Source organism: Colwellia sp. PAMC 21821 (genome assembly GCF_002077175.1).
Lineage (GTDB): Bacteria > Pseudomonadota > Gammaproteobacteria > Enterobacterales > Alteromonadaceae > Cognaticolwellia.
Window position 1 is genome coordinate 3114258 of record NZ_CP014943.1, and the last position, 461373, is coordinate 3575630.

348 protein-coding genes, 9 tRNA genes, 6 rRNA genes, 8 pseudogenes and 4 riboswitches (1 of these 375 cut by a window edge) are annotated in these 461373 nt (G+C 38.6%); of the genes and pseudogenes, 230 read left to right on the top strand and 141 right to left on the bottom strand.

Features of this window, described 5'->3' with window-relative positions:
- The first annotated feature begins 102 nt into the window (after positions 1-102).
- From A3Q33_RS13275 to A3Q33_RS13350, 17 genes and pseudogenes are all read left to right on the top strand, one after another.
- Positions 103-2373 (top strand): polysaccharide lyase 6 family protein, encoded by a 2271-nt coding sequence (locus tag A3Q33_RS13275; RefSeq protein WP_081180366.1) that lies wholly within the window; start codon positions 103-105, stop codon positions 2371-2373.
- Between the two features lie 85 nt (positions 2374-2458).
- Positions 2459-4651 (top strand): heparinase II/III domain-containing protein, encoded by a 2193-nt coding sequence (locus tag A3Q33_RS13280; RefSeq protein WP_231295859.1) that lies wholly within the window; start codon positions 2459-2461, stop codon positions 4649-4651.
- A 12-nt stretch (positions 4652-4663) separates the two neighbouring features.
- Positions 4664-5044, top strand: a complete 381-nt coding sequence (locus A3Q33_RS13285; RefSeq protein WP_081180368.1) for a cupin domain-containing protein — start codon at positions 4664-4666, stop codon at positions 5042-5044.
- Entirely contained in the window at positions 5041-6339 is a 1299-nt protein-coding gene (locus A3Q33_RS13290) for an MFS transporter (RefSeq protein ID WP_081180369.1), read from the top strand. The genes A3Q33_RS13285 and A3Q33_RS13290 overlap by 4 nt, the downstream gene beginning before the upstream one ends.
- A 52-nt stretch (positions 6340-6391) precedes the next feature.
- Complete coding sequence (locus A3Q33_RS13295; protein WP_081180370.1) at positions 6392-7327, top strand: sugar kinase; 936 nt, start codon at positions 6392-6394, stop codon at positions 7325-7327.
- A 54-nt stretch (positions 7328-7381) separates the two neighbouring features.
- Complete coding sequence (gene eda, locus A3Q33_RS13300) at positions 7382-8005, top strand: bifunctional 4-hydroxy-2-oxoglutarate aldolase/2-dehydro-3-deoxy-phosphogluconate aldolase (RefSeq protein WP_081180371.1); 624 nt, start codon at positions 7382-7384, stop codon at positions 8003-8005.
- A 376-nt stretch (positions 8006-8381) separates the two neighbouring features.
- Positions 8382-9701: a surface lipoprotein assembly modifier gene (locus A3Q33_RS13305; RefSeq protein WP_155866771.1), complete on the top strand. Its 1320-nt coding sequence runs from the start codon at positions 8382-8384 to the stop codon at positions 9699-9701.
- A gap of 9 nt (positions 9702-9710) precedes the next feature.
- On the top strand, positions 9711-10934 hold the full coding sequence (locus tag A3Q33_RS13310) for a FecR family protein (protein WP_231295672.1): 1224 nt from the start codon (positions 9711-9713) through the stop codon (positions 10932-10934).
- Positions 10935-10951: 17 nt separating this feature from the next.
- A complete protein-coding gene (locus A3Q33_RS13315; RefSeq protein WP_081180373.1) occupies positions 10952-12226 on the top strand; it encodes a cadherin-like domain-containing protein in 1275 nt (424 codons plus the stop codon).
- Positions 12227-12228: 2 nt separating this feature from the next.
- Positions 12229-12330: pseudogene (locus A3Q33_RS21145) on the top strand (Ig-like domain-containing protein); the annotation flags it as partial.
- A gap of 66 nt (positions 12331-12396) precedes the next feature.
- Positions 12397-17043: a tandem-95 repeat protein gene (locus A3Q33_RS13320; RefSeq protein WP_081180374.1), complete on the top strand. Its 4647-nt coding sequence runs from the start codon at positions 12397-12399 to the stop codon at positions 17041-17043.
- 28 nt (positions 17044-17071) lie between these two features.
- Positions 17072-17941 carry an MBL fold metallo-hydrolase gene (locus A3Q33_RS13325; protein ID WP_081180375.1) on the top strand — a complete coding sequence of 290 codons (870 nt, stop codon included), beginning with the start codon at positions 17072-17074 and terminating at the stop codon, positions 17939-17941.
- On the top strand, positions 17942-20158 hold the full coding sequence (locus A3Q33_RS13330) for a CHASE2 domain-containing protein (protein WP_231295673.1): 2217 nt from the start codon (positions 17942-17944) through the stop codon (positions 20156-20158).
- 6 nt (positions 20159-20164) lie between these two features.
- The gene (locus A3Q33_RS13335) at positions 20165-21772 is read left to right on the top strand and encodes an HD family phosphohydrolase (protein WP_081180376.1); all 1608 of its coding nucleotides are present in this window, start codon (positions 20165-20167) and stop codon (positions 21770-21772) included.
- Positions 21773-21917: 145 nt separating this feature from the next.
- Complete coding sequence (locus A3Q33_RS13340; RefSeq protein ID WP_081180377.1) at positions 21918-23027, top strand: XdhC family protein; 1110 nt, start codon at positions 21918-21920, stop codon at positions 23025-23027.
- Between the two features lie 98 nt (positions 23028-23125).
- Positions 23126-23584: a GNAT family N-acetyltransferase gene (locus A3Q33_RS13345; RefSeq protein ID WP_081180378.1), complete on the top strand. Its 459-nt coding sequence runs from the start codon at positions 23126-23128 to the stop codon at positions 23582-23584.
- 201 nt (positions 23585-23785) lie between these two features.
- Positions 23786-24475, top strand: a complete 690-nt coding sequence (locus A3Q33_RS13350) for a pseudouridine synthase (RefSeq protein ID WP_081182592.1) — start codon at positions 23786-23788, stop codon at positions 24473-24475.
- Positions 24476-25172: 697 nt separating this feature from the next.
- Here the strand turns inward: A3Q33_RS13350 and A3Q33_RS13355 are convergent.
- Positions 25173-26411: an IS4 family transposase gene (locus A3Q33_RS13355; protein WP_231295619.1), complete on the bottom strand. Its 1239-nt coding sequence runs from the start codon at positions 26409-26411 to the stop codon at positions 25173-25175.
- A 116-nt stretch (positions 26412-26527) separates the two neighbouring features.
- Between A3Q33_RS13355 and A3Q33_RS13360 the strand changes: the two genes are divergently transcribed.
- Complete coding sequence (locus A3Q33_RS13360) at positions 26528-26809, top strand: hypothetical protein (RefSeq protein ID WP_081180379.1); 282 nt, start codon at positions 26528-26530, stop codon at positions 26807-26809.
- Positions 26810-26835: 26 nt separating this feature from the next.
- On the opposite strand, the gene A3Q33_RS13365 is transcribed toward A3Q33_RS13360, so the two are convergent.
- The 4 genes from A3Q33_RS13365 to mfd all read right to left on the bottom strand — a co-directional run bounded on the left by A3Q33_RS13365 (position 26836) and on the right by mfd (position 33292).
- Entirely contained in the window at positions 26836-27606 is a 771-nt protein-coding gene (locus A3Q33_RS13365) for a substrate-binding periplasmic protein (RefSeq protein WP_196797957.1), read from the bottom strand.
- Positions 27607-27693: 87 nt separating this feature from the next.
- Positions 27694-27984, bottom strand: coding sequence for a DUF1244 domain-containing protein (locus tag A3Q33_RS13370; protein ID WP_081180381.1), 291 nt, complete (start codon positions 27982-27984; stop codon positions 27694-27696).
- Positions 27985-28028: 44 nt separating this feature from the next.
- Positions 28029-29651: a CsiV family protein gene (locus tag A3Q33_RS13375; protein ID WP_081180382.1), complete on the bottom strand. Its 1623-nt coding sequence runs from the start codon at positions 29649-29651 to the stop codon at positions 28029-28031.
- Between the two features lie 131 nt (positions 29652-29782).
- A complete protein-coding gene (gene mfd, locus A3Q33_RS13380) occupies positions 29783-33292 on the bottom strand; it encodes a transcription-repair coupling factor (RefSeq protein WP_081180383.1) in 3510 nt (1169 codons plus the stop codon).
- Positions 33293-33635: 343 nt separating this feature from the next.
- Here mfd and A3Q33_RS13385 point away from each other — a divergent pair, with 343 nt between their 5' ends.
- The 3 genes from A3Q33_RS13385 (at position 33636) to A3Q33_RS13395 (ending at position 35926) form a co-directional block, all read left to right on the top strand.
- Entirely contained in the window at positions 33636-34298 is a 663-nt protein-coding gene (locus A3Q33_RS13385; RefSeq protein WP_081180384.1) for a YehS family protein, read from the top strand.
- Positions 34299-34399: 101 nt separating this feature from the next.
- Positions 34400-34855, top strand: coding sequence for a hypothetical protein (locus tag A3Q33_RS13390; RefSeq protein WP_081180385.1), 456 nt, complete (start codon positions 34400-34402; stop codon positions 34853-34855).
- Between the two features lie 84 nt (positions 34856-34939).
- Positions 34940-35926: a YeiH family protein gene (locus tag A3Q33_RS13395; RefSeq protein WP_081180386.1), complete on the top strand. Its 987-nt coding sequence runs from the start codon at positions 34940-34942 to the stop codon at positions 35924-35926.
- A gap of 124 nt (positions 35927-36050) precedes the next feature.
- Here A3Q33_RS13395 and A3Q33_RS13400 read toward each other — a convergent pair whose 3' ends face one another.
- Positions 36051-36917 carry a PA4780 family RIO1-like protein kinase gene (locus A3Q33_RS13400; RefSeq protein WP_081180387.1) on the bottom strand — a complete coding sequence of 289 codons (867 nt, stop codon included), beginning with the start codon at positions 36915-36917 and terminating at the stop codon, positions 36051-36053.
- A gap of 142 nt (positions 36918-37059) precedes the next feature.
- Here A3Q33_RS13400 and A3Q33_RS13405 point away from each other — a divergent pair, with 142 nt between their 5' ends.
- Positions 37060-37995, top strand: coding sequence for a 2-hydroxyacid dehydrogenase (locus A3Q33_RS13405; protein WP_081180388.1), 936 nt, complete (start codon positions 37060-37062; stop codon positions 37993-37995).
- A 204-nt stretch (positions 37996-38199) separates the two neighbouring features.
- On the opposite strand, the gene A3Q33_RS13410 is transcribed toward A3Q33_RS13405, so the two are convergent.
- Positions 38200-38877: a class GN sortase gene (locus A3Q33_RS13410; protein ID WP_081180389.1), complete on the bottom strand. Its 678-nt coding sequence runs from the start codon at positions 38875-38877 to the stop codon at positions 38200-38202.
- 1 nt (position 38878) lies between these two features.
- On the bottom strand, positions 38879-41014 hold the full coding sequence (locus tag A3Q33_RS13415) for a marine proteobacterial sortase target protein (protein ID WP_081180390.1): 2136 nt from the start codon (positions 41012-41014) through the stop codon (positions 38879-38881).
- A gap of 227 nt (positions 41015-41241) precedes the next feature.
- Here A3Q33_RS13415 and A3Q33_RS20620 point away from each other — a divergent pair, with 227 nt between their 5' ends.
- Together A3Q33_RS20620 and A3Q33_RS13420 are read left to right on the top strand one after the other, a co-directional pair.
- Complete coding sequence (locus A3Q33_RS20620) at positions 41242-41397, top strand: hypothetical protein (RefSeq protein ID WP_155866772.1); 156 nt, start codon at positions 41242-41244, stop codon at positions 41395-41397.
- A 6-nt stretch (positions 41398-41403) separates the two neighbouring features.
- On the top strand, positions 41404-41628 hold the full coding sequence (locus tag A3Q33_RS13420) for a hypothetical protein (protein WP_081180391.1): 225 nt from the start codon (positions 41404-41406) through the stop codon (positions 41626-41628).
- Positions 41629-41983: 355 nt separating this feature from the next.
- Here the strand turns inward: A3Q33_RS13420 and A3Q33_RS13425 are convergent, their stop codons facing one another.
- Both A3Q33_RS13425 and A3Q33_RS13430 read right to left on the bottom strand, forming a co-directional pair.
- A complete protein-coding gene (locus tag A3Q33_RS13425; RefSeq protein ID WP_081180392.1) occupies positions 41984-43165 on the bottom strand; it encodes a serine hydrolase domain-containing protein in 1182 nt (393 codons plus the stop codon).
- Between the two features lie 119 nt (positions 43166-43284).
- Positions 43285-44100, bottom strand: coding sequence for a mechanosensitive ion channel family protein (locus tag A3Q33_RS13430; RefSeq protein WP_081180393.1), 816 nt, complete (start codon positions 44098-44100; stop codon positions 43285-43287).
- 264 nt (positions 44101-44364) lie between these two features.
- Here A3Q33_RS13430 and A3Q33_RS13435 point away from each other — a divergent pair, with 264 nt between their 5' ends.
- The gene (locus A3Q33_RS13435) at positions 44365-45081 is read left to right on the top strand and encodes an SIMPL domain-containing protein (protein WP_081180394.1); all 717 of its coding nucleotides are present in this window, start codon (positions 44365-44367) and stop codon (positions 45079-45081) included.
- A 126-nt stretch (positions 45082-45207) separates the two neighbouring features.
- Positions 45208-45990 carry a 3-hydroxybutyrate dehydrogenase gene (locus tag A3Q33_RS13440; protein ID WP_081180395.1) on the top strand — a complete coding sequence of 261 codons (783 nt, stop codon included), beginning with the start codon at positions 45208-45210 and terminating at the stop codon, positions 45988-45990.
- A gap of 151 nt (positions 45991-46141) precedes the next feature.
- On the opposite strand, the gene A3Q33_RS13445 is transcribed toward A3Q33_RS13440, so the two are convergent.
- Positions 46142-47107, bottom strand: coding sequence for an alpha/beta hydrolase (locus tag A3Q33_RS13445; RefSeq protein ID WP_081180396.1), 966 nt, complete (start codon positions 47105-47107; stop codon positions 46142-46144).
- 1 nt (position 47108) lies between these two features.
- A complete protein-coding gene (locus A3Q33_RS13450) occupies positions 47109-48293 on the bottom strand; it encodes an MFS transporter (RefSeq protein WP_081180397.1) in 1185 nt (394 codons plus the stop codon).
- A gap of 160 nt (positions 48294-48453) precedes the next feature.
- Between A3Q33_RS13450 and A3Q33_RS13455 the strand changes: the two genes are divergently transcribed.
- On the top strand, positions 48454-51939 hold the full coding sequence (locus A3Q33_RS13455; protein WP_081180398.1) for a hybrid sensor histidine kinase/response regulator: 3486 nt from the start codon (positions 48454-48456) through the stop codon (positions 51937-51939).
- Positions 51940-52128: 189 nt separating this feature from the next.
- Complete coding sequence (locus A3Q33_RS13460; RefSeq protein ID WP_155866773.1) at positions 52129-53379, top strand: GGDEF domain-containing protein; 1251 nt, start codon at positions 52129-52131, stop codon at positions 53377-53379.
- 120 nt (positions 53380-53499) lie between these two features.
- Here the strand turns inward: A3Q33_RS13460 and A3Q33_RS13465 are convergent, their stop codons facing one another.
- The 3 genes from A3Q33_RS13465 to A3Q33_RS13475 all read right to left on the bottom strand — a co-directional run bounded on the left by A3Q33_RS13465 (position 53500) and on the right by A3Q33_RS13475 (position 57720).
- Complete coding sequence (locus A3Q33_RS13465; protein ID WP_081152228.1) at positions 53500-54168, bottom strand: response regulator transcription factor; 669 nt, start codon at positions 54166-54168, stop codon at positions 53500-53502.
- Positions 54169-54312: 144 nt separating this feature from the next.
- Complete coding sequence (locus A3Q33_RS13470) at positions 54313-56586, bottom strand: TonB-dependent receptor (protein ID WP_081180400.1); 2274 nt, start codon at positions 56584-56586, stop codon at positions 54313-54315.
- A gap of 216 nt (positions 56587-56802) precedes the next feature.
- Positions 56803-57720 carry an extracellular catalytic domain type 1 short-chain-length polyhydroxyalkanoate depolymerase gene (locus tag A3Q33_RS13475; protein ID WP_081180401.1) on the bottom strand — a complete coding sequence of 306 codons (918 nt, stop codon included), beginning with the start codon at positions 57718-57720 and terminating at the stop codon, positions 56803-56805.
- A gap of 275 nt (positions 57721-57995) precedes the next feature.
- Here A3Q33_RS13475 and A3Q33_RS13480 point away from each other — a divergent pair, with 275 nt between their 5' ends.
- The 7 genes from A3Q33_RS13480 to A3Q33_RS13510 all read left to right on the top strand — a co-directional run bounded on the left by A3Q33_RS13480 (position 57996) and on the right by A3Q33_RS13510 (position 64917).
- Entirely contained in the window at positions 57996-58340 is a 345-nt protein-coding gene (locus A3Q33_RS13480; RefSeq protein ID WP_081180402.1) for a hypothetical protein, read from the top strand.
- A 319-nt stretch (positions 58341-58659) separates the two neighbouring features.
- Complete coding sequence (locus A3Q33_RS13485) at positions 58660-59190, top strand: sigma-70 family RNA polymerase sigma factor (RefSeq protein WP_081180403.1); 531 nt, start codon at positions 58660-58662, stop codon at positions 59188-59190.
- Positions 59187-59885: an anti-sigma factor gene (locus A3Q33_RS13490; RefSeq protein WP_081180404.1), complete on the top strand. Its 699-nt coding sequence runs from the start codon at positions 59187-59189 to the stop codon at positions 59883-59885. The genes A3Q33_RS13485 and A3Q33_RS13490 overlap by 4 nt, the downstream gene beginning before the upstream one ends.
- A gap of 519 nt (positions 59886-60404) precedes the next feature.
- On the top strand, positions 60405-61997 hold the full coding sequence (locus tag A3Q33_RS13495; protein ID WP_081180405.1) for a DUF4331 domain-containing protein: 1593 nt from the start codon (positions 60405-60407) through the stop codon (positions 61995-61997).
- Between the two features lie 11 nt (positions 61998-62008).
- On the top strand, positions 62009-62548 hold the full coding sequence (locus tag A3Q33_RS13500; protein ID WP_081180406.1) for a cadherin-like domain-containing protein: 540 nt from the start codon (positions 62009-62011) through the stop codon (positions 62546-62548).
- A 105-nt stretch (positions 62549-62653) separates the two neighbouring features.
- Entirely contained in the window at positions 62654-63760 is a 1107-nt protein-coding gene (locus A3Q33_RS13505) for a tetratricopeptide repeat protein (protein ID WP_231295674.1), read from the top strand.
- 47 nt (positions 63761-63807) lie between these two features.
- On the top strand, positions 63808-64917 hold the full coding sequence (locus A3Q33_RS13510) for a HupE/UreJ family protein (RefSeq protein ID WP_081180407.1): 1110 nt from the start codon (positions 63808-63810) through the stop codon (positions 64915-64917).
- A gap of 206 nt (positions 64918-65123) precedes the next feature.
- Here the strand turns inward: A3Q33_RS13510 and fur are convergent, their stop codons facing one another.
- The gene (gene fur, locus A3Q33_RS13515) at positions 65124-65567 is read right to left on the bottom strand and encodes a ferric iron uptake transcriptional regulator (protein WP_081180408.1); all 444 of its coding nucleotides are present in this window, start codon (positions 65565-65567) and stop codon (positions 65124-65126) included.
- A gap of 212 nt (positions 65568-65779) precedes the next feature.
- On the opposite strand from fur, the gene A3Q33_RS13520 reads away from it, so the two are divergent.
- Positions 65780-66235: a DUF4442 domain-containing protein gene (locus A3Q33_RS13520; RefSeq protein ID WP_081180409.1), complete on the top strand. Its 456-nt coding sequence runs from the start codon at positions 65780-65782 to the stop codon at positions 66233-66235.
- A gap of 290 nt (positions 66236-66525) precedes the next feature.
- Here the strand turns inward: A3Q33_RS13520 and hflX are convergent, their stop codons facing one another.
- Positions 66526-67917, bottom strand: a complete 1392-nt coding sequence (gene hflX / locus A3Q33_RS13525; RefSeq protein ID WP_081180410.1) for a GTPase HflX — start codon at positions 67915-67917, stop codon at positions 66526-66528.
- Positions 67918-68121: 204 nt separating this feature from the next.
- On the opposite strand from hflX, the gene A3Q33_RS13530 reads away from it, so the two are divergent.
- Complete coding sequence (locus A3Q33_RS13530) at positions 68122-68904, top strand: sulfite exporter TauE/SafE family protein (protein ID WP_081182598.1); 783 nt, start codon at positions 68122-68124, stop codon at positions 68902-68904.
- Between the two features lie 175 nt (positions 68905-69079).
- Here A3Q33_RS13530 and A3Q33_RS13535 read toward each other — a convergent pair whose 3' ends face one another.
- The 7 genes from A3Q33_RS13535 to A3Q33_RS21070 form a co-directional block, all read right to left on the bottom strand.
- Entirely contained in the window at positions 69080-69880 is an 801-nt protein-coding gene (locus tag A3Q33_RS13535) for a bestrophin-like domain (protein WP_155866774.1), read from the bottom strand.
- Positions 69881-70079: 199 nt separating this feature from the next.
- A complete protein-coding gene (locus A3Q33_RS13540) occupies positions 70080-70844 on the bottom strand; it encodes a substrate-binding periplasmic protein (RefSeq protein ID WP_196797958.1) in 765 nt (254 codons plus the stop codon).
- Positions 70845-71077: 233 nt separating this feature from the next.
- The gene (gene fldA / locus A3Q33_RS13545; RefSeq protein WP_081180413.1) at positions 71078-71605 is read right to left on the bottom strand and encodes a flavodoxin FldA; all 528 of its coding nucleotides are present in this window, start codon (positions 71603-71605) and stop codon (positions 71078-71080) included.
- 22 nt (positions 71606-71627) lie between these two features.
- Positions 71628-71915 carry a LexA regulated protein gene (gene ybfE, locus A3Q33_RS13550; protein WP_081180414.1) on the bottom strand — a complete coding sequence of 96 codons (288 nt, stop codon included), beginning with the start codon at positions 71913-71915 and terminating at the stop codon, positions 71628-71630.
- 13 nt (positions 71916-71928) lie between these two features.
- Positions 71929-72150 (bottom strand): DUF2788 domain-containing protein, encoded by a 222-nt coding sequence (locus A3Q33_RS13555; protein WP_081180415.1) that lies wholly within the window; start codon positions 72148-72150, stop codon positions 71929-71931.
- Between the two features lie 195 nt (positions 72151-72345).
- Positions 72346-72657 (bottom strand): alpha/beta fold hydrolase, encoded by a 312-nt coding sequence (locus A3Q33_RS21065; protein WP_353615503.1) that lies wholly within the window; start codon positions 72655-72657, stop codon positions 72346-72348.
- Positions 72658-72746: 89 nt separating this feature from the next.
- A complete protein-coding gene (locus tag A3Q33_RS21070) occupies positions 72747-73115 on the bottom strand; it encodes an alpha/beta fold hydrolase (protein WP_353615504.1) in 369 nt (122 codons plus the stop codon).
- Positions 73116-73381: 266 nt separating this feature from the next.
- Between A3Q33_RS21070 and seqA the strand changes: the two genes are divergently transcribed.
- The 3 genes from seqA (at position 73382) to A3Q33_RS13575 (ending at position 76383) form a co-directional block, all read left to right on the top strand.
- On the top strand, positions 73382-73933 hold the full coding sequence (gene seqA, locus A3Q33_RS13565; RefSeq protein WP_081180416.1) for a replication initiation negative regulator SeqA: 552 nt from the start codon (positions 73382-73384) through the stop codon (positions 73931-73933).
- Between the two features lie 92 nt (positions 73934-74025).
- Positions 74026-75672 carry a phosphoglucomutase (alpha-D-glucose-1,6-bisphosphate-dependent) gene (pgm, locus tag A3Q33_RS13570; RefSeq protein ID WP_081180417.1) on the top strand — a complete coding sequence of 549 codons (1647 nt, stop codon included), beginning with the start codon at positions 74026-74028 and terminating at the stop codon, positions 75670-75672.
- Positions 75673-75879: 207 nt separating this feature from the next.
- On the top strand, positions 75880-76383 hold the full coding sequence (locus A3Q33_RS13575; RefSeq protein ID WP_081180418.1) for a regulatory protein RecX: 504 nt from the start codon (positions 75880-75882) through the stop codon (positions 76381-76383).
- Between the two features lie 148 nt (positions 76384-76531).
- Here A3Q33_RS13575 and A3Q33_RS13580 read toward each other — a convergent pair whose 3' ends face one another.
- Both A3Q33_RS13580 and A3Q33_RS13585 read right to left on the bottom strand, forming a co-directional pair.
- Positions 76532-77122, bottom strand: coding sequence for a hypothetical protein (locus A3Q33_RS13580; protein ID WP_196797959.1), 591 nt, complete (start codon positions 77120-77122; stop codon positions 76532-76534).
- Positions 77123-77126: 4 nt separating this feature from the next.
- Positions 77127-79973 (bottom strand): hypothetical protein, encoded by a 2847-nt coding sequence (locus tag A3Q33_RS13585; protein WP_081180420.1) that lies wholly within the window; start codon positions 79971-79973, stop codon positions 77127-77129.
- A gap of 460 nt (positions 79974-80433) precedes the next feature.
- Here A3Q33_RS13585 and astE point away from each other — a divergent pair, with 460 nt between their 5' ends.
- The 6 genes from astE (at position 80434) to A3Q33_RS13615 (ending at position 88143) form a co-directional block, all read left to right on the top strand.
- On the top strand, positions 80434-81474 hold the full coding sequence (astE, locus tag A3Q33_RS13590; RefSeq protein WP_081182602.1) for a succinylglutamate desuccinylase: 1041 nt from the start codon (positions 80434-80436) through the stop codon (positions 81472-81474).
- A 416-nt stretch (positions 81475-81890) separates the two neighbouring features.
- Positions 81891-83075 carry a thiamine pyrophosphate-dependent dehydrogenase E1 component subunit alpha gene (locus tag A3Q33_RS13595; protein ID WP_081180421.1) on the top strand — a complete coding sequence of 395 codons (1185 nt, stop codon included), beginning with the start codon at positions 81891-81893 and terminating at the stop codon, positions 83073-83075.
- Positions 83075-84052, top strand: coding sequence for an alpha-ketoacid dehydrogenase subunit beta (locus A3Q33_RS13600; RefSeq protein ID WP_081180422.1), 978 nt, complete (start codon positions 83075-83077; stop codon positions 84050-84052). Before A3Q33_RS13595 ends, A3Q33_RS13600 begins: the two co-directional genes overlap by 1 nt.
- An 11-nt stretch (positions 84053-84063) precedes the next feature.
- Positions 84064-85644: a dihydrolipoyllysine-residue acetyltransferase gene (locus tag A3Q33_RS13605; RefSeq protein WP_081180423.1), complete on the top strand. Its 1581-nt coding sequence runs from the start codon at positions 84064-84066 to the stop codon at positions 85642-85644.
- Between the two features lie 280 nt (positions 85645-85924).
- The gene (locus A3Q33_RS13610) at positions 85925-87757 is read left to right on the top strand and encodes a protein kinase domain-containing protein (RefSeq protein WP_081180424.1); all 1833 of its coding nucleotides are present in this window, start codon (positions 85925-85927) and stop codon (positions 87755-87757) included.
- A 2-nt stretch (positions 87758-87759) separates the two neighbouring features.
- On the top strand, positions 87760-88143 hold the full coding sequence (locus tag A3Q33_RS13615) for a VOC family protein (protein WP_081180425.1): 384 nt from the start codon (positions 87760-87762) through the stop codon (positions 88141-88143).
- A 558-nt stretch (positions 88144-88701) separates the two neighbouring features.
- Here the strand turns inward: A3Q33_RS13615 and A3Q33_RS13620 are convergent.
- The 4 genes from A3Q33_RS13620 to cmoA all read right to left on the bottom strand — a co-directional run bounded on the left by A3Q33_RS13620 (position 88702) and on the right by cmoA (position 94964).
- A complete protein-coding gene (locus tag A3Q33_RS13620; protein WP_081182604.1) occupies positions 88702-89757 on the bottom strand; it encodes a hypothetical protein in 1056 nt (351 codons plus the stop codon).
- Between the two features lie 91 nt (positions 89758-89848).
- Positions 89849-91195: an anti-phage deoxyguanosine triphosphatase gene (locus A3Q33_RS13625; RefSeq protein WP_081180426.1), complete on the bottom strand. Its 1347-nt coding sequence runs from the start codon at positions 91193-91195 to the stop codon at positions 89849-89851.
- Positions 91196-93259: 2064 nt separating this feature from the next.
- Positions 93260-94225 (bottom strand): tRNA 5-methoxyuridine(34)/uridine 5-oxyacetic acid(34) synthase CmoB, encoded by a 966-nt coding sequence (cmoB, locus tag A3Q33_RS13630; RefSeq protein WP_081180427.1) that lies wholly within the window; start codon positions 94223-94225, stop codon positions 93260-93262.
- Positions 94226-94229: 4 nt separating this feature from the next.
- Positions 94230-94964, bottom strand: coding sequence for a carboxy-S-adenosyl-L-methionine synthase CmoA (gene cmoA, locus A3Q33_RS13635; protein WP_081180428.1), 735 nt, complete (start codon positions 94962-94964; stop codon positions 94230-94232).
- Between the two features lie 217 nt (positions 94965-95181).
- On the opposite strand from cmoA, the gene A3Q33_RS13640 reads away from it, so the two are divergent.
- The 15 genes from A3Q33_RS13640 to A3Q33_RS13710 all read left to right on the top strand — a co-directional run bounded on the left by A3Q33_RS13640 (position 95182) and on the right by A3Q33_RS13710 (position 108754).
- Positions 95182-97977 (top strand): transporter substrate-binding domain-containing protein, encoded by a 2796-nt coding sequence (locus A3Q33_RS13640; protein ID WP_081180429.1) that lies wholly within the window; start codon positions 95182-95184, stop codon positions 97975-97977.
- A 160-nt stretch (positions 97978-98137) separates the two neighbouring features.
- Complete coding sequence (aspS, locus tag A3Q33_RS13645) at positions 98138-99922, top strand: aspartate--tRNA ligase (protein WP_081182607.1); 1785 nt, start codon at positions 98138-98140, stop codon at positions 99920-99922.
- Positions 99923-100059: 137 nt separating this feature from the next.
- On the top strand, positions 100060-100587 hold the full coding sequence (ruvC, locus tag A3Q33_RS13650) for a crossover junction endodeoxyribonuclease RuvC (protein WP_081180430.1): 528 nt from the start codon (positions 100060-100062) through the stop codon (positions 100585-100587).
- A 127-nt stretch (positions 100588-100714) separates the two neighbouring features.
- Entirely contained in the window at positions 100715-101332 is a 618-nt protein-coding gene (gene ruvA, locus A3Q33_RS13655) for a Holliday junction branch migration protein RuvA (protein WP_081152299.1), read from the top strand.
- Between the two features lie 108 nt (positions 101333-101440).
- Complete coding sequence (gene ruvB, locus A3Q33_RS13660) at positions 101441-102445, top strand: Holliday junction branch migration DNA helicase RuvB (RefSeq protein WP_081152300.1); 1005 nt, start codon at positions 101441-101443, stop codon at positions 102443-102445.
- Between the two features lie 604 nt (positions 102446-103049).
- Positions 103050-103460: a tol-pal system-associated acyl-CoA thioesterase gene (gene ybgC, locus A3Q33_RS13665; RefSeq protein WP_081180431.1), complete on the top strand. Its 411-nt coding sequence runs from the start codon at positions 103050-103052 to the stop codon at positions 103458-103460.
- The gene (gene tolQ / locus A3Q33_RS13670; RefSeq protein ID WP_081180432.1) at positions 103450-104133 is read left to right on the top strand and encodes a protein TolQ; all 684 of its coding nucleotides are present in this window, start codon (positions 103450-103452) and stop codon (positions 104131-104133) included. Before ybgC ends, tolQ begins: the two co-directional genes overlap by 11 nt.
- A 14-nt stretch (positions 104134-104147) precedes the next feature.
- Positions 104148-104576 carry a protein TolR gene (tolR, locus tag A3Q33_RS13675; protein WP_081152305.1) on the top strand — a complete coding sequence of 143 codons (429 nt, stop codon included), beginning with the start codon at positions 104148-104150 and terminating at the stop codon, positions 104574-104576.
- A complete protein-coding gene (gene tolA, locus A3Q33_RS13680; protein WP_081180433.1) occupies positions 104576-105472 on the top strand; it encodes a cell envelope integrity protein TolA in 897 nt (298 codons plus the stop codon). The genes tolR and tolA overlap by 1 nt, the downstream gene beginning before the upstream one ends.
- Positions 105473-105504: 32 nt before the next feature.
- A complete protein-coding gene (tolB, locus tag A3Q33_RS13685; RefSeq protein ID WP_081180434.1) occupies positions 105505-106851 on the top strand; it encodes a Tol-Pal system beta propeller repeat protein TolB in 1347 nt (448 codons plus the stop codon).
- Positions 106852-106894: 43 nt separating this feature from the next.
- A complete protein-coding gene (gene pal, locus A3Q33_RS13690; protein ID WP_081180435.1) occupies positions 106895-107449 on the top strand; it encodes a peptidoglycan-associated lipoprotein Pal in 555 nt (184 codons plus the stop codon).
- 12 nt (positions 107450-107461) lie between these two features.
- The gene (gene ybgF / locus A3Q33_RS13695) at positions 107462-108250 is read left to right on the top strand and encodes a tol-pal system protein YbgF (RefSeq protein WP_081180436.1); all 789 of its coding nucleotides are present in this window, start codon (positions 107462-107464) and stop codon (positions 108248-108250) included.
- A 147-nt stretch (positions 108251-108397) separates the two neighbouring features.
- Positions 108398-108473: transfer RNA gene (locus A3Q33_RS13700), tRNA-Lys, on the top strand.
- A 44-nt stretch (positions 108474-108517) separates the two neighbouring features.
- A tRNA-Lys gene (locus A3Q33_RS13705) sits at positions 108518-108593 on the top strand.
- Between the two features lie 85 nt (positions 108594-108678).
- A tRNA-Lys gene (locus A3Q33_RS13710) sits at positions 108679-108754 on the top strand.
- 513 nt (positions 108755-109267) lie between these two features.
- Here the strand turns inward: A3Q33_RS13710 and A3Q33_RS13720 are convergent.
- On the bottom strand, positions 109268-110284 hold the full coding sequence (locus tag A3Q33_RS13720) for an IS110 family RNA-guided transposase (RefSeq protein ID WP_081178562.1): 1017 nt from the start codon (positions 110282-110284) through the stop codon (positions 109268-109270).
- A gap of 275 nt (positions 110285-110559) precedes the next feature.
- Here A3Q33_RS13720 and nadA point away from each other — a divergent pair, with 275 nt between their 5' ends.
- From nadA to rrf (A3Q33_RS13755), 7 genes are all read left to right on the top strand, one after another.
- A complete protein-coding gene (nadA, locus tag A3Q33_RS13725; RefSeq protein ID WP_081180437.1) occupies positions 110560-111606 on the top strand; it encodes a quinolinate synthase NadA in 1047 nt (348 codons plus the stop codon).
- Positions 111607-111869: 263 nt separating this feature from the next.
- Positions 111870-111957 (top strand) — tRNA-Ser (locus A3Q33_RS13730).
- 1018 nt (positions 111958-112975) lie between these two features.
- Positions 112976-114520: ribosomal RNA gene (locus A3Q33_RS13735) — 16S ribosomal RNA — on the top strand.
- 132 nt (positions 114521-114652) lie between these two features.
- A tRNA-Ile gene (locus A3Q33_RS13740) sits at positions 114653-114729 on the top strand.
- A gap of 117 nt (positions 114730-114846) precedes the next feature.
- Positions 114847-114922 (top strand) — tRNA-Ala (locus tag A3Q33_RS13745).
- Between the two features lie 408 nt (positions 114923-115330).
- Positions 115331-118224, top strand: a 23S ribosomal RNA gene (locus A3Q33_RS13750).
- A gap of 156 nt (positions 118225-118380) precedes the next feature.
- Positions 118381-118495 (top strand): 5S ribosomal RNA (gene rrf / locus A3Q33_RS13755).
- Together the 16S, 23S and 5S rRNA genes with 2 tRNA genes alongside form the textbook arrangement of a ribosomal RNA operon.
- Before the next feature lie 225 nt (positions 118496-118720).
- On the opposite strand, the gene A3Q33_RS13760 is transcribed toward rrf (A3Q33_RS13755), so the two are convergent.
- Positions 118721-119687 (bottom strand): IS630 family transposase gene (locus A3Q33_RS13760; protein WP_196798102.1). Its coding sequence is split into 2 segments (ribosomal slippage): positions 118721-119288 and positions 119287-119687, totalling 969 coding nucleotides; the frame shifts between segments, so codons are not numbered across the junction.
- A 146-nt stretch (positions 119688-119833) separates the two neighbouring features.
- Positions 119834-120800 (bottom strand): IS630 family transposase gene (locus tag A3Q33_RS13765; protein ID WP_502687237.1). Its coding sequence is split into 2 segments (ribosomal slippage): positions 119834-120401 and positions 120400-120800, totalling 969 coding nucleotides; the frame shifts between segments, so codons are not numbered across the junction.
- Positions 120801-121848: 1048 nt separating this feature from the next.
- On the opposite strand from A3Q33_RS13765, the gene A3Q33_RS13770 reads away from it, so the two are divergent.
- Entirely contained in the window at positions 121849-123327 is a 1479-nt protein-coding gene (locus tag A3Q33_RS13770) for an FAD-dependent oxidoreductase (RefSeq protein ID WP_081180438.1), read from the top strand.
- Here the strand turns inward: A3Q33_RS13770 and A3Q33_RS13775 are convergent.
- From A3Q33_RS13775 to A3Q33_RS13790, 4 genes are all read right to left on the bottom strand, one after another.
- Positions 123320-124012, bottom strand: coding sequence for a phosphoglycolate phosphatase (locus tag A3Q33_RS13775; RefSeq protein WP_353615505.1), 693 nt, complete (start codon positions 124010-124012; stop codon positions 123320-123322). The genes A3Q33_RS13770 and A3Q33_RS13775 overlap by 8 nt on opposite strands.
- Positions 124013-124348: 336 nt before the next feature.
- Positions 124349-125701 (bottom strand): NADP-specific glutamate dehydrogenase, encoded by a 1353-nt coding sequence (gdhA, locus tag A3Q33_RS13780; protein ID WP_081180439.1) that lies wholly within the window; start codon positions 125699-125701, stop codon positions 124349-124351.
- 509 nt (positions 125702-126210) lie between these two features.
- Positions 126211-126600: a ribosome recycling factor family protein gene (locus tag A3Q33_RS13785; RefSeq protein WP_081180440.1), complete on the bottom strand. Its 390-nt coding sequence runs from the start codon at positions 126598-126600 to the stop codon at positions 126211-126213.
- 55 nt (positions 126601-126655) lie between these two features.
- Positions 126656-127420, bottom strand: coding sequence for a hypothetical protein (locus tag A3Q33_RS13790; RefSeq protein WP_081180441.1), 765 nt, complete (start codon positions 127418-127420; stop codon positions 126656-126658).
- 492 nt (positions 127421-127912) lie between these two features.
- Between A3Q33_RS13790 and cysB the strand changes: the two genes are divergently transcribed.
- Positions 127913-128887, top strand: a complete 975-nt coding sequence (gene cysB / locus A3Q33_RS13795; protein ID WP_081182613.1) for an HTH-type transcriptional regulator CysB — start codon at positions 127913-127915, stop codon at positions 128885-128887.
- Positions 128888-129015: 128 nt separating this feature from the next.
- Here the strand turns inward: cysB and A3Q33_RS13800 are convergent, their stop codons facing one another.
- From A3Q33_RS13800 to pabB, 3 genes are all read right to left on the bottom strand, one after another.
- Complete coding sequence (locus A3Q33_RS13800; RefSeq protein ID WP_081180442.1) at positions 129016-130392, bottom strand: L-serine ammonia-lyase; 1377 nt, start codon at positions 130390-130392, stop codon at positions 129016-129018.
- A 193-nt stretch (positions 130393-130585) separates the two neighbouring features.
- On the bottom strand, positions 130586-131155 hold the full coding sequence (locus A3Q33_RS13805; protein WP_081180443.1) for a CoA pyrophosphatase: 570 nt from the start codon (positions 131153-131155) through the stop codon (positions 130586-130588).
- A 111-nt stretch (positions 131156-131266) separates the two neighbouring features.
- On the bottom strand, positions 131267-132637 hold the full coding sequence (gene pabB, locus A3Q33_RS13810; RefSeq protein WP_155866856.1) for an aminodeoxychorismate synthase component I: 1371 nt from the start codon (positions 132635-132637) through the stop codon (positions 131267-131269).
- 308 nt (positions 132638-132945) lie between these two features.
- Here pabB and A3Q33_RS13815 point away from each other — a divergent pair, with 308 nt between their 5' ends.
- The 4 genes from A3Q33_RS13815 to A3Q33_RS13825 all read left to right on the top strand — a co-directional run bounded on the left by A3Q33_RS13815 (position 132946) and on the right by A3Q33_RS13825 (position 137450).
- Positions 132946-134472 (top strand): fumarate hydratase, encoded by a 1527-nt coding sequence (locus A3Q33_RS13815; protein ID WP_081180445.1) that lies wholly within the window; start codon positions 132946-132948, stop codon positions 134470-134472.
- Between the two features lie 186 nt (positions 134473-134658).
- The gene (locus tag A3Q33_RS13820) at positions 134659-136128 is read left to right on the top strand and encodes a DNA recombination protein RmuC (RefSeq protein WP_081180446.1); all 1470 of its coding nucleotides are present in this window, start codon (positions 134659-134661) and stop codon (positions 136126-136128) included.
- Positions 136129-136263: a hypothetical protein gene (locus A3Q33_RS20990; protein ID WP_286160891.1), complete on the top strand. Its 135-nt coding sequence runs from the start codon at positions 136129-136131 to the stop codon at positions 136261-136263.
- A complete protein-coding gene (locus tag A3Q33_RS13825; RefSeq protein WP_231295677.1) occupies positions 136260-137450 on the top strand; it encodes a GGDEF domain-containing protein in 1191 nt (396 codons plus the stop codon). The genes A3Q33_RS20990 and A3Q33_RS13825 overlap by 4 nt, the downstream gene beginning before the upstream one ends.
- Before the next feature lie 371 nt (positions 137451-137821).
- On the opposite strand, the gene A3Q33_RS13830 is transcribed toward A3Q33_RS13825, so the two are convergent.
- The 3 genes from A3Q33_RS13830 to proC all read right to left on the bottom strand — a co-directional run bounded on the left by A3Q33_RS13830 (position 137822) and on the right by proC (position 141792).
- Positions 137822-139159 (bottom strand): sodium-dependent transporter, encoded by a 1338-nt coding sequence (locus tag A3Q33_RS13830; RefSeq protein WP_081180447.1) that lies wholly within the window; start codon positions 139157-139159, stop codon positions 137822-137824.
- Between the two features lie 337 nt (positions 139160-139496).
- Positions 139497-140768 (bottom strand): glutamate-5-semialdehyde dehydrogenase, encoded by a 1272-nt coding sequence (locus tag A3Q33_RS13835; protein ID WP_081180448.1) that lies wholly within the window; start codon positions 140766-140768, stop codon positions 139497-139499.
- 244 nt (positions 140769-141012) lie between these two features.
- Positions 141013-141792, bottom strand: coding sequence for a pyrroline-5-carboxylate reductase (gene proC / locus A3Q33_RS13840; protein ID WP_081180449.1), 780 nt, complete (start codon positions 141790-141792; stop codon positions 141013-141015).
- A 392-nt stretch (positions 141793-142184) separates the two neighbouring features.
- Here proC and proB point away from each other — a divergent pair, with 392 nt between their 5' ends.
- Positions 142185-143363 carry a glutamate 5-kinase gene (gene proB / locus A3Q33_RS13845; protein WP_081152333.1) on the top strand — a complete coding sequence of 393 codons (1179 nt, stop codon included), beginning with the start codon at positions 142185-142187 and terminating at the stop codon, positions 143361-143363.
- A gap of 354 nt (positions 143364-143717) precedes the next feature.
- Here the strand turns inward: proB and A3Q33_RS13850 are convergent, their stop codons facing one another.
- Positions 143718-144647, bottom strand: coding sequence for a LysR family transcriptional regulator (locus A3Q33_RS13850; protein WP_081180450.1), 930 nt, complete (start codon positions 144645-144647; stop codon positions 143718-143720).
- 109 nt (positions 144648-144756) lie between these two features.
- Here A3Q33_RS13850 and A3Q33_RS13855 point away from each other — a divergent pair, with 109 nt between their 5' ends.
- From A3Q33_RS13855 to A3Q33_RS13885, 7 genes are all read left to right on the top strand, one after another.
- Positions 144757-146229, top strand: a complete 1473-nt coding sequence (locus A3Q33_RS13855; RefSeq protein WP_081180451.1) for an NAD-dependent succinate-semialdehyde dehydrogenase — start codon at positions 144757-144759, stop codon at positions 146227-146229.
- Positions 146230-146288: 59 nt separating this feature from the next.
- Positions 146289-147572, top strand: a complete 1284-nt coding sequence (gene gabT, locus A3Q33_RS13860) for a 4-aminobutyrate--2-oxoglutarate transaminase (protein ID WP_081180452.1) — start codon at positions 146289-146291, stop codon at positions 147570-147572.
- A 537-nt stretch (positions 147573-148109) separates the two neighbouring features.
- Entirely contained in the window at positions 148110-148868 is a 759-nt protein-coding gene (locus A3Q33_RS13865) for a gamma-glutamyl-gamma-aminobutyrate hydrolase family protein (protein WP_081180453.1), read from the top strand.
- 33 nt (positions 148869-148901) lie between these two features.
- Positions 148902-150260 (top strand): glutamine synthetase family protein, encoded by a 1359-nt coding sequence (locus A3Q33_RS13870; protein WP_081180454.1) that lies wholly within the window; start codon positions 148902-148904, stop codon positions 150258-150260.
- 11 nt (positions 150261-150271) lie between these two features.
- Complete coding sequence (locus A3Q33_RS13875; protein WP_081180455.1) at positions 150272-151627, top strand: aspartate aminotransferase family protein; 1356 nt, start codon at positions 150272-150274, stop codon at positions 151625-151627.
- Positions 151628-151709: 82 nt separating this feature from the next.
- The gene (locus tag A3Q33_RS13880) at positions 151710-152576 is read left to right on the top strand and encodes a hypothetical protein (protein ID WP_081180456.1); all 867 of its coding nucleotides are present in this window, start codon (positions 151710-151712) and stop codon (positions 152574-152576) included.
- A gap of 354 nt (positions 152577-152930) precedes the next feature.
- A complete protein-coding gene (locus tag A3Q33_RS13885; protein ID WP_081152345.1) occupies positions 152931-153350 on the top strand; it encodes an acyl-CoA thioesterase in 420 nt (139 codons plus the stop codon).
- A 19-nt stretch (positions 153351-153369) separates the two neighbouring features.
- On the opposite strand, the gene A3Q33_RS13890 is transcribed toward A3Q33_RS13885, so the two are convergent.
- The gene (locus A3Q33_RS13890) at positions 153370-154287 is read right to left on the bottom strand and encodes a LysR family transcriptional regulator (RefSeq protein WP_081180457.1); all 918 of its coding nucleotides are present in this window, start codon (positions 154285-154287) and stop codon (positions 153370-153372) included.
- 159 nt (positions 154288-154446) lie between these two features.
- On the opposite strand from A3Q33_RS13890, the gene aptA reads away from it, so the two are divergent.
- From aptA to A3Q33_RS13915, 5 genes are all read left to right on the top strand, one after another.
- The gene (gene aptA, locus A3Q33_RS13895) at positions 154447-155793 is read left to right on the top strand and encodes an omega-aminotransferase AptA (protein WP_081180458.1); all 1347 of its coding nucleotides are present in this window, start codon (positions 154447-154449) and stop codon (positions 155791-155793) included.
- A 115-nt stretch (positions 155794-155908) separates the two neighbouring features.
- Positions 155909-157399 carry a CoA-acylating methylmalonate-semialdehyde dehydrogenase gene (locus tag A3Q33_RS13900; protein ID WP_081180459.1) on the top strand — a complete coding sequence of 497 codons (1491 nt, stop codon included), beginning with the start codon at positions 155909-155911 and terminating at the stop codon, positions 157397-157399.
- A 34-nt stretch (positions 157400-157433) separates the two neighbouring features.
- The gene (locus tag A3Q33_RS13905; protein ID WP_081180460.1) at positions 157434-158129 is read left to right on the top strand and encodes a cupin domain-containing protein; all 696 of its coding nucleotides are present in this window, start codon (positions 157434-157436) and stop codon (positions 158127-158129) included.
- Positions 158130-158131: 2 nt separating this feature from the next.
- The gene (locus A3Q33_RS13910; RefSeq protein WP_231295679.1) at positions 158132-159688 is read left to right on the top strand and encodes an aldehyde dehydrogenase family protein; all 1557 of its coding nucleotides are present in this window, start codon (positions 158132-158134) and stop codon (positions 159686-159688) included.
- Positions 159689-159750: 62 nt separating this feature from the next.
- Positions 159751-161157 (top strand): NAD(P)/FAD-dependent oxidoreductase, encoded by a 1407-nt coding sequence (locus A3Q33_RS13915; RefSeq protein WP_081180461.1) that lies wholly within the window; start codon positions 159751-159753, stop codon positions 161155-161157.
- Between the two features lie 112 nt (positions 161158-161269).
- Here A3Q33_RS13915 and A3Q33_RS13920 read toward each other — a convergent pair whose 3' ends face one another.
- The 7 genes from A3Q33_RS13920 to A3Q33_RS13950 form a co-directional block, all read right to left on the bottom strand.
- Positions 161270-162562 (bottom strand): NAD(P)/FAD-dependent oxidoreductase, encoded by a 1293-nt coding sequence (locus tag A3Q33_RS13920; RefSeq protein ID WP_081180462.1) that lies wholly within the window; start codon positions 162560-162562, stop codon positions 161270-161272.
- Between the two features lie 714 nt (positions 162563-163276).
- Positions 163277-163696 (bottom strand): hypothetical protein, encoded by a 420-nt coding sequence (locus A3Q33_RS13925; protein WP_081180463.1) that lies wholly within the window; start codon positions 163694-163696, stop codon positions 163277-163279.
- 273 nt (positions 163697-163969) lie between these two features.
- Entirely contained in the window at positions 163970-164530 is a 561-nt protein-coding gene (locus tag A3Q33_RS13930) for a hypothetical protein (RefSeq protein WP_081180464.1), read from the bottom strand.
- Between the two features lie 128 nt (positions 164531-164658).
- Positions 164659-165042, bottom strand: coding sequence for a tetratricopeptide repeat protein (locus tag A3Q33_RS13935; RefSeq protein WP_081180465.1), 384 nt, complete (start codon positions 165040-165042; stop codon positions 164659-164661).
- 138 nt (positions 165043-165180) lie between these two features.
- On the bottom strand, positions 165181-165948 hold the full coding sequence (locus A3Q33_RS13940; RefSeq protein WP_081180466.1) for a hypothetical protein: 768 nt from the start codon (positions 165946-165948) through the stop codon (positions 165181-165183).
- A gap of 104 nt (positions 165949-166052) precedes the next feature.
- Positions 166053-166892, bottom strand: coding sequence for a toll/interleukin-1 receptor domain-containing protein (locus A3Q33_RS13945; protein ID WP_081180467.1), 840 nt, complete (start codon positions 166890-166892; stop codon positions 166053-166055).
- A 114-nt stretch (positions 166893-167006) separates the two neighbouring features.
- The gene (locus A3Q33_RS13950) at positions 167007-167537 is read right to left on the bottom strand and encodes a hypothetical protein (RefSeq protein ID WP_081180468.1); all 531 of its coding nucleotides are present in this window, start codon (positions 167535-167537) and stop codon (positions 167007-167009) included.
- Between the two features lie 356 nt (positions 167538-167893).
- Between A3Q33_RS13950 and A3Q33_RS13955 the strand changes: the two are divergent.
- A pseudogene (locus A3Q33_RS13955) lies at positions 167894-169156 on the top strand (IS110 family RNA-guided transposase).
- Positions 169157-169175: 19 nt separating this feature from the next.
- Here A3Q33_RS13955 and A3Q33_RS13960 read toward each other — a convergent pair.
- The 3 genes and pseudogenes from A3Q33_RS13960 to A3Q33_RS13970 all read right to left on the bottom strand — a co-directional run bounded on the left by A3Q33_RS13960 (position 169176) and on the right by A3Q33_RS13970 (position 172470).
- Positions 169176-169670: a DUF2306 domain-containing protein gene (locus A3Q33_RS13960; protein ID WP_081180469.1), complete on the bottom strand. Its 495-nt coding sequence runs from the start codon at positions 169668-169670 to the stop codon at positions 169176-169178.
- A 473-nt stretch (positions 169671-170143) separates the two neighbouring features.
- Positions 170144-171593 (bottom strand): annotated as a pseudogene (locus A3Q33_RS13965) (IS1182 family transposase).
- A gap of 328 nt (positions 171594-171921) precedes the next feature.
- Entirely contained in the window at positions 171922-172470 is a 549-nt protein-coding gene (locus tag A3Q33_RS13970; protein ID WP_081180470.1) for a cupin domain-containing protein, read from the bottom strand.
- Between the two features lie 171 nt (positions 172471-172641).
- Here A3Q33_RS13970 and A3Q33_RS13975 point away from each other — a divergent pair, with 171 nt between their 5' ends.
- The 3 genes from A3Q33_RS13975 to A3Q33_RS13985 all read left to right on the top strand — a co-directional run bounded on the left by A3Q33_RS13975 (position 172642) and on the right by A3Q33_RS13985 (position 181551).
- On the top strand, positions 172642-173934 hold the full coding sequence (locus A3Q33_RS13975) for an NAD(P)/FAD-dependent oxidoreductase (protein ID WP_081180471.1): 1293 nt from the start codon (positions 172642-172644) through the stop codon (positions 173932-173934).
- A 193-nt stretch (positions 173935-174127) separates the two neighbouring features.
- A complete protein-coding gene (locus A3Q33_RS13980) occupies positions 174128-176197 on the top strand; it encodes an amidohydrolase family protein (RefSeq protein WP_196797960.1) in 2070 nt (689 codons plus the stop codon).
- A gap of 1307 nt (positions 176198-177504) precedes the next feature.
- Entirely contained in the window at positions 177505-181551 is a 4047-nt protein-coding gene (locus A3Q33_RS13985) for an ExeM/NucH family extracellular endonuclease (protein ID WP_081180472.1), read from the top strand.
- Positions 181552-181739: 188 nt separating this feature from the next.
- Here the strand turns inward: A3Q33_RS13985 and A3Q33_RS13990 are convergent, their stop codons facing one another.
- The 4 genes and pseudogenes from A3Q33_RS13990 to A3Q33_RS14000 form a co-directional block, all read right to left on the bottom strand.
- Positions 181740-182093, bottom strand: a complete 354-nt coding sequence (locus A3Q33_RS13990) for a 2TM domain-containing protein (RefSeq protein ID WP_502687192.1) — start codon at positions 182091-182093, stop codon at positions 181740-181742.
- Between the two features lie 6 nt (positions 182094-182099).
- A pseudogene (locus tag A3Q33_RS21150) lies at positions 182100-182240 on the bottom strand (helix-turn-helix domain-containing protein); the annotation flags it as partial.
- Positions 182241-182335: 95 nt separating this feature from the next.
- Positions 182336-187966, bottom strand: coding sequence for an ABC transporter substrate-binding protein (locus A3Q33_RS13995; protein WP_196797961.1), 5631 nt, complete (start codon positions 187964-187966; stop codon positions 182336-182338).
- Between the two features lies 1 nt (position 187967).
- Positions 187968-188780, bottom strand: coding sequence for a cobalamin-binding protein (locus A3Q33_RS14000; protein ID WP_081180475.1), 813 nt, complete (start codon positions 188778-188780; stop codon positions 187968-187970).
- Between the two features lie 257 nt (positions 188781-189037).
- Between A3Q33_RS14000 and A3Q33_RS14005 the strand changes: the two genes are divergently transcribed.
- The 6 genes from A3Q33_RS14005 (at position 189038) to A3Q33_RS14030 (ending at position 196366) form a co-directional block, all read left to right on the top strand.
- Entirely contained in the window at positions 189038-189712 is a 675-nt protein-coding gene (locus A3Q33_RS14005; RefSeq protein WP_196797962.1) for a histidine phosphatase family protein, read from the top strand.
- A 103-nt stretch (positions 189713-189815) separates the two neighbouring features.
- Positions 189816-190012: riboswitch (cobalamin riboswitch) on the top strand.
- Positions 190013-190179: 167 nt separating this feature from the next.
- A complete protein-coding gene (gene cobT, locus A3Q33_RS14010) occupies positions 190180-191244 on the top strand; it encodes a nicotinate-nucleotide--dimethylbenzimidazole phosphoribosyltransferase (RefSeq protein ID WP_081180477.1) in 1065 nt (354 codons plus the stop codon).
- Positions 191234-192088: an adenosylcobinamide-GDP ribazoletransferase gene (locus tag A3Q33_RS14015; RefSeq protein WP_081180478.1), complete on the top strand. Its 855-nt coding sequence runs from the start codon at positions 191234-191236 to the stop codon at positions 192086-192088. Before cobT ends, A3Q33_RS14015 begins: the two co-directional genes overlap by 11 nt.
- On the top strand, positions 192085-192762 hold the full coding sequence (cobU, locus tag A3Q33_RS14020) for a bifunctional adenosylcobinamide kinase/adenosylcobinamide-phosphate guanylyltransferase (RefSeq protein WP_081180479.1): 678 nt from the start codon (positions 192085-192087) through the stop codon (positions 192760-192762). The genes A3Q33_RS14015 and cobU overlap by 4 nt, the downstream gene beginning before the upstream one ends.
- Entirely contained in the window at positions 192759-194273 is a 1515-nt protein-coding gene (locus tag A3Q33_RS14025) for a cobyric acid synthase (protein WP_081180480.1), read from the top strand. Before cobU ends, A3Q33_RS14025 begins: the two co-directional genes overlap by 4 nt.
- Positions 194274-194303: 30 nt before the next feature.
- A riboswitch (cobalamin riboswitch) is annotated at positions 194304-194466 on the top strand.
- 46 nt (positions 194467-194512) lie between these two features.
- The gene (locus A3Q33_RS14030; protein WP_081180481.1) at positions 194513-196366 is read left to right on the top strand and encodes a TonB-dependent receptor domain-containing protein; all 1854 of its coding nucleotides are present in this window, start codon (positions 194513-194515) and stop codon (positions 196364-196366) included.
- Between the two features lie 107 nt (positions 196367-196473).
- Here A3Q33_RS14030 and cobD read toward each other — a convergent pair whose 3' ends face one another.
- The 3 genes from cobD to A3Q33_RS14045 form a co-directional block, all read right to left on the bottom strand.
- A complete protein-coding gene (gene cobD, locus A3Q33_RS14035) occupies positions 196474-197517 on the bottom strand; it encodes a threonine-phosphate decarboxylase CobD (protein ID WP_081180482.1) in 1044 nt (347 codons plus the stop codon).
- A gap of 125 nt (positions 197518-197642) precedes the next feature.
- Positions 197643-198644, bottom strand: coding sequence for an adenosylcobinamide-phosphate synthase CbiB (cbiB, locus tag A3Q33_RS14040; RefSeq protein ID WP_231295692.1), 1002 nt, complete (start codon positions 198642-198644; stop codon positions 197643-197645).
- A 42-nt stretch (positions 198645-198686) separates the two neighbouring features.
- The gene (locus A3Q33_RS14045) at positions 198687-199268 is read right to left on the bottom strand and encodes a histidine phosphatase family protein (RefSeq protein ID WP_081180483.1); all 582 of its coding nucleotides are present in this window, start codon (positions 199266-199268) and stop codon (positions 198687-198689) included.
- Positions 199269-199450: 182 nt separating this feature from the next.
- Positions 199451-199733: riboswitch (cobalamin riboswitch) on the top strand.
- A 220-nt stretch (positions 199734-199953) separates the two neighbouring features.
- On the opposite strand from A3Q33_RS14045, the gene A3Q33_RS14050 reads away from it, so the two are divergent.
- The 3 genes from A3Q33_RS14050 to cobO (A3Q33_RS14060) all read left to right on the top strand — a co-directional run bounded on the left by A3Q33_RS14050 (position 199954) and on the right by cobO (A3Q33_RS14060) (position 202788).
- Positions 199954-200565 (top strand): hypothetical protein, encoded by a 612-nt coding sequence (locus A3Q33_RS14050; protein WP_081180484.1) that lies wholly within the window; start codon positions 199954-199956, stop codon positions 200563-200565.
- 63 nt (positions 200566-200628) lie between these two features.
- Positions 200629-202107: a cobyrinic acid a,c-diamide synthase CobB gene (locus tag A3Q33_RS14055; protein WP_231295694.1), complete on the top strand. Its 1479-nt coding sequence runs from the start codon at positions 200629-200631 to the stop codon at positions 202105-202107.
- Positions 202108-202140: 33 nt separating this feature from the next.
- Positions 202141-202788 carry a cob(I)yrinic acid a,c-diamide adenosyltransferase gene (gene cobO / locus A3Q33_RS14060; protein WP_081180485.1) on the top strand — a complete coding sequence of 216 codons (648 nt, stop codon included), beginning with the start codon at positions 202141-202143 and terminating at the stop codon, positions 202786-202788.
- Between the two features lie 195 nt (positions 202789-202983).
- On the opposite strand, the gene A3Q33_RS20995 is transcribed toward cobO (A3Q33_RS14060), so the two are convergent.
- Positions 202984-203508 carry a type II secretion system protein gene (locus A3Q33_RS20995; RefSeq protein ID WP_081180486.1) on the bottom strand — a complete coding sequence of 175 codons (525 nt, stop codon included), beginning with the start codon at positions 203506-203508 and terminating at the stop codon, positions 202984-202986.
- A 450-nt stretch (positions 203509-203958) separates the two neighbouring features.
- Positions 203959-204750 carry an ion transporter gene (locus tag A3Q33_RS14070; RefSeq protein WP_081180487.1) on the bottom strand — a complete coding sequence of 264 codons (792 nt, stop codon included), beginning with the start codon at positions 204748-204750 and terminating at the stop codon, positions 203959-203961.
- A gap of 452 nt (positions 204751-205202) precedes the next feature.
- On the opposite strand from A3Q33_RS14070, the gene A3Q33_RS14075 reads away from it, so the two are divergent.
- Positions 205203-207914 (top strand): response regulator, encoded by a 2712-nt coding sequence (locus A3Q33_RS14075; protein ID WP_196797963.1) that lies wholly within the window; start codon positions 205203-205205, stop codon positions 207912-207914.
- 324 nt (positions 207915-208238) lie between these two features.
- Positions 208239-211094: a response regulator gene (locus A3Q33_RS14080; RefSeq protein WP_081180489.1), complete on the top strand. Its 2856-nt coding sequence runs from the start codon at positions 208239-208241 to the stop codon at positions 211092-211094.
- A 74-nt stretch (positions 211095-211168) separates the two neighbouring features.
- Here the strand turns inward: A3Q33_RS14080 and A3Q33_RS14085 are convergent, their stop codons facing one another.
- The 5 genes from A3Q33_RS14085 to A3Q33_RS14105 all read right to left on the bottom strand — a co-directional run bounded on the left by A3Q33_RS14085 (position 211169) and on the right by A3Q33_RS14105 (position 213689).
- Positions 211169-211375 carry a helix-turn-helix transcriptional regulator gene (locus A3Q33_RS14085; RefSeq protein WP_081180490.1) on the bottom strand — a complete coding sequence of 69 codons (207 nt, stop codon included), beginning with the start codon at positions 211373-211375 and terminating at the stop codon, positions 211169-211171.
- A 180-nt stretch (positions 211376-211555) separates the two neighbouring features.
- Entirely contained in the window at positions 211556-211834 is a 279-nt protein-coding gene (locus A3Q33_RS14090; RefSeq protein ID WP_081180491.1) for a hypothetical protein, read from the bottom strand.
- Positions 211835-212148: 314 nt separating this feature from the next.
- Complete coding sequence (locus A3Q33_RS14095; protein ID WP_081180492.1) at positions 212149-212709, bottom strand: DUF1697 domain-containing protein; 561 nt, start codon at positions 212707-212709, stop codon at positions 212149-212151.
- Between the two features lie 17 nt (positions 212710-212726).
- Positions 212727-213044 carry an Mpo1-like protein gene (locus A3Q33_RS14100; protein WP_081180493.1) on the bottom strand — a complete coding sequence of 106 codons (318 nt, stop codon included), beginning with the start codon at positions 213042-213044 and terminating at the stop codon, positions 212727-212729.
- A 9-nt stretch (positions 213045-213053) separates the two neighbouring features.
- A complete protein-coding gene (locus A3Q33_RS14105) occupies positions 213054-213689 on the bottom strand; it encodes a LysE family translocator (protein WP_081180494.1) in 636 nt (211 codons plus the stop codon).
- Positions 213690-214047: 358 nt separating this feature from the next.
- Here A3Q33_RS14105 and rhlP point away from each other — a divergent pair, with 358 nt between their 5' ends.
- From rhlP to A3Q33_RS14120, 3 genes are read left to right on the top strand one after another with little or no spacing between them, the layout of a single operon-like run.
- The gene (rhlP, locus tag A3Q33_RS14110) at positions 214048-214923 is read left to right on the top strand and encodes a rhombotarget lipoprotein (RefSeq protein WP_081180495.1); all 876 of its coding nucleotides are present in this window, start codon (positions 214048-214050) and stop codon (positions 214921-214923) included.
- Positions 214920-215114, top strand: coding sequence for a hypothetical protein (locus A3Q33_RS14115; RefSeq protein ID WP_081180496.1), 195 nt, complete (start codon positions 214920-214922; stop codon positions 215112-215114). Before rhlP ends, A3Q33_RS14115 begins: the two co-directional genes overlap by 4 nt.
- Before the next feature lie 31 nt (positions 215115-215145).
- Positions 215146-215808 (top strand): YoaK family protein, encoded by a 663-nt coding sequence (locus A3Q33_RS14120; protein ID WP_081180497.1) that lies wholly within the window; start codon positions 215146-215148, stop codon positions 215806-215808.
- 146 nt (positions 215809-215954) lie between these two features.
- Here A3Q33_RS14120 and secF (A3Q33_RS14125) read toward each other — a convergent pair whose 3' ends face one another.
- From secF (A3Q33_RS14125) to A3Q33_RS14135, 3 genes and pseudogenes are all read right to left on the bottom strand, one after another.
- Complete coding sequence (gene secF, locus A3Q33_RS14125; RefSeq protein ID WP_081180498.1) at positions 215955-216875, bottom strand: protein translocase subunit SecF; 921 nt, start codon at positions 216873-216875, stop codon at positions 215955-215957.
- A gap of 143 nt (positions 216876-217018) precedes the next feature.
- A pseudogene (secD, locus tag A3Q33_RS14130) lies at positions 217019-218797 on the bottom strand (protein translocase subunit SecD); the annotation flags it as partial.
- 165 nt (positions 218798-218962) lie between these two features.
- Positions 218963-219382: a hypothetical protein gene (locus A3Q33_RS14135; protein ID WP_081180500.1), complete on the bottom strand. Its 420-nt coding sequence runs from the start codon at positions 219380-219382 to the stop codon at positions 218963-218965.
- Between the two features lie 239 nt (positions 219383-219621).
- Here A3Q33_RS14135 and A3Q33_RS14140 point away from each other — a divergent pair, with 239 nt between their 5' ends.
- From A3Q33_RS14140 to metH, 3 genes are all read left to right on the top strand, one after another.
- Positions 219622-220215 (top strand): HD domain-containing protein, encoded by a 594-nt coding sequence (locus A3Q33_RS14140; protein WP_081180501.1) that lies wholly within the window; start codon positions 219622-219624, stop codon positions 220213-220215.
- 726 nt (positions 220216-220941) lie between these two features.
- Entirely contained in the window at positions 220942-221892 is a 951-nt protein-coding gene (locus A3Q33_RS14145) for a homoserine O-succinyltransferase (RefSeq protein WP_081182627.1), read from the top strand.
- A gap of 52 nt (positions 221893-221944) precedes the next feature.
- Positions 221945-225637 (top strand): methionine synthase, encoded by a 3693-nt coding sequence (gene metH, locus A3Q33_RS14150; protein ID WP_231295861.1) that lies wholly within the window; start codon positions 221945-221947, stop codon positions 225635-225637.
- Positions 225638-225864: 227 nt separating this feature from the next.
- Here the strand turns inward: metH and A3Q33_RS14155 are convergent, their stop codons facing one another.
- Together A3Q33_RS14155 and A3Q33_RS14160 are read right to left on the bottom strand one after the other, a co-directional pair.
- Positions 225865-227214, bottom strand: a complete 1350-nt coding sequence (locus tag A3Q33_RS14155) for an NAD(P)/FAD-dependent oxidoreductase (protein ID WP_081180503.1) — start codon at positions 227212-227214, stop codon at positions 225865-225867.
- Positions 227215-227393: 179 nt separating this feature from the next.
- Entirely contained in the window at positions 227394-228407 is a 1014-nt protein-coding gene (locus A3Q33_RS14160) for an arginine N-succinyltransferase (protein ID WP_081180504.1), read from the bottom strand.
- A gap of 370 nt (positions 228408-228777) precedes the next feature.
- Here A3Q33_RS14160 and A3Q33_RS14170 point away from each other — a divergent pair, with 370 nt between their 5' ends.
- From A3Q33_RS14170 to A3Q33_RS21075, 4 genes are all read left to right on the top strand, one after another.
- Positions 228778-229206 carry an Lrp/AsnC family transcriptional regulator gene (locus tag A3Q33_RS14170; protein WP_081180506.1) on the top strand — a complete coding sequence of 143 codons (429 nt, stop codon included), beginning with the start codon at positions 228778-228780 and terminating at the stop codon, positions 229204-229206.
- Between the two features lie 744 nt (positions 229207-229950).
- Entirely contained in the window at positions 229951-230133 is a 183-nt protein-coding gene (locus A3Q33_RS14175) for a DUF4177 domain-containing protein (RefSeq protein WP_155866777.1), read from the top strand.
- Between the two features lie 332 nt (positions 230134-230465).
- Positions 230466-230699, top strand: coding sequence for an RH3 domain-containing protein (locus A3Q33_RS14180; RefSeq protein ID WP_081182629.1), 234 nt, complete (start codon positions 230466-230468; stop codon positions 230697-230699).
- A 168-nt stretch (positions 230700-230867) separates the two neighbouring features.
- Positions 230868-230948, top strand: a complete 81-nt coding sequence (locus A3Q33_RS21075) for a type II toxin-antitoxin system RelE family toxin (protein WP_353615530.1) — start codon at positions 230868-230870, stop codon at positions 230946-230948.
- Between the two features lie 141 nt (positions 230949-231089).
- Here the strand turns inward: A3Q33_RS21075 and radA are convergent, their stop codons facing one another.
- Positions 231090-232478, bottom strand: coding sequence for a DNA repair protein RadA (gene radA / locus A3Q33_RS14190; RefSeq protein ID WP_081180508.1), 1389 nt, complete (start codon positions 232476-232478; stop codon positions 231090-231092).
- 365 nt (positions 232479-232843) lie between these two features.
- Between radA and A3Q33_RS14195 the strand changes: the two genes are divergently transcribed.
- The 3 genes from A3Q33_RS14195 to A3Q33_RS14205 all read left to right on the top strand — a co-directional run bounded on the left by A3Q33_RS14195 (position 232844) and on the right by A3Q33_RS14205 (position 238135).
- Positions 232844-235297, top strand: a complete 2454-nt coding sequence (locus A3Q33_RS14195) for a PilZ domain-containing protein (RefSeq protein ID WP_081180509.1) — start codon at positions 232844-232846, stop codon at positions 235295-235297.
- 360 nt (positions 235298-235657) lie between these two features.
- The gene (locus A3Q33_RS14200) at positions 235658-236032 is read left to right on the top strand and encodes a hypothetical protein (RefSeq protein WP_081180510.1); all 375 of its coding nucleotides are present in this window, start codon (positions 235658-235660) and stop codon (positions 236030-236032) included.
- Between the two features lie 93 nt (positions 236033-236125).
- Positions 236126-238135, top strand: coding sequence for a TonB-dependent receptor plug domain-containing protein (locus A3Q33_RS14205; RefSeq protein ID WP_081180511.1), 2010 nt, complete (start codon positions 236126-236128; stop codon positions 238133-238135).
- Between the two features lie 111 nt (positions 238136-238246).
- Here A3Q33_RS14205 and serB read toward each other — a convergent pair whose 3' ends face one another.
- Entirely contained in the window at positions 238247-239281 is a 1035-nt protein-coding gene (serB, locus tag A3Q33_RS14210; protein WP_231295696.1) for a phosphoserine phosphatase SerB, read from the bottom strand.
- Between the two features lie 107 nt (positions 239282-239388).
- Between serB and A3Q33_RS14215 the strand changes: the two genes are divergently transcribed.
- Complete coding sequence (locus tag A3Q33_RS14215; protein WP_081180512.1) at positions 239389-239991, top strand: AhpA/YtjB family protein; 603 nt, start codon at positions 239389-239391, stop codon at positions 239989-239991.
- Positions 239992-240002: 11 nt separating this feature from the next.
- On the opposite strand, the gene A3Q33_RS14220 is transcribed toward A3Q33_RS14215, so the two are convergent.
- The 3 genes from A3Q33_RS14220 to prfC form a co-directional block, all read right to left on the bottom strand.
- Positions 240003-240803, bottom strand: a complete 801-nt coding sequence (locus tag A3Q33_RS14220; RefSeq protein WP_081180513.1) for a TatD family hydrolase — start codon at positions 240801-240803, stop codon at positions 240003-240005.
- A gap of 90 nt (positions 240804-240893) precedes the next feature.
- Complete coding sequence (gene argS / locus A3Q33_RS14225) at positions 240894-242633, bottom strand: arginine--tRNA ligase (protein ID WP_081180514.1); 1740 nt, start codon at positions 242631-242633, stop codon at positions 240894-240896.
- A gap of 146 nt (positions 242634-242779) precedes the next feature.
- A complete protein-coding gene (gene prfC, locus A3Q33_RS14230) occupies positions 242780-244360 on the bottom strand; it encodes a peptide chain release factor 3 (RefSeq protein ID WP_081180515.1) in 1581 nt (526 codons plus the stop codon).
- A gap of 537 nt (positions 244361-244897) precedes the next feature.
- Here prfC and A3Q33_RS14235 point away from each other — a divergent pair.
- The 8 genes from A3Q33_RS14235 to A3Q33_RS14270 all read left to right on the top strand — a co-directional run bounded on the left by A3Q33_RS14235 (position 244898) and on the right by A3Q33_RS14270 (position 251027).
- Positions 244898-245215 (top strand): hypothetical protein, encoded by a 318-nt coding sequence (locus tag A3Q33_RS14235; protein WP_081180516.1) that lies wholly within the window; start codon positions 244898-244900, stop codon positions 245213-245215.
- Between the two features lie 6 nt (positions 245216-245221).
- Complete coding sequence (locus A3Q33_RS14240) at positions 245222-245671, top strand: GGDEF domain-containing protein (RefSeq protein WP_081180517.1); 450 nt, start codon at positions 245222-245224, stop codon at positions 245669-245671.
- 737 nt (positions 245672-246408) lie between these two features.
- Positions 246409-246906 (top strand): ferredoxin-type protein NapF, encoded by a 498-nt coding sequence (gene napF / locus A3Q33_RS14245; RefSeq protein ID WP_081180518.1) that lies wholly within the window; start codon positions 246409-246411, stop codon positions 246904-246906.
- Positions 246907-246915: 9 nt separating this feature from the next.
- Positions 246916-247113 carry a TIGR02808 family protein gene (locus tag A3Q33_RS21080; protein ID WP_081180519.1) on the top strand — a complete coding sequence of 66 codons (198 nt, stop codon included), beginning with the start codon at positions 246916-246918 and terminating at the stop codon, positions 247111-247113.
- Between the two features lie 12 nt (positions 247114-247125).
- The gene (locus A3Q33_RS14255) at positions 247126-247428 is read left to right on the top strand and encodes a chaperone NapD (protein WP_081180520.1); all 303 of its coding nucleotides are present in this window, start codon (positions 247126-247128) and stop codon (positions 247426-247428) included.
- Positions 247425-249914, top strand: a complete 2490-nt coding sequence (napA, locus tag A3Q33_RS14260; RefSeq protein ID WP_081180521.1) for a nitrate reductase catalytic subunit NapA — start codon at positions 247425-247427, stop codon at positions 249912-249914. The genes A3Q33_RS14255 and napA overlap by 4 nt, the downstream gene beginning before the upstream one ends.
- 53 nt (positions 249915-249967) lie before the next feature.
- Complete coding sequence (locus A3Q33_RS14265) at positions 249968-250426, top strand: nitrate reductase cytochrome c-type subunit (RefSeq protein WP_081180522.1); 459 nt, start codon at positions 249968-249970, stop codon at positions 250424-250426.
- Positions 250427-250469: 43 nt separating this feature from the next.
- Entirely contained in the window at positions 250470-251027 is a 558-nt protein-coding gene (locus tag A3Q33_RS14270) for a NapC/NirT family cytochrome c (protein WP_502687249.1), read from the top strand.
- A gap of 165 nt (positions 251028-251192) precedes the next feature.
- Here A3Q33_RS14270 and A3Q33_RS14275 read toward each other — a convergent pair whose 3' ends face one another.
- The 5 genes from A3Q33_RS14275 to aceK form a co-directional block, all read right to left on the bottom strand.
- Positions 251193-252050, bottom strand: a complete 858-nt coding sequence (locus A3Q33_RS14275) for a delta-class carbonic anhydrase (protein ID WP_081180524.1) — start codon at positions 252048-252050, stop codon at positions 251193-251195.
- Between the two features lie 232 nt (positions 252051-252282).
- Positions 252283-252744 carry a ribosomal protein S18-alanine N-acetyltransferase gene (gene rimI, locus A3Q33_RS14280; RefSeq protein ID WP_081180525.1) on the bottom strand — a complete coding sequence of 154 codons (462 nt, stop codon included), beginning with the start codon at positions 252742-252744 and terminating at the stop codon, positions 252283-252285.
- Positions 252741-253187 (bottom strand): DNA polymerase III subunit psi, encoded by a 447-nt coding sequence (locus A3Q33_RS14285; protein WP_081180526.1) that lies wholly within the window; start codon positions 253185-253187, stop codon positions 252741-252743. The genes rimI and A3Q33_RS14285 overlap by 4 nt, the downstream gene beginning before the upstream one ends.
- 141 nt (positions 253188-253328) lie before the next feature.
- A tRNA-Trp gene (locus A3Q33_RS14290) sits at positions 253329-253405 on the bottom strand.
- Between the two features lie 110 nt (positions 253406-253515).
- Positions 253516-255273, bottom strand: a complete 1758-nt coding sequence (gene aceK, locus A3Q33_RS14295) for a bifunctional isocitrate dehydrogenase kinase/phosphatase (RefSeq protein ID WP_081180527.1) — start codon at positions 255271-255273, stop codon at positions 253516-253518.
- 374 nt (positions 255274-255647) lie between these two features.
- Here aceK and queA point away from each other — a divergent pair, with 374 nt between their 5' ends.
- From queA to secF (A3Q33_RS14320), 5 genes are all read left to right on the top strand, one after another.
- The gene (gene queA / locus A3Q33_RS14300; protein WP_081180528.1) at positions 255648-256706 is read left to right on the top strand and encodes a tRNA preQ1(34) S-adenosylmethionine ribosyltransferase-isomerase QueA; all 1059 of its coding nucleotides are present in this window, start codon (positions 255648-255650) and stop codon (positions 256704-256706) included.
- 131 nt (positions 256707-256837) lie between these two features.
- The gene (gene tgt, locus A3Q33_RS14305) at positions 256838-257968 is read left to right on the top strand and encodes a tRNA guanosine(34) transglycosylase Tgt (protein ID WP_081182635.1); all 1131 of its coding nucleotides are present in this window, start codon (positions 256838-256840) and stop codon (positions 257966-257968) included.
- A gap of 64 nt (positions 257969-258032) precedes the next feature.
- Entirely contained in the window at positions 258033-258368 is a 336-nt protein-coding gene (gene yajC / locus A3Q33_RS14310) for a preprotein translocase subunit YajC (RefSeq protein ID WP_081152460.1), read from the top strand.
- 172 nt (positions 258369-258540) lie between these two features.
- Positions 258541-260388, top strand: a complete 1848-nt coding sequence (gene secD / locus A3Q33_RS14315) for a protein translocase subunit SecD (protein ID WP_081180529.1) — start codon at positions 258541-258543, stop codon at positions 260386-260388.
- Between the two features lie 12 nt (positions 260389-260400).
- Positions 260401-261348, top strand: a complete 948-nt coding sequence (gene secF / locus A3Q33_RS14320; protein ID WP_081180530.1) for a protein translocase subunit SecF — start codon at positions 260401-260403, stop codon at positions 261346-261348.
- A gap of 356 nt (positions 261349-261704) precedes the next feature.
- On the opposite strand, the gene rarD is transcribed toward secF (A3Q33_RS14320), so the two are convergent.
- A complete protein-coding gene (gene rarD / locus A3Q33_RS14325) occupies positions 261705-262565 on the bottom strand; it encodes an EamA family transporter RarD (protein WP_196797965.1) in 861 nt (286 codons plus the stop codon).
- Between the two features lie 1191 nt (positions 262566-263756).
- On the opposite strand from rarD, the gene A3Q33_RS14330 reads away from it, so the two are divergent.
- On the top strand, positions 263757-264980 hold the full coding sequence (locus A3Q33_RS14330; protein WP_081180532.1) for an MFS transporter: 1224 nt from the start codon (positions 263757-263759) through the stop codon (positions 264978-264980).
- 195 nt (positions 264981-265175) lie between these two features.
- Here the strand turns inward: A3Q33_RS14330 and bfr (A3Q33_RS14335) are convergent, their stop codons facing one another.
- The 3 genes from bfr (A3Q33_RS14335) to A3Q33_RS14345 all read right to left on the bottom strand — a co-directional run bounded on the left by bfr (A3Q33_RS14335) (position 265176) and on the right by A3Q33_RS14345 (position 266496).
- On the bottom strand, positions 265176-265643 hold the full coding sequence (gene bfr / locus A3Q33_RS14335) for a bacterioferritin (protein WP_081152491.1): 468 nt from the start codon (positions 265641-265643) through the stop codon (positions 265176-265178).
- A gap of 36 nt (positions 265644-265679) precedes the next feature.
- Positions 265680-266144 carry a bacterioferritin gene (gene bfr, locus A3Q33_RS14340; protein WP_081180533.1) on the bottom strand — a complete coding sequence of 155 codons (465 nt, stop codon included), beginning with the start codon at positions 266142-266144 and terminating at the stop codon, positions 265680-265682.
- Between the two features lie 157 nt (positions 266145-266301).
- A complete protein-coding gene (locus A3Q33_RS14345) occupies positions 266302-266496 on the bottom strand; it encodes a bacterioferritin-associated ferredoxin (protein ID WP_081182637.1) in 195 nt (64 codons plus the stop codon).
- A 298-nt stretch (positions 266497-266794) separates the two neighbouring features.
- Between A3Q33_RS14345 and A3Q33_RS14350 the strand changes: the two genes are divergently transcribed.
- From A3Q33_RS14350 to arsJ, 3 genes are all read left to right on the top strand, one after another.
- On the top strand, positions 266795-267145 hold the full coding sequence (locus A3Q33_RS14350) for a metalloregulator ArsR/SmtB family transcription factor (protein WP_081180534.1): 351 nt from the start codon (positions 266795-266797) through the stop codon (positions 267143-267145).
- Positions 267146-267198: 53 nt separating this feature from the next.
- Positions 267199-268206, top strand: coding sequence for an ArsJ-associated glyceraldehyde-3-phosphate dehydrogenase (locus A3Q33_RS14355; RefSeq protein ID WP_081180535.1), 1008 nt, complete (start codon positions 267199-267201; stop codon positions 268204-268206).
- Between the two features lie 66 nt (positions 268207-268272).
- Entirely contained in the window at positions 268273-269517 is a 1245-nt protein-coding gene (gene arsJ, locus A3Q33_RS14360) for an organoarsenical effux MFS transporter ArsJ (protein WP_081180536.1), read from the top strand.
- Between the two features lie 19 nt (positions 269518-269536).
- Here the strand turns inward: arsJ and A3Q33_RS14365 are convergent, their stop codons facing one another.
- The 3 genes from A3Q33_RS14365 to A3Q33_RS14375 form a co-directional block, all read right to left on the bottom strand.
- The gene (locus A3Q33_RS14365) at positions 269537-270169 is read right to left on the bottom strand and encodes a sulfotransferase family protein (RefSeq protein WP_081180537.1); all 633 of its coding nucleotides are present in this window, start codon (positions 270167-270169) and stop codon (positions 269537-269539) included.
- Positions 270170-270243: 74 nt separating this feature from the next.
- The gene (can, locus tag A3Q33_RS14370) at positions 270244-270852 is read right to left on the bottom strand and encodes a carbonate dehydratase (RefSeq protein WP_081180538.1); all 609 of its coding nucleotides are present in this window, start codon (positions 270850-270852) and stop codon (positions 270244-270246) included.
- Positions 270853-271332: 480 nt separating this feature from the next.
- Positions 271333-271500, bottom strand: coding sequence for a DUF2897 family protein (locus tag A3Q33_RS14375; protein ID WP_081180539.1), 168 nt, complete (start codon positions 271498-271500; stop codon positions 271333-271335).
- A 224-nt stretch (positions 271501-271724) separates the two neighbouring features.
- Here A3Q33_RS14375 and A3Q33_RS21000 point away from each other — a divergent pair, with 224 nt between their 5' ends.
- Both A3Q33_RS21000 and A3Q33_RS14385 read left to right on the top strand, forming a co-directional pair.
- Positions 271725-272891, top strand: coding sequence for a methyl-accepting chemotaxis protein (locus A3Q33_RS21000; RefSeq protein WP_196797966.1), 1167 nt, complete (start codon positions 271725-271727; stop codon positions 272889-272891).
- Between the two features lie 1124 nt (positions 272892-274015).
- Positions 274016-274888 carry a DMT family transporter gene (locus A3Q33_RS14385; RefSeq protein ID WP_081180541.1) on the top strand — a complete coding sequence of 291 codons (873 nt, stop codon included), beginning with the start codon at positions 274016-274018 and terminating at the stop codon, positions 274886-274888.
- 153 nt (positions 274889-275041) lie between these two features.
- Here A3Q33_RS14385 and A3Q33_RS14390 read toward each other — a convergent pair whose 3' ends face one another.
- From A3Q33_RS14390 to A3Q33_RS14415, 6 genes are all read right to left on the bottom strand, one after another.
- The gene (locus A3Q33_RS14390) at positions 275042-275929 is read right to left on the bottom strand and encodes a LysR family transcriptional regulator (protein ID WP_081180542.1); all 888 of its coding nucleotides are present in this window, start codon (positions 275927-275929) and stop codon (positions 275042-275044) included.
- Between the two features lie 257 nt (positions 275930-276186).
- A complete protein-coding gene (locus A3Q33_RS14395) occupies positions 276187-277080 on the bottom strand; it encodes a cobalamin-binding protein (protein ID WP_081180543.1) in 894 nt (297 codons plus the stop codon).
- Between the two features lie 44 nt (positions 277081-277124).
- Positions 277125-277730, bottom strand: coding sequence for a cob(I)yrinic acid a,c-diamide adenosyltransferase (cobO, locus tag A3Q33_RS14400; RefSeq protein ID WP_081180544.1), 606 nt, complete (start codon positions 277728-277730; stop codon positions 277125-277127).
- 5 nt (positions 277731-277735) lie between these two features.
- Positions 277736-278743 carry a FecCD family ABC transporter permease gene (locus tag A3Q33_RS14405; protein WP_081180545.1) on the bottom strand — a complete coding sequence of 336 codons (1008 nt, stop codon included), beginning with the start codon at positions 278741-278743 and terminating at the stop codon, positions 277736-277738.
- Positions 278740-279582: an ABC transporter ATP-binding protein gene (locus A3Q33_RS14410; protein WP_081180546.1), complete on the bottom strand. Its 843-nt coding sequence runs from the start codon at positions 279580-279582 to the stop codon at positions 278740-278742. Before A3Q33_RS14410 ends, A3Q33_RS14405 begins: the two co-directional genes overlap by 4 nt.
- A gap of 225 nt (positions 279583-279807) precedes the next feature.
- Positions 279808-279957, bottom strand: a riboswitch (cobalamin riboswitch).
- 135 nt (positions 279958-280092) lie between these two features.
- Positions 280093-282159: a M13 family metallopeptidase gene (locus A3Q33_RS14415; protein ID WP_081180547.1), complete on the bottom strand. Its 2067-nt coding sequence runs from the start codon at positions 282157-282159 to the stop codon at positions 280093-280095.
- 423 nt (positions 282160-282582) lie between these two features.
- Between A3Q33_RS14415 and A3Q33_RS14420 the strand changes: the two genes are divergently transcribed.
- Genes A3Q33_RS14420 through lolE form a run of 3 tightly spaced genes read left to right on the top strand, consistent with a single transcriptional unit; the run spans position 282583 to position 285880 of the window.
- A complete protein-coding gene (locus tag A3Q33_RS14420; protein WP_081180548.1) occupies positions 282583-283803 on the top strand; it encodes a lipoprotein-releasing ABC transporter permease subunit in 1221 nt (406 codons plus the stop codon).
- Positions 283796-284614: a lipoprotein-releasing ABC transporter ATP-binding protein LolD gene (gene lolD, locus A3Q33_RS14425; protein WP_231295698.1), complete on the top strand. Its 819-nt coding sequence runs from the start codon at positions 283796-283798 to the stop codon at positions 284612-284614. The genes A3Q33_RS14420 and lolD overlap by 8 nt, the downstream gene beginning before the upstream one ends.
- Positions 284615-285880 carry a lipoprotein-releasing ABC transporter permease subunit LolE gene (gene lolE / locus A3Q33_RS14430; RefSeq protein WP_081180549.1) on the top strand — a complete coding sequence of 422 codons (1266 nt, stop codon included), beginning with the start codon at positions 284615-284617 and terminating at the stop codon, positions 285878-285880.
- A 79-nt stretch (positions 285881-285959) separates the two neighbouring features.
- Here the strand turns inward: lolE and A3Q33_RS14435 are convergent, their stop codons facing one another.
- A complete protein-coding gene (locus tag A3Q33_RS14435) occupies positions 285960-286475 on the bottom strand; it encodes a DUF2062 domain-containing protein (RefSeq protein ID WP_081180550.1) in 516 nt (171 codons plus the stop codon).
- Between the two features lie 41 nt (positions 286476-286516).
- Here A3Q33_RS14435 and A3Q33_RS14440 point away from each other — a divergent pair, with 41 nt between their 5' ends.
- From A3Q33_RS14440 to kdsB, 5 genes are all read left to right on the top strand, one after another.
- The gene (locus tag A3Q33_RS14440; RefSeq protein ID WP_196797967.1) at positions 286517-289042 is read left to right on the top strand and encodes a DNA internalization-related competence protein ComEC/Rec2; all 2526 of its coding nucleotides are present in this window, start codon (positions 286517-286519) and stop codon (positions 289040-289042) included.
- Between the two features lie 167 nt (positions 289043-289209).
- Positions 289210-290973, top strand: coding sequence for a lipid A export permease/ATP-binding protein MsbA (gene msbA / locus A3Q33_RS14445; protein WP_081180552.1), 1764 nt, complete (start codon positions 289210-289212; stop codon positions 290971-290973).
- Between the two features lie 38 nt (positions 290974-291011).
- Positions 291012-292073 carry a tetraacyldisaccharide 4'-kinase gene (gene lpxK / locus A3Q33_RS14450; protein ID WP_081180553.1) on the top strand — a complete coding sequence of 354 codons (1062 nt, stop codon included), beginning with the start codon at positions 291012-291014 and terminating at the stop codon, positions 292071-292073.
- A 121-nt stretch (positions 292074-292194) separates the two neighbouring features.
- Complete coding sequence (locus tag A3Q33_RS14455) at positions 292195-292377, top strand: Trm112 family protein (RefSeq protein ID WP_081152527.1); 183 nt, start codon at positions 292195-292197, stop codon at positions 292375-292377.
- A gap of 54 nt (positions 292378-292431) precedes the next feature.
- Positions 292432-293196, top strand: coding sequence for a 3-deoxy-manno-octulosonate cytidylyltransferase (gene kdsB, locus A3Q33_RS14460; RefSeq protein ID WP_081180554.1), 765 nt, complete (start codon positions 292432-292434; stop codon positions 293194-293196).
- Positions 293197-293280: 84 nt separating this feature from the next.
- Here kdsB and pepN read toward each other — a convergent pair whose 3' ends face one another.
- Positions 293281-295989 (bottom strand): aminopeptidase N, encoded by a 2709-nt coding sequence (gene pepN, locus A3Q33_RS14465; protein WP_081180555.1) that lies wholly within the window; start codon positions 295987-295989, stop codon positions 293281-293283.
- Positions 295990-296279: 290 nt separating this feature from the next.
- Between pepN and A3Q33_RS14470 the strand changes: the two genes are divergently transcribed.
- The 3 genes from A3Q33_RS14470 to A3Q33_RS14480 all read left to right on the top strand — a co-directional run bounded on the left by A3Q33_RS14470 (position 296280) and on the right by A3Q33_RS14480 (position 298983).
- Positions 296280-297050: an AzlC family ABC transporter permease gene (locus tag A3Q33_RS14470; protein WP_081180556.1), complete on the top strand. Its 771-nt coding sequence runs from the start codon at positions 296280-296282 to the stop codon at positions 297048-297050.
- Entirely contained in the window at positions 297047-297364 is a 318-nt protein-coding gene (locus A3Q33_RS14475; protein ID WP_081180557.1) for an AzlD domain-containing protein, read from the top strand. Before A3Q33_RS14470 ends, A3Q33_RS14475 begins: the two co-directional genes overlap by 4 nt.
- Positions 297365-297546: 182 nt before the next feature.
- The gene (locus A3Q33_RS14480) at positions 297547-298983 is read left to right on the top strand and encodes a zinc-binding metallopeptidase family protein (RefSeq protein ID WP_081180558.1); all 1437 of its coding nucleotides are present in this window, start codon (positions 297547-297549) and stop codon (positions 298981-298983) included.
- 513 nt (positions 298984-299496) lie between these two features.
- Here A3Q33_RS14480 and A3Q33_RS14485 read toward each other — a convergent pair.
- On the bottom strand, positions 299497-300600 hold the full coding sequence (locus tag A3Q33_RS14485) for a 1-acyl-sn-glycerol-3-phosphate acyltransferase (protein ID WP_081180559.1): 1104 nt from the start codon (positions 300598-300600) through the stop codon (positions 299497-299499).
- A gap of 359 nt (positions 300601-300959) precedes the next feature.
- On the opposite strand from A3Q33_RS14485, the gene A3Q33_RS14490 reads away from it, so the two are divergent.
- From A3Q33_RS14490 to nudC, 4 genes are all read left to right on the top strand, one after another.
- Entirely contained in the window at positions 300960-301469 is a 510-nt protein-coding gene (locus A3Q33_RS14490; protein ID WP_081180560.1) for a GNAT family N-acetyltransferase, read from the top strand.
- A gap of 143 nt (positions 301470-301612) precedes the next feature.
- Positions 301613-301969, top strand: a complete 357-nt coding sequence (hpf, locus tag A3Q33_RS14495) for a ribosome hibernation-promoting factor, HPF/YfiA family (RefSeq protein WP_081180561.1) — start codon at positions 301613-301615, stop codon at positions 301967-301969.
- Between the two features lie 159 nt (positions 301970-302128).
- Entirely contained in the window at positions 302129-302542 is a 414-nt protein-coding gene (gene arfB / locus A3Q33_RS14500; RefSeq protein WP_081180562.1) for an alternative ribosome rescue aminoacyl-tRNA hydrolase ArfB, read from the top strand.
- A 77-nt stretch (positions 302543-302619) separates the two neighbouring features.
- Complete coding sequence (gene nudC / locus A3Q33_RS14505) at positions 302620-303648, top strand: NAD(+) diphosphatase (RefSeq protein WP_081180563.1); 1029 nt, start codon at positions 302620-302622, stop codon at positions 303646-303648.
- Positions 303649-303721: 73 nt separating this feature from the next.
- Here nudC and A3Q33_RS14510 read toward each other — a convergent pair whose 3' ends face one another.
- Positions 303722-304627: a LysR substrate-binding domain-containing protein gene (locus A3Q33_RS14510; protein ID WP_081180564.1), complete on the bottom strand. Its 906-nt coding sequence runs from the start codon at positions 304625-304627 to the stop codon at positions 303722-303724.
- A 120-nt stretch (positions 304628-304747) separates the two neighbouring features.
- On the opposite strand from A3Q33_RS14510, the gene A3Q33_RS14515 reads away from it, so the two are divergent.
- A complete protein-coding gene (locus tag A3Q33_RS14515) occupies positions 304748-305998 on the top strand; it encodes a D-amino acid dehydrogenase (protein ID WP_081180565.1) in 1251 nt (416 codons plus the stop codon).
- Between the two features lie 153 nt (positions 305999-306151).
- On the opposite strand, the gene A3Q33_RS14520 is transcribed toward A3Q33_RS14515, so the two are convergent.
- From A3Q33_RS14520 to A3Q33_RS14530, 3 genes are all read right to left on the bottom strand, one after another.
- Positions 306152-306937, bottom strand: a complete 786-nt coding sequence (locus tag A3Q33_RS14520) for a peptidylprolyl isomerase (RefSeq protein WP_081180566.1) — start codon at positions 306935-306937, stop codon at positions 306152-306154.
- A gap of 248 nt (positions 306938-307185) precedes the next feature.
- Positions 307186-307863 carry a signal peptidase I gene (gene lepB, locus A3Q33_RS14525; protein ID WP_231295699.1) on the bottom strand — a complete coding sequence of 226 codons (678 nt, stop codon included), beginning with the start codon at positions 307861-307863 and terminating at the stop codon, positions 307186-307188.
- 187 nt (positions 307864-308050) lie between these two features.
- Positions 308051-308668 carry a hypothetical protein gene (locus tag A3Q33_RS14530; protein WP_081180567.1) on the bottom strand — a complete coding sequence of 206 codons (618 nt, stop codon included), beginning with the start codon at positions 308666-308668 and terminating at the stop codon, positions 308051-308053.
- Between the two features lie 189 nt (positions 308669-308857).
- Between A3Q33_RS14530 and A3Q33_RS14535 the strand changes: the two genes are divergently transcribed.
- The 6 genes from A3Q33_RS14535 (at position 308858) to A3Q33_RS14560 (ending at position 313593) form a co-directional block, all read left to right on the top strand.
- A complete protein-coding gene (locus tag A3Q33_RS14535) occupies positions 308858-309376 on the top strand; it encodes an RNA methyltransferase (RefSeq protein ID WP_081180568.1) in 519 nt (172 codons plus the stop codon).
- A 278-nt stretch (positions 309377-309654) separates the two neighbouring features.
- Positions 309655-309864 carry a cold-shock protein gene (locus tag A3Q33_RS14540; protein WP_077287100.1) on the top strand — a complete coding sequence of 70 codons (210 nt, stop codon included), beginning with the start codon at positions 309655-309657 and terminating at the stop codon, positions 309862-309864.
- Between the two features lie 97 nt (positions 309865-309961).
- Positions 309962-311116 carry a cell division protein ZapE gene (gene zapE / locus A3Q33_RS14545; protein WP_081180569.1) on the top strand — a complete coding sequence of 385 codons (1155 nt, stop codon included), beginning with the start codon at positions 309962-309964 and terminating at the stop codon, positions 311114-311116.
- A 226-nt stretch (positions 311117-311342) separates the two neighbouring features.
- The gene (locus A3Q33_RS14550; RefSeq protein ID WP_081180570.1) at positions 311343-312146 is read left to right on the top strand and encodes a DUF2884 family protein; all 804 of its coding nucleotides are present in this window, start codon (positions 311343-311345) and stop codon (positions 312144-312146) included.
- 138 nt (positions 312147-312284) lie between these two features.
- Positions 312285-313055 carry a tRNA-uridine aminocarboxypropyltransferase gene (locus tag A3Q33_RS14555; RefSeq protein ID WP_081180571.1) on the top strand — a complete coding sequence of 257 codons (771 nt, stop codon included), beginning with the start codon at positions 312285-312287 and terminating at the stop codon, positions 313053-313055.
- Positions 313056-313155: 100 nt separating this feature from the next.
- Positions 313156-313593, top strand: coding sequence for a DUF3010 family protein (locus tag A3Q33_RS14560; protein WP_081152557.1), 438 nt, complete (start codon positions 313156-313158; stop codon positions 313591-313593).
- A 66-nt stretch (positions 313594-313659) separates the two neighbouring features.
- Here the strand turns inward: A3Q33_RS14560 and A3Q33_RS14565 are convergent, their stop codons facing one another.
- On the bottom strand, positions 313660-315807 hold the full coding sequence (locus A3Q33_RS14565) for a M3 family metallopeptidase (RefSeq protein ID WP_081180572.1): 2148 nt from the start codon (positions 315805-315807) through the stop codon (positions 313660-313662).
- A gap of 359 nt (positions 315808-316166) precedes the next feature.
- Here A3Q33_RS14565 and A3Q33_RS14570 point away from each other — a divergent pair, with 359 nt between their 5' ends.
- Entirely contained in the window at positions 316167-317321 is a 1155-nt protein-coding gene (locus A3Q33_RS14570; RefSeq protein WP_081180573.1) for a tetratricopeptide repeat protein, read from the top strand.
- Positions 317322-317462: 141 nt separating this feature from the next.
- Here the strand turns inward: A3Q33_RS14570 and A3Q33_RS14575 are convergent, their stop codons facing one another.
- The gene (locus A3Q33_RS14575) at positions 317463-317978 is read right to left on the bottom strand and encodes a TlpA family protein disulfide reductase (RefSeq protein ID WP_231295700.1); all 516 of its coding nucleotides are present in this window, start codon (positions 317976-317978) and stop codon (positions 317463-317465) included.
- Positions 317979-318074: 96 nt separating this feature from the next.
- A complete protein-coding gene (locus tag A3Q33_RS14580; RefSeq protein WP_081180574.1) occupies positions 318075-319706 on the bottom strand; it encodes a GMC family oxidoreductase in 1632 nt (543 codons plus the stop codon).
- Positions 319707-320062: 356 nt separating this feature from the next.
- Here A3Q33_RS14580 and A3Q33_RS14585 point away from each other — a divergent pair, with 356 nt between their 5' ends.
- On the top strand, positions 320063-321079 hold the full coding sequence (locus tag A3Q33_RS14585; protein WP_081180575.1) for an IS110 family RNA-guided transposase: 1017 nt from the start codon (positions 320063-320065) through the stop codon (positions 321077-321079).
- A 493-nt stretch (positions 321080-321572) separates the two neighbouring features.
- Here the strand turns inward: A3Q33_RS14585 and A3Q33_RS14595 are convergent, their stop codons facing one another.
- Positions 321573-323231: a DUF8614 domain-containing protein gene (locus tag A3Q33_RS14595; RefSeq protein ID WP_081180577.1), complete on the bottom strand. Its 1659-nt coding sequence runs from the start codon at positions 323229-323231 to the stop codon at positions 321573-321575.
- A gap of 145 nt (positions 323232-323376) precedes the next feature.
- The gene (rpsT, locus tag A3Q33_RS14600) at positions 323377-323637 is read right to left on the bottom strand and encodes a 30S ribosomal protein S20 (RefSeq protein ID WP_077287120.1); all 261 of its coding nucleotides are present in this window, start codon (positions 323635-323637) and stop codon (positions 323377-323379) included.
- A gap of 580 nt (positions 323638-324217) precedes the next feature.
- Here rpsT and murJ point away from each other — a divergent pair.
- From murJ to A3Q33_RS14660, 12 genes and pseudogenes are all read left to right on the top strand, one after another.
- A pseudogene (murJ, locus tag A3Q33_RS14605) lies at positions 324218-325698 on the top strand (murein biosynthesis integral membrane protein MurJ).
- A 132-nt stretch (positions 325699-325830) separates the two neighbouring features.
- Positions 325831-326778 carry a bifunctional riboflavin kinase/FAD synthetase gene (ribF, locus tag A3Q33_RS14610; RefSeq protein ID WP_081180578.1) on the top strand — a complete coding sequence of 316 codons (948 nt, stop codon included), beginning with the start codon at positions 325831-325833 and terminating at the stop codon, positions 326776-326778.
- 109 nt (positions 326779-326887) lie between these two features.
- The gene (gene ileS, locus A3Q33_RS14615) at positions 326888-329725 is read left to right on the top strand and encodes an isoleucine--tRNA ligase (protein WP_081180579.1); all 2838 of its coding nucleotides are present in this window, start codon (positions 326888-326890) and stop codon (positions 329723-329725) included.
- A 129-nt stretch (positions 329726-329854) separates the two neighbouring features.
- Positions 329855-330367: a signal peptidase II gene (lspA, locus tag A3Q33_RS14620; RefSeq protein WP_081180580.1), complete on the top strand. Its 513-nt coding sequence runs from the start codon at positions 329855-329857 to the stop codon at positions 330365-330367.
- An 11-nt stretch (positions 330368-330378) separates the two neighbouring features.
- A complete protein-coding gene (fkpB, locus tag A3Q33_RS14625; RefSeq protein WP_081152571.1) occupies positions 330379-330810 on the top strand; it encodes an FKBP-type peptidyl-prolyl cis-trans isomerase in 432 nt (143 codons plus the stop codon).
- A 48-nt stretch (positions 330811-330858) separates the two neighbouring features.
- On the top strand, positions 330859-331788 hold the full coding sequence (gene ispH / locus A3Q33_RS14630) for a 4-hydroxy-3-methylbut-2-enyl diphosphate reductase (protein ID WP_081180581.1): 930 nt from the start codon (positions 330859-330861) through the stop codon (positions 331786-331788).
- A gap of 375 nt (positions 331789-332163) precedes the next feature.
- Positions 332164-332673 carry a type IV pilus modification protein PilV gene (gene pilV, locus A3Q33_RS14635; protein ID WP_081180582.1) on the top strand — a complete coding sequence of 170 codons (510 nt, stop codon included), beginning with the start codon at positions 332164-332166 and terminating at the stop codon, positions 332671-332673.
- Position 332674: 1 nt separating this feature from the next.
- Complete coding sequence (locus A3Q33_RS14640) at positions 332675-333631, top strand: PilW family protein (protein ID WP_081180583.1); 957 nt, start codon at positions 332675-332677, stop codon at positions 333629-333631.
- The gene (locus tag A3Q33_RS14645; RefSeq protein ID WP_081180584.1) at positions 333625-334161 is read left to right on the top strand and encodes a pilus assembly PilX family protein; all 537 of its coding nucleotides are present in this window, start codon (positions 333625-333627) and stop codon (positions 334159-334161) included. The genes A3Q33_RS14640 and A3Q33_RS14645 overlap by 7 nt, the downstream gene beginning before the upstream one ends.
- A 34-nt stretch (positions 334162-334195) precedes the next feature.
- Entirely contained in the window at positions 334196-337747 is a 3552-nt protein-coding gene (locus tag A3Q33_RS14650) for a pilus assembly protein (protein WP_081180585.1), read from the top strand.
- Entirely contained in the window at positions 337747-338154 is a 408-nt protein-coding gene (locus A3Q33_RS14655; protein WP_081180586.1) for a type IV pilin protein, read from the top strand. The genes A3Q33_RS14650 and A3Q33_RS14655 overlap by 1 nt, the downstream gene beginning before the upstream one ends.
- Position 338155: 1 nt before the next feature.
- Positions 338156-338479: a TapY2 family type IVa secretion system protein gene (locus A3Q33_RS14660; RefSeq protein WP_081180587.1), complete on the top strand. Its 324-nt coding sequence runs from the start codon at positions 338156-338158 to the stop codon at positions 338477-338479.
- Positions 338480-338550: 71 nt separating this feature from the next.
- Here the strand turns inward: A3Q33_RS14660 and A3Q33_RS14665 are convergent, their stop codons facing one another.
- From A3Q33_RS14665 to nadE, 3 genes are all read right to left on the bottom strand, one after another.
- On the bottom strand, positions 338551-339144 hold the full coding sequence (locus A3Q33_RS14665; protein ID WP_081180588.1) for a GspH/FimT family pseudopilin: 594 nt from the start codon (positions 339142-339144) through the stop codon (positions 338551-338553).
- A 308-nt stretch (positions 339145-339452) separates the two neighbouring features.
- Positions 339453-340016: a GspH/FimT family pseudopilin gene (locus A3Q33_RS14670; protein WP_081180589.1), complete on the bottom strand. Its 564-nt coding sequence runs from the start codon at positions 340014-340016 to the stop codon at positions 339453-339455.
- A gap of 70 nt (positions 340017-340086) precedes the next feature.
- Positions 340087-340929 carry an NAD(+) synthase gene (gene nadE / locus A3Q33_RS14675; protein ID WP_081180590.1) on the bottom strand — a complete coding sequence of 281 codons (843 nt, stop codon included), beginning with the start codon at positions 340927-340929 and terminating at the stop codon, positions 340087-340089.
- A gap of 189 nt (positions 340930-341118) precedes the next feature.
- On the opposite strand from nadE, the gene glnB reads away from it, so the two are divergent.
- Positions 341119-341457 carry a nitrogen regulatory protein P-II gene (gene glnB, locus A3Q33_RS14680; RefSeq protein ID WP_077287161.1) on the top strand — a complete coding sequence of 113 codons (339 nt, stop codon included), beginning with the start codon at positions 341119-341121 and terminating at the stop codon, positions 341455-341457.
- 105 nt (positions 341458-341562) lie between these two features.
- Here glnB and A3Q33_RS14685 read toward each other — a convergent pair whose 3' ends face one another.
- Positions 341563-342327, bottom strand: coding sequence for an outer membrane protein assembly factor BamD (locus A3Q33_RS14685; RefSeq protein ID WP_081180591.1), 765 nt, complete (start codon positions 342325-342327; stop codon positions 341563-341565).
- Between the two features lie 152 nt (positions 342328-342479).
- On the opposite strand from A3Q33_RS14685, the gene rluD reads away from it, so the two are divergent.
- The 3 genes from rluD (at position 342480) to clpB (ending at position 347007) form a co-directional block, all read left to right on the top strand.
- Positions 342480-343457: a 23S rRNA pseudouridine(1911/1915/1917) synthase RluD gene (gene rluD / locus A3Q33_RS14690; protein WP_081180592.1), complete on the top strand. Its 978-nt coding sequence runs from the start codon at positions 342480-342482 to the stop codon at positions 343455-343457.
- Positions 343447-344274, top strand: coding sequence for a peptidoglycan editing factor PgeF (gene pgeF / locus A3Q33_RS14695; protein ID WP_196797968.1), 828 nt, complete (start codon positions 343447-343449; stop codon positions 344272-344274). The genes rluD and pgeF overlap by 11 nt, the downstream gene beginning before the upstream one ends.
- Before the next feature lie 144 nt (positions 344275-344418).
- Positions 344419-347007, top strand: coding sequence for an ATP-dependent chaperone ClpB (clpB, locus tag A3Q33_RS14700; protein ID WP_081180594.1), 2589 nt, complete (start codon positions 344419-344421; stop codon positions 347005-347007).
- Between the two features lie 57 nt (positions 347008-347064).
- Here the strand turns inward: clpB and A3Q33_RS14705 are convergent, their stop codons facing one another.
- Entirely contained in the window at positions 347065-347502 is a 438-nt protein-coding gene (locus A3Q33_RS14705) for a DUF4124 domain-containing protein (RefSeq protein ID WP_081180595.1), read from the bottom strand.
- 453 nt (positions 347503-347955) lie between these two features.
- Here A3Q33_RS14705 and pssA point away from each other — a divergent pair, with 453 nt between their 5' ends.
- From pssA to A3Q33_RS14755, 12 genes and pseudogenes are all read left to right on the top strand, one after another.
- Entirely contained in the window at positions 347956-348795 is an 840-nt protein-coding gene (gene pssA, locus A3Q33_RS14710) for a CDP-diacylglycerol--serine O-phosphatidyltransferase (RefSeq protein ID WP_081180596.1), read from the top strand.
- A 17-nt stretch (positions 348796-348812) separates the two neighbouring features.
- Complete coding sequence (locus A3Q33_RS20625) at positions 348813-348950, top strand: hypothetical protein (protein WP_155866778.1); 138 nt, start codon at positions 348813-348815, stop codon at positions 348948-348950.
- Positions 348951-349548: 598 nt separating this feature from the next.
- A 16S ribosomal RNA gene (locus A3Q33_RS14715) occupies positions 349549-351093 on the top strand.
- Positions 351094-351215: 122 nt separating this feature from the next.
- Positions 351216-351292 (top strand) — tRNA-Ile (locus A3Q33_RS14720).
- A gap of 116 nt (positions 351293-351408) precedes the next feature.
- A tRNA-Ala gene (locus A3Q33_RS14725) sits at positions 351409-351484 on the top strand.
- Between the two features lie 523 nt (positions 351485-352007).
- Positions 352008-354908: ribosomal RNA gene (locus A3Q33_RS14730) — 23S ribosomal RNA — on the top strand.
- Between the two features lie 264 nt (positions 354909-355172).
- A 5S ribosomal RNA gene (rrf, locus tag A3Q33_RS14735) occupies positions 355173-355287 on the top strand.
- 213 nt (positions 355288-355500) lie between these two features.
- Positions 355501-356739: an IS4 family transposase gene (locus A3Q33_RS14740; RefSeq protein ID WP_231295619.1), complete on the top strand. Its 1239-nt coding sequence runs from the start codon at positions 355501-355503 to the stop codon at positions 356737-356739.
- Between the two features lie 157 nt (positions 356740-356896).
- Positions 356897-357385, top strand: a complete 489-nt coding sequence (locus A3Q33_RS14745) for a helix-turn-helix domain-containing protein (RefSeq protein ID WP_155866779.1) — start codon at positions 356897-356899, stop codon at positions 357383-357385.
- Positions 357369-357530 carry a hypothetical protein gene (locus A3Q33_RS20630; RefSeq protein ID WP_155866780.1) on the top strand — a complete coding sequence of 54 codons (162 nt, stop codon included), beginning with the start codon at positions 357369-357371 and terminating at the stop codon, positions 357528-357530. The genes A3Q33_RS14745 and A3Q33_RS20630 overlap by 17 nt, the downstream gene beginning before the upstream one ends.
- A 102-nt stretch (positions 357531-357632) precedes the next feature.
- Positions 357633-358599 (top strand): IS630 family transposase gene (locus A3Q33_RS14750; protein WP_196798102.1). Its coding sequence is split into 2 segments (ribosomal slippage): positions 357633-358033 and positions 358032-358599, totalling 969 coding nucleotides; the frame shifts between segments, so codons are not numbered across the junction.
- Positions 358600-358616: 17 nt separating this feature from the next.
- A pseudogene (locus tag A3Q33_RS14755) lies at positions 358617-359042 on the top strand (IS630 family transposase); the annotation flags it as partial.
- A gap of 478 nt (positions 359043-359520) precedes the next feature.
- Here A3Q33_RS14755 and A3Q33_RS14760 read toward each other — a convergent pair.
- Positions 359521-361923 (bottom strand): S8 family serine peptidase, encoded by a 2403-nt coding sequence (locus A3Q33_RS14760; RefSeq protein ID WP_081180598.1) that lies wholly within the window; start codon positions 361921-361923, stop codon positions 359521-359523.
- A 358-nt stretch (positions 361924-362281) separates the two neighbouring features.
- Here A3Q33_RS14760 and A3Q33_RS14765 point away from each other — a divergent pair, with 358 nt between their 5' ends.
- From A3Q33_RS14765 to A3Q33_RS14775, 3 genes are all read left to right on the top strand, one after another.
- Entirely contained in the window at positions 362282-364114 is a 1833-nt protein-coding gene (locus A3Q33_RS14765) for a S8 family serine peptidase (protein ID WP_081180599.1), read from the top strand.
- Positions 364115-364380: 266 nt separating this feature from the next.
- On the top strand, positions 364381-366072 hold the full coding sequence (locus tag A3Q33_RS14770; protein ID WP_081180600.1) for a S8 family peptidase: 1692 nt from the start codon (positions 364381-364383) through the stop codon (positions 366070-366072).
- A gap of 362 nt (positions 366073-366434) precedes the next feature.
- Positions 366435-369605: a ligand-binding sensor domain-containing protein gene (locus tag A3Q33_RS14775; protein ID WP_081180601.1), complete on the top strand. Its 3171-nt coding sequence runs from the start codon at positions 366435-366437 to the stop codon at positions 369603-369605.
- Here the strand turns inward: A3Q33_RS14775 and A3Q33_RS14780 are convergent.
- Complete coding sequence (locus tag A3Q33_RS14780; RefSeq protein WP_081180602.1) at positions 369597-372608, bottom strand: ATP-binding protein; 3012 nt, start codon at positions 372606-372608, stop codon at positions 369597-369599. The two genes, A3Q33_RS14775 and A3Q33_RS14780, sit on opposite strands and share 9 nt — an antisense overlap.
- A gap of 196 nt (positions 372609-372804) precedes the next feature.
- A complete protein-coding gene (locus A3Q33_RS14785; protein ID WP_081180603.1) occupies positions 372805-373311 on the bottom strand; it encodes a YgjP-like metallopeptidase domain-containing protein in 507 nt (168 codons plus the stop codon).
- 231 nt (positions 373312-373542) lie between these two features.
- On the opposite strand from A3Q33_RS14785, the gene A3Q33_RS14790 reads away from it, so the two are divergent.
- A complete protein-coding gene (locus A3Q33_RS14790; protein WP_081180604.1) occupies positions 373543-375465 on the top strand; it encodes an alpha/beta hydrolase family protein in 1923 nt (640 codons plus the stop codon).
- An 80-nt stretch (positions 375466-375545) separates the two neighbouring features.
- Here A3Q33_RS14790 and pgi read toward each other — a convergent pair whose 3' ends face one another.
- Positions 375546-377189 (bottom strand): glucose-6-phosphate isomerase, encoded by a 1644-nt coding sequence (pgi, locus tag A3Q33_RS14795; RefSeq protein WP_081180605.1) that lies wholly within the window; start codon positions 377187-377189, stop codon positions 375546-375548.
- Between the two features lie 378 nt (positions 377190-377567).
- Complete coding sequence (locus A3Q33_RS14800) at positions 377568-378179, bottom strand: TetR/AcrR family transcriptional regulator (RefSeq protein WP_081180606.1); 612 nt, start codon at positions 378177-378179, stop codon at positions 377568-377570.
- A 113-nt stretch (positions 378180-378292) separates the two neighbouring features.
- Here A3Q33_RS14800 and A3Q33_RS14805 point away from each other — a divergent pair, with 113 nt between their 5' ends.
- On the top strand, positions 378293-379339 hold the full coding sequence (locus tag A3Q33_RS14805) for an efflux RND transporter periplasmic adaptor subunit (RefSeq protein ID WP_081180607.1): 1047 nt from the start codon (positions 378293-378295) through the stop codon (positions 379337-379339).
- 1 nt (position 379340) lies between these two features.
- Positions 379341-382382 (top strand): efflux RND transporter permease subunit, encoded by a 3042-nt coding sequence (locus tag A3Q33_RS14810; RefSeq protein WP_081180608.1) that lies wholly within the window; start codon positions 379341-379343, stop codon positions 382380-382382.
- Positions 382383-383321: 939 nt separating this feature from the next.
- Here the strand turns inward: A3Q33_RS14810 and A3Q33_RS14815 are convergent.
- A complete protein-coding gene (locus A3Q33_RS14815; protein ID WP_081180609.1) occupies positions 383322-383747 on the bottom strand; it encodes a hypothetical protein in 426 nt (141 codons plus the stop codon).
- A gap of 681 nt (positions 383748-384428) precedes the next feature.
- Between A3Q33_RS14815 and A3Q33_RS14820 the strand changes: the two genes are divergently transcribed.
- The gene (locus tag A3Q33_RS14820; protein WP_081180610.1) at positions 384429-385403 is read left to right on the top strand and encodes a transposase; all 975 of its coding nucleotides are present in this window, start codon (positions 384429-384431) and stop codon (positions 385401-385403) included.
- Positions 385404-386036: 633 nt separating this feature from the next.
- Here A3Q33_RS14820 and A3Q33_RS20750 read toward each other — a convergent pair.
- Positions 386037-386609, bottom strand: a complete 573-nt coding sequence (locus tag A3Q33_RS20750; protein WP_196797969.1) for a DVUA0089 family protein — start codon at positions 386607-386609, stop codon at positions 386037-386039.
- 344 nt (positions 386610-386953) lie between these two features.
- On the opposite strand from A3Q33_RS20750, the gene A3Q33_RS20635 reads away from it, so the two are divergent.
- The 4 genes from A3Q33_RS20635 (at position 386954) to A3Q33_RS14840 (ending at position 389104) form a co-directional block, all read left to right on the top strand.
- Entirely contained in the window at positions 386954-387130 is a 177-nt protein-coding gene (locus A3Q33_RS20635) for a hypothetical protein (RefSeq protein ID WP_155866782.1), read from the top strand.
- A gap of 322 nt (positions 387131-387452) precedes the next feature.
- A complete protein-coding gene (locus A3Q33_RS14830; protein WP_081180611.1) occupies positions 387453-388289 on the top strand; it encodes a TIR domain-containing protein in 837 nt (278 codons plus the stop codon).
- A 121-nt stretch (positions 388290-388410) separates the two neighbouring features.
- A complete protein-coding gene (locus A3Q33_RS14835) occupies positions 388411-388701 on the top strand; it encodes a hypothetical protein (RefSeq protein ID WP_081180612.1) in 291 nt (96 codons plus the stop codon).
- Between the two features lie 148 nt (positions 388702-388849).
- Complete coding sequence (locus A3Q33_RS14840; protein WP_081180613.1) at positions 388850-389104, top strand: hypothetical protein; 255 nt, start codon at positions 388850-388852, stop codon at positions 389102-389104.
- Positions 389105-389641: 537 nt separating this feature from the next.
- Here A3Q33_RS14840 and A3Q33_RS14845 read toward each other — a convergent pair.
- The 3 genes from A3Q33_RS14845 to A3Q33_RS14855 form a co-directional block, all read right to left on the bottom strand.
- A complete protein-coding gene (locus A3Q33_RS14845; protein ID WP_081180614.1) occupies positions 389642-390169 on the bottom strand; it encodes a hypothetical protein in 528 nt (175 codons plus the stop codon).
- A gap of 283 nt (positions 390170-390452) precedes the next feature.
- Positions 390453-392450, bottom strand: a complete 1998-nt coding sequence (locus A3Q33_RS14850) for a tetratricopeptide repeat-containing sulfotransferase family protein (RefSeq protein WP_081180615.1) — start codon at positions 392448-392450, stop codon at positions 390453-390455.
- A gap of 137 nt (positions 392451-392587) precedes the next feature.
- Positions 392588-395242 (bottom strand): TonB-dependent receptor, encoded by a 2655-nt coding sequence (locus tag A3Q33_RS14855; RefSeq protein ID WP_081180616.1) that lies wholly within the window; start codon positions 395240-395242, stop codon positions 392588-392590.
- Between the two features lie 253 nt (positions 395243-395495).
- Here A3Q33_RS14855 and A3Q33_RS14860 point away from each other — a divergent pair.
- A pseudogene (locus tag A3Q33_RS14860) lies at positions 395496-397459 on the top strand (BCCT family transporter).
- Here A3Q33_RS14860 and A3Q33_RS14865 read toward each other — a convergent pair.
- Entirely contained in the window at positions 397456-397959 is a 504-nt protein-coding gene (locus tag A3Q33_RS14865; RefSeq protein WP_081180617.1) for a MarR family winged helix-turn-helix transcriptional regulator, read from the bottom strand. The pseudogene A3Q33_RS14860 and the gene A3Q33_RS14865 sit on opposite strands and share 4 nt — an antisense overlap.
- A gap of 207 nt (positions 397960-398166) precedes the next feature.
- Here A3Q33_RS14865 and A3Q33_RS14870 point away from each other — a divergent pair, with 207 nt between their 5' ends.
- Positions 398167-399387, top strand: a complete 1221-nt coding sequence (locus tag A3Q33_RS14870) for an Nramp family divalent metal transporter (protein WP_081180618.1) — start codon at positions 398167-398169, stop codon at positions 399385-399387.
- Positions 399388-399534: 147 nt separating this feature from the next.
- On the opposite strand, the gene A3Q33_RS14875 is transcribed toward A3Q33_RS14870, so the two are convergent.
- A complete protein-coding gene (locus A3Q33_RS14875) occupies positions 399535-400185 on the bottom strand; it encodes a LiaF domain-containing protein (RefSeq protein WP_081180619.1) in 651 nt (216 codons plus the stop codon).
- Between the two features lie 292 nt (positions 400186-400477).
- On the opposite strand from A3Q33_RS14875, the gene A3Q33_RS14880 reads away from it, so the two are divergent.
- Genes A3Q33_RS14880 through A3Q33_RS14890 form a run of 3 tightly spaced genes read left to right on the top strand, consistent with a single transcriptional unit; the run spans position 400478 to position 403084 of the window.
- Positions 400478-400963 carry a MarR family transcriptional regulator gene (locus tag A3Q33_RS14880; protein WP_081180620.1) on the top strand — a complete coding sequence of 162 codons (486 nt, stop codon included), beginning with the start codon at positions 400478-400480 and terminating at the stop codon, positions 400961-400963.
- Positions 400960-402024: an HlyD family secretion protein gene (locus A3Q33_RS14885; RefSeq protein WP_081180621.1), complete on the top strand. Its 1065-nt coding sequence runs from the start codon at positions 400960-400962 to the stop codon at positions 402022-402024. Before A3Q33_RS14880 ends, A3Q33_RS14885 begins: the two co-directional genes overlap by 4 nt.
- Before the next feature lie 10 nt (positions 402025-402034).
- Complete coding sequence (locus A3Q33_RS14890) at positions 402035-403084, top strand: DUF2955 domain-containing protein (protein ID WP_081182650.1); 1050 nt, start codon at positions 402035-402037, stop codon at positions 403082-403084.
- 163 nt (positions 403085-403247) lie between these two features.
- Here the strand turns inward: A3Q33_RS14890 and A3Q33_RS14895 are convergent, their stop codons facing one another.
- Positions 403248-405092 (bottom strand): M2 family metallopeptidase, encoded by a 1845-nt coding sequence (locus tag A3Q33_RS14895; RefSeq protein ID WP_081180622.1) that lies wholly within the window; start codon positions 405090-405092, stop codon positions 403248-403250.
- Between the two features lie 623 nt (positions 405093-405715).
- Between A3Q33_RS14895 and psrA the strand changes: the two genes are divergently transcribed.
- From psrA to A3Q33_RS14915, 4 genes are all read left to right on the top strand, one after another.
- Positions 405716-406351, top strand: a complete 636-nt coding sequence (psrA, locus tag A3Q33_RS14900) for a TetR family transcriptional repressor PsrA (RefSeq protein ID WP_081180623.1) — start codon at positions 405716-405718, stop codon at positions 406349-406351.
- Between the two features lie 184 nt (positions 406352-406535).
- Complete coding sequence (gene nagZ, locus A3Q33_RS14905; RefSeq protein WP_155866783.1) at positions 406536-407549, top strand: beta-N-acetylhexosaminidase; 1014 nt, start codon at positions 406536-406538, stop codon at positions 407547-407549.
- A gap of 132 nt (positions 407550-407681) precedes the next feature.
- On the top strand, positions 407682-409058 hold the full coding sequence (locus A3Q33_RS14910) for an SLC13 family permease (protein WP_081180624.1): 1377 nt from the start codon (positions 407682-407684) through the stop codon (positions 409056-409058).
- Positions 409059-409319: 261 nt separating this feature from the next.
- Entirely contained in the window at positions 409320-410336 is a 1017-nt protein-coding gene (locus tag A3Q33_RS14915; RefSeq protein WP_081178157.1) for an IS110 family RNA-guided transposase, read from the top strand.
- Between the two features lie 615 nt (positions 410337-410951).
- On the opposite strand, the gene dsbB is transcribed toward A3Q33_RS14915, so the two are convergent.
- On the bottom strand, positions 410952-411470 hold the full coding sequence (dsbB, locus tag A3Q33_RS14925) for a disulfide bond formation protein DsbB (RefSeq protein ID WP_081180625.1): 519 nt from the start codon (positions 411468-411470) through the stop codon (positions 410952-410954).
- A 138-nt stretch (positions 411471-411608) separates the two neighbouring features.
- The gene (nhaB, locus tag A3Q33_RS14930) at positions 411609-413198 is read right to left on the bottom strand and encodes a sodium/proton antiporter NhaB (RefSeq protein ID WP_081180626.1); all 1590 of its coding nucleotides are present in this window, start codon (positions 413196-413198) and stop codon (positions 411609-411611) included.
- A 657-nt stretch (positions 413199-413855) separates the two neighbouring features.
- On the opposite strand from nhaB, the gene A3Q33_RS14935 reads away from it, so the two are divergent.
- The 3 genes from A3Q33_RS14935 to fadR all read left to right on the top strand — a co-directional run bounded on the left by A3Q33_RS14935 (position 413856) and on the right by fadR (position 416780).
- Complete coding sequence (locus A3Q33_RS14935) at positions 413856-414758, top strand: HDOD domain-containing protein (protein ID WP_081180627.1); 903 nt, start codon at positions 413856-413858, stop codon at positions 414756-414758.
- 544 nt (positions 414759-415302) lie between these two features.
- Positions 415303-415620, top strand: a complete 318-nt coding sequence (locus A3Q33_RS14940; RefSeq protein ID WP_081180628.1) for a hypothetical protein — start codon at positions 415303-415305, stop codon at positions 415618-415620.
- A 449-nt stretch (positions 415621-416069) separates the two neighbouring features.
- Positions 416070-416780, top strand: a complete 711-nt coding sequence (fadR, locus tag A3Q33_RS14945; RefSeq protein ID WP_081180629.1) for a fatty acid metabolism transcriptional regulator FadR — start codon at positions 416070-416072, stop codon at positions 416778-416780.
- Positions 416781-416848: 68 nt separating this feature from the next.
- Here the strand turns inward: fadR and A3Q33_RS14950 are convergent, their stop codons facing one another.
- The 4 genes from A3Q33_RS14950 to sodB all read right to left on the bottom strand — a co-directional run bounded on the left by A3Q33_RS14950 (position 416849) and on the right by sodB (position 423068).
- Entirely contained in the window at positions 416849-418351 is a 1503-nt protein-coding gene (locus tag A3Q33_RS14950) for a SpoVR family protein (RefSeq protein ID WP_081180630.1), read from the bottom strand.
- Between the two features lie 304 nt (positions 418352-418655).
- Positions 418656-419939 (bottom strand): YeaH/YhbH family protein, encoded by a 1284-nt coding sequence (locus A3Q33_RS14955; protein ID WP_081180631.1) that lies wholly within the window; start codon positions 419937-419939, stop codon positions 418656-418658.
- A 40-nt stretch (positions 419940-419979) separates the two neighbouring features.
- Positions 419980-421914: a PrkA family serine protein kinase gene (locus A3Q33_RS14960; RefSeq protein WP_081180632.1), complete on the bottom strand. Its 1935-nt coding sequence runs from the start codon at positions 421912-421914 to the stop codon at positions 419980-419982.
- Positions 421915-422486: 572 nt separating this feature from the next.
- Positions 422487-423068: a superoxide dismutase [Fe] gene (gene sodB, locus A3Q33_RS14965; protein ID WP_081152700.1), complete on the bottom strand. Its 582-nt coding sequence runs from the start codon at positions 423066-423068 to the stop codon at positions 422487-422489.
- A 324-nt stretch (positions 423069-423392) separates the two neighbouring features.
- On the opposite strand from sodB, the gene A3Q33_RS14970 reads away from it, so the two are divergent.
- From A3Q33_RS14970 to A3Q33_RS14980, 3 genes are all read left to right on the top strand, one after another.
- Positions 423393-423734 (top strand): Grx4 family monothiol glutaredoxin, encoded by a 342-nt coding sequence (locus A3Q33_RS14970; RefSeq protein WP_081180633.1) that lies wholly within the window; start codon positions 423393-423395, stop codon positions 423732-423734.
- Positions 423735-423819: 85 nt separating this feature from the next.
- A complete protein-coding gene (locus A3Q33_RS14975; RefSeq protein WP_081180634.1) occupies positions 423820-424425 on the top strand; it encodes a peroxiredoxin in 606 nt (201 codons plus the stop codon).
- Positions 424426-424599: 174 nt separating this feature from the next.
- Complete coding sequence (locus A3Q33_RS14980) at positions 424600-424986, top strand: hypothetical protein (RefSeq protein WP_081180635.1); 387 nt, start codon at positions 424600-424602, stop codon at positions 424984-424986.
- Between the two features lie 27 nt (positions 424987-425013).
- On the opposite strand, the gene rnt is transcribed toward A3Q33_RS14980, so the two are convergent.
- On the bottom strand, positions 425014-425715 hold the full coding sequence (gene rnt / locus A3Q33_RS14985) for a ribonuclease T (protein WP_081180636.1): 702 nt from the start codon (positions 425713-425715) through the stop codon (positions 425014-425016).
- 197 nt (positions 425716-425912) lie between these two features.
- Here rnt and A3Q33_RS14990 point away from each other — a divergent pair, with 197 nt between their 5' ends.
- Positions 425913-426779, top strand: a complete 867-nt coding sequence (locus A3Q33_RS14990; RefSeq protein WP_155866784.1) for a flagellar protein MotY — start codon at positions 425913-425915, stop codon at positions 426777-426779.
- A gap of 127 nt (positions 426780-426906) precedes the next feature.
- Positions 426907-428736, top strand: a complete 1830-nt coding sequence (locus A3Q33_RS14995; protein ID WP_231295863.1) for a M1 family metallopeptidase — start codon at positions 426907-426909, stop codon at positions 428734-428736.
- A 357-nt stretch (positions 428737-429093) separates the two neighbouring features.
- On the opposite strand, the gene A3Q33_RS15000 is transcribed toward A3Q33_RS14995, so the two are convergent.
- A complete protein-coding gene (locus A3Q33_RS15000; protein ID WP_081180639.1) occupies positions 429094-429486 on the bottom strand; it encodes a hypothetical protein in 393 nt (130 codons plus the stop codon).
- A gap of 219 nt (positions 429487-429705) precedes the next feature.
- Positions 429706-430461, bottom strand: coding sequence for a sulfate transporter CysZ (gene cysZ, locus A3Q33_RS15005; RefSeq protein ID WP_081180640.1), 756 nt, complete (start codon positions 430459-430461; stop codon positions 429706-429708).
- Between the two features lie 194 nt (positions 430462-430655).
- On the opposite strand from cysZ, the gene smc reads away from it, so the two are divergent.
- The 3 genes from smc to ligA all read left to right on the top strand — a co-directional run bounded on the left by smc (position 430656) and on the right by ligA (position 437505).
- On the top strand, positions 430656-434192 hold the full coding sequence (smc, locus tag A3Q33_RS15010; RefSeq protein WP_081180641.1) for a chromosome segregation protein SMC: 3537 nt from the start codon (positions 430656-430658) through the stop codon (positions 434190-434192).
- A gap of 14 nt (positions 434193-434206) precedes the next feature.
- Positions 434207-435334: a cell division protein ZipA gene (gene zipA, locus A3Q33_RS15015; RefSeq protein WP_081180642.1), complete on the top strand. Its 1128-nt coding sequence runs from the start codon at positions 434207-434209 to the stop codon at positions 435332-435334.
- Positions 435335-435426: 92 nt separating this feature from the next.
- Positions 435427-437505, top strand: a complete 2079-nt coding sequence (gene ligA, locus A3Q33_RS15020) for an NAD-dependent DNA ligase LigA (RefSeq protein WP_081180643.1) — start codon at positions 435427-435429, stop codon at positions 437503-437505.
- Positions 437506-437554: 49 nt separating this feature from the next.
- On the opposite strand, the gene A3Q33_RS15025 is transcribed toward ligA, so the two are convergent.
- On the bottom strand, positions 437555-437923 hold the full coding sequence (locus tag A3Q33_RS15025; RefSeq protein ID WP_081180644.1) for a hypothetical protein: 369 nt from the start codon (positions 437921-437923) through the stop codon (positions 437555-437557).
- Positions 437924-438320: 397 nt separating this feature from the next.
- Between A3Q33_RS15025 and A3Q33_RS15030 the strand changes: the two genes are divergently transcribed.
- The 6 genes from A3Q33_RS15030 to A3Q33_RS15055 all read left to right on the top strand — a co-directional run bounded on the left by A3Q33_RS15030 (position 438321) and on the right by A3Q33_RS15055 (position 444738).
- Positions 438321-439061 carry a hypothetical protein gene (locus A3Q33_RS15030; RefSeq protein WP_231295701.1) on the top strand — a complete coding sequence of 247 codons (741 nt, stop codon included), beginning with the start codon at positions 438321-438323 and terminating at the stop codon, positions 439059-439061.
- A gap of 115 nt (positions 439062-439176) precedes the next feature.
- The gene (locus A3Q33_RS15035) at positions 439177-440007 is read left to right on the top strand and encodes a spondin domain-containing protein (RefSeq protein WP_081180645.1); all 831 of its coding nucleotides are present in this window, start codon (positions 439177-439179) and stop codon (positions 440005-440007) included.
- A gap of 15 nt (positions 440008-440022) precedes the next feature.
- On the top strand, positions 440023-440856 hold the full coding sequence (locus tag A3Q33_RS15040) for a spondin domain-containing protein (protein ID WP_081180646.1): 834 nt from the start codon (positions 440023-440025) through the stop codon (positions 440854-440856).
- Positions 440857-441134: 278 nt separating this feature from the next.
- Positions 441135-441860: a response regulator gene (locus A3Q33_RS15045; RefSeq protein WP_081180647.1), complete on the top strand. Its 726-nt coding sequence runs from the start codon at positions 441135-441137 to the stop codon at positions 441858-441860.
- Positions 441857-443353 (top strand): sensor histidine kinase, encoded by a 1497-nt coding sequence (locus A3Q33_RS15050; protein ID WP_081180648.1) that lies wholly within the window; start codon positions 441857-441859, stop codon positions 443351-443353. Before A3Q33_RS15045 ends, A3Q33_RS15050 begins: the two co-directional genes overlap by 4 nt.
- A gap of 590 nt (positions 443354-443943) precedes the next feature.
- Positions 443944-444738, top strand: coding sequence for a M48 family metallopeptidase (locus A3Q33_RS15055; protein WP_081180649.1), 795 nt, complete (start codon positions 443944-443946; stop codon positions 444736-444738).
- Positions 444739-444819: 81 nt separating this feature from the next.
- Here the strand turns inward: A3Q33_RS15055 and A3Q33_RS15060 are convergent, their stop codons facing one another.
- Entirely contained in the window at positions 444820-446166 is a 1347-nt protein-coding gene (locus tag A3Q33_RS15060; protein WP_081180650.1) for a Na+/H+ antiporter NhaC family protein, read from the bottom strand.
- Positions 446167-447293: 1127 nt separating this feature from the next.
- Between A3Q33_RS15060 and fbaA the strand changes: the two genes are divergently transcribed.
- The 3 genes from fbaA to A3Q33_RS15075 all read left to right on the top strand — a co-directional run bounded on the left by fbaA (position 447294) and on the right by A3Q33_RS15075 (position 452710).
- Positions 447294-448373, top strand: a complete 1080-nt coding sequence (gene fbaA / locus A3Q33_RS15065) for a class II fructose-bisphosphate aldolase (RefSeq protein WP_196797971.1) — start codon at positions 447294-447296, stop codon at positions 448371-448373.
- Between the two features lie 67 nt (positions 448374-448440).
- Positions 448441-450399, top strand: a complete 1959-nt coding sequence (locus A3Q33_RS15070) for a fructose-1,6-bisphosphatase (RefSeq protein ID WP_196797972.1) — start codon at positions 448441-448443, stop codon at positions 450397-450399.
- 589 nt (positions 450400-450988) lie between these two features.
- On the top strand, positions 450989-452710 hold the full coding sequence (locus A3Q33_RS15075; protein WP_286160905.1) for a sensor domain-containing diguanylate cyclase: 1722 nt from the start codon (positions 450989-450991) through the stop codon (positions 452708-452710).
- A 75-nt stretch (positions 452711-452785) separates the two neighbouring features.
- Here the strand turns inward: A3Q33_RS15075 and A3Q33_RS15080 are convergent, their stop codons facing one another.
- From A3Q33_RS15080 to A3Q33_RS15095, 3 genes are all read right to left on the bottom strand, one after another.
- On the bottom strand, positions 452786-454798 hold the full coding sequence (locus A3Q33_RS15080) for an extracellular solute-binding protein (protein ID WP_196797973.1): 2013 nt from the start codon (positions 454796-454798) through the stop codon (positions 452786-452788).
- A 1224-nt stretch (positions 454799-456022) separates the two neighbouring features.
- Positions 456023-456472 carry a YgjV family protein gene (locus A3Q33_RS15090; RefSeq protein ID WP_231295702.1) on the bottom strand — a complete coding sequence of 150 codons (450 nt, stop codon included), beginning with the start codon at positions 456470-456472 and terminating at the stop codon, positions 456023-456025.
- A gap of 274 nt (positions 456473-456746) precedes the next feature.
- Positions 456747-457928, bottom strand: a complete 1182-nt coding sequence (locus A3Q33_RS15095; protein ID WP_081180656.1) for a multidrug effflux MFS transporter — start codon at positions 457926-457928, stop codon at positions 456747-456749.
- Between the two features lie 286 nt (positions 457929-458214).
- Here A3Q33_RS15095 and A3Q33_RS15100 point away from each other — a divergent pair, with 286 nt between their 5' ends.
- The 3 genes from A3Q33_RS15100 to A3Q33_RS15110 form a co-directional block, all read left to right on the top strand.
- Positions 458215-458787 carry a tRNA-(ms[2]io[6]A)-hydroxylase gene (locus A3Q33_RS15100; RefSeq protein ID WP_081180657.1) on the top strand — a complete coding sequence of 191 codons (573 nt, stop codon included), beginning with the start codon at positions 458215-458217 and terminating at the stop codon, positions 458785-458787.
- Positions 458788-458886: 99 nt separating this feature from the next.
- Entirely contained in the window at positions 458887-460152 is a 1266-nt protein-coding gene (locus A3Q33_RS15105; RefSeq protein WP_081180658.1) for a hypothetical protein, read from the top strand.
- Between the two features lie 412 nt (positions 460153-460564).
- Positions 460565-461373, top strand: the 5' portion of a protein-coding gene (locus A3Q33_RS15110; RefSeq protein WP_155866786.1) for an AAA family ATPase. 121 nt of this gene lie beyond the right edge of the window; the window shows 809 of its 930 coding nt (coding positions 1-809); the start codon lies at positions 460565-460567; its stop codon lies off the right edge, out of view.

Sequence of the window (461373 nt, forward strand, 5' to 3'; positions counted from 1 at the left end):
TTATTTAGGTAGGCACGGTTTAATTAATACCAATATGCTGGCGTAATTTAAAATTTATAAATAAAACGTCAAATTTTAAACTTTAATTTCATAGGTTATTTTATGCAGCAAACAAAATTATCACCCTACTTACTATGTTGTCTCACCATAACATTATGCTTAGCGTTAATTACCAAGCCACTTTTTGCTAAAGAATGGTTGGTTGATGACCAAGCCTCATATAAAAAGGCACTTAAAAAAATTAAAGCAGGTGATAAAGTTATATTGGCTAACGGCACTTATAATAATTTTGAAATTTTGTTTGAAGGCAATGGTACAAAAGATAAGCCGATTTCACTAGAAGCTCAAACTAAAGGTAAGGTTTTCCTTACTGGACAATCTAATCTTCGTCTAGCAGGTAAGCACTTACTTGTATCTGGCCTTGTTTTTAAAGATGGTTTTACGCCTAGTAGCGCTGTTATTGCGTTTAGAAGTACTAATGATAATCTTGCCTTTCATTCACGAGTTACTGAGGTTGTTATTGATAATTTTAGTAATCCAGATAAACGTGAATCTGATTATTGGGTTGCTATATATGGTCAATATAATCGCCTAGATCATAACTATTTAAGCGGCAAACGAAATAAAGGTGTCACGGTTGCTGTTCGTCTAAATACGAAAGAAAGCCAAGAAAATCATCATAAAATAGACCATAACTATTTTGGTCCTCGTCCTATTCTTGGCTCTAATGGCGGTGAAACACTTCGCATAGGGACCAGTCATTACTCATTATCGAATTCATTTACGGTGGTTGAAAATAACTATTTCGATCGTTGTGATGGTGAGGTAGAAATAATCTCAGTTAAATCAGGTAAAAATGAAATTCGTAATAATGTATTCTTCGAATCAAGAGGCACACTGACCTTACGCCATGGTAATGGCAATCTAATTGAAGAGAATGTTTTCCTTGGCAATGGTGTTGACCACACTGGCGGTATTCGCGTTATAAATAAAAATCAAATCATTCGTAATAACTACCTTGAAGGGCTAACAGGCTATCGTTTTGGTAGTGGCTTTACCGTAATGAATGGCGTACCTAATTCATCGATTAATCGTTATCATCAAGTTGAAAACGCATTAATCGAAAATAATACTTTTGTGAATGTAAAACATATTCAACTTGCCGCTGGCAGTGATGCCGAGAGAAGTGCGGTACCTATTAGTTCAACGATACAAAATAACTTAATTTTCAATGTTGATGGTCAACAGCCATTTACACTATTTGATGATGTGAGTGGTATTCAATTTAAAGGTAATGTAGCAAATACTGTTGCATTAAAATCATTGGCGTCAGGTATTAATCAACAAAGCATTGAACTCAAACGAGCTGAAAATGGTTTACTTTACCCGGTATCTTCGACACTTGCAGGTAAAAGCGCTAAAAAGAATTTAACACCTACTTTAAAGTCAGCTACAGGTCCGAGTTGGTACGCAAAAACTGATAATTTAGTCGCTTTTGAATCAGGTAAAACTATTCATGTTAAAGCCGAAGATGACGCCTTATTTAATGCCGTGGTTGCTGCTAACAATGGTGATGTACTTATATTGTCCGATGGCGAATATGAAGCTAGAAAAATGATTGATATTAATAAAACGTTAACGATTAAGGCGCAACATCAGGGGAAGGCTATCGTTACTTTTCAACGTTCTACTTTATTCCAAATTTCTGATGGTGGCAGTTTAACTATCGATGGTTTAAATATTACGGGTAACAGCAGTCCTGATGCTTCAGGAAATACCTTAGTACGTACTAAAAAATGGGGCATGGTAGATAATTACCGTTTTGTTATGCGTAATAGCACTGTAGATGCACTAGATATCAATCATTCATTCCACTTTTTTGATGCCGGCAATGGCTCATTTGCTGACTATATTGAATTAACGGATAACCATTTTAGCAATATTACTGGAGATTTCCTGCGTCTAAATAAAGAGATTGAGGACTTAGGTATTTATAACGCTGAATATGTAATTTTGAAAAATAATACCTTTGATAATGTGCAAGGTGCTTTAGTTAATTTATATCGCGGTGGTACGGATGAAAGTACTTTTGGTCCACATTTAGCCATGTTTGAGAATACCATTAAAAATAGTGGTAAAGGCAAACGCAATAAGTCAGCTTCAAGTCTTTACTTACATGGTGTTCAGGTTACTAACGTAGAAGATAATACTTTTAATAATACCGCAGATATTGTGATTGAGCATACGGTGGGTGAGCCTATCACAGCGGTTAAAAACAACGTCTTTAAGAAAACTGCATCGCCTAGCGTGAAAGAGTTGCATGCATTAGGTCCACACACTGCTGTGTTATCAAACAACAAGCAATCTAAATAAGAGCTACGTTATGAAAAACTATAATCAAACAGTATTTGCTTTCTCATCATTAAATGTAACTAGCAGAGCTTTATTTTTTATCGCTATGGTTATGGCTATGTTTACGTCGTTGGCGAGTACTAAGGTAATGGCTAGGACAAGCCCTAATCTAGTAATCAGCACAGCTGATGTGAAAGAGATGCGAGGCGCTATTCAACAAGATGGACAGTTTACGAACGCTTTTGTGGCGAGTAAATTATCTGTCGATAAACAAATAGCACAAGTGATCACCGTACCTTTACCAGCAGATGGCGGCGGTGGCTACACGCATGAACGTCACAAGAAAAACTATAAGTTAATGTACGACGCCGGTATTGTTTATCAATTAACTCAAGATGAAAAATATGCCCGTTATGTGCGTGACATGTTACTCGAATATGCCAAGCTTTATCCGACTTTACCTTTGCACCCAAAAAGAAAAATGGGTAAACAGAATCCAGGTAAATTATTTTGGCAAAGTTTAAACGAAGCTGTTTGGTTAGTGTATACCAGCCAAGCGTACGACCTGATTTTAAGCTCATTAACCGCGAACGAAAAAAAGGAAATAGAAAATGGCTTATTTCGCCCAGTGGTTAAGTTTTTATCAGTAGAGTCGCCTGAAACATTCAACAAAGTACATAATCACGGTACCTGGACTACCGCAGCTGTTGGTATGACAGGTTATGTGCTTGGTGAACAAGAATGGGTTGAACAAGCACTTTATGGTTTAGATAAGTCAGGTACTGGTGGCTTTTTAAGACAACTTGATGAGTTGTTTTCACCACAAGGTTATTACAACGAAGGTCCTTATTATCAGCGCTATGCGTTAATGCCATTTGTTACCTTCGCGAAAGCAATTCAAACCAATCAACCAGAACGCAATATTTTTAAATATCGCGATGGCATTGTCTTAAAGGCTATCGATACTACTATTCAGCTAAGTTACAACAAGCTTTTCTTCCCGATAAACGATGCTATAAAAAGTAAAGGCATTGATACTATTGAATTAGTTAATGGTGTCACAATTGCTTATGGACTCACTCAAGATTCATCGTTACTTGATATTGCTCGACAACAAGACCAAGTTATTTTAACCGGTGATGGCCTAAAGGTAGCAAACGCGCTAGATAAAAACTTAGATACACCTTATAAGTTTAAGTCGGTAGCTTTTGGTGATGGCAACGACGGTAAGCAAGGTGCGCTTGTTGTTATGCGTCAAAACGTTGGTGGTGAACAGGCGGTATTGTTCAAGCCTGCTGCGCAAGGTTTAGGTCATGGACATTTCGATAAGCTTACTTGGCAGTTTTACGATAAAGGTGCAGAAATAGTTTCAGACTATGGCGCAGCAAGATTCTTAAATGTAGAAGCAAAGTTTGGTGGCCGATACTTACCAGAAAATGATACTTGGGCTAAACAAACGGTCGCGCATAACACGGTAGTTGTTGATGAAACGACGCACTTTAATGCCAGTGTAAAAATGGGTAATGCGAACCACCCAGAATTATTGTTTTTTGCCAAAAATGATAATGTCACTATCAGTTCAGCTAAAATTGACAGCACTTATAAAGGGGTATCTTTAAAGCGTACGATGGCATTAATTAACTTACCTATGCTGAACAATAAAGACCCAGAACAGTCATTGGTCGTTGACGTTTTTGATGTTAACTCTAACGAAGCGCACCAGTATGATTTACCTGTTCACTATAAAGGTCATTTAATTAGCACAAACTTTGATTTAGCCACCAATTTAACCAGTTTACCTGTGCTAGGTACAGAAAATGGTTACCAACATTTATGGTTGAAAGCACAAGCTCAACCAAAGGCCGGTTTATCACAAATAACATGGTTAAATGACAATGGTAGATTTTATACAAGTTCGTCAATTATGGATGGCGATGCTTCAATCATCTTTACTCAAATAGGTGCAAATGATCCGCTGTTTAATTTACGCAATGAAAATGCCTTTATTAATCGTAAAACCCAAACTAAGAATCATACCTTTGTTAGCGTTTTAGAACCGCATGGTGAATATAACCCGTCAAAAGAATTCACCGTGGCAGCGGTAAGTAAAGTACAACAGTTAACACATCAAAAAATTAATAATATAGATTTAGTAGAAATTATTCTTAGTGGCAATAAGCATTATTTATTAGCGTTTAATAGCACTGATGAAATTAAAAGCAATCAATCAAACACATTTTCATTTAATGGCTCAAAATATCAATTTGATGGCCGTTTTAAATTGTTCAACATTAAATAGTAGAGGTCAGTCATGAGTCAAAGTGAAAATTTTACATTAGGTAATGAAGCAGAAATTGAAGATATCGGCGGTGGATTGAAGCGTCAAATGCTAGGTTACAACCATGAGGTTATGGCGGTTAAAATTTGGTTTGAAAAAGGTGCTATTGGTTACAACCACGCACACAGACATTCGCAAGTTACTTATGTGGTTGAAGGGGAATTTCACTTTAACATTGATGGCGTAACCAAAATATTAAAACCAGGCGATAGCTGTTTTATGGCGCCACATGCAGACCACGGTGCTACATGTCCAACCGGCGGTATTTTAATCGATACTTTTAGCCCTGCTCGCGAAGACTTTGTCGAAGAAGGTGCTTTTGATCATATTCATAATAAGGAAAGTAGCGCATGAAAATTAGAAATCTTCGTTGGTGGGTTATTGCTTTAATAGCGCTAGCTACCGTTATTAATTATATTGATCGTTCTGCGCTTGCCGTCCTCTGGCCTGACATTGTAGAAGACTTATTCCCAGATGAATCGGCTTTTGAACGTAAGCAAATATATGCCAATATCTCCATGGTGTTCATATTATCTTATGCCTTTGGTCAGGCTATATTTGGCAAAATATTTGACTGGGTAGGGACTCGTGTAGGTTTTGTGCTATCTATTGGTGTTTGGTCACTGGCAACAGCTGCTCACGCATTTGCTCAAGGAGTGCTTAGTTTTAGTATCTTCCGCGCAATTTTAGGTGTGGCAGAGGCAGGGAACTGGCCTGGAGCCGCTAAAAGTAATGCTGATTGGTTTCCAACCAAAGAGCGTGCTTTAGCCCAAGGTATCTTTAACTCAGGCGCTGCTATCGGCGGTATTATTGCCATTCCGTTAGTGGCTTACATGACGGTGTATTTTAGCTGGCAAATGGTCTTTGTCGTTATAGGTTTAGTTGGATTATTGTGGCTTATACCTTGGATAATATTGGTGAAAGCTCCACCAAAGTCTCATCCTTGGATTACTGACGAAGAGCGTGCTTATATTTTAACAGGCCAACGAGATACAGACACTACAGCGCTTAAAGAGGAAGTAGAAGAGTTTAATCCTACAACGCGTGAGTTACTTTCTCGTAAAGAAAGCTGGGGCGTTATTATTGCTTCTGCGGCGATTGACCCTATTTGGTGGTTATTTGTATTCTGGATCCCGATCTATCTGAACGAAGTCTACGGCATGGACGTTAAATCTATTGGTATCTATGGTTGGGTACCTTATGTTGGGGCCATGTTAGGTGCTTGGTTTGGTGGTCTACTCGCACAAAATCGTATAAAAGCAGGCTGGAATGTAGATAAAACACGTAAATTAACCATTACCTTAGGTTGTTTGATTATGCTACCCGCGTTATTAGCGATGGCAAGTCCAGGTGGACCGACTACAGCGGTAATGATTATGGCGGTTATTTTATTTGGTTTCCAAACGGTTATTAGTAACCTGCAAACATTACCTAGTGATCTCTATGGTAAAAAATCTGTTGGTACGCTTTCAGGTTTCTCGGGTATGGCTGCAAAACTTGGTGCCTTAGGTTTAACAGCACTGGTACCATTTTTAACTGCTGACGGTAATTATACTCCAGCGTTCGTTATTGGTGCATCATTAGCGGTTATCGCCATGGCAGCAGTTTGGATTCTTATTCCAAAAATTGAGCCATTAAAAGCTAAGTAATTCGATAATTAATGATCGATAAATTTCAATTAAAGTTAAAAAGGCTATGTAAATGAAGAACATTTTTTTATTCGGTGAATGTATGATTGAATTGATGACTACTTCTCAAGAGAAGTCATCGAAGACAATGAAACAATCGTTTGCTGGAGATGTTTTTAACACTGCAGTGTATCTAAAGCGCACTTTCGCTGACCTGAACGTGCATTTAGTTACCGCCGTGGGTGAAGACCAATTTAGCCTTGATATGATCGAATATTTTACCAGTGAAAATATTGGCGTTAATTTTGTTTATAAATCAGCAACAAAAATTCCTGGCCTATATTCGATACAACTTGACGATCAAGGTGAGCGTAGCTTCTCATATTGGCGTGAAAACTCAGCTGCTCGCCAAGTTATGCAACATATTAATGATGATGCGATTAGCGAATTATCTAAAGGAGATATGTTTTTCTTCTCAGGTATTTCTTTGGCGGTTATAGAGCCAGAAGCAAGAGCTGATTTCTGGGCTTTAATTGATAAATTAAAAGCTGGGGGAGTACAAATAGTATTTGACCCTAACTATCGACCTCGCTTATGGAGTAACGCTAAAGAAGCTCAAGTGCAGTTTGAGCTAGCCTTACAAAAGTCTGATTTATCACTGCCGGGCGTTGACGATTTTGAACAATTATTTGGCATGATAAGCGCCGAAGAAGTGAACGAGTATTGTCAGCAGTTTGGTGTCAATGAATTAGTTATTAAAAATGGTGAGCAAGGCATTTTAGTGGTGGCTAATGGCGAGACCCTTAAATTTGCTATAACGCCGGTTAAAAACGTAGTTGATACAACATCAGCAGGCGATTCATTTAATGGTGTTTATCTTGGCGCACGTATTAAAGGGTTCTCAGTAAGTGACTCAATAGCCTTAGCATCAAAAGCCGCTGGGTTTGTTATACAGCACAAAGGCGCCATTGTAGATAAACAAGCATATCAAAAATTTATAGTAAGTTAATTACCATCACTTTGTTGGGTTAATTAATTTTAAACATCTTCAAAAGGAAAACTCATGACATTATTTTCGACCCTAATGGGAAAGCAAAAGTTGCTGCCTATAATTCAAGCAGACTCAGTTTCTCAAGGGCTAGAAATAGCGAAAGCAATGGCTACAGCCGGTATCGGTTTGGTTGAAGTGGTACTGAGAACGCAAGCATCAATTGATATTATTAAAGCCATTAAACTTGAACTGCCAGATTTAAAAGTAGGTGCAGGTACGGTTCTCGACGCTGACATTTTACAGCAAGCGCTTGCAGCCGGTAGTGACTTTATTATTACCCCAACCATCTCAAGTAGCTTATTAACACATTTAGCACACTGTAAGGTTCCAGTGTTGCCGGGCGTGTCGAATAGTTCGGATATACTTTTAGCAAGAGAGTTTGGCTATACCGAGCTAAAATTATTCCCCGCTTCATTATCTGGTGGCGCACCATTTTTAAAAGCGATGGGATCAGTTTTTAAAGATATTTCTTTTTGTCCTACCGGCGGAATTAACGAAAAAAATCAAGATGAATTTTTATCGTTAACTAATGTTTTTGCTGTTGGTGGAACTTGGATTGCTAACCCTGAATGGGTTGCAAATGAAGAGTGGTCGAAAATTACGGCTGCATGTAAAGCTGCACAAGATATCGCTTAAAACTAATCACGAGAATAAGCTAAGAAAACCTAACTTTGGCTTATTCTCGTATATTATCCTGTCAAAAGCTCAAAAGCTCAAAAGCTCAAAAGCTCAAAAGCTCAAAAGCTCATAAACTCATAAACTCAAAAATTGATCTGTAGTTTTTGTGGTTTTAATACTTGTTGAAGGTTATTTTTTGTAACAATTAACCTGTTTGGTTACATATAGTGTTTACGCTTGAATATGGCTGTAAAAGCCATTGAATATAGCTATACAGCAATGTATTACATCTGTTTTTTGCTGTTTTAATTAAGTTGAAGTTACAAAGATATTGCATTTACAGCTATATTAAGTTTGAATACAGTAATCATTTTATTCAGACTAGGAAGGTAGAGTGAAGAGAATTCTATTAGTTATTTTCTTGTTGTTGCTCACCAGTGAAGCAATTGATGCTAAAACGTTTCGAGACAACGGTGCTTTTACGCAATTAAAACAAAAAATCCAAAACAATGAAAGTGCAAGTGCTTGGCAATTAGCAACAAAACTTGAGAACGTGCATTTAGGCGATGCTGATTTTGACTTCCTCTACGGCCTTGCTGCCCTGAAAGTACAAGAGAATGAACGTGCAGTTTATGCTTTTGAACGTGTAGTCGCTAATCAGCCTAATTGGTTAGACGCCCAGTATTATCTTGCTAGCGCTTATTACACAATGAAAAACTATCATGGGGCTATCGAAATAACCCAGTCATTAAGCCAAGCAGAAACTATTTCTCCTAAATTAAAAGCATCTGCTGCAAACCTTAAAAACATTTCTGATGCGGCTTTAGAACAGCAATCTTTAGTTATTGTACAGTCGGTGGATGTGAACGTAGGGTACGATTCAAATATAAATGCTGGTACCCGCGAAGATAATATATTTCTGCCTTTTTTAGATCAAGACATTCCATTATCTGAAAACAGTAAAGAAAACAGCGACAGTTTTTTAGCACTGGGTTATCAGTTAATGGGAAGCAAAGCATTAACTCAAACCTCTAAACTAACCTTTTCAGGTACCAGTAAGTTACATTACTTCAGCAATGACTCTGAATATAATCGATTTTCAGTCCGTACTAATTTGCAATATAAAAAGGATTTTGACGCTTTCAGTGCTAGCGCTGGCGTTAGAGCTGTTCCGCTTTGGTTAGATGGTAGCTATTACCGGACACAATATGGCGCGACCTTTGGTCTAAGTAAAACTATTGATAAGCAGTGGCTTCTTTCTACTCAGGCTTTTGTTGGGCAGTCGAAAAATGACATTAATCGGTTACTAAACACGGATGACGCCTCAATACAATTATCGGCTCAGTATATTATGCAAAGATGGCGACATGCACTTTCAGTGGTTTATTCACAAGAAGAAAGCCAATTCGTTGAAAGCCAACATAATAGTAAAAATACTAGTGCTATTAGTTATATGGCGAATTTTGCTATCAATCAACATTGGTTAGCAAGTGCAAATATCAGTTATCAGCATCAAGCTTATCAGCATCCACATCCGTTTTTTTTAGAAAAACAAGTTGATGATATGTGGCTGTTTAGTACTTCAATTTTATATAAAGACTCCACAAGATGGTCTTATCAATTAAGCGCTAACATGCAAGATAAAGATAGTAACTTGGCACTTTTTTCCTATCAACGGGCTGAAATTAATTTATCTGCTCGTATGAGCTTTTAGGAGCAAACTATGAATAATGTAAAGTTTTTATATAACAAAAAAATGTTTAAAACTATTAAACTTATGAGTGTTTTTACATTGGTGATGAGTATTAGCCACACGTTACATGCAAGTGATGTAGCGGGTAAAACGATTCTAGCCAAAGGTATGGTTGAAGCGTTTGATCAAGCCAGCAAAGAAAAGCGAAAACTGAAACGGCGCTCTGAAATATTCAGTGTCGATAACATTACCACAGGTAATAAAAGTAAAGCTCAGTTTAGTATGTCTGATGGTGGTTTAATTACCTTAAAAGAAAATACAGAAATTTTGATCAGCCAGTATAAATATAACCCTGAAGCGGGTGAAGCATCGGCAACCTTAGAAGTGGTTAACGGTGGTTTACGTTCTATCAGTGGTCTTATTAAAAAGTCTGGCGGTGATTACCAAGTAAAAACACCTGTAGGCAGTATTGGTATTCGTGGTACACACTTTGCTGTGGAAGTAGTTGGTAAAGATACTTTTTTCGCTGTTTATAGCGGTAATATTGATGTTGAATTAAATGATAACAGTATTTTATCACTAGGCAGTTCGGAAGACTTCGCGTTTGCCTCTGTAAATGCTCAAGGTCAAGTTACACGAATGACTCAGGCACCGGCTATTATCTCTTTAGGCTATTCCGATACATTATCTGAAGATACAGATGAAAATACAGATGAAAATACAGATGAAAATGGCGACAGTGAGCAATCATCACAAGCCTTAATTGTTGATTCAGGCGAAAGCCCGCTCAATTCGGATACACTTGAAAATGATGACAGCCTTGGCGATAACGATGTATATACCGAGTCAGAATGGCAAGGAATTAACGGTTTACCAATTGAAGAGTTGATAGCTGAACGCACAGGAACGCTTGCTTATAACAACATAATTCAAAGCACGGTAAATTCCAGTGTTGGACAAGTTAGCGATTTTACTATGACTATGGCAATTGACTTTGATAATGCTTCAGTCCCAGGTGGTACGTTGAGTTTTTCTGATAGCCAAGGAGAGTGGTTTGCCGCGTATTCAGGGCTGATTAATATTGATCAACTTGACCTAGGCATTAATTTCGCTTCACACGGTAATAATAAAGCCGATGGTATTATTTCTGCAGGTTTCATCAATGGTTTAGATGAAATTCGTGGTGGTTTTAGCTTACAAGAAATTAATAACCCAGCAGTTAATGCTGACGGCTCATTTACTATTCGTCCATAAACTTTAGGATTATAAAAATGTATATTAAAAGATGTATATATATTACAGCTTTATTGAGCCTAACAGCTTGTGGTGGCGGAGAGTCTGAATCGTCAAGTGAACCTATCAATGTAACACCTGTAATAACAGTTCCTCAGCCATCCGATACAATCACGGTAGACTTAGCTGGGCAGTCTGGCGTAACCCTTTCTGTGGCAAAAAAAGTGGCTGGCACACAGAGTGTAACTAATAGCACGGTTAGCACGAGCTTTTCTAATGCCATTGGCACACTAAGACATGCAAATTCAAATGGCAAAGTCGAAGGTAATTTAACTATAGGCGTAACAGCTTCAGACACTGATGTGATGAATAAAGTATCTCTTTATTTGCCAAACGCAGAGCGAAGCTTTGTTTTATGTGCTGAAAATTGTACACCTGATTTTCAAGCAACTATTACGGGGTTTAATCCGCAATTTGCGAATGAAATCGCGGGTGCTTTACGTATTGAACTTGTTGTTGAAGACAGTTTAGGCAACAGCGCTGTTGTTGATGCACTCAGTGTAAATTGGCAGCCTATTCAAATTTCAGCCATCAGTGCCAGCCGAGAGAACGGTGTGGTTTCTGTTTCATGGTCAGGTAACTCTGCACTCGAGCGTTATAATTTATACGCCGCTACAGCGCTTGGAATAACGTCGTCAAATGCCATCGAGCTTGATAACGGTATACAACAACTTGCCATTAATGGCACAACCGCGCAGTTTACTGACGTGGATGAAAGCAAAAACTATCATTTACTCGTTACCGGTATAGATAACGGCGGTGAGAGTGGAAAATCTAAACCTTACACGCTTGCTAAACTTGGCGGTGTCGCTAACTTAGCGCCCATCGCGAATAATGATAATTATGAGCTTAACGAAGATGAAACGTTAACGGTTAATGTCTTAGATAATGATGTGGACCCTGACGGACAAGTCGTCATATTTGACAGTATTATACTTCAACCATTTAACGGTACATTAGATTTTGACGAAGCCGGCAATTTTACTTATAAGCCACGTTTAAACTTTAACGGTACAGATACGGTCAGTTATAGAATTCTTGACGGCGAAGGTGCAACAGCTGAAGCCACGGCTATATTTACAGTATTACCGATAAATGATAACCCGGTTGCTGTAGATGATACTTACGCAGTTGATGCGAGTGGTAATATTCTTGCCGCTGATACTAATTTATTAAGTAATGATTCTGATATTGACGGCGATGATCTGCAAGTTACAATTCGAGCTATCACCCCCCTCAGCGTGGTACCTTAATTATTAATGCCAATGGCAGTTTTTCTTACCAATCTGCTGGCGTATTAGCTGAAAATGACCAATTTGTTTATCAAGTAACTGATGGCAAGGGAGGCACGGCAACAGCGACTGTCACTATATTACCGAACGGAAGTAGCCTACCGCCTATTGCACTTAATGATACTTATCAAGTGGATGAAGACAATACACTCGTTATTGCTTCGGTTGATTTAGGTATTTTAGCTAATGATAGTGATCCAAACGGTTTACCATTCACATTACTGGAAAGCCTGCTTATTCAGCCTCAACACGGTCAATTAAGTTTAGACTTAGATGGCACGTTTACCTATATCCCCAATAGTAACTTTGTCGGCGTTGATCAGTTTCAATATCAGATAAGCAACTCAGCAAACCAAATAGCACAGGCCTTTGTCACAATTACTATCAACCCTTCGGCTGACATTCCGATTGCGCTTGATGATAATTACTTAACCGAAGAAGATGTAGAGTTAGTTGTTGGCGTTTCAACCGGACTCTTGGTTAATGACGTAGATTTCGATAACGCAATACTGAAAGTTAATACAACGCCGGTAAACTCACCACAAAAAGGGACTTTAGTGTTAGCCGAAGACGGCAGCTTTAGATACCTGCCCAATGCTGATTTTAATGGTACAGATAGTTTTACTTATCAAGTGATCAGTGCATCAGGCCTAACTAATACCGCGAATGTAAATATCGTTGTTGTGCCGTTAAATGACAGCCCTATCGCTGTCAACGATATTGCCACGACAAATGAAGATACCCGCATTGTGGTTGATGTGCTGGCGAACGACATCGACAAAGAAGGAGATACGCTTTCCTTAGTCTCGGTTAGTCTTGAAAATGGCACGGCAGCGATTGTAAATGGCAAGCTTGATATTACCCCCGCGCTGAACTTTTTTGGGCAAATAAATATTATTTATACCATGACGGATAACATTAATGCTGCCAGCTCAGGTGCATTAGTACTGACCGTATTACCGATAAATGATGCACCGATAGCCTTAAACGACAGTTACAATTTTCTTGAAGATACCGGGCTGAATATTTTAGTCACCGATAATAACAATTTGTTATCCAATGATAGCGATGTTGATGGTGATACGTTAACAGTAAATACCACACCGTTAGCTAATGTAGCTAAGACTACAGCGAACATTACGTTAAATACCCAGCCATTGAAGGATGTAAGTAACGGTACGTTATCGCTAAAAAGTAATGGCTCGTTCACTTACGCTCCAAACCTTAACTTTAGTGGCATTGACAGTTTTACCTACCAAATAATGGATGGAAATGGTGGTACAGCACAAGCGAACGTAACCTTAAGTATTTCTGCGGTTAATGATTTGCCCGTTCTTCTAGGGAATAAAAGCTTTAGCTTTATAGAAGACAGCACCTTATCGGTAGCAGCTAACGCGAGCAATAACTTATTAAGTAATGCCAGTGATGCTGATGGTGATACCTTATCAGTGATATTAGCCTCAGCCAGTGATGCTAATTTAACGCTCAATACAGATGGCTCATTCGTTTATAGACCCACACGCGATTTTTTTGGTGATATTAAATTTAGTTATAAAGTAAGTGACGGGGTGAGTGAAAGTTTACAAACCAGTGAAGTCACATTAACTATTAGTCCGGTTAATGATATTCCTGTGGTAGTGAGTAATACTAAGAGCTTCACCTTTGATGAAGATTTGATATTAAGCAAATTATCAAATGATGCCGATAACTTGTTAAGTGGTGCTAGTGATGTTGATGGTGATAGTTTAACGGTTGTGCTTACCTCTAATGTAAGCACCAACGGTAGTTTAATATTTAATGCTGACGGCTCATTCAGTTATAGACCTATTGCTAATTATTTTGGAGCAGACCAATTTAGCTATACGGTTTCTGATGGTACTGCCTCTAGCGAAGTCGTGACTGTAGACCTTAATATTCAAGCGGTAAACGATGCACCTATTTTAGTGCCAGATCCCAATGTAGATGCAAGCGCTTATATTTTTAGCATTAATGAAGCGGCAACCGAGGGTGACATAGTTGGCACCATTAGCGCCAGCGATATAGAGAATGACACACTGGTATATTCACTTACCTCAGGTGACACTAGCCTGTTTCAAATCGACCCATCAAGCGGCGTTATCACAGTAAAAGGCATTTTTCCTTTAGACTTTGAAACTAATACCCAACATGCATTAACAGCAACTATTACTGACAATGGTACCCCTATTGCTGAGTCTTCCAATGTTGCCGTAAGCATTACTATCCTCGACATACTGGGCGAGGCCGCAATCATCGAAGATGCAAACTTTGGTCGCACAGCTTTTGGTTTATTAGAACTATCAGGCTCTATCGGTCAAGCACAGCTTAATAATTCTATAAATGTTGGCACAAAAATGTACTTTATTGGCACTATCGATAACGTAGATAAAGATGTTTATGTTGTGGCTTACAACACAGATGGCAGTTTAGACACCACTTTCGATAGTAATGGTTCAAAAGTATTTGATTTTGGTGCACAAGAGTACGGCAAAGCAATTGCCGAAATTTCTGGCAATCTATACCTTGTTTTCGACACTGATGACGGTACCTATACCGAAGTTTGTTTTTTAAAGATCGATAGTTTTGGTGCGATAGACACAACCTTTGCTAATAGTGGCCTTCGTTGTACTGTTGAACAAAAAACCTTTTCGATTAATAACGCTGTCAACATGCCGCTTCCTACCTTGCAAGGGGTAACAACATTAGCGTCTGATCTTGAACCTATGATTGTTGCTGTCGGTAAAGTGCAAGGTACTGATGCTGATACTTTAGTTATTCGTATAAATGAAAATGGTGATTTTCAAGATACTATTATAGATACTACTACTTATTCGCCACACATTATTTTAGATGTCAGTGGTGCAGGGCTTGATGATGAAGCCGTTGCATTATATAACCCGCACAATCAAGAGATTATGATCGCAGGTAATGTATTGACGGCTAATGGTGATAACGACGTTTACGCTTGGATTATTGATCCTAGACATGCTGATGGTATTAACGTGAACTTTAATAACAGTGTACCAATGCCTTATGACATCAGTGGGCTAGGTAAAGATGATGACGTTCGCGCTATAGGTGGAATCAATCAATCAACTCACACCGCTTTTCTGGTGGGTTCAACTGTGTTAGCAAATGACAACAAAGAAGGCTTTATTCTCGAAATAGATAAATTTACCGTTAAAGTGCCTGGTTTTGGTGTTAACGGTATTGCTACTTATGATGTTGACGGTGACGCAGGAGCAGGCACCGGATATGCTGAGTTCTCCGGTGTTGCAGAGACGGGTAATGAAGTGTACTTAAGTGGTACGCTATTTGACGGAACAAGTAAGCCTTTTACTTCACGTGTTGCAGGCGATACTGGTGTTTTAGATACTAATTATGGTGTTAATGGCTATCAAATAATTAACTATAATAATAATGCTTTTGCAGGCTCAATGAGTATAGAGAATACACGAACTATGTGGATTCCAGGCTACGTTGAATCGGGTAGTGGTACCAATATGGTTATTAGTACGGTGACAGGTGAAGGTAATCTATTCACAGGTAATGACATAATAAGCGGCAAAAATACTATAATCGGTTCCAGTACACCGTCAGACGATACCGTAGCACAAGTTATTCAAATTCAAGCAGGCGTGCAAGTTGGTAAATACTTAACCGCTTCAATTGCGGATGATGCAACCAATAAACGTATCATTTTAACTAGGCTAACCAGTACAGGCCAATTAGATACTACGTTTGATAGCGACGGACATAAGCAATTAATAATAGGTACCAGTGCCACGGTTAAAGGTTTGTTTGAATTAGCTAGCGGCAACTTTATTGTTTATGGCAATGTCACTGAAGGTATCAGTACTAATGGCTTTGTTGCCCGTATTGATCAAAACGGCGTATTAGATACTAGTTTTGCGACTAATGGCATTTATACCACCTCGGCCATAATTGCGACCAACACTCAATTTAATCAAGTTAAAGCCGATACCCAAGAAAGGCTTATTGCCGTAGGTAACTTTGAAAGCGGCAGTACCAGTGCCTTTGTTTTACGCTTAACCGCTGCAGGTTTACTTGATACGCTATTTAATACTTTAGGCACGCAAGGCTATGTTATTGGCGCTAATACTGATGATTATTTGACAGTTGTTATTGATGTTACTAATGGTATCGACAATATTTATGCCGGTGGTAATCGCCTAAGTGGCGACAAAGACCTGTTAATGGCTAAATATCTAGTAACAGGAGCACTTGAAAATGCTGTAACGGTTGATACAAATTCGGGGATCGATGAAAGCGTAGAGCAATTACTTTTTGATAGTAAAAATGACTTGTACTGGATTGGCAATGACTTAGGTGATTCAGCGGAACTTATAGTTGTAAAATCAAATACTTCAGGCGTACTCGATAACAGTTTCTCTGGTGACGGCAAAGCGCTTTTCGATATGAGCGCATTGCTAGAGTTGGACGCTGAGGCAGGAGTATCCAATGCTGCTATTGATAGTAATGATAATATTGTAGTGGTTGGCTACAGTGACCTTAATTTAATTAGAAAAAAGAAAATGATCGGACGCATCAAACCCGATGGTAGTTTAGATAATGCATTTGATTATAATGGCTATTTTAGATCATCTACTTGTTCAAATGCCGCAAATTTAGAGTCTATTGTCTTAATCAATAATAGCTCATTTGTTGTAGCAGGTCAGTGTTATACAGGCGCAACAGAAAAGAACAATATTGATATCAGCCATTACACATTAAATTAACCTTTTTTCTAAAGCGGTAACTGATTGTATGAAAGTAGAATTCTACGGTGTTAGGGGGTCGACCCCAACACCGGGTAAGAATACCCTGATATTCGGTGGTAACACATCTTGTGTTTATATCTGTTTAGAAACTGGCGAAGATGTGGTTTTAGATTCTGGCACTGGCATTATCGCGCTAGGCGATCGATTAGAAAAAACCTCGGGTCCCATCAACATATTACTAACCCATAATCATTGGGATCACATTCAAGGCTTCCCATATTTCAAGCCTATATTTCAGGCTGAAAGAGATATAGTTATTGTACCAGGTGAAGTTGATTGTGATGATAAGGATGCGATATTAACCCAGATGTCAGGGTCGACCCATCCGGTTAAATTTCAGCAATTACCGGCTAATATTAAAGTTGATGCTGAAAAATCACAGTTAAGCCATTTTGAAATTCCCGGCTTTAAAGTGAGCACCCAACGCTTAAATCATCCTGACGGTGGCACGGCCTATTGCTTAATGGCAGAAGGTAAAAAGGTTGCCTATGTTACTGACAATGAATTAAATGCCCCTAACGTAAAACATACTTCTTGGCAGCAATGGCTTGAATTTATTGCTGACGCCGACATGTTAATTCATGACGCGCAATATATTGAAGCCGACCTGCCTTTAAAGCTTGGCTGGGGACACAGTACGTTTAGCGAAGTAGCAAGGCTGGCGTGCGAAGCAAAAGTAAAAAATTTATATATCATTAGTCACGATCCTGCCCGAACCGACGAAGAACTTTTATTTGAAGAGCAAAAGTTACAAGTTGAGTACAACAATAAGCTCAACATATTTTGTGCGCGTGAAGGCACAGTTGTCGACTTAGCAAAAAAAAACACTGCACAGCAAGTAAAAGTAACGCCATAAATGATCACTAGCTTCCGCTCGAAAAGCTTTCTAGTAGGTTTAGCCATCACCTTATTAGTGATGGGGTTAAATTATATTAGTGTCGATAATGTTCAAAAATTTTTGCAGCGCGTTGAAGGTATTTTATATGATGCCCGTTTATTGGCCACGCTATCACAAGAGCCTCGACAATTTGATGAGCAAGTTATCATTATCGATATTGACGAAAAAAGTATGCGAGAACAAGGGCGCTATCCTTGGAGTCGAAGCAAAGTAAGCGACCTAGTCACCAAATTAATGGATGCTGGTGTTGTAGTAGTCGCATTCGATATTTTTTTTGCAGAGCCAGAAAGAAATGCTGTTGAAGTCATTTTAAGTAAAAATGAACACCTGGGAGCGCAATCCCGAGAGCAAATAAAACAACTGACTGATTCGGTTAATTTTGATCAAGAGTTTGCAGAAACGCTGAGCAAATCGGAAGTTGTATTAGGGTTTTTATTTGATGATCGCGCGCAAACAGCAGGGCAATTACCTGAGCCTGTTATTGACTGGTCTTATGCGCAAGGGCAATTATCTGAAATAGCCTCCTTTGAGCATGTGCTGGGTAATATACCAACGTTACAGTCAGCTGCAACGGGTGCAGGGTTTATTAACTCGGTACCTGAAAGCGATGGCTTTATTCGCAAGGCATCCCTAGTACTGAATTACAAAGGCCAGTTATACCCCTCTTTAGCCTTAGAGGCGGCACGTGTTTATACCTTAGCAGATAATATTGAAGCCAAAAGTAAAGTTTCTGGTAATGCAACCTGGCTACAGGGGCTAAGTTTCGGTAATCACTTCATTCCAACCAATGAAAAAGGGCAAATATTTATCCCTTATAAGGGGCGTGAACGCAGTTTTCAATATATTTCTGCCACCGATGTTTTAAATGATCGCGTAGCGCAAGATGTATTAGACGGTTCAATCGCCTTTATTGGTACATCGGCAGTGGGTTTAGCTGATTTGAGAACAACCTCAGTTGGCGTGCAATATCCAGGGGTTGAAGTGCATGCTAATGTATTTGAAGGGCTTATTCACCCAGAAATACTACCTGTTGAGCTTGATATTACCTTAGCTATTATTTTTACCTTATTGCTATTAACGGGCTTTACCTTGTCGATTTTAATGGCCAGCCAAGGCCCCATGAGAATTTTAATCATTAGTCTACTTAGCTTTGCCTTACACATTGGTTTTAATTGGTATTGCTGGTCGGCGCTGAAAGTTAGCTTGCCATTATTTCAAATAATATTACTGATAACGTTATTAACGATTTATTACGGTGCTGTGGGTTTTGTCTCTGAAAATGCCAATCGTAAAAAAATTAAAAGTATGTTTGATCAATATGTACCGCCAGCGTATATCGAGAAAATGATCCGTTCAGCTAAAGGTGTAGAGTTAAAAACTGAGCGTAAAGAAATGTCTGTACTGTTCGCCGATATACGAGATTTCACCACCTTGTCAGAACAATTTACCCCTGAAGAATTGAGCGACTTTCTCAAAGAATACTTATCTGAAGCAACCGCTATTATCTTCAACAACAAAGGGACAATAGATAAATACGTGGGTGATATGATCATGGCGCTATGGAATGCACCGCTAGAAGATGAAAACCATGCGGTTAATGCGGTTATTAGTGCGATGCAATTAATTACCCTGACCGAAGTGCTGAGTGAGCGATTTAAGGAAAAAAACTGGCCTGCAATTCGCGTAGGTATTGGAATAAGCACCGGTGAAATGGTGGTTGGGGATATGGGCTCCTCTTACCGAAAAGCTTATACTGTACTCGGCGATGCAGTAAATTTAGGTGCGAGGATCGAGTCGTTAACAAAATATTATGGTGTCGATATTTTAGTATCAAGCAGTACTTTTGAAGATATTACTAAGCAGGGTGTTATCTGTAGAAAAATGGATAGAATTAAAGTTAAAGGCAAGCACACCGCGGTTGAAATATATCAACCTATAGGCTTTGACACAGAGGTAAATGATGCTACTAAAGCTGATGTTTTATTACATGAAACCGCTATGGAACATTATCTGACTGGTAATTTCATTGAAGCGAAAGAAATGTTTATGCAATTAAAACAAAGTGCTAATTTGCCAATAACAATTTATAGTATATTAATAGAACGAATTGTTAATCTTATCGATAATGTCGATGCAACGGACTGGGATGGGGTATATACCCATGAAAGTAAGTAATTCATTATGACAAATAAATCATCACAACAAGCTGCTTTCGAGCATTTACTAAATATTAGTATTCAATTAAGTAAAGAAGAAAACACTGACCTGCTAATGGAAAAGATACTTTTAGCTGCGGTTGAAGTGTCGAATTCCGATGCGGGTTCTATTTATTTGGTCAATGGTTTAAAAGAATTAGAGTTTCGAACTATATACAATAAAAGTTTGAAACTTCATCTTGGTGGAAGTTCTGACTCGCCGATTAATTTCCCTGGCATTCCGCTATTTATCGACAACCAACCCAACCGTTCTGCGATAGTCGCACATGCTGCGAATACCGGTGAAGTGATCAATATCAAAGATGTATACGATGCGCTGCCATTCGATTTTAGTGCCGCAAGAAAAATGGACACAGCGACGGGTTATCGTACAAAATCAATGCTGACCTTTCCGCTGAAGGATCATACGGGCGATATTATTGGCGTTATCCAATTGATCAATGCCATGGACGATTCAGAAATTATCAGCTTTTCAACTGAAGTTGAGCAACAAATATTATCTTTTGCCTCTTTAGGCGCTATTGCCTTAACCAACAAAGCGCTTATCGCTAATATGCAGCAGTTGTTTGAGTCTTTCGCTAAAACCATCGCACTAGCGATTGATGCTAAATCGTCTCATACAGGCGGGCATTGTAAGCGCGTGCCAGAACTCACCTTGATGATTGCCGACGCGGTAAGCGATTATAATGAAGGGCCTTTAGCCTCTTTCAAACTCTCAGCACAAGAAAGACATCAACTCAGTATCGCGGGTTGGTTGCATGACTGCGGAAAAATTGCCACGCCAGATCATGTAATGGAAAAATCGAAAAAATTAGAAACTATATTTGACCGTATTCACTATGTTACCGCTAAGCTAGAAATTGCGAGTCGTGATATAGACCTTAAATATCAAGAGAAAATGATCACGGCATTAAAAGCGGGTAAAGCCATTGAAGTTGAACAACTAGAGCGTGGAAGAGATTTAGCTAAAAAACAACTAAACTTAGATACTGCATTTTTACAAAAAGTTAACGTCGGTGGCGAGTTTTTAACCGATGAACAAGAGCAAAATATACACACCATTTCTGCTCGATACGAAATAATTATTGATAAAGTAAAGCAACCGCTGTTATCAACCGATGAAATAACGAATTTAAGTATTAAACGTGGCACATTAAACAATGAAGAAAGAAAAATAATCCAACGACATATGGACGTCACGCTAGATATACTTGAAGCCTTACCTTTTCCAAAACATCTTGCCAACGTGGCAGAGTACGCTTTAGGTCATCATGAAACGATGGATGGTAAAGGTTATCCTCGCGGTTTAACGAAAGAGCAAATGTCGGTGCCAGCAAGGTTAATGGCATTGGCTGATATTTTCGAAGCATTGTCTGCCGCTGATAGACCTTACAAAAGTGCAAAACCGGTTAGTGAATGTTTAAAAATAATGAGCAGCATGGCAAAAAACAATCATCTTGATGCTGATTTATTTGCTATTTTTGTTCGCTCTAAAGTGTACGAGCAATACATTATTACCTTTGCTGACCCTAAACAACTTGATGAATTTGATATTGAAGCGCTGCTAAGCTAAATATTGATTTAATGTTTGTCTAGTCGATATAATGCTATAGATATAATACTATAAATATTGGCTAGACATCTTGAACTACAAGTCTTAACCTCTATAACTTTCCTTGTACCGATAAACGATTAACCCAAATTTTTAAGGACTTTCCTTGCTCAACAACCATTCCCATTACTCCTTACTTGAATATTACTTAAGTCACAGCGATAAACTTAACTGGGTACTCGCCACTATAGTGAACAAAGAGGGGTCCAGTTATCGTTCACCCGGCGCTATTATGCTGGTAAATAACTTAGGTCAATCACATGGTTTAGTCAGTGGTGGCTGTTTAGAAGCCAATATTGTTTTACATGCTAAAAAAGTCTTCGATAACGAACAAGCCCATTATGTGGAATACGATATGCTTGAAGAGGACGGTTATGCTGCAGAGCTAGGCGTAGGTTGTAAAGGTAAAATAGGCGTATTACTGCAATATGTCACCGCAGCACATCAAGGTTTGCTAGCAATGCTTTTTAAACGTATGCAAACGGGCGAAACTAGCTATCTACAGCAGACATTTTTAACAGCAGAGCCAACGCAAAAGTCATTAAATGCGATAGATTTATTTGATCATGCAGGGCAATTATTAATATCTACAGATCCGGCACAAGAAAGCATTCAAAATGACGCACTGGGTGAAATGGTCAAGCTAAATAAAGCCCACAGTAATATAGTCGTGGGGCAATCAGAACTGTCGTTTACTAAAATATCTGCGCCGACTAACTTATGGATTTTTGGAGGTGGCTCCGATGCTATTCCACTAGTAACCATGGCGGCACAAATGGGCTGGCGTGTAACGGTTGTTGATCATCGTTCAAGCTACGCGCGCAGCAGCAGCTTTAAACATGCCGCTGATATTTTTAGAGTTCATCCCGATGACTTTTCTCAAACCGCACAATTTAAACAACTTGATGCCGCAGTGTTGATGACGCATAACTTAAATTTAGACGCTGCTTGGTTACGTTTATTACATGAAAATAAGGTCGAAAAATATATTGGTTTATTAGGCCCCATGGAAAGAAGACATAATGTTGAAAGCCTTGCTGAAATTACTGACATAACGTGGCTGACACGCCATGTTAATGGCCCTGTAGGCCTAGATATTGGTGGTGAACTACCTGAGTCAATCGCCTTGTCTATTTTAGCGCAATGTCACAGCGTATTACATAATCGTAGTGCTTTGGCGTTATCAGGTCACTTTATTAATAGCCAAGTTAGCTAGCTTAGCTTATTCACAGCTAGAAAATTTTGGGCAATGTTCATTGCGATGAACATTGCTGGCATGTCAGTTACTTATCCGAAATAGTGCTAAAGGTGACTATGTACTTATCTCAACCAACCGATCTACATATAGTTGAACTGATGTCGTGGTTTACCACAGCAGATGAATTGAGTTCTTGGTCAGGGCCCAACTTTAGATTTCCCTTTGACTTAGATTCTTTTAAGTGTGATTTAAAGTTAGATACATTAGCGTCATTTTCGCTACTTTCTGCAAAGTCTGAACTGCTAGGGTTTGGACAATATTATCATAGGCTTGGTAAGTGCCATTTAGGAAGGCTAGTTATTAATCCTTGTTTTCGTGGCCAAGGCATTGCCGCGTATTTAATTCAACAATTGTCTAGTAAAGGTAAAGCTGCACTTGGTACTCATGCATGTTCATTATTTGTTTTGGAACATAATGACAGTGCGATTAAAAGCTATCAAAAACTTGGATTTACTTTTCAATCATATCCTGAAGCAATAAGCTTGGAAAACTGTTTGTACATGGTGAAGGCTTAACGGGATTTGACTGATATATAACGATTTTTGTCTTTATAACTTTTGTAACTACAGATTTTTTCTTTATAACTTTTGTGTTTATAATTTTTATCTCTATAAACAATGCAACGGCAGTTTTATGCACCGAGCCTTGCTAAAAATATGTAAATAGCGATAATAGCGTCGCCTTTATTCCACAATCTTTTAATGACATTACCGACTATGCGCCTCGATAAATTTATTTGCAAAAGCACCGAACTTACTCGCACTGAAGCTAAAAAATTGCTCAAAATGGGTAAAGTAACCGTGAATGACATTGCGATTAAAGATCCCGCAACACAAGTGCATGAAAATAATGACATCTGTATTGAAGGCCAAGCGCTAACTGCGCGTAGTTCTCGTTATATTATTCTTCATAAACCGCTTGATACCATTTGCTCTAATGTTGATGAAATTTACCCGTCGTTATTACATTTAATTGATGTTGATAGAGCATTTGATATGCACATTGCGGGTCGCTTAGATGCTGACACCACAGGTTTAGTATTAATAACTGATGATGGTCGTTGGTCACATAATATAATTTCACCTAAAAAGCAGTGCGAGAAGGTCTATCGGGTGTGGCTGCGTAGCCCTTTAAAAGCCGATACGGCAGAAAAGTTTACTCAGGGCGTGCAACTGCAAGGTGAAGACGGTTTAACTCGTCCTGCGAAGTTAGAGCAAGTTGCAGAAAAAGAAGTATTACTTACGATTACCGAAGGTAAATATCATCAAGTTAAACGTATGTTTGCTGCGGTGGGAAATAAGGTGGTTGGTTTGCATCGCGAGCAAATAGGACCTGTAAAACTCGCTGATTTACCTTTAGGTGAATGGCGATATTTAACCCCTGAAGAAGTGGGAGCTTTTCTGTAAAGAACAATTTTTGTAATAATAAATTGTTGGTTTAGGGAGAAATTTAGATTCCATTGATTAACTTACCCTTATAAGTTGGTCTTATACCAATCATGTGTAGCGACTCTTTGACGGCATAAATGCCGACCTACAATGAGCAATTACGAACATTTGTGTTTATTTTTTGTAGGTTGGGATTTATCCCATCGTTCTGAATTAATTCTCTGATTAATTTGTATAACACACGTTTGACGGCATAAATGCCGACCTACAATGAACAATCATGAATATTTGTGTTCATTCATTTGTAGGTTAGGATTTATCCCGTCGGTTTGAGTTAATTGTCTGATTAATTTGTATAACATACGTTTGACGGCATAAATGCCGACCTACAATGAGCAATTACGAACATTTGTGTTTATTTTTTGTAGGTTGGGATTTATCCCATCGTTTTGAGTTAATTGTCTGATTAATTTGTATAACATACATTTGATGGCATGAATGACGACCTACACTCATTTTTTACAGGTGAACGATTAATTAAATCTAATCAAAATTTATTAGTTGTTTGATAGAGATCTGTTATTTTATGATTAAACGGGCTTAGAACTTTCCGATTATCTTGAAAAGTATTAAACTTTTTGCATTAACTGCCGATTAAGTAATCAACTTGGTATAACCATAAACGGTACTGTGGCTGAGCGATCCCCACAAAATATCAGAGTCTCTCAATGATATAAGCTCCACCAAATAAGTGGAGCTGCCTGACCGCTTTTAAAAACGTCTTTATCGTTAACTTTGCATACCTGTCCGCAACAACGCGCAGTCCAATAAAATGCAGCGATAGTATTGTGTCACTCTTCAAGCTGTTAGCTTGGTATTGCCTATGTTTATTCTCATTTTTTGTCGCTAATCCTATCGCCATTAATAACCAGTGCGCAATGCTTGATAATAGAATGAGTATGGATAATCTACTCGTTTTAGTTGTTTTATTGTACTCAAATCCTTGCCCGAATTGATGACTTTTCATATCTCGAAATCCTTCTTCAATTTGCATACGTAAACGATAAATTTTCATGACTCGTTTTGCTAATTGTTTCCCCTGTGGCAACGATGTAGCCAATAGCCATGGGTCGTTTCCTGACTTTCTATAAGTCTTTGAGGTTTTTGATTTCCTCGGTGCACCTAGTTGATTCATATCTTTTCTTCCTTTCTTTTTCTGCTTATAAAGTACTAATCGACATTTCAAAGGATTGCTTCTGGCAATGGTCCCAGAATAAGACGTCGGACAGGTGGTTGCCCGTTTGTAAAAATGGGTAATGCTCTGCCAATTTGAATCATCTAAACTATAGAAGTTCGGCAAACGTGCTCTTCCTACATAATCCCAGCCCCTAGCTGATACCGATCGAAACCAAGGTGTTTTAAATCCTGCATCACTGACAATAATAGGGCAGCAGTCTTTATCGATAACCTTTGCTAAATGGCTCAAAAATTTAATGTGCGTTTGGGGTTTTTCTTTAGTGCTAATGTCGTGCACTTCTTCATAAACACATATACCTCTTCCATGTGACGCTAAAGTAGCGCGCAGTAAGAAATGGCCTTTATACTCATCTAAATCGGACCAATCGACTAAGATAATCGGCCGCTTGGCTTTGCCAACCGTGTATTTGGCGAGTTCTTGGTAAATAGAAAAGGACTCATTTTGTAAATTGGTGTTAGATAACAATCTATCAGCGCGTTTTATCCGGTGCTTTTCTTTTGCTTTAGAATTTATTCCTCTACCAAGGTTAGTCACCGTGGCTGAGGCACCATTTAATAAGCTATCAACTGAACTTATTAATGAAGTTCTGCGACGGGCGTGCATTTTAGGGGTGACAAGCGTAATTGTTTTCTTCAAAATAGAGCGGACATTCATGGCGTTTCCTGGTTGTATTTGTTTGGCGATAGATCTGATCACTAAACGTCATGAATGTTCCCTGCTTTTTAAATTATTTTATTGATTCTTATCGTTTATTTGTGGGGATAGGTCAGGTACTGTGGTACTTAATGTTGAAAGGGTAGTAGAGAATAATAATGGAAGTTTTAATTGATTTACTGCCAGCTAGCTATACGGCAAAAGCTGAACCTTCTGCAAAAGACAGTCGTCAAAAGCAACCGCGGGCGCATGATAAAAAGCAGCCTAAGTTAACGCCTAAGCATGACGAAGCAGAAATAAGTGAACAAAAATCAGTTGAAAATGAACGACGCACTGGCGACGAACGCAGGGAGCAAGCACTTAATAGAGGTCGGTGGTTAGAGTCACGTGATCGCAAAGATCGTAGAGCAAATGCATCTGCTATTTGTGTGAAAATTTAACGAAACAAGGCATTATATAACAGCGACTAGTCGCTTAAAGCTTGTATCACTTCTAACTTTGATTCCGGTATTTTTCTGTATTTATCTAATATTTTATCAATTTCACCAGTCACCTTTAAAGTACTAATCACCGCATTAATATTATTTACGATAACCTTGTCCAAGCTCGGTGAAAGAGCACAATGGATCTCGTTGTCATTCATAGGTATCACTGAATCTTCAATATTTTTGTAAAAATAAGATGCTTCAATAGATGCACTGATAAAACCAGATATTTTGTTTTGACGATATTTATCATAACTGTCAGCGGGTGTCATACTCGTGACAGGGAGTATGTTTTCGTTATCAATATAGCTTGATAATTCAGGGTAGATATAACCTAATGTAGTGCCAATTTTAAGTTGCTTATACTCTGATAATTTAGTTAAGGCTGTTATTCCTTTACGGTTAATCAAAATATCAGGATTGTTATAAATCATGTCACTCCATTGTAAGTATACTGATTTATACCACATAGGATTTGCAACACAATGCATGTCGATAACATTTGTTTCCAGTGATTGTTCTACTCTTTTGCGAGGAATAGGCAACATCTCAAGCTGCATGTCTAGTCGATTAGCAATTGTATGTGTAAGATCAAAAAGAATACCGCTTATAGGGCGTCCCTGAGCGTCGAAGAATAGTTGTGGTGCAACATTCTGACTGTAGTAGGACGTGCGAAGTAAATGCTGGCTAGCAAGCGGAAAACTTATCGCTAGCATTAAAGTTAGCATACACATGGAAAAATAAAACTTCATAAACCTGAATACCTCACTAACTTTAATAACAGCGATAATAGCTTTAATCATAGCCATTTAAATAATGAATTGCTAAAAATAATAATATTATTTTTTTGGATTTAACTGATTAAATTTTTCTAATTGTTCGTCTGTTGCTGGTAATTGATGTTTTTCTTTCCACTCACTATACGGCATGCCATAAACTTGTTCACGGGCAGTGTCGATATCAACGTTAACGCCCAATTTTTCAGCTTCAGCAACCGTCCACTTAGAAAAACAGTTACGACAAAAACCAGCAAGGTTCATTAATTCAATATTTTGCACGTCTTTACGGTTATCTAAATGCGCGAGTAAACGACGAAATACCGCTGCTTGAATTTCAATTTCTTTATCCATAATATCCTCTAAATCATTAATCTGAAAAATATACCTTAAAGACTTTATTCGTCCTCAGGCTCTGGTTTTGTGTAAGGTCTAATTTGCACTATCATGCCCATATACGGGTGGTCGAAATAATGCACTTCGCCACTGATAACGCGTCGATCTTGTTTAAATCTAATAGCCTTCGCTTGTACTGGCTTTGTAATTATTACATCAGTATTGCCCATAGCTGGAGCGTTTTCAGCTAATTGTGCGGTGGCAAGTTCAGCTAAATTTTTATCTAAAATATTAAAATCAGCCGTTATAAATAAATAGTGCTTTAAATGAATATTGAAAAAACCATCGATGAACCAAGGTTGCACGGGGGCTAATGGCGGCTCAGATATTAATGGATTTTCGTTGCCAAGTTTTAACGATAAATCTTGAGTTTTAAATGATGTTAATAGTGCTTCAGTATCTTCATTTACTTGCGATAGTTGTGCAATAACCTCTTGAATTCGCGATTTTTTTGCCGCTTGTACTTGTTCCTGCTGGCTGTTTTTTGCTTGGTTTTTAAGCGTTAAAATGCCCATTGGGCTTTGCTCGCTAGTGGTTTCAAGTGCTTGAACTATATGCTGATTTTTTTGCTTATTGTAATGAGCTAACTTCTTTTTATGATCTGCAGCGAAGCTTTCACCGGCATATACTTTCACCGGAACAGATTCTTTTTCAGGTCGAGCAACTTGACGCCAACCCATATGCAATAGAGGACGAAAGTTTTTGCTATATCTTAAGTCTTGAATAATATCATCAAGTTGCAGAGAGTCTTTACTAAGTAAATGGGTGTTGTTATTACCGACTTCCTCTTGTCCATTAATCAATAAAGGCATTTTATCAACAGCAAAACCATGGTAGTCAAATCCAGGGTTATTTACTTGATAATCAGTAAAATTAGCCTGATCAATACGACATAATAATGTAGCTTCAGTTGTTGGTGTATATTGAAATTTAAGCGTTTGAAACTCTGCTTCTGCGGCCAAAACTAAGTTTTGTATTTTTGCACGCTCTTCAGGCGTTAATTCTGGCTCAGGCGACAAAGTAGTGCTATCGAGTGCATCACCTTGTACTTCATTTTGTACTCCGTTTTTTACTTCACTTTGTACATCACTATAAAGTGTATTGTTATTAATCGTTTTGTTTACGTCTACATCATTGGCATTTTCAGGCAATGTTGGGATGCTGCTACTTTCGTTTGCTGCTGAAGGTAATGTTGTACTATGAGTTGCGTCATTCAACGGGTTGTTATTTTGCTCTACTGTTTGGCTTTCAAGGTTAAACAATGATTCTTCAGCTGCTGTTAACGCTAGCTCAGTTAAAGATTGCTCTTTAAAAAGCGTGGGTAACTTAGCCGTTTTATTGACTAAGTTTTCCCCATATTGTGGAGAATCACAGCTGGGCAGAAGCTGCTTTAAACTACGAATGTCAGGATTTAAGTATCTGCGAAGTAAATCTTCTACACGTTTATGTTTAGGTAATTCACTGGTCTCTGGAAAATTTTCTTTTAACTGACTTTTATCGCCCAATTGGCTAAAAAGAATAATTTCGACATCAAACCATCGGTCGTCACTTTTTTGCGTCGCTGCATTTAACGTTAGCGGTAGTGCTAATGTGGCAGAACATAAAAATAGTTGGGTTAATTTCATTCAGTATCCAGTTAATGGTTATTTTACCTAGTGATAATAGCAAAAGTTGGTCAATACTTAAATTATCAATCAGTTATCTGTTAGGGATAACTGATCATTACGGTCGTTTTAAGTATTAACCATTTTAGTGTTTACGGGCGCAAATGTTTCGCCAATTCGTTTAGCATGGTGGTGATCAAAATAAATCGAGACTTAGCATCTTCGGTTGCTTGTTTAAATTTGAGCTTATTCGCTCCGTCCATTTTGTATATTTTTGGTTGCTGCTGAATTAACCCAAAGATAAACATATGGTCTACTTTAGTATCGACACTGAACTCAAATGAACCACCAGCAGGTCCAGCATCAATGCGAGTAATGCCTATTTTCTCTGCTTTAAGCTTTAGCTTAGCAATATGAATTAAATTCTTTGCCGCTTGGGGTAACAAGCCAAAACGATCAATCAGCTCAACTTGCACATCGTCAAGTGCTTGCTTATTTTTACAACTGGCAATACGTTTATAAAGGCTTAAACGTAAACTGACATCAAAAATATAGTCATCTGGCAGCAGTGCTGCTACGCGCAAGTCTACTTCCGTTTGCGTTTTGGTGACTTGGTCAAGCGACAACTCTTTACCGTCTTTAAGCGCAGCAACCGCGGCATCAAGCATTTCCATATAAAGCGTAAAGCCGACCTGGCTCATTGAACCACTTTGATCTTCGCCTAATAATTCACCTGCGCCACGAATCTCTAAATCGTGAGTGGCTAAGGTAAAGCCGGCGCCTAAATCTTCAAGGGATGCGATGGCTTCAAGACGCTTTTTCGCATCTTTGGTCATGCGTTTTTCGTGCGGTGTTAATAAATAAGCATAAGCTTGGTGATGCGAACGACCCACACGGCCACGTAATTGATGCAATTGCGCTAAACCTAAATGGTCTGCTCGGTCCATAATAATGGTGTTAGCGGTAGGTACATCAATGCCGGTTTCAATAATGGTAGTACAAACTAACACGTTATAACGTTGGTGATAAAAGTCGCCCATTACACGCTCAAGTTCACGCTCTCGCATTTGACCATGGGCAGTAATAATTTTCGCTTCCGGCAATAATAGTTGTATATCTGCGGCAGTTTTGTCTATGGTGTCGACATTATTGTGTAAGAAATAAACTTGGCCACCACGTAACACTTCACGCAAAATTGATTCACGGATTAAAGCGTCATCACGCTCTCTAACAAAAGTTTTTACCGCTAAGCGTTTTGCTGGTGGCGTCGCTATTATTGATAAGTCACGCATGCCACCCATCGCCATATTTAAGGTGCGAGGGATCGGGGTTGCGGTTAGGGTTAAAATATCGACATTGGCACGTAACTGTTTTATTTTTTCTTTTTGTTTAACACCAAATCTATGTTCTTCATCAACGACTAAAAGTCCTAAATCTTTATATTTAATGCTGTTTTGTAAAAGTTTATGAGTGCCAATTAAAATGTCTATTTGGCCAGACTCCACTTCTTTAATAACGGCATTTTGCTCTTTGGTGGTTTTAAAGCGTGATAGCACTTCAATGGTAACGGGCCAGTTGGCGAAACGATCACGGAAACTTTCGTAATGTTGTTGAGCGAGTAAGGTCGTTGGTACTAATATCGCTACTTGCTTACCGTCATTTACCGCGACAAAGGCTGCTCGCATTGCGACTTCGGTTTTACCAAAGCCAACGTCACCACAAACTAATCGGTCCATCGCTTTTGGTGAAAGCATATCGCTGATCACCGCATTAATAGCTTGCTCTTGATCAAAGGTTTCTTCAAAACCAAAACTATCAGCAAAGGCACGATATTCATCTTTATCACGTTTAAAGCTATAACCATGGTTACTAGCACGTTTGGCATAAATATCTAACAGTTCAGCAGCGACGTCGCGTACTTTTTCTGCCGCTTTTTGTTTGGCTTTACTCCAGGTGTCGTTACCCAACTTATGTAAAGGAGCGTGTTCAGCGTCTGCGCCTGAGTAGCGACTAATTAAATGCAGAGAGGCAACGGGCACATATAGTTTGGCTTCTTTAGCGTAACTGAGTACTAAAAATTCAGTAGTAATACCGCTGTTTTCTATCGTCTGTAAACCCATATAACGACCAATGCCATGGTCAATATGAACAACCGGTTGGCCGATACTTAGCTCTGCTAAGTTTTTAAAGATTGCGTCGTTTTGAATTTCTTGTTGTTTATTGCGACGACGAGTTTGGCGTACCCGATCGCCGAGTAATTCTGCTTCTGTAATTAACGCTATGGCATTCTTTTTAGCACTGCCTTTGGCTTGAAAAATAAAACCGGCACTTAAAGCGTTAACCGTGATACCGAGCGGCGCGTCACTGTTAACAAAATCTTCAATAGTATTAAAGACATTAGGCTTTATTTTATTGCGCTCTAATAACTCTAATACACTTTCACGTCGACCTTGGCTTTCTGCCACAAATAACAGCTTATTTGGCGTTTCTTTGCTAGTAACAAAGTTATTAAGTAATTCAAAAGGCTGCTTTAATTTATGATCTATGGTCAGATCAGGCAGTGCATGCACGTCAAACTGCACTTGTGATGCTTTTACTTCATCTTCATTAACGTCAGGTTTTAAATTGATACGGTCAAAAGGTTTTAATGCGCTGTAAAGTTCTTCACTATTTAGAAATAGGTGGCTAGGCGGTAATAATGGTCGAGTAGGGTCGTAGCGTCTATCTTCATAGCGGTAGTCAATATCGGTCCAGTAATGTGTTAAAGCTTTATCAATATCGCCACTGATAATCACCAAAGTGTTATCAGCTAGATAGTCACATAAGGTATTGGTTTGCTCAAAAAATAACGGTAAATAATACTCGATGCCTGCCGGCATAATGCCGTTACTGACTTGGTGATAAATAGATTCTTTATCTATCGTGCTGGTAAATTGTTCGCGGTATTGGCTACGAAATAAATTGGTACCGTCAGTATCGGTTGGAAATTCATGCGCGGGTAATAAATTAATGCCATCAACTTTATCACTCGAACGTTGGTTCTCTGGGTCAAACAAACGAATTTCGTCAATTTCGTCATCAAAAAAGTCTAATCTGAACGGGGTGTTGCTGCCCATAGGAAATATATCAAGTATGGCACCGCGGGCAGAAAACTCACCGTGCTCCATCACTTGATCAACACAACGATAACCGCTAGCTTCTAAGTTTTGTCTTAGCTGATGTAAATCTTTTTTATCGCCTTTTTGGATGATTAAGCTATTAGCTTCAATATATTGCTTGGGTGCTAAACGTTGTATTAAGGTGGAAATAGGCACTATAACAATGCCTTTATCCATGCGCGATAATTGATATAAAGTGGCTAATCGCTGAGAAATAATATCTTGGTGTGGCGAAAATGTATCGTACGGTAAGGTTTCCCAATCAGGAAATAAGCAAATCGGTAATTTTGCTTGTCGATTTAAACTGGCAAGTTCTTGCTCTAAACGCAACGCTGATGGCGTGTCATGAGTCAGCAGTAGTATGGGCTGTTGTGTGGATAACGCGCCATGGAAAATAGCGACCGTTGCGCTACTGCCAGGTAGATTTTGCCAAACTTTTTTATCGGCACTTTTACCGCGACTTTTAGCTAATACTGGACTGAAAAGACTAACATTTTTACTCATGACTGCTCGTAATTAAATTGCGTTGAAAATGATTAACTCAGAAACATATAATTAAATGATGATTTTAGTATTGAGCGCTTTTATTGGTATAGCTTAACGGGTTTTTGAAAGCGCTTAACTCCAAAATTTTAGGTATCTTAACATGAGTTTTAGGTGATCTTTAACCGCTAAATTTAAAGCCGTGCAGCTTTTACATTAAATAGCGCTTGCAGGTAAAGATCTGGCTATTTAAAGCGTGTATAATAGCGCGCAATTGAATCACTATATGTTGCCAAGCCCTAATAAATATAATTAGTGTAAAGTAGCAATAACCAGCGATATTCGTTGGATTTTGGAGAAGTTTTTGACTAATAACGATGTTTTACGCCGCCTGAGATATACCTTTAATTTTAACGATCAAAAGGTTATTGCTATTTTTGCTGCTGGCGATTTAACCGTAACGCGCGAGCAAATTAGTAACTGGTTAAAGCAAGAAGATGATCCTACTTATGTAAATTGCCCTGATACTACATTTGCTGCTTTTTTAAATGGCTTTATCAATGAACGCCGTGGAAAAAAAGAAGGCGAACCTGCGAAGGCTGAAAAGCGTTTAAACAATAATATTATTCTGACTAAATTGAAAATAGCCTTTAATTTAAAAGCAGAAGATATTATTGAAATGCTGGCGCTAGCTAACTTTCGTTTAAATAAGCCAGAGTTAAGTGCATTCTCTCGTAAACCTGAACATAAAAACTATCGTGAATGTAAAGACCAGGTTTTACGCAATTTGTTACAAGGTATAGACAAGAAGTTTCATGTTCAACGTCGTGCTAAAGAACAAGTGAAAAAACCTGTGATTGAAGAGACGAAAGACAAGTTAGAAGTGGTTTTAGAAGATAAAAATTACAACTCGGCTAAAGCGAATGCTAGTAAAATTTATGTTAACCCAAATAAAACCAAAGTTGAGCGCAAGCCTGGCGAGCGAAAAGTATTAAAACTTAAACCGAAAGATATTTGGGGTGAGTAACACCAATTAAAGCCTGATTTTTGTGCTATAAATAAGTTATATTTCAAATGAATAGATTCTAAATAACTATAAAAATAAAGCACTAATATAAGGGATTTAATATGTCAGACAATACACAATCATCAGAACTTGTTGTTATACCAAGCTGGTTTAAAGTCGCGGCTATTTTAGCTCTTGTGTGGAATTTACTCGGTGTTATGGCCTTTGTCGGGCATATGATGATGACACCAGAAATGATCGCCGAATTGCCACAAGCAGAGCAAGCGCTTTATGGTTCAGTGCCGTTATGGGCAACCATTGCTTTTACTGTTGCTGTTTTTGCTGGTACTTTCGCCAGTATTGCTTTGTTAATGAAAAAGCGCATCTGTTATCCGTTGTTTATTGCTTCATTAGTCGCGGTGCTAGTGCAAATGTTTCATTCATTTTTTATTAGTAATTCGTATAAAGTTTATGGGCCAGGGGGCACTATAATGCCTGTTATGGTAATTATTATTGCCATGATACTCGTACGTTTTTCGGGTAAAGGCATAAAAAATAGCTGGTTTAGTGAGTATTAACTCTCTTTAAAAGCGACAGAATATCAATATTTAAGCCTGCATTTTCAGGCTTTTTACTCATGTAACTTTACGGTTAAAAGTATAATGCTGTTAAATTTTCGAGCTAAATTAGTAGGTGTGGCCTTATGTTCATTGGTCGCCGTTATCGCCACAATTGTCGCTACACGTTATCAAGCGCCAATTATACTCTTTGCACTATTACTGGGTTTGAGCCTGCATTCATTTTACAGTTATTCTACGGTTCAAGCCGGCGTAGACTTCTGCTCACGCGAACTATTACGTTTGTGTGTTGGTTTGCTGGGAGTGCGTATAGCTTTCGCCGATATAGTATCCCTTGGTATTACACCACCATTAATTGTGATGGTGAGTATGGCTTTAACGATATTTTTTGGTGTGTTTTTTGCCCGCGCGTTAGGTTTATCGAAAGTTTTTGGGGTATTGTCTGGAGGCGCAGTGGCCGTGTGCGGCGTATCAGCGGCAGCGGCAATTTCAACGGTGTTACCCAACGATAAATCTCAAGAGAAATATTTTGCTTTTACGGTGATAGGTATTACCACGTTTAGCACCTTATCAATGATTTTCTATCCAATTGTGGCCAGTTATTTAGGTTTTTCAGATGAGTTGGCCGGGGTTTTTATTGGTGGAGCAATTCATGACGTTGCACAAGTGGTGGGGGCCGGTTACACCATTTCTGCTGAAGCGGGAGATGTAGCAACTTATATTAAACTACTGAGAGTGGCGTTGTTAATGCCGATAGTGATGTTGGTGTTTTTTGCGTTTAAAGAAAAAAACAGCAAAATGTCAGGCGGTGTTAGTGCTTTTATTCCGGGCTTTTTAATTATGTTTTTCGTGCTGGCGTTTTTAAAAAATGTTGGTGTGTTGCCCATTTGGTTAATTGATATTATTCGTAGCTTGTCGAGCAATTTACTAGTTATTGCCATTGCCGCTATTGGCGTTAAAACGTCGTTAAAACAAGTGTTATCTGTTGGTTGGCGACCCGTGTTATTAATGGGCGGTGAAACGTTATTTTTGGCAGGCTTGATTATTACGGGGATTATGATTTTTTATTAATTGGGTTTTCTGTAATGGCTAGTGAAGCTAGTTAAGACGGTTAAGCTAGTCAAGAGCGTTACGTTAAATTTGCGTATGAAGGTTAAGTTCATACGCAAATTTATCATTAAATCAGCCTACTTAATTAATATTCACTGTCGATGGCATTTGCATCACTAATGCGTTCTATTCTGGCTTCTTCTTCTTCGAATGCGGCTTTAATTTCTTCTAATACGGTATCAACATCTGCTGCATCGGTATCTTCTTCAAATAAGCCTGTGAGAGGTGTTTCAGGTGTCAACTCACCGCCTTCGAATAATGCCCACATTTCCTGACCGTACTTGCTTTGCTTTAATGCAGGGCAAAATTGACCATAATAGTTAGTCATATTATTTACATCGCGCATAAGCATAGATTTGGCATTATTATTGGCTGAAGCATCTACAGCTTGTGGTAGATCGATAATCACTGGGCCGTAATCGTCAACTAAAACATTAAATTCAGATAAATCACCGTGAATAATACCAGCACAAAGCATTAGCTTGACGTAATGCATGACTAGCGTGTGATCTTCTTCTGCTTGTTCTTCTGACATAACAACGTCGTTTAAGCGTGGCGCTACATCACCGTCGTCAGTGGTCACAAGTTCCATTAATAATACACCGTCGAAACAGCCATAAGGGTGTGGTACACGAACGCCAGCCTCTGCCAACTGGTAAAGTGCGTCAACTTCAGCATTTTGCCAAGCCGACTCTTGTTGGTCTCGGCCGTACTTTGAACCTTTCTCCATCGCTCGCGCGCGACGGCTATTGCGACTTTTTCTACCTTCTTGATATTGCGCTGCTTTTTTAAAGCTGCGTTTTATTGCTTCTTTGTAAACTTTCGCACAGCGAACGTCATCGCCGCAACGAACCATATAAACAGTGGCTTCTTTTCCACTCATTAATTGGCTTATTACTTCGTCTATTAGGCCATCATTAACAAGTGGCTGTATGCGTTTAGGTACTTTCATAGCGCCGTTATACCTTAGTTGGGCGTTGGAAGATAGAACAAAATTATAACTTTTGACTTATCAATAGATTAAAACATTGTCTGGTTTACGTATTAACTTGCGGTAGTATAATAAAATCTATTTTACATTAACGCAAAGCCATATGATCCCATTTATTAATCAATTACCTAAACATGAAGAAATTATTTGGTTAGCGGCTCTAAATCAACGATTACCTGATGAAAATATTGTGTCGTATTCTGAGGTTAAATTAGCAGAGAAAAAGGCTGTTAAGTTGGCGATTGTGGCTAACCCAGATACAGACTTGTTGGCTGAATATGAAAACTTAATTTGGATACACAGCCTTTGGGCTGGTGTTGAGCATTTAATGATCGCTTTAGCTGACTCTCCAATTGAAGTCGTACGATTAATCGATCCTACACTTAGCCGTGCAATGTCTGAAGCGGTTTTAGCCTGGAGCTTATATTTACATCGAGATATGCCACGTTATGCTAAGCAGCAACAAAATAAACACTGGCTGCAACATCAACTTGTACCCGCAAGTGAGCGACGAATCGGCATTCTAGGTTTAGGAGAACTAGGCCAGGTCAGTGCAGCGCAATTGCAACAAAACGGCTTTAATGTCATGGGGTGGAGTCGCACAGCTAAAAAGATAGCCAATATTAGCTGCTTTAGTGGAGAGCATGGTTTAGCTGAAATGTTAGCGCAAAGTGATATTTTAGTGTGTTTACTGCCATTAACCCCGGCGACAAGAGGAATGGTTAATAAAAATTTATTAACGCAGCTTCCGCAAGGCAGTGGCATTATTAACTTTGCCCGTGGTGGCATTACTAATACTGACGACTTATTAGCCGCCTTGAACTCAGATCACATTAGCCATGCGGTACTCGATGTATTTGAACATGAGCCGCTAACCGTAAATAGCGAACTTTGGCAACATCCTGACATTACAATTTTGCCGCATATATCTGCGCCAACCAATATTAATAGTGCCTGTGATATTGTCGCTACAAATATTCACAGTTTTCGTGCTACAGGGCAGATACCGAAAGCGGTAAGTAAGATTAATGGTTATTGATGTTTTAAGTTATTAGTTTTAAGTTATTAGTTTTAAGCTGTCAGCTGTCAGTTATTAGTTATTAGTTATTAGTTATTAGTTATTAGTAAAAATAGATTTAAAATTTTTAAATTTATTGCCGTTTTTATATAGTGTTTAGCATATTGACGTGCTTTAAAATTATATTTCATGTATTCATACCCTGTGAACTTATTTCAATTGGACTTATAAGCGGTTTGCGGTAATTACATAACGTTCATCGCTGTCGTTACCTATCCCTGCAAAGGGATAACAGGTGATCAAAATCAAACTTTGCTCATTATCGATTAATGACAATTGCCCGGCAGAAGCATCGACAATATCGATGCTTGCAACTTTAAATAATTGCGCTTGGCCTTGAGCATCGGTTAACGAAATTATATCTCTTATGGTTACATCTTCCAAAAAAGCAAAGTGGCTATCGCGGTGCCCAGCAACCACAAAAGGTTTAGTTACATTGGGTTGATTAAATGGGGCAACGGCACCAGCTGAAAATGCTAAGGTGGTAGGATCGCCGCCATTTAATACCACAATACTTTTATCTAAGCGCTGAAATACAAGTTCCGCAATTGGGTATGTATCAGCCCATGGCCAAGGTTTAATCGCTATTTGCTTTGTTAAGTTATATGAATTTAAGTTATATGAATTCAAGTTATGTGGTCTTGAATTATCTTGAGCATGGTTTTGCTGCTGTGCTTGTAAATGCTTTTGTGCAGCCATTGATTGCTGCCAACTGTGATTAATTAATTGTTGTGACAACCAAGCTTTGAGCGGCAACCAACTAGCCTGAATACACAAAAGCGCACCCACAATCACTAATGCAGAAGCCGATAGTTTTCTAGCAGTTTTGATCAGCTTAGCCATGCTATTTGGACCAAATGCGTAATACTAAGGGGGCTAACAGTATTAAAAACAGGCCGACAAGTAACTGTTGATGCCAGCCAAGTGCGGTTTTAGGCATTGCCACCATTAAGTGCTCATGAGCTTTTGCTAATGTATTCATCTGGCGTTTAGCATTTGATGGATTATTTTTAGCTGTCAGGGGCATCAACTCAGGTTGCTTTTCTACAGCAATAAAACTGGTATATGGTGATAGGGTTTGATGAGCAATAGAGGTTAAGATCACCTGTGCTTTAACTTGCTCCTTATTAGCACCAGTAACTAAGCTGTCTAACAAATCTTCAATTTTCCTACGTGCCCAGAGTGTTGAAATCCCACGAGACGATTGACTGTCATCAATAATGAGTTGCTGGTACCAAGGACTTTCAGCCGTATCACCCATGACTTGCACACTGGTAATAGGAAGCTTTGATTTTACGGTGACTTGCATTGGCTCACCGATATATAAATCAGCAATTTTTTTCGGATAAACATCGACTTCTTGTTGAACTTGGTTATCGAACATCAACTCAATATTTGTTATCGCCGGATGATTTATTTTTGTCATTAAGGCTGACATTTGACTTTGTACGTCTGCATTGTTTTGAATAAATACATAACTACCGCGACCAAACTGTGCGGCTTTTTTCATAAAATAACCATTCGGCGCGGCGCCAATACCAACGGTAAATAAGCGGAAGTTGCGCTGAGCGCCATCGAGTAACTGCATCAATTCAAATTCATTGGCAACGGCGCCATCGGTAATAAAAACCACTTGGCGAATGGCCTTTGCCGTTTGATGGTGATCTTTTGCCATGACTAATGCTTGGCTTAAGGGACGATACATTTCAGTGCCACCATCGGCTTGCAAATTTTTGATAAATTGCTGTGCTTGCCCAATGTTGCGTTGTGAAGCCATGTTGGTTTCGGGAAACAATAACTCAACGCTATCGTCGAAAGCGATAATGTTAAAGCTGTCTTTAGTGCTTAATTTTAAAATCGCTTCTTGCAAGCTAGCTTTAGCTTGAATCATCGAATTTCCTTGCATAGAGCCTGAGGTGTCAATGATGAAAATAATGTCACGGGCCAAGGTGGTTGTTTGGTCAACGGACGGTGGGAAAAATGTTAATAGGGTAAAGTATTCACTGCCAACCTGTTCGCTAAAGCTACTGACTTGCGGCTTTTCGCTTGCTTGAAGTTGCCAGTTCAAGTCAAAGTCTCGACTGGCTTGCACTTGATTATGTACAAGCGTGATTAAATAGTTTGATTGTTGGTTAGCTAATGCTTCAGTTTTTATTTTATGGCTATTACTTTTAATGTTAGCAATGCGGGTTCCGGCATTAAGTACAATATTGATTGAGGCTTCGCTATTTGCCAGCATTTTTGTCATGGGCGGCATAAGTGCTGAGTTTTGTTCTGCAGGTGACTTTTGATGATGATCACTTTGATAGCGACTAGTCATGGCTAATGGTAACTTTAAGTTAAAGCTATTTTGATTAAATGTTACAGGCATAATAAATTCTAAAGTTACCACTACGGTTGATTGAGCAGGAATATTGGCTATGTTGTTGGTGAATAAGTTAGGCCGTTGTTGCTGCACTAAACTTGCCTTTTTACCTTGTTTTTTAGCCCGTTTATAAACTTTTTTGGCTGCTTCTTTCTCCATTATTTGGCCAATAATTTCTTTATCAGCTACTTTGACTTTCAAGTGTTTAATCGCTGAATTTTCAGGTAATGGAAACTGATATTTACCTTCGAGTTCAATGTCGTAAGGATTTATAAATACCTGTTTTATTTGTGCGTAAGCAATAAGGCCGTTTATTTCAATATTAGCCGTTATATTAATTGGTAAAGCGACTTTTTTAGTATTGTCTGGGTGAGAGAACACTAATTGCGGACCATGAATAAGACCGTTTTCTGACGAAAAAGAAGCTTGTTCCTGCAAGTCATTATTTAAGTTACTCGCTCGTGCTAAAGGAGCAATAATCGCAGTCAGTGCTGCAACTAGCGCGAGTAGTAATATGAACTTAAACCACTTTCTGCGTTGTTTTTTACGTTTTTGTTGATAAAAGTAAGAGTCTTGATAGTCGACTAAGATTAATTTTTTATTTGAGTTGAACATGCTTTGCTCCAATATGCCGTTGATATAGGATATTTCATCAAAACAAAAGGTGCACAGGGCGTTAACAATAAGGCAATGTTGTGTTCAATTGTGGCAAAATTATGGCTTTGGTGTCGAATTTATAATCTGTTGTATGTTAAACCTTATATCGCTAAAAAATAAACCTACTTGGTGTGTAATCCATAGAGCGTACCCTCTCTAAAATAAGTTATTATTAAAGGGGATTTATGAGTTTTTATATTGATTTTTTACAAATTTATAATGATGAAAAATATCAACAATTAAAGAAGCTGAAGCATTTTTTAATGAATAAACACAATTATTTCAAGAAGCTAGGAGATTATTTAGGTGCTGATAAGGATTTAGGCGGGCCATCGTTATAATTAAGAGTGAAAGAGCTATCTAATAATGCAGGATTTAATATTATTAATGGGCGTAAAGGCTATGAAGACTTTACAATTAAAGCGGATGATAGATTTACACTAAAAGAGAGTATTTTAATAGAGATTAAGTTTTCAAAAAGCCCAGGATCTAAGCTTGATTATTTAAGGCAGTTCGATGATTGTGGGACTAGCTTATCAGGGGAAGATGAATTTAGAAAAAGGGCGGTATGACAGAGGGTTCTATACCTTTGGAGGACTGAAAAACATCCAACTCCACATAAGGGGCTATTTATCTTTAATAGACCTGTGGGTGTATAATTTAAGAGTCGTATGGACTCCTTTATGCATCCTTCTCAAATTGATTTTATAATTAAAATCAATTTTTTCGCTATTAGCCTCAAAGGACTAAATAAACTTCTCGACGGTAGCAAAGAGGATGTATGGAATTTTATTCATAAAACGGTCGGCAAGTACTCTTTAGATACTTAAAAAGTAGGTGTGTCGATTTATCAAAATTTTATGAATAACTTAACGCATATCCACGTTTGGTACTCTTTGAATAGATTATAAATGCCAAAATAAGTTTTTAATTACTAGCCACTAATAACTCATGGGCTTGTGCCCAAAACTGGCTCGATATTTTGTTAATAACGTTCGACTCTGCGTTAATCAAAATGGCAAAACCCATGTCGAGTGTTGGCGAATAACCTATATCAGCACGATAGCCAGCAACCCAACCTGAATGGTAAATAATAGGGTGTCCTTCGAATTGATATATGCGCCAACCATAGCCATAGTGTGCGTCAGTTAAATGTTCACGCCAATATCGGCGGCGTAAATCTTTTTTAGTTTTAATGCGTGGTATGGTGAGTTCGCTCAGCAATGCTGGAGAAAGTACTTCAGGGTTATGGCCTAAGTTGGCAATTAACCATTTTGATAAATCATCAATGCTTGCGTTTACGCCTGCTGCTGGCGCAACCTTATAATAGTCAGGTTCTACTTTTACTGTTCGCCAAATATAGCGCCTAATGTCTTTTCCTGCACGATCCTTTCTGCCAGTTTTTATTCTTTTTCTTAATATATGAGGTTTTGCAGTATTTTTTTGTTTTAAAAATACATCAATCCCCACTGAGGCATTGTGCATTTTTAATGGAGAGAATATTCGTTCTTGTAATAAGCTTGCATAGTTTTTAGTAGAAACTGCTTCGATAGCCGGTTGTAAAAAACCGTAAGCAATATTTTGATAACCGTAACATTTCGCAGGTTGGCAAATGGGTGTAACGCGATCAAACCGGCCAATTATTTTATCCATACTCCAATTTTCATGCAGTAAATTGTCGTAGGCATTAGGCATTAATCCACTTGAATGGCTGAGGAGATGTTTTATTTGTATTTTTTCTGCAGCGCCTTTTGTTGCTAAAGCAAAGTGGGGTACATATTTAGTAATAGGATCTGATAAGTTAAGTTGCTGCTCTTGTGCCAGCATAGTGGTAATGGTCGCGGCAAAGGGTTTAGAGACAGAAGCTAGACGGAACACCGTGTTGTTATCGACCTTTTGGCTTTTAGCTTTATCGATGTAGCCAAAGCTTTCCATGGCAATAACTTGATTATTTTGCACAATGGCATAGGCGGCACCAGGAATGCTGTATTTTTTTATTTCACTGGCAACATTTGCCGATAATTTTTTATTGAAGTTGGCTAAATCAGTGGCATTAACCGTTGGTATTAAATATAAGGCAAAGAAAAGCGCGATAAAACGAAAAAACATGTAGATAACCAATTTGAAAAAACAATTAATTCTAACGAGTTAACTTGTAAATAAAAAGTAAAATTATCGCGTGTTCGCTGCTAACTCGCCAATATACATAATATTAAAGGCTGTTATGATTATTTATGACTTTTAGCACTAAACCAAAAGTTCATAAAATCAGCGGTGAGCTTGTTTTCAATTTCCATTGCACGTTCTGTTGGACAAAAAATCGTAAAAATAATTTGTGTATCACCGATATCTGACGTTGCAACTTCAATATGTGGCGCAGGCCCTGCAATATTTATATCTAATCGATTCTCAATAACTTGATTATACCTTACGGCGACATCATTAAAGTCGGCACAATAGCTGTTGGCTTTAATTTTTAGCGCATCAATAAACTCGAACGGATTTACACTGCCGTCACGGGTAATAGTAAAATGATGCACCGCATAACGTTTGAGGAAGTTTAAGTTTTTAATTGCCGTTGTCACTAATTGATTATTCGGCATGTAAAGGGTTTTACCGGTAAATTGATAATTACTGATATTAACTTCTAAAATAGTTAAGTTTATCCAGTCTATAGAGTTTACTTCACCGCAGTAATTTCCGACTTGTATCCAGTCGCCAATACGAAATGGACGGTTTGAAACTACATAAATAAAACCGATAAAACACTGAATAAACTCCCGTGTTACTAACACGATAGCAACTACAAATGCTGCGATTGAAAAGGCAAATTTTTGAATTTCAACTGACCAAATATTAAACATAATGACAATGAGTGCAAAATTGAAAATATTATTCAAAAAATTTACGGTAAAGCGCTTATCTATTTTTTTCTTTTTCGCACGACGCTTAATAAAGCGCGTAATAACTAATTTTACAGTGATAATAACGACAGCTAAAACTACGGAGACTAAAGATTTGTTTTCTAAAAGAGACTGGATCATGAATTACCCGGTAAATTACTACAATAACGACTTATTTTGGCGCTAAAAATGTGCACGGTAATTGATTTCGTGATACAAATCGAGGGAAATATTACTTTAATTTATAATAATTGATTCAGCATCGTAAAATCAATATTCCACTCGTTCAGCTATGATTCAGTTAGCCTGTATTAAAGTAGCGTATCGTTACAATTGATGACTAATAATTTAGACGTTTAGTCGTTAAACTTTTGTTATACCAAAGGGCTTTAAATAGGATATTTTATGAAATTATTTACTTATGTTGTGCTGCTTACGTTTTCTACCTTCACCGTTGCTAATAGCAGTTTGCCAAATAACCGTCATATTTCAGTGACCGGCGATGCACAAATGCTCGCGATGCCTGATATTGCAGTTATACATTTAAATGTTGAAAGTGAACAAAAAACCAGTTTGGATGCAAAAAAAGATGTTGATGAACGAGTGAATAACTTACTTGACGGTTTGGCTGATTTTGACGTTGATGAAGATAATGTTTCAGCATCGAATATTTCTACAGAAGTGCGCAGAACTTATAATCGCGGTGAGCAAGATAAAATTGAAGGCTACATTGCACGCAGAACCTTAAAAATAACCTTAAAAGATATCGATAAACTCAATGCTTTTATGGACTTTGCTTTAAAGGTAAAAATTAATGCTATTCGTAATATCGAATTAAAGTCCTCGAACGAGAAGCAATTGCAGCAAGAAGTAAATGCGCTTGCGGTTAATGATGCTAAAAGCAAAGGTAAGTTATTAGCTAATGCTTTTGATGCTGAGTTAGGGGCAATTTATAGTATTAATGCTAACTCAAACCAAAGTCACCATAGGTACGGTGCTAATAATGAAGGTTATAAAATGAGATCTAGTATGGCAGATAGTTCGGCGAAACCAGGCCGCTACTTACAAGAAAATATTGTTTTTTCAGCATCGATTAGTGTGGTTTTTGATCTCGAACTGTAAGTTAATAACTCGCCAGCGTTAATGTTTTCTTAATCGGTATGGTACTAAGGGACCAAATATTAACGCGGTAAAATACGATAACCTTGAGCATAAATTTATATTACGGATATATAATAAGGAATCCTTATGCTTAACCAAAAAGTTGCCTTAATTACGGGCTCAACAAGCGGTATTGGCCTAGCAACGGCCCATGTACTTGCCGCGAAGGGAATAAACCTGGTTTTACACGGCTTAATGTCAACCACTGAAGGTGAAAAGCTAGCGAGTGAATTTTCTGTTCAATACGGTATTAACGCTATATTTGATAATGCCGATTTAATGAATGTTGACAGTATCGAACGCTTAATAAAGAGTGCAATCGAGCAAATGGGCAGTGTTGATATTTTAATTAATAATGCGGGCATACAACACACAGAGTCGGCAGAAAAGTTTCCGCTAGAAAAATGGAATGCAATTCTTGCTATTAACTTGTCGGCTGCGTTTCATGCGATTCAATATGCTTTGCCCAACATGAAAAGTAACGGTTGGGGCCGAATTATTAATGTTGCTTCAGTGCATGGGCTTGTTGGTTCAGTTAATAAGTCGGCGTATTGCGCGGCTAAGCATGGTTTGGTGGGATTAACCAAAGTGTTAGCGTTAGAATGTGCCGAGCAGGGCATTACCGTAAATGCTATTTGCCCAGGTTGGGTTGATACACCACTGATTAACGATCAAATTTCTGCTATTGCAAAAAAACAAGAAATTACTTTTGATGATGCTAAATATCAATTGGTTACCGCTAAACAACCTTTGCCAGAAATGATGGATCCAGCACAAATTGGCGAGTTTATTTTGTTTCTTTGCAGCAACAGTGCCAGAAGTATCACTGGCTCTGCTTTACCTATGGACGGTGCTTGGACGGCTCAGTAACAATTTTCAGGAAATAATAATTTCGTACTTTATTCGTACTTTAATTAATACTATAAAAAAGGGCTACCTCAATTTACTGAGGAGCCCTATAGGAAGTTAGTTAATTGTTGATTTGCACTCGTGGTTATATTTAGTCGAGTAGATAAAAATTTTACGTGTTGTTAATAAACTTTTTAATCAGTGAATAAGTTTGATGGTATTGCTCAGGTACTAATTTTGACAGCAGCATATAGGCGTGTATCAGGTCATCAAATTGATAATGTTCAACACTTACTCCCGCTTGCTTCACTTTTTGGGCGTATAAAGCGCCTTCATCTCGCAAAGGATCACAACCTGCCGTTATCACTAAGGTTTTAGGCATTCTGCTATCAAATTTACCTAATAAAGGTGACGCTGCTGTTATTAATGCCGCTGTTGATTCGCCTGTGTTTAGCTCTATATTGTCGAGATTAAAATACTGTTGAAAGTACCAACGCATTTTATCTGCTTCTAGCAAGAAACCTTGGCCGTTTTCGACAATTGACGGGCAACTCATGGTGTAGTCTACACTCGGATAGATCAATATTTGTTTATCAATTTTTATAGCAGCGTTATCGATGTTGTTAATCACTAAACTGGTACAAATTGCGCCACCAGCACTATCGCCAGCGATATAAAGCTGTTCGCTAAAGCGGTAACCTTTGAGTAAATCTTGATAGTTTTCTAATAAATATTGGCAGTCGTCTAACCCCGCAGGGTAAGGGTGTTCTGGTGCTAATCGATAATCAATGCAAACAACAATAGCATTGGCGGCAATTGCCAGTTCACGGCTAATGGGATCATATAAATTAACGCTACCACACATATGGCCGCCGCCATGAAAGTGCAGTAAAACCGGTAACTCTTTTTCAGGGTTTGGATGATAAATACGTACAGCAATTTTATTTTCAGCGACGGTAATAAAAGTATTCTTTATCAGCGCCACTTCAGGTCCAGGTATCATATATGATGATAAGTTTTCCAAGTTCTGCCGAATAACATTCGGCTCAAAGGCTGCGCCACTTGCTTTCGCTTGCGCTATGCCAGCATTAACTTGCTCGAGTAACGGAATTAAATTTATTGATACGGTTCCTCGCATGTTAGCTACCTTCTTGTTGTGTTTTATGTTGATTGCCAGATTCTGGTAAGAAGTAGCTACCGATAAATAAGGTTGAGCTCAGTGCCGTGATCAAAATAAACGACCAGGTGTAATCGCCCTGATTCATATCAACCAAACTGCCGAATATCCATAAAATAAGCGTCGATATTATGTAGCTGATTGAGTAGAACATACTAAATACAATGGTGATCCGCGGGGAGGTCATTTTCGGTAATTCGTGTGGAATTGACACAAGCGCCGTTACTGGCAAGAAGATAAAAAAGCCTAATACCATAGCGGCAAAGGTTTGTAGCCAATATAAGTCACTGAACGAAAATACACCTGTGCTGATAATAACCACAAAACCAGACCAACGAATAACAGGTAAACGTAACGGTATTTTCTTCGCATAAATGATGCCGAAAATCGTACCTATAATACCGAAACCAATCACCCACTTGCTTTGTACAATGCCTGCCTTGGGGTAAAAGGTGAACAAACAAATGTAAAACGCTAAAATGCCAGAATAGGCTAAACCATAAATCCAATTAAAACGGTCTTTTAAGCCCTCGCGGTAACTATAAACTTCAGGTAAATCATGAATACTTTGTGTTGATGTATTAGGTTCTTCAAATTTAACTAAAAGCCAAAGTAGGGCGACAATTAGGCTGATAACCGAAAAGACAGTTAAACTGTTCTGCCACCCACCCGTTAGCTCATTAATGCTGCCCATTTGCCATAAAATAATGGCGGTACCAATATTAAAGGCAACAGCGTTAATGCCATTAATAGTGGATCGCTCTTCGGCTTTAAAAAATTGTAAAACAATCGGATTAAAATACACCACCATAAAGGCACCACCAAGCCCCATTAAAAAACGGCTCAATAACAGTAATTCATAATTTGGCGCATAAGGGGTGAGAAGGCCAATGGTGATCAATAAACTGGAAACAAAAAATGCATATTTAATACCGAGCTTTATTGCTATCCAAGCCGCAATAAAAGTACCAACAATTTTAGCTAAGGTAACCGCACCACTAATAAAGCTAGCTGAGGCTAAGCTATGCACGTCAAGAGAAAGCATAATGCTTTGCATGCTCGCTGTGCCACCGACCCAAGCCATGGCGAATAATACATAACTAAAGAAAACAATAGTTTCGACTAAATATTTGTTAGTGATTTTCATCTATGATAACTTTCAAACTGATAATGAATGGTTAGATTACCCTAGGAAGTTAGGGAAATAAGTACTACCTTAGTGCACTATAATCGACTGGCCTGCATGATATGCTATTTGAAATCCCTTTCTATGCTGTGCATAGCATCTTTAAAACAAAGGAATAAATTTGTTAGCTTGGCTATCTATTGATACTTGGTTGATCACCGTACTCTCTATTGGCTATCTTTGCCTACTGTTTTTAGTTGCTTACAAAGGGCAAAATCAGTCGTCTGAGCAATGGCGCTGCAAGCCATGGGTTTATAGTTTATCTTTAGCCGTTAGCTGCACTTCATGGGCTTTTTATGGCACGGTCGGCCAAGCGGCTACAACAGGTGCTTGGCTAGCGCCCCTTTATATCGGTACTATCATGTGTTTGGTATTTGCTTGGCCGATGTTGATGAAAATGCTAAATATTATCAAGCGCCAAAACCTGACTTCAATTGCTGATTTTATTGCCTTTCGTTATGACCGCTCGCCTAAAATAGCGATAACCGTTGCGTTGATCGCCTTGGTGGGTACTGTGCCCTATATAGCCTTGCAATTACGCGCTATTAGTACCAGTTTTGATTTACTCACTGGCACCTTTCAATCAGGTATTAGTACGGCATTTGTGGTGACCATTGTCTTAATTGTCTTTAGTATTTTTTTTGGTACTCGCCAAATTGCGGCCAGTAAGCAAAACCAAGGTTTAGTGCTGGCGATTGCCTTTAGCTCTGTGGTGAAATTATTAGCGTTAACCGCGGTGGGTATTTTTGCGACTTTTTTTGTCTTTGATGGTTTTGCAGACTTAGCTGCACAACAGAAAAGTAATAACCTATTTACCGGTGAGGGCTCTGTATATTTAGGCATAGCTCATGCGGTATTAGGGGCAATTACCATTTTCGTTTTACCCCAGCAATTTCATATGATGATGATAGAAAATCATCATCCGCAAGAGTTAAAAACCGCCCGCTGGTTGTTCCCACTGTATTTTATTTTAATTAATATTTTTGTTTTGCCGATTGCTATTGCTGGACTCGTTACCTTTCCCGGTGGCAGTGTCGATGCCGATACTTACGTGCTAACACTACCGTTGTTTTTTCAACAAGCTTGGTTAGGTATTGTGGTTTATATTGGCGGTTTAGCTGCAGCAACGAGTATGGTTATTGTTTCAGCTATCGTATTAAGTACCATGATTTCTACTGAGGTGATAACACCGTTAACACTGAAGTTTAAATATTTCAGCAAGGCAGGTGCGCCGCAGTTTTCTGGCTTGTTGCTTAAACAACGCCGTCTCGCCATTACCGCAATATTATTATTTGCTTTTGCCTTTGAACGTAGCATTAATCAGCAAAGCCATTTAGCCAGTATTGGCTTGCTCTCCTTCGTTTTACTCTCGCAATTTGCCCCAGCTATTATCGGTGCATTGTACTGGCGAAAAGCCAATGGTAAAGGCGCATTAACCGGCTTAATTGTCGGCAGCGTTATGTGGTTTTTTACTTTACTGTTACCTATTATTGCGCCTAACTTAGCTTGGGTAGAAAATGGTGTGTTTGGGCTTGCTTGGCTGAAGCCCACCGCGCTTTTTGGCGTCGACTTTTTAGACTTAACCAGCCATGGCGTGTTCTATAGCTTAATGAGTAATATCGTTTGTTTTGTCGTTGTTTCATTAATGACCCATCGCAGTGTCGGTGAAAAACTCCAAGCCGATATTTTTATCTCTAAAAGTCAGCGAAAATTCGAACGTAACTTAAGTACGGAAGATCTTTACAGCTTACTCATGCGTTTTATCGATAAAAGTGCTGCAGATGCTTTTTTACAAATCGCAAAATCGAATCAAGCGAGTCAAAATAACCTTGATGTTGAGCCAGTAAACTTGATTGAATATACACGTTTACAACTTTCTGGTGTTTTAGGTTCGGCCTCTACGCGCATGGTCATGAAAGCGGCCTCAACCTCAGAGAGAATGCCACTTGAAGATGTTGTTAGTATTGTGGATGAAGCAAATGAAATGTTTCGCTTTAACCGTGAGTTATTGCAATCAGGTGTTGAAAATATCGAGCAAGGTATCAGTGTTGTTGATGCCGACATGAGATTAGTGGCGTGGAATCAGCGTTATATTCAATTACTCGATTACCCTGAAGGTTTTGTGCAAGCCGGCTTACCCATTGAAACCTTATTAAATTTTAATATCTCAAGAGATATTATTGCTGGTGGTGCTAATAATGATCAGATGATCGCTAAACGCATTGCTCATATGAAAAATGGTGACAGCCATCACTTTGAGCGAAAAATGCCTAATGGCATGGTACTAGAAATTCGTGGTCAGTCGATGCCAGCAGGCGGTTTTGTAAGTACTTTCTCAGATATTACGGCGCATATCGAAGCTGAAAAAGCATTACAAAAAGCCAACGAAAATCTTGAAAAACGCGTTGAAAGCCGTACCCAAGAATTACAAAAAGCTAAAGCCGAAGCCGAAGCCGCCTATAGCAGTAAAAGCCGATTTTTAGCGGCAGCAAGTCACGATCTTATGCAGCCATTTAATGCCTTATCTTTATTTACCTCAATGTTGAAAAATAAAGTACAAGGAGAAGAGTTAACGGCACTTGCCGAACATATTGATGACTCATTGAATGTGGTAGAAGCTTTATTGTCTGATTTAGTCGAAATTTCTCGACTAGATAGTAGCTCTGAAAAAATTGATAAAAGCCACTTCGCCCTTGATGATTTACTTAGCCCATTAAACAATGAATTTACGGCATTAGCCACGCAAGCAGGCATACGCTTTTCTTATCAACTCAGTCAATGTGTTGTGCATTCTGATAAACGCATGTTAAGACGAGTAATACAAAACTTTTTGTCGAATGCGGTACATTATTGCAACGATAAACAAGGTGAAAAAGCGACGATTGCCAATCGTATTGTGTTAGGTATTAGAAGAACCAAAGCGATGATTCGCGTTGAAGTTTGGGATAACGGCCCAGGTATCGCGTTAGCACAACAAAAAGCAATATTCCGTGAATTTGAACGCTTAGAACAGAATCGAGAAATACCTGGGCTTGGTTTAGGTTTAGCTATTTCAGAGCGTATTGCGAACTTACTGGGCTTAAATATTTCGGTGAAGTCTCAATTGGGTAAGGGGACTTGTTTTAGCATTGAAATACCGCGTGTCAGTGAGAGTGAAGCCGCAGCAGTAAATGCAAATACAAGTAAAAAGTTGAATAAAACCTTAGAGGTTAAAACACCAGCATCGCCAGAAAAACCCTTTAGTAACATTGTCGTGCTATTAATTGATAATGATGAATTAATGTTAACGGCCTTAACCTCACAACTTATCGATTGGGGTTGTAAGGTTTTGACCGCACATGATCAAGCATCTTGTCAGCAGACGCTTGCTAATGGCGACATTAAACCTCATATTGTCATTGCTGATTATCATCTTGATTACGGTAATAATGGCGTTGAATTAGTGCGAACATTGCAACAAGTACAACGATGGCATGTGCCGACAATCATTTGCTCTGCCGACCCATCAGAAAGTGTTCGAGAACATACTAGTGACGCTGAATTTCTTTTTATACGTAAGCCGGTTAAGTCATTAGCGCTGAAGCGCATGATGCGGCAACTGCTATAACTAATTAAAAATTTTACTGATCGTTTTACTGTTAGTATTCGTATGTACTGGTTAGCGTATTATTTCTAAATAGTACTTCCAAATAATACTTTTGAGTAATTATAACTAGTGCTTATACTACTTATGATGCATTAGCTCCAAATAAAGGAAAATATTATCGATATCTCTCATATCGTGCAACTTACTTACATGTTAACGGAGGCATTATTCGTTGGTATGGTGATTGTTTTCCTTTTTGGTATGCGACAGAAATTTGGCATTGCACTACTTTATATAACTTTAGGTACATTCCAATATTTACAAACCGTATTAGCCACTTTTTTATATTTTGAAATTTTCCCTGGTGTTTTCGTCAGCCCAGGGTCTGCGGTGCTATTTAATGCGAGCTTATTTGCCGTGCTACTTATCTATATAAAAGAAGATGCAGCAGAAGCGCGGAAACTTATTTATGGGCTAGTTTTTGCCAATTTAACCTTAACCATATTTCTCTTAATGGTTGGCCTTCATTTAGAAGGGATACCTGCAGAACAATTATCATTTGTGCCAGAGCAAGTGTTGAGCTTTACGCCTAGAGTGTTGATTGTCGGCACACTTACATTAGCTATCGATGTATTGTTAATCATTATTCTTTATGAGTTCTTTGCAAAATATTTTAATAAAGTTTTTTTAAAGATTTACAGTGCAATGGCGGTGGTATTAATTATTGATACTTTAGTTTTTACTGTTGGCTCAGGTATCATTTCAGCACAATCAGATTATATCGGCTTACTGTTATCATCAGTGGTAGGTAAGTTGCTTTTAGCTGTAGTTTATTCTTCGATATTGGCACTCTATATAAAGCATCATCAAGATATAGAGTCGAACAATACAAATGAAAGTACTGACATAAAAGATATTTTCACGTTTCTTACTTACCGACAAAAATACGAAAAGCTACGAAAAGAAATTTACCGAGATTCACTTACAGGACTATACAACCGTGGCTTTCTAAATGAAAACTTACCTAGAGAACTCGATAGAGCTGTACGTAACGATGACTCTATTGCTTTTCTAATGATAGATATTGATAATTTTAAGCACATTAATGATACATTCGGGCATCAAGAGGGTGACAGAATACTTGCTTTTTTGGCTATGGTTATTCATAAGTCAATTCGAAAAATGGATTTAGCGTGTCGATATGGCGGTGAAGAGTTCTCGTTAATATTACCTAAAACCGATAAAATTTCGGCCATACAACTCGCTGAAAGATTAAGAGATAATTTAACTATTTTATCTGCCTCACATAAGCCTGCCATAGCGCGTGAAATAACGCTAACTATCGGTATTGCAATGGCGCCAAAAGAAGCAATTACACCCAATGAACTTGTGTCCATTGCAGATAAAAGACTTTACTTAGGTAAAGCAAGTGGCAGAAACTGTATTGTATCGAATGGTTAAATGGCAGCGCAGGTGTCGTTAATTTAATCGCTGGTTGAGTGATATTAATCAGATAAAGCTTAACCCGTTTAATCTTAACGGGTTACGTTCTTATTCAATTACTTTTACTTTTACTTTTGATCAAGAGACATTTAAGTGCTGTGAAGGGCTAAGCATCAACTGCTGGTAAGCAAGACCCGCTAATGTACGGTTATTCACTTCTAGCTTTAACAATATCGCAGAAACATGTTTTTTTACTGTGGTTTCTTTAATGTCGAGATCATAAGCAATTTGTTTATTTAATTGGCCATCGGCTATCTGCGTTAACACTATGTATTGTTGCGGTGTTAGTTGGCTTAATTGTTTAGCGAGTTTTTGATGCGCTACATCAATTTGTTGGTCAGCATTAAACTCAATATGTTCTGGTAACCAAATATCCCCTTCTAAAACCGTAGCAATGGCTTTTGCTATCGTGGCTAAATCAGCAGATTTAGGAATAAATGCTGCAGCGCCAAAATTAATCGCTTTTTGCATGGTTTCAGAGTTATCGTCTGACGAGACCATGATCACCACAATGTCAGGAAAATGGTTTTGCAGTTGGGTTAAACCGGTAAAACCGTCGTTACCTGGCATATGTAAATCAAGAAAAACTATTTCTAAACTATCGTGTTCGTTAACGGCTTTAAGTAAGTCGTGAAAGTTATCCACTTCTAGGGTTTCATCATCTTCAATGCATTCTACAATTGCCTGCTTTAAAGCGGTACGAAATAACGGATGATCGTCGGCGATGATTACTTTTGCTTGGTTCATTACAGCAGCCTTTTATACGATTAAAACTATCAACTCTCGAACTACAAAACGAGAATGATAATAATTGATGATGATACAATATTTATTATCAAAAAAAGAGCCGGTAAAAACCAGCTCTTTTTATTTTTAAATATTGTATAGCGTTTAGAAACTATAACCTATGGTTAATGAAATGGTTTCAGGGTCGCCGTAATAGCCAATCAGTGTGGTATCGCCACCTAAACCAGGCGCATAACTACCATCATCATTTTGTGCGCCTAAGAAGGCATAGTTGCCGACCAAGTACTCTGCATTGGTAATGTTTTTCCAATGCAGTGCTGCAGTCCAATCACCGTTATTGCTATACCAATTAACACCAAAGTTAAGTAGGCCGTAACCATCTTGAGTTAATAGGTTATCAGTCACATTTAAGTCGTAGTCACTTCGGTAATAGTAGTTACCATTTACCACAAAAGCACCTACAGAGGTTTCAATATCATAAGAAACACCTAGATTGGCAGTGGTTTCAGGTGTATTAGTAATGGTGAAACTATCGCTAATATCTATCTGGCTACCGTCAGTATCAAATGACTTAACTTCTTTAAAAGATGAATCGATTAAGCCTATGCTGGCAAAAATATTTAAGTTATCTGCCGCCGCATATTCTATTTCAAGCTCTAAACCAGACGCGGTAGATTTACCAATATTACCTAAACGTTGACTCAAAGCACTGTTGTCTTCTGTCGGTAAAACGGTAACAAATTGTCTATCTTTATGATCAAGGTAGAAAGCTGTGGCATTTACTCTTAAGTTATCATTCCACTCACTTTTTACGCCAATTTCAAATGAATCAACTACTTCGGGATCTACCGCAGGCTCTGGACCACTTGCTCTTGGGTTAAAGGTACCTGATTTAAAGCCTTGTGAGTAACTGGCAAAGAGCATCATATCGTTCGAATATTGATATTCTGCACCTACACGTGGAGTAAAGCGCGACCAATCTTCTTTGTCATTCAGAACTTCAGGGAATGTTACATCACCACGAACATAACCAGGTATCCAACCGCTTTCTGGATAAACAGTCTCAAATGCTAGACCATTATTTACGTTAGCTGTTTTTTCTTCTGTGGTGTATCGCGCACCTAAGGTCATCGATAATTTTTCGGTAAGGTTATACGAACCTTGTGCATAAACAGCATAGCTTTCGCTGTTATTACAACCGGTGACTTCTCGCGTTAATCCAGGTAAAGAGAGTGACTGACCAAAATTCTCTAAAATTGCATCGAAGTGGCCACATGATTCACCATCAAAATAGTACAAGCCTGAAACAAAAGTTAAATTATCTGAATTATAGTTAAGCTGAAATTCTTGGCTGAATTGCTCATCATCATAAATGGCCGGTACATCAAAAATACGCTCGGCGGTATTGTCAAAATCAATATTTGTTTTTGAGTAATTTTCACGACTTGATGTAACTGATTTAACCGACCAAGTATCGTTGATAAAGTATTCAGCGGTTAGACTAAAGCCTTCAGATTCAACACTATTCCAAGTAGGCATACTGGTGTAAGAGTCATAAACACTGTCGGGTACTGGCGCATCAGTAACTATACTTGGTAGTAAACGATAGCCGCCTTTAGCATTAGAGTCGTCGGTGGTTTTGTCATAGTTAAAACGGAAGAATAAATCGTCAGTTGGTTCGAATTCGACAGTAATTCGACCGGCAAAAACATCTTTATTATAGTTTTCTAAGTCTTGGTTTGGTAAATCAGATTGTAAAAATTCACCGTAACCATCGCGCGTTAAATTGGCTAAGGCAAACCCGACATAAAGTTTGTCGTCTATTACTGGGATTTTACCCGCAACTTTATAATCTTGACGGCCGTAATTGCCAAAGGTCGCTTTAAGATCAAGCTCTACATCGCCAGACATTTTTTTAGTGACATATTTAATCGCACCACCTATGGTATTTTTACCATACAAACTTCCTTGAGGACCACGTAATACTTCAATGCGTTCAACGTCAAGAATATCTAATACAGCACCTTGTGGGCGGGCAATATAAACGTCATCAACATAAATGCCGACACCCGGTTCATAGCCCCATAATGGATCATCTTGACCAACACCACGAATAAAAGCGGTTAACGTTGAGTTAGTACCACGACTAGCTTGTAGTGTAGTATTTGGAGAAAACTGTTGAACTTCAGTCATTGCACTAATGCCATTTTGCGCTAACTGTTCAGCGCCAACAGACGTTACAGCCACAGGAACAGATTGTAAGCTTTCTGCGGTTTTTCGCGCCGTGACTTCAATGCGTTCTAATGTAGGATCGTTTTTGATCTGTTCATCTGTTTCTGCAGCCATAATGTTTTGGCTAGTCAGTGCTGCTGAAATTGTTATGGCTAAAACACTCAGCCTTGTGTTAAAACTTTTCATATTATTTCCCCGTATTTTAAATCTAATAAACCGCTTATTTGAGCACTTTATTGTTATTTATTAGTGTGGATAAAACTCTATAGTAAATTTGCTAGAAGATAATTTGTACTATAGTAGTATGTAGTCTGTTTTTATTTTTAAGTTATTGTATATAAACACTATATGTGTAGTTATATTTATTTTTAAAACATGTTATTCGCTAAATTATCGGTTGATTTATATTTTCCAAGCCTCGAGTAAGTACAAAATCGTACTAATTGGCGTGCTAATGACAAAAGGAGCAACGCTTCCTCCGTCGATTTTTTCTGGTGCTACAGCTATGCCATGACCCATGTTTTCAATTTCAATGAGCTCAACATTCAATTGCTGGTTTTTTCCTTGCCATTGGCTAACTTGATAGCCTTGATGTTTTTCAATAGTTGGCTGCTGTGAAGACTGAGTTAATTGCGCCCAATGTATAGCAAGTTGTTGTGAGTTTTTAGGGTTAACTACTGCGTCTGCATCACCTGTAAATATCGACAATGGTGGCCAATTAGATTGTGTGCCGTTAATCTCTTTAACTAATGCGGTTAATTGGTCAGGATTTTGTGAAGGCCCGCTACGCATGCAGGCAATGGCGGTGATTAAGTTATCTGCACAAGGGTAGGGGATGCCTGCAACAATAGCCCCTGCGGTAAATAACTCGGGATAATTAACCACCATAGAGCTCGCCATAGCGCCACCTGCAGATAAACCGATGATATAAATGTTACTAAAGTTTTGCTCGGCGTTAACCGTGGTAATCATATTTTTTATCGACAAGCTTTCCCCTTGATTTTTCTCAATATCTTGTGAGGAAAACCAATTGAAACAACCTTTAATATTATTGTTTTGGCTTTGCTGCGGGATCAGCAGCGAAAACTGCTTTTTGTTTGCTAACGCCAGTAAAGCTGTTTGCTCTGCTAGCCTTTCTCCTTGTTGAACACAGCCATGCAGTAAAACAATAAGGCTTTTATTACTAGTCTCATGGTAGTAGCTAGCGCTTAGGTCGCCAGGGTTATCGCCAAACTCAATTAATGTTGTTTGTTTAGCAAAACTGCTAGCACTAAAAAAAGCTGTTGTAATGATGATAAACATCGATAAACATTTATACATAATAATTTTCCATAGTTATTTACCAACAGCTATTAACTAAAAATTGAAAGCTATAAGTTTGACGTTATAAGTTAAGGCGATAAAGGGCAATTTCAGCTTATCAGCATGACGTATTACTGAAAGTTATAGAATGCTACTTTAGTTCCACAGCAATTGGTAAATGATTATTTTAAAAGATAAAACCAGTTGTTTAATTATTATTGAGTTAACGCTAAGCTATGAAGGTTAAAGTACGACCCTATTTATTTTGCTTACTTATAAATGAGACTACGAACATGACACTAAAGGCGTTGGCGCAGCGTTTGTTTATTATCAAGCCATTATTAAATTTGATTTTTGTAGGTTGCCTTGTTTCGATTGTTATTTTATTTCTCAATGGCTCAATTGAAAATCAAAACCTTTATGCTTTACCTTGTTTATTAGTCGCCGCTTGGAGCTTGTTATTAAGTGCAATATTGGGGCTACTTGTTAATACCCCAAATCCCGATATCAGGGTAAAAGGTTGGTTTGCAGGTATGAAAAAAAGGCTAGCAAAAACACTATTCACTGTTGTCGCCACCGTGTTTTTTTTTACCAGCTTAGCCTTGTTATATGTGACAATTAAACTGTTGAGTTTGTGACATATTATCGGCTAAAACAGGTGTAAGAAAACTATTATTTTAAACCGATTTACACTTGGCATAAATTTAACTTTTTTCAATAGTCTTATAGATATACGCTTGCTCAGTACTAAAATTTATTGTCATTAATTACCGTGAAATCCCCCCTGTTTGAATGCATTTAATGAGCTCTTAATGAGGTGTTAGATGGCGATAATTTGATTTATTCGCGAGATGTTTTCATGTTATTACTGTATTCATCAGTAGGTAAATAGAGATCACTTAGTATACTATCTCCTCAAATCAGTAAATTATTCCTACATTAAAAGAGCAATAAATAATGGAACATGAACAGCACCTAGCCTTACTTGGCGCTATAGCCCAAGGTGATAAAAAGGCGTTTTCAACGCTTTACCAAAACACCAGTAAACAGCTTTATGCGGTGAGTTTAAAAATGTTAGCCCGAAAAGAATTAGCCGAAGAAGCGTTGCAAGAGGCGTATGTGCGTATTTGGCATAACGCATCGGAGTACCGTGTTGGTAAGGGGACAGTATTGACCTGGATGATCAGTATTGTGCGTTATCGTGCGCTAGATATTTTACGATACAACAAAATTAGAAAAGAAGATGCATTAGACGAGAGTGAAAGCTTTGATCTTGACGCCCCTGAGCAAGTAAGTGATTCAGAACAGTTATTATTAGATAAATGCTTGCAACAACTCGACCAGTCACAACGCCAAGCAATATATTTAGCTTACTTTAATGGCTGTTCTCACCAAGAGGTGGTTAAACACCTAAATAACCCATTGGGTACCATTAAAAGCTGGATAAGACGTGGTCTTACAAGCTTACAAAGTTGTTTAACGTCATGAATTATCAAGCTGAAAACCTTAAAAACGCCCTAGCTGCAGAATATGTACTAGGTACATTACGCGGACCTGCACGTCAGCGCTTTCAAAAATTGATGATGCAATATCCACCGATAAGTGAGGCAACCACTACTTGGGAGCAACATTTAAACGCGTTAGGACAAAAAATTCCGCCAGTAACGCCTGATGAGTCAGTATGGCAGCGCATTGAACAACAGCTAGGTTTTGCTAATGAGCCAGCAAAAAGTAACGTAGTGCCCATAACGAAAGCTAAGCCTAAAGTTTGGCAAGGTATTGCAGGTTTAGCGTCAGCTGCTGCATTGGTACTTGCTGTGTTGTTAGTGAATATTGAACCAACAACATCACCTGATGCTCAACAATTGGCTTTGGTTAATAACGAACAAACTGAATTGTTATGGGCGTTAGAAATTGGCACAGACACTATTGATATTCAAGCAACTAAAAGCTTAGTGGCGCAAGCCAACGCTGATTACGAGTTATGGATAGTAGCGGCAGATGGCAGAGCGCCAATATCGTTAGGTTTACTCCCTAAAACCGGTAAGTTAAGGTTAAGTAAGCCTGAGTTGTTCGATCAAATTGAGATTGCCGCATTAGCTGTAAGTTTGGAGCCGCTAGGTGGTTCGCCTAATGGTTCACCAACTACAGTGCTGTATACTTCTAAATTAGTGACGCTTTAGTGATATTTAATTAGTTTTTAATTTTAAAGCACCACATTAATGAAAAAATAATTAAGCGAAACGAAAGTTTCGCTTTTTTTTTACTTTTTTATGACCAAGAAATAAAGCCAATTATTAAGTGTTATTTATCGTTACTTCAGATAAATCGTAAATAAATCAAAAATTAAAAACACTTTTTGCAGTTATAACCTAAGCTTTAGGTCAGCTGTTGTTAAGCGATAATTTAAGTGACAAAAACTACAGAATTATCCCAATTAGCATAACAGTACATGTGCAAAGAACATCGCACTTCAATAACATGAACAGGTAAATAGGGAAAGTTTGAGCAATTAAATTTAAATAAATATATTTATGTAAAAGTTTGAATTAACAACAGCTTAAAATGCTAGTTACTAGATAGTAATAATTAATTTTAAATTAAATTACTTTTTATGCATCCAATACTGATTTTCAACCGTTTAACTATATGAGCTTTCAAGAAAGTAACCATTAAGAAGTATAAAATTAAAAGGAAACGTCATGAAAAAATTTAAAATAACGCTTATAGCCTCGGTAATAATGAGTGCCACTTTGTCTCAAGCTGTTACAGCATCAAGTCATCGTGAAGCGCCAAACCTTACGCGTATGCCAACAGTAGATTCCACCGATTTTTACGCATTCAATAGTTATGAAGAAGGCCGTGGCGAGTACGTCACGTTAATTGCTAACTACATTCCGCTGCAAGACGCATATGGTGGACCAAACTATTTCGCCATGGATCCAGCAGCATCTTATGATATACATATCGATAACGATGGTGATGCAGTAGAAGATATCACTTTTAGTTTTAATTTCAGCCAAATGTTAGGCAATAATAATGCTGGCATCGCTTTAATGGTTGGTCCAGAGGGTGAACAAAAATCTGTTGGTGTACCACTTAAAAATGTTGGTGGTATTAGCATGGCGAATCAAGATGCTGCTAACTTCTCTGAAAGCTACACGGTTAAAATGACTTCTGGCGCTATGGGAACAGGTACCAGTGTTGCTGTGACAAATATGACTTCTGGTGGTGCAAACTTTGCTAAGCCGTTAGATTATATCGGTAACAAAACATTCACTAATGCTGCGCAGTACGCTGCATATGCAAACAGCCATGTTTACTCAGCCACAATCCCTGGTTGTGATGCACCAGCAAAAGTATTCGTTGGTCAGCGTAAAGACGCATTTACTGTAAATTTAGGTAAAGTATTTGATTTAGTTAACTTTGTTCCTGTTGAAGGTGATAGTGCTCCTGGTGCAGGCGATGGAGAAGGCTTCCCTGGTGGTATTACACAATCTGCTATGAATGATGATTTAGCGGATAAAAATGTCACGAGTATTGCTATTGAAGTACCTACCGCTTGTTTAACAGGTGACGGTAATGGTGTTATCGGTAGTTGGACTTCTGCAAGTTTACCGCAAGCCAGAATTTTAAACCCAAATGCTAGTTTCGATAACACTGAAGTTAACGGTGGAGCAATGACACAGGTTTCTCGTCTTGGTTCTCCTTTAGTAAACGAACTAGTTATCGGTTTAGCGGATAAAGATAAGTTTTCAACGTCACACCCAAGTAATGATGGGCAGTTCGCTGATTATGTTACGCATCCAACGCTACCAGAGCTATTAAACATTCTGTTTAAAGATGCGGTAAATACTACGCTTAATGCCAATATAGAAACCTTAGCACCGACTAACTTCCCACGGGTTGATTTAGTTACGGCATTTTTGACTGGTTTCCCAGGTGTAAACCAAATGTCGACAGTAACTGCTTCTGAAATGTTGCGCTTAAACACGGGTATTGCCGCGGTTTCAGCTGATATGCAATCATCGTTTGGTGTTGCTGGTGATGATTTAGCTGGTTTCCCAAATGGTCGTCGCCCAGGTGATGATGTGGTAGATATCGCACTTCGCGTTGTTATGGGTCGTTTATGTTACCCGATCCCTGTTAACGGAGTAGATACAGATTTAGGTTTATGTACGCCTGAACAAGCGAGTGTTGGTAATGTACCTTTTACTGATGGAGCCCCTAGTAATGCCTCTATGATAGGAACTAGTTTTCCTTACTTAGCCATGCCGTTACCAGGTTCTGAATAAGGATCACCATGATGAACTTTAGTAAACTTAATACAACGTTAAAAACCAACGCACGTCGTCCGCTTAAGTTGTTAGCCCTAAGTTTGGGTGCAACACTAGTACTTGCCGGCTGTAATGATGGTTATAAAGAGAAAAGCCAGGCACCTAACTCAGCGCCAACGACTATCACGGTTGATTTGATCACTCAAACAGAGACGCCAATCACTGATATGTTAAGTGCAACTGACGCCGATGGTGATGGTTTGAGCTTTAGCCTAGACCAACAGGCAATGTTAGGAGTGGTTACTGTTGCTGGCAATGGTGGGTTTACCTACCAACCTAATAGCGAAGTAACGGGTAGTGACAGCTTCACTTTTATAGTGACTGATGGCGTAAATGCCCGAGTTACTGGTACGGTTAACATTACTATTGAAGCGCTGGAAGTGTCTTTTGCCAGCTATAGTCGTGCAGCCTTTAATCAGCAATCTACTGATAAACCTCTGTCCACCAATGGTCGTGCGTTTATTCAAGATGTTGATGATTCAACGGCATACGACGACTTACTTCCATAGTAAAATCGAGCTTGACTGCGCCATGGACGGCGCCCTTTTATGGATGACAAAATGCCAATACTAATTTACACGCCTTATTTCGTTAAAAATCTCATGAAAAGCGTCATGACAAATATCATGAAGCCCCACGTGAAGCGTTATACCAACTGCTTATCAGTATTGGCTTTTATTTCCATCGCAACCCCCGCATATTCAGAAAGTTATATCCCCAAATCAGACCAAAGTATCGTTGCCAGTTGGACGGTACCAAAACCCTCAGAACAACCGAAAGTCTTTATCGCTCAACTTATCAGTGATGCGAGTAAACCCGGTTTAGCCAGTCGATATTATGGCCGGGCCAGTGCATTACTTAAGCCTTTATTAGCAGAGGCGCCTGATGATTTAGAGCTACAATTTTATTCAGCAAGTGTTTTACAGCACTACCATCAATTTGAACAAGCACAACAACTACTCACAAAAATAGTTCAACAACAGCCTAGTAATGTTTCAGCTTGGTTAATGAAAGCGAACATTCATATGGTACAAGGTGATTTAGTCGCGGCCAAACGCGCATGTTTACAAGTATTAGGCCATGGCAGTCTTTTCGTTAGCACAGCCTGCGTGCTGGAGGTTAATGCAGAACAAGGACAAGTGGAGCAGAGTTACCAGCAATTAAAACAAATAGTGAGTGTTGCAGGTGATATTCCGCGTGAACAAAATATCTGGTTGAAACAAATTCTGGCTGATCTTGCCCAGCGACTACAGCTACCTCAACAAGCAAATGAGCATTTATCGGGTTATCCATTAGCACAAATGCCGGTAAGTTATTTAGCGTTGTGGGCGGATATTCATTTAGATCAGCAACAAAGTAAAATCGTATTAGATAAGCTGGGGCCAATCGTACTGGCCAGTGATAGTTTTGATGATGCATTATTATTACGACTAGCGTTGGCTGAACAAACGCGTAATTCAGCGAGTGCATCGACCAACCACCTAGCAAGTAATGCATGGCACCAGCGCCTAGCCCAACGTATTGAAATACGCTTACAGCGAAATGATACAGCCCATGCCGCAGACATTGCACGTTATTATCTAGATATTGCACCTGATGCGCTTAAAGCATTGCACTGGGCAAAAATTAATTGGCAGCAAGCTAAATTAGGCCCAGATAAACGTATACTAGAACGCGCAATGGCAGCACAGATTTCCCCTAAAAGCACAACACAGGCATAAGCCAAAAACACTTTATCAATCGATTAATTAGAGTAGTGAGATCAGATATGCAGCAGTGGTTTAAAATATGCTTAGTCGGACTTTCGTTTTTATTGGCCAACACCGCCGTCGCTCATCAATTGAGCACCAGTTACATAATTGCCGAAATGGACGACACCGGTCGCATTAATGGTGAATGGCAATTGAGTTTAACTGATTTGGAGTTAGCCGTAGGTTTAGATTTAAATTCAAACGGTGAGTTAACTTGGGGAGAAGTAAAAAGTCGCCAAACTGAGATCGCTAGTTACTTAGCCGAAAACTTATTACTGAGCCGTGACAATTTATCATGTAACCTGCGCTTTGAAGTAGTAGAGCGTTTGCAGGACCATGCTAACGAAGCGTTCGCAGTCACTGACTTTTCTGGCCAATGTGCGATTAGTGGGTCATTAAATGTTAAATACAATGCGATATTTGCCTTAGATAGTAGCCATGAAATGGTGCTAAACATTGGTGATGGCAGTAATATGCACAGTTTTGTTTTAGACGATAACACACGACAAATAGAGCTAGATATAAAAGAAGGCAGTTGGCAGACCACTTTCACGCAGTTCGTTTATCAAGGTGTAATACATATTTGGATAGGGATAGATCATATTCTATTCTTGCTAGCGTTATTGTTGCCGGCAGTATTACAGCGTAAGAATAAGCAATGGCAAGCTATTACGAGTGTTAAAACAATTTTGACCAATACGGTTTGGATTATCAGTGCATTTACTTTGGCCCATTCGCTAACATTAACAGCTACCGCTTTAGGCTGGTTAACGCCCAGTAGCCGCTGGGTAGAGCTCGGTATTGCAATTTCTGTTTTATTTGCAGCATTAAATAATATTTGGCCTGTGGTTTTGCGTTTAGCTTGGCTAACCTTTGCTTTTGGTTTGTTACACGGTATGGGGTTTGCTGGCGTGTTAGGAGAGCTGGGTTTACCGGCTGATCAACAACTGTTAAGTATTTTAGCCTTTAACCTGGGTGTGGAAATAGGGCAGTTAGCGATACTGGCGATTTTATTACCTATTTTGATTTTACTGCGTAACACCAAACTCTACAGTAAAGGCATTATGCCGGTGGGCTCTCTACTCATTGCTATTATGGCAGTGCAATGGAGTATTGAGCGTTGGTAACTTAAGGTAATAATAGCTGTAGGTGTTCATAGCATCGATTAGCCATTATTTAACGCAACTCTTAAGTAACGCAACTCTTAAGTAGCGCAACTTGAGGTTAAGCTCTCGTTAATTTATAAATAGTGATTGGTATTATTCTTCCTAAAAATAAAAAGCCCTAGTTAATTGAATAACTAGGGCTTAATTTTTTGTATTTTTTCAGAGATTTAAAACTGTGCTTTACGGTACTTCTCGCAAGCTATTTCGTCTTCACATTCACCGTACAAGTATAAACTGTGATTGGTCAATTTTACTTTGTGTAGTTTTGCTACATCTTCTTGGCGTTGTTCAATAACATCGTCTTCAAATTCAATAACTTTACCGCAGTTTAGGCAAACTAGGTGATCATGATGTTTTTTATGGCTAAGCTCAAATACTGACTTACCCCCTTCAAAATGATGACGAGTTACAATACCTGCATCGTCAAACTGGTTTAACACGCGATAAACTGTCGCTAAGCCAATTTCTTCATTATGCTCAAGTAAAATTTTGTATACGTCTTCAGCACTGATGTGTTGGTTATTTGGATTTTGTAAAATGCCCAAAATTTTAATGCGCGGCAGAGTAATTTTTAGTCCGGCTCTTTTTAGTTCTTCATTTTGTTCAGGCATTAATTTTAATCTCTACATCGGCTTTCAATTTATGGAAAATTATAGGGGGTTATGCGCTTGGTTGAAAGGGGTAGTTGTAAATGATTATCTATTTTGTTGGTTTTACTGGCTTAAAACGTCATAATACCTTTCTGGTCTGATGAGTTTGATATGATAAACCATACGGTTTACAGAAGTACTCACATTTATATCTAGCTTTAAAAGGAAATCATATGTTTAAAAAAGCTTGGCAAATGAAATTATTACTAAATATTTGGCCGCCATTTCTATTTACGGGTATTCGCGTTGTCGACGTTGCTGACGATTTTCGTAAAGCTAAGGTACGTTTAAAGCTTAATGTATTTAATCAAAATGCGGTTGGTGTGCACTTTGGCGGTTCATTATATGCGATGACAGATCCATTTTGCATGCTCTTGATAATGTCACGATTGGGCAAAGATTATGTTGTCTGGGATAAGTCAGCAGATATTGATTACATTAAACCAGGTAAGGGCACAGTAACTGCTGAATTTATAATTACCGACGCTTTGATTGATGATATTTTGGCGCACACTGCTCATGGCGAAAAATATCTACCTGAAATTCCAGTTTACGTTAAAGACGCTGAAGGCGAAATTGTGGCTAAACTCAATCGGACACTTTATATTCGCAGAAAAAGAACAGTGTAATAGTTACGGCTAAAGCGTTTATAGGTAATGCGAAAGCGTTTATAGGTAATGAGAAAGCGTTTATAAGTACTGCCTAGAATAAAATAATGTAGCACCAAGATTAAGTAACGCTTTAAGCTAACTGCGATATATAGAACAGTAGTGGCACATATTGGCTAATGTGTGCCACTTTGCTGAGCTGTATTTTTGTAGAGTATTACTGTGCTGTATTTTTTTTACTGTATTACTGTATTACTGTCTTACTGTGCGGGTAATTATGGTGCAGTTAATTGCCACCCAGTCGCTGCAAACTACTGATCAGTGTCTAGGCTTAACATGCGCTTTTTTAATCTTTCTAAATCAATCGCGTTTGAGCGTACGGTAAGCTTAATATGGCTATATTCATATTCTTCTTTAGTAACACTCATGCTTGATCGAATCTCGCCTATAATACCTTTAGCGGTGTAAGGAATAATGATTTCATCTTCAATCATTTCTTCTTGTGCAGTATTAACAATATATTGATGTAACTTACTAATATCAGCTGGATTGCGGGTTGATGTCATCATGGCATCTGGAAACTCTGCCATTAGCGCTTGTTGTTGTTCAGGGCTAAGTTGATCAGACTTATTCAGTACCAATAACTTCTTACTGTCTTCAACACCGACTTCTTCTAGTACCTCATGCACTACATCAAGCTGCGAACGAAAACTAGGATCAGAGGCGTCAACCACATACAACAATAATGAAGCATCATGCGCTTCTGCTAAGGTTGAGTGGAATGACGCGACTAAATCGTGCGGTAATTTTTTAATAAAACCAACAGTATCTGACACTAATATTCTAGGCTGAACGGTTGGGTACAACGCACGAACTGTAGTATCGAGTGTCGCAAAAAGTTTGTTTTCACCTTCTACGTCGCTGCCGGTAATAGCTCGCATCATTGATGACTTGCCGGCGTTGGTATAACCCACTAATGCAACACAAAAAAGCTCTGAACGTTGGGTACGTCGGCCTTTCATTTCATGCTGAACACTAACTAACTCACGTTTAAGCTCGGCTAATTGGTCTCGCACTGCTCGGCGGTTTAGCTCTAGGTTCGTTTCGCCTGCACCTTTACCCATTTGACGATCTCTATCGCCACTTGATGTTTCACGAAGGCGCGGTGCTACATAATTAAGACGAGCAATTTCAACTTGTAATTTCGCCGTTTTGGTACGAGCATGGCGACTGAATATTTCAATAATAATGCCGGTACGATCAAATACCTCTACGCCTAATTGATTCTCGACATTACGCAGTTGTGATGGACTTAAATCACAGTCAAATACCACAACATCTGCGCAGGCAAAGGGTAGATTCTCAGAAGGGATGTCTGATGGCATATTTGTTAGCAGGGTTTCATCTTTTATTTCTTTAGATGAGTCTTGAGATAGGTCGTCATTTTCTTCTTCTTCAACTGCAACTTCACCTTTGTTACCTGTAAGGTGCGCTATTTCAGACAGCTTACCTAAACCAAGTACGTTAACTTTGTTGGTTGAACTCAATTTTTGCGATTGTGTGCCAACGACTTTAAAACCTAAAGTCGTGACTAAACGGGCCAGCTCTGCCAGTGACTCTGTTGCTTCATCACCTTTAAACTGCGGTGTACAAATGGAAATAAGTAAAGCGTGATTAAGTGATGCTTTTGCTGTTAGTTGCATAATTTTTTATGTAAGTGCACCTGAGGTGCAAACCTAATTTTTATCTAAAGTAAGTTCATCCTACGCTGTTATAGGTAAGCTTTATAGGGGAATACGGGACTAAATTTTAGTTAGCGAATATTCGTGGCTATAACTACCTACAGGACATAATAAAAATGTGCTACCGTTTCAGATATTTCCATGCCCAAAGGCTTATTATTAACCATGTCATTTGAACTCATATTTCTGTTTCTAGCAGGCTTTTTTGGCGGTGTACTTAACTCTATTGCCGGTGGAGGTAGTTTTATTACATTTCCTGCGCTGATCTTTGTCGGTATTCCCCCTATTATGGCTAATGCGACTAATACTTTTGCGTCGTGCGCTGGCTATTTAAGCGGTACTTATGCTTTTCGAAAAGAACTTGCTGAACATAAAAGTGAATTGCCCAAAATCATCATAATAAGTTTGCTCGGAGGTATATCTGGTGCTTGGTTGTTACTACAAACATCTGAGGTTGTATTTCGCTCAGCCATCCCATGGTTGTTATTATTTGCTACGGTGCTATTTATTTTCGGCGGACAAATAAATAAAGCACTTAAAAAAGCAGCCTTGAATAGCCAACACGCATCTGCTATCGGCGGAATTTTACTGATAATTATACTGCTAGGTGTTGCAATCTATGGTGGTTTTTTTAACGCAGGATTAGGTATTATAGTGCTCAGTTATTTAGCATTAGCTGGTTACACCAATATCAATACCATGAATGGATTAAAGCTTTTGGTCTCATCGACCGTGTCGTTGTTCGCCATCGTACTGTTTATTTATAATGATGTTATTGTTTGGTATGAAGGTAGTATTTTATTATTGGGTACTTTAGCCGGAGGGTATATGGCAGCAAAGTTATCCCGAAAACTGCCACAACAGCATGTTAGAGGCTTTGTTATTGTGGCGAGTATTGCGACTACGCTGTATTTCTTTATTGATGTTTATGCTAGCCAGTACATATAAGTTAATATGATTACCCGCTAGCTAAGTGATATTTTTTCGCAGAAAAACCATATAGATAAATGATTTAAAAAAATTAATAGCACTAGCTCTATCATAACTTTAACGGTAAGCACTCAGTTTAGGTGCCTACCGTTTATGTTTTACAAATATAAGATGGTCATTAATGTTGCGCTATCTACCCAGCTTTGTAATCGTGAAGGGTTACTATAGCGTCATGTAAACTATCTTGATTTACTTGTATGATGCCTCGTTTGGGTCGATCTAAATCAATGATGATAAATACCACCAAAACGATTAATGTGAATAATAAAATCGTAGGGAAAGCAGGGCGCTTTTTCCCTAAACCACTGTTATAACCTAACATACCGCCAACGGTAACAAATACACCAAACAACAAAAATAAAACCGGCTCTGGTACATGCAGCCTTAGCATAGCTGTACGCTTATTTTCAATTTGAATCATTGACGATAAAGACTGATAAAAGCCATTTGCGATTAACAATGACTTTGGATTAATCAATTCTTTTTGCGCTAATTCAATCAGATTGGCCTGTGATTTACTCACTTTTTTATTGATGGCACTTCGCTGCTCAGGGTTTGACAAGTCAACTTGGCTGAGTGAAATACGAAGCGCCAAATAAGCTTCTAATTCATTAAAAACAGCCTCCCGTATTTCCACTGGCAGTAATTTTGCTTGCATCGCAACTCTGTTAATAGCACCTGCTTCTTCTATAACGGCACTGCTTCGTGCATCGTAACGGTGAAGTGACATATTAAAAGTGAAACCTAGTAACAAGGCCAATAAACCAATAATACCCGTTTGAATAGCCGTTGATTGGCTTTTCATTTCGGCGTTTTCTACATCTACATTTCGACGCCCTAAGCTGTAGGCAATTTGATTAATTATTAACATCAAAATAAAAAGCGTGATAATAATTATAAAGCTATTTTTGTCGTACATTAATTCTTGGCTCACTAATTGAGTCTCTGTGCTTGGTTAACTAATTAAGCAAAGAGTGGGTTAAGGCGATTGATTGGTCAAGGGGTATTTTAAACAATATTGATGAGAGGTACAGCATAAAGCTAAACCCTTTAATTTAATCAATTCGTTAAACAGCTTGACGGGCTTATGTTCTGGCTTTATTAAAGACCATACACCCATCGTCGTATTTGGGTTAATATTCAGCTAGAGGTAAATCATATTGCGCTTTGATGGTTAGTCGCTGCTCAGCAATATCATCAAACGCTTGCTGGTAGGTTTGTATTACTTCATCAGGAGTATTGATATTAAAGGCTAAATAATTACCGGTCTTGTTAACCTGCCACACCTGTTCGTAAGCATTAGCATCTAAGTTATTTTCTTTAATTAAATGATCAAAAGCATGAATAGATGCCACAATCATGTCTACACGGTCAGATTCCATCAATAAAAAGGCTTGTTTTAATTGAGCAATTTTAGCGATATTAGCAGATGGAAAACCAATTTTATGAAGTGAATTTTCTGACACATCACCTTTAACAGTGGCAACTGTATGTTTAAATACTTGCTCTGCATTAGAAAAGTTAAAGTTTTTTGATTTTTTGGCAATCAGAATTTGAGTCGCGTGAAAAATAGGTCCAACCCATTTAAATAAATTTTCACGAGGCTGGGTTTTAGACATTGTAAATAATGCCGTATTATTTTTATCTAACGTAAATTTATAGCCTCGAGACCATGGAACTAGCTGGATCTCTTGTTCAGGCATATGTAAATGTTTCCACATAGCTTTTAAAGTATCTACAGAAATACCCTTCAGTTTATCATCGACCAAATAATTAGCCGGTGGGTAAATTTCGGTATAAAAGATGATATTTCCAGTTGGATATGGCTGGTGATATGCATTCACTTGCGGAAGTAGCAGAAGAAATAACAAAATTGATTTTAAAATAAATTTTTTCATTTGAATATCAATCTCCAAATAGCGATAAACCATATTAACAATATTTTTGGTATTATTTAACCTAACTTTGACGGTATATAGATATATTTTTTAATTTATTTCACTTGGTATCACTAGTTGTTCAGGACAATGCTAGCGCATATTGTTGAGCTGAGGCTAAGGGATGTATTAGGCACAAAAAAGCCAGCTAACTGCTGGCTTATTCCAATAAATTTTCGTTTATTATCGAAAAATTAGTCTTCTAATTCAGCAAGGCAAAGTTCGTCGTAAATTTGCTTAACCCAAGCATCAACACGTGCGTCGGTTAATTCAGGCTGACGGTCTTCATCAATACATAGGCCGATAAAAGTATTTTCGTCAATTAACGCTTTAGACGCTTCAAACTCATAGCTTTCTGTTGGCCAATTACCGATAACAATAGCGCCTTTTGATTCCACGATATCACGCAATGGTTCCATTGCATCACAGAAGTATTCAGCATAATCTTCTTGATCGCCTAAACCAAAAATAGCCACTAACTTATCGGTGAAATCAATTTCTTCTAACTCAGGTAAGAAATCATCCCAGTCACATTGGTTTTCACCATAGTACCAAGTAGGAATACCTAAGATTAATAAATCGAACTCGGCAATTTCTTCTTTGGTACTTTTGGCGATATCTTTAACATCGACAAGCTTTTTACCCAACTTTTTTTGGATCATTTTGCCTATGGCTTCGGTATTTCCTGTATCACTTCCGAAAAATAAACCTACAATTGACATGAATCTAACCTTTTATATCTAACTAAACTTTAATATCGTTGGCATCAAGCGACTGAACTAATAGTATTTCTATCAACTCACTTCGGCTCACACCTTTATCTTTTGCTAAAGCGTCTAAACGTTCAAATACATCTTGATGTAACTTAAACTCTACTCGCTTTAAACCATTGTTCTTATCACGCTTAACTTGATTACGTTTATTTATTTTAACTTGCACGCTGCGTGAATGAGGATTCGTTTTTGGTCGCCCCGGACGCTTATCATCGCTAAATAAGTCAATGGTTGTTAAATCTGCTACTTCTTTTGCCATCTTAATTACTTACTTATCCAACACCTTGGCTTTCGAAGATAAACTGAATTACGCCTTTGGCAATAAATCCGGCACATCCTAAAAATAATACAAAATAAACAACCAGCTTTCCCATTTTAGGGACATCATTTTTTTTCATTACGTCATGGATTGTTAACCCAATGAAAATAAAGATAAAAGCATAAAATAAATTTAGCCCTATGGCTTCAATTAATTCAAAGTGTTCTGCTAACATAATCAACCCTAAAATTTGCAGGCGGCACTATAGCATATCACTGCTTTTAAACACATTATTTTTGTCCTTTAAACGATGTTTTCTCAATGTTACTTTGTCAGCGTAGCATCTACAGAGCTTAGGTATAGGCGCTTTTATCGCGTGAATGATAGACAGTTTTATTGCTTAAAATTAGCACTACCACTAACACTACCACTATGCGTTTATAAGAAAACCTTCAACGCTGCGGTTAAAAGCACTCGTTTTTTCAGCATGTAACCAATGACCAGCACCTTGAATAATACGGGCACTACTTTGTGGGAATAAGCGCAATATTTCTGGGCGATGTTCTGGCAATATATAGTCGGAATTTGCCCCTTTTATAAAAAGTGTAGGGCCTTGATAGCGATTACTGCCTTGGTAGGTTTTCATAATATGTGGATAATTTTTAGCGATGTTTTCAATATTGCATACAAAAGCCAGTTGACCATTGCTATTACTTAAATTTCGTAATAAAAATTGTCGCACACCAATGTCATCAACATATTCGGCGAGTTGTTTATCAGCGTCTTTACGTTGCTTTATGACTGAAAAATCGAGTGATTTTAACCCCGTAATTATCTTGTTGTGATGGGGGGATATTCAACAGGAGCAATATCAGCCACAATCAACTTTTCAACTAGCTCTGGTTTTGTAAGCGCTAATTCCATCGCTATTTTACCGCCCATGGAGTGTCCAAGCACGACTGCACTTTTTATACTTAGGTGCTGCATAACATCGGCAATGTCCTGTGCCATGTTTGGGTAGTCCATAACGCTATCGTGAAATGAATCACCATGATTACGCACATCTACACTGGTCACTCGATAATTTTCAGCTAAAACTTTCGCCACCATACCAAGATTTTCTAAGCGGCCAAATAAGCCATGAATAAGTATGATGTCTTTACCGGTGCCAGATTGTTGATAGTTTAAAAGCTTGCTCATTGCTGTCTCTGATAAGTCTGTTCTCATTGCGATAATTGTCCTTGTTTTAGTAATTCGATGCAACGAAAACCCAAGTAGTTGTTGTTAAAAATAGCGCTGAGTGTGTAACTTTATGCCTAGATTGATGTGATTGAACTTTAGCTTTAATATTTTTCGGGCTAGGTTTTTAAAAAATATTTCCATCATTTGGTAATCCTCTATAGAGACTTCTTATTAACGTAAGTATAATCTTGCCGCGATCTATAATAATTTCCCTAGGGTCATCAATGAAAAACATCGAAATAGATGAAGAGCTTTATCAACACATTGCGTCAAATACTCAGTATATTGGCGAAAGTGCATCGTCGATATTACGTCGTCTAATTAAGTTACCAACTGAACACAATGCTGAAGTTGAGTCAGCAGCAGAACCAGAATTTGTTGAACAAATTGAAGAAGAAGTCGTTGAAGAGCAAGTGAACACACCAACGCTTGATGTTAATGGCTCAGTATTTAACTATATTAATAAAGAAGAGTTGGCTATGCAGCGCGGTGCGGTCGGTCGATTTTTATTAATTTTAGCAGCATTATATCGAGTACATAATCAGCAGTTCTCTACTGTTTGCAATATTAGAGGACGCGACCGTTTATATTTTGCTGCCAGCGAAGCTGAACTAGCGGCAAGTGGCAGCAGTACAAAGCCGCGTCAGATACCAGACAGTCCATTTTGGGTGATTACCAACTCAAATACCACGCGTAAGAAAATGATGCTAACAGAAGTTGGTCGTGCGCTAGGTTATAACGAGCAAGATATAGAAGATATTCGCGACTTACTTTAGTTACTTTAGTTATTTTAGCTACATTGGCTATAGTAGTAGTGTGGCAAATTATTGCATAACAGATACGGCTTAAGTTTTTATAAGGAATTTAAATGACAATACATCAGCACGCAGGCAAACCGGCAAGACCGATAGATAGAATTAATATTGGCCGTTTGGTCAGTGATTATTTTTTGCAAACACCTGATGTTGATATTGCTGAGCAAAAAGTTACTTTTGGTACCTCAGGACATCGTGGTAATGCAAGTAAGTTAAGCTTTAATCAACAGCATATTGAAGCGATTTGTCAGGCCGTAGCAGAATATCGTCAAGCGCAAGGGTTTAAAGGGCCACTTTATTTAGGTAAAGATACTCACGCTTTATCTGAACCCGCCTTTGCTTCAGCTATATCTGTGTTGATTGCTAACAATATCTCTGTTGTTATTCAAGACGATGATGGCTTTACGCCAACACCGGTTATTTCTCGTTTAATTATTGTTCATAATAAAACCCACTCAAGCCAAGCTGATGGCTTGATCATTACTCCTTCGCATAATCCACCAACCGATGGAGGTATTAAATATAATCCTCCTCATGGTGGCCCAGCTGAAGGTGAAATAACAAAAGTTATTGAGCATCGTGCTAACGAAATTATTGCCAATAAACTGGTTGATGTTAAACGCCTTGATTATGCACAAGCGCTGCAATCTTCATTATTGATCCGTGAAGACTTTATCAGTTTTTATGTTGAACAATTAAGTCAGGTTGTTGATATGGAAGCTATTGCAAAAGCGGGTGTTCATATTGGTGTTGACCCTTTAGGTGGTTCAGGTATTCATTATTGGCCAGTAATAGCTAAAAAATATGGCTTGAATTTAGCAGTGGTTAATCCGGTAGTTGATGCTAGCTTTGCTTTTATGCCGTTAGATAAAGATGGCAAAATACGCATGGACTGTTCATCACCATATGCCATGTCGGGCTTAATTGCCCTAAAAGATAAATTTGATCTTGCCGTAGGCAACGACCCAGACTTTGACCGTCACGGTATAGTTACCAAAACCGGTGGTTTGATGAACCCAAATCATTATTTAGCCGTCGCTATTCACTATTTAATGACACACAGAGATTGGCCTAAAACGTGTAAAATTGGCAAGACCCTGGTTTCTAGTTCGCTAATTGACCGGGTCGCCAAACTTATTGATCGACCACTTTCAGAAGTGCCTGTTGGCTTTAAATGGTTTGTTGATGGCTTGCACGATTCAAGCTATGCCTTTGGCGGTGAAGAAAGTGCCGGCGCCACATTTCTTTCACTAGATGGCAGTTGTTGGACAACCGACAAAGACGGATTTGTTATGACCTTATTAGCCGCTGAAATGCTAGCGGTAACCGGTAAAGACCCTTATCAATTATATCAAGCATTAGCTGCACAATTAGGTGAACCTTGCTATGGTCGCGTTGAGGCTGTCGCTAACTTACAGCAAAAGCAGGTACTAACTTCGCTTACCGCTGATGCGATTACTACTGACGTATTAGCGGGAGAGAAAATCAGCCAAATTCTGTCTCATGCGCCAGGTAACAATGCAGCGATTGGTGGAATAAAGGTTTGTACTGAAAACGGCTGGTTTGCCGCACGCCCGTCAGGCACGGAAGATATTTATAAAATTTACGCAGAAAGCTTTATTGATGAAGAACATTTGCAGCTAATTATTAGCGATGCACAAAAGCTTGTTAGTGCTGCCTTTGTTGCGGCAGGACTTTAGTGCAGAGCTATCAGATATTAGCTATCAGCTATCAGTAAAAAACGTTAAGTTCTAAGTGGTTATAAAATAAGCAGATATTAGATATTAGATATTAGAAATTAGATATTAGTTTAAAGCTGTCAGTAAAAGCGTGTAGAAGGTGCCCAAGGGCACCTTTTTAGTTTAAGTAAGTTCAACTGGTCTATCGTATTCAGGATGACGACTGTTATGTATAAAAAAAAGCAAAGTGCCAAGCCACAAGTCATTTCTTATGAGCGGGTAAAATCATATATGCAGTGGATGATTGAACGTTATGGTGACTACTCAGCTAAAGCCATACTGCAAAAAGCTAATTTATTGTTTAAGGACGATACACAATTTAACGAACCTGCACTTGAGTATCTTATTGAACGTGACATTATTAATGATCTTCGTTATGCCCAACGCTTAACGAACAGCCTTACAGAAAAAAATATTGGTCCAAACAAAATAAAAGAAAAGCTCTATGCAAAAGGTTTTTCATCTCAAACAATTAATGAATGTGTTAGTGCTATTGAGACAACCGACGAAGATTATTTTGAGAAAGCGTTAATGCTAAAAATAAGAAAATTTGGCATAGAACCCATTGAAGAATTGAAATTAAAACAAAAAGCGTTACGACATTTAATAACGAAAGGCTTTTCATATTCAATTGCTAATCAAGCGGTTAGCTATTCGGATGAAGAAGCTTAGTGGTGTATGATTATGGTTATTATTGCAAAATAAAACAGATGATTTTGTGAATGCAGTTTAATTATTTTATCCAAAAAAATCGAGCCGTAGCTCGATTTTTGATAAATATTAGTAACGCTTAGTTTAATACCAAGTTGATTAATTGAAATTAACGATGGTTTGTTTCTTCCAATAAAAAGGCCCGAGAAGCCCCTCGGCCATTTTGAAAAGTATAAAGCGTTAAGTAACTAATGGTTACAGGCACTTTAACTTCAAAAGTAACTTGTGAAATAATATCCGCTTTTAACAACCATTTTTTAGGCTGATTGTTAACGACTTCAGCACCATCAATGGCATTAAACTTTATAAAAGCATCATCTGATACCACACCTTCAAACTGCAATGTCACCCATAAGTGCTTAGGTTTGTTACTTGGCGTAACTTTATAATAAGTATCAATGCCTGAGCTGCGTTTATTAATCGGCGGGCTCCCGCCTAACCAATAGCCAGTGCGCGGTTTATCAACCGTAGGTGCAAAATCAAGTGGTTTCTTTACGCTGATTTTATCAGTAGGCATAGGCGCAACTTTTGCAGCTTGTGCTCGGTTGTTACTATCGTTAACTAAGTCTTCAACATTTTTATCACTGGGTGTGCAACCTGAAGTAATAAATGCAACGAGCAATAATTTAACAAGAAAAATACAACGAGAGGTTTTACCTGTCACGTTGTATTGTTGCTTTATTAATTTCACTGAAAGCATGCGCTTAATCTGCAATTCTTGCTAATTCAAAATAATAACCACACTGGCTACCTTTAAGAACAATTTCAGGGTTACTGACGAGTAATTGAACAGAGTAAGTATGACCAGATACAACGGCGATTTTACCAAAGTAGTTGTCTCTATAGCCATATACACTTATCTTGTTGCCATGATCATCACGAACTTGGATATATGCTGCTTGATCGCTTATCACGTGGTCAGCTTTATTAAACGCACTCAACACTAAGTTACCGGTATAATTAGCCGTAAATGAAGCGCGACGTACCATACCTAAACCGTTAGAAACGTTTGCACCAGGTAAATTATTGTTCAAACAAAAGGTAGGAGACTCAGGAGTAATTACAACAGGATCTTCACCAGTAGGGGCATTAGAGGCAATAATTGGAATGTTAATATACAGTTTTTCTAAATCGCTAGCACCTACACTTGCACTGCCTTTATTTGCCTCGGCACTTATTTTAGCATCAACGGGGGTATTAGCTGGGTAAACGCCAAAAGGTTCATGCGTTTTAATATTACTTGCTGCCATTAATGTCTTAACTTGTGCTTCAACATCCGGGTTAGCTTTTAAATAGTGATCTAAAAATGCAAAGATAGTGGCAGAATGAACACCACTTTTCATTTTAGTTACTGCATCAAAAAACTCAGTAAATCCTTTACCGTCAATTTTTCCGATGGCGTACATTAGATAAATTACAGTCTCTTCAGAATAAAATCCGTTAGCTCTATCCGTGGATACTGGCTTATTTAAATCTTCACACTCACCATCTTCCTGACGGACACCAGATGTATCGCAATAATAATGACTGTCTGACAGTAATCCACCAACAGCCGTACCGTAACCTTCACCATACGCCAAACTAGCATCTTTAAATTCATTGTATGAGTGGCTATCACCTGGACTATCTGAAAAAGATAATTTCGCTTGTAAATAGTGACCAAATTCGTGGCCTAATACGCCTTTGTCAAATTCATCAGTATCAGAATCAGCTTTGCCTAGAATGTAAACACCAGGCGACAAGCCATCACCGCTATAATGTGATGTACCTATTTGACCAATAGATCTATCTCCCGATACGCCAATATTTTTATCAGACCAGTAAAGGTTCAATGTCGGCATTTCAATATTTGGATTAAGGGCTGTTAGTTTATCTGCTGCACTTTTTACAATACGTAATATTGAAAATGGAGCCGACTCACGTGTAACGCCAGTTTGCACATTACCTTCACTATCAAAGCCAACTTTAGCTTGAATATTTAGCTCGTTATCACTTTGTGCTTCAGCTTTTATGGTAATGACAGGAGATGTTAGTTGATATAACTTTTTAACGGCACCTGCACTGGTGTTATCACGTATAGAAAAATTATATTGGGGTCCTACATTAGGCGTTGTGCGTGTTTTTATAAGTTCAGCTTTAACAACAATTCTTACATCTGTTGATTCTGGCGCATTGTTAAATTCATAATAACCATCATCGTAAGTAATTTGGCTTGCGATAACCGCGCCACTCGCGTCTATCATATCAACAGGTACACCGGCAACAGCAAATATTTCTAAGTTATTACTACTGTATTGATGAGCGGCACTTTCGATGTTGTTTATACCGGGAGCTTCCGCTTTTACGTAACCAAATAAATAACTTGATCCCGTAGCCGCTGATGATACTTGATTAACCGTTTCCAATTTGGCCGTACTTTCAGTACTAGCGGCTTCAACCGTTATGCTTGTGGTATTTTCTATTCTGCCGTGGTCCGACACAATTAGCTCAACTTCTCCGACACTTTGTGCAGGACAATCGGCAAACATAATATCATGTACTGGTTCTTTACTGGTGTGTGTCAGCGCTTGAAGGTCATACACCGCACATTTTTCACCGGCTAAAGTGACATCTAAATTTAATGATAAATGTGTGCCGACGATGTCAAAAGTAGCCGTTTCACCAGCTGTGATCTTAGAAAAAGCTTCATGATCATTACTTTCTGGGTGATAAGCATCAACGTACTCTACCTGTGAAGCAACTGGCGAACGGACCACATCATGGAATAAAGCATCAAGATCTTCGTCGCTGCCTAAATTAGGATCAATACGAGGATTCTCAAACATATTTTCGAGGGCATGAAAATAGTAATCACGTATTTCGTCAACCGTGAATAAGCCATTATTTGCTAAGCCTGCAACTAAAGTTTCAATTACCTCTTCAGCACTTTGGAGTTCTCTATCAAGTTGCATTTGAGATATAGCGGCTAAAACTACACCATAACGACCACCGGCAGAGCCGTCAGCTTCTTCAATATTTAAATTCATGGGTATGGCTGTTGTAAGGTCAAAACCGTTCATGCCGAAAGCGTCGGCTACATTAGTTAATACACCTGCATATTGTGTCACAGGGTCAAGCTCATAAACTTCAACTACTTGAGTTGCGATTTCAGTTAATGGTGTGACACTGGTACTAAAAGTCGAAGAGCTAACATCAAAATACGCGCGAGTTAAACCCGGAGTAAGTAGTTCACCGCTGGCTTCATCTTCATATTCACCGCCTTCACATTCTATTAGGGCAAAGCCTAAATCAGCAGGAATATCTTGAAAAGTTGCGACACCTGCTTCTGTTATCGCTGAAGCAATTGTTTCATTGTTAGCAAAGATAGAACAAGTACCTTGATCGACAGCTGCAAGCATAAAATGCACTTGTGCTTCTGGACTTGGTTCAACAACAATTTTATCTTTATCATCATTGTTACAACCCGCAATTAAAGCAGAAAACATTAATACGCTAAAACTGATACGGTTGAATTTAGGTGACTTTCTAGGGGGGGATATTTTATTTAACATGACAGCACTCCGTGTAAGTGTCATTTATTAAACCTGATGTTAAGTTAAGCAAAACAGCAGGTGTTTGTGTTATTGGATAATAATCACCTCATAATAATAGCATGATAAAAAAATAAACAAATAGAATGTTGAAACTAAAAAATGCACATGTTTCAAATGAAATATGTGTTATCAATCTTTAAAAAACAATAGCTTAACTAAACAGTCGGATTATAATAATTATCTAAGTATTCAGTGAGCATTGTATTATCATTTGTAAAAGAGATTAAATGAGTGTCACAAGGACGTATCCCTATTAATGGAGTACAATAACGCGCAATAATTAATGAGTGCTATCGAAATATAATCTCAGCAGCTCGAATAAATTCGACGATGACAATAGGTGAACCACGTGAACGATTTAACTAATTCAACAGCGACTTTTTCTTCAGTTTTACAACAGAGTGGTGATTTCTTATCAATGACTCGTGCCAACGAATGGTCGTTACCTGGTGGTGGTTTTAGTTTTGATGTAACGCATCAAGCATCACAAACTCAAAGTAAAGTCACTGTGTTGGAAACAGGGCTAATTACTTTTGAACCGATAAATCGTGAAAGTAGCCATGATATTGTGTTATCAAGTGCAGTGCATGGTAATGAAACTGCGCCGATTGAAATTTGTAGCGATATTATTGGGCAATTGATCCGTGGTGAATTACGGTTAGCTGAACGGGTGTTATTTATTTTTGGTAACCCTGCGTCAATGAACATTGCAGAACGCTTTGTTGAAGAAAACATGAATCGTTTATTTTCTGGTGGTCATTCACAGGACCAAGGTCAGGGCGCAGGTTTAATTAACAAAGAGCGTCAACGGGCTTTGTTATTAGAAAATACGGTTAGAGACTTTTTTGACACGGGTAGTTTGTTACCTTGTGCAAGTGGCGGGGAACGTAGTCGTTGTCATTATGATTTGCATACGGCTATTCGTGGCTCTAAGTGTGATAAATTCGCGGTTTATCCGTTTTTACATGGCGCGCCGCGCAAAAAGAGTCAGCTACAGTTTCTTAATGCCTGCGGTGTTAGCACTATTTTATTGTCACATTCACCAACAACTACCTTTAGCTATTTTTCGTCAAATGAGTTTGGTGCTGATGCCTTTACGGTTGAATTAGGTAAGGTACGCCCATTTGGTAAAAATGATATGAGTCAGTTTGTGCAAGTTAGAGATACACTAACTAAACTGGTTTCAGGGCAAGACCTTGGATTAACACCTTATCAAGCCAGTGATTTTAATCTTTATGAAATATCACAAATTATTGATCGCCAACATGAAGATTTTTCATTAACTTTTGCCGATGATGTTGAAAATTTCACTGACTTTCCAAAAGGTCATGTACTTGCTATTGACGGTGGTAAGGAAGTAAAAACTCAGCAGGACGGTGAAGCGATTATTTTCCCCAATGCTAATGTTGCCATAGGCCAACGCGCGATGCTAACCGTAACGCCGACAACACTTTCCTGATTAATCTTTCTAATCAATGAATTATTAATAGGTTATAAATGGAACGTATAACCTATTCCGAGAAACAGAGATAGTCAGCGCTATACCCCTTCATATTTTATCTGCCGCATAAAACCTTTAGTCATTATCTTTATAACAGGCTGATCAATAGATTAGCCCGGTTGAGATTATTTCAGTGCATATAACTGTAAAGAATTATGCTCGTTGTCTGTTAAATTTACGTACTAACTTTGATCACTAAACTTGTTTTTCAGTTTACGTAAAGGTAAAGTGCTTGCGATTATTACAACCAACAATTCATAACAACGATATTAATATTCCCCTTGCGCTGAAAGCTTCTATACTTTCAATGAGTAAAGCAAAGGTGAATAGGTAATGTCACCTTGCATCCAAGGTTAATAAAAAAAGAGAAGGCTATGAACACTGACATATATAGCGAAAGCCCGGTCGTACATCAACCCGCTTTTATTGATGGTCATTCAGTTGAAATTCCAATCCTTAAGATATTGAAACAAGATGGTAGCATTTATAAAGACGCTGCCATGCCAAATATTGATCAAGAACTTGCGACTAAAACTTACAAAACGCTCGCTTTTCATCGTGTTTTAGATGAGCGTATGGTGGCTGCACAGCGCCAAGGTCGCATCAGTTTTTATATGGCTGCACTCGGCGAAGAAGCTGCTAGTGTCGGTGGTGCTGCTGGTCTGAAAGACCAAGATATGATCATGGCGCAGTACCGTGAGCAAGGCGCATTAATGTTTCGAGGTTTTAGCCTTGAAAACTTTATGAATCAGATGTTCAGCAATGAAAAAGATTTAGGTAAAGGTCGTCAAATGCCAATACATTACGGTAGTAATGCATTGAACTATATGACGATTTCATCACCGTTAGGCACGCAAATTCCACAAGCGGCTGGTTATGCTTATGGTCAAAAGCTGCAAGGCTTAGACGCGGTTACTATTTGTTACTTCGGTGAAGGCGCTGCTTCTGAAGGCGACTTTCATGCCGGCTTAAACATGGCCGCAGTGCATCAAGCACCGGTTATTTTCTTCTGTCGTAACAATGGCTATGCTATTTCAACACCATCAGATGAGCAATACGTAGGTAATGGTATTGCCTCTCGTGGTGTTGGTTACGGTATGAAAACATTACGCATTGATGGTAATGACATTTTAGCGGTAATTTCAGCAGTACAATTAGCCCGTGAATATGCCATTAAAGAAGGCAAGCCCGTATTAATTGAAGCGATGTCTTACCGTTTAGGTGCTCATTCTACCTCGGATGATCCTTCTGGTTATAGAACACGTGAAGAAGAAGCCAAATGGCAAGAACATGATCCTATTCTTCGCATGAAGAACTGGATGCTGGCTCAAGGTTGGTGGGATGAAGCACAAGAAATTGCTTTGTTTGAAAAACTACGTGATGAAGTGCTAGCGGCGGTTAAAGTGGCCGAAAAAGTAGCTAAACCACCAGTTGAAGATTTAATTACAGATGTGTATGACAAAGTTCCACCTTTGTTACAAAGTCAATTTGATGAACTTAAACTACATATCAAAAAATATCCCCAAGCTTATCCGTTTACTGCAGGGAGAATTAAGTAATGGCGCAAATGAATTTATTACAAGCGATTAACGACGCGCTTGATACCGTGATGGCAGAAAATGATCGTGCGGTGTGTTTTGGTGAAGACGTTGGCCACTTTGGTGGCGTGTTCCGCGCAACCAGTGGTTTACAAGAAAAATACGGTAAAAGCCGTTGTTTCAATACCCCTTTGGTTGAACAAGGTGTTATTGGCTTTGCTAACGGCTTAGCCGCGCAGGGCAGTACAGCCATTGCTGAAATTCAGTTTGCTGATTATATTTTTCCAGCCTTTGATCAAATTGTAAATGAGTCAGCTAAATTCCGTTACCGCAGTGGTAATGAATTTGATGTTGGTAAGTTAACGATTCGTACGCCATACGGCGGCGGTATTGCGGGTGGTTTATATCATAGCCAATCACCTGAAGCTTACTTTGCGCATACACCTGGTTTAAAAGTGGTTGTGCCGCGTAATCCTTATCAAGCTAAAGGTTTGTTATTAGCGTCAATTCGCGATGATAACCCGGTAATATTTTTTGAGCCAAAACGCTTATACCGTGCATCAGTTGGCGAAGTGCCAGAAGAAGATTACGAATTACCTTTAGGTAAAGCCGAAGTTGTGCAGTCAGGGTCTGATATCACCTTACTCGCTTGGGGCGCACAAGTAGAAATCGTTGAAAAAGCGGCTGCATTAGCTGCTGCTGACGGTATTTCATGTGAAATTATCGACTTACGTACTATTTTACCTTGGGATATTGAAACAGTTGCAAACTCAGTGACAAAAACAGGTCGTTTTGTGGTTAGCCAAGAAGCGCCATTGACCGCTGGATTTGCCAGTGAAATTGCCGCCACCATTCAACAAGAATGTTTCTTGCACTTAGAAGCGCCAATTGCCCGAGTTTGTGGCATGGATACACCTTATCCATTAGCACTTGAAAAAGAATACGCTGCAGATCATTTAAAGATCTACGAAGCAATTAAAAACAGCATGACTTACTAGGATTTATTAGCATGAGCATTGATTTTATACTGCCAGATATTGGCGAAGGTATCGTTGAATGTGAACTGGTTGAATGGCTAGTAGCAGAAGGCGATGTAATTGCAGAAGATCAGCCCGTTGCTGATGTAATGACCGATAAAGCCTTGGTTCAAATTCCTGCGATGTATTCTGGCGTAGTAGATAAACTTTATTACGCAAAAGGTGATATAGCGAAAGTTCATCAACCTTTATTTGCTATGACACCAGAAGGTAGCGCCGATACTCAAAGCTCTGCTGAGCCGTTAGTTGCAGAAGCAGCTGCTGAAATACCTGTAGTTCCAGCAGCTGCTGCGAATGCCGGTACACAAGTAGAAGACTTTATTTTACCTGACATTGGTGAAGGTATTGTTGAATGTGAATTGGTTGAATGGTTAGTGGCCGAAGGTGATTTGATAGAAGAAGATCAACCAATAGCTGACGTAATGACTGATAAAGCTTTAGTACAAATTCCCGCAATGCATAAAGGTAAAGTGGTTAAGCTTTATTATGCTAAAGGTGAAATTGCCAAAGTTCATTCGCCATTGTTTGCCATTGAAATTGCCGCCACAGGACAAGCTCCTGTTGCATCTGCACCAGCTGTAACAGAAGCGCCAAAAACTGTTCCTGCTAAAGTTGAGACTAAAGCACCTGTTGCTGAAGCACAATCAATATCAACAAAAGTTGTCAATGAAAAAGCGGTAGCTAGTCCTGCTGTACGCCGTGTTGCTCGTGAATTAAATGTTAATATTCATCAAGTGCCGGGCAGTGGGAAAAAAGGCCGAGTATATAAAGACGATGTTTTAGCGTTTAATCAAGCACCAACAGTGCCTGTTAATACTAGCGTTGCTGAAGTTGGCAATGTGGTTGGTGGCACACGTGTAGAGCCTATTCGCGGTATAAAAGCGGTCATGGCTAAAGCTATGGTTCGTTCCGTATCGACTATTCCTCACTTTACCTATTGTGAAGAAATCGATATGACTAATTTGATCAAATTGCGTGGCGAGCTAAAAGAAGTTTATGCCAAGCAAGATATCAAATTAACCATGATGCCTTTCTTTATGAAAGCAATGTCGTTAGCGTTGAAACAATTCCCGTTAGTGAATACGCAAGTTAATGAAGATTGCACTGAGCTGACTTATTTTGACGATCATAATATTGGTATGGCTGTTGACTCAAAGGTAGGTTTGTTAGTACCGAATGTTAAAAAAGTACAAACAAAATCTATCTTAGATTTAGCCGCTGATATTACGCGCTTAACTAACGATGCGCGTTCAGGTAGAGTGCCTGCCGCTGATTTGAAAGGCGGTACTATCACCATTTCAAATATCGGTGCTATTGGCGGTACGGTGGCAACACCTATTATCAATAAGCCTGAATCTGCCATTGTTGCACTGGGTAAGTTACAAAAATTACCACGCTTTAATGATAAGGGTGAAGTAGAAGCACGCTCCATTATGCAAGTAAGTTGGTCTGGCGATCATCGTACTATTGACGGCGGCACCATTGCTCGTTTTTGTAATTTATGGAAGTCATTCCTTGAAGAGCCAAGCAATATGCTAGTGCATATGTCTTAAATTTTTCATGACGATATAAATAGTAAAGGTCTGCATTGCAGGCCTTTTTATTTTCAGGCAATAAAAAAGCCCTAATTTAAGAAAATTAAATTAGGGCGAAAGCAAAAGCCTAAACGTTTTTTTGGGGAACTTCTTGAAAATTAATAATCTACAGCGAGCAGATATTTATTAACTCGGTAAGAATACCGAACTTTTATGACAAAATGGTGACAACGCTAACAATAGTATTAAATTCTATGATAATTTATTCAAACTTATACCTTTTTAATAAGGAAGCCTAGTGGCAGAAAAGAAACTCCAGCATTTTTACATTGCTGAAGATCAGTCGATTTATTTACTAAACCATGAAGATGCAACCAAGTTAAAGCAATGGGTTGAGCTTTGTCGTCAGCAATTAACCTTGTTGGGGTATCAAAATATCGCTTTGATTGGTAAAGGGGCTTATGGCTTTGTTTTTGGCGGTGAAGACGAGCATGGTCAATCGCAAGTGTTTAAATTTTCTCGTATTAATTTACCGCAACATGTTCAAGACCGCTTAGCAGAAGAAGCCGATATTCAGCGACAACTGTCTCATCAGCGCATTCCAAAAATTATTGGCTATTACAAAATCAAACGGCAATCCATTGTCCATATGGAGCGAGCACCGGGTATAGACCTAGAAAAACTTTCTTTTCAAAAAGGACCATTAGCGAGTGAATTAGTGGTTAAAATTGCCATACAACTGGCCGAAATTTTAAGTTACTTACGTGATACTCAACAACACGAAAAAGGTCGGCCATTTGTTCATGGTGACATTAAACCTTCAAATGTGGTGTTTGACCCTGCAACTGAGAAAATTTACCTGGTTGATTGGGGCTCGGCAGTACCCGCACAACTAGACGTTAACGGACAATCAACCGCTAATAATATTATGGATTTAATGAGTAGTGACTTGCAAAATAGTAATGCACGCTTAGGTGATGTCTATTTTATTGGCGATGAGCAAATTAGCGGAGAAATGTCCTCACCGCGCTTTGACGAGCAAGGCTTAGCGGCAACATTATATGCCCTAGCTTCTGGTCAGTCATGTCGTTACGGCAGCGCGGTGATCACGCCATTATCTTTGGGGTTACCTAAATTACTGGCACAAATATTATCAGGCATGTTAAGCAAAGACAGAAGGACGCGAAATAGAGCCGGAGACTACTTCTTTAAGCATTTAGCCTTGTTAAAAAATACTGTCATGGCTGATCCACCTTTACCCGTAGAAATTAAACCATTGGTACCGGTTTGGTGTAAACGTTTTCATAAAGATATGGATACGGTGGTGTATGGTTCTCGTAAATCTTTCTTACGCGAGTCTTCTGACTTAGATGAATTAAGCGAAATAGATGATGTACAGCTTGAGAAATATTATAAAAATTATCTTATGGGAATGGGCGATACCGAAAAGGCTTTTATTGCTGCGGTAAGCCGTTTAGCTAACTTTCCTGTCGTGGGCGGATTAGCCGTACGCTGGGAAAAAAATGGTGTGCATATTGATTCAAATCTATCGCTTTTTGACCCTAGTTTAAAAACGTCATTTCAAAGTGCGGTAAATAATATGGTCCGTCTTGCTCAGGGGATATTCAGAGTCGGGGTATTTAAAAGTTGTTTATTCAATGCCCGTAATACTTTACATTTTGAACGTGAGAATGAAGTAGACCCATTTCAAGCTAAATCAAGCCAAGCTATCAATTATGATGTCAGTGATGTTGCCGTTATCGATGACATCACGCGATTACATTCTTATTTTGAAGACGGTGTTGATCCAGACGAATACCTCTATTTACCCGATGAAATTATGACAGTGCTAGCGCGTTTAAACCAAATTCATCATACCGGTTGCATTATTTTTGAGGTGCTACCGCGACATTTGAAAATTCACAGTTATTTAATGTTGTTAAACCACGATAAAGAAGTGGAATTTAAACAGTGCTTAACGGAAATTTTACAGTTACTCCCTACCATTACTGGTAATGGTATTTCTGGTTTTATGAAACTACCCTACAAAGATACGCGATTTTTTGAACATATAAATGGCTTACCCGATAAATACTATCCAAGAAACCCAAAACAAAAAAAGGAGAGTTAATTATGAGTGATAATAAAATAGGCACAATGGCGTGGCTTGATATATCAGTAGATAATGCGCCTGAAGTAAAATCTTTCTATGAAGATGTAATCGGTTGGAAAAGCGAAAATATTGCTATGGGCGATTATGATGATTACGCCATGCTTGAGCCAACCAACAACGAAGCTGTGGCGGGCATTTGCCATGCAAAAGGGGTAAATAAAGATTTACCACCCGCTTGGTTACCCTATTTTTTGGTGGCGGATATTGAAGCTTCATTGCATGCCGTGCTCGCTAATGGAGGTAAGTTAATTACTGAAATTAAATTTATGGGTAGTGATAAGTATGCGGTGATTAAAGATCCCGCAGGTGCTGCTTGTGCGATTTATCAAAAAATTTCGCAGTAGTTACATCAAGTAAAATCGTCAGCACTTAGCTCAGGGTAATAATCAAGGCAAAGTATTAGTCAGCAAATTTCACTAATTTATCGAATTAATAATCTTTATCCCTAATTTGGGGCATTAGTGTAATTCGTTGACAGTCACTTAAAAGACAAAACCAATACGCCGCCACCTAGGCACTGAGGGACTTCGTCTTGCACCGAGAAGAGCAAAACAATTAAAGTAAGATTTAGCCTAATCCTGCATTTATTTACTCATTCTTTTCTCATTCATTTCTTCCTGTAATATTTAGCAAATGATCCACAGGGAGAACACAATGAGAACGGAATGAGGTAATACCAATTTGATTAATTAAGTGTTCTACTTTTTCATGAGGAAAATGGATAGCTACACTGGATAATTACAAGGCACAAAATTTAGTCAGTAATTATGCTACTTGTAAATTTTATAACGCCGCAGTTATTCATTTTAACCATTAACCGTTAGCCATTAACCGTTAACCGTTAAACATGAGCAGCTAATTAATCAACTTGGTATAAACCACCTTGAGCGGGTTTACTGTTGTTAGCAACATACTATTGGTTTAATGTTATTCGTATTTGCTGTCGCGACCCGCTGTGAAAATTCATCAGCTAAGCATTCAGACTCTTTTAATACGGTTTGCCAGTACTTCAATCGAGTCGATGGGTCTAAATCAATAAAGTCTTTTCGGTCGGGAATTTTCCCATAAGGTAGGCGAGCAATAAATTCGGCTGAAGGCACTAACATTACGGTATTCTTATAATATTGTGCGTTAACCTTGCGTGATAAGTTCTTGTCAAACCAGCCCGCTTTTGGCGTTGGTGAAAAATGAGGGTAAAGCGTAAGCCCGGAGGTTGGCTTTATATCTACATCAAAGTGATAATCAATGATCCCACCGTCACGATACATGCCTTTTGGCGAGCCGATAATATCTTTAATACCTTCCATAACAACAGGAATAGAGCCAGAAGCAAGTAAACTCGAGGTTAAGTTTTCATTATTTAGCGCTTGATGCTGGGTATTAAAGTTAAAATTGTCGTTGATGGTTAACTGGCTTTTCGGGTGATGGTATACATAGCGTTGGTATTGTTTTGCCAGTAAACCGCGATTAACTTGATTAAATGCCATACTAGATATTAAGCCAAAAAATAACGGTATTTTGTGTTCTAAGGACGTTAAACCACGACACTTTGCGACAATAAAATGTGCCTTAAATACCGGATTGTTGATGATTTCGTTACTACCGTTTGGACCTAAAACTGCTTCAAGCAGTGCTAAAGCTTTGGTAGTAATTTCTTGCTTGTTAGCTTTAACAGAATATGTGGTTTCTGAATACAGTGTGGCTAAGCGAGTAATAGCAGCAACAGGATCGTTTTGGCTAAGCGCAGCAAAGCGAAATGCGCCAGCTGAAGAGCCGACTAAATTTAACTCTGAACTACGGTCTTTAAAGTATTCACCAAAAAGGTATTTATCTAAACCAAATAAGCTAAACCATTTAGGCCCGCCACTTGCGCCAAGCATAGTGGTAAAAAGTGTTTGCTTAAAACCTTGTTGTTGAATTGTTTTTAAGGCATCGCTGCCGCAATAAATATCTAGCATATTAGCCATTGTTAGATAACGTCTCTTTTGGTTATTGGTTATTGGTTATTGGTTATTTGTTATTGGTTACTTGGCGTATTCACTTTATTCGTTAATAATCGTGTTTACCGAAACCGGTTTGCCCGATAGGTAAAAACAACGTTTGATAAAGCCTAGTGGCATATTCATCGGTCATGCCGGCGACATAGTCAGCGATCACACGGTGTTGATTTTGATTATTTTCTTTTGCCATTTGCCAACGTACTACCGTACTTTTTGGCAGTAAACGCTCAGGATCAGAAGATAGAGCCTCAAATAACTCCATAACAATTTGTTGACCACGGTATTCTAATTGTTGAATTGACGTTTGCTTAATAACATATTGATAAACAAAGTCTTTAAAAATTTGTAACACTTTTGCTGGAAACAATGGATGCACAGCATTAAATCGTAAAAGTGGCTCTTGAAAATCACAAGCTTTGGTTTTATTAATATCGACTAATTCAACAGCGGTTATTAAGTAATTGACGAGACCACCAATAGCTTCTTTTTGTTTATAACGTTGATTGCTAAATAAATTACCGGCTAAGTTTTTACTGTAATCTTGTAACCATTTATCGTCAATTTTTAGCAACTTCTGGATGACATTTTCGTCAAAATCTTGTTGATTTACTACGCCAGTTACTATGGCATCTTCTAAATCATGAATGCCATAGGCAATATCGTCAGCTAACTCCATCATTGAACAATCTAAAGACTTATATACCGTTTTACTATGATTATTGCTTTTTGTTTTAAATTGTTGAAAAAGCTCCTTATCTTGTTGACATAATGGCGACAATACCCAGTTAATCATCTCAATGTCGTCGAGATATAAGCCTTTTGGCGGATGCCATTTTGAGGCTTCTAACTGACGAAAAGAGGCTGGTAAGACTTGAGGGGTGTCTTGCTGCAAGTTGCCTAACGTTTGCGGATACTTTATTAAGCCGAGCAATGTTCTGCGGGTTAAGTTCATACCAAAATGTTCACTAAAAGGCTCTAAGTGCGCAACGATTCGAAAGGTTTGTCCATTGCCTTCAAAGCCGCCGTGATCACGCATCATATAATGTAAGGCAACTTCTCCACCATGACCGAAGGGTGGATGGCCAATATCATGCGCTAAACATAACGATTCAATTAAACTGTCGTCAGCGGGAAGTAGCGCTGTGCTCTGCTCAGGATATTTACTGCGAATTTGCGCGATAATGCCACTGCCAATCTGTGCGGCTTCTAAAGAGTGAGTTAATCGAGTGCGGTGAAAATCACTTTGACCACTACCCATAACCTGGGTTTTTGATTGTAATCGTCGAAATGCGGCAGAATGGAGGATACGTGCTCGGTCACGTTGAAATGGGCTGCGGTGGTCTTGATGTCTTTTCGCTACTCGCTCTAACCGTCTTTCTAGCCAAGGATTTTCCATGATACCTCTATTTCAAAGTGAATTAACCGAACGATACAAATAGTATATTATTCTTTAAAGGAAGGTAATACCAAATCCATTAAGTTAATCCTAGCTTAGCGAACGCAAACAGCTTGAGACCGACTTTTAGTGTTTTACCTCATTCCGTCCTCATTCTCTTCTCCCTGTGGATCATTTTCTAAGTATTACAGGGAGAAGTGAATGAGAAAAGAATGAGTAAATATTGAATAAGTGTGAAGTTAGCTAAGATCTTACTTTAATTGTTTTTGCTCTGCTCGGTGTAGGACGAAGTCCCTCGGTGCCTCGGTGGTACAATGCTTTTGTGTCTTAAGTGACCGTCAACGAATTACGCTAATGACCCTAATTAGGGATACATATCTATAATTCGATAAATTAGTGAAATTTGCTGACCAATATTTTGCCTTGTTTTACCTCATTCCGTCCTTATTGTTTTCTCCCTGTGGATCATTTTCTAAGTATTACAGGGAGAAGTGAATGAGAAAAGAATGAGTAAATATTGAATAAGTGTGAAGTTAGCTAAGATCTTACTTTAATTGTTTTTGCTCTGCTCGGTGTAGGACGAAGTCCCTCGGTGCCTCGGTGGTACAATGCTTTTGTGTCTTAAGTGACCGTCAACGAATTACGCTAATGACCCTAATTAGGGATACATATCTATAATTCGATAAATTAGTGAAATTTGCTGACCAATATTTTGCCTTGTTTTACCTCATTCCGTCCTTATTGTTTTCTCCCTGTGGATCATTTTCTAAGTATTACAGGGAGAAGTGAATGAGAAAAGAATGAGTAAATATTGAATAAGTGTGAAGTTAGCTAAGATCTTACTTTAATTGTTTTTGCTCTGCTCAGTGTAGGACGAAGTCCCTCGGTGCCTCGGTGGTACAATGGTTTTGTGTCTTAAGTGACCGTCAACGAATTACGCTAATGACCCTAATTAGGGATAAAGATTGTTAATTCGATAAATTAGTGAAATTTGTTGATCAATATTTTGCTTTGTTTTGCCTCATTCCGTTCTCATTCTCTTCTCCCTGTGGATCATTTTCTAAGTATTACAGGGAGAAGTGAATGAGAAAAGAATGAGTAAATATTGAATAAGTGTGAAGTTAGCTAAGATCTTACTTTAATTGTTTTTGCTCTACTCGGTGTAGGACGAAGTATCTCGGTGCCTCGGTGGTAAAATGATTTTGTGTCTTAAGTGACCGTCAACGAATTACGCTAATGACCCTAATTAGGGATAAAGATTGTTAATTCGATAAATTAGTGAAATTTGCTGACCAATATTTTGCCTTGTTTTGCCTCATTCCGTTCTCTTTCTCTTCTCCCTGTGGATCATTTTCTAAGTATTACAGGGAGAAATGAATGAGGAAAGAATAAGAAAATAAATGAAATGCTCGGCAAGATCTTACTTTAATTTTTTTGCTCTACTCGTTGCAGGACGAAGTCTCTCGGTACCTCGGTGGTAAAATGATTTTGTGTCTTAAGTGACCGCCAACGAATTACGCTAATGACCCTAATTAGGGATACATATCTATAATTCGATAAATTAGTGAAATTTGTTGATCAATATTTTGCCTTGTTTTGCCTCATTCCGTTCTCATTCTCTTCTCCCTGTGGATCATTTTCTAAGTATTACAGGGAGAAATGAATGAGGAAAGAATAAGAAAACAAATGAAATGCTCGGCAAGATCTTACTAAAATTTTTTTGCTCTACTCGGTGCAGGATGAAGTCCCTCTGCGCCTCGGTGGTAAAATGATTTTGTGTCTTAAGTGACCGTCAACGAATTACGCTAATGACCCTGATTAGGGATAAAGATTGTTAATTCGATAAATTAGTGAAATTTGTTGATCAATATTTTGCCTTGTTTTGCCTCATTCCGTTCTCATTCTCTTCTCCTTGTGGATCATTTTCTAAGTATTACAGGGAGAAAAGAATAAGAAAAGAATGAGAAAATAAATGAAATGCTCGGCAAGATCTTACTTTAATTGTTTTGCTCTACTCGGTGCAATACGAAGTCCCTCGGTGGTAAAATATTTTTGACCATCAAGTTATTTATTGGCAATAAATATCGCACGTTTTGGCGCTGGGTAGCCTTCAATAGTTTTGCTGTTATCATTAGGGTCAAGAAAGTCTTGTAATGATTCAGTGTCTATCCAGTCGGTTTTACGTTGTTCGTCAAGCGCAGTTATATCGGTATTAACTACGCGAATATTTTTAAATCCACAGCGCTCAAGCCAGGCACACATAGCGTCACAACTGGGTAAAAACCACACGTTGCGCATTTTTGCATAGCGTTCACCCGGCACTAATACGGTATTTTCATCACCATCAACCACTAACGTTTCTAGCACTAACTCGCCGCCTTTGACTAATTGCGCTTTTAATTGGTAAATAAAGTCTATCGGTGAGCGACGGTGATATAAAACACCCATCGCAAAAACTGTATCGAAAGCATTCAGCTCAGGTAACTGTTCAACACCTAAGGGTAAAAGGTTAACGCTGTCATCTTGTACAAAATGTTGTATGGCTTGAAATTGCGACAAAAACAATTGTGTTGGGTCAATACCCACAACAAACTCTGCACCTGCACCGCGCATTCGCCACAAGTGATAGCCACTGCCACAGCCAATATCTAAAACATAACGATTACGCAAATCACTTATATGTGGCGCTAAGCGATCCCATTTAAAATCTGACCGCCATTCTGTATCTATATGCAGCCCATGAATATGATAAGGGCCTTTGCGCCAAGGTTTGAATTTTTTAAGTAAATTTTCTAGACGTTTATACTCGCCATCATTAATATCAGCCCGTTCTCCGGCTCGTACCGTGGTACTAATATCAATACTCGATGGTGATGTTTTAGGCAGTGCAGTGATGGTTTTTTGCCATTGGGCAAATTCGCCATGTAAATGTTGCTCACGCCACTGAGTAAGTTGAGCGGGTAAAGTGTTTAGCCAATGGCTTAATCGGTTACTGGCTATTTTTTGATAAAAGCTGTTAAATGAAATCATTAGTTTATTTAATCGCGATCAGTGAAAAGAAGTTAAAACATTGAAACCAAGGTGCGTTATGGTTAAATCCAGCGAGTTTCAAGCGCTTTAAATGAGTGTCTAAATTATCAGTGAGCATAACGTTTTCTAGCGCGGTACGTTTTTGGGCAATTTCTAATTCGCTGTAACCATTAGCACGTTTAAAGTCATGATGTAGATCAACAAGTAACTCATTGCAAACGGTATCGGTATGGGCTATTTTTTCTGACAATAGCAATAAACCACCGGGGTTGAGACCTTTGGCTATTTTATTTAACAATAGCTGACGTTGTTCTGGTGCGATAAATTGTAAGGTGAAATTTAGCACCACCATTGAGGCATTTTCAATTTCAATATTAAGAATATTATCTTCTATTATCTCAACCGGGGTATCACCTTTAAAAGCGCTAACATGCATTTTACAGCGTTCAACCATGGCGCTAGAGCTATCAATACCGATAATTTTGCAGTTTTTTGCTGTTATACCTTTACGCATAGCGAGTGTTGCTGCGCCAAGAGAGCAACCCAGATCATACACTTGGCTATCATCAGTAACATAGCGTTGACTTAGTCGACCTATGGTATCGATGATAGTACTATAACCGGGTACTGAACGGCTGATCATATCAGGAAAAACTTCAACGACTTGCGCGTCGAAAGCAAAATCTTTGATTTTGCTTTGCTTATTAGAAAATATTAAATCGGTATCTGATGCTTGCATGATGTTAAAGCTATACTAACGTTAGAAGATATAAAAAGGTATTTTACCTGATATTTTCAACGATAAACAAGACAATGTACTTTTATGTTATTCATTAGCAGGCAGTAACAGCCTATTTATTGCCAAATTTTACTGACAGCAATAACTAAAATAACAATAATGAGAATTTAAATTGGCTTCAAGATATTTTACGCAACGAGTAATAGTGTTCACCTTGATGACAGTGCTTTTGGCGCTGCCTGTTTCTGCGCAAAATATTAAACAAACTTATCGTATTGCCATTAACAAAACCTCTTACCCTTATCATTTTATCGACAAAGAACAACAAGCCGATGGCATGATGGTCGAACTTTGGCAATTATGGGCAAAAAAGCAAAATGTTCAGCTGGAATTTGTAGCACTTAATTGGCAACAAACCATCAAACAAGTGCAAGAGCGAGAATTGGATATTCACGCCGGTATATTTAAAAGCACTGAAAGAGCTAAGCACTTAGATTTTAGTATGACTTTTTTTACCCAAAGCCGGCACCTTTTTCTACATCATTCAATAGCACATTTAAAAAACATATCACAACTTACGCCCTATACCGTAGGTGTTGTTGATGGTTCAACTCATGCCATTTCAATTAAAAGCAAGTACCCCAATTTAACGTTAAGGTCTTTTTCTAATCGTAATGCTCTGTATCGAGCTGCCATGGAAGGTGAAATTTTGATGATGGCGGGTGTTGAAAAGCTGTCTAAAAATTTTTCAGAGTATGAATTACTTAATCAGCAATTTCCTGCGTTTGCGAAAGTTACTTATGACACCGGTGGCTATAGTGCAGCAGTCGCTAAAGGAGAAAGTCAACTTATTGATTTTATAAAGCAAGGGATGGAAAAAATTTCTGATCAAGAGCTATTAACCATTAAGAAGAAATGGCTAATAAGTGACAAGTCAGAAAATGTGATTACATTTTCATATTCAAATAATCAAATGCCTTTTTCAGGAACATCTCTTGCTGGTAATGCTCAAGGTTTTTTTGTTGAGTTGTGGCAAATATGGGCAAAAGCTAATGACCAAGATATCGAATTTATCCTTGTTGATTCGAATGAATCTACCCAGACTGATAATAGCCTTGCCGATATTTATATACCTAACGTGACGAGTGAGAAAAATAGCTCTGAAAGTGTTTTAGGGCCGGTTATTTATAATATTGATTATGGTTTGTTTTTATCGAACAATATCAATAAAATACTTCATATATCTGAAATTGAGAATAAAAATATTGGCGTGGTATCTTCACCGAGCTTTGTTAAAGATATTCAAAATAAAGCCAATAGTGCTGTCATTATTAATTTTGATAATTATGAGGCGATGTTTGAAGCTGCAGAGCGGGGTGAACTTGATGTTATCGCAGGTCAAAGTGATATTGTTGAAAATTATTTAATTAAATATAAGCTACAGTCCATCTACTTAAAATTTAATGGTTATGTTTTTAAACGTGATATTCATGCGGTGTTCAATACAGTTAACCCGGAATTAAGCCAACTAATAGTAGAGGGCTTTGGTGAAAATGTATTAGCTGACTTAGCCACGTTAGAAAAAAAGTGGCATTTAGATAAGACATCGGCGTTTTTTAAACGCCAATTAGCTGTTTTGGCATTAACAGAGCCAGAAGAACAGTGGGTAAAAGATAATAATGTCGTTAAATTTGGCATAACCAAAAACTGGATACCTGTTGAGTTTATTGATAAATATGGTGAAGTTAAGGGAATAAATCCGGATATATTTCAGCTGATGAGTAGTCGGCTTAACATTAAAATTGACTATGTTGTTCATGAAAGTTTTAACGAGCTTTATCAAGCATTATTAGTCGGTGATGTCGATGTTATTGGTAGTGTTGTAGCCACACAAGAACGTAAAAAAGAAGTGTTATTTACTGACTCATATTGGAGTATGCCGTGGGTTATTTTACATCCACGTGAACTCGGTAAACAATTAAACTTAGCCGACTTTAGTGGTAAGCGCTTAGCCATTGCTAAAGGTTACTATTTGGTATCTATTATTAGGAAAAACTTTCCACTGATTGACTTAAGATTAGTAGACGATAATGAAGAGGGTCTATTAGCTATTCAAAAAGGTATAGTTGATGGCTATATTGATAGCTTATCATCAGGCACTGAGTTACTGAAAAGGGAAAGTTTGGTTAGCTTGTCAATGTCAGTCCTTGAAGAAGTGGATAAAAATGGTAACCATTTAGCGGTCAATAAATCGTTACCTATGCTAGCAAATATCCTTAATAAAGCGGTTTTAAGTATTTCAGATCTTGATAGTCAGCAAATTTATGAAAAATGGTTTGATGTGAATATTGAAACTGGCTTAGATAAAAGTGTTGTACTGCGTGTAGCGTTGCAAGTGGGGGCACTGATAACCCTCATCATCATCATTATTATGGTTTGGAACCGCCGTTTATACTTAGAGATTAAAAACCGTAAAAAATTAGAAAAAAAAATGCAATATATGGCCACTCATGATGACCTCACTGGCCTTGCTAATCGTGTTTTATTGAAAGATAGACTCAACAGTGCGATTTCTTTTCACCAACGACAAAAGCTTTTAGTGGCGGTGCTATTTATAGACCTTGATGGCTTTAAAGATATTAATGACACTCATGGTCATGATGTAGGTGACGAACTGTTAATCGAAGTGGCAACACGCTTAACTGGTTGTGTGCGAGAGTCTGACACGGTTGTGCGGTTTGGCGGTGATGAATTTGTGCTGTTACTTACGGGGTTACATAATCAAGATGAGGCTGCATATGTTGCTGATAAAGTTTTAAAGTTGATTCAACAACCGATAAAATTATCTGAAGTAAGTGCGACGATTGGCTGTAGTATTGGTATTGCAATGTTTCCCGACGATGGTGATTCAGATAACGAGCTATTAAAAATAGCAGATTCGTTAATGTATGACGTTAAAGCCGCGGGGAAAAATCATTATGCCTTTAATCGTAAAGACGACTCTGCTGTCTAATTCATAACATAACTCATACTATTCAAAGAATGTCGGGTGACTTTACCTAGCATTGCTTTATAATGTCGGCAATTTTTTATCATAATAAGTTATAGCGTTAAGACTTCCATGCGGAGCATCTATGACTTATATAGCTTATTCGAATTTTCAGGGTAAATACATGCGTAGTCTTTATTGTGGTGAGGTTAATGAATCTCATGTGGGTCAGGAAATCACACTTTGTGGTTGGGTTAATCGTCGTCGTGACTTAGGTGCGGTAATTTTCTTAGATTTACGAGATCGTGAAGGTATTGTACAAGTTGTTTATGATCCAGACTTTCCTGATGTGCTCGAAAAAGCCAATACTTTGCGTAATGAATTTTGTGTGCAAGTAAAAGGTAAAGTGCGCGCTCGTCCTGATGGCCAAGTAAATAAAGATATGGCGACGGGTGCTATAGAAGTTTTAGGCTTAGAGCTTACTATTCTAAATAAGTCTGCTCCTTTACCTTTAGATTCAAATCAAAAAAACTCTGAAGAATTACGATTAAAATACCGTTACCTTGATTTACGTCGTCCAGAAATGACCGAGCGTATGCGTTTTCGCGCTAAAGTAACTTCAGCGGTACGTTCATCGCTTGAGTCACAAGGTTTCTTGGATATTGAAACGCCAATTCTAACAGCCGCTACACCTGAAGGTGCACGTGATTACTTAGTACCAAGTCGCACGCACAAAGGCCAGTTTTTTGCTTTGCCGCAGTCACCACAATTATTTAAACAATTGTTGATGATGTCAGGTATGGAACGTTACTATCAGATCGTTAAGTGTTTCCGTGATGAAGACTTACGTGCTGACCGCCAACCAGAATTTACTCAAATTGATATTGAAACCTCATTTATGAGTTCAGATCAAGTGATGGAAGTTACTGAAACTATGATCCGTGGCTTATTCCAAGAGCTACTTAACGTAGACTTAGGTGAGTTTCCACGTATGGCTTATTCTGAAGCAATGACTCGCTTTGGTTCTGATAAGCCAGATTTACGTAACCCACTTGAAATTGTTGATGTTGCTGACATATTAAAAGATGTTGAATTTAAAGTGTTTTCAGGCCCCGCTAACGATGAAAAAGGTCGAGTTGCGGTTATCTGTGTACCAGGCGGTGCAGCTAAATTTTCTCGTAAAGGTATTGACGAATTAACTAAATTTGTCGGTATTTATGGCGCGAAAGGTATGCCTTGGTTGAAAGTGAACGACCGTGATGCAGGTCTTGAAGGTTTGCAATCACCTATCTTAAAATTCTTAACTGAAGAAGCGGTTAATACCTTATTAGATCGCACGAATGCTAAAACCGGCGACATTATTTTCTTTGGCTCAGACACTTATAACGTAGTGACTGAATCATTAGGTGCACTGCGCCTTAAAATTGGTGAAGACCTTGAATTATTAGAAGGTGAGTGGAAACCATTGTGGGTTGTTGATTTCCCAATGTTTGAAGAAGCAGATGGACACATGCATGCTATTCATCATCCGTTTACCGCTCCGACTAACTTAACGGCGGCTGAATTAGAAGCTAACCCAGTAGGCGCGTTATCTGATGCTTACGACATGGTACTTAATGGCTGTGAATTAGGCGGTGGCTCTGTACGAATTCATAATCAAGATATGCAAGCAGCCGTATTCCGTATTTTGGGTATTAGTGATGAAGAAGCACAAGAGAAATTTGGTTTCTTACTCGAAGCATTACAATATGGCGCGCCTCCTCATGCAGGTTTAGCGTTTGGTTTAGACCGGTTAGTGATGTTGATGACAGGTGCAAGTTCAATTCGTGATGTTATGGCATTCCCGAAAACAACGACCGCTGCTTGTCCTTTAACTAATGCGCCAGGCCATGCAAACCCTGCACAGCTGAAAGAATTAGGCATTGCTTGTTTAGAAAAAGAAACTGATACTGACGAAAAAGCAGAATAACTTTCGTTTCAGAATTTTTAATATTGATTGAACACTTAATATTAAAAACAGTTAAAACGCACGAATGAATGCTACTTAGGCTTTATTCGTGCGTTTTTTTTCAATTGCTCTTAAATAATTATTAAAGGTACTTTGTAGTGAGTATTATTTTAGGCATAGATCCTGGTTCACGTTTAACGGGCTACGGTGTTATTAAACAGCAGGGTCGAAATTTCATTTATTTAGGCAGCGGCTGCATTAAAGCAACGGCTGCAGGTGAAGATTTAGGCATGCGTTTGCAAACCATTTTTGCTGGCGTGAGTGAGATTATCTTACAATTTCAGCCGGACATGTTTGCTATTGAACAAGTGTTTATGGCGAAAAATCCTGACTCAGCGTTAAAGCTAGGGCAAGCCCGAGGCGCAGCAATTGTTGCGGCCACTAATAATGGTTTAACAATAGCAGAATACTCGGCCAGACAAATTAAGCAATCAGTTGTGGGTACCGGCGCGGCAGATAAAACGCAAGTGCAGCATATGGTAAAAACTATTTTGAAATTACCAGGCACGCCACAAGCAGATGCGGCAGATGCATTAGCCGTCGCACTTTGTCATGCGCATAGCCATGATTCGATCAGTAAATTATCAGGCCAAGCCAGTAAAACCGTGCGAGGACGGTTACGTTAGAGGTTAATTGCCTTTACCTTGTTGAAAATTCCACCTTGATTCAAATAATTCATGGCTTAAACTTTACTGTATAAATATCTAGTGGTATGGTGACCTCATATATCATATCAAGTAAAAAGGTTAAGCCGTGATTGGACGTTTACGTGGCATATTAATAGAAAAAATGGCTCCCGAAATTTTAATCGAGTGTCATGGAGTTGGCTATGAAGTAACCATGCCAATGACCAGCATTTATGCGCTAGGCGAAGTTAACCAAGAAGCAACCTTATATACCCATTTTGTTGTTCGTGAAGATGCACAACTACTCTATGGTTTCGCTAATAAAGTGGAACGAAGACTGTTTCGCTTATTGATCAAAGTTAATGGTGTTGGACCAAAACTAGGCTTAGCTATTTTATCCGGCATGTCTGCCGATCAATTTGTCAGTTGTGTCATCCATGACGACTTAACCACGATTGTGAAAATTCCGGGTGTTGGCAAGAAAACAGCAGAGCGTTTGTTGATTGAAATGCGTGACAGATTAAAAGATTGGCAAACTGACAGTAGTGATGCACTCGTTCGTATGATGCCTACAGATGTTAACCAAGCCAATGCGTTTGTTAGCGATAACCGAGGTGATGCTATTAACGCTCTAGTGTCTTTAGGGTATAGTCAACAACAAGCAGATAAAGCGGTGAAGTCAGTATTTGAAGCTGATAAAAGTAGCGAAGACTTGATCCGCAATGCTTTAAAAGCGATGTTATAGATTAAGCTAATTCAAATTAAGCTAAACTAATTTAAGTCATATGACGGTAATTTATTTGTAAATAGTACCGTTTAGCGTGTAAAGCCGTAATTTTCCAAAGAGTAATACATGATAGAAGCAGATCGATTAATTGAACCAATAGCTAGCCGTGAAGATGAAACGGTTGACCGAGCTATTCGGCCAAAAATGCTGTCAGATTATACTGGGCAGGAACATGTAAAGTCTCAAATGAATATTTTCATAGCTGCTGCATTGAAAAGACAAGAGCCGCTGGATCATTTATTAATATTTGGCCCGCCAGGTTTAGGTAAAACGACTTTAGCCAACATAGTGGCTAATGAAATGGGTGTAAGCATTCGTACAACCTCAGGACCTGTGTTGGAAAAAGCTGGCGACTTAGCGGCATTACTGACGAACCTTGAAGAAAATGACGTTTTGTTTATTGATGAAATTCATCGCTTAAGTCCGGTAGTAGAAGAGATTCTCTATCCTGCTATGGAAGACTATCAGCTAGATATTATGATAGGTGAGGGGCCTGCAGCACGCTCCATAAAGCTTGATTTACCCGCCTTTACTTTAATTGGCGCAACTACTCGCGCTGGATCGCTAACATCACCACTTCGCGATCGATTTGGCATAGTTCAACGGTTAGAATTTTATAACACGCAAGAGTTAACTGAAATTGTGATGCGTTCAGCCCATTTTTTAAATTTAGAAATTGCTCAAGCGGGGGCATTTGAAGTAGCAAGGCGCTCCCGTGGTACACCACGTATTGCTAATCGACTATTACGACGAGTCAGAGATTACGCTGACGTGAAAACCGACGGTATTGTCAGTAAAGCAACGGCTGCTAGTGCTTTAGATATGCTAGAAGTCGATAATGAAGGTTTCGATTTAATGGACCGTAAATTACTTGAAGCGATAATTAATAAATTCGGCGGTGGTCCCGTTGGCCTAGATAATGTTGCCGCTGCCATTGGTGAAGAACGTGAAACGATTGAAGATGTAATTGAGCCTTTTTTAATCCAGCAAGGCTTTCTACAGCGAACACCGCGGGGGCGAATTGCCACTAGTCGAGCTTATCTACATTTTGGCCTAGACTTTCCAAGCTAACGACTTAGCTTGTTTTTTACAAAGGCACCTTCGGGTGCTTTTTTACGTTTAATAGAGTGCCAGTATTAGGCTAAACACGTTGTTTTATGTGCCTGGCAAAAGCTATATATAACTTATATCAGGTCATTATGAATATATTTTGATATTTTAGGCAAAAAAAAGCCCACATAAAATATGTGGGCCAACTTAGAATGTAAGTTGTAAGAAGGAAATGGGGTTCCTATAAAATATCAGAGAGAAAGGCAACAACACCTATTCAAAACATTTATGGGCTACATGAATATTTGTCAGCGAAACAAAATTCGTGCGCTAGTCCAGAAAACAACGCTATTCTAGTCCGATGAGCCAATCAAATCAAACGAAAATATTTTATCTTAATCATTAGAAAAACTAATGCGAAATGTTTTGTCATAACCCCGTAGTTAGCCGCTTAATGGTATTGCTAATATAGTCTTATGAGTGAAAGTATTCTAATAGATGAAAGTTAATTCAACTTAATGCTGAAATAGTGAGAAAGAATGTGTCTTAGCCCTTGTCGGGTGTGAGCTTTATCTATTAAGATAAGCACTTGAAATTTTATATTAAGTTAAATCGAATAAATTAAATGTCATTAAGCAATTACCAACACAAGGTTCGCGTTTATTATGAAGATACCGATGCCGGAGGTATCGTCTATTATGCTAACTATTTAAAGTTTTTTGAACGCGCCCGTACAGAGTGGCTGCGGGAACTTGGTATTAATCAATCAATATTTTTAGAACAAAACATCGGCTTTGTGGTCACAAAGGTTGCGATGGACAACAAAGCATCTGCCAAACTCGATGATTTGTTAATAATAACCAGTTCAATAAGCCGATTGAAGTCTGCTAGTTTGATATTTTCACAGCAGATTGTGAATCAAAATCAGTTAACATTATGTACGGCTGAAATTAAAGTCGCTTGTGTTAATTTATCTATCGCTAAACCTTGTAGTATCCCAAACAGCATATTAGGAGCATTAAAACGTGTCAGCTGAGATTTCATTTTTTGACTTATTTTTAGACGCCAGTTTATTAGTTCAACTGGTCATGTTGACGTTATTAGGTTTTTCAATTGCCTGTTGGACCATGATTTTTCAACGCCGTAAAGTGTTGATGGCCGCACGGGTACAATTACAAAGCTTTGAAGATAAGTTTTGGAGTGGTGCTGATTTAAGTAAGCTCTACAGCGAAGTTTCTGCAAAAGAGCACATAGACGGTATTGAAAACCTTTTTGTTTCAGGCTTTCGTGAATTTGCCCGTCTGCGTAAATCTCATGCTTACGCACCGCAAGTGATTGTTGACGGCACACATCGGGCAATGCGCGTTGCGCTGTCACGAGAGGTTGATAGTTTAGAAACCCACTTACCCTTTATGGCCACTGTTGGCTCAATAAGTCCATATATTGGTCTGTTTGGCACGGTGTGGGGCATCATGAATTCATTTATCGCCTTAGGTGCAGTTGAGCAAGCAACGCTTGCCATGGTTGCGCCGGGTATTGCCGAGGCATTAATCGCAACGGCCATGGGCTTGTTTGCTGCTATTCCTGCGGTAATGGCATTTAACCGTTTTAGTCACAATGTTGAAAAACTTGAAAATAGTTACGGTAACTTTATGGAAGAGTTTTCAAGTATTTTACAAAGACAAACAGCGACAGAACAACACGGCTAAGGTAGATATTAACTATGTATAATCGAGTTAGACGCCGCAAGGTTGCTGAGATAAATGTCGTGCCCTATATTGACGTAATGTTAGTGTTGCTGATTATTTTTATGGTAACAGCACCCCTAATAACACAAGGCGTTAAAGTAGACTTGCCGCAAGCTGATTCTGAACCGCTAAGTAAAGATATGAAACCCCCATTAGTTGCATCAGTCGATGCAAAGGGCAATTATTATTTGGCGGTCGGTATCAGTAAAAATGAACCTATGTCGGCACAAGAAGTTGCCGCCCTGGTGAAAGAACATTTAAAATCTGCACCCGATACACCTGTTGTTGTTAATGGCGATGGCGCTGTTTCATATGATGCAGTTATTCAATTAATGGTGTTATTACAAAAAGTGGCAGGTGTGCCATCAGTTGGTTTAATGACTGATAGCCCGGAGAGTAAGTAGTGTCACCGAAGTTATCGTCGCCACTCGCGTTAAGTTTTGGTATCCACATTGTGCTGGCTGTGGTGTTGTTATGGGGCGACTTTTCAACGCCACCAAAACCAACACCAAGTGCTTTACCAATGGAGCCTATTCAAGCGGTCGTTATTGAAAAAAGTAAAGTGGATGCGCAAATTAATAAAATCAAAAAGCAGATGGCTGATGAAGCCCAAAAGCTTAAAGATATTGAAAATAGTATTGCGGCGGCTAAAGAGAAACGAAGAAAAGAAGAGCAGCGCATCAAAAACCTTGAGCGTGAGCGTAAGCAAAAAGCACAAGATAAAAAAGCTGCTGACATTGCGGCTAAAAAAGCCAAGGCTAAAGCAAATGCTGCAGAGAAACTACGTAAACAAAAAGAACTTGAAAATAAGCAAGCAGATGAAGCGGCAGCTAAAGCTAAACGTATAAAAGAAGAACAGGCAGCTAAAAAAGCGGAAGATTTACGTAAAAAGAAAGTGGCAGAGCGTAAACGTCAAGCAGAAGAAGATCGAGAACGTGCAGCTTCGCAAAAGTTATTAGAGCAACAAATGGCTGAAGAAATGGCATCTCGTCAACAAGCTAGACGCCAACAGATGATGACTGAAATTGGACGATTCACCGCGTTAATCACACAAACTATAAAACGTAATTTGATTACTGATCGTAGTACGATGGAAGGTAAATCTTGTAAATTAACGATAAGTCTAGCACCATCAGGGTTTGTAACTAACGTCGTTACAGGTCAAGGTGACAGAAGAGTTTGTGAAGCAGCTAAAACAGCGGTATATAAGGCCGGTACTTTACCTGTGTCTAAAGACCCTGAAATATTTCGTGAAATGAGAACAATTAGTTTAACAGTAGCACCTGACAAATTTAATTAAGTTTTGTATAAATTAGGAAAACAATCAACTCTATGAAAAACGTAACTTTATTTTTACTATTCTTTGTTTCAATGTTTTCAAAACAAGCGTTGGCAACTTTAGAAATTGTTATCACCGAAGGTGTTGATAGCGCACGTCCAATTGCAGTAGTACCTTTTAAATGGGCAGGCACTGGTGTAATGCCAGAGCGTTTATCTCAAGTGATCAGTGATGACTTACTTCGTAGTGGTAAATTTAGCCCAATTAAACAATCACGTTATCCCCAAACGCCTTACGACGCTAGCGAGATCGATTACACCGCATGGGCGAGTGAGGGCGTTGAAGCCGTTGTTATTGGTGAAGTAAGTGAAACGTCGATAGGGCGTTATCAAATCAAATATCAGCTCGTTGACGTTATTCGTGGCCAAGTGACCGGTGGTGAAACACAAATGTTGAGTAATGGTGAGTTAGTTCGCAGCTCTGATCATATTCTTGATGAAAGTACTGTTGAAGTAGGGGCTGACCAATTTCGCCGTTACGCTCATCGTATCAGTGATGCTGTTTATGAAAAGCTTACGGGTACACGCGGCGCATTTTTAACAAAAATAGCTTATGTTATTGTTCGTGACCAAGGTGAATATCCTTATCAATTAGTTGTTGCTGACTATGATGGATTTAACGAACATGTTTTATTAAGCTCAAGAGAGCCCTTAATGTCACCCGCGTGGCATCCAAGTGGCAATCAGTTAGCTTATGTAACATTTGAAAATAGACAAGCTCAAATTCATGTTATTGATATTTACTCTGGGCAACGTAACTTAATAAGCTCATTTGATGGCATAAATAGTGCGCCTAAATGGTCACCAAATGGTCAGCAACTAGCTATGGTGCTATCGAAAGATGGTAACCCTGAGCTTTATGTGATGAATGTCGCAACAAAAAAATTACGACGAGTCACTCGTCATCGCGCAATTGATACTGAACCAAGTTGGACGCCAGATGGTAATTCATTGATATTTAGTTCAGAACGAGGTGGAAAAGCACAGTTATATCGCGTAAGTTTAGTCGATGGTAAAGTCAGAAGGTTAACTTTTGATGGTGAAATGAACCTTGGTGGATCATTAACACCTGATGGCCGTCAATTAGTGATGGTAAATCGCACACGCGGGAAGTATCATCTAGCAAAGCAAGATTTTGATTCAGGGATTTTCCAAGTGTTAACTTCAACACGCTTAGATGAATCCCCAAGCATTTCACCTAACGGTGGAATGATTATTTATAGTACTTTACATAATAATCGTCAGGTACTAAGTTTAGTTTCCGTAGATGGAAGGTTTAAGGCAAGATTGCCAGCACTCAATGGCGAAGTGAAGTCACCTTCATGGTCACCATTTTTATAATAATTATTAGTAACTTACTTTATATATAATAAGGACACATAAAATGCGCTTTAATAAAACAGTAAAGGCCTTAGCGGTTGTTTTACCAATCATGGCTCTATCAGCCTGTAGTTCGTCTGATTCAGCTAGTGAAGACGCTAGTGCGATGCAAAAAAACCAAGCTGCTATGGCAGAGCAACAAGCTCGTGATGATGCAGAACGTGTAAAAGTAGAAGCCATGCAACGTGCTGACGCTATTGAAGCTAAAAAACGTCAAGAAATTGAAAAGCTACGTTCAGAACATATCGTTTATTTTGATTTTGATAAATCATCAGTAAGTGGTGACTTTGCCGCTATTCTTGATGCACATGCGAAGTTTCTTAACGAAAACTCAAATGTGAATGTGTTAATTGAAGGTCATGCCGATGAACGTGGTACACCTGAATATAACATTGCACTTGGCGAGCGTCGTGCAAAAGCTATCGAAACGTTTTTAGAAAATATGGGCGTTTCAGCTTCACAACTTAGTACTGTGAGCTACGGTGAAGAAAAACCAATGATTAAAGATCGTAGCGAAGGTGCGTTTGCTAAAAACCGTCGTGCAGTTTTGGTCTACTAATCAGGTAATTTAATGAAACCCAATAGTATTCTATTCGGGATGTCGTTTGCTGTTGCTGCCAATTTGGCAGTAGCAGCAGAACCTGCTCCTGTTATTGAAGTTACCGCAGGCACGCTTTCAAATGGTGCCCAATCAAGCTTAAGTGAACAGCTCGTTAGTCTTGAACGTAAACTTGATGCTCGTAACCGTGCACAAGTAAACGTGCAACGACAACTTGACGAGTTGCAAAATGAAGTCAATGAACTTCGTGGCATCACTGAATTACACACTTATCAATTGAGCCAAGTGCTTGACCGTCAACGCGAGTTGTATCAAGAGCTTGATCGCAGAGTATCAGAAGCATTAAAACCAGCGAATCAAACATCCGCGACAATTATTGCTCCAACAGATAGCGCAGGTAAGGTAAATTACAGTAATAACTTAACTGAAAATGAAGCCTATGATCGTGCTGTGAATATGGTGCTTAAAGATAAGCGTTACGATCAAGCTATTCCTGAGTTTGAGGCATTCAATAAAAGATACCCTAATTCTAGTTATTCAGCTAATGCCCATTATTGGTTAGGACAGCTATTATTTAATAAAGGTGAATTAACGAAAGCACGTCAAGAATTTGATGTCGTGGTGAGTGATTACCCTGATTCTAGCAAACGTAGTGACGCAATGTTGAAGCTTGCTATGGTTGAACAAAAAGAAAATAACCAAAATAAAGCTATTGCGGTATATAAGAAACTCATCGCTGAGTATCCTAATTCAAGTGCTGCTAAATTAGCGCAACCAAGATTAAATAGTATAAAACCATAATTACTGCTGATAACTTGTACGCATTGACGACTTTTTGTTCGAACAAACAATAAAGTTTAAAAAAGCGGAAGATTGTTGTTGCACTTAAAAATATTATGAGTATTATATGCCCCGCGTTGACCGAGTAGGGCAACGCAAAACAAATACCGGTCGTTAGCTCAGTTGGTAGAGCAGTTGGCTTTTAACCAATTTGTCGAAGGTTCAAATCCTTCACGACCGACCACTTTTACCAAAGAGTGTTTGGGTATTTGTTTTTGAAGTATATATCGGTCGTTAGCTCAGTTGGTAGAGCAGTTGGCTTTTAACCAATTTGTCGAAGGTTCAAATCCTTCACGACCGACCACTTCTTCTTAGCCTTTTATGTTAAGAGTCAGTGGCATTGAAATAGCGTATCGTTATTTCATTCTAAAAAATTAAAAGTAGTTTATCGGTCGTTAGCTCAGTTGGTAGAGCAGTTGGCTTTTAACCAATTTGTCGAAGGTTCAAATCCTTCACGACCGACCACTTTTAAATTTTCATTAAACTCCACATAGATACTTCTTAATATTATTTAATTAACTTAATAAGTTATTCTCTTCTTTTATTTATATTTTATATCCCAAATACTCATTCACACACATTCTTATACCAAATGTAATAAGTTATTGACCAATTTTAAGCTTGGATAAATTGTTCAAGAATACATGTTTATTGTTCCAGACTAAACATAAGTACCTGCATATATGGACCCACTCCGTTTGCAAGACATTTAATCGTTATGTAAGAGAAAATCATTGCTCTCATATATCCGGCCTGTTTATGAAGGATTTTTACCTTCTGGCCCCGATGGTTTTTTGCGCTCACACTCCTCATCATCCCTCCGGCTTTTTTATTAGCCAATGCAGGTACCAGGTTTTGTGCAAGCCAGTCTGACTATCTTACCATCCGATTAATTTATCTTTTGCAACTGAAGTAAAAGGGTTTTACTGTTATCTCATCACTGAAACCAATCTAACTTGCTTCAGTTTTGAGCTTTATTTATATAGCCGGGCGATAACTTTCCCCCTTCGCCATTATTACCCAAGCCATTCTTGCTATTTTATTCGCCACAGCAACGCATGCTTTGTTGTGTCCTCGTCGGGATTTTAACGCTTGTGCCCACAAACTAAATCGGTCAGTTTTGTTTTCACTGTGCCTTAATACTGCCCGGGCCCCGTGGATGTATAGTGTTCTTAAATAACTATTACCGCGTTTACTTATACCGAGTAAGGTGGCCTTTCCACCCGTTGAATGCTGCCCAGGAACAAGCCCAAGCCATGCCGAAAAATGTCGACCATTTACAAAGTCTTTTCCATCTCCTGCAGCTGCATAAGTAGCGCTAGCTGTGATTGCTCCAATACCTAATATTTCATCTAAGCGAACACATATTTCATTTTCTTTATTCATCGTGTTTAAGCGAACTTCACACGCTTTAAACTTCACTTCTGTGACTTGAAATTCAAGCCATAACTCATTAAATATCTCCCGACTTAAATACGTTAACTCATTTGTCGCATCCTCTAAAATATCCGGCAGTTCATTGTGAATTGCAGAAATACCTTTATTGATGACAATGCCATATTCTCCTAACAAGCCTCGTATCTGACTTGCTAATGCTTTACGTTCTTTCTTTATGCGTTCACGTTGTCGATGGAAGTTTTGAATATCTTGTTGTTCTATCGATTTAATTGGCACAAACCTCATGGTCGGGCGTTGCGCTGCCTCTGCAATACCTTCGGCATCGTTATAATCATTTTTATTGCCTTTAACGAAGGGTTTTACATATTGAGGCGCAATAAGTTTTACTTGGTGCCCCAATTCAATAAATTTTCTAGCCCAGTAGTTCGCACTGCCACAAGCTTCCATTACAATTAGGCAAGGCTCTAATGTTGCCATGAAACTCAACACTTGTTTTCTTCTTAATTGTTTCTTTTTTACAAATCGCCCATTTTTATTCACAGCGAACATGTGAAAAATTGATTTTGCAATGTCTAAACCGATTGTAGTAATCTTCATGTTGATCCACTCCGCTTTTATAAATGATTGTTATCACTTTCATTTTGGCCCTAAAGAGGCCGGAAATAAAGTTGGAGTGGGTCCATACCATTATCCCTGCAGGCAAGGCGTTTGATTGAGTAATAGCTGGCTATTGGGATTGAAAACAACGCAGTTATTGACGATTTAAACCGCCTTAAAATGATCGATTATTTATTTCAATTGGTATTAGTACACTTTTATTCTTCTATACCTTATAATTCTCACGTTTTTTAAGGCACTCATTGAGAATATATATGACCCAAGCAAATTTAGCCGTTGATTTTGACTTTCAATTTCCGAAAAAGCCTGCACCATTAAGTGATGTAGAACGTGAAGAATATAAAGCACGCATCAAAATTCTATTGAAAGAAAAAAACGCTGTGCTTGTTGCACATTATTATACTGATCCTGAAATTCAAGCTCTGGCCGAAGAAACGGGTGGTTGTGTTGCCGACTCACTAGAAATGGCGAGATTTGGTAATAACCATCCAGCTGACACGCTAATTGTAGCGGGTGTTCGCTTCATGGGAGAGACAGCAAAAGTGCTTACTCCCGAAAAAACAGTGGTTATGCCAACATTAGAAGCGACATGCTCACTAGATTTAGGCTGTCCAATCGAAGAGTTTAATGCTTTTTGTGATCAACACCCAGACAGAACCGTCGTTGTATATGCAAATACGTCTACCGCTGTCAAAGCGCGCGCTGATTGGATAGTAACCTCATCTTGTGCTTTAGAAATTGTCGAGCATCTTGATAGCTTGGGTGAAAAAATTATCTGGGGTCCTGACCGTCACTTAGGCGCATACATTGAAAAGCAAACTGGTGCTGACATGTTAATGTGGCAAGGTGCTTGTATTGTTCATGATGAGTTTAAAACTAAAGCGCTAATGGATATGAAGACACTTCATCCTGACGCGGCTGTGCTTGTCCATCCTGAATCACCGGCGGAAATAATCGACCTTGCTGACTCTGTAGGTTCAACAAGCCAATTAATTAAAGCGGCTCAAGCACTACCAAACAAAAAATTCATTGTGGCTACAGATCGCGGTATTTTTTATAAAATGCAGCAACTATGTCCCGACAAAGAGTTCTTTGAAGCACCAACGGCAGGTGAGGGCGCAACTTGTAAAAGTTGTGCACACTGTCCTTGGATGGCAATGAATGGTTTAAAAGAAATTGAAGAAGCATTATTAAACCCACAAGGTCGTGAAGTTTTTGTTGATATGAAATTGCGCACAGGCGCACTTAAGTCACTTGATCGCATGCTTAACTTTAATTTGGAAATGAACCAAAATAAGTAAATTTAAAATAAGCTGCTTGTTAAATAAGCAACCACTTTAACTTTATTTGAATTAGGTTGCGTTATGAAGATTATTTTCCTAACATAGCGCAGCTCAGTACATGGAGCTCAGTACATGGAGCTCAGTACATGGAGCTCAGTATATAGTAGAAAATACGGTGAGGTGTCCGATTGGCCGCCAAAGTTGCAATGACACGCCCCGCGTGCTAATCGGCTTAAAACCAAACCGTGTTGGAAGCACGTTAACAATTCAAGTTTTATAATGGTGAGGTGTCCGAGTGGCCGAAGGAGCACGCCTGGAAAGTGTGTAAGGCGCAAGCCTTCGAGGGTTCGAATCCCTCCCTCACCGCCATAGGAAATGCAATTCGTATATTGCCAAAAAAAGCCGCTAGTTATCTAGCGGCTTTTTTTGTGTCTAGAATTTACATTTAACTGACCAAAATATCGCTTGTATCATTTATAAGTATGTAATGTTTTGCGTACTATTACTGTAATGCTCTTATACAGTGATGTACTTATTGAAATGTACTAGCCAATAACGAAGCGTTTAATGAAGTAAAAGCCAATTATAATAAATATAAGCAATACCAAATGGCGTATAAACTCTTTTGTTAAGGAAAACTGCTCAAATACTTAAGTTAATTTAATCGTATGAGAGCAATATATAGGTAAAGTTGAGGTATTTACTTTAGTGAAAGTCTTTATTGCTACGCCTTTTATTGTGATTTTATGCTGTTCCTGATGCATATTTGCTCACGTTGTGTAATTAAAAAGCAAACAAACACTTTTTTGAAATTAAATGCACTTTAGGTGTTGACGTGAGGCGAGAAATCTCTAAAATGCGCTCCAGTTCCAAGGGGTAACCCCAACGGGCTGTTTTAATAAGTTATCTAACGCGGTTTAGGCCAAATTGGTTAACGTAATGTTTTAAAGTAGGGTTTTGAATCTTCTGAAAAGAAAGTTTAAAAAAACGAAATAAAACGTTGACATTAAAACTGAGTTGCGTAGAATGCGCATCTCGCTTCAGGCAAGGCCTGCAGCAACGAAGCAAAGCGAATGAGATTTTGTTTCGGTTAGTTTTTTACTTCGAGTTTAAACTAACGTTCTTTAACAATTAGTTATCATGCAATTTGTGTGGACACTCACATTAATGTTGATTTTACATAGTTATCTTCGGATAACAAAAAAAACAGCTTAATATGATGTCACACAAAAAATAAGTATCATTTAGGTCTTCGGATTTAAATAATACGTTTTATGTAGTTTTTATCTTCTTTAGTCGGATAGATAGAAACACGACAGAATTCATTGAGCAGATGTCTTTTCTTGGTTCACTTCGGTGAGTTAAGGTGAGCATCACAAACGATTTTTAATTGAAGAGTTTGATCATGGCTCAGATTGAACGCTGGCGGCAGGCTTAACACATGCAAGTCGAGCGGTAACAGAGATAGCTTGCTATCTGCTGACGAGCGGCGGACGGGTGAGTAATGCTTGGGAATATGCCTTTGAGTGGGGGACAACAGTTGGAAACGACTGCTAATACCGCATAACGTCTACGGACCAAAGGGGGGGACGCTTCGGCACCTCTCGCTCATTGATTAGCCCAAGTGAGATTAGCTAGTTGGTAAGGTAATGGCTTACCAAGGCGACGATCTCTAGCTGGTTTGAGAGGATGATCAGCCACACTGGGACTGAGACACGGCCCAGACTCCTACGGGAGGCAGCAGTGGGGAATATTGCACAATGGGCGAAAGCCTGATGCAGCCATGCCGCGTGTGTGAAGAAGGCCTTCGGGTTGTAAAGCACTTTCAGCGAGGAGGAAAGGTTAGTAGTTAATAACTGCTAGCTGTGACGTTACTCGCAGAAGAAGCACCGGCTAACTTCGTGCCAGCAGCCGCGGTAATACGAGGGGTGCAAGCGTTAATCGGAATTACTGGGCGTAAAGCGTGCGTAGGTGGTTTGTTAAGCAAGATGTGAAAGCCCTGGGCTCAACCTGGGAACTGCATTTTGAACTGGCAAGCTAGAGTTTTGTAGAGGGTAGTGGAATTTCCAGTGTAGCGGTGAAATGCGTAGAGATTGGAAGGAACATCAGTGGCGAAGGCGGCTACCTGGACAAAGACTGACACTGAGGCACGAAAGCGTGGGGAGCAAACAGGATTAGATACCCTGGTAGTCCACGCCGTAAACGATGTCAACTAGCCGTCTGTAGACTTGATCTGTGGGTGGCGTAGCTAACGCGCTAAGTTGACCGCCTGGGGAGTACGGCCGCAAGGTTAAAACTCAAATGAATTGACGGGGGCCCGCACAAGCGGTGGAGCATGTGGTTTAATTCGATGCAACGCGAAGAACCTTACCATCCCTTGACATCCAGAGAAGAGACTAGAGATAGACTTGTGCCTTCGGGAACTCTGTGACAGGTGCTGCATGGCTGTCGTCAGCTCGTGTTGTGAAATGTTGGGTTAAGTCCCGCAACGAGCGCAACCCCTATCCTTATTTGCCAGCGAGTTATGTCGGGAACTCTAAGGAGACTGCCGGTGATAAACCGGAGGAAGGTGGGGACGACGTCAAGTCATCATGGCCCTTACGGGATGGGCTACACACGTGCTACAATGGCAAGTACAGAGGGCAGCAATACCGCGAGGTGGAGCGAATCCCACAAAGCTTGTCGTAGTCCGGATTGGAGTCTGCAACTCGACTCCATGAAGTCGGAATCGCTAGTAATCGTAGATCAGAATGCTACGGTGAATACGTTCCCGGGCCTTGTACACACCGCCCGTCACACCATGGGAGTGGGTTGCAAAAGAAGTGGCTAGTTTAACCCTTCGGGGAGGACGGTCACCACTTTGTGATTCATGACTGGGGTGAAGTCGTAACAAGGTAACCCTAGGGGAACCTGGGGTTGGATCACCTCCTTATCTTGAAGTAAAACAGCTTAATGAGAATTCTCTTTCGAGAGTGTTCTACGAGTGTCTACACAAATTACATGATAACGAATTAGAAGAAGTCCAAACATCTAAGCTTCGGACAACAATTCTTGAAAGAGAAATAGGTCTGTAGCTCAGCTGGTTAGAGCGCACCCCTGATAAGGGTGAGGTCGGCAGTTCAAGTCTGCCCAGACCTACCAATTTACGATTTTTACGGCGTTGGAAAGATACTCGTGTAGAAAAGCCTACACTTCGCATCCTTCCGCCTTGTAAAACACGTAAATCTGAGTTTGTTTTAGCTAGATGTTTCCCATTGCGGGGCTATAGCTCAGCTGGGAGAGCGCCTGCCTTGCACGCAGGAGGTCAGCAGTTCGATCCTGCTTAGCTCCACCACTTCTTCTCTAAAGAAAGAGACCAAACTTAAACTATCAAAAGTTGATGAGTTAAGTTTGGTTTTTTAAACCACGATTTATGCCGAATGCGCGCATTTATTGAGTTCTTTAACAATCTGGAAAGCTGATATAAATACCGGTATTTATATGATGAACACGGTGTCGCGCTGTTGTTCATAAATTATAAATACCAAGCTGTTATTAATGGGAATATCGCCTGTTAATAATGGTGATTACGGTTCCTCCTCGGAAACGTAATCAACCCGGTAATAAGTTTTTACTTTTACGAGTTAAATTTGTTACCACTCTTATTCAAGACACACTTTGTGTGCGTGAAAATGTCAGACTTTACAATTGCTGTGGATTAGTCTCCGCGGTGTACCAAATAGGAAACTACTTGGGGTTGTATGGTTAAGTGACTAAGCGTATGTGGTGGATGCCTTGGCAGTTAGAGGCGATGAAGGACGTGTTAATCTGCGAAAAGCTTTGGTGAGGTGATAAAAACCGTTATAGCCAAAGATATCCGAATGGGGAAACCCACCCAACGTAAGTTGGGTATCATTAAGTGAATACATAGCTTAATGAGGCGAACCGGGAGAACTGAAACATCTAAGTACCCCGAGGAAAAGAAATCAACCGAGATTTCCTTAGTAGCGGCGAGCGAACGGGAATTAGCCCTTAAGTGGTTTGTAAGTTAGTGGAATCTACTGGAAAGTAGAGCGATACAGGGTGATAGCCCCGTACACGAAAATAAACTTATCATGAAATCGAGTAGGTCGGCACACGTGAAACGTTGACTGAACATGGGGGGACCATCCTCCAAGGCTAAATACTCCTAACTGACCGATAGTGAACCAGTACCGTGAGGGAAAGGCGAAAAGAACCCCTGTGAGGGGAGTGAAATAGAACCTGAAACCGCATACGTACAAGCAGTGAGAGCTAGATTTAGTCTAGTGATTGCGTACCTTTTGTATAATGGGTCAGCGACTTATATTCTGTAGCAAGGTTAACCGAATAGGGGAGCCGTAGCGAAAGCGAGTGTTAACTGCGCGTTTAGTTGCAGGGTATAGACCCGAAACCCGGCGATCTACCCATGGGCAGGTTGAAGGTTGAGTAACATCAACTGGAGGACCGAACACACGTATGTTGAAAAATGCGGTGATGACTTGTGGGTCGGAGTGAAAGGCTAATCAAGCCGGGAGATAGCTGGTTCTCCCCGAAATCTATTTAGGTAGAGCCTCGCACGAACACCATTGGGGGTAGAGCACTGTTAAGGCTAGGGGGTCATCCCGACTTACCAACCCTTTGCAAACTCCGAATACCAATGAGTGATATGCGGGAGACACACTACGGGTGCTAACGTCCGTTGTGAAGAGGGAAACAACCCAGACCGCCAGCTAAGGTCCCAAAGTACTAGTTAAGTGGGAAACGATGTGGAAAGGCATAGACAGCTAGGAGGTTGGCTTAGAAGCAGCCATCCTTTAAAGAAAGCGTAATAGCTCACTAGTCGAGTCGGTCTGCGCGGAAGATGTAACGGGGCTAAACTAGTCACCGAAGCTGCGGATTTGAACTTAGGTTCAAGTGGTAGGGGAGCGTTCTGTAAGCCGTTGAAGGTGAGTTGTAAAGCTTGCTGGAGGTATCAGAAGTGCGAATGCTGACATGAGTAACGATAAGGGGAGTGAAAAACTCCCCCGCCGAAAGACCAAGGTTTCCTGTCCCATGTTAATCAGGGCAGGGTAAGTCGGCCCCTAAGGCGAGGCGGAAACGCGTAGTCGATGGGAAACAGATTAATATTTCTGTACTTCTATATATTGCGAAGGAGGGACGGAGTAGGCTAGGTGAGCACGGCGTTGGTAGTCCGTGTGAAAGTACGTAGGCGGTTATCTTAGGTAAATCCGGGATTTCATTTAAACGCTGAGATACGAGACGAGACTCTACGGAGTTGAAGTCATTGATGCCATGCTTCCAGGAAAAGCTTCTAAGCTTCAGATATATAGGAACCGTACCCCAAACCGACACAGGTGGTTAGGTAGAGAATACTAAGGCGCTTGAGAGAACTCGGGTGAAGGAACTAGGCAAAATAGTACCGTAACTTCGGGAGAAGGTACGCTCTCTAATGTGAAGCCCTTGCGGCGTAAGCATCGGAGAGTCGAAGTAACCAGGTGGCTGGAACTGTTTATTAAAAACACAGCACTGTGCAAAATCGAAAGATGACGTATACGGTGTGACGCCTGCCCGGTGCCGGAAGGTTAATTGATTGGGTTATCTTCGGAGAAGCTCATGATCGAAGCCCCGGTAAACGGCGGCCGTAACTATAACGGTCCTAAGGTAGCGAAATTCCTTGTCGGGTAAGTTCCGACCTGCACGAATGGCGTAATCATGGCCACACTGTCTCCACCCGAGACTCAGTGAAATTGAAATTGCGGTTAAGATGCCGTATACCCGCGGCTAGACGGAAAGACCCCGTGAACCTTTACTATAGCTTGACAGTGAACATTGCTCCTACATGTGTAGGATAGGTGGGAGGCGTTGAAACTTTGTCGCTAGATGAAGTGGAGCCAACCTTGAAATACCACCCTTGTATGCGTGATGTTCTAACCTAGGGCCCTTATCGGGCTTGGGGACACTGTCTGGTGGGTAGTTTGACTGGGGCGGTCTCCTCCTAAAGAGTAACGGAGGAGCACGAAGGTTGGCTAAGTACGGTCGGACATCGTACGGTTAGTGCAATGGCATAAGCCAGCTTAACTGCGAGACAGACACGTCGAGCAGGTACGAAAGTAGGTCATAGTGATCCGGTGGTTCTGTATGGAAGGGCCATCGCTCAACGGATAAAAGGTACTCCGGGGATAACAGGCTGATACCGCCCAAGAGTTCATATCGACGGCGGTGTTTGGCACCTCGATGTCGGCTCATCACATCCTGGGGCTGAAGTCGGTCCCAAGGGTATGGCTGTTCGCCATTTAAAGTGGTACGCGAGCTGGGTTTAGAACGTCGTGAGACAGTTCGGTCCCTATCTGCCGTGGGCGTTTGAGAATTGAAGAGGGCTGCTCCTAGTACGAGAGGACCGGAGTGGACGAACCGCTGGTGTTCGGGTTGTTATGCCAATAGCATTGCCCGGTAGCTACGTTCGGAACTGATAACCGCTGAAAGCATCTAAGCGGGAAGCAGGCTTTGAGATGAGTTCTCACTGGAGCTTTAAGCTCCCTAAAGGGTCGTTGGAGACTACAACGTTGATAGGTTGGGTGTGGAAGTGCTGCGAGGCATTGAGCTAACCAATACTAATTACCCGTGAGGCTTAACCATACAACACCCAAGTGGTTTTAAGTTGTATGAAGTTTGACAAAGTGTAGGAATACACACATCACGCATGACAATTGTGTGAATAAGAGAAAACAAACGTATTTATCATCACTGAGACAATGTCTCATTGATACAGCTTTCAAGATTGACCCCTTTTTGTCTAGCGACAATAGCGACATGGCCCCACCTGATCCCATTCCGAACTCAGAAGTGAAACGTGTTAGCGCCGATGGTAGTGTGGGAGTTCCCATGTGAGAGTAGGACATTGCTAGGCTTCTATTTAGAAGAGCCCGATTCGAAAGAGTCGGGCTTTTTGCTTTCTGGAATTTGATAAATACATATAGCGACAAGACAAGCGTTCGGCCCAGAGGAAGACCTTGTACGTTTAGTCCAAAATAAAGTAGGGTCAGATACACATTAATTTTTAGCTACCTGATATCCTCTAAAACGAGCAACATGGTCAAGCTCTGTGCTCAACTTATACCAATCTGCATAAGCATTAAATCAGATTAATCCAGTCACGATTGCATAACGACATTACTCTTTTTATGTCACTTCTGAAGATATTCCAAGCATTGCTGCATTCATCAACTATATTTTCATAGCCATTAAAACATCTATTGGCCAAGCAGTTTTGTCTTAGCCATTGCCACACTTGCTCAATTGGGTTTAACTCTGGGGAATAAGGGGGTAACTTGATCATGGTTAGATTTTTTAAATCTTCAAATGTGTCTTCCGTATGCCACCCAGCGCCATCCATTACTACAACAGCATATCTACCTTCGGGTGTCGCCTGTGATATTTGTTCTAAATGCTTTTTCATAACGTCTTTATTCATTACAGGTGAGATCAATGCCTCTGTAGCGCCTGTCGAAGGACAAACAGCCCCGAACATGTATGCATATTCGAACTGTTGTTGTCTTACTGCTCTCGGTCTACTACCCGTTTTCGCCCATAACCTTGTTGTTGTATTTTGCTGGCCGAATCGTGCTTCATCTTGAAACCAAACATCAACTTTATCTAAGCTAATATTAAAGGGGATGTTAAGGATCGTTTCCATCTGGAAGCTTTTTAAAAACGTCCTGGACGCTTTGTGATTGCTTAGGATGCTTGGATCGGCTTGTTATCCAGGAGTACCCTAGTTTCTTCAGTATTTTATATACATGATCTCGATGATAATCTATGTCGAATTCTTTTTTGATAAAGGTACAAAAGTCTTGCCCCATAAGTCGACCTCCCTCAGCTGAGCAACTCTGATTTTCAACGTATTGAGCAAGTTGGCTGAGTTGCTTTGGAGAAAGCATGGACGGTCTTCCTTTAGGGCTAACACTATCAAGGCCCGACAAGCCTTTTGACAAATATGCAGTGACCCAACGATTAACACTTGAACGAGCGACTTTTAATGTCGTTGATATATCGGTTCTGCTCAGACCATCTAAAAAATATGAGACAGCAAGCAAACGCATACGCTTTCGCCCATTTTGTTCCTTTCGTGATAACTTGAGTAAATCTACTGAGGTGAGTTGTTCCAAAACGTGGTATCTGCTTCAAAAATAAATAGCATTAGATCACATCTTTGTGCAGATTGGTATTATACCAATCTGCATAAGCATTAAATCAGATTAATCCAGTCACGATTGCATAACGACATTACTCTTTTTATGTCACTTCTGAAGATATTCCAAGCATTGCTGCATTCATCAACTATATTTTCATAGCCATTAAAACATCTATTGGCCAAGCAGTTTTGTCTTAGCCATTGCCACACTTGCTCAATTGGGTTTAACTCTGGGGAATAAGGGGGTAACTTGATCATGGTTAGATTTTTTAAATCTTCAAATGTGTCTTCCGTATGCCACCCAGCTCCATCCATTACTACAACAGCATATCTACCTTCGGGTGTCGCCTGTGATATTTGTTCTAAATGCTTTTTCATAACGTCTTTATTCATTACAGGTGAGATCAATGCCTCTGTAGCGCCTGTCGAAGGACAAACAGCCCCGAACATGTATGCATATTCGAACTGTTGTTGTCTTACTGCTCTCGGTCTACTACCCGTTTTCGCCCATAACCTTGTTGTTGTATTTTGCTGGCCGAATCGTGCTTCATCTTGAAACCAAACATCAACTTTATCTAAGCTAATATTAAAGGGGATGTTAAGGATCGTTTCCATCTGGAAGCTTTTTAAAAACGTCCTGGACGCTTTGTGATTGCTTAGGATGCTTGGATCGGCTTGTTATCCAGGAGTATCCTAGTTTCTTCAGTATTTTATATACATGATCTCGATGATAATCTATGTCGAATTCTTTTTTGATAAAGGTACAAAAGTCTTGCCCCATAAGTCGACCTCCCTCCGCTGAGCAACTCTGATTTTCAACGTATTGAGCAAGTTGGCTGAGTTGCTTTGGAGAAAGCATGGACGGTCTTCCTTTCGGGCTAACACTATCAAGGCCCGACAAGCCTTTTGAAAAATATGCAGTGACCCAACGATTAACACTTGAACGAGCGACTTTTAATGTCGTTGATATATCGGTTCTGCTCAGACCATCTAAAAAATATGAGACAGCAAGAAAACGCATACGCTTTCGCCCATTTTGTTCCTTTCGTGATAACTTGAGTAAATCTACTGAGGTGAGTTGTTCCAAAACGTGGTATCTGCTTCAAAAATAAATAGCATTAGATCACATCTTTGTGCAGATTGGTATAACGGGCTTTTTGCTGTCTGGGATTTAAAAAATTGAAGCTATAAGTTTTAAGCTATCAGCCACAAGACATTAGTGATTGCTAGATTTTTACTGACAGCTGACAGCTGTGAACTTAAAACTAATCCCTCGCTAGGCTAGGCTTCTATTTAGAAGAGCCCGATTCGAAAGAGTCGGGTTTTTTGCTGTCTGGAATTCCAAACTTCAGCTATCGGTTTTAAGCTGTCAGCTATCAGTTTAAGACATAAAAAAAGCTATCAGTTCTGAGCTGTCAGCCTACAGCCAAAAGACATTAGTGATTGCTATATTTTTACTGACAGCTGACAGCTTTGAACTTAAAACTAATTCCTCGCTAGGCTTCTATTTAGGTCGTTGTTTGCCATCCATGGCAACTCGACATTAGCGCATCCTTACACGTCAAGAGCCCGATTCGAAAGAGTCGGGCTTTTTTCTGACTGGGATTCCAAACTTCAGCTATCAGTTTAAGACATAAAAAAAGCTATAAGTTCTGAGCTGTCAGCCTACAGCCACAAGACATTAGTGATTGCTAGATTTTTACTGACAGCTTTGAACTTAAAACTATTTGTTTGCTAGGCTTATATTTAGAGAAACCCGATTCCAAAGTGACGGGCTTTTTGCTTTCTGGAATTTAAAAATACCAGCTATAAGTTTTAAGACATAAAAAAATTATAAGTTTTAAACTGTCAGCCTACAGCCACAAGTCATTAGTGATTGGTAGATTTTTACTGACAGCTGACAGCTTTAAACTTAAAACTATTCTTGATCTTCTATTCAATACTCCGAATTAAAATAAGCCTTATCAGTAACGCATTAAAATAAATGTATATATTTTTGTATTTAGCTCTACGCAAATGATGCCCGCCGAAGTAAAATAGCTTAATGAAAGCATTATATTGTAACCTTTATGAATAACAGTCAAAGTACTCATCAGCCATTAATAGACTCAGATACTAAAATTGCCATTATTGGCGGTGGTGTTGCAGGTTCTACTATCGCTTTACGTTTTGCTGAGTTAGGCATTGACACTACTCTGATAGAAAAAGGCACGAGTCTAGTTAATGGGCCTCCGTTTTGTCACTTACACGCAGGTGGCAACTTATATCGAGAGATCTCTGAACAACAATGTTTAACCTTATTAGAGCAATCGATAGACACCGCAAAGGTTTATCCACATAGCGTTAACTATCGTCCAACCATAATAGCTTTACCAAAAACTGACCGAGGTGAAGTCGCTGACTTTTTACCTCGCTTAAAAAAACTGAGTGAACGTTATGCCGAACTAGTTGAGGAAGATCTCAGCAATAAAGTATTAGGGGATCCTGAGAAATACTTTTTGCTCTTTGAACGTAATACTTTAGAGAGACTAAGACAGCGAGAATTACCAACGCAAGCTAACAGTAATGAAGACTGGTTAGTAGCCTTTGCTCAACAAGTTGATTTAGACAAGTTAAAATTTCCGGTACTACTAGTACAAGAATATGGTTGGTCTGCTTTTCGTTTGGCGGCAATTGCGACACTGGCTATTGAAAAGTTACCTCGTTGTCATCTTGAACTTAACAGCCAAGTAGTCAATATTAAGCAATTGCACCATGCTGAAAAGTGGCGAGTGACTTATAAAGATGGTCAGAAAGGTTGCCAAAGTGAGGCTGATTTTGACTATATTATTAATGCCTGCGGTTTTAAAAGTGGTGAAATTGATGACATGCTGCAAGCTAAACGACAACGTATGGTGGAATTTAAAGCAGCTTATGTTGCCCACTGGCCACAATGTAAAGGTCTTTGGCCTGAAGTGGTTTTTTACGGTGAACGAGGCACTCCAAATGGTATGGCTCAATTAACGCCATATCAGGACGGTTATTTTCAATTACATGGGATGACGCAAGACATTACTTTATTTGAGCAAGGTCTCGTCGCCAGTGGCGAGCAGAGTGCTCAACCCATATTGTCCGAGCGCTTTATTAAAAAAATTGATCAGCAATGGCCATCGAAATTAGTCAACGATAGAACCTTAGGTTCTATCGAGCACCTTGCGCAATATATTACTAACTTTTCTCAAGCAAGCGTTGCGGCTAAGCCTATGTTTGGTGCGCAACAAATTCCTGGCGATGATGCGACTTTACGTGCAGCAGACGTATCTTTTTATGGCAAGCACTATGCTCGTACTGAAATAGTAAAGGCATCGTCTGCATTGGCTGCAGCTGATGCTATTTTACAAAATTTATTGGAGGTTGGTTTAGTCAGCGCAGTACAATTGGGTCAATATTTGGATTGTCATTATTTTCCAGTCACTCTGGCATGTACTGAAGCAGAGGTGACCGAAAAAGCTATTTTGTTTGCCCGTCAACGAGAATATCCGGAAGCGTTAGCTAAAAACTTTATGTAAATAATGGTAATAATTCTTCAAATGTTTCTAAACACCAATCTGGCTGATAAACGCTAATTTCTTCACCATAGTTATAACCATAAGTTAAACCGATACTTTGCATATTGGCTGCCTTAGCGGCCAATATATCGTTTTTAGAGTCACCTATCATTATGCATTCATTTACCGACACGTTGAGTGCTGTACAAGCATATAACAGCGGTAAAGGATGCGGTTTCCGCTCATTTAAGCTATCGCCACCGAGTTGTAATTCGAATAAGCCACTAAGACCAAAACCTGTAATAATAGGCTCGATGAATTCTGCGGGTTTATTGGTGATTATAGCTAAGCGATATCCCTGCTTTTTTAAAGCTAGCAACGTTGTTTTTACACCGGTATATAATACAGACTCAACACATAGATTAAGCTGGTAGTATTTTAAAAAAATTGCTAAAGCGTTATTTACTTCTTCTTCGCTATACTTATTATTAGCAGTTAGATTATCTTTTAAAGAATGATGTAAAGCGCGTTCAACCAAAGTTCTAGCACCATTACCAACCCAACTGCGGATCTTATCTTGAGGAAATACCTTTAAGCCAAGTGTTACTAACATTTGGTTTATCGCTGCTGCAAGATCTGGAGCACTATCAACCAAAGTGCCATCGAGATCGAATAACAGTACGGTTTTATTTTCTGGGGTCATCATGTGCTTTCCTATAATAAATCGATTTACCGCGCTAATGTGTCAATTGTATCGAGTAATACCCAACAAATAACTTGATTAACCTATTCGGTATTAGACAACGAAGGCTCGACTTAGCTCAACGTATTTAATCAATATTAGCACTGCAGATAACTTAAAAATGGTGTTGATTAAACAAACCATTTTATTAAGTTACTGCCTAATTGTATTCGTTGAAATATCACAAACTGTGTTGTTTTTAAAGCCAATAGCTAGCTATATAGCAATAGAGTAATAAAAGGGGTTATTTATCATAAATTACTTGTATAGAAGCTTATTAAAGACTTGGTGACTTTACATTTAAACAACACCTTGTTCTAACATTGCATCGGCAACGCGTTTAAATCCTGCTATATTTGCACCTAATACAAGGTTACCAGGTTGACCAAACTCTTCAGCGGCTTGATGGGCTGTTTCAAAAATATTTTTCATAATTTCTTTCAGCCTTTGGTCTACTTTTTCAAAAGACCACGTTTGCATGCTTGAGTTTTGAGCCATCTCTAATTGACTTGTTGCTACCCCTCCAGCATTTGCAGCTTTACTAGGGCCGTAAGATACCTTAGCGTCAACAAATGTGTTTATAGCCTCTTGCGTTGACGGCATATTTGCGCCTTCACTGATGAGAGTACAACCATTAGCAATTAATGCCTGCGCATCTGTTACGGTTAATTCATTTTGTGTAGCACATGGGAATGCAGCGTCGGCTTTAAAGCGCCATACAGCATGGCCGTCTTCAGGGTATTCATCAATGGGGATAAATTTTGCATCTTTATGGGTTTCTAAATAAACATTGAGGCCAGTTCTCGTTTGCTCTTTTAGTTCTTTAACCAATGTTAAATCGATGCCTGTTTCATGATAAATGGTGCCGGTAGAATCGCTACAAGTAATCGGTTTTGCACCTAACTGATAGAGTTTTTCCATAGCGTAAATAGCGACATTACCAGAGCCTGATACTAAACAGGTTTTATTTTCTAAAGTGTCTTTTTTAACCGAGAGCATGTTTTCTGCAAAATACACTACACCGTATCCGGTAGCTTCTTTACGAGCTAATGAACCACCCCATAATAAGCTTTTACCCGTCAATACGCCTTCGTAACGACCCGTAATTCTTTTGTATTGACCAAACATATAGCCTATTTCTCTAGCACCCACACCAATATCACCAGCCGGCACATCTGTTGTTGGGCCTATATGTCGGTATAGCTCGGTCATAAAGGATTGACAAAAACGCATTATTTCACCGTCAGACTTACCTTTGGGATCGAAGTTAGAGCCGCCTTTGCCACCACCAATAGGTAAGCCAGTTAAGGCATTTTTAAAAATTTGTTCAAAGCCTAAAAATTTTATAATGCTTGCATTAACACTGGGGTGAAATCTCAAACCCCCTTTATAAGGCCCTAAAGCTGAATTAAACTCGATACGATAACCTTTATTGACTTTTATATTGCCATTGTCATCAACCCAAGTTACACGGAACATTATTTGTCTTTCTGGTTCAACAAGGCGTTGGATAATAGCTTGTTTTTGATAGCGTTTATTGCTTTCTAATATAGGGGCTAATGAGTCTAAAACTTCTTCAACAGCTTGATAAAACTCAGCCTGAGCAGGACTGGTATTTTTTAAATCAGAAATAGTTTTATGAATATATGACATATATATTTGATCCTTCATAATATGATTACAGTTTAAGGTATGCCCAATCTTGCTTCTGATCGGGGAAAGGGAACTTAAGGTAAGCTAAATAAATTACCGGTTTTAGTCGTTAATTAAATTGGTTTATGTAAGTTTATTATCAAAAAAATAGACTTTAAAGTATATCTATTTTGAACTATTTACCTACTCAGTTTAATCTTATTTATGCATTTTTATTCTACTAAAGTGTATGTTTTATCGGTTTTTATAAGCTCAATTTACCTTCAATAAAATATGAAGGCAAGATGATATATTTTGATTTTGAACGTTGAAGAAAAAAACCGACAATAATTGCTTATAATATACACGATAATAATGTGTCGGTTAACTACGCTATTGACCAAAATTTAATTATTATCTTGTTATTTTTGGGTTAATTGAGTTTTTAAATTGATTTTTTCATGGGCATTGATAATGATTTATTTAAATGCTGCCTATTGTTTATTCTGTTAGATGTTCATGTTTTGGAACTAAGGGGCGTTTTCACCAAACTCAAGTATATCTATCACTCTTCTTGCTTCAGCTATGGTGCAATCAGTGCGCTGCATAAGTTCAGATATGGTAATACCAGGTTTTTTTTGAGCAATAGTTAATAGCATATCAAACCCTAAGTTTTTACGTTGTTTAGATAGATGTGTTGCTAGCCATTGCCAACTTGCCTCTTCACTTTGTTCAATAAGGCTGATGGTTTGCTCAAGCTGTTCAAAGGTGGCTTTTAACTGCCAGTTGCGTGAACGACCGATACGGTTGAGCTCGCAACCTTGATCTCTTATCAAGGTTTTAAGTGCGTAGGCTTTTAAGACCCGGCGTAAAAAAGAGGGTAAAGTAATATAAGGGATTTGATTTTTGAGTGTTTTCATAAAAAATTAAAAGTGAGAACCAGCATTGCTGCTGGATTTTTACTGTAGGTATTGATTACCATTTTTTCTTTGGCTGAAACAATAAATCTAAATCATCTTCTTCGGCTTTGGCTTTTTTTGCCGCATCTTTAGCATTAGTATGTTTTAACGAAGAGGTGATTTCTTCTAATATGTTTGTTATTTCATCACGTTTACTGGTGCAATATTCAGTTTGGATAGGGTTTTCTGATATTGTAACCAGTGCTTTCTCTAAATATTGCCTTGCTGAACCTAACATTTCTTTTTGGTAAGCTATCATGCCACGCTTTTGCAACGTTTCTACACCAATTCTCAGTTGCATAGCTGATAATTTATTATCTTCTTGAGTAAAGGTTTGTGCGTCTAAATTACCTTTCGCTTGTTCTGATTTTAATGTCAGTCGAAGTTTTTTTATACATTGTAATACCGCGACTAATTGTTGCTCATTATCAGGCAATGTAAAGCTTTGCTCGCTTGCTGCTTCACTGGTATTCTTTTTGCAGTTACTAACGCGTACTTCCATATCCTGGATACGTGTTAGCAATGATTTATTTTCCGGTAATATACTCGCCATAGTCTTTGCAGCATTTAAACTACGATTATTAAGTATCATGACTAAATTAGGATTATTCGGTAAGTTGGCGATGCTGATGAGTAACTCTTCTGTTTCATCTATAATGGCTTTTTGTTTAGCTGCTTTACCTCGCTTTTCTTGTTCTACTTTTTCTTTATGCTGCTGTATTGCATTCACTACCACGACAATGATAATTAAAGCGATAATTAAAGCGATGATAATGCCCATGTTTAATTCTCTATTTTGAAAAATATAAATTACTAATACCGCAGTCTACAAAAATTGTCCGTTGAAGCAAAGGAGAAAGCGTTTTCTTTTGAGTATTTTAGCGCATTAGCTTGTTAGTTACATCGAAGTTGACTATTTCAGTGATTGAGTTAAGAGCAAAATGATTAAATTAGGAGGCTTTACCAATTGATGTAATTAATCTCTATTGTACAAAGGCTTTAATTTACTATGATTGTGCTGAATGCATACTCGTATCTAGTCATGTTTTTCAGCGATATTAGTCACTATAATAATGTAGAAGTAATGACCCGTTTTTCGATAAACGGCTATTTAAATTCCTATCAACTGCCTACTATTGAATATTTATGCTGACTTATAATCGTTCATTTACCTAATTCAATGAGGATTATTTACTCCTAATGTAAAAATAATATGGAATAAATGTCCATTTAAGTATATATTTTTCGTCTAAGAAAACTCTGAATGGTAATTATGAAGCTGCAACAACTGCGTTATATCGTCGAAGTACTTAATAATAACTTAAACGTTTCTGCCACGGCTGAAAGTCTTTTCACCTCACAGCCTGGTATTAGCAAACAAGTACGTATGCTAGAAGATGAACTTGGTATTCAAATTTTTGGTCGTAGTGGTAAACATCTAACCCATGTTACTTCTGCGGGTAATGAAGTTATTAATATAGCGACGGAAATTTTATCGAAAGTTGAGGCGATTAAAGCGGTTGCTCGAGAGCATACGCAGCCAGATGAAGGCAAACTTCGAATTGCCACAACACATACTCAAGCGCGTTATGCTTTGCCTGAAGTCATTCAGGGCTTTATGAAAAAATATTCTAAAGTTTCATTGCATATGTATCAGGGTACCCCAGCACAAATTAGTGATGCGTCTAGTAAAGGCGATGCCGACTTTGCCATCGCTACAGAGTCTTTACATTTGTATAACGATTTGGTGATGCTGCCTTGTTACCGTTGGAATCGAAGTATTATTGTTAAGGCTGATCATCCATTAGCGACCAAACAAAATATTACCATTGAAGATATTGCTAAATATTCTTTAGTTACCTACGTTTTTGGTTTTACTGGCCGTTCAGAATTAGATATTGCGTTTAATCAAGTGGGTGTTGAACCTAAAATTGCGTTTACCGCGACTGATGCCGATGTTATTAAAACTTATGTTCGATTAGGTGTTGGTGTTGGCGTAATTGCTACTATGGCAATGGATCCGAAATTAGATAATGATCTGGTGACCATTGATGCTAGTCACTTATTTAGCCCAAGTATGACAAAGATTGGCTTCAGACGTGGCACATTCTTACGGGGTTACATGTTTGACTTTATTGAACGTTTTGCGCCGCACTTAAATCGAGACTTAGTGACTAAAGCTATTTTGCTGAAGAATAATGCTGAGATAGATGAGATGTTTGCCAATATTAAATTGCCTATGCGATAAGCATTAATCAGTTTGAAAGTTAAGATATAAAAAAACCGTATTATAAATACGGTTTTTTTAGTTTTAATACCGATTTCATTGTTTAGCTTGGTATAACACATGGCTATACAATCAAACGGAAGTAAAACCTAACACTCGGTGATATTAACCGCTAAACCGCCACGTGATGTTTCTTTATATTTTGTCTTCATATCATTCCCTGTGTCCCACATGGTTTTGATCACTTTGTCTAATGATACCTTTTGCTTACCTGTACCTCGAAGTGCCAAACGTGAAGCGTTGATGGCTTTCACAGAACCCATGGCGTTCCGTTCAATACAAGGTACTTGTACTAGGCCACCTACAGGATCACAAGTCAGCCCTAAGTTGTGCTCCATGCCTATCTCTGCTGCATTTTCTACTTGTTCAGGCGAGCCGCCCATAATTTCTGTTAATGCGCCTGCTGCCATTGAGCATGCAACCCCAACTTCAGCTTGGCATCCGCCTTCCGCACCAGAAATAGTGGCATTGGTTTTATATAAAATGCCGATGGCTGCTGCCGTTAATAAATATCGAATACAATCTTGTTCATCAACGGGTTTAATAAATTTGTCATAGTAGGATAATACGGCCGGAAGGATACCTGCAGCGCCATTTGTTGGCGCTGTTACCACTCTGCTGCCGGCCGCATTTTCTTCATTAACGGCTAAGGCAAATAAATTCACCCAATCCATTGCTGACAGTGGGTCGGTATTTTTTTCAACACATAATGCTCTATGCAAAGCGGGGGCTCTTCGCGTAACTTTTAAACCGCCAGGTAATATACCTTCTGTGACAATACCACGGGCAATACTTGCTTTCATGGCGTCCCAAATTTCTATCAAACCTGAGCGAATACTCTTTTCGTCTTGCAAGCACTTTTCGTTATCCATCATGATAGTGCTAATGCTTAAGCCTTTTTCGTTTGCTATTTGCAGTAATTCATCCGCACTAGAAAAGCGATGAGGACGGTCAATGTTTGAATGAGTTGATAAGGCTTTGTTTTTTTCTTTCTCAAAGTCGCAATCTTTAACAATAAAGCCACCACCAATTGAGTAATAGGTTTCTTCAAAGATGACAGTATCATTGCTATACGCAAAAAATGTCATGGCGTTAGCATGTGCCGGTAGGGTTTTTCTGCGATGGTATATAATGGCATTCGCTTTAGGGAAAGCGATTAAGTGCTCCATATTAAGGTTTATTTTTTCACTCGCCACAACATCAGCCAAAATAGACTCAATGGAGTCTACAGGGATTGTTTCGGGGCTTTGGCCGGTTAATCCTAAAATAACCGCTTTACCGGTGCCATGGCCAATACCCGTTTGACCAAGTGAGCCAAACAATTCACATTTTACGCGATCTGTCTTAGCTAACTTATTATCTGCTATTAAGTTTTCAACAAACAACTTTGCTGCTTTCATTGGGCCAACGGTATGAGAACTGGATGGGCCAATTCCGATTGAAAACATATCAAATACACTAATCATAAGAAAACCTGAATAAATACTGTTAAATGTAGGTGGAGGTAAAATTTTGTTCGGTTATTGTAGCTGAAAGCATTCAGCATGCAAAACAAAATGTATCTTCGGTGAGTATAATTATAGCTAAGATTTTTGACTGCTTAACTAAACAATAATATTTTAATCGCTTGTTGATATTTCTGACCACATTTCAATTATTTTAGTCTAGTAAAATGCTCAAATCATGCAAGATTGCGGCGGTCGCGCCCCAAATATTATATTGTTGATAAGGCATGAAATGCACACTGTGATGCTCGCCATGATGGTAGACAGGTACCTGAATATGATGCTGACGCTGTAAAAAGTGTGATAGCGGTACGTGAAAAACTTCTTCCACTTCATTTTTGTCAATTTGATAGCTTTGACTATTCGATACAATGGCAACAATGGGGGTTATTTCATAGCCTGAAATGGTTTGGTAGGGCTTAAGTTGTCCAAGGACATTAATAAAAGTAGATTGCAGGCCTATTTCTTCTAAAGTTTCACGCAGTGCAGTTGCGGTCATATCAAAATCGTAGTGCTCTACTTTACCTCCAGGAAAACTTATTTGCCCAGGGTGGTGAGTGAGATGACTTGCACGCTTAGTTAACAACACTTCAAGTTGGTCATGATTACAAACAATGGGAATGAGTACGGCTGCACTTTTAAGTTTATGAGGATAGCGAAACTTATGTACTGAAGCCGGTAAAGCTTGCATTTGAAAGCGCTGTATAAATTCTTCTTTAGTCATGCACACCTTAAAAATTAGTAGAATAATTCAAAGTTTACTGGGTTTACTCGGCGTTAAGAGGGTAGTATTTAGCATCAATTAAATAGCGAGTGTACTGACGCTTAATATGATTTATGCCATGTTTAGCTTGCTTAATACGGGTAAAATTTTATTCACTTTATCGTAAGTTTCTTGATACTCGCTGTCAACATTTGAATCAGCTACTAAACCACCGCCAGCCCAACAGTGTATTTGTTGTTGATGGCAAACCAACGTACGAATGGTGATGCTAGTATCCATATTACCACAAGCAGACAAGTAACCTATAGAGCCGCAATAAACGCTACGTTGATGAGGCTCTAATTCTTCAATAATGTCCATCGCCCTAATCTTTGGTGCGCCAGTAATAGAACCACCTGGAAAAGCGGCGCGCAGTAAATCGCTGCCATCGTATATTGGGTCTATTTCCCCTTCAACCGTGCTAACTAAATGGTGTACTGCTGGGAAGCTTTCAATGGCAAACAATGACGGTACGGTTACAGTGCCGGGAATGCATACACGACTAATATCGTTACGTAATAAATCAACAATCATCAGATTTTCTGCTTTATCTTTACTCGCTTGTTGGAGTTCGTCAGCGTTAGCTTTATCTATTGTTGCATCTTGGCTGCGAGGCCGTGTGCCTTTTATCGGTTTACTTTGCACTTTATGGTCGACTAATCTCAAGAAGCGTTCAGGTGAAATACTTAAAATAGCACGGTCATCAAAGCGTAAAAATGCCGAGAAGGGCGCTTTATTTTCTTGTCTCAAGGCACAATACGCTTGAAATTCACTGCCGGTATATTGTGCAGTAAAACGCTGAGCTAAGTTAATTTGATAACAATCGCCAGAAAGCAGGTAGTCATGCACTTTCTTAAATTTATCACGATACTGTTCAGGCCGCATATTTGATTGCCACGGCGTGGTGAGATGAAAATCATTTTTGTTCGAATTTTTCTCTGTTAATTGTTCGCTAACTTGAGCTGATTTTTGCTCCGTATTTTGCTCAGTGCGTTGCTCAGACCGTTGCTTGAGTTCGTGGTTAAAGAACTCAGTAATAGACGCTCTTTTTTCGTCAAGGCACAGTAACCAACATTGTTGTAATTTTCGGTCAAAAATTAGCGCTTGCTGATATAAGCCAATCGCCATTTCTGGTATATCAATATCTTTACTGTTTTGCTGCTTTATCACTTCAAAGCGCTTACCTAAATCGTAAGCGAAGTAGCCGACAGCACCGCCTTTAAATGGCAGTTCCCTTGTCGTTAATTCAATATTATTAAAACAAGCTTGCTGTTCACGTTTTAACAGCAATAAAGGGTCTTCATTACTTTGGTACAAACTGTTATCTAGTTCATTTTTAACCGAAGTAACCGTGCCAATTGTCGTGAGTGTGGTCACAGGTTGCCAAACCAAAATGTCATATCGGCTATCTACATGACTACTTTCGCATGAATCTAACCACATCGCCCACGGTTGGTCTGCAAGTGTGGTAAAAAGCGATTGGCTATCAAGTACTAGATCAATTGATAATAGTTTAGCAGATAGCTGTTTTACTAAATTGGTTGGCAAAGTATTCTCACAGAATTTATGTTAAGTCATTAACCCAAAGCGTCTTCAATAGACTCAATAGCAGAGTCTGAAATCACTCAGGTGGATATCATGCTAATTATTAGACCATTTGATACTGGTAGCTATTTAACAAGCAAGGTATGATATCGGCAAATTTATAACTTTCAACTCTTCTCTCGCCCAATTAACAAAAAGAGACCGTTATGGCTATTATTAAACAACAAGATTTAATCGAAAGTGTTGCAGATGCGCTGCAGTACATTTCTTACTACCATCCGTTAGACTTTATTCAAGCACTTGAAAAGGCTTATCATAAAGAAGAAAGTCAGGCTGCTAAAGATGCTATCGCACAAATTTTAATTAACTCTCGAATGTCAGCTCACGGCAAACGTCCTATTTGTCAAGATACCGGTATTGTTACTTGCTTCGTAAAAGTCGGTATGGCTGTGCAGTGGGATAACACTGAAATGACCGTACAACAAATGGTTGATGAAGGTACTCGTCGTGCATATCTTAATCCTGATAACCCATTGCGTGCATCAATTGTTTCAGACCCTGCAGGTAAGCGCATTAATACTAAAGATAATACGCCAGCAGTTGTACATATTGAAATGGTGCCAGGCGATCAAATTGACGTGATGATAGCGGCCAAAGGCGGCGGCAGTGAAAACAAAGCTAAAATGGCGATGTTAAACCCAAGTGATTCTATTGCTGATTGGGTCGTTAAAACGTTACCTACTATGGGCGCAGGCTGGTGTCCACCAGGCATGTTAGGTATAGGTATTGGTGGTACAGCTGAAAAAGCCGGTGTATTAGCTAAAGAAAGCTTAATGGAACCCGTCAATATTCAAGAATTGATCGACCGTGGTCCTGAAAATGCAGAAGAAGAATTGCGTTTAGAGATTTACGACAGGGTTAATAAATTAGGTATTGGTGCTCAAGGCCTAGGTGGTTTAACCACGGTTGTTGATATCAAAATTATGTCGGTGCCTACACATGCGGCGTCAAAACCTGTGGTCATGATCCCAAATTGTGCCGCTACTCGTCATGTACACTTTCATCTTGATGGCTCTGGCCCAGCGGACTTAACGCCACCTAAATTAGAAGATTGGCCTGAAATTACGTGGGAAGTTGGTGAAAATGTTCGTCGTGTTAATGTTGATGAATTATCAAAAGCAGATATCAGTGAATGGAAAACAGGTGAAACTGTGTTGCTAAGCGGCACTATTTTAACCGGTCGTGACGCGGCACATAAGCGTATCCAAGAAATGTTAGCAGCAGGCGAAAAACTGCCGGTTGATTTTACTGATAAATTTATATATTACGTTGGCCCAGTCGATGCAATCGGTGACGAAGCAGTAGGACCAGCAGGCCCTACAACGGCAACTCGTATGGATAAATTTACTGAAATGATGCTTTCTGAAACCGGCTTACTAGGGACAATTGGTAAAGCTGAACGTGGACCTGAAACTGTTGAATGTATCAAAAACCACAAATCGGTTTATTTAATGGCCGTTGGCGGCGCCGCTTACTTGGTTTCTAAAGCTATTAAGAAAGCAAGAGTTGTCGCTTTCGAAGATATGGGAATGGAAGCTATTTACGAATTTGTTGTTGAAGATATGCCCGTAACGGTTGCTGTTGATAGCTTAGGTGAATCAGCACATGTAACAGGCCCTGCAATTTGGCAAGCAAAAATCGAAGAGCTTGATAGCAAATTAAGCGGTAAGTAAAAGACAGTCACTTTTTATATCCTCTGAAACGCCCATTACGGGCGTTTTTTATATCATCAATTTGCTCAGGATAAAAACAGCCACTGGCACCAATAGCAACCAAGACCCAGCAGAATAAATAACTATTAACCTTATCAATAAAGTATGCTCTAATAACTGTTAATATTTACAGTGTTTGGCATTGCAATGAATTCTATATTCAACTCCCCTTGGTTAGCGTTAGAAAATTTCCCTATTTTAATCTCAGCAGCGCTAGTGCTATTACTTAGCTTAGTGATAATTACTTTGGTATTGCTTCGACAAATAAAAACAAGCCGTACCGCCTTTGTAGCTCAACAACACCTTTTGCAGCAATTGGCCGAAAAGGTCAACCTGAGTTATGAAGTGAATGCGAGTAATCAGCAGCAATTACAGCAACAGTTAAACTTTAATCATCAACAGTTGGCTAATCAACAAAGCGAACTAAAAACCTATTTTGAACAGCAAATTTCTGACTTTAAATTAAAACTATTGCGCCAACATGGTGAGCAAGGTGAAAAACAAGCACAGCAATTATATAGCCATAGTGAACAGCTTAAGAAAACCTTGTACGAACATCATGTGACTTTTAACAACAATCAACGTAATGCCACTGAACAGTTAACTAATCAACTAACGGCAACGTCAAAGTTAGGCCGAGAAGAAATGGCAAAATCACTGCATTTATCCAGTGAACAAATGGCCAAAAGAATTGATGAGTTAACGGTTTCTACTGATAATCGTCTGAAAGATATTAGTGGTCAGGTCGAAAAGCGATTAGCAGACGGCTTTGAAAAAACCACCAAAACATTTAACGATATTTTGCAACGTTTAGCCTTAATTGATGATGCACAGAAAAAAATAACCGAACTGTCTAATAATGTTGTCAGTTTACAAGAGGTGCTTTCAGACAAACGCTCGCGCGGTGCCTTTGGTGAAGTTCAACTTAATGCTTTAATTCGAAATGTATTACCCGAGCAGCACTTTTCACTACAACATACCTTATCAAACGGTAAAATTGCTGACTGTATTTTATTTCTACCTGAGCCTACGGGGAACGTGGTCGTTGATTCCAAATTCCCGTTAGAAAGCTATAAAAAGATGGCTGACAATACCTTAGGTGAATTTGAGCGTAAAGCTGCAGAGCGACAATTTAAACTTGATATTAAAAAGCATATTAACGATATCAGTGATAAGTATTTAATTGAAAAGGAAACCGCAGACGGCGCGGTAATGTTTATTCCTGCGGAAGCTATTTTTGCAGAAATACACGCACATCACAGTGACTTAGTTGACTATGCTAATAAAAAGCGAGTGTGGTTAGCCTCGCCAACAACATTAATGGCCATTTTAACGACGGCACGCTCGGTGTTAAAAGACGAAGCAACTCGTAAACAGATACATGTTATTCAAGCACATTTGTCACATCTAGCATCTGATTTTTCGCGTTTTAAAAGTCGCTTTGCTAATTTAGCAAAACATATAGATCAAGCGGCCAGTGACGTAAAGCAAATTCATACATCAGCAGATAAAATTAGTAGTCGTTTTGAAAAAATAGAGCAGGTAGAATTAAAACAAGAAGAAAAAGAAGAAAAAGAAGAAGAAAAAGAAGAGAGTGTCGCTATTTCGGCTGATTAAATGTCACCATTACTGAGTGGCGGTAACCGTGCTAAGTTGATGCTCATAAATATAAATACTTTAAGTTTTCAGCAAATGGTAATCGCTGAAAACAGCGTCGCACTTGCCGACATTCTATCTTGGAGTAACGCTTGATTCAGTTTTTCAGCGGTTTTAAAAGTAGTGCGTTCAGTTTGATTGCTTTTTTTGTGGCCTTCGTACTCATCAGTAAATTTCAAAGTTATTGGTTCGCTAAAATTAATCTCATAGAGCAAGTACTTTATGGCTTGTTTGCCATCACTATCATGTTATCGGGCTACTTCAATCGCAGCCGACTGGCGTTAGCTGCAATCATTTTATTAGTATTTTATGCCACGCTTTCACAAGCATTACCTTGGCAATCTTGGGTGTTTTCTCATAGCGAGTGGTTGCTGCTTACCGGTGCCGGCATGTTCTCGGTCTTAAGTTTAATGAAAGATAGAGGGTTATTGTCAATTCATGGCTTTTATCGCCTTATATTAATGTTATGCGTAGGCATTGCTAGCTACTTTTGGTTTGATATAGCTAATATTTTAGTCGCCCAGCTTACGCATGTTAAACAACTAACGTCTTGGCTGAAGTACATTACTGTCGAATTGCCCCTAGTGATTTTTTCCTTACTATTGCTGTGGCGATGTATACGTGAAAAAAGCTTAGTAACGACGGCACTGTTAACAAGTTACTGTATCTGGCTTGGGCAGTATTATCAGATAATTACACTGCCTTGGAGCGTGCTACTAACCTTGATGATCATGCACTACCTTTTGGCCGTGGTAGTTGACTCATACTTTTTAGCTTATCGTGATGAACTCACGGCTTTACCTTCTCGCCGAGCACTGAATCAACTGGCCTTGTCGTTAGGACGAAAATACACACTTGCCATGCTAGATATTGATCATTTTAAAAAGTTTAACGACACTTATGGTCATGACATTGGCGATCAAGTTTTAAAGCTAGTGGCGAGTAAATTGGCGCAAGTGAAAGCTTCAGGTAAAGTGTTTCGTTACGGTGGTGAAGAATTTACTATTGTCTTTTCAGGTAAAACCACAGAGCAGGCTTTACCTGCTTTAGAAGCTGTTAGGCAGGCGGTAGAAGATTATAAAATAGTTATTCGACAAGAGCAGCGAAAAACCAAACAAGCGCGAACAAATAAAAAAAGTAGCGAAAATAAAACCGTCAGTGTCACTATTTCAATAGGGCTAGCGGCAAGAGTATCAAAGTTAAGTTTTGAACAAACGTTAAAGTTAGCTGATCAAGCATTATATCGTGCGAAAAAATCAGGCCGGAATAAGGTCAGTGAATAATACCTTGATTAATTCGCTGTGCATTTTGCGGGTAAAAATAAAAAAACAGCGATATAAAATAACTATAAATATAAATTTAACTTTTAATAAAAATCAAACTAAAAATCATGGCTGAATTAAGACATTTAACTCATGAAAGTAGGGCGATTATTGAGTTGAATTGGTATAAAAGACAATAAAAAACAGCTTCAAAAATCCTGCATTACCACCAATTAATAACAATTTTTTAGACATAAAAAAGCCCATGAAATTATCATGGGCCAGTTGTTCATAAAGCTAAATTCTATTCGTATCTAACGTTCAGAAGGTAACTAGATGTCATCTTTATTCTCTAGGCGTTAAATGTATTTAGGCTCTAAAAACCTTAAGCTTTAATTCAATATCGCAACATTAATAAAGACTACGGTTAATAGCATCGGGCACACAAAGCGTAAGTAATTCCCCCATATTGGTAACCATTTTCTGCCTTCTTGTAAAGATACATCACGTAGCTTGTTACCGCGTTTCCAGAGCCAGCCAACAACAATAAAGTAAAACAAGCAGCTAAGCGGTTGCAAAATAGTGGTAAGTACGCGAATTACCAAACCAAATAAGCTATCAAAAAACGTGATTAAAGTCATACTCGTAGCTAATACAATGGCTGATACCAACCAAGTTGCTTTGGATCGGCTAAGCTTTTTGTCTTCAACAAGGTAGGAGACAGGGACTTCGGTTGAAGAAATGGTTGAAGTGAGTGCTGCAATCGATAATAACGAGAAAAACCCAATCGCCACTAACATGCCAATGCTACCCATCGAATTGAAAAGTTCAGGTAATATGTTAAATATAAGCTGACCTTCACCAATCAATTCATCGCCTTGAAATACTTGTTGTCCGGCGGCTTCTGCAACGTAAAGTGCTGGAATAATTAACAAACCTGCCATAAAAGCAATAAAGGTATCGAGAGCGGTAATTGAAATAGCGAGTTTGCCAATATCACGGTCTTTTTTCATATAAGAGCCGTAAATCATCATACCACCGACACCGATAGAAAGTGAGAAGAAGGCTTGACCCATGGCAGATATAATCAATTTTGGATTAGTCACTTGTGAAAAGTCAGGGATTAAATAGGTTCTCAAGCCCTTTTCAGCACCAGGTTGTTGCAAGATGTATGCAATTAACGCGACCAACATGATCAATAAAACAGGCATTAAACGCGCAGACCATTTCTCTATGCCAGCGTTAACCCCTTGATGAATAATAGCAGCGCCAAGCAATATAAATATCGGTGTAAACATTAAATTACGTAAAGTGCTTGATGTAGCAAGCCATTGGGAAATTTCATGATAACCAAGGAGCTCTGCTAATGGTGATATCGCATGAGCGAGCATCCAGCCAGCAACTATGGTGTAAAAACTTAACATCATTATTGCGCCACACAAACCAATCAAACCTGCATATTTACCAAACTTTGGTGCTGTTTCGCGACAAGCATCTTCTAAGGCTGAAACTGGGTTTTTCTGTGCTTGATTACCAATATAAACTTCGGCATAAAGTGCAGGAAATGCCAGTAATATGGTTACTATCAGGTAAACAAATAAAAATGCACCACCGCCATTATTTGCCGCCTGAGTGGGAAAACCCCAAATATTGCCTAAACCAATTGCAGAACCTGCAGCGGCGAGAACAAAACCAATTCTGGAATGAAACGAATCTCTAATATTACTCATAAATGATGATTATTATTGTTGTTAATACTTTGGTTTGAGCTTACCTAGTTAACACTCGTTAGCAAAGTTTTTTTAACAATTTGTTGGTTATGATTTTATGTTTTTGTAAATTATTCTGGGATAGGTCGTTTTCTGGAGAGATTTAGCGATAGGTTATAATACACTTTAACCGTAAAGGTCCTTTTTTAATGATTAAAGTGTATTCATAAAGCATAATTTACATAACATTGGCGATTACAATTAACGTATCGACATATGTTAAGTACAGTAAACAGAAAAGTTTAAAACCCAATAAATTGGTTATTTCCCATTTACTAAATTAATTATATAGATAGCATTAAGGGCGAATTTGTCCTTGGCCAGCCACACGGTATTTAAATATCGTCAACTGTTCTAAACCTACTGGCCCACGGGCATGTATTTTACCGGTAGCTATACCTATTTCAGCGCCCATTCCAAATTCACCACCATCCGAAAACTGAGTTGAAGCATTATGCATGACTACTGCTGAATCAACTGCGCGCATAAATATTTCTGCTGTATCACTGTTTTCAGTAATAATAGCATCGGTATGTTTAGACGAATGCTCGTCAATAAAGTCAAGCGCTTCTTCTAACCCTGACACGACTTTAACCGATAAAATAGCGTCGAGGTATTCAGTATCCCAATCAGCATCATTGGCAGCGATGATTCTTGCATCACAAGCTTGAGCTGCAAGGTCGCCTCTAATTTCACAATTTTCTAAAGTGTCGACTAATTTTGGTAAAAATTCAGCGGCTATCGCTTGGTCTAATACTAAACTTTCAGTAGCACCACAAACTCCCGTTCTACGTAATTTGGCATTGTTAACAATGCTCAATGCTTTCGTTAAGTCAGCATCGGTGTCAATATAAATGTGGTTATTGCCATCTAAATGAAGCAATGTTGGCACTTGAGCTTCGTTTCTCACTAATTCTACTAAGCCACGACCGCCGCGAGGAATAACTAAGTCTACATATTCAGCGCAACGCAATAATGCAGCAACAGCAGAGCGATCATCCGTGTCTACTAGTTGTATACATGTGGCTGGTAAGTTAGCCGCGCGCAGTCCTGTAGACATACATTCAACAATAATACGAGTAGAGTTGAGGCTTTCAGAGCCTCCACGTAAAATGACACTATTACCCGATTTTAAACATAACGCGCCAGCATCTGCACCAACATTTGGACGCGACTCGTAGATCATACCAATAACACCAATTGGGGTTGATACACGGGTTATTTTAAGGCCATTTGGACGATCGAACTGTGCCAATGAACGACCAACAGGATCGGGGAGTTTTGAAATATCTTCTAAAGCGACAGCCATCGCTTCAATTCTTTCAGGGGTAAGCTTAAGTCGATCAATAAATGATTCGGCTTTACCCGCTTTCATAACGCTTAAAACATCAAGTTCATTGGCTTCGAGAAGAGCGGGTGTATTCTTACGCAGCGCTTGAGCTGCAACCGTTAATGCTTGATTTTTTTGCTCAGTCGTTGCACTGGCTAGCACTTTTGCGGCTGCTTTGGCTTGCTTGCCAAGATTGTTGATCATACTTTCGATATCGATAATTTTATTGCTATTTGACATAAATGACTTTCCTGTTTCTTGTTCGATTACGGGTAAACTGTTTGATCAAATTCAATGTAATTGAATTTACAACTTTAAATGATACATTGCCGATATTTATACTGTATTAAATATTAAAAACAATGATAAAAGTTCAGTTTATATAAATTAATAGTATTCTCTTTATGAGCCTACTATTCTGAAGTTTTTTAAATGGTTATTTTCTTGCACCGGTCACCCACATTTTGCAGGGGAGAAGACGAAATCAACGTAAGGCAAGGGCACGCTCATAAGCCGCTAATACCGTTGACTCAATAAGCGTCTCTAATTTTGAATCTTGCATAAGCGTCGCTAAGCCAGCTGCTGTTGTACCATTTTTGCTAGTTACAGAATCACGCAAGGCTTCCATGCTCTGATCGCTGCTCATCGCCAGCTCAATGGAACCACCCAATGTATTTAGCACCAAGTCTTTGGCGGTTTGAGGTGAAAACCCTAGCTTTATTGCAGATTCGATCCAGCAGCGCGCTATTTCGAAGGCATAACCAGGACCACTACCAGCCACTGCTGTCACTCGGTCTAATTCGTCTTCGCTAGTTGCTAAATGAGTATAACCAACCGCGTCTGTTAACGCTGCAGCAGTTTCTAATTGGCTTGGGCTACACCTTGAGTTAGCATAAAGTGCGCTGACTCCTCGGCCAATTTGCGCCGGTAAATTTGGCATCACTCGCATGACGGCTTGTTCGCCAATGAGTTTTTCTATCGAAGATACCGAATAACCAGCCGCAATGGAGATAATGCAACCTGATTCAGCGAGATGGTTACGATAAGCTGGCAATACAGTTTCAATAAGTTGCGGTTTAATCGCAATAACGATGATATCGAAACGTTGGTCATACAGCTCTTCAATAGTTTGTGTGACGGTAACACCCTTAGGTGCTTTGATTAAAGAAGGATTAATAATAGTAATTTTGTGATCTGTAGAGGTTGCCCAGCGAGTCAATAATGAACCGCCCATTTTCCCACAACCAATCATAAGTAATGACATAAAACTCCTAATGTTTTTAGTTTGCTTTAGAACAAAAACAGCGAGTTCTGTAAGTGTTCAATATAAACTTTGTTGAAGCTTAAAAACTCGTCTTTAGCAGAAGTGATTTTAAGTTCAATTGAAAAAAGAGGGTTTATAGTATATGATATCGCCACTCATTTGTCGATTGTTGTCAAAAATCAGCGTTTATTTTAAACGTTTTAGCAATGTTTTATAACCTATTTTCAGATCAATTAATCGCTTTAAAAATCGATTTTTTGACTATAAAATAATTGCAATTCGACAAGAGTTTTACACGGAAATATCAAGCAAATATCTGAAGTGGCGTTAACTAGATCTGTTATCGCTTGAAGTTAGTTATTTATTTTAATCAATCAAAGTACGGAGTCATTTTGCCCACATTTGAACAACCAAAATCAGAAAAAACCTCTCGAATCAAACCTCGCATAGTTATCAAAGTCGGCTCGAGCCTATTAGCAAACGTTAAAAATTTAACACCAAGTTTTGCCTTTATGCATGGCTTACTCAGTGACATTTCTACGTTACGAGACCAAGGCTACGAAGTTGTACTCACCTCTTCAGGATCCGTAGCATTAGGTCTTAATACTGTTGGCTGTACCATCGAAAATGCCAGTGTACAAGACAAACAAGCGGCAGCCGCTTGTGGTCAACCCATATTAATGCATGCATACAAGCAAATCGCGTTGGAGTATGGTTTTGATATTGCTCAGGTGCTAGTCACCCTCGATGATCTGGAAAATAGACGTCGATTTCTCAATATCAAAAATACAGTTCATCGCTTAATAAAACAAGGCGTAATGCCTATCGTTAATGAAAACGATACCGTTACCACCGAAGAAATTCGTGTTGGCGACAACGATAGACTAGCGGCTAAAGTTGCTCAGATGATAGGTGCAGAATATCTGTTTATTTTAACCTGTATCGATGGCGTCTACGATCGTGACCCTTCTGAAGAAGGTGCAATTTTTGTTGAGTCTATTGAAGATGTAAGTAGCTATATGGAAGCTGCTAGCGGCACAAGTTCTTTAGGAACTGGTGGTATGCTGACTAAATTACAAGCAGCAAACATGGCACAAAATGCCGGTTGTACTACCATCATTGCTCGAGGAACAATGGAAGCTCCTGTTACGGCAATACTACGTGGCGAACGCAGGCACACTAAGTGTATCGCTCATTCATCACCTTCATCTGCATGGAATATCTGGCTGACTGACCGCCTACAAATGGCAGGTAGTTTAGTGATTAAACAGGATGTAGCTGACTCATTATTTGGTGGTGACGACGGTTTCTCATGCCACGATGTTGTTTCAATTCATGGGAACTTTGAGCGTGCAGATGTACTTCATGTCTATGATGAAAAAGGCGAGGAAATCGCTCGTGGTTTGTGTAACTTCTCATCTGATGAAACGGCCATTATTTCAAGCCGTCCAGAAGAGACTGTTAAGAATATACTCGGTTATGCCGCGTCACATCGTTTGATTAATAGCGAAAATTTAGTCGTATTGGCCGAACATCATCTATCTTGGGATGAACCGGTTCAAAGTGAGTAATTAATTACTTTGACATAATTATTGCTTAATAGTTATTTTGTAGTATTACTTTAAGTAATTATTTTAAGTAACTATTTTGAAATAATTTTGAAATAATATAGAAGACCTCATTGAATACTGGTTTGCTTACAGAGCTTACCGTGCATTTAATAAGGTCTTTTTTTTTGAATGCAATTAATCAAGCTGAACTTTGTCAATTACCCTAATTGTTTAAATCTTACGGAAAAGGTAATTTTTGGCTTAAGTTTTCGGCTAAATATTGAACAACTTAATCGTGTTATTGAAATTACAGTTATAAACATCTCCACTGTTTCATTCACCCATTTTCAATAACTTGCTGCGTTCGTTTGATATTTAATTTTCTAAGTTAAATGCGGTTGCAAATGCGCTACGCAGTAATTCTACCTTAGTCGATTCCCTAGGCGTTTTCTTATTTACTAACGATAAATTAAATTTATAAGTACGCGTACTGGGTTGAATAATACGTATGTCACCGGCATTTAATTCCTGTTGTATATAGCTTTGCGGCATAAATCCAATATATTTTCCTGAGAGTATCATCGCTTTTCGGGTATCAAATTGATAAGCCCTTGCAGATAAATTCAGCTGTTGTAATTGTGCTCGCCCGTCAATATCAATATCAATCCCTGGATGTATGGCGGCGGTTGTCGCTAAGTCTTGATCATTGATCTGAGTATCTACTTTGTTATAAAACGCGTGCTTTTTACCACAACAAAGAAAAATTGGCTCACTAGATAAAGGTACATAATGTAAACCTTCAATTTGTTGATACCCTGGGAATATCGCAATATGGGCTTTGTCTTTAAGTAATAATTTTTCTATATTCGAAATTGAGTCGCCGTCTAATACAATATGCAAATTGGGTGAGCTATTCGATACGGATTCAATCACTTGTGCTAGCTTTTGCTGCCTTTTCCTATCTAATAAGTCGGCACATAAAATCACTAATTCGCCACTTAGCTCTTTACCTAGCGTACCTACTAACAGTGAAAAGTCGTTTAAAGAATCAAATAGCGAAATCACTGCATGATAAACCAATTGCCCATCTTCGGTGAGTGAGAAACCACCTCGGCCTCGTAAACACAATTTAAGTTTCATGCGTGTTTCTAAGTTAGACATATGAACACTGATGGTTGAACGGGTAATGCCGAGCGCTTTTTCAGCCGCAGAAAATCCCCCGTGCTCAACTACAGAGGTAAATATCCGTAATAAGCGTAAATCATATTCAGTTACAGGCTTTGGAATGATGGAATTTATCGACATGTGCTACTCTAATGTTTTGTCATTGTAAAACTTAAGGTTGAATGTTTTGTATTTAACCGGAGTTTGAATTGATATTCAATAGCTAAAATAGATTGCAACGGAGTTTAATATGCAAAATCACTCAGACCTAGGTTTACAAGATAGTCAATTAGTTAAAAACTTTTCATATATCAACGGTAGCTGGCATAGCAGCGAATCACAAATATCCGTGACTAATCCGGTCGACGGCAGTGAAGTTGCAAAAATAAGTAACGCCGGTGTAGTTGAAACAGAATTAGCGGTAAATGCGGCTAAAAGCGCATTAAAAATGTGGTCTTCAAAGTCAGCCAATGAACGTGCAGGCTTAATGCGTAATTGGTTTCAATTAATGATGCAACATCAAGATGACCTTGGGCGCATTTTAACGCTAGAGCAAGGTAAGCCATTAGCTGAAGCTAAAGGTGAAATTGCTTATGGTGCGGCATTTATTGAATGGTTTGCTGAAGAAGGCAAGCGTGTTTACGGCGACACTATTCCTGGACCATCAAGTGATAAACGCATTTTGGTCATTAAACAGCCGGTAGGTGTTGTTGCTTCGATCACTCCATGGAATTTTCCTAATGCTATGATCGCAAGAAAAGCCGCGGCTGCCTTAGCGGCGGGTTGTACGTTTGTAGTGCGCCCGGCAACACAAACGCCACTTTCTGCATTGGCTATGGCTGAGCTTGCTGAACGTGCGGGTATTCCTGCTGGCGTATTTAACGTAGTTGTAGGCGACGATGCTAGTGGTATGGGTAAAGTATTAACTCAACACCCTGACGTTGCTAAATTTACCTTCACGGGCTCTACACCGGTAGGTAAAACGTTACTTAAACAATGTGCAACCACGGTTAAAAAAGTATCAATGGAATTGGGCGGTAACGCACCTTTTATTGTTTTTGCTGATGCTGACATTGATGCGGCTGTGCAAGGTGCGTTAGCTTCAAAGTATCGTAATGCGGGTCAAACTTGTGTTTGTACTAACCGTATTTTTGTACAAAGTGCTGTGCTTGAACAATTTACTGAAAAATTCACTGCTGCAGTTAAAAGTTTAGCGATAGGTAATGGCTTAGATGAAGGCGTTAATATCGGTCCGATGATCTCTAATAAAGCTGTGAATGACGTAGCAAAGCTAGTTGAAGATTCTATTGCTGCTGGCGCGAAAGTTATTTTAGGTGGCAAGCAAGATAGCGCCGGTGAAAACTTTTACCAGCCTACTATTTTGAGCAACGTCACCAATGATATGCCTATTGCACAAAATGAAATATTTGGCCCTGTCTCTCCTATAATCTCATTCGATACAGAAGCAGAAGTTATTGCTATGGCTAATGATACCGAGTTTGGTTTAGCCGCCTATTTTTATTCTCGTGATATTGGCACCATTTGGCGTGTTGGTGAAGGATTGGAATACGGCATGATTGGTATCAACGAAGGCATTATTTCTAATGCTGCAGCACCATTTGGCGGTATGAAGCAGTCAGGTAGTGGTCGTGAGGGTTCTAAATATGGACTTGATGACTATTTAGAAATTAAATATTTATGCATGGGCGGTTTGGACAAGTAATTGTCGTTGAATCGTGATTTGTAAACAAATTAGCAATATAACAGCATTAGGTAAGTAAAATGACAAATGAAGAATTACAGGCGAGAAAAAGCCAAGTTATCGCCCGTGGGCAAGGTAATGTTTATCCGGTATACGTAGATCATGCAAAAAATGCAGAAATCTGGGACGTTGAAGGTAAGCGTTATATAGATTTTGGTGCCGGTATTGCGGTATCTAACACAGGACACAGCCACCCAAAAATTATCGAAGCTGTTAAAGCGCAAGTCGATAAGTTTAGCCACACTTGTGTGATGGTAAACCCCTATGAGGTTGCCGTTGAATTAGCCGAAAAGCTAACAGCTATTGCGCCGGGTCCATCAGCAAAGAAAGCGATTTTTGTTTCAACTGGTGCTGAAGCTGTTGAAAACTGTGTGAAAATTGCTCGTGCTCATACTGGGCGACGTGGTGTTATTGCTTTTAATGGTGGCTTCCACGGTCGAACTAATTTAACCATGGCATTAACGGGTAAAATTTCACCATATAAGCATTTATTTGGTCCGTTCCCTGGTGATATTTTCCATGCCCCGTTCCCAATGGAATGTCATGATGTTTCCGTAAAAGATGCCTTAAAAGCGTTAGATAATTTATTTAAAGTCGATATAGCACCAAGTGATGTTGCGGCTATTATTATTGAGCCGGTTCAAGGTGAAGGTGGTTTCTATGCTGCACCGACTGAATTCTTAGTTGCATTGCGTAAAATTTGTGACGAGAAAGGTATTGTCTTAATTGCGGATGAAATTCAAACGGGTTTTGGTCGAACGGGCAAAATGTTCAATATTGAATACTCTGGTGTTGAACCTGATTTAATCACCATGGCTAAAGGTATTGCTGGCGGTTTCCCAATTGCTGCAGTTGTTGGCAAAAGTGACATTATGGACGCACCTTTACCGGGTGGCCTTGGTGGAACTTATGGCGGTTCACCGGTTGCGTGTGCAGCGGCATTAGCGGTGCTAGAAATTATTGAAGAAGAAAACCTTGTTCAACGCTCAAATGAAATTGGTGCTTTGTTTAATAACAAGTTATCGCAGTTACAGGCTAAACATCCAGATCTTATTCTCGATGTGCGTAACAAAGGTTCTATGATAGCGATGGAATTAGTGCAAGGCGGTAACGCAGAGCAACCTAATACGGCACTAACACAAGCTATTATTGCTAATGCAGCAAAATATGGCTTAGTATTATTAGCTTGTGGCTTTTACGGTAATGTTATCCGATTTTTACCAGCCCTTACGATTAGTAATGAGCTAGTTGAAGAAGGCTTATCAAGCTTTGTTCGTTTATTTGAAGACCTTGCTAGTAAGTAACTGACAAGTGTAATTTCAAGTTTGATAAATAGCACATAAAATTTTAATTACCCCCATTATTAAGGTTTTATGTGCTTATTTATTAAGTCATCATTTCGTGTTGTTTTTTACATAAAAAGCGTACTTGTGACGAAAGTTCAGCATGTCGAATTCATGCTAGTCTCCATAGCATAGATAGCTTGTGTCTTAAAACCGACATTCCGTTTCTTGTTGTGAAATAGCAGTTTACAGCAATTAATATACTGCCTATAAATACATGTAAAATGTGATTTATACCGATTTATCTCATTATTTTTACTAGTTTAAACAAACAATTACAGTGATGTTTAGTTTACGGTTTACTGCGTTAGTACAGGCCACTTCATCAACGGAACTGACTTGTGTCAAGCTGGCCAAAAGTTAGTTGAAATTTAGTTAAAAGTTAGCCAAAAGTTAGTTACGGTTGAAGTGATTTTAAATTCGAAATTTATTAGACGTTCAATATTTCAATATGCTACTGTTCATTAAAACGAACAGTAGTTATTAGCAAAGGAATTTATGAGCGAAATAAACTTACCCGTTGTTGGCATATTATGTGACCTTGAACAAGTCGGGCCACACCCATTTCATATGTCGGGAAATAAATACATACAAGCCGTTATTCAGGCCGCTAATTGTGTTCCTATTCTCATTCCTGCTATTGCAGGGCAAACAAATTTTCAGCAGCTGTTAACATTAGTCGATGGCGTTTTACTGCCTGGTGGCTACTCAATGGTCGATCCTTTGAACTATCAAGCCGCAGCGGCGCCACATGAGACAAAATTAGATATAGCGCGAGACCAAACAAGCTTTGGTTTGATCAAGCAAGCTATTGAATGTGGTGTGCCTATTTTAGGTATTTGTCGTGGCTTTCAAGAAATGAATGTTGCTTTTGGTGGCTCATTGCATCAAAAACTGCATGAACACGAAATATATCAAGAGCATCGAGAAAACAAAGCCCTTTCCCTAGCTGATCAATATGCCGATTGTCATAAAGTTACTTTAACGCCATCAGGTCAACTGTCAAAAATAATGGATGCTCAAGCCATAAATGTGAACTCTTTACATACGCAAGGGGTTGATAAGTTAGCAGGCAATTTATCTGTTGAAGCAGTCAGCGAGGATGGCTTATGCGAAGCTTTTTCTGTGCTGAATGCAAAAGCATTTGCAATGGCAGTACAGTGGCATCCTGAATGGCAAGTCATGGACAATAATAAAAGTGCTAAGCTCTTTGCTGCATTTGGACGTGCGTGCAAAGTAAAACAGTCAGCAAAGTAAAACAGTCAGCAAAGCAAACAATGAGAAATAATCATGGATAAAATAAAACAGTGGCTCGTCGAACATAACGTTAAATACGTACAATGTGTGATCACTGATCACACCGGTATTGCCCGTGGAAAAATATATCCAGTTAAAAAATTTATTGAAGAAGGCGGTAGTCGTTTAGGCGAAACTATCTTATTGATGTCTGGTACAGGTGACTTGGCGGACGACAAGTTTTTGTATACTTTAGCTGATCCGCGCGATATCGATATGCTTTTACAGCCTGATGAAAATGCCTGTTTTATGGTGCCTTGGGCGAATGAACCAACGGCAATGATCATCCATGACTGTATCGATCAAAAAACCTTAAAGCCGGTTGAGCAGTCGCCTCGTGATTTACTTAAAAAAGTTGTTAAATTGTATGATGACCAAGGTTGGAAAGCAGTAATCGCGCCTGAAATGGAGCTTTACTTAACGCTAACTAACAACGATTCCACGCAACCTTTAAAAACACCTTTAGGTAAGTCTGGTCGTTCAGAAGCGGGCAGACAGTCATTTGGTATCGAGGCGATTACCGAATTTGAACCTGTAATGACCGATATATATGAATGGTCAGAGCAGCAGAGCTTAGCCATTGATGTCGTTGTACATGAAGAAGGTACTGCGCAATTTGAATTTAATTTTAATCATGGCGACCCGTTATCTTTAGCTGATCAAGTTATTGTTTTTAAACGCACGGCCAAGGCTGCTGCCAACAAACATGGCATGACAGCGACTTTTATGGCGAAACCAATAACAGGGCAGCCTGGTAGCGCCATGCATATTCATCAAAGTATTGTGGAAAAGTCTACCGGCAAAAATATCTTTGCTGGTTCATGTCAGCAAAGTACTGAGTTTAGCGAACATTTTATGCATTACTTAGGCGGGTTACAGACTTATATTCCGCAACTTATGTTGATGTTCGCCCCAAATATTAACTCATATCGACGATTTTTAACCGATTCTGCAACACCGGTAAATTTAGAGTGGGGGATTGAAAATCGCACCGTAGGTTTACGTGTTCCTGATGCACCTGATGACGCTAAGCGTGTTGAAAATAGAATTCCTGGCGCTGACGCTAATCCATATCTTGCCATTGCTGCAACGCTTATTTGTGGTTACATCGGCATGATGGAAAAAATAGTGCCTGCTGATGAAGTCACGGGTAAAGCTAACAAAATCATCAATACAAGCATGCCCATTAACATCGAAGCCGCCATGGAACAAATGGAGCAAAGCGAAACCATTAAGCACTATTTAGGTGAGAACTTTGTCGCTGGCTTTATTGCCACTAGGCGTGCTGATTATGACAATTATAAAAGTGTGATTTCCTCTTGGGAACGTCATTACTTACTCACCACAGTTTAAGTTGAGATTTTATGACATCAAAGATACAAGCTTTAGATAACAAACATCATATTCACCCCTTTAGTGATACGAAAGAATTGCATGAAATTAACCCTCGCGAGATAACACATGCTGAGGGGGTTTATATTTATGATGATAAAGGTAAAAAATTACTTGATGCTATGGCGGGTCTTTGGTGCGTTAATATTGGCTATGGCCGTCAAGAGTTAGTCGAGGTGGCGACTAAGCAAATGTCAGCACTGCCTTATTACAACTTATTCTTTAAAACTACCCATGCGCCTGCTGCAAAACTGGCAGCTAAAATAGCCTCTTTAGCGCCTGCCCACATGAATAAAGTGTTTTTTACCGGCTCTGGTTCAGAAGCTAACGATACTGTTTTTAGAATGGTGCGTCGTTATTGGGATCTAAAAGATAAGCCAACTAAAAAGCAGTTCATTAGTCGTGAAAACGCTTACCATGGCTCAACAGTGGTGGGCGCAAGCCTAGGTGGAATGGGTTATATGCATGAACAAGGTGATTTACCTATTGCCGGCATTTCTCACGTTGAACAGCCTTATTTCTTTAAAGAGGGGGGCGACCTAACGCAAGAAGCTTTCGGTATTAAAGCAGCACAAAGCCTTGAAGCGAAAATTCTTGAGTTAGGTGAAGATAATGTTGCCGCCTTTATTGCCGAACCGTTCCAAGGTGCCGGTGGCGTTATTATTCCGCCGACCAGTTACTGGCCTGAGATCAAAAGAATTTTAGCAAAATACGATATTTTGCTAGTGGTTGATGAAGTCATCTCTGGTTTTGGTCGCACGGGTGAATGGTTTGCGAGTCAATATTATGATTTAAAACCTGATCTTATGCCCATTGCCAAAGGGTTATCATCAGGATACTTGCCAATTGGCGGGGTTATTGTCGGCGATAAAGTGGCAGAAACCCTGATCGATAAAGGCGGAGATTTTAATCATGGCTTTACGTATTCAGGTCACCCTGTGGCTGCTGCTGTAGCACTTAAAAATATTGAATTGTTAGAGTCTGAAGGTATTGTTGAGCGAGTGAAAAACGAAACAGCGCCTTATCTGCAAAAGCGCTGGAAAGAACTGGCTGCACATCCAATTGTGGGTGAAACCCGCGGTTTAGGTATGGTTGCAGGCCTTGAGTTAGTCAGAGATAAAAATACCCATGAACGCATAGCGCCAAACAGTAAAGCAGGTGGCATATGTCGTGACTTCTCAATGGCGAATGGTTTAATCATGCGTCCTTGTGGCGATACCATGATTATTTCTCCTCCTTTAGTTATTACTAAAGCAGAAGTTGATGAATTAATGGAAAAAGCACTTAAAGCCCTAGATGAAACGGCTAAACATTATAATTTGATGTAGATTAAAATTTAATTAAGCCACGGTTATAGTGGCTTAATTGTTTTTGCCGTGTAATACCTATAACTAAAAAAAGAAGAAAATTATGGCAGAGTTATCGATGAATCAAACCTTTATGAAACACTTTCACTCATGGGGCTATCAAGGCTTTAAATATCTTATTTATACCTTGTTAGCGATTAATGTATATTTATTTTTTAGTGAAGAGTGGCTAGCCAGTAAAGTTATTTTTGCCTCAGGGGTTAACCTTGATACGATTATTGAAGCTTTTTCATCGACTATTGATACCGCAGCTTGGTTGGTTTTATTGCTGTTGTTTGAATTAGAAACCTCTGTTATTGATGACGAACACTTAAAGGGCAAAGTAAAATGGACCTTACATGGCGTTCGTGCATTTTGTTATATATTTATAATCTACTCACTGTACGGTTACATGACTAAAATTGGCCTAATAGGGCAGTTTGCTCCGCATAAAATAACCGATCTTTGCACCTTAACCGGTGATTGGAAGTTTATGGAAACCCTGAACGTTTATAATGCATTTACTAAAGAAACGTGTAAAAGCTTATCCACGGTCGGTAGTGAGTTTTTCTCGCATGAAAAATACAAAATCATAGCGAATACGAAAACCCTTGCCGACGTTAAAGGGCTTGCTTGGGTTGATGTAATTAACGCTTCTGCTTGGGTGTCAGTGGTCTTGATGTTAGAAATTGATGTCCATACTCAGCTTGGAAATATATCGAGTCGATGGTGGAATAAATATAATAAATTTGTAAAAACCACCGTGTACAGTGTGTTATTTATCGCCGCTGTTTATTGGGGGATTACCGGTAATTTCCTTGAGTTTTGGGATGCTTTTTTATGGATTGTTGCCTTTGTATTGATTGAAATGAATATGTTTGAATGGCAAGCGGAAGTGGCAGAGCGGAAAAACCAGCAAGGTAGTAGATAAGTTAAATTAAGCAAAAATATTTAGATAATTTACATGGGGGGTAGGGCGTTTGAACGTTGCTTAATTCTCGTTGCTTAGTAATCGTTGCTTAGTAAGCGTAATCCTTGTTCAGTATTGATTGCTAAAGTAGCTATAACGACTCAACTTATGGTAAATCTTTATTGTTAATGTGCATTTAATTACAGTTTGTGATGCTGCTGTTTAATGTTCGACTCAGATATACGCAATAGTTTGCCTTATTGCAGATTAAATATTTACCATTTTCATATATGAGTATATTATTTCAAACAGGCATTAAACAAAACTTTTGCCTTTTTTGCTTTTAGGTTACATTTTCAGTTATTAGGGTTAGATATGTTTTATGAAATAATAAAGCCGCGTGTCGGCGAAACGGACGCGCTTGGGCACATTAATAATACGGTAATACCACAATGGTTTGAAGGTGGAAGAAACCCAATATTTAGGCTATTTAGTCCAGAGTTTAATTTAAATCTCAGCCAATGGGGATTAACCTTAGCAAAAAGCACTATCGAGTTTCATTTACCGCTTTTATTTGATTATGATGTTGAAATAAAAACCTATATTTCTCGCATTGGTACCAGCTCGCTAGATGTATATCAAGAGGCTTGGCAGAATGGAGTTAAGCATGTTTCAGGCACTGCAGTGATGGTTCACTTTGATTTTATTACTCGCGAATCACGTCCAATCTCTAATAGCTTCAAACAAAAACTACATATGCACTTTAGTAGCTCTATTTCTGAAACATATTATTAATTAAATATCAGGGGTTGTTTTAAGTTTGAGCTAACTCTTCTAAATAGGCTTCTAAAATTAAATGGCTCCTTGCTCCTTTGCTAGTAATAGCTGAGAACTTGGTATTAAACTTTCTATTGTGGCTTTCAATTGCCCGCAGCTTATCTCTTGTTACCCAGCGCTTTGCAAAGTGAGTCGGTAAAAAGCCAATAAACCGCCCGGTTAATATTAAAAAAGCAATACCTTCTCGGTCAGTCGAAGTTGCTGTAGCATTTAGCGTTTTTTGTTGCTGCTTAATTTCTACCGACTGAGGGTAGCTTGGCACAACCGCGTCATATTTTATTAAAGATTCATCGCTAATTTGATGTAAATCTTGCTGAAATAAAGGGTGTTGTTCACTACAATAAAGTAGCGATTCTTCTTTATACAAGGGTAAGTAATTGAGCCCTGGTAATGTTCTAAATTTAGGCACAACACCAATATGTAATTGCCCATTCAAAATTGCCGATTCAATATCATTTGGCGGTATCATTCGAATATTAATAATTATTTCAGGTGCGCGATGCTTTAATGCACTTAAGGCTCGAGTGATGCGCATTTTTTCAATGGTAACCAAATTATCTGTAATACCAATATTTAATTCACCGACAAGGTCGGTATTTATCGCATTCATTTCAGCTCTAAAGTTTTCAATACTACCCAACAACTGCAGCGCAGATTGATATACTTGCTCGCCTTGCTCAGTAATTGAAAAACCAGAACGGCCTCTATGGCAAAGCTTCATATTTAATAATGACTCTAGCTCAGTTATTGCCAAACTGATTGCGGGTCTGCTGATGTTTAGCTCCACTTCTGCTGCAGAGAATCCGCCGGATTCAATCACCACTTTATAAATTCTTAAAAGCCGAATATGAGCATCGCCTAACTGCCTGGGTAAAATATTTTTATTCTTCTTCATTTATGTCATGCCTATGCATGCCTACCTAATGCTAATAGGTAAGTAAACACTTAACTTAAGTTTTAAAAGTATGGATTTAATAACCTATTAAATCATTGATAATAAGGACATGCAATTAAACATACACTTTGTAAACGTTATGAAGCGTAAGGTGGGATCATGAATACCAATAACAGCAAACAAGCTAGCCACGGCTTAACTCAAGATCAGTTAGACGCGCATTGGATGCCATTTACGGCCAATAGAGAGTTTAAAAAAGACCCTCGAATTATTGTTTCGGCTGAAGGAAATTATTACACCGATGCAGAGGGCCGTAAAATATTTGATGGTCTCTCTGGACTCTGGACTTGTGGTGCTGGCCATAGTCGCCCAGAAATTACAGAAGCCATAAGCAAGCAAGCTAAAACGTTAGACTATTCACCTGCATTTCAATTTGGTCATCCTAAATCTTTTGAATTAGCACACCGGATTACTGAGCTGATGCCTGACGGCTTAAATCGTGTGTTTTTTACTGGTTCAGGCTCTGAATCTGTTGAAACAGCGCTGAAAATAGCTCGTGGTTATTGGCGTAAAAAAGGCATGGCGAGTAAAACCCGTTTTATTGGTCGTGCAAAGGGCTATCACGGTGTTAACTTTGGCGGTATTAGTGTCGGTGGTATTGGTCCTAATCGAGCGATTTACGGCCAAGGCATTGAAGCATCGCATTTGTCGCATACCATGTTACCAGAAAATAAATTTAGCCAAGGTATGCCAGAAACGGGTGCTGATTTAGCTAATGAATTAGAAGAGATGATCGCGGTATATGACGCGTCAAATGTCGCTGCTGTTATTGTTGAGCCCTTAGCGGGTTCTGCTGGCGTAATTCCACCACCTAAGGGTTACTTAAAACGCTTAAGAGACATTTGTACAAAGCATAATATTTTATTGATTTTCGACGAAGTGATCACCGCGTTCGGTCGTATGGGGTCAAATACCGGTGCTGCTGAATTTGATGTAACACCCGATATTATGACCGTGGCAAAACAATTAACTAATGGGGTTATTCCCATGGGCGCTGTTATTGCTAAGCAAGAAATTTACGATACATTTATGGCAGCCGGCGGGCCTGAGTACATGCTTGAGCTACCTCACGGCTATACTTATTCAGCACACCCCGTTGCCTGTGCGGCGGCACTGGCTTCCTTAGATATTTTAGCACAAGAGAACTTACCTGAAAGAGTGAAGTCAATTGCACCATATTTTCAAGAAGTATTACATAGCTTAAAAAGTTGCAAGCATGTGGTCGATATTCGAAACTATGGTTTAGCTGGCGGTATCACTATTGCTCATGCGCCGGGTGAACCAGCGAAACGACCGCATCAAATAGCGATGAAGATGTGGCAAAAAGGTTTTTATGTCCGTTATGGCGGCGACACCATTCAGCTTGGTTTACCGTTTACTTCAACCTTGCCAGAAATAAGTAGCCTAATGAACGCGCTTGGCGAGACTCTGAACGAAATTGACTGATCTGTGCTGAGGGCATTTTATAGCGACAGACTTTATAACGACAGTTTTTATTAACACCGTTTTTTTTACACATTTACTTTATCAGTAAGTGAACTACAGCATTAAAGGAAAAAAGATGACAACTATCGGCCACCTAATTAACGGCGAAATGTACAATGATAATAATCGCACGCAAGATGTTTTTAACCCTGCAACGGGCAAAGCAGAAAAAAAAGTAGCACTTGCCTCAAAAGTAACCGTTGAAAAAGCGATTGCTGCCGCACAAGAAGCTTATCCGGCTTGGCGTAATACACCGGCGATTAAACGTGCTCGTGTTATGTTTAAATTTAAAGAGTTATTAGAGCAAAATGCTGACAAAATTTGCCAATTAATTGGCCAAGAGCATGGCAAAATATCCCATGATGCTGCCGGCGAATTACAACGCGGTATCGAGAATGTTGAATTTGCTTGTGGTGCACCAGAGTTATTAAAAGGTGAGCACAGCAAAAATGTTGGACCAAATATTGATTCTTGGAGCGAGTTTCAGCCTCTTGGTGTTGTCGCGGGTATTACGCCGTTTAACTTCCCTGCGATGGTACCTATGTGGATGTTTCCACTTGCAATAGTTTGCGGTAATACTTTTATATTAAAGCCGTCTGAGCGTGATCCAAGTTCAACGTTATACATTGCATCTTTATTAAAAGAAGCGGGTTTACCTGATGGCGTAATGAATGTTATCAACGGTGATAAAGAAGCCGTTGATACCTTGTTAACTGATCAACGTGTTAAAGCGGTTAGTTTTGTCGGTTCAACACCCATTGCGGAATATATTTATACCACAGCCAGTGCCAATGGCAAACGTTGTCAAGCATTAGGTGGTGCAAAAAATCACGCTATCGTTATGCCAGATGCTGATATGGATAATGCGGTAAATCAATTAGTTGGCGCAGCATTTGGCTCTTCAGGAGAGCGTTGTATGGCCTTGTCGGTAGCGGTAGCTGTTGGCGATGAAGCAGGTGATGCATTGATCGAGAAAATGCAACAAGCGATGCAAAGCTTAAGCGTTGGTGAATACTCAAACGCGAATAATGATTTTGGCCCGGTGATTACGAAAGTACATCAAGATAAAGTGGTTGGTTATATCTCAAGTGCTGCTGAGCAAGGTGCAACGTTAGTCGTCGATGGTCGTAATCCAACGGTTAAAGGCTATGAAAATGGCTTTTTTGTCGGTGCAACGTTAATTGATAACGTAACCGCCAGTATGGACAGTTACAAAGCGGAAATTTTTGGTCCGGTGCTACAAGTTATTAGAGTTAACACTATGGAAGAAGCCATGCAACTGATCAACGATCATGAATATGGTAATGGTACCTGTATCTTTACTCGTGACGGTGAAGCGGCTCGTTATTTCTCTGACCATATTGAAGTGGGTATGGTGGGCATTAATGTACCATTACCTGTACCGGTTGCTTACCATAGTTTTGGCGGTTGGAAGCGCAGCCTATTTGGTGATTTACATGCCTACGGACCAGATGGTGTAAGGTTTTACACGAAACGTAAAACTATCACTCAGCGATGGCCGTCAAGTGGTGTGCGTGAAGGCGTAAGTTTTGCTTTTCCGAGCTAAATTTAATATTCGATACATATAACGAGCACAAGCGATGACCTTAGAGCACACTATTATTCGCCTATCTGATAATCCTGAAGGGTTTACAGATAAGGTCGATGATTTAACTGCTGATATGTTTGAATCAGCCGTACCGATTCAACATAGTTATGACTATGTAGCAGAGCATGATCTAGGGTTATATATCGGTGTTTGGGATACAACGGATATGATAGAAACTGCTGCGCCTTATGGTATGGACGAGTTTATGCTGCTTATAGAGGGCGCTGCAGTTATAAAGGACAATAATACCAACACCAGCGAAACAATTTTAGCAGGTGAAAGCTTTATTATTCCCAAAGGTTATGATTGCCAGTGGCAGCAAACCGGTTATTTACGCAAGTTTTATGTCATCGCCGATAAAGCCTGCACGAAAAAAGTAAGCTTAGCTCCATCGAAAGATGGCATCGTTAGGTTTCCAGCGACCACTGTCTTAGGGAATAGCATTTATTATAAAAGTGCTGATCAGCAGTTTATATCAGGGGCTTTTAAAGGCAATATCGCTGATTCGCCTATAGCGAGTAGTGTGCAACGCCGTTTTATCTATTTAAAATCAGGCTTCGTGACCTTAATGGACAGTAATTTAACCGAGTATCACTTTAAAGCAGGTGATGTTTTCCTGTTGACTGGAAGACAAACTTTTTGGCGTGCGAGCGAAGAAATAAGCCATCACTATGTGGAGCTATCTTAAACATGAGCAGTTCAATGTTGAATTACATCAAGACAATAACAAAAAAAATACCTTTAATTGCACAGCTCCATGACGGCGGCTCAATGCATAATAAACACTTTATTAATGGTAAATTCCAAGCTGCTGAATCAGCCGAAACATTTACGGTTATTAATCCTGCCAATGAACACGTTATTGCTCACTTGTCTGCCGGTAATCAAGCTGACATAAATAATGCTGTAGCGGCTGCCAAAAAAGCTTTTTATCAAGGCTCATGGCCAAACATGAAAGGCAGCGAACGGGCGGTTTATTTACGCAAAATGGCCGCGATAATTACCCGTCGTTTAACTGAATTATCAGACCTAGAAGTACTCGACAACGGTAAACCTTTTCCTGAAGCAAAATGGGATATTGAAGACACCGCAGGTACCTTTGAGTTTTACGCTAACCTTGCCGAGTCATTTGATGAGCGGGCAACTAAAGAGATTAGCTTATCTGAACCGGATTTTACTTCCAAAGCTACCAAAGAGCCCTTAGGTGTTGTGGGCGCTATTATTCCTTGGAATTTCCCAATGCTAATGGCGGCATGGAAAGTTGCTCCAGCATTAGCAGCCGGTTGTACTGTGGTATTAAAACCTTCAGAAGTTACGCCGCTAACTGCATTAGCCTTGGGTGAAATTGCCCAAGAAGCAGGTTTGCCAGCAGGTGTATTAAATATTGTTACTGGCTTAGGACAACCAGCAGGGCAAGCGTTAGCAGAGCATCCTGACATTGATAAACTTGCGTTTACTGGCTCTGTACCTACGGGCTCTAAAATTATGGCCTTGGCAGCGAAAGATATTAAAAATATTAGCCTGGAACTCGGCGGTAAATCACCTTTAGTTATTTTTGAAGATACCGATATTGATAAAGCCGTTGAGTGGATCATGTTTGGTATTTTCTGGAATCAAGGCCAAGTGTGCTCAGCAACCTCACGTGTGCTGGTAGCAGAAGCTATTTATCCGGCGCTATTAAAACGTTTAATTGAAGAAACTAAAAAAATAACTATTGGGGCTGGTGATCAAAGTGGAGTGCTACTAGGCCCGTTGGTCAATGCCATGCAATACGACAAAGTCAAAGCCGCTATTGCTAGGGGTGTGCAAGAGGGCGCAACTTTAGCTTATGGCGGCGTAAAGCCAAATCACTTTGATAAAGGTTATTTTTTAACGCCGGCTATTTTTACCGATGTTGATAAGGACAGCTGGATTTGGCAAGAAGAAATATTCGGCCCTGTGGTTTGTATTAAAGCCTTTAAAACAGAGCAAGAAGCCATTGAGTTAGCCAATGATTCCCGGTTTGGACTGGCGGCGGCCGTTATGTCGAAAGATCAAGAACGATGTGACCGTGTCGCTAAAGCATTTAAGGCCGGCATTGTTTGGGTTAATTGCTCACAACCCACTTTTGTCGAAGCGCCTTGGGGCGGTTATAAACAATCAGGTATTGGCCGGGAACTAGGTGAATGGGGGTTTAATAATTATCTCGAAACAAAACAAATTACCCAATTTACCAGCGATGAACCTTGGGGTTGGTACGTAAAGTAATATCGCTAAATTACGCAAGTTCAACTTTTAAATTCAGCACTCAACAAGTAAGTGAGATAAAAATGCAGCATCTTGACGCGTTGAAAGATTCAACGTACCGACCAATATGGTTTGATCTTGCTCAGCAACCAGAAACACTCGCATCGCTAACTACAGACAGTGAATGTGAGCTATTAATTGTTGGTGGCGGTTTCACTGGCTTATGGGCAGCATTGCAAGCAAAAGAGCGTAAACCGGATGCTGATATTATCTTAATCGAGAAAACCTTTATCGGTAATGGCGCATCTGGCAGAAATGGCGGTTTCTTAAATTCAAGCCTTGCGCATGGTGAAACCAATACAGATCACCATTTCCCAGGAGAAGCTGAAAAGCTTCACGAGTTAGGACAAGAAAATATGACTGAACTTCTTGCTAGCTTAAAGCGGTATGGCATAGACGCTGATTACGAATCGGTTGGCGAAACTGAAGTAGCCACTAATCAAGGCGCTGTTGACGCTATTCGCAAATATTTTGACGTTGAAAAAGCAGACGGTGATGATGTGATTTGGCTAGACCAAGCCCAAATGCAAGCCCAGGTTAATTCACCTACTTATTTAGCCGGATTATGGCGCCGTGGCGATCAAAATGGCACGATAAATCCATTAAAGATTTGCTGGGGTTTAAAGCGCGTTTTACTTGAACTTGGTGTTAAAATTTATGAAGAAACTGACCTTGTCGATGTTCAGCCACTAGGCAAAACACATATGTTGGCTCAGTGTGAGCACGCCAGCATAAAAAGCGAAAAAGTGTTAATGGCCACCAATGCGTTCACCAGTTGCGTGGGTAAAATTCGTCGTAGTGTTATTCCTGTCTGGGACTATCAATTAGCTACCGAGCCATTAACCCAAGCGCAGTTAGATACTATCGGTTGGCATAAAACGCGTCATGCGATTGGTAATCATGCCAATATGTTTCATTACTATAGAATGACCAAAGACAACCGTATTACATGGGGCGGCGGCGGTGCCGTGCGATATTATTATAATCGCGGTATAAGTGATAATTATGCCGATATTCCTGAACGTTTTGAACAACTTGCTAAAGAGTTTTTTGAAACCTTTCCACAACTTGCAGGTGTAAAGTTTAGCCATCGATGGAGTGGTATTATTGCGACATCATCACGTTTTTGCATGGTGCCAGGTGTAACATATAATGGCCGCCTATCTTGGGCAGTAGGTTATACCGGTTTAGGTGTTGGCGCTTCGCGTTTTGGCGCGCGCGTGGCTATTGAGTTACTGGGCTATCAACCGAGTGACGTGATAAAAATGCAGTTTGTTAGAAAATGGACTTTACCCTGGGTACCCGAGCCACTGTGTTGGATTGGTGTACGTTTAACGCAGCAAGCATTAATAAAAGCAGATAAAAAAAATGGTAAACGTGGATTATGGTTGAAGCTATTAGACGCGCTTAATTTAGGCTTTACTTGTTAACTTAAACTTAAACTTAAACTTAAACCTAACTTTAACCTAAATTATTTTACCCTTATTAAAAACGGCTCCTAATGGAGCCGTTTTTAATTTTATGCGTTTGGGTATCTAGCTATTAAATACCTAATTTATCTCTTAAACCGTAATACCAGGCACCCATCATGGTCATAGGTACTCGCATAGCTCTGCCGCCAATAAATGGGTAATGAGGTAAGCTTGTAAAAACTTCAAAACGAGACTGCTCACCTGATATCGCTTCCGCTAATATTTTACCGGCTAAATGCGAGGTATTAACGCCGTGGCCGCTATAGCCTTGTGCATAATAAATATTATTACCTATTTTACCTAACTGCGGTAAACGACTAACGGTTAAGAGAAAATCTCCGCCCCAGGCATAATCGATTTTATAATCTTTCATTGCTGGGAATATTTTCTCCATATGTGGCTTTAAGAATTTTTTGATACTGGCAGGATCGCCACCACCATAAGTAACGCCACCACCGAAAAGTAAACGATTATCAGCAGTCATTCGGTAATAATCTAATTTGTAGTTCACATCTTCGACACAATACTGCGAAGGAATAAGTGATTTAGCCAGTTCCTCAGGTAATACCTCCGTGGTGACTATTTGTGTACCACAAGGCATCGATTTTCTCGCTAATTTGGGCTCAAGGTTACCCATGTAGGCATTACCGGCCAAAACCAGTAGTTTAGCTTTAACATGACCTTTTTCGGTGCTAACAATAACTTTTTCGTTACCATCTTCGTTAATGTTTTTAATATCAATAACTTTCGATTGTTCAAATACTTCACCGCCGATAGAGACTAATGCTGCGGCTTCACCTAACGCTAATTTAAGCGGATGAATATGGCCACAATGTTCATCGACCAAGCCACCAATATAAGCGTCAGTATTCACAATTTTACTGACGTCAGCTTTGCCAACCATAGATAGCTTTTTATTACCAAAGCGCTCCCAAAGGGCTTTTTTACTTTCAAGCTCTTTAAGTTGTTTCTCGGTAAAAGCCGCAAAAAAACCACCGTGTTTATAGTCAGCGTCAATATTATATTTTTTGATTAAACCACGAATACAATCAGCACCTTCAAAGGCCATATTACCCATGGCGTTGGCAGTATCTACACCATAATGCTTTTCAATATGATCAATATCTCGGCTAAAGCTATTGACTAGCTGACCACCATTTCTGCCTGATGCGCCAAAGCCTATATTGGCTGCTTCTAACAATACTACCTTGTAACCTTTCTCCTGTAAGGCAATAGCGGTTGATAAGCCGCTATAACCGCCACCAACCACACAAACGTCTGCCGTAACCTCTCCTTCTAATGTCGGGTAATTTACGGTTTTATTTGCTGTAGCAGCATAATAAGAGTCAGGGTAAGCTGTCATTGTTAAATCCTAAAGTAGTGTATTCATGGTTTTCATGTTTCTAAAATAACACGGGCGTTGTAAATAACAAACACCTAGCGAGGTTTTAATCAAAAGTAATTGATATTACTGCTTTGAGGCAAATGTAAAAAATTGTTGTAAAATATAATGAACTGATTGAAGTTGCTGGCGTTACTTAAATACAGACTTTAAATCCTTGCAACAGAGAATTGTAAAACCATAAAGCAAATGCATGATTACGTTTACTTTATAAATACTTAACGTTTTTAGGGGCGAGCTGATATTTTAAAGACTGACTAGGCTAGGTGTAATTTAGTGTCACAAAAGGTAAGTTTTTCAATATAATGGCGCTTTTATCGTTTAATGGTTAATTACATCGGTTATGCCACCAAATTGCATTAGAACTGCCGGTTATTAACATTCACTACTGCCACTAAATAACATTGACTTTGACCATCTAATATCATTTAGGTTAACCATTAATTTTAATAAGTAAATCATTATAATTTTAGGAAAGCAGTCTTTAAGACTAATTTTTATAATGGCAACTGTTCCGACATTGCGGACGTTAGCTTTGTTAACTCATGAACATATTAGGGATAATTTTAACCAGAAATTACTCTTTGTTTCATGGACAGATATAAGGTCATAGCGGCCAGTTTCTTTTCATCTCAGGACGCTAATTTTAATTGTTGTCCACCTCAGGGCGTTTTGTTATACGGCAGTTTGCACCACAGAACAATGTTCTAAATTATTTCTTAAACGGTCTATATCTGATTGGCTGACATATGAACTACCAAAACCTGCACTAAAGAATAAGAAACCAGAAATATAAGTTTTTACTTTAATCCCTTTATCCGTTTTAGCACCACAAAATTTCAGATTAATGTTAGACCAACCCGACTTTATTTTAATTTTAGTTTTATAATTATTCTGCTTTAACTCTTTAAGTTTGCTTATAAATGAAACCAAACTTTCATTTTGCAAAGGCATGAACTTTTCTATTTCATGTGAACCAGAGCCAGCACAATAAACTTTATAGCCAAACAATTTTTCACCTTCAGACTCATAAGTACCAAAAGTGAAAATAGCATTATCGATTTTTTGCCGAGATTGTATCTGTGATAAGTTCAATTTACACCACACTTCCTTTGCCGTATAACGAGGCTGTAGAATTTCTCTTTTAGAAAAAACAGCCACAAAAATTATTAAAAATTAAACCCAAAAACGTTCTTACGGGAAATCTGAGGCAATATCACACTAAAAAATGACTTTTAAAGGCTGTATGAACTTAAATTTCATCTGTCCTTTTCCACTTTTGAGAAATTCTACAGCCTCAACGCCCCAATAAGGGGCTAAAAATTGTTTGCTAAAATGTGTAGCGAAGCGAAACCGAGCAAACTGTTTTTAGTCCCGCTTGATTGGCTTATAGCTTATGATTTCACTGAACTTAGCAAACTCTTGTATTTCTTTATTTATTTCTAAAATCATTTTTTCTTGCTTCAAAAATAATTTTTCGCCACCGTTTTCTAAATAGAAATTTGATGTAGCCTGACCAAACAAGCATTGATTGTGAAGCAAAAATACTGACTTCTTAGCATCGGTAAAGGTGTTTCTAAAGCCCTCGTCTCGCTCCGTGTTGAAATGTGTAACATGGTTATAAATCGTTATTACGGACTTACGCTCATTTTCTGATAAATAAGGTGAAACTTCAGCGAAATATTTGTCAAAGATAACGGTACTAACTTTGCCAGGAACTTGTATACCTATATGAGAAGGATCCATTTCGGTAACAACTTGTTTAATTCTTTGAAGTTTTTCTTGAAAGTCTGTTCGGACATCAAGTATTTCAGAATTTAATGCTTTTTTCTTACGTTTAATCTGCCATTTATATTTTATAAAGTCAGTTGCTTGGCCGATGAAAAAACCTATGAGCAAAGTGGTTATAGCTATTTCAAATTTTGACAAGTTGACTCCTTTCCACCTGAGTAAGCTAACGCCTAAATAACAGGCTAAGTAATGGTTGGCTAAAATTGTGTAGCGAAGCGAAACGTAGCCAACTGTTACGTGTGCTTGTTGATTTCTTGTTAGGCAAATTACCTATTTGACGAATATTCCATATAACTTAATGCACTTGACCATGACGGATCTAATTCGCTAGCTTTTTTGAAGTTTATATAAGCTTTTTCAAACGCTTCTTGTTTGTAAAATACAAGACCAAGGTAATAATAGGCATATTCATCATTCGGATGACTAGATATCCTAGCTGTAACTTTAGTTTGAAGGGTTTCAAGTTCGTTTTTAAGGTAGAGATCTTTGTATTCTGAAGATAATTCAGATTCATCAAACGCTTGCTCCACATCGTTTAACATATCAGGGAATACATAATAGGCAGCTATATCTGTTATTAATGAAATAGTCATTACTATAGTTAACGCCCAGATAGCGAAAGTTAATTTTTTTGATTCACCAGAATTCATAGATACTCGTATTTGCCTAACGCCGTTTTAAGCGGCAAGTTTCAGTTGGCTAAAATAAGTGAGGCACGAACAAAAAGCCAACTGTAATTTGTCCGACTTGAAAACCCTTGTTAGGTTTAGGTTACATACACAATATTTTTATTTGTCAATTTGCTTTGTCAACGTTAAGTTGCGAACAATAAAAGTGCAATATTTAGTTAAAAATAAAAAAACAAACAATACCATTAAACTATTAAATATTCGCGCTTGCCCCATAATAATTAAACCATAATTTTCAATAGCAGGCTCACTTTGGCAGCCTAAATATTGAATCGAAAACTCTCGTATACGGAATCCGTAGATATCCAATATTAGAGTGCTCGGCGAGATTAAAGCAGCAAAAAGAATCATAAGTATAAAGCCTAAAGCAACATGAACTGCGTTTAGAGACAAATATATAGCTTCACATACCAGTAAGTAATAAAAGCAATAGATTAAAGTTTTCTTGAACAAAGGCCTCGTTGTTATTGAGCTATCATAAAATGGCTGTTGCGGTAAATCATGTCGATTAAGAAATTTAGTAATTATAAACGTGATATATGAGGGTAAAAATATACAAATGAATATTACAAGGGACGTTATTCCAATTTCAGTCTGCACTTCAATAAAAGCTCTAGCTGCGTCGATAGTAACAGGATCGTTTTGGCAACCTAAATAAGTAGATTTATTTTGTGCTGTATAATAAGCATTTCTGCCAAAGAGTAGCCAGCTGAGCATTAGTAAGTTAGATAGAAGTATGCCTCCAATTAAAAAGCCATCCTTAGAACCTGAACTATACCAACAATATATTATTTCGCAGACCAACAAATAAGGTAAAGAAACAATTAATGCAGTTTTAAATGGATGCCAACCTGTGATTGAATTCATCAAGTAAACCTAACGCCTCATTAAAAGGCTAAAAATAGTGGGCTAAAATGGAGCGGAGCGAACAGCCCGCTGTTTTTAGTCCTTTTGAATGACTTATAAGCCTTCTAAGCTAATATTGAAGATAAGTGCTTTTCAATTCTTGCAACAATGCGATCCCGCTTTCGCTCCCAAGTAGACGACGACATTGAATTACTTAATGAAAAGTCATTTTCAATTTTATCTTTTAATGAATTTAGCTTCAGTGTTTCATTGATCTTTAAACCTTGGGATAAAGGTATTACACCTTTAACATCAGAATAATCTAGTGGAGGGATAATCATGGGAATGTGCTCTTTTGCTAATACCCAAGTTGCACCCATTTCGCATAAACAAACAGGACTTTTATAAAAGTTCTCTGACAGGATAAAAATAACCAGTGAATCCGATGATAATTCTTCTTTTATTTTATCTAGAAAATTTTCACCTAAATCGATTCCATACCCTTCAAATGAAGTACAAAATATTTGATTAGATTCAAGACCTATAGTTTCTAATAATTCTACTACTTCTTCCACTACATCAGCATCTGCTGATGCATGGCTAATAAAAACTTTAGTTAATGGTTTTTCATCATTTAAAGGTTCAATTATCTCGGGTTTTTCTTCCATCATTTCTTCAAGATATTGATAAATTGATGTTATAAGCATTTTAAAGTCTTGCTTAAATACCCTTAAGTGATCAGAGGTGTAATCACTTGAAGATGTAACTATAAAAACCCTATAGTGAAAAGTTAATGCACTAAATTGTTCAAATTCAGTGGATTTTTTACCAAATACTTTGATAAGGGTTCTTTCTACTAAATTTTTCCAACTTTTAAACTCAGGATCGCTGCTACTTTCAACAGTTACTGCTACAGATTTTTCAATAAGCTTCTGTAATAAAGATATTTTCTTATCGTTAGTCATATTACTCCATGCCAAATTAGAGGCTTATCGCCCTGTTAAGGGGCAAAATTTAGTTGGCTAAAATGTTGAGGGACGAAAACAGCCAACTGTATTTTGTCCTGCTTTAACAGCTTGTTATAAGCCACTTACTACCAAACTTAATAGTTTTGTAATTACTGAACTAAACCAATTAAACCCTGAAAAAGCGGTAATTAACCAATAGATTAACACTAAATTAATTGATAAAAATATTATAAAGTAAACCTGAGTTATTTTGTAATTGCCACCAACCTTTAAACCATTTTTAGGAATAAAGGTAGAAGTAAAGCCAAGCAATGAATAACCCAATGACCAGAGAATAAAAAATGCTATATCTAATGTAATTAGAGCAGAGTGAGAATAAGCTAAAACTACAAAAGAGATAGCCATAAATGCACGATAAATAGAAGGCAAATACTCAGAGGAATATTCACCTAAATCTTTGGGATCTTGAAAGTAATGTTGCTCTGGCTTTTCAGTAAAAGCAAAACTAGCTAGTAAACAAAGATAGATAAATGAATGAACACCTAAGCCCAACTCTATTAATACACCGATAACAAAAAACGCCATTAAAGCCCAAAAATTCAATTGGCGATTTTCTAATTTGAGAATTTTCGAAACTACCATGTTAACGCAAAACTTCCTGTGGCTTATAACGCCCAAATAACGGGCTAAAAATAGTGGGCTAAAATGGAGCGGAGCGAACAGCCCGCTGTTTTTAGTCCTTGTTGATTTGCTTATAGTTCGACCAAGCCACTTAATTTCATAAAGTAACTTACTATTAGATTAGGTGGAACATGCTCCTGTTGGTTACGAATATTGAATTGCAAACATCCAATGTTTCTAACAAGACGTTCGAACCAACAGAGCAACTCGCTTCAAAACGCATACTCAGGGATTGCCTACCACGACTTTCTATAAGACCTGCGAGAAACGAGATTCAAGCACATTCCACCGTTAACTTTACGCGTAGGAGCTGAAAAATGAAAGCATATAACGTTAATGATTTCGCTGCCTTAATCGGCATTGATTGGGCAGATAAAAAACATGATGTTTGTGAACACCCCATTCACTCCAAAAAATACCACTATTCTATTATTAAGAGCACGCCAGAATCATTACACGACTGGGCAATGAGTCTTAAAAAACGCTACCCCAACCAGAAAATTGCGATCGCCTGTGAACTAAAAAAAGGCCCGATCATTTATGCATTATCTAAGTACAGTCACCTCGTTCTATTTACGATTAATCCCTCAGCTGTCGCTAATTTTCGTAAAGCCTTCACGCCAAGTGGTGCTAAAGATGATCCTACAGATGCATTTCTACAAGTTGAAATACTCACATTACATATGGATAAATTATCCATCATCGAGCCTGAATCAGCGGCTATACGCTCGCTAGCACAACTGGTTGAATATCGACGAAGCTTAGTACAAGACAGTGTCGATATATCGAATAAGATAACCGCCACATTAAAGAATTACTACCCACAAGCACTTGAATGATTTAAAGAAAAAGACACATATATCTTTTGCGACTTTATCAGTAAATGGCCATCTCTTGCTAAAGTTAAACGAGCAAAGAAACAAACGCTCTTAGATTTTTTTAACAGTCATAACTCACATTATGCCCATGTTAATGATGCCCGCATATTAAGTATTAAAAATGCTATGCCGCTAACAGAGGACACCGGCGTGATAGAGCCTAATCAGCTTTTAATTGAAGTGCTCATTGTACAATTCAAAGTGTTACTAAAAGGGATTGAATCGTTAGATAAAGTGATAAAGCGTGCCTACAAAGCACAAAAAGATAAAGTTATTTTTGATAGTCTCCCCGGTGCAGGGCCACAACTTGCGCCGCGCCTATTGGTGGCATTTGGTAACAATAGAGATCGTTACCATGATGCGTCTGAACTACAAAAATATGCGGGTATTGCGCCGGTAATTGAACGTAGTGGCAAAAAAATGTGGACACATTGGCGCTACAGTTGCCCTACCTTTTTGAGGCAAACATTTGTTGAATGGGCAGGATTTTCTATTCGTTATTCATTTTGGGCAAAGGCCTATTATGAACAACAAAAAAGCAAAGGAAAACCACATAATAGCATCATAAGATCACTGGCTTTTAAGTGGATAAGGATCGTATTTAGATGTTGGAAAACAAATACACCCTACAATGAGTCGACATATTTAGCGGCATTGAAAAGAAGAGGCTCACCACTTTTAAAATTTGCAATAAATAGCTAAATTTTACTAGTTGTCCACCTCAGGGCGTGTTGTTAGCAATACCTACCACCAAGCTGCTCTTATGTTTTTTTATATAATAACCACCAAGCCAAGTAATTAGCAATGATGCCCCAATAACCACCTGCCAAAAAGATACACCTAAACTCTCCAATGGGAGGCGAACAACAGTTTCAGCGGCAAAGGCAGCCCATAAACCAACATAAGACCATGACATTCCGGAGTAATGCCATTGTAGCCAGTTATCATGATGCCTAAATAAAAGAGGAGATAAAATACCGAATAAAACGGTTAATAATGAAAATACAGCAAGAATATGAAATGGACCGAATGTAAATAAAACGTGAGTAAACAAAGCGGTTATATTCATAGAAATCATTGATGCTACATAAATATAACCCACTTTTTTATGGGTAAGTGTGCCTTTTGTTTTGAATACTACGTAAGCACCAGAAATTAAAGCTACTACAGCTAAAATAGTATGGAAAGCACCTATTGTTGACTCAAATATATCCATATCGCTAAACCTCCATGTATTGCTAACAATTTAGTAGGATGCAACTTGCCTCTTATACAGAAAAAAAGTTTCCACCTTATTTATTTTATATATTAATAACAAATCTTTGCAGCCAACACCACTTATTACCTACAGATAAAAACAAAAATTTCGCTTATAGACGAAATGAGGCAACATGCCTCATTTCTTGACTTGGGGGGAAACAAGTTACAACTGCATTTAAATACTCAGTAATTAAACTAAATTAAGAACAGGAAGATGAGGCATCTAGGTCTGCTTTAGGCTCAGCCTGTGTGAAAACTAATTATTGTAAGTTTTCATTATTGAGGGTTTATATCAGCTCTTTATAAGGCTTCGCGTAGCGAAGCCGATATTTATGAATATTCATGCTTTATATTTTTTATTCGTTCAAAATTGCTGATATTGGCTCCTATTTGGAACATATTTGGGCCTTTTAAGGAAAGAGTTACCTCTTACGGAAATATCACTTCCTTCATCAATATTTCTGATCCAAATATACTGAGCATTCTTTTTAAATTATACGCCAATACATGCAGGTTCAATTCTGTACTGACATTTTTAAACCCTCTTGTTAAAAGGTGCGTGGCTCCTGCCCACAACTTAATCGTACCAAAGGGATGTTCAACCGTTTGTTTTCGTTGAAGCATCGCATCAGGCGTTGCTTTGAGCAAGGCTTCCATTTTTTCCATATCGGCTTCATGGATCCAACGTCTCATTCTTCTTGGGTCTTTTTTAGAACGGGTACATTGGCTTCGAATAGTACAATTTTTACAAGCCATACCATTGAAGTAAATTTTGATATCCAACCCTCCTTCTATCGCATTGAATCGATGTTGAAGCTCATTGCCCGCAGGGCAAATATAAACATCATTATCTTGATTGTATTGAAACAGTGACTTGTTAAAAATCCCCTTCTTTTCTGAGCCTGATGTATCGGTTTTTGGTACAAGAGTCGATACACCTAAATCTTGAGTATCTTTAATATCTTGTCGGCTGTAATAACCCTTATCTGCCAATATTGTTGTAACACTTTTCCCTAACACTTTTCCCTAACGCTTTAAGTGTCAGTTTGGTCATATTGCACAACTGACCCCTATCTGTTGTATTGGTGACTTCGTGAGCAACAATTAAATGATGTTTCGTATCCACAGCGCTTTGTATGTTATAGCAAATAGCTCGTGTCATGCCCTGTGTTTTCATCAAGCGGGAATCAGGATCGACTGTTGATACTTGTTTATCAGGATGATTATTGACGGCTAATTCCATCTCTTTTAGTTCAACGAGGTGTTGTTTTAGGAAATCTAATTTAGATTCAATATTAGCAATGTATTGTGATGCGTTCTCTTGTGAATCTGACTGTTCAAGCTTCAAAAAATAATTATTGATATGTTTTTCTACTCGCTCAATATGAGACTTCATTTTACTCGGTGTGTAGTTTTTATCTTTGTTGTTGGATGCCTTAAACTTACTACCATCAATAGCAACAGTCGCTTCACTAAACATATTGAATTTATGACACATTTGAACGAAGGTTTTACAGGTGTTTTTAATCCCACGATGGTTATCTTTTCTAAAGTCAGCAATTGTTTTAAAGTCTGGTGATAAACGCTCCGTGAGCCACATAAGTTCAACATTACGTTGTGTTTCTCGCTCTAGACAGCGTGATGACTGAATTCGGTTTAAATAACCATAGATATAAATTTTGAGTAATACGGCGGGGTGATAACCAGGACGGCCAGTTGCTTTAGATTGAACACCTTTAAAACCAAGGTTTTCTAAATCTAACCCATCGACAAATACATCAATTACTCTAACAGGATTTTCTTTAGCGACAAAATCATCAAGCATCTCTGGAAATAGGGTTGCTTGGGAGCGAGATAAACCTTTAATATGACGTGACATATAGCAAACATGTAATCAATTAACCATATGAATATTATAGCAAATATAGAGTTATTCATTATGTTTTTTTGAGAACGATTGATCATAAGTATTCGGTTTTTATTCGAAAAAGTGATCAAAACGTTTTCACACAGTCTGGGCTCACAGTTGCCATAAAGTAAATGAATGATTACATCTATTTTTATAAATACTTAAAGTTTTTTAGGGTGGCAAACTTAAATGTAATTGGCTGGCAACGCTACATGCAATTGGGTGGCACTGATGGTAGATATTTTCCATTTAATGTGTAAAATCTATTTTTGCTATTATGCAGACCTATTTGTAGTTATTAAAAATTAGCTGGTGTTGTTGCGCTAACAATTTTACATACTTCACTAAAAGGGTTTCTAAAGCGATGAGGTTTATTATTATCGAAATAATAACTGTCGTTGGTATTGAGAATAAATACTTCAGATCCTACGGTAAGTTCAATTTTTCCTTCTAGAATAAAACCGCCTTCTTCGGCATCGTTTTGCAGCATTTCAGTGCCGGTATCCGCATTTTCAGGGTAGGTTTCGACTAAAAAAGTCATCTGTCTTTTCGGGAAAGATTTGCCGACTAAATGCATGTGCACATCGCCTGAGCCAATATCCATTAATTCATCTGAGGTATAAACTACTTGTTGAATTTTTTCCTCATTATTATCTTCTGTGAAAAATTCAACTAACGAAATAGGTATGCCATTAAGTACTTTTTTCAGTGAACTAATAGATGGGCTTACGCTATTTTTTTCAATCATTGAAATTGTACTATTGGTGACACCCGCTTTTTTGGCTAGTTCACGTTGAGACATATTTCTGATTAATCTAATAGACTTAAGTCTTTTGCCTACATCCATTTAATTTCCTTTAAGATTCAAACTATTATTTTGAATATATTTTTCTGAATTATATAACGAGAACTTGGCTTAAGTCATTAGTTGCGTTAAGTTGTTAATTATAATTTACGAAGTGTTTGTTTTTGTGGGCGCTGGGACTTAAATTTAATTTAATAATAAGAGCAATTTTCGATGACTAAAGTACATACACCTAACCATGCTGATTCTTATTACTTCTCTTCATTAAAATATCAACAAGATTATCCTAGCCTTCAAGAGATCATAAATGCTGATGTGTGCATTGTCGGTGGTGGGTTTAGCGGTATTTCAAGTGCGATAGAGTTAGCAGAACGCGGTTATAAGGTTGTGGTACTTGAGTCTCATAAAATTGGCTGGGGCGCGTCTGGGCGAAATGGAGGTCAAATTATTCGCGGTATTGGCCAAAATATTGAGGGTTTTAGAAAAACAATTGGCCAGCAAGGCGTTGATGCGATCACTCAATTGGGATTTCAAGCTAACCAAATTGTTATCGACCGTATTAATAAATACAAAATTGATTGTGATCTCACTATGGGCTATTGCGACCTTGCAACGCGTGACAAACATATGAAGTCGCTCGAAGCTGAAGTGAAACACCTGAATCGTTATCAATATCTACACCCTATTGAATTATTAGGTAAGACGGAGCTTAAGAAACAAGTTATAGGATCTGATGCTTATATTGGAGGCTTAATCGATATGGGGAGCGGACACTTACACCCGCTCAATCTTTGTCGAGGTGAAGCACAAGCTGCAAGTTCAATGGGCGTAAAAATATTTGAAGACTCTAAAGTAGAAAAATTTACGGCCGGTGAAACTATTGTTATAAAAACCGCAAAGGGTGAAGTAAAAGCTAAAAAGCTTATTCTTGCAGGTAATGCTTATTTAGGCGAGCTTGCCCCTAAAATAGCACATAAAGTATTACCCGCAGGTAGTTACATAATCGCTACAGAGCCACTAGATGAAACCGTTTATAAAAAATTATTACCCAATAACCATGCGGTATGTGATCAAAAAATTGATGTAGATTATTTTCGTTTATCTGCTGATAAGCGTTTGTTATTTGGTGGTCTTTGTAACTATTCAGGTCGAGATCCTAAAGATATAGCAGCAACGTTAATCCCTAGAATGCTGAAGGCATTCCCTGAGTTAGCCGACATTAAAATCGATTATCAATGGGGCGGTATGATAGGGATAGGTGCTAATCGGCTGCCGCAAATTGGCCGTTTAGATAAAAATATATATTACGCCCAAGCGTATGCCGGACATGGCGTAAACATTACGCATGTTGCTGGAAAAATACTTGCTGAAGCTATTCATGGTGAGTCTGATTTAATTAATCACTTTGCAAAAGTGAAACATTTTACTTTTCCGGGTGGTAAGCACTTGCGCTCCCCCTTACTCGCTATGGGTATGATGTATCATCAGCTACTCGATAAATTTTAGAAAGTACGATATTAATTAACCAAAAACACACCCAAGTAGTATTCGTTTTTTTAAGCACAAATCATTACAAGTTATTAAAATGTTCACCTGAAATATTAATGGACGTAGCTAGATTTATAGCACTCAGTTGCGCAGACCCTTTATTGTGTCTATTCTTCGTATTCTGAACACTATACTAATAAAAGGCTTCGTCATGAACATTAAAATTCCCACCAAACGTATTAATTTATTTATCTGTGGCATTGTATTGATGAGCATTTTTGGGTGTTCTCAACAACATAAAACAATAGCTACAGTAAAAGTAGCACCATCTGAACAAGAAAAATTTAGAGTGATTTTTGGTGGCACAGATGTAGGTGGAATGTTAGTTAATCACGATGCGGGAAACATCAATATTGATTTTTCATTTAGTAATAATGGTCGTGGTGCTAGCAGTAAAGAAGTTCTAAAGTTATCAAATTCTGGTTTACCCATTGAGTGGCGAATTACAGGGAAAACGGTATTCGGGAATGAGGTTGATGAACAATTTAGCTTGCAGGGTAATAGGGCGGTTTGGCAAAGTTCAGCTGAAAGTGGTAGCGCAAAATTTGACAATAATGCAATCTACATTGCACAAAATGCAAGTCCGTACGCGCTTTACATTTACGCTAAAGCCTTACTAGAACAGACCAGTCATTCATTGTCAGCACTTCCTGCTGGCGAGCTCACCATAACCCAAGTCGATGCCGTAGAACTTAGTGATGTTAACGGCGCTATGGTTAAGGCGTCAATTTATGCGATTAATGGTATTGAGCTTGACCCAAGTTATATTGCGCTTGATAACAAGCATAATATGCTTGGCTATATATCTCCGCGCTTTGTGGTTATTCGTGAAGGATTAGAGAAACAAAATAAAACTTTGAGCGATTTAGCTGCTAGTTTGAATGCCAGCCGATTTGAAAAAATAGCGAAGAGAGCAACACACAACTATGAACACCCTGTACGAATTAATAACGTCCGAATATTTGATCCTGTAACTATGCAGCTCACTGCTGCTAAATCGGTGCTGATTGAGAAAGATAAAATTACGGCTGTTGAGCCATCGGTCGATATCGCAAAAAATGGAGAAATTCTGATTGAGGGTAATGGCGGTACATTAATTCCTGGTTTATATGAAATGCATGGTCACATGAGCGATAACGACGCACTACTTAATGTAATGGCTGGCGTAACTTCAGTTCGAGATATGGGTAACGAGATAGAAGTACTTGACGCTTTAATTAACAAAATTGAAAGCAATCAAATTATTGGTCCTCGCATTACTAAAAGCGGCTTTATTGAAGGAAAAAGTGAGTTTTCAAATGCTACGGGTGAAATGGCTTCGACTGAGCAAGAAGCCGTCGACCTTGTTAATATGTATGGTGAAAAAGGAGGCTACTTCCAAATAAAAATATACAGTTCGATTAATGGTGAATGGGTACCTGCAATGGCGAAAGCAGCGAAAAATCATGGCATGCGCGTGACAGGTCATATACCCGCTTTCTCAACCGTTGATGAAATGATTGCTGCAGGCTACGACGAAATTACCCATATTAACCAAGGCATGCTCAGCTGGGTACTAGATAGAGAAGAGGATACTCGTACGCTTTATCGCATTACCGGCATGAAACGTTTCGTTGACTTAGATCTTAATAGCGAAAAAGTGCAAAGTACCTTGAACACCATGGTTGAAAAAAACATCGCAGTTGATCCCACTATTGTTATTCATGAATTTGGCTTAACAGCTAGAAATGGTAAAACCCGCATTGGCACAAAAGATTATATAGACAACATGCCTGTTGGGGTTCAAAGAAGTACGAAAGTTGCCTTATTAAATGTTGCTGATCAAGAAGAAGATACCGCCTACCTATCGGCTTTTGATAAAATTATTGAAACACTCGCATTGATGCATAAAAAAGGTATATTTCTTGTTCCAGGTACCGATTTAGGTGGCGCTTTTGAACTGCATAGAGAGTTAGAGCTGTTTAAAAAAATAGGGTTATCTAACGCAGAAGTTTTACGCAGAGGTTCATATGATATGGCAAATTACTTAGGCTATGGCGAACAATTGGGCAGTATTGAAGTTGGTAAGCTTGCTGATTTTTTCTTAGTTCCCGGCAATCCGATATCAGATCTTCGCGCTATCAAAACTGTCTCGATGGTTGCCAAGGGGGGGCCATTTATTTCCCGAGTGAAGTGTACCCTGAGTTCGGTATCAAGCCTTTCACGACAATACCTACGGTAATTGAGAACGATTAGTTTTTTTAAGATGTTTATTATACCAGGCTTATATATTAATCTGATCATTTATACTGGTTAAAATGGGCCAGTACTGCGTTATTTAATTAATCATTATCGCTGCATGAATGCAGCTTATTAGACAATGCAGGAGCGAATTGTCCTAATACCAATTGAAATAAATAATCGATCATTTTAAGGCGGTTTAAATCGTCAATAACTGCGTTGTTTTCAATCCCAATAGCCCGCTATTACTCAATCAAACGCCTTATTCTTGAACAATTTATCCTCGCTTAAAATTGGTCAATAACTTATTACATTTGGTATAACAACTCGTTATTAAGATAAATGCCTTGTGTTTGGCCATTTTCCCTACGTATAAAATAGATCACCTCATTAATGAAATGGGTATTAAACATTGCTCGAGTTTATAAGCGAAGGCATAGAGGTTGCGCGCTTTAATCGCTTATCTCTATCTCACTCATTAGCTGATCATTTCAATGGGTTAAAGTCATCAATTACTGCGTTTTTATGAAATTATTAGTACAGCATTGGTGATGCATGGGGAGTGCTTATTGGGCAACGCAGGTGCATATTGTTCTTTATAACGAGTTATTAGAATAGAAGCCTTATACTGACTCGTTTCCCCCAACGTACAATGTAGCTGCGAATTAATGTCAATTTTATCGAGGGGGAGCTTATTAAATAAACGTTGATGTTATCGTTCGCGCTTTATTTCCTGATGTTAGCACACCATTCTTGTCCTCTCCTGTACGCAAAAATTAATTATTTATGTCCAATCATTGTTATTAGCCAACTTACGGGCTCCGTTAAAACGAAATATATCTAACATGCCAATTCAGTTAAATTATAAATTAGCCTACCCGTTAGAGGATAATGTAAAGTAGATATCACTCAGCTTCCAACCGTAATAATCTAACCTGTCATCGTTATTTATTCACTATACCTCCCCTTGATTAAAATACTCTATTTTCTCTATCTCCCACGAACTAATAACATTTTATAATTTAAAGCCTTTATATGTGAAATTATACTGTACAAATGGTCAGGTATTTATAGTTAGTAGCAGGGCTATATAAATATCATTAATTATAAGGGCTATACGTACACATGCTTTAAATTATAGCAGATTAAAATCATAGTAGATTAAAATTTGACCAAATGGTTATGTTGTGAGATATTTTAGACTTAATACAGATGAAATTGATTAGATGTGTAGCTCTGTGAAGGGCTGTAATACTTTTGACATTTAATCATGAAATACTATGAAAATGACTAATAATAGGAATAATAATGAAACTAAAGTCCCCCATAATATTTGCTTATTTCTGTGCCTCGCTAGCTCAAGCTAGTGATATTGCTGATGCTTGTTTTAACTGCCCGCCATTAGATAAAGTTGCCGATGCAAGCAGTTTTAACGATGGTAGTTACTATGCTGATGCTTTTGCGGCAATTAACGATAATTTGCCAGCAAGCGAAATAAAAACAAAAATAACCAGTGCTATTAGCCAAAACCACAAAAATCTATCTTATTCAGAAGTGTGGTCGGCCTTAACACAAACCGATGAAGATCCCTCTAATACCGCCAATGTAATTTTACTTTATAGCGGCATTTCATTACCTAAAATGTCAAATGGTAGCGGTTCACAAAGTACAAACCAAGATAACTGGAACCGAGAGCATGTTTGGCCAAAAAGTCATGGTTTTTCAGCTTCAAGTTTAGAAGCTTATACCGATATTCATCATTTACGTCCTACCGATATTTCAGTGAATTCGTCGCGCGGTAATTTAGATTTTGATAACAGCGATTCACCTTTGTCAGAAGCGCCAGCAAATAGAGTCGACAATGACTCTTTTGAACCTAGGGATTCGGTTAAAGGCGATGTTGCCCGTATGGTTTTTTATATGGACACCCGTTATGAAGGCTTCGACGCGACACCGGATTTACAGGTGGTTGACCGTTTAACGTCTGTTGGCGACAGCGAAATTGGTCGTTTATGTCGACTACTTGAATGGCATGCTACAGACCCTGTAGATGTAACAGAGCAAAACAGACATAACCGCATTTATGAATATCAAGGTAACCGTAACCCATTTGTTGATCACCCAGAATGGATAAATCTACTCTTCAGCGCCGATGCTTGTACTGGTACAGGTGATACTGGCGGTGGTGATACAGGTGGCGGTGATACAGGCGGCGGTGGCGATACCGGCGGTGGAGGTGATACCGGTACTCCTCCATCATCAAGCCCATTGTTTATTTCTGAGTATGTTGAAGGCAGCAGTAATAACAAAGCACTAGAGCTTTATAATGCATCAGGCAGCGACATAGATTTAGCGGCTGAAAATTACCAATTAGGTCGTTTCAGCAACGGTGGCGTTAATGCATCAATGATCAACTTAAGTGGCATTATAGCTGCAAATAGCGCCTTTGTTATTGCTAATACAAGAGCTTCGGACGCGGTAAAAAGTCTGGCTGACCAATTAAGTGGTTCACTGAGTCACAATGGTGATGATGCTTACGTACTGTATAAAAATAACGAAGTGGTCGACTCTTTTGGGCTTGTAGGTGAAGATCCAGGCTCTGCTTGGGGAAGTGATACTTATACCACTAAAGATAATACCTTACGTCGTAACAGCAGCATTGTTAGTGGCGATACCGTAATTGATGATACGTTTGATCCATCAATACAATGGACAGGGTTTGGTAAAGATGAATTTTCAGACTTAGGCCAACACCTTGTTATTAATCCTGAAATATTTATCTCTGAATATATTGAAGGCGGTAGTCTTAACAAAGCGTTAGAGTTTTTTAATCCTTCTGCGAATGCTGTAGATTTAGGCGCTGAAAATTATCAACTAGGTAGCTTTAGCAATGGTAGTTCGTCAGCAACCATGATTGACCTCGATGGTATTATTGCTGGTAATAGCGTGTACGTCATTGCTAATTCAGGTGCTGCTTCAGCCATACTTGATGTTGCAAACCAAATATCTAGCTCAGTCAGCCATAATGGTGATGACGCTTATGTTTTGTATAAAAACAATGTTGTTATTGATTCAATTGGCCGTGTTGGTGAAGATCCTGGCTCACAATGGGGCAGTGATTTACAAAGCACAAAAGATAATACCTTAGTGCGTAAAAGTACGATAACAATGGGTGATACGATTGTTGATGATGCTTTTGACCCTGCGCTAGAGTGGGATGGTTATGCTAAGGATACTTTTGACTATATCGGTACTCATACTAGTAATAGTGGTGGAGAGCCCATTAGTTTAATTGGTGAATGTGCCGATCCAACAACATTAATTAGTGTTGTACAAGGTGCAGGGTTTTCATCACCACTTGTTGGCGAAAGTCATATTATTGAAGGGGTTGTAACGGGCAGTTTTCCTGCGCTAAACGGTTTCTTTATGCAAGAAGAGTCAATTGATCAAGATGCGGACCCACTCACATCAGAAGGTATCTTTGTTGCAACTGCCGGTGGAGAGTTCCCTGCAGTAAATAGTGTCGTTAGGGTTATTGGTAAAATTTCAGAAAGTTATGGTAAAACACAAATCAATCAATCAGAAGCGACATTAATTTGTGGTACTGATAGTGTATTAGCCAGTAACTTAAGTTTACCTTTTAGCTCAAGTGAAGCACGTGAAAGCATCGAAGGCATGTTAGTTACCATTGCTGAAACGCTAACCGTTACCGATAACTATAATCTCGGTCGTTATGGTGAAGTTGCTTTATCAAATGGTCGTTTATATGTGCCAACCAACATTCATCTTCCAGGTTCTGCTGAATATAGCGTATTAGCAGCTAGAAATGCGCTGAATAAAGTCACGCTTGATGATGGTATCAATGGTTCAAATCCTGAAAACATTATTTACCCTACTAATGGTTTATCAGCAGCAAATACATTGCGTGCTGGAGATCAGGTCACGGCGTTAACTGGTTTGGTTGATTATAGTTTTGGTAATTATCGAATTATTCCTGTTGAAGCACCGACTTTTGATAGTGTTAATGTAAGAACTGAGGCACCTGTGCTAGCTACCGGCAACCTGCGTATTGCTAGTTTTAACGTATTAAATTACTTTAATGGTGACGGCTTAGGTGGTGGTTTTCCTACTTCAAGAGGCGCAGATAGTGTTGAAGAGTTTGACCGTCAGCGCAGTAAAATAATTGCGGCTATTACCAAAATGGATGCCGATATAGTTGGTTTACTTGAAATGGAAAATGACGGTTTTGGTGAGCATAGCGCCATCCAAGATTTAGTCCACGGCTTAAACCTTGTGGCACCGGCTAATGTTCATTACAGCTTTGTTAATCCAAATATTGAGGCTGATGCTGCTACGGGAGTTGAACTTCTTGGTGGTGATCGCATTAAGGTAGCGATGATTTACAATGATAAAGCTGTGACTGAATTTGGTACTACTGCTTATTTGACCGGATTCCCATTTGAATATCATAACCGTGCACCTATGGCGCAGTCGTTCAGAGCTATTGAAACGGGTGAGCGTTTAACCGTTGCGATCAATCATTTTCGCTCTAAAGGCTGTTCAAGTAGTGGTGGTGTTGAAAATGAAGATAAGCTTGATGGCCAAGGTTGTTATAACCTACGACGTGTTCAAGGTGCAGAAGCGATTACGGCTTGGTTAGCGACATATCCAACCGGTATTGCAGATGACGATATCTTGATCATTGGTGATTTGAATGCTTACAGTAAAGAAGATCCGGTCACTACGATTGAAAGTGCTGGCTATACTAATCTTGCGCAACAGTTTATCGGCGATATGGCTTATAGCTATGCTTATCAAGGTGAAATTGGCACGTTAGACCATGCTTTGGCGTCAACGTCATTAAGCGAAAAAGTAATTGATGTGACTGAATGGCATATTAATGCTGATGAGCCGACTATTTTTGATTACAACACAGAATATAAAAATGCCGAGCAGCTAGTTACTATGTACGACAGTAATGCTTATCGTGCATCTGACCATGATCCTGTGTTAGTTGAAATTGAAGGTGTAACGCCACTTATTTCGGTGCAAGAAGTGCATACAGACCTTGGAACAAAATCACGCTGGAGCACTTTTAAATTTGAGGTACCAGAAACGTCAGTAAGCTTTACCGCTACAATTACCGGTGGTGCAGGTAACGTTGACTTATATGTTAGAGCAGGTAAAAAACCTAACAAGAATAAGTTTGATTGCCGACCTAAGTTAGTAGGTAATGAAGAAAGTTGTGTGATGGATTTACCCACTTCAGGGACTTGGTATATAAGATTACGCGGCGAGCGTCATTACAGTGATGTAACCCTAACTTTAGAAGCGTTATATCCGGAGCCGCTATAATTAGGCGCAGAATACTCAGTGAGAAAATTGTCTTATATAGATTTGTTACTGACATGAGTAAGCTAAGAAACACGTTGAATTAGCACTGCTATGTTAATTTAGCGATATCCAATAAAAAACATCTGCCCAATGGGTAGATGTTTTTTTTGTGTTTATTTAATGGTTTGAGGTGGTTTGATGAGCGGGCGTTAAAGCTTTTTACCTAGCCTTTTTTCAATTTGTTTTTTTTCCCAATCAGCACCAAAAAAGCTGTATACCTCAAATACACTCATCCCATGCGATATTACTCCAATACCCCAGCCAAATGCCGCCCACCAAGCCCAATAATAACCAGGGCTAGTGATAAAGTTAACGATAAACAACCCTAGGATTACCACGCCATAATTAATAAGGTGACTATAAAATCCTTTAATGTCTCTCACATGCTCAATAACACGATTTTCTTCTTCGCTATATTTGTCTGAGCTCTCCATATTTTTTTCCTCCAATAATTCATCAAGTTCAATTTCAAAAAAAGCGGCAAGAGATTTTAATGATTCCAAACCTGCTTTTTGACCTCGTTCAATGCGTTGAATCGTTCTTATATTTAAGCCACTGAACTGGGCTAATTGCTCCTGAGACCATGCTCTTTTAAGTCTTAATTTTCGGACGGTCTTTACTTCTCCTTGTTGCTGTTCGTATTGAACTATTCATTATTAGATAAAGTTTTACTACGACTTTTACCTGACATTATAGTGACAGTTATTAAAAATCAACAGCTTATGTTTACTGTGTTACTGGCTGATTATTCAATTATAATTTCTTTTAGTTGTTTGGCTGCGTCGTCAAACTCATAAACTTCAACTTTTGCCATAATGTTTTTTAGTTGCTGGTGGTAGGGTTGCTGTTGGGTCATTGATAATAATGCATGAATGGTATCAATAGCGGCAACGTCATAATTCTCTACGTCAATTTTTAATTGGTTAATTAGACTTTTACAAGTAGAAATATTGAAATCTACATCGGTCTGCTTAGGGTGATTTAATACAGCTAACGCCACTTTAATAAGACTAAGTTCATCCCTACACTGGGTTAAAATGAGCGGGTTAATATCCTCAAGGGCAGCGCTACTTTCTAATATTTGGCAAAGTTCATAAAGCTGTTTAGCACCTATGTTGCCTGCTACACCCTTTAAAGTATGGGCCAGTTGTTCAATTTCAGCAAAATTTTCCTTGGCGAATGCGTTTGCTATAGGCTCCATTGCGTTTGAATAGTTATCTTTAAATTTAAGCAGTAAACGCAGGTAAAGGCTATGATTGTTTTGTGCTATGGTTAAGCCTGCCTTTGTGTCTATGCCGTAAAGTTTAGGGATGGCCGTTTGCTTCTTTTTACCTGATAATAAAGCGGCTTTATCGTCGTTTGAACTTTTAACTTTATTTGAATTTTTAGGACTATTGAGCGTCACCCATTGTGCCAATTTAACAAATAATTCACTGGTATTGATGGGTTTACCAATATGTTCATTCATACCTGATTCGATAGCTTTTTCACGATCGCCTGCCATCACATTTGCGGTCATTGCTATAATAGGCAAATCGCTAAATCGTGGTTCTTGACGAAGTTCACGTGTGGTGGTGTAACCATCTTTTACGGGCATTTGGCAATCCATTAACACGGCATCAAACTGTTCATGGTTAAGGCGGTCTATCGCTTCTTGACCGTTATTGGTGATCACCACTTCAATACCATTTTTAGTTAGTAATTCTGTTGCTAATTCTTGATTAATTTCATTATCTTCAACCAGCAATATTTTTGCACCTTGCAATGTCTGTATTGCTGGCGACGATTCATGGTCAAATAAACTGTACTTTATGCTGCGGAGATTCTCGTGGCCCAAAGTGATCAATAAGCTGTCGAGCAAACTAGAAGAGGTTATCGGCTTACACATGATAAAATAGTTATCTTCTCCTTCGAGTGCTTGCATCGAATTTTTGTCATTATCGGGGAGAATATGTAATAAGGGTAAATCAGTATATTTGTCTCGAATTAACGCAATATCGCGACAGTTTCCATCGTCACGGTAATTTATAAAGTCGATTATTAAAACATCAATAATATTAGCTTGTTGACTTAGTTCAGGTAGCGCTTCGGCGACCGAGTCATAGCTTTCGACCATAAAGCCAAATGACTTTAGAATGCGCATTAAAATAGGTTGATTAGCTTTATTATCTGTTAGTAGAGCAACGTTTAAGCCTTTAATTGATGTTGATTTATCAGCGCTAATACTCTCCAATGACTGGCTTTGACAGTTGATAGTAAAATGAAACTTACTGCCGATATTTTCTTCGCTTTCTAGCCAAATTTCGCCACCTAACAACTCAACAAGGCGCTTGCATATAGCTAATCCTAAGCCTGTGCCGCCATATTTTCTTGTTGTTGAAGCGTCAGCTTGGCTGAACGATTGAAATAGTTTTTCTTGTTGTGATGAACTCATGCCTATACCCGTGTCACAAACAGAGAACTTTAAGATCACGTTATCGTCCTGTTTATTAATACATGAAACGTGAACTTTGATTTCACCTTGCTCAGTAAACTTAGCGGCATTACTGCCTAAGTTTGTTAATATTTGGCCGAGACGCAGTGGATCACCAATTAAATTGAGCGGGACACTTTTTTCAACATCAAAAATTAATTCAGTTTGTTTCTCATTGAGTTTATCAACTAACATATTACTGAGGTTATCGAGGATATCATCTAAGCTAAACGGGATTGATTCAATGTCGAGTTTATTCGCTTCTATTTTTGAAAAATCTAAAATATCATTAACAATACCCAGCAAAGACTCAGCAGCAATGTTGACCTTAGTAATCTGATTTTCTTGTTCTGGTGTTAAGTTGGTTTTCAATGCTAATGCCGACATACCAATAATAGCGTTCATTGGCGTGCGAATTTCATGCGACATATTAGCTAAAAAGTTAGATTTAGCTTTAACCGCATCTTCAGCTAAAGACTTTGCATGCGCGAGGGTTTGCTCTGCCATTTTTTGTTCACTGATATCGACAAATGTGCCCAATAATCCGCCAGCACTGCCATCAGCTTTTGCAAAACTTTTTACCCAATACATAATGGTATGTTCCAAACCATCGCCGTAAACAAGCGGTATTTCCTTTCGTACCATGCCCATTGAAGCAATAAGCTCTGTATCTTCAGCTTGGTAGGCTTTTCGATCAGCTAATGGTAAATATTCTAAGTCTAGTACCGTTTTGCCGATCACATCTTGCCTTTTTACATTAAAGGTTTGCTCATAAGCACTATTCACGCTAGTAATTTTTGAGTCAGGGTCTTTAACAAAGATTGGGTAGGGAATGGTGTCCGCTAAGGCCTGCTGGAAAACAATATGCTCAGTTAAGGCTGCATCATGCAGTTTACGTTCGGTAATATCTCGAATAATGGCGACAATAAAGCGGTCATTATGAATATCAAGTGCGCTAACCGTCACTTCTGCAGAGAACTCATGGCCGTTTTTTCGTTTGCCGGTAAGTTCGAGTAATTGTTTTTCTGGGGCCGGTTCATTCAATATATGATCAAAAATATGTAAGTTCGTTTCTTCGGGTAATAATAGCTCTATTTTTTGACCAATAAGCTCTGATTTATCGTAGCCAAACATAGTTAATACTTGCGAATTAACTAGGCTGTGTTCTCGATGCTTATCTAACATTAAGATAGCATCAGGTGCCGACTCCATTAACGCGGCAAATTGAGCTTGGGCTGCGTTTCTTTGCGTTATATCGATTAAGGTTAAGCGTATTTCGATTAATTGTTCATTTTCATTATAAACCGGCAGGGCTGAGAGCATGGTATCTATTGTGGTTGTGTCACTTATGCTTACCGGAATTTCGCACTCTAAGGGGTGTGATTTAGTTTGAAATATTTGGTGAACATAATGCGCTGGTGCAACAAAATTTTGCCAGTTTAAAGTGGTAAATGTTTCGCGTGGACGCTTAAACATATGCGCAAATGCAACATTATGTTTAATAAATAAGCCTTGAGGGTCTAATGTCGCATAGGCGACCGGGGCATGTTCATATAGCTCCCAAAGTGCCCGTTCACGTTGATGCAACTCAGCAGTACGTTTTGCTACCTGTTGCTCTAGTTCTGCTTTTGAACGGCGCATATATTTTGTTGAACGTTGTCCAACAGAAATGGTAAAAATGTTCGAGGTTAAGGTTAATAACAGGGTAATAAAGGCAATTAACATCAACTTATTACGTAGGGAATTAACCCCCAATAACGCTTCATTTACATCAATTTCTGTCGCAATACCAAAACCGTATTGATTGTCCCATAACCAAGCACCAAAAACGGAGACACCACGGTAATCGTTATAACCCAATATATTACTGGTTATTTTATTGTTGGTAATTAGGCTAATATTATCTGAACGGGCACTATTAATCAGGTGACTTGCCATAAATGTAAATGGTAATTGTTGCATATCAAATACCGCGTCAGGATTTTCCATTACATTGATTTTTGGTACTTTAAGTGTGATAAGTTGCTTACTCTTACTGTATTTTTGTAAGTAGTTAATGGCCGAAAATTCAGCTTCAAATCGACTTCTAGAAAGCATTTGCCCTTGGTTAGTTACCAAGTAGCTTTCGCCTGAGTTACCAATGCGACCTTGCTGCATAATATGCGATATTTGACCGCTAGGTTGAATACGCATAGATAACGCCGCAATGACCTGATTATTTTCATTGAAGATTGGTGTGATCATAAACATACTGTATTGATCTATCGGCTTAACAGCGCTCCCCGATAAGTCCGATATATTCGATTTTGTTGGCGGTACAAAGTGACTTTCTCCAGTAAAAACAGCGGCTATAATATCGGGGTGTTGTTGGGCTATTAAGCTGATTTTGTCTAAGTTTTCGTTACGGTTAGAGCCAATATTGATATGTTCTGAACTGATAATCGAAAAGTCATTGCCCTCAATACTACTTTGACTAAAATATTGGCGAATTTTTTTTGTCGATTTTGAGGCGATAAGAGGCTCGTTTAGCGCCGACTGAAGATGTAGCTCTTTAGTGAGTTGTACGACTGTGTAGCTTTTAGCTATTTGTTTTAATAACCTTTCTTGAACACTGATCCAGTCATTAAGACGAGTTTTGGTTGCTTCTACGACAAACTCAAGATTTTTTTGCATGTTGGCGCGAGTAATTTTTTCATTGTCTTGCAGCGTTAAGTAAATAACACTAAAAATAATGGCTATATTGATTGCCGATATTGAATGCACGATAAATGGAAATTTTCTTGATGCCATAAACGCAGCGATGCGCTGTTGACTAATGAGTTTTGGTAAAAGTAATGTGGAAAATATTAATGCTAACGATATCAATACCATAATAAAAATTAATGAGGTGCTGTTACTATCGTTCTTATGTTCTGGGACAAAGTCGATTAATGCGTCTTCAAGCAATAAGTTAGTGGGTATAAAAGGCGAGTCGATCATATCCAACTGATGATATATCTCGCTAATTTTTTCCATGCGTGTGCGAGCGATTGAGCCAAGTGGAATGTACTTAGCTAAAATGATTTTACTAATTTCGTTAGCTTCAAAGCTTAAGTGACTATACGACTTTCCTTGGCTATTATATTTATCTTCAATTAATTTAATTATTTCTGACTGATGGTTAAGTGCATATTGCCAACCTTTAATGGTTGCTTGACGAATTGCTTGCACACGTTGAGGGTTGTTTTTCACCTCTGATTCACTGGTAAATAAGTTGTCACCATAAAAATCAATACCATAGTCTCTAGGACTGATAGTCAAAATTTCAATGTTTTCTTGTTTAAATTCAAATGGTTCATTCGTGCTATAAATTAAAATAGCATCAGTTGCACCAGACGTTAACGCGGAAAGTTGCTCTGTTTGCTCTTGCCAAGTAAAAACTGATGCATCTTGTTTTGTTTGCATGAGCATTGCGGTTACGGGGGCATAGTTCTTAAACTTTTTATCCACCATGATGCGTTTGCCAATGAGATCAAATGGACTGGCTATGCCGGAGGAGCGCAATGTTGCGATAGTTGTGGGAGAGTGTTGAAATATTTGTGCGACAATAACGACAGGTTTTCCCTGACTTTTGTCTATGATTAAGCTCGAGTCACTTATGCCATAATCAGCGCGACCGTCGATAACATAATCTGTAACATCACCAGGGCCGTTGAATTCTCTTAATTCAACCTCTAAGCCCAGTTCTTGATAAAATCCTTGCTCTTTTGCAGCATAATAACCCGCATATTGAAATTGATGAAACCAATTGAGTTGAATTGAAACTTTATCAAGTGCTTGGCCTGAAGCGTGGCTACTGAAAACAAAAGATAATGCACTGCATATGGCGATTAGGCCGTTTTTTTTGTGGAAAAAATTTAACATTTTATCTGCGTTCAGCCCATTGCTTGATGATTTTAGCGAGCTGTTCAACACCATCGGTTAATGCTGCTGGTCCAGGCTGTAAAATATCGGTAGAGTTTATCTCGTAAATATCATCATTTTTTATTGCCGGTATAGCTTGCCAACCTGCTCTGGAAGTTACTTTTTCTTTATCAAATTTACGACCACACCAAGAGGCGATGTATATATCAGGATTTTTAGCAATAACATCACTGGCATCGGCCACAATGCGGTTTTTAGCTAACGACTGTGTTGAAAACTCTTGGTAGCAATCTATTCCGCCCGCAATTTCTATTAACTCACTAACCCAACCAATACCGGTGATGATAGGATCGAACCACTCTTCGAAATAAACCTTTGGCCGAGCTGGTAGTTTATCTGCTTGCTGTTTAATGCTGCGTAAATTTTTTTGCATGTCTGCAACAAGTTTTTCGCCTTTTTCTGGTTGGCCAATTAATCCTGACAAAGTGCGAATCATCTGCAGGATTTCGCTAATACTGCGATGATTAAAACAGTGAACTTGTATACCTTCTTTGATCAAGTCGGCAACGATATCAGCTTGCATATCAGAAAATGCTAAGACTAAATCTGGCTTTAACGATAATATTTTTTCGGTTCTTGCCGTTATATAGGCACTGACTTTTGTTTTCTCTTTTCGAGCGCGTTCAGGACGCATGGTATAAGCTGAAATCCCAATTATACGGTGATCTTCTTCCATAAGATAAAGCGCTTCGGTGGTTTCTTCTGTTAAGCAGATAATTCGCTCTGGCCATTTAGGTTCAGGAACAGGGATCATGTATTTTCCTTGTGACTCTTGGTTGTTATTATTAATAGCAGTATCGTTACGCAGTTATTTTATAGTTTGATAACGCTAGCTGTTTTTACTTTATCAAAAAGTGAGACACAATGATTAATTTTTTAGTGACGATCTTATTGCACAACAGTTAGTTGATAATGCAATAAGTATATTTGATAGACTGTGACATGATTTAATTGTAAATCATTTAGTGACTGTATACATAAATACCAAGTTGATTAATTAGGAGCATAGGGTTGTCAGTATTTAACGTTTATTTATTACGCCACGGTGAATTAGTGCAAACAGGTATTCTATGTGGTCGCACTGATATTGCGCTATCTGATACGGGCAAAAAACAGCTTGTTAATGCCATTCAATACCTGCCTAATATATCACATTGCTATAGCTCTCCACTGATTCGTTGCCGCGAATTTGCTGAAAAATTTTGCCAAAAAAATGAATTGCCCATACAGGTTTTAGCTGAATTACAAGAGATGAACTTTGGTGACTGGGACGGAAAAAGTTATCAATCCCTTTGGCAACCAGAACTGGAACCAGATCAACAGATCGAACTTTCTTCAGATAAAAAAATACCAACCTTAGGTGATTTTTGGCAAAACCCATGGCAATGCCAGCCTCCTAATGGTGAAACAATGGCAAGTTTTACGCAACGTGTTGATAAATTTTGGCATAATTTGTTAGCACAACTGGAGCAATCTCATCTTCATAAAAATAAGCAAAACCAAGCAGTAAATACTTTAGTGTTTAGTCATGGTGGTGTTATTCGGTATATTTTGGCTAAAGTGTTGGGTTTACCAATACCTGGTGTTAATCATATGGCCAATCTTGATGTACCTTATGGCGGGCTAATTCATCTTCAAATTACGATTGACGATAAGGGTAAAGCTTGGCCTAAATTGATGCTCTAGTATAAAAGCTGACAGTTATTTATGAATTTGCCTTTTAGCTGTGTTAAAAAAAACTTGCTATTTTGTCCTAGCTGTCGATAATCTCGCCATTAAATTAATAATGTCATATTCAATTTTACTTTCTTTGATGGGAAAACCATTGTTGAGAATGTAAAACTGGGAATGTGGTGAAAGTCCACAACTGTACCCGCAACTGTAAACAGAACGATATATCGCCAAGTCATCATGTAATAAAGTGATTTGTGTAGAGTATATCTAGATGCTGTAAGTCAGGATACCAGGGGAAATATGTGCATTAATTACCACGTCGAGCGGGTTACTCGGGCATTGGATTTTTTATCTTTTTTCATTTTGACCATGTCATTCTTGAAACCAGATTTCTCCCATTAAACCTCAAAACCGTATCGACGTTAATCATATATATCAGCCAACTTAATTTTATGGTTTGGTACTATTTAGGCGTTAAAATGTTTGATATTCAAGCGGTAAGTGACGAACACTCAGAAAAAATTCAAGCGGTAATTAATGGTAAAACAAAGCCATTAGGTGCCCTGGGAGAGCTTGAGCACTTAGCAAAGCAAATCGCTAAAATTCAGCTGACAACTGCCGATTTTGAAGCGCCTAAGCTCAGTCAGTATAAGTTACAATTAAACCATCCTCATTTAACTGTTTTTGCAGGCGACCATGGTGTTGCTAGCGAAGGTGTATCCATTGCGCCTAGTGAAGTCACTCGCCAAATGGTGGCAAATTTTGCTGGCGGTGGCGCAGCCATTAATGTCTTTAGTCAACAACTTGGCTGGACGTTAAATATTGTCGATGCAGGTATTTTACAACCGGTATTATCAACAGCCGTTCTAAACCAACGTTTAGGCAATATTACCCAAGCCATTAATAATCAAGAAGCAATGACTCAAAAGCAAGTTGAGCAAGGCTTTATTTTTGCTAAAAAACATATTGCTGAGATCAAGAATACTGGTTGTAATATTATGGCTTTTGGTGAAATGGGTATAGGTAACACCACGATTGCTTCCGCAATAATGGCCGCCATAATGAATATTCCAGCCAGCGAAGCGGTGGGGCGTGGTACCGGCGTTTCTGATGAAATAGTGCTGAAGAAACAACAAGTGGTAGAGCAAGCGTTAGCTCTTCATCGCGATAACCTCACTGATGCTGAGTCTATTTTACGCTGCTTAGGTGGTTTTGAAGTTGTTCAGATCACCGCAGCAATGCTTGCAGCGGCAGAAAATCGCATGTTAATTATTGTCGACGGTTTTATTTGTACCGCTGCGGCCATGTTGGCCATTAAGTTTAATGCCAACGTGAAAAACTATATGGTGTTTGCGCATTGTTCAGGTGAGCAAGGTCACGAAAAAATGTTGCAATGGTTAGAAGTTAAGCCCTTATTAAATTTAGGCTTGCGCTTAGGTGAAGGTACAGGTGCGGCATTAGCGCTACCAATCATACAAGCAGCAGTAGCCTTTTATAATGATATGGCAAGCTTTGCCGATGCTGAGGTAACCGATGTTACCTGAGTTTGATGAACAGCCGTCAAATGTATCGAAACAAGGGCAGTTGGCAGAGCAATGGCAGTTATTGCTGTTAGCTACGAGTTTTTTTACCCGTATACCCGTTAACATTAGCGCTGAAGTAAGTGCAAATATGTTAAATGAAGCGAGTCGATATTTCGCTTTAGTTGGGGTGTTCATTGGTTTGTCTTCAGCATGTGCTTTTTATCTTTGTGCTATGTTCATGCCTGCTGAGGTTGCCTTGTTAGTTGCCATGGCAACAAGTGTGCTATTAACAGGTGCCTTTCATGAAGATGGATGGGCAGATGTTTGGGATGGTTTTGGCGGCGGTTGGACAGTAGAAAATAAACTCAATATCATGAAAGATAGTCGTTTAGGTACCTATGGTGCGGCGGCCTTGTTTTTTATTTTGATGATCAAATACCAAGCGTTATTAGCGCTTATTCAGCAAACGATGCCTAACGCTGATGTGTTGAATGAGACACTAAGTGTGTTGTCTATTTTAGTCTTAGGTCATTGCTTAAGCCGAGTACTGGCAACAAGCCTGATTGCTGACATGCCTTATGTGAGTGAAGATGCCACTTCAAAAGTTAAACCGTTAGCGCAAGCATTATCAAACAACAGTTATTTAACGCTACTGGCTACGGGCACAGTGATTATTTTATTGACCTTATCTTTTAGTGTCGCGTGGAAATTAGTGGTTATTTTATTACTGACACGTTGGTGTTTAAAACGCTGGTTTACTCAACAATTAGGTGGCTATACCGGTGACTGTTTAGGCGCTGCTCAACAGCTGTCAGAAGTGGTTATTTACATCACATTATTGTCACTTACTTCGGTGGGTATATGAGCCAAGTGACATTGAATAAAGTACAGTTAATTATTGGCGGCGCCCGTTCAGGTAAGAGCTCGTTGGCCGAGCAATATGCGAAGTCGTCAAACTTGCCGGTAACCTATATTGCGACAGCGCAAGCATTCGATGCTGAAATGCAGCAAAGAATTGCCCAACATCAAGCTGAGCGTCCTGAACATTGGCATTTGATAGAATCGCCTTTGTTATTAGCACAAGCCATTGAGTCTGCAATTGCTAGTTCAACTAGTACTTCAGGTATTTGTATATTAGTCGATTGTTTAACGCTGTGGCTAAGTAATAGTTTGTGTAAACCTAATGTTGATAATGACTCGACTGTTGATGGTAATCTTAATTTTTGTAACCTCGACTATTGGCAGCAAGAAAAAGCGCAATTGCTCAGCGTTTTGGAACGTATTCAGCAGCAGAAAAATACGCAAGAATCCGCTTCTGTTGAAAGACATGTTGAAAGACGTGTTGAAATTATCTTAGTCAGTAATGAAGTGGGGCACGGCATAGTGCCAATGGGCGAGTTGTCTCGATGCTTTGTCGACCAAGCCGGTTGGTTGCATCAAGCCATCGCTAAAATGGCTGATAATGTCGAGTTTGTCATGGCTGGTTTGCCATTAACATTAAAATCGTCTGAAAAAAATAACCAGAAGGCACAATTGTGAAAACATTAATGGTGCAGGGCACAACCTCAGACGCAGGAAAAAGTACCTTAGTGGCTGGACTGTGCCGAGTGTTAGTTAATGCCGGATATAATGTCGCGCCATTTAAACCACAAAATATGGCACTAAACAGTGCCGTAACAAAAGATGGTGGTGAAATTGGTCGCGCCCAAGCTTTGCAAGCTATTGCTGCAAAAGTTGAGGCACGAGTTGATTTTAATCCCATTCTTTTAAAGCCCAATAGTGATACGGGCGCACAAGTAATTGTTCATGGTAAAGCTATTTCCAATATGGAAGCAGGCAAATATCACGACTACAAAAAAGTGGCGATGCAAGCTGTTTTAGAATCGCATCAGCGTTTGGCTATCGATCATGACGTCTTACTCGTAGAGGGCGCAGGCAGCCCCGCGGAAATTAATCTTCGCGCCCATGATATTGCTAACATGGGCTATGCCGAAGCGGTAGATTGCCCTGTGGTTTTAGTGGCTGATATTGACCGTGGTGGCGTATTTGCTCACCTTGTTGGTACGCTGGCATTATTATCGGAGTCTGAGCAAGCGCGTGTAAAAGGTTTTATCATTAACCGTTTTCGCGGTGATATAAAGCTACTTGAATCTGGCTTGGATTGGTTAGAAGAGCGCACAGGTAAACCGGTGTTAGGTGTTTTACCCTATTTACATGATTTAGCCTTAGACGCTGAAGATGCCGTAGCACTTGATAATAAAGTCACAGAAGCAAAAGTTAAGGTTTTTGTACCTTTGCTACCCCATATGAGCAATCATACCGACTTTGACCCGCTACGCTTACAACCGAATATTGATTTACAATACATAAAAATAGGTCAGTCGTTACAAGGGGCCGATTTAATCATTTTACCCGGCAGTAAAAATGTTACCTCTGACTTAACGTTTTTAAAGCAGCAAGGCTGGCAGCAAGAAATTGAGCAACACTTGCGTTATGGCGGAAAATTATTGGGTATTTGTGGTGGCTATCAAATGTTGGGTAAGCAAATTTTTGACCCTGAACAAATAGAATCATCTGTTGAACAAGTATCGGGCTTAGGCTTGCTCGATTTCACAACAACACTCACGCAAAACAAAACCTTAAGCCAAGTGTCAGCAAGTATGACGCTTAATGGCGAAACGTGTCAGTTAACCGGTTACGAAATACATTGTGGTGTTTCAACGGGTCCAGCATTAAGTCACTCACTACTGAATATTCACCGAGAATCGACAACACACAATCAAAGTATTCCTGACGGCTGTATTTCAGATGACGGAAAAATTATTGCTACCTATCTGCATGGTTTCTTTGATTGTCCTGCGCCCACCCAGCTGGTATTAAATTGGCTAGGTATTAAAGATTTAGAAACTCCGGTTATTGATATTAATCAGCATCGAGAAATACAACTTGAGCGGCTAGCTGGTGTTTGTAACGAGTATTTAGCTATGGATAAAATTTACGACATTATTCATCAAGGTGTTGATACACCAAAGAGTAAATTGGCGAATTAGTCGCACAACAGAATTTAAATAAGCGACAGTGGCTAAATAGTTTAGTTACTGTTTTATATAGTATGTTTGAGGGAAGAAGATGAGAATTCTTCACTGCCCCCGCAACGGTAATTGTAGTTATGCATGCTGTATTTATAGCGAACATAATTATATCAGTCCGAGCACTCGAGCCTACTTAATTAAACTGTGTTTTAACGCAGTAAATACTACGGTGCGGAGGGTATCGTTAATGAGGTTATATGAACATTAAGCAAAACAATTTTTTCAAAAAATCACTATTATCACTTGCTGTTGCCGGCGCTATGTCGACATCTTTTATTGCTTCGGCAAATACCGAGAACACAGCAAAAGATGTCGAAGTATTAACGGTAACTGCAACGCGTTCACAGTTAAATATTGATGACACGCTAACTAGCCAAGTGGTTATTACCCGTGCTGATATCGAGCTTGCTAATCCTATTTCTTTATTAGATTTGCTGTCTACAGTACCGAGTATCGATATAGCAACAAATGGTGGTAGAGGTCAAAATTCTTCTATTTTCATGCGTGGCACGAATTCAGATCATACCTTAGTGCTTATTGATGGTGTGCGTGTTAGTTCTGCTACATCGGGCGGTACAAGTTTAAATACTATTTCACCTGAAATGATCGAGCGGATCGAAATAGTGCAAGGACCACGTGCAGCATTATGGGGTTCAGACGCTATTGGTGGTGTTATTCAAATATTTACTCGTCAGTTATCTGCAGGTGAATTATTTGCGAGTGCTAGTTATGGTAGCGATAATTATACTAAATTTAGCGCTGGCGCCGGCATTAGCCATGGCGACGGTCAAACAAGTATTACCATTAGTAAAGAAGAAAGCGACGGGTTTGATGTTCAAGAAGGTAGCGAAACTGATGACGATGGTTACGACTTTACTTCAGTCGCGATTAGAGGCCAGCAAAAAGTTAGCGAAGATTTTTCATTAGAATGGATGCTTTCAAGTGACAGCGGCGATAATGAATACGATGGTTACTATAATGGCTCTGACATTAAAAACCATGCGTGGTTAGTGCGAGCAAATTACGCAAGTGATATTAATGGCGTAATGAACAATACTGTTTTTTCTGTTGGACAAAGTCGTGACAGTGCAGACAGCTTAAGCAATGGCCAATCACAAGGTATTTTCGAAACGCGTCGTAATCAATATTCTTTAGTAAATAGCAGCCAGTTTTCGGATGATTTTCAAGTTAATGTTGGTGTTGACTATTATCAAGACGACGTGTCTAAAAGTACCACGGTTTATGACAAAGAAGAGCGAGATACCACAGGTGTTTTCGCCCATGCTTTATACACTGAAAATGCTTGGACATTTGAAGCCACAGTAAGACACGATAGTGTTGAAGATGTTAACTCAGAAAACACCTATAACGTCGGTGTAGGTCATAAAGTTGATGAAGATACTCGCGTTGTGCTTAATTACGGCACAGGCTTTAAAGTACCTACTTATAACGACTTGTTCTACCCAGGTTTTGGTACGCCAACGCTTAATTCTGAGCTTTCTGAAACAGCAGAGTTATTTTTTGAAACCAAAATTTCTGACGTTAAAACTACGGTTAGTTTATATCGCTCAAAAATTGATGACTTAATTGGTCGCAAAAATGGTTCGGCAGCAAACTTCGAAAAAGTGGAAATTAACGGTATTGAAATTTCAGCAAACTACCAAGCTTTTGGTGGTACGCATGATTTTAATATGTCGTACACTGATGCTGAAGATCAATCGTCAACAAACACTACGGGCAAGTTGAGCTATGAGCAATTAATTCGCCGTGCTAAAGAAAAGTTTAACTATAAGTTTGTTACAACAATTAGTGAAGTGGATGTGTACGCTGAGTACCAATTTGTTGGCTCAAGAAAAGATGATGTTTTCGGTATTGGTAAAGTTGATTTAAGCAGCTATCAATTGATCAACTTAGGTTTGAACTATGACGTGTCGAGCAACTTCAGTGTTTCTTCACGCGTGACCAACTTACTTGATAAAGAATATCAAACGGCAAGCAGTTACAATTCACAAGAACGTGCACTTTATGTCGGTATTACTTACAGAAACTAAGTGATGTTCAGTTGTTTGAAAACGGTTAAGCTATCGTGAGTTGACCGTTCAAATTGCGTTAATATAAAGGCACCTGACGAGGTGCCTTTTTACTATTATTTTTACCGTTATTTTTCTGAGATAAGTTGCTCGCAGGCATGAGCACAGGCGTTTTCTAAACGTGCAAGAGTGTCAGCTGAGGTAATACCAAATCTTAGCGTGTCTTGCTCATCGGCTAGTCGACAATAAACCCCTTGTTGGCATAGTAAATGATAGATTTTTTTTGCGCTATCGGCTTGCTTAAAAGCTATCGTAAGAAATAAGTCACAGCCTTTTATATCCAAAATTAGTGCCTTGGAAAAGACTTGCCACAGTGTTTGCTCTTGAGCTGTTCTCCATTTTTTTAACGTCTGTTTTTGCTGTTCTTGCCAGTGAGTATCGCTTAATGCTTGTTGCGCTATTATTTGTGCTGGTCCATTGACTTGCCACGGCCCTAATAACGCTGCAAAGGTGTTACACCAATCGTTATTTGCTACTAGAAAACCAATGCGAATACCGGCTAAGCCGAAAAATTTACCAAATGAACGTAGCACGAAACAGTGATTATCATTAACTTGCGGGCAATAAGAGTTTTCGCTTGGCATAACATCAATAAAGGCTTCATCGAGTACTAACAAGCCGTTAAGCTGTTTTAATTTTTCATGATATTGTTTGATTACATCACAGGTATAAAACTGGCCAGTTGGATTATTAGGGTTAATGATCACAACAACGCTATTTTCCGCTAAGTTTTCAATTTCAGGTAATAAATCCTGATACCAATGCAACTTATAACCTGCGATTTTCCAAGCCTGAGCATGTTCTTTATAGCCCCGTACAGGTAAATAAACAGCTTGTCCGTTGGCATTTTTTTTCCGATAAACATCAGGCAGTGCTTTTATAATGGCTTGGCTACCATTAGTAATAACAAGTTGTGAGCATTGATAATATTGCTTTGCCGCAGCGATAAGTTTTGGGCTTAGCTGTGGTAACTGCTGCCATACATTGACTGGAATATTGGGAATAGGATAGCTAGTGGGCGCAATGCCTGTAGATAAATCAAGCCAATCGATGAGCGGAATTTCATATTGCTCTGCCACCTGTTGCAGTTGCCCGCCATGCATTAATGCCATGTTAACCCTATTGGTAAATGTACTAAGTTATTGAAAAAGTCATCAGCTGAAAATCATATCTGGAAAATATGACCTGGAAAACATTGCCTGGAAAACATTGCCTGGAAAACATTATCTAGAAAACATCATCTGAAAATTATCATCTGAAAAATCAGCACCGCCGCTAAAAACAGCAGGCTAGCACGGCTGACTATACGTAAACTTTTGGGTATGTCATCAGCGGTAACTTCTTGGCCTGATCCGAGAGTAACAGAGTTAATCACCTTACCGTGATATAGCGCGCTACCGCCTAATTTTATTCCTAAAACGGTTGCCCCTGCAGCCATCACCCAACCACCATTATGGCTTTTATATTTATTGCCTTGTTGTAAGGCATTCAATATTGCCTGACGAAAACGTCCCCGCGCTAGACCTTGTAAAGCATAAAGCAGTACGCAGCATTTACCGGAAATAAAACCAAGCAAATCATCGAGCCGGGCGCTTGCATAACCAAAGTGTTGATAGCGTGAAGTTTTATAACCCCACATAGCATCTAGGGTGTTTGCAAAACGGTGCAGAATAACCAATGGAGCACCACCCATTACATAGTAAATGAGTGAGGCTATAACCGCGTCGTGACCATTTTCTAACATTGATTCTACGGTAGCGCGCGACATTTCCTGTTCTGTAAGCGCTGAGGTTTCTCGGCTAACAATGTATCCAGTAAAATGGCGAGCACTGTCGAGATCGCCAGACTTTAATGGCCGATATATTTGCAAAGCATGTTGATACAAACTGTTCAGACCAAGGCATAAATAAAGTACATAAGCATCAAGCAAAACTTGCCAATACCAAGTTAGATCATTCAGTAGATAAAAGTAAATAATCGGTAAGGGTAATACTAGTAAACCCCAAGCAGATATACCCAGTAATCTGGTTTTTATAACCGAGCTATGTAAATCTGTAGGATTAAATTTCGCTTCTAATTTATTGGCTAAATAGCCAAAGCCGACCAAATAATGAAAGTGCTTTGCTTCACCTAAAAACTTATCCAATATTAATGCCAAAAATAGGGTGAAAAATACCGTAAATTCGGGCAACAGCAGCAATACATCATTAATAACATTGTCGGTTAAAGCGATCATCATTTAAAAACTCATAATGTATGAAAAATTACTGGCTGAAACTTATTAAGATAAAAGCTCAAAGCACTGGTGATTATGCTGATAGTTTACGTTAAGCATGCAGCCATTATCGAATAACTGGTAGGCGTTGCCCGTTGAGCTTAGGCCTAATTTTGCTAAAAAGCAGCGTAATGCTTCACCATGAAAAATCACCAACAAGTTTTTATTACTATGGCTTTTAGCTAATGCTTCTAATGTTTGATAAATACGGCTTGCACAGCTGACTGCACTTTCTCCATTTTCAGCTTTAAGCTCAGTAAATTGATGCAATATTTCGTGATAGTTTTTATCGCTCTTAATATCATCAACATGCTGACCTTGCCAATGCCCTAAATCTCGCTCATTTAGACCGTCAGCCCTGAGCATAGGGGCATTTAATTGCTGCTGGCATATTTTAGCACTAGCGACTGCTCGGCCTAATGAAGAAGAAATGATTAAGTCTATATTCTGATCCGCGAGGTGTCTTGCAAGCGCTTGTGATTGCTGAATACCGGTTTCGGTTAATTCGCTGTCTAATAGGCCTTGAAAGCGTTGCACTTTATTCCATTGTGTTTGGCCATGACGAGCTAAATATAGTTTTGTTTTCATTTATTAGCTTCTAGACCTAGATTTGTTAGCAGTTCAATGCCATTAATTGGACGAGGAGAATAACCAAATCATGCCTTCGATTCAATGCAAAAATTCATTCTTCTGTGTATTGCCTTTTAAACACTAAATAGTCGGTGTTAGTGTTGAATAACCGCTATGCATGACGTAAAATTAACGCTGATTTAGGTGTCTTCTGTCTTGGTTTACTCATTATTATTATTTGAGAGTGAAATATGACAAATGAAGATGAAACGTGAAACTGGTTAAATACCAGTACTGCCCCCGCAACGGTAACTGTGAGCAGCAACAAAACCACTGTATTGAATCATTATTGAGCTAAGTAAAATTGAGCTAAGTAAAATTGAGCTAAGTAAAATTGAGCTCAGCAAAATAGTGAAGGTATGGGAAGGTGTTGCAAATGCAATGAACAGGAGTCCGGAGACCGGCCTAGTCATATCTTTTGATAGTAAACATTTTTGTAAATGTTGCTGATTAGATATTACTCGACAACTGCGGTGGGCGGTGATTCAGAGAACAGTTCACGGTCTGAATTTTAGCTTTAAGATCGCCGATGCTTTATTAAGGTATTTTACGCTTTAATAATGAATGATGCGACAGACACCGTTTACCTACTTTGATTTCCTACACCGTTAACATTACCTATGTTTTAGACAACGGAATCGTTATGAAATCAGTCAATCAAAAATTACCCATTAGTTTATTTGTTGCCGTATTAGCAATACTAACTTTGCTTATGCTTGCGACACGTACGCATCACTTTGCTAGTTTTAATCATTTACCCAGTGCTTCAATTGCTATTTTTTTCTTAGCGGGGATGTATTTACGAAACATTAAAGCCTTCTGGTTTTTCTATATTTTGACCCTAACGGTAGACCTTGCCTCATCATACTATCGCGGGCAATTTGGCGACTGTATCACTACCTCATACCCAGCATTAGTGTTAAGTTACGCCGCTATGTTTACGGCAGGTTATTATACTCGACCTAATTGGCAGCATAATGCTTGGCAAACTAATATTGTTAAAGTGGCATTAGCCTTATTTATTGCCAGTTCAATTGCCTTCTTCATCTCAAATGGCAGTTATTACGCATTTTCAGGTAAGTTTCCTGAGCTGTCTTGGGCAGAATACGCAACGCGCGTTGATAAGTATTTCTTTAAATCTATTTCTAATCCTATTTTTTATGTTATCTCCGCTATGGTGATTGATTTTACCATCAGCCATTTCTTTGTTAATAAAGCGATAAACAATAATAGCCATGCCAGTAATGGTCATTAGTTGCTAATTGCTAATTGCAAAATAGCCTAAAGAGAAAATAGCCTCAAGAGAAAGGACTAGTTGATGACATCAGCGAATAAAAAAACTTTATCAGCCCAGAACAACAGCGTTAAGCATAAAAATAAGGCATTGCAACCTAAAGCATTTGAGCATAAACCCGAGCAGCAAGCGGGTAGCGGTGTTATGTGTTCAGCACTTATTATTGCTGCGCCACATTCGGGCTCAGGTAAAACAACCGTAACAGCGGCATTAGCTCGTTATCACCGTAATCAAGGTCGTAAAGTTACCGTGTTTAAAGTTGGCCCTGACTTTATTGACCCGATGATATTACGCCAAGCCAGTGGCGAGTTGGTTTATCAATTAGACCTATGGCTCGTTGGTGAGCAAGGCTGTCAGGAGTTACTTTATCGCGCGGCAGTAGAGTCAGATCTCATTTTAATTGAAGGGGTTATGGGCTTATTTGATGGTACGCCAAGTAGTGCCGATTTGGCGGAGTATTTTAATATACCCGTGCTAGGCGTTATTGATGCTAAGGCCATGGCACAAACCTTTGCTGCAGTTACGTTTGGCTTAGCTAAATTTAGAAAAAATTTACCTTTTGCTGGCGTGATTGCCAATCGTGTTAACAGCGAACGTCACATAGAGCTGATAAATGAAAACTTTCCGAAAGAGTTTCGTTTTTATGGCCGCATGCCCAAAGATGAAACCATTACCTTACCGGCACGTCATTTAGGCTTAGTACTGGCGCAAGAATTATCAGATATTGATGCACAACTCGATCAAGCAGCAAGTCATATTGCCAATACAGGACTGACAGAGTTACCTGAAAAAGTAGAATTTTTTGCTCACAATGCCGACAATGCTGAAACCAATACTGAAACCAATACTGAGCAAGCATTGCTCGGCACCCGAATTATTATTGTGCGAGATAGCGCATTTAGCTTTATCTACGCGGCCAATATTGCCTTTTTACAGCAAGCCGGCGCAGAGCTCGTTTATTGTTCAGCACTGGCTGACGCACACCTACCTGATGGCGATATTTTATATATTCCTGGTGGTTATCCTGAGCTATATATTGAGCAGTTAATGGCTAATGTCACTTTTCTCGATGACGTTAAATATTTTGCGGGTAGTCATAAACCTATTATTGCTGAGTGTGGTGGCATGATGTATCTGCTTGAGCAACTTACTGATATGTCAGGAAAAGAGTTTTCGATGCTAGGCTTAATGCCAGGTAAAGCTATTATGCAGAAAAAAATAGCGGCTATCGGATCACAGTGGGTTGATTTAGCAGGTTTTGGCGAAGGTGCTGATGCCAGTGGTGCTGACAATACTGATAATATAATGCGAGGACATAGTTTTCACTATTCTTCTGCTGAAATTGACCTAGCACCCAGTGGCCAAACAACACATCACCCGAGTGAACGCGCCGGCGAATTTGTTTACCAGCATAACAACATTCTTGCTTCTTATATGCATTGGTATTTACCAAGCAATCCCGGGTTAACTTTACGTATTTTTGATAAAACGCGATGTCTTTAACAACTTACAAACGTATATAACAAGAAGTAAATTATGAATGATATTAAAAAAGGTTCTGCTGAGCAGTCTAAAGTTGAAATAGCTAAAGCCAAAGAACAAAAACATGTTGAACGCCAGAAAAAAATAAAAGCCAGTGTCGATGAACGGGTTGCCCAAGCGACGGAAGAGCGCGGTGTGCTTGTTGTTATTACTGGCAATGGCAAAGGTAAAAGTACATCGGGTTTTGGTACGGTATTACGCGCGATTGGTCATGGACAAAAAGCAGGTATAGTGCAATTTATTAAAGGTTCAAAATGGGAGTGTGGAGAAATGAATATTTTAAAGCAATTCCCTATTCAACATCATGTTATGGGTACAGGTTTTACTTGGGAAACCCAAAGTACTGAAACTGATATTGCCGCTGCAAAAGTTGCATGGAATAAAAGTAAAGAGATGTTGAGTGATGAAAGCCTTGATATCGTTTTACTTGATGAAATGACTTACATGGTCAAATACGGCTACATTGAATTAGATGAAATTATTGCAGTGTTGAATAATCGCCCTAAGATGCAACATGTACTTATTACGGGCAGAGCGTGCCACCGTCGTTTGATAGAATTAGCTGACACAGTATCTGAAGTCCAGCCTATCAAACACGCGTTCAAAGCAGGTATAAAAGCACAAAAAGGTTTAGATTGGTAAGTTGAGTGGTGCAAGTGAAGCCTGAAAGAGACTGTTGTAATGTCTCAGCGCCAGTAGATTATGTTCTACAAGATCTAAGCAGAACCTAAAAGCACATGCAAATTATTTCGAATAGGGTACTTATAGAATTTGGTTAAATTAAAACAATGTATAAAATATAATTTTAGAGGAAATGGATGTTTGCAGTGCGCTAAGTTAGCATCCGTCAGAAATAACATTGTATTGAGGACCAACTGTTTCCGATTGTGCTTGGGTGTATCTAAAGTAACAGTTATCGTCACTCACTTGATTATTTTCATTTGAATCATAACCAACATAAACAAAATTAACGCCTTGTTCTTCAAAAATTTTGCCACCCGAGAGCTTAAATTGCTCAGACACTTGGATCTGTTTATAGACTTCATGATTGTCGATGTAAGAGTGTAATAATCTTAAGTCAACGCCATTAAGATCAATCGAACCATTACGATCCATATCAATATCGACTAAATCAGTTCGTCCCGCAACAGGAAATGTGACATAGCTTGGCAATTTTGACTTTACAAAAATCAATCGATTTGCCGCTTTTAAACTAACGCTAAATTGACTTAACACGGCAACTTTAGCTTCTTTTGTTAAGCTAATAAACTTAGGTAATACTGTTGCGGATAAGATCCCTAGTATCACGATTACAACGACTAATTCAATTAAAGTGAAACCTTTACTGCTACGATTATTCATTTATTACACGCTTTATTTAATGTTGTTTTTAACGGTATTTGCATAAACGTTAACCGTATTTACATAAACGTTAGGTGGCTTAAAAAAGCATACATCTTAAGGGTATATTAATGAAAGATAAACCATTATTACTTTTTTAAGTACTTTGTTATCACTGCTGATGGCTAATGTCAGACCTATGTAACGCCATAGTTGAGTAACTTAATATGATCAACGCGTTATTAAAAATAAGTGCCTTCTTTTTGGGCTTTTTACTTTGTTATGAGTTAAGTTTATTAGCTAAGTGTCTGAATTTATTTAGCTTATTAGGAGGAGGGAAACCCAAGTCTGTAATTACTTTTGTTTAAAAAGGAACAATAAACAGCTACCTTGATTTATTGTTCCTGGGCACAGTAAATTAAAACGCTAATTCAATGGCTATAATGCGTCAACTTGATAAATAATTAGTGATTATTTTTTTTCATCAAGTTTTAAAATTAATGATTTTAACTCTGCTATTTCTTGTTTTAATTCGCCTAACGTTGGCTGGTTTTTATTTTTTTCTTTTGAGTGTTCTTCCTCCATCACATTTACCACAATACCGATAACCATATTTAAAAATGCGAACGCGGTAAAAAAGATGAAGGTCATGTAATAAATCCAGCTATACGGATATACCTCCATGGTCTCATATTGAATGTCGGTCCAATCTTCGAATGTCATGACTCTAAACAGGGTAAGCATTGAAATGGCAATGTCGCCCCATAATTTAGGGTTAATGGTATTAAACAGGAAGCTACCAATAGCGGCGTAGATATAAAATATTATGAACATCAACAACACTACGTAGCCTAATTGAGGTAAGGCTTTTACCAGTGAGTTAATTAGTATTCGAAGTTCAGGTACAACAGAGATCATCCTTAAAACACGAAACACCCGAACTAATCTAGCGAGTAACGCCATTTCTGAATCATTAATGGGGATAAGGCTAATAACAACCACCAGGGTATCGAAGACATTCCAAGCAGATTTAAAAAAGTGCTTTTTATTTTCCTCAGCGATAAATCTTAGTAATATTTCAAATAAGAAGAATAAGGTGATGAAGCTATCTAGCACTGTGGTGATTGAAATAGCTGTATTTGACAGAGTGTATGTTTTTGCGCCAATTTCAAGAGCAGAAATTATGATGACACATATCACACTTAATTCGAAAAACTTGTTGTTTTTCAGCTTAATGATGGCCGCTTTAGTGTTTTGGTACATTGAGATAACTTAAATCATTGTTTAAAGGTAATTTCGAAGCCGAATTATAAGCTTTTTGTGATCTACTTGGCTAAGTTTTTATAAAATTTAATAACGAGCAGTGTAAAAAGTAAATGCTACATTTTGTTACAGATTCATTGGGTTAAGAGAATATAAAATACAATGGACCTTAGCGTTGTTAGTGTAATAGTAAAATGATATAACTGTAACCAAGTACTTTTTTATCAATTGAAATAATAGATTATAGTTAAATGATTCAAAATAATAATTCACTTGATAGCAGAAAAAATACGAGCTTTAAGCTGTTATGGGTAATTGCCTTTAACAGGCGGTTTTTATTTTCGTCATTGCTTATATTGACGAGTTTTTTCACGAGCTTTAACGCTCAAAGTCAAAATCCATCTCAATATACAGAGCAAAACCTTGGTCAGAAGCTATCGTCCCTTGAATCAATGAAAGATACAAACCAAGCCTTAGATTTAATCACCTCGCTCAGTAAAGACAAAACCTTATCAACGTTAAACAAACTCTCTGTTTTAGCTAGCCAAAGTAGGATATATCATCAATTAGGTCAACTGGATAATGCGATTGAAGTTACACAAAAAGAGCAGCAGCTGGCTAATGAATTTGACTTAAAACAATTGGAAGCTGATGCTTTTAAAAGAATGGGGATTTTTGCTTATTATAAAGGTAAGAACAGTTTGGCCCTAAGCTCATATCAGCAAGCGCTTAACTATTACCTAACTATTGATGAACCCATAGCCCAAGCAAACTTATATAATAATATTGCTTTAGTTTATAGCCAAACAGCTGATCACAAGCGTGAGCTAGAAATATATCAAAAAATTCAACCTATATATCAAGAGTTTGGTAGTCCTAAAGATAAAATAGACGTGCAAAATAACCTTGCGGTTATGCACTTACGGCTAAAACGTTATGACACATCAATTCCTATGTTCCTCGACATAATAGAGAAGCTTAAAAATATTTCAGATCAAATAGGCCTAGCCAAGGCATATAGTGATTTAGGTTCTTCTTTTAAATATGCTGGGGATTATGAAAAAGCTCAGGATTATATGATTTTAGCACTTAACTTACATCATCAAAATGAAGATGATTATAATGCGGCTTCTACTTTACATAACTTGGCCGAGCTTAATATCATCATGCAAAATATCGACCAAGCAAAAATATATGCGAAACAGTCTATAAAATTGAGTCTTGCTCGGGGACACGACAATGCATATGCTGGCGCATTATATAGCTTAGCTAAGGTATACTTTCATGAAGGCAAATATGAACAGGCTATGCGTTATATCGAACAATCGAGTGAAGTAGCTGAAAAAATGCAATATAAGGAGCAACTTAAATTTAACGTTTCTTTAGAAGCACTTTTATATGCAGCACAACATCAAACATTTAAGGCCGTAGCTAGCCAGGATGATTTTTTGCAAGCTCAACGTGAACTAGCTAATAATGAACTTAATTCAGAGTTAGCCTTTTTTGATTCAGCGCAATTAAAACAACAAGTTGAACGGTTAAAGCAACATCAACGTTTACAAGAGCTTGAAATAGAACGTTCATCACAAACGCGCATTATTATTATTATTATAATCGTTGCTGCATTGCTTATTAGTTTTTTAATTGCCCGCCGAGAAATAGAGCGTCGCTCAAAGAATGCCCTTGAGAAGAAAGTTAAGCAAAGAACTACCGAACTTGAATATCTAATGCAAGAACTACAAAATGCTAACAAGATAAAAAGTCAATTTTTAGCGAATATGAGTCACGAAATTCGAACACCATTAACTACGGTTATTGGTCAAGCAGAAGCAATAATTAGTGGCGATGTTGAAGAAGAGTTTATCGCTAAAGAAGTTAAAATCATTCTCGGTAATAGTTTACATTTATTAGAACTTACCAATAATATTCTCGATTTAAGTAAAATTGAAGCAAATAAAATTGAGCTTGATATACAACAGCAAAATTTGCACGACATCTTGCAAGAACTCGCTAATATGTTCAGTTTACAAGCTAGATCTAAAGGCTTAACATTTGAAATTATTCATTATTTACCAAATCCGTTTTTAATTGAGATTGATGGTTTTCGCGTAAAACAAATTCTGATCAACCTTTGTGCTAATGCGATTAAATTTACGCCTAAAGGGCACGTAGAATTAAATATTAGCCAAAAAGATAATAATCTGATATTTAAAATTACCGACAGCGGAATCGGTATGAGTAGCTCGCAACTACAAAACTTATTTGAAAGCTTTACCCAAGGAGATAGCAGTATTAACCGACGTTTTGGTGGTACAGGCTTAGGGTTATGTTTGTCAGACCAATTAGCTAAGATTATGGGCGGGGAAATTGAAGTTGAAAGTGAGCTAAACCAAGGTAGTGTTTTTGTTTTTAGTTTACCTTGTAAAGCAAGCTTTAATGAGCTGTGTAGTGAAAGTAAAGTATTGGCTACTGACCTAAATAATAACGAAGAGCATCAGCAATTACAGGGCACAATTTTACTTGCTGATGATCATAACGACAACCGACGACTTATTGCTCGGTTATTAGCTTCGTTGGGTTTAGATGTTATCACCGCTCGTAATGGTTATGAAACACTCGCCTTATTCAAACAACACCAACCTACGTTAGTGTTAATGGATATTCAGATGCCTGAAATGGATGGTATCGAAGCGTTTAAAATTTTGCGACAACAAGGATGCACAACGCCAATTATTGCCTTAACCGCTAATGCAATGTCGCATGAAATAGAACATTATTTATCACTGGGCTTTAATGATCATCTATCGAAACCCATTGAACGAAATACTTTTATCCCAACCGTTGCAAAGTATTATGACGGTAGTATTTCACAAGCCATGGCGAATGAAAGTTTTAATAACGTGGATATGTCAGATTTAGTACAGGAATTTAAATCTAACTTGGTGTTAGAGCAGCAAGATTTAGTGCTACATATTAACAACAAAGACTTTGATAAACTGGCTAAGCTATCGCATCGCATTGCTGGAGCAGCACAAATGTTCGGCTTTGCTGATTTATCCCTTTATGCCATTGGTCTAGAAACAGCGATTAAAAATAATCATATTGACAGTATTAATGAACACACCCCAAAATTGCTGAATGAGATAGACAACGTATTGTGGTAATACCTGCTCCGCATTCAAGCTAGGTTACCCAAAATCCTGAACGTCAGCGAAAGGTCGTTGAATATTCAGCAATTTTATATATCCTTCTAAATACAGTAAATGCAAAAGCTGCTCCACGTAAAAACTCGAGATAACATTTGATGGCCAAATTGTTGCATCAAGCGTGTGAAGCCCTTTGGAGCTTAGCGTTGTTAGTAGAATAGTAAAGTGCTATAACTAACTTCTAAGGGTTATTTATCGATTGAAATAATAAAGTATAACTAAATTCGCAAGCGTAATAATTGACTTGAGAGTACAAAGCAGGCGTGTTTTAAGGTGTTATAGATGGCGGATCCCAAAAAAGCATTGTTGTTCTATGTATTGTGTTTACTTAGCGTTTTTACGAGTTTTACGGTACAAAGTCAAAATCAGAACTCGAATCAAGCACTAGATAAAAGCTTTAGTCAGCAACTATCGATAATTGAGGCGATGAAAGATCAAAACCAAGCTTTGAATTTAATCACCTCTCTAAGTACAGACAACACCTTATCAACGCTAGACAAACTCTCCGTTTTAGCCAGTCAAAGTAGAATTCATCATAATTTGGGACAACTTGATAATGCCATTAACGTTGCACAAAAAGAGCAACAGCTTGCCAATAAATTTCAGTTAAGTCGACGTGAAGCAGACGCCTATAAAAGAGTTGGTGTGTATGCCTACTATAAGGGGAAAGGTGACTTGGCATTATATTCCTACCAACAAGCACTTAAATATTATCTAACGCTCGAGGCTCCTATTGCCCAAGCCAATTTATACAATAATATAGCCTTAGTTTATGCAGGTACAAGCGAGTTTGAAGAGGCATTGTTAAGCTATCAACAAGCAGAGCAGAGATATCAAAAGTATGGTAGTGAATTAGATAAAATTGATGTGAAATTTAATATTGCGGGCTTTCATTTAGAGCTTAAGCGATACGATATCGCCATAGCTATGTATCACGAAGTGCTTGAAAGGCGGGTAAAGATTTCAGATCATAGTGGAATTGTAATGGCGTACGGCGAAATCGGCACTGCTTATAAATATGAGGGGGATTATGAAAAGGCTGAGCACTATATGAAGCTTGCACTTGATTCTGCTCGCCATAATAAAGATGACTTTTATGTTGCTTCTGTTTTACATAACTTTGCCGAACTTTATAACGATCTTCAAAACCCTGAACAAGCTATCGTTTATGCAAAGGAAGGCATTCGCTTAGCTATTGAGCAAGGGCATGACAATGCTTATTCAGGGGCGTCATATGCTTTAGCTAAAGCTTATTTTTATCAAGGGAAATATGACTTGGCTTTGCGTCATGTCAAAGAGTCAAATGACATAGCTGAAAAAATAAAAAATAAGGACCAAATACAATACAACCTATCGTTAATAGCACTTATATATGCGGCACAACATCAAAATGTTAAAGCAATTACCAGTCAACATAGTTTCTTGAAAGCGCAATTTGAACTAGCCAATAGTGAACTTAATTCGAAGTTAGCGTTATTCGATTCTGAGCAATTGAAGCAACAGGTAGTACAGTTAAAGCAACAAAAAATTTTACAGGAGCTAGAAGTGGAAAGCGCTTCACAAGAGCGTATTACTATTACCATTGTAGTTATTGCTATCTTGCTTATCGGCTTTTTAATTGCACGACGAGATATTGAGCGACGTTCCAAGCAGGAACTTGAGTCAAAAGTAAAACAAAGAACCAATGAACTCGAATATTTAATGCAAGAGTTACAAAAAGCGAACAACATAAAAAGCCAATTTTTAGCGAATATGAGCCACGAAATTAGAACCCCCTTAACCACGGTTATTGGTCAGGCAGAGGCGATAATAAATGGTGATGTGGAAGATGAATATATTAATAAAGAAGTTGAAATAATTCACGGTAATAGTCTGCATTTATTAGAACTTACCAATAATATTCTCGACTTAAGTAAAATAGAAGCAAATAAGATTGAGCTTGAAGTACAAACAATAGACTTGCACGAAATTTTGCAAGAACTTGCCAATATTTTTAGTTTGCAAGCAAAATCAAAACGCTTAACATTTGAAATAGTTCATAGTTTACCCACTCCATTTTTGATTGAAATTGACAGCTTCAGAGTTAAACAAATCCTTATTAATTTATGTTCCAATGCGATTAAATTTACGGCTAAAGGGCATGTAGAGTTAAAGATTAGTCAAAATGAGAGTACTTTGATGTTTAAAATTACCGATAGTGGCATCGGTATGAGTAGTTCACAATTGCAAAACTTATTTGAAAGCTTCACTCAAGGTGATAGCAGTATTAGCCGACGCTTTGGTGGAACTGGCTTAGGGTTGTGTTTATCTGATCAGTTAGCAAAAATTATGGGCGGCAAAATTGAAGTAGAAAGTGAGCTCAATCAAGGAAGTGTCTTTGCTTTTAGTTTTCCGTGCAAATTTAGAGATCCTGAGCAATGTAGTGAAAGTAGGGTATCAGCTATTGAACCTGGTATTGACCAAGAGCAGCAGCAATTAAAGGGCACTATTTTACTTGCTGAAGACCATAATGATAACCGGCGGCTTATTGCTAGGTTATTAGCTTCATTAGGCTTAGAGGTGCTGACAGCACGCAATGGTGTTGAAGCTATAGCTATATGTGAACAACACCAGCCAACATTAATTTTAATGGATATACAAATGCCAGAAATGGATGGTATTGAAGCGTTTAAAATTTTGCGGCAAAAAGGTTACAACTTACCGATTGTGGCGTTAACCGCAAACGCAATGTCGCATGAAATAGCCCATTACTTATCATTGGGCTTTAACGGTCATTTATCTAAACCTATTGAGCGAAATGTTTTTATTGCAACGGTTGCGCAACATTATGACGGCAGTATTTCTCAAGAAAAGGCCAATGAAAGTTTTAATGATGTTGATATGTCAGATTTAGTGCAAGAATTTAAATCTAACTTGGTGTTAGAGCAACAAGATTTAGTGCTGCACATCAATAACAAAAATTTTGATGAGCTTGCTAGACTATCGCACCGCATTGCTGGAGCAGCACAAATGTTTGGTTTTGCTGATTTATCTACCTATGCCATCGGACTAGAAACGGCGATTAAAAATAGTAATAGTGCCCGTATAGATGAGTACACACAAAAACTATTGAATGAGATAGACCATGTACTCTGGTAATAACAAGTACGGTATTATTACTAGACTCTTAACTTGACGATTAACTAAATTTTTTAATTAAGTAACTAATTAAGTTATAGGTATTGAAACACAGCATCTAAAGGTACATTGAAATATACAGAAATTTTAAATGCCACTTCTAAAGAGGGAGAGTATTTGTCTTTCTCAATCGCCACGATGGTTTGTCGTGAGACACCAACCGCGTCAGCCAACATTTGCTGTGTCATTTCTTCATTATCAAACCGCAAACGACGAATATTATTGCTAATTTTTTTCGTCATCTTAAAAGCCCCTTCGATAATAAAACACTTGCGTTGCAAACTTTACAATTTCAGCAACAAGAGCACCAAAAATAATAATATTGATAATGACATATTCATTCGGTAGATTTAGCAAAGATTCTAGTCTTTGGCTGATGAAAGGGAAGAGTAAATGCAGCACTGCGGCAATCGTAGTAAAGCTTAAAATGTAGTAGGCATGTTGAGTTCCAAGGAGTGTAATTTTTTATCTCGCTCGTCTTCATCATAGTTAGCATTTTTATTATCAATTATAGCGATAACAATGTGATGAAAAATTTCTAAAACAATAGTCATTATGACTACCGTTAGCAGGGCTGATTGCATAACACTCGTTGTTAAAGTGTCTTGTTGCGCGGCCCAATAAAGCGTTGAAAAATAGTTAAACCAAATATATATCGTAATGGCTAATGAAACCCAAATACTGCGCTCTTTGTATGACATAGTGTTCTTCCTGATATACATTGGATATTAATGGGCATATATGTAGAAAGCCTATTAATCAGTGTATGAAATATTTGACATGATGTATCAATAGTTTGACTTTAGTTGCTAGTGCTTTTGAAGTCAAATATTTTTAACATAGTGTCAGGTAAGTTTGACTTTTTTAATCTAATTTTGAGATAAAAATAGCACTATAGCCTAAGGCAGGGGTACCACTGTAAATTGATATTTTTAAGGTGTTGGTTGTTTTATTACGTAAATATTTATTGATGTTTATTGTGTTTTCTCTATGCTTTTCAACGCAATTTTATGTTTTAGCAGATGTTGTCATTAGCGAGGGTAATAAGCTTATCTACGGTTTTTAAGTTACGGGACGTGGCATTTACCTTTAATTTTTTTTCAATATTACTATGCGTTAATTTAGAGCGGCCATAACCATCTTCGCAATGTAAATAAAGCACCTTACCAATAATATGTAAATGTTCATTGTCTTTAAGATATGGCGATAATAACCCTATTGGGCTATTTGGAACATCAGACAGAAAGCAGAACAACACCTTACTACTGTCTTCGGAAATATTAATATGCTTAAAAGGTAAGTTTTCGCGGGCGTTTATTAAATCAGTAGGTGTTAAGACAAATACCGGCACCTCAAATTGATAATGCGACAAAATTTTCTGGTGTATCTGCTTGGCTAGTTGTGAGCAATCACTTACTCCAACTTGATTGTGATTAAAAACTACATTGCCACTTTGAATATAGCTTTGAACATTTTTAAACGATAATTGTTCATACAATGCTCTTAAGTCAGCCATTTTTATTATCTTCTGGCCGGCAACATTTATTCCGCGCAGTAATGAAATATAAGTGCTCATTTGAATACTCTCTTGAGTTAGAACTTCAATCTACCCATTAACATGTCTTTATACATAACCCAGTCGCCTAAGAAACTATACCAAGGATAGGTAAAAGTAGCGGGCTTATTTTTCTCAAAGAAAAAGTGACCAAGCCAAGCAAAACCATAACCGAACAATGGCAATGTCCATAGTAATATCCAGGCCGAGTTTATCAAAACATAGCCGAGTGTTATTACGATCAAACTAGAGCCAATAAAATGTAGTCTTCGGCAGATAATATTTCGATGTTGACTCAAATAAAAAGGGTAAAAAGACTTAAAATCAATATATTGTTTAACTTTTTCATTTGTCATAATTATTCCCTAGTTTATTTTGCTGGTCAGCACTTTCAAACCGATTAAAATCATAGCGCCACCCAGTACACGATCGATCCAATGACCTAAACGTTGAAATTTCGCATTAACACTGGGTCGAGAGAGTAAAGCTACGACGGTAGAAAACCAAAGCAGCTGTAATATCATCATCCATACACCGTAAATAACCAAATGTAATGTCGGTAAATTTGGTGACAAAACTACGGTAAACAAAGCAACAAAGTAAATTGGCGCTTTTGGGTTTAAAGCATTACATAAAAAACCTTTTGCAATAGCGGCTAAGTTTGAATGTTTTTTCAGCGCTTTTTGTTCGATGACATTATTAACCTCGCTGACAGCTTTTGCCCTTAAGCCTTGAAGTCCTAAATAAATAAGATAACAGCCGCCAATAATTTTTATTGTCCATAACGCTGTTGCTGAATTGGCAATAACGGCGGCTAAGCCCAAGGCAGAATAAATAATATGTACCGACAAGCCCAAAGCTATCCCAATACTGACCATAAACCCGGCTTGTTTACCATTAGATAAGGTTTGCTGAGATACCAAAACGAAGTCAGGCCCAGGCGATGCCGCCGCCAACAAGTGAATTGAGGTGATTAAAAGTAAGCCTTGCATTAAATCCATGAGTAACCTCGACATATATACGCTAAAAAAAGGCTTAAAAGTAAATAATAACAAGAATGTAGTCATTACTTTGAAAGTTCAGCTCTAAATTAACACTGCTAAATTTTAGCTGCAAATATACCTGTCACAATAATAGCTGATAGATATAATGATTAACTAAGATATAGCATTATAGTTATACAAATTTCATTAATTAGGGGTTCTTCTTCTAGCTCTTTAAATAAATCAAAGCGTTGTTTCTACTTAGCTTTTTAATTAATGTTACTGAGTCGTGTTACGATTAATCAATAACAAGAAACAGTTATTATTTAACATTATCAATTACGTTCAAAATCAATTACGTTTAAAAGGAATATCGATGAAATCTAAAATGTTGATCATAATGCTAGGCTTATTATTCGTAGCGTCATGCAGTTCGCTTGTAAGTAATAATACAGGGAAAAAAACACAATCAAGTAGCTTGATTGATTTTCTGTACCCAAATCAAGAAAGCCGCGCTGAACATAAAGCAGAAATTCCGCTATTAAAATTACCCGTTAAAGTTGGTCTGGCTTTTGTACCCTCTAAAAATTGGCAAAGAGATGGTATTCACGGTAAAGATCAGGTCGATTTACTCAATAAAGTAAAAAAATCGTTTCTTAAATATGATTACATTGATCGTATTGAAATAATACCAAGCACATACCTAAACGGCGGCGAAGGTTTCACAACCTTAGAGCAGGTAGGAAGGCTTTATGACGTTGATGTAATGGCTTTGGTTTCTTACGACCAAGTAACTCAATCACTTGAAAACAACGCCGCCTTACTTTATTGGACAATCGTGGGTATGTATATTATTCCTGGAAATGAAAACTCCATTCAAACCTTTGTCGATACAGCTGTTTTTGATATTAAAAGTAAAAAAATGCTTTTTAGAGCACCAGGTTTAAATAAACTTGAAAAAAGAACCACCGCGATAGGCGTTGACGACACCTTAATGGAAAAGTCACTTGAAGGTTTTGCTTTGGCCGTGTCAGATATGACCATTAACTTAGATGCAGAGCTTGCGCAATTTAAAACTCGAGTTAAAGAAGAGAAAATTGCAAAAGTTGAACATCGAAAAGGTTACAGTGGCGGCGCAGCTAGTCATTATTTGTTGATTCTTATGGTATTGATGCTAACCAGAAAGTACGGCTACAGAAAATTTAGTAAAACATGCCGAAGTAATTCTTTACAAAGAGATGTATTAAAATGAAAGCAGCAAAGAATGAATTTAAGCAGGAGAATGAACTTAAGCAGGAAATTGAAGCCAAGTGGTTGGATTGGAAAAATATTAAAAGCAAGAAAACTAAAGCTTTGCTAATCCTCTTATTTGTTGGTTTGATTGGCTTAAAAATATTCACCACCGTTTTAACGTTTGATTGGCTAGCTAGCTTATTCAGCTAACTTTTTTTGATGAAGCCGCCAGAGGTATATCGTGATTTCAAAGTTACCCCGTTGGGTGGAATATGGCGCGTTTGTTCTTGCTTTAGTCGCAGGGCTTGTTAATGCTGTTGGATTATTGGGCTTCAAACATCAATCTATTTCACATTTATCTGGTACTGCCACTCAGCTTGGTACGGGTATAGCAAACTCAACATTTGTTGATGCTTTTCATCTGTTTCTTATTTTATGTAGTTTCTTAATCGGTGCTGCCATTTCAGGCTACTTTATACGCGGTGGGGCACTAAAATTAGGCCGCAACTACAGTAGCCTACTTTATCTTGAGGCCATATTTCTTTTTGGCGCTATTTACTTCTTAACAAACGATTCTTTATATGGGCATTATTTAGCATCAGCCGCGTGTGGATTACAAAATGCGCTTGCAACAACATATAGTGGAGCGGTGATCAGAACAACCCATATAACGGGTATATTTACTGATTTAGGCATTATGCTAGGTGCAAAATTAAGAGGCGAGGTGTTTGATAATAGAAAGGGACTTTTATTTTTCCTGATCATAACTGGCTTTGTAACGGGTGGAATTTTAGGTGCTTTTTTATTTAGTATTTATAAATTTTACGCGCTACTTTTTCCAGCAGGCGTTTGTATTTTATTAGCCTTATCTTATTCGATTTACAATGGTCGAGTCAGCCGCTAGCGCTTTAAAGCTTATGAAATAGGTTGCTGCTGCTGTCTTTTCAACTTAAAAAATTATAATTTACACATGAAATAGGTTCAACCAAGCAGGTTGTTTCTCGCTAGATGAGCAATTAACACGCTTGGCTTGAACCTTTTAATCCGCCATTAAGGGAGAGTACAAATCTCCTGCGCTTTTTTATGGTAATGATCAGGGCTCAAACCTAATAGTTGTGGAATGGTGGCTGATATGGCAATCGATGAATAAGTACCCACCAAAATACCAAAAAATAAAGCGATAGCGAAACCTTGCAACGATTCGCCGGCAAATAAACCTATTGCCAGAACCGTTGCTAGCGTTGTGCCTGAGGTGATTAATGTTCGCACTAAAGTCGATCTAATCGCTTGGTTGATAATGGAGTCAATATCGCCATCTTTATTGCGCATCATAATATCTCTGATTTTATCACCGACAATTATCGAGTCATTAAGTGAATAACCTATAATAGCTAATAAGCTGGCTAAAATAGTTAAATCAAAGGCGATATTAAACCAAGCAAATATGCCCAGCACGATCACCACGTCGTGTACTAGGGCGACCACCGAACCCGCTGCTAATCGCCATTCAAATCTTAGCGACAAGTAAACTAGTATCACAATTACTGCAGTTAATAACGCTAATCCGCCTTGGTCGATAAGTTCGTCACCCACTTGGCTGCCAATATACATAGCATCTTGTGGGGTTATGGATAAGCCGCTTTGCTGGGATAACTCAGTTAACCAAGTGCTAGTTTGTTGGTCAGCGTTGGTATCAATTTGTCGAACGATCCAATGTGTACCATTGTCAGCTGACGATAATTGAAAGCCTTCAGGTAAGTAGTCACTCAGCAATGCCTGCATGTTTTTTTGTTCGACTGATTGCTCTGTAGAAAACTCAGTTAAGTAGCCGCCAGTAAAATCTAACCCAAGATTAAGGCCATGAGTAAATAAGCCGGCTAATGAAATAACGATCAGTGCCACTGCGAAATATAGACTAGCAAAACGAAACTTGCTGATAGGTGATGTTGGTTTTATGGTTGTGTTTTTCATGATTCAACTCCTAATTTTATTGCTTTGTTCGCTGTAGATTGACTGGCTGATTTTGCTTTAGGCTTAGTCGCTGACTTTTCCCGTGTATTATCTTTCAATTTAAGCCCCATCAGTTGACTTTTATTATCTCGAATAACCATGTTGGTTAATGCTTTTGCGACAAATACGCCAGTGAACATACTGGTGAGAATGCCAAGGCACAAAATAATCGCAAAGCCTTTTACTGGGCCATAACCTATGGTGTATAAAATAATTCCGGTGATCATGGTGGTAATGTTAGCGTCTAAAATGGTCGAAAAGGCACTTTTGTAACCTGTTTCAATGGCGGACAACGCCTGACGACCTCGTCTTAATTCCTCTTTAATTCTTTCAAAAATAAGTACGTTTGCATCAACCGCCATGCCAACAGTAAGGACCAACCCTGCAATCCCAGGTAGCGTTAATACAGCGCCTGGTAATAAGGACATTAGACCAAGTAAGCTCACTAAATTTAGCGCTAAAGCAATATTGGCAATAACACCTAAAGTTCGGTACCAAATAGCCATAAATAAAAGCGTAAAGGCAATACCGATACTCAGCGCTTTAATACCATTATCTATATTGTCAGCGCCAAGTGTTGCTTCAATATTACGCTGCATGACTATAGTTACCGGCGCATTTAATGAACCTGCGCGTAACAACAATGACAACTCTTGCGCCGCTTGTGGGCTCGACATATGGGTGATACTAAATTGAGCGCCTAAGTGTTGAGAAATATTAGCGACATTGATAATTTTACTTTTCTTAACGATTTCATTGTCGCTATTGCGGTGAAATTCAGAAAACACTGTCACCATAGGTTTACCAATATTATCTTTCGAGAAAGTCGACATTTTTTTGCCGCCGATACTGTCTAAGGTTAAGTTTACCAATGGCATGCCCATTTCATCTTGACCTGCACGAGCATTTTTAATGCTACTACCAGAAAAAACCGCTTTGCTATTCAAGCTTAACTTACGGCCGCTGCTATCAGCCATGTGCATAATACCGGCTGTATTTGCATCATCAGCTAGTTGGTAAAAGTCTAATGTCGCGGTAGCACCAATAATACGCTTTGCTTCTTCTGGGTTGTGCACACCAGGTAGCTCAATACGTATTCTATTTTTGCCTTGCTGTTGAGTTATCGCTTCAGTAATGCCTAACTCTTCAATGCGACCGCGCATGGTTTTCAAGGTTTGTTTCATGGTCTCTTGTCTAAATTTAACCTGCGCTTGCGGCGGATAGAGTAGTGTTAGTTTAGTATTGCTAACTTTATTAATGCTAAGTTCTGGCGCGCTTTGAGTAACAGAGCTAAGTAGCTTCTCAACTTTGCTTTGCATAGATGACGGAAAGTTAATATCTATAGAATTGTTTGTCGGCTGAGTTAACGTTATACCGCGAATACGGTTTTCTACACTGAGCGTTTTAATGTCGATCGCGATACCTTTAAGGTGTTCAAATAAGGCTCTTTCGGTGTCTACATCTAATACAAACAGAACGCCACCACTCAAGTCTAAGCCTAGCTTTATGGGTTCCATATTCATTGACTTAAACCATGCTGGTGCATTACTTTCTACTGCGCTGACAACCGCGTAATGATCACCTAACTCCGCTTTTAATAAATTTTTAGCACCTTGCTCATCAGCCTTATTGGCTAAAGTAATGGTAATGCCGCTTGCGTTAGTTGTTATTTTTTCAGCCTCTAGCTGATTACTCAGTAATAACGTGTTTAGTTTTTGCGGTGATGTTTGTTCAAGCTGACTGCTATTGTTAGTTAGCTGAATACTTGCTTTCTCAGGATATAAATTTGTTAGGGCATTAATAATCATAAATATCAGGGTGATAAGAATGACTGCATTTTGCCAGCTAATATATTTTCTGGTGGATTTGTTGCGTGTGTTCATCTTGAAATCTCTACATTTACACTATTTTGAAGCACTGAGCTTAAACAGCTTAATGGATTCAATAAGTGACCGATGGCTTTGCATCAGGTTCTAAAAAGGAAAATAGTCGATTTTGTGTCAGTAATAACGCCAAAAAGAGCATATTACTTGTACATTTTTGATGAACTAACTGTGGTAGGTGGTTCTAGCGTTGTATAAAAAGTTACCGTCTTTCCAGCCGGAAATACGAGATGAAGCTCCTTGATGATTTAATTGTTCAAACCAGTTATTTAATTTTACGGGTGGTGCTAAATTTCTAAATTCTCTTTCACTATTATTAGTTTGAAAAAATTCAATCACGAGTACATAAATTGGTGCCGTTTGCGCTTCTACAGAGAAAGTTGCCGGACTAATACTATTAATGCGAGGCAAGGTAAATAAATCTTGCGAATGCTGAACATCGAACGTTGTATGGGCTTTTTGATCTAGCTGCGTAATATCATTATGTTGTGCAAAGTTATTTTGGTTAAATTTTGAGTATGAGGAGGCATTAGCATTTTGAGCTAAGAGAAATAACACCAATAATATTGTTATATAACGCCACATGTACTTAAGCTTTTTACCATTAATAAGCTTAATGTTAGGTCTTTATTTTATTTTTCAATAGCCAGTGGTGACTTTAAATAAAATAAATATGTGTGAGCTTATTTAATTAATATATTTTGCACTTTTGATGACTCCTTTCAACATTCACCGTGTTAAGGGTGGAGTTATTGCGGTTAGCCCCCATATCAATTTATATCGCAAGTAAAAATCACCAAATTAGCTTTTTAATAGGAGTAGTAATGCAAAACTTGGAACAGCAATTAGATTTTATTTTAGAGTTAGACCGCCTCAAAGCCGTATATCGGCAGGTGATGGTAAAATCGGATAACAATAGACGGGAAAATAGTGCCGAGCATAGTTGGCATATTGCCATGATGGCTCAAACGCTTCATGTCTACGCCGCAGAGCCTGTAAATGTTGCGCGTGTCACCACCATGTTACTGATTCATGACATAGTAGAAATTGATGCTGGTGATACCTTCGCATTTGCAGCAAAAGCCGAACTTGACGCACAAGAAGCGAAAGAGCTTGAGGCCGCAAATCGAATATTTGGATTGTTGCCTAAAGCGCAATATCAAGAAATGTTAACGTTGTGGACAGAGTTTGAAGCAGCCGAAACAAACGATGCTAAATTTGCTAAAGCAATGGATCGGGTATTACCATTATTGCAAAATATGAAAAATGACGGTGGTAGCTGGGTTAAGCATAACGTGAGTAAGTCAGACGTTATTGCTCGTAACAACTTACTGGATGGGTTAGCGCCCAAGTTATGGAGCTATGTTGCAGCTCAAATTGAATTTGCCGTACAAAAAGGGTGGCTTCGCAACGATTAATCTCAACGCCTTAGTAGCTTGCTAATATGTGTAAGCTACTAAAATTTATACTATCTAACTCACTATCTAACTCACTATCTAATTTACTATCTAATTTACTATCGGAATATGTTTTTTTGGTTAACAAACCAACTACGATGTATAAACCGACTACCTAATTTAAATGTGATTATCTTTTAAATTTATGAATATAAGCTGTGGGTTTTGCTCAATTTAATGAGTGCACTCAGGCTTTATATATTGAAAACGAAAACGAAAACGAAAACGAAAACGAAAATAAAACTAAGCTTTTATGGTTAACTTACTTCTTAGCTCCCACCTCTAATCAACAAAAATAGCTTCACAACTTATGCCCGCATGGCTTTAATAAAATTTTCGAGTAATGCCATATATTCTTCTTAATACTATTAATCAAATCGGTATTACTCGATTAGTTAGTTTGCTCAAAGATGAAAGGACTACCATGCTTAAGCCGATCATTTTGCAGCAGGAGTGCGCCTATTTCGGGGGATTTATAGCAGTTACATGAGTTTATTTCGTTTAAAACTCATTATTTTCATCTAAACGTGTCAAAATACTTTAGACGTCTATACGTTTAGAGGTTGACATAGCTAGAAATCCAAGTCACATTATACTGAGATAAAAATTGTAAAGATCAATAGTGTTTTTCAGCTTTATTATATACAGATACCAAGTTAATTAATTACCCGATATTAGGTTAGCAATATGCCCATAAAAATTCCCAATGAATTACCCGCATTAACGATTTTAGACCAAGAAAATATTTTCGTGATGTCTGAACGCCGCGCCGCGGATCAAGAAATTCGCCCTATGGAAGTGGCAATTCTTAACCTAATGCCTAATAAAATTGAAACCGAAGTACAAATTTTGCGTATGTTGGCGAATACGCCACTGCAAATTAATGTTGAATTTGTTCGTATACATGCCAACGTATCTAAAAATACACCGCAAGCGCACTTAGACAATTTCTATCGCTTGTTCGATGATATTAAACATAAACAATACGATGGTTTGCTTATTACAGGTGCGCCGCTAGCGTTATTAGATTATCAACAAGTCACTTTTTGGGATAAAATTTGTGAGGTGTTTGACTGGGCTGAGCAAAACGTTACCTCAACCATGTTTTCTTGTTGGGCCGCCCATGCTGCGCTTTATCATCATTATGGTTTAAAGCGACACTTACGTAAGCAAAAGCTATCAGGTGTATATCACCACCGTTGTTTAAAGCCTGATGAACAGCTTACTCGCGGATTCGATGAAATCTTTAGTGTGCCGCACTCTCGTTATGGCTATATCGACAAGGCTGATTATCTGTCACTTGAGCATATTGAAATATTGGCCGAATCTGATGTTGCTGGGGTTTATTTAGCAGCAAGTAAAAATAAACAGCAAGTTTATTTAACAGGTCACCCAGAATACGACGCAAGCACACTCAGCGAAGAATACTTTCGAGATATTGCGGCCGGGGGCGATGTTACAATACCTAACAATTACTTTACCGATGATGACCCAGAAAAAGAAGCGATAAACATGTGGCGCAGCCATGGCAGTTTACTTTACACCAACTGGTTAAACTATTACGTTTATCAAATTACGCCGTATCAATTAGATGCAAACCATATTAAAGCAATTCACCCAGGGAAATCTCGTGTCTAAGCAATCAAATTCTCAGTCAAACTATCAATCAAACTCTCAATCAAGGACTCCAGTGCTGAAATCTGCTTCTTATGGCCTTTTACAAGCGCAGTTAGATAAGCGTATTTTAATTTTAGATGGCGCTATGGGCACCATGATCCAAGCGTATAAGTTTGAAGAGCAAGACTATCGCGGCGAACAATTTTCTGACTGGCATAGCGATGTTAAAGGCAACAACGACATGTTGGTGCTAACGCAGCCTGACGTTATTAAAGCGATTCACCGTGAGTATTTAGTTGCTGGCGCAGATATTCTTGAAACCAACACCTTTAATGCCACCACTATCGCCATGGCCGATTACGACATGGAAGATTACAGCGCAGCTATTAATCTAGCCGCAGCGCAAATTGCCCGTGAAGTAGCCGATGAGTTTACTGCGAAAAACCCTGATAAACCACGCTTTGTAGCGGGTGTTTTAGGGCCAACAAACCGTACTTGTTCAATATCGCCTGATGTTAACGATCCTGCGTATCGTAATGTCACTTTTGATGAACTAAAAGACGCTTATATTGAATCTACTAACGCCTTGCTTGATGGCGGCAGTGACATTATTTTAATTGAAACCATATTTGATACGCTAAATGCTAAAGCGGCTATATTTGCCGTAGAAACGGTTTTTGAAAACCGTGGTGAACGTTTCCCAGTAATGATTTCAGGCACGATTACCGACGCCTCAGGACGTACGTTATCAGGCCAAACAACCGAAGCCTTTTACAACTCGTTACGCCATGCTAAGCCAATTTCAGTGGGTTTAAACTGTGCCTTAGGCCCAGTTGAATTACGCCAATATGTTGCAGAGTTAAGCCGTATTTCAGACGTGGCTGTTTCTGCTCACCCTAATGCCGGTTTACCAAATGCTTTTGGTGGCTATGATTTTAGCGTTGAAGAAATGGACAAGCATATTGAAGAGTGGGGTAAAGCAGGCTTTTTAAATATTATTGGTGGCTGTTGTGGCACCACGCCAGATCATATTAAAGGCATGGCTGATGCCGTGGCTAATATTGCACCACGAGAAATTAAGCCGAAAGAAATTGCTTGTCGATTATCTGGCTTAGAAGCACTTACTATTAAAGAAGACAGTTTATTTGTTAACGTCGGTGAACGTACCAATGTAACCGGCTCGGCTGTTTTTAAACGCTTAATAACTGATGAAAACTACGACCAAGCTATTGCGGTGGCTTTGCAGCAAGTTGAAAACGGCGCACAGATCATTGATATCAACATGGATGAAGGCATGTTGGACTCGCAAGCCGCTATGGTGCGTTATTTAAACTTAATTGCTGGCGAGCCAGATATCGCCAAAGTGCCTATTATGCTCGACTCGTCTAAATGGGATATTTTAGAAGCAGGCTTAAAATGTATTCAAGGTAAAGGCGTTGTTAACTCTATTAGTTTAAAAGAGGGCGAAGACAACTTTCGCGAACAAGCCGAATTGTTACGCCGTTACGGCGCTGCGGTTATTATTATGGCGTTTGATGAAAAAGGCCAAGCCGACACGCGCGAACGTAAATATGAAATTTGTAAGCGTGCCTATCAAATTTTGGTGCACGAAATTGGCTTTCCTGCAGAAGATATTATTTTCGATCCAAATATTTTCGCCGTTGCTACCGGTATTGAAGAGCATAACAACTATGCGCGTGATTTTATTGATGCGGTAGGCGATATTAAGAAAAACCTACCACATGCTATGATTTCTGGTGGTGTCTCTAATGTGTCGTTTTCATTCCGTGGTAATAATCCGGTACGTGAAGCGATTCATGCGGTGTTTCTCTACCATGCGATAAAAAATGGTATGGACATGGGTATCGTTAACGCAGGTCAGTTAGCCATTTATTCAGACATTCCTGATAACCTGCGTTTAGCGGTTGAAGATGTTATTCAAAACTCTGATGACGGTGCAACTGAACGCCTTCTTGATATAGCACAAGAATTTCGTGGCCAAGCCGGCAGCCAAAGTAGTAAAGCCGATCTTTCATGGCGAGAATTAGAAGTTAATAAACGCCTAGAATACTCACTGGTAAAAGGTATTAACGAATTCATTATTGAAGATACTGAAGCCGCTAGATTAGTCGCTAAACGACCTTTAGATGTTATTGAAGGGCCGTTAATGGACGGCATGAATGTCGTTGGTGACTTATTTGGTGCTGGCGAAATGTTTTTACCACAAGTAGTTAAATCAGCGCGGGTAATGAAACAAGCCGTAGCGCATTTAAACCCTTATATTGAGGCGGAAAAAACCGAGATCAAATCTAACGGTAAAATACTGCTGGCCACAGTAAAAGGCGATGTGCATGACATTGGTAAGAATATCGTTGGCGTAGTATTGCAGTGTAATAATTACGAGATTATCGACTTGGGCGTTATGGTGTCGTGTGACGATATTTTACGTGTAGCCCGCGAAGAAAAAGTCGATATTATTGGTTTATCGGGTTTAATCACGCCATCGTTAGATGAAATGGTACATGTTGCCAAAGAAATGAAGCGACTAGACTTCGACCTACCGTTATTGATTGGTGGTGCGACGACCTCTAAAGCGCATACAGCGGTAAAAATTGAGCCGCAATATGAGCATCCTGTTGTGTATGTACCTAATGCTTCTCGCTCAGTTTCAGTGGTAAGTACGTTACTTTCAGATGAAAATAGAGCTGCCTTTGTTGAGCGCCAAAATGCTGAATACGTTAAAGTGCGCGAGCGTCATTATAAAAAAGGCCCACGCTCGAGTTTAATCTCATTAAAAGACGCGCGCGCCAATGCTGTGCCGATTAACTTTGATAACTACACACCAAAGGTGCCAAATAAACTAGGCGTAACCGTATTAGATAATATCGACCTAAACATCGTTAGAAACTATATTGATTGGACGCCATTCTTCATGACCTGGCAGTTATCGGGTAAATACCCGTTAATTCTTAAACATGAAGTGGTAGGCGTAGAAGCCACTAAGTTGTTTAATGATGCCAACGCCATGCTAGATGACGTGATCAACAATAAAAAATTAACCGCAAAAGCCGTTTTTGGTTTATTTCCAGCCAATCGCGAGCAAGACGATTTGCAGCTTTATACTGATGAAACGCGCACTGAGCCATTAATGAAACTGCACCAGTTACGCCAGCAAAGTAAAAAGCCTAGCGGACAATATAACCGATGTTTAGCCGATTACGTTGCTGATAAAGCTTCAGGTGTTGACGACTATGTCGGTGCCTTTGCAGTTTCAGCCGGTTTCGGCGTTGAAGCGTTAGTAAAAGCTTTTGACGCGGATCATGATGATTACAACAGCATTTTAATTAAAGCCGTTGCCGATAGATTAGCCGAAGCCAGTGCCGAGTATTTACATGAACAAATTCGTAAAGACTATTGGGGCTATGCACCAGAAGAAGATTTACCGAATGACGATTTAATTCGTGAAAAATACCAAGGTATTAGACCTGCACCAGGCTATCCTGCTTGTCCAGAACACACAGAAAAGGGCTTGTTGTGGGAACTACTTAAGGTTGACGAAAACATTGGTATGGAATTAACCTCAAGCTTTGCCATGTGGCCGGGCGCAGCGGTCAGTGGTTGGTATTTTGCCCACCCAGATTCTAAATATTTTGCCGTAGCAAAACTGGCGCAAGACCAAGTAGAAAGTTATGCCGCCCGTAAAGAAATGACTATGCCACAGGCTGAACGTTGGTTGTCGGCTAATTTGGATTATGAGCCTTCGTAAGTTATATCTTATAACGTTATTGTGTAAATAGGTCGGTGTAGTAAACTCGTTCGATAGAAGCTTAAAAGCATAAAAGTGATATAACTTAATCGGTTATATCACTTTTTGTTTTCCAATTAAGTCTATTATCTCTTAACTGGGGTGTGTGAATCCATTAAACCATGTCATGTTGACATTCCTTATAGTAAGTGGCTCAAATCAGTTTTCAACTTGCTATTGCTTAGCCCCTAAAACCAGGTATCTTTGACTTTTCCATATTGGAAAAAGCCCCACTGGCCAACACGCCGAAAGGGCGCAAAAGGAAATTTAGGCAAGGCCTTTTGATACAGGGGTAAATTGGGCGTATCCAGACCCGCCACTTTTTGTGCGAGGCGTTTACCTGCCTGCACTGAAAATGACACACCGGCGCCACAATAACCCATGGAATAGAATACGTTTTGTTGCTCATTTTGATATATATGTGGTAAATCATCAAGCGCCATGCTCAGCCAACCTGACCAAGTATAATCATAGTTAATATTTTCTAATGCAGGGAAGTTGGTTTTTAAGACCTTCAGCAAACGCTCTGAAAAATAGGGAGCTTCCGCCCCTTTACCGGTAATAGCACCGCGGCCTCCAAACAGGATCCTATTATCCGGCAGTTTACGGTAATAGTATTTCAATGCCCGTGTATCCATGATGACATTGCTGGTTAAAAAATTACAAGCTTCTAGCTGCTGTGGGGATAAAGGTTGGGTTACTATGATTTGAGATAATACCGGTAAGGTTCTGTTTTTGACTAAACCGTGAAAGCCATTGGGTGTATAACCGTTGGTGGCGATAACAACTTTTTTTGCTTTCACGATACCATTCGGGGTATGTAACACCTGTAGCGTTTTCTCGTTTTGACCTTGTTCGTGCCAGCTTTCAACTGGCGTTGCGCAATGGATTTTCACCCCTGCTTGGCGTGCTAGCCGTTGATAACCCCAGGCTAATTTTAGTGGATTGATACCAAAACCATCTTGATAACGTATTGCACCATGGGCATTTTGATCGGCCATATATTGTTGATGTAAGTCTTGTCTGGATAATATCTGTACATCATAACCAAACATTTTCTGCTGTAATTTTGCTGCCGATATCAGGTCTTTAAACATGCTAGGTTTATGGGCAACCCGAATATAGCCAGGGTCTTGCTGATCGCAGTCTATGCCTTCAGCGATCAAGCTTTTAACCGTGTCTACGCCTTCACACATCTCTTGATAAATGCCGCGCATGACTTCCTCACCCCATTGCTTTTGCATGGTAGCGTAGGGTTTTCTGCCCGAGGATTTTAAAACAAATCCACCATTGCGACCACTGGCGCCCCAAGCGGTTTGGTTTGCCTCTAACACAGTGGCTTTAATGCCATGCTCACGCGCCAGATGCAGCGCACAGGACAAACCGGTGTAACCAGCCCCCACAATTGCAACATCTACCTCTATATCGCGATCGAGCTGGCCGTCATGCTCGGGTGGGGTACCAGCGACATCTGCCCAGTAGCTGTCAGGGTATTTTTCATCGCAACCTGGCGATTTATCATGTAAGGGATCGTACATTTCTTATCCTTATTTATAATATCTTTATATTAATCGAACTTATACCGCACAGTAATTGTTGATGCAGCTAAATATTTTAGCTACTGCAACGGCCATCAATCTTGTAGACAAACTACCTGTATGCAACAGATAGCTTGACTCTGGATGCATTGATAATCAGGCGACCTGATAACTGCTAATTAATTCTCAACCAGTGTTACCCAGTCGCCGTCGATGACATCTAAGGCATGCGCCACCTCGGCAGTGATCAGCACATATTCTCTGGATAAGACCAGGTTAATTTGTCCAGCCCTAAAGCCGGAAAGTTTGTGGTTACAGGCTATATATTTCTTTTGGTTGGGTTCGACACTGGAAATTTTCACGCGTTTTGTTTCACTGACCATCACGGTTCTGATCTTCTCTAGCGCGCATATAACCGCGGGACCGGCATCATTGACCCCTATATAGTCACCGGATGTAAAGCCTTCTTTTTCTAACAAAGCCAGCGCGGGCAGCGTGTCCGGATGTACCTGATTTATGGCATCTCGTGCACTCTTCGACATCAGGCTGATATACAAGGGACACTTAGGCATTAGCTCACTGGCAAATCTCATATCGCCTATACCAATATAGTGATTTGAGAGTGCAAAACTAATGTTGCAAAAGTGCTGCTCAAACCAAGACCAAAACGGCGATTGATTGTTCTCGTCACCATAACCACGCATTTCTGCCATTATTTTCGTGGAGAATCGCTGTTTGTGATTAGCCATAAACATAAAGCGAAAACGAGACAGGGCACGGCCGTTGCCGTTAACTCTGTGACTGTTTTTTAGATATAAAGAGCAAATCTCGGTGCTTGCGGCTAAATCTGTACACAGGGTTAACGTCTGGTGCTCTTTGCGAAGTTTCAGATGATCAGAGTTATGCACACACTGCTCAATGCGGTGGTGATATAGGGGCGTTGTTACACCGACTGAGGCCTCAATGCCACTCGTACCGACAACTTCTCCGTTAGATGTATCTTGCATTACAAACAGGTAACCCTGCTGACCTGGCTCAGTGATCTTGGCATCAAATGATTGCAGCGAATGTTTAATCCGCTCTTTGAGCACTCGCCTATCATCAGGAAAGGAGGTAAAACCATTGCCGGAGTCAATGGCTATCTGATGCAAAGCGTCAAAGTCATCTAGTGTGATAGGACGAATAATGATCATGACATCACCCTAGCTACTTGTTTGCTTTGCCCATTTATTGCGTCAAGTAAATCCGAATGACAATGTCGGTGCTTATCCAAGGTTATTTTCTTGGTAAAACTAACTAATACGATTTCATGCTGGTTCCTATTCCGAGTCGCTTTATCTTTAACTCGTTTAACATGAGTAGGAGCATAACTCTGCAGTACTACCTGATCATATAGTGCATGTTGTATTTCACTAAGGCTCGACATAACAGATCTTGTTGTTGAATGATGGTTGCCATTATCTTTTAAACACCTGTCAAATTTAAGTAGCATAACAGTCAATTTAATGTATTATTTTTTACAAAACGTCACACTTATATAGCAAAAGTTATTGAGGTATTACTATGATCACTGAAGCGGAAGAGAAACTTCTTACGGTCTTAAAGAAAGATGTTCGGGCCAGCATTTCAGATATTGCCCGAGAACTTAATCTTTCACGGGCGACCGTACATGTCCGAATTGAGAAACTTGAGCGAATTGGCGTTATTAAGGGTTATAGTTTGGAATTAGGAAAAAGTTATCTGAATAACTTTATTTCAGCACACGTTTCCATTGCGACCCAACAAGACAAATCATTGCAAGTCAGAGCGACTTTATTAAAAACCCTGGATATTACAGAGGTTCACTCAGTCAATGGGGAATATGATCTTATCGCCGTGATCAAAACGAAAACCTCAGAAAAACTCGATGATATTCTACATAAGATTGCCACAATTGATGGTGTATTACGTACTAATTCTTCGATAATACTGGCGACTAGATATTCTGATTAAAGCATAGAAGTGGCTGAAGCTAAAAAAATTCAAGCTCTTTAAGGTCGGTTTTACATATTTTTATTCGCTCTTTATTAAGTTGTAATTAAAATTTTTTGTTAATTTTTTGTGCCTTAATCGATCTAGGGGCTAAAGCTTCAAAAGAATATCAAAGGGGGGCAGGGTCTGACCTATCTCCACAAATAAACGATAAAAATCAATAAAATAATTTAAAAATCAGGGAACATTCATGACGTTTAGTGATCAGATCTATCGCCAAACAAATACAACCAGGAAACGCCATGAATGTCCGCTATATTTTGCATAAAACAGTTACGCTTGTCACTCATAAAATGCACATACCATTGGGTCAGGTCTTATCTTTTGCCCTTAAGCCGTATATTGAATGTAATGGCTTGATTTAGCTTTGAAAGTAAGCTGCTTCGTCTTAACCGAGGCATTTTTATAAGCTATGCTCGGTTTTGTGTTGTGAACGTTGTCGCATAGGCAAAATACAAGACCTGACCCCATTGCTTTTTAGGGTGCTCTGTTTATATACAGTTACCGTGCGTTTCCCGCTTTCTACATCGGGTTATTCAATGGTTGATAATAACATATTGAATATAAAAGATTGGTTATGTATATTGATTTGAATAAATATTCATTAGTCGGACTGTCTTGTTGATTTAAAGTGGGATCTGATCTGTCTAATACGCTGTTTTATACCATTAGATGTTTGGTTATAAAATTAGAAAGGATGCTCAATTGCAAAAAATAATCGAATTTAAAAGTAAAAACTTTTGGTCTAGCAAAGTTGATATTAATTCACTCAATACTAAAATTTCAGCGCTAAATAAAGATGGTTGGGTGATAAAATCTATAATACCTAATACGACTATATTTGGTGCTGTTATTTCATATACCTTAATGATCGAGTTATCTGACTAGCGTACTTGGCATATAACAATTAAACGGGTCAGGCCTTGTATCTTGCAATAGGGGGACTAATTCTTGAATAACGCTCAGGCAAGAACTTGCCTCAATACCTTATACTAATGAGGGTAGCAGCATTAAATCTTACTATGACTCAATTGACGCTGCACATTCCTAAATTGGTACCTGCGGGGTCAGGTTAGTTGAAATTCCTATTAGTTAAATGCTAATGGAATTAACGAGGACCCCCTCCAACTTAATCGTGGGTGATATTGCTCCTTGATATCTAATGACATTATAACGTTGTAATGTCATAGTGTTATTTAATGTTTGATGGGGACATTATCATGAGTAATTTATCAAAACGTTCTACTGTTTATTTTGAGCCTGAAATACATCAAGCTTTGAAAATTCGTGCGGCCTCCGCCCACTTATCCGTTTCAGAGTTGATAGATGAAGCTGTTCGTTTATTAATGCGTGAAGACCAAGAAGATTTAGCTGCTGTATCGGCAAGAGTTAATGAGCCTGATCTTTCATATGAAGCATTACTAAATGATTTGAAGTCACATGGAAAAATATAGAATTACGTTTAAAAAATCAGTGACTAAAGATTTACGGATTATTCCTAAAAACGATATAAAAAAATTCTAAGTAAAATAGTTACATTAGCTGAAAACCCCAGGGGCGAAGGTTGTATAAAACTTTAGGGTCAAGAACATTACAGAATTCGGCAGGGCTTGTATCGAATCGTGTATGAAATAAAAGATGATGTTCTTGTTATTAATGTAGTAAAGGTTGCCCACAAATCTCATGTATATAAAAGTAGTTGATCAGGTAGCCAGCAGTATTTTTACGGGGTCAGGTTCGTTGAAGTTCCTGAAAATGCTAGAGACAATCCAGTGGCGCTGAGAGATAAAATTTTTCACTCAGCTATCATCCACTCAGCTATCAGCCACTCACCTATCAATGCTCTATTTAATCAACTCAATCAATTCATGAATGGTTTTAACCGCGGTAATTTTAGCCCCTAAGCCTTCCATTGATTTATGGTAATTACGAAATGGAATAAATATCTCGGTAAAGCCATGCTGCGCTGCTTCTTTTACTCGTGGTACGCCGCTGTCGATAGGGCGCACATCACCATTTAAACTTAATTCACCCATAATGCAGGTGGTTCTTGGAATAACAAATTCATTTAAGCTGCTTAAAAGGGCGGTGACTAAGGCTAGATCAATACAGGTTTCTGACTCGTCTATTTTTAAGCCACCAATAATATTGAAAAAGGTATCATGATAAATTTTAGTTTTGGTGTGTTTACGCAAAATACCGGTTAACATCTTAATACGGTTCATATTCAAGCCAACACAAACACGCTGTGGAAACTCTGCTTCAGTTTCTGTGGTTAAACACTGAATTTCGAGCAATAAATTCCTGTTACCTTTGCGAATGCACGTAATGGCAGAGCCCGGAGATTCAGTACTTGATCCCGATAAAAATATTTCACTGGGGTTATCAACACTGAGCATACCGCGTTCACACATTTTAAAAATACCGACAGTATCAATATCACCAAAGCGGTTTTTATTGGCTCTTAGGGTGCGTATTTGGCCGTCGTTGGTGTCAATATGCAATAGCGCATCGACAATGTGTACTAAGGTTTGTGGCCCCGCAATTTCGTTGTTTTTATTTACATGAGCAATTAAAAACATAGTAACGTTATTTTGTTTACAGTATTGCGTTAATGCCTGCGCCGCGCCTTTTACTTGTGAAGGCGAGCCTGGGCTGCCATTGGCATTTTCTGTAACTACTGCCTGAATAGAGTCGATAACGGCAAACTTGATTTTCTTTTGCTCTAATTCTTCAATAATGGCTTCAACACTGGTTTCAGACAATAAATACAATTCGTCAGGGTTATAATCAAGCTTTAAGCGTTGCACCCTGTTTTTGAACTGCGAAAGTGATTCTTCTGCGGTACAGTAAAGTGACGGCATTAATTGTGACATACGGGAAACTAAATCCGAAAGCAGGGTGGTTTTACCCGCCCCCGGATCGCCTGAAATAATGTTGACTGAGCCTGTAGTAACACCGCCACACAATACACGGTCAAGCTCGCCTATGCCGGTTAGCTGTTTTTCAGCTTCAGTAGTTTCAACTTCATTAATTTTTTTAGAACCGCCGCCCGTACCGCCAGCATAACCACCTGATGAGGTACGACTTTTAGTGGCACTTTTACTTTGATTAGGAGAAATTTTCATTTCAGCTAAGGTATTCCATGCGCCACATCTGCATTGGCCTTGCCAACGAGGGTAGTTCATACCGCAGTCGGTACAAACGAATTCTATTTTTGCTAACTTTGCCATTTGGCTGCCTATTTCTAAAATTAATATTTTAACCAATTACTATTAGTCAAAATTATGACAAAACATCAGATTAATATATATTTAAAGTTGTTTGTCAGGGAAATTGTTTATCTATATTTTTATATTTATAATCAGCTACTTAAATAATGCTGTGTAAGTTTTATTGTTTCAAATGAAGGTTTTTAGCTTTTCTACCTTTAAAGTCATTTAACAGGTATGGTTATTGCTTTAAAAACAGTTAAATATAAATGGGTTACTTTTCAAAGTAGTGCTTAGCCATGTAGTGTTAATTTTATAACAAGCCACATATACTAGCGCAAAACACGATAAGTAGTTTTCTTTATTGTAAAGATATTGAAGCGTAAATGAATAAAGATTTTTCAAAATATCAAAAAATTATTGATGAATTTAGTGGCCAAGTCCCAAATAGTGACTTTGAAGCTAGGTTTAATGCTGTCACAAAAAGCATGACGAAGACTGAAAGCTTCCTGTTAAAAATGGAATTAAAACGACTAGCAGCACCTTGTAGTCGATTGATTGATTTACGAGGACATGTGGACGGCGAATGCAAAGCTTTTGAACATGAAGAAAGAATTCATTTTTTAGATAGAATTGCCAGCGTGGTTTTCACTGAGATTTTTTCGCGATATGGCGGCTATACCATCGGCGTTTACGAAGCTGTAATGAATACTGAAAATAACTTTCGAGTTATTTATCAAAAAGAGAAAAGTAAGGTCACTAAAAGCCTACCTGATGACACCAGCAAAATATTTGAAAAATCTCAGTTTCCGGCGCAATTTTTCCGCTTTGGCATTTATAATGATCGTGCTGAAGAGCGGATGAATTTTGTTATCCCAATTAAAATTTCGCTAGTTGATGAGCGTGCATTCGAATGTTCAACTTCAGATATAAGTATTAATGGCTGTAAATTCAGAATTAATGATTTAAGCACTATTAAAATAGGGCAAAAAATAACGCTGCGCTTTACGGGTTTAGAAGAACAGTACCAATTAACTGATGATAGCGACTTAATATACGAAGTTAAAAATGTCACCATTTTAGATAACATGCAATTGGTCGGCGTGAAAAGAGTTACCGAAGATCTATCGAACTCTGATAGTTTTTCAAAATACCTTATTAGTTTTATTCACAGCAATAAACGACGTTATAAAATCAACTTAGACAATACCATTAGCGCTTTACAAACACGCAGTTTTGAACAGTTTGTTATGCCAAAGTCCAATGAATTACCTGTTTTTATTGAAAGAAACGACAAGGTTTTAACCCCGAAATATGCGCTAACTTGTAATAATAACCAAGATATTTACCAGTACTGGCAGGATGAAAATCACTATTCAACGCTATATTGTTTAATATCGCAAGAGCGAATTATTCGACTTAAAAAGTTAGCTTTATCTGGGAAATCATTATTAGTTTTTAGCTTTATTCATAAAAGCAAAGGTAAGTCATATTTTTATACTGCAGATGAAATACAGCTGAGTGATGATCCTGAATTTATGCAGCAATTTTTGGGATTTTCTGCGTCAAAAGCGCATTTTTCGGTTTCTCAATTAAGCTTGTTGGATGTAGATACAAGCTGCGCCGAATCTCACTTTACTTTATCTAATAGTATCACTCAGAAAAATGAATATTTAAATGCCCCTGTATCTGATGAGGTTAAGACATTATTAGCTAAAATACCTTATATTGTTGTGGTAAGTGATATTACGCAGGATGAAATGCTGCATGCTTATAAGGCGTTGTCTTATGAAGGAATTAATACGGTTAAATTAAAAAGATTTGGTCATAAACGTTTAAGTAAACCGTTCAGTGTTGATGAAGTTGGCATAAACTATAGAAATCAGCGACAAGAATTACGCTTTACCTATAAGACCCCGGCTAATATTAAAATTGATAATGTTATTTCGTCAGGATCTTCACTTAATTTCTCGACGTCTGGTTTAAAAATTGTATTAGATAAAGCGACAACCTTGGTAGCCGGTGACATTGTTCATTTAGGTTTGCCCAAGCTGCAACAAATAACATCGGTGTTCGACTTAACTGGCTTACCCTATGAGGTAATACGAGTTAATCGCACTAAAACTATCGTTAATTTAAGAGTTTATATTGAAAAACATCAACATATAGGTCGTAAGTTTTTTAAAGCATTGATTGATAAAAACCGTCATAAATTAACTTCAGACGAATATGCTCAGTCTAATCCTGGCTTAGCTAAAGCGCTGAGGAATATTTACAGTGCCAGTTCCAAGTTACCGACACTTGTTGTGCAAACAAGTGGAAGCCGTTATAAGTCGGATGTTATTGCAAGTGGCGACCCTAGTGGTAAGTTAATGGCCGAAATGGCGCAATTAAGTGATCGTAAATCTTATTACAACTTATACCCAATATTGGGGCATGCAGATTTCATGAATAACTTAACGGTTAAGTTAAAGAAAATGCAGAACACAGAAACAGCAAGTTCTAAAGTGCTTTATATCGCGATTAACCCTAGCGTCGACAGGGTAGATAAAGCCGTAACCATAAAGCTGTCGGCAGAGTTAGACAGTGAAGAATTAAAGCAATCTTTTATTCATCAAGCATTGAAAAACGGTCAATTTTTCTGTGTGTTGATGAAGCTATCACGTGCTGCAGGACCTGATATGAATCACCTGAATCCAGAACTTAGCTATATTAGTTCTTACGCCATTCATCGCGGTAAACAAATTGAACAAGAAATATGGAGCGTTGCAGGTATTGCGCAAATTTTTGATATTACCCAAGAAGTGATTTTTCGTTATCGTTTAATGCGTAAAAACTAAAGTAAAATTACTCGGTATTTTAATAACCCAGATAACTGAAAAAATTAAAGTAAAAAATATACTATAGGTTTAATTTTATTTGATTATTTATCAGCTAAGTCAATCAGCTTAGCTGATAAATAATGAAATCGAACCCGTGCATCTTTTTGGGTGCAGACATTAAATTCCCTCCTGAATAGTTAGACGCAATAACCAGAAATTATACAGTCATACTAATTCACTGACTAATCTCCTGGTCAACTATTTGCTATGCAGTTTATAGCCAAAATTTAACAGAAACTAAAATAAACTTGTGCAGAAATATTCACATAGCAAGAATAAACTCTTATAATATAGCTTCCATTGTATTTAGAGTTTTTTATGTTTAAAGCAGCTTCAAGAGTCTTCGTTATCGCGTTTATGCTTATTGCCTTTATTGGGCAAGCAATCGCTTTTAATAGCGCTATGTCTTGCGAAACATCAGAGAACTCTATTTCTGCGAACTCAAGTGAGCAATTAAAGTACAACGGGTCAGAGAAAAATGTTCCCGATAGCTTAGAAGATTGCTGTGGCATTGAATGTTGTGATCTTGATTGTACTTGTGTTGCTAATGCGTGTTCTTCCTTCATGAATGTTGGCACTGAAGTTGATGCAACTAAGGTTGACACTTTAAATGAAACTGCTGGTTTGCTAAAAACAGAACAACCAAAAGCCTTTTCTACTTTACTCTATCGCCCTCCAATTTTTATCTCTTAAGTACTACACCAGAAATATATATGTAACCTATAACTCTTTAAGTTAATTGACACTACTGTGCTGATTAACTACCAAGTAATACCTGAGGTAAAAATGTTTAAAAAGTCATTAATAACGCCAGTAGTTCTACTGTTAATTCCTGCGTTTGCCTGCGCGAATGAAAATAGCAACGAAGATAAGCATGATCACGACCACCAAGAAAAGCCAACACATCATGAGCACAAAGAGGAGAAGATTGAACGAATTCAAGTAAGCGCTTCTCGTTTAGGTCGTATTGTTACTGAGTCGGCAACACGTACCGAGATTATTAACGGTGAAGAAATACAAGAAAAAGCCCTAATGCGCCCGGGTAATATCTCTATGTTAGTGGCTGAAACGGGAGGTGTTAGAGTACAAACCACTTCGCCAGCGTTAGGTAGTGCTAACATTCGATTGCAAGGGTTGTATGGTCGTTATACACAACTGTTAAGTGATGGTTTACCTTTATATGGCGGCCAAACTGCTTCAATTGGCTTGTTACAAATTCCCCCTACAGACCTTGCAAATGTAGAAATAATTAAAGGCTCAGCTTCTTCACTTTATGGTGGCTCTGCGCTGGGTGGGGTAATAAACTTGATCTCGCGAACGCCTTCGAATGAGTATGAAGGTGAAGTGTTAGTCAATGCGACCTCAAAAAACGGTCAAGATATTACTTCGTACTTTGCATCTCCATTTACAGATAACTTAAGCGCATCGGTAACTACAGGAATTCATCATCAAGAAGAGCAAGACTTAGATGACGATGGCTGGATCGATTTAGCTGGCTATGAAAGAGGCAGTGTTCGCCCTCGGTTTTATTGGCAAGACGACAGTGGTGCAAACTTTTACCTTACATTGGGGGCAATGAAAGAACAAAGAGTTGGTGGCACATTAGATGGCGCTACTGTTAGCGATGGCAATGAATTTCCATTAACACAAAATACTCTTAGAACGGATCTTGGCTTTATCTATGATCAACCCTTAGGTGACGTTTTAAATTTAAATCTTCGTGGCTCAGCAATGAATCAAGACCATGAACATGAGTTTGGTGCTGTGCTAGAAGACGATAGTCACGAAAGTTATCTGATCGAGACGAGCTTGTCGGGATATTCTGATAAAACGGCGTGGTTAGTTGGCTTAGCGCTTCAGTCTGAAAAGTTCGCCTCGGAAACTTTTTCTGAGTTTGATTACTCTTATCAAGTACCTGGACTGTTTTCTCAACTTGATTATGAAGCAAGTGATGTTGTTTCATTGTCGCTAAGCGCACGTACTGACTGGCACAGTGAATATGGTACACAAGTTAGCCCACGTATTTCAGTATTGTATAGCCCAGAAAACTGGACCTTCAGGGGCGCATTTGGACAAGGTTTTTTCGCACCTAGCCCATTTATTGAAGATCTTGATGAAACAGGCTTATCTCGCCTTGAGCCTCTAGAAAACCTTGAAGAAGAGCAAGCGACTACTGCTTCTATAGATATTAGCTACGTGTTCGACAGCGTAGAAACGAGCTTAACGTTATTTTCTTCAACTATTGATAATGTTACTGAATTAGACGTTATTAGCGGTGCTGACCAAGCTTTTGGTAAACAAGTTCGTATTGTAAATGCGCTAGGCGAAAGTGAAATAAAGGGTGCTGAATTATTACTGCGTTATCGCTGGCAAGATATTAAGTTTACCGGCAGTTATTTATATACAGACGCCACTAAAGAAAGTGATTCTGGTTTTAATCGAGTACCTTTAGCACTTACGCCCCAGCATTCTGCCGGCCTTGTTGTTATGTGGGAAGAGCACGGTAGCCATTTACTAGGATTTGAAGCTTACTATACCGGAACACAACAACTTGAGAACAACCCATACCGCGATCGTAGCAAAGCTTATTGGCACTTAGGGTTGTTAGGTCAAATAACTATAGGACAAGTTAGCTTCTTTGTTAATGCTGAAAATTTGCTTAATGTGCGACAAACTAAAGAAGATCCTTTGTTGTTGCCTGAACAAGCGCCTAGCGGTAGATGGACAACCAATATTTGGTCAAGAAACGATGGTTTTACCGTTAATGCTGGTTTTCGTTTTCAATTTGGCGGTTAAAAATATCATTGTTCAGGTTCAACATTTAGTTCCTGAACAATTTAATTAGGGCAGTCAAGCCAGCGCGTAAAGCTTTAGGGGCAGCTACAGTAAGTAGCTGCCCCATTTTTTCTATTTAAGCCAATGTAATAAACAATCTAGGCCAGATTTAGTGATACAAGCATCTGCTTGAGCTAGCACTAAAGGTTTTGCATGAAAGGCAACACCTAAGTGTGCAGCGGCCATCATTACCAAATCGTTAGCACCATCGCCCATGGCAACCGTTTGTGTTGGCGCAATATCAAATTCACTTTGTAATTGCTGTAAACAAACAGCCTTTGCTTGTGCGTCAATTACATCACCTAAAACCTTTCCCGTTAGTTTATGTTCAGTGATTTCTAAAACGTTAGCTACCGCGGCGTCTAGTGACAACATTTGTTTTAAATGATCAGCAAAATAAGTAAAACCACCTGAGGCAATTGCCACGCGCCATTGATGTTTTTTCAACGCAGTTACTAAGGTTTCTAACCCTTCCATTAGCGGTATGTTTTTCGCAACTTGCGCTAATATTTCTTCAGGGGCATTTTGCAATTTAGCAACTCGTTGATGCAAACTTTGGCTAAAATCTAGTTGTCCTTGCATGGCTAGTTCAGTTACTGCTGATACTTCTTCGCCCACACCAGCAAGTGCAGCTATTTCATCAATACATTCAATTTTTATGGTGGTTGAGTCCATATCCATTACTAGCAAGCCGGGTGCTGAAAGAGTTGGCGCATCGACTAATAAAGCGGATTCAATTTTTTCGGCAATATTGAATGTCGACAAGCGATCTCTGGCTTGTTTAATATCGATTACTTTTACACCTAATCGATAGCTAATAGCATTATTTCGCTGATTAATTTTATGCAGGCAGAGCAAACTAATTTCGCACTCACTGAGTAAATTTACTAAGGTGGCTATTTTGATATCACCAAAAACAACAAGCTCGATTGTGTCTGAAACATTACTTGGGGCTGTCGCATTATCCTGTTCACTTAAAACTAAGGCTTGCTGTGCTTGATCAAAATTAATAGCCATATTGTTAGTGGTTGAGTCGACAGGTAACCATTGTGCTAAATTTAAGTACTGAATATCCTTCAAAGGAAAAGATTTATTTTGGTTTGTCACGGTCATACCTTATTTGAAAAACACGCTTTTAAACGATTATCCTAGTATAAAATATTTAAATTTAGTTCTATACTGTAGTTATAAAAATGTAGGAAGCAAATCGTTTGATGAAGCAAATAGAACAGCCTTTATACCCTAAATTATCGTCGATTTATAATAAAATATTGCAATTAGCTATAGCTATTTTGTTGATTGTTTTATTGATGGATTTTTGGGTGACTAGTCGCGACACTCAACAAATGCATATTCAAGATCATGCCAATAAAATTGGTAAGCTTTACTTGGCACAAGCAGCAACAAGCGCTATGCCTTATTTAGCGCAAAAACCAAACCAGTTACAACAATATACCGATACCTTAGTTCAGCAGCCATTAGTGAAAAGTGTCCATATATATGGTATTACAGGGCAAGCAATGGCAAGTTCTGAGCAAGCAGAGTCGATTAATGATCTTTTTGGTATTAGCATTAGAAAAATAAACCAAACGGGTGATGTTTTTCCTTTCGTGCAAGAACTTCGTAGTGACAAGTTATACGGGTATATTCGATTATCGCTTCATCGTTCGATGTTGGCTGACGAACTGGCAGAAAACAGCCGTTCTCAATATGATATTATGCGCATATTGATGATAGTGGCGGGTGTTATTGGTTTTCTCTTAACGCGTGGCTTAAATCGCTTCAGCCGCCAAGGATTTAGACCCCCAACTCGATAGCTCGGTGATATTTAATCAGCTAATTTGGGTAAAACAGCGCTTATATTAGCTTCAAGCGCATGGGCTAGTTCTTCGGTTGATTCACTGCGAATGTTATCAAGTGCTTGAAACACATTGATTAACTGCAGTGGTGAGTTATCTAAGCCCTGAAAACCACACAACGGCATTGCAGGCGCATCGGTTTCTAATACTAAGCTTGCCAATGGTAACCGCTTTATAGCCTTAATTGTTTTCTCTGCTCTCGGGTAAGTAATAGTACCGCCGATACCTAATTTAAAACCTAAATCAATATACTGACAAGCTTGTTGGTAACTACCTGAAAAAGCGTGGATAATTCCACCTTGAGTTAGCTGTTTCTCTCGAAGCATGCGTTCAATATGTTGATGTGATCTACGGTGATGAACAATAATGGGCAAGTTGAAGGTTTTTGCTAAGTTAAGCTGTTGTTCAAAAACATGAATTTGCAGCGACAAATTATTTTGTTCTTTATCGATAACGCCATCAATTCCAGCCTCTCCAATCGCAACAATATCATCGATATTACGCTCTACCAAATTCGCTAAAAGACTCAGGCTATCGCTAGTTAAATCATTAAGAAACCAAGGATGAATACCTAAACACGGATGCAGGCTTAATTGTTCACTGTTGTATTTTTTAGCGAGTGTGAGTACTTTTTGCCAGTTTTTAGGACCAATACTAGGGATAACAATTTTGTGAATATGCGCTTGCTGGCATTGCTTTAACAGGTGAGGTAAATCGGCACTAAAGGCGTCAAAATCAAGGTGGCAATGACTGTCGGTGTAACTTAACATATTGCGCCTCCTTGATTTCACATTAGCTACGGTCTTTAAATTGTTCACACTTATTTTATGAGCATGAACAATATCGAGTAGCCGCTTTTTTTACATACGTTCCATTACGTCGATACCCAAAATGTCTAAGCCTTGCTTAAGGGTATTGGCAATGATGAAGCTAAGAGCTAATCGTGACTGCTTAACGTCGTTTGAAATTTCATCTTTTAATATCGGACATGCTTCGTAAAAACTCATGTAAAGGCTGGCAAGCTCATATAGGTAATTACACAGCAAGTTTGGCGTACACTCGCTAATGACAGAGTCGATAACATTTTCTAATTGTAATAATTTAAGCGCTAACGCTTTTTCTTGTGGTTCTACAATCACAATGGTCGGCATACTATCGTTGACTGAAAAGTCTGCTTTAGTGAAAATACTTTTAATACGCGAATAAGCATATTGTAAGTATGGTGCTGTAGCGCCTTCAAAACTGAGCATTGTTTTCCAGCTGAAAATATAATCGCTGGTACGGTTTTTTGATAAATCGGCAAATTTAACCGCGCCAATACCTACTTTTTCAGCAATTTCAGTTAAATGCGCTTCTGAATAATCAGGATTTTTTTCGGCGATAACAACTTTTGCTCTAACCACGGCTTCATCAAGTAATTCGGCGAGTTTAATGGTGCCACCGGTACGGGTTTTAAAAGGCTTACCATCGTCTCCCATCATCATGCCAAATGGGCAATGATCATAACCAACGTGGTCCGGTAAGAAACCGGCTTTGCGGGCAACGATTTCAACTTGCTTAAAATGCAAAGCTTGACGAGCGTCAGTAAAAATAATAATTCGGTCGGCTTTGAGTTCGCCAACACGGTAGCGACATGCAGAAAGATCCGTTGTTGCGTATAAGTAACCGCCACCTGATTTTTGCACGATAAATACTGATGGGTCGCCATCTTTATTAGCCATTTCGTTAATAAAAACAACTTTAGCGCCTTGATCTTCTACCGCTATTTTTTGTGCCATTAATTCATCTATCACGTTTGATAAATCATCGTTATAAGCACTTTCACCCATAATGTCTTTACGCGCTAGTGTGACATTAAGTTTTTTATAAATGTCTTCACTGTGGCTAATTGAAATATCAATAAACTGTTGCCATAGGATTGCGCAATCTGCGTCGCCACTTTGCAGTTTAACCACATAATCGCGGGCACGGTCAGCAAAGCCGTCTTCGTTATCAAAACGAATTTTTGCTTCACGATAGAAATTTTCTAAATCAGAAAGAGCAGTTTCTGCAACCTCATCTGACGCTAATTTATCGCTTAAATGTGCGAGTAACATACCAAACTGCGTGCCCCAATCACCCATGTGATTTTGACGGATAACATGCTCACCACGAAACTCAAGCGCACGAACCACAGCATCACCAATGATGGTTGAGCGTAAGTGTCCTACGTGCATTTCTTTCGCTAGGTTTGGCGCAGAATAATCAACCACAACGTTTTGTGGTTTTTCTGACTGGTTTACACCTAAATTTTTGTCGTTCGATATTTGGTTTAATTGTGCTGCTAACCAGTTTTGGTCTAAATGAATATTAATAAAACCAGGACCTGCTAATTCAACTTTTTCAGCAATGCCCGTTAAGTCAAGTGCTTCAACCACTTTGGTTGCCAATTCACGAGGATTAGTTTTTAATTTTTTAGCAGCACCCATAACACCGTTGGCTTGGTAATCACCAAAATTTGCACGGTTAGATAAACTTATTGCAGGGTTTGTGCCTTCAGGTAAACCTGCTGCTGTCATTGCTGCACTAACTCTTTCACTTAGGATGTTACTAATATTCATTTTATTTAACTCTTATTCAATTTAGGTTCAAGCTAGTGGTGTTCACTTGAATGAATAAGCCTAATGATGGGCATTAGGCTTATAGATAAATTACGTGATTGACTTTAGTTTGTCATCAGTTACTTTTCATCGCTTATTTAAGCAGATTAGTGCTCACGTGTTTTGTGAAACACAATATCTGGATGACGTTCTTGCGCTAGGCTTAAGTTCACCATAGTCGGGGCGATGTAAGTTAAGTTATTACCGCCATCGAGTGCTAGGTAGTCATAAGCTTTCTTTTCAAATTGCTCTAACGTGCGCTCATTATCGCAAGTACACCAACGCGCTGTTGCCACGCTGATAGGCTCGTAAATAGCGTCTACTTTGTATTCAGTTTTTAAACGTTGAACGACTACTTCAAACTGCAATACACCAACCGCGCCAACGATCATATCGTTCGAGTTGAAAGGTCTAAATACCTGCACAGCGCCTTCTTCAGACAACTGGATAAGACCTTTTTGTAATTGTTTGGCTTTAAGCGGGTCGCGTAAACGAATACGACGGAACATTTCAGGGGCAAAGTTTGGTATGCCGCTAAACTTCATATCTTCACCAGCGGTAAAGGTGTCGCCAATTTGAATACTGCCATGGTTATGTAAACCAATAATGTCACCAGCATAGGCTTGCTCAACATTAGAACGGTCACCGGCCATAAAGGTTACCGCGTCAGCAATTCTTACGTCTTTGCCGATGCGTACTTGTTTCATTTTCATGCCTTTTTCATATTTGCCTGAACAAATACGCATAAAAGCAATACGGTCACGATGTTTTGGGTCCATATTGGCTTGAATTTTAAAAACAAAGCCTGAGAATTTTTCTTCTTCAGCGTTAACTATGCGAGTATCAGTTTCACGAGGTAAAGGTTTTGGTGCCCAGCGCGTTAAGCCGTCAAGCATATGGTCAACACCAAAGTTACCTAATGCAGTACCAAAAAATACTGGTGTAAGCTCACCATTTAAAAACTCTTCAAGATTAAACTCATGTGACGCGCCAGCAACAAGTTCTAACTCTTCGCGTAAATCATCAGCGTAGTTACCAATAACTTTATCTAACTCTGGGTTATCAATGCCTTTAATCACACGTTTTTCTTGAATAGTGTGGCCTTGGCCTGTTTGATATAAAAATATTTCATCGGTTAAAATGTTATACACACCCTTGAATTCTTTACCCATGCCGATTGGCCAGGTAATAGGGGCACATTTGATTTTTAGGATGTCTTCAACTTCATCCATTACTTCCATTGGATCGCGAACATCACGGTCCATTTTATTCATAAAGGTAATAATGGGGGTGTCACGCAGACGAGTAACTTCCATTAATTTAATGGTACGGGCTTCTACACCCTTAGCTACGTCGATTACCATTAGGCAAGAGTCAACAGCGGTTAAGGTACGGTAAGTATCTTCTGAGAAGTCTTCATGACCCGGCGTATCGAGTAAATTAACTAAACAGTTTTTATAGGGAAATTGCATTACCGAGGTGGTGATTGAAATACCACGTTCTTTTTCCATTTCCATCCAGTCAGATTTCGCATGTTGCCCCGACTTTTTACCTTTTACGGTACCGGCTTTTTGTAAAGCTTGACCAAAAAGCAAAACCTTTTCAGTGATCGTCGTTTTACCCGCATCAGGATGGGAAATAATAGCGAAGGTGCGTCGAAGGTCGACTTCCTGCTGTTGTACAGACATGCAAATTACCTGTTATTAAAGTGGATGAAGAGAATTTAAGTTAAATTTTAAAACGCAACATTATAGCGAAAACCAGCCTAAAGGGCAGTAACAATATCTTGAATTTGTACTTTTTTTTACAACAATAGACAATGGTGGCTATTTTGTCGTATTTTACTTAGATAATGATTAAAGGCGCTAGGTAGTCAATGCAAATGCTGTTGTAAGTCATACAATAAAATTTAAAGGGTTTAGGATTTGAGTAATGAATTTATCCCTAGTATTAAGCTTACTTACCTCACAAGGTTAACACTAGGTTGTTATTAGGTTAATGAAGGGTTAACGTTCGGCTTTCACTATATTGATGACGAAAAATAAACGTTTAAGTATAACGCTGATAGTATGTTACTTTGATGCCTGCTTAAGGTTTAAGTATTTAAAATCAAATGTTTATAAGATTATTTTAAGTGGCTATTTTCAAGTGATGAAATAACATGTAAATATCTTTCATTATTAAAATAGTATAATGTCGTTGTTAAAATCGAAGAGATGAAAGTAATGAAAACAAAAACAAAAAAATTACTAAAAACACCCTCAAAAATTAACGTATTCTTAGGTATTTTAGCTTTGATTGCTGTAACTGAATTTTTAGTTATGCAGTTAATTGCGTCCATAGCACATGATTGGAGCGTAAATTTTGAAGCCTTGGTTGATACCATTTTACTTACCGCGCTATGTAGTCCGCTACTTTATGGTTTTATTATTCAACCTTTTGTTAAAGCACATGAAGCTGCGCTTAATCAAATTAAAATGCAGGCATTTACAGATCCCGTTACAGGATTAGCTAATCGCCCCATGATTACCCAGCATTTATAGGGATTTATTGCCGGTAGTTTTAGGCATAAGCAATTTGGCGCAATCATACTTCTTGATTTAGACGGCTTTAAAGCAGTGAATGATACATATGGTCATAATGTTGGTGATCAAATATTGATTGAAGTTGGCAAAAGATTACAATCAGTTACTCGCGAAAATGATTTGGCTGCCCGCTTAGGTGGGGACGAATTCTTACTTGTTTTAGACCGTGTTGCTTCGAATGCAGACGATGCGAGAGAGAACTCAAGTAAAGTAGCCATTAAAATTCTGTCGCTATTGCAGCAGCCATATGAATATGGTGAGAAAAAGCTTGTCTTAGGGGCTAGTCTTGGCGTAAAACTTTTAGGACAAGAAATTATAACACCTGAGACTGCCATTATTCACGCAGATCAAGCTATGTATGAAGCTAAAAACGCAGGCAAGGGGCAAGCTAAGCTTTATGAGCTAGCAGCTTAATTATACCAATTGAAATAAATAATCGATCATTTTAAGGCGGTTTAAATCGTCAATAACTGCGTTGTTTTCAATCACACACGCCCGCTATTACTCGACAATTGCTCCTGCATTGCTCTACTTACGGGCATCCATGCCCTAATCAATCAAACGCCTTGCCTGCAGGGATGCAGGTACTTATGTTTAGTCTGGAACAATAAACATGTATTCTTGAACAATTTATCCTCGCTTAAAATTGGTCAATAACTTATTACATTTGGTATTAGAAGCATTTAATAAGCAATTAATAGCGTTATCTTCACGACCAGTATAAATATCAGCTTTGTTAATTTATATTAGCATTGCTCGGGTTGGGTTGATAACGACTGTTGATGCACTACTAATGTTACTCGTAAACAGTCTACAACCTATAGAACCTAAACCGGATTCTCCCGCTTTGATGCTCATCAAAAATTTATAGCCATAAGTATTTCAACAAATTAATTTTTGCATGGTTTTTACCTATTGTGGTTTATACCTATAGTATCGGGTGAAAATAACGCAACTAAAGACATTATATTCCCCTTCATTTAAATAATCATACCTACCTTATTCAAGGTTTTATCTACTAAACATAAGAAAAACTTGATTTACATCAAGTAACGCAGCGACTCGTTGCTGTATTGTCAGTCTATGATGTTTTCATGTTATCTATTTTACTTAATTACCTTGGTGAAAATGTGTTCAAGTAGTGAGGGTTTATGGTTGATTTAAGCCGCCGTAATTTTATGCAAGCAAAGCAAGTTTCTACACCGCCAACCATTAGATTACCTTGGACTGTGGACGAAAAAGTATTTACGCAAGGTTGCTCGCAATGTGGCGACTGCATTGATGCCTGCGAAGAAAATATTATTATTAAAGGGGATGGCGGTTTTCCTGAAATTAACTTTTCTGCTGGCGAATGCACATTCTGTCAACAATGTGTAAAGGCCTGTAAAGAGCCTTTGTTTTCGCCTGTTGACGCTGAGCCTTGGCAGTTAACGATTGAGATTACAGGAAGTTGCTTAGCTAAGAGTCAAGTGCACTGCCAAGTGTGTCAAGACAGTTGTGAACCTGAAGCCATTAACTTTACCTATCTGCATGGTAGCGTGCCTCAACCTGAAATTGCACTTGTAGACTGTACGGGGTGCGGGGCATGTGTCGCTATTTGTCCTGAGTCGGCAATTAAGCTTTCAACAGGCTTGTTAGCAGCAAATTAGGAGTAAATTATGAGTGATTTAGAGCAGTTAATATGGAATGTTTTGGGCTATACCTCAATGCCATTGATATTCCTTTTTGGTTTTATCGCTACGGCGCTAGTCGCGATTATTATTTTAAAAATATTTGGCGCTAAGCCTGCAGCGGCAATTACAAATACAATTAACCATACAATTAAACATACAGCAGAAGCTAACGAAAAATTATAAGAGGGCAAGAACATGATTAATCTTTTAGAAGAAAGCCCCGTAAATATTGCTGGGGTAATGTTTATGGTATATCCCGATAACGCAGCTAAAGTTGCGGATGATCTGCAAGCATTTCCTGGTGCTGAGAAACATGCAACAGGCGAAAATGGCAACTTAGTGTTCACCGTAGAGGGGCTCGAAGGCGAAACCAACCCTGCCAAACGTATCATAGATACCATTACCGACATGAGCAATGTGTCTGGTGTTATCTCGTCATCACTCATATTTCATCATAACGATGCGGGTTTACCACAGCATCAAGGGAAAGCATTATGACCTTAACTCGACGTGACTTTATTAAAGCTAATGCGATTGCAGCGACAGCTGTTGCCGCTGGCGTTGCGGTGCCTATATCAGCGACTAATTTGATCACGCAATCGTCACAAAGCACAATTAAGTGGGACAAAGCCCCTTGTCGTTTTTGTGGCACGGGTTGTAGTGTATTAGTCGGTACTCAACATGGCAAAGTAGTGGCAACACAGGGCGATCCTGAAGCAGAAGTTAATAAAGGCTTAAATTGTATTAAAGGCTACTTTTTATCGAAAATTATGTACGGTAAAGACCGATTAACCAAGCCATTATTGAGAATGACTGATGGTAAATACCATAAAGAAGGTGACTTTACCCCCGTAAGCTGGGACAAAGCCTTTGATGTTATGGCTGATAAATTTAAAGCCGCGATTAAGAAAAAAGGCCCAACCTCGGTCGGCATGTTTGGCTCCGGTCAATGGACAGTATGGGAAGGCTATGCGGCTTCTAAGCTGATGAAAGCAGGCTTTCTAACCAATAATATTGACCCGAATGCGCGACATTGTATGGCCTCAGCTGTTGGTGGTTTTATGCGTACTTTTGGTATCGACGAGCCAATGGGCTGTTACGACGATTTAGAACATGCTGATGCCTTTGTATTGTGGGGCTCTAATATGGCGGAAATGCATCCTATTTTATGGTCACGACTAACTGATCGTCGTTTAAGTGCGTCGCACGTTAAGGTCAATGTTTTATCAACTTATAAACACCGTAGTTTTGAACTTGCCGACAATGGCATGATCTTCACTCCACAAACAGATTTAGCTATTTTAAACTTTATTGCCAATTACATTATTCAAAATAATGCCGTTAATGAAGATTTCATGAAAAAGCACGTTAATGTGCGTGAAGGCGTTACCGATATAGGTTATGGCTTACGTCCAACGCATCCGTTAGAAAAAGCGGCAAAAAATGCCGGTAGTGGTGAATCAACACCCATGACTTTTGAGGCCTACGCTAAATTTGTTAGTACTTATACGGTGGAGTCTGTGTCAAAGCTTTCTGGTGTGCCAGAAGCCAATTTAATTGAAATGGCGAAGTTATACGCCGATCCTAAAGTCAAAGTAACGTCATTTTGGACCATGGGATTTAACCAACATACCCGTGGTGTTTGGGCTAATAATTTAATGTACAACGTACATTTGTTAACCGGTAAAATTTCTGAACCCGGTAATAGCCCGTTCTCATTAACCGGTCAGCCATCAGCTTGTGGGACCGCGCGTGAAGTAGGAACTTTCTCTCATCGCTTACCGGCTGATTTACAAGTTGCAAACCCTAAACACAGAGCAATAGCTGAGAAAATTTGGCAGTTACCAGAAGGCACTATTCCACCCAAGCCTGGTTATCATGCTGTATTGCAAAACCGTATGTTAAAAGACGGTAAACTCAATGCTTATTGGGTGATGTGTAATAACAATATGCAAGCCGCGCCGAACATTAATGAAGAAGCAATTCCAGGTTATCGTAATCCTGAAAACTTTATTGTGGTCTCAGACCCGTATCCAACCGTTACCGCACAAGCGGCTGATCTTATTTTACCAACGGCAATGTGGGTAGAAAAAGAAGGCGCTTACGGTAATGCTGAGCGTAGAACGCAATTTTGGCATCAACAAGTTAATGCGCCAGGTGATGCGCGCTCAGATTTATGGCAATTGGTTGAGTTTTCTAAACGTTTTAAAGTCGAAGAAGTGTGGCCAGAGGAACTGATTGCGAAGCAACCCGAACTTCGCGGTAAAACCTTATACGACGTGTTATACGCTAATGGTAAAGTGAATAAATTCCCAATGAGTGAGTCAAAAGGCGATAGCAACTTTGAAGGTGATGCTTTTGGTTTTTATATCCAAAAAGGTTTGTTTGAAGAATATGCAGAATTTGGCCGTGGCCATGGTCACGATTTAGCGCCGTTTGACCGATATCACGAAGAACGCGGTTTACGGTGGCCAGTGGTTAACGGTAAAGAAACTAAGTGGCGCTTTAGAGAAGGCCATGATCCTTACGTAGAAAAAGGCAGTGAAGTGCAGTTTTACGGTCACAAAGATAATAAAGCGGTTATTTTTGCTTTGCCTTATGAGCCACCAGCAGAGTCGCCCGATGAAGAATATGACTTATGGTTGAGCACTGGGCGTGTACTTGAACATTGGCATTCGGGCTCAATGACATCGCGTGTGCCTGAGCTACATAAAGCTTTCCCTGATGCCGTGATTTTTATGCACCCTGATGATGCAAGAGAGCGAAACTTGCGCCGTGGCGATAAAGTGTTAATGGCTTCTAGGCGAGGTGAAGTTGAATCTCGAATTGAAACCAGAGGCCGAAACCGACCACCAAAAGGTTTAGTGTTTATGCCATGGTTTGACGCTAAGCAATTAGTCAATAAAGTCACTTTAGATGCAACTGATCCGCTGTCAAAACAAGCTGATTATAAGAAGTGTGCGGTTAAAGTCACTAAAGCTTAATGTTGAAAAATTAACACATCGATAACCTTATTATCGGTGTGTGGGAGAGATAAATGAAATTATTAACTTTATTAGTTGCTGTAGTTACATTTGCAATAGCGTTTATAACCATAGCCCAAGAAACAGTTAACACCGGCGGTTTAGCCACCATTCGCGGAGCTGCAACTATTGATGAAACCCGCCCAGCAGAAAAACTAAAGCGTGTTATTAAGGACAAAAACCCTATTGCGCGGAATTATGTGCATCAGCCACCGGTTATACCTCATCAAGTCCGAGGTTATCGTGTCGATTTAAACAGTAATAAGTGCTTGAACTGCCATAGTTGGAAATATGCTGCAGAAACAGGTGCAACGAAAATTAGCTTAACGCATTATGAAACACGTGATGGTAAAACTTTATCGGATGTTTCTCCTCGTCGTTATTTTTGCCTGCAATGTCATGTTACACAAGCTGATGCAGCGCCTTTGGTTGATAACACCTTTGAGCCTGTTGAATCTTTGGGTCATGAGTAAATAGTTGCAAAAATAGGAGATTAACATGCTAAAAAATGTGTGGATGTTTTTAAAGTCACCGAACAGTGCGGCTTTATGGTTTATTTTAGCCATTGGTTTTGCCGGTGGCGTTATTTTCTGGGGCGGTTTTAACACGGCATTAGAAGTAACGAATACCGAGGAATTCTGTATTAGCTGTCATGAAATGCAAGACAATGTATATGAGGAATATCGGGAAACTATTCATTATGCTAATCGTTCAGGTGTGCGTGCTACATGTCCTGATTGCCATGTACCTAAAAAATGGACAGATAAAATCGTCCGTAAAATTGCGGCAAGTAAAGAAGTTTGGGGTATGTTAACGGGCGTTATAGATACCCGTGAAAAATTTGTGGATCATCGCCGTTCTATGGCGGAACGGGAGTGGAAACGAATGAAAGAAAATGACTCCTTAGAGTGTCGTAACTGCCATGATTTTGAATATATGGACTTTTCTGAGCAAGGTAACCGCAGCGTGAAAATGCACTCTGACGCCTTAGCATCAGGAGAGAAAACCTGTATCGACTGTCACAAAGGTATAGCTCATGAGTTACCGGATATGAAAGGTGTTGATAACTGGTAATGGATAAATTTCTAATAAATTTAACATAATTATTTTATCAGGAGATGAGGCAACAAAAAGTAAAAAGCAAACCTAGGGTTTGCTTTTATAATTTTTCTTTTTACTGCTTTATTATACTACTTTCTTTTCACTGAGTAACTTTGTTACTGCTCGGAAAGAAATTGCCTATTTAATTGGCGAAAGAAGTTCAGGATTAGTCACTAGGTTTCTAACACCGTGGGCGTGATCTTCTTTAAACTCATTCCCTTCACACCATTTAGCAACTGAAGCAATATCAACTTTAGCCACTTCAGGTCGAACACTCCAGGTTACTTGAAGGGGTGAACCCGCTTCGTTGTAACTAGGACCCGTTGTTGAACCACTATACACAACAGGCTTTCCTGTGTTGTTGGGGATGTTTAAGGCTTGGTATTTACCCTTGGTTTCACTAACAGTGGTTAATTTATTAAAATTCAGCGCGTTATCATCGTTTACAAGCACATAGACTTGAGTTTCTACCCGTAACTGTGGGTTCATGATTGACTCACTTAAACAAGCGCCTAACGTAGCACCCGGCTTAACTTGTGCTGATGAATGAACGTAATGCACTTCAATAGTGTCGCCCGACTGTAAGCTGTTATGTGTACCTGGACATACTTCACTTGCTAAAGGTTTACGTTGTTCAACACTTAGCTTACCTGAATATAAGTAGCCAGTTTGATAGCCGTGACCATCGCCATTGCCGGCATACTTGGTAAATTCTCCACCTTTATGTTCGGCATTCTTATGAAAATGTATGTTACACAAATTCATGTGGTTGTAAGCAGGTGCTGCGCCAAAATGAATGGTATTAGTGCCTGCTACAGAGCTTATATCTCTTGGCGATTGAGGGCCGAAACCTTTATTTTTTGTATTTTGAGCGAGTTCTGTTCGTTGTGTGGCAACAAGTTCGTCGCTTACTGCGTTATCGTGAGTTGATTTTGCCTGAACGCTTAGTGATAAAGCCAGTGGTAAAATGGCTAAAAGATAATTTGTTTTATTCATGTGTGCTCCAACATTTTTATTATGTTTAGTGATACTAACTTGTTTAATCAGCTTGGTATTAGGAAAATGACTAAAAACAATTCTACGAACAGCGCTAAATAATAGATCACTTAAGTGGCCTTAATGTCGCATTGTTGTTTCATGCTAGGCTATTAAGTTGGTAATTACCTTCAACGCTGATCAGAATAATTTAAGGTGACTTCGTTTTTATCGATGTATTATTCAGATTTTATTAGAGCTTTTTTGACATAACGATAGCGTCTTCATAGCCAAAGCCAGTATTACTTGGGTAATAACCTGTGCGGCGTGATATTTCAGTAAAACCATGATTAATATAAAGCATTTGTGCACTGATGTTTTTTGCACGCACTTCTAGGAAGATGCTTTTTGTCGCGAGTGTTTTACAGTGCTCGAAGAATTGTAATAATAATGCTTTACCGTAGCCTTTTCCTTGTTGCTCTGGTGCAACACAAACATCCATCAAGGTTGATTCACCTGCTACGTGTTCACCTACATAAAAGCCAACGATTATATTGTCGATTGTCAGGTATTCACCGAAATATCGTCCTTCAATACAGCTGCGAAAAGTTTTTTCACTCCACGGGTGAGGATGACAAGCAAGTTCAATCACCATCAGTTGTTCGACTATATCCTGATTTACAGGATTAAATGTAGTGTTTGCTATTTGTGTCATGTTGAGCTTAAAGCTCCTATTGATTGCCATAAAGATTTTTTTAATTCTGGCGAGTTTGCAAGGGTTTCTAAATCAGGTGTTTTTAAGCAGTTATGCTCAAATTCAATATTTTTATTTTGGGTAAACTGCCAATTAATGATGCCAAGATCAATTTGATTATGAGCAACGGATAAATCGGCACTGCTTGCGCCTATGGAGCTTAGAATATCTTTAAATAACGGCTGTTTAAGTAATGATTTTAGATCTATTGCTATACTCTCTTGATGTGACTTTGATGACAATGGTGAGGCAACAGCAGTAATGGTGTCGGTATTTTGCTCGCTGTTATGCTCAGCCCCAGAAGTATTAGCTGACAATGAGTTGCGGCTGGTTAATGACCGTCTTTGCCAAACCGTAATGCCCATGGCTTGTAATAATTCAAATTGTCTTTTGTTAATGCTCATATCATTTTAGGTATGGTTAAAATCATGGTTATCATGACAGAGTTTTGAAATAGGAAAAACTAGAATTTTATAATAACACTAAGATTATTAACTAAGTGACTATAAAAAATTAAAATAAGGAATTAAATCAAGAAAGGAAAATGGCAGGGGTGGAGAGATTCGAACTCCCAACCGTCGGTTTTGGAGACCGCTGTTCTACCAATTGGAACTACACCCCTGCAACAGATTCGAATTATACTGATGCCAAGCTAAAGGTAAAGGGCAAATTTAAAAAAAACGACTGTTCGCCTAAATAAACAGCATATGTGTCGATATTTGCCCAATTAAATTAAGGGTTGTTGATTTTTTGTTCAGCGGTAGAGGTTTTCCAATAACAGAAACGGGTATTTTCTGGATAAGGGTAAACATCTGCAAAAACACCTTTAGCAACACTTGCTTGACAGTTTTGCCAATATTCAGCTTCTAGTAAATCAGCATGGTGTCGTAAAAATGCTTGTCGATATCTATTATTAGCTAAAGCAAAAGTGGCGATCTCTTCTGGAAATACATCACCAGGTGCAACTGAATACCATGGTTCAGCCGCATAAATTTGTTCTTCGGTTACCGCTTCAGGCTTAATACGAAAGTTTACTTCATTCATATAAGTAATTTCATCGTAATCATAAAAAATTACCCGGCCATGTCGTGTTACGCCAAAATTTTTCAATAACATATCACCTGGGAAAATATCAGCGGCAATAAGTTGTTTAATGGCTTTACCATAACCATACATTGCATCGTCTACTTCATCGTCATTAGCTGTAGCTAAGTATAAATTGAGTGGTGTCATTTTACGTTCAATATACATATGTTTAATGATCACTAAATCATCTTCATATCTTAGTAAAGAAGGTGCAACAGTATTTAGCTCGTCTAAAAGTTCCTCTGAGAAGCGCTGCTTAGGAAAGGCAACTTCGGAATACTCCATGGTATCAGCCATTCGACCCACTCGGTCATGTAGTTTAACTAGGCGATATTTGCCTTTAACATCGGCTCTGGTCATATTTTTACTTGGGGAGAACTTGTCTTTAATGATTTTAAATACATAGGGATATGACGGCAGCATAAATACCGACATCACCATACCCTTTATACCAGGCGCCAGGACGAGCTTGTCATCACTGTTATCGAGGTGATTTAAAAAATCACGATAAAACTGAGTTTTTCCTTGTTTATGAAAGCCGATGGCGGAATATAAATCAGCACTGGTTTTATGAGGGATTAAGCGGTTGAGAAAGTCGACTAAGGCGTGCGGGTGCTGGCAGTCAACAAAGAAATAAGCACGAGCAAAACCAAAAACCACCGCCATTTGTTCACCTTTGGTGATCAACGCATCAATAAATAAACCGTCTTTTTCAGTATTTAATAGCGAAATAATAAAAGGTATTTCACCAGCAGGGGAAATTACACGGCCAATAACATAGGCTCCCTTATTACGGTAAAAAACGGAATCTAGAATATCGAATTGTAAATCTGATAACGGGTAGCGTGTTTTGTCGGCTTGTTGGCGAAATTTTGAAATAAGGATATTGATGTCTTTTTTCAAATGAGAAAATGGTACTGAAAACTCATGCCGTTTCATTATTAGGCTAATTGTTTTAAAGAGCCCATGTTCATCGGGGTGATAACTGGTGTATATTTTGGGCGTGGGTAAGGTGTCTAATCTTGTCGCGGTCGATTGCACGAAAATATAGGCATTATGATAGTACTCGCGGGCGAATAAGTGGCAAAATATGGAATTATAAAAGCTCTCAGCCAACTCTGGTTGAGGATGTTTACTCAGTAGTTCAATGTAACAACTTTTCACATACTGCCAAAGCTCATCATCGAGTTCTGTGATACAAAAGTCTTGCTTGATAGTGACTAATGTTTCTTCTATACGTTGATCGTAAAAGTCTGTACGCGCTTTAGCCGCGACTTGAATGTCTTTCCAGCGATGTTGCTCAAAGCGCTGTTTTGCCGTTTGTGTTATTTCACTATAAAGGTAAATATGTCGCTCAAAACCATTGATGATGGTTTTTGCGATGGCGAATGCAAGATTTTTCATTAGTTTACCTTTCAAGTGTTGTTTGATTTCAGCATACGTCAAAATAAAGCTTTTGGGTGATTATTTTTAAACTATAGTCGCTATTTATTATCGTGATAGCCTTAAACGTTTAAGCTATATTGCTGTTATATTTCAAGCTTAGTTGTATACCTAAATCCCTTGAGTATGTAGCTACAGAGTTAAGCTGGAAGTTGATCAAGGCGCGATAGGATAATAAGGGCGACTGTCTTTAATCGCTAACAGCTCTAAACCCTTTCTTAACTTACTGAAATTTGCAACTTGCAGAGGTGCGGGTATACAAGTTAATGCTTGCTATTCGTGCCGTGCAGCACTAAAATTACGCGTTTTTTAATCTTTGAACTAGTTTATTTACCATGCGCGTTGCTGATTTTTCATTTGAATTACCTGAAGAGCTTATCGCTCGATATCCAAAAGCTAACCGTTCTGCCAGTCGTTTAATGACGCTTAATGGCAATGATGGTGTGCGAAAAGATGAAACATTTACGGATCTTATTGACCATGTTCAAGCGGGAGACTTGTTAGTATTTAACAATACACGCGTTATTCCAGCACGCATGTTTGGTCAAAAAGCCAGTGGCGGTAAATTAGAAGTTTTAGTTGAACGTTTATTAGATGAACATAGAGTGCTAGCACACATTCGCTGCAGTAAATCGCCCAAACCTGGCAGTGAAATAGTCCTTGAAGGTAAAGTTAAAGCCACGATGGTGGCAAGACATGACGCTTTGTTTGAACTTGAATTTCATGGCGAGCAATCGGTGTTATCAATATTAGATGAAGTTGGCCATATGCCATTACCGCCTTATATTGACCGACCTGATGAAGACAGTGACCGTGAACGTTATCAAACGGTTTATAACGAAAAACCTGGCGCTGTCGCTGCACCAACAGCAGGTTTACATTTTGATGATGAATTAATGGCGAAGCTTAAAGCCAAAGGTGTCGATTTTGCCTTTGTAACTTTACATGTCGGTGCTGGCACATTTCAACCGGTAAAAGTTGATGAAATTGCCGATCATATTATGCACGCTGAATATGTTGAAGTGCCGCCGAGTGTTGTGGCACAAATTGAACAAACTAAAGCGAGTGGCGGTAAAGTTATTGCTGTTGGTACTACGTCAGTACGTTCACTCGAAAGTGCCGCTAAAATTGCTGCTGAACAAGGTAAAAGCTTTAGTGAATTCTATGGTGATACCGATATTTTTATCACCCCTGGTTATGAATTTAAAATTGTTGATGCTTTAATTACGAATTTTCACTTATCGGAATCAACCTTATTGATGTTAGTTAGTGCGTTTGCCGGTTACGACAACATTATGGCGGCCTATCAACATGCAGTCGCGCAGCAGTATCGCTTTTTTAGTTATGGTGATGCGATGTTGTTGACGAAAAAAGATTTAAATACTGGTCAGTAAAAATACTGACTAGAGAAGATAATAGTTGGTTAGAATGCTAGCCGTTAAAACGAAAAAGCTGCTAGCCTGTTTCGCTAGTGGGCGAAGGATATAATATGACAGAGAAAACAGAGAAAACAGAGAAAAATGCGATGAAATTCGAGTTACTTACCAAAGACGGTAAAGCTCGTCGTGGTCGTTTAACGTTTGATCGTGGTACGGTAGAAACTCCTGCGTTTATGCCAGTGGGAACTTACGGCACAGTAAAAGGCATGAAAACAGAAGAAGTTGCCGATACCGGTGCAGAAATTCTGCTTGGTAACACTTTTCACTTAATGTTGCGTCCAGGCACTGAAATTATCGAGCAACATGGTGGCTTACATGGTTTCATGAATTGGGATAAGCCGATTCTAACTGATTCTGGTGGCTTTCAAGTATTTAGCTTAGGTAAAATGCGCAAAATTACCGAAGAAGGTGTTAAATTTAGCTCGCCTGTAAACGGTGAAAAAATTATGCTAACACCTGAGCGTTCAATGGAAGTTCAGAATAGCTTAGGCTCAGATATCGTGATGATATTTGATGAGTGTACACCTTATCCTGCCAGTCATGAAGAATCTAAAGTGTCGATGGAGCTTTCATTACGTTGGGCACAACGATCAAAAGATGCCCATGAAGGCAATCTCAACGCGCTGTTTGGTATTGTACAAGGCGGCATGTACGAAGATTTACGTGAAGTATCAGTTAATGGCTTAACCAGTATTGGCTTCGATGGCTATGCTATTGGTGGATTATCGGTAGGTGAGCCCAAAGAAGATATGATTCGAATATTAGATCATACCGCACCCTTGATACCGGAAAATAAACCCCGATATCTTATGGGAGTAGGCAAACCTGAAGACTTAGTTGAAGGTGTGCGACGTGGTATTGATATGTTCGATTGTGTCATGCCAACACGTAACGCCCGTAACGGTCATTTATTCGTTACTAATGGTGTTATCAAAATTAGAAACGCACGTCACAAAACGGATACTGGCCCATTAGATCCTGAATGTGATTGTTATACTTGTAAAAATTATTCGCGTGCTTATTTACATCATTTAGATAAATGTAATGAAATTTTAGGTTCGCAATTAAATACCATGCATAATTTACGTTTTTACCAACGTGTAATGCAAGGATTGCGCGGCGCCATAGAGCAGGGCAAACTAGATGAGTTTGTTGCTGATTTTTATGCGTTACGTGATTTACCTGTCCCGCCTATGGCTGGCAGTGAAGTAGAGTAAAACGTTAACAGGTTCAATTTCACCATTTTATAAAATCAATCAGAAAAAATAACAAGAGGTATTTATGAGTTTATTTATTAGTCAAGCCCACGCTGCTGCAGGTCCCGCTCAAGGGGCAGACGGTATGTCAATGTTAATTATGTTAGCGGTATTTGGTTTAGTGTTTTATTTTATGATTTATCGTCCGCAAGCAAAGCGTGTGAAAGAGCATAAAAATTTAATGTCTGAATTATCAAAAGGCGACGAAGTATTAACACAAGGTGGCATTGTTGGGAAAATTGTTAAAGTTTCTGATGAAAAAGATTTTATTGTAGTAAGCATTGCCGAAGGTACTGAAGTAACAGTACAAAAAGGCGCAATTAATGCTGTATTACCTAAAGGTACTATGAAATCTCTATAATGAGATTTAGTGACCTTGCTGCTATAGCTTTTTAAAAGTGCGCATTGATAATAATCAATTGCGCACTTTTGCATAGTTAAACAATAGTGATAATAAAAAATTATAATAAACTTTCACGCATCTACTTACTTTAAGTGATATAGCGTGATTCAAAAGAAAATAGGGTGATATTGTGCTAAACAAATATCCATTATGGAAGACATTGATGGTGCTATTTATAGTAGCCTTTGGTGCTTTGTATGCGTCTCCTAACCTTTATGGTGAAGATCCTGCTGTACAAATTTCTGGCTTGCGCGGTATAGAAACAAACGCAGCGACGTTAGATCTAGTTAAGTCTCATTTAGATGAAAAGAAAATTTCCTACGCGAGTATCGTGATGGAAGGCGGCCAGATATTGGCGCGATTTAGAGACACGGAACAACAATTACGTGCACGTGATTTACTTGACGAAAGTATCGGTGATGAGTATTCAGTTGCCTTAAACCTAACGCCTGCCACACCAGCGTGGCTAGCAAGTGTTGGTGGTACGCCAATGAAGTTAGGTTTAGATTTAAGTGGTGGAGTGAGCTTCCTAATGGAAGTGAACATGAAAGAAGCCATTATTAAGGCACAAGAAAGTTTAGTTGACGATTTTAGAACGGGTTTACGTGGCGAAAAAATTCGCTATCGCTCAGTTAAAAAAGTTGATGATGCTATTGCAGTGCAATTTCGTAATCTTGAAGATTTAGAGAATGCAGAAACTTTTCTAGAAAAGCAAAACCAGAATTTGTTATTTGTTAGCGATGAAGCGAGTTTAACCTTATCGGCCAAAATGACCGAACAAAGATTAAAAGAAACGCGTGAATATGCCCTACAACAAAATATTACCATTATCCGTAACCGTGTGAACGAATTAGGTGTTGCTGAACCGTTAGTACAGCGCCAAGGTCAAAAACATATTGTTATCGAATTACCGGGTGTGCAAGATACCGCGAAAGCAAAAGAAATCTTAAACGCTACGGCTACCATTGAGTTTCGTTTAGTTGATACTGACGGTGACTTAGGTGCTGCACTTAACGGTCGTGTACCGGGTAGTTCTCAGTTGTTAAAAGAGCGTAACGGCCAGCCTGTTTTATTGAAAAAACGCGTGATGCTAACCGGTGATCATATTGTTGATGCAGGTTCAAGTTTTGACGAGTACAGCCGTCCACAAGTTAATATTACTTTGGATTCTGCTGGCGGTAGTAAAATGTCAAACGGCACTAAAAACAGTATTGGCAAGCCAATGGCTACGGTATTTATAGAATATAAACCTACTGACCGAGTTGACTCTGAAGGTAATACTGTTTTTGAAAAAGTCGAAGAAGTTATTAGTGTTGCCACTATTCAAGCCCGCTTAGGCAAAACCTTCCGTATAACGGGTGCTGGTAGCCAAGCTGAAGCGCATAATTTAGCGCTATTGCTAAGAGCTGGTGCCTTAATAGCACCTATTCAAATTGTTGAAGAACGTACTGTTGGCCCAACTTTAGGTGCTGAAAACGTTCAACTAGGTTTCCAAGCCATCATGATGGGCTTTGGGTTAGTGTTCTTATTTATGTTGATTTATTACCGTGCCTTTGGTGTGGTGGCAAACTTAGCGTTAGGCGCAAACTTAGTCTTGATTATTGGCGTAATGTCGATGATCCCTGGCGCAACCTTAACTTTACCGGGTATGGCCGGTATTGTATTAACAGTTGGTATGGCGGTTGATGCTAACGTACTTATTTTTGAGCGTATTCGTGAAGAAATACGTGAAGGTAAGTCGATTCAACAGTCGATTCATCAAGGTTACGACGCTGCATTTTCTACCATTATTGATGCCAACATTACTACGCTAATTGCTGCGTTGATTTTATTCGCGGTAGGTACCGGTCCAATTAAAGGTTTCGCTGTCACATTATCAATCGGTATTATTACCTCAATGTTTACGGCTGTTATTGGTACTCGTACTATTGTTAACGCTGTTTGGGGTGGTAAACGTCTCGATAAATTGTCTATATAGGGCTTCAATATTATGCAAATTTTACAATTAAAAGAGACTGTCGCCTTTATGCGTTACCGCAAGGTAGCGGTGGTATTTAGTCTTTTACTAATGGCCGCTTCGGTTTTTTCATTAGCGACAAATAAACTTAACTTCGGATTAGATTTTACCGGTGGTACTTTAATCGAAGTTGGTTTTGAACAATCGGCTGATTTGACGAAAGTTCGCGCTATTATGGACTCAAGTGGTTTTGATGACGCTGTTGTTCAGCTGTATGGTTCAAGCCGTGATGTGGTGATCCGTTTAGCAACACGTGAAGACGTTAAAGCAGAAATGCTAGGTAACCAAGTACTAGATATTTTACAAGCCGGTACTGGGCAAACCATTGATATGCGTCGAATCGAGTATGTTGGCGCAAGTGTTGGTGATGAGCTAGCAGAGCAGGGTGGTTTAGCTATGTTAACTGCGCTTATCTGTATTTTAGTTTATGTCGCGTTTCGCTTTGAATGGCGTTTTGCTTTAGGTTCAGTAATCGCGCTATTTCATGACGTATTGTTAACCTTAGGTCTATTCTCTGTATTACAGTTGGAATTTGACTTAACGGTACTGGCGGCAATACTTGCGGTGATAGGTTACTCCCTAAACGATACGATAGTTGTCTCGGATCGTATTCGAGAAAACTTCAGAAAAATACGGGTAGGAACGCCAGAAGATGTCATAAACATCTCTCTTACGCAAACGTTATCACGTACTATTATTACCTCAATTACTACTCTATTAGTACTTGCTGCCTTGTTCTTTAAAGGTGGAGCACTGATACATGGTTTTGCTACGGCATTACTATTGGGTGTTTTTGTTGGTACATACTCCTCAGTTTACGTTGCCAGTTCAGTGGCTTTGGCATTGGGTATTTCGAAAGAAGACTTAATACCTGAAGTGATTGAAAAAGAAGGCGCTGATCAAGAAGAAATGAGACCGTAAAATCTAGATTGGTTATCGTTTTCTCTCTAATACGGCTCGCATTATGCGGGCCGTTTTTTCATGTGTTATTTAGTCAAATCAATATCATTGGCACGATGGAAATTAGGTGTTGGTGTTAAAAACTACTGTTTAGGAATGTCCGCTTATAATACGGTGAACGATTAATTAACCCAATGCCTAGAATCAGTTAATATTAATCATCCGGTTAGCTTATATTAGACCTTACAGCCATTACCTAATTAACGACGAGATAACCAAATTAATGATTTTGGCGGCGGATGAACAAACCTATTCAGTATTAAAAATTACATCATTAGCGTAGAAACTATCAGTGGATTTATAATGCTACAGGAACACTAAAATGCGATTTTCCTACTGTTTGTTATACGCAGTATGCTCTCGCTGATAACTAACAGCACAGCGATGCCAAAGAAGGCATAGCTCCACAATTGCTCTGGACTTATAAATTCATTTAATAGAAATATTGCGACTAGCATCATTAATATGGGCTCACCATAATTCAACATACCAAATACTGTAAACCTTAATCGGGTTGACGCGGAAACAAAAAATATCATGGCAATGGCCCCTAAAAATCCTGAGCCTAATAACAGTAATGCTCCCCAGTCTATTGAAGGCAAAAAAGGTAATTGCTGTTGATTAGCGATATACAGCAGAAATAAAGCCACTGGCGCTATAAAAATGTTCTCTGCAACAAAGTTACTGATTGTAGAAACTTGGCTTTTTCGGCGTAAGATAAAATAAGGGGGATAACCTAAACAAATAAGTAAGGTAACCCAAGAAAATGAATGGCTTGTATATAGCTCAACGCACACGCCAATTAAGGCTGCACCAACAGCTGCCCACAGCAAAGGACTCATGCTCTCTTTAAAGTAAAAACGACCCGTTAAGCTAATAGTAATAGGTAATAAAAAATAGCCCATCGCAATATTAATAGTTTCGCCATTCACCGGGCCCCAAAAAAATATCCACCATTGCAATGCGATCAAAGGCGATGTCATACACATTAATAACAGCACCTTTGGCTGTGAGAAAATAGCTTTAAGATCAGCAAACTTTCGAGCCATCATTAAAAATATAAAACCGAAGCCTATTTGTGATAAAACACGAAAAGCGAATAAGGTATTCCCATCTACAGGAGCTAAAAACTGTAAGTAATATGGCAGTAATGAGAAAATAAGAATAGAACCTAACATGAAGGCATAACCCTGGAGTTCTAACTTAACAGTGGGGGAAGCAGGCATGTAGTCTCACTAATAGTTTACGGTGCGTTTATAGATATGTGAAGCGTGCGTGAGGACAGAGTTAGTGTCAATGATAAAAAGTCACAGAGGCACTATTAATTCGATAAAAGACGTGTATTCCCTTATGTAATTAGGAATATATTGAAATCCTGCATTTCGCTTAAAAATAATATAGTGGTTAGCTATTTTTTAGCTGAACTTAACTATAAATTTAGCATTAGATGCACTGTACAAACACGAGTAATTTTATACGCTATTATGTCAAAAGGATAATAACTAGAGTAATAAAGCCTAAACATGTGCATTATTTATAGGTTAATTTTTATGAAAAGTTTAAAGTATGACTACTGCTATGACACATGGTAAACAATGAACATGAGTAATACCAAATGTAATAAGTTATTGACCAATTTTAAGCGAGGATAAATTGTTCAAGAATACATGTTTATTGTTCCAGACTAAACATAAGTACCTGCATCCCTGCAGGCAAGGCGTTTGATTGAGTAATAGCGGGCTATTGGGATTGAAAACAACGCAGTTATTGACGATTTAAACCGCCTTAAAATGATCGATTATTTATTTCAATTGGTATTACACATACATTTTTGATTTTTACTTCTCGCGATATGCTGATGCACAAATTAGGTAGAGTCTACATACCTTGAAAAACCAGAGAAATCAGAAAAACCACAACTTCATATCAAAATAAATTTCTGCTGAATGAGGCGCTGAATTCCCTCTTTATTCTAGGAAAGAAAATAAAACTTAATTTAGTATGCTTGTAGTTGATTATGTTAAGAATATACCTAGTAATAGACAGAGTAGACAGAGTAGACAGAATATACAGGACTGCTTTCGTGAAGGAAAGTAAGTAGTTTACTTCCATTTTATTGAATTAACGACAACAGCTTTAATCTGTTCGATGCCAGTATACTTCAGGAACTGAAGGGCTGTTAAATCCATGTGTTTGTCTTTGCTATTAGTTTTATTTATGACTTGATAAATTGATTTGTTGCCAAGCGTTAATACTGAATATACCTGCAGTGTTTAGCGTGATTTAGGTCTTTATACTGGTGTTTTTTTGATATGGTCTAGTATAACTTTACTGTATGATGCCCGATTTTATCAGGATATTTACATACATTGCAGCGCTCTATTTTTACTGAACGTAATTACCTGACCTATTTATGTGGCAGTCTTTTTTCTACTCAGGGTCTTTGGATTCAACGCATGACCCTAGGCTGGATGATGTGGGATAAAACCCATTCTGAAAGTTGGTTGGGTATGTTGGCCTTTCTGATGTTTTTCCCAACTATATTAGTAGGTCCATTGTTTGGCGTGATGGTTGATCGCATCAACCGCCGTCAAGCAGCCGTTGTAACCAGTATTATTCTTGGACTGATATCACTCTTATTGTCTTTATTAGTATGGCATCAGCTAGTGAATGAGCTAACGCTCTTATTTTTTGCCTTAGCAATAGGGATAGCCAATAGTGCTTATCAAGCGATACGACTGTCTTTGGTGCCTGAATTAGTTAGTACGCCGAATATGCCCAAAGCAGTCGCTATTAATGCCGTTTTATATAACACCTCGCGCTTTATTGGTCCTGTTATTGCTGGCTTCTTGATTAAATTTCAAGGCAACGCTGTTGCATTTGCCGTGGTCTCTGCCACTTATATACCGCTAATTATCGTTTTATTACTGCTAAAACTCGATGATCATCTCCAGGGTTCAGGAGGAGAGAAATTTACTTTTTTTATGGATATAAAGGCTGGGCTAACTTATGCCCGCAATTCTGATCTGATTTTACGTTTATTAATGTTGATTGCTGTATCTGCCATTTTAGGTCGCGGTTTGTTAGAGATATTACCTGCCGCGGTTGATGTGCTTTATGGGCGAGGTGTAGAAGGTTTAGCTTGGCTGAATTCAGCAGCAGGAGTCGGCGCAATTATTGCGGGTTTAATACTGTCTTCTGCTAATGCAAAGCACTTGTTGCTTGCCACACGCTTAGGCGTTATAGCTGCCGGTGTATTGCTAATAATGTTTAGTTATACTCATAGTTTTGAACTTGGTTTGCTGATAGTAGCAGGCTTAAGCTTTTGTGCGACGGTGTGCGGTGTAGGTACGCAGTCACTCATACAGGTTTCAGTAGCAAGTGCTTTTAGAGGAAGAGTGATGAGCTTATGGGGTTCTATTAATATTGGAGGAGGTGCATTGGGCGGCTTATTATTCGGTGTACTTACCGAGTTTATGGGCTATCCGTTTACACTTGTCACGCTGGGTCTGCTCAGTGTTCTTATTGCCTATGTCGCGTCGCGCCGTATTGTCTTGCCAGAAATACTGAAGCCATTACCATCACATAAATAATGGCGATTTTAGTTTGAAGGTTGTTAAACCTGTTCCACTTTTGAACGTTCGGACTGAACAAAGCTAGACATTGCTCAGCGCTGGATTGGCATCCTATTTTAAGAAGCCGGTAAGCATAAAAAAGCCAGTGAGTTTCTTCACTGGCTTTTGGGCTATTTGTGCTGTTAATAAGCGCTAATATAACTACACCTATAACTATAACTGCGATTGAATATAATTCTCTAAACCTATAGTTTTAATCAGACCTAGTTGTTGCTCTAGCCAAAAGGCGTGGTCAACTTCAGTGTCATCAAGCAGTTTTTCGAGTATCTCTCGGGTTACGTAATCTTTTTCTTTTTCACAAAGCGCAATCGCTGATCTTAGTGCCTTGGCTACGTCATACTCCACATCTAAATCACTTTGCAGCATTTCAGGTACGGTTTTACCAATATTTAAACCTGCGCGTGTTTGCATATCAGGCATGCCTTCTAAAAATAGAATGCGTTGAATTAGCATTGATGCGTGTAATTTTTCATCATCAAATTCGTGATCGATACGTTCAAATAATTTATTAATGCCCCAATCTTCATACATGCGTGAATGGATAAAGTATTGGTCCATTGCTGCTAATTCATAAGCGAGTAGGCCATTTAATGCCGAAATAACTTGAGTATTACCTTTCATTTTTTCTTTCCTTATAACGGGTCTAACTTATGACTGTTAAAGCTGTGATTGAATGAATTTTTCAATACCCATCGCGTCAATTTGGTATTGCTGAGTTTCCAGCCAGTCTAAATGTTCTTCTTCATCGTTTAAAATGCCATCAAGCATTTCACGGCTAACGTAATCTTGCTCTTGCTCACAAACAGTGATGGCATTTCGAACTATGGCAATTTGTGCCGTTTGAAAGCCAGTATCGCACTTGATCATTTCTTGGGTATGTTCACCAATAGAAAGTGGCGCTAGTTGCTGTAAGTTCGGTAAGCCTTCAAGAAATAAAATGCGTTCAATAACCTTGTCAGCTTGTTTCATATCGAGAATAGATTTTTTATAGCACTTGCTATTTAAGGCATTGATACCCCAATTTTTATACATGCGGGCGTGAAGAAAGTATTGATTAATCGATGTTAATTCACTGGTAAGTACTTTGTTAAGTATAGCCAGTACTGTTTTGTTGCCTTTCATTTTAGCCTCAAATTTAAGGTGATTAAATATTGACTGTAATTATAGGAGGAAAAGGGGTGGAATGCCAAAGGTTTATTATAAAAAACCTTTAAAAACAAGTGTTTGAAAATGCTAATCGTTATCACTTAGAGTCAAACAATTATCTGAAAGTATTTGTTTAACCAACTTCTTTAAATAAGCTTTCATCGATGATGGTGTTATCTATAATATTTTGCGCAACTTTCACACAAGTACCACATTGAGAACCTAACGGTAAATGTTGTTTTAGTTCACGTATAGAACCGACACCTGATTCAGTGACTAATTGTTTAATTTGATGATCTGTGATGCCTTTGCAAATACAAACAAACATGGTAAAAATTCGCTCTTGATTGGTAACGCGATTGATAATAGTTCTTATTTGAATTCGTTTCAACAATTAATTTACGCTTTTTAATAGAAGACTGATAAATATAATAATTTAATTCGCATTTAATTTGATAGGGTGACTTGTTTATTTATTAGACTAAAAATTCCAGGCAGTCAGTAAACCAATTCAATTTATTTTTATTATGCTTTTATCTATATAATTAAAATAGTATATAATTATTTTGTTATGTACTGTGTTCGGTTATGATTAACTACAACGAGCAATAACCGATGAGGTGTAAATGAACCCAACCGAGTTTTATAAAAATTTAGCTGACGACATCCGTCTTAAAAGCATATTACTGATCGCCAAGGAGGGGGAGCTTTGTGTCTGTGAACTGATGGCAGCACTAAATGAGCAAAGCCAGCCAAAAATATCCCGGCATTTGGCGGTGTTAAAAAGCTCAGGTTTATTATTAACTCGTAAACAAAAACAGTGGGTATTTTATGCCATTAATCCAGAACTACCTGCATGGGCAAAGCAAGTTATAACGTTAACGTTAAAAGACAACATAGACTTTATTAGCCCTCATTCACTGGCGTTGAATCTTATGGGTGATAGGCCCAAACGAATCGCAATATGTTGTGAGTAAACAAAAAAATTCTAAATAGCTATGCAGCTAATCGATTTCAACAGGAAAGTATGATGACAATTAAAATAGGTATTAACGGTTTTGGCCGTATGGGGCGTTTATCGATGAGAGCGGCTTACGACTGGCATGATGTTGAAATTATTAAAATTAACGATCCTGCTGGCAATGCAGAAACCTTAGCTCATTTACTTAATTTCGACTCTGTTCATGGTATTTGGCAACATCAAGCCCAGCATAGTGCGGATCATATTATTATTTACGACAATAAAATTACCTGTAGCCAAAATAACAATATTGCTGACACGGATTGGTCGGGATGTGATGTGGTTATTGAAGCCTCGGGTGTCATGAAATCTAAGGCTTTATTGCAAGCCTATTTAGAGCAAGGCGTAAAGCGTGTGGTGGTTACTGCTCCAGTGAAAGAAGATGGCGTATTAAATATTGTCATGGGCGTTAATGATGACGAATACGATGCCGATAAGCACGCTATAGTAACGGCGGCGTCTTGCACTACTAATTGCCTTGCGCCTGTCGTCAAAGTTATCCATGAAAAAATTGGCATTAAACATGGCTCAATGACCACCATTCATAATATTACCAATACACAAACCATATTGGATGCGCCACATAAAGATTTACGCCGAGCTCGTGCTTGTGGCATGAGTTTAATACCAACTACTACGGGCTCTGCAACAGCCATTACTCATATTTTCCCTGAGCTTAAAGGTAAATTAAATGGCCATGCCGTGCGTGTACCACTGGCTAACGCGTCAATCACCGATTGTGTTTTCGAGCTCGAACGAGCTGTAACAGAACAAGAAGTTAATGACTATTTACAAGCGGCGGCGAATAACGAGCTAAAAGATATTTTGGGTTTTGAACAACGGCCATTGGTGTCAATTGATTATAAAACCGATCCTCGTTCGTGCATTATTGATGCGCCGTCGACCATGGTGATTAATGGTACGCAAGTTAAGCTTTATGTGTGGTATGACAATGAATGGGGTTACGCAAACCGTACCGCAGAAATTGCCCGTATGGTAGGTCGCTCTGATCTTTGATTGTAGAGTTAATTTGATTTTAATAACAAGATAAGTAAGTTTTAAGCTAACAGAAGATTGTGATAAATGAAGGTATTAAACGGCGTATCGAATCAATTAAAACAGTATTTTATTATCACAGGAAATTATTGGGCATTCACCTTAACCGATGGTGCGCTGCGGATGTTAGTTGTGCTGTATTTTTATCAGTTGGGTTATAGCCCGCTCAGTATTGCACTGCTGTTTTTATTCTACGAAATTTTTGGTGTCATCACCAACTTAGTGGGCGGTTGGTTGGGCGCTAGCGTAGGACTTAATAAAACCATGAATATCGGCTTAGGCCTGCAAATAATCGCTTTAGCTATGCTATTGGTACCGACAAGTTACCTTACTGTTGCGTATGTGATGGTAGCTCAAGCGTTGTCAGGTATTGCCAAAGACCTTAATAAAATGAGTGCAAAAAGCTCGATTAAATTGCTAGTTCCAGCAGTCGATAGCAGTAAGTTATATCAATGGGTCGCACTATTAACTGGCTCTAAAAACACCCTAAAAGGCCTCGGGTTTTTTCTGGGTGGTGTGCTATTAACCTGGTTAGGCTTTACTGGCGCTATTGCGGTTATGGTCGTTATGTTAGTGTTAGTTTGGCTATGTAGTCTCTTTAAATTGCAAGCAGACTTAGGTAAAGCCAAACAAAAACCAAAATTCAAAGAAATATTATCGAAAAGTCGAGCTATTAATTTTCTCTCAGCAGCCAGATTGTTTTTGTTTGCTGCCAGGGATGTTTGGTTTGTCATCGCCTTACCTGTTTTTTTAGCCGCAGAATTTGGTTGGTCGCATAGCTGGGTCGGTGGTTTTCTTGCCATTTGGATTGTGCTTTATGGCGTTATTCAAACGCTTGCACCAACGTTAACATCAAAACGAACAGGTCAGGCACCAACGAGTAAAGATGCCGCAATTTGGGGCGCAATACTGGTTATTGTACCTGTAGCTATGGCGTTTGCATTACAGGGTGGTTTCTCCGCTCAATGGACGGTTGTTCTTGGCTTAATAGTGTTTGCGGTCTTATTTGCTATTAACTCTTCGTTACATAGTTTTTTGATTGTGGATATGGCAGATAAAGATGGTGTATCACTTGATGTTGGCTTTTATTATATGGCTAATGCCTGCGGTAGGTTGCTAGGTACCGTACTTTCAGGCTGGATTTTTCAGGTTTATGGCTTAGTTGCTTGCTTGTATATATCTGCAATTTTTATTGCTTTAGCGGTGCTATTTGCGAGCTTAATTAAACCAGGTAATGATGACGAACTTGAGTTATCAACCACAGCTAAGTAGATGTAATGACCATTATTTATTATAAATAGGGCAATTTAGTGACTCTACCCTTGTTGGTCGAGTCGACTTTTAATTCATTTTTAATATCTTTCCACGCAGTGACCTTACCGCCAACATTAAGTTTTTTAAAACTTAAGCCTTTCGTATCTTTGTTTTTAATATCTAGAAAGCATAAAAGTTCTGCATAGCTCTGATTAAGGCTAATATCTATCGATAGAAAGTCATTTTCTCGGCCTTGAAAGTAGGTTTGAACTTGTCTTTCGTGCTGCTGGTAACAATGTGCTAAAAACTCGATATTATGGATGTTTTCTAAACTATAGGGCGCGAATATTTCTTGATAGCAACGTTTGATAATAGGGTTAAAGCCGCCATCGTCGCGAACAAGGTTGGTATGCATGCGCACAAGTAATTGTTGAATGGAGGGCAGCCATTTATCCATAGTGCGTGTTAAATAGATAAATTTAGCATCGGGGTAAGCTTTATCTAAGTGTTGATAATCACAAAATATTGGCGTGTCTGCGATCACTTGTGCTTCAACAAAGGCACGGTCGGTATAAGCGGTATGCGCTACCTTAAAACCTAATTCAAGCATAGCAGCACATACGCTTGTAGTGCCGGTTCTAGGTAAGCCAATAATAAATACTTTGGTCATGATATTTGAGATACAGGCAACTTTAAACGCATTGCTTTAATAAATGAGGGCAGTAATAAGTAAATTAATACCTATTAAGATTGATTGTTACTATCAACCGAGACCTTTAAATCTTTTAAAATGCCGTCATGCAAGTTGTAGACAAAACCATGAACGGTTACGTCTTGATTAATTTCCCAAGCATTTTTTAATATAGTTGTGTTGCAAACGTTAGCCACTTGTTCAATGACATTTAATTCACAAAGCAGTTTTAATCGTTCAGTTTTGTCTTCAACAGCATCTAAGCTAGCTTTATGGAAGCGATAAACGTCTTTAATATGATGTAGCCAATTATCAATTAAGCCATAGCTTTTATCACCTAAAGAAGCAATAACACCACCGCAGCCATAATGACCACAAACAATAATATGTTTGATTTTTAAAACATCAACGGCAAATTGTATAACAGAAAGGCAATTTAGGTCGGTATGAATAACTTGGTTAGCGATATTACGATGTACAAAAACTTCACCAGGTTGCATACCCAGTAATTCATTGGCTGGTACTCGAGAGTCTGAGCAACCGATCCATAAGTAATCTGGGTTTTGTTGGTCAGATAAGTTTTTGAAAAAGTCTGGGTTTACTTTTTTTACATCATCAGCCCATTGCTGATTTTTCTCAAATAAATGCTGTATTGAACTCATGTAGGTAGCAACTAAGGAATATATACCGCAATTTTAAGTGGTTGTGCTCACATGTAAAGTAAAAACTATTTTGATCGCCATTGTATTACGCTTAATTTTACTCGAAATTGTTATTGCGGTGGTTTCAAATGGCTGTTTTTAGTCCAGAATCACTCGCTACAATAGCCGATTAATAATGAGAGGGTTATTAATCTGGCTTTGCACGCGGCCGTTAAAGTTTAGCTAAACTTTAGTTAAAAGCGAAAAACTTGCGCAAGCGCTCAAGGCTAACGCTACCAAAAGTGCTTATTTTATAAAGTGAGTAAAGAAAAACGCAACTCTCCCGAGAGGTAAAATGGCAGTGACTTAGGCAAATTGAAACCTGGCCAAATGATATAGGCGTTTGATGATGATTTTTGAAAACGTTTATAATTGTTCATGTTCCGACTAAAACAAAACTTTCTCATCATCTGATTCAAAGCATTTAATCGGCTATAACGACTATTCTTGTGCTTTATCTTTTTTGACTTGTTCTGCTTTTCGCGTCTCTACTTTATTTTGTTGTTCGTCTGATAGCTCAAATTTACGAGCTGATTGCTTGATCAGTAAAATACCGGCAATGACTGAGCCGACGGCAATAACAATAATAATAATGGTGGTAAAAGTCATGTATCTATCCTTATAGATAAAATGTAGAACTAGGTCATTTTCTTACTATTGAATATGTTTATTCGGGCTAAAACAATAGCAAAATAGCACAATAGCATGTAATTAATTTGTAAGCTCTGAGCAAGTTGATAAGAATTTTTTCGCTGAGCTCCTATAATTTTCGTAGTTCTCCTATAATAAATTAAACTCAACAAGTTACCTTTATTAAATATTTGGAAACAATGATGTCAAAACGTCTTAGTGTCAATTTGTTAATGCCTAGTTTATTAATTGGAATTTTTAGTGTCATCTCGATCGTTTTTCTTGGCGATCATCTTAGTCACAACCAAACCGCGATATTATTGTTAGTGATGGTGGCTGCACAATGTGTTGTAGGGTATTTATATTCTCAGCAAAAACTTACTCATCGACTTGCACATTTGCAGCAATATATTAATCAGGTGGCAAGTGTTGACGAAGCACCTAATATACTGACAAAAGATGAAAATAATGATGATTTAGCAAACATAATTAATGATCTTTCCAGTTTTATAACAAATTTAGCCGATGTTATTCATGAGGTCCGCACTGAGTCTGATACTTTGAAGCAAGGTTCAGCGTCGTTAGCTGCCCAGATGATTGGCTCTGTTGGTGCGGTTGATGAGTCAGCAAATCAAATTGAACAGATGGCCAGCTCAATTGATCAAGTTGCATTAACCTCGACAACATTGTCTGATGGGGCATCACAGGTTAGTGAAACTACGGGTCAAGTTCTGGCTATTTTAGAGCAAGGTACAAAGGCTTCAAATACTAGCCAACATACCATTATAGACTTCGATAAAGAAGTAACAATAATGGCCTCTGACTTAGCGTTGTTGCAAGACGAATGTTCACGCATAGGTTCAGTGTTAGAAGTTATTGGTGGTATTGCTGACCAAACTAACTTACTGGCATTAAATGCGGCGATTGAAGCCGCAAGAGCCGGTGAACAAGGCCGAGGTTTTGCGGTTGTTGCCGATGAAGTTAGGGCCTTAGCGCATCGTACACAAGAGTCGACCGTCGAAATTCATGCTATGGTTGAAGGCTTGCAAGAAAAGTCTACCAATGCCGTAAACGCGATTAGTCGCGGTCAAAGTTTATCACGAGAGAGTTTATTACACTCAGCTGAAGTCGTTGATGCGCTTGGTAAAATTGGGCAAGTATTCTCCGAAGTTGATACATTAACAACCCAGATAGCTAGAGGTACAACAGAGCAGCAGCACTCTACCGCCTCGTTAAATAACAATATGTCGATGGTAGTAAAATTGAGCAGAGAACTTAATAGTAATTTATTGTCAATTGCAGCACTTACCGAAATGCAACAACAAACCGCAGCGGAAGTTGACACTATTTTAAGTCGAGTTTGTGTATAAAACGCCGCAATATAAAATTATTATTCATATAAAAGCGGCTTAAAAACCGTCGTTATTCGGGGGCTTGTTATGTCACTATTAACATAACGACGGGCTCGTTTCTATCTACGCTAATGAGTTGTATCGCTAAAGTAACTAGATGCTTATTAAGCTCTCTAAAGACTATCGATAAACCCATTGTGCTAATCAATAAGGCTAATCTTGCTTGTTGCTATGTAAACATACGCTTATAAACTGGGTGACAAAGCTCTCAACCCCATCAAAATTTTATATATATAAACGGTAAAGGCATCGGCAACGTAATTACTATGTAAATCTCACTTAACTCATTCTCTTACATAAGGCATGATACCAATCCATTTATTATTTGATAGTCATACTGACTTAAGCGAGCAACTACGGCGTTATTTATTTATTTAATAATTTCGCTGATAGATGCAGCTTATTAGACAATGTAGCAGCATATTGTCCTGAACAAATCGCTATTGAAATTAATGCCTTATATTTGACCATTCTTCCTACATATATAATAGAACACCACATTAATGAAATGGGTGTAAATGCCATTATTGAAACCTACCATGCTATTTATGCTCATTTATAATATTATTAAAATCAATATAATACGGCTTATATTTTTATGCAGAGCTATTGAGGCTTGATGTAGGTGTGTATGTTATCAAATATTGCTTGGCAAAAGTGATAAGTGCTAATTTGATGAGTGCTTGAATCACGCATACCTTACTTTATCAGTTATGATCCCCAAAAGTTCTAGAGTCGATATGTATTGCCGCTATGATTATTCATCTATTTTTCTAGGGCTATTATATAAAGAGCCGAGCACTATTTTTTGTTGCCTTTTAAAACGTTATTTCTATGGGGGTAAAAAAGGTAATTCAGTTGTTTATAAGTAACTGTGCGAGGACAGGTGCTATAAATCGACCGTATTGGATATCACGAAAACTGCTAGCAAGTTGATTAATGCACAGCATGAAATTTAGAACGTTGATAGTTACCCTATAAATATAGGTAGTTCACGAACTGAAAATAACGTCACGCTTAAACGCTATGCGAATGTAGAAATTGAGTCTTTAAGACTATTTAAATTGTTAAAGGAGTGAATTATGTGGATTATCTATGCCTTATTAGCCGCTGTTTTTTTTGGTGCTAGAGGCATAATGTATCAATGGACATCACAGAAAAATATTGATCGTAACTTATTATTATTTGGTGTGTTTTTTATTGGTTTTATATTAAGCGCTATCGCAATGTCTTTGCTCGAACAGCAGTGGTATGCATGGACCGATATTTCAGTAGGCTTAGCGTTGGGCGCAGGATCTTTCGCTGCCAATACATTTTTACATAAGGGCTTTTCAGTAGGTAAAGCCTCACTTATCAGTATTCTATCGGGGTTACCTCCGCTATTTGTTGTATTACTGGCTTTTTTAATTTGGCAAGAAACATTAACAACTCAACAGTTAATCGGCTTCGTAATTATTTTTGGTGGGCTTTATACTATCCGCTATTCAAATGACATTTCATTTCGAAATTTACAAGGGGCTCAATGGGGCTTTCTTGCCGCTTTGTTTTTTTCATTTAATGACTTATTAAGCAAACAGTCAACCCGTCTTGACGCCGATATATTCGCTACTTTAACTTTGATGTTTGGCCTTGGTAGTTTCCTATTTGCTGCTAGTTGGTTAAAAAAACGCAAAAAACCTCTTCATAACGAAAATAATTTGCGCCCGCGATGGTCTGCGACAAGAACTTTTTCGTGCGGGTTACTCGTTGGATTAACCAATTTTTTAGGCATGATAGCGATACTGTCGGCTTTTGCTCTAGGAACCACGGGTTTGGTTTCAGCGATCGCAGCGATGAATATTTTAATTATTTTACTGTACTCACGTATTTTTCTAAAAGAACTGTTCAGTCGCCAAGAGATCTTAGGATTAACAGCGGCACTTTTAGGTATTCTAGTTTTACGCTTAAGTCATTAGAGCAAGATGTTGCTGTAGAATTATAAACAGTTACTTATAGCCAGGTTAATGCGACTTTAAGACTGCTATATGAATTTTAAAGTCGCATTAAGGCTTTTTCCACTTGTGAATAGGACTACAGTATTGAAAATTGCAACGAGGAAAAATTTCACTTTACGTTAGGTGTTGGAGTGCATACTCAATGAACAGTCTTACCCGCAGCGGCATGTTTTTTCTATCACGGTAATGCATAGAAAATGCCTGTTCTTCACTTTGCCAATCAGGAAGAATACGTTTTAGTGCACCTTGTTCAATCATAGGTAATGCTATGTAGTCAGGTATATAACTAATGCCAAGGCCTGTTTTAACAGCGTATGTCACCATTTGTATCTCATCGACTTCAAGACGTACCAAGTTATTTGGTTGATAATCGCACTTTTCACCTGTGAGTTGATTTTCTAATTGCCATGGGACTAAACCAACGCAAGTTATTTTTGAATAACCCTCTAATTGCTCTGGGTGAGTGATGTGTTCAATCAATTGACTTGGATGACAACATAAGAGGTTACGAGTTAATTTTAATTGCCGAACGACCCAGTCATCAATGCCTGGGTTCCTTATTCTAAATGCAATGTCTATACCTTGCTCTTCAATATCAATTAGGTCGTTTGAGAAACGTAAATCTAATTGTATTTCAGGATGTTGTAATAAAAAATCGCAAAAAATAGCGCTTAATAAATGCTTACCCAAATAAATAGGCGCCGAAATTTTAATTTTTCCTTTTGGTTGTTCTTTATCTTCGCTGAGATCCAGTGCGATACAATTGAGCTCATCAAACAATGTACAGTAGCGGTTGTAATATTGCTCTCCTGTATGTGTAAGTGTGACACGATGAGCATCTCGATTTAGTAATCTTAATTGTAAATCTTTCTCTAGCTGACGTATTCTAGGGCTTAAAGTTGATAGTGGCATGTCAAGGCTTTCAGATGCTTTTTTAAAGCTACCGAGTTTCACAATTGCGCAAAAGCAGCGTAAATCATCAAGGGAATAATTAGATTTCATTAGAAGCACAGGTCATAGTTAAGCTCATTTAATTTTTAAAGTGTAGTTACTTAATTGCAATTTATAGACAGGAAATTAATAAATATGATTGCTCTACACCCATCTAGTCTTCTAGTAAGTTTGACACATTTTGGCGTTTTTATTTTTTCAAAGTTTAGATAGATTTACATCATTAGACTTAATCGATTTGCTAGAAGCCATAATTGTTTATGGCCTCACATCTTATCTGCATGCATATAACAATAATCTACCTTGATTTAAGTGCCATGATTATTTTGATAATACGCGCGGCTTTTATCAGCTTGCTGACATAAATCGGTTAGGGCATGTAAACTACGTGTGGTCATACGATGTACTACATCGGCATCTAGTATGATGATTTGTTGATGTTTAACTGCTGGCAGTATTGGCCATTTTTGCCAATCATAACCCTCTTTGCCGGTTTGACTTTCTGACAGTGGCTGGATAATTATATCAATTTGGCTTTGCAATACTTGCTCAATGTTAACTTGCGGGTATCTTGCACCGGCTTCAATAAACGGGTTGTTAATACTGCAAATATCTAAAAATTGTTGTGGCCAGCTGCCTCTAGCAATAGTAGTCAATGGTCTCGACCACACTTCGTAAAAGCCCGTTAATGGTTTTTTTTCACCGTATTGCTGTTTAATATTGGCTAAGTCGGCTAAAAATTTAGCCGCAACACGCTCAGCTTGTTCACTATGGCCAGATAACTTGCCAAATAAGCGCAGTTCTTTAGCAACATCTTCAAAGCTGTCGGGCTGGGAGTAAACCACATTAAAGCCAAGTTGCTTAATACGCGCTAAGTCATCACTGGGATTACCACTTTGCCAAGCGATGACTAAGTCAGGTTGTAATTCAATGACTCGTTCTAATTGAATACGTAATGAACTACCAATCCTAGGGATTTTCTGTGCCGCTAATGGATAATCTGTATGTTCAGTTGCCGCGATGATTTGTTCACCTGCACCAATATCAAACAGCATTTCTACTATGTGTGGTGCAAGGGCAATAATGCGAGGTTTATCGGTTACATTAGTCGTTACAAGTTTAGGCTCGCTAGTGTCAGCTAGTGCGCTCGTAGTATAGAGTACACTGATTAATAAAAGCGCAAGACAATGAGTTAATTTCATAAAAATACCATTTAGTTCATTTAGTTATTTCGCCGCCGGTAAGGTTACCAGTCAATACCTTTTTGTGCTTTTATACCATTATCAAACGCATGTTTTAGTGGTTGAACTTCACTGACGGTATCGGCAATTTCAATAATACTTCGATGACAGGCGCGGCCAGTAATAATGACATGTTGCATAGCAGGGCGGTTAACAATAGCTTCAATGACTTCATCTAAATCTAAATATTTGTATGACAGCATGTAGGTTAATTCATCAAGTAAAATTACGTCGACACTTTCATCTTTTAGTAAGCGTTTTGCCTCTGCCCAAACTTGTGTTGCGGCGGCTATATCTTTTGATTTATCTTGGGTGTCCCAAGTAAAGCCAGTCGCCATTACATGAAATTCAACACCATTACTTTCTAATAAATTACGTTCACCACAAGCCCAATCGCCTTTAATAAACTGTAATGCAGCAGCTTTATAACCATGGCCAACAGCACGTGCTAACGTGCCAAAACCTGAGGTCGACTTGCCTTTGCCATTACCGGTAATAACAATTAATAAGCCGCGTTCTTCTTGGGCTGAGTCAATGCGGGCATCAACTTTTTCTTTGATACGTTGCATGCGAGCTTGGTGTTTTTGAGTTTTATCTGTTTCTGTTGTCATGTGAATTATCCTGTTTTACGAGTGCGATACATAATCGCTAAAAAGAAAATACTGCCAATGGCTGAGGTAATGATACCAATAGGAATTTCGACATTGCTTAGCGCACTGCGTGCTGCAACATCAACCCATACTAAAAAACAGCCACCGACGAGTGCGGAGCCGATAATTAACGGCATGGTTGTAACGCCTACCAGTTGTCTAACAATGTGTGGGATCATTAAGCCAACAAAGCCGATACCTCCACAATAAGCTACTATGGTGGCGGTAACTGCCGCGCATAAAGCTAAGAGTATTAAGCGTAACTTATCAACGTTGACGCCTAGGCTTGCCGCGCTTTCATCGCCGAGTAATAGCGCGTCAATTTGTCTGTGTAAGGCAAAAATAGTTAATAAAGTTATTAACACCATGGCACCGATCAAATAAAAATGAAACATTTCAACACGCGCTAAACTGCCCATTAACCAAAAAATAACTCGGTTGGTTGCAAAGGGATCGCCAAGATAAAGAATAAAATGACTGATAGAACCTAGCATGAACGAAACGGCAACACCTGTTAGTAACAAGTGGTTCATATTACGCAGCAAAGTTGCTATGCCAAATACAATGACCACGGAAAATAAAGCACCAAGAAAAGCCGCCAATGGCAGTGTTAGTGATTGTTGATCGCTCACGACTAACGTAGCGATAGTTGCCCCTAAACCTGCGCCAGAAATGATACCAAATAAATAAGGGTCGGCGAGTGGGTTTCGAGTAACATTTTGCAGAATTGCACCGGCACAAGCTAAGCCCATACCAGCGACTAAACCAACTAACACGCGTGGAATACGTATCTGCCAAATCACCATGTCGTGCATAGGTGAAGCACATTCATTAATCACACATTGAAATATATCAGTACTGGTAATCGTTGCAGGTCCATAGGTAATGGATAATACAATAGAGAAAATAGTGAAAATAACTAAGCCTGAAAATACCCAAGTATTTTTACCTTTTATGGTACTGATAATACTCATGTTCTTTCACCTTGACGGTCATTCGACAAAGTTGAATTAAGTGCTGAAGGGAGAACAGTCGAGGTATCTGAAGCGGGATAAAAATACACTCTAGGGACGCCACAATGTTGAGCGTCGTCTCGATAACAGGGTAATCCAAAAACATTGGTCAGTAACTCAGGTTTTAGCACTTGGTCTACACTGTTGTCACAAACTAAGTTGCCTTTATCTAACAACAGTAATCTATTGCAGTAATGTGCGGCAAGGTTGAGATCATGTATGGTCATAATTACGGTAATGTTTAATGCTTTAACCAGCTGTAGTATTTGGTGTTGATAGAAAATATCTAAGTGGTTTGTCGGCTCGTCAAGCACGAGTATTTTTGCTTTTTGTACTAAGGCTTTAGCAATTAATACTCGTTGCTGTTCTCCGCCGGACAACGTGTTGAAAAACTTCGCTTCGCTGCTGGCTAAACCGACCTTTTCTAATGCGAGCATAATATTTTGTTTATCAGCATCGTTGTCACGAGCAAAAAGTGCTTTATAAGGCAGTAAGCCCATTCTAACGACATCGTAAACTTTTAAATCAAATATCGGTGGCGCGTTTTGTACCACTAAAGCAAACGTTTGTGCTAATTCATGGGGTTTATACTGTGTTAATGCTTTATTTTTGAGTTTAATGCTTCCTTGCCAGTTTTTGTATTGGTTTAGTAAGCACTTTAGCAGCGAGGTTTTTCCTGCGCCATTGGGGCCTATAATGCCGATAATATCGCCGCGAGTAACGTCAAATGAAATGTTATTGAGAATCGCTTGTTTATCAACTGACCAAGAGACTGATTCAACACTGAGTAATTTTGTCATTAAAGGCAGCCTAGCTTAATGCACCGTATGTGTGGGAATTTTTGAATAATGTGCAAGTTGTCTTTTTTCATTACAGCCTAAAGCTTTTTCAAAGCATATGTTCAATAATTTAAAAACATAAAGTAGATAAAGTCATTAAGGTGAGGCAATAGGATACAAATGTCTTGTAGACAGTGTAACTCACGTGTATTCCCGCACGGTGTTAACTTTATTAGCGTTGTAAAAAATTTTGATACTAGGTGTCCTGACTTATAACTTTTAACTTTTAAAGTAAAGCTACATACAGTTGCGGGTACAGTCACGGCATTAAACCGTGTTCCCTATCAATTAGCCAATAAATAACAATTATGTTTCTGGCTAAAGGTATCGTTTATTAAGCGGGTGATTTTACGGTTAAGTATACTGCTTTACAATGAAAACCTTACAGTGATGACTGTGGTGGCTATACAATACGTATAAAAAAGGAGCCGAAGCTCCTTTTTAGTTTTCTAGTAATCTAGCATTTAAAGCTTACCAAATTTTAACGCGTTTCTCAGGGGCTATATACATAGCGTCACCTTCTTTTACGTCAAATGCACGATAAAATTCAGGCATGTTAGATAATGAACCTAAAGCACGGAATTCAGCAGGTGAATGCGGGTCAGTTGCTACACGGTTGCGCAATGATTTTTCAACCATTTTTCCACGCCATACTTGTGCATAACCCATGAAGAAACGTTGATCGCCAGTTAAGCCGTCAATCACGGTCGCTTCTTTACCATTTAATGATGCTTTGTAAGCTTTATAGGCGATAGTAACACCTGATAAATCACCAATGTTTTCGCCTAAAGTTAGTTCACCATTAACGTTTAAGTCATCAAAAACTGAATAGTTACTGTATTGTGCAACTAAGTTGTCAGTACGTACTTTAAAGGCCGCTAAATCTTCATCAGTCCACCAGTTACGCATGTTGCCGTCACCGTCATATTTACTGCCTTGGTCGTCAAAACCATGGCCCATTTCATGACCAATAACCGCGCCAATTCCACCGTAATTTACGGCATCGTCTGCATTTAAGTTAAAAAATGGCGGTTGTAAAATTGCGGCTGGAAATACAATTTCATTTTTAGTTGGATTGTAATAAGCGTTCACAGTTTGAGGTGTCATACCCCATTCTTGACGGTCGATTGGACCACCGAGTTTAGCGACTTCTTTATTGTGACTCACTATGCCAGAGCGCATGTAGTTGCCAACTAAATCATCACTTTTAATAACAAGTGCAGAATAATCTTCCCATTTATCTGGGTAGCCTATTTTAGGATCAAAGCTAGCTAGTTTTACATGTGCTGCTTTTTTAGTAGAATCTGACATCCACTCTAGGTCATCAATACTTGCGCCGTAAGCACCGCGTAAATTTTCAACCAATTCAGTCATGCGTGTTTTCGCTTCAGGTTTAAAGTGACGGGCAACATAAACTTTACCAATAACTTCACCTAAGTTGCTATTAACTGCCGAAACGCCACGCTTCCACATTGGGCGCTGTTCTTCACGGCCACTTAATTGCTTAGAAAAGAAATCAAAATTTTCATTACCTAAAGCTGTGGTGAGTGAGCTTGAAAAATTACTTAAGGTATGGAAAGTTAAGTAAGTCTGCCAATCAGCAAGCGATGTAGCGGCAAAAGTTTCACCAAAACCTTTTACAAATGAAGGCTGGTTAACAATTAAGTCTTTCTGAGCGGCTACACCTTGTGCTTCAAGGAAAGCTGTCCAGTTAAAGGCATCAGTAACTGTATTTAAGTCTGCAACATCAAATTTGTTATAACGTTTTGTGCTGTCTCGAGACTCAACTTTTGTCCAATGAAAACCCGCTAACTTTGTTTCAAGTGCCATGATGGTTTGTGCAGCTGCTTTGCCGTCTTTTAAACCCGCTAGGTTAAACATGTTTTCAATGTGAGCAACGTAACCAGAGCGTAATTCTTCAAAACGCTCAGTTTCATTGAAGTAGTAATCTCTGTCAGGCAAGCCTAAACCACTTTGCCATACATGTGTGGCGTAACGAGTAGAGTCTTTCGCATCAACACTGATGTAAAAAGCTAACGGGCTACCAACACCAACTTTTTGGTTTTCACCAAAGAAAGTTGCGAGTTCGTTTTTATCTTTTAGGCTATTAATACGGTCAAATATAGCTTGTATAGGCGCAGTACCAGCAGCATTACGGGTTTCTGTATCCATAAATGAACGGAATAAATCGGCAACTTTTTGCTCATCGCTACCCATTTTTAACCCTTTAGTTGCGGCTAATTCTTCGATAATGGCTTTTACGTTATCATCAGCTTCATCACGTAAGTCGTAAAATGAACCAATTGAAGTTTTGTCGCCAGGTATTTCATTGTTGTTTAACCATGCGCCGTTAACGTAGCGGTAGAAGTTGTCTTGTGGACGAACCGATAAATCCATATTGGCTTTATCAATACCAGATGCTAATGCTGTTTTTTGCATTACTGGTGCTTCAACAGCCGCTTTTGGACTGGTGTTATCATTACAACCTGCAATGAATAGTAAAGAGGTGCAAACGGCACTTGTTATTATTTTCTTCATTCAATACTCACGATTTAATTTATATTATGTAGAAGGCTCAGAGGTTGCAGAGCATTTATTTAAAGTACTCGATATTAAAGGCTATTAAGCCGATTTACTACAATAATGTTAATTTTTTTAACATTTTATTAACTTAAAGGTGTGATTTTAAATTTACACTGTGATTAATAAGGTGTTTAACAAGGCGATTAACAGGGGGATTAATCAACTAAACTAGAGTGATTGTTTGGGTTGGCTTCTGCTTATAGCAGGGGTATCTGTCGGTTTTAACTTTGATACCTAGGTTTTTACTTATTGTTTTCCACATTTTTCGTAAAATGTAGAAAAGTTAATAAAGTCAGAAGATATATCTTTATGAGCTGTGCTATGATTTTACGCTCAATAATCTTGGTGTTATTACCATTATCAATAAAGAAAGAGTTCATGTTTCAGCCAGTTAGTATTTACATCGGCTTAAAGTACAGCCGTAGCAGTCATGGAAAAGGTTTTGTTTCTTTTATCACCTTTTTTTCTATTATCGGTATTGTGCTTGGTGTCGCCTCTTTGATCACTGTTGTTTCTGTTATGGATGGCTTAGAGCGCGAGCAAAAAAGACGAGTATTGGGCTTAGTACCCCATGTGCTAATGTCTGCGCAGCAAACTCATATTAATAATTGGCGAGAGTTACAGCAGGATGTTCTCGCTTTACCTAGCGTTACGCAAGTTACACCTTTTCAGGAAAGTGAAGCGTTAATACAATCTAAAACCGCACTGCAAGGTGTTTTAGTGCATGGCATTATGCCTGAGTTTGAGCAACACAATATTATTAACACTGCCATGGAATATGGTCAATTATCGCATTTAGATACCCAGCCATTTAGCCTTGTTTTAGGACAAGCGCTAGCGCGAAAGTTAAATGTTAGCTTAGGCGATGTTGTGCGCTTAACGTTACCCAATAAAACCTTGTTTACCCCTATGGGGCGGGTGCCAGTTCACCGTACGTTTACTGTTGTGGGTATTTTTAATGTTGGCTCTCAAGTTGATGAGGCCATGGTCTATATTGAAATTAAGGATGGCGCAAAACTACACCGAAACAAAGGTGATGGCGTTAATCAATTAAGGTTGTATTTAGATGATGCGTTTAAGGCTCAGCAAGTAATCTCACAGTTATCGATTAAATACCCAAACTTTCAATTTGTCAGCTGGCAAGAGAGCCAAGGAGCATTATTTGCCGCGGTGAGTATGGAAAAAAATATGATGTGGCTAATGCTGAGCTTAATTGTTGCGGTTGCGGCTTTTAATATTGTTTCAGCATTAGTGATGGTAGTTATTGATAAACAGGGTGAAATCAGCATTTTACAAACACTAGGTTTAGACCGAAGTGGCATTGTTAAAATATTTATCACCCAGGGATTAACTAATGGTATTTTGGGCGTAATTCTGGGCGTAACACTTGGTGTAATATTAACCCTTAATTTAAACACATTATTTACTTTGCTCGGGGTTAATTTACTAGGGGCAGGGCAAACATTGCCTATTGCGCTTGATCCAGTCAACATTTTAGTTATTGTCATCTCTGCGCTGACGATGAGCTTTTTAGCGACGCTTTATCCTGCTTATCGTGCCGCGCAAACTCTGCCTGCAGAGGTATTAAGAAATGAATAGTAAATTGAAGCATAAATTGAACCATGAAATGGACAGAGAATTGAATAACAACATAAGCACAGACGGCGGTGAATCGAACGTTAAAACTGAACTTGCATTGGGTTTAGAGTGTCGCCAGCTCAGTAAATCTTATCAACAAGGGCCTGTTACAACACAGGTATTATCGAAGCTTGATTTAGCCGTTAAAGCGGGTGAGTTAGTTGCTATTGTTGGCAGTTCAGGCTGTGGTAAAAGCACCTTTTTGCATTTAGCCGGCGCGCTAGATACACCAAGTGCTGGTGAAGTGTTTATAAATGGTGTCAATATTCATCAGTTAACTGAAAAACAACGAGCAAAATTTCGTAACCAACACATCGGCTTTATTTATCAGTTTCATCATTTAATGATGGAATTTACCGCAGAAGAAAATGTGGCTATGCCGTTATTGATTCGTGGCGATAAACCAAAAGCTGCGATTGCTCAGGCCAAAGCTATGCTAGAACAAGTTGGTTTAGCGCATCGCAGTCACCATCGCCCGTCAGAGCTTTCCGGCGGTGAACGGCAGCGTGTCGCAATTGCTCGCGCCTTAGTCACTAAGCCGTCGCTTGTGTTAGCTGATGAACCCACAGGTAATTTAGATTTTGATACGGCTGAACAAATTTATCAGTTGCTACAGGAATTAAATCGCACGGTAAATACTAGCTTTGTTATCGTGACACATGATTTAACGTTAGCGGCAAAAATGGATCGACAACTAAAATTAGACCACGGACACCTAAAGCCGCTTGAAGAAGCTAACGAGATAATTAAATCGAATGATGGGGAAGCTTAGGTGCTAAAACCGTTAAGTGTTTTTATTGGCTTACGATATGTTAGAAGTCGTCATAGCAAAGGATTTTCATCATTTATATCAGCATCTTCAACCATAGGTATTGCCATCGGCGTTATGGTGCTAATTGTTGTGCTGTCAGCAATGAATGGTTTTGAACGGGCTTTAGCTACGCACTTATTATCTATTGTGCCTCATGCTGAAGTTATGGCAGTTAATGAGCCTATTAATAAGTGGCCGGAAAATGTTGCGTTAATTCAGCAAAATCCAAATGTGATTTCCGCCGCTCCGTTTATAAAAACGCAGGGTATGATGCAAAAGTCTGCGGCACTTAAAGGGGTTGAAATACGTGGTGTTGACGTGGACTTAGAACAGCAAGTCTCGGCGATCTCACGTTATATGATTGCCGGTGACTGGCAAAATTTAACGCTGGAAAATAGTGTGGTAATTGGCGCCGGTATTGCGCGTAAGCTTTCGGTAAAAGTGGGAGATACGGTGCAGTTGTTACTACCTCCCGCAACCTCGAATAACCAACAAGCGAGTAAAAATCAACAATTTCCAGTCCCGATGACCCAACAGGCAACTATTGTTGGTGTGTTTAAATTTGGCGGTACTATTGACGACACACAAGTATTTATTAACTTAGCAAAAGCCAGTGAACTACTCGGTTATCAAACAGGTGAAGTGCAAGGTATACGCCTAAAAGTAGCGGATGTTTTTGCGGCGCCACAAATTGTTCGAGACGTAGCATACAACTTTGACTTTTATGTTTATATGTTGGATTGGACACGCAGTCATGGGCATTTATTTAATGATATTCAGTTGGTGCGTTTAGTGATGTTTATTGTTTTAGTGCTGGTCATTGCTGTGGCGAGTTTTAATATAGTGTCGACCTTGATTATGGCCGTAAATGAGAAAAAATCAGATATTGCGATATTAAAAACCATGGGGGCAAAATCAAGCACCATTATGACGAGTTTTATGTTTCAAGGTTTAATGAATGGCATTGTTGGCTGTGCGCTTGGTGCCAGTTTGGGGATTTTAATTTCGTTGAATTTAACGGATATAATTCGTGCAATTGAAAGTACGTTATCGGTAGAGTTTTTATCTTCGGATGTTTATTTTATTGATTTTTTACCCACAATGTTACGTCAGCAAGATGTTATTAATACCGTTATTACTGCGTTGACGATGAGTTTGTTAGCGACTATATACCCTGCTTGGCGAGCAACAAAAATTGAACCTGCACAAGTGCTAGGGCAAGCATAAGTGGGATGATTTTATAGCATAAAAACTGGTTGTTTTTATGCTAATTATTTAGACTTCTTTGGCGAACGCCAACAAGATTTTAACTTCGGCGCTCTTTTCTTTTTTTCCATTCTTTGGCGACGGAAAAGCGCCAAAATGTATTTATCGCTAAATATCCTAAAATAGAAAAAACAGTCGCAAGCACAAGACAGCCAAGCATAAATGCAGGCCCAATCGTGGAAATACTATCGACCAACCATTGCCAACTCGCTTCAAAAGCAAATTTTCTTGTCGGAACACCAATAATCCAAGTGCCAACTACGTAGCAAAAATAAAAAATTGCCGGCATAGTCAAAGGGTTAGTGATCCAACAAAGGACAATCGATAAAGGTAGGTTTGCATGTACTATAATTGCAAAGCCTGCCGCTAAAACCATTTGAAATGGCACGGGCATAAAGGCAAAAAATAACCCTACAGCAAATGCTTTACTCACTGAGCGTCGGTTAAGATGCCACAAATTAGCGTTATGCAGTAGCGTACCAAAAATTTTTAAATGCTTATTGTTTTTAATCGTTAGATGATCTGGCATTAGGCGTTTAATTAGTTTTTTCGGCATAAATTTTCTTAACTTTAATGGCTAAATGGATATTGATCACTATGGAATGGTGGCTACTAACATTTTTTATCAGTGCTATTTTGTCATTATTCATGCCTATAGTGCCAGAGTTTTCTTTGCTACTAACAATATTGTTAATTTCATTATTACTTATTGTTATTAATAAGTTTAGATTAATAGCTATTGCTGTATTTGCCATGGTTTGGATCTTACTCGCTGGCAGTCAATATCAGCAAAGCTTAGACAAAAATGACATTGTCCTTGCAGAACTTCATAAAAAAGTTCACCTAATTCAAGGCGAAGTCAGCAATATTGTCCATACAAAGTCCGATAACAGTCGTTTCAACTTCCTTGTAAGTCATTGGCAAGGATACAAAGTTAATGAAAAATTCACAGTGCGCTTAACGTGGAAAGGTGCAGTTCAGCCTTTATTACAGGGACAAAAATGGCAATTAGCGGTAAAACTAAAGCCCGCGCATGGTTTGGCTAATATTGGTGGTTTTAATTATCAAGTATGGCTTAGGCAACAACAAATAGTGGCGACAGGTTATGTTAGGCCAGATAAAAAGTCTAAAACGCTAATAAAGACTAAAAAGAGAAATATTTTACTGCATGGCCAGACTAGCTGGCGCCAAACATTATATCAAAAGTTAACGGTTGTTTTGGATGAAGAACCTCTCGGCGCGTTAATTTTAGCTTTGGGTTTTGGCGAACGAGGCAAGTTAACGCCCGAGCATTGGCAGGTGCTGTCAGCAACAGCAACTCAGCACCTTATCGCAATTTCTGGATTACATATCGGCATTGTTGCCTTTGCAAGTTTAGTTTTTATACGTATGTTTATTCGCTTATTGCCATTGCGTTTATTGATGACGAAGCATTGGCAATTAAAACTAATGCAAATAAACTTAAGTTACCTTGCCGTGTTATTTAGCTGTTCTATGGCGTGGTATTACGCCTATTTGGCTGGTTTCTCTATTCCTACTTTACGTGCATTGGTGATGCTACTATTGTTTTGGACGCTTAAGTTTTTGACCATAAAAGTTACCCTGTTACGCTGGTTTCTATTGGCCATCGTTATTATTTTACTCGTTTGGCCGTTAAGTTTACTAAGTGCGAGTTTTTGGCTTTCAATTTCAGCTTTAGTTATCATTTTTTCGACATTTTCTCGTTTTTCGATGGGTAAATCAGAAATTGAAGAAACGATAAAGCTCCCATCGTTATTAATCGTTGAAAAAGTGCCTGAAACGGCACTGAAAAAACAATGGCGTAACCTTAAGTCGCGCTCATGGCTTTGGGTTAAAACATTGGTTGTTATGCAGTTTGCGTTAACCATGGCCATGTTACCTATCGCTGCATCATTGAGTTATCAACTTCCGTTGGCAGCATTTTTTGCTAATATTGTTGCCGTCCCTTTAATGAGTGTTACTGTTATTCCTTTAACGCTTCTTGCGGTAATAGCCTTGCCATTTAGTACTTGGTTATCGCACTGCTTTGCTGACTTTGCCTTAGTAAGTTTGTCATATGTTTGGCATTGGCTAACTTATTTAGCTAATGCCAAATGGGCAATGGTTGCTATTTCATATCAGCAAATACAAGCCATGTTATTCTTTTTTGCTTTTATAGCGTTGGCGTTGTTTTTTAGACTCAGTAAGGTGAAGTTTATTGCGACGTTAAGTTTATTTTTGATTGCAATATCGATTGACTATTTTAGTGCTCAACAGCATAAAACGTGGCAATTATCGGTACTCGACGTTGGTCATGGACTTGCCATTGTTATTGAGAAGAATAATCATGTTTTTATCTATGATACTGGCGCAAGTTACCCCAGTGGTTTTAATATGGCAGATGCCGCGCTTTTACCTTATTTAAAATACCAAGGCTATCAATCTATTGATGGTGTCATGATCAGTCATAACGATAATGATCATGCTGGTGGCTTACGTCATTTACGAGAGCAAATAGCTATTGACCGTGTTATTGCCAATGATATTGAGCTTAACCCGGACCAACATTGTTTATCAGGACAGCGCTTTAATTGGCAGGGGTTAAATTTTGAAATGCTGTCACCAATGCAAGCCATAGGTGATAAAAATGATGACTCTTGTGTGGTGACTATTAGTGATGGTGTTCACCGTGTTTTACTACCAGGTGATATATCGATAAAACAAGAGCGGCGGCTATTAAATGTTGCAGGCATGGATAATAAACTTAGCAGTGATTTGCTAATTGCTCCGCATCACGGTTCTAAATCATCTTCTAGTCGTCGATTTTTAGCCGCTGTTTCACCGCGTTATGTGGTGTTTAGCGCAGGTTATTTAAACCAGTGGCATATGCCTTCAAATGAAATACTAACGCGATATAACGCTTTTGATATTACTACTTTTAATACGGCTGAAGTGGGAATGGTGACGTTTAAATTTAGCCAAATTAAGGCCGAAGATAATTTGGCTAATGACAATGTAGATGGAGTCAATGTTGAAGGAAGTAAAGTTGAAGGGAAAAATAAGGGCAATATTGAAATCATTAATTATCGAGAGGATATTCGGCCATATTGGTTCGGAAATTAATCAGCAGTTGATAGTTTTTTGGCGTAATTAGTGAATTTATATTGCCTATAAATGTTTATCGGTTGGTTGATTGGCAAAATAACGCTAAAATACTGAGGCAATTTAATAATACCCACTGGTATTGTCCCTTAGGGATAAGATTTTTTGATAACGCATTGAGAGTATGAATGTCGACAAAACCACTACAACCGACTACAGAAGATACCACGCGACAAAACTTTAAGCGCCTATTGGCCTATGCAAAAGCTTATAAAGCGGCAGCCGTTGTTTCGATTTTAGGCATGTTAGGTTATGCCGCTATCGACAGTTTTGTCTTTTCTCAACTGCAACCGTTAATCGATAAAGGCCTTGACGGCCAAGACCCTGAATTTATGAAATGGGCGCCGTATGTCATTGTGGTAATGTTTATTTTACGTGGTATTTGTCATTTTGCTGGCAATTATACCTTGGCTTGGTTAGGCAATAATGTGGTGGCTAATATTCGTCAAGAACTGTTTGAACACGTTATGTCTATGCCGGTTGCTTATCATGATAAAGAATCTACCGGCAGCTTGATCTCAAAATTGACTTTTGATACTGAACAGGTACTTAGTGCTGTTTCTAAAGCCTTATTAACGTTAGTGCAGCAAGGGGCGTTTGTACTGGGTTTACTGATAGTTATGTTTTATAACAGCTGGCAGTTAGCGTCGATTTTTTTACTGATCACGCCCGTTATTGCGGGCATAGTGACAGTGGTTTCAGGGCGTTTTCGTACTATCAGTAAAGGCATACAAAATGCCATGGGCGAGGTTACAACCGCCGCAGAGCAAACCTTTAACGGCCACAAAGTGGTATTAACCTTTGATGGTCAGCAACGAGAATTTGACCGTTTTTCGAAAATTAATAAACACAATCGTCAACAACGTATGAAAATGGTAGCCACGCAAGCTGCCAGTGTGCCTATTATTCAAATTATTGCCTCATTCGCTTTGGCGTTTGTTTTGTATGTTGCCAACCTAGATTCTATGCGCGCCAATATTTCTGCTGGTGTTTTTATGACGGTACTCATGTGCATGGTAACGCTGCTTCGCCCTTTAAAACTTTTGACGACCGTGAATAGTGAATTCCAAAAAGGTATGGCCGCTTGTGTCAGTATTTTTGGCGTGCTTGATCAAAAAACAGAACATGATACTGGTACTATTGCTATAGAACGTGCAAAAGGTACATTGGCGTTTGAGCATGTTAATTTCTTTTATAATGATGATAAAGAAAAACAGGCACTTACTGATTTAAGTTTTACGGCTAATGTCGGCGAAACGGTTGCGTTAGTAGGGCGCTCGGGGAGCGGGAAATCTACCGCTAGTTCATTATTGTTACGGTTTTATAATGCCACAACCGGTAGAGTTTTAATCGATGGCAAAGATATTAAAGATTACAAATTAAAAGATTTACGCAAGCAATTTGCTTATGTTTCTCAACAGGTTGTGTTATTTAATGACTCTATCGCTAATAATATCGCTTATGGTAAACCCGAAGCCACACGTGAAGAAGTTGAAGATGCTGCCCGTAAAGCGCATGTAATGGAGTTTGTTGAAGGTTTACCCGAAGGTTTAGACACTAATATTGGAGATAATGGTGCGATGTTGTCGGGTGGGCAACGTCAACGAGTAGCTATTGCACGGGCATTGTTATGTGATGCACCTTTCTTAATTTTAGATGAAGCAACCAGTGCCCTAGATACTGAATCGGAACGTCATATTCAAGACGCTTTAAGTATATTGCAAAAAAATCGCACTTGTATCGTTATTGCCCATCGTTTATCAACGATAGAGAGTGCTGATAAAATTATTGTTATGGAGCAAGGCCAAATAAAAGAGCAAGGTGACCATCAAACATTATTAGCGAAAGACGGCGCTTATGCTCAGCTACATAAATTTCAATTTGGTGACTAGTTCTTTATGGATTTAAGATTTTATAGCAGCGATAAATTATGCGATTAATTGAAAAAGTATGGTTTCAGGGCCATCCAGCGAAATGGCTAATAGTGCCATTGTTGCTACCTTTAAGCATTCTTTTTGCCGTACTGAGTTTTTTACGCCGTTTAGCTTATCAAGTTGGATTATTTAAGCAGATAAAAATGTCGGTGCCGGTTGTCGTTGTGGGTAATATTGGCATTGGTGGCAATGGTAAAACGCCAGTTACCTTATATTTGGTTGAAAAGCTAACCGAGCAAGGTATAAAAGTTGGCGTGGTGAGTCGGGGTTATGGGTCAAAAGCGCCACACTATCCTTATCAAGTGACTGATGAAAGTAGTGCAGAAACAGCGGGTGATGAGCCGTTATTAATCTTTCAACGCAGTGGTGCTCCTGTCGTTATTGGTGCTGATAGGATACAAGCTTGTCAGTGCTTAATTGACCTGGGCTGTGAAATAATTATTGCTGATGATGGCCTGCAACATTATCGTTTAGCACGAGATTTTGAGTTCATCGTGATTGATGGTAAACGACTATTTGGTAACGGTTTATTATTACCTGCTGGGCCATTACGAGAGACAACAAGCAGAATAACACGTGCAGATTGTGTTATTGTTAACGGCTTAACTACATGGCAAAAACAAGTCAGTGCTTTCGCATTACCGGTATTAACCATGGTGCTAAAGGCAAACCAAGTGATTAATGTTAAAAGTGGGGAGTGTGTTGAGCTAGAAACCTTTTTAGCACAAAACCTCGCTATGGATAAACGCATCAATGCGATAGCCGGAATTGGTGATCCTCAGCGATTTTTTAATACGCTTGAGCAAGTGGGGTTTATTTTGTCGTCGGTTCAAGGTTTTATTGATCATCAAGCTTTTTCAGAAGATGATTTAGCACCATTCTCTAGTGATATTCCGCTATTGATGACCGAAAAAGATGCAGTGAAATGTGCTAGCTTTGCCCAAGAACATTACTGGTATTTACCGGTAGATGCAGAGTTTACAACTCATGCGAATGGCGAGTCGATAGCGACGGTAGTCACTAAAATTGCTGGGCTTGTTAATATTCATCATTCGTAAGCGTGAGCAAAAAATATAATAGTTATGTTAGTTAGCATTATTTGCCTAACTGGCTAGCATTAACAAAATTTAACGCTTGATACAGAGTTATCAAGCGATATTACCTTTAAGAGAGAGAATAATGGCGTTTGATACTAAATTAATGGAAATCCTAGCGTGTCCGGTATGTAAAGGAAAGTTAGATTACAATAAAGAGCAACAAGAGTTAATTTGTAAATTTGACCGTTTAGCTTATGCAATAGAAAAAGATATTCCGGTATTACTAGAAAATGAAGCGCGTCGCATTACCGCAGATGACGCATAATTTTTCACTAAAATACGTATAGCGTTCTAGAAAAACAAGACTAATGAGGTTTTTATGTCGTTTGTGGTAGTGATCCCTGCAAGATTTGAGTCATCACGTTTACCGGGTAAGGTACTCGCTGATATTGCTGGTAAGCCTATGATTCAATGGGTTGTAGAAAAGGCCTTAGCCAGTGGCGCTGAGCAAGTTATCGTGGCAACTGATAACGACGAGGTTGCCCGTGTAGTTAAAAGTTTTGGTGGCGAAGTCTGTAAAACCCGAGCTGATCATCAGTCGGGTACTGAACGTCTTGCTGAAGTAATGCAAACTTATCAGTTTTCTGATCAACAAGTTATTGTTAATGTGCAAGGGGATGAGCCTTTCATTCCGGTTGAAAATATAGCACAAGTTGCTGATAACCTATCAAGCCAAAACCAAGCTCGTATGGCGACGTTAGCGATGAAAATTGATAATGTCGAAGAAGCATTAAACCCTAATGCAGTTAAAGTGTTATGTGATAAAAATGGCTATGCACTGTATTTTAGTCGAGCGACTATTCCTTACGATCGCGAACGTTTTCTAAATAATGACCACATTGATGCCATTGGCGACTTCTATCTTCGCCATATTGGAATTTATGCTTATCGTGCCGGTTTTATTAAAGACTATGTGAAGTGGCCAGCTAGCCAGTTAGAGCAAGTTGAGTCATTAGAACAACTTCGTGTACTCTGGCAAGGTGAAAAAATACATGTTGCTGTTGCGAACACACGTTTAGAAGTTGAAGGTGTTGATACGCCTGAAGATTTAGAGAAGGCGCGTGCTTACGCTAGAACACTGTAAATAAGTCACTGTAAATTAATCAGTTTTATGATGAAAAAAAGAGGCTTTTAAGCCTCTTTTTGGTTTTTGACATTTATGTGGAAATTACTTTAAAAGTTTAAGTGCTTCTATACAACGTCCGATCTCTTGGTGAGTCGCTTTAACACTTTTTAATGCTTGTGGTTTCATTTCACTGTACGCGGTAATTAAATCAGCAAGTTCTTGCTCACTTGTCGCTGTACATTTTGCAGGTAATAAGCTTGAGGTGAACGACTCTAACATCGATAAATCACTACCCTCGTTGAGTTTAGGGATATGCGCCAGTATTTTAGCTTTGTAGGGGGCGGCCAAGGCTTGTTGCTCTGACGGAAATAAGCCCCACATAATATAGCGTAATGTCGAAAGCTTTAACTTTTCAGGATTATTAATTACCACATTAAACCATTTATCTTTAATGGCGGCTTCAGGGCGCAATACTTCGGCATAAATAGCATTTTTAACACCGGTATCTGAATTATCCTTTGCTTGCTCTGCAACTAATAACGCTTGGTAATTACCTTGCTGGTAACGGTTCATTTTTGCCACTAACGTCCAGCGCTTGTCTTGATCAATCAGTAAACCGTCAAAGCTCATTTCACCGTGTAATATATTTTGTAAGTTAGCTAAGTGTTTAGTTGTTTTACTCACATTTACATAACGGCTATACCACATTTTTTGAAAATCAGAACCCGCTTCCGCATGTTGTAAAAGTGAGAAGTAAAGATCTTCTACTTCGCTATAAAGTGCGGAGTAATCTTTTTGCTCTTGGCGTGTCGCGGTCGTTAGGTAACCTAATGCTGATGTTAAACTGCCTGCTATTTTTCGTATTACATTGTAGTCTTTTTCACCGGCGATGTTTGTAATAGCGAAATTGACAAAAGCTTCTGCTGAAAGGTTGGCGTCATTTACACTGTCAGATAAGCTTTGCCATAGCATGAGACGCATAGTGGTGTTATCTATCGCGTTAATATGTTTTTGTATAGCGTTAAGTGACTTGTCATCTAAGTCGACTTTAACATAACCCCAGTCAGCTTCATTTGGGTAGACCAAGTCAGGACAGGCTTTGCCTATCACGGCTTTAATGTCTGTGTTTGCACCTTGATACATTATCGGCGTTGCAGACGTTAAGGACATGGTATTGTCGTTGATGTTGTATAGGCCAATTTGTACGCGTTGTTCACGTAATGTAGGGTAGCCTTCAGGCGCTGATTGGTTTACAGAAAATTGACTAATTTTATCATCATTACACTGATAGCTTACTTTAATGGTATTTAAGCCTGCATTGTATAACCAGTCTTGCGTCCATTGGCTCATATCTTTATTTGCCGCTTTACCAAGCTCGCCAATAAAATCATCAAGATCGGTATTTTTATAAGAAAACTTCTTTAAGTAGTTACTTACACCCACTCGAAAATTTTCTTCACCTAAGTAATAAGGCAGCTGCTTAAGCACCGAGGCACCTTTACCGTATGTTATACCGTCAAAGTTTGAGAGTGCTTCTCCTGTAGATGCAACGGGTAACTCTATGGCGTGAGTGTTTACTGAATCATCACTTCGATAGGCCCATTGTTTAGTACCAGAGTAAAATACGTCCCACGTGTTCTCAAAATCGCTAGCTTCTGCAATCGCTAGGTTGGCCATATAAGTAGCGAAACTTTCGTTTAACCATAAGCCATTCCACCAACGCATAGTCACTAAGTCGCCGAACCACATATGGGCCATTTCATGGGCAATAACATTAGCTAAACTCATTTTTGCTTGCGTAGATTTTTCACCGCGCGCAATATAGCCTTCATTAAATGTGACAGCCGCTACGTTTTCCATCGCCCCGGCATTAAAGTCAGGGGCCACTACTTGGTCATATTTAACAAACGGGTATCTAACATCGAAATATTGATTGAAAAAAGCAAAGCTTTGCTTAGTCGGTTTAAACCATTCCTCTGTGTTGACATACTCAGCCAAACTTTGACGAGCGAATAATCGTAGGGGAATATCTTCAAAGCTATCTTCCCAAACCGCATAATTTCCGGCATGTAATGAGAAAACATAAGAAGAAAATTTAGCGGAAGCAGGAAAGACCCAATGTTTGGTGTCGCCAGTCTCTTCAATAGAAGTTTCGCGAGTAGCACTGATAATTTGCCAATGGCTCGGCGCATTGACCTCAAGGGCATAGGTCGCTTTTAAATCTGGTTGGTCAAAATGAGGGAAAAGGCGATTAGCGTCATAAGGTTCAAAGTCAGTGTACAGATACACCTCACCATTTTCTGGGTCAACGAAGCGATGTAGGCCTGAGCCATCGGTGGCGTAAGGGCGCTCATAAGCTACTTTAATTGTATTTTTACCGGCCGATAATGCGCTAGCAGGTACAGTAATAAACCATTTGTCATAACTAAATTCAGCGGGCTTTCCGTTGACTTCTAAACCGGTAACAGTACCTTCATCAAAATCAATGGTTAGATCATTAATGTTATTTTTTGCCAACTGAAAATTAAGCATTGAAACACCTGAAAAGCTTTCACTTTCAGTATCTAGTTTAACGCTTAGTTGGTAACTAACATTGCTAACTTGTTTGGTACGCATTTCGGCATAACTTGCGTTAAGCGATTCACTTAATTGGCGCACGATTCTAGTGGTGTGTTCAGCGGCCTGTATATCAGGATTTTCTGTTGTTGACTTATTATCACTACAACCACTTAAAGCAATTGTTACTGCAATCGCAGATGAAAGTATTGTCATATTGAGTGATTTGGCCAATATCGACGCTTGGTTATTCATGCGGCATTAATTCCTTGTCATTTGAATTTACATTTTTATTACAATTTTTGTAGGCTATTTATACCACAATAAATCAGTTAAATATTACCGTTTAACTTATTTATATAGTGATTTATCTTAAATGATGTTTTAGGTTTTTCAGCGACTTTGAATAATTATTAAGATGTAACTATGTTAATTAAAAAGTGTATTTTTTTTCTATAATAACTGGATATTTTAACCGTAATTTTTTGAAAAAATGGTAGTATTATTTTCTGTTTATTTCGATGTATATTCTAGGTTTACATTTAATGGCTCTTACTAAGAAAAAAGCGCGCTGGTTAATGGCGAAAAAAGGATTTTTAGACATGCTACCGCTTAATTTAGCGGTTTTGCCTTGGGGGATTCTTTGTGGCTCTTTAGCGATTCAGCGAGATTTTTCTGCCCTCGAAGCTATTTTAATGCCTCTCATCGTATTTGCTGGCTCAGCTCAACTGGTTGCTATTGAATTAATTGCGAATAATGCCTCATTGGCGACTATTTTGTTCACCACTTTTATTATTAGCTCGCGACACTTTTTGTATGGTTTGGCTTTGCGAGATAAATTAAAAATTTTACCAACCAAGTGGCGCTATGGACTTGGCTTTTTATTAACCGATGAACTATTTGCCTTGTCGAGTCATCGCAAGTCTTTTGTTGGGCAGTTGAGATTGATATATGCCGTAGTGGCTGGCGGAAGTTTCTACGTTTTTTGGTTGTTATGGAATGTAACAGGCGTTATTGCCGGTAGTTTTTTACCCGATTTAACCCATTTAGGCTTAGACTTTGCCATTGCTGTGACTTTTATTGCTTTAGTTATTCCAACCATCATTAACTTACCTATTTTAGTTACTGTTATTGTTGCTGCGCTGTTATCTGTGCTGTTTAAGTTAATGCAGTTTGAATTAGATTTAGTGGCGGCGGCATTAATTGCTATGTACTGCGGTTATCTTACTGATCGTTTTCAACATAAAAACAAAGATGTAGAAACTCCTGATGATGACAATAATACATTGAGTCCATCGGTTAAGGACAGCGCATGACATTACTGACTATTGTGTTAATGGCACTGATCACTTTTACCACGCGTTATTTATTTATTCATCCACGCTTGCCTGTGCGCTTAGGGGCAAAAATGGCGAAGCTGTTAAGTTTTAGTGCGCCGGCGGTATTAACCGCTATTTGGGTCCCTATTATATTTATTCAGCAGGGTGAGTTAAATGTGTCACTGCATAATCCCTATCTAATTGCTGCATCATTTGCGATCGTGGCTGCGGCAAAAAACAAAAGTATCTATTTGACCATGTTTATTGGACTTATTGCGTTTGTTTTAAGTCGTTACCTTCTAACGCAATAAATTAGCTCATTCAAATTTGAGGTTGGTTTCTGTCATGTTGACCTATTGTGCCGTTAATACGTTTTTTTATGGTATTTATAGCTAAAAAAGCACTGCTTATCGAATAAAGCTTGTCAGTTGATATTGATAGCTTTTAAGATGGCGTACGCCTTTTATCTGAGATTATCATTATAAATATTGCTATGAATTTAACTAAATCATTAACTACTATCGCCATTGTAAGCGCTTTAACGTTTTCACAAACTAGCTTTGTTCAAGCGGCAGACACCAAAACTAAGGCTGAATCTCCATCTAGCTGGTTAAACTTAAGCGCTAAAGAGCTGAAAGCGGTAGAACGCTACGCAACTGAATATAAAGATTATATTTATAAAGCGCCGACGGAATTAACCTTCGTTACAGAGACTATTAAACGGGTTAAAAAACAAGGCTTTAAAGAGTTAACCGAAAAAAGTAAATTAAAACCAGGTGCGCGCTTTTATGACGTTAATCGTGACCGCACTATTACCCTGATTGTTATCGGTAAAAAACCATTAGAGCAAGGTACGCGTATCGTCGGTGCTCACATTGATGCCCCTCGTCTTGAGCTTAAAGGTCGACCTTTATTTGAAAAAGAAAAGTTTGCTATGTTTCAAACTTATATTCACGGCGGCATTAAAACCTATCAATGGGTTAATATTCCTTTAGCCTTGGTGGGGAGAGTGGATAAAAAGGATGGTACAACGGTTAATATTTCAGTTGGTTTTGATGAAAATGATCCTATCTTTTTGGTAACAGATCTTGCTCCCCATGTTGACTCGCCTAATCGTAAGCGCACCAGTCGCGATGTTATTGGTAAAGAAGAACTTGATATTATCGTTGCTGCCAAGCCTGAATTAGATAAAAAAATCAAAGACCAAGTCAGTGAGTATTTAAAGTCAGAATATGATATTTCAGTGGAGGATTTAGTTTCAGCTGAGCTTGCTTTAGTGCCTGCAACTAAACCACGCGATGTTGGTTTTGACCGCAGCATGATTGCAGCTTACGGCCAAGATGATAAAGCGTCTTCAATTGCTGCTGTTAAAGCACTTACCGAGCAAAAAACACCAGAATATACTGCTATTGCTTATTTAGTTGATAATGAAGAAGTGGGTAATATCAATAACACCGGTGCGAGCTCTACCTATTTAGTCGACTTAATTAGTGGCTTACTGCACAACCAAAAGGGCGATAGCTATAATGACTATCAATTGCGTAAAGTGTTACGTAATACCAAAGTAATTTCTGCTGACGTAAACCCAGGTGTTAATCCAACATGGTCAAATGTGTGGGAACTAGGGAATGCTCCGCGTTTGGGTAATGGCGTTAACTTAAAGCTTTATGGTGGAGGTTTTAATGCTAACTCTGAGTACATGGCGTGGACACGTAATTACTTAGATAATGCTGATATTAAATGGCAGACATCAACTTATAAAGGTAAGGCTTCTGGCGGTACCATTGGCAGTGATTTATCTAACGATAATATGGAGGTCATTGATTTTGGTATTCCAATTTTATCAATTCATTCACCTTATGCCGTTGGCTCAAAAGTTGATTTATATTCTTTGTACAAAGCGATGTCAGCGTTTTATCAAGAAAAGTAGTTGTTATACCAATTGATATAAACAATCGATCATTCTAAAGCGGTTTAAATATCCAGTATCTACGTTGCTTTCAATCCCAATAGCCTGCTATTGCTCAATCAAGCGCCTTGCTACTGAAAATTTATCCTCGTTTAAAATTGATCGATTCATTAAATCAATTGGTATTACTGCTTATTGGTTAGCATTAGCAATAATGATGTAATATCTTGAACTGAAAACAACAAAGCCGTATTTAATCAATACGGCTTTTTGGTTTAAGGACTGACCCTTTTATATTTTTACTGACTTAGTTTTAGTAATGCTATACGTCACTTGTCGGTTGGCATTTACGCCAACAGCTATCCTAACAATGATTCCAACAACTAATCCAACAACTATGTCGCAAATATCTATGTCGCCAATATCTATGTCGCTAATATCCATGTTGCCAATAAATACGCTAATTAAACCAAACCTTCATGTTCAATCTCTCGAACAATATAGGCATGTTAAGTGATGTGAACTTTAAATTAATTATAGCTTTAACTGCTGCTTTGCAGCCACAGGGTTAGCATACATGGTTAATAACCAATGTCGCTGCTCTGCCGTCAGGTTTTCCATACGTTTGTTAAGTTGTTCAAGCACTGTATCGTCAGTTTGTTGCTGATTAAGCTTTGCGTGTGCCACTAAGTTACTGTCGTATAATTTATAGTTACTAATAATCTCTTTATCGATGGCAGCGGCGATGGCTTTACTGTCGGCATAATCGCCCTGTATCGGCTGACAAAACTCAATATGTACTCGGCCTTTTTGGCCAATTAAACCTTGTGTAATACTTTTTAAGTCTTCGCCTTCTTGTTTTTGATAACAGCCGGTAGCTTCTTTTTCAGCAAGCTCGATTGCTTTGTCATTATCGCAGGGGTCAAACTCATAAGAAATTGATACCGGCACTATGTTAATTTCCGCTAAGTAATCTGCTATAGGAGTTTGTTTATCTTTATTCAGTAAAAGCATAGAAACTAACGCTGAATTAGTTTTGTCTATGCCATCTTTGGCTCGTCCTTCACGTTGTGCTATCCAAATATTTTGTGCTCGGTTAGCAACCGTATCATGAATATAGGCAGATAATTGTTTAGACGCATTAAGCATCGCACGTTTATTTTCTTCGTTACGTTTTACAATAAAGCTCTTGTTAATACGCATTAGGTCGGCCACCCAAGGTTGATGCAATAAATTATCGCCTACTGCCGCTTCTACCGTACTGATACCACTTTTGTATAAAGCTAAATTCACTAAGGCGACATCTAAAACAATATCACGATGATTACTTATAAACAGTGCAGGTTTGGTGTTATCAAAATTGTCCATGCCGCTATAGCTAAAGCCGTCAGTACTTTTTTTGATTAAATGATGTAAGTATTTTGCAACTTCAATTTGGATTTGTTCAATATTGTGAAATTTTTGCGCGCGAAACTTTAGCGACCACTTAACAATGGTGCAAGCAAGTTGCGGCAGAGCTTGATATAAGCGTGGCATTTTTAAACTGGCGATCGAAGCTTGTAAGCCTTTTTCGTTAATTAACTTTTCGATTACGGCAACTACCTCATCATCACGATAAGGACGTATATCATCAAACATTCAAAAATCTCTTTTATAGCCAAACATAAATAATAACTGAATAGAGATTATAACCGAATCATATTGAGAAATGCTTGTATTGTTTAATAGTTTATCGATTTAATACGGTAAATAAATCTACAAATAGCAGATGATAAATAAGTCTGCATTATTTTAGAATGCTAACTTCAATACCTCAGTGAAAAGTATTATGCTTTAGTTTAGATCTATTTTTTATAACATTATGTTTTTAAATTTGTTAATGATGTCAATTTTATCACTTATGCGGCCCACTTTGTAAGCAGTGGTTGGCTATTTAATCTGTATTAAGCGAACAGAAATTGGTGTTATTAGTATAAGTTTTAACGCTTGGAGGTCATTTGGTTTTAGATACAGCTAGATTGAAGCTACGACTACTTAACACTAGTGATGCAGTGATGATTTTAGCATTATTAAATGAAGCGTCATTTATTAAAAATATTGGAGATAAAGGAGTAAGAAACCTGCAAGATGCTCTACATTATATCAACAATGGCCCATTAGCTATGCAGGCAAAGTTTGGTTTTAGTTTTTACTGCTGTGTTAAAAAAGATGATGGTCAAGTCATTGGTATATCGGGTTTAACCAAAAGAGATGGCATTGACTATCCTGAAATTGGTTTTGCATTTTTCGCTAAGTATTGTAGGCAAGGATTTGGTTTTGAATCTGCACAAGCGATAATTCATTATGCTGATACTCAACTAGCCATTAAGCATCTGCAAGCAATATGTAATCCGGGTAACGAAGCGTCTAAAACTTTGTTGCAACGGCTAGGTTTCAATTTTGATAAACACATCATCTTAGCGGATACTAATCAAACAGTTATGTTGTTTGATCTTAATGCGTCGTAAGTTTTATAAATGAATACTCGTATTGATCAATATCTAACTAGCACAAATTAATTAAAATAATTACTATATTTACTGTAAATTACTTGCGTTTTTATTATTTAGGCCCAAGATTGATATGAGTAGCTAATAAAAAGGAACACCTTATGAAAATAAATCTTTCAGGTCACCATGTAGACGTTACAGAATCAATTAAAGAACATATCCATGAAAAGTTTTCAAAAATAGCCACACATTTTCCAACCTTAATTTCACTAGACATTATTTTATCCTACGAACATCACAAACATAATATCGAAATTCGAACTACGTATGAGGGTGGCCGTATGTCGGTATCAGCGCACGATAGTGTGATGTATCCTGCCATTGCCACAGGGGTAAAAAAATTGGATGCGGCATTGAAGCATCGTAAAGGTTTACTAAAGGCTAATTTACATAGCAAACCGGTAACAACAGCACCCGAAATTGCTCACGAAAAAGTTCAAGAAATGAACCTTAATTAATCTACTATTACATTAATCTAATTCTGATAAGGAGGTGAAAGCCTCCTTTTTTTATTGCTTGTTTTCTAACGCTTGGCATCAATAAACCGCCATTTAGTTTGGCATCGCAAGGAAATAGCCTTAATATACAGACTATTAAAATCGGCTTTTAGAGGTTATATGCTAGAAATTTCCAACAATGTCACTATTGCTGATTGGGAAATAGAACTTACTGGGATCAGAGCCACCGGAAACGGAGGCCAACGAGTCAACAAAGTTGAAACCGCAATTCATTTGCGTTTCGATATCAAGCGTTCATCTTTACCTCCCATATACAAAGATAGGCTATTAAAACTCTCAGATAGTCGGGTCTCAAGTGATGGCATTATCATTATTAAAGCACAGTCGTTTAGGACACAATCAATGAATAAAGACGACGCGTTAAAGCGACTCAAAGAGCTGATTAACTCTGCAATGATAGTAAAGAAAGCGCGAAGACCCACCAAGCCGACAAAAGGCTCAAACCTTAGGCGTTTAGATTCAAAGAAAAAGACCAGTTCAAATAAAGTATTACGCGGAAAAGTGGATCATTAATACTATTCAACAAGTTAACTTTATTTAATTCACAGAAAATTGACTAATAGATATATAAAAACGCACAGGAAACAAGCATGGATAATGAGTTGACGTTTTGTCAGATGCCACTTGATCGCGCATCAACGTTAAGGAAAAGTAAGACCTGGCTACAAGAAAAACTAAGCGCTGTAGATAGCCGTTTCTATTTTTATTGGCGTGGCAATTACCTTTATATTGATGAAAAAATATGTGTGTTTACTGAACAATGTGCCGTAGATACAGATGTAGATTTTTCAAATACTCTAGCATTTACAGACGTTATCAGTGAAAGCCCGATTACTTTTTTAGGCACAAATGAAGATATTGCCCATTTCGTTTGTGATCTATCGTCAATGTCTAATATCGAGATCACACCATGGCTGGGTAAAATAGCTTTTGATAAGGTAGAATTTATTGATTTTAGGCGTTCACTGTCGTTACTTTGCCCTCAACAAGCCGCTATTTTAAGTTATGCAAAAGCCTTAATACACTGGCAGAAAAGTGCTCTATTTTGTGGGCACTGTGGTAGCAAAACAAAGCCTATGGATGGTGGTCATCGTCTAGTTTGTGAAAATGAGAGTTGTCAAAAAGAGCATTTTCCTCGCACTGACCCTGTTGTTATTATGTTAGTTGAATATCAACCTAAATCCGGTCCTGCAGTTTGTTTACTGGCCGAGCATCATAGAACGCCTGAGCAAGTTTTTTCCACGCTTGCAGGCTTCGTAGACCCTGGTGAATCACTGCAAGAAGCGGTTAAAAGAGAAGTTTATGAAGAAGCTGGCGTTACCGTTTCTAGCGTTAGTTTTATTGACTCACAACCTTGGCCATTTCCAAATTCTTTAATGATAGGTTTTATTGCCCAAGCACAGGGTATGGATTTATGCTTGGAAGAAGCAGAGTTACGCAGTGCTGATTGGTTTACTGCTCAGCAGTTAGCAGACTTTAGTGAGTGGGGAGATGAAGGTGATGCACCTAAGCTCCCAAGGAGAGAGTCAATATCACGATTGTTAATCGATTTATGGTGTGAGCGGCAATTACGGATTGCTGATAATGCGTTAAGTCTGGGTAAAGAGTATGCTCAATGAACAGGACATTACTCGTTATAAAATATGCGCAATTACATAACAAAAGTAGCGTTCGGTATTTTAATCCATAAAGTTAGCCTGTTTCTGTCATTATCCACGACTTGAAGCACTCAATTGCAGTAGATGAATGATGTTGTATAAGGTAGTAACCGGCATTAGCTTCAATGGGCTTAAAAGGTGCTACCAAACGGCCTTGCTTAAAGTCATCCTCCACTAAGGCATATCGAGCCAAGGCGATACCTAAACCAGCTTCTGCTGCTGCCATTGCCATATCAGTTCTATTAAAAAAAGAACCTCGATGACTGTCTGCTTTTATTTTCATTTCAGTAAACCAATATGCCCATTCCGCATTTTTCTTAGCATGTCGCCATGGCATTGCATCATGTAACAAGTTCACAGACTGCCAAATTTTTTGTTGATTTTTTGATGAACTATCTTGCCAGTCAAAGCGTTGAAAAGAATCAGGATTCATCACAGGGATTAGTTTTTCAGGCAATATTAATTCAGCGGTTTTATTCGCATAAGGTGATTGTCCATAATCTATAGCAAGATCAAAGTTATCGTCTTGATGATCAACCAAAGCGCCTTCGGCGAAGGTTTGAATATTAATATTTGGATAAAGGGTATAAAATTTCTGCAGGCGTGGAACTAACCATTTATAGGCAAAAGAGGGCGTAAGTTTTAGCTTTATGTCACCGTCTTGTGATTGGCCTTGTTGTAATTTAGTAATAAGACTTTCTATTTCATAAAAGTTGTTTTTTACTACTTGATAAATCTGCTGGCCAGCGAAGGTTAGCTTAATTCCACGGGAGTGCCTTTCAAATAGTTTAATTGAAAGTTGGCTTTCTAATAAGTTTATTTGTTGGCTGATTGCCCCTGTGGTGATATGTAAATAACTCGCAGCTTGCGTAAAACTGCCAAGCTTTGCAGCTATCTCAAAAGTCACTAAACCAGAAAATAGACTGTTTTTTATTGCCATAAATGTATCAAGCCTTTAGAAATTCTAAAGGCAGAGTTTAATAACTATCGTTTGCTAAATATAGTCTATTTTTGCATTATCCTGACAAATTTACTCTTTAGACATGTTGAAGCTTTATTTATGAAAGTTATCGTTTTAGGCGCAGGTGTCGTTGGACTAACATCGGCATGGTACTTAGCCCAAGCAGGTCATCAAGTTGTAGTTATTGATCGACAGCAGGGAAGTGCCAAAGAAACCAGTTTTGCTAACGCAGGTCAAATTTCTTATGGCTATTCATCCCCTTGGGCAGGGCCTGGTATTCCTTTAAAAGCGCTTAAATGGTTAATTCAAAAACATTCTCCACTGGTTGTAAAGCCCGGCACTTCGCCAGCACTATACCTGTGGGCAATGGCAATGTTAAAAAACTGCAATGATAAAAGCTATCAAACTAATAAGGGTAGAATGCTGCGCATCGCAAATTATAGTCGCCAATGCTTATTAGATTTACGTAAAGATCACGCTATAAAGTATCAAGATCGTCAGCAAGGGACGCTGCAAGTCTTTCGTCAGCAGTCTCAAGTTGATGCCGTGCAAAAAGATATGAAATTATTAACCGACTACGGTACACGCTTTCAACTACTGGACGTCGCCGATTGCATTCAAAAAGAGCCAGGATTGGCGTTAGTTCAAGATAAAATAGTGGCGGGTTTACATCTCCCTGACGACGAAACAGGAGACTGCTATCAATTTTGTCAGCAACTTACTGAGCTAGCAATAAAAGCGGGTGTGGAATTTAAATTTAACGTTCAAGTAAATAAAATATTAACCGAAAAAGATAAAATAACCAGCGTTGATACCTCTATAGGAAAACTTAAGGCTGACGCATATGTTGTCGCGTTGGGAAGTTATTCGGCGAATTTATTACATCCGCTTGGCATTAATTTACCCGTATATCCCGTTAAAGGTTATTCACTTACCGTGCCTATTATCGATGCGGACCTTTCACCGGTATCAACCGTGATGGATGAAAGCTATAAAGTGGCATTAACTCGTTTTGATGATCGTATCAGAGTAGCAGGCACGGCAGAGCTATCAGGATTTAACTTAGCTATACCTGAAAAAAGAAAGGCGACTATTGCCATGGTAGTTGAGGATTTATTTCCGCAAGCTGGAGATATAACAAAAGCAGAATTTTGGTCCGGGTTACGTCCAATGACCCCAGACGGCACGCCAATTATAGGTAAAACTAAAATTAGTAATTTATTCACTAATACTGGGCATGGCACATTAGGTTGGACAATGGCATGTGGTTCAGGGAAATTACTTGCTGATATTATCTCTGGTCAGCAAACCGATATTGACCCTAGTGGTTTGAATTCGTTTCGCTATTAGCTAGATATAGGGAGGGGGAGTTCAAGACAAAATCAATATTACAATATCTAGGTCCGTAGTAATGAGTAAAGCTGTAAAAATGCTGTAACTTACCATTGAAAGTTATCATTGAAAGTTACAGCTACTTCTTATACGTATTAATTATTAGTGCGATTATTTAAAGCGTCTTCTTAATGCGATTAAGCCGGTAAACATTAAGCTAAACCAAGCTATAGAACCACCACTACTAGATTTTTCTGGCTCAGGGGTAGTTGGTGTTTGAGAGGTGTTTTTAACTGCGGCTAAGCTATCAGCGGTATTTACGCTAGTATCTATGATAACCACACTTTCGATGGTGACAAAGTTTTCAACCCCTGGAACAAAATTGGCATCTGAACATTGTGCAGCACTATAGTTTGGCATTGGAACAGTGTTAAATGCATCGTCTATATTAGGGTTTATATTACATGTAGAAACTGATTCTATTGTTTCAATTGTAGTCATTCCATCTTCGATTACTTCGCCAAAAACAGTAAATCCCCCATTGTTATTATCCAATTCAGTATTATCAGATAAATTAACAAACCATTGACTTGTAGCGCTATTCACACTATTACTGCGTTTTGCCATAGCGATAGTGCCACGAACATTTGAATATACGGGTTCGTTTTTAATCGCACTGTCTGTTGCAATGGCGTTTAATGGAAAGTCACCAGTAAATTCAAAGCCACCTGCCTGCATAACAAAGTTAGGCACAACACGATGTACAACAGTGTTGTCGTAATCACCATCATTAATGTATTTTAGGAAATTAGTCACGGTTTCTGGCGTTGTTTCGTCGTGCAGATTAACTTTGAAGGTACCTTGTGAGGTGGTAAATTCGACAATAGTGGCAGAAGCTGAAGCACTAGCAATCATCAGTGCAGTAATTGATATCTTTGAAAATGTAGAGAAAGTCATAAAGTCATTACTTATTGTTTAACATGTTAATAGTGCAGGAATCATAATGGGCTTTGGAGAAAACAACAAGTTAAAGCATGGGTTAACTTTACATCTATAGAGAAATATTTTGGAGCTACTATTGGCAGCTATAAGTAACGGCGAAAAATTGATATTTTACGCCGTTATCGTGTCTATCCGTCACTAACCATTAAGTTTATTAGTTCAGCGCCGGAAGTCTTATTTACAGTGACTATTTGAAATTGACTTTACATTGATTTTAAAAAACGTTCACTGCGCGGTATTAAATAATTATCATAATTTAATGAAAAAGCCACCATGGTTGACCGCCCAATAATTTCAGTACGGGGCACTAGACCGATGACACGAGAGTCAGCGCTGTTGTCGCGATTATCTCCCATTACCAGATAAAAGCCCTCGGGTATTGTTGTTGGCTGAAAACTTTCTAGCTGATAGCTTGCAGAATCACCTGGTTTCAACTGAGTGCGAATTAAGTGACTTTGACCGGCAATATGTTCTTCACTCAATATAAAATTATCGTGCTCAGAAATAAGCTTGTAGTTAGCGAACTTGTTATTGATCAGTAATTTATTTTTATGCAGTGATACCGTATCGCCCGGCACACCTATAATGCGTTTTACCAGACGTTTTTCTGCCGCTTCTGATTCAAAAATTACAATGTCATTTCGTACCGGATCGGCGAACTTTAACAGTGAGTATTGGCTAAATGGTAATCTTAAATCATAAGCCATTTTATTAATTAAAATGCGGTCGCCTTCGACAATGGTGGGTTTCATTGAACCGGTTGGAACATCATTCCAATCTGCCACGGCGCTGCGAAAAACTAGCATTAAACTAACGAATAATAATAAAGATTTGTTTTCGTTCAATACCTGACACATAACGCGACACATATTTTTTTTCATGATATTCCTCTGATGTAATAGCTAAAATCTATAGATAAAATAACGACTCATCTTTGGACTAAAATGACATTTCAAAGTTCACTTTCTAGCCGCTTATCAGCGGTATCAAATGTAATTAATTATGTCAGCGTAGCGGTGTTTTTTCGTCTGCTTGCATGATTTTTAATGGGTATATTTACACTGTCTACTATTCGTCACTATAACCCCAAGGTGCAACAGGCGGTGTTACCGGCGCTGATAAGTCAAAATCAACACGAAATTCACGACCTTGACGAATTAACCTATAAGTAAACTTTTCAGGGTAGATAAACATTTGCCATGTATTGCCAGCTGACTGTGGAATACCGGTATTAACAAACAATTGTTTTGAATATTCATCAGCAGGAAAAGACTGAACTTGCGCCCAGCCAGCGTCAATGGTGTGACCACCATACATAGTGCTTTCATCATGGCTACCATCGCGGTGGCGATGATCATGCTTTAAAGATAAACCTGAACCTGTTTTAGTGATAATCCAAGTTCTTGAGGCATCATCACCAACGTGGAAAGGAATTTCGAGCTTTTCATCAGAACACTTTCGAATGTGCATGATGAGATCTTTGTTAGCAAAGCCGTCACCGCTAGCATTGTCTATGGTGACCTGACCTTGAAAGGCTTTATCACAATGAGCTTTTATGCTGTTAAAGAAACTATTATGTGTGTCGATAGACACTAAAGGCGCTTCGCTCGCTGCGGTTGCCGTATTTGCAAAATAAAAAACACTGCTGGATAGTATTAACGTTAAAATGTTTGTTTTCGCTTTCATTAAATACACCTAAGTTGACTGAGTTTAAAACCTTAAGGTGTGATGCTATCAGATAACTTCCTAATGGGTGCCGAAAAATTTTGTGATAGCAGTTTAAGCACTCATACGGTAAAAATTTTCTTGTAGTCTTTTCGCTGGCAGCGCAAAATTGCCCGCTATTGCGGTGTAAAACTTTTGAGTGCTATAAAAATGAATTTAAAAACTGAACATGTGGTCATAGGGCTAACTGATCCTAAAAGCCCAACAAATGTCGGTGCAGTTATGCGAGCCGCTGGTTGTTATCAAGCGAATGAAGTGCGATATACCGGTGTTAGATATGCCCGAGCTGCAAAGTTTCATACAGATACTAAAGATGCTTCACGTAAAATTCCCTTAAATGCGGTTGAGTCATTGATCAGTGATTTAGCGCCAGAGCAACGTATAGTTTGTGTAGACTTAGTTGAGGGCGCAATACCTTTACCTGAGTTTGAACACCCAGAGAATGCGCTTTATATTTTTGGCCCAGAAGATGGCACCATAGCTCAAGAGGTTATCAACCGTGCTGATGCCGTAGTTTATGTACCTACGATAGGCTGCATGAATTTAGCCGCCAGCGTTAACGTTTTGCTTTACGACCGATTAGCTAAATCAAAGCACGCTATTGTGGGCGACGATTTAATTAAACGCAGCCGAGATACTAATAACACGGTGAGCGTGAAAGCCGGTTAAGGCTATGAAGAAGCTCGCGGTTTAACGAAATCAGCGCACTTAATTTTGTAGTAGAAATGTTTTTTATTAATATAAAGGAGACTTTTAAATTAAATGGGTTGACTATTGTTAGAAAGTATATAGAATATGTCCCAGCTAGAAAGTAAGACCTATATTTATGTACAAAGTTTCGAAGTTATATTAGTAAGTAGCTCGTCCTGTTTAATAAGTAATAGCAACACTCTCGGCAACACCGCCTTATTTTTGAGGCATCAATTACGAATAAATAGGATAATACAATGTCTAATACAACTACTGGTACAGTAAAATGGTTTAACGAGTCTAAAGGCTTCGGTTTCATCGAGCAAGAGTCTGGTCCAGACGTTTTCGCACATTTCTCAGCAATCTCTGGCGACGGTTTCAAAACTCTTGCTGAAGGCCAAAAAGTACAGTTTACTGTTACTCAAGGTCAAAAAGGTCCTCAAGCTGAGAACATCGTAGCACTTTAATTAATATTTCTTAGCTGGTTATGCTAGCTTAAATATTAAATGTGTTAAAAAAAGGGGAGACTTAGTCTGCCCTTTTTTGTGCCTGTAAATAAATATAATGTCAGTAATTAATCAATATATACAACTTGTTGAGCAGAACACACTAAAACAAGATACCGAACAATACAAAGCTGCCCTTGCGTTAGATGAACTGTCGCAAAAATTAACACTCGCACAAGACCAAACATCTTTAGTTTCCAAGATAAAAAATCTATTCTCCAAATACGAGCCCATTCAAGGGATCTATTTTCATGGTAGGGTAGGGCGTGGGAAAACCATGCTGATGGATTTATTTTATCAACAGCTCAGCATAACCCGTAAAAGACGCATTCACTTTCACCATTTCATGGAAAGTGTGCATCAAACGTTGCAAGACATTAGCGGTAAAGATAATCCGCTAATGTTGATTGCAGAAACTTGGTCTACGGAAGTTGATGTACTATGCTTTGATGAATTTTTTGTTAATGATATTGGCGATGCCATGTTATTAGCAGGCTTACTCCGTGCTATGCTTTCAAACGGTATAACCTTGGTAGCAACGTCAAATTGTCCGCCAGATCAGTTATATAAAAATGGCTTACAACGCGCAAGATTTTTACCCACCATTGATATTATTCATCAGTATTGCCAGATCATCTCTATTGATGGACCACACGATCATCGATTATTAATGACGGATCTCCCAGAGCGTAAATATCGAGACTTTCATATTGGCGTTGAAGCACAAAGTAATTTCTTATCACATTACTTTACCCAGCTAGCTACGGGTAATATTCGCTACAAAGACAGCATTATTATTCATGGTAGGGTCGTTAATTTTTTAGCTTGTAGTGATAAAACTATTTGGTTTGATTTTATGACACTTTGCTCAAGTCCTAGAAGCCAAAGGGATTATATTAAGTTAGCAGATAACTATGCCACGGTGCTGATAAGTAACGTGCCGCAATTTAGCGGTAAATTAATTCCTGCGGTATTTTCAGGTGTTGAAGATGGCTACCAAAGAAGTGGTGTGGTGATGGGACAATTAAGAGGGCTAGATGATGAGGCTCGACGATTTATTGCACTTGTCGATGAATTTTACGATAGAGGCATTCGCTTAATTATTGCCGCTGATGTTGATATTGCTGAGCTTTACCAAGGTACACAACTCAACTTTGAGTTTGCCCGTTGCCGATCACGATTGTTTGAAATGCAGCGATTAAATTACCTGTAACTGTATTTGTCCTCTTAAAGTATCAATTGTTAAATTAACCATAAATTTAATTATCTCACTAAATTATAGTCTTATTAATTTTATTCTAAATGAAATAATTCCTCTTAATTATTGATATTAAACAAGTTTTAATTTTGGCATTAGACTTGTAAACAATAACGTTAACAGGTGGTTTGTTGATATTAAAATCGCTCTAGAGACGCTAAATTTATAAAGGAAGATTAAGATGAAAACATTGATTGCTACAGCACTAATTATCGCAAGTTCAGCGAGTTATGCACACGATAACTCTTTTTCTAGTGAGTCATGTAATGTTGACTTAAATGGCGGCATTAATATCAATGCTAAAGAAATCATTTTTTCTAAAAATAAATCGCCACTTTATATCATAACCAACAATGATACTTTGATAATTAAAGGTGAAGAAATTGCTTTAACATCTCATCAAAAATCATTATTAGGTGATTATTCAACGCATATTCGCGATGTTGTGCCAGAAGTTAAAAGCATTGCCCTAGACGCAATTGATTTAGCCATTGACGGGGTTAACTTGGCCTTTAACGAGTTGTTAGGTGAAGGGAATAACGTTAGCGCTGATTTAACAACACAATTAACCAGTATTCGTGGTGAAGTGGACGCTGAATTTAGCAAACAAAATAGCTTCTATATTGACGAAGAAGGTTTTTCTGGCAAAGACTTCTTTGGTGAAGATTTTGAGCAACGAATTGAATCAGCCGTAGAAAGTACCATTAAAAATTCTTTAGGTACTTTAATGATTGCAGTAGGCCAAGAAATGCTATTTTCGGGTGGCGATATGGATGCGTTTGAAACTAAAATGGATGATTTTGGCGAACTCATTGGCAACGAAATGGAAGTTCGTAGTGAAGGAATAGAAAAGCGCGGTGAAGCTTTATGCCAGTCAATAATCGTGATTGATGAAATGGAAGAGCAATTAAAAGACAGTATTGATGAAATTTCGAATTATAATTTCATCACGGCGAGCGCAAAGTCTCACCATAATAAGATTTAAATTATTGTAACTCCTCAGGTTAATAGCTTGCGGGTAGATAGCAGATAAAGCGTAGCCGAACTTGGGTTGCGCTTTTTTATTGCCAATACAACAGCTGCACGTTAAAGTGGCGCCCTCAATAGTCCTGACATACTCTTTATGCACGCAGTACAGCAACTTCACCAATATCGTAAAAGCCTAAGTACCACCACATACAAGTCGAGAGGCCAGCGAGTTGTTCGTTGTGAATTATGTCGTTTAGCAAAGCCATTTTGTATTTGTGCCTTGGCACCTAAGGTTAGCTCGCAAGCCGGTTTTTTGATGTTGATGTACGATACTGAAGTATTAAAACCGAGTAATACCGGTAAGTTAATTGCAGATTTGATACCCGACAGCTTTGCCTTTCTTTGGTCTAGAACCCAAGTAAACCCTGATATTATTACCTTGATAAACAATCCTATGTGGCAACCTATGGTCGTTTTTCCAAAAGCTTATGCAGGCGATGAACGCGAAATTTTCGATAACAAAATTACGCTTACATCAGGCAAACGTCCGTTATTTATTATGCTTGATGGGAGCTGGCGAGAAGCTAAAAAAATGTTTCGCCGCAGCCCTTATTTGCAAAACTTGCCTGTGGTGTCATTTACCCCAAAAACACCAGAAGACTCGACAGAGCTCAGCTCACGTTATCAAATTCGCTTAGCGGCTAATAATACTGAACTAGCGACAGCTGAAGTCGCTGCACAGGTTTTGTCTTTAGCGGGTGAGCAAACTAATGCAGATTTACTCGATCTTTGGTTTGATGTTTTTAGCTATCAATACCAGCGGGGCGTTTGCCAAATAAATAGAGCTAATCCTAATGCTGTGGCAGATTACACAGCGTTTGCCAAACTTAATGGTATTACGTTGGCAAAAGATATAACTAACTAAAGCGGTTTATGCTAAAAGCTTAACTTTAAATGCATGAAAACACTGCAGCTAAAGCAAAACTATTTTATAATAATGCACATTATAGTAACGAGGTTAATTTATGAAGATATGTGGTGTTGAATTAAAAGGTAACGATGCAATTATTTGTATCATGTCGCGGGAAAATGGGTTGTACGACATACCAAATACGCGCGTACAAAAAATTAGTCTTGTTGATGCTGGTGATGCAGAACAAGTTCAAGGTTTTCAGTTTGCTTTTGCCAAACTGATGGAAGATTACAAAGTTGAAAAGGTAGTGATCAGAGGACGTGCTTTAAAAGGTAAGTTTTCGGGCGGTCCGGTTGGCTTTAAATTAGAAGCCGCTATTCAATTGATTAAAGATTTACCTGTGGAAATATTATCGGGTACTTTTATCAAAAAAGCGCTAACACGTAGCCAAGTCGATATTGATTTTCGTGATACCGGTTTAAAGCAATATCAGGAAAGTGCATTCGAAACGGTATTTGCTTTTTTTGAAGGCAGTATGTATTTACAATAATATTAATTTGATAGATTTAAAAAGGGTCGCTATTTAGCGACCCTTTTGTATTTATGGTGTAAAAACTTACTTACTCGATAAGCCACGACGCTCAAGCAAAGGTTCTACTTTGGGGTCTTGACCTCTAAAGCGACGGTACATAATTGTAGGGTCGTCTGTGCCACCACTTTCTAATACATGCTTACGATATAAGTCAGCGGTTTTCTGATCAAATATGCCATTCTCTTTAAATGCTAACCAGGTGTCAGCGTCATAGATATTTGACCATATATAGCCGTAATATCCCGCTGAATAACCACCAGAAAAGATATGTGAGTAATAGCCTGTTTTATATCTTGGGGCTATTTGCGCTATCAAACCTATTTCTTTTAAGACATTTTTCTCAAAATTATTAGCATCTTGCAGTTCGGCTGTTTCTAATGAATGCCAGCTCATATCAAGTAATGCTGCAGCTAAATATTCTGTGGTACCAAAACCTTGATTGAATTTGCCTGAAGCTTGAATTTTTTCAACAAGGGCCTGTGGAATAACTTCACCGGTTTGATAGTGTTTAGCAAAATTGGCTAAAACTTCAGGCTCTGTCATCCAGTTTTCCATTACTTGTGAAGGATATTCAACATAATCTCTTGGTAATGCTGTACCGGTTTGAGAACGGTAATAACCATCAGATAATAAGCCTTGAATAGCATGACCAAATTCATGGAATAAGGTTGATGCTTGATCAAAGGTTAATAGTGTTGGTTTATCGCCAATAGGGCGAGGGTAGTTCAATACGTTGTAAATGATCGGGGTGACATCTTCACCATTCATACGATATTGCTTACGGAAACTGCTCATCCAAGCGCCACCACGTTTGCTTTCACGTACGTAGTGATCTGTCATGAATACACCAATGTAACTTTCGTCACGGTCGTACACTTCAAAGGTACGTACTTCTGGGTGATATTTAGGTAAGTCGTCACGTTCCTTGAAAGTAACACCCCAAAGTTTTTCAGCGGTGAAGAAAACACCTTGTAAGGTCGATTCAAGTGAAAAATAAGGTTTCGTTTCTGAGGCGTCAATATCAAAGCGTTGTTTACGAATTTTTTCAGAGTAGTACCACCAATCCCATGCGGCTACTTTGAAGTCGCCACCTTGCGCATCGATCATTTTTTGAATATCTGCCGTCTCTTCCTTTGCACGTTCTAATGCAGCAGGCCAAACTTTATTTAATAATTCAAAAACATTTTCAGGGGTTTTTGCTGTGGCATTTTCTAGCACAAAATGTGCGTGAGTTTTATAGCCTAGCAACTGGGCTTTTTGAAAGCGTAAACTTGCTATTTCGCTAGCGATTGCCTGGTTGTTATTGGCGTTATCATTATTACCACGCTGAGTGTAACCTTTATAAATAGTCTCACGTAGCTTACGGTTAGTTGAATAAGTTAAAAATGGGTTTTTACTCGGACGATGAGTGGTGAATACCCATTTGCCTTCGTGTCCGCGAGCTGTTGCTGTTTCGCTTGCCGCAGCAATGATGTCTTCAGGTAAACCATCAAGATCAGCTTTATTGTCAATCACCATTTCAAAGCCGTTAGTTTCTGCGAGAAGGTTTTCACCAAACTTTAAACTTAAGCCGCTAAGTTTTTCATTTAACTCTCGTAATGTTAACTTGTCAGCATCATTTAGGTTAGCACCACCTCGAACAAAGCTTTTATAGGTTTTTTCTAATAGACGCTTTTGATCTGTGCGTAAATTAAACACTTCTTGATTATCATAAACTTCTTTAACGCGCATAAATAAAGCATTGTTCAGCGCTATATCATCGCCTAAAGCAGAAAGCTTAGGTGAAATTTCTTTTGCTATGGCACGCATTTCTTCATCTGACATTGAGCCGATTAAACCGTAGAAGGTTGTGCTGACTTTATTTAAAAAATCACCAGACTTTTCCATCGCCACAAGAGTGTTTTCAAAAGTAGGGCGTGATCTAACTCTTGTAATCGCATCTATTTCAAGTTTTTTTTGTGCAATGCCGTGATAAAACGCGGGTAAATAGTCACTCTTTTTGATTTTATCAAATGGTGGTATGCCATGAGGTGTATCGTACTCAGAAAAGAATGGATTGTTGGCGGTACTTTCTACTTGCTCTACTTTTGCGACATCAGTTGATGCAATATTTTGCTGACAACCGGCTAATGCAATGGCAATTGCCAATGGTGCGAGATAGCGAATTTTCATTAAATGACCTGCTTAGTTTCTACCCAGAGGGCTGATAAGATTTATTCAAAGTGATATATCACAATGAAGCTGTTACTGATTCTATGTTGCACTCGACATAGGTACAAGTGGATGATTAAAAAATTCGATGAGTGGTTCGTTATCGTCGTTAAAACCCTACTAATATCGAGAAATATGTAGCGATTACACCTCATTTAATTATGGTGTACAGTTTCACGATTAATAAATACTCGACAAGTTGTTTGATAGTTTATAAAGTTATTTACGATCTCTTTCGTATATTCTGGCGTTATTTGCTGACGTTATTTGCTGACGTTATTTGCTGACGTTAATTGTATTTAGAACAGAAGGATTTGAACATGAAATATATAAAATGCTTGTTGGTGTTCTTACTTGTGGCATGTTTAGGGTGCACGAGTGTTGAGCGTGAAAAAGTGCAGGACACAAGAGTTGACTTGAATACGAGCTTATTCCCAGCAAATAAACCTGTAGTGTCTGAAGCGGATTTATTTGCACTAACTGCGCAACAGCAACAAGAATTTTTAAATTATTATCAGCAACGAATAGCGCGAGGTTATTTGCCGCATGAAGGGGTTCAACACTTTTTAGAAAATCATTTGTCTAACTTTACGTATTACGGAAAAACTTATACAGCGAGTGAAGCAATGGCTAAAGATAGTGGTAATTGTATGAGTTTAGCGATATTAACCACGGCGTTTTCTCGACTCGTTGGCGTTGATATGGACTACCAAAAAATGCACTCGCTACCTATTTATGAAAAACACGGTAACGTTATTCTGTCGTCAAGTCATGTCCAGTCTTTGTTGTATGATCCTAGTTTTGTCGCTGAAGATGATTACATTTATCTTAACCGTCCCGCTATCGTTATCGATTACTTTCCTCAAGACGATAATATTCGCTCAAAAAGGGTAAATTCTAATAAATTTTTGGCGATGTATTATGTCAATAGAGCGGCTGAATTTTACATTAGCAAAGATTACGAAAACGCGTTTTCTTATGCAAAACATGCTTATTTATTAGATGAAAACAATGTTTCATCGATCAACTTATTGGCTTTATTACATAAGAAAAAAGGCGATGAAGAAAGTGCAGAACGTTTGTATCTAGCGGCAATGACAAGTAGTGATGTTAATATCAGCGTTTTAGATAATTATGTTAACTTATTGATTAAACAAGGTAAGCTAAAAGAAGCACAAGACATTAAATCTCGTATTGAGCATATTTATGATCCAAATCCGTATCATTGGCTTGAAAAAGCCCAATTAGCGAGATATAAAAGTGAGTATGATGATGCTGCACGCTTTTATCGTCAGGTGATTAAGCTAGCCCCTTATGTTAAGCAAGCTTATTTTGAATTGCATGAAGTTTATCTTTTGCAAAATAATAAACAACAAGCAATTTCAATTTTGGAAAAAGCACTCCCTTGGTTGCATGAGCCAAAGCAAAAGCGTCAGTATAAAAAACAATTATATCAATTAAGCGCTGCTAGTTAATTTTGACTCACCCAGCGCAAGCTCTACAATTGAGATAATTTATTTTCAACATTTATAATTCAGTATTGGTGTTAACTCTACTATTTGGCCTTGTTATTTAACTCACTATTTAACTCACTATTTAACTCATTATTTAACTCATTATTTAACTATCTCTTTAACAGCGAGTTCAAGGCGCGGGTCTGAAATGTCAGAGCTAGTATATTTGAATATTACTTGCTTGTTCTTATTGATGAAATAAGTGGTCGGAGTACCTTTTACTCCATAAAGCATGGCGACTTCATCGCCGTTAACGGCAGTAGGGAAGCTATAGCCTCTTGCGGCTAACTCATCTTGCGGCAGAGCGCCGTCATCTTCATTAAAGCTAATAGCAACAAGTTTTACACCTTGGTGTTGATATTTTTTCTCAAGCTCAACAAGTTTAGGTTGAAGTACTTTACAATAAGGGCACCAAGTCGCCCAAAAATGTAAAATTGTCGCTTTCCCGTCTAATTGTGCTGAAGATATAACGTCTCCAGATTGGGTTTTAAGTTCCCAAGTAGGTGCTTGCGGCGCAACTGCTGTAATTTCTTCTGCATTAACATTGATTGAAAAAATATATAATGCAAGCAATGTGACAGAGATGGCCTTTTTGCTAAAAATTTGAAAATAAATCAATTGAGTTACCCATTTAATAAATGATGTCCTATCTCAATTGACCTAGTAAAGTGAGTTATCGTTTCAAAAAAGTTTAGTTATTTTACTTTAGTTACATTAGTTATGTTTATTCGCGTTAGCTGAAGATAAATTGTGATCGGCTAAAATCATATCGGCCGCCTTTGCTGCAATCATCATCGTTGGTGCGTTAGTGTTACCGCTTATTAGCGTTGGCATTATTGAGGCATCTACAACACGCAATTGCTTAATTCCTCGAACCTTTAATTGCTCGTCGACTACCGATAATTCATCTTGACCCATTTTACAGGTACCAACAGGGTGATAAATGGTATTACATTTTTCTTTTAAAAATTGGTGAATCTCTTGATCTGTACTGCAATGTTCATCAGGGAAGATATATTTTATGTGCGTAGAGGATAATGGTGGAGATGATAAGATTTTTTTAGCAATTTTTACGCCTTTGATCATGATATCAATATCATCTTGATGGTCTAACATATTCAGTTGAATACGCGGATGTTGAGATATTTTATTGCTATTAAGTGTCACCGTGCCACGACTTTTGGGTCTCAGCAAGCAAACATGGAGGGATATGCCATAGGTACATAGTAATTTATGATTTCTGCCGTGGTCATCCATCGCGGCAGGTACGAAGTGCAATTGTAAATCAGGCTCTGACAATGCTGGCTCTGATTTGATAAAACCACCCGTTTCTGCAATAACGGTGGTTAACAAGCCCGTACGTTTGGTGATGAATTTTAATGCTTCTTTTGTGCCCCACCAAATAGCTTTCGGGCGATAGGCTAATAATTCGGTTCTTTTATGTTGTGCGACGGTGAGCACATCTACATGATCTTGCAAATTTTTACCTACACCTTCAAGTACTTGTATAAGCTCAATATCATGCTTTGCTAATTCCGCTTTTGGGCCAATGCCAGAAAGCATCAATATTTGTGGTGAATTTATAGCACCCGCACTAACGATAACTTCGCGGCTCGCGGATAATTGCTCAACTTTACCCCGGCGTTTAAATATAACACCTGTGGCAATGCCGTTTTTAATCACTACTTTTTCGACTTGGGTTTGGGTAATAACCGTTAAATTACTGCGGTATAAATTAGGCGTTAAAAAGGCTTTCGCTGCACTGTGTCTTAAACCCTCTTTTTGAGTGACTTGATAGTAGCCAATGCCTTCCTGTGATGCGCCATTAAAATCATTGTTTTCTGGGAAACCTGCTGTGATTGCCGCTTCAATGAAGTCTTGGTTAATCGCTGGCTTTGAGACTGAGTCGGCAACATTAAGCGCACCGCCGACACCATGAAAATCGTCTGCACCACGCTCTTGATGTTCAAGGGCTTTAAAGTAGGGCAACACTTCATCAAAGCTCCAGCCTGGGTTACCTAAACTATGCCAGTGGTCGTAATCTTGTTTCTGACCTCGAACATACAGCATGGCGTTTATCGAACTACTACCACCGAGCGTTTTGCCACGAGGCGTAAATATTTCTCGATTATTTAGCGTGCTTTCTTGATGGGAGTTAAATTGCCAATTTAAAGTGCGACTTTGCAATAGGGCTATTATGCCAATAGGTAGATGAATTAACCAGTTTTTGTCGGCTTTACCGGCTTCTAATAGGCAAACACTATGCTCACCACTCGCTGATAATTTATCAGCTAACACGCAGCCAGCTGAGCCACCGCCAATTATTATAAAATCAAATGTTTTCACATAGCACCATAAAAGTTGAGGTTAATTTATTGTTACCGCTAACACATCGGACCACTATGATGTAAAATAATTATTTATTCAAGTATTGAACTTACTTGTAATACCAATTGAAATAAATAATCGATCATTTTAAGGCGGTTTACATCGTCAATAACTGCGTTGTTTTCAATCACACACGCCCGCTATTACTCGACAATTGCTCCTGCATTGTTCTACTTACGGGCATCCATGCCCTAATCAATCAAACGCCTTGCCTGCAGGGATAATGGTATGGACCCACTCCAACTTTATTTCAGGCCTCTTTAGGGCCAAAATGAAAGTGATAACAATCATTTATAAAAGCGGAGTGGATCAACATGAAGATTACTACAATCGGTTTAGACATTGCAAAATCAATTTTTCACATGTTCGCTGTGAATAAAAATGGGCGATTTGTAAAAAAGAAACAATTAAGAAGAAAACAAGTGTTGAGTTTCATGGCAACATTAGAGCCTTGCCTAATTGTAATGGAAGCTTGTGGCAGTGCGAACTACTGGGCTAGAAAATTTATTGAATTGGGGCACCAAGTAAAACTTATTGCGCCTCAATATGTAAACCCCTTCGTTAAAGGCAATAAAAATGATTATAACGATGCCGAAGGTATTGCAGAGGCAGCGCAACGCCCGACCATGAGGTTTGTGCCAATTAAATCGATAGAACAACAAGATATTCAAAACTTCCATCGACAACGTGAACGCATAAAGAAAGAACGTAAAGCATTAGCAAGTCAGGTACGAGGCTTGTTAGGAGAATATGGCATTGTCATCAATAAAGGTATTTCTGCAATTCGCAATGAACTGCCGGATATTTTAGAGGATGCGACAAATGAGTTAACGTATTTAAGTCGGGAGATATTTAATGAGTTATGGCTTGAATTTCAAGTCACAGAAGTGAAGTTTAAAGCGTGTGAAGTTCGCTTAAACACGATGAATAAAGAAAATGAAATATGTGTTCGCTTAGATGAAATATTAGGTATTGGAGCAATCACAGCTAGCGCTACTTATGCAGCTGCAGGAGATGGAAAAGACTTTGTAAATGGTCGACATTTTTCGGCATGGCTTGGGCTTGTTCCTGGGCAGCATTCAACGGGTGGAAAGGCCACCTTACTCGGTATAAGTAAACGCGGTAATAGTTATTTAAGAACACTATACATCCACGGGGCCCGGGCAGTATTAAGGCACAGTGAAAACAAAACTGACCGATTTAGTTTGTGGGCACAAGCGTTAAAATCCCGACGAGGACACAACAAAGCATGCGTTGCTGTGGCGAATAAAATAGCAAGAATGGCTTGGGTAATAATGGCGAAGGGGGAAAGTTATCGCCCGGCTATATAAATAAAGCTCAAAACTGAAGCAAGTTAGATTGGTTTCAGTGATGAGATAACAGTAAAACCCTTTTACTTCAGTTGCAAAAGATAAATTAATCGGATGGTAAGATAGTCAGACTGGCTTGCACAAAACCTGGTACCTGCATTGGCTAATAAAAAAGCCGGAGGGATGATGAGGAGTGTGAGCGCAAACAACCATCGGGGCCAGAAGGTAAAAATCCTTCATAAACAGGCCGGATATATGAGAGCAATGATTTTCTCTTACATAACGATTAAATGTCTTGCAAACGGAGTGGGTCCATATATGCAGGTACTTTTGTTTAGTCTGGAACAATAAACATGTATTCTTGAACAATTTATCCTCGCTTAAAATTGGTCAATAACTTATTACATTTGGTATTACTTATAGGACAAAAAAAAAGCTGAACATATGTTCAGCCTTTGTAAATACAATTCGAAAAGTAACAAGTCTTAGTTACGACAAGTTAATTTCAGGCAAGTTAATTTAAGCCAAGTACTTTTTTACCTTGTTTAAAAGTGATGTCGACAGGAATTTTTGCCGTTTCTAAGCTGGCTAAATCTGTTGCCAAATTACTATTAATAACACCACTTTTTGCGACTAACTTATCAACACCATCGTAATCGCCGTTTCCTTGCAGTGTTAAAATAAGTTCAGATAAAGAATCAATAGCGGCGGTCATTTTATCAACATTAACGCTATATAAGCCTTGTTCATTACGCGTGAATGCTTCATGTTCAGCAAAGTAGTTAAATCTAACCATATTGGCTTTACCATGAGCTGAACTTGCACCAAAGCGCACCGAGCGGAATATACCGGTTAAGAACGTTGTGTAATAATCCTCTAAGGTCCCTTCAGTGATAACGTTTTTGGCAAGCAACTGACGTATCATGTATAGGCCTAGAATATCTGCTTTGCCTTCTTCAAGCGCTGAAGCATGTTCTTTTAATGATTGGCGTACACTGCCTTTGTCATTAATGGTATTTTTAATGCCTAAACCGTGCGCCACTTCATGAAACATCGTATTAGCGAAGAATGCGGTGAAAGTGACGTTTTTACGTTGTTCTGGCACAATCAATGTTTCGGCAATTGGGCTCATAATGGCATCAAACTTTGCTCGCATGGCATTTTTTAACTGCAAGCGGCGTGTACCCTTTTCTAATTGTACTTGTTCATCGTTTGGTAAGTTAATCGCAATGGTTTTACCACCGGCATTTGCATGACCGGCATAATAAATAACGTCATAAGCGTTTAAGTCAGCATCTGAGCCAGGAACTTCGGCTTTATATTTTTTACTCACCGGTAAACCACGTTGTAATTCAGGTAAAAATGCGGCGTATTTAGCGAGCTTTTCACTCCATGACATATCTTTGAGCAGTACGTAAGATTCAAACGCAGCCCGATAACCAAAAAGTTGATCTTCATAGGTTTCAATTGGACCGATAACAATATCAATGGGATTGTTTTTCATGTCCATCCAAGCAAAGTCAGATGCTTGAAAGTCATCATTACGTATTGCTTTAGCGCGCATATTAAGATAGTTGGCGAATTCTTTGTCATCAGCAAAGGTGGCGGCTTTTTCTAAAATTACCGCAATGCGATTAATTTCATCACTATAGGCTTCTGAAAAGGCAATAGTACTTAAACCGCCATTTTTGTTTCTCAGTACCAGTGAGTACAAACCATTTTTGTCATCAAAAGTTGCTTTTTCAAATTCAGCTTTGCTCATATCGCTAGGATAGAACTGAGCGCCATGATTTTTAGCTGCTGTATTAGTTAGAAAAGCTTTATCGCCATTTAATCGATCCCAAGGACCGTAATTAATACGAGCAAACTCTCTGACTTTTTCATCACTGATTGAAGCTAAAAAACTGGTTTTATCTTGGCCAAAAGCTTGTTGCCAGAATAAATCATCAATAATGTCTGAAGCTTCGATCAGTAAAGACAACATTTTTTTCTGATTAGCTGATAGATGCGATAAGTCAGCTGTTAGGGTAACGGTTTTGTATATATCTAAGCGGTCTTGATATTCGGGTAATAAGTTAACACTTGCCGACGGTGTTACTTCGATGTTGTTGCCACCACAAGCGGTTATTGTGCCAGCGATGATGAGCATAGAAGCAATTTTTGAAAGTTTCATATAAGGTTTCTCTTTATAAATACCGGCTAGAGACTAACAAAATGAGTGATAAGCGCAAGCTCAAAGAATAATAAAACCTTCATTTTAAGGTTTTTCAGGCATAAAAAAACCGGCAGAAGCCGGTTTTTTAATTCTTTACAAAAAATTAAAGCGCTTTTATAGCAGCGTTTAAACGGCTCTTGCTACGAGCGGCTTTATTTTTATGAATAAGACCTTTGCTTGCATAACGATCTAAAATCGGTGCAGCAGCAGCAAATTCTGTAGATGCTTTTTCTTTGTCACCGGCTTCGATAGCAGAAATTACTTTTTTAAGTAAAGTACGCATCATTGAGCGACGGCTTGCATTGTGTTGACGGCGCTTTTCAGATTGTAATGCGCGCTTCTTAGCAGACTTTGAGTTAGCCAAGGTGAACTCCTAAAATTGAATAAATATTGCCTAAATTTAAGGCGACGAAATATGCCTGTTTTTAACTGGTTTGTCAAATAATTTACTGCTTTAATTTGACCGTTCGGATTATTACCCGTTTGTATAAATAAAACCAATGGCGCATTCTAAAGTTTTTAGTCAAAAGTTGGAAGTGTTGTTGTACTTTGATTTGAATAATTTTTGATATATTTGCTATTTATATTGTTTTTTTTTCAAAAACAGCACATTTAGGCCTTAGATAGTGGGTTATCATATTTTTAACAAAACTAGATTGTTAAGGTATTAAAGTATTGTCTATCAATTTATAAAAGCTTCATAATAGGCAAAAATGAACTATTAAGTGAAAATTCACAGTTTTTTCATTGAGCAAAATTTCAATCAACTAATGAAATTGACATTTATAAGTCAAAAATATGTCCAAGAAAAAATTTAAAATAATAAAATTATTGAGGCTGTCTGTTTGAGTAAAAAATTAATTAAGTCGGGACTTATTGTCAGTGCTATGACATTAATTTCTCGTGTCCTTGGCTTAGTGCGAGATGTTGTCATTGCTAATATTATGGGTGCAGGGGCGTCAGCTGATGTTTTCTTTTTTGCGAATAAAATTCCTAACTTTTTACGCCGACTTTTTGCGGAAGGCGCATTTGCCCAAGCTTTTGTTCCGGTATTAAGTGAATATCACACGCTTGATGAAGAACATACCACTAATGAAACCCGTAAATTAATTGCGCAAGTATCAGGCACGCTGGGGGTAATTATTACCTTAGTTACCTTATTTGGCATGATCGCGTCGCCATTGATTGTCGCTTTATTTGGTTTTGGTTGGTTTTTAGATTGGTTAAATGATGGGCCCGCTAGCGAAAAGTTTGATCTTGCGAGCACATTATTAAAAATTACCTTTCCCTATTTGTGGTTCGTCAGTTTTACTGCACTATCAGGCGCAATATTAAATACTTATGGTCGCTTTGCCGTTTCCGCATTTACGCCTGTATTGTTAAATGTTGGGATTATTGCTTGCGCCATTTACTTAGCGCCTGTGATGGATAACCCGGCTTTTGCACTTGCTTGGGGGGTGTTTTTAGGTGGTTTTATACAATTTGCTTTTCAATTGCCATTTTTATATCGCGCGGGGCTTTAGTTAAGCCGACCTGGTCATGGCATTCTGCTGGCGTCACTAAAATTCGCAAACTGATCCTCCCTGCACTTTTTGGTGTGTCGGTAACACAAATTAACTTATTACTTGATACTATTATTGCCAGTATGTTAATCACGGGCTCTATAAGCTGGTTATATTACGCTGACCGATTGTTGGAGTTCCCACTGGGCTTGTTTGGTATTGGAATTGCGACAGTAATATTACCGAGTTTAGCGAAATTACATACCAAAAAAGACACCCGGGAGTTTAGTGACACGATTGATTGGGGATTAAGAATTGTTTCGTTATTTGGTTGGCCGGCTTTAGCAGGTTTAATGGTGCTAGCGCAGCCAATTATTATGGTGTTATTTATGCGAGGTGAGTTTACTCAGTTTGAGGTATTACAAGTCTCATATGCATTGTTTGCTTATCTTTCGGGTTTGCTCAGTTTTATGTTTATTAAAGTATTAGCGCCGGGATTTTATGCGCGCCAAGATACTAAAACACCGGTGAAAATTGCCATTAAGGCAATGGTTGCCAATATGGTGTTTAATTTGATGCTGGCCCCGTTTTTTGGTTATGTTGGTTTAGCCATAGCGACAACTTTATCAGCAACGCTTAATGCGATGATGCTTTATCATGGTTTAAAATCTGCTAATGTTTTTCAGCTTTCAGGTAAAACGTGGTGGTTTATTGCACGTCTTGTATTCTCTGCAGGGGTAATGGCGTTAATTGTTTACCAGGTATCTCCTGAGTTTGATGTCTGGCTTGCTTTTAGCTTTGCAGAGCAAGTACAGCAACTTGTTATTTGCATTTTTGGTGGCATATCAAGTTATTTAATTTGCTTACTTTTATTAGGTATTCGAGTTTCAGATATTAAAGTAGCACAAAATAGGCTTAATTAAGGTGAGATTAATCTTAAAATATCTATCGCTAAGGGCTGATTCTTATTGCTGACTAATATATAATTCATCGGTTTTTATTCTTTAATAATTTAGCTAGTAGAAAACATTACTAGCAGTAAGGTTTTTAATTTCATGCAATTAACACGTGGCATTCATAACATGCGCATTAACGTTGATAACAATCGTCAAGGTTGCGTGTTAACTATCGGGAATTTTGACGGTGTGCATTTAGGCCATCAGCAAGTTATTACTGCGTTAGTTGAAAAAGCAAAAATGCTGAACTGTGAAGCCGCTGTATTGGTATTCGAACCCCAGCCACAAGAGTTGTTTTCGCCTGAAACAGCACCGGCAAGGTTGTGTCGGTTGCGCGATAAATATGCCTTATTAAAAAATTTAGGTATTGATAGATTAATTTGTATCAATTTTAATAGGAAATTTGCTAGTCTAACCGCCGAGACGTTTATTGAAGAATTATTAGTTAAACGCTTATCAATAAAACACTTGATTGTAGGTGATGATTTTCATTTTGGTAAAAATCGCCAAGGCAATTTTTCCATGCTTAAAGCCGCAGGGAAAAAGTTTAATTTTTCCGTCTCCGATACAGCCAGCCATAAATTAGCCGGTTGTCGAGTGAGTAGCACGGCGATTAGACAACTATTAGAAAACGATGATTTAGACGCGGCGAAAACTATGTTAGGGCGTCCATACTCTATCATTGGAAAAGTTTTTCACGGTGACAAGCGTGGCCGTGAAATGGGTTTTCCGACCGCAAATATAAGATTAAAACGCCGTGTTTCACCTGTCTCAGGGGTATACGTGGTGCAGGTAAATAGCCAATATGGTGAGCACTACGGTGTTGCCAATATAGGCTCAAGACCAACAGTTGCCGGTATTAGGCAGCAATTAGAAGTACATATATTTAATTTTGATGACAATTTGTATGGTGCCGTTATTGAAGTAGTTATGTTGAAAAAACTACGTAGCGAACAGAAGTTCAGCTCGCTATCTGCACTTATTGAACAAATTGGTATTGATACAGAACAAGCCCGCACTTTTGTGCAGCATTTAGCGATAACTTAACGACATTGCAGCTATTAATTAACGTTAAACTAGCGATAAATTAAGCAAAAAATATAACATCACACTGAGCAACGCTTTAGTGAGACTATGACAACGGATATTTATTTTAATGAGTGATTACAAGCAAACCCTAAATTTGCCCGCAACGTCTTTTGCGATGAAAGGTAACATGGCAAATCGTGAACCTAATATGCTAAAAGGATGGGCTGAGAAAGACTTATACGGTCAAATTCGTGCCGCTAAAAAAGGCAAAAAGTCATTCATTTTGCATGACGGCCCTCCGTATGCAAATGGTGATATTCATTTAGGTCACTCTGTTAATAAAATTTTGAAAGACATTATTGTTAAATCAAAAACTTTATCAGATTTCAATGCGCCATACGTGCCGGGTTGGGATTGCCACGGTTTACCGATTGAATTAATGGTTGAGAAAAAGGTCGGAAAACCCGGTCATAAAGTTTCTGCTAGTGTTTTTCGTGAAAAGTGTCGTGAATATGCAGCTAAGCAAGTTAATGCTCAACGTGAAGATTTCAAACGTTTAGGTGTTTTTGCTGACTGGGATAATCCTTACCGCACGATGGATTTTGATACTGAAGCTAACATTATTCGTTCATTGGGGAAAATTGCTGAAAATGGCCATTTACACCAAGGTTTCAAACCTGTGCATTGGTGTACAGATTGTGGTTCTTCTTTAGCAGAAGCTGAAGTAGAGTATCAAGATAAGCAATCTCCGGCGATTGATGTAAAGTTTACTGCTGTTGACCAAAGTATTGCTGATAAATTTAATCACCCGGAAGATCATGCCGGAGAAGGTTCAGTATCCGTTGTGATCTGGACTACCACACCTTGGACACTACCTGCTAACCGCGCAGTTTCAGTTAATGCGGAAGTAGAATATACCCTAGTACAGGCGGAAACAGAGCAAGGAAAAGAGCGCTTTATCTTAGCCTCTGATCTAGTGACTTCGTGTATGGATCGCTTTGGTATCAGCAAATACCACGCGTTAGGTTTTTGTAAAGGGTGTGATTTAGACCTTGTGCAATTAAAACACCCATTTTATGATTTTACCGTGCCGGTTATTTTAGGTGATCATGTTACTACCGATTCTGGTACGGGTTGTGTTCATACTGCACCAGGTCATGGTGTTGAAGATTTCGTTGTTGGTAAATTATATAACCTAGAAGTAGCAAATCCTGTTGGTGCTAATGGTGTTTATTTAGACGATACGCCATTGTTTGCTGGTCAGCATGTTTTTAAAGCTAATGCTAATGTAGTTGAAACTTTAAAAGAACATGGCACATTAGTGCATCATCATGCACTAGAGCATTCTTACCCACATTGCTGGCGTCATAAAACTCCGTTGATTTTCCGTGCTACACCGCAGTGGTTTATCAGTATGGATAATAAAGGTTTACGTAAAGACTCATTAAGCGAAATTGAAAAAACTCAGTGGATCCCTGACTGGGGTCAACGTCGAATTGAATCTATGGTTGAAGGTCGTCCTGATTGGTGTATTTCACGTCAACGTACGTGGGGCGTGCCAATGGCATTGTTCATTCATAAAGATACCGGTGCCTTGCATCCTTGCAGTATTGAATTAATTGAAACTGTTGCTAAGCGTGTTGAAGAAAAAGGCATTCAAGCATGGTTTGATTTAGAAGCATCAGAGCTTATTGGTGCTGACGCACAAGAATACGTGAAAGTGCCTGATACGCTTGATGTTTGGTTTGACTCAGGTACGACGCATTATTCTGTGATTAACGCCCGTGAAGAATTTGACGGTATTGCTGACTTGTATCTTGAAGGTTCGGATCAGCATCGTGGTTGGTTTATGTCTTCAATGATCTCTTCTGTAGCAATGAATGGAAAAGCGCCATACAAACAAGTGCTAACGCATGGCTTTGTGGTTGATGCTAAAGGTCATAAAATGTCTAAATCTTTAGGCAATGTTATTACGCCTAAAGAAATTACGAATACCCTAGGCGCAGATATTTTACGTTTATGGACCGCATCGGTAAATTACACGCAAGAAATCACTGCCGGTGATGAAATATTTAAACGCCAAGCTGATGCCTATCGTCGTATTCGCAATACCTCACGCTTTTTATTATCAAACTTAAACGGCTTTGATCCAAAAACAGATTCAATTGCCTTTGATGATATGGTGGCGCTTGATCGTTGGGCGGTTGATAAAGCAGCACAGTTACAAGCAGACATTATTGCGGCTTATGACGAATATGAATTTCACGTGGTTGTACACAAGCTAATGAACTTCTGTACGACAGAGCTTGGTGGCTTTTATTTAGACATTATTAAAGACCGTCAATACACAGCGAAAGAAGACAGTGTTGCTCGACGCTCATGCCAAACGGCGATGTATTTAATTGCTGAAGCCATGACACGTTGGATGGCACCAATTTTGTCTTTTACTGCACAAGAGATTTGGCAAGCGCTTCCTACAGCATCAGGTGATACTCGTGAAGAGTTCGTGTTCACTGGTGTTTGGTTTGACGGTTTACCAAAAACGTCTACGACCAGTGCTTTAAATAATGATTATTGGAACGAGCTTTTATTAGTGCGTACCGAAGTGAATAAAGCGTTAGAAAATGCCCGTAAAGAAAAGCAAGTAGGTAAAGCACTTGAAGCAGCGGTTACATTATATACGACAGCTGAACTTGCAGAAAAATTACAGCAATTAGGTGAAGAACTACGCTTTGTCTTAATCACTTCTAAAGCGGTTGTTAACGTTGTTGAAAGTGCGCCAGCAGAAGCATTAGCCACTGAAGTTAATGGTTTATGGTTAACTGTTGCGCCAGCCGAAGGCGCTAAATGTGATCGTTGTTGGCATGTCACTGAAGACATTGGCCAAAGCGAAGAGCATCCAGAACTTTGTGGCCGTTGTATTAGCAACGTAGATGGTGATGGTGAAGTGCGTCAATTCGCTTAAGTTCAACAATTATTAATGCTATTAAACTAAAACGTGCAGCGCTTTAAAAGAGTCTGCACGTTTTCTAGTTATTAAAACCTTAAAGTATTGCGTCTTGAACGCGAATAATAAAAGTGAAGTTTTTGTGTTATGAAAAATTTATTTACCCAAACAGGTTTGCGTTGGTGGTGGTTAACCGTTATTTTTTTAGTGGCGGATCAAGTAACTAAGCAGTTAATCGTCAGTAATATGGATTTGTATCAATCTATTGATATCCTGCCTTTTTTCAACTTAACTTATGTCCATAACTTGGGGGCTGCCTTTAGCTTTCTTGCTGACCAAGGTGGTTGGCAACGTTGGTTTTTTACGGCGATTGCCGCTATTGCGAGTATTGTTTTCATTGTTTGGCTGGCAAAAACACCTAAACAACAAGCGTTGCTATCAGTAGCATTCGCTTTAATGCTAAGTGGTGCTGTAGGCAACTTGATTGATCGTGTGCTGTTTGGCTATGTTATCGACTTTTTAGACTTTTATGGCTTTGGTTATCATTTTCCTGCCTTTAACATTGCTGACTCGATGATATTCATTGGGGCCGCATTGATGATTTTTGATTCATTTAAAAATGGTGAGTCGAGTAAAAATACACAAGACATTAATTCTTAAAGAGATATTTCATGACAAATTTAGTAACAGCTTCTTCAGAAATTATCGCCCATATCACCATGAAACTGGCTGATGGCTCTGCTGCAGATAGTACCAAAGTTAATAAAAAACCAGCGAAAATTATCATGGGAGATACCAGCATTTCCCCAGCATTTGAAGCGCAACTTCTCGGTATGTCAGCCGGTGAAAGCAAAGAGTTTGTTTTAGCTGCTGTCGATGCCTTCGGTGAACCACTGCCGGAAAATATTCACTATATGGATATTAGTAAATTCAGTGATGAGGCTCCTGCTGTAGTAGGTAACATTATTACCTTTACTCAACCGGGTGGTGAGTTACCTGGTATGATTAAAGATGTTTCTGGTAGCTCAGTAACTATCGACTTTAATCATCCTTTAGCTGGTCAAGAAGTCACGTTTGTAATTGACGTTGTTGAAGTTATCTAGATTACATAAGTTAACCCGTTTAGTAAGTTAAGCAATAATGAGAATACTATGGAAATTATTTTAGCTAACCCTCGAGGTTTTTGTGCCGGCGTTGACCGAGCTATCAGCATTGTCGATAGAGCACTTGATTTATTCGAAGCACCTATTTATGTTCGCCATGAAGTGGTCCATAACAAGTTTGTAGTTAACGGATTAAAAGACCGTGGTGCCGTGTTTGTTGATGAGCTTAATGAAGTGCCTGATGACAGTACGGTAATTTTCAGTGCTCATGGTGTGTCGAAAGCCGTTCGTAATGAAGCGAAAAACCGTGGTTTAAAAGTGTTTGACGCTACTTGCCCGTTGGTTACCAAAGTGCATATGGAAGTTTCACGTACTAGCCGAAAAGATATCGAATGTATTTTGATTGGACATGCGGGTCATCCCGAGGTCGAAGGTACTATGGGGCAATATGAAAGTACGCAAGGTGGTATCTATTTAGTTGAATCTACTGAAGATGTTGAGACACTTGAAATTAAAAATTCAGAAAAACTGTATTATTGTAGTCAAACTACGTTATCGGTAGATGATACTAGTGATGTTATTGATGCTTTAAGAAAGAAATTTCCTTTAATTCAAGGACCGCGTAAAGACGATATTTGTTATGCAACACAAAATCGTCAAGACGCAGTACGTGCTATTGCAGAGCAAGTAGATTTATTGCTGGTTGTTGGCGCTAAAAACAGCTCTAATTCTAATCGTTTAAGAGAGTTAGCAGAGAAAATTGGTACCACATCCTATTTAATTGATACTGCTGATGATATAGATGTTTCTTGGTTAAATAACGTCGATAAAGTTGGCGTAACTGCTGGAGCATCAGCACCTGCCATATTGGTTCAGCAAGTTATAGAAGCGCTTAAATCCTTTGGTGGTCAAGAGGTTATTGAATATCCGGGTAGAGCAGAAAATACTGTATTTGCGGTGCCGATAGAATTGCGCTAGTCTTAATAAGCATTATTTGCGGTTATAGCCTGTATTAACTTTCTGTGTCTAAGAAAATTATTTATAGCTGCAAATTAACATTTTTCGAGTAATAAAGGCTGAAAATAAGGGAAATTACTCGTCATAATAATTTAAGGTATGGGTTAATGCAGTTCACCAATGTGATTTTTAACACATATAGATTTTTGATAAGTAGCTTTTTCTTATATTGCTGCCATTGTATTTTATCGTCTAAATATACCTATTTTAATCTATTTAATTTTTCAGCTATAGTAAGAACATCTTTAATTTACATATTCTTATTTAAAGGGAGATTAAATATTGAATAATTCATTTTCCCGTTCCTCAAAATCAAAGCCTTCGCTAAGCAAGGGCATGACATTTATTGAAGTGTTAGTCGCTGTTTTTATTTTAGTTACAGGCATATTAGGTGCAGTGGCGATGCAAGCGTCAGCTAAAAAAGGCAGCTTCGATGCCATGCAACGCTCTGTTGCTTCGGCACTAGCGCAAGACATTGTTGAACGCATGCGCAGTAATAATGCTACAGCATTAGCTGGGTATGCTGCTACAAATTACGGTGAAACACTTAATTCTGCACCAGATAAACGATGTAATACACTTGCAGGTCTATGTACCCCGGCAGAAATGCTCACAAATGATCAATATGAATGGGAAGTTTCTCTAATGGGCGCTGATGTTGTTAACAACGGCAACAATAGAGCTGGCTTAACGGGGGTCAGGGGTTGTATAAGTCAGGCATTGAATGCGGTAACAGTAGTGGTAAGCTGGGAAGGGCGCACAGATATAGCCGATGGAAATAAAGACAGTTGCGGTACTGCAAGCACTAAAAGGCGACAAGTTATTGTTAAGGCATTTATAAATTAATATGAAAAATCAACGTGGCTATACTTTAATAGAAATCTTTATTTCCTTAGCGATAGGCTTAGCACTCTTTGCTGGCATCTTGAGTGTTTTTGTAGGTATGAAAACTACAACCCAAGAAACAGCTACTTACGGTGAGCTACAAGAAAATGGCCGTTTTGCCTTAAGTGTACTTAGTGATGATTTATTAAGACAAAATTTTTGGGGTGATTACTCTGGCACATTAGACCGTTCAATGTTAAATGCAGTACCAGGAGCACCTGGAAATGAATGCATTGGAGCAGGTTTAAATAATGGCACTTTTCCTAACGCTATTGGGCATTTTAGAACGCTTTGGGGACAAACGGTTACTAATAGTTCTATTATGGGGTGTATTGATAACGCAAAAACTACCTCTGATATTATTCAATTAAAACGTGCGATTTCTGATCCTTTAACGGCGAGCACGAGTAATAACTACTATATTGTTTCAAATTTAAGTGAAGCAGAAATATTTACGGGTACAGTTATCCCAACGGTTGCTAATAGTCAGGTTTGGGAATATCAACATCATATTTACTATGTTAGAGAAGAAGCTCAGGGTGATAATACCGTACCTGTTTTGATGCAAGGACGGCTGACAACCAATATGACTTTTGATCCTATTATTGACGGCATTGAAATGATCCGCTTTATGTATGGAATAGACACTGACGGACCGGGTACTGCCGGTTATGGGATTGTTAATTCCTTTGTTCCTGCAGATAATATGACGTTAACGCAATGGGATAATGGCAGTAATACTAGAATTTTAGCCGTACGTATTTATGTGCTAGCGCGTAGCATTCTGCCAGATAATAAATATACTAATACGAACACTTATAATTTAGGTAATTTGCCTGTTACGTTTAATGACAATTATCGTCGATTATTATTTAACTCTACGATAACTTTATATAACGCTGGAGTCGACTCATGGTAACCAAAACAATTAACTTGCACTATTTGAAGACCAACAGACGTTCTTTTAGTCGACAAAAAGGTGTTGTATTAATTGTAGCATTGGTATTTCTCATTGCTTTAACCGCTGTTGCGGCCGCTTTGATGCAAAACTCTACATCTGATATGAAAATGTCCGGTGCTAGTGAAGAAAAAGTTGTTGCTACTCAAGAAGCAATAAGTGCTAGCGATGAGGTTATTTTTAGGCAAGTTAATGCTGATGCTGGAAATAATAGGTTTGCCTCAGCTTTGGTGCGTTTTCAAGATGAAGGTTTTAGAAATGTTACAGACACTTTAAATATAACCAATACCGATGTTGACACTACGGCAAATATTAATATTGCCAACAATGACCTTGAGCTAGAGCCAGATTGCCCCCACTCCAGATCTGCTTCATCAGCCCAAGTTTTTACTTGTAATGTACTACGCGTACAAGTGGTCCGGAAATACGGACGAAAAAACACCAATGAAGTTGAAGTAAATACAGGCGTTGCTCAGCAGCTTTTACGATAATTTTTTGGTGATTTAGATAAAAACTGGAGTTAAAATGAAAAATATTCTGGCCACAAGCCTATTACTAACAGTATCAACAGTGTCTCTTGCTGACGATATTGAGCTATATGTAAATAAAGCTGTCAAAGTTGCCGCGGCTAAAACGCAAGTGCTTATTATTCTAGATGATTCGGGTAGTATGAACCGGGAGGAAACGGTTAAAGCTAGGTATGATGCTAGCGAAGAATATTCAGCAGTTCCCGATACATCAAAGTTCTCAAGTGAGTATATATACTACAACAAAGCTGGTGATATACCTTTGCCGGATACCTCTTCAGAAAAGCGACGTTTTTTAGCCTCAGTCAATGGTTGTGATAGTGCTAAAGATGCATTAGCGACAAATGGCTACTACTCGGCTCACATTAGACATTATCAATTCATCGATAATGTCGGCCAATGGAAAGATTTACCAAGTGAAAATGGTTTAAACACTAGCGTATTAGATTGTGAAGATGACGTTTTAAATAGTAACGCTAATAATGCCAGTGGATTTGATCCGGGTTATCCCGCCAATTATTTAGGTAGTGAGAGTGAGCCTAATTATTTTACTGATGATGTCAGTAGTTCTAACGTTGTATGGAGCGGCCAATTAATTACGCTTTACACTGATAATTATTTACGTTGGTATCACGGAGATACAACCGAAGAAAAGCGTGTCCGAATGGATATGGCAAAAGAAAGTATCAATAATGTCATAAAATCTGCACCTTCAATAGATTTTGGTTTACAAGTTTTTAATTATAATTATGCCGATTTTGTAAGCTTTGGTAACGGTGGACGCATTGTTGCTGGTATTAAGGAAATGACCGACGAAAATGAAACTAAGTTATTAAATATCGTTAATAATGAAGTTAATGCACAGGGTAACACCCCTCTGTGTGAATCACTTTATGAGGCATCTCGGTATTTTTCTGGAGCTAATGTGTTCTATGGCGATGATGATCAAACGCTTTATTATACTAGCGGAAATCTTGCATACACAGCAAATAAGCCACCTAGAGATCAGTCTCCTTCTGTAGAGTCATCAGGTAAATACGTTTCACCTTTCTCAAGTTGTAACAGTAAAGTCTATGTTATTTTAATCACCGACGGTGCACCAACTCAAGATAATCATGCAGACAGTAAAATTGAAGCTTTGTCTACTGTTGAAGATGGCACTACGCATAACTTCTCGGGTAGCAAATATGAAGGTAATTATCTTGCGGGTTTAGCGCAATGGATGAGTAATAGAGATCTTAATACTCAGTTAGAGGGTAAGCAAACAGCAGACATTTACACCATTGGTTTCAGTGCTGGTGCTGATAATGCTGCACCATTATTAAAGGAAACGGCAAAACTTGGTGGCGGCAAATATTTTCGTGCTACCGATAGTGCTCAATTAACTGCAGCCTTGATTGGCGCTTTGGAAGATTTAACACCGAGTAATGATAGTTTAACGGCAGCATCTGTTGCAGCTAATAACTTCGATAGAACAGAAACCTTAAATTCGGTTTATTATGCTATGTTTCAGCCTGATAACGGCCCGCGTTGGCAAGGTAACCTTAAAAAGTACAAAGTGGTCAGTGGCAATCAAATTGGCAAGCATGGTAAGTCTGCCCTTAATACAGATAGCGGGCACTTTTCTAAAGATGTAACTAGTTTTTGGTCGGCAAATAACGCGATGGATGGCGATGATGTCGAAGAAGGTGGCGTAGCTGAGATGTTACGAAACAAAGCTAACCGAGTAATTTATAGTGATATAGGCGCAAATGGGGCATTGACTCCATTGACACAGGCTCAGGCTGAAACATCATTTGGTGGTATCACTGAGCTTGCAAGAATAATGGATGTCAGTGAGGACAGTGTTGGCACTTACTTGAATTGGGCAAAAGGAGATAACGTCGATAACGTTAAATTAGATGATGAGTCTACTCCTATTATACGACCCGATATTTTTGCTGACCCATTGCACTCTAAACCGTTAGTGGTGAATTATGGTGATAGTATCCGAATTGTTATCGGTACTAATGCTGGCGCGCTTCATATGTTTGAAGATACAGGTGATTCCGTAGATGAAAATTGGGCATTTATGCCTAAAGAATTTTTCAAAAATATTAAACCATTAAGAGAAAATCTGTCAACGGCAGAGAAAGTTTATGGTATCGACGGTAATATAACGTCATACGTTAAAGATTATAATGGGGATGGGATAATAACTAAGGGCACCGATAAAGTTTGGATATTTTTTGGCTTACGACGCGGTGGATCTTCATATTATGCACTAGATATTAGTGACCCTAGCGCACCAACTAAATTATGGCATATCGATGCCTCATCAACAGGGTTTGGAGAATTAGGCCAATCTTGGTCTCAACCAAAACTTGGTTATTCTAAGGCAAATATTACAGGCTCAGGTGACAGTGCTGTTGCAGCACCGGTATTATTTTTTGGTGGCGGTTACGATATTGCAAAAGACACTAAGGTGGTTGGCGGAAATGACTTTAAAGGCCGTGCCATTTATATGATTGACGCGGAAAGTGCCACTTTAAAGTGGAGTTTAGCACCGCAAAACGCTAGCACAACTTATAGCGGTTCTGACAGTATTCCATCTAGTATAGCTATTCTTGATAGTGATGGTGATGGCTTAACAGACAGATTATACACTGGCGATACTGGGGGTAATGTCTGGCGAGTAGATATGCCAAGTGCAGATCCTGCAGACACTGAGGATCCATGGACTGTATTTAAGTTAGCAGAGTTAGGTGGTACAACAAATAGTACTGATTTACGTTTTTTTAATGAGCCTTCCATCGCTCGTACTTATATCAGTGAAACAATTGAAACAAACGTAACGGATGTAGATAACAAAACATCGCGTATCGTTAGTCATCAAGAAAAACCTTATGACGCTGTACTTATAGGTAGTGGTGATAGATCAAACCCAATAGGTACAGATACTAGTGACACATTCTTCATGATTAAAGATGAGCACATTAAGACTCAGTCTTTTTATAGTGCCGCAGAACCTAAAGCTCCATTGGCTCTGTTGAAAAGTAATTTGTATGACTATACCGATAATCCTTTTGGTAAAACCTTAACCACTGCAGCGCGAAATACATTAGCAATTGAGGTTAGTAAAAAGTCAGGTTGGTATATAGACTTTGGAGGCACAGGAGAGAAAAGTACATCAGAAGCCATTGTTATTAATGGGGTCGCATTTTTTACGACATTCATTCCACCTAATCTAGATCCAAATATTATTAACTGTGAACAACCCAACGGGACAGGATTATTATATGCAGTCGACCTTGCGTTAGGTACAGCCATTTATAATTGGAAGAATAATATTGACGACGGAACTGGTGATGGGACTGGTGATGGTCCACCTGATGATGCTGTTAGGAGTATACAAATTAGCGAGCAATTTTTAGGTGCACCAACGTTAATTGTTGTACCTGATGATAATGGGGAAACGGTTGGTAATATTATTGTTGGAAGAAAGGTTGTAAATACCCCTTTTACCCTACAAACGATGAGAACCTATTTGTACATTAAAGAGGAGCAATAATGTCAAAAGTCAAAGTAATTAATGGTTTTACACTGATAGAGCTGTTAATAGCTGTTGCTATAGTTGCGATTTTAGCATCTATAGCGTTTCCTTCGTATACTGACTTTGTTACGCGCTCAAACCGTACGGAGGCGCAACGAGAGTTATTAAGAATTGCGAATATGCAAGAGCAGTTATATGTGGATACAAGAGCATATACAGCTGATATGACAGCGTTAGGGCTGGGTAGTGACCCATTTGTTACTGAAAACACTTACTACAGTATCGATGCGGCACTCGCGAACGGTGGTTACGTATTAACAGCAACTGCTCTGGGTACGCAAAGTACAAATGACAGTAATTGCCAGACGTTGTCTGTTAGTGAAACAGGAAAAAAATTACCGGCAAATGCCTGTTGGGAGAAGTAACATGAAAAACAAAATATTTTTTATTAGTTTAATTGTATTATTTAACACTAGCTTTAGCACAACCGCAGCTACTAAAGCAGCTAAAAATTACAATGTTGATGCTAAATGCCATGTGGAATTGGTTAATGGCGAAGAAATGATCTACTTTGCTTCAATTAAGGAAAGTAAAATAAATAAGCTTGTTGATACCTTGCCAAATAGAAAAATTCCGACACATTTCTCTAGAGAAAAGCTGCAAGTAAAACGTGCCTTTGAATGCGTGTTGATGGATGCAAAGTTTATCTCAAGTAAAGCTAATGAGTTTTTTGATAAGCAGCCTCGCTAATAATACTGTTCATTTTTAGTTAATGTAAATTTATGTTGATTATGCCCAGTAGTTTACTGGGCATATTTTTATCAATTACAAGAAACCTCAGTACCATTTCTATTTTCATCTTTGCCGTCATTATCTGTGTCAGAAGTCGCGTATACTCGCCCTGATAGAGATATTTCAACACCTCGCGATAAGTCATTATTATCTTTAGGGCAATAACTAAAATTGCCATTACCACCAGCAACTAAGCGGCCAGTAGGTGCAAAAATAATAAGGTTTTGGCTGAACTGCAACGTATCACCGGTACTAATACTTCCTTTAACTTTAATTAACTCTTCGTTTGCACTGGCAAAGGTATTATTGTTAGCTAAGGTATTGTCACTATTGATAAAGACACTCAGCTCATTTTGCCAATTGGCGCTGCAAGTTGTACCGTTTAATGGGCAAAGTGTGACATTTCTTCCACTATTTATTGCACTATTTCTTGCCGATAAAATTAATCTGTGGAGCTCACTGACTTCATTATCGACTCTTGATTGCACTATAAACTGACCTAAACTAGGTCCTGCTATTGCTGTTAATATACCAACAATCGCAATCCCAATGAGTAACTCGGTAATGGTAAAGCCTTTAACTCGCTTTTTATTTTGAATTTTTTTAATGTATAACTTAGACATAACTACAGCTACAGTTAAGATTGATGCTCTATTTATAACATTGTTGCTTAAGCTCAGCTAGCAAATTTTATAAAGGTGATCGTTGTTAATTAAATATTATTAATGAGAAACTAATGCTTATTTTACGTCAATTTATACAGTGGAATCATATTCAAGAAAGTTACTGTATAGCTTATTGTTCGTTAGGTAATAACTTTTGCACGTTTTTAGACTGGTAAAGCTTTATAGAACTATTAAACAAAATTCAGCTAAAGAGCAGAATAATAATCATTGTATTCGTAACATTAAACAACTTGAGCACACGCTAGTTAAAAGCATTTTATTTTAGCGCCTGTTCTCCTAACATTTTTTCCGTTATTTTTATTGGCCGCACTTACATACGCTCTACCTGAGTTCCTGACTACAATGCCGCGGTTTTTATCATTATGGTACTCAGGACAGTAACTAAAAGTAGCATTTTGCCCCCAACCTAACAAATGACCAGTTGATGCGTATGTTAAACCAATGCGTGTTTTACCATATTGAAGTTTATCTCCAACTTTTATTGCCGCCTTATTAGCAACAAGTTGTTCATTCAATTCAGGCTCGTATATTTTATTATTATTAATATCGGTAAACACACTCAGTTCTTGGTGCCATAAGTTTTTACACTTACCTTGCTGACTTAATGGGCAGAGTGTGACGCTAGTATTATGGGTTAAGGCACTATTTCGAGTAATTAAAATAAGGCGATGGAGCGTTGAAATTTCATTGTCTACGCGGGTGTAAACAATGAAATTATTGAGGCTTGGAACACCAATGGAAATTAAACTCAGCAGAATTGCTAGCGCAACCATTGTTTCGATAATTGTAAATCCATTACACTTTGACATAACAACCAATCCTTTAGTTGAATAAACTTTTCAGTGCTAGGTATAGTCAAAATTGTCGAATTTTTCCAAATTAAATTAGCTGATTTTCGTATATTGTTGGAATTGCAGAGCGCTTATGTTGAGTTTTCATATAGATAGCAATGATTTTTTCTTCAACTAATTTATCCTTGTTCTTACCTTCCAAAAAATCATCTAATTGGTCGTAACTAAGGCCTAATGCGTCTTCATCTTTTTTACTTGGAGCTAATTCTTCTAAATCAGCCGTGGGTGCTTTATCAACTAATTGAGCTGGCGCATCCAGAGCATTGGCGATCTGCTTTACTTGGCGTTTTGATAAACCAAACAGAGGCGCTAGATCACAGGCTCCGTCACCCCATTTAGTAAAAAAACCTGTAATGTTTTCGGCAGAATGATCCGTACCTAGTACTAATCCTCCTAATATGCCAGCAATATGGTATTGCATGATCATACGAGAGCGTGCTTTAACATTACCTTTAGAGAAATCAATTTGCGCGGCAGATGCGGTTAACAGGTCAGCATTTTGCAGAGCACTGATGGTTTCATTATGAATACCCTCAGTACCGGCGGCGATATTAGTGGTTAAACTATGTGTAGGCTTTATAAATTCAAGTGCGAGTTGCGCGTCATCTTCATCTGCTTGTATGCCAAATGGGAGTCTTACGGCGATAAACTGATAAGCTTGAGGGCTTTCGCTATTTAATTCATCAACAGCGAGTTGAGCTAAGCGTCCACAAGTAGAAGAGTCAACACCACCACTGATACCTAAAACAAGTGATTTCAGGCCTGACTCTATTAGTTTACTTTTGATGAAATCTATTCGACGCTTAATTTCAAACGCAGCATCAATTTCAGGTAATACTTTCATCTCTTTGATTATTGCCTGGGCGTTCATGCTATTTCCTTTTGGTGATAGGTTATTTTCTATATTCAAGCTGATTAACAGCAGCAGATAGGGCAGTGTAGCAAAGTATATCTTCGATTAGAACTTTTGCACTATAGCTGTACAATCACTAGATATTATGTAGATAATGATAATTATCAACATAATGCTGTAGCGTAAATCAACTTATAGGCTGGAAAGATGAAAAAAATAGAAGCAATAATTAAACCATTTAAAATGGATGATGTACGTGAAGCGCTAGGCGAAATTGGCGTAACGGGTATGACAGTATCTGAAGTGAAAGGTTTTGGGCGCCAAAAAGGGCACACAGAGCTTTATCGTGGTGCAGAATACATGGTTGATTTTTTGCCGAAAGTAAAACTGGAAATTGTTGTTAAAAAAGAAAATGTTGAACGTTGTGTAAACACGATCCTAGAAACAGCACAAACCGGGAAAATTGGCGATGGCAAAATTTTTATAACGGATGTTGAACGCGTAATACGTATTCGTACCGGCGAAGAAGACGAAGAAGCGATTTAAATTTAAATATGCTTCAGGAAAAAAAATACCAGCAGATGCTGGTATTTATAATAAATGCTTTAATAACGTGTTTATACTGAATAGCTAATTTAGTACTGAAATCGTTTACTGAGCCACTGACGGATTATTAGGATAATTGGCTGCTAATACTTGTTTAGCATTAATCTGCAGATCCGTTAAACCTAATTTTTCGTAACAGACAATCATAATTTCTAATGCTTCTTCTGTTTCTGGACTAGGCGAAAAATATTCAACAATATATTTTCCTCTATTAGCAGCAGAAACATAAGCTTCACGCTTCAAGTAATAACGTGCAACAGATAACTCATATTTTGCTAACCGTGACTTTATGGCAAGCATACGTTGGCGAGCATCGGCTGCGTATTTACTGTTAGGATACTTCTCTAATACTATTTTTAAATCTTTAAAAGCGTCACGTGCCGCCGTTGGATCACGGTCTGAACGGTCAATACCTGCTAAGTTCTGAAATAAATTTTCTTGAGTCGCAACATTGATCAACGCTCGCATGTAGTAGACATAGTCTATATTTGTATGTGAAGGGTTGAGTCTTAAAAATCTATCGGTAAGCGCTAACCCTTGGGCTGCGTTACCACTTTTGTAATATGCATAAATTAAATCTAATTGTACTTGATGAGAGATTGGCCCATAAGGAAATCGAGAATCTATCGCCGATAATATTTGGATCGCCTTTTGATATAATCCATTATCAAGTGATGCTCTAGCATCAGAGAATAATGCTTGGGCTGACTTGTCAGGTACCTTTTGAATATCTTTTTCGCTTGTTCCTGAACAGCCTGTTAATGCTAAGACTAGTGCAAGGCACATTATTTTTATTGTCACTTTTTCCATAGACTTCAATATCACTACTTTGTTTTAGTTAAAATAAATATCTTCCTCACCATAATTACTTAATGTAATTGCTTTAGCAAAGAGGTAAAATAAGCACTGGCATTCTAACCTAGCAATCCTGCCTTGCACAGTGCTAATTAATAGAGAGTTTAATGGCTGAGATAATTCAACACCGGGACACGGTTCCCGAATCATGCTTAGGCAAACGTTTCGACCAGACTTTGGCGGAAATGTTCCCTGATTATTCACGTTCACGTTTAAAAGAGTGGATTTTAGCCGGCCATGTAACGGTTGACGGCGTCGTTGTCGATGTACCCCGCGAAAAAATGTTCGGTGGTGAGCTTATTGCCATCGACACTGAGGTTGAATCGGAAGTTCGCTTTCAGGCGCAAGATTTACCTTTAAATATAGTTTATGAAGATGATGATATATTAGTCATTAATAAACCAGCAGGTTTTGTTGTGCACCCAGGTGCCGGTAACCCTGATGGCACGGTTCTTAATGCTTTACTACATCATTGTCCACAGCTAGATGTTGTGCCTCGTGCCGGTATTGTTCATCGTTTAGATAAAGATACTACTGGGTTGATGGTGGTGGCAAAAACGATTGCTGCTCAGACAAATTTAGTAGAATCATTACAGGCGCGTGAAATTACCCGTGAATACGAAGCTATTGCCAGTGGTATTATGACCGCAGGTGGTTTGGTGGATGAGCCTATTGGCCGTCACGCGACAAAACGTACTCATATGGCGGTTACTTTTTCAGGTCGCCCTTCGATAACGCATTATCGTGTAATGGAAAAGTTCAGGCTACATACTCGTTTACGTTTACGATTAGAAACGGGTCGAACTCACCAAATTCGTGTTCATATGGCGCATATTACTCATCCACTCGTGGGTGATCCAGTTTACGGCGGCCGCCCGCGTCCGCCAAAAAATGCATCAGAAGAGTTACGCGAGTTATTACGTCAATTTAAACGCCAAGCTTTACATGCGGCAATGTTATCATTATTTCACCCTATAACAGGTGAGCAAATGACCTGGCATGCTGATGTTCCAGACGATATGGTGGCGTTAGCTGACATGTTACGTAAAGATACAAAAATTCATCTCATCGATAGTGATTACTAAGTCACCTGATAATGTAGTTTTTATTAAATGGCCAACAGCCAATGTGTTGGCCATTACTACTACCCGTTTACCCGCTAATAACCCATCAACATCTAGCAATGTTGAATCGTCCCAAACAAATATTACTCATACAAAAAATAAGCCATCAGAGTTTAATGCTTTTAATTTAGGCGATCATGTTGGTGATTGTGCTACTGCGGTTGCTCAAAATCGAAAGTCACTACATAAATACCTACCTAGCAAGACAAAAATTCAATGGCTAGATCAAGTTCATGGTAATAATGTCGCCGTGCTTGAAAAGCATAATAATACGCCTATTGTTGCTGATGCAGCCATAACACGTAATAGACATATTGCTTTAGCGATAATGACAGCCGATTGTTTACCTATTTTATTATCAAATAAAAAAGGTAGCGAAATTGCTGCAATTCATGCTGGTTGGCGACCACTAGCTGCAAATATTATTGAGCAAACAATCTCAACCATGCTAAGCCCACCAGAGGAAATTATTGTCTGGCTGGGACCTTGTATTGGTGTTAAGGCTTTTGAAGTTGGCGAAGATGTAAAACAGGAATTCTGTAAAATATCGCCAAAATTCATCGCTGCTTTTCAACCTATAACGCAATTAAGTGATGATATAAAACCGTTAAAGTATCTTGCTAATTTACCGTTAATTGCCGAATTACAACTTTTCGCATTGGGAGTGAAAAGTGTGGCTAAACTTGCGGAATGTACTTTTGAGCAAAGTGATAAATATTACTCTTATCGAAGAGATGGAAAAACGGGACGCATGGCGAGTGTGATCTGTTTAAATTAATCGTTTATCCTCTTTATTTTTTAACGCCTATCAATTGACCTATATCAAACTTTCGTTGTTTTTTGCTTGAAAATGCTCCTTACTGTCCTTATCTCATAGGTAACTATACTGTAAGCCCAGTAATATGGCATTAGGAGAACGTTAATGCGTTTAGAACGATTTACCCAGACTTTTCAAGTAGCAATATCTGATGCACAATCCATTGCATTAGGTAAAGATCATCAATTCATAGAACCTATACATTTAATGCTCGCGTTGTTAAACCAAAACGCTAGTAGCATTATTCCATTGTTAAAAAGTGCCGGTATTAATGTAAGAACGTTAAGAACGCAAGTTGAAGCTGCTATCGCAGAGTTAGCGCAAGTTTCTGGCACGGGCGGTGAAGTACAACTGTCGTCTGCAATGGGTAATATTTTAAACCTTTGTGATAAGTTTGCCCAAAAGCATGGCGATAAATTTATATCCTCAGAAATATTTATTCTGGCGGCGTTACAAGATAAAGGCAAACTAGGCCAAATTTTAAAGGCCTTAGGGGCCAGCGAACAACGTGTGCAAGACGCAATAGTCCATATTCGTGGTGGAAAAAATGTTGATGATGCCAATGCTGAAGAAGTTCGCCAAGCACTCGATAAATATACGGTTGATTTAACCGAACGAGCAGAGCAAGGTAAACTAGACCCCGTTATTGGTCGCGACGATGAAATTAGGCGAACCATTCAGGTACTCCAACGCCGTACTAAAAATAACCCAGTATTGATTGGTCAGCCAGGCGTAGGTAAAACAGCCATTGTTGAAGGGCTAGCCCAACGCATTGTAGATCATGAAGTACCAGAAGGTATTCGAAATAAACGAGTTTTATCACTTGATATGGGCGCACTGGTTGCCGGTGCTAAATATCGTGGAGAGTTTGAAGAACGTCTTAAAGCCGTACTTAGCGAGTTAAGCCAACTTGAAGGGCAGGTGATCTTATTTATTGATGAACTACATACTATGGTTGGGGCGGGTAAAAGCGACGGTGCTATGGATGCTGGTAATATGTTAAAGCCTGCACTTGCTCGTGGTGACTTACATTGTGTTGGTGCAACAACCTTAGATGAATATCGCCAATATATTGAAAAAGATGCCGCATTGGAGCGACGTTTTCAAAAGGTATTGGTAGACGAACCCAGTGTAGAAGACACCATTGCTATATTACGTGGTCTTAAAGAACGTTATGAACTCCATCATAATGTAGAAATTACCGATCCTGCTATTGTTGCTGCGGCTACATTATCACATCGATATGTTAGTGACCGTCAACTGCCAGATAAAGCCATTGATCTTATCGATGAAGCGGCTTCTAGTATTCGAATGCAAATGGATTCTAAGCCAGAAAATTTAGATAGATTAGAGCGTCGTTTAATTCAACTAAAGCTAGAACAACGAGCCTTGTCGAAAGATTCAGATTCTGCTTCTAAAAAGCGTTTGGATTTGATCTCAGATGATATCGCCACTTGCCAAGCCAGTTATGACGAATTAGATGAAATATGGAAAACTGAAAAAGCGGCATTGCACGGTACACAAGCCATTAAAACTGATTTAGAACACGCACGTATTGAACTCGAAGCGGCTCGGCGGGTTGGTGATTTAAATACCATGGCCGAATTACAATATAGTCGCATTCCAGATCTTGAAAAGCAGCTAGACTTGGCTAGCCAAGCAGAAATGCAAGAAATGACCTTGCTACGGAACAAAGTCACTGATGTTGAAATAGCAGACGTGTTGAGTCGTGCCACGGGCATTCCGGTAGCAAAAATGCTCGAAGGTGAGAGTGATAAATTATTACATATGGAAGATAACCTTCACAAACGTGTTATTGGACAATCAGAGGCTGTGGTCTCCGTATCTAATGCTATTCGTCGCTCAAGAGCGGGTTTGGCCGATCCAGATCAACCGATAGGATCATTCCTATTTCTTGGGCCTACTGGTGTCGGTAAAACAGAATTGACTAAAGCCTTGGCGCATTTTCTATTTGATAGTGAAAATTCGCTAGTACGAGTTGATATGTCAGAGTTTATGGAAAAACACTCCGTCGCGCGTTTAGTTGGTGCACCTCCAGGTTACGTTGGTTATGAAGAAGGTGGCTATTTAACCGAGGCAGTTAGACGTAAACCTTATTCTGTTATTTTACTCGATGAAATTGAAAAAGCGCATCCTGATGTTTTTAATATTTTACTACAAGTATTAGACGACGGACGTTTAACAGACGGGCAAGGGCGTACGGTAGACTTTAAAAATACTGTTATTATAATGACCTCAAATATTGGCTCAGACATTATTCAAGAATATGGTGATGACAGCCAATACCAGCAGATGAAAACTCGTGTTATAGCAGAGCTAGGCAATCACTTTAAACCTGAATTTATAAATAGGGTTGATGAAACGGTAGTATTTCATCCATTACTTGCTGAGCAGATTAAAAGTATCGCGAGTATTCAAATATCAGCGCTAACTAAGCGATTAGAGGAAAGAGAAATAACCATGACATTATCAGAAGAGGCATTATCTTTTGTTGCGGCGGCAGGGTTTGACCCAATTTTTGGTGCTAGACCATTAAAACGTTCTATTCAACAAGAAATTGAAAACCCATTAGCGCATAAGTTACTTGCTAATGAATTCTCTGCTGGTGATCATATATATGTCGAGCTAAATGATAACACTCTACACTTTACAGCCGAAGCTCGTATAGACTAATCACTAATTCAAGGGGCCTTAGTCGTATATTAAATACAGGCTGAATGTTTATTCACGTTAATCAGTGCAATAAACTTCGGCTTGTTTTGTATTCATTTCTAATTGTTGCGTCTTATCTAAAGCAGTTAATACTTTTACATTACCTTTTTCATCTTTGAATTGAATTTTATCAAAATTTTGTAAAGTATCTATGTTTTCACGTGCAGAGACACATTTTTCATTATTTAGATTATCAGCATCATTAGCTTCGATATTAACAAGTGTATTTTCAAGTGCTAGCGAACCTTCAGGCGCTTCTTCATCAGCGTTTGTTGCTGTAGACTTTTGATTATTTGACATGCTTATTTCAATATAGTCATCGTGTTCTGGCTGATGCTGACTAAAATGGACCACATTTTCTTTATCAATCCAACGATAAATGGTTATTAGTTCAGCTGCAAAAACATCGAAATACACTAATGTCATTAAAAATAGTGATAATGTCTTAATCTTCATAATGCTACCTATCCATAAATTAATACTTAATTGCTCTATAATCGACATAAATAGTGCAAGAAATAGTTACTGGCGACTAAAAATGTAATATCTACAGTGTTTTATAACAACACAAAGAGCAGTTTACAAATTTTTATCCTTTTATTAATCATTCATTTGTACTGAGGCTATTAGTAATAATTTAAACTTATACCTGTAGAGTGAAGTAATTGAAGCATTTGGAGTAAGGATAAATACAGAATCGCAGATGTTTATTATTCCATGCTAAACATAAGTATCAGCTTCCGTGCATCCCCCCCTTATTATTGCAGGCTTAACATAAGTACCTATATTTCTGCAGGAAGCATTATATTAAAGATTTAAGTTACTTTAGAGTCATGCTCTCTTTATTTCAATTGGCAATATGCTAAATTACCACTATATTACTCACTTTAACTTATTACGGTTTTATTTATGCCAGACAATAATGATGAATCGCTACAAACTCGTGGCATTTACCTTTTACCTAATTTATTAACTACCGCGGGACTGTTTTCAGGGTTTTATGCTGTGGTATCTTCAATGAATGGCCACTTTATTAGCGCCGCTGTTGCTATCTTTATTGCGATGATTTTTGATGGGTTGGATGGACGAGTCGCTCGAATGACCAATACTCAAAGTGAATTCGGAGCTGAATATGACAGTATGGCTGATATGTTATCGTTTGGTATAGCGCCGGGAATAGTGGCTTACAATTGGGCGTTATCAAGTTTTGGAAAATTTGGTTGGTTAGCTGCATTCGTTTATGTTGCTTGTGCCGCATTACGTCTTGCCCGTTTTAATACCCAGGTTGGGATTGCGGATAAACGGTATTTTCAAGGCTTAGCAAGCCCAGCTGCAGCAGGCGTTGTAGCTAGTATTATTTGGGTTGGTAGTGAATATCAAATTAACGGCCAGGATTATGGCTATATCATCGGCTTGATTACAATCGTTCTTGGCTTATTAATGGTTAGTAACTTTAGGTACAACAGTTTTAAAGAAGTAGACTGGAAAGGTAAGGTTAATTTTGTTGTTGTATTGCTGATAGTGCTAGCCTTTGTTGTCGTTGCATCTAGTCCTGAAAATATACTGCTGATTATATTTGGCTTATATGCATGCTCTGGGCCGTTCACAACTATTCGCTCAGTAAAGAAATTGAAACTAGAACATGTAGTAGGTGACGATCAAGATGCCGACTTTCATCGCTATAGTGAGAATAAAGCGTCAGATACCGCAGAAGTGGATATTAAATCAAAAACTGATGAGCCAAAATAAGGTGAATCTTCTTTATATTGAATAAAAATATAATAGATAGCCAATTAGCTGCGACTAAAACCTGGGTGGCAAGTGCTATATATGCACATAAAGAAGCGCTATTAAGCGTTTCTTTTGTTTTATTAGCACGAAAAACCAACGTCTTGCTTAATTAAAAAGCAAACAAACGCTTTTTTGAAATTAAATGCACTTTAGGTGTTGACGTGAGGCGAGAAATCTCTAAAATGCGCTCCAGTTCCAAGGGGTAACCCCAACGGGCTGTTTTAATAAGTTATCTAAGGTGGTTTAGGCCAAATTGGTTAACGTAATGTTTTAAAAGGTTGGTTTTGAAAGTTTTAAAAACTTTTAAAATAAATTCAAATAAAACGTTGACATTAAAACTGAGTTGCGTAGAATGCGCATCTCGCTTCAGGCAAGGCCTGCAGCAACGAAGCAAAGCGAATGAGATTTTGTTTCGGTTAGTTTTTTACTTTGAGTTTGAACTAACGTTCTTTAACAATTAGTTATCATGCAATTTGTGTGGACACTCACATTAACGTTGATTTTACATAGTTATCCTCGGATAACAAAAAAACAGCTTAATATGATGTCACACAAAAATAAGTATCATTTAAGTCTTCGGATTTAAATAATACGTTTTATGTAGTTTTTATCTTCTTTAGTCGGATAGATAGAAACACGACAGAATTCATTGAGCAGATGTCTTTTCTTGGTTAACTTCGGTTAGTTAAGGTGAGCATCACAAACGATTTTTAATTGAAGAGTTTGATCATGGCTCAGATTGAACGCTGGCGGCAGGCTTAACACATGCAAGTCGAGCGGTAACAGAGATAGCTTGCTATCTGCTGACGAGCGGCGGACGGGTGAGTAATGCTTGGGAATATGCCTTTGAGTGGGGGACAACAGTTGGAAACGACTGCTAATACCGCATAACGTCTACGGACCAAAGGGGGGGACGCTTCGGCACCTCTCGCTCATTGATTAGCCCAAGTGAGATTAGCTAGTTGGTAAGGTAATGGCTTACCAAGGCGACGATCTCTAGCTGGTTTGAGAGGATGATCAGCCACACTGGGACTGAGACACGGCCCAGACTCCTACGGGAGGCAGCAGTGGGGAATATTGCACAATGGGCGAAAGCCTGATGCAGCCATGCCGCGTGTGTGAAGAAGGCCTTCGGGTTGTAAAGCACTTTCAGCGAGGAGGAAAGGTTAGTAGTTAATAACTGCTAGCTGTGACGTTACTCGCAGAAGAAGCACCGGCTAACTTCGTGCCAGCAGCCGCGGTAATACGAGGGGTGCAAGCGTTAATCGGAATTACTGGGCGTAAAGCGTGCGTAGGTGGTTTGTTAAGCAAGATGTGAAAGCCCTGGGCTCAACCTGGGAACTGCATTTTGAACTGGCAAGCTAGAGTTTTGTAGAGGGTAGTGGAATTTCCAGTGTAGCGGTGAAATGCGTAGAGATTGGAAGGAACATCAGTGGCGAAGGCGGCTACCTGGACAAAGACTGACACTGAGGCACGAAAGCGTGGGGAGCAAACAGGATTAGATACCCTGGTAGTCCACGCCGTAAACGATGTCAACTAGCCGTCTGTAGACTTGATCTGTGGGTGGCGTAGCTAACGCGCTAAGTTGACCGCCTGGGGAGTACGGCCGCAAGGTTAAAACTCAAATGAATTGACGGGGGCCCGCACAAGCGGTGGAGCATGTGGTTTAATTCGATGCAACGCGAAGAACCTTACCATCCCTTGACATCCAGAGAAGAGACTAGAGATAGACTTGTGCCTTCGGGAACTCTGTGACAGGTGCTGCATGGCTGTCGTCAGCTCGTGTTGTGAAATGTTGGGTTAAGTCCCGCAACGAGCGCAACCCCTATCCTTATTTGCCAGCGAGTTATGTCGGGAACTCTAAGGAGACTGCCGGTGATAAACCGGAGGAAGGTGGGGACGACGTCAAGTCATCATGGCCCTTACGGGATGGGCTACACACGTGCTACAATGGCAAGTACAGAGGGCAGCAATACCGCGAGGTGGAGCGAATCCCACAAAGCTTGTCGTAGTCCGGATTGGAGTCTGCAACTCGACTCCATGAAGTCGGAATCGCTAGTAATCGTAGATCAGAATGCTACGGTGAATACGTTCCCGGGCCTTGTACACACCGCCCGTCACACCATGGGAGTGGGTTGCAAAAGAAGTGGCTAGTTTAACCCTTCGGGGAGGACGGTCACCACTTTGTGATTCATGACTGGGGTGAAGTCGTAACAAGGTAACCCTAGGGGAACCTGGGGTTGGATCACCTCCTTATCTTGAAGTAAAACAGCTTAATGGATACCTCGGTATCGCGAGTGTCTACACAAATTACATGATAACAAATTAGAAGAAGTCCAAACATCTAAGCTTCGGACAACAATTCTTGAAAGAGAAATAGGTCTGTAGCTCAGCTGGTTAGAGCGCACCCCTGATAAGGGTGAGGTCGGCAGTTCAAGTCTGCCCAGACCTACCAATTTACGCTTTTTACGGCGTTGGTTCATCACTCGTGTAGAAAAGCCTACACTTCGCGATAAACCGCCTTGTAAAAAACGTAAATCTGAGTTTGTTTTAGCTAGATGTTTCCCATTCGGGGCTATAGCTCAGCTGGGAGAGCGCCTGCCTTGCACGCAGGAGGTCAGCAGTTCGATCCTGCTTAGCTCCACCACTTCTTCTCTAAAGAAAGAGACCAAACTTAAACTATCAAAAGTTGATGAGTTAAGTTTGGTTTTTTAAACCAAGATTTATACCGAATGCGCGTATAAGTTTAGTTCTTTAACAATCTGGAAAGCTGATATAAATACCGGTATTTATATGGCAAACACGGTGTCGCGCTGTTGTTTGCAAATTATAAATACCAAGCTGTTGTTAACGGGAATATCGCCTGTTAATAATGGTGATTACGGTTCCTCCTCGGAAACGTAATCAACCCGGTAGTAAATCGTAAGATTTATTACCACTCTTATTCAAGACACACTTTGTGTGCGTGAAAATGTCAGACTTTACAATTGCTGTGGATTAGTCTCCACGGTGTACCAAATGGTTACTTTTTTGTTCTTACAATAAAATAATCAATGGTCGAAGGATTTTGCTTGTTAGGCAAGGCGCTTTAATACGACGTGTAGTTTACTACATGAGGATTAATGCAACGCTGCATAACAGGGAAAAGACAAGAACATTTGGGGTTGTATGGTTAAGTGACTAAGCGTATGTGGTGGATGCCTTGGCAGTTAGAGGCGATGAAGGACGTGTTAATCTGCGAAAAGCTTTGGTGAGGTGATAAAAACCGTTATAGCCAAAGATATCCGAATGGGGAAACCCACCCGTCGTAAGGCGGGTATCATTAAGTGAATACATAGCTTAATGAGGCGAACCGGGAGAACTGAAACATCTAAGTACCCCGAGGAAAAGAAATCAACCGAGATTTCCTTAGTAGCGGCGAGCGAACGGGAATTAGCCCTTAAGTGGTTTGTAAGTTAGTGGAATCTACTGGAAAGTAGAGCGATACAGGGTGATAGCCCCGTACACGAAAATAAACTTATCATGAAATCGAGTAGGTCGGCACACGTGAAACGTTGACTGAACATGGGGGGACCATCCTCCAAGGCTAAATACTCCTAACTGACCGATAGTGAACCAGTACCGTGAGGGAAAGGCGAAAAGAACCCCTGTGAGGGGAGTGAAATAGAACCTGAAACCGCATACGTACAAGCAGTGAGAGCTAGATTTAGTCTAGTGATTGCGTACCTTTTGTATAATGGGTCAGCGACTTATATTCTGTAGCAAGGTTAACCGAATAGGGGAGCCGTAGCGAAAGCGAGTGTTAACTGCGCGTTTAGTTGCAGGGTATAGACCCGAAACCCGGCGATCTACCCATGGGCAGGTTGAAGGTTGAGTAACATCAACTGGAGGACCGAACACACGTATGTTGAAAAATGCGGTGATGACTTGTGGGTCGGAGTGAAAGGCTAATCAAGCCGGGAGATAGCTGGTTCTCCCCGAAATCTATTTAGGTAGAGCCTCGCACGAACACCATTGGGGGTAGAGCACTGTTAAGGCTAGGGGGTCATCCCGACTTACCAACCCTTTGCAAACTCCGAATACCAATGAGTGATATGCGGGAGACACACTACGGGTGCTAACGTCCGTTGTGAAGAGGGAAACAACCCAGACCGCCAGCTAAGGTCCCAAAGTACTAGTTAAGTGGGAAACGATGTGGAAAGGCATAGACAGCTAGGAGGTTGGCTTAGAAGCAGCCATCCTTTAAAGAAAGCGTAATAGCTCACTAGTCGAGTCGGTCTGCGCGGAAGATGTAACGGGGCTAAACTAGTCACCGAAGCTGCGGATTTGAACTTAGGTTCAAGTGGTAGGGGAGCGTTCTGTAAGCCGTTGAAGGTGTGTTGTAAAGCATGCTGGAGGTATCAGAAGTGCGAATGCTGACATGAGTAACGATAAGGGGAGTGAAAAACTCCCCCGCCGAAAGACCAAGGTTTCCTGTCCCATGTTAATCAGGGCAGGGTAAGTCGGCCCCTAAGGCGAGGCGGAAACGCGTAGTCGATGGGAAACAGATTAATATTTCTGTACTTCTATATATTGCGAAGGAGGGACGGAGTAGGCTAGGTGAGCACGGCGTTGGTAGTCCGTGTGAAAGTACGTAGGCGGTTATCTTAGGTAAATCCGGGATTTCACTGTTAAAAGTAACGCTGAGATACGAGACGAGTCTCCACGGAGATGAAGTCATTGATGCCATGCTTCCAGGAAAAGCTTCTAAGCTTCAGATATATAGGAACCGTACCCCAAACCGACACAGGTGGTTAGGTAGAGAATACTAAGGCGCTTGAGAGAACTCGGGTGAAGGAACTAGGCAAAATAGTACCGTAACTTCGGGAGAAGGTACGCTCTCTAATGTGAAGCCCTTGCGGCGTAAGCATCGGAGAGTCGAAGTAACCAGGTGGCTGGAACTGTTTATTAAAAACACAGCACTGTGCAAAATCGAAAGATGACGTATACGGTGTGACGCCTGCCCGGTGCCGGAAGGTTAATTGATTGGGTTATCTTCGGAGAAGCTCATGATCGAAGCCCCGGTAAACGGCGGCCGTAACTATAACGGTCCTAAGGTAGCGAAATTCCTTGTCGGGTAAGTTCCGACCTGCACGAATGGCGTAATCATGGCCACACTGTCTCCACCCGAGACTCAGTGAAATTGAAATTGCGGTTAAGATGCCGTATACCCGCGGCTAGACGGAAAGACCCCGTGAACCTTTACTATAGCTTGACAGTGAACATTGCTCCTACATGTGTAGGATAGGTGGGAGGCGTTGAAACTTTGTCGCTAGATGAAGTGGAGCCAACCTTGAAATACCACCCTTGTATGCGTGATGTTCTAACCTAGGGCCCTTATCGGGCTTGGGGACACTGTCTGGTGGGTAGTTTGACTGGGGCGGTCTCCTCCTAAAGAGTAACGGAGGAGCACGAAGGTTGGCTAAGTACGGTCGGACATCGTACGGTTAGTGCAATGGCATAAGCCAGCTTAACTGCGAGACAGACACGTCGAGCAGGTACGAAAGTAGGTCATAGTGATCCGGTGGTTCTGTATGGAAGGGCCATCGCTCAACGGATAAAAGGTACTCCGGGGATAACAGGCTGATACCGCCCAAGAGTTCATATCGACGGCGGTGTTTGGCACCTCGATGTCGGCTCATCACATCCTGGGGCTGAAGTCGGTCCCAAGGGTATGGCTGTTCGCCATTTAAAGTGGTACGCGAGCTGGGTTTAGAACGTCGTGAGACAGTTCGGTCCCTATCTGCCGTGGGCGTTTGAGAATTGAAGAGGGCTGCTCCTAGTACGAGAGGACCGGAGTGGACGAACCGCTGGTGTTCGGGTTGTTATGCCAATAGCATTGCCCGGTAGCTACGTTCGGAACTGATAACCGCTGAAAGCATCTAAGCGGGAAGCAGGCTTTGAGATGAGTTCTCACTGGAGCTTTAAGCTCCCTAAAGGGTCGTTGGAGACTACAACGTTGATAGGTTGGGTGTGGAAGTGCTGCGAGGCATTGAGCTAACCAATACTAATTACCCGTGAGGCTTAACCATACAACACCCAAGTGGTTTTAAGTTGTATGAAGTTTGACAAAAGTGTAGGAATACACACATCACGCATGACAATTGTGTGAATAAGAGATTAAGAACAAACGGTATTTACAGCTTTCTAAGATTATTAATTGTTAATCACTTGCGCAGGTAAGTGACGAATTGACAAAGCCGCAAATGAGCGTGACACGGAGTTGAGTTTACTCAATGAGTATCTAAGCGATTGTAGCAATGCCGTCAATTTGGTAATTAACAAGCAAGTTTTTGTCTAGCGACAATAGCGACATGGCCCCACCTGATCCCATTCCGAACTCAGAAGTGAAACGTGTTAGCGCCGATGGTAGTGTGGGAGTTCCCATGTGAGAGTAGGACATTGCTAGGCTTCTATTTAGAAGAGCCCGATTCGAAAGAGTCGGGCTTTTTGCTTTCTGGAATTTGATAAATACATATAGCGACAAGACAAGCGTTCGGCCCAGAGGAAGACCTTGTACGTTTAGTCCAAAATAAAGTAGGGTCAGATACTGACCTATCCCCACAAATAAACGATAAGAATCAATAAAATAATTTAAAAAGCAGGGAACATTCATGACGTTTAGTGATCAGATCTATCGCCAAACAAATACAACCAGGAAACGCCATGAATGTCCGCTCTATTTTGAAGAAAACAATTACGCTTGTCACCCCTAAAATGCACGCCCGTCGCAGAACTTCATTAATAAGTTCAGTTGATAGCTTATTAAATGGTGCCTCAGCCACGGTGACTAACCTTGGTAGAGGAATAAATTCTAAAGCAAAAGAAAAGCACCGGATAAAACGCGCTGATAGATTGTTATCTAACACCAATTTACAAAATGAGTCCTTTTCTATTTACCAAGAACTCGCCAAATACACGGTTGGCAAAGCCAAGCGGCCGATTATCTTAGTCGATTGGTCCGATTTAGATGAGTATAAAGGCCATTTCTTACTGCGCGCTACTTTAGCGTCACATGGAAGAGGTATATGTGTTTATGAAGAAGTGCACGACATTAGCACTAAAGAAAAACCCCAAACGCACATTAAATTTTTGAGCCATTTAGCAAAGGTTATCGATAAAGACTGCTGCCCTATTATTGTCAGTGATGCAGGATTTAAAACACCTTGGTTTCGATCGGTATCAGCTAGGGGCTGGGATTATGTAGGAAGAGCACGTTTGCCGAACTTCTATAGTTTAGATGATTCAAATTGGCAGAGCATTACCCATTTTTACAAACGGGCAACCACCTGTCCGACGTCTTATTCTGGGACCATTGCCAGAAGCAATCCTTTGAAATGTCGATTAGTACTTTATAAGCAGAAAAAGAAAGGAAGAAAAGATATGAATCAACTAGGTGCACCGAGGAAATCAAAAACCTCAAAGACTTATAGAAAGTCAGGAAACGACCCATGGCTATTGGCTACATCGTTGCCACAGGGGAAACAATTAGCAAAACGAGTCATGAAAATTTATCGTTTACGTATGCAAATTGAAGAAGGATTTCGAGATATGAAAAGTCATCAATTCGGGCAAGGATTTGAGTACAATAAAACAACTAAAACGAGTAGATTATCCATACTCATTCTATTATCAAGCATTGCGCACTGGTTATTAATGGCGATAGGATTAGCGACAAAAAATGAGAATAAACATAGGCAATACCAAGCTAACAGCTTGAAGAGTGACACAATACTATCGCTGCATTTTATTGGACTGCGCGTTGTTGCGGACAGGTATGCAAAGTTAACGATAAAGACGTTTTTAAAAGCGGTCAGGCAGCTCCACTTATTTGGTGGAGCTTATATCATTGAGAGACTCTGATATTTTGTGGGGATCGCTCAGGGTCAGATACACATTAATTTTTAGCTACCTGATATCCTCTAAAACGAGCAACATGGTCAAGCTCTGTGCTCAACTTATACCAATCTGCACAAAGATGTGATCTAATGCTATTTATTTTTGAAGCAGATACCACGTTTTGGAACAACTCACCTCAGTAGATTTACTCAAGTTATCACGAAAGGAACAAAATGGGCGAAAGCGTATGCGTTTGCTTGCTGTCTCATACTTTTTAGATGGTCTGAGCAGAACCGATATATCAACGACATTAAAAGTCGCTCGTTCAAGTGTTAATCGTTGGGTCACTGCATATTTGTCAAAAGGCTTGTCGGGCCTTGATAGTGTTAGCCCGAAAGGAAGACCGTCCATGCTTTCTCCAAAGCAACTCAGCCAACTTGCTCAATACGTTGAAAATCAGAGTTGCTCAGCTGAGGGAGGTCGACTTATGGGGCAAGACTTTTGTACCTTTATCAAAAAAGAATTCGACATAGATTATCATCGAGATCATGTATATAAAATACTGAAGAAACTAGGATACTCCTGGATAACAAGCCGCTCCAAGCATCCTAAGCAATCACAAAGCGTCCAGGACGTTTTTAAAAAGCTTCCAGATGGAAACGATCCTTAACATCCCCTTTAATATTAGCTTAGATAAAGTTGATGTTTGGTTTCAAGATGAAGCACGATTCGGCCAGCAAAATACAACAACAAGGTTATGGGCGAAAACGGGTAGTAGACCTAGAGCAGTAATACCAATCTGCACAAAGATGTGATCTAATGCTATTTATTTTTGAAGCAGATACCACGTTTTGGAACAACTCACCTCAGTAGATTTACTCAAGTTATCACGAAAGGAACAAAATGGGCGAAAGCGTATGCGTTTGCTTGCTGTCTCATACTTTTTAGATGGTCTGAGCAGAACCGATATATCAACGACATTAAAAGTCGCTCGTTCAAGTGTTAATCGTTGGGTCACTGCATATTTGTCAAAAGGCTTGTCGGGCCTTGATAGTGTTAGCCCGAAAGGAAGACCGTCCATGCTTTCTCCAAAGCAACTCAGCCAACTTGCTCAATACGTTGAAAATCAGAGTTGCTCAGCTGAGGGAGGTCGACTTATGGGGCAAGACTTTTGTACCTTTATCAAAAAAGAATTCGACATAGATTATCATCGAGATCATGTATATAAAATACTGAAGAAACTAGGATACTCCTGGATAACAAGCCGCTCCAAGCATCCTAAGCAATCACAAAGCGTCCAGGACGTTTTTAAAAAGCTTCCAGATGGAAACGATCCTTAACATCCCCTTTAATATTAGCTTAGATAAAGTTGATGTTTGGTTTCAAGATGAAGCACGATTCGGCCAGCAAAATACAACAACAAGGTTATGGGCGAAAACGGGTAGTAGACCTAGAGCAGTAAGACAACAACAGTTCGAATATGCATACATGTTCGGGGCTGTTTGTCCTTCGACAGGCGCTACAGAGGCATTGATCTCACCTGTAATGAATAAAGACGTTATGAAAAAGCATTTAGAACAAATATCACAGGCGACACCCGAAGGTAGATATGCTGTTGTAGTAATGGATGGCGCTGGTTGGCATACGGAAGACACATTTGAAGATTTAAAAAATCTAACCATGATCAAGTTACCCCCTTATTCCCCAGAGTTAAACCCAATTGAGCAAGTGTGGCAATGGCTAAGACAAAACTGCTTGGCCAATAGATGTTTTAATGGCTATGAAAATATAGTTGATGAATGCAGCAATGCTTGGAATATCTTCAGAAGTGACATAAAAAGAGTAATGTCGTTATGCAATCGTGACTGGATTAATCTGATTTAATGCTTATGCAGATTGGTATAAGACAACAACAGTTCGAATATGCATACATGTTCGGGGCTGTTTGTCCTTCGACAGGCGCTACAGAGGCATTGATCTCACCTGTAATGAATAAAGACGTTATGAAAAAGCATTTAGAACAAATATCACAGGCGACACCCGAAGGTAGATATGCTGTTGTAGTAATGGATGGCGCTGGTTGGCATACGGAAGACACATTTGAAGATTTAAAAAATCTAACCATGATCAAGTTACCCCCTTATTCCCCAGAGTTAAACCCAATTGAGCAAGTGTGGCAATGGCTAAGACAAAACTGCTTGGCCAATAGATGTTTTAATGGCTATGAAAATATAGTTGATGAATGCAGCAATGCTTGGAATATCTTCAGAAGTGACATAAAAAGAGTAATGTCGTTATGCAATCGTGACTGGATTAATCTGATTTAATGCTTATGCAGATTGGTATAAGACATAATAAAGCTATAATTTTTGAGCTGTCTTAGCCACAAGATATCAGTGACTGCTAGATTTTTACTGACAGCTTTGAGTTTAAAACTATTTACTTTAATAATTAGTTGTTCAGGACAATATGCTACTGCATGGTCTAAAGGGTGGTATCCATAAAGTGATAATGATTAAATAACGCAAGTGTAGGCTGCTTTAATCATAGGTAATGATCAAATAATTAATGAGATTATTATAAGTTATCATTTAATCATTAATTTTCTATTCTACGATTATCTATGCTGTGATTAGCACAGTTAGTTAATATTAATGGATAAACTATTGTAGTTGATTAGGTATTAGGAATTACGTATTACTCTTTTATTTGACAGGTTCAATATCAAAATGACAATAAAAAAAGGGAAAGTACATGCGTACTTTCCCTAATTAATGCACTAGTTGGGTTCTAGTTATAAATCATTTATGGGTTGTACGTTACATCTAAGCTAACACCACTTGCGGCAGAATATCCGTAAATACCAATGTGCCATGTATCTGCAATAGGGGTAGTAAATGTACATGCTTCTGTATTACCACTTTTATATGGACGACAGTCATAAGTTGATGACGTTGGTTTTGCACCACGACGGATATATAAATCAGCATCGCCTGAGCCACCACTCATATTAAAATCAAGTGTCGACATACCTGCAGGAACGTTGATTGTATAATAAGTCCACGCGCCTCTAGCTACAGTAACATCAGTGACAGAAGCACTGCCACCGGTAGCACCGCCGCCAGTTGTTGGTTCAGTGAAGCTACCGGTTAAATTAACACCGGTAAATGCTGAATAACCAATGACCTTAACATGGTATGTTCCTGCTTGTGCTGATGCGATAGGACAAGACTCTGCATTTCCACCTTTGTAAGGGCGACAATCATAGCTAGATGTTGTTGGAGCTGAACCAAATTTAACGTAAAGGTCGGCATCACCTGTGCCACCGGCCATATTAAAGTTTAAATCTGTTGCACCCGCTGGAACGTCCATAGTAAAGCTCAACTCTTGCGATGCAGAGCCTGCCAAGTTTGTTTTAGCTACACCGTTTGCAAGTTCGTTGTCTCCGCCTGTTGGAGGTGGTGTAGTACCACCACAGCTTGCTGCTAAAGCGTCGGAAGCCGCTTTAGCTTGAACTAATCCGAAACCAGTTTTATCATCACGACCCGCAACATTTAAGTCAACTGCTGTCGATTTCAAAGCATTACGAACTTCAGTTGCGCTACAGCTAGGGTTATTACTCCAAACTATAGCAGCGACACCAGTAACATGTGGTGTTGCCATAGATGTACCGTTGTAATATGCGTAGTTTTGATTGCCAACTACATTTAAATTAGCCGATGTGCCTAACTGGCCCATAAGTTGTAAACCTAATGTACGGTTTATTGAAACTGTTGGGATAGTTACATCAGTATTAGCATCTACTAAAAATGGATTCTGTAAACCAGGTCGAGCGCTATTACTATAAACAATTACACCAGACGCACCTGCATCGGCACAAGCTTTGGCTGGGTTAATTTCTGGGTAGTTACTACCTTTTTGGTTGTCATTACGTTCTGCTAAACAAATATTACCTGAGACGTTTGAACAGCTGTAGCTGCTACCTGTAAGAGTACAGGCTGACAAAACCCCATTAGCAGAACTGTTTACATTGCTTACGGTGAAGCTACCAGCACTTTGAATGTAATGTGTTTGAGGTACAACTTCATCATTACCATAAGTTGTAGAACCTAATGTGATATAACCTAAGCGGCCATCACCAGCAACGGTAGATAAAATAGCTTCACCTGGGGCTGAAATTTCAACTTGGGGTGTGTATTGAGAAAACTCAGCATGTTGGCGACCTTGATCAAGTGCACCTACGGCCATTACTGAGTCATAAGAAGCAGGGTAAGATAAAGTAGCATCGCCATCATTACCTGATGCAGCAATTAATAGCACACCAGCATCTGCTGCTGCTTGTAATGAATTCTGTTCAGCGGTGCTTGAGCCTGCTCCACCTAAACTCATATTAATCACTTTAGCGCCGTTATTCACACAGGTGTCAACAGCATCAACTAAATCGCCAACATAACCCCAACCGGCTTCGTTGAATACTTTAACAATGTGCAAGTTCACATTAGTGTTCGGCATAATTCCGACAACACCTTCTGAGTTATTAACCGCCGCGATAGTGCCTGCAACATGTGTACCGTGAGAGCCACCATTTTGATACCAGTTACCTGTACCTGAGTTATTAGTACCTGTTGCATTGTTAGCATTTAAATCAGGGTTTACACGCTCATAACCTGAATCAATAATACAAACCGTCATGTTTGCTGCATCATTATCAGTAAGCTGATCTGATTGTGTATCCGCAATACCCCAAGGTTGGTTTTGTGCCATTAAGTAACGCTTGAAATCTGGTTCTGCAAATTCTACATCTGCATGGTTATTAAGCTCCATAACCATAGCTTTAACATCATCAATTTTCTTTTGCTGACCTAGTGAAATAACATGACGACCATTTTTCAATTTCTTTAAATGTTTTAAGCTTTGACCTGCTTTTTTAGCTAAACCTTTTGGTAGGGTTTTCTCTGAAACTAAGCCGTTTAAAGCCTGTGCTTCAAAACCGTTTTTATATTTAACGATAATACGGTCAGTAAATTTGTGGTTTTTAACTTTTTGACTATTTTGCCATTGGTCAAATTTGGCATTTACCGCGGTCATAGTATTGTTTGTATTTACAGGTGTTACCTGTAATTCAGCGGCTTGAGATGTCTGTGCGGTACTTGCTGCTAATATAGAAAGTGTTAGTGCACTTAAACCTAAAATTTTGTTGTTTATCATTTTGGGGTAACTCCAATTTTACGCTGAATGAAGCAAAGTAATGCTACATCGGACGTATTGTTTTTATCGTTGGATGATTTGTCATCGTCATCAAGCTTCGCGTTTTTAAGGGAAATTGAATAGTAAATAAAAGACTATTTTTAACAAAATAACGACAAGTCATTAATTTTATTTATATATTAAGTTGTTGTTTTATAGTGTTTTTACTGCTTTTTGTCGTTTTTTTGTGAAAAAACGTCGTATTTTTGCTAGGGAGGTTTTGAGTAGCTGTTAGTATCGAAGAACGTTCAAGGCAAAGCGCCCTGACATTAAACAATAATAATAAAAGTTCATTACAACAGAGATACCTGGAGCATCTATGAAAATTTCTAAATTTACAAACTCTATCATTGCTATTGCAGTTACTGCAGCATTCTCAGCCCAAGCAGCTGATGACAGATACATCATCAAAGTGGACGAAAGTAAAAAAGGAATTGTTAAAGCATTAGCTAAAAAGTTAAATGCTGATTTAAAGATAGATGGTAACGGATTCTTCGCCGCATCTTTTAAAGGTAAAACTTTAGCAGAAGTAAAAGGCTTAATGAACAACCCACATATTCAAATGATTGAAGAAGATCAGCGTCGTAGTGCAAGCTCAATATATAACGATGACGTTGGCAATGCGATGACACAGCAGCTAACACCTTATGCAGTATATCAATCCCAAGCAAACCAAGTCGTTTTTAATAGTGCTGCTGGTATGAAAGTTTGTGTTATTGACTCTGGTCTAGACCGCTCAAATACTGATTTTGTTTGGAACAATATTACCGGTGATAATGACTCTGGCACAGGTAACTGGGATGAACATGGTGGTCCTCATGGAACACATGTAGCAGGTACTATTGGTGCCGCCGATAACAATATTGGTGTTGTGGGTATGGCTCCAGGCGTTGACATGCATATTATCAAAGTATTTAACGCGGCTGGTTGGGGTTATTCTTCTGATTTAGCATTCGCTGCTGATAAATGTAGTGCGGCAGGTGCAAATATTATAAGTATGAGTTTAGGTGGTGGTGGTGCGAACAGTACTGAAGAGAATGCTTTTAAAGCCTTTACTGATGCTGGTGGCCTAGTTGTAGCAGCAGCAGGTAATGATGGTAATAATGTACGATCTTACCCTGCAGGTTATTCGTCAGTAATGATGATTGGTGCTAATGATGCCGATAATAACATTGCAGATTTTTCTCAGTTCCCTAGCTGTACAGTTTCGACTGGGCGTGGCAAAAAAGTAACAACAACTACCGATGAAACCATTTGTGTTGAAGTTACTGCAGGTGGCGTAGATACGCTTTCAACTTATCCAGCAGGTTTAGCTACAAGTGCTTCTATGAATGCAGATGGCACAGCATATGCGTCATCATCAATGGAAAATACCGGTAATGCGAGTGGTAATACTTATTACATGGGGACCGCTGAAGCTACTGATAGTGGTGCGAACGGTAATGTTTGTGTTATTGACCGCGGGGTTATTTCATTCCACGATAAAGTTCAAAACTGTGAAAACTCGGGTGGTATTGGCGCTATTTTGATCAATAACGAAGCGGGTATGCTTTTCGGTACATTGGGCGATACTAATGCAACAACAATTCCAGCTGTTGGTGCAACTTTTGAAGACCGTAGTGCATTATTAGCGGCTACAACAGCTAACATATCAATTGGTGCTACTGATTACGGCTTTATGAGCGGTACATCTATGGCAACTCCTGCTGTTTCGGGTATTGCTGCACTAGTATGGTCAAATCATAATGCGTGTACAGGTACTGAAATTCGTGAAGCTTTAAAAGCTACAGCTGAAGATAATGGTGCTGCAGGCCACGATGCTTATTTCGGCCATGGTATTGTTCAAGCGGCAAGTGCTGATGCGTATTTAACCGCGAATGGCTGTTCTGGCGGCGTAACACCACCACCTGCCGGCGGCGACATTAGTTTAATGGCTAACGGCTATTTCGCTAAAGGTAAGAACAAGGTCGATTTATCATGGTCGGGCGCGTCAACCAATAGTGTAGATATTTTCCGTAATGGCGCTTTAATAACAACGACTGCTAACGATGGTGCTTTTACAGATAGTTTTAAAACCTCGGGCACATTTACCTACAAGGTATGTGACCAAGGTACGACTAACTGTTCTTCGGAAGCCACCGTATCGTTTTAATTAGTTTAAATAAGTAATTAAAATATCCGGCTTTTTATGAAGCTGGATATTTTTGTTTACTCAGTTTAGTAAACAAAATGTAATTATACAGTTAAAAGATGTTAAATGGTGTGGTAATGTTTGCTGGTCGCTTAAATATATAGCGATTTTATAAAGTGATATTGACATGACTTTTGTCGTTGTTAGTTGATGTAAACATATGAAATTATTCACCCTAATGTTTTTAAATAAAGTTTAAAAAGATGTAACGGGCAAAGGGGATTAAAATGTCGTTCACTTCGAACCAAAATAAGATAAAGCTTTTTTCAATCATGGCAGGCTTATTTACTTTAGCTATGCTAATAGGATTTAAATCAACAGCGAAAACTGATGATGCCGTTCAGTCATATATCATTAGTGCCAAGAATTTCACGTTACTTAAAAACAATTTAAAAGCATTAGGTGTTCTGCCATCACATGAATTAAAAATAATTGATTCGGTAGCCGTAGATTTAACCAATGCACAACTTAGCGAGTTGCAAAAAAAGCAACAAATTACCGTGTCTACCAACCATAAAGTTGAATTAAGTGGTCAGGCTTATGGTCAGCGCAGATGGCAACCTAAGTCAGTTGTTACTGAGCAAGTTGATGCGACTTACGTGCATCAAACAGGTAATTTTGGTGAAGGCGTTACCATTGGCTTTTTAGATACAGGCCTTGATCAATTAAAGGGTTTAGCAACCGACTTACAAGGTCGTGATAAAGCTTGGGGCACATATGATGCTATTAATGATACGGTAAGTAATTACGGTGTTGAAGCAAGTGGGCATGGTACACACGTTGCGAGTATTGCGGTAAATAGTGACTATGATAGCAATGGTCAAATATACGGTGTTGCACCTAATGCTGCACATGTAGGTATCAAAGCTTTTGATGACGAAGGCAAGGCTACATATGCAGACGTTATTCGCGGCATAGGTTGGGCACTAGAAGTTAAAGATCAAATAAACTTACGTGTGCTTAATATGTCATTTAGCGGTCCCGTTCGTTCAAATTACTGGGAAGACCCGTTAAATAAAGCGGTAATGAAAGCTTGGCAAGCCGGTATTGTCGTTGTAGCTTCTGCAGGTAATAAAGGCCCTGATCCTATGTCTATCGGTGTACCAGGTAATGTCCCTTATATTATTACCGTTGGTGCGATGACTGACGATTATACGTCATTCAATTATTCAGATGATAAAGTAGCGAGCTTTAGTGGCGCTGGACCGACTGCCGAAGGTTTTGTTAAACCTGATATTCTTGCACCCGGTGGACATATATCGGGTCTAATGTCATTTGATTCGCAAATCGTTATTGACCATCCTGAATTTCATGATGGTGGTCGTTATTTTGAAATGTCAGGAACCTCACAAGCTGCTGCTGTAGTTTCAGGCGTAGTCGCTTTATTATTAACTGATAATCCTGCATTAACACCTGATCAAGTTAAATGTAAATTGTTAGCGAGTGCCTATAGCGCTAATAACGCAGATGGTAGTAAGCGATATAGTGTATTTCAGCAAGGTGCTGGTTTAATTAGTGCTTATTACGCTATTGCCAGTACTGAAGTCAATTGCGCAAATAATACTTTAGATATTGCTAAAGACTTAAATGATGAAGAACATTATTCAGGACCAGCCAATATTAACGATGATGGCAACTTTTATGTTGAAGGCTTAGGCGAAGAGTATGTCTGGGACACAAACGATTCTAATTTTGTCGGCGATGGTATGCTTTGGAGAACTGCTCTAGCACCTCATAGTGCTTGGCAAGATACCGCAACAACAGATGGTATGTTATGGAGAACCAACTTTGAAACAGATGGTATGTTATGGAGAACAGGTTTTGGTACTGATGGGATGCTTTGGAGAACCAGTTTTGAAACAGATGGTATGTTATGGAGAACGACAATAGGCATTAATAACTGGGTCGATCCACAGTAATAATACACGAACTAAAGAAGTCACTTATAAGAAGTGGCTTTTTTAGTTCTACAGATAAGTTAATTATTTAGGTTGATTAGCTTTAAAAATAAATGTCGAGAAATTTCTAACTAAATAAAATGAGTAGCTAACTGGATATTGACAAAATAGTCAGCTTTGACGCTCTACTGTAATTGGTATCTATTTCCTTATAGAATGCAATATTAACATGATATTTTGCCACCAAAACTATTCTTTATAAAATTGAAATTGAGTTTTCTGCGTCTTAACGCATTTTACATAATGTGTTTATAAATATTAAGATAAATCCCATAAAGTAATTCCGAAGTTCAACCACCCTAATTACAGGTTAAAGCTAACTAATGAGTAAGAAATTTTATTTCTGTTTTACATTATTATTTTGCAACATGCTTTTTGCTCAAGATAGCAAATTATTTAAGAGCTTTGCGATTGATAATCCAATGTCATATAAGTATGTCATGACAATTATTCAAGATAAAAATGGCTTTATGTGGTTTGGTGGTCAAGAAGGGCTTCATAGGTTCGATGGTCATCAATTATTGAGTTTCTATCATGATACATCAGTTGATAATTCATTAAGCTCAAATGTTATTAGCAGTATCATTGTCGATACGAAACAGCGTCTTTGGATTGGTACCCGTGGGGGAGGACTTAACCTTTACGAAACAGAGTCTAAAAGTTTTAGACACTTAACGACAAAGACAAAAAATGCTCAAATTAGTAATGATGGTATCAATACTTTGTTTGAAGATAGCGAAGGAAAAATTTGGATTGGAACAGAAAATGGGTTAAATATTTTATCAATCAAAGGCGAAAGCTGGGATGTAGTACAAAGACAACAAAAACTGGATGAGAAACTGAGCTTGTCTCACAATACTGTTTATTCGATTATTGAAACTAATGACCATGAGATTTGGATAGGTACAAATGGTGGGGGTATTTCAGTATTTGACTTAGCGGGAAATTTTAAACGTATAATAAAGTATGCACCAAAAAAATCTGATAGTTATGTTAATAAATATGTCAATGCACTGTTCAAGGATAAACAAGGAAACATTTGGGTTGGCACTGTAGATAATGGGTTACTAAAATATACTGCAAATGAAAATAGCGTTGTTCATTTTAAGTATGACGATAACGATGATAATTCGCTAAGTAGTAATACAATACATAATGTATATCAAGATTTTGAAAATAATATTTGGATAGCAACTGATAACGGTTTATCTATTTACAATATTAAAACTGATATGTTTGAAAGGTTTACTTATTCAGCAAGTAATCTTTACAGCGTAAGTAGTAATTACATTATGAGCTTTTTTGAAGATCAAAATGGTCTGATGTGGATTGGTACAAATAATGGTTTGAATCGTTGGGATCCAACCATGACAACATTCAACCAATATACTGCCAGAAAACACCCTGCAATCGATCGGCCAAATATTACAAGCTTCTCGCAACCATCTTCAGAAAGTATTTATTTCAGTGCGTATAATGGACGAATTTATCAGTTATTAGTTAGAACTGATGAAGTTGTAGAGCTTGAGTTGAACCATTTTTTTGAAAATTTACGTGTTATGACTCTATTTTACGATGAGCATTATCTATGGGTGGGTACTCGGGCGTCCGGTCTATATCGTGTTGATTTAAATACAAAGTCAATCACGTCTTATACTCATGATGAGCTAAGTGATTCATCAATATCAGCTAACAGTATTACTGATATAATTCAGGATGTTAATGGGGAATTGTGGGTATCTACTTTTTATCAAGGCCTAAATAAGCTCAATGCTGATGGTAGTTTTACTCGGTATGTAAGTGATAAAAACCACACTGAAAATGGGCCAAGTAATAATTCAATATTACACCTATTGGATGATGAACAAGGCATTATATGGATTGCAACTTATGGTGGTGGTCTGAGTCGTTTCGATCCTAAAACAGAAAAATTTCATCACATTTTAAGTGATAAAGCTAATCCCAATAGTCTTTCAAGTGACTACTCTTGGTACCTTTTATTAGATAACGAAAAAAACCTTTGGGTTAGCACCCAAGCTGCAGGACTTAACGTCTTATCTTACGAGGATAGGATTGCAGAGAATTACAATTTTAAGCGTATCGGCACTAATGATGGTATGAAGAGCCAGACTGTTTATGGCATGATACAAGATAGTTTTAACGATATATGGTTAAGCTCCAATCAAGGGATAACACGCTATTCTGTAGACTCTAATGTCTTTAAACACTTCGATTTAAGTCATGGCTTGGTAGATTTGGATTATAATCACGGCGCAATTTTTAAAAGCTTAGAAAATGTAATTTACTTTGGTGCCGGAAAAGGGGTTTCAAGTATTCAGCCACATAATAACCAGAACAAAATATCGCCACCTCAAGTACGATTAACTAATGTTTTTAAATTAAACGAACCTATGGTTTTTTCGTCAGCATTAACTGATCTTAAAAGTTTAGAGTTAGACTATAACGATCAATTGATTTCATTTGAATATGTAGGACTTAATTATGCATATCCAGAATCAACTAAATATAAGTATCGCCTTCTTGGTTTTGATCAAGAGTGGCTTGACGCAGGGAAGTCACGCCGAACTACATATACCAATTTACCCGCAGGAAAGTTCCAACTACAAATAATAGCAGGCAATAGTGATAATGTATGGAGCGAACCTGGCCTATCATTAGATATTATTGTAAAACCAGCACCATGGAATACTTGGTGGGCGTATATTTTATATACGTCAGCTGTCGCTTTAGTCTTATTGTATTATTCTCGATTTTTAAACCGGAAGTTGGTTATTGAACAGCAACAAAAACTCTACCTAGAACAGCAAGTACATGAGAAAACAGAGAAGTTTACCTCAAAAAATTTAGAGTTAGCACAGGCGAACAAACAGTTAGAAAAAGCGGCTATAGTCGATAAAATTACTGGCGTTAAAAGCCGGCGCTATTTAGATATATATATCGAACAAACCAGTCAATTAATGCATCAAATGCATCAAAACTTGTTACCCGTACAAAGAGATATGTTACCGCGCCTATATATTTTGATGGTGCAATTGAGAAGCGCAGAAGATGTGAGTAATAGCCAGTTGATCAACCTAACTGATTTACTGCACTATAGCCGAAATAGCGATGATCTCGTTATCCGTTGGTCACACGATACCTTTGCGGTTATTGGCTATGAAAAAGGTAACAACGCTAATGAATTAGCAGCGCGTTTGTCGGGCAGGTTGACCCGTGTGGTTGATAAAGCTACTTCGATAAATATGGCTTATTCCTTCTTTCCATTTAGTCGGGAAAATCCTTTAGATCTAACTTGGGATCAAATTAGTGTCTTACTAGAACAGGCACTGAAATATACCGATGAAAATAAGCAGCTTTCATGGTTAGGCTTGTGTGGGCCAAAATCAAATACGTTTGATTATTTACAGTTGATGCAGCAAGGCAGCCTTACTAATTTAAAAGAGCAGGTTATTACTAAATCAGGTCTAGCTTGATGGCCGCTGCTCTTTTTGCTGCTGTTGTTGATACTGTTTCGGTGTACAGCTAAACATTTCTTTAAAACATCGACCAAAATAAGTCTGCGATGAGAAGCCAACATCAAGTGCTATTCGGCCAATTTGAGAGCCATTTTGCAATAGCACTTTTGCTTTTTTTAAGCGAAACTCTTTAATGAAGTTATTGGGGGTTATACCAATTAAGGCTTTAATTTTTCGTTGTAACTGCCGCTCGCTCATGGCCATTCTTGCAGCCAATTGAACAATGTCTAAGTCGGTATCTGTGTATACTTCAGCGGTAATGGTTTCTAGTTTATCTAAAAATTTGTTATCAAGTGTGACATCGTCACCGCTATCATGAGCCAATTCTGCAACATGGTCGAAGCTATTATCCTTTCGGTTTTGTTGCCGGTTTTTATTAAAGTTATTTAAGAAACTCTTTTGTAATTTTTCTCGGTTACTGATTAAGTTATCAATACGGGTTAATAACTCCTGATGATTAAAAGGTTTGCTTAAGTACTCGTCAGCCTGCAAGTTTAAACCGTGTAAGCGGCTATCTAAGTCAGAACGTGCCGTTAATAATATTACCGGAATATGTGAGGTCAGCTCATGACTTTTAAGCTGTGTTAATACCGCAAAACCGTCGATGCCTGTTAACATAATATCGCAGACGATTACGTCGGGAATGTACTCTTGGGCAAGTGTTAAACCGAGTTCACCGCTGCCAGCTAATAAACTATGATGCTGTTGCTCTATTACCTGCTTAATATGGCTTTGCATATCTACGTTATCTTCAATAACTAAAACTACTTTTTGGCTATGCTTTCTAATGTCTTTATTTAGATCATGCGGTTCAATTAATAACGATGATACCTCGGTTTGAGAAATACTGGTTGGTGTTAATTTTTCTTCAGATATAGCTGGCGCACAAGGAATAATGAGTGAAAATTTACTGCCTTTATTGTATTCGCTAAAAACATTGATACTCCAATGATGGGCTTTTACCAATTCATTAACTAAAGACAAGCCAATGCCAACACCGAAAACACCTTGGTTTTTTTCATCATCGGCACGTTGAAAACGCTCAAAAATTTTACTTTGTGAAGCCGTATCTATACCTATGCCGGTATCAATAATATCAAGGGTAAAGTTATCACTGTCGCTATGGGCAATAACTTGAATACTGCCACCTGCTGGTGTGTATTTAATCGCATTAGCAATTAAATTAAATATAATTTTTTCAAATGCTTGGGCATCGCAATCTAGCCATATATGGTCAGGAATATCACAAGTTAAGGTCAGATTATTCTGTGTAGCTAAGCGCGCAAAAGAATCTGCCGGCATCGACATAAGCGTATGCAGACGGTAGGTTGCCATTGTTAATTGCGGATTGTCAGATAAGCGAGATAACTCCAGTAACTGCTCAACCATACGTACCAGTCGTAAACCATTGCGCTTTGCCGTTTTGAGTTCTTTACCTTCATCTTCTGATTGAGCTTTTACTAAGTAGCGATCTAAAATGCCATTGATAATCGTTAATGGTGTTCTAAATTCGTGTGAAATATTGGCAATAAATTTATCTTTTAAATCTAAGGCTTGTTGCTCGGCAAGCTTACGCGCAGTGAGATTAATAAAAGTGATCACCACTAGAGGGTGTTCTTCTCTTTCTGCCCATTGTAATTCAGCTTGCACAGGGAATTGTGTCCCGTCTTTACGTGTTGCTGTGCACTCTATCGAAATACCGGCATCTTTGCGTTGAAGAGTATAAACATTACTTTTGAAGTCGAAAAAGTAATGCATTTGATCATCTGACGAAAAGAAATCTTTAACACTTGTCGCAATAATCTCACGTTCAAGACATTGAAAAAGTTGTACAGCGGCTGGGTTTGCGGAAAGTACTTTACCCTCAGTGCTGGTGGTTAATATCGCGTTGCTAGAAGCATTAACTATGGCTTTGTCCTCGCTATTAAGCATAGCGTTAGTTAATAATTGATTAAGCTTTACTAGTTCTTGCTGTGCCGTGTTTTGGTGTTTAATTTGTTGTTGGTTTTTATGCCCTAAGCGATTTTTACGATAAATAATAGTGGTTAATAATATCAGGGCTATACCTAGCCAAGTAGCAATTAATATCGACTGTAAATATGAATTTATATTGTAATGCAGGTCTAATTCAATGCCGACTAAATGAATGATTATCGAAGAAGATATCAATAATATTAGATAGAGTTCGGAGATAGAAGAAGGCATTAGTTCAGTAGGGGGCTCTGAAGACTTTACAGCGTTATTCGCGGCAATTATAAGAGCACAATATGGTATAAATACTAACAATGTCAGCAAATAAACAGGTAATGATATAAAGAGCCAATTATTTAAATATTCAATACTGTTTTGTAATAATAATGCACCTGCCGCAATGCTTAGAACGCTGTATATTCGACACCAAAACTGACTTTGGCATTGATAACTATTTGTCGCTAATCGAATAAAAATAAGCGCAGCTATAAGCAAATGAAATAATTGTGATGAGGCAATTTTATCTTCACTATTATTTGCAAACTCTATGGGGAGCAAAACGAAGTAACTAAAGCATATTAACGTGAAGAATATAGCCGCAACTCGATTACTAATATTTCTGTTTGCTTTAGTCTCGTTACTTTGTGGATTAGTCTCTATCGCTAAAAGAATAAAGAAATAACTGCAAAGTGTGAAAAAATCTCGAATCAAAAGGTCATTGCTGATGATAGAGAAGCTAAAGAGTATGTTTGATATTAATGCAGACAATAGGGCCAGAGTAATAAATTGCCAAAAAAGTTTTAATGCCCGGTTTTTAATACGTAAGTAGCTATTAATAACAAAGCCAACACTCAGCATTTGTAGCAGTAATAATGGACCTTGTTCAAGCCAAGTATTACTTATCGGAAACATATCATTTATTAAAAAGTATGGCAGTAAGGTCAGTAAAACACTTAGCGTGAGTAATAACTTTCTATTTTTTTTCTGCAAATCTATAACCTAATGGTGAATGACAACACACAACTTTTATTTGAGTGTTTGGCATTTATTTAGCTATTGGCAGTATACATTATGTTAATGCTTTGTGAATCATCATTGGGGTATTTAGCCATACAAGCCTAAGGTTGTTTTTAAACGGTAAATACTGCAAACGAAGAAAGTATAAATTTAAGTATGAGTTTAGCGATCAATAAATATTGCCATTACTTTCAAGTTCGGTGAGGTAAATACGGGTCATTAACTCTAATTGATGATAATTCGGTAACATATGTTGGCAAAGCTGATAAAAGGCTTTGTCATGATTTTTTTCTTTCAAATGGGCGAGTTCATGCACCACGATCATATTTAATAGTGCTTCGGGTGCTTTCTTAAACATGCTACCAATTCGTATCTCATTTTTACTTTTAAGTTTATTGCCTTGTACGCGTGAGACATAAGTGTGCAAGCCTAGCGCGTTATTAATAATATGAATTTTATCATCGTATTTTACTTGGCTAAGTGGCGCAGATTTCCTTAGATATTGTTGCTTTATCAAGAGGGAATATTCACGTAATGCTTTATCGGTGCTTATTTCATGTGGTTCAGGAAACTGCGCTAATAAATAAGCCTTTAAGCTATCTTCCTTAATAAGCTTGGATACTTGCTGTTGAATATCAACAGAATAATGAGATAAATATTTTAATGGTGTGGCCATTTGACTAATTATAATTCTGTATTAAGGAGTTACTATGAGTGGATAGTTTACGCTATTTTAATTTCAACATTTAGTATTTTCTATCCTAAGTTTAAAAGATCAATTTAGATAATGAGTTTTTAAGGAATGAAGACTTTAATTGTACGATAATTATTCTATACTTGTTTTCGATTAAAAGTATTTGATAACTAAAAAATAAAATTGAATGAAATTAATATTAAGGGAATAAATATGAAAAAGTTACCAAAAATAGCTAAGCTTTTAGCTCTATTTACGGGGCTGATATTACTACTTGCCTGTTCAAAACAAGCGCCAGTTCTACAAATTGATGCGCCAGAAGAAGTAACATCACCGTTCCAAACTTATAGTGCTGAAGAGTTTTTCAAAACGCGATCCGTATTTGGCTCTTCTATTAATGCTGATGCTAGCGCAGTTTTAGTGAGTGACGATGAAACTGGCATTTATAATGCCTATAAAGTGCCATTAGATGGCTCAGAAGTAACACAATTAACAAACTCAACCAAAGAGTCTATTTATGTCGTTGGTTGGTTTCCTGAAGATGACCGTTTTTTATACAGCGCAGACAAGGGCGGTAATGAGCTAAATCACTTATTTGTACAAGCATTAGATGGTACAGAAAAAGACTTAACGCCTGGTGAAGGTTTAAAAGCATTTTTCGTTAGTTGGCATGAAAATAACAAACAGTTTTACGTCGCCACGAACGAAAGAGATGCCAAGTTTTTTGATCTCTATGTATATCAAGCCGGTGACTATGCCAGAAAACTTATATATCAAAATAACTCTGGCTATTCGCCGGAAGCCGTTAGCCCTAATGGTCAATATATCGCGCTAAGTAAAAGTAACTCTAATGCCGATTCTAATTTATACCTGGTTGATTTAGCCGAAAAACAGCCGTTAACAGAGCTGATCAGCGAACATGAGGGAGATGTGGAGCATAGCGCTTACACTTTTACTCGCGATAATAGTGCGCTTATTTATTCTACCAATGAATTCGGTGAATTTAATCAAGCTTGGTCCTACAATTTGGTCAGTAAAGAAAAGTCAGAAAACTTTGCCGTAAATTGGGATGTAAGTTTTACTTATTTTTCTAAAGATGGCCGCTATCAAGTACATGGTGTAAATGCTGACGCGCAAACAAAAATAGAAATTATCGATCTACAAACCGAGCAAAACCTCGCTTTGCCTGATATGCCCAGTGGCGACCTGCGTGGCGTGAACTTTTCTAATGATGGCAAGCAAATGGTGTTTTATATTAACTCAGACACATCTCCGTCAAACCTATATGTTCATCAGTTAGGCAGTAACGCGATAAAGCGTTTAACCAATACTGGAAATCCCAACATTTTAGAGGAAAATTTGGTGGTGGGTGAAGTGGTACGTTTTAAAAGTTTTGATGGCTTAGAAATACCCGGTATTTTATATAAACCCAAACAAGCCTCCACACAGAAAGTGCCCGCTTTAGTTTGGATACACGGTGGCCCAGGAGGGCAAAGCCGTAAAGGTTATTCGGCTCTTATTCAGCACTTAGTGAATAATGGTTATGCTATTTTTAGAATTAATAACCGAGGTTCAAATGGCTATGGCAAAACGTTTAATCATTTAGACGATAAAAAGCATGGCGATCATGACTTAAAAGATGTGGTTTATAATAAGTATTATCTACAAACCTTAGACTGGGTTGATGCCGACAGAATTGGTGTTATCGGCGGCAGTTACGGCGGATATTTAACCATGGCAGCGATGACGTTCACTAATGAGTTTGAAGTAGGGATCAATATTTTTGGTGTCACAAACTGGGTCAGAACACTAGAAAGCATTCCGCCATATTGGGAAGCATTTCGCCAGTCACTTTATGATGAATTGGGCGACCCTAGTACAGATAAAGAACGTTTGCATAATATTTCGCCGGTATTTTTTGGTCAAAATGTTAAAAAACCCGTGTTAGTCGTACAAGGTAAAAATGACCCACGAGTGTTGAAAATTGAAAGTGATGAAATGGTGGAGTCTATTCGAAGCGGTGGCACTTATGTCGATTATTTAGTGTTTGACGATGAAGGGCATGGTTTCAGTAAAAAGGTGAATCGTATTAGTGCCTCGAATAAGTATTTAAGTTTTTTACAGGATCATTTATAAGCAGCTTGGTTGAGTATAATATTTAACCTAAAAAAATAGCGAACATCGTGTTCGCTATTTTTGTTTAATCAGTAATAAGCTTATTTTGTATAGCTTTGATAGAAGTTAATTAAGCCTGTAGTTGAACTGTCATGCAATTCGCTAATATTACCAGAGGATAACTCTTCTTGAATATTATTCGCTAAGCCTTTACCCAATTCCACTCCCCATTGATCAAAAGAACAAATTTGCAAAATAATGCCCTGTACAAATATTTTGTGCTCGTACATGGCGATCAAACTGCCTAATGAGCGCGGAGATATGCGTTTCATTAATATGGTATTAGTAGGGCGGTTACCTTTATGTACTTTGTGTGGCGCAACTTTATCAATGTAGTCTTGTGTACGTCCTTTGGCTTTTAAATCTGCTCGCACTTGCGTTTCGTCAACACCTTGCATCAGCGCTTGGGTTTGCGCGAAAAAATTTGCCATTAAGGTTTCATGATGACCGTGAACCGGCGTAACACTTTCAACAGAACCGATAAAATCAGCAGGTACAACATTATTACTTTGATGTAGATATTGGTAAAAAGCATGCTGACCGTTAATACCTAATTCGCCCCAAATTGATGGTACAGTAGGATATGAAATAGAATCACCATCCCACGAAACAGACTTACCGTTACTTTCCATTTCCGCTTGTTGTAAATAGGCTGATAACATATGTAACGATTGATCGTAAGGCAAAATTGCTTGAGATTGCGCACCTAGAAATGTGCAGTTCCAAACACTGAGTAATGCCAAAATAACCGGTGCATTTTCTGCTAGGGGCGTATTACAAAAGTGTTGATCTATTTCATGTGCACCTTCAAGTAATTCAATAAAACGCTCAAAGCCTAAATCAATGGCGATTGGTAAACCAATAGCTGACCAAAGTGAGAAGCGACCACCAACCCAATCCCACATATCAAATATGTTTTCTTCTGCAATACCAAATTCAGTGGCATTTTTTTTATTCGACGATACCGCAACAAAATGTTGTGCAATGGCTGATTGGTCAAAAGAAGATGATACTAACCATTTCATTGCTGTTCTAGCGTTGGTCATGGTTTCGGTGGTAGTAAAGGTTTTACTTGAAACAATAAATAGCGTTTTTTCTGGGTTTAAAGGCCGAAGTACATTGGCTATTTGAGTGCCATCCACGTTTGAAACATAATGCACATTAACGCTGTTATCACTGTATTGATCTAGTGCTTCTGTGACCATTTGAGGCCCTAAATTAGAGCCGCCAACACCAATATTAACCACATCAGTAATACGTTTGCCTGAATAGCCACTCCATAAACCTTGGCGTACTTTTTCACTAAAGGTTTTCATTTTATCTAGCGCTGCTCGCACATCAATATTAATGTCTTTGCCATCGAGTATAATTGGCGTTTCGCTACGATTTCTTAAGGCGGTGTGTAATACGGCGCGATCTTCAGTACGGTTAATACGTTCACCGCTAAACATTTTTTCTCGCCAAGCTTCAACATCACACTCTTTAGCCAAGTTAAATAGCAGCTCCATGGTTGATGCAGATATCAAATTTTTTGAATAATCTAGGAGGAAAGGGGCAAGTTGAATGGAGAACTGTTCAAAACGTTTAGGGTTTTGTTTAAATAGCTCGCTCATATGTTGTGACTTCATATCAAGCGCGTGATTTTCCAGCTTTTGCCAGCTAGGTAATGAGGTTCTGTCGTGCATTACTTCTCCAATGAGTATTTTAGTCTTAAAATTTTGGCGGATAAAGGCTTCACTATAACTATACTATTTACTATATTTAGCTTAGTTGCTAATAATTAATTCGTATATTGAACTAGAGATTAGTTATTTAAATAAGTGCGTTTAAGTTACTGTATTTAAATAACTATATTAAATTGTTAAATGCTTTACATAACGTTTGTAGAATGATTTATTACACTGGTGTGATCAAAAAACATGAACAGATAAATTGTCACTGTTAGAGGTGTACGATTATAGGTAGTTATTTAAAATGCACGACTATTTTGGTTACTTTTTACTTTATATCACAAAAATATTTTTGTTAATTGGTCAAAAAGTAAAGAATATATACGAGTAGCTTTATGATCTTGATCTTGATGTTGAAGCTTTAAATATGGCCATTAAGTTTTCAACAAAAGCAATGTTGTTTTGGTTTAATACCGAGACTGTGATGCCAAATGGTGCAAAGTGCAGTGTTTCAGCTAGCTCATCGGCTGTTAAGCCTACTTTACTCAGCGTTAAACGGTTGGCAGAAATTTCTTTTTCAATTCTAGAACGAATACTATTTTTGATTAAACCTTCTTCTGCTTGAATAAGATCTTTGCAATAGGCGTGACCAGCGTGTATTAAATTTGACCTTACTAAGCTACTCGAGACATTATTAAATAAGCCTTCACATCGCTGAATAATTAGGTCTTGTGTTTCTTGCCAAAAGTTTGCTTCAGACTTACTGTAAATATTAATCAATATATTGTGCTGCTGAAAATGCTTTTCGAGCACAGATCTAAATAGCACTTCCTTTGACTTGAATTGCTTGTGTATAGTGACACGCGATATGCCAGCATAACGGCTGACCATAGATATGTTTGCAGTGTCATAGCCATGTTGAAAAAAACACTCCATAGCGGTATTTAAAATTTTTTCGGTTGTGCTCGGCAAATTGTCTGCTCTTAAAAATCTAATTAGCAACATATTAACGTGACTAGTTACTTTAAACAACAGGTTTACATTAGTTGTTAATGTGTAAACCTGTGTTATGATTAGTTTACTTGTTTTTATTATTTATCTGATACTTTGGGGTTAATGTGAATCGAATTCTTATACTTGCCGCAGTTTTTGTACTGCAAGCTTGTTCTGAACCAACGGAAGTAAAGAAAGAGCTTGAACCTGTCGTGGTTCAACTCTCCACCGCTCGGCTAACAACTTTAGCAAATGATTATGAATTTCCAGCTATTGTGTCAGCGGTGAAAAGCGTTGACCTTAAATTTGAAGTGCCAGGGCGCTTAATTTTTGAAAACCTTATTGAAGGCAGTGAAGTTAAAAAAGGCGAGGTTTTAGCAAAAATTGACCCTAAACCCTTTCAACGAAAAGTAGAAGAGAGCCGAATTCGTCATGAAGACGCGCAACGTGATTTAAAACGAATTAAAGATGTTTTTGAAAAAAATGTTGCGTCTCAGAGAGATTATGATGAAGCTAAATCTCAGTTTTCTATTACTAAAATAGCCTTAGAAAATGCTGAACAAGATTTAAGTTACAGCACGATCAAAGCACCATTCGATGCAGTAATTGGCGCTAGATACATTGAGAATAATAGTTTAATTCGCTCTGGTGATTCACTGGCTAACTTACAAGATAGGTCAGAGCTGCATTTTACTTTTGAAGTACCCGAACGAATTATGACTGCTAATGTGGGTAATCGTGATGTAAAAGCTACTGCGCATATTATTGGTCAGGAAAATATGGTTTACAACATACATTATGTAGAGCATAAAACTACGCCTGATCCTATTACGCAAACTTATGGCGTAACCTTTGGGCTTAAAGGCGAAACAGTGAACTTTTTTTATCCTGGTTCGCGAGCGATTGTGAACATTGTGCAAAATAATATGAAATTACAGGCATTAATTGTTCCGTTGAGTGCTTTAATCGGCAATAACGATTCGGGCTTTAGTGTTTGGCGATTCAATTCAGCCGACAATACCTTAGCTCAAGTTAAAGTTAATGTTTCCAAGTTAAAAGGTGAATATGCCTTAGTATCATCGGGCCTTAATAGTGGTGATAAAGTCGTTTCTGCAGCGGTAGGGCAAATGCGCGAAGGGCTAAAAGTCAGAGAATATAAGGCGACATATTAAGATGGATATAGCACGCTATTCGCTGACTAAGCCTGTTAATATTTGGCTGATGTCGATATGCTTTATTATTGGTGGCATTATTGCCATGAGTAAAATAGGGCGCTTAGAAGACCCTGCGTTTACCATAAAACAAGCGGTTATTTTTACCTATTACCCAGGTGCAAGTGCGGAAAAAGTTGAAAAAGAAGTTACTGAGCAAGTTGAAATTGCGCTGCAACAAATGTGGCAATTAGATATTTTAAGATCAGTTAGTAAACCGGGTTTTTCGCGGATTACTATGGAAATAAAGCCAACGGTTGACGGACCATTATTACCTCAAATTTGGGACGAGTTACGTAAACGCCTTCGCGATATTGAACATGACTTACCCCTTGGTGCCAGTGCACCAGTGGTAATAGACGACTTTGGTGATGTTTATGGGATTTATTATGCATTATCGGCACCTGATTTTAGCGCGAACCAAATGCGTGAGTTTTCTCGTATTATTCGCCGTGAAGTATTAGCGGTTGACGGTGTTGCCAAGGTAAAAGTGGGAGGGATTTTAGAAGAAGAAATTGTTGCGACAATTGATAGTTATCAAATTTCTGGTTTAGGGCTTTCTTTCCCTGATCTTCAACAAGTACTAGCCAGTAATTTAAAACCTTTCAGTGGTGGTCGATTATATGTGGGTGATAAACAGATCAGGATCCCCATCGAAAGTTCGACCAATAAAATAGCAGAAATAGAGAATTTATCTATTGTTGTTCCAGGTAAAAATGCCTCAATTAAAATTAAAGACATAGCTGAATTAAGTCTTCAACCTGTAGAAATACCAAGCGGTTTAAAACGTTTTAATGGCGAAAGAGCGATAACCCTCGCCATATCAGCACAAAATGATATTAACATCGTCGATGTTGGTCATAAAATTGATGCGAAATTAGCGGAAGTGTTAGCTAAATTACCTACGGGTATTAATGTATCGACGATTTATAACCAAGCCAAAGTTGTTGATGAGTCAGTCGACGGATTTATTTTAAATTTAGAAATATCTGTGGTGGTGGTAACGTTAGCACTTTGTTTATTCATGGGCTGGCGTTCAGGCATTGTAGTTGGAGGCACATTATTAATTACTGTCTTAGGTACCGTATTAATAATGTGGCTTTATGATCTACAGTTAGAGCGTATTTCCTTAGGTGCAATGGTGATTGCGATGGGCATGTTAGTCGATAATGCCATTGTAGTCGCCGAAGGCATGATGTTACGTATGGAAAAAGGCAAGTCGGCAATGGAGTCTGCCAGCTTTATTGTTAAGCGCACTCAATGGCCATTGCTCGGTGCCACGATTATCGGAATAGCTGCATTTTCTGGAATTGGTTTGTCAGATGATGCCACTGGCGAATTCTTATTTTCACTGTTTGCCGTCGTACTTATTTCTTTAATGCTTAGCTGGATACTAGCGGTAACGTTAACACCGTTACTTGGCAAATATTTTTACAAAGTGGGAGATAAAGAAGGGGCTGAAGAGTCGCATTCGTTATTTCATAAAGCTTACTTAGTGGTTTTGCGTAATGCCTTGCATTGGCGTGGTGTTACCTTGGCAATATTGGTTGTTATTACCATAAGTGCTTACGCTAGCTTTGGGTTAATCAAGCAGGGCTTTTTCCCACCGTCAAATACTCCCGTGTTTTTTGTCCATTATTGGGGGCCACAAGACTCCGATATTCGGGCTACCGAAAAATATATGAAAGCAGGTGAAAAGTTAATTCTTGAAACCGAAGGTATTGAATCATTAGCAACGTTTATTGGTGAAAGTTCAGAGCGTTTTACTTTGGTATTCGCACCTGAATTACCTAATGAAAGTTATGGGCTGTTTTTAGTGCGCGCAAAGAACGCAGATGAAATACCGCGTTTGGCTCAGGAAATATCAGATAAGCTCAAAGAAGCAAATCCTAAAGTTAATTTTTACGCTGAAATAATGCAGTTTGGTCCAGGTGCTGGCGCGAAAATACAAGCAAGATTTTCGGGTGAAGACCCGGCTGTTTTAAGACAGTTGGCAGCACAAGCCAAAGCGATTTATTTTGAAGATGGTAAAATTCGTGATATTCGAGATGACTGGCGAGATAAAGGTATGGTGCTAGCTCCTGAATACGATGATATTGCAGCAGGTATTGCCGGTGTTTCAAGAAGTGACTTCAGTCAAGCCATTAAGTTTTATACTGATGGCTTGCAAATAGGTCAACTTCAAGACGGTGATTATCTCTATCCTATTATTGCAAGAAATAGTAATACGAACCCTGATCAATTGGTTGGTTTAGAAAATAGTTTGGTGTGGAGTAGCAGCCAACGCACTTATGTTTCATTCAGGCAAGTTAGTGGTAAAATGAACTATGCAAGCGAAGAGCTGTTAATTAACCGCCGTGATCGCGTGCGAACGATTACTGTTAAAGCGGAAGCCGGTTATGGTGAAACCACAGGTGAAGCGTTTAATCGCACACAAGCGAAAATTGCCGATATTACTTTACCTGAAGGCTACAAACTTGAATGGGGTGGTGAATATGAGTCATCACGCAAGGCTCAAGCTGCTCTGGGGCAAGGCTTACCACTAGGATTTTTAGTCATGTTTATTATCAGCGTTCTACTATTTGGTAAGGCAAGACAACCAATCATTATTTGGCTAATTGTACCAATGGCTGTCGTAGGTGTTGTTGCAGGCTTACTCATAGCCGATTTACCTTTTGGTTTTATGTCACTACTCGGCTTTTTAAGTTTGTTTGGTATGTTAATTAAAAATGCCATTGTTTTACTGGAAGAAATCGACTTGCAAATACAAGAAGGGAAAGAAAAAGCATTAGCGATTGTAGAAGCCAGTTTGAGCCGTTTAAGGCCAGTTTCATTGGCCGCTATAACCACTATATTAGGTGTAATGCCACTAATACTAGACCCATTCTTTGCTGATATGTCGGTGACTATTATGGGCGGTTTAGCGTTTGCTACCATATTGACCATGATCGCGGTGCCAGTGCTTTATAGTGTGCTTTATAAGATTAAAGTAGAGAAAGTTTAGTTTGGCTATTTAGTCAGCTAAAGATTATTCTTTGGTATTGAACTAAAAACGAGCATTTATTTGCTCGTTTTTCTGTTTTGGCTTACTGAAAAAAACTAAAAGCCTTATGTGGTCTAAAACACTTAATGTTGTGTTTATTCTATGGCAGCAATGAGTAGATTATGGCGTTAGGTATATAAGTGTTAATAATTATTTAGTACGCTTAGCGGAAGGTATATCGCCTTTATTTATGACGTCAACTTCAAGCTCATTGCTGCCGCTGGTGGTGTAAAGTTATGGGTCGGACGTTACTAATACGTATCCATAAAATACTGTTATATGGCCTTATGAAATTATCTATCCTTGTGCTAAAAATAATATCTGTATTTTTTATCGTATTGTTAGCACTATACGCATACTACAGTTCTGACTATTACATTGGAAAAATCACTAAGTTTGAGATTGAAAAAAAGTTAGGTTTCACCTTCCAATACCCTACAGATGTGCTGGAGTATGAAATCAGACAATTAACAAGACACTCATCCTAAGGAATTAACAAGCTAACTAGACGTCGGGCTATAAGCGCGCTCCCAAATCGAAGATTTTCTCACTCCTTCGGCAGCTGGGGCCTTCTCCACATTAACTGAATCGGTACCAAATTCTCCGACGGCTCTGGGGAGCATAAAAACAGTTGTAGCTGACACTGCTAAAGGTCTCCCCCTTCAAGCATTGTTTGCAAAAAAAAACCACCCGAAGGGGGCTTAATCACAGGGAGCTATAAAGCCCATTTTAAAACGTCAAATCGAGAAGTGGTCTCCACATATCGCTCGATGTTTCAATGATGGATCCCGCCACCTTCATCACGCACCACCTTCATCACGCGCCACCCCGTAAAGGGCGGCTTTAGTTCGAGTTCTCTGAGGGAACTCAATCACCAATAAATAGGTTCGAGCAGGGGAATTATCCCTCATTTTTAATGTTATAGGCACAGAATCCATCAAACAGGAAAATCATTTCCTGACCAAGCTTTTGATTCCCGTATCTGTCTTTATTGTTTAGTTGTCGTTGAGATATTCTGACATTATGTGCGCCATAATAAACAGTTTTATACTGCCCTTTGTAACGGAGACAGTCACTTTTAGCCATATCGCCAAAGTTATTTTTTAGGGCTTCAAAAGCCATTGCTTCTACTTCAACTTCTACGCCGTCAATGAATGTTCTTTTCATTATTGTGTTTCCAATTATGCGTAAATCTGAGTGCAGGTCTTTGATACTGCCAATTGTTGGGCCTATTTTTTTAAAAGATGTATTCATTGTTTCAGCATGAGCAGTATTGTCCATCCCTATAACACCTAACAGACTAGCGACTAATAGTAATTTCTTCATTGTTATTTTTGTCTCCCTGTAAAAAAGCCGATTATTCTAACAGGATTTACAATAACATCAATAACTTATTGATGAATTAACAGGACATCCACTCCGATAAATTAACAGAGCACCCACTCAAGTTTCCATTTTATTAACGCTGTACTATGCTTGTGCGCAAATAGGAATTTAATCAGGAAGCTAGGATGGCAACCCCTCAAAAAAAACAAATCAGTTTAGTCGATACCTCGTATTGTGTGCCCAGAGTTCAGCACTAGCATGGAATGCTTTAATGAACCACGAGTCTAACTGAAACACATGAATAATGCGGCAGGAGCCAAAGTATTCATGGCGCTATCTGGTTGTGCAGATAGTTGAGTTTAAGCGGCAGTGACTTATCGTATGCTGATAAGGTGATGTAACTCGCTGACAACGGGAAGTGAGACGAATTCGTTACGTCAACAGGCTTCTCTAAACTGAGTATTGAACGGATGAAGAACATGAACCGATTAACTCGCATCTAAGGGCTGAAGTGTCGCCACTACCTACACGAATTAACAGGTAGTATTATGCTGTAATATTGTGAATAGTTCGGACAATATTACCAATTTTCAAGAAAATTAAAAAGACACTCATCCATAATTGAAAATACTGAACACTGCACTAAACTAACATAACCCACTACTTTATCTCAGGTGAGTTATGGCTACGCCAAGGAAACAACAAATCAGTTTAGTAGATACCCCTTATTACCATTGTGTTTCGCGTTGTGTTCGACGCGCTTTTTTATGTGGTGAAGATGCCTTAACAGGGCAAAGTTATAAGCACCGTCGCGCATGGGTTGAGGATAAGTTACATTTTCTCAGCCAAGTCTTTGCGATTGACGTTTGTGCTTATGCGGTGATGAGCAATCACTATCATGTCGTGTTATGTATTGATGAAGAAAAAGCTAAGCAATGCAGCATGAATGATGTGCTTGAGCGCTGGCATCGCTTACGCAAAGGCACGGTACTGACACAACAATACTGCCGCGGTGATGTGTTAGCTAAACCGTTACTCGAAAGCGTTAAAGCCACGGCAGAGGTTTACCGAAAAAGGCTGATGAAAATCAGTTGGTTTATGGGCTATATTAATGAAGGCATTGCCAGAGCGGCTAACCAAGAAGATAATTGCACAGGCCGATTTTGGGAAGGCCGTTTTAAATCTCAAGCGTTATTAGATGAAACCGCCATTGCTGCGTGTATGGCCTATGTTGATTTAAACCCCATTCGCGCCAATATCGCCAACACACCTGAAAGCTCAGCGCACACCAGTTTTAAAATGCGCTGCGAGCAGGCAAAGCAAGGCCAACAACCCAATACGCTCATGCCCTTTGTCGGTAACCCAAGAGAAAATATGCCCAAGGGCTTACCGTTTGAACTCAGTGACTACCTACAATTAATTGAATTAACCGGACGTTGCATAAGAGAGGGTAAACCCGGTTTCATCGAAGAAAGCCTACCGAGCATACTCAACCGATTAAGCATATCGGCTGAAAACTGGTTAATCATCACGACAGAATTTAGAACTCAACTTCATGGCGCCATAGGTCACGAAGACGTGCTCAGTGATTATTGTGAGCATCAACAAATAAAGCGACGACAAAACTTAAGTCATTGCAATAAACTCTTTGCGTAAACACACGATTTTCCGATTTTATTGAAACACAACAACATAAATTCAACGCGTCATTACTTGAGGGTGATACTTACCAGAAAATTGATGTTTTAGTGCAGCTTGGAGCTAAAGTGATAATTTCGTTTCTATCTTTTGACAAAATCGCCATTTGATGATGACAATTAGCAAGATATTATAATATCGATGTTATGTGATTAGATTTTATTTGGAATGAGTGTCACTATTAACTTGACGTCCGCTTCAAGCTCATTACGGACACTGATGATTTAAAAGCTAAAGGCTTAAAAGAGCCTAAAGCGGTCGTAAACTCTCACTAATAATTACTCAATCAAATAGTCACTTTGATACGGTAGCGGACATAAGCCTTGGCTTACCTAACTGCAACCATTTCGACAATTATTCGTAAAAAGGATAGGTTATGTATGGATGATTTTTTGCCAGAAACTATAAAACTGACAGCAGTTGTGCTGAATGTTAAGTTAAAGAGTCTGAAGTCTCTTACACATATGGCATAACAAAGGATTAAGTATTCTATGGTGGTGGTTTACAGATAAAAAATACCAATCACCAGAAACAAAAAAACACCAATCATGACAATTGATGTTTTCTAGAATCTAACATTAAAAACCTATATTAAGATTGTTTCTTAAATCTTCTTGATGCTAAACCCATAATACCTAATGCGAAGATGGCAAGGGTAGATGGTTCTGGTACTGATGTTAATGTTGCCCCATCAGAAAAAGAAATTCTATAGTCGTTAGTGCCTTGATGCATCCCACTATTATCATTTATGCTACCACTAAATGCAGTGCAACAATGACTAATGGTAAGTAAATACGAGCCAGCATTGAGGTTAAAGTTGGAAATATATGAATCAAGACCAGATGTTGAACCGTCAGCATCCCAACCTAAGGCATTTGAGTCATCATTTGATGTCACAAATGCGCCAGTAAAAGCCGATAAATCAGAACCGTCATTTTCTAATAACGTAAAAAAGATATCATCAGCACCTACGCCAGTTAAACCTGTTGCATAGCCATCCCCAAAACCATTTATATCTATAGTACCACCTGTCCAATTAAAGAATACAGTCCCCCACTCCCCATCGCCGACAGAATCATCAACGATTAATCCAGCGTTAGCAAAGCCACTAACAGATAAAACCAATCCAGCCAAAGCGGATTTTAACATTTTTATATTCATCATATATTTCCTTTGTAATACCTTTCTTGAAATAGAATGGTATGGTTAAAAGCAAAAACTACACCAACAAATAAAAAGCCTTACTTTTCAATTGGGTAGTAATATTCATTAAATTTAAAACATGAAAAGTGTAAAAAAAGCGGACATTTTTCCAATCATAACTAACTATTTGATTTAACAAATTCGCAACTACCAAGCACCTTAACATTACTATATAACCCTGCGGATTAAACAACTGCCTTAGTACTTATTTCAAATAAAGCCTGAATTTGCAATAAAGCAGTTAAATCACCACTTATGACGCTTTAATCATATGGTTTTAGCTAGATAGAGAAGTAGAACGCAATATGACTGTAGAACAATTCAATCCACAAACACCTAAAAAGAGTGCTAACTCAAATGAAAGCCAAACAACTACATTAGACATTCCAGCTGAAATGATTGAAGAGCAATATAATGAAGCTGTTATGTCAACTGACAACTCAAATCGCGCTGCAAAGGTGGGCTTCGTAAGTCTCGGCTGACCAAAAAGTGTAGTGAAGTCCACTGTCGGCTTAGAGCCTAAAGCGGACATTGATGCTGCATCTTCCTATTCGTAATTTAGTTTAATAACTGAGTATTTAAATGCAGTTGTAACTTGTTTCCACCCAAGTCAAGAAATGTGGCATGTTGCCTCATTCCGTCTATAAACGAAATTTTTGTTTTTATCTGTAGGTAAGAAGTGGTATTGGCTGCAAAGAGCTGTTATTAATATATAAAATAATAAGGTGGAAACTTTTTTTCTGTAAAAGAGGCAAGTTGCCTCCTATTAAATTGTTGAACTCTCACATGAATCGAGGATATCGCATGAGAAAACCAAGGTTATTTATTGCGTCATCAGCAGAAAGTTTAAATATAGCTGAGGCTGTTAACGTAAATCTTGATCATGAATTTGAAATTACAATTTGGAAAAACGGAACTTTTAAACTCACTTCCACAACAATCGATGACTTAGTAGAAAAATCTTCTACCGTTGATTTTGCCCTATTTATATTTGCACCTGATGACATCGCATCTATCAGAAGCAGGCAAGAGCATGTTGTGCGTGATAATGTGATTTTTGAAATGGGATTATTTATTGGTGCAATAGGAAAATCACGCTCATTTATCCTCAAACCTAGAGATCAAGAAATGCATTTGCCAACTGACCTCTTGGGTGTAAATCCTGCGGATTATGACTCAAATCGTTCGGATGGTGATTTAGTGTCTGCAACCAATAAAGCCTGTTCTTTAATTAAATCAGAAGTAGAAAGAATAGGTTTGATTGACCATGTAAGCCTTTCTGAAAGTAGAAAGATGGTTGCTAATCCAGCAGACTATGATCTCTCAGAAGTAGACTTTAAATTTTTAGCCGCTTGTTTGCAAAGCCATACAAGTGATCCTGTTGGTTTAGCATATCACCGTATCGCAAATGGCTTTAGAACAGTGAATGACGCATTATTGCAAATATCTTCCATAAAATTAGAGCGAATGGGTCTTTTAAGTAAAACTATAGAAACAGACGAACAAGATGGGTATGACTATTACGCATACTCAATTACAGAGCTTGGAATAGACATACTCTTAAAAAACGAAAGTGTATTTCAACCTAAGCCACAGCAACAAGTACCTCAAAAAGGTTTTACTGGAAAGATTGACTTCTAGAGTTCTACCAAGCACTTCAAACGGAACAAAAACAGTTGGCTAGGTTCCGCTTTCGCTACACATTTTAACCAACTATTTTTGTCCGCTTAAGTGGGCGTTGGCAGACAAGGAGTCCGGTGATATGGAATCAATCTACGAAAAATATTTTTTCCAATTTTGGTATTGCCTTGGCTGTGTATCAGCTTTCACTATACTCCCACTTCAAGAATTTTCTGAAAGATCTGGTGATGTTATTACTTTTTTATATTTATTGGCAGTAGCAGGTCCTCTGGCCTTAATGGCTTATGTTGTTTATGTTTTCTCATCTTTTGCCATTCACTTAGTTTTTTCTGGCCTCAAGGAAAGAAAATGGGAGCCAATATTTGGCGCTCTTTGGGTACTTATTTGCATTGGAGCGTTTTTAATTGGGTAACTTATTAACTATTTAACAATGTAAAAATTGTCCAAAAACAACAACGTTATTGATTGTTAAAAGAAAATAATCCGGTTAGAGTATTTTGATTAAAAATTAAATATAAAACGAGTAATTCCAAAGGCTCGTTATATTTTAAGGAGGATTCATGGGACCAATTTATGTTCCAGTACAAGGATACAGTGGCTCTAATAAAAAAAAGCAACAGCAGTACCTGAGTAAACTTAATCTAGCGAATAAAATAGAAGTTTATCTTAATGAACGTTTAGAACGTCATGATAAAGGTCCTCTCGTGATTATGTTTCGTGAGATTGCTTCTGATCTTAATGAACCGCTTGAAGATATTCGTAAAATAGGGACGGCAATTCAAGGAAGTTCCAATGGGGTAACTTTGTCCAAATAAAATATAACAACACGCCCTGAGGTGGACAACAAGTGAAATTAGCGCTCTAAGATGAAAAAACCTGACGAGTCTGTAACAGATTTTGTGTAAGTACCTTACACCAGTCCCTGAAACATACAATGATTTGTAGTTAAAGTTCTCTCCTAATATGTTCATAACTTCACAAAAGCTTATGTCCGCTTTGTCGGATTAGCCGCCTTTAAAGCCTAAAGATTGAACGACAGCTATGGTGGCAAAGCTGCCTATTTATTGAGATAAATTAAGGTCTAAATTAAGTTGGTTTTGTGGCATAAGTGATCGTTAAATCCAGTAACGCTTACTAATATAATGTAGGATTAAACGACCAATAATTAATAGATTATAAATGGCGTGAAGCTACCATTAAATTTTTGTGAAATCATGAGTATATAGTAATACACCAGAGTCACTTGTTAGACTTCCTTTTTCGAAAGTGAAACTCGTGTCTGGTATATTAATGCTACCCTCAAATTTTGAACAAATAACTTTTCTTAGGAATTTTTAACTACAACGTTATTCTTAATCATCTGTATTATTTTCTACCGATAAATTAAACGTTTTTACATCACAGTTACTGAGGACATCACAACCTCTTATAATAAATCTTAGATTTGATAGGTCATTATGCTGAAAGGGCCCGCTACCTACAGAGTCGCTTCCAACTGAGCAAGACAATCTGTTGTCATCAATTTTACATTGCACCTCACCTGTTGCGTTAGGGCAAAGTGAGAAAGAAGCGTTACCACATTTAAGGCCTACTATTTTATTTTTGTCTGAATGCACTTCGCCGTTAGTCGATAAATATAAATCTATTCTGTAGGATGCCGAGGTGGGCGATACCCACTGAACTTCAAAGCTAGTTCTTTCTGTAACGGTAACCAACTCTCCTTCATAATAATCTTTTGAATCAAACCTGATATTTTGTAAGGTAAAGCTTCCTGTATCATCTAGCAAATCATCGATGTCGGATGATTTTTCGCTATTACCACCTCCGCCCCCGCAAGCGCTTAAGACTAATATACTAATGGTTAATGATATATGTTTCATAAACGTCCTTATTATTAAATTAAAAGTATTCCATACTTAGCTGCTCTTTTGGGGCAGCGGTCGTTAACTGTAGGTTTTATAGCGTTTGCTGAACTATAAAATGTTGGCTAATACTCAACAACTTGGTTGCTAAGCTAAATGCATTTAGGCATTTAGTAAAGGTTATTTGCTGTCAGTGGTAAATGTTGAACAACTGGCATAGGCAAACGGTTTGAGTGAAAAACTGATGTATTTACCCATAGTGGCTTGCAAGCATGGTGATACTTTACTTATGTATACTCAGTTAGTCGATATTCAGCACTTTTTTCAGTGGTCCTAAATACGGCTCAAAGTGTCGCCATTGTTCAGTCGCGCTTTTATAAATTGGTTGACGAACCTGCTCAGAACTTGGCGTTTTAATATTGCGTTTTGTTTTATGAAAATCGACACATGATTGTTCAAATTCCAAGCCGACAAAGTCAAGCATTCTTCGCACTTGTGTTTCTAAGTCATCAACAATATCTTCATGGTTTACGGTTAGTACATGGCCTGGTAATACGGTGTTCCAATGCGTCATTAGTTTTAAATAAGCTTGGTAGTAACGGCCGATGTCTTTAAGGTTATAACTAAAGTCTTGTCCTTCAGCAAATAACTGTTTAAAACCACTAAAACAACAAGCCATGGGCGAGCGTCTGGCATCTATAATTTTCGCATTGGGTAGTATTAGTCGTATCAAGCCAATGTGGAGAAAGTTATTCGGCATTTTGTCGATAAATAAAGGGGCTGTTTCTCGGTAGACTTGCGTTTCATCAATAAATTGTTGACCAAAGCGTTTGAAATAATCGGGATTAATGTCAGCTAAGTTTTTAGGATATTGGGCTTCTTCATCATTTTGGCTTTTACTGCGACCACGTAACCTTGATGCTAAGCCTAATATATTGTGTAGCTCCATGGTGCCATCGACTTGGCTATGCGAAGCCAGTATTTGCTCAAGTAGCGTTGAGCCTGCACGTGGTAAACCCAAAATAAAAATTGGATCGGGCACGTTAAGTCCCAGGTTGCCACGGTTTTCAAATAACTCAGGTGTACAATACTTAATTTGCTCTGTAACTTGTTGTTCAAATTTTGTTATATCAAAGCCATTATGTGCATGCTGTAATTCATTGCCTTGTTTATACGATTTAAAGGCTTGATGGTAGTCTTTTCTATCTTCAAAGGCTTTACCAGTAGCAAAGTGCAGCTGAATTCTATCCAGTAATGCTAAGTCTTCATTATTTTGCTGTGTTTGCATTTGAGCAATTTCGTTATCGCTAAAACGATAGGTTTTAGTATTAGCTAAACTCCAATAGGCATCGCCATAACTTGGACTTAATTGATAAGCTTTTTGGTAAGAGGATATGGCTTTCTCAATTTCACCTTTAGTTTTTAACGCATGACCTAACTGTAAATGAAAACCCGGTACTTGATCGTTTTCTGCAACAACTTGTTCAAACAGCTTTATGGCTTGCTCTATTTCACCTAAGCCTGTTAACGCGCTGGCTTTGGCTATTTTAAAACTTAAGTTGTCAGGCTGAGCTACAAGCAAAGGTTCAACTTGTTGAGCTGCAATTTTGTATTTACCTAAGCGAATAAGTAAGTTGAGATATAGCGAGCGTGCATGAATATGCTTTGGGTCTAGTTCGAGGGCACTGGCCAGTAAAAACTCAGCATCGTCATATATTTTGAGTTCTATGCCTATTTCAGCCAGCATGCACATACCGTCAACATGGCGATTGTTATTTTGTAAAAAATGTCGACAAATTTGTTCTGCTTTTAACAGTTTACCCTCGTGCATTAGCTCAGTAACTGCGAGCAAAGCAGGGGGGAGTTTTTTTAGTTTTTCTAGATGATTTGCCGCTTTCTGAATATTTTGTTGTTGATTTTGTTCACGATAAAGTTGAATTAAGGCTTGCCAACTCGCGACTAAACTTGGATTGAGTTCTACCGCTGTTTCAAATGAATTTATAGCCAGTGTTGGCTCATTTAGCGCTAAATTGATAAAGCCTTTTTCTTGATTTGCTCGGCTGTGTTTACTATCAAGTTTAAGTAATTCATTAATACTACTTAACGCAAGCGGTAATGTTTTTGCATAGCGTTGAGCAACGGCAATTAAGTACCATAGCTCAATATTATCTTGTGGTTCTGTGCATTGTATTTGTAAATGTTTACATTGTTTTATAGCTTCATCGAACTTAGTCGTTTGGATTAATTTCTGAATTGATTTTAATTGGCTTTCAATAGAAGGCTGAGATGTATTGTCCAATGACTTAACTCCGAAGCAAATGTAGGGGATTATTCGTATTTTAGATTTGTGGGTACTTTACAATAAAAAACCGCTTGATACAGATATCAAACGGTTTTTATTTCGATCACGTTAACTTTTTAGATTTATATTACGGCTTAATAAAAGTCGTAAGAGAATCTAAAGCCAATGGTACGAGGTCTGTTAGACACAACTTTTGGCGTATACTGTTGAGTATCAACATATAATATTGCACTTTCATCCGTTAAGTTGTCGATGAAAAGTTCTGCTTTCCACTCGTCGTTTGTAACACCAAAGCTGATATTAGCTAAAACATAGCTATCTTGAACATAACGACCACCGGCAAAGGTTTGGCCATTACTGCCTTGATAATTTACACCAGAAAAAACGTCAGACTCTTTTTCAATACTTAAACCAGAACCAGTGCCATAAATTAAGTTAGTGGCATCTTCGATCATATAAGCATCCATCACCATGCCAGCAAGTCTTTCGCCGGTATAACTGATTGAACCGTTAACATACCCCGTCATATCTCCCGAAATTGGGTAGAAGTATTGTGCTTGTAAGTTACCAGAAAATTTAGCTGAATACGGTAATCTACTGCCTTCTGGTGGTGCAATACCATCTAGCTGAGCATTGATAGACGTTAATTCAGTATCTATTAAGCTAAATGCACCTGATATGATCAAGTTATCCGTTGCTACCCAACTAAAGTCACCGTCAATACCTTTAATTTCAGCATCACCAACGTTATCAGTAAATACTAAGAAGCTGATATTGGTAGGGTCATAGCGTGAAGTTTGTAGATCAGATATTTTTGAATAATAAGCGGTCGCATTGAAACGTAGTGATTGATCAAACAACGTTGATTTAAAACCAAGTTCTACGTTGTCTAAGCTATCAGTCGTTGAGTAAACCGGAATACGGAAACCTTCAAAAGCGCCTTCTTGGTTAGCAGCAGAACCACCACCAACACGGTTAGTAACCGGCGGTCTAAAACCTTCTGAGTATGATGCAAACACCATAACATCGTCATTTACTTGCCAATCAATTGAAGTTTTGATGATAGTGTCATCAACCGTTAACTTACCGTTACTATCAAGTAAGTCAGTTTCTAATTGACCACTGGCAATAGCGGCTTGAATAGCGGCTGCTTCGTCAGCACCAAAAAATTCAGTCAAGGCTTCAGGACTGCCGTCGCCGAACGCGCGTAATCGACCACTTACGTCAGCAGTAGTAGTTGAACCTTTATAAATATCATCAATTTGATACCAACGGGCACCAAAGCTTGCGGTTACAGTGTCGGTAATATCATATTCGAACTGTCCAAATACGGCAATTTGATCTATGGCGTGAGAAACATCGTTAACGAAGCTCACTTCAGAAGAGAATGGGCCGCCATTACTGTTTATGCCTTCATTACCAACAAGTTCTCTTGCTAAATTAGGGAAAAGCTCAGTGTTAGCTATTTTAAATTGCCCAACAGTTGATAGATCTTGGGTGTCATAAAAAACACCAGCCGTCACGCGCCAGCGGTTTTCAGCTGAAGTATTCATGCGTAATTCGTGCGTTGTACGTGAGCTACTTGTTTCTTCTTTGTAAAACTTAGTTGGGTCAAAACACTCTTGTACTTCGGGCGCACTTGCATAATTACAAACGTAATAAGAAGAGAATTGGCCACCATTGGTATAACCGGTGTAATCAATAGTTGAATTAATATCACGGTCTAAATAACCACCGGTATAAACAACAGTAAGGTGCTCAAGACGACCTTCTAATGTCCAAGTCGTTAAACCAAAGTCATCGTTGTTGTTTTCTGGCGTGAAACGGTTGGTTGATGTTTCACCTTCAAGGTTAGGATCGTATGAAAATACACCTTCAGTATCAAGAGACTGTTGAGTGTGTTGAACAAGTAGATCCCATTCATTGTTAATGATGTAAGATAAACCGAAACGTGCGCCTGAATAATCAGCGGTGTTAAAGTCGTCTTCAACTAGCGCATCATTTTGCGGAATGTTAACAGGCGTGTTTTCAGGATCGGCTAATTTAGAGAAACCAGCTGATATTCTATCAATAACTACAGCACTACCTGTGTAACCACCATTGCTTGGGTCGTTTTGAATATTATCAATCCAACCACCTTGATGGTCGTTATAAGCAGCAACGCGAACAGCAAGATTATCAGTTAAAGACATATTAAAATAGGCTTCAACAGAGTTGCTCATATCGCCGCCTTTGGTAAAGCTTGTGCTGGTATCAAAACCTGCAGCAAAACCATCGTGTGTCGGCTTGTTAGTAATTAAGCGTACAGTACCAGATTGTGAGCTAGCACCAAAAAGTGTGCCTTGTGGCCCCGGAAGTACTTCTATACGTTCAACATCGGTCGCGTAAATATCTAAGTTACGACCTTGCATTGAAACAGGCTGTTCGTCTAGGTAAAAAGCAACAGAAGGTTGTAATGCTTGAACAGATGATACAGAAATGTTGGTTTGCGTAGTTGCCGCACCCCGAATATATATTTCATTTTGACCAGGGCCTGTGCCCTGAAAAACTACGTTAGGTAAAAACTCTACGTATTGGTCAAAATTAGAAACGCCAAGTTTTTCTAAGCTGTCGCCGGTTAACGCAGTAACCGTAACTGGAACTTCTTGAATTGATTCAGAACGTTTGGTAGCCGTAACTTCAATAGTTTCAATTGATGCTTTTGGTTTTTGTTTAATTTCTTCGGCGTTTATAGAGCCAGACGCAGCTAACGCAGCTAGCACAGCGCAGTGCAGTTTATTAAATTTCATATTATTTTCCCTGGATGTTTTCTTATTGAGCGTTCAAATATGATTAGAACTCTAATCATATAAATCATTAGAGTTCTAACTATTATTAGCCTTTGGCTGTATGATAACAAAATATACGATTTTTTTCAAAAAACATAAAAAATAGCACTTTATGGTAAAATCTTGCTAGAAGGGAGATTGTTTGCATATGTGACTATTTACACCTTGATTAACAATATATAATATCAATACAAATTAAATTAAGGGGACGGCTTTGTCTTTATCCGCCGAGAGTCATCTAAATAAGAAAGTATTCGTTAGCGCATCATCTATTATTATTGCGCTTTTACTTTACACCGCAGCATTACCTGAACAGGCTCAAAGCTTGTTTACTCTTATTCAGTCAAGCATTATTGATAATGGCAGTTGGTTCTATGTCCTTACCGTTGCTTTTATTTTCTTTTTTGTTATTTTTTTAGGGTTCTCTCGTTATGGAGATATTCGCTTAGGGCCTGATCATGCAACCCCCGATTACTCTATGCTGACTTGGCTTTCTATGTTGTTTGCAGCAGGAATGGGCATAGGGTTAATGTTTTTTGGTGTCGCAGAGCCTCTGATGCACTATTTGTCGCCACCCACGGCAGAAGTTGGATCGGTAGCTGCGGTTCAAGAAGCAATGAAAATGACATTTTTTCACTGGGACTCCACGCTTGGGCTATTTATGCCATTGTAGCTCTAGTGTTAGCCTATTTCAGTTATCGCCATAATTTACCCTTAACCTTACGTTCTGCATTATACCCATTGATTGGCGAAAAAATTTATAAATGGCCGGGGCATTTAGTTGATGTTTTTGCTGTAGTAAGTACCGTTTTTGGTGTTGCTACTTCCCTAGGCTTAGGCGCTTCACAGGTTAATGCTGGCTTTGGTTATTTGTTTGGTATTGATGTTTCAACGACTAATCAAATTATTATTATGACCGGCATAATAGGCCTAGCAATAATATCTGTTGCCACGGGGTTGGATAAAGGTATTAAAATATTATCTGAAACCAACATGGTATTAGCTGTGATCTTATTAGTATTGGTTTTTGTACTAGGTCCAACAGTATTTTTATTACAAGCTTACTTACAAAATATTGGTGATTATTTAGCCGATATAGTCCACAACACCTTTAATTTATTTGCCTATAAGAAGACAGACTGGATAGGTGGCTGGACAATATTTTATTGGGGCTGGTGGCTTGCTTGGGCACCTTTTGTTGGTTTGTTCATTGCTAGAATCTCACGTGGCCGAACCATTAGAGAGTTTATAGTCGGTGTAATGCTAATACCAACCGTATTTACTTTATTTTGGATGACTATTTTTGGTAATAGTGCCATTGACTTAGTGCATAACCAAGGCATTGTAGAATTAGGTGAAATGGTCAGTAAAGACTCATCAGTAGCATTGTTTGTTTTTCTAGAAAACTTTCCACTGTCGACATTACTTTCCTTTTTTAGTGTACTAATGATTGTGATATTTTTTGTCACATCTTGTGATTCTGGCGCTATGGTCGTTGATATGCTCTGTTCGCACGGTAGTAACAATACCCCGTTGTGGCAGCGTGTTTATTGGGCTGTAGGCATAGGTTTGGTTGCTGCGATTCTCTTATTAGCCGGCGGTCTAAATGCCTTGCAAACTATGACTATTGCCAGTGCTTTGCCTTTCTCTATTGTGCTATTACTTGCCATTGTAGGTTTGATTAAAGCGCTTAGGGTGGAAGCTTTTAAGCAGGACAGCCAGCTAATAGCAGCAGTGCCTTATGCCAGTAATACAGGTAATACGAGTAATGACAGTTGGCAATCACGATTACAAAACATTGTTGATTACCCAAATAAACCGAATGTTAATAAGTTTATCAATCAGACTGTTGTACCTGCGTTTGAATCTGTAGCTGAAGAATTACAGAAAAATCAAATCAATGTTGTTGTTTCGCATGACAATGGGTTGAGTTTAGTTGTTGACCACGGTGAAGAACAAGAATTTGTTTATCGGGTGTTTGCACGGAAGCATTCACAACCAGACTTTGTCGTGGAAATAGACGAGGATGAAGATGAACAAAGTTATTATCGAGCAGAAGTTCATTTAGGTGAGGGTGGGCAAGACTATGACATTATGGGCTGGTCAAAAACGGCAGTGATCAATAATATTATTGATCAATACCATAAGCATTTACACTTTTTACATTTGCTACGTTAACCCTTTGCAGCGTCAGTTTTATTTATACTACTGGCGCTCATTGCATGTAATTCTAATAAAGGTGCGGCGTCAATTTCGTCCGCATCCATCATTTCTGATAATCGCTCCATTGATGACAATAATTGAGATTGCTCCCATTTTGCTAGATTAGAGAACTTTTCAATGAAGTGCTCTTGCAATGCTTGTGGCGCTTTAACTAAAATTGCCTTTCCGTCATCGGTTAAATATAAACCGACTTTACGTTTGTCTTGCGTATATCGCACTCTTGAAATCAGGCCTTTATTTTCTAGCCGATCAATAATATTGGTTACCGTAGCAGGGCTTAAATTAACTCTTTTGGCAACTTGACTAGAATTGATACCAAAGTCTTTATCAATTTCTAACATTATGAGTAACTGTGGACTCGTTAATCCCGAGGTTTTACTTAAATGCTTTGAATGTAGATCAATTGCGCGGATAACCTTTCTTAAGGCAATTAATAATTCCTGATGTTTTTCCATAACAGTATACTTTTAACGTTGAATTGCCTTAGTTTAATCAAATTTAGAAGTAGCGACTAGAAGTAATACTAAAATAACCGTCATTAAAGTAAATCGTTTGATATTCCGACAACGCATTAATTACATCAACGTGCCTTTCAAATAATGAATAGGTATGATGTGTTTAAGTGAATATCTATAACGACAATAATAACTAGGTATGTAAATATGAAACTTCCAAAAGTAGGGCCTGCATTTCTTGTAACGGCAGCATTTATAGGCCCTGGGACAATAATTACTGCGTCAATGGCAGGGGCAAATTATGGCTTAGCGCTTGTATGGGCTTTGCTGTTTGCAATGTTTGCCACGTTAATTCTACAAGAAATGGCGGCAAGACTTGGTATCGTTAGTCAACAAGGTTTAGGGGAAAATATACGGCAGGCAATAAAACAACCTTTTATAAAAGCGTTTGTTGTTGTGCTTGTTGTCAGTGCTATTGTTATAGGTAATGGAGCCTACCAAAGTGGTAACATTTCAGGCGCTAGTTTAGGTTTAGTTAGTGTGGCAGAGCAGCTTGGTTGGACCGTTACTTTTGTTGAAACTTTATTTCCGTTGGTTATTGGAATTTGTGCTTTTGTTTTACTTATTACCGGAAGTTACAAGGTAATTGAGCGGGCTTTAGTCGTATTAGTTGGCTTGATGAGCGTTGCATTTATTGTGACATTTTTTTTAAGCCAACCTCAATGGCACGAATTAATCACCAGTTTTGTTGCATTTAAATTACCTACCGGCGCAACCTTGACGGTTATTGCACTGATTGGCACTACCGTAGTGCCTTATAATTTATTTTTACATGCCTCTACGGCTAGTACAAAGTGGCAGTCAGTTAAAGACATACCGACAGCAAGAAAAGACTTATTTGTCTCTATTCCGCTCGGCGCTTTGATCTCAGTCGCTATTCTTTCTACTGCTGCTTCTGCATTTTTTGGCAAGCAAATAAGCTTACAAAGTGCTGCTGATATTGCCCCTGCGCTACAGCCGTTATTTGGTCAGTCAGCTAGCCTATTTCTTGGAATTGGACTCTTTGCAGCGGGAATATCATCTTCAATAACAGCACCTTTAGCGGCTGCTTTTGCCTTAAGTGGTATTTTAAATTTAGACAAACACCTTAATGCGCTCGGTTTTCGATTAACCTGGATGGTAATTTTAATTATTGGTGTTGTCGTTAGTAGCCTTGGTTTTAAACCTGTCGCTGTTATTTGGTTCGCCCAAGTAGCGAACGGGATCCTTTTACCATTGGTAAGTGTTTTTCTATTATGGATCATGAATACAGCTGTTATGGGTAATTACCGTAATAATTTATGGCAGAACATTGCAGGTGTTGGCGTTATTTTTATCACGTTGTTATTAGGCGGGCGTAGTTTAATGTCAGCGTTTGGTTTGTTGTAGTTATTTATCACAAACAATTCAAAACGATAAAAGCCAAACTGAATGATTGGCTTTTATCGTTTTGAAGTAAAATAATAGGCTTTTTAAGTTACTTTATTATTAAATTATTTTTAATGGCTTAAGACAACAATAACTTACCATCGCATATTATTTTTCGACGTCAAAAGCGCCTTTTAAATTATTAGCAAAGGCGATAAATTTCTCTTTAATGGTTCTTTTAATCTCAACGTTTAATGACCCTAATACCACTCGACCTTCGATGGTAATAACAGGTGCTTGCTTTGTCGCCATGGAAGGGGCTTTATTTTCTATACTGCTAATAATGCCATAAGACTTGCAAACCACATTAACATTATCAGGCACAAAAATTTTATTACTGCCTAAAATACAATTTAATTTAATCGTCACGTGTTGATGTTGAAAAATAGCGTCGGTAAAGTCGAGTATTGCTTCGCCTAAAATATTATTTAGCGTGATGGTTTTTGGAACACTCCATTGGCCGCTGCGCTCTATATTACCTAAAATACTTTTGAGGCTTAAATTCTCATCACTGTCTGCGTTACTGTAACTAGGGGTAAACTGATGGGCTTTATTAGCATTATATGTAGTGTCTGCTTTTAAGGTTAAATCAGCAACGAGATCGATAATTTCTTGATGAGAGTTACTACTCATCGCTTGATCAAGCCGGCGCTCGAAAGCTTCTGCAGAAATAACGCCGTGACTATAGTTAAATATTAACTGATCTATGGTTTCTTCTCGTACTTGTTCAATGGGTCGATCTTCAAGAATTACTGACATGTGTGACTCCGTTGCTGGTATTTTTGTTTTGTATTAATGTCTGTGTAGTAAGTATAAGCAAAGATAAAGCCAAACTTTAAAATCATTAAAATACAATTAGTTATAATTTTAAATTGTTTAAGTTACTGTGAAAGTCACCATTATTTAGTAAAAACAGTTAATTATTGAACAACCTTATGCTGCTTTAATACCCAGTTAATTATGTCTATAAACTCTTTTACATTTACTTAGCGTGCTAACTAATGTTAGTATTGAACCTATTAGTTAGCACGCTAAGTAGTTAGAGGTAATAATGACCACTCAAGTTCCGTTCTATGAATCACTCGATTTAACACTGTGCGGCAATATGGGACGTGTACATCGTTTATGTCGAGATGTAGTGACAATTGCTGTTGAACCCCTTGGCTTAACGCAATCTCGTTGGACCGCTTTAATACATATAAATATGCTTAAAGAAGGTGTTACGCAGCTTGAATTAGCACAAAGTTTAGGTATAGAAATGCCGTCACTCACGCGAACCATTAAGCAATTAGAAGCGCAGTTGCTCATCACTCGGTGTGTAGATGATCATGATAAACGTAGTAAAAATATTTACTTTACCGAGCAAGGTCGTAAAACCTTGCAGACATTAAAAAAGAAAATAACCGATATTAAAAATCAACTCTATAGTGGCTTCACAAGTGAACAATTGGACATTATGGCCCATGGCTTAATTAAAATGGAAAAAAACGCCCAAAGTTGTATTGAAGATCATATTAAGAATAAGGCAAATAAATGACACCAGATGAGAAATTTTCGCGCTATGTAAGACTTTCCCTTATCGGGTTCGTTTTCGTATTCATTTACTATTTAATAGCCGATATTTATTTACCCGTAACGCCACAAGCTCGCGTTTATCATCCTGTAGTACAAATATCACCACAAATTAATGGTCGAGTAACTAAAGTGTTAGTTAGCAATAACCAACAAGTAAAAGCTGGCGATGTATTATTTAGCATAGACCAAGGTCCATATAGCTTGGCATTTGAGCAAGCGCAGTTATTGCTTGATGATGCCACGCTGCAAAATAAACGTCTCGATACTAATGTTAAAGTGATTGAGGCGAACATAAGCGCCGCAAAAGCTAAGCAACATGAACAAAAGCTGTTAAAAAATAGAGGTGAGAAGCTTTATAAAAACAACTCCATATCAGAGCAAGCGCTAGAAAGTATTCGAGCTAATTTCGAGGCAAGTAAAGCAAATGAAGCGGCGTTAACGGCGCAATTAGCTGAAGCTGTGTTAGCACGTGGTGAATCAGGTGAGCAAAATCTAGCGATTCGACATGCAGCTAATAAACTCGCCCAAGCTGAGCTTAATTTGTCTTACACGCAAGTACGTTCGTTGAGTGATGGGGTAGTGACTAATTTACAATTACTCGATGGCGCTTATGCTTTAGCAGGTAAACCCTTGCTGGCCATCGTAGCAAAAAAGGCTGATTTAGTGGCTGACTTTAGAGAAAAGTCATTACTTAACATGAAGATTGGTAGCTTAGCCAAAGTTGTTTTTGATAGTCGTCCAGGTGAAGTGTACAAGGCAAAAATTGTTACTTTCGAAGCAGGTGTCAGCAACGGACAATTGAGCGCGAACGGCATGTTAAGTACAACTGAAACCAGTAATCGTTGGGTACGTGATGCACAGCGCCAGCGTATTCACTTGAAACTAATAGACGATGAAGAAATGATCACCAATATGCAAAGTGGCGCGCGTGCAACGGTGCAATTATTACCTGAGTCAAGCATTGGACAGTGGTTTGGCGCGGCACAAATTAGGTTTATTAGTTGGTTACATTACATTTATTAATGAGGGAATTATGAGTAAAGCTGTTAGCTTAGCGCCACAAATAGATGCTAATGGACTACGCCAAGCACTGCGAATTGCGGGTGGTTGCACTATTGGTTTCACCGTAAGTAAGCTGATGAATTGGCCAAATGGTATATTTTTTACTATTTACCCTATGCTGTTGTTAGGTATGGTACCGACGTTGAATCGAAGTGTAATAAGACAGTTTTTTGCTTCTGCAGCGTTTAGTGCGTTTATGGTGCTTATAATACAGGGGTTATTTTCCCACTTACCTGTGGTTATGACTTTATGTTCCTTTAGTGCTTTTTGCTTTTTATTTCATAAAATGAGTGATGGCAGTGCATTTTTATTTGGTGCGCTAGGGGTTGTTAGCTTATCTATACAGTTGCATTTTTCCAGCTATGTAGATCAAAATAGTAGCATTTATCCGATTATTTTAAGTAATGGTTTAGCTATTTTTATGACCGTGATTATTGCTGCACTCATGCATGGTGTGTTTCCTGATGTTGCAGCGCGAACTGCGCGCGCAATGCCCACTAAAGCCAAAGAAAGCATTCGTCATGAAGTATTACTCTGCTCTACTGTCGCTACGCTTTCGTTTGTTGTTTTTCAGCTACTCGATTTACAAGATTCTATTTCAGCACAAGCCGCATCGGTATTAATTTTATTTTCACTTTGCTGGAAAGCGGCTGGTGTGGCTGGTTGGCAACGTGCTATTGGTACATTAATTGGTTGTAATGCCGCGCTGCTATCGCAATTGTTTTTATACAATCACAGCGACTTTTTATTATTTCCAGTTTTTATTTTATGGATTTTGTCCTTTATTTTTTCTCGCTTTCATATTTTGGGAGGCGGTGCACCAGGTATTGGTTTTGGGGTGTTAACTACCTTTGGTATTTTGTTTGGGCAATCTTTAGGACCAGGGCAAGACTTAATTTACAGTGCGTTATACCGTTTTACGTCGGTATCGGTGGCTATTGTTTTGAGCTTGTGTGCGGTGTATATAATTCATCATTTACTTAATCGATTCGCCGTTACTCGCCATCACACTTACGAGTAAACTCGGGTTAGCATCTGAAATTTTAAAGGCCTATAGTTACCAACTTTTACTTAAGGTAGGAATAATAGCCTCATTTATTGAGGACGATATACAGTAATTATTTATGGAATATAACAAAACCGCTAAATCATAAGATTTAACGGCTTTACTTGCTAACTAAGCGTTAAAAACCACATTGCTTGCCTTGGTTTTTATCTTTCAACCAGGTGTGTAATGGGGCAAAATAATCAAGAATGGCGGTTGCATCCATTTGCTCGTTACCTGTTAACACCTTATACGCTTGTTGCCATGGCTGGCTTGAACCCATTTCGAGTACGGTATTTAACGCGGTTCCAGCCGCTTTGTTGTTATAAATTGAACAACGATGAATAGCATCGGTGTTACCTGAAATTTCACATAAAGCACGATGAAATTCAAATTGCTGAATATGTGCTAAGAAGTAGCGTGAATAAGGTACGCCTCCGGGCACATGATATTTCGCGCCTGGGTCAAAAGCATTAAGTTCACGTTCGATAGGGGCGCTTACACCTTGGTATTTTTCACGTAATTCCCACCAAGCCGTATTATAGTTTTCTGGCGTAACTTCACCTGAATATACCTTCCAACGCCATTGGTCAACCATTAAACCAAATGGCATAAAAGCGACTTTATCTAAAGCCATTTTCAATAGTAAACCAATGTCTTTCGACTCATCAGGAATAGTGTCAATTAAGCCAATTTCTTTTAAGTATTTTGGTGTAACTGACAGAGCAATTGTATCGCCAATAGCTTCATGAAAACCGTCATTAGCGCTGTTTTGGTAATATACCGGCTGGTTTTGGTATGCACGTTGATAAAAATTATGGCCTAGTTCGTGATGAATAACCGAGAAGTCTTCACCGGTTTTTTGGATACACATTTTAATACGAATATCATCTTTGGCATCTAAGTCCCATGCTGAGGCATGACATACCACATCTCGGTCGGCGGGCTTAGTAAATAACGAACGCTGCCAAAATGTTTCTGGTAATGCTTCAAAGCCAAGTGAGGTAAAAAAGCCTTCGGCTCCTCTTACCATGCTAACTTCATCGTAATTATTAGCGGCAAGTTGTTGGGTAACATCATATCCAGGATCGGCATCTTCTGGTGCGACTAGGTCATAAATATTACCCCAAGACTGTGCCCACATATTACCAAGTAAATGAGCGGGTATTGGTTGATCTTGCGGCACTTTGTCTTCGCCGTAAGTTTTGCCTAATTCAGTGCGCACGTAACAATGTAAATCATCGTATAAGGGTTTTACCTGTCCCCATAAACGGTCAAGCTCTTTAGCGAATTCATCTGCAGACATATCGTAATTTGAACGCCACATTGCACCTAAATCTGCATAGCCTAAGCCTTGTGCGCCTTCATTACCTAATGCGGCTTGGCGAGTATATAATGGTTTCATGTCAGGACTGATTGTTCGCCAGCCTTGCCACATTTCTAATAATTCATCGTAGTCTCGTGATGTTGCCATTGTTGCGGTCATCTGGCCTAAGCTTAATGTCTCACCTGATTTTGCAGTGTAATTTCCTTTACCATACATACTATTTAATTGAGCACCAATTTTAGCTAATTCTGCGGATTTAGCCGAATCTTGAGGTGCGGGCATCACTAAACTTTGTTTTAAAATATTGAGTTTTCGACGTTGATCTGCGTTTACATTAACAGAGTCAAATTTAGCGGCTTGCATAGCAAATCTTACACCCGCTTCAGTTGACTTTTGATCGGCTGCAGCGGCGAGTGCAGAGGTGTCTTCAGTAATAAAGTTTGAATTTATCCACGCCGCACGGCTGCCTTCAGTGTTAAGTTGCACTAGCTCTTTTTCGGTAGCGACTAAAAATTTCTCAGCATCTTGTACCGTTAATACTTTGCTTGCCGGGATTGTTGGCTTAGCATCATTAGTGACTGTGTTGTCGCCATTACAGGCACTTAAGCTTGCTGCTACTATGATAGCTGCCGTGGTTAATTTAAATGTTGGTTTCATAAGTATCCGTTATTTTTGTTGTTAGTGCTTATTTAACGCCTTAGTCACTTATACAATCTTAAGTAATATAAGAAGTAATTTAAGGTTTTGGCTAGTGTAGATTGAGATGAGTATATTGGCAATAGTATTGCTTTGAAGGCATTGTTACAGAGGTAATAAATGGCAGTGCTGTTAAATTTTGGACAAAAAAAAGCTCAGCGAAAGGGATGCTGAGCCATTATATAAAATATACTAGGGAAAGTATGAAATTTGCGTTTCAAAAATCTCTTCAAGAAACGCCTAGATATAATAGCTATATTAGGTGTTTTTAACTGTGTTTTTTATGTAATACTTTGTAATCAGATCGGCTTAATAGTATCGATGCTCTAAGTTGCGTGATTATTGATTTAACTTTGTAGCTCATAAATATCAAGCTAGCTATAATTAGTCTTTATATTGTTGCTTGGTTTACAGATGTTAACCAGTAACAGTTTGTAAAATAACCTATCTGAAAAGCGCTTTTATAGAGTTTATTTGCCTTTTATATCTCGATGTATTTAATCCGAGTTGCGTTATTTAAAACGCTTGTTTAAACTGCCTGTATTAATTTCTTTAATAAACTAGATTTATGGCGCTATTTACTTATGAGTACTAAGAATAAAATATTAGATGCAGCAGAGAGCTTGTTTGCAGATAAAGGTTTTAATGGCACCTCTCTACGTGAAATAACGAGTCAGGCAGAAGTTAACTTAGCCGCGGTTAATTATCACTTTGGTTCGAAAAAAGAATTAATTAAAGCCGTTATGTCGCGTTATATGAACGAGTTATCCCCACGTTTAGAGATAGCCTTAACTCAGGTTTGCGAGCAAGATTCACCGAGCTTAATTGAGGTGTTTTCTGCTTTTATTGATCCCCTGTTATCATTAAACGAAATTAAAAATAACGGTACGAGTAATTTTTTACAGCTATTAGGTCGAGGTTATACCGATAGCCAAGGATTTTTACGCTGGTTTTTAACCACTCAATACCCAGGTGTAATTGATAACTTTGTGATAGCAGTGCAAAAAGCCTATCCTGAGTTAAGTGCAGAAGAGATGTTTTGGCGTTTGCATTTTACTATGGGCACAGTCGTATTCACTATGTCATCAAGCGACGCATTAATCGATATTGCGAAAAGTGATTTTCACCGTGAATTACAAATTTCAGATGTTATCCGCAACGTTATTCCTTATGTTGCTGCTGGCGTTGGTGCTCCTATGCCAGTGAACTCTAGAAGTTAAATTGTAGTAAGCTAAAATCTAGGTTTAATGATGCACTTTGCACTCAACGTGTTGCTATATTATTTACTTAAAGCTAAAGACACCACTTTACTCAGGCTTAAATGTCAGATAATGAGTTAAGCATCTTTGTTTATCGATGTTATTTAGGTAGAGTAGCAACATCTTAAACTTTTAAAGTGTTGTTATGGGTCCAGTTATGCTTGATGTGCACGGCACATCATTGTCTCAAGAAGATAAAGAAATTCTTCAACATCCACTGGTTGGTGGATTAATCTTTTTTACTCGCAATTATCAATCACCAGAACAAATTGCCGATTTTAGTCAACAAATTCGAATCGCGGCAAAGAAACCTATTTTAATCGCGGTTGATCATGAAGGCGGTCGTGTACAACGCTTTCGAGATGGTTTTTCGTTGATCCCTGCTATGGGTAAATTATGGCAAATGTCAGAAGAAAATCTTACATTAGCTAAAGAACTAGCCAAACAAAGTGCGATATTAATGGCATTAGAAGTGCAAGCGGTCGGCATTGATATTAGTTTTGCACCTGTACTTGATATTAATAACATAAGCGATGTTATTGGTGATAGAGCCTTTCATCAACAGCCTGATTATGTCACAGAATTAGCTGAAGCTTTTATTGATGGTTTGCATCAAGTTGGTATGAAAGCAACCGGAAAACATTTTCCAGGTCATGGCAGTGTTAAAGCTGACTCTCATATAGATTTACCGATAGATAACCGTTCAAAAGCTGATGTTTTTCAACAAGATTTATTACCATTTCAGCAACTTATAGCCAGAGGAAAAGTTGATGCGTTAATGCCTGCACATGTTATATTTCCTGATGTTGATAGCCAGGCAGTCGGTTTTTCTCACTATTGGTTACAAAATATTTTACGTGAACAACTCGGGTTCAATGGCGTAATTTTTAGTGATGATTTATCGATGCAGGGCGCAGCGAGTGTCGGTGGTTATATTGAACGTGCTGAAGCGGCACAAGCCGCAGGTTGCGATATGTTATTGTTATGTAATAACCGAGACGGCTGTATTGATGTGCTCGATAATGCCAATATTTCAATTTCGTCAGTCGGCGCACAGCGGCTTAGCATGTTATTAAAAAAAGCAGATAGTCAGTGGTCATCATTGAAAAATAATTCCGCATGGCAACAGGCTAGGCAGTCTCTGAGTAATTTCCGATAGTTTTTAATTGCTAGTGCAAGTTTTACAGATTGAAAAGCGTAAATTCTATAGTAAAAAGTGAATATCGAGCAATACAAATTAGGTTCAAATAACAAGAACAAGAACAATAACAATAAAAATATTGGATAAATTATGAAATTAACTCGACAGTTATTTATTCCGTTAGCTCCTGTCATAGCCGTATGTTTTTACTTTATTTTACAAGCCCTAGGCTTAGAGAGTAAAGCGTCTATTGCAGCGGCTATAACGCTATTAACCGTAATTTGGTGGGTTACTGAAGCACTGCCTATTCCTGCAACATCTTTAGTCCCTTTTGCCTTGTTACCACTTTTTGGTGTTGTTGATCATAAAACGGTCGCATCCGCCTTGGGTAGCCACGTAATATTGTTGCTAATGGGGGCATTTATGCTGTCAAAAGCCATAGAAAAAAGTGGCGCGCATGAGCGCTTAGCTGTTTATATGGTGAGAATGGTTGGCGTAAATAGTGGTAGGCGCATGGTGCTAGGCTTTATGATCGCAAGTGCATTTTTAAGCATGTGGATCTCTAACACCGCAACAACCCTAATTATGCTCCCTATAGCCTTAGCTATTCTGAAACATATTGACAATCAGAAGCTTAAAGTGGCTTTAATTCTAGGTATTGCCTATGCCGCGAATGTTGGCGGCGTAGGTACGCCGATTGGAACACCGCCGAATGTAATTTTTATGGGCATTTACGAAGAACAAACCGGCATTGAATTTGGCTTTTTAGAATGGATGAAAATTGGTGTACCCATTGTCGTTCTCGCTGTGCCAATTATGGCCTTTTGGCTAACCAGAAACGTTAAGCTTGAACAAGATATACATTTACCCGTTTTAGGACCATGGCGTGCAGAAGAGACTCGAACATTATGGGTGTTTGGTTTAACCGCGCTCGCATGGATAACACGTTCAGAACCCTTTGGTGGATGGAGCGGAGTTTTCGGTGTTGAAATAGCCGGCGATAGTACCATCGCATTATTTGCGGTTGTGCTGATGTTTATAGTCCCGAACGGTAAAGGTGCTCGACTACTGGATTGGGACAGCGCTAAAACTATTCCATGGGGCATGTTATTGCTATTTGCTGGTGGTATCGCATTAGCTAAAGGTTTTGTAGCCTCAGGATTAAGTGGTTTATTGGGACAATGGCTTGCAACATTTGCAAATTTACCTGCAATTATCATGATTTTGACTATTTGTTTGGTGGTTACATACTTAACCGAAATAACCAGTAACACCGCTACGGCGACTTTGTTAATGCCTATTTTAGCTGCCGCGGCTATTGCCTCAGGATATGATCCTAAAGTGTTAATGGTGCCAGCAGCAATATGTGCGAGTTGTGCCTTTATGCTACCTGTAGCAACTGCACCAAATGCTATAGCGTACGGAACCGGTGAAATTGAAATTCAGGATATGGTTAGAGAAGGGGCTGTTCTTAGCTTTATTATTGCGTGTTTAGTGGGGATTACTTGTTATCTGTTATTGCTCTAATAGTTATACCAATTGAAATAAATAATCGATCATTTTAAGGCGGTTTAAATCGTCAATAACTGCGTTGTTTTCAATCACACACGTCCGCTATTACTCGACAATTGCTCCTGCATTGTTCTACTTACGGGCATCCATGCCCTAATCAATCAAACGCCTTGCCTGCAGGGATAATGGTATGGACCCACTCCAACTTTATTTCAGGCCTCTTTAGGGCCAAAATGAAAGTGACAACAATCATTTATAAAAGCGGAGTGGATCAACATGAAGATTACTACAATCGGTTTAGACATTGCAAAATCAATTTTTCACATGTTCGCTGTGAATAAAAATGGGCGATTTGTAAAAAAGAAACAATTAAGAAGAAAACAAGTGTTGAGTTTCATGGCAACATTAGAGCCTTGCCTAATTGTAATGGAAGCTTGTGGCAGTGCGAACTACTGGGCTAGAAAATTTATTGAATTGGGGCACCAAGTAAAACTTATTGCGCCTCAATATGTAAAACCCTTCGTTAAAGGCAATAAAAATGATTATAACGATGCCGAAGGTATTGCAGAGGCAGCGCAACGCCCGACCATGAGGTTTGTGCCAATTAAATCGATAGAACAACAAGATATTCAAAACTTCCATCGACAACGTGAACGCATAAAGAAAGAACGTAAAGCATTAGCAAGTCAGATACGAGGCTTGTTAGGAGAATATGGCATTGTCATCAATAAAGGTATTTCTGCAATTCGCAATGAACTGCCGGATATTTTAGAGGATGCGACAAATGAGTTAACGTATTTAAGTCGGGAGATATTTAATGAGTTATGGCTTGAATTTCAAGTCACAGAAGTGAAGTTTAAAGCGTGTGAAGTTCGCTTAAACACGATGAATAAAGAAAATGAAATATGTGTTCGCTTAGATGAAATATTAGGTATTGGAGCAATCACAGCTAGCGCTACTTATGCAGCTGCAGGAGATGGAAAAGACTTTGTAAATGGTCGACATTTTTCGGCATGGCTTGGGCTTGTTCCTGGGCAGCATTCAACGGGTGGAAAGGCCACCTTACTCGGTATAAGTAAACGCGGTAATAGTTATTTAAGAACACTATACATCCACGGGGCCCGGGCAGTATTAAGGCACAGTGAAAACAAAACTGACCGATTTAGTTTGTGGGCACAAGCGTTAAAATCCCGACGAGGACACAACAAAGCATGCGTTGCTGTGGCGAATAAAATAGCAAGAATGGCTTGGGTAATAATGGCGAAGGGGGAAAGTTATCGCCCGGCTATATAAATAAAGCTCAAAACTGAAGCAAGTTAGATTGGTTTCAGTGATGAGATAACAGTAAAACCCTTTTACTTCAGTTGCAAAAGATAAATTAATCGGATGGTAAGATAGTCAGACTGGCTTGCACAAAACCTGGTACCTGCATTGGCTAATAAAAAAGCCGGAGGGATGATGAGGAGTGTGAGCGCAAACAACCATCGGGGCCAGAAGGTAAAAATCCTTCATAAACAGGCCGGATATATGAGAGCAATGATTTTCTCTTACATAACGATTAAATGTCTTGCAAACGGAGTGGGTCCATATATGCAGGTACTTATGTTTAGTCTGGAACAATAAACATGTATTCTTGAACAATTTATCCTCGCTTAAAATTGGTCAATAACTTATTACATTTGGTATTACTTGCAAAAAAGCCACACGACTAACATATAGGTATGCTGTTTAATCGTTGTAACTGTAACTGTAACTGTAACTGTAACTGTAACTTTAGCTGTATCTGAAAGAGATACTGAGCTCAGTTTAAACGGTAACTTCCTATTGAGTAAGTAATGCCTAAAGCTACAATTCACAAAAAGTGAGATAACTAATACCATGAAGTATTAGTTATCTCTTAGCGTTAGATTAAAACATTTTTTCTTTGAGCAACCGCGCCGATAAAACGATAGCGAACACAGCGCTATAGACACCAAATATAACCAACATTACTTGTGGCATACTAAAACCAAGAAATTGCCACATAATATCTCCACAATCACCCGTTGCTTCAAATAAGGCGGGTAACCATTGATGTAAAGGTGCCCATGTGGGGAAATTTGGCACAAACTCACAACTAAATAAAAACGACATGGTTGTAGATTGCATATCAACATGTTCTAAAGCAATGATAAAGCCCCATATAGCTCCTGTGGCCCATAAAGCGAAAGCGACAATACGCAACACTACGTTTTGGCATCCAAAGGCTCCAATAACACCGGCTAGAAAAACTCCCCATACTGCTGTGCGTTGATAAATACACATAATGCAGGGCTCAAGTCCCATAAAATATTGAAAGTACAATGCGATCAATTCAAAACATAGGGCACTAACAGCGAGCAGTTGCCACGCTCGTTGATTTAAAGATAATTGACTTAAACAGTTCACGAAATATTACCTACGACAGGGTTGTTGTTAATCCGAATGGGATGGTTTTTACGAGTCTACGCATGCTAACAATAATCAAAAAGCGCCACAAGGGCGCTTTTGTTAGATTTTATATCAGCTTATAGCTTGAGCAAATGGCTAGTGTCCACCAGGTGCTTTAATTGCAGCTCCACCATCATGGTGTTGTATTAGATCTATTTCATAAAAATAGTCAGTAGATTCACTTAAATGCCCAGTTGAGATAGCCAGTAAACCGACAATAGTTAACACTATAGTATACGGGAAAGCCATGATGACCATTCGACCATATGACAAACGAATTAACGGAGCTAACGCTGAAGTTAATAAGAATAAGAATGCCGCTTGACCATTTGGCGTTGCAACGCTTGGTAAGTTGGTACCTGTATTAATCGCTACCGCTAGTAGGTCAAATTGGTCACGAGTAATTTGTCCAGCAGCTAATGCTTTTGTGATCTCTGTTATGTATACCGTACCAACGAAAACGTTGTCACTAACCATCGATAAAAAGCCGTTAGCTAGGTAAAACATAACTAACTGCATGTTACCTTCATAGGTTAATACCCAAGTGATAACTGGCGTAAATAAGCTTTGATCAACAATGACCGCGACAACAGCAAAAAATACCGCTAATAGTGCAGTGAAAGGTAAGGCTTCTTCAAAGGCATGGCCAATTTGATGCTCTTCAGTAACCCCAGTAAACGCGGTTGCTAGAATGATAACAGATAAGCCAATAATACCGACCGGCGCTAAATGCAATGCCAGACCCACAATTAACCAAACGGCAATAACACCTTGGATAACAAGTTTGGCATTATCTAATGTATTGCGCTTTTCACTTTCAGCAATATCATATTCATTTAACACATTGTAAACATTTTCAGGCAACGCAACACCGTAACCAAACCATTTTAGTTTTTCTAAAGAGAAACAAGTTAAAAGACCAGCAAAGAATACTGGAATAGTGACTGGTGACATACGAATAGCAAATTCAAGAAATTCCCAACCGGCTTGTTGTCCAATAACTAAGTTTTGAGGTTCACCAACGATAGTACAAACACCACCTAACGCCGTACCAACACCAGCATGCATCATTAAATTACGTAAGTAGCCACGAAATTGTTCTAAATCTGCACGTGAATATTCAGCTAATTCGTTGTCACTGGTATGGTCGTGCTCAATAAGTACATCTTTACCTGAAGCAACTTTGTGGTAAACAGAGTAAAAACCAATAGCAACACTGATGATAACCGCGATTACTGTTAAGGCGTCTAAAAAGGCTGATAAGAATGCACCTGAGAAACAGAACAGTAGCGAAACCATGACCTTGGAACGTACTTTAGTCACTATTTTAGTAAACAAAAACAGTAATAAGCTCTTCATAAAGTAAATGCCGGCCACCATGAAGATTAATAATAAAATCACTTCAAAGTTTAAAATCATTTCATGCATTACTTGTCCAGGGCTTGTCATTCCTATGGCAACAGCCTCAATAGCCAATAAGCCACCCGGTTGTAACGGATAACATTTTAGCGCCATGGCTAAGGTAAATATAAATTCAATAACCAATGCCCAACCTGCGACGTAGGGATCTACAACGAAAAACAATACGGGGTTGATGACTAAAAATGTAATTATTGCGAGTTTGTACCATTCTGGCGAATTGCCTAGAAAGTTTTTATAAAACGCATTCATGAATGATTGCTGCATATTGAACCTTTTGAAAAATTAAGATCTTGAGTTAGAGTGATTTTACTGTTTTTTATAATTATTTTTTATAAATTTAATACGCTTAAGAGTTTAAGCGTAAATGTAACTATTGTAAATAAGTCAGAGTAAGCTGTTGTGTAGTAAAATATCTCTCAAACAATAAATTTAATTAGTGTCGTAAAATCAATAACATAAAAACTACTAAATAAGCGGTTAAAACAAAGTTTATAACTTCTTTTCCATTTTAAGTGTAGATAAAGCTTGGTTTATTTAAATGTAGTAGATTATTTACCAGTAAGCTCATAACTAACTACACTCAAGTTAAGCTGCTAATTATTTTAATATAGGGTAAAACTACTAATTAAATTCATTACCTAGCCTACTTTATACGTAAGAAAAAACGATCAAATATAAGGGGTTTATCTGATAAGTAGTTGTTCAAAGTAATATGCTGCAACTTTAAATATTAAGCTTGCAGGCATTAAGTGAGGATGGTTTAACCATTAAAAGTGAGCAGCTAATTAATCATCTTGATATTACGTGCCGTTTTGCCTATATGTACAAGTTTAAACTACACTTTACTTACTTTAATTTTATAGTCGTTGGTGTATTGTAGTCATTATCGCAGCACCTAATGAAATAAAGGGAGGTATTTAAATGCTAACAAACAATTCAACGGCTTTTTATGACGTCATGTTTGGCGATGTTAACGCTGAAATACCAATGCATAAGCTCGAAATCAAGATATTGCAAAAAGTAAAAGTAATATTAAATGATCCCAAAATGCTCGGTCAGCATATTCCCGCACTTCCCGCTATGTTAGTTCGTTTATTAAATACAATTCAAGATCCTGATTCAGACGTATCGAGTTTTGTTGAAATAATAAAACAAGATCCATCATTCGCCATAGAAGTGTTACAAAAAGCGAACTCTGCAACTTATCATCGAGGTGATAAAGAAATACTATCGTTGAGTCGAGCAGTGTCGTTTATAGGTTTAGCAGGTCTTTTACGAATTGCGACTACGCTTTTAATGGCGAGAGTTATTCCTTGCAAACCCATTTATTACAAAATGTTTGGTAAACAAATTTGGCTTCACTCTGTGCAGTGCGCCACACTCTGTGAACTATTAGCCGATAATAATGACGAAAATGGTTTTGACGGCTATTTCTTAGGTCTGATTCATGATTTAGGGAAAATTATCATATTTGATTGTCTTTCTAAGGCTTTAGCCGAAGAGATAACAAGTTTACCAGGAACAAAAATTTTTAAAGAGTTGATGACTGAAATGTCTGTCGATATCAGTTATTTGATCGCGATAGAGTGGAACCTACCGAATATTTACTGCGAAGGTTTACGGCAACAAAAAACTGAAAACCGTTCAGCTTTAGCTGCGTTGTTATATAAAGCAGATAAATTAAGCGAAGTATATTTGTTGATGATGAAGGGGATAGTTTCTGAAGAAACTTGTGCAGATATACTGGCTAAAAATTCCGTCGATAAAGCACTTTGGCTTGAGTTTACTGGAATTGCCGCTGAAATCGAAGTCAGAATAGTTTGAGCTGATTAGATAAGGTGATTTTCAAAACAACTGAATAGACAATTCATCTTTTGACTTTTGCATTACGTAACATGTGCTTTTTCTTGCCAAAAAAACTGAAAAAATATTTATCCAAACCTACATAAACCTATATAAAAAATCACCTTTTATTTATATATCCCGACTCTAAAATCGTGGTTGATAATCGGTAGTTCTCCCCATTTGACGAATGTTTTAGTCCAATAAAACAATGATTTAAACTTATTGTAGTCAGAGTGTTCTATTCTATTCTATGTAAAGCCTATTTAAATGGTCTATTTCATATATAACTGCACTTGTATTTTAGCTGATTAATTAAGTAGTCTAGGTAGTTATGTTTTGCTTACGGATTTGTATTCATCATTTTTGAATTCATCGATATTATAATACAGCGTTAAACTGAAGTGGTTTTACACATGTTTAGCCCATATTTAGCCAGCTTAAATAATATTAATCTAGAAATTATGTACCGAGCGCCTGAAGTACTATATGTTAGGCACATTCACATTTATGATAGTAAAAACGTATGGCATTAAAGGTAGATTTAAGGCACTTTCTTGATGAAGAAGGTAACGTATTAGCGCTTACTGCTCAAGCAAAAAAGGTGTTTGAATTCCTCACTAAAATAGTGATGTCGGTTTCTGAAAATATTGAAAAACCACTAATAGATGTCGACTTGAAATGTAATACCCGAGCTGATGATCTGACCTGTGATGGAGACATTAAAGCAAAGTGTATATCAATTAGCATGATTGAGTGGCATTGCGACTCCTGTGAAGCTTCTGGGACTGTCTCTAATTGGCATGGCAGCACATGGGATAAGCAAGTACGTATTATTCATTAATATGCAATGAAGCTTAGGACGGGCACCTAACTGTGGGAACCCAAAGGCAGGATCTGTCAGAAGCCAATTATTTGAACAATATAGTTTAATGCCAAAACCCAATAATTTAGCTGCATAATCAATGTGCTAACTTAGCCATTATACCTCTTCATACAAAGTAATATACTTTTGAGTTACCTTTTACGTTGCCAATGATTTTGGGGGGGTAATAATACCTTTGTACTAAAGACTAGTATGAAACTTACAAAATATTCATCCTTTGGGCTTAAATAGTAACTGAAAGCATTAAGCTTTTTCTGGTATCTGAATGTTGAGTCTTAAGTTTAATACTCAGAATGCTCTAAATTATTAATTTAAAAGGCGCTAGCCACATATATCAACTTGTGTCGATTGATTGTTCTGGTACAATCAGTTTCAATTACAGTTAACTCGAAGTGATGTGGAGCCCTATGGTTATAAAAGCGCACAGTCCAGCAGGATTTGCCGAACAATATATTGTTGAATCTATTTGGAATGGTGGATTTCCACCGGGTACTATTTTACCCGCTGAACGTGAATTATCAGAACTCATCGGCGTCACAAGAACGACATTAAGAGAAGTGCTACAGCGCTTAGCACGCGATGGTTGGTTGACCATAAAACACGGTAAACCGACTAAAGTTAATAATTTTTGGGAAACATCTAGTCTCAATATTCTTGAAACATTAGCACAGCTTGATCAAGAGGGTATTCCTGACCTAGTCGAAAATTTGCTGTCGGCGCGAACTAATATCAGTGCAATTTATGTGCGTGGCGCTATTAAAAATAACCCTGAAAAAACTATAGAGTTATTGTCGGCTATTGAAGATGTTGAAGATACTGGCGAAGCTTTTGCAGAGTTTGATTATAAACTCAATAAGGAGCTTGTAGTTGCTTCTGGTAATTCTATTTATTTATTGATTTTAAACGGCTTTAGAGGTTTGTACTCGCGTTTAGGTAGTTTGTATTTTGCTCACCCTAGAGGCCGAGAAATAACGCGAACATTTTATAAAAAACTGATTGAATTAGCAAAAGCTGGCCAATTTGACGAGTCGGTATACGCGGTTAGAAAATACGGTGTTGAGTCGGGTAAACTCTGGATAGAGCTAAAAGACGAAGTGTTAAAAGAGCTTGCTGAATAAGTTAATAACCAAACGTTAAATCTATAATTACGCAAGAAAGGCAACTAGACAGTTGCCTTTTTTATTGCCTATTCATCGGGTTGTGGGCATTGTGCAATAATTTCGTCTACGCCTTGTTCATTTTCTTGTAATAGTTTTACATCAAACTTCCAAAGGTAATATAGGTGCTTTAATACTTCATCTTTCGAGTCTGCAAGTGCTACTTGTTGATGCGGAATATAGCGTAAAGTTAATGAGCGATCGCCGCTAATATCAGCATTAGTTATTTGAATGTTAGCTTCTAAATTACTTAAGTTGTATTGGTCAGATAACATAGTGCGTATTTTTTGATAGCCACTTTGATTATGAATAGCGCCAACCTCGATATAACTTTTATTGCTGTCATCGTGTAAATGAAATAGTTTAAAATCTCGCATTAACTTCGGCGATAAATACTGACTTATAAAGCTTTCATCTTTAAAGTTTTCCATGGCAAAGTGTACGGTATCAAGCCAATTACTGCCTGCTATGTCAGGAAACCATTGCTTGTCCTCTTCGGTTGGGCTTTCACATATCCGTCTAATATCTATAAACATATTAAAACCTAATGCGTAGGGGTTTATACCAGAGTAGTAAGGGCTGTTATAGTCAACTTGTGCGACAACATTCGTATGATTATGTAAAAACTCTAACATGAATTTCTCGGTCACTAAGCCTTCATCATAAAGATGGTTTAAAATGGTATAGTGCCAAAAACAAGCCCAACCTTCATTCATAACTTGGGTCTGCTTTTGAGGGTAAAAATATTGTGAAACTTTTCTTACAATGCGAACTAATTCACGTTGCCAAGGTTTTAAAAGTGGAGCATTTTTTTCGATAAAATAGAGAATGTTTTCTTGCGGCTCGGTTGGAAATACCGCTTTAGTCTGTCCACCATCATTTTCATCATTTGAAACGGTTCGCCAAAGCATGTTGACTTGTGACTGTAGGTAAGATTCTCGTTCTTTTTGTCGCTTTAATTCTGCTTCCAGTGATATTTTTTGTGGTCGTTTATAGCGGTCTACACCATGATTCATTAGCGCATGACAAGCGTCAAGGCATGCTTCAACATCGTCAATCCCATGTTTATGCTCACAGTCAGCAATGTATTTTTTGGCGAATACTAAGTAATCAATAATGGAACTAGCGTCGGTCCATGATTTAAATAAATAATTACCTTTGAAAAATGAGTTATGTCCATAGCAAGCGTGTGCCATAACGAGTGCTTGCATCGCCATGGAGTTTTCTTCCATTAAATACGAAATACAGGGGTCAGAGTTAATCACAATTTCATAAGCTAAGCCCATTTGTCCTCGTTTATAGGTTTGCTCAGTTTGTATAAATTTTTTACCGTAAGTCCAATGGTTGTAACCAATGGGCATGCCGACACTCGCGTAGGCGTCCATCATTTGCTCGGCGGTGATCACTTCAATTTGGTTCGTGTAAGTATCTAAACGATAATGTTTTGCAACACGTTCAATTTCACTTTGATATTGTTCGAGCTTAGGAAATGTCCAGTCACTGCTATCGTCGAGTGGTTTTCGCTTAGTCATAAAAACTCCTTATACCAATTGAAACGAATAATCGATCATTTTAAGGTGGTGTAAATATAAAATACCTTCGTGCTTGCATGGCCGTTTTAGCCGTTTTAGCCATTTCGTCATAGCTTGCGCAATTCGCTAATGACTTTTATCCTTGAAAATATATGGCCCCGGGGCATTTATAAATCGATTCACGTCAATGTAAGTACTTATGTTTAGCCTGAAATAATAAAAATCTACTGTCAGTAAATTATCTATTGCTCGAAAAGATACTTATGAATATTTAGTTTTTCTTATAATTAATCACTTAACATGACTACGCCGCTTGTACACTTTTTCTCTTAAATAACGCTCTAAATACAGGGTATATATCTTCAACTGTTCTTATGTGTTCCATTGAAAAGGCATCATTGGTATCAGCAATTTGTGAATATTGTTGCCAAAGGCTTTGATGAGCACGTTGAGTGATTTCGATATAACTGAAGTATCTTGATTTTGGCAATATACTTTCGCGCATTAATTGCTGGCAGTGTGGCGAGTCGTCAGCCCAATTATCGCCATCGGACGCTTGTGCGCCATAGACATTCCATTCTTTCTCATTATAGCGCTGTTCTATAATGTCGATCATCAGTTCTAAAGCGCTTGAAGCAATGGTTCCGCCGGTTTCTTGTGAATAAAAAAACTCATGTTCATCCACTTCTTTAGCTTGAGTATGGTGGCGAATATAAACCACGTCGATGGTTTCATATGTGCGAGTAAGAAATAGGTATAAAAGAATATAAAAGCGCTTGGCGATATCTTTAGTTGCTTGATCCATAGAGCCAGAAACATCCATTAAACAAAACATCACCGCTTTTGAGCTTGGGACAGCTTGTTTGGCATAATTACGATAGCGTAAGTCAAACGAGTCAATAAAAGGCACTTTGCTAATGCTAGCCTTAATGATTTCAATAGCTTTTATAAGCTTGTTTTTAGCTCGAACGTTGTCGTGTCTATCTTGTTCGAGCAAGGCTAATTCTGCTTCGAGCGCTTTAAGTTGGCGGCGTTTATCAGCCGTCATGGCAATTCTGCGCGCTATTGAGCCTTGTAACGATTTTACAATATCAATATTTGAGGCTGCGCCTTCCGCGCAATAACCGGAGCGTACGGTTTTATAATCAATAATTGTATCTAATTGATTTTGTTCTAAATTAGGCAGTTCTAAATCTTCAAAAAGTAAATTTAGATATTCATCCTTAGAAATAGAGAAAACAAAGTCGTCACTACCTTCACCAGAATCACTCGCGTCGCCTTGACCACTGCCCTGACCTTGGCCTTGCTGTTGCGGTGGTCGAGCAATTTGATCGCCGGTCGTAAACTGGTCATTACCCGGGTGTACACGGTCTTTAATGCCACCACTACCTTGATGAAAAAAAGGTTCACTTAAGTCTTTTTTGGTGATGGTAATGTTTTCACCACTGGTAATATCAGTTACGCCACGTTTATTTATCGCCTCAGATACAGACTGCTTAATTTGGCTTTTATAACGCCTGATAAAACGTTGGCGGTTAACCGTACTTTTATTTTTGCTATTTAACCGCCTATCGATAAAGTTTGTCATATATGCTCCTAACTTAGTCGTAATGAGGACTAAGTAATACCTAAGAAGATTTTCTTACGCGCAAATACCATTCAGAAAGTAATCTGACTTGTTTTTTGGTGTAGCCCTTAGTCATCATACGTTCAACAAAGTCGTCGTGTTTTTGTTGATCATCATTAGATGTTTTCGTGTTAAATGAAATCACAGGTAATAAGTCTTCCGTATTTGAGAACATTTTTTTCTCGATAACCGTGCGTAATTTTTCGTAGCTGGTCCATAACGGATTTGTGCCATTGTTGTTGGCTTTGGCGCGCAGGACGAAATTTACAATTTCATTTCTGAAATCTTTCGGATTACTAATGCCAGCTGGCTTCTCTATTTTTTCTAATTCGTTATTCAGTGCTTCACGGTCAAATAGTTGTCCGGTTTCAGCATCTCGGTACTCTTGATCTTGGATCCAAAAGTCAGCATAAGTAACATAGCGGTCAAAAATATTTTGACCGTATTCAGAATATGACTCTAAATAAGCCGTTTGAATCTCCTTGCCAATAAACTCAATAAACTGAGGTGATAAATAGCCTTTAATAAACTCTAAATATCGATCACTGGTTTCCTTCGGTAGCTGCTCACGTTCTATTTGCTGTTCAAGTACATAAAATAAATGCACAGGGTTTGCCGCAACTTCTAAATGGTCAAAGTTGAAAACACGGGATAATATTTTAAAAGCAAAGCGGGTTGATAGCCCAGACATACCTTCATCGATGCCTGCATACTCTCGGTATTCTTGATATGATTTTGCTTTTGGATCGGTATCTTTTAAGCTTTCACCGTCATACACGCGCATTTTAGAATAAATACTGGAGTTCTCTGGGTCTTTTAAGCGTGAAAGCACCGAGAATTGTGCTAATGTTTCTAACGTGTCTGGTGCACATTGGGCTGTATTTAATTCACTGTTTTCTAATAATTTTTTATAAATTTTAACTTCTTCAGAAACTCGCATGCAGTAAGGCACTTTAACAATATAAACACGGTCTAAAAATGCCTCATTGTTTTTATTATTTCTAAAGGTTGTCCATTCTGACTCATTAGAATGAGCCAGTAAAATACCGTTAAAGGGTAGTGCAGATAGGCCTTCAGTTGGATTGTAATTACCTTCTTGTGTCGCCGTTAAAAGCGGGTGTAGCACCTTAATTGGCGCTTTAAACATTTCAACAAACTCCATTAAGCCCTGGTTGGCACGACATAAAGCGCCTGAGTAGCTATAAGCATCAGGATCATTCTGTGCAAAGTGCTCTAATTGGCGAATATCTACTTTACCCACTAACGCTGATATATCTTGGTTGTTGTCATCACCGGGCTCGGTTTTAGCAACGGCAATTTGGTCAAGAATAGAAGGATAAATCTTTATCACTTCAAATTTCGCAATATCGCCCTTAAATTCGTGTAAACGTTTGGCAATCCAAGGTGACATTATTGTACTTAGGTATCGCTCAGGAATATTATATTCTTGTTGTAATATTTTACCGTCAGCATTGGCATCAAATAAACAAAATGGGTGGTCATTTACTGGACTGCGCGTACCGTTTGCACTAAGTACATAAATAGGCTCTTGCTGCATTAGTGCTTTTAGTTTTTCGGCTAATGATGATTTACCGCCACCTACAGGACCGAGTAAATAGAGAATTTGTTTCTGCTCTTCTAAGCCTTGAGAAGCGTGAGTGAGGTAGGCAACAATTTGTTCTATTGCTTCTTCCATACCATAAAAATCTTTAAAGGCGGGGTAGCGGGCAATAACCCGATTAGAGAATATTCTGCTTAAACAAGGCTCATTTGAAGTGTCTACCATTTCAGGTTCGCCAATGGCTTTTAATAACCGTTGTGATGCACTTGCATAGGCCATAGGATCATTACGACATAAACTCAGGAAATCTTGAATTGAATAGCACTCTTCTTGTGCCTCGTCGTAGCGTGATTGGAAATGTTGAAATATACTCATAACTGCCTCCAGAAGATAAGTCGTTCAGACTGGGCTGATAATTCGACCATACGAGCAATGTAACTTATCAAACCCTTCTTATATTATTAGACCGTACTTTTACCTTTCCTATTTTATTTAATTTAAGTCTAGGTGTTAATTTTGAAAGTAGTTAAAAAATAAAGAAAAAAATTGTAACCAGAGACTATTTTTAAGAAGGATATATTGTTTAACGTGCACACGATCTACTTTCATTGTGTGTTGGTTCAACACCAATATAATTGCACGTTCAATGATAAGTATTAACAAACATTTAAATCACCTGCTTATTGTTCCAGACTAAACACAAGCGATGTGAAGGGTTTTCACATGACGTGAATCTAGGTTCTTGCATTGATAATGTAAACGATTTGTATACTTTAGGAGTCATTAGCAAAATGGCTAAAAAGGCAGGGGATGCCGCACAGATGCTGGAGATTAAAACCAGCCTAGAATAAGCGATTTTTTATTTCAATTAATGCTATAAATTAGTTAAAAAAAAAGGCCAGCAAATAATGCTGACCTTTTAAATTTACATTATTATCTTGTAACGTTTAAGCGTAGTTTGCTGAGGCAAAATCCCAGTTCGCTAATGCCCAGAAACCTTCCATGTAGCTAGGACGAAGGTTACGGTAATCAATGTAGTATGCATGTTCCCATAAATCTACTGTGATTAGTGGCGTTACACCTTCATCAGTAAGAGGAGTTGCTGCATTAGATGTATTAACGATAGCAAGGCTGCCGTCAGCATTCTTAACTAACCAAGTCCAGCTTGAACCAAAGTTATTGATAGCGCTGTCAGTGAATTTTGCTTTAAATTCTGCAAATGAACCAAAGCTTGCATTAATAGCTGTTGCTAATGCACCAGATGGCTCGCCGCCGCCGTTAGGGCTTAAGCTGTTCCAGTAAAACGTATGGTTCCAAATTTGTGCAGCGTTATTGAAAACACCAGCAGAAGATGTTTTAACGATATCTTCTAAAGACTTTCCTTCAAAATCAGTACCTTCGATAAGACCGTTTAACTTAACAACATAAGTGTTGTGGTGCTTACCATAGTGAAACTCTAAAGTTTCTTGTGAAATATGTGGTGCAAGTGCATCCATTGCATATGGTAGTGCTGGTAATTCGATAGCCATTATATTCTCCAGTATGTGATTATAAAAAATTATTCTAATGCTAATTTAAAGAAGTAGTTTTTTTTTGTCTAAAACCTAGTAAACTACTCGGGTATTAAAGCTTTGTATAGTCTACCCAAGTATATAGGTATTACCATAGGTTTTATCAAGGCTATTAAGTTTTAATATATAAGTTTTTTGCTTTAGTATTTATTGTTCTGTTTATATTCGTCAGTTTTACTTTAAGTATTGGGCACAATAATACCAAATTGAATAAATATTGTTTCATTATGTGAAATGTTATAATTAGTTAAATTGGTATAAGTATTAATTTTTGAGGATATTATGGAAACAATCGATCGCATTAAAGAACAAATCAGTGAAAACACAATTCTCCTTTACATGAAGGGTTCACCAAAGTTACCAAGTTGTGGCTTTTCTTCACAGGCTTCTCAAGCATTGATGGGCTGTGGTGAAAAATTCGCCTATGTTGATATCTTACAAAACCCTGATATTCGTGCTGAATTACCAAAGTATGCTGATTGGCCAACATTTCCACAACTATGGGTTGACGGTGAACTTGTCGGCGGTTGTGACATCATCATGGAAATGTATCAACAAGGTGAATTACAAACCTTGATCACTGAATCTGCGGCTAAAAATAGTTCGGCAGAAAGTTCAGAGTAACTATTGAATTATCACTTAACGCCACCATACTAGGTGGAGTTAACATTAAATAACTTAAATTTATTTTAAAAAATTGGAGAATATAATGAGTGTATTAGTCGGTCGCGCAGCACCAGATTTTACAGCAGCAGCAGTATTAGGTTCAGGTGAAATTGTTGATAGCTTTAATCTAGCTGAAGCTATTAAAGGTAAAAAAGCCGTAGTATTTTTCTACCCACTTGATTTTACTTTTGTATGTCCTTCAGAATTGTTAGCTTTTGATCACCGTATGGAAGAGTTCAAAAGCCGTGGTGTTGAAGTTATTGGTGTTTCTATCGATTCACAATTTTCTCATAACGCGTGGCGTAACACTGCAATAAACGATGGTGGTATTGGTCAAGTTCAATACACTTTAGTTGCTGATGTAAAACATGAAATTTGTAAAGCATATGACGTAGAGCATCCAGAAGCTGGCGTAGCATTTCGTGCTTCATTCTTAATTGATGAAGAAGGTAGTGTACGTCATCAAGTGGTTAACGATTTACCACTTGGTCGTAACGTTGATGAAATGATCCGTATGATCGACGCGTTACAATTTCACCAAGACCACGGTGAAGTATGTCCAGCTGGCTGGAACAAAGGCGATAAAGGCATGACAGCAACTACAGAAGGCGTTGCAGCTTACCTTACAGATAACGCTGATAAACTTTAACGCTTACGTTAATTTATGAGTAAAAAAAGCCGCTTCTTGCGGCTTTTTTGTGTCTGAAATTTATTTATATATTTAAAAAATCTTTGTAAATTATTGTATTACGACTAAAATAATAAACAGATTAGGAAGTTGAAATGCTTCTTGAGGTAATTGAATGTCAAAAAAGGATTATAGATGTATTACCCTAAATTTATTTATGAAAATTTACCTTACGCATATTTTTTAGTGTGTGCTTATTTGCTTGCATTTTATGATACTTGGCCTGTATTTTTTTCTGCGGGGTTACTTTATTGTGCTGGATGTATAACGTTGGTCACTCGCTCTGAATATCGTCGGGTTGACCGTCGTAAAGATATTGAAAATAAAGCAGTTGATAAAAAGAGGTTACCCGAATGGCTTTACGAATACTTACCTTATGGCTACTTTGCAGTTGCTATGGTTATCGTATTGAAAACCAATTCATCTGCCTTAAAGTTTATCGCTTTTTGTTTAATGATTTTGGCGTTAAGAAATTTGCTTTTCAGAATAAATAATCGCCGAAAAGCAAAGTCATTATTTTAATTACCCTACTACTATTAGATGCAAATGCTAAGTTTGTTCTTGCGTTAATTCATCTTGTGTAGTGTCTTCCGGTTGAATTAAAGGCCAACCGCCTAACTGTTGCCATTTATTAACAATATAGCAATATAACTCAGCGGTTTTTTCCGTATCATATAATGCGGAATGTGCTTCACTATTATTAAAATCAATTTTTGCGGCCGCACAGGCTTTTGCTAAAACTGTTTGACCTAATGCTAAGCCTGACAACGTGGTGGTATCAAAACTAACGAAAGGGTGAAAAGGCGAGCGTTTAATTGAACAACGCTCAGTAACCGCATTAACAAAGCCTAAATCAAAGGACGCATTGTGCGCTACTATAATGGCGCGCTGGCAACCAGCAGCTTTCATTTTTTTACGCACAAGTTTAAATATTTCAGTAATAGCTTTTTTCTCATCTACTGCGCCACGTAACGGATTAGTGGGGTCGATACCGGTAAATTCTAAAGCGGCTTTTTCGAGGTTTGCGCCTTCAAAAGGGTCAACGTTAAAATGAATGGTTTCATCTAAACTGAATTGGCCACTGGTTTCATCTAAAGAAAGTGTAGTTGCAGCAATTTCTAGTAAAGCATCTGTTTGGGCATTAAAACCGGCGGTTTCAACATCAATAACGACGGGGAAGTAGCCTCGAAAGCGTTGAGCAAATAGTGATTTTTCAGCATGAGTATTAGTTGCTGTTGTATTATCAGACATAAAGGCAATGAGTATTGGTTAGCATAAATATTGTTGGGGATTATCGCAGAAATAATCCCTTAAGGCATCACCGAAGATTAAAAGCACAACATTTAATTTTGGGAATATTCCAATAAACTGTTAAAGTTATTCTTGATTTTGTCGATAGTAAAGATGTCGCTATTAAATCCACATTAATTGACATGAAAATTAATTTTATGAAAAAAATTATAACGCTAGTTACATTATCATTATTTATTTCCCAAACTAATGCGGGCATTAGGCAATATCGTGCGGATATTGAAAACTCCACATGGCAGTTAACTGATGATTCTCGGCTGCAATGTACGCTATCACATCAAATTCCACGCTATGGTAAAGCTAAGTTTTATAGTTCAGCAAACCGTAAAACGAATATGGAGTTTGAATTGGAAATGATGCGATTGCCCGACAGTTATTCTTTAGCTGAAGTGCGATCTGAGGCTCCAAATTGGCGGCCAGGGGTTGCCGGAAGGGTGTTAGCAGATATGAAGCTGCATAAACAATTCTCACCAAGTTTGCCGAAAAAAATTGCTTGGAACATGCTCAATGAACTTGATCAAGGCATGAGCCCAACGTTTTATTATAATGACTGGTATAGCACTGACGAAAAAATTACAGTGGGTTTATCAACCGCTCGTTTTCAAAAGGCCTATCAAGCTTTTGTTGGTTGCGTGAGTAATCTACTAGATTTTAACTTTGATGATATTTCTTATACGGTACTTAACTATCAGTTTGGCTCTGATAAGCTAACCAAAGCATCGCAAAAACGCATGAATATGATCGTTGAATACTTATCGCTTGATTCTCAGTTAGAGCTAGTATTAATAGACGGTTACTCTGATAGTTACGGTGGTCGTAATACCAACCTTAAAATGTCTGAACGTCGTGCAAATAATGTGCGAGATTTAATTGTTAGTAGTGGAATTGATGCCAGTCGAATAGAAGCAAGTGGTTATGGTGAAAAGCGTCACGTAGCCTCCAATGAAACTATTATCGGTCGTAGTAAAAACCGCCGAGTGGTAATACGTATGGAACAGCCGTAACGTTTAGCGAGAACATGTTCAATTGACATAATTATCACTTGAAGAGGCCTGTAGATTCACTGTAATCTACAGGCCTCTTTTGTTTTGGGTACATTATATGAAATTTTCTATTCGCCTTGTTGCCATAATGTGTTGTGTTATACAGCTCACTTGGATTCAATCAGTTTCTGCGCAAGTTAATGATGCGTTGACTTATGCTAACTATGATCAAGTAAAAATTAGTCACCTTTATTTAGATCTTGATGTTGATTTTGACAAAAAATCATTAAAAGGTTTTGCCGAGTTGAGCCTTAATTGGCTTAACGATGAAGTTGCTAATGTTACTTTAGATACTCGCGATTTAGACATTCATCGTGTCATGGCAAAAAATGCGAGCAATCAGTGGGTAAAATTAAACTACAAACTGGCAAAGCGCGATGATGTTATGGGCTCAAAGCTAACCATTAAAACACCTTTTCAAACGCCAACCATCAGAGTGTATTACAACTCATTACCACAAGCTTCAGGCTTGCAATGGTTGTCGCCTGAGCAAACTGCCGGCAAAGACAAACCGTTTATGTTTAGCCAAAGCCAAGCCATTCATGCCCGTTCTTGGATACCAATTCAAGATACACCAAGCGTACGCATGACATACAATGCCCGCATTACGACCTCTGATGATTTACTCGCGGTAATGAGTGCTGACAACGCACCTGATACAGCACGCGATGGCGATTATTCATTTTCAATGCCACAAGCTATTCCTGCTTATTTAATTGCTATTGCTGTCGGTGACTTACAGTTCAAAGCCATGAGCAAGCAAACCGGTATTTATGCTGAACAATATATTTTAGATAGAGCCGTTACTGAATTTGATGATACGCAACTGATGATCGATGAAACCGAAAAGCTTTTTGGTGCTTATCGTTGGGGCCGTTATGACTTACTTATATTGCCACCAAGTTTTCCTTTTGGCGGTATGGAAAACCCAAGATTGTCATTTATTACCCCAACCGTGGTAGCTGGCGATAAAAGTTTAGTGAACTTAATTGCCCATGAGTTAGCTCATTCTTGGTCTGGTAACTTAGTGACTAACGAAAGCTGGCGCGATTTATGGTTAAACGAGGGTTTTACCAGTTATGTTGAAAATCGCATTATGGAAGCTGTTTTTGGCGCTGATAGAGCCTTAATGGAGCGAGCGTTAGATGCTCAAAACTTAGGTTATGAAATTGCTGAGCTACCGCCAGGTGACACACAATTGTATATCGACCTTGCTGGCCGTGATCCTGATGATGCTTTTTCTGGCGTACCTTATACCAAAGGGCAACTATTTTTAGTTTATTTAGAAGAAAAGTTTGGTCGTGAAAAGTTTGATACTTTTATCATGCAATATTTCGATGATCATGCATTTCAAAGTTTAGGTACTAAAAACTTTGTGACTTATTTAAAAGCTAATTTGACCGACAAATTTCCTAACATTGTCAGTGATGGTGAGTTAAATGAATGGATTTATGAACAAGGTTTACCCGTTTATACCCCTAAGCCACGTTCAGATGCTTTTGTTAAAATTAATGACGTTATTTCGAAATGGACCAGCGGCCAGCTTGAATTAGCGCAAATACCTACAAAAAAATGGACATTGCATGAATGGCTACACTTTATTAATAACTTACCATTGAACATATCTAACGAGCGTATGACAAGTTTAGATAAAGCATTTAATCTTACCAACAGTACAAATGCTGAAGTTGCTCATGCATGGTATTTACTGGCATTACGCTCTGGCTATGACGTTGTTTATCCAGCAATGGCAACATATTTGGAGTCAATAGGTCGTCGTAAATTGATTGTTCCTTTGTATAAAGAGCTTGCAACATCTGCTAAAGGCAAGGAATGGGCACAAGCGGTTTATAAAAAAGCGCGCCCAGGTTATCACCCGCTAGCGCAAGGTACGGTTGACGCTATATTGTTAAACTAACGACTGGCTTAACTTAGCTGTACTTAGTTAAGCTTTGATGTGATTATTTGAGCAGTTTGTAACTATAGTTATACCAAGTTGATTAATTAACGGCTCATTTTTAATGCTTAAAATGAATAAGTACGGGATTATAAAATTGATAAGTAGCATAACTACTGACTAAATTTTATGCCTTGTCATTATCCATTTTTTCTCATGAAAAAGTAGATCACTTAATTAATCAAATGGGTATTATCGTATTTTTTAACATAAAAATTCACAAAAAAAAACATCGCCACTAGCGATGTTTTTTTATGCTCAATAAACTAAAAATTGTATGGCTTAATAAATGGTGTTTTTATAGTTCATTAAACGCAGCTAAGGGCTTACTGCACGTTTGTTTACTATAACGTCAACCTGACGCTGTTTGTTTTGTTGTGAAATTACTACGCGTATTTGTTGTGACTCATGTTGGTAATTTAATGTTAAGCGGCCGCGTTTGCGTTCGCGCTCAATTGGTTCACCGTAGCTTTTATTGTAAAAATCAATCACGCTATCTTCTGAAACTGAGGTGAAATAATTAATCACCGCGGGGGTGTTCTCATCAAATCTAGCAAATATACGCGCGTCTTCAATTACCGGTATATCAACTTTATCTATTATACTTTTTTCGGTATTAGAGGTTTCTGCGTTAATGCTAAAACTGACCATCAACAGTAGTAAAGCACGAGATAAAAATGAACTCTTTGGTCTAAAGCGCAATGCTGGCATCACCAGATCCTTTTAAGTTATCAATGTGATATAAATCATAAACGTAGTTACATTATAATGAGTGTGCACGTTGAATTTTTTGCTGTCAAATTTTAGTATAAATGCTTAATTAAGTACTTGGCTAATATTTAAACGCACGATCAAACAAGCATCAAAATATGAACGATGCTTGAGCTAATTGTTTAATAGTCGTTAACATACTGATTGTTATTTGATTTATTATGAACGGTCAACAAATTCATCACGATAATTATCTACCCATAGTGCTGTAGCACCACATATCGCCACGGGCATTACAACCAAATTTACTAATGGGATCATTGAAAATACTGCCGTAGTGATACCAAAACTATAACTTAACCCTTGGCGTTGCTTTAATGTTCTGCGCATACGCGTAAAACTAATTTTGTGATTATCAAACGGATAATCTATATATTGTACGGCCATCATCCAGGCAAGAAATAAAAACCACAGTACTTGGCCAACAATCGGTAATAACCAATAAAGTAAAAAGAAGCCAGCAGCACGCGGTAAATAATAACCTAGTTTACTTACCTCTCGACTTAGCGTTCGAGGAATATCTTTAACCACATCCAAAGCACCACCGTCATGCAAGGGTTGATCTGTCAATAATGCCTCCACTTTTTCTGAGAGTAAACCATTAAATGGTGCGGCCAACCAATTGGCTACTGAGCTGAAAATAAATGAAAAAATAATCAATACAAACAAAATAGCTAACGGCCAAATAAAACTACTTAGCCAAGAAAACGAATCACCAAGCCAATCTTCTAAGCTCAACATATAACTTTCTAGCTGCAAAAACATATAATAAAAAGCATAACTAAACAGTACTAAGTTTACTGATAACGGAATAAATACAAAGCGTCGAATTCCTGGGGTTCGGATCAACTCAAAGCCTTTGATAAAGTATCCGGCACCGCCGTTTGCTAATGGGGGTTTGTTATTATTGCTCATTGTTGTTTTATTAACCTAACTAGTTGATATTCATAGCCCGATTATAGGATCCTTAGTATGAGATGAACAGTATTGTGATGTTACAAATTACATCAATCTCTGTTACAGTGGCGGCAGTTACTGATGTTTAATGTTAATTCTATTGTCTTACAAAACTTTAGCCAATAGATACTTTGATTAGGTTTTTCGATTTAATGCGACTCAAGCATATAAAATTGGCAGGTTTTAAATCCTTTGTCGATCCCACCAAAGTCCCCTTTGAACAACAAATGACCGCTATTGTTGGGCCAAATGGCTGTGGAAAATCGAATATTATTGACGCTGTACGTTGGGTATTAGGCGAAAGCTCTGCGAAAAATTTACGCGGCGAAGCCATGACTGATGTTATTTTTAATGGAGCTGCCAGTCGAAAACCTATTGGTCAAGCCAGTGTCGAGCTAGTGTTTGATAATACCCAAGGCCGTATTCAAGGCAACATGGCTGATCGTACTGAAGTTTCTGTGCGTCGGGTAGTGAATCGTGAAAGCATTAATACTTACTTTTTAAATGGCACAAAATGTCGACGACGAGATATTACCGATATTTTTCTTGGCACCGGTTTAGGGCCTCGCAGTTACGCTATTATTGAACAAGGTACTATTTCTCGCTTAATCGAATCTAAACCACAAGAATTACGCGTATTTATTGAAGAAGCCGCTGGCATTTCAAAATATAAAGAACGCCGCAAAGAAACCGAAACCAGAATACGCCATACCAGAGAAAACCTAGCACGACTCAATGATATTCGCCTTGAGCTTGATGTTCAAATTGATAAACTGCATCAACAAGCACAAGCGGCTAAACGCTTTCGTACTTTAAAACAACAAGAACGTAAATATAAAGCCGAGCTGGCAGTCTTACGCTGGCAAAAATTTGATCAACAACGTGAACTGCATCAAACGCGCATCGTAGCGTTGGAAAATAAAGTAGCAAGCCAAAATACCGAGCTTAGTCAAAACGATTTAGTGATCATCGAATTAAAAGCGACCATGAACGGCTGTAATGATAATAATCAAACATTGCATCAGCAAAAACTCAATGTAACGCAAGATATTGCTCGCGCTGAACAGCAAGTTAAATACTTAAAAGAACAATCAGAAAAAACTCAAACCGATAATGAGTTAACTCAGCAACAATTACTGAATGCACAACAGTTAATTTTAGCTGAGCAAGCACAATTAAAATTATGTATCACCCAGTTAAATGAACAACAACCTGAGTTGCAGAGCATCGAGACTGCGCTGGAAGCATGTCAGACTGAACTCTCGCAACAACAAGAACAACAGAAGAAATTGCAAAGCCAATGGCAGCAACAACAGCAAAAACGTAATGCTAATGAACAGCAAAAATTAACTTTGCATGCCAACATTACTCAACAAAAAACAATTATTGAACAAGTTGACCAGCAAGTAATTAAGTTACATGAGCAAATAACCTCGCATTCTTTATTAGACACTGTAGAAAATGTAGACGAGCAGTATCAGCTACAAAAAAACATCACTTTAGCAGCGTTAACAGAGCTGAAAAAGCAACATAGCGAGTTGGCGACTAAAGAGCTAAACCTGCAACAAGCGTCTCAGCAGTTAAGTCAACAATTGGCTGTAGCTGCAGGTCAGCATGCGGTTAAAAATCAAGTCATTGAAGGATTACAGTTAAAGCTTGCAGATAAATCGCCTTGGAGTGAAAAACAAGCCGCATGGTTTAACAAGCAAAGCATGACCGATTTTGTCTCGTTACAAAGTCAGCTAAACGTTGCCAAAGGTTGGGAACAGGCGACAGAAGTGGTCCTATCTCATTGGTTGGCGGGCCATCTTGTAAATACATTACCTAACGCCGATGATAACGGAAACTTAAACGTCGACAACTTATGTTTTGTTTATCAGAATATAGCTGAGAGTATAGAACAAAACGTTGAGCAAAATTTCGATGACATAAGTAAAAGTATTGTAGCTGTACAAGCCAACACATTAGCAAGTAAAGTGAGCGGCGTCAGCGCATTAACTGATTACTTTAATGCTATTTTTTTAGCTGATACTTACCTCGAAGCTCAGCAAAAGTTATTGGGCCTAGCAAAACATGAAAGTGTTATTTGTCCCGACGGCACATGGCTACAACACCATATGTTGACCAAAGGCAAACTTGAACAAGGCTATGACTATATTAGTTTACAGCGTCAGCTTGAAAACGAACAAATATCAGTTCAGCAAATACTTAAAAGCCAAGAAAATATTGAGCAGCAGCAGACTCAAACTTTCGAGCAGCTAGCATTATTAACCAATGACAAAAATGTGAATAGCGAAAGTATCACGTTACAGCAAACTAAACTTAACGAGATCGATAATGTCATTTCATTAAAAGCTCAGGTAAGTCAACAACAACAAAGTCAGCAAAAAAAATTAACAGAACAAGTTGAAGAGTTGCACAAAAGTGAACTTGTCGCTCAGCAAAAACTAGCAGATTTTCAAGCGCAGTTAGCGCAAATATCTGATGACTCTGAATATGACGTAGACGGCTTTTCTCAGCAACAAGCGTTGTTGCAACAAACGATAGAATTAATACAAACACGCAGTCAGGCATTACATCAAAATCGTCATCAGATGAGTTTAGTGGTTGAACAGCTTAAAAGTCAGCGTATGCAACGTGAGCAAAGTATTCGGTCAAATCAAGAAAATGTTAACTTATTGACCCAAAGGCTAACCAGTAATAGCCAAGTTTTTACAGACAATAGTCAGCCAATACAAAAGTTTGAGCAGCAGTTACCACAATGGCTAGATAACCTAACGGCAATTAATGAAAAGCTGCAATTTAATCAGAAAACTTTAAATGACAGCCAAACACGTTTAGCCGAGCTGGAAATACAACAAAAAACCAGCCAAAATAAAGTCAGTGGCTTTAATGAACAACTAGCACGATTACAATTAGACAGCGAAGGGTTCAAGTTAAGAGCAGAAAGCGCCATAGAGGTATTGTCTGAACTACAACAAAATATCGATAAAGTAGTGGAGACCATGCCAGAAAACGCAAAAGAATCGCTCTGGCAAGCGCATTTAATTAAGTTGGCTAAAGACATACAAATGTTAGGCGCGATAAATTTAGCGGCAATTGAAGAGTACGAAACTCAGTTTGAGCGTAAAAGTTATCTTGACCAACAAGATCAAGACCTTAATAATGCAATATCTACGTTAGAAGCGGCAATTGCAAAAATAGACAAAGAAAGCCGTCATAAGTTTAAACTAACCTTTGATCAGGTTAATAAAGACCTACAGGTGCTATTTCCTAAGGTCTTTGGTGGTGGTCAAGCTTACTTAACGTTGACCGGTGAAGACCTACTAGATACAGGGGTTACCATCATGGCTAGACCGCCAGGTAAAAAAAATAGCACAATTCATCTATTATCTGGTGGAGAAAAAGCGCTGACCGCATTATCATTAGTGTTCGCGATTTTTCGATTGAATCCTGCTCCATTTTGTTTACTTGATGAAGTGGATGCACCTTTAGATGATGCAAATGTCAGTCGTTTTTGTAATCTAGTGCGAGAAATGTCGCAAACAGTGCAATTTATATATATAAGTCATAATAAAATAGCTATGGAGATGGCGTCACATTTAACCGGAGTTACCATGTTTGAACCAGGTGTTTCACGTATGGTAGCGGTTGATATAGACGAAGCAATCGCCATGGCAGAAGTATAAGAATAGGCTAGGTAATGGAAGATAATTTCAGAAATACATTAATTATTATCAGTGCTCTCGTAATAGCAGCCATTTTCATTCATGGTTATTGGACTATTAGAAAACATAAAAACCCGTATAAATTAAAGACTAAAGTTGAACCTGTAGCGCCACAGTCACGTGGTTTTGATGGTTCAGGATTTGATCAGGATGGCGTAAGTAAACCTAAGGTTGTTGGCGCTAAAACCCAACGCGATGATATTTCTGTAAAGTCTCATCTTGTTGAAGGCAGTACAAATTTTCATAGTGATGAACCTATGCCGTCTGAAGTTCCTCCTGGGGCGTTTGAAATTAAACCTCAAGGACATCGTGACGATTTTGGTGTACTACTTAATGATACCGAGGCAGTACCTGAGCATTTAAAACAACAAGCTTTGTCGGACGCACCGGATTATGAAGGTGACTTTTTCCCTGAACCTGAAGATACCCGTTCGGTGGCAGATGAAGTTGTTATTAAAAAGCCAATATATTCTGAACCTGTATATCAGCAACCCGTGACGCAGGCAAAACCCGAAGTTTTAGTGAATAAACCTATTGCGCGTAAAAAAGAGGTGCATGCACCTAAAGTTAAACGTAATCAAATGGAAATAAACTTTGGTGATGAAGCCGTAAAGGATATGCCTAGTATGTCGGCCACGCAGGAAAATAAAAAACCTGCAGCTGTCGAGGTGGAGCCACAAGTTATTGTACTTTCGGTTGTTATGCCACAAGGACTTTCTATGTCAGGTGCTGCATTATTGCCAACATTGCTGACTTTAGGGATGAAATACGGCGAAATGAATATATTTCATCGTCACCAAGATAATGCGGGTAATGGAAAAGTGACCTTCAGCCTTGCTAATATGATGAACCCGGGTACATTTGACCTTGATGATATCGAAAATTTTAGCACACAAGGTATTACGCTTTTTATGACTTTACCTAATCCTGGTGATGCTTTTGAAGTGTTTGAGCAAATGTTAAATGCTGCTAAACAACTTGCCGTCGAATTTCGCGGACAATTATTGGATCACAAACGCAGCGTGATGACCAAGCAAACTGAGCAGCATTATATCGGCCTTATTCGCGAATTTGAACGCAAGAGTCGTATCGGCTCACTGTAAATTTTCATCCCCGATAAACTTCATCGTCAATAATGTGTAAAACTACAGCACATTATTGACGGTAAACTACCCACTTTCTAAGTAAATAAATTATGTCTGAACTAAGTATTATTAAACGTATTTCTGAAATATGTCAGTTGATTAATCATTACAATCATCAATATTATGTGCTTGACGAGCCTAGTGTTCCTGACGTCGAATATGACCGATTAATGCGGGAATTAAATACCTTAGAAACAGAACATCCACACTTGAAAACGGTTGATTCACCTAGCCAAAAGGTGGGCGGGACCGCGCTTAAGTCATTCAGTCAAGTTACACATCAACTCCCTATGTTGTCGTTAGACAATGTTTTTTCTGAACAAGAATGGCAAGCATTTGTTAAGCGCTTACTCGATCGCTTAAATAGAGGTGGCGTAACATCAACGCTCGACTTTGCTATTTGTGCCGAGCCAAAACTTGATGGTTTAGCGGTAAGTATACGCTATGAAAAAGGTGTTTTTGTACAAGCAGCAACGCGTGGGGACGGTATGGTTGGTGAAAATATTACCGAAAATGTTCGCACCATAAAATCGATTCCCTTGCGCTTACAAGGTACAAGTTACCCCGATATTTTAGAAGTGCGTGGCGAAGTGTTTATGCCAAAAGCGAGCTTTGATGCTTTAAACAAGCAAGCGATTAAAAAAGGCGAAAAAGGTTTTGCTAATCCACGTAATGCTGCTGCGGGTAGCCTACGACAGCTAGATTCTAAAATTACCGCAAAACGTAATTTAGGATTTTATGCCTATGGTATTGGCTTTGTTGGCGCTTTGAACGAGCTTGACGATAATATAGAAAGTGAAGTTGAAAGTATTGACGAAAGCTGGTTGGCAAACTCTCATTATCAGCGTTTATGCCAAATAAAAGCGTTAGGCTTGCCTATGTGCCCTGAAGTAAAGTTGCTGGAAAATGCCACGCAAGTAGAAGCTTTCTATCAAGACATATTACAACAACGCGAAGCATTAAGTTACGAAATTGACGGTACTGTATTTAAAGTTGATGACATTGAGTTGCAACAACAACTGGGCTTTGTAGCCCGTGCGCCACGTTGGGCTACAGCATATAAATTTCCAGCGCAAGAAGAACTAACCCTACTTGAGTCTGTAGACTTTCAAGTCGGTCGTACGGGCGCAATTACGCCCGTAGCACGCTTAAAACCGATATTTGTTGGTGGCGTTACTGTTAGTAATGCCACATTACATAACCAAGACGAAATCGACCGTTTAGGTATACAGATAAACGATACGGTTATTATTCGCCGCGCGGGCGATGTTATTCCGCAAATCGTCAGTGTGGTCCTTGAACGTCGTCCTGACAATGCTCAGGTTATAGCTTTTCCAACCGAATGTCCGGTATGTCAGTCTGCAGTTTTAAAAGCAGAAGGAGAAGCTGTGTTGCGATGCACCGGCGGTTTGTATTGCCAGGCGCAACGTAAAGAAGCTATTAAACACTTTGCTTCGCGCAAAGCCCTTGATGTTGACGGTTTAGGCGATAAATTAGTTGAACAATTAGTCGACGAAGGCCTGATCAAAACCCCAGCAGATCTTTTTAAATTAACCGAACTTGATGTCAGTACCATGGAACGCATGGGGCAGAAGTCAGCGACTAATTTAATTAAAGGCCTTGAGGCTGCCAGAGCAACAACCTTAGCAAAATTTGTTTATGCTTTAGGCATTAGAGAAGTGGGCGAAACAACGGCTTCAAACTTAGCGCAATATTTTCTAAACTTTTCAGCTATTAAATCGGCGAATGCAGAGCAACTACAACAAGTGCCTGATGTGGGCGTGATAGTAGCGAAAAATATTGTTAATTTTTTTGCTCAAGATCATAATATTGAGGTAGTTGAAGAACTTGAAAATATTATGTCATGGCCTGATATAGAACGTAAAAGTGATGATGAATTACCATTAAAAGATCAAATATTCGTACTCACCGGTACCTTAAGTAAAATGGGCCGCAACGAAGCTAAAGCGGCATTACAAGCTTTGGGAGCAAAAGTTTCGGGTAGCGTTTCTGTAAAAACAGATTATTTAGTGGCGGGTGAAAAAGCAGGATCTAAATTAGTGAAAGCACAAGATCTTGGTGTGAGCGTGTTAACAGAAGATGAGATGATAGCACTGCTTAATGGTTAGTGCTCTGAATTATACCAAGTTAATTAATCAACTTGGTATAACTTAATCGTTACATAGCTAAGCGCACAAAGGCATATATAAACAATACTATTGGCAAAGGCAGTAATATCGTAAAGAGTATTGTTTCACACCATTCAATGGTCCTATAGAACTTGAACCAAGCGATATTTTCTTCTCGCGTTGACGGCAGTACTTGAAAGAAAAACATAAACGCAGCAACCACTAAGCTTTCAATAGCAATAAATAAGATCAGTATCGCTATCCAAACCAACACGCTAGGGGTTTTTAGTTGAATTTGAGCCTGTAAGCCTATAAAAAGCACAAAGAAGAATATACTCCACGCTAAAAGTTGCCATTTAAAGCGGGCGAATGTAATCGCAATATAATTAAAAAGTTCTGGACTGATTGAAGATAGCATTAAGTGAAAAGTAACTCCTGCTGGTTGTTGGTATAGTAAATAAGAAATAATTTGATAAAAACGCGTGGGTGAATGCTATGTGTTAAATGCGGTATAACGTCAAATATCAACCATGCTCAAGTATATCGATTAACGCGATAAAATGTCAGTGATAGTAATACAGTTCACAATAAAATTTACGTTAGTTGTATTCGGTGGTGTAAAATTTTTCCGGCATACTAGCGACTTAGTCAAGCAGACAATAGACAATACCAAGTTGATTACTTAGCAGCTCATTTTTAATGGTTAAAATGTATAACGCTGTAATTATCCATTTTTCCTCATGAAAAAGTAGATCACTTAATTAATTAAATTGGTATAACATTAATTTGGGTACAACTCGACACTAGGTAATAGCATGAATATTAATATAAAGTGTACAGCCATTGTTTTTCTCAGTATTGCTAGCCATATAGCTACGGCGACAACATTGGATGTGCATACAAACAGCCAACAAGATAAATCTACCCTCATAGCAGGGTATCAACAGACTTTAATTGCTGATAATGAAATTGCTGATAGTGGAATGGCTAAAAATACTAATAATAAAGAAAAACATATACCACTAACAACACAACAAAAAGCGACACCTTTGGCGAGAGTGTTAGCGCAATCGGATAATAAATTATCAGAAAGCCCTTTTAACGAAGATAGAACATTGAATTTAGAGATTAGCGAGCTTAGAGATAACAGTGGTTTAGTTTATTTAGGCGGTAAAGTTTCTGCTGCCGAGCTTAGTGGTTATTTAGATCAGTTAAAAAATGAATTAGGTGAAGAGCAGTATGCTATTTATCGTCAGCATCAAGCGGCGCGTGATCAGCAAACCTTCCACGTTACCTTAGTAAATCCATATGAATATCAAACCATTAATAAAAATAGTGTAAAGTCGAATACACAATTTCGTGTGATTTTACATGGTATAGGTCGTGTCGAAAATGACGATAAAAAAAGTTATTTTGTTGTTGCCTCTTCACCTGACGGCCAATTTATACGACAAAAATTACTGTTAAAAAATAAAGACTTTCATGTCACTTTAGGTTTTTTTCCTGATGACATTTATGGGGTAAGTAAGGGCCGTGACACGCTAATTAACAAATAAATTTCATTACTTTTTATTTATAAAATTGTGATACATTTGTGATAACTCCGTGAAACTTTAGCCATGTTTGCTTTGCATACTAAGTGTGAAATCATTTAGTCATCAAGGGAAACTTATGAAACTTATTAAAGCCGCATCGGCTATTGCACTAGCATGTTCAAGCTCAGTGCTAATGGCACAAACCATTGAAATTCAAATTACCAACCTTACACATGCTCAACACTTTACGCCACGTTTAGTCATAGCACATGATAATACCGTTGACGCTTTTGAGCCCGGAGTTGAAGCAACCTCTGCTTTAGCGTGGCTTGCCGAAGCTGGGGTGATTGACGATGCTCAAAATGCAGCATCTTCTGGACAGAACTTTGAAGCACTTTTAGGTCCAACAGATACCGATAATACCTCAAATACCTGGCATCGTATTGATGGTTTAAGCGCACCATCAAGCACTGAAAACTATTCATTTGATACCATGGATAAAACTCATCTTTCTATTTTAGCTATGCTAATTCCTACAAATGACGCTTTTGTTGGATTAGACAGTATTAAAATTCCCACTGCACCAGGCACATATACCTATATGCTGAACGCCTATGATGCAGGTACAGAGCTAAATGATGAATTAAATAGCATGCGTACTGACATTGTAGAACAAGGTGGCACACCGCTTGGTGGTTATGGTGCTCCTGGGGTTGCGGGTGCAGGTGCATCTCCAGTGCCATTAGGTGTTGGCGGTATGGGTGTTGCGGCTAAAGTAGGTTTTGCTGAAGATGGCACGGCCATTGGCGCAAACGAAGTGGTAGATGGCACAGACGGGCCAGTGCATATTCATAGAAATGTTTTAGGTGATACTAGCCTTACTGATGGCGCTAGTGATTTATTGTCGACTGAACATCGTTGGTTAAATCCTGTTGCGCGCGTAACTATTACTATCCCAGCACCTTAATTTAGGGAGAATATAATGAATATGAACAAACTAAGTTTAGCTTTACTGCCACTTATAGCAGTACTAGCAACCGGTTGTGGTGGTGACGATGGCGACAACGGCGCTACAGGCCCGGCGGGTAGCGCAGGTGTTGACGGCTCAAATGGTAGCGATGGCACAAATGGCGCTGACGGTACCAATGGCAACCTTGCGGTTTACACTGTGCAGTTAACTAATTTAACTTATGGACAGCCATTTTCACCAGCAGCTGTAGTGTTACATGAACCAGGTTTCAACACTTTTATCGATGGTGAAGCGGCAAGTTTAGGTTTAGAGCAACTTGCTGAAGGTGGTGACCCCACAGGACTGATGTCAGAAGCTTTAGCGGCAACCCAATATTTAGATGCTGTAACGACGGGCGGAGCAACACCGCCGAGAACTATGGGTACAATGTCGACATTATTAGTACCACTTTTAGATATTGATAATTTACGCATGAGTTTTACTACCATGTTGGTCAATACTAATGATGCGTTTACCGGTCTTAATGCCGCTAACATAAGTAACATGACGGTTGGCCAGTCAATGAGCTTTATGGCCCCAACTTGGGATGCAGGTACTGAGGCAAACACAGAAACTGCTTCTACAATGCCTGGCCCAGCAGCAGGTGCGGCAGGTGGTGGCGGGGCAAGTGCCGGTTTTGATGCCACACGTGATGATCTTTTTGATCTGGTTCACTTTCACCGAGGTGTTGTTACCAACGCTAATGCGAGTGATGACAGTAAAGAAGGTTTAAGCACTTCAGTACTTACTGAAGCAGACCGTTGGGATAATCCAACAGCACGAATAGTGGTAACTCGAACACGATAAAAAGCTGAGTGTTTAGCGAGATGTTGAACACTTATATTTATCACAAAGTCTACATTTAATTGCTTTTAGGATAAATAAGAGAGTAATTAGCAAAACCACGAAAGTATTTCTGTGCTTACAAGTTCTTATCAACAGGGCACAGAAATTAATTGAGTTTATTACGCATAAACTATGCATAAATAAAGCATAAAAAACTCATTTAAGTGATTTTCAAATTCTACTAAATCAACTCTGTGTCACGTTCTTGTCAAAAAAAGATAATAATAACGGAGCAGAGCATGGATACGATACTGGTTGTTGAAGACGATCAAGATATTGCTGATTTGGTGACTTTAACCCTAGAAGAAATTGGCGTAACGGTTGAGCATTGTTTATCTGGCGAAGTCGCTTTAGAAAAACTAGCACATAATCAATATGACTTAGTGATGCTTGATGTCATGTTACCCGGTATGTCTGGTTTAGATGTATGTCGGCAATTACGTGAGCAAAAGCCCGAACAGGTGATTTTAATGGTAACCTCAAGAAACAGTGAAATAGATCGTGTATTAGGCCTTGAGTTAGGGGCAGACGACTACATGACTAAACCTTTTAGCGTCCGAGAGCTTCAGGCTAGAGTACGTAGTCAGCTACGTCGAGTACATTTGTTATCAAAAATGAGTCAGCAACAATTAGAAAAGCAATCGCCTGAGAAGTATTTGACTTTAGGTACATTGAAAATCGATTGCCTGTCTCACCTTGTAACACTCAATGGGCAGAATGTTGAACTGACCTCAACTGAATTTGACTTACTTTTCTATTTAGCATCACATCCAGACCAAGTATTTTCTCGTGAGCAATTGTTAAGTTCAGTTTGGGGCTATCACCATAGTGGTTATGAACATACTGTAAACTCACACATCAACCGTTTACGAAATAAAGTTGAAACTAATGCAACTAAGCCTGAAATTGTACAAACCGTTTGGGGCGTAGGTTATAAACTTTGCCGCCATGGTGTTACGGCGTGAAATTCTCTTTATACCACCGACTATCATTATCGTTATTAGTGGTATTTATAGTCATTATTAGTGTGTTCTTTGTTTGGGCTGAGCATTTGGAGCAAACCACACGATACGAATCTGAACAACATTTACACCTCTCACTTGCCGCGAGTTTAGCCCGAGACAACCCGCTGCTGCAAAAAGGAGCTTATGATCATCAGGCCTTGAAAAACCTGTTCCATACTTTAATGGTTTTAGGCCCCGCATTTGAGTTTTATTTTGTCGATCCAAACGGTGTTATTTTAACCCATTCTATTACGCCCTCATTGATCAAACGCGATCGTATTGACTTAAAACCGTTGATGCAATTAACACAAAATCAAGCGAGCTTACCTATATACGGCGATGATCCACAACATGATAGTCGGCAAAAAATATTTTCAGCGGCACCGGTTTTTAATGGCAGTGAATTAATTGGTTATCTCTATGTTATTGTAACCGGCGAACGCTATGAGTCTGCGTATAACCGTTTAGATTCAGACCGACAAGCTGAGCTTTCAATGGTAATGCTAGTGGGGGCGTTGGTTTTTCTATTCATCGTAATGCTAGGTATTTTCTATTACTTTACGCGACCACTGCGTTGTCTTATCCGAGATATTCAGTTGTTAAAAAATGCTGGGTTTGATAAATCGTCTTTGAAATTAACGCCATGGATGCCAAACAGCAGTAATGAAGTGCATCAATTAGGTATCGCATTTGAAGAAATGGTTAATCAAATTAATGGTCAATTAAATCTCTTACAACAGAGCGATGTACAACGAAGAGAATTATTGGCTGATATTTCACATGATTTACGTACGCCGTTGTCGTCTCTGCAGGGGTATATTGAAATGATAGCCCATAAAGGCAATGAATTAACGGCACAAGCACGAGAAAAACACATTAATACCGTGCTAAAAAACACCCTGCAATTAAAGTTGTTAATCGATCAAATATTTGAGCTTACACATCTTGAAGGCGGACAAGTAACGCTAAATTTCGAGACTTTTAATTTAGCCGAATTACTCTACGATATTATGGCAAAATTTAACCTGCAAACCAGCGCGAAGAATATCGATATCTCGGTAAAGCCTAGTAGCTCTTATACTCAAGTTTATAGTGATATTGCGAAACTTGAACGTGTGATCAGTAACTTATTAGAAAACGCTATTCGCCATACCAGTGAAAATGGACAAATTGATTTAATCATTGAAGAACTTAACGATAATCAATGCCGACTGACAATTAAAGATAATGGTACTGGAATCAAAGCAGACGAATTATCTTATATTTTTGACACCCGTTATCGCGCGAGCAATGCCATACAAGACAAGAATAAACATACTGGCCTAGGTTTAGCGATTACTAAAAAATTATTAGAATTATTGAAATCTGATATAAAAGTTCAAAGTACTTTAGGTGAAGGTACGGCATTCTCGTTTAATTTAAGACGTGTAATACCAATTGAATTAAGTAAGTGACTAACTTGGTATTATTAAAACAGATCTAAAAATTTTTAAGTCACTACTCATTATTTTCTCATTCTTTCCTTCCTGTAATAAATAAAAAACTAGTCACAATGAAAAAAGAAGGAGAAGAGCAGGAGAAGTTAAAGTGCTATTGGGATTGTAAGTACATGTTTATTTTTTAGGCCTCAACCGCAACATAATACCAATTGAATTAAGTAAGTGATCAACTTGGTCTAATCAAAACAGTTTTAAAATATTTTAAGTCACTACTCATTATTTTCTCATTCTTTCCTCCCTGTAATAAATAAAAAAATAGTTACAATGAGAAAAGAAGGAGAACTGCAGGAGCAATTCCCTAGATAGCTAATAACAGCCCTGCAGGCAGCGCTAATATTGGAGGTTCAGATCATACTAGTATGAAGGGTTATTTATTTAAATGAGTATAAATCACTAAAAATGTATTAGCCCTTCGAACATTAACTTGTATTTCCCCCAATAAATAATAGATATTTAACTTTTCATTCCTTAGAATAAGCTATTGAAGTATTAATTTTAAAGTAAATTTTTCAGACCATTTTTAGGTCAGTTTTTTAGGGAATAAAATGAAAATTAAATTAGCAATTTGTCTTGCCGTGATTACCTTGGCGGGTTGCACAACGTCTTCAACTGGTCGTTCGCAATTGATGATGATGTCAGAAAGCGACCTTAATAAAATGGGCAATGCTTCTTTTGAAGAAATGAAAACCAAAGAAAAAATCAGTCAATCGCCTGAAATCAATCGCTATGTGCAATGTGTTGCTAATGCTATTACGGTTAATGTGCCAAAATCTGCGCATGACGGCGCTTGGGAAGTGGTGGTATTTGATTCAGAGCAAGTGAATGCCTTTGCATTGCCGGGAGGAAAAATTGGCGTTTACACTGGTATACTCAAAGTAGCGGAAAACCAAGACCAATTGGGCGCTATTATTGGTCACGAAGTAGCGCATGTAATCGAACACCACTCAAACGAGCGCTTATCGTCAAACCAAGTTAGCCAAATGGGCCTTTCAATTGTCAGCGTAGTACTTGAAAGCCAAAATATTGAAAGCCGTAATATGGTCATGGCAGGCTTAGGTTTAGGCGTGCAATACGGTGTTTTAATGCCTTATGGTCGTAGCCATGAAAGCGAAGCCGATATTGTTGGCCAAGACTTAATGGCAAAATCGGGCTTTGATCCAAAAGGTAGTATCAAGCTTTGGCAAAATATGGCGAAGCAGTCAACAGGTGCACCACCTGAATTTATGTCAACTCACCCTTCAAATGCTACCCGCATTAAACAGTTAACCGAGCATTTGCCTAAATCAACGCCCATTTTTAAACAAGCTACGGCGCCTAAATGCGTTAAACCAGCTATTTAGTTTAGCTGTGTAGTATTCTCATCGAACATAAAAAAGCCCGTGAAACGGGCTTTTTTATGTAAGTATAAAATTAATCGGTCATTATTTTTTCGTAATACGCCAAAAAGCAAAACTTGCAACGACAAATAAAATCATAGGGTAGTAGGCATTCGCGACCACTTCTAATGGCGATATTTTTAAAGTGGCTCCCAGCAATAACGCTTGTGCTCCGTAAGGTAATAAACCTTGGTTTATACACGCGTAAATATCTAACAAACTGGCTGATTGGGCAGGGCTTAATTTACCGTCAGTCGCTAAGTCTTTTGCTGTTTCACCGGTCACGATAATAGATACAGTATTGTTAGCGGTGAAAAAGTTACAACAAAACGCTAATGCGCCAATACCCATGCCTGCAGCACGCTTTTTATTGTTAGGGCAAACCTTACGCGTTAAGCGCTCAATACTTGTGGTGAGGGCGCTTAGGCCACCTTGGCGTTTAATTAGCTCGCTTAAACCACCAATAAATAACGACAAAATAAAGATGTCTTGCATACTGGCAAAACCTTGATTGATATCACTTACCCAAGTCGCTAATTGATAGCCATTGTTAAACATGCCAATAGCAGCAGCTAAAACAATACCGATGATCAACACCATAAATACATTCACACCTGACAAGGCTAACGCCAAAATAACGATGTAAGGCAAGAAGCCGATAACATCTAGTTCTTGGCTGACTTCATGGGTAAGCGTAACGCCATTGGCCGCTAGAATCGCTAAACAAATTAACGCAGCAGGAACGGCAAACTTAAAGTTGACCCTAAATTTATCTTTCATGTGAGCGCCTTGGCTCCGGGTCGAGGCGATAGTGGTATCAGAAATTATTGATAAGTTATCGCCAAAAATAGCACCCGAAATAATACAACCGGCTATCAGACTAGCATCGATATCAGCAGACTCTACGAAGCCTAAGGCAATAGGTGCGATAGCCGCAATAGTGCCCATTGACGTTCCCATCGCCGTGGCAAGAAATGCCGCGACTAAAAACAAGCCTGGTAGCAGGAAATAATCAGGAAAAAGAGAAAGCCCTAATTGCACGCTGGCATCAACGCTACCGGTCGCTTTAGCCACTGTCGCGAATGCACCAGCTAAAAGGTAAATGATACACATGGTAATGATATTTTGATGACCAGCACCGGCTATAAACTGGCTGATTTGCTCATTAACTGTTTCTCTACCCATGTAAATAGCCAGTAATATTGCCGGAATAATAGCAATGCTGGCGGGCAGTTGGTAGAAAGCAAAATCTACACCCTGCAACGTTAGTACAATACCTGTGCCAAGAAATATCCCAAGGAAAGCGCCAAAAGGAAGCAAGCTTTTTAAGCTTGGAACAGGGCTATTTTTGGACAATGACGACGAAGGGTTTGGCGATATATTATTGGTCATGAATAGGATCTTTTTTAGTTATTATTTTATTCTAATTAAACAATAACTTTTTCTGAAGGAATGTCTATGTTGGATTGCATTATATGGTGTTAATTTTTTTTGTCAATCTAGACGTCTAGAAGTTCATTTTTTATTTTTTTCGATTAAATTTGGTTTCAAATAATGTATTTATATAAAATGAGTTTGCAAGTTATACAGACTATCTTCAATCGACATAAACAAAAAATTGATAGAGTGGCGGGAATTATATTAATGATAATTGCTGTAAAGCTCATCTTAGTGAATTATATTTAAGTAAAAATGGCTGCTTCAGATTTTTTTGATTAGAAATTCACAACTATATAGATTGCTCACAGCTGCCATATACTAGATGAATTATTATGCCTTCTTTTATGAAGACTAAGAGTTTTCAGGCTGGCAACTTGCTTGTAATTGCCTCGCTAGGTTAAATGCAATTATGTATCACTGATGGTAGATATTTCCAACCGAACATGGGGTTGTCAATAACTTAGATTATATCTGTTTTAATATGAATGAAAATGAGTCCTAAGTGAGCTGTTAAATGATTTATACTCACTTCAAAACTTTGTATTCTAGAAAGTACTATATTAATTCATAAAAGATATTTTTTATATTTATTTACTATAAGGTTATTACCAATATGCTTTTGGTTGTTAAAGTGGTAAATGCTCGTTCATCACATTTTTAATGCTTTTTTAATATATTAAATTATAGCGAATTTTAAATTGTGTTATCTTTATTTGTTGTTTTTATTGGTTTAATTTGTGTGTTTTTTGAGGTGTACAGTGTTCACGCTAAGATATGCAACTTTTTTAGAGCCACGATTAACTCTGTCGCTGAGCGCCATTAGTATTGTTGCATTACCAATGCATCATTCCTTGTAATGACTTTTGGTAATAAAGAATTGTAATGTAAATGTAACCAATGTATAAGTGTTCCTTCTATTGAAAAAACCTTGTATATTTTGACTATATTGATATAACGACAGGTATCACTAAATTTGGCCAGATACACGATTAAACGGCGCGTAATTTAGCTAAATAAATAAGTTCGACATTAAATACAATGGATATAAAATCATTTCGATAACTAACGGAGCTAACAGCATGACATCGATAAGTACTAATATTGCCCCAGGCGTAATTACCGGAGACGAAGTTCAGCAACTTTTTGCTTATGCAAAAGCTAATGCCTTTGCTTTGCCAGCAGTTAATGTTACTGGCAGCAATACTATTAATGCTGTGCTAGAGACCGCGAGTGAAATTAACTCACCTGCGATCATTCAATTCTCTGGCAGTGGGGCCGCGTTTTATGCAGGTAAGGGGTTAAATAACGATAATTTACGTGCCTCTATTGCTGGCGCTGTTGCTGGCGCGAAACATGTTCATGAATTGGCTCCTGCTTATGGTGCGCGCGTGATGACTCATACCGATCATGCTGCTAGGAAATGGTTACCTTGGATTGATGGCTTGCTTGATGCAGGCGAGGCGTATTATAAGCAGTATGGTAAACCTTTATTTACTTCCCATATGATTGACTTGTCGGAAGAGCCTATCGAAGAAAATATTGAAACCTGTAAACGCTATCTTGAACGCATGAACCGTATTGGCATGACCTTAGAAATAGAGCTCGGCATTACCGGTGGTGAAGAAGATGGTGTCGATCACTCCGATGTTGATAGCTCGCGTTTATACACTCAGCCAGAAGAAGTTGCATATGCTTACAAAGAACTTGGAGCCGTTAGCAATCGATTTACTGTAGCAGCAGCCTTTGGCAATGTGCACGGTGTTTATAGTCCAGGCAATGTTGAATTACGTCCTACAATTCTAAAAGACTCACAACAACACATTCAGAAAACCTTCGCAACTGGTGCACAACCGGTCGATTTCGTTTTTCATGGCGGCTCAGGCTCTAGTGCTGCAGATATTAAAGAGGCGATTGGTTACGGTGTCATCAAAATGAATGTCGATACTGATTTACAGTGGGCATTTTGGAACGGTGTAAGAGAATACTCTGCTGAAAAGCATGCTTTTTTACAGAGTCAAATTGGTAACCCAGACGGCGAACATAAACCTAACAAGGGCAATTACGATCCTAGAGTTTGGCTTAGACACGCCGAACAGTCTTTTAAAGAACGCTTGATTCTGATCTGTAAAGATTTAAACAATATTAATTCACTGGGTTGAGGTGACATAAATTGCTTCAATTTATAATAAGTGGGCTACGCGGTAATAAGCAAAGTGAGATGATATTTTGAAAGCGACTGATGAAACTGAGTTGAGTTTACTGGCTGGAGAGTATCCCTCAATTGCAACGGTTACTAGTGCAATAAAAGAGCTTGAAGACGAACTAAACTTGCCAAAGGGAACAGAACATTTTGTTTCAGACTTGCATGGTGAATATGAATCGTTCTGCCATGTCATTAAAAATGGCTCAGGTTCTATTTCACAAGCAATTGACGAAACCTTTACCCAGCAGTTGAGTGCAGCAGAAAAGCACCAATTGACAGCATTGATTTGTTATCCTGAAGAAGTATTATCACACAAGGGCGACGGTGTTAACCCAGAAGCATTATGTTCTGTACCGTCACTTGTGCGTTTAGTCATAATTTGCCGGCTTTTTACTAAACTTAATGCGCGTTCGACAGTTAAAGAACTCATGCCTGCTAATTTTGCTCGGGCGTTAGCGACGCTTTTGTTCGAGTTTAAAACTGAATCGGAGTTATCAGCACCTTGTCTTAATATCCTCGACAACCTAGCTGCATCTGGCAGTGTTAAAGAATTTATCGTCGCCACAGCTGAATTGATTCAAAAATTGTCCATTTCAAAGCTACATGTTATTGGTGATATTTATGACAGGGGGCCAGGTGCTCACCAAATCATGGATATGCTGATGAAGTATCATAGCGTTGATGTGCAGTGGGGCAATCATGACATTCTGTGGATGGGCGCTGCCGCTGGTAGTGAAGCATGTATTGCCACGGCGATACGCATTGCGCTGCGTTATACCGACCTTGATACACTACAAAGCGGTTATGGTATTAATTTGCTACCGCTTGCTGCCCTTGCTGTCGAGCTTTATGGTGACGATCCTTGTGAACAATTTCAACCTAAAGTGCCCGCAGAGCAAAATTTGCCGAATCACGACCGCCGTTTATTAGCGCAAATGCAGAAAGCGATTGCGATAATACAACTGAAACTTGAAGGCCAAATTGTACAAAGGCGACCGCAATATCAAATGAGTGATCGCTTGTTACTCGACAAGATAGATCTTGCTGCTGGTACGGTGAATATTGACGGTGTTTCCTACCCATTAATCGATCAGCATTTACCCACTATTTCTGCCGATGCACCCTATACACTTAGCGAAGATGAACAGAGTGTTATAGCACAATTGAAACTGGCCTTTACGGCCAGTAAAAGCCTACAGCAACATGTGCGTTTTCTTTATAGTCATGGCGCCATGTATCATGTGAGCAATGGCCACTTGTTATATCATGGTTGTGTTGCGATGAATGATGATGGTTCATTTAAATCATTTAAGGTGGCAGGCGAAGAGTACGCAGGCAAAGCCTTTGTCGACAGGGTAGATACGCTAGCTCGACAGGGATATTTTTCACCAGCCGGTTCAGAAGAGAAGGCCTATGGTGAAGACGCCATGTGGTATTTGTGGTGCGGCGAACAATCGCCTTTATTCGGTAAGCAAAAAATGGCAACGTTTGAGCGCTATTTTGTTGCTGATAAAAAGGTGCATTCAGAAGGTCGTAATGCTTACTATGACTTGCGTAACAATCAGGAGTCAGCGAAAAAAATACTGCTTGAATTTGGCGTAAATCCAAGTAACGGACGTATTGTTAACGGCCATGTACCGGTCAAGGTTAAAAAAGGCGAAAGCCCAATTAAAGCCGATGGTAAGTTATTGGTTATCGATGGTGGCTTTGCAAAGGCCTATCGTGGCACAACAGGTATAGCGGGCTACACCTTAATTTCCAACGCCGAAACATTATCACTTGTTGCGCATAAGCCTTTTGAGTCGGTTGATGCATATATTCAACTAGGCTCAGAAATAGACTTTGATGTTGAGTGCATTGAAACGATGAGTCGTGCGCTGAAAGTTGAAGATTGTGATGAAAGTCTTTTGATCAACAAAAATATTATTGCCCTGAATCGCCTTCTTAACGCTTACCAAAGCGGCGAACTTAAACAGCAATAACCCTTTAAAGAATGCAAGTTGATCACTTAAATAATAAAATTGGTATGACACATATTGCTGAGCAGGTATCCTCCTTGCTCAGCCAATAAATTTCATTGAATGAATAATAGTGCGAATATTTTATGTAGCAGAATAATACCAAGCTAATTAACCAACTTGGTATAATACCAAATGTAATAAGTTATTGACCAATTTTAAGCGAGGATAAATTGTTCAAGAATAAGGCGTTTGATTGAGTAATAGCGGGCTATTGGGATTGAAAACAACGCAGTTATTGACGATTTAAACCGCCTTAAAATGATCGATTATTTATTTCAATTGGTATAATATTTATTTTATTCTCTATCGCTTGTTTTTATCGTCCGTCCTTCACGCCATATACTGCTAAATCACTTCAGATTTACTATAACTTACTGAGCTTTTTAAAAGAGATGACTATGCCATTTTTTGCGTTATCCTCTTAAATATAGATAATCTGCATAATTGTAGTGTTAATTTTGACCTTGTCCTTGTTAGACAAAAGCTCTGTGGAGGACTAATCTAAGATTATTGAATATTTTTAAGAGTATTTATTATTCGTTTTATATTGTTGTTTTTCTGCGTTATTAGTCTCTGCGCTACTAGTAAACCTCTTGAATTATCGACTATTCCTAATGAGTTATTCATTAATGAGCAGTTATATATTCTACAAGACAGTAGTGCGAACTTGTCGTTTGATAATGCGCTAAAACAATATAAGGCAGGTAAATTTACTAAAAACGCTGATGGTAAAGTAAGTTTTGGTTTTACAAATGATGCTATTTGGGCGTCAGTGATAATAAATAATTCGTCAGTTAAAGAAATTGAAAAAGTACTATATCTTGACTCCGCTTGGTTAGACCGTGCTGACTTTTACTTTATCCACCACAATAAAATGGTAGATAAAGCGACTCTCGGAGATACATTAGCGTTTAGTACTAGAAAAAATAGTACCCGTATGTTGTCTAAGCAATATACCTTCAAAGCAGGTACAACCCAGGTGCTTATGCGGTTTGAATCAAAAGACCCATTACTTATTCCACTTTACTTATCTACAGAAGAAATAATACAAAGTGATCTGAATACATCCAGTTATTTTTATGGCTTTTTATACGGCGCATTTTTTATTTTACTGGTTTATAACTTAGCACTTTCTATCAGTTTAAAAGACAGTAGTTATGTATTCTATTCTTTGTATTTGTTGTCCTTTTTGAGTTTAAACATTGCTTATACGGGACACGGGTTTAAGTTTATTTGGCCTGAAAATGTCTTGTTCCAACAATGGGCAATGATACTCTTTTTGTATTGCTATATTATTTTCGGCATTGCTTTTTGTTTCGAGTTTCTGAAATTAAAGCTGTTCTTACCCAAAGTATATAGTGCTAAAAATTGGATATATGCTGGTTTGATTCTGTTAGTGGTATTGATATTTTCAAATGGGGATCAACTACTTGCTGTCAAAGTGGGCGTAGCACTGACTTCGTTATTAGTTGTTATTTTCATATCTTTAGGATTTTTAGCGTTAAAAAATGGTCATGAGATGGTGAAGTTTTTTATTCCTGCGGCATTTATGGGAGCAGGTGGTGCGGCTATTTCTGCAGCATCAACTTGGGGAGCTATTCCTTACAACACTATGCTATTTCATAGTATTGAAGTAGGCATGTTAATTGAAATGTATATTTTAGCGTTAGCGTTGGCATTTAATTTAAAAAAAATGGACAACGCCCGCATTGTTGCTGAAGTGAATGCCCAAGTAGATTACTTAACTCAGTTATATAATCGTCGTGCTTTTACCGACGTCACTATGCCTCAATGGCATTTAGGTATTAGGCAAAAAATATCATCTTCGTTGATCCTTTTAGACATTGATTGGTTTAAAAAAATAAACGATGACCATGGTCATTCGGCCGGTGACGCGGTATTGAAAGGTATTGCTTTTACGTTAAAACAAAAAATAAGAAAAAGTGATGTTTTAGCGCGTTGGGGCGGGGAAGAGTTTATTATTTTCTTACCTAATACTAATAAAACTGCAGCGATTAAGCTTGCAAATGTTATTCGTAAAAAGATTGAAAAAATGCTTATTTTACATGATGGAAACTCACTGAAAATTACAGCAAGCTTTGGAGTGGCCGAATCAAATGAGCGCAGTAATAAATTTGAAGATTTGATCAAACTTGCTGATATTGCGTTGTATAAAGCAAAAAATAGTGGTCGAAATATGGTTTGTGATATTCAAGAAACCACTGAAGTAAAAGCTGGGCAAGCCGAAAATAACATTCACTCACTGCGCTAATACCCAAGCTTAAACCTTGTTGTCATATTCGCAATGCCGCTTAAATTTATCGCATAGCTTATTAAAAAATAAGGCTTAATTCCTATTTTTCTTTGAAAGTTTCATCTGCATTTCGGCAAATTCTTGAGATTCAATTAATGCATCAGCTAAAGTTTTATCGCCAGATAAAACTTTACTTATTTTATTACCTACTAAATTCCCTAACGCAGGAAATTCAAGAATATCAACGTATTGTACGCTCTTATAAGGACTTTTCTTCAGAGAGGTTTCTTTAGCGTTTGCACTGATAATCGTATTAAAAACAAAGTCGCTAAAAGGTGCTTCATTGTTATAATTTGTGTTTTGATAAGTTGAGTAACGAGTACCTGGAGGAATGGAAATCCAACTAGTAAACTTAGCAACTTCGTCTATATAGTTTTTTGATGTCGCCCACATGATAAAATCAAGGGCATTGTCATAAGAATTAGATGAAATAGGGATAGCTAAGGCCCAACTCCACTGCCAATTAGCACCTTTGTGAGTAACTTCATAAGGAGCTGCTGCAAATCCGACTTTATCAGAAACAGTAGATATTTTCGGGTTATACAAAGTACCCGCTGCAACGGTTGCATCAACCCAAATTGCACATTTACCTTGAGAAAATAGCTCAAGATTTTCTTGATACCCTAATGTATGTACATTTGGAGGACCATATTTTTGCATTAAATTTATATAGAAGGAAACTGCTGATTTCCACTCTTTAGAAGTTAATTGTGGTTGCCAATTTTCGTCAAACCATTGCCCACCAAAACTATTAACAATTGTCGTGATCAAAGCAATACTTTCTCCCCAAGAAGGTTTACCGCGTAAACAGATACTATAAACGCCTTTATTTACTTGTTTTAACTGTTCAGCCATGGCAAAAATTTGCGACCATGTTGGTCGGCTAGGCATGTTAATTTGAGCATCATGAAACAAGTCTTTACGATAATAAGTCATCGAACTTTCAGCGTAAAACGGCAGTGCATAAAGCGTGTCTTTATAACTTAAACTCTCTTTAACCGAATAAATAATATCAGCTAAGTCATAATCGTTGCCTATGTTTTCTATTGGGTGCAGCCATCCTTTTTCCGCCCAAAGTGTTGCTTCATAGGCGCCTATCGTCATAATATCGAATTGCCCGCCAGTAACAGCGAGGTCACTCATCAAACGCAGCCTTAATACAGACTCGTCTAATACACGCCATTCCAATTTTATATTAGGGTGTTGAGCCTCGTACAAGTGAGACAACTTCTTCATCATCAACAACTCTTTATTATCTACAGTTGCTATTCTAATGGTATTTTTATCATGTTTATTTACAAACGATAACAAGCCGTGTTTGTATAAGATTTTATCTACATAACCTGCCGCACTAATTTGCTTTAGGCCTTGATTAAATGCGCGTATTACTTGCTTAGCTTCAACGTTATTTTTTTTATAGATAGCTAAATGAAAGCTTAAATAATCACTGCTATTCGCTACAAACTCCAATTGACCTATCAAATATGGCAGGGTATTAACCATTAAGTCTGATGCCGTGTATTTATCGATAAAAACATAGTCTAACCTGCCAATATCTAACATTTTTAGCAGTTGCAGGTAGCTATTTATTTCTACAATAATTGCGCTCTTAAACTTTGGTTTTACAATTTTTAAAAAGGTACCTCTGAGTACACCGATTCTCTTACCATTATATGATTCGGACGTTACATTATTTTTTTTCTTTAATAACGCTAACTGAATACCAGGTAGTGGATCCGATAAGATAAAGTCGTTAGTCGAAACGGTGTTTTCTATAACTGGAAAAACACCTAGGTATTGTTGACTTTTGCTGACTGACCTAGCTCTGGCCGCAGGAAAATATGATATTTTTACTTTTTTATTGGCTATCGCAAATGCCGCAGAAATAATTTCAGAAATAGCGCCTTCATGATCTAAGTTAGTTCCTACATAGGGCTCTAGTTGAAAGCTCGCCAAATTTATTTCTTTGCCATGTGAACTAGCAACGAATATAGATAAGAAAAAAACTAGGCACTTAATGGTTATGTAATGTTCTCTACTATTCATATAAATTACCGTATATTTTTTGAGGCTAAATAACATTTTTAACTAATCAACTAATCAACTAAATCAACCCAACAACTAAGCTGTCTTTCTAGCATTAAGATCATTTAACTTACGCGATATTTAATGATTAGGTGTTAAGTAATTTGGAAAAATAAATGAATATATTTCTGAAATATAAGGTACAAATAAAAGGCGGTTGATGTTTATTATGTAAATTAAAACGTTAAGGGAACGGGGAAGTAATTGAAATAATTGAACTAATTTGACGAGATTCATTTTATTATTAGATTTCAAAATTTCGTATTTATTAAATAAGATAACGTGTAAAACCGTTATAGCTAAATCGATATTGAGCGTAATAATATTCTTTTTCTTCATGGTTTTAACTCCTTTTAAATTGTACTTTTTATCTCAGCTCATGTGGCTAAAGGTTAAGGATTTGTACCTTTGTAGCTTTTTACAATTGAAAACAGAAAACAGAAAACAGAAAACAGATGTTCATCCTTTAAATTGGGCTTGTTGAATGACGTAAATCTGCACCAAACAGTTATTTACATTGCGTTCCCTATCTATTTTCAATTCTTTTAATTCGTTAATTTATAATTGAGTATAGACATGAATTCATCAGAAGAACAACTCGATAATTATCTTTATGAACAGCACCTTATCAACGTGTGCTTGCAACGGAAATAATTAGGTACTGATGGTGCTAGCTATCGACTTTTACGGTGTATTGTGTCGAGTTTCGATCAAAACCCTTGTGTATAATTCTAGGTTTTGAAAACAATTTCAGTAGCCACTTTGAACCGCATTAATAGATATAATCGTACTGAACACGATAGTAAGCAAGCTTTCAAATTCCATTAATTGAATTGGGCCATTGATCTTTTGCGAGTGAGGATAAATATCTCAACTCATATGTTTACTGTTGCAGATAATACATACGCAACAACATCTCTGTAGGCGTGTCGAGTGATTGAACCTTATGTGTATAAAAGCCAGTTGAGCACTACAGCAACATATTGCCCTGAACAACTCGTTATTAAAATAAAGGCATTATATTTGGCCATTTTTCCTGTGTAAAACACTTAGATTATTATACTTGATAAGGTTTCTGATAAGGTGTTTTTAGGCTAAGTTGAACCGTAAATTTACCAGATAACTACTATGTTTCGTGAGGGAAATAATGAAAAGCAAAGCATGTAACTTAGTTAGGCGTTGAGTTTATATAGCCTGCTCAGCAGGCTTTTTTGCAATATAATAACGATAATAACCAATACAGCTACTGCCAACAAAAACAGTTTCTACAATTAGCCCAATAGGTGAGCCTAAAATAAGGTTATGAATAAACCATAATAACCCGCCGGATATCATCATTAATCGTAAAAACTTATCATTATGGCTAAAGGAGCCTGTGGTGATCAAAATAGTTGCCATAAAGCCAATAATACTTAGCAGTCCGTTATATGTCGATATTGTGATCAGTAAGCTTAGGCACAGTGAAACTACCGAAATCCATTGGAATTTCCATTTAATTGATATTAAAAAACGAATACTAGAAAATAAAAATATATAGCCAGCGGTTGGTTGGTCAAGCAACAAGAAGTGAAAACCATTAAATAAGCAACTCACTGACAACGCCGCTAAAATATAGTTTTTGTTTTTAAATTGCATAGCACAGCACTCAATAAGAAGTGTCACAGTGACGAGCAATTGCGAAAGTAGAAAGTCAGGCATAATTATTTGTAAATATAAGTCTGTAAATATAAGTCTGTAAATATAAGTCTGTAAATATAAGTCTGTAAATATAAGTCTGTAAATAAAAGGCTGTCAATAAAAGTCGGTCAACAATAGTCATTCAACAATAGTCGGTTAGTATTAGCCAGTCAGTAAAAATGGGGGTTACTAAAGCCAATCAATTGTAGATTAAATTGATTGGCTGATAAGCTTAGTAGTTCTCAAGCAGAATATGTTTTTTTACTTGCGGTAATTTCCATATTGCATATACGGGAATGATAAGCAGCATTAATAAAGTTAATTGCTCAGCTTCGTTTAGGGGTAATAATTGTAATAAGTAAACAATAACCGCAGAACCGCTCATTTGCATAAAGCCTAAAAGCGCTGAAGCTGAACCGGCTTTTTCACCAAAAGGTGCGAGTGCTTGTCCAGCACATGCGCCCATAAGAAACGAAAAACCTAATGAACTGATCATTATCGGTATCATAAAAGCGCTAGGTGTTTGCCAAGGCAATAAAGCTAACATTAACAAACCGGCGATAATGAGTAAAACCATGCCAAAACCTATTGTTACTCTGGCTCCAAACTTGACTAAAACTCTAGGAGCCAGAAAACAAGCAACAATGTTAATTGTTGCATTTAAACTAAACCAATAAACAAAACTTTCTTGATTTAACCCTAAGCGTACCATTAACCAAGCTGGCGAACTGCTGACATAAGCAATAATAATTGCCATAGATAACATTACAAGTAAGGCATTAAACATAAATACCGGATGCTTCAATACCGGCATAAAATGGGCCGTAGAAATAAGATTTTTATGTCGTTGTGTATTTTCAGGTCTGGTTTCTTTAAGGGTAAAAAATAAAATTAATCCGGCAAAAACAGCGTAGCCTGCCATAAATTCAAAGTTACTGCGCCAACCAAAATGTTCTGTTAATACAGTACCTAACAAGGGAGCAAGCGCGGGAATACAACATATAGCGCTATTTAAATATGAGTACATCACGCCACTTTCAATCGCGTTATATTTATCACGTACGCTGGCAAAAGCTGAAACGACTATCGCGCAGGCCCCAAAACCTTGCATTAAACGGCTGACAAGAAAAAACGCTAAGCTGTCTGAATAAGCTGAGATGATAGAAGCTAAGCCATAAATGAGTATGCCGCCCAATGCTACTGGTCGACGACCATAGCGATCAGCAAGTGGCCCACTTATAAGCTGGCCAAAACCCAAGCTTAAAATAAATATTGTTATGCTCCACTGAATTTCATTCATAGGAACGACGAATTCTGCTGCCATAACAGGCAAAGCGGGTAAAAAAATGTCTATGGCTAATGGGCTAAAAATAACCATTAAAATTAGTAGGGGTAGTCGTTGTTTATTTGTCATTTAAGTCTCAATTATGATGACTGCGCAGTATAAGATATTGGTGTGATGAGCAGAAGATAAATATCGCCAATTTAGTCATTTTTAATTAATGTTTAATTATTAAAAAGGCATATAACAAAAATAATATTGATTTAATGCCTAGTTAGCACCGAGGTAGCACCGAGGTAGCACCGAGTTAATACCGTTAATAATATTTAACTGATTTCAGTATTTTCTTGTCGCATATTTTTAGCCGTGTAAAATAGCGCCATTATTTATTTCTTTTATAATTACTAAAATTTTATCTATGTTCGAATTAAAATATAAAACCCCAAAAACGTGGGCCGATGTCGTGCTTAATGACTTCGATGCATTTCTAACTGATCATGCCGCGGCAGAAAAAAAAGCTTCAGGTATGGCCATGTCAATGATCTCGCATTATCCTGATCGCAAATCTGTTGTGAAAGCAATGGCCGATTTAGCCATTGAAGAGCTTATCCATTTTAAGCAAGTACTAAAGTTAATTTATGCCCGCGGCGGTCAATTAGGTGCTGATGAAAAAGACCCTTACATTAACCAAATTAGAAAAGTGTTTCGTAACGGCAGTGACGTGTTTTTCATGGACCGATTAATAGTAGCAGGTGTTATTGAAGCTCGCGGACATGAACGATTTTCTTTAATTGCAGAAGCGCTACCAGAAGGCAAAGATAAGGACTTTTATCAAGCCATCGCAAAGTCAGAAGAAAAGCATAAAAACCTATTTATTGAATTAGCCTATGAGTATTTTGCCAAAAAAGATGTTGATCAACGTTTGACAGAAGTTTTAGACATTGAAGCAGATATTTGTGCGGCGCTGCCATTTCGTGCTGCTTTGCATTAATTGTCTTCAGCACTCGTGATAACCAGTGACTTGATACATGTTTAAAACAACTTTAGATAGCTGGTTTTTAGTGAATAAAACTCTAGGTATTCAGCCATAATGACTAACGATAGCATTGCGCTAAATCGCCATAAAACATCGGTTAAATACCTAGCGCATTATGCTGAGCCTGAAGTTTTATCGCTAGCGACATTTCCAGAACAAAGTCGCTATCGTCATGTCATTGTTATTCCAGCCTTTCAAGAGTCGGCGTTATTTATCGAGCGCTTTATTGACTCGAAGCTTGCCGAACAGCAGTGCTTAGTTATTGTGGTAATTAATCAACCCGATAATGACTTTGGCCTTGCGCACCAGCAAGATCAAATTGGCTTAGCGCAGGAAGTTGTTAAACAGGGACAACAGGTTTGGCAGCAAGACAACTTAAGCTTAATTGTTCTAAACCATAATAGTCGAAATAAAAATGCTAATTCAGCCATCCTAATCGTTAATCGTTATACTCAGCCTATTCCTGCAGAGCAAGGAGTAGGCTTAGCAAGAAAAATTGGGGCAGATTTAGCGATTAAACTCTTTGTTACAGGGAATATTTTATCTTCTTGGGTACATTCAACAGACGCTGATGCATACCTTCCAGACAACTATTTAACCGCTCATGCCGGCGATAGCACAAACCTTAAAAGTGCCGTGGCGACTTGTTGTAATTTTTATCACCACAGTAACCAGCAAGAAATTCATCAAGCAAATTTACGCTATGAAAACGCCTTACGTTATTACGTTGCCGGTTTAACTTACGCGCAGTCACCTTATGCCTATTTTACCATCGGCAGTATTTTATCTTTCGATATGCTGGCCTATTGTCAGGCGCGAGGTTTCCCTAAACGCAGTGCGGGTGAAGACTTTTATCTCTTAAATAAGCTAGCCAAATTGGGTGACGTAGTATATTTAGCTGATGTTAGTATTAAGCTCGATGCAAGGCCTTCACAGCGTGTGCCTTTTGGCACGGGGCCTGCCGTACAAAATATAATGCTACTTGAAGAGCAAGGGTTGGATTATCAATACTACCACCCAGAAATTTTTATTGAATTAAAAGCTAGTTTAAAGGCATTTGAAAATCTATGGCAATATAGAGAAACCCCTGAGCTTTGGCTTACCTCATTATCAAATACCAGCAAACAGGCGCTAATAAATATTGGTTTACTTACATTTATTAGTAAGCAAAAAACTTCGAAACAAGCACAATTTGATAAGCAATTAACGGTATGGTTTGATAGTTTTAAAACGTTAAAGTTTATTCACGCGCTACGTGATTTAGGTTTAGGTAATATCCCACTCGAACAAGCAATAGCTAACGCGCCTTTTGATCTCTAATTTTTGAGCTATGGCTTATTTAATCCGTTTTTTTAACTATGTTGAAAGTCGATAGTTTACAATTAACTCAGTACTTTATCGTGCATAAGTTAAGGTGTTTTAATTTATAATACTAGTTTCATTAATTCAGTGGTCTACTTTATACGTAGGAAAAATAGCCCAATATAAAGTGTTTATTTAATAACTCGTTGTTCTCGATAATAGGCTCCTGCATGGTCTAATAAGCTGCATCTATGTAGCGATAATTGCTCGGTAGTTGCTCGGTAGTTGCTCGGTAATTAATGCTGTAGTTGACTATTTTAACCAGTACAAATAATTAGATAACTAATCAGGCGGGTATAATTACTTATTTCTCTTGGTATTCGTTAAAGAATTAATTATGCTGATGTATCAACTATGAGGAGCGACAATTATGCAAACCGTGGTAGCCAATATTTTGGCTCAAATAGAATCCGTGGTCATTGGCAAGCCTCATCAAGTTAAATTAGCCTTGGCGTGTTTATTAGCTAAAGGCCATATTTTAATTGAAGACTTACCCGGTATGGGCAAAACAACCTTAGCTAATACTTTGGCCTTAACGTTAGGTTTGTCGTATCAACGTATTCAATTTACTTCAGATTTAATGCCTGCTGATGTTATCGGTATTGCTATTTTTGATGAAACGACCAAATCATTTCAACTCCACCCTGGCGCTATTTTTAATCAAGTGGTTTTAGCTGATGAAGTAAACCGTGCCAGCCCTAAAACCCAAAGTGCTTTGCTAGAAGCTATGGAAGAAGGGCGGGTGAGTGTCGATGGTGTTACTCATCAATTACCTGAGCCATTTTTTGTTATTGCTACGCAAAATCCGATGTCACATGCGGGGACTTATCCGTTACCTGAATCGCAATTAGACCGTTTTATGATGCGACTTTCACTTGGTTTTCCGAGTATAGATGCCGAACGTAAAATTTTACAGTCAACAGCCTCACATCGTGATGTTACTGAAATAAAGCCTTTTTTACAGGTTGAGCAATTACGAGAAATACAACAACATATTTCTTCCGTTCGGGTTTCGCCAGCGATTATTGATTATGTTATTGCCCTATGTCGAGTCAGTCGACAAAGTGAGTCACAAGCTAAAGCATTATCGCCGCGTGCCGGTAAATCATTACTAGCCGCCGCTAAGTCTTGGGCTTTTATGGAAAGTCGTGATTATGTTATACCCGAAGATATTCAAGC

Coding starts and splice junctions, on each gene's coding strand:
- A3Q33_RS14180 (WP_081182629.1), top strand. CDS start 230,466: ATGAGTAATTTATCAAAACGTTCTACTGTTTATTTTGAGCCTGAAATA.
- tolB (WP_081180434.1), top strand. CDS start 105,505: ATGAAAAACGTAACTTTATTTTTACTATTCTTTGTTTCAATGTTTTCA.
- gabT (WP_081180452.1), top strand. CDS start 146,289: ATGACAAATGAAGAATTACAGGCGAGAAAAAGCCAAGTTATCGCCCGT.
- cobT (WP_081180477.1), top strand. CDS start 190,180: ATGTTTGATATTCAAGCGGTAAGTGACGAACACTCAGAAAAAATTCAA.
- A3Q33_RS13585 (WP_081180420.1), bottom strand. CDS start 79,973: ATGTTAAATAAAATATCCCCCCCTAGAAAGTCACCTAAATTCAACCGT.
- A3Q33_RS14840 (WP_081180613.1), top strand. CDS start 388,850: ATGGGACCAATTTATGTTCCAGTACAAGGATACAGTGGCTCTAATAAA.
- A3Q33_RS13275 (WP_081180366.1), top strand. CDS start 103: ATGCAGCAAACAAAATTATCACCCTACTTACTATGTTGTCTCACCATA.
- A3Q33_RS14115 (WP_081180496.1), top strand. CDS start 214,920: ATGAAAGCAGCAAAGAATGAATTTAAGCAGGAGAATGAACTTAAGCAG.
- A3Q33_RS14990 (WP_155866784.1), top strand. CDS start 425,913: ATGAAAAAAATTATAACGCTAGTTACATTATCATTATTTATTTCCCAA.
- A3Q33_RS13505 (WP_231295674.1), top strand. CDS start 62,654: ATGACAAATATCATGAAGCCCCACGTGAAGCGTTATACCAACTGCTTA.
- A3Q33_RS14845 (WP_081180614.1), bottom strand. CDS start 390,169: ATGAAACATATATCATTAACCATTAGTATATTAGTCTTAAGCGCTTGC.
- A3Q33_RS15090 (WP_231295702.1), bottom strand. CDS start 456,472: ATGCAATTTAAAAACAAAAACTATATTTTAGCGGCGTTGTCAGTGAGT.
- A3Q33_RS13600 (WP_081180422.1), top strand. CDS start 83,075: ATGGCGCAAATGAATTTATTACAAGCGATTAACGACGCGCTTGATACC.
- ybgC (WP_081180431.1), top strand. CDS start 103,050: ATGTCATTAAGCAATTACCAACACAAGGTTCGCGTTTATTATGAAGAT.
- A3Q33_RS14520 (WP_081180566.1), bottom strand. CDS start 306,937: ATGACTTTCTCTACATTTTCAAAGATATCAATTACTGCACTGATGATT.
- pal (WP_081180435.1), top strand. CDS start 106,895: ATGCGCTTTAATAAAACAGTAAAGGCCTTAGCGGTTGTTTTACCAATC.
- A3Q33_RS14170 (WP_081180506.1), top strand. CDS start 228,778: ATGATCACTGAAGCGGAAGAGAAACTTCTTACGGTCTTAAAGAAAGAT.
- A3Q33_RS13390 (WP_081180385.1), top strand. CDS start 34,400: ATGTCAGACAATACACAATCATCAGAACTTGTTGTTATACCAAGCTGG.
- A3Q33_RS14870 (WP_081180618.1), top strand. CDS start 398,167: ATGAAACTTCCAAAAGTAGGGCCTGCATTTCTTGTAACGGCAGCATTT.
- A3Q33_RS15100 (WP_081180657.1), top strand. CDS start 458,215: ATGTTCGAATTAAAATATAAAACCCCAAAAACGTGGGCCGATGTCGTG.
- yajC (WP_081152460.1), top strand. CDS start 258,033: ATGAGTTTATTTATTAGTCAAGCCCACGCTGCTGCAGGTCCCGCTCAA.
- A3Q33_RS14410 (WP_081180546.1), bottom strand. CDS start 279,582: ATGACAAAATTACTCAGTGTTGAATCAGTCTCTTGGTCAGTTGATAAA.
- A3Q33_RS13835 (WP_081180448.1), bottom strand. CDS start 140,768: ATGTCAAATAGCAATAAAATTATCGATATCGAAAGTATGATCAACAAT.
- lolD (WP_231295698.1), top strand. CDS start 283,796: ATGAATAGTAAATTGAAGCATAAATTGAACCATGAAATGGACAGAGAA.
- A3Q33_RS20630 (WP_155866780.1), top strand. CDS start 357,369: ATGGAAACGATCCTTAACATCCCCTTTAATATTAGCTTAGATAAAGTT.
- A3Q33_RS13775 (WP_353615505.1), bottom strand. CDS start 124,012: ATGATGACCCCAGAAAATAAAACCGTACTGTTATTCGATCTCGATGGC.
- gdhA (WP_081180439.1), bottom strand. CDS start 125,701: ATGTCATATATTCATAAAACTATTTCTGATTTAAAAAATACCAGTCCT.
- A3Q33_RS14585 (WP_081180575.1), top strand. CDS start 320,063: ATGAAGATTACTACAATCGGTTTAGACATTGCAAAATCAATTTTTCAC.
- A3Q33_RS14220 (WP_081180513.1), bottom strand. CDS start 240,803: ATGTTAAGTTACACCGACAGTCATTGCCACCTTGATTTTGACGCCTTT.
- A3Q33_RS14790 (WP_081180604.1), top strand. CDS start 373,543: ATGAAAAAGTTACCAAAAATAGCTAAGCTTTTAGCTCTATTTACGGGG.
- A3Q33_RS14975 (WP_081180634.1), top strand. CDS start 423,820: ATGAGTGTATTAGTCGGTCGCGCAGCACCAGATTTTACAGCAGCAGCA.
- A3Q33_RS13790 (WP_081180441.1), bottom strand. CDS start 127,420: ATGGGCATTATCATCGCTTTAATTATCGCTTTAATTATCATTGTCGTG.
- A3Q33_RS14960 (WP_081180632.1), bottom strand. CDS start 421,914: ATGAGTATATTTCAACATTTCCAATCACGCTACGACGAGGCACAAGAA.
- A3Q33_RS13285 (WP_081180368.1), top strand. CDS start 4,664: ATGAGTCAAAGTGAAAATTTTACATTAGGTAATGAAGCAGAAATTGAA.
- cobO (WP_081180544.1), bottom strand. CDS start 277,730: ATGACAACAGAAACAGATAAAACTCAAAAACACCAAGCTCGCATGCAA.
- nhaB (WP_081180626.1), bottom strand. CDS start 413,198: ATGCAGCAATCATTCATGAATGCGTTTTATAAAAACTTTCTAGGCAAT.
- A3Q33_RS15095 (WP_081180656.1), bottom strand. CDS start 457,928: ATGACAAATAAACAACGACTACCCCTACTAATTTTAATGGTTATTTTT.
- A3Q33_RS14235 (WP_081180516.1), top strand. CDS start 244,898: ATGAAAACAAAAACAAAAAAATTACTAAAAACACCCTCAAAAATTAAC.
- ruvB (WP_081152300.1), top strand. CDS start 101,441: ATGATAGAAGCAGATCGATTAATTGAACCAATAGCTAGCCGTGAAGAT.
- A3Q33_RS14760 (WP_081180598.1), bottom strand. CDS start 361,923: ATGATAAACAACAAAATTTTAGGTTTAAGTGCACTAACACTTTCTATA.
- A3Q33_RS14355 (WP_081180535.1), top strand. CDS start 267,199: ATGACAATTAAAATAGGTATTAACGGTTTTGGCCGTATGGGGCGTTTA.
- A3Q33_RS13465 (WP_081152228.1), bottom strand. CDS start 54,168: ATGAACCAAGCAAAAGTAATCATCGCCGACGATCATCCGTTATTTCGT.
- A3Q33_RS14205 (WP_081180511.1), top strand. CDS start 236,126: ATGTTTAAAAAGTCATTAATAACGCCAGTAGTTCTACTGTTAATTCCT.
- A3Q33_RS14045 (WP_081180483.1), bottom strand. CDS start 199,268: ATGAAAACAAAACTATATTTAGCTCGTCATGGCCAAACACAATGGAAT.
- A3Q33_RS14820 (WP_081180610.1), top strand. CDS start 384,429: ATGGCTACGCCAAGGAAACAACAAATCAGTTTAGTAGATACCCCTTAT.
- A3Q33_RS15045 (WP_081180647.1), top strand. CDS start 441,135: ATGGATACGATACTGGTTGTTGAAGACGATCAAGATATTGCTGATTTG.
- A3Q33_RS14070 (WP_081180487.1), bottom strand. CDS start 204,750: ATGTACCAAAACACTAAAGCGGCCATCATTAAGCTGAAAAACAACAAG.
- A3Q33_RS13880 (WP_081180456.1), top strand. CDS start 151,710: ATGGCAGAGTTATCGATGAATCAAACCTTTATGAAACACTTTCACTCA.
- A3Q33_RS14980 (WP_081180635.1), top strand. CDS start 424,600: ATGTATTACCCTAAATTTATTTATGAAAATTTACCTTACGCATATTTT.
- A3Q33_RS14395 (WP_081180543.1), bottom strand. CDS start 277,080: ATGAAATTAACTCATTGTCTTGCGCTTTTATTAATCAGTGTACTCTAT.
- rarD (WP_196797965.1), bottom strand. CDS start 262,565: ATGTTAGGTTCTATTCTTATTTTCTCATTACTGCCATATTACTTACAG.
- A3Q33_RS15040 (WP_081180646.1), top strand. CDS start 440,023: ATGAATATGAACAAACTAAGTTTAGCTTTACTGCCACTTATAGCAGTA.
- A3Q33_RS13900 (WP_081180459.1), top strand. CDS start 155,909: ATGACAACTATCGGCCACCTAATTAACGGCGAAATGTACAATGATAAT.
- A3Q33_RS20995 (WP_081180486.1), bottom strand. CDS start 203,508: ATGAATAATCGTAGCAGTAAAGGTTTCACTTTAATTGAATTAGTCGTT.
- A3Q33_RS14640 (WP_081180583.1), top strand. CDS start 332,675: ATGAAAAATCAACGTGGCTATACTTTAATAGAAATCTTTATTTCCTTA.
- A3Q33_RS13960 (WP_081180469.1), bottom strand. CDS start 169,670: ATGGATATATTTGAGTCAACAATAGGTGCTTTCCATACTATTTTAGCT.
- A3Q33_RS13945 (WP_081180467.1), bottom strand. CDS start 166,892: ATGACTAACGATAAGAAAATATCTTTATTACAGAAGCTTATTGAAAAA.
- bfr (WP_081152491.1), bottom strand. CDS start 265,643: ATGAAAGGTAATACTCAAGTTATTTCGGCATTAAATGGCCTACTCGCT.
- glnB (WP_077287161.1), top strand. CDS start 341,119: ATGAAAAAAATAGAAGCAATAATTAAACCATTTAAAATGGATGATGTA.
- A3Q33_RS13625 (WP_081180426.1), bottom strand. CDS start 91,195: ATGGAAAATCCTTGGCTAGAAAGACGGTTAGAGCGAGTAGCGAAAAGA.
- radA (WP_081180508.1), bottom strand. CDS start 232,478: ATGGCAAAGTTAGCAAAAATAGAATTCGTTTGTACCGACTGCGGTATG.
- A3Q33_RS13410 (WP_081180389.1), bottom strand. CDS start 38,877: ATGGCTAAGCTGATCAAAACTGCTAGAAAACTATCGGCTTCTGCATTA.
- A3Q33_RS14885 (WP_081180621.1), top strand. CDS start 400,960: ATGACACCAGATGAGAAATTTTCGCGCTATGTAAGACTTTCCCTTATC.
- A3Q33_RS14970 (WP_081180633.1), top strand. CDS start 423,393: ATGGAAACAATCGATCGCATTAAAGAACAAATCAGTGAAAACACAATT.
- rnt (WP_081180636.1), bottom strand. CDS start 425,715: ATGTCTGATAATACAACAGCAACTAATACTCATGCTGAAAAATCACTA.
- A3Q33_RS13310 (WP_231295672.1), top strand. CDS start 9,711: ATGAATAATGTAAAGTTTTTATATAACAAAAAAATGTTTAAAACTATT.
- A3Q33_RS14815 (WP_081180609.1), bottom strand. CDS start 383,747: ATGAAGAAATTACTATTAGTCGCTAGTCTGTTAGGTGTTATAGGGATG.
- A3Q33_RS13495 (WP_081180405.1), top strand. CDS start 60,405: ATGAAAAAATTTAAAATAACGCTTATAGCCTCGGTAATAATGAGTGCC.
- smc (WP_081180641.1), top strand. CDS start 430,656: ATGCGACTCAAGCATATAAAATTGGCAGGTTTTAAATCCTTTGTCGAT.
- A3Q33_RS14470 (WP_081180556.1), top strand. CDS start 296,280: ATGGCTCTTACTAAGAAAAAAGCGCGCTGGTTAATGGCGAAAAAAGGA.
- A3Q33_RS13425 (WP_081180392.1), bottom strand. CDS start 43,165: ATGTTTTTTCGTTTTATCGCGCTTTTCTTTGCCTTATATTTAATACCA.
- A3Q33_RS14385 (WP_081180541.1), top strand. CDS start 274,016: ATGTGGATTATCTATGCCTTATTAGCCGCTGTTTTTTTTGGTGCTAGA.
- A3Q33_RS14390 (WP_081180542.1), bottom strand. CDS start 275,929: ATGAAATCTAATTATTCCCTTGATGATTTACGCTGCTTTTGCGCAATT.
- A3Q33_RS14435 (WP_081180550.1), bottom strand. CDS start 286,475: ATGCCGAAAAAACTAATTAAACGCCTAATGCCAGATCATCTAACGATT.
- queA (WP_081180528.1), top strand. CDS start 255,648: ATGCGCGTTGCTGATTTTTCATTTGAATTACCTGAAGAGCTTATCGCT.
- napA (WP_081180521.1), top strand. CDS start 247,425: ATGACCTTAACTCGACGTGACTTTATTAAAGCTAATGCGATTGCAGCG.
- arfB (WP_081180562.1), top strand. CDS start 302,129: ATGCTAGAAATTTCCAACAATGTCACTATTGCTGATTGGGAAATAGAA.
- A3Q33_RS14375 (WP_081180539.1), bottom strand. CDS start 271,500: ATGACTTTTACCACCATTATTATTATTGTTATTGCCGTCGGCTCAGTC.
- A3Q33_RS13970 (WP_081180470.1), bottom strand. CDS start 172,470: ATGGATGTAGGCAAAAGACTTAAGTCTATTAGATTAATCAGAAATATG.
- pgi (WP_081180605.1), bottom strand. CDS start 377,189: ATGCACGACAGAACCTCATTACCTAGCTGGCAAAAGCTGGAAAATCAC.
- A3Q33_RS13850 (WP_081180450.1), bottom strand. CDS start 144,647: ATGTCGATAAATTCCATCATTCCAAAGCCTGTAACTGAATATGATTTA.
- A3Q33_RS15000 (WP_081180639.1), bottom strand. CDS start 429,486: ATGCCAGCATTGCGCTTTAGACCAAAGAGTTCATTTTTATCTCGTGCT.
- A3Q33_RS13720 (WP_081178562.1), bottom strand. CDS start 110,284: ATGAAGATTACTACAATCGGTTTAGACATTGCAAAATCAATTTTTCAC.
- A3Q33_RS13605 (WP_081180423.1), top strand. CDS start 84,064: ATGAGCATTGATTTTATACTGCCAGATATTGGCGAAGGTATCGTTGAA.
- A3Q33_RS13330 (WP_231295673.1), top strand. CDS start 17,942: ATGATCACTAGCTTCCGCTCGAAAAGCTTTCTAGTAGGTTTAGCCATC.
- A3Q33_RS15060 (WP_081180650.1), bottom strand. CDS start 446,166: ATGACCAATAATATATCGCCAAACCCTTCGTCGTCATTGTCCAAAAAT.
- A3Q33_RS14705 (WP_081180595.1), bottom strand. CDS start 347,502: ATGAAGATTAAGACATTATCACTATTTTTAATGACATTAGTGTATTTC.
- lpxK (WP_081180553.1), top strand. CDS start 291,012: ATGCGATTAATTGAAAAAGTATGGTTTCAGGGCCATCCAGCGAAATGG.
- arsJ (WP_081180536.1), top strand. CDS start 268,273: ATGAAGGTATTAAACGGCGTATCGAATCAATTAAAACAGTATTTTATT.
- A3Q33_RS13500 (WP_081180406.1), top strand. CDS start 62,009: ATGAACTTTAGTAAACTTAATACAACGTTAAAAACCAACGCACGTCGT.
- A3Q33_RS15030 (WP_231295701.1), top strand. CDS start 438,321: ATGAATATTAATATAAAGTGTACAGCCATTGTTTTTCTCAGTATTGCT.
- A3Q33_RS14800 (WP_081180606.1), bottom strand. CDS start 378,179: ATGTTGCTAATTAGATTTTTAAGAGCAGACAATTTGCCGAGCACAACC.
- cobD (WP_081180482.1), bottom strand. CDS start 197,517: ATGGCATTAATGCATGGCGGGCAACTGCAACAGGTGGCAGAGCAATAT.
- A3Q33_RS14895 (WP_081180622.1), bottom strand. CDS start 405,092: ATGAAACCAACATTTAAATTAACCACGGCAGCTATCATAGTAGCAGCA.
- A3Q33_RS14160 (WP_081180504.1), bottom strand. CDS start 228,407: ATGATCATTATTCGTCCTATCACACTAGATGACTTTGACGCTTTGCAT.
- A3Q33_RS14565 (WP_081180572.1), bottom strand. CDS start 315,807: ATGAAAATTCGCTATCTCGCACCATTGGCAATTGCCATTGCATTAGCC.
- A3Q33_RS14510 (WP_081180564.1), bottom strand. CDS start 304,627: ATGGCAATAAAAAACAGTCTATTTTCTGGTTTAGTGACTTTTGAGATA.
- aceK (WP_081180527.1), bottom strand. CDS start 255,273: ATGAAAAATCTTGCATTCGCCATCGCAAAAACCATCATCAATGGTTTT.
- A3Q33_RS14420 (WP_081180548.1), top strand. CDS start 282,583: ATGTTTCAGCCAGTTAGTATTTACATCGGCTTAAAGTACAGCCGTAGC.
- A3Q33_RS15080 (WP_196797973.1), bottom strand. CDS start 454,798: ATGAATAGTAGAGAACATTACATAACCATTAAGTGCCTAGTTTTTTTC.
- lspA (WP_081180580.1), top strand. CDS start 329,855: ATGAAAAATTTATTTACCCAAACAGGTTTGCGTTGGTGGTGGTTAACC.
- A3Q33_RS13940 (WP_081180466.1), bottom strand. CDS start 165,948: ATGAATTCAATCACAGGTTGGCATCCATTTAAAACTGCATTAATTGTT.
- cobU (WP_081180479.1), top strand. CDS start 192,085: ATGAGCCAAGTGACATTGAATAAAGTACAGTTAATTATTGGCGGCGCC.
- rimI (WP_081180525.1), bottom strand. CDS start 252,744: ATGACACAAATAGCAAACACTACATTTAATCCTGTAAATCAGGATATA.
- A3Q33_RS13405 (WP_081180388.1), top strand. CDS start 37,060: ATGATCCCATTTATTAATCAATTACCTAAACATGAAGAAATTATTTGG.
- A3Q33_RS14570 (WP_081180573.1), top strand. CDS start 316,167: ATGAAATATATAAAATGCTTGTTGGTGTTCTTACTTGTGGCATGTTTA.
- A3Q33_RS14475 (WP_081180557.1), top strand. CDS start 297,047: ATGACATTACTGACTATTGTGTTAATGGCACTGATCACTTTTACCACG.
- A3Q33_RS13980 (WP_196797960.1), top strand. CDS start 174,128: ATGAACATTAAAATTCCCACCAAACGTATTAATTTATTTATCTGTGGC.
- pilV (WP_081180582.1), top strand. CDS start 332,164: ATGACATTTATTGAAGTGTTAGTCGCTGTTTTTATTTTAGTTACAGGC.
- tolR (WP_081152305.1), top strand. CDS start 104,148: ATGTATAATCGAGTTAGACGCCGCAAGGTTGCTGAGATAAATGTCGTG.
- fadR (WP_081180629.1), top strand. CDS start 416,070: ATGGTTATAAAAGCGCACAGTCCAGCAGGATTTGCCGAACAATATATT.
- ligA (WP_081180643.1), top strand. CDS start 435,427: ATGTCTGAACTAAGTATTATTAAACGTATTTCTGAAATATGTCAGTTG.
- A3Q33_RS14650 (WP_081180585.1), top strand. CDS start 334,196: ATGAAAAATATTCTGGCCACAAGCCTATTACTAACAGTATCAACAGTG.
- A3Q33_RS14560 (WP_081152557.1), top strand. CDS start 313,156: ATGAAGATATGTGGTGTTGAATTAAAAGGTAACGATGCAATTATTTGT.
- A3Q33_RS14880 (WP_081180620.1), top strand. CDS start 400,478: ATGACCACTCAAGTTCCGTTCTATGAATCACTCGATTTAACACTGTGC.
- A3Q33_RS13450 (WP_081180397.1), bottom strand. CDS start 48,293: ATGAAAATCACTAACAAATATTTAGTCGAAACTATTGTTTTCTTTAGT.
- A3Q33_RS13975 (WP_081180471.1), top strand. CDS start 172,642: ATGACTAAAGTACATACACCTAACCATGCTGATTCTTATTACTTCTCT.
- A3Q33_RS13580 (WP_196797959.1), bottom strand. CDS start 77,122: ATGCTTTCAGTGAAATTAATAAAGCAACAATACAACGTGACAGGTAAA.
- A3Q33_RS15035 (WP_081180645.1), top strand. CDS start 439,177: ATGAAACTTATTAAAGCCGCATCGGCTATTGCACTAGCATGTTCAAGC.
- A3Q33_RS13865 (WP_081180453.1), top strand. CDS start 148,110: ATGAGCGAAATAAACTTACCCGTTGTTGGCATATTATGTGACCTTGAA.
- A3Q33_RS14080 (WP_081180489.1), top strand. CDS start 208,239: ATGGCGGATCCCAAAAAAGCATTGTTGTTCTATGTATTGTGTTTACTT.
- msbA (WP_081180552.1), top strand. CDS start 289,210: ATGTCGACAAAACCACTACAACCGACTACAGAAGATACCACGCGACAA.
- can (WP_081180538.1), bottom strand. CDS start 270,852: ATGAGTTCAATACAGCATTTATTTGAGAAAAATCAGCAATGGGCTGAT.
- eda (WP_081180371.1), top strand. CDS start 7,382: ATGACATTATTTTCGACCCTAATGGGAAAGCAAAAGTTGCTGCCTATA.
- A3Q33_RS14285 (WP_081180526.1), bottom strand. CDS start 253,187: ATGAGCATTAACAAAAGACAATTTGAATTATTACAAGCCATGGGCATT.
- A3Q33_RS13510 (WP_081180407.1), top strand. CDS start 63,808: ATGCAGCAGTGGTTTAAAATATGCTTAGTCGGACTTTCGTTTTTATTG.
- ybgF (WP_081180436.1), top strand. CDS start 107,462: ATGAAACCCAATAGTATTCTATTCGGGATGTCGTTTGCTGTTGCTGCC.
- seqA (WP_081180416.1), top strand. CDS start 73,382: ATGAAAAACATCGAAATAGATGAAGAGCTTTATCAACACATTGCGTCA.
- A3Q33_RS20750 (WP_196797969.1), bottom strand. CDS start 386,609: ATGATGAATATAAAAATGTTAAAATCCGCTTTGGCTGGATTGGTTTTA.
- A3Q33_RS13315 (WP_081180373.1), top strand. CDS start 10,952: ATGTATATTAAAAGATGTATATATATTACAGCTTTATTGAGCCTAACA.
- lepB (WP_231295699.1), bottom strand. CDS start 307,863: ATGAAAAAAAATATGTGTCGCGTTATGTGTCAGGTATTGAACGAAAAC.
- A3Q33_RS13435 (WP_081180394.1), top strand. CDS start 44,365: ATGAAATTATTTACTTATGTTGTGCTGCTTACGTTTTCTACCTTCACC.
- A3Q33_RS13920 (WP_081180462.1), bottom strand. CDS start 162,562: ATGACAGCTTACCCTGACTCTTATTATGCTGCTACAGCAAATAAAACC.
- A3Q33_RS13370 (WP_081180381.1), bottom strand. CDS start 27,984: ATGGATAAAGAAATTGAAATTCAAGCAGCGGTATTTCGTCGTTTACTC.
- A3Q33_RS13915 (WP_081180461.1), top strand. CDS start 159,751: ATGCAGCATCTTGACGCGTTGAAAGATTCAACGTACCGACCAATATGG.
- cbiB (WP_231295692.1), bottom strand. CDS start 198,644: ATGATGATCGCTTTAACCGACAATGTTATTAATGATGTATTGCTGCTG.
- aspS (WP_081182607.1), top strand. CDS start 98,138: ATGCGTAGTCTTTATTGTGGTGAGGTTAATGAATCTCATGTGGGTCAG.
- A3Q33_RS13440 (WP_081180395.1), top strand. CDS start 45,208: ATGCTTAACCAAAAAGTTGCCTTAATTACGGGCTCAACAAGCGGTATT.
- A3Q33_RS14090 (WP_081180491.1), bottom strand. CDS start 211,834: ATGTCATACAAAGAGCGCAGTATTTGGGTTTCATTAGCCATTACGATA.
- A3Q33_RS14195 (WP_081180509.1), top strand. CDS start 232,844: ATGAATAAAGATTTTTCAAAATATCAAAAAATTATTGATGAATTTAGT.
- fkpB (WP_081152571.1), top strand. CDS start 330,379: ATGACAAATTTAGTAACAGCTTCTTCAGAAATTATCGCCCATATCACC.
- A3Q33_RS14155 (WP_081180503.1), bottom strand. CDS start 227,214: ATGTACGATCCCTTACATGATAAATCGCCAGGTTGCGATGAAAAATAC.
- A3Q33_RS13935 (WP_081180465.1), bottom strand. CDS start 165,042: ATGAATTCTGGTGAATCAAAAAAATTAACTTTCGCTATCTGGGCGTTA.
- A3Q33_RS13905 (WP_081180460.1), top strand. CDS start 157,434: ATGACCTTAGAGCACACTATTATTCGCCTATCTGATAATCCTGAAGGG.
- A3Q33_RS13830 (WP_081180447.1), bottom strand. CDS start 139,159: ATGAGTAATATTAGAGATTCGTTTCATTCCAGAATTGGTTTTGTTCTC.
- A3Q33_RS14265 (WP_081180522.1), top strand. CDS start 249,968: ATGAAATTATTAACTTTATTAGTTGCTGTAGTTACATTTGCAATAGCG.
- A3Q33_RS14015 (WP_081180478.1), top strand. CDS start 191,234: ATGTTACCTGAGTTTGATGAACAGCCGTCAAATGTATCGAAACAAGGG.
- A3Q33_RS14135 (WP_081180500.1), bottom strand. CDS start 219,382: ATGTGGCGTTATATAACAATATTATTGGTGTTATTTCTCTTAGCTCAA.
- A3Q33_RS13295 (WP_081180370.1), top strand. CDS start 6,392: ATGAAGAACATTTTTTTATTCGGTGAATGTATGATTGAATTGATGACT.
- nadA (WP_081180437.1), top strand. CDS start 110,560: ATGACCCAAGCAAATTTAGCCGTTGATTTTGACTTTCAATTTCCGAAA.
- rluD (WP_081180592.1), top strand. CDS start 342,480: ATGGCTGAGATAATTCAACACCGGGACACGGTTCCCGAATCATGCTTA.
- A3Q33_RS14835 (WP_081180612.1), top strand. CDS start 388,411: ATGGAATCAATCTACGAAAAATATTTTTTCCAATTTTGGTATTGCCTT.
- A3Q33_RS14890 (WP_081182650.1), top strand. CDS start 402,035: ATGAGTAAAGCTGTTAGCTTAGCGCCACAAATAGATGCTAATGGACTA.
- A3Q33_RS14875 (WP_081180619.1), bottom strand. CDS start 400,185: ATGTCAGTAATTCTTGAAGATCGACCCATTGAACAAGTACGAGAAGAA.
- cysB (WP_081182613.1), top strand. CDS start 127,913: ATGAAGCTGCAACAACTGCGTTATATCGTCGAAGTACTTAATAATAAC.
- fbaA (WP_196797971.1), top strand. CDS start 447,294: ATGACATCGATAAGTACTAATATTGCCCCAGGCGTAATTACCGGAGAC.
- A3Q33_RS14350 (WP_081180534.1), top strand. CDS start 266,795: ATGAACCCAACCGAGTTTTATAAAAATTTAGCTGACGACATCCGTCTT.
- A3Q33_RS14440 (WP_196797967.1), top strand. CDS start 286,517: ATGGAATGGTGGCTACTAACATTTTTTATCAGTGCTATTTTGTCATTA.
- A3Q33_RS14830 (WP_081180611.1), top strand. CDS start 387,453: ATGAGAAAACCAAGGTTATTTATTGCGTCATCAGCAGAAAGTTTAAAT.
- A3Q33_RS14785 (WP_081180603.1), bottom strand. CDS start 373,311: ATGGCCACACCATTAAAATATTTATCTCATTATTCTGTTGATATTCAA.
- A3Q33_RS13400 (WP_081180387.1), bottom strand. CDS start 36,917: ATGAAAGTACCTAAACGCATACAGCCACTTGTTAATGATGGCCTAATA.
- A3Q33_RS14270 (WP_502687249.1), top strand. CDS start 250,470: ATGTTTTTAAAGTCACCGAACAGTGCGGCTTTATGGTTTATTTTAGCC.
- A3Q33_RS13460 (WP_155866773.1), top strand. CDS start 52,129: ATGTTAACGGAGGCATTATTCGTTGGTATGGTGATTGTTTTCCTTTTT.
- A3Q33_RS13345 (WP_081180378.1), top strand. CDS start 23,126: ATGTACTTATCTCAACCAACCGATCTACATATAGTTGAACTGATGTCG.
- A3Q33_RS15105 (WP_081180658.1), top strand. CDS start 458,887: ATGACTAACGATAGCATTGCGCTAAATCGCCATAAAACATCGGTTAAA.
- A3Q33_RS21080 (WP_081180519.1), top strand. CDS start 246,916: ATGAGTGATTTAGAGCAGTTAATATGGAATGTTTTGGGCTATACCTCA.
- A3Q33_RS14145 (WP_081182627.1), top strand. CDS start 220,942: ATGCCCATAAAAATTCCCAATGAATTACCCGCATTAACGATTTTAGAC.
- rhlP (WP_081180495.1), top strand. CDS start 214,048: ATGAAATCTAAAATGTTGATCATAATGCTAGGCTTATTATTCGTAGCG.
- A3Q33_RS21070 (WP_353615504.1), bottom strand. CDS start 73,115: ATGAGCAAGCTTTTAAACTATCAACAATCTGGCACCGGTAAAGACATC.
- A3Q33_RS14535 (WP_081180568.1), top strand. CDS start 308,858: ATGAATTTAAAAACTGAACATGTGGTCATAGGGCTAACTGATCCTAAA.
- A3Q33_RS13350 (WP_081182592.1), top strand. CDS start 23,786: ATGCGCCTCGATAAATTTATTTGCAAAAGCACCGAACTTACTCGCACT.
- A3Q33_RS14645 (WP_081180584.1), top strand. CDS start 333,625: ATGGTAACCAAAACAATTAACTTGCACTATTTGAAGACCAACAGACGT.
- mfd (WP_081180383.1), bottom strand. CDS start 33,292: ATGAGTAAAAATGTTAGTCTTTTCAGTCCAGTATTAGCTAAAAGTCGC.
- A3Q33_RS14365 (WP_081180537.1), bottom strand. CDS start 270,169: ATGACCAAAGTATTTATTATTGGCTTACCTAGAACCGGCACTACAAGC.
- A3Q33_RS14915 (WP_081178157.1), top strand. CDS start 409,320: ATGAAGATTACTACAATCGGTTTAGACATTGCAAAATCAATTTTTCAC.
- nudC (WP_081180563.1), top strand. CDS start 302,620: ATGGATAATGAGTTGACGTTTTGTCAGATGCCACTTGATCGCGCATCA.
- A3Q33_RS13485 (WP_081180403.1), top strand. CDS start 58,660: ATGGAACATGAACAGCACCTAGCCTTACTTGGCGCTATAGCCCAAGGT.
- A3Q33_RS13620 (WP_081182604.1), bottom strand. CDS start 89,757: ATGCTAGATATTTATTGCGGCAGCGATGCCTTAAAAACAATTCAACAA.
- cmoB (WP_081180427.1), bottom strand. CDS start 94,225: ATGATTTCATTTAACAGCTTTTATCAAAAAATAGCCAGTAACCGATTA.
- proC (WP_081180449.1), bottom strand. CDS start 141,792: ATGTCATTACTTATGATTGGTTGTGGGAAAATGGGCGGTTCATTATTG.
- A3Q33_RS14555 (WP_081180571.1), top strand. CDS start 312,285: ATGCACGCAGTACAGCAACTTCACCAATATCGTAAAAGCCTAAGTACC.
- A3Q33_RS14055 (WP_231295694.1), top strand. CDS start 200,629: ATGACATCAGCGAATAAAAAAACTTTATCAGCCCAGAACAACAGCGTT.
- A3Q33_RS13325 (WP_081180375.1), top strand. CDS start 17,072: ATGAAAGTAGAATTCTACGGTGTTAGGGGGTCGACCCCAACACCGGGT.
- A3Q33_RS14670 (WP_081180589.1), bottom strand. CDS start 340,016: ATGTCAAAGTGTAATGGATTTACAATTATCGAAACAATGGTTGCGCTA.
- A3Q33_RS14665 (WP_081180588.1), bottom strand. CDS start 339,144: ATGTCTAAGTTATACATTAAAAAAATTCAAAATAAAAAGCGAGTTAAA.
- pgm (WP_081180417.1), top strand. CDS start 74,026: ATGACAATACATCAGCACGCAGGCAAACCGGCAAGACCGATAGATAGA.
- A3Q33_RS13555 (WP_081180415.1), bottom strand. CDS start 72,150: ATGTTAGCAGAACACTTTGAATTAATTGAAGCCATAGGGCTAAATTTA.
- ybfE (WP_081180414.1), bottom strand. CDS start 71,915: ATGGCAAAAGAAGTAGCAGATTTAACAACCATTGACTTATTTAGCGAT.
- A3Q33_RS13360 (WP_081180379.1), top strand. CDS start 26,528: ATGGAAGTTTTAATTGATTTACTGCCAGCTAGCTATACGGCAAAAGCT.
- A3Q33_RS13985 (WP_081180472.1), top strand. CDS start 177,505: ATGAAACTAAAGTCCCCCATAATATTTGCTTATTTCTGTGCCTCGCTA.
- A3Q33_RS13575 (WP_081180418.1), top strand. CDS start 75,880: ATGTATAAAAAAAAGCAAAGTGCCAAGCCACAAGTCATTTCTTATGAG.
- A3Q33_RS14100 (WP_081180493.1), bottom strand. CDS start 213,044: ATGACAAATGAAAAAGTTAAACAATATATTGATTTTAAGTCTTTTTAC.
- A3Q33_RS13950 (WP_081180468.1), bottom strand. CDS start 167,537: ATGGTAGTTTCGAAAATTCTCAAATTAGAAAATCGCCAATTGAATTTT.
- A3Q33_RS14935 (WP_081180627.1), top strand. CDS start 413,856: ATGCTAACAAACAATTCAACGGCTTTTTATGACGTCATGTTTGGCGAT.
- pssA (WP_081180596.1), top strand. CDS start 347,956: ATGCCAGACAATAATGATGAATCGCTACAAACTCGTGGCATTTACCTT.
- cmoA (WP_081180428.1), bottom strand. CDS start 94,964: ATGCAAGCATCAGATACCGATTTAATATTTTCTAATAAGCAAAGCAAA.
- A3Q33_RS13640 (WP_081180429.1), top strand. CDS start 95,182: ATGACAGTGCTTTTGGCGCTGCCTGTTTCTGCGCAAAATATTAAACAA.
- A3Q33_RS13470 (WP_081180400.1), bottom strand. CDS start 56,586: ATGAAAAGTTTTAACACAAGGCTGAGTGTTTTAGCCATAACAATTTCA.
- A3Q33_RS13530 (WP_081182598.1), top strand. CDS start 68,122: ATGTCATTTGAACTCATATTTCTGTTTCTAGCAGGCTTTTTTGGCGGT.
- A3Q33_RS13820 (WP_081180446.1), top strand. CDS start 134,659: ATGAATTCTATATTCAACTCCCCTTGGTTAGCGTTAGAAAATTTCCCT.
- A3Q33_RS14075 (WP_196797963.1), top strand. CDS start 205,203: ATGAAAGATACAAACCAAGCCTTAGATTTAATCACCTCGCTCAGTAAA.
- A3Q33_RS13815 (WP_081180445.1), top strand. CDS start 132,946: ATGGCTATTATTAAACAACAAGATTTAATCGAAAGTGTTGCAGATGCG.
- A3Q33_RS13995 (WP_196797961.1), bottom strand. CDS start 187,966: ATGTTAAATTTTTTCCACAAAAAAAACGGCCTAATCGCCATATGCAGT.
- aptA (WP_081180458.1), top strand. CDS start 154,447: ATGAATACCAATAACAGCAAACAAGCTAGCCACGGCTTAACTCAAGAT.
- A3Q33_RS14030 (WP_081180481.1), top strand. CDS start 194,513: ATGAACATTAAGCAAAACAATTTTTTCAAAAAATCACTATTATCACTT.
- A3Q33_RS13595 (WP_081180421.1), top strand. CDS start 81,891: ATGAACACTGACATATATAGCGAAAGCCCGGTCGTACATCAACCCGCT.
- A3Q33_RS14530 (WP_081180567.1), bottom strand. CDS start 308,668: ATGAAAGCGAAAACAAACATTTTAACGTTAATACTATCCAGCAGTGTT.
- A3Q33_RS13615 (WP_081180425.1), top strand. CDS start 87,760: ATGAGTGATAATAAAATAGGCACAATGGCGTGGCTTGATATATCAGTA.
- A3Q33_RS14855 (WP_081180616.1), bottom strand. CDS start 395,242: ATGAAATTTAATAAACTGCACTGCGCTGTGCTAGCTGCGTTAGCTGCG.
- A3Q33_RS14415 (WP_081180547.1), bottom strand. CDS start 282,159: ATGAAGAAAATAATAACAAGTGCCGTTTGCACCTCTTTACTATTCATT.
- A3Q33_RS13800 (WP_081180442.1), bottom strand. CDS start 130,392: ATGATTAGTGTATTTGATATGTTTTCAATCGGAATTGGCCCATCCAGT.
- A3Q33_RS14940 (WP_081180628.1), top strand. CDS start 415,303: ATGGCATTAAAGGTAGATTTAAGGCACTTTCTTGATGAAGAAGGTAAC.
- A3Q33_RS14950 (WP_081180630.1), bottom strand. CDS start 418,351: ATGACTAAGCGAAAACCACTCGACGATAGCAGTGACTGGACATTTCCT.
- clpB (WP_081180594.1), top strand. CDS start 344,419: ATGCGTTTAGAACGATTTACCCAGACTTTTCAAGTAGCAATATCTGAT.
- A3Q33_RS14995 (WP_231295863.1), top strand. CDS start 426,907: ATGTGTTGTGTTATACAGCTCACTTGGATTCAATCAGTTTCTGCGCAA.
- A3Q33_RS14105 (WP_081180494.1), bottom strand. CDS start 213,689: ATGGATTTAATGCAAGGCTTACTTTTAATCACCTCAATTCACTTGTTG.
- A3Q33_RS14140 (WP_081180501.1), top strand. CDS start 219,622: ATGCAAAACTTGGAACAGCAATTAGATTTTATTTTAGAGTTAGACCGC.
- A3Q33_RS13475 (WP_081180401.1), bottom strand. CDS start 57,720: ATGTATAAATGTTTATCGATGTTTATCATCATTACAACAGCTTTTTTT.
- ribF (WP_081180578.1), top strand. CDS start 325,831: ATGCAATTAACACGTGGCATTCATAACATGCGCATTAACGTTGATAAC.
- A3Q33_RS13445 (WP_081180396.1), bottom strand. CDS start 47,107: ATGCGAGGAACCGTATCAATAAATTTAATTCCGTTACTCGAGCAAGTT.
- nagZ (WP_155866783.1), top strand. CDS start 406,536: ATGGGTCCAGTTATGCTTGATGTGCACGGCACATCATTGTCTCAAGAA.
- A3Q33_RS13540 (WP_196797958.1), bottom strand. CDS start 70,844: ATGAAAAAATTTATTTTAAAATCAATTTTGTTATTTCTTCTGCTACTT.
- A3Q33_RS13855 (WP_081180451.1), top strand. CDS start 144,757: ATGCAAAATCACTCAGACCTAGGTTTACAAGATAGTCAATTAGTTAAA.
- A3Q33_RS15055 (WP_081180649.1), top strand. CDS start 443,944: ATGAAAATTAAATTAGCAATTTGTCTTGCCGTGATTACCTTGGCGGGT.
- A3Q33_RS13290 (WP_081180369.1), top strand. CDS start 5,041: ATGAAAATTAGAAATCTTCGTTGGTGGGTTATTGCTTTAATAGCGCTA.
- A3Q33_RS14095 (WP_081180492.1), bottom strand. CDS start 212,709: ATGAGCACTTATATTTCATTACTGCGCGGAATAAATGTTGCCGGCCAG.
- pepN (WP_081180555.1), bottom strand. CDS start 295,989: ATGAATAACCAAGCGTCGATATTGGCCAAATCACTCAATATGACAATA.
- A3Q33_RS14215 (WP_081180512.1), top strand. CDS start 239,389: ATGAAGCAAATAGAACAGCCTTTATACCCTAAATTATCGTCGATTTAT.
- A3Q33_RS13885 (WP_081152345.1), top strand. CDS start 152,931: ATGTTTTATGAAATAATAAAGCCGCGTGTCGGCGAAACGGACGCGCTT.
- A3Q33_RS13890 (WP_081180457.1), bottom strand. CDS start 154,287: ATGAAGAAGAATAAAAATATTTTACCCAGGCAGTTAGGCGATGCTCAT.
- napF (WP_081180518.1), top strand. CDS start 246,409: ATGGTTGATTTAAGCCGCCGTAATTTTATGCAAGCAAAGCAAGTTTCT.
- bfr (WP_081180533.1), bottom strand. CDS start 266,144: ATGAAAGGCAACAAAACAGTACTGGCTATACTTAACAAAGTACTTACC.
- A3Q33_RS14655 (WP_081180586.1), top strand. CDS start 337,747: ATGTCAAAAGTCAAAGTAATTAATGGTTTTACACTGATAGAGCTGTTA.
- A3Q33_RS13490 (WP_081180404.1), top strand. CDS start 59,187: ATGAATTATCAAGCTGAAAACCTTAAAAACGCCCTAGCTGCAGAATAT.
- A3Q33_RS20620 (WP_155866772.1), top strand. CDS start 41,242: ATGAGTTTTTATATTGATTTTTTACAAATTTATAATGATGAAAAATAT.
- A3Q33_RS14550 (WP_081180570.1), top strand. CDS start 311,343: ATGAAAACATTGATTGCTACAGCACTAATTATCGCAAGTTCAGCGAGT.
- cysZ (WP_081180640.1), bottom strand. CDS start 430,461: ATGAGCAATAATAACAAACCCCCATTAGCAAACGGCGGTGCCGGATAC.
- A3Q33_RS14540 (WP_077287100.1), top strand. CDS start 309,655: ATGTCTAATACAACTACTGGTACAGTAAAATGGTTTAACGAGTCTAAA.
- A3Q33_RS13365 (WP_196797957.1), bottom strand. CDS start 27,606: ATGAAGTTTTATTTTTCCATGTGTATGCTAACTTTAATGCTAGCGATA.
- A3Q33_RS21000 (WP_196797966.1), top strand. CDS start 271,725: ATGTCAAAACGTCTTAGTGTCAATTTGTTAATGCCTAGTTTATTAATT.
- A3Q33_RS13430 (WP_081180393.1), bottom strand. CDS start 44,100: ATGATCCAGTCTCTTTTAGAAAACAAATCTTTAGTCTCCGTAGTTTTA.
- A3Q33_RS13415 (WP_081180390.1), bottom strand. CDS start 41,014: ATGTTCAACTCAAATAAAAAATTAATCTTAGTCGACTATCAAGACTCT.
- A3Q33_RS13770 (WP_081180438.1), top strand. CDS start 121,849: ATGAATAACAGTCAAAGTACTCATCAGCCATTAATAGACTCAGATACT.
- fldA (WP_081180413.1), bottom strand. CDS start 71,605: ATGTCAATTGTAGGTTTATTTTTCGGAAGTGATACAGGAAATACCGAA.
- A3Q33_RS14685 (WP_081180591.1), bottom strand. CDS start 342,327: ATGGAAAAAGTGACAATAAAAATAATGTGCCTTGCACTAGTCTTAGCA.
- A3Q33_RS14480 (WP_081180558.1), top strand. CDS start 297,547: ATGAATTTAACTAAATCATTAACTACTATCGCCATTGTAAGCGCTTTA.
- A3Q33_RS14765 (WP_081180599.1), top strand. CDS start 362,282: ATGAAAATTTCTAAATTTACAAACTCTATCATTGCTATTGCAGTTACT.
- hpf (WP_081180561.1), top strand. CDS start 301,613: ATGAAAATAAATCTTTCAGGTCACCATGTAGACGTTACAGAATCAATT.
- A3Q33_RS13520 (WP_081180409.1), top strand. CDS start 65,780: ATGTTTAAAAAAGCTTGGCAAATGAAATTATTACTAAATATTTGGCCG.
- A3Q33_RS14485 (WP_081180559.1), bottom strand. CDS start 300,600: ATGTTTGATGATATACGTCCTTATCGTGATGATGAGGTAGTTGCCGTA.
- psrA (WP_081180623.1), top strand. CDS start 405,716: ATGAGTACTAAGAATAAAATATTAGATGCAGCAGAGAGCTTGTTTGCA.
- A3Q33_RS14865 (WP_081180617.1), bottom strand. CDS start 397,959: ATGGAAAAACATCAGGAATTATTAATTGCCTTAAGAAAGGTTATCCGC.
- sodB (WP_081152700.1), bottom strand. CDS start 423,068: ATGGCTATCGAATTACCAGCACTACCATATGCAATGGATGCACTTGCA.
- A3Q33_RS14200 (WP_081180510.1), top strand. CDS start 235,658: ATGTTTAAAGCAGCTTCAAGAGTCTTCGTTATCGCGTTTATGCTTATT.
- A3Q33_RS14775 (WP_081180601.1), top strand. CDS start 366,435: ATGAGTAAGAAATTTTATTTCTGTTTTACATTATTATTTTGCAACATG.
- A3Q33_RS14455 (WP_081152527.1), top strand. CDS start 292,195: ATGGCGTTTGATACTAAATTAATGGAAATCCTAGCGTGTCCGGTATGT.
- fur (WP_081180408.1), bottom strand. CDS start 65,567: ATGCCTGAACAAAATGAAGAACTAAAAAGAGCCGGACTAAAAATTACT.
- A3Q33_RS13785 (WP_081180440.1), bottom strand. CDS start 126,600: ATGAAAACACTCAAAAATCAAATCCCTTATATTACTTTACCCTCTTTT.
- A3Q33_RS15025 (WP_081180644.1), bottom strand. CDS start 437,923: ATGCTATCTTCAATCAGTCCAGAACTTTTTAATTATATTGCGATTACA.
- A3Q33_RS13910 (WP_231295679.1), top strand. CDS start 158,132: ATGAGCAGTTCAATGTTGAATTACATCAAGACAATAACAAAAAAAATA.
- nadE (WP_081180590.1), bottom strand. CDS start 340,929: ATGAACGCCCAGGCAATAATCAAAGAGATGAAAGTATTACCTGAAATT.
- A3Q33_RS13875 (WP_081180455.1), top strand. CDS start 150,272: ATGACATCAAAGATACAAGCTTTAGATAACAAACATCATATTCACCCC.
- pabB (WP_155866856.1), bottom strand. CDS start 132,637: ATGTGGTTAGATTCATGCGAAAGTAGTCATGTAGATAGCCGATATGAC.
- A3Q33_RS14910 (WP_081180624.1), top strand. CDS start 407,682: ATGAAATTAACTCGACAGTTATTTATTCCGTTAGCTCCTGTCATAGCC.
- A3Q33_RS14515 (WP_081180565.1), top strand. CDS start 304,748: ATGAAAGTTATCGTTTTAGGCGCAGGTGTCGTTGGACTAACATCGGCA.
- cobO (WP_081180485.1), top strand. CDS start 202,141: ATGAATGATATTAAAAAAGGTTCTGCTGAGCAGTCTAAAGTTGAAATA.
- kdsB (WP_081180554.1), top strand. CDS start 292,432: ATGTCGTTTGTGGTAGTGATCCCTGCAAGATTTGAGTCATCACGTTTA.
- tgt (WP_081182635.1), top strand. CDS start 256,838: ATGAAATTCGAGTTACTTACCAAAGACGGTAAAGCTCGTCGTGGTCGT.
- A3Q33_RS13805 (WP_081180443.1), bottom strand. CDS start 131,155: ATGACTAAAGAAGAATTTATACAGCGCTTTCAAATGCAAGCTTTACCG.
- A3Q33_RS13375 (WP_081180382.1), bottom strand. CDS start 29,651: ATGAAATTAACCCAACTATTTTTATGTTCTGCCACATTAGCACTACCG.
- A3Q33_RS14595 (WP_081180577.1), bottom strand. CDS start 323,231: ATGAAACTTTCAAAAATTGCTTCTATGCTCATCATCGCTGGCACAATA.
- zipA (WP_081180642.1), top strand. CDS start 434,207: ATGGAAGATAATTTCAGAAATACATTAATTATTATCAGTGCTCTCGTA.
- A3Q33_RS13480 (WP_081180402.1), top strand. CDS start 57,996: ATGACACTAAAGGCGTTGGCGCAGCGTTTGTTTATTATCAAGCCATTA.
- zapE (WP_081180569.1), top strand. CDS start 309,962: ATGTCAGTAATTAATCAATATATACAACTTGTTGAGCAGAACACACTA.
- A3Q33_RS14810 (WP_081180608.1), top strand. CDS start 379,341: ATGGATATAGCACGCTATTCGCTGACTAAGCCTGTTAATATTTGGCTG.
- ispH (WP_081180581.1), top strand. CDS start 330,859: ATGGAAATTATTTTAGCTAACCCTCGAGGTTTTTGTGCCGGCGTTGAC.
- secF (WP_081180530.1), top strand. CDS start 260,401: ATGCAAATTTTACAATTAAAAGAGACTGTCGCCTTTATGCGTTACCGC.
- A3Q33_RS13395 (WP_081180386.1), top strand. CDS start 34,940: ATGCTGTTAAATTTTCGAGCTAAATTAGTAGGTGTGGCCTTATGTTCA.
- A3Q33_RS20990 (WP_286160891.1), top strand. CDS start 136,129: ATGTCACCATTACTGAGTGGCGGTAACCGTGCTAAGTTGATGCTCATA.
- A3Q33_RS14255 (WP_081180520.1), top strand. CDS start 247,126: ATGATTAATCTTTTAGAAGAAAGCCCCGTAAATATTGCTGGGGTAATG.
- A3Q33_RS14050 (WP_081180484.1), top strand. CDS start 199,954: ATGAAATCAGTCAATCAAAAATTACCCATTAGTTTATTTGTTGCCGTA.
- secF (WP_081180498.1), bottom strand. CDS start 216,875: ATGAAAAACACAACCATAAAACCAACATCACCTATCAGCAAGTTTCGT.
- A3Q33_RS14955 (WP_081180631.1), bottom strand. CDS start 419,939: ATGACAAACTTTATCGATAGGCGGTTAAATAGCAAAAATAAAAGTACG.
- A3Q33_RS14000 (WP_081180475.1), bottom strand. CDS start 188,780: ATGATCCCTGTTCCTGAACCTAAATGGCCAGAGCGAATTATCTGCTTA.
- A3Q33_RS13335 (WP_081180376.1), top strand. CDS start 20,165: ATGACAAATAAATCATCACAACAAGCTGCTTTCGAGCATTTACTAAAT.
- ileS (WP_081180579.1), top strand. CDS start 326,888: ATGAGTGATTACAAGCAAACCCTAAATTTGCCCGCAACGTCTTTTGCG.
- astE (WP_081182602.1), top strand. CDS start 80,434: ATGACTCGTGCCAACGAATGGTCGTTACCTGGTGGTGGTTTTAGTTTT.
- A3Q33_RS14275 (WP_081180524.1), bottom strand. CDS start 252,050: ATGAATAAAACAAATTATCTTTTAGCCATTTTACCACTGGCTTTATCA.
- A3Q33_RS13280 (WP_231295859.1), top strand. CDS start 2,459: ATGGTTATGGCTATGTTTACGTCGTTGGCGAGTACTAAGGTAATGGCT.
- A3Q33_RS14405 (WP_081180545.1), bottom strand. CDS start 278,743: ATGAGTATTATCAGTACCATAAAAGGTAAAAATACTTGGGTATTTTCA.
- A3Q33_RS13870 (WP_081180454.1), top strand. CDS start 148,902: ATGGATAAAATAAAACAGTGGCTCGTCGAACATAACGTTAAATACGTA.
- A3Q33_RS14770 (WP_081180600.1), top strand. CDS start 364,381: ATGTCGTTCACTTCGAACCAAAATAAGATAAAGCTTTTTTCAATCATG.
- prfC (WP_081180515.1), bottom strand. CDS start 244,360: ATGTCTGTACAACAGCAGGAAGTCGACCTTCGACGCACCTTCGCTATT.
- A3Q33_RS14660 (WP_081180587.1), top strand. CDS start 338,156: ATGAAAAACAAAATATTTTTTATTAGTTTAATTGTATTATTTAACACT.
- A3Q33_RS14085 (WP_081180490.1), bottom strand. CDS start 211,375: ATGACGAAAAAAATTAGCAATAATATTCGTCGTTTGCGGTTTGATAAT.
- argS (WP_081180514.1), bottom strand. CDS start 242,633: ATGAATATTAGTAACATCCTAAGTGAAAGAGTTAGTGCAGCAATGACA.
- A3Q33_RS14345 (WP_081182637.1), bottom strand. CDS start 266,496: ATGTTTGTTTGTATTTGCAAAGGCATCACAGATCATCAAATTAAACAA.
- A3Q33_RS20635 (WP_155866782.1), top strand. CDS start 386,954: ATGACTGTAGAACAATTCAATCCACAAACACCTAAAAAGAGTGCTAAC.
- hflX (WP_081180410.1), bottom strand. CDS start 67,917: ATGCAACTAACAGCAAAAGCATCACTTAATCACGCTTTACTTATTTCC.